This window comes from Methanococcoides sp. DA23, assembly GCF_057593895.1.
This window is the reverse complement of the sequence record NZ_CM172520.1, coordinates 1,782,470-2,243,842: the sequence shown is the minus strand read 5'-3', so window position 1 is coordinate 2,243,842 and position 461,373 is coordinate 1,782,470. Positions and strand designations below refer to the sequence as shown.

General features: G+C 43.9%; 451 protein-coding genes, 13 tRNA genes, 4 rRNA genes, 1 other RNA gene and 5 pseudogenes (2 of these 474 only partly in view). 270 read left to right on the top strand and 204 right to left on the bottom strand.

Translation table 11 applies throughout. The features are described from left to right. Positions 1–375, top strand: partial view of a signal peptide peptidase SppA gene (gene sppA, locus AC20MK_RS11110; RefSeq protein WP_487355868.1) — the end only. Its footprint begins 852 nt before the window's first position; 375 of the gene's 1,227 nt are visible here — the last part of the coding sequence; its start codon lies beyond the left edge, outside the window; it ends in the stop codon at positions 373–375. Between the two features lie 83 nt (positions 376–458). On the opposite strand, the gene AC20MK_RS11105 is transcribed toward sppA, so the two are convergent. Continuing rightward, positions 459–1,385, bottom strand: coding sequence for a ribose 1,5-bisphosphate isomerase (locus AC20MK_RS11105; protein WP_487355867.1), 927 nt, complete (start codon positions 1,383–1,385; stop codon positions 459–461). Positions 1,386–1,425: 40 nt separating this feature from the next. After that, a complete protein-coding gene (locus AC20MK_RS11100) occupies positions 1,426–1,755 on the bottom strand; it encodes a hypothetical protein (RefSeq protein ID WP_487355866.1) in 330 nt (109 codons plus the stop codon). Position 1,756: 1 nt separating this feature from the next. On the opposite strand from AC20MK_RS11100, the gene AC20MK_RS11095 reads away from it, so the two are divergent. The 11 genes from AC20MK_RS11095 to rpl12p all read left to right on the top strand — a co-directional run bounded on the left by AC20MK_RS11095 (position 1,757) and on the right by rpl12p (position 10,555). Then, the gene (locus AC20MK_RS11095) at positions 1,757–1,879 is read left to right on the top strand and encodes a hypothetical protein (protein WP_487355865.1); all 123 of its coding nucleotides are present in this window, start codon (positions 1,757–1,759) and stop codon (positions 1,877–1,879) included. Positions 1,880–1,931: 52 nt separating this feature from the next. Continuing rightward, the gene (locus tag AC20MK_RS11090; protein ID WP_487355864.1) at positions 1,932–3,296 is read left to right on the top strand and encodes an NAD-dependent succinate-semialdehyde dehydrogenase; all 1,365 of its coding nucleotides are present in this window, start codon (positions 1,932–1,934) and stop codon (positions 3,294–3,296) included. A 25-nt stretch (positions 3,297–3,321) separates the two neighbouring features. Next, a complete protein-coding gene (locus tag AC20MK_RS11085; RefSeq protein ID WP_487355863.1) occupies positions 3,322–4,116 on the top strand; it encodes a class I SAM-dependent methyltransferase in 795 nt (264 codons plus the stop codon). A gap of 121 nt (positions 4,117–4,237) precedes the next feature. Beyond that, complete coding sequence (locus AC20MK_RS11080) at positions 4,238–5,677, top strand: D-aminoacyl-tRNA deacylase (protein WP_487355862.1); 1,440 nt, start codon at positions 4,238–4,240, stop codon at positions 5,675–5,677. A gap of 92 nt (positions 5,678–5,769) precedes the next feature. Continuing rightward, on the top strand, positions 5,770–6,876 hold the full coding sequence (gene ftsZ / locus AC20MK_RS11075) for a cell division protein FtsZ (RefSeq protein ID WP_487355861.1): 1,107 nt from the start codon (positions 5,770–5,772) through the stop codon (positions 6,874–6,876). A gap of 195 nt (positions 6,877–7,071) precedes the next feature. Continuing rightward, complete coding sequence (locus tag AC20MK_RS11070) at positions 7,072–7,269, top strand: protein translocase SEC61 complex subunit gamma (protein WP_487357108.1); 198 nt, start codon at positions 7,072–7,074, stop codon at positions 7,267–7,269. A gap of 4 nt (positions 7,270–7,273) precedes the next feature. Further along, complete coding sequence (locus AC20MK_RS11065; protein WP_487355860.1) at positions 7,274–7,738, top strand: transcription elongation factor Spt5; 465 nt, start codon at positions 7,274–7,276, stop codon at positions 7,736–7,738. 77 nt (positions 7,739–7,815) lie between these two features. Next, entirely contained in the window at positions 7,816–8,301 is a 486-nt protein-coding gene (locus AC20MK_RS11060; protein ID WP_487355859.1) for a 50S ribosomal protein L11, read from the top strand. A 249-nt stretch (positions 8,302–8,550) separates the two neighbouring features. Next, on the top strand, positions 8,551–9,192 hold the full coding sequence (locus AC20MK_RS11055) for a 50S ribosomal protein L1 (RefSeq protein WP_487355858.1): 642 nt from the start codon (positions 8,551–8,553) through the stop codon (positions 9,190–9,192). Then, positions 9,192–10,211, top strand: coding sequence for a 50S ribosomal protein L10 (locus AC20MK_RS11050; protein ID WP_487355857.1), 1,020 nt, complete (start codon positions 9,192–9,194; stop codon positions 10,209–10,211). Before AC20MK_RS11055 ends, AC20MK_RS11050 begins: the two co-directional genes overlap by 1 nt. 44 nt (positions 10,212–10,255) lie before the next feature. Next, positions 10,256–10,555: a 50S ribosomal protein P1 gene (gene rpl12p, locus AC20MK_RS11045; protein WP_172368473.1), complete on the top strand. Its 300-nt coding sequence runs from the start codon at positions 10,256–10,258 to the stop codon at positions 10,553–10,555. 139 nt (positions 10,556–10,694) lie between these two features. On the opposite strand, the gene AC20MK_RS11040 is transcribed toward rpl12p, so the two are convergent. Together AC20MK_RS11040 and AC20MK_RS11035 are read right to left on the bottom strand one after the other, a co-directional pair. Then, a complete protein-coding gene (locus AC20MK_RS11040) occupies positions 10,695–11,723 on the bottom strand; it encodes a DUF7544 domain-containing protein (RefSeq protein WP_487355856.1) in 1,029 nt (342 codons plus the stop codon). A 43-nt stretch (positions 11,724–11,766) separates the two neighbouring features. Further along, positions 11,767–13,500, bottom strand: coding sequence for a DEAD/DEAH box helicase (locus AC20MK_RS11035; RefSeq protein WP_487355855.1), 1,734 nt, complete (start codon positions 13,498–13,500; stop codon positions 11,767–11,769). A gap of 579 nt (positions 13,501–14,079) precedes the next feature. Here AC20MK_RS11035 and AC20MK_RS11030 point away from each other — a divergent pair. The 3 genes from AC20MK_RS11030 (at position 14,080) to AC20MK_RS11020 (ending at position 18,206) form a co-directional block, all read left to right on the top strand. Continuing rightward, positions 14,080–15,069, top strand: a complete 990-nt coding sequence (locus AC20MK_RS11030) for a radical SAM protein (protein WP_487355854.1) — start codon at positions 14,080–14,082, stop codon at positions 15,067–15,069. Positions 15,070–15,252: 183 nt separating this feature from the next. Next, a complete protein-coding gene (locus tag AC20MK_RS11025; protein WP_487355853.1) occupies positions 15,253–17,169 on the top strand; it encodes a sodium:solute symporter family protein in 1,917 nt (638 codons plus the stop codon). A 104-nt stretch (positions 17,170–17,273) separates the two neighbouring features. Beyond that, entirely contained in the window at positions 17,274–18,206 is a 933-nt protein-coding gene (locus tag AC20MK_RS11020; protein WP_487355852.1) for a DUF5803 family protein, read from the top strand. 10 nt (positions 18,207–18,216) lie between these two features. On the opposite strand, the gene AC20MK_RS11015 is transcribed toward AC20MK_RS11020, so the two are convergent. The 3 genes from AC20MK_RS11015 to AC20MK_RS11005 form a co-directional block, all read right to left on the bottom strand. After that, positions 18,217–18,963 carry an MBL fold metallo-hydrolase gene (locus AC20MK_RS11015; protein WP_487355851.1) on the bottom strand — a complete coding sequence of 249 codons (747 nt, stop codon included), beginning with the start codon at positions 18,961–18,963 and terminating at the stop codon, positions 18,217–18,219. A 6-nt stretch (positions 18,964–18,969) separates the two neighbouring features. Further along, on the bottom strand, positions 18,970–20,262 hold the full coding sequence (locus tag AC20MK_RS11010; RefSeq protein ID WP_487355850.1) for an ATP-binding protein: 1,293 nt from the start codon (positions 20,260–20,262) through the stop codon (positions 18,970–18,972). A gap of 132 nt (positions 20,263–20,394) precedes the next feature. Beyond that, on the bottom strand, positions 20,395–20,958 hold the full coding sequence (locus AC20MK_RS11005) for a DUF5817 domain-containing protein (RefSeq protein WP_487357107.1): 564 nt from the start codon (positions 20,956–20,958) through the stop codon (positions 20,395–20,397). A 90-nt stretch (positions 20,959–21,048) separates the two neighbouring features. Here AC20MK_RS11005 and rimI point away from each other — a divergent pair, with 90 nt between their 5' ends. Beyond that, on the top strand, positions 21,049–21,468 hold the full coding sequence (gene rimI / locus AC20MK_RS11000) for a ribosomal protein S18-alanine N-acetyltransferase (RefSeq protein WP_487355849.1): 420 nt from the start codon (positions 21,049–21,051) through the stop codon (positions 21,466–21,468). Here rimI and AC20MK_RS10995 read toward each other — a convergent pair whose 3' ends face one another. Together AC20MK_RS10995 and AC20MK_RS10990 are read right to left on the bottom strand one after the other, a co-directional pair. Next, positions 21,469–22,128, bottom strand: coding sequence for an undecaprenyl diphosphate synthase family protein (locus AC20MK_RS10995; protein ID WP_487355848.1), 660 nt, complete (start codon positions 22,126–22,128; stop codon positions 21,469–21,471). It lies immediately after the preceding gene. A 41-nt stretch (positions 22,129–22,169) separates the two neighbouring features. After that, entirely contained in the window at positions 22,170–23,357 is a 1,188-nt protein-coding gene (locus AC20MK_RS10990; protein ID WP_487355847.1) for a redox-regulated ATPase YchF, read from the bottom strand. A 126-nt stretch (positions 23,358–23,483) separates the two neighbouring features. Between AC20MK_RS10990 and AC20MK_RS10985 the strand changes: the two genes are divergently transcribed. The 9 genes from AC20MK_RS10985 (at position 23,484) to AC20MK_RS10945 (ending at position 32,447) form a co-directional block, all read left to right on the top strand. After that, positions 23,484–23,555 (top strand) — tRNA-Arg (locus tag AC20MK_RS10985). Positions 23,556–23,984: 429 nt separating this feature from the next. After that, positions 23,985–25,601, top strand: a complete 1,617-nt coding sequence (gene thsA / locus AC20MK_RS10980; protein ID WP_487357106.1) for a thermosome subunit alpha — start codon at positions 23,985–23,987, stop codon at positions 25,599–25,601. A 141-nt stretch (positions 25,602–25,742) separates the two neighbouring features. Further along, entirely contained in the window at positions 25,743–26,300 is a 558-nt protein-coding gene (locus AC20MK_RS10975) for a biotin transporter BioY (RefSeq protein WP_487355846.1), read from the top strand. 18 nt (positions 26,301–26,318) lie between these two features. Next, positions 26,319–27,128: an ATP-binding cassette domain-containing protein gene (locus tag AC20MK_RS10970; protein WP_487355845.1), complete on the top strand. Its 810-nt coding sequence runs from the start codon at positions 26,319–26,321 to the stop codon at positions 27,126–27,128. Continuing rightward, entirely contained in the window at positions 27,113–27,931 is an 819-nt protein-coding gene (locus AC20MK_RS10965) for an ATP-binding cassette domain-containing protein (RefSeq protein ID WP_487355844.1), read from the top strand. Before AC20MK_RS10970 ends, AC20MK_RS10965 begins: the two co-directional genes overlap by 16 nt. A 4-nt stretch (positions 27,932–27,935) precedes the next feature. Further along, on the top strand, positions 27,936–28,703 hold the full coding sequence (locus AC20MK_RS10960; protein ID WP_487355843.1) for an energy-coupling factor transporter transmembrane component T family protein: 768 nt from the start codon (positions 27,936–27,938) through the stop codon (positions 28,701–28,703). A gap of 18 nt (positions 28,704–28,721) precedes the next feature. Further along, entirely contained in the window at positions 28,722–29,078 is a 357-nt protein-coding gene (locus tag AC20MK_RS10955; RefSeq protein ID WP_487355842.1) for an ArsR/SmtB family transcription factor, read from the top strand. Continuing rightward, entirely contained in the window at positions 29,075–30,211 is a 1,137-nt protein-coding gene (locus tag AC20MK_RS10950) for an SO_0444 family Cu/Zn efflux transporter (RefSeq protein ID WP_487355841.1), read from the top strand. Before AC20MK_RS10955 ends, AC20MK_RS10950 begins: the two co-directional genes overlap by 4 nt. 304 nt (positions 30,212–30,515) lie before the next feature. Further along, positions 30,516–32,447: a hydantoinase/oxoprolinase N-terminal domain-containing protein gene (locus AC20MK_RS10945; protein WP_487355840.1), complete on the top strand. Its 1,932-nt coding sequence runs from the start codon at positions 30,516–30,518 to the stop codon at positions 32,445–32,447. A 400-nt stretch (positions 32,448–32,847) separates the two neighbouring features. Here AC20MK_RS10945 and AC20MK_RS10940 read toward each other — a convergent pair whose 3' ends face one another. Beyond that, entirely contained in the window at positions 32,848–33,036 is a 189-nt protein-coding gene (locus tag AC20MK_RS10940; RefSeq protein ID WP_487355839.1) for a hypothetical protein, read from the bottom strand. 177 nt (positions 33,037–33,213) lie between these two features. Between AC20MK_RS10940 and AC20MK_RS10935 the strand changes: the two genes are divergently transcribed. Continuing rightward, positions 33,214–34,353 (top strand): class II fructose-bisphosphate aldolase, encoded by a 1,140-nt coding sequence (locus AC20MK_RS10935; RefSeq protein WP_487355838.1) that lies wholly within the window; start codon positions 33,214–33,216, stop codon positions 34,351–34,353. A gap of 35 nt (positions 34,354–34,388) precedes the next feature. Here the strand turns inward: AC20MK_RS10935 and AC20MK_RS10930 are convergent, their stop codons facing one another. Continuing rightward, complete coding sequence (locus AC20MK_RS10930) at positions 34,389–34,940, bottom strand: YdeI/OmpD-associated family protein (protein WP_487355837.1); 552 nt, start codon at positions 34,938–34,940, stop codon at positions 34,389–34,391. A gap of 148 nt (positions 34,941–35,088) precedes the next feature. On the opposite strand from AC20MK_RS10930, the gene AC20MK_RS10925 reads away from it, so the two are divergent. Beyond that, positions 35,089–35,880, top strand: a complete 792-nt coding sequence (locus AC20MK_RS10925; protein ID WP_487355836.1) for a hypothetical protein — start codon at positions 35,089–35,091, stop codon at positions 35,878–35,880. 3 nt (positions 35,881–35,883) lie between these two features. Then, positions 35,884–36,186, top strand: coding sequence for an LptM family lipoprotein (locus AC20MK_RS10920; protein WP_487355835.1), 303 nt, complete (start codon positions 35,884–35,886; stop codon positions 36,184–36,186). Between the two features lie 63 nt (positions 36,187–36,249). On the opposite strand, the gene AC20MK_RS10915 is transcribed toward AC20MK_RS10920, so the two are convergent. The 5 genes from AC20MK_RS10915 to AC20MK_RS10895 all read right to left on the bottom strand — a co-directional run bounded on the left by AC20MK_RS10915 (position 36,250) and on the right by AC20MK_RS10895 (position 40,330). After that, entirely contained in the window at positions 36,250–37,413 is a 1,164-nt protein-coding gene (locus tag AC20MK_RS10915; protein ID WP_487355834.1) for an ABC transporter permease, read from the bottom strand. Beyond that, a complete protein-coding gene (locus AC20MK_RS10910; protein WP_487355833.1) occupies positions 37,400–38,086 on the bottom strand; it encodes an ABC transporter ATP-binding protein in 687 nt (228 codons plus the stop codon). The genes AC20MK_RS10915 and AC20MK_RS10910 overlap by 14 nt, the downstream gene beginning before the upstream one ends. A 12-nt stretch (positions 38,087–38,098) precedes the next feature. Next, positions 38,099–39,325 carry a COG1361 S-layer family protein gene (locus AC20MK_RS10905; RefSeq protein ID WP_487355832.1) on the bottom strand — a complete coding sequence of 409 codons (1,227 nt, stop codon included), beginning with the start codon at positions 39,323–39,325 and terminating at the stop codon, positions 38,099–38,101. Continuing rightward, positions 39,318–39,941, bottom strand: coding sequence for a YIP1 family protein (locus tag AC20MK_RS10900; RefSeq protein ID WP_487355831.1), 624 nt, complete (start codon positions 39,939–39,941; stop codon positions 39,318–39,320). The genes AC20MK_RS10905 and AC20MK_RS10900 overlap by 8 nt, the downstream gene beginning before the upstream one ends. 65 nt (positions 39,942–40,006) lie before the next feature. Continuing rightward, positions 40,007–40,330, bottom strand: coding sequence for a DUF167 domain-containing protein (locus tag AC20MK_RS10895; RefSeq protein ID WP_487355830.1), 324 nt, complete (start codon positions 40,328–40,330; stop codon positions 40,007–40,009). Positions 40,331–40,643: 313 nt separating this feature from the next. Here AC20MK_RS10895 and AC20MK_RS10890 point away from each other — a divergent pair, with 313 nt between their 5' ends. From AC20MK_RS10890 to AC20MK_RS10870, 5 genes are all read left to right on the top strand, one after another. Further along, positions 40,644–40,925 (top strand): hypothetical protein, encoded by a 282-nt coding sequence (locus AC20MK_RS10890; RefSeq protein WP_487355829.1) that lies wholly within the window; start codon positions 40,644–40,646, stop codon positions 40,923–40,925. Positions 40,926–41,252: 327 nt separating this feature from the next. Continuing rightward, on the top strand, positions 41,253–42,503 hold the full coding sequence (locus tag AC20MK_RS10885) for a Glu/Leu/Phe/Val family dehydrogenase (protein ID WP_487355828.1): 1,251 nt from the start codon (positions 41,253–41,255) through the stop codon (positions 42,501–42,503). Between the two features lie 184 nt (positions 42,504–42,687). Then, a complete protein-coding gene (locus AC20MK_RS10880; RefSeq protein WP_487355827.1) occupies positions 42,688–43,416 on the top strand; it encodes an NAD(P)-binding domain-containing protein in 729 nt (242 codons plus the stop codon). Between the two features lie 304 nt (positions 43,417–43,720). After that, positions 43,721–45,049 carry a type I glutamate--ammonia ligase gene (glnA, locus tag AC20MK_RS10875; protein WP_487355826.1) on the top strand — a complete coding sequence of 443 codons (1,329 nt, stop codon included), beginning with the start codon at positions 43,721–43,723 and terminating at the stop codon, positions 45,047–45,049. A 195-nt stretch (positions 45,050–45,244) separates the two neighbouring features. Continuing rightward, on the top strand, positions 45,245–45,808 hold the full coding sequence (locus AC20MK_RS10870; protein WP_487355825.1) for a hypothetical protein: 564 nt from the start codon (positions 45,245–45,247) through the stop codon (positions 45,806–45,808). On the opposite strand, the gene AC20MK_RS10865 is transcribed toward AC20MK_RS10870, so the two are convergent. The 4 genes from AC20MK_RS10865 to AC20MK_RS10850 all read right to left on the bottom strand — a co-directional run bounded on the left by AC20MK_RS10865 (position 45,809) and on the right by AC20MK_RS10850 (position 49,848). Then, entirely contained in the window at positions 45,809–46,087 is a 279-nt protein-coding gene (locus tag AC20MK_RS10865; RefSeq protein ID WP_487355824.1) for a DUF1894 domain-containing protein, read from the bottom strand. A 3-nt stretch (positions 46,088–46,090) separates the two neighbouring features. After that, complete coding sequence (purM, locus tag AC20MK_RS10860; protein WP_487355823.1) at positions 46,091–47,092, bottom strand: phosphoribosylformylglycinamidine cyclo-ligase; 1,002 nt, start codon at positions 47,090–47,092, stop codon at positions 46,091–46,093. 13 nt (positions 47,093–47,105) lie between these two features. Then, positions 47,106–48,515, bottom strand: coding sequence for an aspartate kinase (locus AC20MK_RS10855; protein WP_487355822.1), 1,410 nt, complete (start codon positions 48,513–48,515; stop codon positions 47,106–47,108). Between the two features lie 115 nt (positions 48,516–48,630). Further along, entirely contained in the window at positions 48,631–49,848 is a 1,218-nt protein-coding gene (locus tag AC20MK_RS10850; protein WP_487355821.1) for a hypothetical protein, read from the bottom strand. A gap of 119 nt (positions 49,849–49,967) precedes the next feature. On the opposite strand from AC20MK_RS10850, the gene AC20MK_RS10845 reads away from it, so the two are divergent. The 3 genes from AC20MK_RS10845 (at position 49,968) to AC20MK_RS10835 (ending at position 52,680) form a co-directional block, all read left to right on the top strand. Then, positions 49,968–51,173, top strand: coding sequence for a cofactor-independent phosphoglycerate mutase (locus AC20MK_RS10845; protein WP_487355820.1), 1,206 nt, complete (start codon positions 49,968–49,970; stop codon positions 51,171–51,173). Between the two features lie 107 nt (positions 51,174–51,280). Next, positions 51,281–51,742 carry an Hsp20/alpha crystallin family protein gene (locus AC20MK_RS10840; protein ID WP_487355819.1) on the top strand — a complete coding sequence of 154 codons (462 nt, stop codon included), beginning with the start codon at positions 51,281–51,283 and terminating at the stop codon, positions 51,740–51,742. A 176-nt stretch (positions 51,743–51,918) separates the two neighbouring features. Next, on the top strand, positions 51,919–52,680 hold the full coding sequence (locus AC20MK_RS10835; RefSeq protein ID WP_487355818.1) for a coenzyme F420-0:L-glutamate ligase: 762 nt from the start codon (positions 51,919–51,921) through the stop codon (positions 52,678–52,680). On the opposite strand, the gene AC20MK_RS10830 is transcribed toward AC20MK_RS10835, so the two are convergent. Then, entirely contained in the window at positions 52,671–53,126 is a 456-nt protein-coding gene (locus AC20MK_RS10830; RefSeq protein ID WP_487355817.1) for a deoxycytidylate deaminase, read from the bottom strand. The two genes, AC20MK_RS10835 and AC20MK_RS10830, sit on opposite strands and share 10 nt — an antisense overlap. A 106-nt stretch (positions 53,127–53,232) precedes the next feature. Between AC20MK_RS10830 and AC20MK_RS10825 the strand changes: the two genes are divergently transcribed. The 6 genes from AC20MK_RS10825 to AC20MK_RS10800 all read left to right on the top strand — a co-directional run bounded on the left by AC20MK_RS10825 (position 53,233) and on the right by AC20MK_RS10800 (position 59,945). After that, positions 53,233–54,135, top strand: a complete 903-nt coding sequence (locus AC20MK_RS10825) for a protein translocase subunit SecF (protein ID WP_487355816.1) — start codon at positions 53,233–53,235, stop codon at positions 54,133–54,135. Further along, a complete protein-coding gene (locus AC20MK_RS10820; protein ID WP_487355815.1) occupies positions 54,132–55,826 on the top strand; it encodes a preprotein translocase subunit SecD in 1,695 nt (564 codons plus the stop codon). The genes AC20MK_RS10825 and AC20MK_RS10820 overlap by 4 nt, the downstream gene beginning before the upstream one ends. A 21-nt stretch (positions 55,827–55,847) precedes the next feature. Next, entirely contained in the window at positions 55,848–56,873 is a 1,026-nt protein-coding gene (locus AC20MK_RS10815) for an AAA family ATPase (RefSeq protein WP_487355814.1), read from the top strand. Between the two features lie 15 nt (positions 56,874–56,888). Continuing rightward, positions 56,889–58,535, top strand: a complete 1,647-nt coding sequence (locus AC20MK_RS10810; protein WP_487355813.1) for a tRNA uridine(34) 5-carboxymethylaminomethyl modification radical SAM/GNAT enzyme Elp3 — start codon at positions 56,889–56,891, stop codon at positions 58,533–58,535. Positions 58,536–58,688: 153 nt separating this feature from the next. After that, positions 58,689–59,036: a helix-turn-helix domain-containing protein gene (locus AC20MK_RS10805; protein ID WP_487355812.1), complete on the top strand. Its 348-nt coding sequence runs from the start codon at positions 58,689–58,691 to the stop codon at positions 59,034–59,036. A 159-nt stretch (positions 59,037–59,195) separates the two neighbouring features. Continuing rightward, on the top strand, positions 59,196–59,945 hold the full coding sequence (locus AC20MK_RS10800; protein ID WP_487355811.1) for a ParA family protein: 750 nt from the start codon (positions 59,196–59,198) through the stop codon (positions 59,943–59,945). 45 nt (positions 59,946–59,990) lie between these two features. On the opposite strand, the gene AC20MK_RS10795 is transcribed toward AC20MK_RS10800, so the two are convergent. Further along, positions 59,991–60,791, bottom strand: coding sequence for a hypothetical protein (locus AC20MK_RS10795; RefSeq protein ID WP_487355810.1), 801 nt, complete (start codon positions 60,789–60,791; stop codon positions 59,991–59,993). Between the two features lie 127 nt (positions 60,792–60,918). Here AC20MK_RS10795 and AC20MK_RS10790 point away from each other — a divergent pair, with 127 nt between their 5' ends. Next, positions 60,919–62,109 (top strand): bifunctional 5,6,7,8-tetrahydromethanopterin hydro-lyase/3-hexulose-6-phosphate synthase, encoded by a 1,191-nt coding sequence (locus tag AC20MK_RS10790; RefSeq protein WP_487355809.1) that lies wholly within the window; start codon positions 60,919–60,921, stop codon positions 62,107–62,109. Positions 62,110–62,152: 43 nt separating this feature from the next. Next, on the top strand, positions 62,153–62,818 hold the full coding sequence (tpiA, locus tag AC20MK_RS10785) for a triose-phosphate isomerase (protein WP_487355808.1): 666 nt from the start codon (positions 62,153–62,155) through the stop codon (positions 62,816–62,818). A gap of 51 nt (positions 62,819–62,869) precedes the next feature. Here the strand turns inward: tpiA and AC20MK_RS10780 are convergent, their stop codons facing one another. The 6 genes from AC20MK_RS10780 to AC20MK_RS10755 all read right to left on the bottom strand — a co-directional run bounded on the left by AC20MK_RS10780 (position 62,870) and on the right by AC20MK_RS10755 (position 68,045). Then, positions 62,870–63,190 carry a hypothetical protein gene (locus tag AC20MK_RS10780; RefSeq protein WP_487355807.1) on the bottom strand — a complete coding sequence of 107 codons (321 nt, stop codon included), beginning with the start codon at positions 63,188–63,190 and terminating at the stop codon, positions 62,870–62,872. Between the two features lie 70 nt (positions 63,191–63,260). Then, positions 63,261–64,574 carry a prephenate dehydrogenase gene (locus AC20MK_RS10775; RefSeq protein ID WP_487355806.1) on the bottom strand — a complete coding sequence of 438 codons (1,314 nt, stop codon included), beginning with the start codon at positions 64,572–64,574 and terminating at the stop codon, positions 63,261–63,263. Further along, entirely contained in the window at positions 64,571–65,383 is an 813-nt protein-coding gene (aroE, locus tag AC20MK_RS10770; protein ID WP_487355805.1) for a shikimate dehydrogenase, read from the bottom strand. Before aroE ends, AC20MK_RS10775 begins: the two co-directional genes overlap by 4 nt. Continuing rightward, the gene (gene aroD / locus AC20MK_RS10765) at positions 65,380–66,081 is read right to left on the bottom strand and encodes a type I 3-dehydroquinate dehydratase (protein WP_487355804.1); all 702 of its coding nucleotides are present in this window, start codon (positions 66,079–66,081) and stop codon (positions 65,380–65,382) included. The genes aroE and aroD overlap by 4 nt, the downstream gene beginning before the upstream one ends. Before the next feature lie 2 nt (positions 66,082–66,083). After that, positions 66,084–67,226 (bottom strand): 3-dehydroquinate synthase II, encoded by a 1,143-nt coding sequence (locus AC20MK_RS10760; protein ID WP_487355803.1) that lies wholly within the window; start codon positions 67,224–67,226, stop codon positions 66,084–66,086. Positions 67,227–67,247: 21 nt separating this feature from the next. Continuing rightward, on the bottom strand, positions 67,248–68,045 hold the full coding sequence (locus AC20MK_RS10755) for a 2-amino-3,7-dideoxy-D-threo-hept-6-ulosonate synthase (protein WP_487355802.1): 798 nt from the start codon (positions 68,043–68,045) through the stop codon (positions 67,248–67,250). Between the two features lie 180 nt (positions 68,046–68,225). Here AC20MK_RS10755 and AC20MK_RS10750 point away from each other — a divergent pair, with 180 nt between their 5' ends. Continuing rightward, positions 68,226–68,795 carry a GMP synthase subunit A gene (locus AC20MK_RS10750; protein ID WP_487355801.1) on the top strand — a complete coding sequence of 190 codons (570 nt, stop codon included), beginning with the start codon at positions 68,226–68,228 and terminating at the stop codon, positions 68,793–68,795. 239 nt (positions 68,796–69,034) lie between these two features. Here AC20MK_RS10750 and AC20MK_RS10745 read toward each other — a convergent pair whose 3' ends face one another. Continuing rightward, positions 69,035–70,354: a PGF-pre-PGF domain-containing protein gene (locus AC20MK_RS10745; RefSeq protein WP_487355800.1), complete on the bottom strand. Its 1,320-nt coding sequence runs from the start codon at positions 70,352–70,354 to the stop codon at positions 69,035–69,037. Between the two features lie 281 nt (positions 70,355–70,635). On the opposite strand from AC20MK_RS10745, the gene AC20MK_RS10740 reads away from it, so the two are divergent. Together AC20MK_RS10740 and AC20MK_RS10735 are read left to right on the top strand one after the other, a co-directional pair. Next, positions 70,636–71,520 carry a DUF1616 domain-containing protein gene (locus AC20MK_RS10740; protein WP_487355799.1) on the top strand — a complete coding sequence of 295 codons (885 nt, stop codon included), beginning with the start codon at positions 70,636–70,638 and terminating at the stop codon, positions 71,518–71,520. A 1-nt stretch (position 71,521) separates the two neighbouring features. After that, a complete protein-coding gene (locus tag AC20MK_RS10735) occupies positions 71,522–72,349 on the top strand; it encodes a CPBP family intramembrane glutamic endopeptidase (protein ID WP_487355798.1) in 828 nt (275 codons plus the stop codon). Positions 72,350–72,639: 290 nt separating this feature from the next. On the opposite strand, the gene AC20MK_RS10730 is transcribed toward AC20MK_RS10735, so the two are convergent. From AC20MK_RS10730 to AC20MK_RS10715, 4 genes are all read right to left on the bottom strand, one after another. After that, the gene (locus tag AC20MK_RS10730; RefSeq protein ID WP_487355797.1) at positions 72,640–72,891 is read right to left on the bottom strand and encodes a hypothetical protein; all 252 of its coding nucleotides are present in this window, start codon (positions 72,889–72,891) and stop codon (positions 72,640–72,642) included. 124 nt (positions 72,892–73,015) lie between these two features. Then, positions 73,016–74,890 (bottom strand): TIGR04279 domain-containing protein, encoded by a 1,875-nt coding sequence (locus AC20MK_RS10725; RefSeq protein ID WP_487355796.1) that lies wholly within the window; start codon positions 74,888–74,890, stop codon positions 73,016–73,018. Positions 74,891–75,054: 164 nt separating this feature from the next. Next, the gene (locus tag AC20MK_RS10720) at positions 75,055–75,882 is read right to left on the bottom strand and encodes a TIM barrel protein (RefSeq protein WP_487355795.1); all 828 of its coding nucleotides are present in this window, start codon (positions 75,880–75,882) and stop codon (positions 75,055–75,057) included. Then, positions 75,879–76,211 (bottom strand): hypothetical protein, encoded by a 333-nt coding sequence (locus tag AC20MK_RS10715; protein ID WP_487355794.1) that lies wholly within the window; start codon positions 76,209–76,211, stop codon positions 75,879–75,881. Before AC20MK_RS10715 ends, AC20MK_RS10720 begins: the two co-directional genes overlap by 4 nt. Positions 76,212–76,625: 414 nt before the next feature. Here AC20MK_RS10715 and AC20MK_RS10710 point away from each other — a divergent pair, with 414 nt between their 5' ends. After that, on the top strand, positions 76,626–78,173 hold the full coding sequence (locus AC20MK_RS10710; protein ID WP_487355793.1) for a glycosyltransferase family 2 protein: 1,548 nt from the start codon (positions 76,626–76,628) through the stop codon (positions 78,171–78,173). A gap of 216 nt (positions 78,174–78,389) precedes the next feature. Here AC20MK_RS10710 and AC20MK_RS10705 read toward each other — a convergent pair whose 3' ends face one another. Both AC20MK_RS10705 and AC20MK_RS10700 read right to left on the bottom strand, forming a co-directional pair. Further along, a complete protein-coding gene (locus AC20MK_RS10705) occupies positions 78,390–78,911 on the bottom strand; it encodes a metal-dependent hydrolase (RefSeq protein WP_487355792.1) in 522 nt (173 codons plus the stop codon). A 35-nt stretch (positions 78,912–78,946) separates the two neighbouring features. Next, on the bottom strand, positions 78,947–79,264 hold the full coding sequence (locus AC20MK_RS10700; RefSeq protein WP_487355791.1) for a hypothetical protein: 318 nt from the start codon (positions 79,262–79,264) through the stop codon (positions 78,947–78,949). Between AC20MK_RS10700 and AC20MK_RS10695 the strand changes: the two genes are divergently transcribed. The 12 genes from AC20MK_RS10695 to AC20MK_RS10640 all read left to right on the top strand — a co-directional run bounded on the left by AC20MK_RS10695 (position 79,256) and on the right by AC20MK_RS10640 (position 93,352). Continuing rightward, positions 79,256–80,683: a polysaccharide deacetylase family protein gene (locus AC20MK_RS10695; RefSeq protein WP_487355790.1), complete on the top strand. Its 1,428-nt coding sequence runs from the start codon at positions 79,256–79,258 to the stop codon at positions 80,681–80,683. The two genes, AC20MK_RS10700 and AC20MK_RS10695, sit on opposite strands and share 9 nt — an antisense overlap. Beyond that, a complete protein-coding gene (locus AC20MK_RS10690) occupies positions 80,673–81,704 on the top strand; it encodes a FemAB family XrtA/PEP-CTERM system-associated protein (RefSeq protein WP_487355789.1) in 1,032 nt (343 codons plus the stop codon). The genes AC20MK_RS10695 and AC20MK_RS10690 overlap by 11 nt, the downstream gene beginning before the upstream one ends. Before the next feature lie 130 nt (positions 81,705–81,834). Next, positions 81,835–83,037 (top strand): DegT/DnrJ/EryC1/StrS family aminotransferase, encoded by a 1,203-nt coding sequence (locus AC20MK_RS10685; protein ID WP_487355788.1) that lies wholly within the window; start codon positions 81,835–81,837, stop codon positions 83,035–83,037. After that, on the top strand, positions 83,031–83,819 hold the full coding sequence (locus AC20MK_RS10680; protein WP_487355787.1) for a hypothetical protein: 789 nt from the start codon (positions 83,031–83,033) through the stop codon (positions 83,817–83,819). The genes AC20MK_RS10685 and AC20MK_RS10680 overlap by 7 nt, the downstream gene beginning before the upstream one ends. Beyond that, entirely contained in the window at positions 83,806–84,951 is a 1,146-nt protein-coding gene (locus AC20MK_RS10675; RefSeq protein ID WP_487355786.1) for a carboxylate--amine ligase, read from the top strand. The genes AC20MK_RS10680 and AC20MK_RS10675 overlap by 14 nt, the downstream gene beginning before the upstream one ends. Before the next feature lie 47 nt (positions 84,952–84,998). After that, a complete protein-coding gene (locus AC20MK_RS10670) occupies positions 84,999–85,544 on the top strand; it encodes an acyltransferase (protein WP_487355785.1) in 546 nt (181 codons plus the stop codon). Between the two features lie 49 nt (positions 85,545–85,593). After that, on the top strand, positions 85,594–86,682 hold the full coding sequence (locus AC20MK_RS10665) for a DUF354 domain-containing protein (RefSeq protein WP_487355784.1): 1,089 nt from the start codon (positions 85,594–85,596) through the stop codon (positions 86,680–86,682). 9 nt (positions 86,683–86,691) lie between these two features. Next, positions 86,692–87,759 carry a non-hydrolyzing UDP-N-acetylglucosamine 2-epimerase gene (wecB, locus tag AC20MK_RS10660; protein WP_487355783.1) on the top strand — a complete coding sequence of 356 codons (1,068 nt, stop codon included), beginning with the start codon at positions 86,692–86,694 and terminating at the stop codon, positions 87,757–87,759. Next, positions 87,756–88,961: a hypothetical protein gene (locus tag AC20MK_RS10655; protein ID WP_487355782.1), complete on the top strand. Its 1,206-nt coding sequence runs from the start codon at positions 87,756–87,758 to the stop codon at positions 88,959–88,961. Before wecB ends, AC20MK_RS10655 begins: the two co-directional genes overlap by 4 nt. Further along, positions 88,954–90,030 carry a glycosyltransferase family 4 protein gene (locus tag AC20MK_RS10650; RefSeq protein WP_487355781.1) on the top strand — a complete coding sequence of 359 codons (1,077 nt, stop codon included), beginning with the start codon at positions 88,954–88,956 and terminating at the stop codon, positions 90,028–90,030. The genes AC20MK_RS10655 and AC20MK_RS10650 overlap by 8 nt, the downstream gene beginning before the upstream one ends. Positions 90,031–90,137: 107 nt before the next feature. After that, the gene (locus AC20MK_RS10645; RefSeq protein ID WP_487355780.1) at positions 90,138–91,211 is read left to right on the top strand and encodes a glycosyltransferase family 4 protein; all 1,074 of its coding nucleotides are present in this window, start codon (positions 90,138–90,140) and stop codon (positions 91,209–91,211) included. Beyond that, on the top strand, positions 91,208–93,352 hold the full coding sequence (locus AC20MK_RS10640) for a DUF2206 domain-containing protein (RefSeq protein ID WP_487355779.1): 2,145 nt from the start codon (positions 91,208–91,210) through the stop codon (positions 93,350–93,352). Before AC20MK_RS10645 ends, AC20MK_RS10640 begins: the two co-directional genes overlap by 4 nt. 731 nt (positions 93,353–94,083) lie before the next feature. Here AC20MK_RS10640 and AC20MK_RS10635 read toward each other — a convergent pair. After that, a complete protein-coding gene (locus AC20MK_RS10635; protein WP_487355778.1) occupies positions 94,084–95,613 on the bottom strand; it encodes a flippase in 1,530 nt (509 codons plus the stop codon). 368 nt (positions 95,614–95,981) lie between these two features. Here AC20MK_RS10635 and AC20MK_RS10630 point away from each other — a divergent pair, with 368 nt between their 5' ends. The 3 genes from AC20MK_RS10630 (at position 95,982) to AC20MK_RS10620 (ending at position 100,511) form a co-directional block, all read left to right on the top strand. Next, positions 95,982–97,739, top strand: coding sequence for a right-handed parallel beta-helix repeat-containing protein (locus AC20MK_RS10630; protein WP_487355777.1), 1,758 nt, complete (start codon positions 95,982–95,984; stop codon positions 97,737–97,739). Between the two features lie 12 nt (positions 97,740–97,751). Then, positions 97,752–100,118, top strand: coding sequence for a disaggregatase related repeat-containing protein (locus tag AC20MK_RS10625; protein ID WP_487355776.1), 2,367 nt, complete (start codon positions 97,752–97,754; stop codon positions 100,116–100,118). Positions 100,119–100,295: 177 nt separating this feature from the next. Further along, positions 100,296–100,511, top strand: coding sequence for a hypothetical protein (locus AC20MK_RS10620; RefSeq protein ID WP_487355775.1), 216 nt, complete (start codon positions 100,296–100,298; stop codon positions 100,509–100,511). Between the two features lie 525 nt (positions 100,512–101,036). Here AC20MK_RS10620 and AC20MK_RS10615 read toward each other — a convergent pair. The 7 genes and pseudogenes from AC20MK_RS10615 to AC20MK_RS10585 form a co-directional block, all read right to left on the bottom strand. Then, a complete protein-coding gene (locus AC20MK_RS10615; RefSeq protein ID WP_487355774.1) occupies positions 101,037–101,558 on the bottom strand; it encodes an acyltransferase in 522 nt (173 codons plus the stop codon). A 230-nt stretch (positions 101,559–101,788) separates the two neighbouring features. After that, a complete protein-coding gene (locus AC20MK_RS10610) occupies positions 101,789–102,481 on the bottom strand; it encodes a 4'-phosphopantetheinyl transferase family protein (protein WP_487355773.1) in 693 nt (230 codons plus the stop codon). A 91-nt stretch (positions 102,482–102,572) separates the two neighbouring features. Then, positions 102,573–103,991, bottom strand: coding sequence for a nucleotide sugar dehydrogenase (locus AC20MK_RS10605; protein WP_487355772.1), 1,419 nt, complete (start codon positions 103,989–103,991; stop codon positions 102,573–102,575). Positions 103,992–104,044: 53 nt separating this feature from the next. Continuing rightward, entirely contained in the window at positions 104,045–104,977 is a 933-nt protein-coding gene (locus AC20MK_RS10600; RefSeq protein WP_487355771.1) for a UDP-N-acetylglucosamine 3-dehydrogenase, read from the bottom strand. A 421-nt stretch (positions 104,978–105,398) separates the two neighbouring features. Beyond that, positions 105,399–105,881: a phosphopantetheine adenylyltransferase gene (locus tag AC20MK_RS10595; protein ID WP_487355770.1), complete on the bottom strand. Its 483-nt coding sequence runs from the start codon at positions 105,879–105,881 to the stop codon at positions 105,399–105,401. Between the two features lie 573 nt (positions 105,882–106,454). Then, on the bottom strand, positions 106,455–107,615 hold the full coding sequence (locus AC20MK_RS10590; protein WP_487355769.1) for an acyltransferase family protein: 1,161 nt from the start codon (positions 107,613–107,615) through the stop codon (positions 106,455–106,457). 450 nt (positions 107,616–108,065) lie between these two features. Continuing rightward, positions 108,066–108,593 (bottom strand): annotated as a pseudogene (locus tag AC20MK_RS10585) (transposase). A gap of 454 nt (positions 108,594–109,047) precedes the next feature. On the opposite strand from AC20MK_RS10585, the gene radA reads away from it, so the two are divergent. Next, positions 109,048–110,025, top strand: a complete 978-nt coding sequence (gene radA / locus AC20MK_RS10580; RefSeq protein WP_172362476.1) for a DNA repair and recombination protein RadA — start codon at positions 109,048–109,050, stop codon at positions 110,023–110,025. Positions 110,026–110,062: 37 nt separating this feature from the next. Beyond that, positions 110,063–110,743 (top strand): phosphoglycolate phosphatase, encoded by a 681-nt coding sequence (locus AC20MK_RS10575; RefSeq protein ID WP_487355768.1) that lies wholly within the window; start codon positions 110,063–110,065, stop codon positions 110,741–110,743. Between the two features lie 13 nt (positions 110,744–110,756). On the opposite strand, the gene AC20MK_RS10570 is transcribed toward AC20MK_RS10575, so the two are convergent. The 4 genes from AC20MK_RS10570 to nikR form a co-directional block, all read right to left on the bottom strand. After that, a complete protein-coding gene (locus AC20MK_RS10570; protein WP_487355767.1) occupies positions 110,757–111,026 on the bottom strand; it encodes a PRC-barrel domain-containing protein in 270 nt (89 codons plus the stop codon). Between the two features lie 33 nt (positions 111,027–111,059). After that, positions 111,060–113,273: a CDC48 family AAA ATPase gene (locus tag AC20MK_RS10565; protein WP_487355766.1), complete on the bottom strand. Its 2,214-nt coding sequence runs from the start codon at positions 113,271–113,273 to the stop codon at positions 111,060–111,062. A gap of 447 nt (positions 113,274–113,720) precedes the next feature. Beyond that, positions 113,721–114,620, bottom strand: a complete 900-nt coding sequence (locus AC20MK_RS10560; RefSeq protein ID WP_487355765.1) for a GDP-mannose 4,6-dehydratase — start codon at positions 114,618–114,620, stop codon at positions 113,721–113,723. Positions 114,621–115,696: 1,076 nt separating this feature from the next. Next, positions 115,697–116,119 (bottom strand): nickel-responsive transcriptional regulator NikR, encoded by a 423-nt coding sequence (gene nikR, locus AC20MK_RS10555; protein ID WP_487355764.1) that lies wholly within the window; start codon positions 116,117–116,119, stop codon positions 115,697–115,699. A gap of 175 nt (positions 116,120–116,294) precedes the next feature. Here nikR and purC point away from each other — a divergent pair, with 175 nt between their 5' ends. Continuing rightward, positions 116,295–117,011 (top strand): phosphoribosylaminoimidazolesuccinocarboxamide synthase, encoded by a 717-nt coding sequence (gene purC / locus AC20MK_RS10550; RefSeq protein ID WP_487355763.1) that lies wholly within the window; start codon positions 116,295–116,297, stop codon positions 117,009–117,011. Beyond that, positions 117,012–118,442: a phytoene desaturase family protein gene (locus tag AC20MK_RS10545; protein WP_487355762.1), complete on the top strand. Its 1,431-nt coding sequence runs from the start codon at positions 117,012–117,014 to the stop codon at positions 118,440–118,442. Here AC20MK_RS10545 and AC20MK_RS10540 read toward each other — a convergent pair whose 3' ends face one another. The 5 genes from AC20MK_RS10540 to AC20MK_RS10520 are packed head-to-tail and all read right to left on the bottom strand — an operon-like array spanning position 118,443 to position 122,794. Beyond that, positions 118,443–119,129, bottom strand: a complete 687-nt coding sequence (locus AC20MK_RS10540) for a TIGR00153 family protein (RefSeq protein WP_487355761.1) — start codon at positions 119,127–119,129, stop codon at positions 118,443–118,445. It lies immediately after the preceding gene. Beyond that, positions 119,129–120,169 (bottom strand): inorganic phosphate transporter, encoded by a 1,041-nt coding sequence (locus tag AC20MK_RS10535; protein WP_487355760.1) that lies wholly within the window; start codon positions 120,167–120,169, stop codon positions 119,129–119,131. The genes AC20MK_RS10540 and AC20MK_RS10535 overlap by 1 nt, the downstream gene beginning before the upstream one ends. A 57-nt stretch (positions 120,170–120,226) precedes the next feature. Beyond that, complete coding sequence (locus AC20MK_RS10530; protein ID WP_487355759.1) at positions 120,227–121,174, bottom strand: tetratricopeptide repeat protein; 948 nt, start codon at positions 121,172–121,174, stop codon at positions 120,227–120,229. Between the two features lie 43 nt (positions 121,175–121,217). Further along, entirely contained in the window at positions 121,218–122,438 is a 1,221-nt protein-coding gene (locus tag AC20MK_RS10525; RefSeq protein WP_487355758.1) for an Nre family DNA repair protein, read from the bottom strand. Further along, positions 122,435–122,794: a transcriptional regulator gene (locus AC20MK_RS10520; protein ID WP_487355757.1), complete on the bottom strand. Its 360-nt coding sequence runs from the start codon at positions 122,792–122,794 to the stop codon at positions 122,435–122,437. The genes AC20MK_RS10525 and AC20MK_RS10520 overlap by 4 nt, the downstream gene beginning before the upstream one ends. 35 nt (positions 122,795–122,829) lie before the next feature. Between AC20MK_RS10520 and AC20MK_RS10515 the strand changes: the two genes are divergently transcribed. Continuing rightward, positions 122,830–122,970, top strand: coding sequence for a hypothetical protein (locus tag AC20MK_RS10515; RefSeq protein ID WP_487355756.1), 141 nt, complete (start codon positions 122,830–122,832; stop codon positions 122,968–122,970). Between the two features lie 24 nt (positions 122,971–122,994). Here the strand turns inward: AC20MK_RS10515 and yciH are convergent, their stop codons facing one another. Continuing rightward, on the bottom strand, positions 122,995–123,303 hold the full coding sequence (yciH, locus tag AC20MK_RS10510; RefSeq protein ID WP_011500065.1) for a stress response translation initiation inhibitor YciH: 309 nt from the start codon (positions 123,301–123,303) through the stop codon (positions 122,995–122,997). A 101-nt stretch (positions 123,304–123,404) separates the two neighbouring features. Between yciH and AC20MK_RS10505 the strand changes: the two genes are divergently transcribed. From AC20MK_RS10505 to AC20MK_RS10495, 3 genes are all read left to right on the top strand, one after another. Beyond that, positions 123,405–123,758 (top strand): DUF192 domain-containing protein, encoded by a 354-nt coding sequence (locus AC20MK_RS10505; RefSeq protein WP_487355755.1) that lies wholly within the window; start codon positions 123,405–123,407, stop codon positions 123,756–123,758. A gap of 82 nt (positions 123,759–123,840) precedes the next feature. Next, positions 123,841–125,988 carry a phosphoribosylformylglycinamidine synthase subunit PurL gene (purL, locus tag AC20MK_RS10500; RefSeq protein WP_487355754.1) on the top strand — a complete coding sequence of 716 codons (2,148 nt, stop codon included), beginning with the start codon at positions 123,841–123,843 and terminating at the stop codon, positions 125,986–125,988. Positions 125,989–126,156: 168 nt separating this feature from the next. After that, entirely contained in the window at positions 126,157–128,265 is a 2,109-nt protein-coding gene (locus AC20MK_RS10495) for a CHASE4 domain-containing protein (RefSeq protein ID WP_487355753.1), read from the top strand. Positions 128,266–128,270: 5 nt separating this feature from the next. On the opposite strand, the gene AC20MK_RS10490 is transcribed toward AC20MK_RS10495, so the two are convergent. After that, complete coding sequence (locus AC20MK_RS10490; protein ID WP_487355752.1) at positions 128,271–129,449, bottom strand: cysteine desulfurase; 1,179 nt, start codon at positions 129,447–129,449, stop codon at positions 128,271–128,273. Between the two features lie 42 nt (positions 129,450–129,491). Continuing rightward, a complete protein-coding gene (locus tag AC20MK_RS10485) occupies positions 129,492–129,641 on the bottom strand; it encodes a hypothetical protein (RefSeq protein WP_487355751.1) in 150 nt (49 codons plus the stop codon). A 168-nt stretch (positions 129,642–129,809) separates the two neighbouring features. On the opposite strand from AC20MK_RS10485, the gene AC20MK_RS10480 reads away from it, so the two are divergent. Further along, a complete protein-coding gene (locus tag AC20MK_RS10480) occupies positions 129,810–131,090 on the top strand; it encodes a YcaO-related McrA-glycine thioamidation protein (protein ID WP_487355750.1) in 1,281 nt (426 codons plus the stop codon). A gap of 4 nt (positions 131,091–131,094) precedes the next feature. Then, positions 131,095–131,739 carry a TfuA-related McrA-glycine thioamidation protein gene (locus AC20MK_RS10475; protein ID WP_487355749.1) on the top strand — a complete coding sequence of 215 codons (645 nt, stop codon included), beginning with the start codon at positions 131,095–131,097 and terminating at the stop codon, positions 131,737–131,739. Between the two features lie 2 nt (positions 131,740–131,741). Here AC20MK_RS10475 and AC20MK_RS10470 read toward each other — a convergent pair whose 3' ends face one another. From AC20MK_RS10470 to AC20MK_RS10460, 3 genes are all read right to left on the bottom strand, one after another. Beyond that, the gene (locus AC20MK_RS10470; RefSeq protein ID WP_487355748.1) at positions 131,742–132,179 is read right to left on the bottom strand and encodes a metal-dependent transcriptional regulator; all 438 of its coding nucleotides are present in this window, start codon (positions 132,177–132,179) and stop codon (positions 131,742–131,744) included. 58 nt (positions 132,180–132,237) lie between these two features. Next, the gene (nudC, locus tag AC20MK_RS10465; RefSeq protein WP_487355747.1) at positions 132,238–133,083 is read right to left on the bottom strand and encodes an NAD(+) diphosphatase; all 846 of its coding nucleotides are present in this window, start codon (positions 133,081–133,083) and stop codon (positions 132,238–132,240) included. Between the two features lie 65 nt (positions 133,084–133,148). Next, positions 133,149–134,456 carry an MgtC/SapB family protein gene (locus tag AC20MK_RS10460; RefSeq protein WP_487355746.1) on the bottom strand — a complete coding sequence of 436 codons (1,308 nt, stop codon included), beginning with the start codon at positions 134,454–134,456 and terminating at the stop codon, positions 133,149–133,151. Positions 134,457–134,627: 171 nt separating this feature from the next. Between AC20MK_RS10460 and AC20MK_RS10455 the strand changes: the two genes are divergently transcribed. Continuing rightward, a complete protein-coding gene (locus AC20MK_RS10455; RefSeq protein WP_487355745.1) occupies positions 134,628–136,055 on the top strand; it encodes a rhodanese-like domain-containing protein in 1,428 nt (475 codons plus the stop codon). Between the two features lie 80 nt (positions 136,056–136,135). On the opposite strand, the gene AC20MK_RS10450 is transcribed toward AC20MK_RS10455, so the two are convergent. From AC20MK_RS10450 to AC20MK_RS10420, 7 genes are all read right to left on the bottom strand, one after another. After that, positions 136,136–136,516 (bottom strand): NifB/NifX family molybdenum-iron cluster-binding protein, encoded by a 381-nt coding sequence (locus AC20MK_RS10450; RefSeq protein WP_487355744.1) that lies wholly within the window; start codon positions 136,514–136,516, stop codon positions 136,136–136,138. An 82-nt stretch (positions 136,517–136,598) separates the two neighbouring features. After that, entirely contained in the window at positions 136,599–137,258 is a 660-nt protein-coding gene (locus AC20MK_RS10445; RefSeq protein ID WP_487355743.1) for an MBL fold metallo-hydrolase, read from the bottom strand. Continuing rightward, a complete protein-coding gene (locus AC20MK_RS10440; protein ID WP_487355742.1) occupies positions 137,255–137,830 on the bottom strand; it encodes a DUF1847 domain-containing protein in 576 nt (191 codons plus the stop codon). Before AC20MK_RS10440 ends, AC20MK_RS10445 begins: the two co-directional genes overlap by 4 nt. Before the next feature lie 4 nt (positions 137,831–137,834). Beyond that, positions 137,835–138,725, bottom strand: coding sequence for an ATP-binding protein (locus AC20MK_RS10435; protein WP_487355741.1), 891 nt, complete (start codon positions 138,723–138,725; stop codon positions 137,835–137,837). Continuing rightward, positions 138,722–139,567 carry an ATP-binding protein gene (locus tag AC20MK_RS10430; protein WP_487355740.1) on the bottom strand — a complete coding sequence of 282 codons (846 nt, stop codon included), beginning with the start codon at positions 139,565–139,567 and terminating at the stop codon, positions 138,722–138,724. Before AC20MK_RS10430 ends, AC20MK_RS10435 begins: the two co-directional genes overlap by 4 nt. Positions 139,568–139,576: 9 nt before the next feature. Then, the gene (locus AC20MK_RS10425) at positions 139,577–139,957 is read right to left on the bottom strand and encodes a NifB/NifX family molybdenum-iron cluster-binding protein (protein WP_487355739.1); all 381 of its coding nucleotides are present in this window, start codon (positions 139,955–139,957) and stop codon (positions 139,577–139,579) included. A 16-nt stretch (positions 139,958–139,973) separates the two neighbouring features. Then, on the bottom strand, positions 139,974–140,372 hold the full coding sequence (locus AC20MK_RS10420) for a NifB/NifX family molybdenum-iron cluster-binding protein (protein WP_487355738.1): 399 nt from the start codon (positions 140,370–140,372) through the stop codon (positions 139,974–139,976). A gap of 160 nt (positions 140,373–140,532) precedes the next feature. On the opposite strand from AC20MK_RS10420, the gene AC20MK_RS10415 reads away from it, so the two are divergent. Beyond that, complete coding sequence (locus AC20MK_RS10415; RefSeq protein WP_487355737.1) at positions 140,533–141,330, top strand: undecaprenyl-diphosphate phosphatase; 798 nt, start codon at positions 140,533–140,535, stop codon at positions 141,328–141,330. A gap of 121 nt (positions 141,331–141,451) precedes the next feature. Here the strand turns inward: AC20MK_RS10415 and mtbA are convergent, their stop codons facing one another. From mtbA to pylS, 5 genes are all read right to left on the bottom strand, one after another. After that, a complete protein-coding gene (mtbA, locus tag AC20MK_RS10410; RefSeq protein WP_487355736.1) occupies positions 141,452–142,483 on the bottom strand; it encodes a methylcobamide:CoM methyltransferase MtbA in 1,032 nt (343 codons plus the stop codon). A 206-nt stretch (positions 142,484–142,689) separates the two neighbouring features. Further along, complete coding sequence (pylD, locus tag AC20MK_RS10405) at positions 142,690–143,469, bottom strand: 3-methylornithyl-N6-L-lysine dehydrogenase PylD (protein ID WP_487355735.1); 780 nt, start codon at positions 143,467–143,469, stop codon at positions 142,690–142,692. Next, positions 143,469–144,563 carry a 3-methylornithine--L-lysine ligase PylC gene (gene pylC / locus AC20MK_RS10400; protein WP_487355734.1) on the bottom strand — a complete coding sequence of 365 codons (1,095 nt, stop codon included), beginning with the start codon at positions 144,561–144,563 and terminating at the stop codon, positions 143,469–143,471. Before pylC ends, pylD begins: the two co-directional genes overlap by 1 nt. Before the next feature lies 1 nt (position 144,564). Then, complete coding sequence (gene pylB / locus AC20MK_RS10395; protein WP_487355733.1) at positions 144,565–145,617, bottom strand: methylornithine synthase PylB; 1,053 nt, start codon at positions 145,615–145,617, stop codon at positions 144,565–144,567. Positions 145,618–145,627: 10 nt separating this feature from the next. After that, complete coding sequence (gene pylS / locus AC20MK_RS10390) at positions 145,628–146,878, bottom strand: pyrrolysine--tRNA(Pyl) ligase (protein WP_487355732.1); 1,251 nt, start codon at positions 146,876–146,878, stop codon at positions 145,628–145,630. Positions 146,879–147,392: 514 nt separating this feature from the next. On the opposite strand from pylS, the gene cobD (AC20MK_RS10385) reads away from it, so the two are divergent. The 9 genes from cobD (AC20MK_RS10385) to AC20MK_RS10345 all read left to right on the top strand — a co-directional run bounded on the left by cobD (AC20MK_RS10385) (position 147,393) and on the right by AC20MK_RS10345 (position 155,558). After that, positions 147,393–148,889 (top strand): threonine-phosphate decarboxylase CobD, encoded by a 1,497-nt coding sequence (gene cobD / locus AC20MK_RS10385; protein WP_487355731.1) that lies wholly within the window; start codon positions 147,393–147,395, stop codon positions 148,887–148,889. A 71-nt stretch (positions 148,890–148,960) separates the two neighbouring features. After that, the gene (locus AC20MK_RS10380) at positions 148,961–149,575 is read left to right on the top strand and encodes an NTP transferase domain-containing protein (protein WP_487355730.1); all 615 of its coding nucleotides are present in this window, start codon (positions 148,961–148,963) and stop codon (positions 149,573–149,575) included. Positions 149,576–149,739: 164 nt separating this feature from the next. Continuing rightward, positions 149,740–151,236, top strand: coding sequence for a threonine-phosphate decarboxylase CobD (gene cobD, locus AC20MK_RS10375; protein WP_487355729.1), 1,497 nt, complete (start codon positions 149,740–149,742; stop codon positions 151,234–151,236). Then, positions 151,233–152,228 (top strand): cobalamin biosynthesis protein, encoded by a 996-nt coding sequence (locus tag AC20MK_RS10370; protein WP_487355728.1) that lies wholly within the window; start codon positions 151,233–151,235, stop codon positions 152,226–152,228. Before cobD (AC20MK_RS10375) ends, AC20MK_RS10370 begins: the two co-directional genes overlap by 4 nt. Before the next feature lie 22 nt (positions 152,229–152,250). Beyond that, positions 152,251–152,838: an alpha-ribazole phosphatase CobZ gene (gene cobZ / locus AC20MK_RS10365; protein WP_487355727.1), complete on the top strand. Its 588-nt coding sequence runs from the start codon at positions 152,251–152,253 to the stop codon at positions 152,836–152,838. Then, positions 152,835–153,650, top strand: coding sequence for an adenosylcobinamide-GDP ribazoletransferase (gene cobS / locus AC20MK_RS10360; RefSeq protein WP_487355726.1), 816 nt, complete (start codon positions 152,835–152,837; stop codon positions 153,648–153,650). The genes cobZ and cobS overlap by 4 nt, the downstream gene beginning before the upstream one ends. After that, entirely contained in the window at positions 153,635–154,255 is a 621-nt protein-coding gene (locus AC20MK_RS10355) for an NTP transferase domain-containing protein (RefSeq protein WP_487355725.1), read from the top strand. The genes cobS and AC20MK_RS10355 overlap by 16 nt, the downstream gene beginning before the upstream one ends. Positions 154,256–154,310: 55 nt before the next feature. Further along, positions 154,311–154,646 (top strand): hypothetical protein, encoded by a 336-nt coding sequence (locus AC20MK_RS10350; RefSeq protein WP_487355724.1) that lies wholly within the window; start codon positions 154,311–154,313, stop codon positions 154,644–154,646. 180 nt (positions 154,647–154,826) lie between these two features. After that, positions 154,827–155,558 (top strand): RAD55 family ATPase, encoded by a 732-nt coding sequence (locus tag AC20MK_RS10345; RefSeq protein ID WP_487355723.1) that lies wholly within the window; start codon positions 154,827–154,829, stop codon positions 155,556–155,558. A 70-nt stretch (positions 155,559–155,628) separates the two neighbouring features. Here AC20MK_RS10345 and AC20MK_RS10340 read toward each other — a convergent pair whose 3' ends face one another. After that, entirely contained in the window at positions 155,629–156,315 is a 687-nt protein-coding gene (locus tag AC20MK_RS10340) for a DUF5591 domain-containing protein (RefSeq protein WP_487355722.1), read from the bottom strand. A 108-nt stretch (positions 156,316–156,423) separates the two neighbouring features. On the opposite strand from AC20MK_RS10340, the gene AC20MK_RS10335 reads away from it, so the two are divergent. Next, on the top strand, positions 156,424–156,798 hold the full coding sequence (locus AC20MK_RS10335) for a helix-turn-helix domain-containing protein (protein ID WP_172367688.1): 375 nt from the start codon (positions 156,424–156,426) through the stop codon (positions 156,796–156,798). Between the two features lie 72 nt (positions 156,799–156,870). Here the strand turns inward: AC20MK_RS10335 and AC20MK_RS10330 are convergent, their stop codons facing one another. Genes AC20MK_RS10330 through AC20MK_RS10320 form a run of 3 tightly spaced genes read right to left on the bottom strand, consistent with a single transcriptional unit; the run spans position 156,871 to position 159,008 of the window. Beyond that, the gene (locus AC20MK_RS10330) at positions 156,871–158,046 is read right to left on the bottom strand and encodes an aminotransferase class I/II-fold pyridoxal phosphate-dependent enzyme (RefSeq protein WP_487355721.1); all 1,176 of its coding nucleotides are present in this window, start codon (positions 158,044–158,046) and stop codon (positions 156,871–156,873) included. 48 nt (positions 158,047–158,094) lie between these two features. Next, positions 158,095–158,586: an Lrp/AsnC family transcriptional regulator gene (locus AC20MK_RS10325; protein ID WP_487355720.1), complete on the bottom strand. Its 492-nt coding sequence runs from the start codon at positions 158,584–158,586 to the stop codon at positions 158,095–158,097. Positions 158,587–158,630: 44 nt separating this feature from the next. Beyond that, positions 158,631–159,008, bottom strand: coding sequence for a 30S ribosomal protein S8e (locus AC20MK_RS10320; protein WP_487355719.1), 378 nt, complete (start codon positions 159,006–159,008; stop codon positions 158,631–158,633). A 182-nt stretch (positions 159,009–159,190) separates the two neighbouring features. On the opposite strand from AC20MK_RS10320, the gene rnz reads away from it, so the two are divergent. Together rnz and AC20MK_RS10310 are read left to right on the top strand one after the other, a co-directional pair. Next, positions 159,191–160,108: a ribonuclease Z gene (gene rnz, locus AC20MK_RS10315; RefSeq protein WP_487355718.1), complete on the top strand. Its 918-nt coding sequence runs from the start codon at positions 159,191–159,193 to the stop codon at positions 160,106–160,108. A 74-nt stretch (positions 160,109–160,182) separates the two neighbouring features. Continuing rightward, positions 160,183–160,962 carry a hypothetical protein gene (locus tag AC20MK_RS10310; protein ID WP_487355717.1) on the top strand — a complete coding sequence of 260 codons (780 nt, stop codon included), beginning with the start codon at positions 160,183–160,185 and terminating at the stop codon, positions 160,960–160,962. Between the two features lie 17 nt (positions 160,963–160,979). Here the strand turns inward: AC20MK_RS10310 and AC20MK_RS10305 are convergent, their stop codons facing one another. Further along, positions 160,980–161,249, bottom strand: coding sequence for a hypothetical protein (locus AC20MK_RS10305; RefSeq protein ID WP_250866810.1), 270 nt, complete (start codon positions 161,247–161,249; stop codon positions 160,980–160,982). Positions 161,250–161,289: 40 nt separating this feature from the next. Continuing rightward, positions 161,290–162,405 carry an AAA family ATPase gene (locus AC20MK_RS10300; RefSeq protein WP_487355716.1) on the bottom strand — a complete coding sequence of 372 codons (1,116 nt, stop codon included), beginning with the start codon at positions 162,403–162,405 and terminating at the stop codon, positions 161,290–161,292. A gap of 358 nt (positions 162,406–162,763) precedes the next feature. Between AC20MK_RS10300 and AC20MK_RS10295 the strand changes: the two genes are divergently transcribed. The 4 genes from AC20MK_RS10295 to AC20MK_RS10280 all read left to right on the top strand — a co-directional run bounded on the left by AC20MK_RS10295 (position 162,764) and on the right by AC20MK_RS10280 (position 165,722). Continuing rightward, complete coding sequence (locus AC20MK_RS10295; protein WP_487355715.1) at positions 162,764–163,135, top strand: response regulator; 372 nt, start codon at positions 162,764–162,766, stop codon at positions 163,133–163,135. A gap of 21 nt (positions 163,136–163,156) precedes the next feature. After that, positions 163,157–164,635, top strand: coding sequence for a response regulator (locus AC20MK_RS10290; RefSeq protein WP_487355714.1), 1,479 nt, complete (start codon positions 163,157–163,159; stop codon positions 164,633–164,635). A gap of 148 nt (positions 164,636–164,783) precedes the next feature. After that, on the top strand, positions 164,784–165,560 hold the full coding sequence (locus AC20MK_RS10285) for a sulfide-dependent adenosine diphosphate thiazole synthase (RefSeq protein WP_487355713.1): 777 nt from the start codon (positions 164,784–164,786) through the stop codon (positions 165,558–165,560). An 87-nt stretch (positions 165,561–165,647) separates the two neighbouring features. Next, positions 165,648–165,722 (top strand) — tRNA-His (locus AC20MK_RS10280). Positions 165,723–166,009: 287 nt separating this feature from the next. Here the strand turns inward: AC20MK_RS10280 and AC20MK_RS10275 are convergent. From AC20MK_RS10275 to AC20MK_RS10265, 3 genes are all read right to left on the bottom strand, one after another. Further along, positions 166,010–166,357 (bottom strand): DUF356 domain-containing protein, encoded by a 348-nt coding sequence (locus tag AC20MK_RS10275; protein ID WP_487355712.1) that lies wholly within the window; start codon positions 166,355–166,357, stop codon positions 166,010–166,012. Between the two features lie 118 nt (positions 166,358–166,475). Then, positions 166,476–167,285 carry a pyrroline-5-carboxylate reductase gene (gene proC / locus AC20MK_RS10270; RefSeq protein ID WP_487355711.1) on the bottom strand — a complete coding sequence of 270 codons (810 nt, stop codon included), beginning with the start codon at positions 167,283–167,285 and terminating at the stop codon, positions 166,476–166,478. Between the two features lie 78 nt (positions 167,286–167,363). Further along, a complete protein-coding gene (locus AC20MK_RS10265; protein WP_487355710.1) occupies positions 167,364–167,858 on the bottom strand; it encodes a multiprotein bridging factor aMBF1 in 495 nt (164 codons plus the stop codon). Positions 167,859–167,941: 83 nt separating this feature from the next. Here AC20MK_RS10265 and AC20MK_RS10260 point away from each other — a divergent pair, with 83 nt between their 5' ends. Further along, positions 167,942–169,219 (top strand): proteasome-activating nucleotidase, encoded by a 1,278-nt coding sequence (locus tag AC20MK_RS10260; RefSeq protein WP_487355709.1) that lies wholly within the window; start codon positions 167,942–167,944, stop codon positions 169,217–169,219. A 12-nt stretch (positions 169,220–169,231) separates the two neighbouring features. Next, positions 169,232–169,822, top strand: coding sequence for an endonuclease dU (locus AC20MK_RS10255; protein ID WP_487355708.1), 591 nt, complete (start codon positions 169,232–169,234; stop codon positions 169,820–169,822). A gap of 2 nt (positions 169,823–169,824) precedes the next feature. Here the strand turns inward: AC20MK_RS10255 and glmM (AC20MK_RS10250) are convergent, their stop codons facing one another. Continuing rightward, the gene (gene glmM / locus AC20MK_RS10250; RefSeq protein ID WP_487355707.1) at positions 169,825–171,171 is read right to left on the bottom strand and encodes a phosphoglucosamine mutase; all 1,347 of its coding nucleotides are present in this window, start codon (positions 171,169–171,171) and stop codon (positions 169,825–169,827) included. A gap of 116 nt (positions 171,172–171,287) precedes the next feature. Between glmM (AC20MK_RS10250) and AC20MK_RS10245 the strand changes: the two genes are divergently transcribed. Then, on the top strand, positions 171,288–171,575 hold the full coding sequence (locus AC20MK_RS10245) for a signal recognition particle protein Srp19 (protein ID WP_487357105.1): 288 nt from the start codon (positions 171,288–171,290) through the stop codon (positions 171,573–171,575). A 151-nt stretch (positions 171,576–171,726) separates the two neighbouring features. Here the strand turns inward: AC20MK_RS10245 and AC20MK_RS10240 are convergent, their stop codons facing one another. Both AC20MK_RS10240 and AC20MK_RS10235 read right to left on the bottom strand, forming a co-directional pair. Next, a complete protein-coding gene (locus AC20MK_RS10240) occupies positions 171,727–171,903 on the bottom strand; it encodes a preprotein translocase subunit Sec61beta (RefSeq protein ID WP_487355706.1) in 177 nt (58 codons plus the stop codon). 42 nt (positions 171,904–171,945) lie between these two features. After that, a complete protein-coding gene (locus AC20MK_RS10235; protein ID WP_487355705.1) occupies positions 171,946–172,965 on the bottom strand; it encodes an S-methyl-5-thioribose-1-phosphate isomerase in 1,020 nt (339 codons plus the stop codon). Positions 172,966–173,108: 143 nt separating this feature from the next. Here AC20MK_RS10235 and AC20MK_RS10230 point away from each other — a divergent pair, with 143 nt between their 5' ends. Together AC20MK_RS10230 and AC20MK_RS10225 are read left to right on the top strand one after the other, a co-directional pair. Continuing rightward, positions 173,109–174,959, top strand: coding sequence for an HD domain-containing protein (locus tag AC20MK_RS10230; RefSeq protein ID WP_487355704.1), 1,851 nt, complete (start codon positions 173,109–173,111; stop codon positions 174,957–174,959). Continuing rightward, positions 174,956–175,708 carry a tRNA (adenine-N1)-methyltransferase gene (locus AC20MK_RS10225; protein WP_487355703.1) on the top strand — a complete coding sequence of 251 codons (753 nt, stop codon included), beginning with the start codon at positions 174,956–174,958 and terminating at the stop codon, positions 175,706–175,708. The genes AC20MK_RS10230 and AC20MK_RS10225 overlap by 4 nt, the downstream gene beginning before the upstream one ends. Before the next feature lie 5 nt (positions 175,709–175,713). Here AC20MK_RS10225 and radB read toward each other — a convergent pair whose 3' ends face one another. Beyond that, positions 175,714–176,391: a DNA repair and recombination protein RadB gene (gene radB / locus AC20MK_RS10220; protein ID WP_487355702.1), complete on the bottom strand. Its 678-nt coding sequence runs from the start codon at positions 176,389–176,391 to the stop codon at positions 175,714–175,716. A 418-nt stretch (positions 176,392–176,809) separates the two neighbouring features. Between radB and AC20MK_RS10215 the strand changes: the two genes are divergently transcribed. The 6 genes from AC20MK_RS10215 to AC20MK_RS10190 all read left to right on the top strand — a co-directional run bounded on the left by AC20MK_RS10215 (position 176,810) and on the right by AC20MK_RS10190 (position 186,190). Continuing rightward, positions 176,810–177,061 (top strand): glutaredoxin family protein, encoded by a 252-nt coding sequence (locus tag AC20MK_RS10215; RefSeq protein WP_487355701.1) that lies wholly within the window; start codon positions 176,810–176,812, stop codon positions 177,059–177,061. 109 nt (positions 177,062–177,170) lie between these two features. Beyond that, entirely contained in the window at positions 177,171–179,462 is a 2,292-nt protein-coding gene (nrdD, locus tag AC20MK_RS10210) for an anaerobic ribonucleoside-triphosphate reductase (protein ID WP_487357104.1), read from the top strand. A gap of 21 nt (positions 179,463–179,483) precedes the next feature. Continuing rightward, positions 179,484–180,269, top strand: coding sequence for an anaerobic ribonucleoside-triphosphate reductase activating protein (locus tag AC20MK_RS10205; protein WP_487355700.1), 786 nt, complete (start codon positions 179,484–179,486; stop codon positions 180,267–180,269). A 66-nt stretch (positions 180,270–180,335) separates the two neighbouring features. Beyond that, positions 180,336–181,193: a DUF4349 domain-containing protein gene (locus AC20MK_RS10200; RefSeq protein ID WP_487355699.1), complete on the top strand. Its 858-nt coding sequence runs from the start codon at positions 180,336–180,338 to the stop codon at positions 181,191–181,193. A gap of 51 nt (positions 181,194–181,244) precedes the next feature. Then, on the top strand, positions 181,245–182,240 hold the full coding sequence (gene thiL / locus AC20MK_RS10195) for a thiamine-phosphate kinase (RefSeq protein WP_487355698.1): 996 nt from the start codon (positions 181,245–181,247) through the stop codon (positions 182,238–182,240). 47 nt (positions 182,241–182,287) lie between these two features. Then, positions 182,288–186,190 carry an S-layer protein domain-containing protein gene (locus tag AC20MK_RS10190; protein WP_487355697.1) on the top strand — a complete coding sequence of 1,301 codons (3,903 nt, stop codon included), beginning with the start codon at positions 182,288–182,290 and terminating at the stop codon, positions 186,188–186,190. 141 nt (positions 186,191–186,331) lie between these two features. Here AC20MK_RS10190 and AC20MK_RS10185 read toward each other — a convergent pair whose 3' ends face one another. Continuing rightward, on the bottom strand, positions 186,332–186,853 hold the full coding sequence (locus AC20MK_RS10185) for a helix-turn-helix domain-containing protein (protein ID WP_270095743.1): 522 nt from the start codon (positions 186,851–186,853) through the stop codon (positions 186,332–186,334). A 193-nt stretch (positions 186,854–187,046) separates the two neighbouring features. Here AC20MK_RS10185 and AC20MK_RS10180 point away from each other — a divergent pair, with 193 nt between their 5' ends. From AC20MK_RS10180 to AC20MK_RS10170, 3 genes are all read left to right on the top strand, one after another. Further along, complete coding sequence (locus AC20MK_RS10180; protein ID WP_487355696.1) at positions 187,047–188,006, top strand: ABC transporter substrate-binding protein; 960 nt, start codon at positions 187,047–187,049, stop codon at positions 188,004–188,006. Between the two features lie 79 nt (positions 188,007–188,085). Beyond that, the gene (locus AC20MK_RS10175) at positions 188,086–188,874 is read left to right on the top strand and encodes an ABC transporter permease (RefSeq protein ID WP_487355695.1); all 789 of its coding nucleotides are present in this window, start codon (positions 188,086–188,088) and stop codon (positions 188,872–188,874) included. Continuing rightward, positions 188,874–189,632, top strand: a complete 759-nt coding sequence (locus AC20MK_RS10170) for an ABC transporter ATP-binding protein (RefSeq protein ID WP_487355694.1) — start codon at positions 188,874–188,876, stop codon at positions 189,630–189,632. Before AC20MK_RS10175 ends, AC20MK_RS10170 begins: the two co-directional genes overlap by 1 nt. A 14-nt stretch (positions 189,633–189,646) precedes the next feature. On the opposite strand, the gene AC20MK_RS10165 is transcribed toward AC20MK_RS10170, so the two are convergent. Continuing rightward, positions 189,647–190,081 (bottom strand): polymer-forming cytoskeletal protein, encoded by a 435-nt coding sequence (locus AC20MK_RS10165; RefSeq protein WP_487355693.1) that lies wholly within the window; start codon positions 190,079–190,081, stop codon positions 189,647–189,649. Positions 190,082–190,202: 121 nt separating this feature from the next. Beyond that, positions 190,203–190,778: a nitroreductase family protein gene (locus tag AC20MK_RS10160; RefSeq protein WP_487355692.1), complete on the bottom strand. Its 576-nt coding sequence runs from the start codon at positions 190,776–190,778 to the stop codon at positions 190,203–190,205. 265 nt (positions 190,779–191,043) lie between these two features. Here AC20MK_RS10160 and AC20MK_RS10155 point away from each other — a divergent pair, with 265 nt between their 5' ends. Beyond that, positions 191,044–193,575 (top strand): PAS domain-containing sensor histidine kinase, encoded by a 2,532-nt coding sequence (locus AC20MK_RS10155; RefSeq protein WP_487355691.1) that lies wholly within the window; start codon positions 191,044–191,046, stop codon positions 193,573–193,575. Here the strand turns inward: AC20MK_RS10155 and AC20MK_RS10150 are convergent. The 4 genes from AC20MK_RS10150 to AC20MK_RS10135 form a co-directional block, all read right to left on the bottom strand. Then, the gene (locus AC20MK_RS10150; RefSeq protein ID WP_487355690.1) at positions 193,547–194,251 is read right to left on the bottom strand and encodes a prenyltransferase/squalene oxidase repeat-containing protein; all 705 of its coding nucleotides are present in this window, start codon (positions 194,249–194,251) and stop codon (positions 193,547–193,549) included. The genes AC20MK_RS10155 and AC20MK_RS10150 overlap by 29 nt on opposite strands. 22 nt (positions 194,252–194,273) lie before the next feature. Beyond that, on the bottom strand, positions 194,274–196,088 hold the full coding sequence (gene nrdD / locus AC20MK_RS10145; protein WP_487355689.1) for an anaerobic ribonucleoside-triphosphate reductase: 1,815 nt from the start codon (positions 196,086–196,088) through the stop codon (positions 194,274–194,276). Positions 196,089–196,258: 170 nt separating this feature from the next. Further along, a complete protein-coding gene (locus AC20MK_RS10140) occupies positions 196,259–197,095 on the bottom strand; it encodes an Mrp/NBP35 family ATP-binding protein (RefSeq protein WP_487355688.1) in 837 nt (278 codons plus the stop codon). 38 nt (positions 197,096–197,133) lie between these two features. After that, the gene (locus AC20MK_RS10135) at positions 197,134–197,457 is read right to left on the bottom strand and encodes a DUF134 domain-containing protein (protein WP_487357103.1); all 324 of its coding nucleotides are present in this window, start codon (positions 197,455–197,457) and stop codon (positions 197,134–197,136) included. Positions 197,458–197,655: 198 nt separating this feature from the next. On the opposite strand from AC20MK_RS10135, the gene AC20MK_RS10130 reads away from it, so the two are divergent. Genes AC20MK_RS10130 through AC20MK_RS10120 form a run of 3 tightly spaced genes read left to right on the top strand, consistent with a single transcriptional unit; the run spans position 197,656 to position 200,148 of the window. Further along, positions 197,656–198,768, top strand: a complete 1,113-nt coding sequence (locus AC20MK_RS10130) for an ORC1-type DNA replication protein (protein ID WP_487355687.1) — start codon at positions 197,656–197,658, stop codon at positions 198,766–198,768. A 21-nt stretch (positions 198,769–198,789) separates the two neighbouring features. Next, positions 198,790–199,362, top strand: a complete 573-nt coding sequence (locus AC20MK_RS10125) for a TOBE domain-containing protein (protein WP_487355686.1) — start codon at positions 198,790–198,792, stop codon at positions 199,360–199,362. After that, positions 199,363–200,148 carry an exodeoxyribonuclease III gene (locus AC20MK_RS10120; protein ID WP_487355685.1) on the top strand — a complete coding sequence of 262 codons (786 nt, stop codon included), beginning with the start codon at positions 199,363–199,365 and terminating at the stop codon, positions 200,146–200,148. Between the two features lie 143 nt (positions 200,149–200,291). Here AC20MK_RS10120 and thsA (AC20MK_RS10115) read toward each other — a convergent pair whose 3' ends face one another. Both thsA (AC20MK_RS10115) and AC20MK_RS10110 read right to left on the bottom strand, forming a co-directional pair. Further along, positions 200,292–201,920: a thermosome subunit alpha gene (thsA, locus tag AC20MK_RS10115; protein WP_487355684.1), complete on the bottom strand. Its 1,629-nt coding sequence runs from the start codon at positions 201,918–201,920 to the stop codon at positions 200,292–200,294. Between the two features lie 307 nt (positions 201,921–202,227). Further along, positions 202,228–202,401, bottom strand: a complete 174-nt coding sequence (locus AC20MK_RS10110; protein WP_487355683.1) for a DUF5350 family protein — start codon at positions 202,399–202,401, stop codon at positions 202,228–202,230. 266 nt (positions 202,402–202,667) lie between these two features. On the opposite strand from AC20MK_RS10110, the gene AC20MK_RS10105 reads away from it, so the two are divergent. From AC20MK_RS10105 to AC20MK_RS10090, 4 genes are all read left to right on the top strand, one after another. Then, positions 202,668–203,930 carry a DNA double-strand break repair nuclease NurA gene (locus AC20MK_RS10105; RefSeq protein ID WP_487355682.1) on the top strand — a complete coding sequence of 421 codons (1,263 nt, stop codon included), beginning with the start codon at positions 202,668–202,670 and terminating at the stop codon, positions 203,928–203,930. Next, positions 203,923–205,740, top strand: a complete 1,818-nt coding sequence (locus AC20MK_RS10100) for an ATP-binding protein (RefSeq protein ID WP_487355681.1) — start codon at positions 203,923–203,925, stop codon at positions 205,738–205,740. Before AC20MK_RS10105 ends, AC20MK_RS10100 begins: the two co-directional genes overlap by 8 nt. Before the next feature lie 72 nt (positions 205,741–205,812). Continuing rightward, a tRNA-Lys gene (locus tag AC20MK_RS10095) sits at positions 205,813–205,886 on the top strand. Positions 205,887–206,064: 178 nt separating this feature from the next. Further along, complete coding sequence (locus tag AC20MK_RS10090; protein WP_011500158.1) at positions 206,065–206,235, top strand: ribbon-helix-helix domain-containing protein; 171 nt, start codon at positions 206,065–206,067, stop codon at positions 206,233–206,235. Between the two features lie 51 nt (positions 206,236–206,286). Here AC20MK_RS10090 and AC20MK_RS10085 read toward each other — a convergent pair whose 3' ends face one another. From AC20MK_RS10085 to AC20MK_RS10075, 3 genes are read right to left on the bottom strand one after another with little or no spacing between them, the layout of a single operon-like run. Next, a complete protein-coding gene (locus tag AC20MK_RS10085; RefSeq protein WP_487355680.1) occupies positions 206,287–207,060 on the bottom strand; it encodes a sugar phosphate isomerase/epimerase family protein in 774 nt (257 codons plus the stop codon). Between the two features lie 9 nt (positions 207,061–207,069). Next, positions 207,070–207,510, bottom strand: a complete 441-nt coding sequence (locus AC20MK_RS10080) for an RNA-binding domain-containing protein (protein ID WP_487355679.1) — start codon at positions 207,508–207,510, stop codon at positions 207,070–207,072. After that, positions 207,507–208,046, bottom strand: a complete 540-nt coding sequence (locus tag AC20MK_RS10075; RefSeq protein WP_487357102.1) for a dephospho-CoA kinase — start codon at positions 208,044–208,046, stop codon at positions 207,507–207,509. Before AC20MK_RS10075 ends, AC20MK_RS10080 begins: the two co-directional genes overlap by 4 nt. A gap of 133 nt (positions 208,047–208,179) precedes the next feature. On the opposite strand from AC20MK_RS10075, the gene AC20MK_RS10070 reads away from it, so the two are divergent. The 5 genes from AC20MK_RS10070 to porB all read left to right on the top strand — a co-directional run bounded on the left by AC20MK_RS10070 (position 208,180) and on the right by porB (position 212,368). Further along, positions 208,180–209,136, top strand: coding sequence for a tRNA dihydrouridine synthase (locus AC20MK_RS10070; RefSeq protein WP_487355678.1), 957 nt, complete (start codon positions 208,180–208,182; stop codon positions 209,134–209,136). 338 nt (positions 209,137–209,474) lie between these two features. Then, positions 209,475–210,017: a pyruvate ferredoxin oxidoreductase subunit gamma gene (locus AC20MK_RS10065; protein WP_487355677.1), complete on the top strand. Its 543-nt coding sequence runs from the start codon at positions 209,475–209,477 to the stop codon at positions 210,015–210,017. Positions 210,018–210,020: 3 nt separating this feature from the next. Further along, positions 210,021–210,281, top strand: a complete 261-nt coding sequence (gene porD / locus AC20MK_RS10060) for a pyruvate synthase subunit PorD (protein ID WP_172366800.1) — start codon at positions 210,021–210,023, stop codon at positions 210,279–210,281. Next, positions 210,282–211,496 (top strand): pyruvate synthase subunit PorA, encoded by a 1,215-nt coding sequence (gene porA / locus AC20MK_RS10055; RefSeq protein WP_487355676.1) that lies wholly within the window; start codon positions 210,282–210,284, stop codon positions 211,494–211,496. Next, a complete protein-coding gene (gene porB, locus AC20MK_RS10050) occupies positions 211,493–212,368 on the top strand; it encodes a pyruvate synthase subunit PorB (protein ID WP_487355675.1) in 876 nt (291 codons plus the stop codon). The genes porA and porB overlap by 4 nt, the downstream gene beginning before the upstream one ends. A gap of 82 nt (positions 212,369–212,450) precedes the next feature. On the opposite strand, the gene AC20MK_RS10045 is transcribed toward porB, so the two are convergent. Then, complete coding sequence (locus AC20MK_RS10045; RefSeq protein ID WP_487355674.1) at positions 212,451–213,827, bottom strand: alanine/glycine:cation symporter family protein; 1,377 nt, start codon at positions 213,825–213,827, stop codon at positions 212,451–212,453. A 91-nt stretch (positions 213,828–213,918) separates the two neighbouring features. Here AC20MK_RS10045 and nth point away from each other — a divergent pair, with 91 nt between their 5' ends. The 4 genes from nth (at position 213,919) to AC20MK_RS10025 (ending at position 217,424) form a co-directional block, all read left to right on the top strand. Continuing rightward, positions 213,919–214,599: an endonuclease III gene (gene nth, locus AC20MK_RS10040; RefSeq protein WP_487355673.1), complete on the top strand. Its 681-nt coding sequence runs from the start codon at positions 213,919–213,921 to the stop codon at positions 214,597–214,599. A gap of 57 nt (positions 214,600–214,656) precedes the next feature. Further along, positions 214,657–215,400, top strand: coding sequence for a hypothetical protein (locus AC20MK_RS10035; RefSeq protein WP_487355672.1), 744 nt, complete (start codon positions 214,657–214,659; stop codon positions 215,398–215,400). A gap of 139 nt (positions 215,401–215,539) precedes the next feature. Continuing rightward, on the top strand, positions 215,540–216,634 hold the full coding sequence (gene dinB / locus AC20MK_RS10030; protein ID WP_487355671.1) for a DNA polymerase IV: 1,095 nt from the start codon (positions 215,540–215,542) through the stop codon (positions 216,632–216,634). 61 nt (positions 216,635–216,695) lie between these two features. Then, positions 216,696–217,424 (top strand): AAA family ATPase, encoded by a 729-nt coding sequence (locus AC20MK_RS10025; RefSeq protein ID WP_487355670.1) that lies wholly within the window; start codon positions 216,696–216,698, stop codon positions 217,422–217,424. A 334-nt stretch (positions 217,425–217,758) separates the two neighbouring features. On the opposite strand, the gene AC20MK_RS10020 is transcribed toward AC20MK_RS10025, so the two are convergent. The 3 genes from AC20MK_RS10020 to AC20MK_RS10010 form a co-directional block, all read right to left on the bottom strand. Continuing rightward, positions 217,759–218,274 carry a hypothetical protein gene (locus AC20MK_RS10020; RefSeq protein WP_487355669.1) on the bottom strand — a complete coding sequence of 172 codons (516 nt, stop codon included), beginning with the start codon at positions 218,272–218,274 and terminating at the stop codon, positions 217,759–217,761. Between the two features lie 20 nt (positions 218,275–218,294). Continuing rightward, entirely contained in the window at positions 218,295–218,978 is a 684-nt protein-coding gene (locus AC20MK_RS10015; RefSeq protein ID WP_487355668.1) for a hypothetical protein, read from the bottom strand. Positions 218,979–219,290: 312 nt separating this feature from the next. Further along, positions 219,291–222,902: a hydantoinase B/oxoprolinase family protein gene (locus AC20MK_RS10010; protein WP_487355667.1), complete on the bottom strand. Its 3,612-nt coding sequence runs from the start codon at positions 222,900–222,902 to the stop codon at positions 219,291–219,293. Between the two features lie 55 nt (positions 222,903–222,957). Between AC20MK_RS10010 and AC20MK_RS10005 the strand changes: the two genes are divergently transcribed. After that, entirely contained in the window at positions 222,958–223,458 is a 501-nt protein-coding gene (locus AC20MK_RS10005) for a phosphatase PAP2 family protein (protein WP_487355666.1), read from the top strand. A 40-nt stretch (positions 223,459–223,498) separates the two neighbouring features. Here the strand turns inward: AC20MK_RS10005 and purF are convergent, their stop codons facing one another. The 3 genes from purF to AC20MK_RS09990 all read right to left on the bottom strand — a co-directional run bounded on the left by purF (position 223,499) and on the right by AC20MK_RS09990 (position 225,418). Further along, on the bottom strand, positions 223,499–224,887 hold the full coding sequence (purF, locus tag AC20MK_RS10000; protein ID WP_487355665.1) for an amidophosphoribosyltransferase: 1,389 nt from the start codon (positions 224,885–224,887) through the stop codon (positions 223,499–223,501). A 25-nt stretch (positions 224,888–224,912) separates the two neighbouring features. Then, positions 224,913–225,083: a 50S ribosomal protein L37e gene (locus AC20MK_RS09995; RefSeq protein ID WP_172363997.1), complete on the bottom strand. Its 171-nt coding sequence runs from the start codon at positions 225,081–225,083 to the stop codon at positions 224,913–224,915. A 116-nt stretch (positions 225,084–225,199) separates the two neighbouring features. After that, positions 225,200–225,418: an LSm family protein gene (locus tag AC20MK_RS09990; protein WP_250867132.1), complete on the bottom strand. Its 219-nt coding sequence runs from the start codon at positions 225,416–225,418 to the stop codon at positions 225,200–225,202. Between the two features lie 271 nt (positions 225,419–225,689). Between AC20MK_RS09990 and thiD the strand changes: the two genes are divergently transcribed. After that, complete coding sequence (gene thiD, locus AC20MK_RS09985) at positions 225,690–227,039, top strand: bifunctional hydroxymethylpyrimidine kinase/phosphomethylpyrimidine kinase (protein ID WP_487355664.1); 1,350 nt, start codon at positions 225,690–225,692, stop codon at positions 227,037–227,039. Between the two features lie 40 nt (positions 227,040–227,079). Here thiD and AC20MK_RS09980 read toward each other — a convergent pair whose 3' ends face one another. The 4 genes from AC20MK_RS09980 to alaS all read right to left on the bottom strand — a co-directional run bounded on the left by AC20MK_RS09980 (position 227,080) and on the right by alaS (position 234,539). Then, positions 227,080–227,583 (bottom strand): universal stress protein, encoded by a 504-nt coding sequence (locus AC20MK_RS09980; RefSeq protein ID WP_487355663.1) that lies wholly within the window; start codon positions 227,581–227,583, stop codon positions 227,080–227,082. A gap of 87 nt (positions 227,584–227,670) precedes the next feature. Continuing rightward, on the bottom strand, positions 227,671–230,268 hold the full coding sequence (locus AC20MK_RS09975; protein ID WP_487355662.1) for a valine--tRNA ligase: 2,598 nt from the start codon (positions 230,266–230,268) through the stop codon (positions 227,671–227,673). A 136-nt stretch (positions 230,269–230,404) separates the two neighbouring features. Continuing rightward, the gene (locus AC20MK_RS09970; protein ID WP_487355661.1) at positions 230,405–231,475 is read right to left on the bottom strand and encodes a response regulator transcription factor; all 1,071 of its coding nucleotides are present in this window, start codon (positions 231,473–231,475) and stop codon (positions 230,405–230,407) included. Positions 231,476–231,767: 292 nt separating this feature from the next. Beyond that, entirely contained in the window at positions 231,768–234,539 is a 2,772-nt protein-coding gene (gene alaS / locus AC20MK_RS09965) for an alanine--tRNA ligase (RefSeq protein ID WP_487355660.1), read from the bottom strand. 297 nt (positions 234,540–234,836) lie between these two features. On the opposite strand from alaS, the gene AC20MK_RS09960 reads away from it, so the two are divergent. Further along, positions 234,837–235,106 carry a hypothetical protein gene (locus AC20MK_RS09960; protein WP_487355659.1) on the top strand — a complete coding sequence of 90 codons (270 nt, stop codon included), beginning with the start codon at positions 234,837–234,839 and terminating at the stop codon, positions 235,104–235,106. 115 nt (positions 235,107–235,221) lie between these two features. Beyond that, positions 235,222–236,010 carry a 5'/3'-nucleotidase SurE gene (surE, locus tag AC20MK_RS09955; RefSeq protein WP_487355658.1) on the top strand — a complete coding sequence of 263 codons (789 nt, stop codon included), beginning with the start codon at positions 235,222–235,224 and terminating at the stop codon, positions 236,008–236,010. Positions 236,011–236,112: 102 nt separating this feature from the next. Here the strand turns inward: surE and AC20MK_RS09950 are convergent, their stop codons facing one another. From AC20MK_RS09950 to moaA, 3 genes are all read right to left on the bottom strand, one after another. Then, positions 236,113–237,768 (bottom strand): SulP family inorganic anion transporter, encoded by a 1,656-nt coding sequence (locus tag AC20MK_RS09950; RefSeq protein ID WP_487355657.1) that lies wholly within the window; start codon positions 237,766–237,768, stop codon positions 236,113–236,115. A gap of 394 nt (positions 237,769–238,162) precedes the next feature. Continuing rightward, positions 238,163–238,312, bottom strand: coding sequence for a hypothetical protein (locus AC20MK_RS09945; RefSeq protein ID WP_487355656.1), 150 nt, complete (start codon positions 238,310–238,312; stop codon positions 238,163–238,165). Next, positions 238,290–239,252 carry a GTP 3',8-cyclase MoaA gene (gene moaA, locus AC20MK_RS09940; RefSeq protein WP_487355655.1) on the bottom strand — a complete coding sequence of 321 codons (963 nt, stop codon included), beginning with the start codon at positions 239,250–239,252 and terminating at the stop codon, positions 238,290–238,292. The genes AC20MK_RS09945 and moaA overlap by 23 nt, the downstream gene beginning before the upstream one ends. Before the next feature lie 77 nt (positions 239,253–239,329). Between moaA and AC20MK_RS09935 the strand changes: the two genes are divergently transcribed. Continuing rightward, positions 239,330–240,649 (top strand): cobyrinic acid a,c-diamide synthase CobB, encoded by a 1,320-nt coding sequence (locus AC20MK_RS09935; RefSeq protein WP_487355654.1) that lies wholly within the window; start codon positions 239,330–239,332, stop codon positions 240,647–240,649. A gap of 4 nt (positions 240,650–240,653) precedes the next feature. Here AC20MK_RS09935 and priL read toward each other — a convergent pair whose 3' ends face one another. From priL to AC20MK_RS09915, 4 genes are all read right to left on the bottom strand, one after another. Further along, the gene (gene priL / locus AC20MK_RS09930; protein WP_487355653.1) at positions 240,654–241,748 is read right to left on the bottom strand and encodes a DNA primase regulatory subunit PriL; all 1,095 of its coding nucleotides are present in this window, start codon (positions 241,746–241,748) and stop codon (positions 240,654–240,656) included. A gap of 1 nt (position 241,749) precedes the next feature. Then, positions 241,750–242,487, bottom strand: coding sequence for a DNA polymerase sliding clamp (locus tag AC20MK_RS09925; protein WP_487355652.1), 738 nt, complete (start codon positions 242,485–242,487; stop codon positions 241,750–241,752). Positions 242,488–242,577: 90 nt separating this feature from the next. Beyond that, positions 242,578–242,889, bottom strand: a complete 312-nt coding sequence (locus tag AC20MK_RS09920) for a transcription factor S (protein ID WP_487355651.1) — start codon at positions 242,887–242,889, stop codon at positions 242,578–242,580. After that, entirely contained in the window at positions 242,867–243,286 is a 420-nt protein-coding gene (locus AC20MK_RS09915) for an NUDIX domain-containing protein (protein ID WP_487355650.1), read from the bottom strand. Before AC20MK_RS09915 ends, AC20MK_RS09920 begins: the two co-directional genes overlap by 23 nt. A 66-nt stretch (positions 243,287–243,352) precedes the next feature. On the opposite strand from AC20MK_RS09915, the gene artA reads away from it, so the two are divergent. The 3 genes from artA to AC20MK_RS09900 are packed head-to-tail and all read left to right on the top strand — an operon-like array spanning position 243,353 to position 245,483. Beyond that, positions 243,353–244,165, top strand: coding sequence for an archaeosortase A (gene artA / locus AC20MK_RS09910; RefSeq protein WP_487355649.1), 813 nt, complete (start codon positions 243,353–243,355; stop codon positions 244,163–244,165). Between the two features lie 11 nt (positions 244,166–244,176). Further along, entirely contained in the window at positions 244,177–244,803 is a 627-nt protein-coding gene (locus AC20MK_RS09905) for a phosphatidylserine decarboxylase (protein ID WP_487355648.1), read from the top strand. Then, positions 244,800–245,483 carry an archaetidylserine synthase gene (locus AC20MK_RS09900; protein ID WP_487355647.1) on the top strand — a complete coding sequence of 228 codons (684 nt, stop codon included), beginning with the start codon at positions 244,800–244,802 and terminating at the stop codon, positions 245,481–245,483. The genes AC20MK_RS09905 and AC20MK_RS09900 overlap by 4 nt, the downstream gene beginning before the upstream one ends. 47 nt (positions 245,484–245,530) lie before the next feature. On the opposite strand, the gene clpB is transcribed toward AC20MK_RS09900, so the two are convergent. Then, on the bottom strand, positions 245,531–248,140 hold the full coding sequence (gene clpB, locus AC20MK_RS09895; protein WP_487355646.1) for an ATP-dependent chaperone ClpB: 2,610 nt from the start codon (positions 248,138–248,140) through the stop codon (positions 245,531–245,533). A gap of 435 nt (positions 248,141–248,575) precedes the next feature. Between clpB and AC20MK_RS09890 the strand changes: the two genes are divergently transcribed. After that, positions 248,576–249,796 (top strand): sensor histidine kinase, encoded by a 1,221-nt coding sequence (locus AC20MK_RS09890; RefSeq protein ID WP_487355645.1) that lies wholly within the window; start codon positions 248,576–248,578, stop codon positions 249,794–249,796. A gap of 61 nt (positions 249,797–249,857) precedes the next feature. Further along, on the top strand, positions 249,858–250,226 hold the full coding sequence (locus tag AC20MK_RS09885; protein WP_487355644.1) for a dihydroneopterin aldolase family protein: 369 nt from the start codon (positions 249,858–249,860) through the stop codon (positions 250,224–250,226). Between the two features lie 16 nt (positions 250,227–250,242). Here AC20MK_RS09885 and hisC read toward each other — a convergent pair whose 3' ends face one another. The 8 genes from hisC to AC20MK_RS09845 all read right to left on the bottom strand — a co-directional run bounded on the left by hisC (position 250,243) and on the right by AC20MK_RS09845 (position 257,599). Further along, positions 250,243–251,325 (bottom strand): histidinol-phosphate transaminase, encoded by a 1,083-nt coding sequence (hisC, locus tag AC20MK_RS09880; RefSeq protein WP_487355643.1) that lies wholly within the window; start codon positions 251,323–251,325, stop codon positions 250,243–250,245. Beyond that, positions 251,312–252,484 carry an acetylornithine transaminase gene (locus AC20MK_RS09875; protein ID WP_487355642.1) on the bottom strand — a complete coding sequence of 391 codons (1,173 nt, stop codon included), beginning with the start codon at positions 252,482–252,484 and terminating at the stop codon, positions 251,312–251,314. The genes hisC and AC20MK_RS09875 overlap by 14 nt, the downstream gene beginning before the upstream one ends. A 27-nt stretch (positions 252,485–252,511) precedes the next feature. After that, positions 252,512–253,342, bottom strand: a complete 831-nt coding sequence (locus AC20MK_RS09870; protein ID WP_487355641.1) for an acyltransferase — start codon at positions 253,340–253,342, stop codon at positions 252,512–252,514. Between the two features lie 162 nt (positions 253,343–253,504). Beyond that, positions 253,505–253,975, bottom strand: a complete 471-nt coding sequence (locus tag AC20MK_RS09865; protein WP_487355640.1) for a PUA domain-containing protein — start codon at positions 253,973–253,975, stop codon at positions 253,505–253,507. Between the two features lie 367 nt (positions 253,976–254,342). Continuing rightward, complete coding sequence (locus tag AC20MK_RS09860) at positions 254,343–255,803, bottom strand: RtcB family protein (RefSeq protein ID WP_487355639.1); 1,461 nt, start codon at positions 255,801–255,803, stop codon at positions 254,343–254,345. A gap of 52 nt (positions 255,804–255,855) precedes the next feature. Further along, complete coding sequence (locus AC20MK_RS09855) at positions 255,856–256,296, bottom strand: archease (RefSeq protein ID WP_487355638.1); 441 nt, start codon at positions 256,294–256,296, stop codon at positions 255,856–255,858. A 71-nt stretch (positions 256,297–256,367) separates the two neighbouring features. Next, positions 256,368–256,976: a CDP-alcohol phosphatidyltransferase family protein gene (locus tag AC20MK_RS09850; protein WP_487355637.1), complete on the bottom strand. Its 609-nt coding sequence runs from the start codon at positions 256,974–256,976 to the stop codon at positions 256,368–256,370. 83 nt (positions 256,977–257,059) lie between these two features. Next, entirely contained in the window at positions 257,060–257,599 is a 540-nt protein-coding gene (locus AC20MK_RS09845) for an aldolase (protein WP_487355636.1), read from the bottom strand. Positions 257,600–257,684: 85 nt separating this feature from the next. Here AC20MK_RS09845 and AC20MK_RS09840 point away from each other — a divergent pair. From AC20MK_RS09840 to AC20MK_RS09825, 4 genes are all read left to right on the top strand, one after another. Continuing rightward, positions 257,685–257,758 (top strand) — tRNA-Thr (locus tag AC20MK_RS09840). 535 nt (positions 257,759–258,293) lie between these two features. Continuing rightward, on the top strand, positions 258,294–259,448 hold the full coding sequence (locus AC20MK_RS09835; protein ID WP_487355635.1) for an MFS transporter: 1,155 nt from the start codon (positions 258,294–258,296) through the stop codon (positions 259,446–259,448). A 103-nt stretch (positions 259,449–259,551) separates the two neighbouring features. After that, complete coding sequence (locus tag AC20MK_RS09830; protein ID WP_487355634.1) at positions 259,552–259,992, top strand: methylated-DNA--[protein]-cysteine S-methyltransferase; 441 nt, start codon at positions 259,552–259,554, stop codon at positions 259,990–259,992. Between the two features lie 297 nt (positions 259,993–260,289). After that, positions 260,290–260,916, top strand: coding sequence for a hypothetical protein (locus AC20MK_RS09825; protein ID WP_487355633.1), 627 nt, complete (start codon positions 260,290–260,292; stop codon positions 260,914–260,916). Positions 260,917–260,927: 11 nt separating this feature from the next. Here the strand turns inward: AC20MK_RS09825 and AC20MK_RS09820 are convergent, their stop codons facing one another. The 7 genes from AC20MK_RS09820 to AC20MK_RS09790 form a co-directional block, all read right to left on the bottom strand. Further along, positions 260,928–261,194, bottom strand: a complete 267-nt coding sequence (locus AC20MK_RS09820) for a DUF3303 domain-containing protein (RefSeq protein ID WP_487355632.1) — start codon at positions 261,192–261,194, stop codon at positions 260,928–260,930. A gap of 161 nt (positions 261,195–261,355) precedes the next feature. Beyond that, complete coding sequence (locus tag AC20MK_RS09815; RefSeq protein WP_270095297.1) at positions 261,356–261,622, bottom strand: DUF3303 domain-containing protein; 267 nt, start codon at positions 261,620–261,622, stop codon at positions 261,356–261,358. Positions 261,623–261,731: 109 nt separating this feature from the next. Next, positions 261,732–262,250 (bottom strand): fasciclin domain-containing protein, encoded by a 519-nt coding sequence (locus AC20MK_RS09810; RefSeq protein ID WP_487355631.1) that lies wholly within the window; start codon positions 262,248–262,250, stop codon positions 261,732–261,734. 234 nt (positions 262,251–262,484) lie between these two features. After that, positions 262,485–264,623, bottom strand: a complete 2,139-nt coding sequence (locus tag AC20MK_RS09805; RefSeq protein WP_487355630.1) for a PEP/pyruvate-binding domain-containing protein — start codon at positions 264,621–264,623, stop codon at positions 262,485–262,487. Further along, the gene (locus AC20MK_RS09800) at positions 264,620–265,060 is read right to left on the bottom strand and encodes a pyridoxamine 5'-phosphate oxidase family protein (protein WP_487355629.1); all 441 of its coding nucleotides are present in this window, start codon (positions 265,058–265,060) and stop codon (positions 264,620–264,622) included. The genes AC20MK_RS09805 and AC20MK_RS09800 overlap by 4 nt, the downstream gene beginning before the upstream one ends. A gap of 61 nt (positions 265,061–265,121) precedes the next feature. Then, the gene (locus AC20MK_RS09795) at positions 265,122–266,156 is read right to left on the bottom strand and encodes a YbgA family protein (RefSeq protein WP_487355628.1); all 1,035 of its coding nucleotides are present in this window, start codon (positions 266,154–266,156) and stop codon (positions 265,122–265,124) included. Between the two features lie 424 nt (positions 266,157–266,580). Further along, a complete protein-coding gene (locus tag AC20MK_RS09790; RefSeq protein ID WP_487355627.1) occupies positions 266,581–268,074 on the bottom strand; it encodes a replication factor C large subunit in 1,494 nt (497 codons plus the stop codon). A gap of 119 nt (positions 268,075–268,193) precedes the next feature. On the opposite strand from AC20MK_RS09790, the gene mtxX reads away from it, so the two are divergent. The 4 genes and pseudogenes from mtxX (at position 268,194) to AC20MK_RS09770 (ending at position 271,998) form a co-directional block, all read left to right on the top strand. Next, a complete protein-coding gene (gene mtxX, locus AC20MK_RS09785; protein WP_487355626.1) occupies positions 268,194–269,021 on the top strand; it encodes a methanogenesis marker protein Mmp4/MtxX in 828 nt (275 codons plus the stop codon). Next, positions 269,012–269,461, top strand: a pseudogene (locus tag AC20MK_RS09780) (tetrahydromethanopterin S-methyltransferase subunit A); the annotation flags it as partial. The gene mtxX and the pseudogene AC20MK_RS09780, both read left to right, overlap by 10 nt. Positions 269,462–269,557: 96 nt before the next feature. Then, positions 269,558–270,490 carry a tetrahydromethanopterin S-methyltransferase subunit H gene (gene mtrH, locus AC20MK_RS09775; protein ID WP_487357101.1) on the top strand — a complete coding sequence of 311 codons (933 nt, stop codon included), beginning with the start codon at positions 269,558–269,560 and terminating at the stop codon, positions 270,488–270,490. A gap of 71 nt (positions 270,491–270,561) precedes the next feature. Further along, a complete protein-coding gene (locus AC20MK_RS09770) occupies positions 270,562–271,998 on the top strand; it encodes a hypothetical protein (protein WP_487355625.1) in 1,437 nt (478 codons plus the stop codon). A 57-nt stretch (positions 271,999–272,055) separates the two neighbouring features. Here AC20MK_RS09770 and ilvD read toward each other — a convergent pair whose 3' ends face one another. Next, complete coding sequence (ilvD, locus tag AC20MK_RS09765; protein ID WP_487355624.1) at positions 272,056–273,717, bottom strand: dihydroxy-acid dehydratase; 1,662 nt, start codon at positions 273,715–273,717, stop codon at positions 272,056–272,058. Positions 273,718–273,831: 114 nt separating this feature from the next. Between ilvD and AC20MK_RS09760 the strand changes: the two genes are divergently transcribed. After that, positions 273,832–275,532, top strand: a complete 1,701-nt coding sequence (locus AC20MK_RS09760; protein WP_487355623.1) for a radical SAM protein — start codon at positions 273,832–273,834, stop codon at positions 275,530–275,532. Between the two features lie 48 nt (positions 275,533–275,580). Here the strand turns inward: AC20MK_RS09760 and AC20MK_RS09755 are convergent, their stop codons facing one another. The 4 genes from AC20MK_RS09755 to AC20MK_RS09740 all read right to left on the bottom strand — a co-directional run bounded on the left by AC20MK_RS09755 (position 275,581) and on the right by AC20MK_RS09740 (position 278,791). Next, positions 275,581–276,615: a lysylphosphatidylglycerol synthase transmembrane domain-containing protein gene (locus tag AC20MK_RS09755; RefSeq protein WP_487355622.1), complete on the bottom strand. Its 1,035-nt coding sequence runs from the start codon at positions 276,613–276,615 to the stop codon at positions 275,581–275,583. A 20-nt stretch (positions 276,616–276,635) separates the two neighbouring features. After that, a complete protein-coding gene (locus tag AC20MK_RS09750) occupies positions 276,636–277,796 on the bottom strand; it encodes a nucleotidyltransferase family protein (RefSeq protein ID WP_487355621.1) in 1,161 nt (386 codons plus the stop codon). 62 nt (positions 277,797–277,858) lie between these two features. Next, positions 277,859–278,239, bottom strand: coding sequence for an OB-fold nucleic acid binding domain-containing protein (locus tag AC20MK_RS09745; RefSeq protein ID WP_487355620.1), 381 nt, complete (start codon positions 278,237–278,239; stop codon positions 277,859–277,861). A 9-nt stretch (positions 278,240–278,248) separates the two neighbouring features. Beyond that, positions 278,249–278,791, bottom strand: a complete 543-nt coding sequence (locus AC20MK_RS09740; protein WP_487355619.1) for an FKBP-type peptidyl-prolyl cis-trans isomerase — start codon at positions 278,789–278,791, stop codon at positions 278,249–278,251. A gap of 188 nt (positions 278,792–278,979) precedes the next feature. Here AC20MK_RS09740 and AC20MK_RS09735 point away from each other — a divergent pair, with 188 nt between their 5' ends. The 9 genes from AC20MK_RS09735 to AC20MK_RS09695 all read left to right on the top strand — a co-directional run bounded on the left by AC20MK_RS09735 (position 278,980) and on the right by AC20MK_RS09695 (position 288,571). Next, on the top strand, positions 278,980–279,483 hold the full coding sequence (locus AC20MK_RS09735) for a hypothetical protein (protein WP_487355618.1): 504 nt from the start codon (positions 278,980–278,982) through the stop codon (positions 279,481–279,483). 139 nt (positions 279,484–279,622) lie between these two features. Further along, a complete protein-coding gene (locus tag AC20MK_RS09730) occupies positions 279,623–279,880 on the top strand; it encodes a hypothetical protein (RefSeq protein ID WP_487355617.1) in 258 nt (85 codons plus the stop codon). 37 nt (positions 279,881–279,917) lie between these two features. Further along, a complete protein-coding gene (locus AC20MK_RS09725; RefSeq protein WP_487355616.1) occupies positions 279,918–280,139 on the top strand; it encodes a hypothetical protein in 222 nt (73 codons plus the stop codon). A gap of 19 nt (positions 280,140–280,158) precedes the next feature. Beyond that, complete coding sequence (locus AC20MK_RS09720) at positions 280,159–280,452, top strand: winged helix-turn-helix domain-containing protein (protein ID WP_172368486.1); 294 nt, start codon at positions 280,159–280,161, stop codon at positions 280,450–280,452. 347 nt (positions 280,453–280,799) lie between these two features. After that, positions 280,800–281,474 (top strand): DUF2162 domain-containing protein, encoded by a 675-nt coding sequence (locus AC20MK_RS09715; RefSeq protein WP_487355615.1) that lies wholly within the window; start codon positions 280,800–280,802, stop codon positions 281,472–281,474. A 2-nt stretch (positions 281,475–281,476) separates the two neighbouring features. After that, the gene (locus AC20MK_RS09710; RefSeq protein WP_487355614.1) at positions 281,477–282,100 is read left to right on the top strand and encodes a MotA/TolQ/ExbB proton channel family protein; all 624 of its coding nucleotides are present in this window, start codon (positions 281,477–281,479) and stop codon (positions 282,098–282,100) included. Then, a complete protein-coding gene (locus tag AC20MK_RS09705; RefSeq protein ID WP_487355613.1) occupies positions 282,097–282,456 on the top strand; it encodes a DUF2149 domain-containing protein in 360 nt (119 codons plus the stop codon). The genes AC20MK_RS09710 and AC20MK_RS09705 overlap by 4 nt, the downstream gene beginning before the upstream one ends. 173 nt (positions 282,457–282,629) lie before the next feature. Then, complete coding sequence (locus AC20MK_RS09700) at positions 282,630–287,228, top strand: cobaltochelatase subunit CobN (RefSeq protein ID WP_487355612.1); 4,599 nt, start codon at positions 282,630–282,632, stop codon at positions 287,226–287,228. A gap of 182 nt (positions 287,229–287,410) precedes the next feature. Continuing rightward, the gene (locus AC20MK_RS09695) at positions 287,411–288,571 is read left to right on the top strand and encodes a Coenzyme F420 hydrogenase/dehydrogenase, beta subunit C-terminal domain (protein WP_487357100.1); all 1,161 of its coding nucleotides are present in this window, start codon (positions 287,411–287,413) and stop codon (positions 288,569–288,571) included. 67 nt (positions 288,572–288,638) lie between these two features. Here the strand turns inward: AC20MK_RS09695 and AC20MK_RS09690 are convergent, their stop codons facing one another. The 5 genes from AC20MK_RS09690 to AC20MK_RS09670 all read right to left on the bottom strand — a co-directional run bounded on the left by AC20MK_RS09690 (position 288,639) and on the right by AC20MK_RS09670 (position 293,133). Then, complete coding sequence (locus AC20MK_RS09690; RefSeq protein WP_172366872.1) at positions 288,639–288,899, bottom strand: 4Fe-4S binding protein; 261 nt, start codon at positions 288,897–288,899, stop codon at positions 288,639–288,641. Continuing rightward, positions 288,896–289,918 carry a hypothetical protein gene (locus tag AC20MK_RS09685; RefSeq protein WP_487355611.1) on the bottom strand — a complete coding sequence of 341 codons (1,023 nt, stop codon included), beginning with the start codon at positions 289,916–289,918 and terminating at the stop codon, positions 288,896–288,898. The genes AC20MK_RS09690 and AC20MK_RS09685 overlap by 4 nt, the downstream gene beginning before the upstream one ends. Before the next feature lie 329 nt (positions 289,919–290,247). Then, positions 290,248–292,653: a CO dehydrogenase/acetyl-CoA synthase complex subunit alpha gene (gene cdhA, locus AC20MK_RS09680; RefSeq protein ID WP_487355610.1), complete on the bottom strand. Its 2,406-nt coding sequence runs from the start codon at positions 292,651–292,653 to the stop codon at positions 290,248–290,250. Positions 292,654–292,771: 118 nt separating this feature from the next. Next, positions 292,772–292,921 (bottom strand): hypothetical protein, encoded by a 150-nt coding sequence (locus AC20MK_RS09675; protein WP_487355609.1) that lies wholly within the window; start codon positions 292,919–292,921, stop codon positions 292,772–292,774. A gap of 140 nt (positions 292,922–293,061) precedes the next feature. Continuing rightward, positions 293,062–293,133: transfer RNA gene (locus AC20MK_RS09670), tRNA-Ala, on the bottom strand. Between the two features lie 184 nt (positions 293,134–293,317). On the opposite strand from AC20MK_RS09670, the gene AC20MK_RS09665 reads away from it, so the two are divergent. The 4 genes from AC20MK_RS09665 to AC20MK_RS09650 all read left to right on the top strand — a co-directional run bounded on the left by AC20MK_RS09665 (position 293,318) and on the right by AC20MK_RS09650 (position 295,767). Next, positions 293,318–293,391 (top strand) — tRNA-Ile (locus AC20MK_RS09665). Between the two features lie 368 nt (positions 293,392–293,759). Then, positions 293,760–294,140, top strand: a complete 381-nt coding sequence (gene mreA / locus AC20MK_RS09660; RefSeq protein ID WP_487355608.1) for an MreA family transcriptional regulator — start codon at positions 293,760–293,762, stop codon at positions 294,138–294,140. Positions 294,141–294,299: 159 nt separating this feature from the next. After that, positions 294,300–295,532 carry a 3-isopropylmalate dehydratase large subunit gene (locus AC20MK_RS09655; protein WP_487357099.1) on the top strand — a complete coding sequence of 411 codons (1,233 nt, stop codon included), beginning with the start codon at positions 294,300–294,302 and terminating at the stop codon, positions 295,530–295,532. A 22-nt stretch (positions 295,533–295,554) separates the two neighbouring features. Further along, positions 295,555–295,767: a DUF8180 domain-containing protein gene (locus tag AC20MK_RS09650; RefSeq protein WP_487355607.1), complete on the top strand. Its 213-nt coding sequence runs from the start codon at positions 295,555–295,557 to the stop codon at positions 295,765–295,767. A gap of 113 nt (positions 295,768–295,880) precedes the next feature. Here AC20MK_RS09650 and AC20MK_RS09645 read toward each other — a convergent pair whose 3' ends face one another. The 3 genes from AC20MK_RS09645 to larB all read right to left on the bottom strand — a co-directional run bounded on the left by AC20MK_RS09645 (position 295,881) and on the right by larB (position 298,604). Continuing rightward, positions 295,881–296,018, bottom strand: a complete 138-nt coding sequence (locus AC20MK_RS09645) for a hypothetical protein (protein WP_172367262.1) — start codon at positions 296,016–296,018, stop codon at positions 295,881–295,883. 603 nt (positions 296,019–296,621) lie between these two features. After that, positions 296,622–297,812, bottom strand: coding sequence for a nickel pincer cofactor biosynthesis protein LarC (larC, locus tag AC20MK_RS09640; protein ID WP_487355606.1), 1,191 nt, complete (start codon positions 297,810–297,812; stop codon positions 296,622–296,624). Between the two features lie 6 nt (positions 297,813–297,818). Then, a complete protein-coding gene (gene larB / locus AC20MK_RS09635; RefSeq protein WP_487355605.1) occupies positions 297,819–298,604 on the bottom strand; it encodes a nickel pincer cofactor biosynthesis protein LarB in 786 nt (261 codons plus the stop codon). Positions 298,605–298,736: 132 nt separating this feature from the next. On the opposite strand from larB, the gene AC20MK_RS09630 reads away from it, so the two are divergent. The 4 genes from AC20MK_RS09630 to AC20MK_RS09615 all read left to right on the top strand — a co-directional run bounded on the left by AC20MK_RS09630 (position 298,737) and on the right by AC20MK_RS09615 (position 306,829). Further along, positions 298,737–303,296, top strand: coding sequence for a tetratricopeptide repeat protein (locus AC20MK_RS09630; protein ID WP_487355604.1), 4,560 nt, complete (start codon positions 298,737–298,739; stop codon positions 303,294–303,296). 77 nt (positions 303,297–303,373) lie between these two features. Then, entirely contained in the window at positions 303,374–305,854 is a 2,481-nt protein-coding gene (locus AC20MK_RS09625; RefSeq protein WP_487355603.1) for a U32 family peptidase, read from the top strand. Position 305,855: 1 nt separating this feature from the next. Further along, on the top strand, positions 305,856–306,443 hold the full coding sequence (locus tag AC20MK_RS09620) for a Maf family nucleotide pyrophosphatase (protein ID WP_487355602.1): 588 nt from the start codon (positions 305,856–305,858) through the stop codon (positions 306,441–306,443). 101 nt (positions 306,444–306,544) lie between these two features. Beyond that, the gene (locus AC20MK_RS09615) at positions 306,545–306,829 is read left to right on the top strand and encodes a DUF427 domain-containing protein (protein ID WP_487355601.1); all 285 of its coding nucleotides are present in this window, start codon (positions 306,545–306,547) and stop codon (positions 306,827–306,829) included. A gap of 1 nt (position 306,830) precedes the next feature. On the opposite strand, the gene AC20MK_RS09610 is transcribed toward AC20MK_RS09615, so the two are convergent. The 3 genes from AC20MK_RS09610 to AC20MK_RS09600 form a co-directional block, all read right to left on the bottom strand. Continuing rightward, positions 306,831–306,989, bottom strand: a complete 159-nt coding sequence (locus tag AC20MK_RS09610) for a hypothetical protein (RefSeq protein ID WP_487355600.1) — start codon at positions 306,987–306,989, stop codon at positions 306,831–306,833. Positions 306,990–307,133: 144 nt separating this feature from the next. Further along, a complete protein-coding gene (locus tag AC20MK_RS09605; protein WP_487355599.1) occupies positions 307,134–307,769 on the bottom strand; it encodes a CDGSH iron-sulfur domain-containing protein in 636 nt (211 codons plus the stop codon). A 28-nt stretch (positions 307,770–307,797) separates the two neighbouring features. Then, positions 307,798–308,574, bottom strand: coding sequence for a mechanosensitive ion channel family protein (locus AC20MK_RS09600; protein WP_487355598.1), 777 nt, complete (start codon positions 308,572–308,574; stop codon positions 307,798–307,800). Between the two features lie 530 nt (positions 308,575–309,104). Between AC20MK_RS09600 and AC20MK_RS09595 the strand changes: the two genes are divergently transcribed. From AC20MK_RS09595 to AC20MK_RS09545, 11 genes are all read left to right on the top strand, one after another. Next, positions 309,105–309,608, top strand: coding sequence for a MarR family winged helix-turn-helix transcriptional regulator (locus tag AC20MK_RS09595; RefSeq protein ID WP_487355597.1), 504 nt, complete (start codon positions 309,105–309,107; stop codon positions 309,606–309,608). Then, on the top strand, positions 309,568–312,006 hold the full coding sequence (locus tag AC20MK_RS09590) for a hydrophobe/amphiphile efflux-3 (HAE3) family transporter (protein WP_487355596.1): 2,439 nt from the start codon (positions 309,568–309,570) through the stop codon (positions 312,004–312,006). The genes AC20MK_RS09595 and AC20MK_RS09590 overlap by 41 nt, the downstream gene beginning before the upstream one ends. After that, the gene (locus AC20MK_RS09585) at positions 312,006–313,109 is read left to right on the top strand and encodes a COG1361 S-layer family protein (protein WP_487355595.1); all 1,104 of its coding nucleotides are present in this window, start codon (positions 312,006–312,008) and stop codon (positions 313,107–313,109) included. The genes AC20MK_RS09590 and AC20MK_RS09585 overlap by 1 nt, the downstream gene beginning before the upstream one ends. Before the next feature lie 48 nt (positions 313,110–313,157). Further along, positions 313,158–314,294, top strand: coding sequence for a COG1361 S-layer family protein (locus AC20MK_RS09580; protein ID WP_487355594.1), 1,137 nt, complete (start codon positions 313,158–313,160; stop codon positions 314,292–314,294). Between the two features lie 223 nt (positions 314,295–314,517). Next, positions 314,518–315,744, top strand: a complete 1,227-nt coding sequence (locus AC20MK_RS09575; RefSeq protein ID WP_487355593.1) for a translation initiation factor IF-2 subunit gamma — start codon at positions 314,518–314,520, stop codon at positions 315,742–315,744. Next, complete coding sequence (locus tag AC20MK_RS09570) at positions 315,741–316,106, top strand: PIN domain-containing protein (protein WP_487355592.1); 366 nt, start codon at positions 315,741–315,743, stop codon at positions 316,104–316,106. The genes AC20MK_RS09575 and AC20MK_RS09570 overlap by 4 nt, the downstream gene beginning before the upstream one ends. Positions 316,107–316,167: 61 nt before the next feature. After that, positions 316,168–316,746 carry a DNA-directed RNA polymerase gene (locus tag AC20MK_RS09565; RefSeq protein ID WP_487355591.1) on the top strand — a complete coding sequence of 193 codons (579 nt, stop codon included), beginning with the start codon at positions 316,168–316,170 and terminating at the stop codon, positions 316,744–316,746. 16 nt (positions 316,747–316,762) lie between these two features. Then, positions 316,763–316,948, top strand: coding sequence for a transcription elongation factor subunit Spt4 (gene spt4, locus AC20MK_RS09560; RefSeq protein WP_487355590.1), 186 nt, complete (start codon positions 316,763–316,765; stop codon positions 316,946–316,948). 1 nt (position 316,949) lies between these two features. Further along, entirely contained in the window at positions 316,950–317,531 is a 582-nt protein-coding gene (locus AC20MK_RS09555) for a GTP-dependent dephospho-CoA kinase family protein (RefSeq protein WP_487355589.1), read from the top strand. Next, positions 317,521–317,829, top strand: a complete 309-nt coding sequence (locus tag AC20MK_RS09550; protein WP_487355588.1) for a 30S ribosomal protein S24e — start codon at positions 317,521–317,523, stop codon at positions 317,827–317,829. The genes AC20MK_RS09555 and AC20MK_RS09550 overlap by 11 nt, the downstream gene beginning before the upstream one ends. Positions 317,830–317,831: 2 nt before the next feature. Beyond that, positions 317,832–317,981: a 30S ribosomal protein S27ae gene (locus tag AC20MK_RS09545; protein ID WP_487355587.1), complete on the top strand. Its 150-nt coding sequence runs from the start codon at positions 317,832–317,834 to the stop codon at positions 317,979–317,981. A gap of 92 nt (positions 317,982–318,073) precedes the next feature. Here the strand turns inward: AC20MK_RS09545 and AC20MK_RS09540 are convergent, their stop codons facing one another. From AC20MK_RS09540 to AC20MK_RS09530, 3 genes are read right to left on the bottom strand one after another with little or no spacing between them, the layout of a single operon-like run. Next, positions 318,074–318,472 carry a response regulator gene (locus AC20MK_RS09540; RefSeq protein ID WP_487357098.1) on the bottom strand — a complete coding sequence of 133 codons (399 nt, stop codon included), beginning with the start codon at positions 318,470–318,472 and terminating at the stop codon, positions 318,074–318,076. 13 nt (positions 318,473–318,485) lie between these two features. Further along, positions 318,486–320,993 (bottom strand): histidine kinase dimerization/phosphoacceptor domain -containing protein, encoded by a 2,508-nt coding sequence (locus AC20MK_RS09535; protein ID WP_487355586.1) that lies wholly within the window; start codon positions 320,991–320,993, stop codon positions 318,486–318,488. Between the two features lie 17 nt (positions 320,994–321,010). Then, positions 321,011–321,799, bottom strand: coding sequence for a helix-turn-helix transcriptional regulator (locus tag AC20MK_RS09530; RefSeq protein WP_487355585.1), 789 nt, complete (start codon positions 321,797–321,799; stop codon positions 321,011–321,013). Between the two features lie 339 nt (positions 321,800–322,138). On the opposite strand from AC20MK_RS09530, the pseudogene mtbC reads away from it, so the two are divergent. From mtbC to AC20MK_RS09495, 7 genes and pseudogenes are all read left to right on the top strand, one after another. After that, positions 322,139–322,780 (top strand): annotated as a pseudogene (gene mtbC / locus AC20MK_RS09525) (dimethylamine corrinoid protein MtbC); the annotation flags it as partial. Between the two features lie 18 nt (positions 322,781–322,798). Further along, a pseudogene (gene mtbB, locus AC20MK_RS09520) lies at positions 322,799–324,202 on the top strand ([dimethylamine--corrinoid protein] Co-methyltransferase). A gap of 99 nt (positions 324,203–324,301) precedes the next feature. After that, positions 324,302–325,810 (top strand): APC family permease, encoded by a 1,509-nt coding sequence (locus AC20MK_RS09515; protein ID WP_487355584.1) that lies wholly within the window; start codon positions 324,302–324,304, stop codon positions 325,808–325,810. Positions 325,811–325,930: 120 nt separating this feature from the next. Next, complete coding sequence (locus AC20MK_RS09510) at positions 325,931–326,836, top strand: GAF domain-containing protein (RefSeq protein WP_487355583.1); 906 nt, start codon at positions 325,931–325,933, stop codon at positions 326,834–326,836. Between the two features lie 63 nt (positions 326,837–326,899). Next, complete coding sequence (locus tag AC20MK_RS09505) at positions 326,900–327,289, top strand: response regulator (protein WP_487355582.1); 390 nt, start codon at positions 326,900–326,902, stop codon at positions 327,287–327,289. A gap of 321 nt (positions 327,290–327,610) precedes the next feature. Beyond that, entirely contained in the window at positions 327,611–327,787 is a 177-nt protein-coding gene (locus tag AC20MK_RS09500; protein ID WP_487355581.1) for a hypothetical protein, read from the top strand. A 137-nt stretch (positions 327,788–327,924) separates the two neighbouring features. Next, the gene (locus AC20MK_RS09495) at positions 327,925–328,080 is read left to right on the top strand and encodes a hypothetical protein (RefSeq protein ID WP_487355580.1); all 156 of its coding nucleotides are present in this window, start codon (positions 327,925–327,927) and stop codon (positions 328,078–328,080) included. Between the two features lie 604 nt (positions 328,081–328,684). On the opposite strand, the gene AC20MK_RS09490 is transcribed toward AC20MK_RS09495, so the two are convergent. Then, positions 328,685–328,762, bottom strand: a tRNA-Glu gene (locus tag AC20MK_RS09490). Positions 328,763–328,847: 85 nt separating this feature from the next. Beyond that, positions 328,848–330,095, bottom strand: coding sequence for a proteasome-activating nucleotidase (locus AC20MK_RS09485; protein ID WP_487355579.1), 1,248 nt, complete (start codon positions 330,093–330,095; stop codon positions 328,848–328,850). A gap of 510 nt (positions 330,096–330,605) precedes the next feature. Between AC20MK_RS09485 and AC20MK_RS09480 the strand changes: the two genes are divergently transcribed. From AC20MK_RS09480 to AC20MK_RS09435, 10 genes are all read left to right on the top strand, one after another. Continuing rightward, positions 330,606–331,502, top strand: coding sequence for a hypothetical protein (locus tag AC20MK_RS09480; protein ID WP_487355578.1), 897 nt, complete (start codon positions 330,606–330,608; stop codon positions 331,500–331,502). Positions 331,503–331,691: 189 nt separating this feature from the next. Then, positions 331,692–333,674, top strand: coding sequence for an excinuclease ABC subunit UvrB (uvrB, locus tag AC20MK_RS09475; protein WP_487355577.1), 1,983 nt, complete (start codon positions 331,692–331,694; stop codon positions 333,672–333,674). A gap of 130 nt (positions 333,675–333,804) precedes the next feature. Further along, a tRNA-Gly gene (locus tag AC20MK_RS09470) sits at positions 333,805–333,876 on the top strand. A 133-nt stretch (positions 333,877–334,009) separates the two neighbouring features. After that, positions 334,010–334,570 carry an SOUL family heme-binding protein gene (locus AC20MK_RS09465; RefSeq protein WP_487355576.1) on the top strand — a complete coding sequence of 187 codons (561 nt, stop codon included), beginning with the start codon at positions 334,010–334,012 and terminating at the stop codon, positions 334,568–334,570. After that, positions 334,567–335,970 (top strand): cryptochrome/photolyase family protein, encoded by a 1,404-nt coding sequence (locus tag AC20MK_RS09460; RefSeq protein ID WP_487355575.1) that lies wholly within the window; start codon positions 334,567–334,569, stop codon positions 335,968–335,970. The genes AC20MK_RS09465 and AC20MK_RS09460 overlap by 4 nt, the downstream gene beginning before the upstream one ends. Positions 335,971–336,022: 52 nt before the next feature. Then, complete coding sequence (locus AC20MK_RS09455) at positions 336,023–336,454, top strand: MarR family winged helix-turn-helix transcriptional regulator (RefSeq protein ID WP_487355574.1); 432 nt, start codon at positions 336,023–336,025, stop codon at positions 336,452–336,454. Continuing rightward, entirely contained in the window at positions 336,451–337,806 is a 1,356-nt protein-coding gene (locus AC20MK_RS09450; RefSeq protein ID WP_487355573.1) for an MATE family efflux transporter, read from the top strand. The genes AC20MK_RS09455 and AC20MK_RS09450 overlap by 4 nt, the downstream gene beginning before the upstream one ends. Before the next feature lie 98 nt (positions 337,807–337,904). Then, positions 337,905–337,989: transfer RNA gene (locus AC20MK_RS09445), tRNA-Leu, on the top strand. A gap of 336 nt (positions 337,990–338,325) precedes the next feature. Further along, positions 338,326–338,559: a hypothetical protein gene (locus AC20MK_RS09440; RefSeq protein ID WP_487355572.1), complete on the top strand. Its 234-nt coding sequence runs from the start codon at positions 338,326–338,328 to the stop codon at positions 338,557–338,559. Beyond that, positions 338,556–339,278, top strand: a complete 723-nt coding sequence (locus AC20MK_RS09435) for an ATPase (RefSeq protein WP_487355571.1) — start codon at positions 338,556–338,558, stop codon at positions 339,276–339,278. The genes AC20MK_RS09440 and AC20MK_RS09435 overlap by 4 nt, the downstream gene beginning before the upstream one ends. Positions 339,279–339,473: 195 nt before the next feature. On the opposite strand, the gene AC20MK_RS09430 is transcribed toward AC20MK_RS09435, so the two are convergent. The 3 genes from AC20MK_RS09430 to AC20MK_RS09420 form a co-directional block, all read right to left on the bottom strand. After that, positions 339,474–340,898, bottom strand: a complete 1,425-nt coding sequence (locus AC20MK_RS09430) for a ribulose-bisphosphate carboxylase (RefSeq protein WP_487355570.1) — start codon at positions 340,896–340,898, stop codon at positions 339,474–339,476. A gap of 196 nt (positions 340,899–341,094) precedes the next feature. Then, positions 341,095–341,325, bottom strand: coding sequence for a ferredoxin (locus AC20MK_RS09425; RefSeq protein ID WP_487355569.1), 231 nt, complete (start codon positions 341,323–341,325; stop codon positions 341,095–341,097). Positions 341,326–341,424: 99 nt separating this feature from the next. Further along, entirely contained in the window at positions 341,425–341,724 is a 300-nt protein-coding gene (locus AC20MK_RS09420; RefSeq protein WP_487355568.1) for a carboxymuconolactone decarboxylase family protein, read from the bottom strand. A 174-nt stretch (positions 341,725–341,898) separates the two neighbouring features. Between AC20MK_RS09420 and AC20MK_RS09415 the strand changes: the two genes are divergently transcribed. The 3 genes from AC20MK_RS09415 to AC20MK_RS09405 all read left to right on the top strand — a co-directional run bounded on the left by AC20MK_RS09415 (position 341,899) and on the right by AC20MK_RS09405 (position 343,156). Continuing rightward, positions 341,899–342,222, top strand: coding sequence for a DMT family transporter (locus AC20MK_RS09415; RefSeq protein WP_487355567.1), 324 nt, complete (start codon positions 341,899–341,901; stop codon positions 342,220–342,222). A gap of 140 nt (positions 342,223–342,362) precedes the next feature. Further along, positions 342,363–342,746, top strand: a complete 384-nt coding sequence (locus AC20MK_RS09410; protein ID WP_487355566.1) for a hypothetical protein — start codon at positions 342,363–342,365, stop codon at positions 342,744–342,746. Between the two features lie 242 nt (positions 342,747–342,988). Further along, positions 342,989–343,156, top strand: coding sequence for a hypothetical protein (locus AC20MK_RS09405; protein WP_172368414.1), 168 nt, complete (start codon positions 342,989–342,991; stop codon positions 343,154–343,156). Positions 343,157–343,229: 73 nt separating this feature from the next. Here the strand turns inward: AC20MK_RS09405 and msrA are convergent, their stop codons facing one another. Together msrA and msrB are read right to left on the bottom strand one after the other, a co-directional pair. Continuing rightward, the gene (gene msrA / locus AC20MK_RS09400) at positions 343,230–343,691 is read right to left on the bottom strand and encodes a peptide-methionine (S)-S-oxide reductase MsrA (protein WP_487355565.1); all 462 of its coding nucleotides are present in this window, start codon (positions 343,689–343,691) and stop codon (positions 343,230–343,232) included. A 12-nt stretch (positions 343,692–343,703) separates the two neighbouring features. Next, entirely contained in the window at positions 343,704–344,126 is a 423-nt protein-coding gene (msrB, locus tag AC20MK_RS09395; RefSeq protein ID WP_487355564.1) for a peptide-methionine (R)-S-oxide reductase MsrB, read from the bottom strand. Positions 344,127–344,303: 177 nt separating this feature from the next. On the opposite strand from msrB, the gene AC20MK_RS09390 reads away from it, so the two are divergent. The 3 genes from AC20MK_RS09390 to AC20MK_RS09380 all read left to right on the top strand — a co-directional run bounded on the left by AC20MK_RS09390 (position 344,304) and on the right by AC20MK_RS09380 (position 346,158). Beyond that, on the top strand, positions 344,304–344,639 hold the full coding sequence (locus AC20MK_RS09390) for a Rieske (2Fe-2S) protein (RefSeq protein ID WP_487355563.1): 336 nt from the start codon (positions 344,304–344,306) through the stop codon (positions 344,637–344,639). Between the two features lie 105 nt (positions 344,640–344,744). Continuing rightward, a complete protein-coding gene (locus AC20MK_RS09385) occupies positions 344,745–345,161 on the top strand; it encodes a hypothetical protein (RefSeq protein WP_487355562.1) in 417 nt (138 codons plus the stop codon). Positions 345,162–345,216: 55 nt separating this feature from the next. Beyond that, a complete protein-coding gene (locus AC20MK_RS09380) occupies positions 345,217–346,158 on the top strand; it encodes a mechanosensitive ion channel family protein (protein WP_487357097.1) in 942 nt (313 codons plus the stop codon). Positions 346,159–346,163: 5 nt separating this feature from the next. Here AC20MK_RS09380 and AC20MK_RS09375 read toward each other — a convergent pair whose 3' ends face one another. After that, positions 346,164–346,790 (bottom strand): class I SAM-dependent methyltransferase, encoded by a 627-nt coding sequence (locus AC20MK_RS09375; protein ID WP_487355561.1) that lies wholly within the window; start codon positions 346,788–346,790, stop codon positions 346,164–346,166. 153 nt (positions 346,791–346,943) lie between these two features. On the opposite strand from AC20MK_RS09375, the gene AC20MK_RS09370 reads away from it, so the two are divergent. The 4 genes from AC20MK_RS09370 (at position 346,944) to AC20MK_RS09355 (ending at position 350,153) form a co-directional block, all read left to right on the top strand. Continuing rightward, positions 346,944–347,681, top strand: a complete 738-nt coding sequence (locus tag AC20MK_RS09370; RefSeq protein ID WP_487355560.1) for a fumarylacetoacetate hydrolase family protein — start codon at positions 346,944–346,946, stop codon at positions 347,679–347,681. Further along, positions 347,681–347,980: a hypothetical protein gene (locus AC20MK_RS09365; protein ID WP_487355559.1), complete on the top strand. Its 300-nt coding sequence runs from the start codon at positions 347,681–347,683 to the stop codon at positions 347,978–347,980. The genes AC20MK_RS09370 and AC20MK_RS09365 overlap by 1 nt, the downstream gene beginning before the upstream one ends. Before the next feature lie 67 nt (positions 347,981–348,047). Then, positions 348,048–349,757, top strand: a complete 1,710-nt coding sequence (locus AC20MK_RS09360) for a glutamate--tRNA ligase (protein WP_487355558.1) — start codon at positions 348,048–348,050, stop codon at positions 349,755–349,757. Positions 349,758–349,820: 63 nt separating this feature from the next. Further along, positions 349,821–350,153, top strand: a complete 333-nt coding sequence (locus tag AC20MK_RS09355; protein ID WP_487355557.1) for a hypothetical protein — start codon at positions 349,821–349,823, stop codon at positions 350,151–350,153. 198 nt (positions 350,154–350,351) lie between these two features. On the opposite strand, the pseudogene AC20MK_RS09350 reads toward AC20MK_RS09355, so the two are convergent. The 15 genes and pseudogenes from AC20MK_RS09350 to hisS form a co-directional block, all read right to left on the bottom strand. Next, positions 350,352–350,951: pseudogene (locus tag AC20MK_RS09350) on the bottom strand (30S ribosomal protein S3ae); the annotation flags it as partial. 169 nt (positions 350,952–351,120) lie between these two features. Continuing rightward, entirely contained in the window at positions 351,121–352,629 is a 1,509-nt protein-coding gene (locus tag AC20MK_RS09345; RefSeq protein ID WP_487355556.1) for a serine--tRNA ligase, read from the bottom strand. Positions 352,630–352,805: 176 nt separating this feature from the next. After that, positions 352,806–353,360 (bottom strand): uracil-DNA glycosylase, encoded by a 555-nt coding sequence (locus tag AC20MK_RS09340; RefSeq protein WP_487355555.1) that lies wholly within the window; start codon positions 353,358–353,360, stop codon positions 352,806–352,808. Continuing rightward, positions 353,357–353,596, bottom strand: a complete 240-nt coding sequence (locus tag AC20MK_RS09335) for a KEOPS complex subunit Pcc1 (RefSeq protein WP_487355554.1) — start codon at positions 353,594–353,596, stop codon at positions 353,357–353,359. The genes AC20MK_RS09340 and AC20MK_RS09335 overlap by 4 nt, the downstream gene beginning before the upstream one ends. A 9-nt stretch (positions 353,597–353,605) precedes the next feature. After that, complete coding sequence (gene recJ, locus AC20MK_RS09330; RefSeq protein ID WP_487355553.1) at positions 353,606–354,919, bottom strand: RecJ family nuclease; 1,314 nt, start codon at positions 354,917–354,919, stop codon at positions 353,606–353,608. A 55-nt stretch (positions 354,920–354,974) separates the two neighbouring features. Continuing rightward, a complete protein-coding gene (gene glmU / locus AC20MK_RS09325; protein ID WP_487355552.1) occupies positions 354,975–356,165 on the bottom strand; it encodes a bifunctional sugar-1-phosphate nucleotidylyltransferase/acetyltransferase in 1,191 nt (396 codons plus the stop codon). Beyond that, complete coding sequence (gene glmM / locus AC20MK_RS09320) at positions 356,162–357,463, bottom strand: phosphoglucosamine mutase (RefSeq protein ID WP_487355551.1); 1,302 nt, start codon at positions 357,461–357,463, stop codon at positions 356,162–356,164. Before glmM (AC20MK_RS09320) ends, glmU (AC20MK_RS09325) begins: the two co-directional genes overlap by 4 nt. A 19-nt stretch (positions 357,464–357,482) precedes the next feature. Then, complete coding sequence (gene glmS, locus AC20MK_RS09315) at positions 357,483–359,327, bottom strand: glutamine--fructose-6-phosphate transaminase (isomerizing) (protein ID WP_487355550.1); 1,845 nt, start codon at positions 359,325–359,327, stop codon at positions 357,483–357,485. 11 nt (positions 359,328–359,338) lie between these two features. After that, positions 359,339–360,556 carry a bifunctional sugar-1-phosphate nucleotidylyltransferase/acetyltransferase gene (glmU, locus tag AC20MK_RS09310; RefSeq protein ID WP_487355549.1) on the bottom strand — a complete coding sequence of 406 codons (1,218 nt, stop codon included), beginning with the start codon at positions 360,554–360,556 and terminating at the stop codon, positions 359,339–359,341. Between the two features lie 262 nt (positions 360,557–360,818). Continuing rightward, positions 360,819–361,277: a 30S ribosomal protein S15 gene (locus AC20MK_RS09305; RefSeq protein WP_487355548.1), complete on the bottom strand. Its 459-nt coding sequence runs from the start codon at positions 361,275–361,277 to the stop codon at positions 360,819–360,821. Between the two features lie 156 nt (positions 361,278–361,433). Then, on the bottom strand, positions 361,434–362,435 hold the full coding sequence (locus AC20MK_RS09300) for a DUF7284 family protein (protein WP_487355547.1): 1,002 nt from the start codon (positions 362,433–362,435) through the stop codon (positions 361,434–361,436). 4 nt (positions 362,436–362,439) lie between these two features. Then, on the bottom strand, positions 362,440–362,925 hold the full coding sequence (locus AC20MK_RS09295) for a hypothetical protein (RefSeq protein ID WP_487355546.1): 486 nt from the start codon (positions 362,923–362,925) through the stop codon (positions 362,440–362,442). Continuing rightward, positions 362,912–363,508, bottom strand: coding sequence for a hypothetical protein (locus AC20MK_RS09290; protein WP_487355545.1), 597 nt, complete (start codon positions 363,506–363,508; stop codon positions 362,912–362,914). The genes AC20MK_RS09295 and AC20MK_RS09290 overlap by 14 nt, the downstream gene beginning before the upstream one ends. Continuing rightward, positions 363,505–363,987 carry a hypothetical protein gene (locus tag AC20MK_RS09285; protein WP_487355544.1) on the bottom strand — a complete coding sequence of 161 codons (483 nt, stop codon included), beginning with the start codon at positions 363,985–363,987 and terminating at the stop codon, positions 363,505–363,507. Before AC20MK_RS09285 ends, AC20MK_RS09290 begins: the two co-directional genes overlap by 4 nt. A gap of 7 nt (positions 363,988–363,994) precedes the next feature. Continuing rightward, positions 363,995–365,230, bottom strand: a complete 1,236-nt coding sequence (hisS, locus tag AC20MK_RS09280; RefSeq protein ID WP_487355543.1) for a histidine--tRNA ligase — start codon at positions 365,228–365,230, stop codon at positions 363,995–363,997. Positions 365,231–365,893: 663 nt separating this feature from the next. On the opposite strand from hisS, the gene AC20MK_RS09275 reads away from it, so the two are divergent. The 12 genes from AC20MK_RS09275 to AC20MK_RS09220 all read left to right on the top strand — a co-directional run bounded on the left by AC20MK_RS09275 (position 365,894) and on the right by AC20MK_RS09220 (position 376,057). Next, a 16S ribosomal RNA gene (locus AC20MK_RS09275) occupies positions 365,894–367,369 on the top strand. 95 nt (positions 367,370–367,464) lie between these two features. After that, positions 367,465–367,537 (top strand) — tRNA-Ala (locus AC20MK_RS09270). A gap of 144 nt (positions 367,538–367,681) precedes the next feature. Beyond that, positions 367,682–370,607, top strand: a 23S ribosomal RNA gene (locus tag AC20MK_RS09265). Between the two features lie 69 nt (positions 370,608–370,676). Next, positions 370,677–370,797: ribosomal RNA gene (rrf, locus tag AC20MK_RS09260) — 5S ribosomal RNA — on the top strand. Between the two features lie 195 nt (positions 370,798–370,992). Next, positions 370,993–371,064 (top strand) — tRNA-Cys (locus AC20MK_RS09255). Between the two features lie 117 nt (positions 371,065–371,181). Next, positions 371,182–371,302, top strand: a 5S ribosomal RNA gene (gene rrf, locus AC20MK_RS09250). The 16S, 23S and 5S rRNA genes sit together here with 2 tRNA genes alongside, the layout of an rRNA operon. Before the next feature lie 203 nt (positions 371,303–371,505). Beyond that, complete coding sequence (locus AC20MK_RS09245) at positions 371,506–372,615, top strand: amidohydrolase family protein (protein ID WP_487355542.1); 1,110 nt, start codon at positions 371,506–371,508, stop codon at positions 372,613–372,615. A 16-nt stretch (positions 372,616–372,631) separates the two neighbouring features. Continuing rightward, complete coding sequence (locus AC20MK_RS09240) at positions 372,632–373,084, top strand: universal stress protein (protein WP_487355541.1); 453 nt, start codon at positions 372,632–372,634, stop codon at positions 373,082–373,084. 21 nt (positions 373,085–373,105) lie between these two features. Further along, entirely contained in the window at positions 373,106–373,957 is an 852-nt protein-coding gene (locus AC20MK_RS09235; protein WP_487355540.1) for a CBS domain-containing protein, read from the top strand. Positions 373,958–374,026: 69 nt separating this feature from the next. Beyond that, positions 374,027–374,707: a 2,5-diamino-6-(ribosylamino)-4(3H)-pyrimidinone 5'-phosphate reductase gene (locus tag AC20MK_RS09230; protein WP_487355539.1), complete on the top strand. Its 681-nt coding sequence runs from the start codon at positions 374,027–374,029 to the stop codon at positions 374,705–374,707. A gap of 157 nt (positions 374,708–374,864) precedes the next feature. Next, positions 374,865–375,362 carry a thioredoxin family protein gene (locus AC20MK_RS09225; RefSeq protein WP_487355538.1) on the top strand — a complete coding sequence of 166 codons (498 nt, stop codon included), beginning with the start codon at positions 374,865–374,867 and terminating at the stop codon, positions 375,360–375,362. A gap of 50 nt (positions 375,363–375,412) precedes the next feature. After that, positions 375,413–376,057: a cytochrome c biogenesis CcdA family protein gene (locus tag AC20MK_RS09220; RefSeq protein ID WP_487355537.1), complete on the top strand. Its 645-nt coding sequence runs from the start codon at positions 375,413–375,415 to the stop codon at positions 376,055–376,057. A 117-nt stretch (positions 376,058–376,174) separates the two neighbouring features. On the opposite strand, the gene AC20MK_RS09215 is transcribed toward AC20MK_RS09220, so the two are convergent. From AC20MK_RS09215 to cbiT, 7 genes are read right to left on the bottom strand one after another with little or no spacing between them, the layout of a single operon-like run. Then, entirely contained in the window at positions 376,175–376,924 is a 750-nt protein-coding gene (locus AC20MK_RS09215) for a precorrin-8X methylmutase (protein WP_487355536.1), read from the bottom strand. Further along, positions 376,914–377,717 carry a precorrin-3B C(17)-methyltransferase gene (gene cobJ / locus AC20MK_RS09210; RefSeq protein ID WP_487355535.1) on the bottom strand — a complete coding sequence of 268 codons (804 nt, stop codon included), beginning with the start codon at positions 377,715–377,717 and terminating at the stop codon, positions 376,914–376,916. The genes AC20MK_RS09215 and cobJ overlap by 11 nt, the downstream gene beginning before the upstream one ends. After that, positions 377,686–378,039 (bottom strand): cobalamin biosynthesis protein, encoded by a 354-nt coding sequence (locus tag AC20MK_RS09205; RefSeq protein ID WP_487355534.1) that lies wholly within the window; start codon positions 378,037–378,039, stop codon positions 377,686–377,688. The genes cobJ and AC20MK_RS09205 overlap by 32 nt, the downstream gene beginning before the upstream one ends. Next, positions 378,039–378,524: a cobalamin biosynthesis protein CbiG gene (locus AC20MK_RS09200; RefSeq protein WP_487355533.1), complete on the bottom strand. Its 486-nt coding sequence runs from the start codon at positions 378,522–378,524 to the stop codon at positions 378,039–378,041. The genes AC20MK_RS09205 and AC20MK_RS09200 overlap by 1 nt, the downstream gene beginning before the upstream one ends. A 23-nt stretch (positions 378,525–378,547) precedes the next feature. Then, positions 378,548–379,279, bottom strand: a complete 732-nt coding sequence (cobM, locus tag AC20MK_RS09195) for a precorrin-4 C(11)-methyltransferase (RefSeq protein ID WP_309740098.1) — start codon at positions 379,277–379,279, stop codon at positions 378,548–378,550. A 14-nt stretch (positions 379,280–379,293) separates the two neighbouring features. Next, on the bottom strand, positions 379,294–379,905 hold the full coding sequence (locus tag AC20MK_RS09190; protein ID WP_487355532.1) for a cobalt-factor II C(20)-methyltransferase: 612 nt from the start codon (positions 379,903–379,905) through the stop codon (positions 379,294–379,296). Positions 379,906–379,952: 47 nt separating this feature from the next. Further along, positions 379,953–380,510, bottom strand: coding sequence for a precorrin-6Y C5,15-methyltransferase (decarboxylating) subunit CbiT (gene cbiT, locus AC20MK_RS09185; protein ID WP_250868969.1), 558 nt, complete (start codon positions 380,508–380,510; stop codon positions 379,953–379,955). A 76-nt stretch (positions 380,511–380,586) separates the two neighbouring features. Between cbiT and AC20MK_RS09180 the strand changes: the two genes are divergently transcribed. Next, on the top strand, positions 380,587–382,074 hold the full coding sequence (locus AC20MK_RS09180) for a cobyric acid synthase (protein ID WP_487355531.1): 1,488 nt from the start codon (positions 380,587–380,589) through the stop codon (positions 382,072–382,074). 38 nt (positions 382,075–382,112) lie between these two features. On the opposite strand, the gene AC20MK_RS09175 is transcribed toward AC20MK_RS09180, so the two are convergent. Then, positions 382,113–384,509 carry a PAS domain S-box protein gene (locus AC20MK_RS09175; RefSeq protein ID WP_487355530.1) on the bottom strand — a complete coding sequence of 799 codons (2,397 nt, stop codon included), beginning with the start codon at positions 384,507–384,509 and terminating at the stop codon, positions 382,113–382,115. A gap of 166 nt (positions 384,510–384,675) precedes the next feature. On the opposite strand from AC20MK_RS09175, the gene trpD reads away from it, so the two are divergent. From trpD to AC20MK_RS09145, 6 genes are all read left to right on the top strand, one after another. Continuing rightward, positions 384,676–385,737: an anthranilate phosphoribosyltransferase gene (gene trpD / locus AC20MK_RS09170; RefSeq protein ID WP_487355529.1), complete on the top strand. Its 1,062-nt coding sequence runs from the start codon at positions 384,676–384,678 to the stop codon at positions 385,735–385,737. Continuing rightward, positions 385,691–386,359, top strand: a complete 669-nt coding sequence (locus AC20MK_RS09165) for a phosphoribosylanthranilate isomerase (RefSeq protein ID WP_487355528.1) — start codon at positions 385,691–385,693, stop codon at positions 386,357–386,359. Before trpD ends, AC20MK_RS09165 begins: the two co-directional genes overlap by 47 nt. Then, on the top strand, positions 386,356–387,927 hold the full coding sequence (trpE, locus tag AC20MK_RS09160) for an anthranilate synthase component I (protein WP_487355527.1): 1,572 nt from the start codon (positions 386,356–386,358) through the stop codon (positions 387,925–387,927). Before AC20MK_RS09165 ends, trpE begins: the two co-directional genes overlap by 4 nt. Continuing rightward, positions 387,924–388,514, top strand: coding sequence for an anthranilate synthase component II (locus AC20MK_RS09155; protein ID WP_487355526.1), 591 nt, complete (start codon positions 387,924–387,926; stop codon positions 388,512–388,514). The genes trpE and AC20MK_RS09155 overlap by 4 nt, the downstream gene beginning before the upstream one ends. Before the next feature lie 26 nt (positions 388,515–388,540). Beyond that, positions 388,541–389,086 carry an adenylate kinase family protein gene (locus AC20MK_RS09150; RefSeq protein ID WP_487355525.1) on the top strand — a complete coding sequence of 182 codons (546 nt, stop codon included), beginning with the start codon at positions 388,541–388,543 and terminating at the stop codon, positions 389,084–389,086. A 217-nt stretch (positions 389,087–389,303) separates the two neighbouring features. Beyond that, a complete protein-coding gene (locus AC20MK_RS09145; RefSeq protein WP_487355524.1) occupies positions 389,304–389,759 on the top strand; it encodes an OB-fold protein in 456 nt (151 codons plus the stop codon). Positions 389,760–389,851: 92 nt separating this feature from the next. On the opposite strand, the gene AC20MK_RS09140 is transcribed toward AC20MK_RS09145, so the two are convergent. Genes AC20MK_RS09140 through mer form a run of 3 tightly spaced genes read right to left on the bottom strand, consistent with a single transcriptional unit; the run spans position 389,852 to position 392,393 of the window. Next, a complete protein-coding gene (locus AC20MK_RS09140) occupies positions 389,852–390,364 on the bottom strand; it encodes a nicotinamide-nucleotide adenylyltransferase (protein WP_487355523.1) in 513 nt (170 codons plus the stop codon). A gap of 11 nt (positions 390,365–390,375) precedes the next feature. After that, positions 390,376–391,407 (bottom strand): F420H2 dehydrogenase subunit FpoF, encoded by a 1,032-nt coding sequence (gene fpoF / locus AC20MK_RS09135; RefSeq protein WP_487355522.1) that lies wholly within the window; start codon positions 391,405–391,407, stop codon positions 390,376–390,378. Continuing rightward, positions 391,407–392,393, bottom strand: a complete 987-nt coding sequence (gene mer, locus AC20MK_RS09130; RefSeq protein WP_487355521.1) for a 5,10-methylenetetrahydromethanopterin reductase — start codon at positions 392,391–392,393, stop codon at positions 391,407–391,409. Before mer ends, fpoF begins: the two co-directional genes overlap by 1 nt. 498 nt (positions 392,394–392,891) lie before the next feature. Between mer and AC20MK_RS09125 the strand changes: the two genes are divergently transcribed. From AC20MK_RS09125 to afpA, 8 genes are all read left to right on the top strand, one after another. Continuing rightward, on the top strand, positions 392,892–393,128 hold the full coding sequence (locus tag AC20MK_RS09125) for a DUF2180 family protein (RefSeq protein ID WP_487355520.1): 237 nt from the start codon (positions 392,892–392,894) through the stop codon (positions 393,126–393,128). 10 nt (positions 393,129–393,138) lie between these two features. Next, positions 393,139–393,357 (top strand): DUF2180 family protein, encoded by a 219-nt coding sequence (locus AC20MK_RS09120; RefSeq protein WP_487355519.1) that lies wholly within the window; start codon positions 393,139–393,141, stop codon positions 393,355–393,357. 51 nt (positions 393,358–393,408) lie between these two features. Next, positions 393,409–393,759 (top strand): carboxymuconolactone decarboxylase family protein, encoded by a 351-nt coding sequence (locus tag AC20MK_RS09115; protein ID WP_487355518.1) that lies wholly within the window; start codon positions 393,409–393,411, stop codon positions 393,757–393,759. Positions 393,760–393,904: 145 nt separating this feature from the next. After that, positions 393,905–395,278: a multiheme c-type cytochrome gene (locus tag AC20MK_RS09110; RefSeq protein ID WP_487355517.1), complete on the top strand. Its 1,374-nt coding sequence runs from the start codon at positions 393,905–393,907 to the stop codon at positions 395,276–395,278. Between the two features lie 15 nt (positions 395,279–395,293). Then, positions 395,294–395,923: a flavodoxin family protein gene (locus AC20MK_RS09105; protein WP_487355516.1), complete on the top strand. Its 630-nt coding sequence runs from the start codon at positions 395,294–395,296 to the stop codon at positions 395,921–395,923. Next, positions 395,924–396,622 (top strand): ferredoxin--NADP reductase, encoded by a 699-nt coding sequence (locus AC20MK_RS09100; protein ID WP_487355515.1) that lies wholly within the window; start codon positions 395,924–395,926, stop codon positions 396,620–396,622. It abuts the gene before it with no gap. A 51-nt stretch (positions 396,623–396,673) separates the two neighbouring features. Beyond that, positions 396,674–397,249, top strand: a complete 576-nt coding sequence (rbr, locus tag AC20MK_RS09095) for a rubrerythrin (RefSeq protein WP_487355514.1) — start codon at positions 396,674–396,676, stop codon at positions 397,247–397,249. Between the two features lie 14 nt (positions 397,250–397,263). After that, complete coding sequence (gene afpA, locus AC20MK_RS09090; protein WP_487355513.1) at positions 397,264–397,809, top strand: archaeoflavoprotein AfpA; 546 nt, start codon at positions 397,264–397,266, stop codon at positions 397,807–397,809. A gap of 88 nt (positions 397,810–397,897) precedes the next feature. Here the strand turns inward: afpA and AC20MK_RS09085 are convergent, their stop codons facing one another. Next, positions 397,898–399,001, bottom strand: a complete 1,104-nt coding sequence (locus AC20MK_RS09085) for an inositol-3-phosphate synthase (RefSeq protein WP_487355512.1) — start codon at positions 398,999–399,001, stop codon at positions 397,898–397,900. A 284-nt stretch (positions 399,002–399,285) separates the two neighbouring features. Between AC20MK_RS09085 and AC20MK_RS09080 the strand changes: the two genes are divergently transcribed. From AC20MK_RS09080 to AC20MK_RS08980, 21 genes are all read left to right on the top strand, one after another. Next, complete coding sequence (locus AC20MK_RS09080) at positions 399,286–399,762, top strand: ferritin family protein (protein ID WP_487355511.1); 477 nt, start codon at positions 399,286–399,288, stop codon at positions 399,760–399,762. An 18-nt stretch (positions 399,763–399,780) separates the two neighbouring features. Next, entirely contained in the window at positions 399,781–400,995 is a 1,215-nt protein-coding gene (locus AC20MK_RS09075; protein ID WP_487355510.1) for an FprA family A-type flavoprotein, read from the top strand. Positions 400,996–401,032: 37 nt separating this feature from the next. Beyond that, on the top strand, positions 401,033–401,308 hold the full coding sequence (locus tag AC20MK_RS09070; protein WP_487355509.1) for a ferredoxin-thioredoxin reductase catalytic domain-containing protein: 276 nt from the start codon (positions 401,033–401,035) through the stop codon (positions 401,306–401,308). Between the two features lie 272 nt (positions 401,309–401,580). After that, positions 401,581–403,152, top strand: a complete 1,572-nt coding sequence (gene serA, locus AC20MK_RS09065) for a phosphoglycerate dehydrogenase (protein WP_487355508.1) — start codon at positions 401,581–401,583, stop codon at positions 403,150–403,152. Between the two features lie 71 nt (positions 403,153–403,223). After that, complete coding sequence (locus AC20MK_RS09060) at positions 403,224–403,706, top strand: hypothetical protein (RefSeq protein ID WP_487355507.1); 483 nt, start codon at positions 403,224–403,226, stop codon at positions 403,704–403,706. Beyond that, the gene (locus AC20MK_RS09055; protein WP_487355506.1) at positions 403,706–404,173 is read left to right on the top strand and encodes a DUF2240 family protein; all 468 of its coding nucleotides are present in this window, start codon (positions 403,706–403,708) and stop codon (positions 404,171–404,173) included. Before AC20MK_RS09060 ends, AC20MK_RS09055 begins: the two co-directional genes overlap by 1 nt. 130 nt (positions 404,174–404,303) lie before the next feature. Further along, complete coding sequence (locus AC20MK_RS09050) at positions 404,304–404,684, top strand: 50S ribosomal protein L18e (protein ID WP_487355505.1); 381 nt, start codon at positions 404,304–404,306, stop codon at positions 404,682–404,684. Between the two features lie 10 nt (positions 404,685–404,694). Next, positions 404,695–405,114, top strand: coding sequence for a 50S ribosomal protein L13 (locus AC20MK_RS09045; protein WP_487355504.1), 420 nt, complete (start codon positions 404,695–404,697; stop codon positions 405,112–405,114). A gap of 13 nt (positions 405,115–405,127) precedes the next feature. Further along, on the top strand, positions 405,128–405,532 hold the full coding sequence (locus AC20MK_RS09040) for a 30S ribosomal protein S9 (protein WP_250868680.1): 405 nt from the start codon (positions 405,128–405,130) through the stop codon (positions 405,530–405,532). 14 nt (positions 405,533–405,546) lie between these two features. Next, positions 405,547–405,735 (top strand): DNA-directed RNA polymerase subunit N, encoded by a 189-nt coding sequence (locus tag AC20MK_RS09035; RefSeq protein WP_172368685.1) that lies wholly within the window; start codon positions 405,547–405,549, stop codon positions 405,733–405,735. Between the two features lie 319 nt (positions 405,736–406,054). Then, positions 406,055–406,234, top strand: a complete 180-nt coding sequence (locus tag AC20MK_RS09030) for a DNA-directed RNA polymerase subunit K (protein WP_487355503.1) — start codon at positions 406,055–406,057, stop codon at positions 406,232–406,234. 13 nt (positions 406,235–406,247) lie between these two features. Beyond that, positions 406,248–406,892, top strand: a complete 645-nt coding sequence (gene rpsB, locus AC20MK_RS09025) for a 30S ribosomal protein S2 (RefSeq protein WP_487355502.1) — start codon at positions 406,248–406,250, stop codon at positions 406,890–406,892. 72 nt (positions 406,893–406,964) lie between these two features. After that, positions 406,965–407,759 carry an MEMO1 family protein gene (locus AC20MK_RS09020; protein ID WP_487355501.1) on the top strand — a complete coding sequence of 265 codons (795 nt, stop codon included), beginning with the start codon at positions 406,965–406,967 and terminating at the stop codon, positions 407,757–407,759. 21 nt (positions 407,760–407,780) lie between these two features. After that, positions 407,781–408,692: a mevalonate kinase gene (locus AC20MK_RS09015; protein WP_487355500.1), complete on the top strand. Its 912-nt coding sequence runs from the start codon at positions 407,781–407,783 to the stop codon at positions 408,690–408,692. Next, positions 408,689–409,462, top strand: a complete 774-nt coding sequence (locus AC20MK_RS09010; RefSeq protein WP_487355499.1) for an isopentenyl phosphate kinase — start codon at positions 408,689–408,691, stop codon at positions 409,460–409,462. The genes AC20MK_RS09015 and AC20MK_RS09010 overlap by 4 nt, the downstream gene beginning before the upstream one ends. 28 nt (positions 409,463–409,490) lie before the next feature. Next, a complete protein-coding gene (fni, locus tag AC20MK_RS09005; RefSeq protein ID WP_487357096.1) occupies positions 409,491–410,579 on the top strand; it encodes a type 2 isopentenyl-diphosphate Delta-isomerase in 1,089 nt (362 codons plus the stop codon). 95 nt (positions 410,580–410,674) lie between these two features. Then, the gene (locus AC20MK_RS09000; RefSeq protein ID WP_487355498.1) at positions 410,675–412,018 is read left to right on the top strand and encodes an RNase J family beta-CASP ribonuclease; all 1,344 of its coding nucleotides are present in this window, start codon (positions 410,675–410,677) and stop codon (positions 412,016–412,018) included. A gap of 28 nt (positions 412,019–412,046) precedes the next feature. Beyond that, positions 412,047–413,015 (top strand): polyprenyl synthetase family protein, encoded by a 969-nt coding sequence (locus tag AC20MK_RS08995; protein WP_487355497.1) that lies wholly within the window; start codon positions 412,047–412,049, stop codon positions 413,013–413,015. A gap of 216 nt (positions 413,016–413,231) precedes the next feature. Beyond that, entirely contained in the window at positions 413,232–414,257 is a 1,026-nt protein-coding gene (gene amrS / locus AC20MK_RS08990) for an AmmeMemoRadiSam system radical SAM enzyme (RefSeq protein ID WP_487355496.1), read from the top strand. Between the two features lie 135 nt (positions 414,258–414,392). Next, positions 414,393–414,465 (top strand) — tRNA-Asn (locus AC20MK_RS08985). Between the two features lie 23 nt (positions 414,466–414,488). Then, positions 414,489–414,563, top strand: a tRNA-Ile gene (locus AC20MK_RS08980). Positions 414,564–414,751: 188 nt separating this feature from the next. Here AC20MK_RS08980 and AC20MK_RS08975 read toward each other — a convergent pair. The 4 genes from AC20MK_RS08975 to AC20MK_RS08960 all read right to left on the bottom strand — a co-directional run bounded on the left by AC20MK_RS08975 (position 414,752) and on the right by AC20MK_RS08960 (position 417,964). After that, positions 414,752–415,084, bottom strand: a complete 333-nt coding sequence (locus AC20MK_RS08975; RefSeq protein ID WP_487355495.1) for an ArsR/SmtB family transcription factor — start codon at positions 415,082–415,084, stop codon at positions 414,752–414,754. Positions 415,085–415,304: 220 nt separating this feature from the next. Continuing rightward, a complete protein-coding gene (locus AC20MK_RS08970) occupies positions 415,305–415,808 on the bottom strand; it encodes a diacylglycerol/polyprenol kinase family protein (protein ID WP_487355494.1) in 504 nt (167 codons plus the stop codon). A 162-nt stretch (positions 415,809–415,970) separates the two neighbouring features. Next, entirely contained in the window at positions 415,971–417,122 is a 1,152-nt protein-coding gene (locus tag AC20MK_RS08965; RefSeq protein WP_487355493.1) for a UDP-N-acetylglucosamine--N-acetylmuramyl-(pentapeptide) pyrophosphoryl-undecaprenol N-acetylglucosamine transferase, read from the bottom strand. Beyond that, positions 417,119–417,964 carry a phosphatase PAP2 family protein gene (locus tag AC20MK_RS08960; protein ID WP_487355492.1) on the bottom strand — a complete coding sequence of 282 codons (846 nt, stop codon included), beginning with the start codon at positions 417,962–417,964 and terminating at the stop codon, positions 417,119–417,121. Before AC20MK_RS08960 ends, AC20MK_RS08965 begins: the two co-directional genes overlap by 4 nt. Before the next feature lie 217 nt (positions 417,965–418,181). On the opposite strand from AC20MK_RS08960, the gene AC20MK_RS08955 reads away from it, so the two are divergent. The 4 genes from AC20MK_RS08955 (at position 418,182) to AC20MK_RS08940 (ending at position 421,906) form a co-directional block, all read left to right on the top strand. After that, positions 418,182–419,201, top strand: a complete 1,020-nt coding sequence (locus AC20MK_RS08955) for a lysylphosphatidylglycerol synthase transmembrane domain-containing protein (protein WP_487357095.1) — start codon at positions 418,182–418,184, stop codon at positions 419,199–419,201. A 156-nt stretch (positions 419,202–419,357) separates the two neighbouring features. Next, a complete protein-coding gene (locus AC20MK_RS08950) occupies positions 419,358–419,750 on the top strand; it encodes a DUF2209 family protein (RefSeq protein ID WP_487355491.1) in 393 nt (130 codons plus the stop codon). Positions 419,751–419,787: 37 nt separating this feature from the next. Continuing rightward, a complete protein-coding gene (gene hflX / locus AC20MK_RS08945) occupies positions 419,788–421,029 on the top strand; it encodes a GTPase HflX (protein ID WP_487355490.1) in 1,242 nt (413 codons plus the stop codon). Positions 421,030–421,234: 205 nt separating this feature from the next. Beyond that, positions 421,235–421,906, top strand: coding sequence for a CehA/McbA family metallohydrolase (locus AC20MK_RS08940; protein ID WP_487355489.1), 672 nt, complete (start codon positions 421,235–421,237; stop codon positions 421,904–421,906). Between the two features lie 17 nt (positions 421,907–421,923). Here the strand turns inward: AC20MK_RS08940 and AC20MK_RS08935 are convergent, their stop codons facing one another. From AC20MK_RS08935 to mcrB, 9 genes are all read right to left on the bottom strand, one after another. Next, a complete protein-coding gene (locus AC20MK_RS08935; protein ID WP_487355488.1) occupies positions 421,924–422,961 on the bottom strand; it encodes an AI-2E family transporter in 1,038 nt (345 codons plus the stop codon). A gap of 66 nt (positions 422,962–423,027) precedes the next feature. Beyond that, positions 423,028–424,563, bottom strand: a complete 1,536-nt coding sequence (locus AC20MK_RS08930) for a sensor histidine kinase (RefSeq protein WP_487355487.1) — start codon at positions 424,561–424,563, stop codon at positions 423,028–423,030. A gap of 128 nt (positions 424,564–424,691) precedes the next feature. Next, positions 424,692–425,819 carry a glutamate 5-kinase gene (gene proB / locus AC20MK_RS08925; RefSeq protein ID WP_487355486.1) on the bottom strand — a complete coding sequence of 376 codons (1,128 nt, stop codon included), beginning with the start codon at positions 425,817–425,819 and terminating at the stop codon, positions 424,692–424,694. A gap of 26 nt (positions 425,820–425,845) precedes the next feature. Next, entirely contained in the window at positions 425,846–427,195 is a 1,350-nt protein-coding gene (locus AC20MK_RS08920; RefSeq protein ID WP_487355485.1) for a glutamate-5-semialdehyde dehydrogenase, read from the bottom strand. Between the two features lie 250 nt (positions 427,196–427,445). After that, positions 427,446–429,164 carry a coenzyme-B sulfoethylthiotransferase subunit alpha gene (mcrA, locus tag AC20MK_RS08915; RefSeq protein ID WP_487355484.1) on the bottom strand — a complete coding sequence of 573 codons (1,719 nt, stop codon included), beginning with the start codon at positions 429,162–429,164 and terminating at the stop codon, positions 427,446–427,448. Between the two features lie 15 nt (positions 429,165–429,179). Next, on the bottom strand, positions 429,180–429,926 hold the full coding sequence (gene mcrG / locus AC20MK_RS08910; RefSeq protein WP_487355483.1) for a coenzyme-B sulfoethylthiotransferase subunit gamma: 747 nt from the start codon (positions 429,924–429,926) through the stop codon (positions 429,180–429,182). A gap of 13 nt (positions 429,927–429,939) precedes the next feature. Next, a complete protein-coding gene (gene mcrC, locus AC20MK_RS08905) occupies positions 429,940–430,542 on the bottom strand; it encodes a methyl-coenzyme M reductase I operon protein C (protein ID WP_487357094.1) in 603 nt (200 codons plus the stop codon). A gap of 5 nt (positions 430,543–430,547) precedes the next feature. Next, entirely contained in the window at positions 430,548–431,036 is a 489-nt protein-coding gene (mcrD, locus tag AC20MK_RS08900) for a methyl-coenzyme M reductase operon protein D (RefSeq protein WP_487355482.1), read from the bottom strand. A 36-nt stretch (positions 431,037–431,072) separates the two neighbouring features. Then, entirely contained in the window at positions 431,073–432,377 is a 1,305-nt protein-coding gene (gene mcrB, locus AC20MK_RS08895) for a coenzyme-B sulfoethylthiotransferase subunit beta (RefSeq protein ID WP_487355481.1), read from the bottom strand. A 420-nt stretch (positions 432,378–432,797) separates the two neighbouring features. Here mcrB and mmp10 point away from each other — a divergent pair, with 420 nt between their 5' ends. Then, entirely contained in the window at positions 432,798–434,027 is a 1,230-nt protein-coding gene (gene mmp10 / locus AC20MK_RS08890) for a methyl coenzyme M reductase-arginine methyltransferase Mmp10 (RefSeq protein WP_487355480.1), read from the top strand. A 151-nt stretch (positions 434,028–434,178) separates the two neighbouring features. Here mmp10 and AC20MK_RS08885 read toward each other — a convergent pair whose 3' ends face one another. Continuing rightward, a complete protein-coding gene (locus tag AC20MK_RS08885) occupies positions 434,179–437,616 on the bottom strand; it encodes a DNA polymerase II large subunit (RefSeq protein WP_487355479.1) in 3,438 nt (1,145 codons plus the stop codon). A gap of 143 nt (positions 437,617–437,759) precedes the next feature. On the opposite strand from AC20MK_RS08885, the gene AC20MK_RS08880 reads away from it, so the two are divergent. The 5 genes from AC20MK_RS08880 (at position 437,760) to AC20MK_RS08860 (ending at position 443,283) form a co-directional block, all read left to right on the top strand. After that, positions 437,760–438,227, top strand: coding sequence for a hypothetical protein (locus AC20MK_RS08880; protein WP_487355478.1), 468 nt, complete (start codon positions 437,760–437,762; stop codon positions 438,225–438,227). A gap of 253 nt (positions 438,228–438,480) precedes the next feature. Next, positions 438,481–440,196 carry a sodium-extruding oxaloacetate decarboxylase subunit alpha gene (gene oadA, locus AC20MK_RS08875; RefSeq protein ID WP_487355477.1) on the top strand — a complete coding sequence of 572 codons (1,716 nt, stop codon included), beginning with the start codon at positions 438,481–438,483 and terminating at the stop codon, positions 440,194–440,196. Positions 440,197–440,210: 14 nt separating this feature from the next. Then, the gene (locus AC20MK_RS08870) at positions 440,211–441,707 is read left to right on the top strand and encodes an acetyl-CoA carboxylase biotin carboxylase subunit (RefSeq protein WP_487355476.1); all 1,497 of its coding nucleotides are present in this window, start codon (positions 440,211–440,213) and stop codon (positions 441,705–441,707) included. A 49-nt stretch (positions 441,708–441,756) separates the two neighbouring features. Next, complete coding sequence (locus AC20MK_RS08865) at positions 441,757–442,722, top strand: biotin--[acetyl-CoA-carboxylase] ligase (protein WP_487355475.1); 966 nt, start codon at positions 441,757–441,759, stop codon at positions 442,720–442,722. 12 nt (positions 442,723–442,734) lie between these two features. Further along, positions 442,735–443,283, top strand: a complete 549-nt coding sequence (locus AC20MK_RS08860) for an S-layer protein domain-containing protein (RefSeq protein WP_487355474.1) — start codon at positions 442,735–442,737, stop codon at positions 443,281–443,283. A 216-nt stretch (positions 443,284–443,499) separates the two neighbouring features. Here AC20MK_RS08860 and AC20MK_RS08855 read toward each other — a convergent pair whose 3' ends face one another. The 5 genes from AC20MK_RS08855 to AC20MK_RS08835 all read right to left on the bottom strand — a co-directional run bounded on the left by AC20MK_RS08855 (position 443,500) and on the right by AC20MK_RS08835 (position 448,329). Next, entirely contained in the window at positions 443,500–444,423 is a 924-nt protein-coding gene (locus tag AC20MK_RS08855; protein ID WP_487355473.1) for a coiled-coil protein, read from the bottom strand. Further along, the gene (locus tag AC20MK_RS08850; RefSeq protein ID WP_487355472.1) at positions 444,420–445,079 is read right to left on the bottom strand and encodes a hypothetical protein; all 660 of its coding nucleotides are present in this window, start codon (positions 445,077–445,079) and stop codon (positions 444,420–444,422) included. Before AC20MK_RS08850 ends, AC20MK_RS08855 begins: the two co-directional genes overlap by 4 nt. A 43-nt stretch (positions 445,080–445,122) precedes the next feature. Further along, positions 445,123–445,413, bottom strand: a complete 291-nt coding sequence (locus AC20MK_RS08845; RefSeq protein WP_487355471.1) for a DUF424 domain-containing protein — start codon at positions 445,411–445,413, stop codon at positions 445,123–445,125. 12 nt (positions 445,414–445,425) lie between these two features. Further along, positions 445,426–447,516, bottom strand: coding sequence for a minichromosome maintenance protein MCM (locus AC20MK_RS08840; RefSeq protein ID WP_487355470.1), 2,091 nt, complete (start codon positions 447,514–447,516; stop codon positions 445,426–445,428). A 117-nt stretch (positions 447,517–447,633) separates the two neighbouring features. Beyond that, positions 447,634–448,329, bottom strand: a complete 696-nt coding sequence (locus tag AC20MK_RS08835) for an RNA methyltransferase (protein WP_487357093.1) — start codon at positions 448,327–448,329, stop codon at positions 447,634–447,636. A gap of 220 nt (positions 448,330–448,549) precedes the next feature. Between AC20MK_RS08835 and AC20MK_RS08830 the strand changes: the two genes are divergently transcribed. The 6 genes from AC20MK_RS08830 to AC20MK_RS08805 all read left to right on the top strand — a co-directional run bounded on the left by AC20MK_RS08830 (position 448,550) and on the right by AC20MK_RS08805 (position 453,381). Beyond that, entirely contained in the window at positions 448,550–448,924 is a 375-nt protein-coding gene (locus AC20MK_RS08830; RefSeq protein ID WP_487355469.1) for a ferritin-like domain-containing protein, read from the top strand. A 44-nt stretch (positions 448,925–448,968) separates the two neighbouring features. Then, positions 448,969–449,628 carry an NAD(P)/FAD-dependent oxidoreductase gene (locus tag AC20MK_RS08825; protein ID WP_487357092.1) on the top strand — a complete coding sequence of 220 codons (660 nt, stop codon included), beginning with the start codon at positions 448,969–448,971 and terminating at the stop codon, positions 449,626–449,628. 358 nt (positions 449,629–449,986) lie between these two features. Next, on the top strand, positions 449,987–450,790 hold the full coding sequence (locus AC20MK_RS08820; RefSeq protein WP_487355468.1) for a disulfide reductase: 804 nt from the start codon (positions 449,987–449,989) through the stop codon (positions 450,788–450,790). Beyond that, positions 450,790–452,040 carry a (Fe-S)-binding protein gene (locus AC20MK_RS08815; RefSeq protein ID WP_487357091.1) on the top strand — a complete coding sequence of 417 codons (1,251 nt, stop codon included), beginning with the start codon at positions 450,790–450,792 and terminating at the stop codon, positions 452,038–452,040. The genes AC20MK_RS08820 and AC20MK_RS08815 overlap by 1 nt, the downstream gene beginning before the upstream one ends. 86 nt (positions 452,041–452,126) lie before the next feature. Then, entirely contained in the window at positions 452,127–452,762 is a 636-nt protein-coding gene (locus AC20MK_RS08810) for a DUF116 domain-containing protein (RefSeq protein ID WP_487355467.1), read from the top strand. Then, positions 452,755–453,381 carry a DUF116 domain-containing protein gene (locus AC20MK_RS08805; protein ID WP_487355466.1) on the top strand — a complete coding sequence of 209 codons (627 nt, stop codon included), beginning with the start codon at positions 452,755–452,757 and terminating at the stop codon, positions 453,379–453,381. Before AC20MK_RS08810 ends, AC20MK_RS08805 begins: the two co-directional genes overlap by 8 nt. Before the next feature lie 37 nt (positions 453,382–453,418). Here the strand turns inward: AC20MK_RS08805 and rnpB are convergent. Then, an RNA gene (rnpB, locus tag AC20MK_RS08800) (RNase P RNA component) lies at positions 453,419–453,772 on the bottom strand. A gap of 165 nt (positions 453,773–453,937) precedes the next feature. Between rnpB and AC20MK_RS08795 the strand changes: the two genes are divergently transcribed. The 4 genes from AC20MK_RS08795 to AC20MK_RS08780 all read left to right on the top strand — a co-directional run bounded on the left by AC20MK_RS08795 (position 453,938) and on the right by AC20MK_RS08780 (position 456,086). Further along, entirely contained in the window at positions 453,938–454,528 is a 591-nt protein-coding gene (locus AC20MK_RS08795) for a PEF-CTERM sorting domain-containing protein (protein WP_487355465.1), read from the top strand. A 209-nt stretch (positions 454,529–454,737) separates the two neighbouring features. Beyond that, positions 454,738–454,989: a hypothetical protein gene (locus tag AC20MK_RS08790; protein WP_487355464.1), complete on the top strand. Its 252-nt coding sequence runs from the start codon at positions 454,738–454,740 to the stop codon at positions 454,987–454,989. 91 nt (positions 454,990–455,080) lie between these two features. Then, positions 455,081–455,608 carry an Hsp20/alpha crystallin family protein gene (locus AC20MK_RS08785; protein WP_487355463.1) on the top strand — a complete coding sequence of 176 codons (528 nt, stop codon included), beginning with the start codon at positions 455,081–455,083 and terminating at the stop codon, positions 455,606–455,608. A gap of 109 nt (positions 455,609–455,717) precedes the next feature. Next, entirely contained in the window at positions 455,718–456,086 is a 369-nt protein-coding gene (locus AC20MK_RS08780) for a response regulator transcription factor (RefSeq protein WP_487355462.1), read from the top strand. A gap of 23 nt (positions 456,087–456,109) precedes the next feature. Here AC20MK_RS08780 and AC20MK_RS08775 read toward each other — a convergent pair whose 3' ends face one another. After that, complete coding sequence (locus AC20MK_RS08775) at positions 456,110–457,123, bottom strand: methyltransferase domain-containing protein (protein WP_487355461.1); 1,014 nt, start codon at positions 457,121–457,123, stop codon at positions 456,110–456,112. Positions 457,124–457,799: 676 nt separating this feature from the next. Between AC20MK_RS08775 and rpl3p the strand changes: the two genes are divergently transcribed. The 6 genes in view from rpl3p to AC20MK_RS08745 are tightly spaced (at most 16 nt apart) and all read left to right on the top strand, a layout consistent with a single transcriptional unit that may run on beyond the window. Next, a complete protein-coding gene (gene rpl3p, locus AC20MK_RS08770) occupies positions 457,800–458,813 on the top strand; it encodes a 50S ribosomal protein L3 (protein WP_487355460.1) in 1,014 nt (337 codons plus the stop codon). A 5-nt stretch (positions 458,814–458,818) separates the two neighbouring features. After that, positions 458,819–459,580: a 50S ribosomal protein L4 gene (gene rpl4p, locus AC20MK_RS08765; protein WP_487355459.1), complete on the top strand. Its 762-nt coding sequence runs from the start codon at positions 458,819–458,821 to the stop codon at positions 459,578–459,580. Then, the gene (locus AC20MK_RS08760; RefSeq protein WP_487355458.1) at positions 459,577–459,825 is read left to right on the top strand and encodes a 50S ribosomal protein L23; all 249 of its coding nucleotides are present in this window, start codon (positions 459,577–459,579) and stop codon (positions 459,823–459,825) included. The genes rpl4p and AC20MK_RS08760 overlap by 4 nt, the downstream gene beginning before the upstream one ends. Before the next feature lie 11 nt (positions 459,826–459,836). Then, positions 459,837–460,550, top strand: coding sequence for a 50S ribosomal protein L2 (locus AC20MK_RS08755; RefSeq protein ID WP_487355457.1), 714 nt, complete (start codon positions 459,837–459,839; stop codon positions 460,548–460,550). Positions 460,551–460,566: 16 nt separating this feature from the next. Then, a complete protein-coding gene (locus AC20MK_RS08750) occupies positions 460,567–460,980 on the top strand; it encodes a 30S ribosomal protein S19 (protein ID WP_487355456.1) in 414 nt (137 codons plus the stop codon). A 10-nt stretch (positions 460,981–460,990) separates the two neighbouring features. Then, positions 460,991–461,373 carry the 5' portion of a 50S ribosomal protein L22 gene (locus AC20MK_RS08745; protein ID WP_487355455.1) on the top strand. Its footprint extends 73 nt past the window's final position, so 383 of the gene's 456 nt are visible here — the first part of the coding sequence; the start codon lies at positions 460,991–460,993; the stop codon falls past the right edge of the window.

Sequence of the window (461,373 nt, the reverse complement as noted above, 5' to 3'; positions counted from 1 at the left end):
TGGAGGGGACTTACTTCAGAAGAGAAAGAATATGTGGACAATGTTGTGCTCGATGTCTATGACCTGTTCATCACAAGTGTTGCGGAAAACCGTAATATGACAAAGGGTGAAGTAAAAGATATTGCAGATGGTCGTATCTACATTGGTAAGGAAGCACAGAGGATCGGGCTTGTGGACGAACTTGGTAATTTCTATGATGCCATTGATGCAGCGGCTGAACTTGGTGGTATCGAAGGCGAACCTTCGGTGTACTATATTAACAAACCATCTCTTTCAAGCATACTGTTCGGTTCGGAAGAAACATTGTCTGCACAGACAGTGGAGCAGCTGGCAAGTTATTATACTGAAAGTCCGGTGGGATATTTGATCGAATGATGTAATTTCGTTGATGAACTGTCTGGAACAAAATGTGTTATTGATAATGATGTAAAAGGTCTCCTTTGAGACCTTTGACCCTTTCAGCCCATTTTTGTAAATTCCCATCCGAGATGTTCTTTGATGATGGTGTAGGCCATCTGTGGTGGGAACGCACCTACCTCTGTTATTATCATGTCAATGTATTCTGCAGGGGTTATGTCGAATGCGGGATTCTTGACCTTCACATTTGGCATTCCTGCAAGGACATCGGTGTCGATAACCTCCTCAGGTGACCTTTCCTCAATATCGATGAGATCTCCATGAATGGTCTTCGGGCTGAACTTGAACGTCTCTGCCACACACAAGAGGTTCTTCCTTGCCTCATTTGCAGCAAGCGCAAGTTGGGATGTGCCCACTTTGTTCACTAGTGCACCGTTGATGGTTATTGCATCCGCGCCTACTATTACGGTGTCAACATCCTTCATGCAATATCTTACTGCAGAATCCACGATCAGCGTGGTTGGGATTCCCTTGTCATTAAGTTCCTTTATGGTAATGAGGCCCTGTCTTCTTGGTCTTGATTCGGTGGCGATGACGGATATATCCTTACCCTGTTCAAAAGCGGTGGTTATGACCGAAAGGGCAGCATGGGAATTGCAGTGTGTCATTATGACATCGCCATCGCGTATCCTCTTTGCACCTATCTCTCCCATCTTCTCAAGGGCCTGGCCTGCCTGTTCCAGAAACTTGTCCGCATTACGGATGATCTCTTCCCTTGCTTCTGAGACCTCTGTTGCAGTGTGGCGTTTTGTAAGTTGGACTGCATTCGGTAGGGATACTGCTGTGGGTCTGGTCTGGATAAGTATATTGGCAGCCTCATCGACCTTTTTATTAAAGTCCTTGATGTTCGTCACCTTTATGCCGAGCACATAATCACGAAGTGCTGCAGATGCTGCTTCAGCTATCCTTCCAGCTCCCCTTATTTCCATCGTGCGGATCTTTTCCGCTGTATCAAGTAATTGCTGCATATCAATATATTTGAAGTGAAGGCATTTATATGTATTCGCCTTATGCCACTTCCGATGCCTGAATGCGTTTTCCTATGTAGTAGGGAATTCCCAGTAACAATGCGTAGTGTATCCATATCAGGATGTATGGGTGGTAGCTCTTGTCGTATATCGTCAGGTACATTGCAACGTCAAGTGCCAGATTCACACTAAGAAATGTGATGCCAAGCAATTTTGCTTCTTCGACTTTGTCCTTCGTATCCTTAAGATATGTCTTTGTGAGATATATTGTAAGAACGGGCAGAACAACTAATAACGGTAAAGCTATCGCAGGCATTTTTGAGATGTATTCTATTGATGGGATCGCTGAAAGTGCAGGGGTAATGTGCACTATGCTCTCCCAGATAAAACCGACCATCCAGATCGCTAATGCCTATCTTGCTGCGGAAAGTGGCCTGTATGGGATATTGATCAACTACGTACCTCCGCCCTCTAAACAGTTATCATATATTTAAATGTTAGCTTCAATCCCACTTATTTAAATCACATCAGAATTAACTATCTTCCATGAAAAAAATAACATCGATAAATCCTGTAAATGGGACTGTCAATGGTGAATTCGAGTTTCATTCTCCTGATAAGGTAGACCTTATTCTTAAAAGATCGAGCGAAGCATTCCAGTACTGGAGATCCCTCAAAGGTGCTGAAAGGGCTGTGTATCTTGAAAATGTTGCAAAGGTACTTCGAAGCGATAAACAGGAATTGGCAGAGACCATCACAATGGAGATGGGGAAGCCTATCAGACAGGCACTTGCAGAAGTTGAGAAATGTGCCAGCATGTTCGACCACTTTGCTACTAATATATGCTCCTTCCTTGAACCTGATATTGTGAGGGAGAACCCTTCCGCCTGTATCTCATACGATCCGATGGGTGTCGTGCTTGCTATCAAACCCTGGAATTTCCCACTCTGGCAGGTATTGAGTGCTGCCTCACATATTCTTGCAGGCGGGAACACCATGGTGTTAAAACACTCAGGTTATGTTCCCATGTGTGCTCTTAATGTCGAATCTGTTTTCGAGAAGGCCGGATTCCCGGAAGGTGTTTTCCAGACCCTTCTTGTGGATGGTCCTACTGCTTCTTCGTTGATATCGAGGCCGGAGGTCGCAGCTGTATCCTTTACAGGAGGATTGCCTGCCGGTCAGAAGGTCGCTGAGACCGCTGGCCGCAACATGAAGAAATGCGTGCTGGAACTTGGAGGTAGCGACCCCTTCATTGTGCTTGGGGACGCAGACATTGATAAAGCTGCGAAGGCAGGGGTTGCCGGAAGGTTCCTAAATGCAGGACAGACCTGCATCTCTTCCAAACGTTTCATCATTGAAAGTTCAGTGGTCGATGAGTTCACTTCTGCATTTGTGGAATACACACGTAAGCTCAAAATAGGCGACCCTCTGGACAGAGGCACTGATATCGGTCCTCTTGTACGTAAGGGACAGGTCTCAGTACTCGAAGGCCAGATCGCTAATGCCGTCTCAATGGGGGCAAAAGTGGAACTTGAAGGCGGTAGGGGCGAAGGGGATGGATATTATTTCTCTCCTGTGGTGCTGTCGAACGTATCCCTTGATATGCAGGTCATGAGGGAGGAGACGTTCGGTCCGGTGGCACCGATAATTTCAGTGGAGGATGAGCTAGAGGCTCTGAAGGTCGCTAACGCTACGGAGTTTGGCCTGGGTGCAAGTATCTGGGGCAGTGATAAGGAGAATGCATCGTTCCTTGCGGGTCAGGTGGAGTCCGGGGTGGTTGGAGTGAATGGTTTTTTCAAACCGGAAGCCGACCTGCCGTTCGGTGGGGTCAAGAAAAGCGGGATTGGGAGGGAACTCTCTCGATTTGGGTTCTATGAATTTATGAACATCAGGTCTACGGTGTTATTTTAATAAACTGCAGGTGGATATTCCTTCAATGAGCATGATCCAAAAAATAGCTGACATTCCTGAAGAACTTCTTGATAAGGTCCCCCGGCGATTCGATATTATAGGTGATATTGCGGTTGTTTCTGTTCCTGCTGAGCTGGAGCTTTACAAATTACAGGTGGCAGAACATATTGCTTCAATGAGGGGGAATATTCGTGGAGTGCTCAATAAGGTCACCAGACTGGAAGGTGAGCATAGGGTTGCTGTGTTCGATGTCTTGCTGGGGGACGACCCGATAACCACTCATGATGAGTTTGGTTTCAGGTATATGATGGACCTGCGTGAAGTTTTCTTTAATGGAAGGCTTGCTTTCGAAAGGCAGAGGGTGTCCTCGAAAGTGAGGGCAGGTGAAGACGTAATTGTTCCGTTCTGTGGCATTGGTCCTTTTGCTATACCTGCTGCAGCAAAGGGTGCAAAAGTGGTTGCAATTGAAAAGAACCCTTATGCATGCAAGTGGCTTTTTGAGAATGTGCGTTTGAATCACGTTGGTGGGAACATTCATCCCATTCTGGGGGATGCCTCGGATATTGGCAGTTTTCTTAAGGCTCGTTTTGACCGTGCGATTATCCCAACTCCGTATGGCATGGATGGTTTTCTTGAGAAGTTGTTGCCTTTTGTTAGAAAAGGTGGCAATGTTCATTTTTATACTTTTAAGAAACGATCTCAAATAGATGGCTTGATGGAAGAGTATTCTGATATGGGTCTTGATGTTGTTGAACATCGAAGGTGTGGGAATATTGCACCAAATATTAGCCGTTGGGCGTTCGACATGGTCAAGGAGTGATGATCTTTCAGGAATGTTGTGTGAATCATTAGTTATCATTTCTTAATGGGATGATTGTTCGTTCGTGAAGTCCTATATGTGAAAAACAGTTGGTAAAATATTGTTCATTGGAGTTATTTTTATGAAGGAAGATAATGAGGTTCAGGTCACTGATATGAGTATTGTTATAGTTTGTTCTACTGTGGACCCGGCAAGTCAGAATATAAAAGAGCATTTGCTAAAGCTCAGGGATTGGGTTGAAGTGGATGTTCCCTCTGGTATCTTTGATAATCTCTCTGCGGTGTATCGGAGCGGGACTTTTCATATTGTCGAGGTTACTGAACATCATGTCTATCAGGATGGGATCGACAGGAAGATCAAAGAGGCAGGTCTGCCATGTGAGCTCCTCATTTTCGCTTCCAAACATAAAAGTGCTGATGGCAGGCGGCTTCTGACCGCGCACTTTACGGGGAATCCGGGTTCTGCTGATTTCGGAGGGTATCCAGGTGAGCTTTCCAAGGCTGCTCCGTTCGCGCTCCGTTCTCTGCTCAGGAATATGGCCGAGCTGTCGGAGGGTATCGGGTTCGATGTTTCGATGGAGTCTACTCACCACGGTCCTTCGGACCTTGATATTCCTTCGGTCTATGCAGAGATCGGTAGTTCTGAGGTGGAGTGGGCCAATCTGGATGCGGGTGATGTTGTCGCACGGTCTATTCTTTCCGTGAGGCCGGGAAGTTGTCCTGTGGCCGTTGGATTCGGAGGTGGGCACTATGCTGCAAGGCAATCCGGGATCGTTCTGGGCTCGGATGTTTCATTCGGTCATAATTTCCCGAACTATCAGCTTCAATTTGTTGATGGGGATATGTTCAGGAAGGCAGTTGAGAGGTCGGGTGCAGACCTTGTTTACTATGACAGGAAGGCGTTGTCCTCTGAGGAGAAGGAACGGATAAATGAGCTTGCAGATGAATGCGGGCTTGAGGTATTGAGAGAAAGTGACATCAAAGAGATGGAAGGGGTCTGTTGGGATGTGTTCAGAGTATTTTGGCATAAGATTCAGGATGAGGGTCTTTCAGGGCGGATCAAGGTCCCTGTTGGGATGAAAGCTAAGTTGAGTGAGAATGCTTGTGATATTCTTGAGTTCGATGTGTCTGATGTTGTTACTGTTGTAGTTGAAAATGAACTTCTCAAACTGGTAAGTTCTGTTGATGCGAGGGCTGTGAAAAGGTTGCTTAATATGTCGAATGTTGTCTATTCGGAACGCGATGATGCAACAGTATCAAATCATTTCTATACTTTCTGGAAACGTGATGCAGAGAACTTCCTTTCCTTTATTGTAGATGAATGCATTAAAATACTAAAAGGACGTTATGATACTGAATACGTTTTCGAAGAAAATGTGTTGCACATTACGATTGAGAGATTCAGTCCTGAGCTCGCGCGAAAGTGTGGAGTTCCTTCCGGCCCTATGTTTGGGAAACTGGCAAAAGGTCAGTCAGTTATGGTCGAGGGAAACACTATCCGACCAGAAATGGTCCATGTGAGGACACAGAAGAGTCTCGTGTTAAGGAATGAGATCTTTTGAACGATGTAGATAAATATAATACTAATCTCTATATATTACGAATATTAATAATTCCATACATTTGATCATGTTGCTATAGTGGAGGATATGTTATGAAATCCATAGTAGAAGAGGCATTAGCTCGATCTGTAGAAGAGACGCAAATCCGTTCCGGCGGCGTTTCACAATCTGATAATATTAATGCGGAACTTGAGGCAATGCTGAAGGATCTGCAGACTAACATCAAGGTTGTAGGATGTGGCGGAGGGGGTTCGAACAGCGCTCAACGTATGCAACAGGAAGGCATCAAGGGTGCTGAAGTAGTTGCTGTGAACACGGATGCTCAGCATCTTTTGAATGTTACTACCGAAAGGAAGATCCTTATTGGTAAGAAGAAGACAAGGGGTCTTGGTGCAGGCAGTTTGCCTCAGATCGGTGAGGATGCTGCACTTGAGAGCATCGATGAGGTACGTTCAATAGTCGATGGCTCCGATATGGTGTTCATTACTGCAGGGCTTGGCGGCGGTACCGGAACAGGTTCCGCTCCAGTTGTCGCAGAGGCTGCAAGGGATGCCGGTGCTTTGACGATCGCTGTGGTCACTCTTCCATTCTCCGTAGAGGGGCATGTAAGGCGTGAGAACGCAGAAGCAGGGCTTGAAAGGCTCAGGGATGTCGCTGATACCGTCATTGTCGTTCCGAACGATAAACTTCTTGAGGTTGTTCCAAGGTTGCCATTGCAGGCAGCTTTCAAGGTTTCCGATGAGGTTCTGATGAGGGCCGTGAAAGGCATTACAGAGCTTATTACAAAACCGGGTCTTGTGAACCTTGATTTTGCTGATGTAAGGACCGTTATGCAAAACGGTGGCGTTGCAATGATAGGTCTTGGTGAGGCTGATGGTGAGAACAAGGCTGTAGAGTCTGTTCAGAAAGCATTGAGGAGTCCTCTTCTTGATGTGGACATCTCCGGTGCGACATCTGCTCTTGTGAACGTTGTCGGTGGTCCGGATATGACCATTGCAGAGGCAGAGAGCGTTGTTCAGGAAGTCTATAGCAGGATCGATCCGAATGCAAGGTTGATCTGGGGTGCCCAGGTGGACCCTGATCTTGAGCATTCTGTGCGTACTATGCTTGTCGTTACTGGTGTGAGGTCCCCGCAGATCTATGGAAGTGGGAACTCCAAGAACGTTACTCGGAAATACGGGATCGATTTCGTAAAATGATCAGGGGATCTATCTCCTTATCTTTTTAATTTGTTCTGTATGATACGATGCTGTTCAATCGAAAGGTATTTTATTTAGTACGTTATTTAAACGCCACTAAATTTTATAGTCGGATCGATCGTTGATGAATTGTATCGTATCAACTCGTACATATCAATAATACTAAAACTGGTTGTGAAAAGTTTGGCAGAGAATATGTTAAAATCGGCTAAGATAAACGGCAATGTCGGTCAGGTCCTCAAATCATATCTGAGGGTACTGAAATTATCCAAGAAGCCTTCCAGAGAGGAATTCCTCATGATCGCTAAGGTCGCTGGTGCCGGAATTCTTGTGATAGGCTTTGTTGGTTTCCTTATTTATGTGCTGTTGACCGTAGTTCCACAGTGGGTGTAATTTTATGGGTGAAGATGCCGCTATATTTGTTGTAAAGACAACTGCAAATCAGGAACGTTCGGTTGCTGCTATGCTGGCTCAGGTTGCAAAGAAGGATAATCTTGATATCAGGTCTATAATTGCTCCTGATGAGCTCAAAGGTTATGTACTTCTGGAATCTTCCGATTCCGGAGCCGTAGAACAGGCGATCCAGACAGTTCCTCATGCGAGGACTGTTGTAAAAGGTCAGTCTAGTATAGCGGAGATCGCACATTTCCTTACGCCAAAGCCAACCGTTACAGGTATTGTAGAAGGTGCTATCATCGAAGTGACCTCTGGTCCTTTCAAGGGTGAAAAGGCACGTGTGAAGCGTGTTGATGAAGGCCATGAAGAGATCACTGTGGAACTGTTCGATGCAGTCGTACCAATACCTATAACTATTCGTGGTGATACTGTACGGATACTTAGGAAAGAGGAAACAAATTCCTGAGTGAATAGATTCTATTCATAGATCCAATCTATAAACTTATTTAATTAATTTATAAAATTTAAAAAGGTGTTGCTCGAATGGCAAGTGTAGTAGAAGCATTGGTTCCTGGCGGTAAAGCAAATCCCGGTCCTCCACTGGGCCCTGCGTTAGGACCTCTTGGTGTTAATATTAAAGACGTGATCGACAAGATCAATGAAAAGACAAAAGATTACAATGGGATGCAGGTTCCTGTTAAGGTTATCGTTGCTGACGATAAGAGTGTTGAGATCGAAGTGGGTACTCCACCAACATCCGCATTGATCCTTAAGGAACTCAACATCGCAAAGGGTTCCGGCGAGTCCGGTACCGTTGTTGTCGGCAATCTTGAGATCGCACAGGTCGCAAAGATCGCACGTATGAAGAAAGACGATATCCTTTCCTATTCGCTTAAGGCTGCGATCAAAGAAGTCATGGGAACCTGTGTTCCTATGGGTGTAACGATTGAAGACCTTGATCCAAGGGAATGCCAGAAAGCTGTTGATGAGGGCAAGTTCGACGAGTCTCTCGCAGCAGAAGCATGGTAATTAAAGAGATATTATTATCTCTTTGATATCTATATCAAATTCAAACAAGTTGGTCAGTCTTTCTGGCTGACCGACAAGTTTTAAACAGATGCTTCAATATTGAAGCTTCGTAATTGAGATGAAAATCTCCTTACTTTACCGTAGTAGGCCGGAGCGGCCGCATAGGCGGGTATGCAATTATTGTATGCCTACCGGATGCAGATAATATCTGTGTCAGAACACATGTTCAAAAACTACGGGAGGAATAGAATGGTAGAAGAAACTACTTTAGATTTAGTAAAACAGTTAATTGAAGTTTCCCCGGAGCGTAAGTTCTCCGAGAGCTTGGATCTTGCAATTAACTTAAAGAATCTCGACATGAGTCAGCCCAAGAATCGTGTGGATGAGGAGATAATCCTTCCTAACGGCCTTGGTAAGTCCATGAAGATCGCTGTTTTTGCAAAGGGTGAGGTTGGACTCAACGCAAAGGATGCTGGTTGCGACTACGTCCTTACTGAAGAGGACATCAAGGAGCTCGGCGAAGATAAATCAAAGGCAAGAAGTCTCGCAAACGAGTGTGATTTCTTTATCGCAGAAGTCCAGTATATGGCTCAGATCGGTAAGGCCCTTGGTGCAATTCTTGGTCCTCGCGGAAAGATGCCAGTACCATTGACCCCTGACAGGAACGTTGCAGATCTTATCAACAGCACAAAGAACTCGGTACGTATACGGTCGAAGGATAAATTGACCTTCCACGTGTCAGTTGGTCGCAGGGACATGGATGTCGAGAAACTTGCAGAGAACATCGAATCAGTTCTTGGTAGGTTAGAACATTCTCTTGAGAAAGGTAAACACAACCTTAAATCAGTTTATGTTACGACTACTATGGGTAATTCTGTGAGGTTGGTATAATGGCAGAACTTCACCACAGTGAACACATTCCTCAATGGAAGAAAGACGAGATCGAGGAAATTAAGGGCCTCATTGAATCATATCCATTGTTTGGTGTTATTGGTATTGAAGGAATTCCTGCAAAGCAGCTTCAGTCGATGAGAAGGGACCTCAAGGACTTTGCAGTCCTTAAAGTTTGCAGAAACACTCTGACAAGAAGGGCACTTGACGCATCATCTGATGATGTCAAGAAGATGGATGATTATGTTGATGTGCAGACCGCACTCATATTCACAAAACAGAACCCTTTCAAACTCTACAAGTTGCTTGAGAAAAGTAAGACTCCTTCCCCTATTAAAGCGGGAATGGTAGCTACTAGCGACATTATTGTAGAGAAAGGCCCAACAAGCTTCCCACCAGGACCTATACTTGGTGACATGCAGGCTGCAGGTATACCCGCAGCTATTGATGGCGGAAAGGTTGTCATCAAGGAAACAAAGGCTGTTGCAAAGGCCGGTGAGGTTGTATCTCAGAAACTTGCAGCTATGCTGACAAGGCTGGAGATCTATCCACTTGAAGTCGGTCTTGATCTTAGGGCAGTTCTGGAAGAAGGTTCTATCTTCACTCCTGATGTACTTGCTATCGATGAGGAACAGGTATTCTCCAACTTCGTACAAGCAGCTCAGCAGGCATTCAATATGTCTGTCAATGCAGCATATCCAACTGCTATGAACATCAACACATTGCTTGCTAAGGCAGCATCCGATTCAAGGAACGTTGCAGTCAATGCTACAGTTTACGAGCCAGGAATCATGGACATTCTGCTTGGTAAGGCATACAGCAAGATGATGGCGATCGCTTCAGCAGCAGCATCCAATGATGATGCTCTTGACGATGAGCTAAAGGAAGCACTCGGTGCAGCAAGTTCTGCTGCAGCTGCTGGAGCAGCAGTCGAGGAAGTTGTTGAAGAGCAGGAAGAAGTCAAAGAAGAAGAAGAGGAAGGCGACATGGCGTCCGGTCTTGGAGCACTCTTTGGATAAACTAACTATCAACTATAATATTAATAACTAAAAGGTGAATTACAATGGAATACATATACGCAGCACTATTATTGCACAACGCAGGTAAAGACATCACAGAAGAATCCGTCTCCGCAGTACTCTCTGCAGCAGGCACAGAAGTTAACGAATCCCGTGCAAAGGCACTCGTTGCAGCACTCGAAGATGTAGACATCGAGGAAGCAATGGCAACCGCAGCATTCGCACCAGCAGCAGCAGCAGCAGCTCCAGTAGCTGAAGCAGCAGCTGAGGAAGCACCTGCAGAAGAAGAGAAAGCTGAAGAAGAAGAGAGCGGCATGGCTGGTCTCGGCGCACTCTTTGGCTAAGCTATTTTCAAACCGATACTCGCATTATGCGAGTATCAATTCTTTTTTTTAATAAAATTTCATTTTGCGTATGTTCATTCTATTCTAAAAAAGTGTCTGAGATCTATCTCTGACAATTTGAAAGCTCAAAGTATATCAGTTAAGCTCGTTCTTTGTTATTTTCCATAACATCAAATAATGGGATATTCATTCCTGGGTCCCATTTCTCAATGAATGTAAGCACATGGTATTTCATAAAGACCCGTAAAGGCACTGCTCCCATCATCGAGATAAGTATTAACAGTATGATCTCTATAAAAACAATAGGTGCAATAATTATCCATGCTGTTTCCCCTATCATCGTCGAAAAAGTGAAATAGACTACTGTATCGATGATCAGAAATAGCAAGATCGGGATCAATATCAATAAAAAAACAAGAATTACGACAGCTACACTGCCTAATGCCCACAGGAACATCCTTCCGAGCCAGTATGCAAACATTTGTTTCCAATCGCGCCTGAAATTTGCGCTAACTCTTTCCAGAGATTCAATAAATCCTGTGGAACTGTACATTGCAACAGGGATGCAAAGAACGATGAACGAATTAATTATACTGCTTATTACTGATAGTATGACTATTATTGCAATGAGGCTAGGGCTGGAAGCTATTAAAAGTGGCAGAAGGTTTGTTGATGGGTAATGCACGATCTGCATTATGATAGGCAAAGCCGCCATCATAAATATTCCCAGGTATACAATTCTCAGTACAAGTCTTAATATGAATAGGTCCAATCCCCTACGTAGGAACTTAGCTGAATATTCCCAGAATCGAACGTCATTCTTTGTGACGGATTCCACAAGAACAAGGTCCATAACTGAAGCAAAATATCCAAAGAGCAATATCAATACTAAAATTATTATGAATGCTGCGATCACCCATGACATATCTGGCATCGATATCTGATCTATAAATGAGTTCAATGTAGGAATTTCAGAAAAAGGTGATGAGGGTATATCTTGGAGATCTGGATTTGAAGAAGGTCCGTTGTAACCTTGCCCTCCTCCTCCACTTGCCAGGGCTATTATAATGGCAAGTTTTATCCATTTCCAGATATCAAATGGTTCAAGTAGTGCGACCCGTGTTCTTTTAAAAGCCACGTCGACCGCATCTACTACAAACCAGCTCATGCAAATAAATACTCTACGGTGTTATAAAAAATAACCGGTTAGGTTATTCTCTCTTCTTTTGAACGCCTGTCCTTTTCTTAAAACCGGTGCGTGCTTTGTCGCTGCCACTGCCGCGGTCGCCACCTTTGCCACCGCTGCTGCCGCCACTGCTACGTCCGCCATAGCCGCCACTGCCGCGTTCACTACTTTTGCCACCGCTGCTGCCGCCACTGCTACGTCCGCCATAGCCGCCACTGCCGCGTTCACTACTTTTGCCACCGCTGCTGCCGCCACTGCTACGTCCGCCATAGCCGCCACTGCCGCGTTCGCTACTTTTGCCACCGCTGCTGCCGCCACTGCTACGTCCGCCATAGCCGCCACTACCACGTTCGCCACTACCACGTTCGCCACTGCCGCGTTCGCCACTGCCGCGTTCGCCACTGCCACGTTCGCCACCGCTGCTACGCCCACCATAGCCGCCACCGCCCTCTCCGCTACGGCTACCACTTCGACCACCGCTGCTGCCGCCACTGCTACGTCGGTCACCGCCGCCACTGCCGGTGCTACGACCGCCACTACCGCCATAGCCGCCACTGCTACGACCCCCGCCTCTTCCGCGGTCTTCTCTTCTGCCTCGGGTCTCGCGATGGTTCCTTGGCCCCTTGTCATCATCTTTTATGAGTACCCTTTCGAATTCCGGTAGTTCTTCATGCTCGAAATTGAACTTGCGGTGCAGTTTAGTGAGTCTGATAAAGCTACCCTTATCCACGTCAGCGACCACATTGATGACCTTTCCTTCTCTTCCAGCCCTTGCTGTTCTTCCTATCCTGTGAACATATTCACTGGGGTCATCAGGAATGTCGAAATTGTAAACATGGGACACATGGGGAATATCCAGTCCTCTGGCTGCGACATCGGTGCATACAAGTGCATGTGCATTGCTGGAATGGAACTTGCTCAGTGTGCCCTTTCTCTTTGCCTGTGTATGTCCGCCATGGATGGCTATTGCATCAATGTCATTCTTTCTCAGGTTCTTCTGTACGAAATCAACATTACTTCTCGTATTACAGAAAACCATAACAAGTCCTGATTTTTCAGTCTTCAGGAGGTGTACAAGGAGTGAGAACTTCATCCTCTTTGGAACATCGATATATACCTGTTTCAGTTTATCTGAATCCACGTATGCCTTCGCAAATACATTTGAAGGGTTATTCATGTATCTGTTTGAGAGGTACTTGATGTCTTTGGAAACAGTTGCTGAGAACAGCATTGTCTGCCTGTCAGAAGGACATTCATCGATGATCATTTCAACATCATCAATGAATCCCATGTCAAGCATTCTGTCTGCTTCATCAAGGACAAGCATCTCTACATCCCCGAGGTCAATAGTTCCTCTTTCGATATGGTCTAATAATCTTCCTGGGGTTGCAACAACAACATCCGCTCTTTCGAGTTGGCGGATCTGTGGATTGATAGCTACACCACCATATATTGGTGCTACTCTCAATTGTTTATGTCTGGAAAATTCCTTCAATGAGTTCTGAACCTGCTCAGCCAACTCTCTTGTTGGTGTAAGGACCAGTGCTCTGATTCCATTTCCTTTTTCTATCTTCTGGATGATTCCACAACCAAAAGCGAGCGTCTTACCTGATCCGGTAGCAGCTCCACCTATTATGTCTTTTCCTTCAAGGATCAGAGGGATAGCCATTTCCTGAATTTCAGTAGGGGCTTCAAATTTTTTGTCCTCTATCGATCTTAAGATCGCATCCTCGATACCTAATTTTTTGAATGATTCCATGATGATTACCTGTTAATTAACGCTTAAAAAAAGACTGAATGCCTTTATTTTACTATTTCCCATCACAAACCAGTTCAAAAAATTATTGGGATGTTGATAATGATGGGCTATATTCTGACGTTTTTAAGTAGACTTCTCATACATCTTTCTACTTATAAACATTGTCCTAATATTCGAATATTTTAATCATTGATACGAAGATTTTCCCGAAATGCTATGGATGAATGTATTCTCCTTCTCATTTTCAAACTCCATTAAGGTCATTTCGCTATGTATCTCAAAAATAACCTTATCAAGCTCAGTGTTTATGCTGATGATATACTGCTTGCATATAGGCTCTGTTCTTCATTGAGTTTAGTAAAAACATTATCCTGAATCATATAAGAAAGGTCGATGGTCGTATTGTGGGATGCTCTATGTTCCTGGCCCATGTTTGCAAGAAAAATACTTTTTGTTCTGCTGGTCGATCCAGCATGTTATTATCTCCTTACACTTTCTCTTTCTGATTTTCTTTACAATATTGTTGATCTATATGTGCTAAGTTTTATCAACTCCTTTGCAAGATATAGGGCATCAAAATTGAGCACTGATATCATGTCCAAGTTTTCACCAACCATAGCTGCACGTGCTGTCTGGCAGATGAGAGTTCGCAAACGACCCTTTGTTCTTTCGCATGCGATCAATTCCAGATGCAACATGAGTTGTAAATTTTGTGAGTACTGGAAGAACCCCGGGCAAGAGATGAGCCTTGCTTCGATATTCAAAATGCTTGAAGATGCCCGCTCGTTTGGTATAGGTGTCTATAATGCATGGACCGTAGAACCTCTTCTTCGTGATGACCTTCCCCAGATACTCAGGTTTGCCAAAGAGCTTGGAATGATCACTTCTCTTATTACTAACGGCAAACTTCTCGAGGAAAGGATAGATGATCTTAAAGACCTTGATTATCTCTCGGTATCCGTGGATGGCACTAAAAGTTACAAAGAGATCCGAGGGGTCGATCTTGACGTTCTTCTTAACACTATAATGAATGTAAAGGACAAACTTAAGAATCCACTTCTTATGAACTGCGTCATAAGTGGAAAAAATCTCGATGATATTGAAGAGCTTGTACAACTTGCACAGGACATTGGGGTAAAGATCTCCTTTGAGCCAATGTATGAATTCAAAGGGATCGATGATGATGTCTGGACCTCAATGGGTATTCGTGACATGGATAAATATCGGGGAACGATCGATCGTGTAATCGAGATGAAAAGACAGGGCTATCCGATAATCAATTCCATAAGTTATCTTTCAATGATCAAGGACCTGAAAAAAAGATTCAATTGTCATGTCAATAATTTCATTCTTGATGTGACAGTTGATGGTTCCATTGAGAATTGTCGGGTTCACAGGGAACCTCTGGGAAATATCAATGAAGGAATTGCAAATGTTTGGAAACGTTCACGTCCACAGCAGCACGAAGTGACCAAAAATTGTGAGGGTTGTTTCTTCTTCGGTTATGTTGAGAACAGTATGATGTATGACATGAACCTCGAGGTAATGCGTCATTATGAATGGATGTAAATGTCCTTTCAGTGACCTTATATGTCAAACTTAAACAACAGATCATCTCTTCTTCTTTTCGAAAGGACTTATATATTAAATAAGGTATGTTCCTTGTACCCTGTATGGGGTAATAAAAATATATTAATGGTTCAAGGTACTGCATTCATGCGGTCTTAAATTTAATTATCAGAGGTTTCAATTATGGATGGATATCAATTGTTTATGGCAATGCTTGCAGTTTACATATGTGGACTCATAGGCATTGGTTGGTACTTTACAAAAAGGCAGAAAACAGTTACTGATTTCTGGCTGGCAGGACGTAAGATCGGCACAATAGGAATAGGATTTTCCTCTGCCGCATCATGGCTGACCGCTGGTGGAATATTAGCAGTTATTGGTTTCTTCATGCTACTTGGAATGGGCTCCATTTGGGGTTTTGTAGCTCCTAACATTCTGGCATTGCTTATAATCGCTATTTTTGTCAAGAAGTTCAAGAATCTGCCTTCTATCACACAGGCAGAACTTCTCGAACAGAGGTACAGTTCTGCAATACGTGCTCCTGTGGGTATTATTATCACTATCGTAATGATCCTTTTCGCAGTTGCTGATATCAAAGGATTCGCTCTTGTGTTGCAGATATTCTATGGTCTGGACCCGATCTATGCGGCACTCATCGTTGCTCTTGCAGTTTCTGCGTATGTGACCCTCGGTGGTCTCAGTGCGGTAGTATGGACCGATGTTGTGCAGTTCGTTTTCCTTTCCATCTTCGCTCTTGCAATGGCATTCCTGGCGATCGGGACAGCAACTTCCGGTTCAGCGGATATCTCTTCCGCATCAGACCTGATCTCAACTGTGCCCACAGACTGGTGGAATCCTTTCATCATAGGCATCCCGATGGTGCTTATCTTCGTTTTCGCTATCATCCCTGGATGGATCACAGAACAGGACCCATGGCAGAAAGTATGGGCAGCTAAAGACTCGACCTCTGCAAGGAATGGTCTTGTACTTGGTTCTTTCCTTGTCACAGTAGTCTTCACTGCATGTGCGTTCATTGCCATTGGGCTGAACTCACTGTATCCTGAGATATCTGCGATGGGTTTCCCTATGGGAATGGCACAGGCCGAACCTGCACTTCTGACATTCATTGTCGAGACATTCTCTCCTGCTGTGATCGGGCTAAGCGCAATTGGTCTTGCAGCAGCATCAATGTCCTGTGCGGATACTTTTGCAACCTCGGGTGCATCATGTGTTTCACGTGATATCTACCAGAGATTTATCAAACCTGATGCTACAATGAAGCAGATGCTCACTATTAACAGACTGAGCGTTCTTTTCATAGTTGCAGCAGCAACAGTTTCCTCGTTCTTCATCAACAGTATCATCGATGCAATTCACATTGCAACGTTCATCGCAAGTGCATCCTACTTCTTCCCTCTCATGGGTGGACTTTACTGGAAGCGTGCGACAAAAGAAGGTGCATTGGCAGGGCTTGTTATCGGTGCTGTGGCACAGATCTCCTTTACGGTGTATGATCTTTCAATGACCGCACCTATGGCACCTCCATACCTTGAGACAGTACATCCAATTCTCATGAGCCATGGTGTGATCGTGGGAATGGGATTGAGTGGAATTGCTTTCTTTGGCGTTTCCCTTCTGACAAAACCCTCAAATGTCATCAATCTCGCTCCGTTCTTCAAGGATGCAGCAGAAGAATTGGCAAGCCACGATGCACAGAAGGTCGATGATCAATCCTCTGAATATAAGAATTTCCTCATGACCCTCGATGAACAGATCAGCGGGGAGCGTGCACACCTTCATTTGAGGCTTGAAGCTTCAGCCACAGTGAACTGGAGCAAGTTCGTAGAACAGCTAAAAAAGGCTTATCCTGTATGGGTAACTCCTACCGGACTTGATTCTGTCTACAGGCTCATCCAGGCCGACATGCTTGCCTGTGTTTCTATCACACGTGGTGAGAATGAAAAAGAGATCTGGTTCGCATCAGAACCACCAGTCGATTCTGTTGAAATGCAGAAGAGAGAGGTCTTTATTGCATACAAAGAAGTATCAAAAGCTCTCGAAGATGTTGGTATTCTCCTGAGCATACCAAGCGAAGACTAAGCATATTTAGGTCACACTCCCTTTCTGGGAGTGCCTCTTTTTTTCAACAACCTTTTTTAGTGATGGTGTCCATTATTTTTTGAACAACTTTTGCGATGTGTATCATGAAAAGATTAGCAATAACATTGGTATTGGTCTTTATTCTTGCAATAATGTCATCAGGTTGCATCAATGAGCTTGCTCCTGTGACCGATGATAGTAATGCAACGTTAGAAGCTTCTGATTATGAACTGGAGGTCTTTCATAGTCCTTCCGATAAAAGCGATGATCTGAATACGACAACCTTTTACCTTTCAAGGAATGGAAGTACGAACGTTGTTTATATGGTGGCAGAAACCTCGGTGATAGAAATCGTTCCGATGGAGGATGTTTTCAATTCTGGAGGGGATATTCTTTCCAACGTTGTGATCCTTGCGGACAGGTCCGAAAACGTTTCCGCTTCAGCCGAGACCTTTGAGATGTTTGCATCATCTTCTCCGGAGGACCTTCCAGTTTTCAACTATACTCTTGAGGATGACGTGATCCGTGGTCAGAAACACTTTGTCATGAAATTCGATGAGAACATTACCGGTATCGTTGCTTTTGCTCTCAATAATCCAAAAGGGCAGGATTTCATGTATGTTCCTACTCATGATTCAACGGTAAGATTTGTGCTGCCCGAAGGTTACACTACCGGCAATCCCTTCGTTGGAAAGGTAATTCCTGAAACCGATGATCGATACATCGATGAACAAGGGCGTGAAGTTCTGGTCTGGTATGACCTTCATGCAGAGTCCGGTGCTTTTGCCAATATGGCAAGGGAATATCTTAAGGTCGAGATATCTGAAGAGGACCTGCCCTACAGGACCGTGATGATTAAGTTCTATTCGGAATCTGCGCCAAGGTTGCTTTTGATAGGTACGAGCATCCTATTCGGTGGGGTGTTGCTGGTACTTGGAAATTATCTCTCCACAAGAAGGAAACTCCGTAACGAAAGGAAATCCATTGAAGATGCTTTCATTGAGAAGAAGGCAGGGAATGGCAAAGGACGGAAATAAAAAGGAATGATCAAGGGATAAGTTCCATTCCGTCATATCCCAATGGGTATGTTTTAACGGCTTCATCGTGAGGTTTGAAGTAATGACTTAAATGGGTCATTACAACCTCTTTTGCATTGATCCTTTCAGCCATATCCAGGGCTTCCTTTGCATCCATGTGTTTCTTTACATGGAATCCTACATCATGAGGTATGATGGCATCCACTATGAAAATATCAGGGTTCTGTATAAGCTCCATGCTTTTTTCAGGGATGTTCTCATCAGTATCCCCGCTGATGACCACTTTTTTGTCACCTTCGCATATCATCACACCCACCGCTTTCTTTGCAGGAGGGTGGTTGACCTCGAAAAGTGTGAAATCCAGTCCTATCAGTCCAAAGGATGTATTCAGCGGTATGTCATGCCGTTTTGGTCTGAGAAATGAGACATAATCAAGAATATAGTCCAATGTTTCTGTCACTCCATATACATCCACATTGTACTGGACACGATGGAATTCTCCGAATCCGGTATAGTGGTCATAGTGACCATGTGTCCAGATGACACCATCGACATGTTTGAGCCCTTTTCGCAACATCTGCTCCCGCATGTCCGGACTGGTGTCTATCAGCACCTTACCTTCATCTGATTCCACGAGTATGGAAAACCGCAGACGGTTGCTCTTGGTTCCTTTTATCGCATCGATACATGCGGGACAATTACAACCGATGACCGGTGTTCCGGGGGCATCTCCTGTGCCCAGAAGTGTTATCTTCATGAAATATCAGAAGCCTCCCTCATTTACAACATATTCATCGGACTTGATGTTGGCACGTTTGTTGAACTTTTGAACTGCATTGAACAGATCTTCCTGTGAGATGACAGTTCTCTCTTCCACAAGGGCATTGAGCACACTTTCCCGAATGACCATTCTCAGGTCAGAACCGGAGTATCCTTCTGTGAGCGGTGCTATTTCCGCATTGTCGAAGTCCCCTTCTATGTCCCTGGTCACGATATCGAGGATGGCTTTTCTCATATTCTCGTCTGGTAACGGGAAGTTCATTATCTCATCGAATCTTCTCCATGCCGCAGAATCCAGCATTCTGGGGTGGTTGGTCGCTGCCATCAGGAGAACTCCGTCATTGGTCAGACTGATGCTATCTATGGCCTTAAGAAGGGTGTTGACAGCTCTCTTCAATGCCGCATGTTCATCGGATGCCCTTGTCTTTGCAACGAAATCGAACTCATCGATGAAAAGTATGCATGGGCTCAATCGTTTCGCAAGTGCAAACACTCTGTCGATGTTCTTTGCGGTCTCTCCAAGGTATTGATCGGTTATCATGGACAACCTTACCTCTACAAAAGGTATTGAAAGGCGTTCTGACATTGCTTTTGCCACGGATGTCTTTCCAGTACCTGGTGGCCCCACCATCAGGATCTTTCCTATGTCATGCAACCCTATCTTTTTAAGATGCTCACGGTACTGTATGGCCTTGACTATCTTTTCGATCTCTTCCTTCTGATCTTCTGTAAGGACCATATATCTCATCGGCTGGGCAATATCCTCCGGGGCGATTATGTGCACCAGCTTAAGCATATCTTCGCCGCCTTCTTCTTCAGATATCTCGCTTATAAGGGATTCTATCCATTCCCTGTCAACTTCTTTTGGTCCTGTTGCTGCGAGTGCTTTTTTATAATTGGCAGTCTCGGAGCTCTTCTTCTCTTCGTAGTAATATGCCAGGGCCGGGTTTGCATCTATTCTTTCGTCTGCAGACTCCTGTTTATGGAACCAGTCTGCTCCCACATCAAAGGAAGTGAACTTTATTTTTGATGTAAGCTCATCGATGTCGATAAAAGGCAATGACAGCACCTGTCCTTTAAGCTCTTTAATAGCAAAAAGACCCTCGATGTCCTTGCGGGTTACCGCTATAGGCTTTGGCACTCCCTTATGCGTGCGGCTCCAGTAGTTCTTCCTTATACTCTTTGGAAGATCATTCACATCCATTTCCGGATATCTGTTGTAGATCTCTGCTGTGAGTAGCAGTTCTATGATGTCAAGTGTGGTCGTATCGGGCATATTCTAACCTTGTAATTGTGAAAGGACTTTTGCACTCACCCTGGGGGCAGTCCATTGAACTATAATATTATGTGGTTCTTTTAGATATATCTTATGTGTTCTGAATGAAAAAGAGATATAATATTCAACGTATCATTGGATAATTTTAACATGGCCTTTTTTTGGGAAGTATATCTGTGCTGAACTTCTCATCCTTTCAAGGGTATCTTTGAATTTTGCTTCATCAACGTCCATTTCTAAAGCAATGGTGGATAACTCGGATACTTTCATTCCTTCGGGTCTGCTTTCAAGGATGGACATCATGTCCTTTTCCGCATTATTCTTTTTTCTGCGAACATTATCGGTCGTCAGGGTCGTGATCTTGGATGGGGTTTTCGGTTTGAATGCCTTATCTATTGTTTTGGATATCGATGCATCATCTCTGGGTGGCGATACTGAACTAAGTTCCTCTCCAAATGTGGAACATTTGAGGTCGTTCATCGTTGTGCTTTGCTTTCCCCCGAGAAGCTGTGCCTGCATCTTTGTGCGCACAGCTCTTGCTTCTTCAATATCTTCGCCTTTATGGAACACCCGTAGTTTCCTTATGTGTAAAGTAGTTCCGCAAAGTTGACATCTTGTGGTCTTTGCACCTTTATCTTCTATGAGCTGTGCAGACCTGCGACATTTCGGGCAGGCTATCACAGAATAAACTGGCATCACTGACTGGTTGTCCTGTCTTCTATAAGTATGGAACCCTTTAGGATATTTCCAGATATTTATAATCCATGATGTCCATACTGGCATTATATGATAAGAATCGCCACAAGGTCGGATCTACCGGAGATCGTAGATATCGAGAACCTTTCCTTTGCTGAGCCCTGGGACATGCGTACATTCAGGTCCTATGTGCACCATCCCGGTTTCATCGTTTTCGAGGAAGACGGTTCCATCTGCGGGTATGCGATCCTTGTCGTGATCGCTGATGATGCCCATCTGGCAAGTATTGCGATACATCCAAAGCACAGGCGGAGAAATATCGGCTCTTGTCTTTTAGATAGCTGCATGTTGCTTGCAAAGGCCAACTCATTTCCTCTTGTACGGCTGGAAGTGAGGGAGAATAACAGAACTGCACAGGATTTCTATCTTGCCAACGGGTTCGAGGCGGTAGCGATCATTCCTGACTATTATCCTGACGATAATGCGATCGTTATGGAAAGGAGAACTTGATCATTTGCCAAAGCGGCGCTGTCTTTTTTGGTAATCCCTTATTATCCTCAGTATGTCCATTCTTCTGAGGCCGTGCCAGTTCACATCGGTAAAATAGAGTTCGGAATAAGCGGATTGCCAGAGGAGGAAATTCGAAAGGTGCTTTCCACCTGCACGAATTATGATGTCAGGCTCTTCGCGTACTGTCAAATGGGATTCGATGGTATTTTCATCGATGTCTGCAGGTCTCAATATCTCATCTTTCACATCATGAAGGATGGAAGTGATCGCCTTTGTTATCTCGTTCTTTCCGCCAAACCCGACTGAGAAATGTACCCGGTGGGTGTCACCCATTTTATTTTCGATAAGTTCTCCCTTTTCATTGTATATGTCGAATCCAACATTTTCGGGTAAAGGGGCCATTATCTCTTTCAATTCATCCAAAAGCAGCGATACTATCTTTGTTTTTGCTTCTTCTTTGACATCAAGGACATCCACGTAAATACTTATTATTTTGATATCAAGGGCAAAACACCATTTCAGGAATGTACTCAGTTTCTCTTTTCCGCTATCATCAAGCAGATCTGATTCTGAAAGTATCATTGTGATGTGTTCTGGTATTTGTCCTTGCATTCCGTTGATCTGGTTCAACAAGTATCGTTCGTAGATTGCCCTTATCATGTAATGCCAGCTTTGTCCTTATTCTTGGATGGAACTTGTACTTATTTTGCAGTTGAGACTATCTTTACAACATCGCCGTTTTGCAGCTCATGTTTTTCTCCGAGTCTCATCTTTGTTTTTCCGTCAACAGCATAGAGGAACCGGTCTCCGATATCCGTGTGAACGCGGTATGCCAGGTCGTGCGGGGTAGAGCCTTTCTTCATGAGGAACGCGTCAGGGAGCATTCTATCGTTCTTGTCTGCCCATTTTCCTTCATCTTCCACAGGATATACCACTATCAGGTCAAGGAGGTCAAAAACAGCTCTGTTGATGCACTCCTGTATGCCGGCTCCACCTGTACCAAGTGTGGTTATCATCTCTTTCAGGCTTTGAAGTCCTTTTTTCTGTGCTTCGTTGACCTTGTCGGAGATTATCTCGAAATCCATGTCTCCCGGGTGATAACTTATTATGCCGTTCTTTGCAGCAGACCTCAATGCGAGTTCGGCGGCAGCACTGGTGGGCACTGTTATTATGTCAAGTTCTTCGAGAGCTTTTATGTTCTCTTCAGGTGCGACATCTATCTTGTTGGCTGCTATCATCGTAGGTTTGGTGATGGCACGTATGGTCTCACAAAGTTTTGCCATCTCTTCATCTGTCCATTTTGTGCATTCTTCCGGCATTTTGCAAGCAAGCAGGGCCTGTCGTGCTTGAGATTCATTGACACCTGCACCCATGAGCTGGTCTGAAACGGCCTGTTCCATCTTCATGCCTTCGGCCCTTATCTTTCGTGAAAGCTTGTCCCAGTTCCTTTTTAGGATACCTGTCATCCACATTGCTATCTCGCGGTTCAGGAAATCAACATCCTCCATCGGATCGTGTTCTCCGATATCCACAGGGTTTCCTTCGATATCTGTGCCTCCGGATGCGTCTATAACATGTATTATGGCCTGTGCCTGTCTAAGCTCGTCAAGGAAGGTATTGCCAAGACCGCGACCCATGTGTGCATCGGGTACAAGACCTGCGACGTCTATGATCTCTATGGGTACGTACCTGATACCGTCCTGACAGTTACCGCAGCGTTTGTCCCGTTCTGTGCAAGGGCAGACCGATCTTACGTATGTGACTCCTTTGTTAGCATTGATCGTGGTGAACGGATAATTCGCTATCTCGACATCTGCAAGGGTAGCAGCTTTGAAAAAAGTTGATTTACCTGCGTTTGGTTTTCCTGCAAGGCCTATGGTCATTGACATGCTTTACCAATCATCCTTGAAGCATTTAACTTTTGTTCATGGGGTTGGAGTTGGAAATGTTTTATGAAGTTGTTTCTATGAGCAATGTTTATATTGCAGGAAGTTATTAGGAGGTCTGTCTAACTTGTCTCGGTAGGGTAGAGGATATCCTTGGGGCTTGCGGAGCCTTAGACCCGAGTTCGATTCTCGGTCGGGACGTAACAAATCTATTTGGAAGTCGAAAAGCTTTCACTCTGCTTGAAGTATCTTAATTGACTTCAAGCGGGGGTCTTGTTTTATGTCAATTTACTATAATGGAGCTTGTAAGCTGCAAGTTCATGGACGGCTCTGATCTTCATAACTGCCGTTTTTATGCTGGATCAGTTTTTTTGTCACTGTTATTATTGAATTTCAGGGAAAGCAAATGTAATGGTTTGTTGCGATCATCTATATCACAGTGTAATATAGTTTTGGTTTGCTTCACTTTCTTTTCAGTTCTTTGCATACTTTAATACGTTCCAATACTGGTTATGCTTATATAGAAGTTCATTCATTTAGAACGAACAGATTGAGCACATAATGTGTAATATCTCAAATAATATTCAAATAATTGATTTTCTTTATCAATGCTATTAAGGAGGTCTAAATATCACACCAAATCTGAGAATTCAGGGCAGGGATGCACAAAGTAACAATATCCTTGCAGGAAAGGCAGTTGCAAGTGCAGTCCGCACAACACTTGGTCCTAAGGGAATGGACAAGATGCTTGTGGACTCCATGGGTGACATTGTTATCACAAACGATGGTGCTACCATCTTGAAGGAAATGGATATCCAGCACCCTGCAGCTAAGATGATCGTGGAAGTATCCAAGACACAGGATGCTGAGGTCGGGGACGGAACAACTACTGCAGCAGTTCTTTCTGGAGAATTGCTTTCAAAGGCAGAAGAACTTATCATGAAGGGAGTCCACCCAACCATCATATCCACAGGTTACAGGCATGCTGCAGAGAAATGCCGCGAGATCCTGGAAACTATCACTATTGCTATTTCCCCAGACGACGAAGCGGCTCTGATAAAGATCGCTGGAACAGCTATCACTGGAAAGGGCGCTGAGTCATACAAAGAGAAGCTCTCAGCTCTCACTGTCAAAGCAGTTCGCTCAATAGTCGAAGAGGAAGAGGATGGCTTTAAGGTCAATGTCCTTGAGAACATCAAGATCGAGAAGCGCGCAGGCGGAAGTATTGATGATTCCGAGCTTGTGGATGGTCTTGTAATCGACAAGGAACGCTCACACCCAAATATGCCTGAGAAGGTAGAGGACGCAAAGATCCTTCTGTTAAGCTGCCCTGTCGAGTTCAGAAAGACCGAGATGGATTCTGAGATCAAGATCACCTCTCCGGGCCAGATGCAGTTGTTCCTGGACCAGGAAGAGAGAATGATGAAGGAGATGGCTGACAAGGTCATCGCAAGTGGCGCAAATGTGGTATTCTGCCAGAAAGGTATCGATGATATGGCACAGTACTACATCGAGAAAGCAGGTATCTATGCTGTCAGAAGGGTAAAGAAGAGCGATCTTAAGAGACTCGGAAAGGTAACCGGCGCAACAATTATCCAGGACCTTGACCAGATCACCACTGCAGATGTAGGCACAGCAGGTCTGGTAGAGGAGAAAGAAGTAAAGGGTGGCAAGATGACCTATGTTACAGGTTGCCAGAACTCCAAGGCTGTTACAGTACTTCTCCACGGCGGTACCGAGCACGTTGTCGATGCACTTGACCGCGCATTGAACGATGCTCTGCATGTCGTCGGTGTTGTCATCGAAGATGGCAAGGTCGTAGTCGGCGGCGGTTCATCCGAGATCGAGCTTTCACTCAGACTCGGTGAATATGCATCCACTCTCAAGGGAAGGGAGCAGCTTGCTGTCAGCAAGTTCGCAGAAGCTCTTGAAGTGATCCCTGAGACACTCGCAGAGAATGCAGGTCTTGACCCAATTGACATGATGGTGGAACTACGTTCCCAGCATGAGAAGGGTAACAAGAACGCAGGTCTTAATGTTTACACCGGCGAGGTAGTCGACATGTGGGAGAACGATGTGATCGAGCCTCTCCGAATAAAGACCCAGGCTATAAACGCTGCAATGGAAGCAACTGTCATGATCCTCAGGATCGATGATGTCGTAGCTTCAACAGGCAGCGCAAACCAGAGTATGGGCCCTGGCGGCCTTCCTGACATGCCTGACCTTGACATGGACGCTGCATACTGAGTCCATTCCAAAACCTTACTATACGTGCCGGTCTTTCCGGCACATCCTCTCTTTTTTTCATATTTTCTACTGAATATCTGTCTTACTGAAAGTTTGGTATAATCGTAAGCTATTTATGCAATGTCAACCACTCACAAATTTATGGTTAACAGCAATAAACATCCGGGTCCTGGTATGGTAGGTCCAAATACGGATGTCAGAAAAATGGTCTATGCCTCGTTATTTGCAGCACTGACCTCTATCGGTGCTTACATAACTGTTCCTCTTGGTCCTATTCCGTTCACTCTTCAGATGGTCTTCGTTCTCATGGCAGGTGCAATGCTTGGTAGTAAATGGGGTGGGATAAGTATGGTAGTTTATGTCCTTCTCGGTATTGCAGGCTTGCCCGTATTCTCCAACGGCGGTTCCGGTCTCGGTGTCATCCTTGGTCCTACTGGGGGTTACCTCATAGGTTTCATCGCAGCGGCATTCCTCATTGGTTATCTCTTTGAGATGAACGAGAGCAATAATCTGCTGAAGAATGGTCTTTTTGTAACTATAGGTTCCGTTGTCATCTTCTGTTTCGGTCTGGCTCATCTGATGGTAGTTGCAGATATGTCATTCATGCAGGCGGTAACTGTGGGCTTCCTTCCATTCATTTTACCCGGCATTGTCAAGATCTCAATTGCAACGGGTATTGCGACAAAATACAAAATATGATCTGAAAAAGGTACTCTGATGATAGAGCTAAAGGGTGTAAGTTACAGCTATCCGAACGGTCAAAAGGTGCTCGACAGCATCGATATTCGGATCGAAAAAGGCTCATTCTCAGCCATTCTCGGTGATAATGGCAGTGGAAAATCCACTCTGATCCGTCACATGAACGGGCTCTTGAAGCCTTCTCAGGGAGCCGTTTCTGTATGCGGGATGGATACTGCATCTCTAACAGATATCTGGAAAATACGGCAGACTGTCGGGATGGTCTTTCAGGACCCTCATTCTCAGGCAGTGGGTGCAACAGTTGAAGAGGATGTTGCATTCGGGCCTGAGAACCTTGCACTGGAAAGCCATGAGGTCAGATCACGTGTTACAAGTGCCATTGCAAACGTGGGTCTGGATGGTTTAGATGGATCCCTCCTCATGTCCTTAAGCGGAGGGCAATTGCAGAAAACCGCGATTGCCGGGGTGCTGGCAATGGCCCCTGAGGTACTGATATTCGATGAAGTGACTTCCATGCTGGATTCGGATTCGCGTTCTCAGATAATTGATATTGTGCGGCAGCTCAACAAGAAAGGAAAGACCGTGGTCTATGTGACGCATCATATGGAAGAGGCCTTGTTTGCTGATAGGCTCATCGTACTTGAAAATGGTTCTATTGCAAGTGACGGCACACCTCGGGATGTATCTCGTGAGATATATGCATCAGGTCAGAGAGTTCCTCCACACCTGGAACTTGCCTTTAGATTACAGGACGCAGGCATTATCTCCTCTGACGTGTTCCCTCTTGATGCTTTTTCGTTGAAGGAGGCAATATGCCGATCGAAGTGAGTGGACTGCATTTCTCATATGGGAAAGGAAAAAAAAGACTACCAATATTGAAGGATGTGACCTTTTCAGTAGGTAAAGGTGAGTTTGTCGGCATCATTGGCAACGTTGGTTGTGGCAAGACCACTCTCATCAAGCATCTCAATGGGCTGCTGATCCCTGTATCTGGAAATGTGACTGTGGATGGGCTTGCATCTTCAAAAAAAGAGGTATGCAGAAAGGTCGGTATCCTGTTCCAACAGCCTTCTAAACAATTGTTCTGCAAGACCGTTTTTGAGGATATTGCTTACGGTCCCTCGAATTTTGGTATGAAAGGGAATGAATTGGAACATTGTGTTCATGATGCAATTGAAAAAGTAGGTCTCAGTTCTGATATTCTTGAAAGTTCCCCTTTTAGTCTGAGCGGGGGTGAAATGAGACTTGTGGCCCTTGCAGGTGTCCTTTCCTCATCTCCTGACTATTTGGTCCTAGATGAACCTACATCAGGGCTGAGCACATTCTACAAGGAACGCCTGTTCAGAACACTTGAGCTGCTCCGGCAAAATGGTGTGGGTATCGTGCTGGTCTCCCATCATCTTGAAGACGTTCTTGGTGTGGCTGACAGGATAGTATATTTGAATGAAGGTAAGGCGGTCTTTGAGGGTACTCCTGAAGAATATCTAAGCTCAATATCCCTCCCGGCTCCGGAAATAACTGTGCTCATGAGGGAATTGAGCTCTTCAGGCCTGGCTGTAAAGGAAACGGTCTTTTCCGTGGAAGATGCCTTCAATGAGATCGTTGTTGCCTTGTCACAAAAAAGGGGCTGATCAGTTGGAAGGTTTCCTATTCTCCTATGTTGCAGGCAAGTCTGTCCTTCACGGACTTGATCCGCGTGTCAAGATATTTTCAGTAATGTGTCTAAGTATCCTCATATTCAGATCATATGCCCTTGTTGATCTCCTTGTGTTTGCATTGCTTTTTGTAGGGCTTACGATCCTCGCAGGTTCCGGGTTATCGGGTATAAGGTCGGTCAGGCCATTGTTACCTATCTTTGTCTTTATTTTCCTTATCCATTCCTTCTTCACCGAAGGTGCGGCTCTGTTCAGTTCTCAATTCTCACCGACTTACGAGGGCCTCTCGAAGGGTTTGTTGGTCACCGTAAGGTTCGTCCTCTTAATTCTCTATGGCTCTTTGTTGACCTCTACCACAAGACCCGCGGTGATAACTGCCGGTATAGAAAGGATACTTCGTCCGCTTCCTTTGAAGCGGGTAGGCGTGACCTCATTCGAGATCGCAACTATGATGTCTTTAGCTCTTTATTTTGTACCTCATTTGTTGTGGTATGCGGGTCAGATAAAGGATTCTCAGTTGTCGCGTGGTTCAAAGTACAGGCGGGATCCCATCTCTGGTACACTTTCACTTGCGATCCCGTTATTGAAAGGTTCCATGAGGATGGCCGATGATGTGGCCATGGCAATGGAAAGCAGGTGTTATCAAGGCAATTTTCGTACCTCTTTGTTCGAGCTGAAAATGACCGCACGTGATGTTTTGGCCTTTTCTCTCGTTCTTTTTGTGACAGCATTAGTGTTATATGCATGAACATATGTTCATATGTTCATGCAAGGCGATGCTCCATGTGAGCGTATTGATATGGATGCCATTGATGCGATAGTCTCCTATCTTCCAAATGAGGATGCGATACTGAGGATATCCAACATATTCCATGCTTTACGATCGGAACCCCGATTAACAACAATGTACCTTCTCCTTGAGAAGGACATGTGTGTATGTGAACTGGAACACGCTCTGGGGATGACCCAATCTGCCATCTCTCACAATCTTCGCACCCTTCGCCAGCTTGATCTTGTCAGGGTAAGAAAGGACGGGCGTTTTGCAATTTATTCAGTTGCCGATGAGCACGTAAGGGCACTGCTCGAACTATCCCGCAGTCACGTTGTGGGGTGTGTTCAATGACCTATATGGAAACCATTCTGGAGATATTCATTGGTATTGGCTTGAGTTCCTGGAACGTCCTTGCAGAAGCAGCACCTTATCTTCTACTGGGATTCGGAATTGCAGGGATCTTGCATGTCTTTGTACCGGATGAAAAGATAATGCAATATCTGGGACATTCCGCCGGGAAGTTCCGTTCCGTACTGAATGCTTCGCTGATCGGTGTACCTCTGCCCTTATGTTCCTGTGGCGTGGTCCCTGCAGCACTGTCCTTGAAAAAAAGAGGTGCAACAAATGGGGCAACCTTGTCCTTCTTGATCTCCACTCCCCAGACAGGCGTGGATTCAATAGCCATCACATACGCTCTTCTTGACCCCATAATGACAGTATTTCGGCCAATAGCGACTTTCATCACGGCATTGGTGGCAGGGATCGCCGAGGATCTTCTAAGGTCCCCTAAGAAAGTTTCAGAAAAGGATGTTGAAAAAGGACCTACAATGAGCATATTGGAAATGGCTGAGTTACCGACACCTTCCTCTTCTCTTTCCTCCTCATGCAGTTGCAACTCATGTGGACCTAAGGGATCCGAAGATGCTGATACCTTTTCCGGACGTATCATCTCCGGTATCAGATATGCATACGTGGAACTGCTTGGAGATATAAGCTACTGGCTTATCATTGGTATTGTTCTTGCAGGTATCATCACATATCTGGTACCTGAGAGCCTCGTTGGTTCCCATCTGGGAGGGGGTCTGGTCTCTATGCTCCTTGCACTTGTCGTGGGCATCCCCCTTTACATCTGTGCGACCGCTTCGACCCCTCTCGCAGCAGTCCTTATTGCAAAGGGCATGAGTCCCGGGGCAGCATTTGTTTTCCTGCTTGCAGGGCCTGCAACGAATGCAGCTACTATTACAATGGTCCTTAAATATCTGGGCAGGAGATCGACAGGTGTTTATCTGGCCTCAATTGCAGTCTGTGCAGTTGCGGGAGGCCTGCTTCTTGATCTGGTCTATTCATATCTGGGCATTGATGCTCTATCGATAGTCGGAAGTGCGAGCGATGTAATGCCCGAAGAGGTGAAGAACGGGTTTGCACTGTTGTTACTTCCGTTGATGGCATATGGGATATATGATCAGAAAAAGTGTGGTGAGTGATGTTCATCACTCTTTTTTAGAACGGTTGTCGTATAACATCAATGTATTTATGAAAATATGTCAAGACCATCTTGGATCTTAATTTTTAAAGGCCTGGCCATAAGAGTTTAAAAATAGGGTAAGGTCTATATATCGAAATGTACTATTTCATTTTTAACGTCTCTTGATTCTGTTTTTCAAAGTTAACAGTGATATACAAATACGATACACTTAAGTAGTGTTCTTTTTTCTTTATCAATAGTTTTGGTTGTATTAGCCTAAGTGAACAAAAACTTTCATTTATAACATAAAGGAGTCATTTTGAATGAAATACAGTCTCGGTATCGATGCAGGTGGTACTTATACAGATGCGGTCCTTCTTAGAGATTCGGATGAGGTCATCATCTCTTCGAACAAAGCGCTTACAACATATCCTGACCCTCTTGGGGGTATAAGGAACGCAATTGATGGGATCGATGAACAATACTTGAACGATATAAAAGTGGTGTCAGTTTCCACCACTTTATCAACGAACAGCATTCTGGAAGGTACGGGCTTCCCGGTTGGTTTGATACTTGTGGGTAATTATGAACTGAACCAGGACCTTCCAACTGAACATTATGCGCAGGTAGAGGGCGGTCATAATTACAATGGCATTCCCACTGCCCCTCTTGATGAAGATGCTGTACGGGAATTTGCCGAAAGCGTCAAGGACAGGGTAGCTGCATTTGCAGTATCCTCGTATTTCAGTATACGGAACCATGAACATGAATTGAGGGTCAAGGAGATAATAAAAGAATCCACAGGTCTTCCTATTGTATGTGCTCATGAGCTTTCACAGGAACTTGGTGCCTTCGAGAGGGCAGTGACCGCATTCCTGAACGCTCAGCTGATCCCTGTCACTGAGAAGTTCATGACCACTGTTGAAGAGTATATCTCTTCAAAGGGAATTGATGCAAATGTCTTCATGCTCAAATGTGATGGCTCGGTAATTGGTATCAGGAGTGCGCTTGAAAAACCTATCGAGTCCATCTTTTCAGGCCCTGCGGGCAGTCTTGTGGGTGCTTCCTTTTTGACAGGGAATGACACCTGTGCAGTTATCGATGTTGGCGGGACCAGCACTGATATTTCGGTCATAACCAACGGGGTGCCTGAAATGAGTGAGTCGGGAGCTGTTGTTGGTGGCTGGAGGACAAGGGTGAAGGCCATCAAGATGGAGACTTCCGCAATGGGTGGGGACAGTGATGTCTGGGTAAAGGACAATCACGTCAATATCGGTCCACGCAGAGTAATCCCTCTCTGCCGTGCAGCCGATCTCTATCCCGGTTTTCTTGAGCAGCTCAGGACAAATCCCATGCCCTCCAGGGGGTTGCTTGGGATCAACTTCCAGCCCACAAAATTTTACATAAGGACTGGCTATGACCCCATAGACATAAGCCCGCAGGAAATGGAGGTGTTCAGGTCCATCTCAGATGAGCCGACTTCTACAAGGGAGCTGCGTAGCAGGATGAACAAATATCCGTCACCAAAGCATCTGGATTCGCTTTTGCAGAAACGTCTGATACAGACAATAGGTTTCACACCCACTGATGCACTTCATGTCCTTGGAGACTATACTGAACATACCGTTGAAGCATCTGAGATTGGTGCAAAGTATCTTGGTTCATTGTGCAAACGTGATGCAGTAGAGTTTGCATCATTTGTAAAGCAGGAATTTGCAAAGAACATGGCATCTGATCTTATGTCTTTCTTCCTTGAAGGGATCTCGAAGGCGGAGATACGTAAGATATTCGACATCGAATCCCCTACGAAATTCAAAGTGGATATTCCGGTAGTGCTCATAGGCGGTCCTGTGATCGCATACCTTGAGGACCTGCAGTCAATATTGGATGCAGATATCATCGTGCCTGAATATTCCAATGTGGGAAATGCGACCGGTGCACTGGCAGCAAAGGGTATTCGCAGGGTGGATTTCCTTGTGAGACCGGCATCAATGGCAGCACCTGACTGGGAGTTCTATGTATTTTCCGAGAAAGGACGGGAGAGCTTCTATGAATACGAAGAAGCACTTGAGTATGCTTCGGAGGCTGGGAGGGAGGCCATTATACAGTATATGGTGGATGCAGGTATGGACCCCGAGCATGTGAGCGTGGATATAGAGAAACAGGAGATCATCCCTGATGGATGGACACACCCTCTTGAGACGCGTATTCGTGTGATGGGGGTTAGTACAAGTCTGGTTGAAGAGGGATGTTAAAAGGCATTCATAATGTTCGGTATTCTCGAACGCTCTTCTCTTCTCTTCCTTTTCTTTTCTTTTCTTTTTTTCTGTTCTGTTCTGTCATGTTCTGCTTTTGCTCATTCTCCTTACTAAAAGTAGAAATGTTTACTGGCACAAACGTTGATGTAGTTCCAACTCCTTCTTTAAAATGATAATATCTTTAGCATAATACGGGGGTGTGATGCTAAATGAAATTCTGTTGTTCGCAAGAATTTATGGAAAGGATAACCTGTACGTCGGTTGGACTGGTGGCCCTGACAGTTATCAGTTTACTCTTCATCTTGATATACGAGCTTGTAATATCAAAATTGCTTCTGACAATGTTCGGCTTCTGAACGTACGATATAATGGAAAAAAGTTAAAAGGAATATAAGGTTTACTCTGCAGTCTCTTCTTCGTTCATCTTGTTCCTTTCATGGTTCAGTATTCTCCGAACTACCAGTTTTTTCTTCCCCAGCCCCATGTTCGGAACTTCCGGATATTTTTCGCTCGTATAGGTATACAATTCATTTGCACCCATAGCTGTAAGCTTATCTTCCAGCTTCAATAGTTCGTCCATTTCCATTTTCCTTCCTCCGTATTTCTTCCTTTCATGGATTAGGAGTTAAATATTTAGAGTTTGTGGTTTTGTGCATTTATGAACATTGATGTGCATTGTTTCATTTTGTCTATAGAAATGATTATAATTGAAAGGTACATCTAGTAGCAAAAATAAGTTAAATGAACTTTTGAGGGTAATCCTATGACCAATAACACTTTTGAACCGATACCAAGCTCATTTATGTTTAAGAGCCTGCTTGATAAGAACACTATCATTATGACTGCAAATCCTCGTATCGCCCTTGTGACAAAAGGCATCATGAGAGCAGCAAAAGAAATGGATGCGCCGCTTATTCTTGAGCTGGCTAGATCGGAGTGTAATCTGGAAGGCGGATATGCAGGCCTGACTCCTGCTGCGATCTCCAAGATCACAAGAGATGCCGCAAAAGAGCTTGAGTTCGATATGTGGGCATTGCATGCTGACCATATCGGTATCAAGAAGGGTACCGATGAAGATATCGAGGCTACTAAAAAGCTTGTGGATGCACAGATCGCGGCCGGTTACACTTCCTTTGCCATTGACGCATCCCATCTGTTCAATTTCCAGGGCGGCAACCTGCGTGAAGAACTTGCGAACAATATCGATGCAACAACAAAGATCGGGCTCCACATCAAAGAGGGTATGGGCGATAAGGAGTATGGTCTTGAGGTCGAGGTCGGTGAGATCGGACGAGAGGACGAGCATGGCAGGGTCCTGACCCGGCCGGAGGAGGCTGCTACTTTCATCAAGGCATTGAACGAGAATGGTGTTTATCCTCACTTCCTGGCAATTGCTAACGGTAGTGCTCATGGGAACACCTATGATGCTAACGGCAACCTCATCGAGCAGGTCTCTGTGGATATCGAGCAGACAGTTGCAGTAGCACAGGCACTGAAGGACAACGATCTCGATGTAAGGATAGCACAGCATGGGATCACCGGTACCCCACGTGACCTGATTCACAATCACTTCCCGCATGGCGATATTGTAAAAGGCAATGTGGCAACCTTCTACCAGAACATCGTCTGGGATATTTTCAAGGTATATGAACCGGAACTCTACAAGGATATCTGGGACTGGACAATTGCAAACTATAAGGAAAAGGCTCCGGAAAAGAACGACAATGAGCTATTTGGCAAGTTCAGCAAATTCTCCATCAAGGAGTTCTTCGACAGGATCTATTCAGTGGGCGAGGATACGCTGGAAGCAATTGATGCAATGTGTTATGCTGAAACCCTTATTTTCATCAAGGCCTTCAATGGTCAGGGTACTGCACAGGCAGTCAGGGATTCCCTTAACTAATTTTTTTGAACCCGGATGTGGTCGGTGAGGCCCGATCACATTATTCCGGGTTTCTTATTCTCTTTTGCTCTTTCTACAACAGCATTTATTCTTCTGGTTCGGGTATCCTCACGTTTTGCATCAACCACCCATTCGATGTATGATCTCCTGTAACCCGGAGCAAAGGCCAGGAAATTATTCCATGCCTGTTCATCAGCTTTTAGGGCAGCTCTCATGTCTTTTGGCAGGGTCAAATTATTTGGTTTCGGTGATATCTCATTGAGTGAATTGCCGAGTTTCTCCATTCCTGCCTCGGTCATTTTCCCCATTTCTATCATATTTCTTGCTCTTTGTTTGTTCGTCTCTGACCATGTGCTCCTTTCATTGCGTGGGGTATATTTTTGAGCATAAGTATCATCGTCTATCCTGCGAACAAGACTATCTATCCAACCAAAACAGATCGCTTCTTCGACTGCATCACCGTATGGAAGTATGGGCTTACCTGTATGCTTTTTATAATGGACCAACCAGACCTCCTTTTCAGTGGAATGGTATTTTTCCAGCCATTCTCTCCATTTTTCCCGTATCTCCACATGCAGTGTGTTCATGTCCATTATTTTTGACAGATGTCTTTTATATCCTTTTTCGTGCGATCTCATGTTGATGGATATATGTCTATTCTGTAATGGGGTGATATGGCAGACCACAAAACAGTTATATTGGTAACACCGGATTTTCCTGTATGGGAGGCACAATATGGATCTGAAAAAGAAGTCTTTTATTACCTTGATCGTGCTTACGATGATGCTTATGCAACCAATGACCGTATATGCATTATCTGCAAGTGATGCAAAACAGGAATGGTATGATGCAAAACAGGAAAGTCTCGAAGCACAGGCTGAATACAGGGATGCAAAGATCGGGTGGGCAGCAGACAAGACCGATGAAAATAACCAGAAGGTAATTGACACTGGAAAAGATGCTCTGCATGCTTCACTGAATGAGGTGGAAGCATGGCTTATATGGAAGGATCTGGAAGTGGAAGAGAACCCTGAGATCCCTGATGATCTGAAAGAGAGTATTCAGGAAGATGTTGATGTCAATCTTGGGAAGATAGGCGCACTAAGGGCAGAAGTCGATGGTGTGGAAAATAGATTTGAGCTTGGTGTCGTTTTCTTGAAAATAGTAGGAAACTATTTCGAACTTGTGTCCGATGTTGCAAGGAACAGTGGGTTTGTGTGGGTTCATATTGCCAACGAAAAAGCAGACACACTTGATGAATATGAAACAACTTTGCGCACAGTGGCGGAAGGCATGGAAAATAACGAAGTCATTCTTGAAAAACTTGACCTGGCAAGATCTGATATAGAGGACGCAAAAGAAAATATCAATAATGCGAATAGGGAATATGAGCAGGTCCGTATTCAGGAAAAACCATTGATCAAGTTCTCCAATGGGAACAATTATCTAAGGATAGCAAGGGGTAATATGATCTCAGCACATGGATATTTGAATGAAGCTTATGGTCTGATCCTCAGGGAGGGCTGATAAATGAAGAAGATGATGATCTCTATCTTGATCATAGCTATGATACTTTTCGTCAGTGGGTGTGCTCAAAATGGCGATGTTCCTGGGGAAGGGTCAAATACTGGTGTTTTGGAAGACTCCTCAGTAGGATCGGGAGACCTGGATGAGGATATGGGAATCGAAGTTACTGATGATATCCCCGAAAGTGAAGAAACTCCGAATGGGTCTGATAATATCAGTTCTATCTCACAGGAGGACCTCGACAGGTTAAAGGAAGAACTTGAAGGACTTGAGTTTGAAGATGTGGGTGGACTTTCCGGGGAATGATCCCTCATCTTTTTTAACCTTATCTTTTTAATTTTAGGATCGCATCCCTCTTTAAAGGATTGCTTACTCATATCGCAATGCATCCAGCGGTCTCATATTTGATGCTTTCCATGCCGGATACATGCCACCTATCAGACTGGTAGCGATCCCAAAGATGATGCCTTCCAATATGTATAGAAGTGTTGCAAATGATAGCAGGTAGGATGTGTTATCAACGATCAGTGAGAGTATCAAGTAACCAGCTCCAATGGTGAACAGTCCTCCTATCAGACTGGCAATAATGCCAAGAAGCAGAGCTTCCAGAAGGAACATGGTGAGTATGTCCCTGCGCGATGCTCCTACGGCTTTCATCACACCTATCTCTTTTGTGCGCTCCATTGTTGACATGAGCATAACGTTCAGTATGCTTACTCCTGCTACTAAAAGTGAAATAGATCCGATTCCCATGAGGAACAGGGAGATCGATTTGAATGCTTCATTTATGCTTTCGAGAATTACGTTCGTGGCAAAGACGCTGACTACCTCATCCTTTTTGTTCAGGAGTTTCTCTATATCATTTTTGATGTCGTTAACCTGGTCAAGCTCTTCAGCTTTGATGATCACAAAATCATATTCTTCTTCCTCGTTTGGATAGAGTTTCCGGTACATCTGTTCAGAAGTGAAGATCCCGGTATCTGTGTCGATGTCAAATCCCATCCCACGTTCTTTAAGGATCCCCACGACCCTGAGGCGTGAATCCCCTATCTCTATTTTCCCCCCTACTTTCAGTTCAAGGGTATCTGCAATGGATGCTCCTACGACGCAGTCTGTTGAACCGGACTTGAAGTATTGGCCCTCATTTATCTCTACTAACTTCTCAAGGTCACCCTTATCTATGTCATAGACGGACCCGAAGGTGTATTGGTTCTTGTATTCTACTCTGTCCCCGCTTGAATATACCGGTATTATAGCATCTATCCCACTGATCTTCTTCATCTGTTTGACCTGCTTTTCACTCACACCGTCTTCGCCTGGTGCAGGGTAGATAAGCAATTTATCGCCAATATCTCCGAATGAATCGGTTACGGACAATTTCAGGCTGTTACCAAGGATGCCCATTGAGGATATCGCTATAACTCCTATTATGATGCCAATCGCAGCAAGAACGGTCCGGAACGTCTGTCGCGTGAGATTCCTTCGGGCAAGCTGAAGGTACATATTGTTCCTTATATCTTCAATTGATATCATCAGATACCTCCCCGTCCAGCAGCATTATGGTCTTGTTTGAATATTCTGCAAGCTTTGGGTCATGGGTAACGACTATCATGGTAGTACCGGCTTTGTTAAGCTGGCTTAAAAGGTCCATGATGATCTTACCTGTCTTGGAATCCAGATTCCCGGTCGGTTCATCTGCAAGCAAGATCGGCGGGTCGTTCGCAAGAGCGCGTGCAATGGCCACTCTTTGTTGCTGTCCTCCGGATAGTTCGTTCGGGCGATGGTCAGCGTATTCAATTTCGAGCTTTGCCTGTTCCAATGCATGTAATGCTCTCTCCTTTCTCTCATTTGGAGGCATACGGCTGAAGATCATTGGTATTTCGACATTCTCCAGGGCTGTAAGTGTGGGTATCAGGTTGAACTGCTGAAAAATAAATCCAATATTGTCCCTGCGAATTGTGGTAAGCTTGTCATCATTAAGTTCTGTGATATCTATGTCGTTGATCTTCACGGTGCCAGACGTTGGTGTGTCAAGGCATCCTATCATGTTAAGAAGGGTGGATTTGCCTGATCCGGAAGCTCCCATTATTGTCACAAAATCACCTTTTTCAATGGAGATATCAACACCGTTCAGTGCATGTATCTCATTTGCGCCAATGGTGTATATCTTTTTGACATCTTCCAGTTGGACGATCATATCGGACATGGGTTCCCCCATTTAATCATCATTTTCCAGTGTTTGTTCTCTCTTCTTCCACGAATATGCTATCGCTACGGCGACTGCGGTCAACAATACTGCGGCTATCAGCCATACCCATATTGCTGGCTTATTTTCATCCTCATATGTGGCAATGTTTTCCAGATCTATATATCCGGTAACTGATGAATATACATTATCGGTGTCACGGAACTCTATAAGGATGGGCACTTTGGTGACGTTGGACGATAATATCTGTGCTGAAAGTTCAAAACTACTGAAATCATCTGCTTCCAGCGTGCCTATGAAATAGTTCGCATAAGGCTGCATAGGTTTAATATCATCCGACCGGGTCACGGATACAAGTACGTTCTTCGCATCGGTAGTGCCGAAGTTATTGATATCGCCTGTAAATGTGTACTGTTTTCCGATGTTATTCACTTCTATGCTTGTAAAAATAAGGGATGGCTGCTCCACAACATCGATCGTGATCTCTTCTTTTTCGGAAACATGGTAATTGTCACCATTAAAGAACGATGCAGTAAATGATACTTCTTTTTCACCGTTTGTGGATGCCATCGTATTGAGTGTAACAGTCACTGTGGACTTGTTCCCTGAAGGAATTGCTCCGACAAACACTTCTGACGGGTTGAATCGTACTCCCTTTCCTTCAGGTGTGATGATGACATTGTTGACCTCGTTTGGTCGGGTGTTGATTATGTCCAGTTCTACTGTTGAGATCTCATTCATTACGGTGGATGGCATCGTGGCCATAATGAGCTTAAGGTCCCGGTTATCGATCTTTATTGGAATGTTGTAGTTAAGATCGTACATATCACTGCCACCGACCACTTCCATGTTAAGGAAATGAATTCCGTTGGTGGCATTGTCCTTTGCGCGAACATTGAACGTCAGTTTAATGGTATCTTTCGGACCCAGAAGCCCAATATCCGTATAGCCTTTGCTGATGATATCAATATTAGAATTGCCTGCCAGTGTTATGCTGGCGATATAGGCATTCATGTCGAAGGTTTCGTCATCCTCTGTGACATAGACCGTGCCAGTGGCCATGTTCTCTATGTCCATTGTGATCGTGCCGGTATCTCCCGGCATGAGCACGTCTGGGTACATCGTATAATCGACAACTACGGTTGGCCTTATCTCGGTTTCTGCTGTTGCTGTACCGGTGAGTCCAAGCAATAGCAGTACAAAAATGCTTGCGATGATCTTGTTTTTCACTTCACGCACCTATGAACTTACTCGCACTGTATAATATATAAATTCCCACTGGGGCCAATACGGATATTGCTGCATTCTTCACGGTCATGTTCCTTGCATGCACCAGTCCGAAGATCCAGATGTTCGCACTCCAGAGGGTGACTATTATTCCGACCAGTGTCACCAGCTTCATAGTTGGGTCTGCAAGGATGGCTTCCTCAATAAGGGCAGGGTCTTCGAGATTGATATTTTCCAGCGAGAATGATGTTGCTATTACAAAGATGCTTATCACACTGTTTATGATCGATGGTATCAATCCGTATGCAACGACTTCAAGTACTCTTTTGAAATCTCCTTGTCCGCCAAGTATGGAGGAAATTCCGTAGAATATTCCTGCATAGATAACCCACATAAAAAGTACTCCGATAAAAGCTCCTATCACTGCAAAGATCACTCCAATGCTTCCGAAAGCTGCTGCTTCGGGTGGAAGGAGTACCATTATCTTTTGCGTCATTATGGCAGCGCTTATAGCTCCCAGTACTCCGATGAACAGCACAATAAGAAGTGGAGTCTTAAGTTCCACTTCGCTTCTCATCTTCTCTTCAAAAAATCCATTTGGATCCGTAAGAACTTGAGTTAGTGTCATTAACATTTATGTACGAACTATTGTATATATCACTGCCGGTTTCGTTAAATCGACACGCCATGTTATTATTTCATCAATACATCTGCAAGTGCTAAAACCACTTTTCTGTGATCAGGTCCACTTATGACTATTGTCTTCTTTGAGTTCTTTGCACCGGATACGATCGTAATGTCCCTTGAACTTATGTTAAAAAAGTCTGCCACGATCTCCACAAGCTGTCCGTTGGCCTTCCCTTTCTGTGCTGCGGAAGTAAGTTTGATCTCTATACGTTCCCGCCACTGGTTATATCCTGCAGGAAAACAGGCTTTCTTTGATCCCGGGGTAACTTCCAGATCGATGGCGATACCATCCTTTGTTTCTTTGATAGCTTTTTCAAAAGATGTGGCCATAGTAAGAACTCTTCGATAGGTGTGTTTTAGAAAATGTCGATAATGCTGTAACCTGGCCCACTAACTCCGAAAGTTCATCCTATTGGGATTCCCGCTGTCCCTTCCGGTTTCCCTCGTGTCAGGCTTATATTGCATTATCGTATGTGCCGCATTGAGGTTGTCTATACAATCACAGAAAGGCTCTGCCATATTCTCATGCAAGGACCTTACAATGCGCCACCACATAGTACATGGTAGCATGATATAAAGATGACGTTTTGTCTGAGTTTAATTTTCATGTTTGTTATATTATGTACTAGCTCTCATTTCCTTTATGGAACTGCTTCTTGTCTCTGATATGCATGCTGATCTTGAAGCTCTGGATATGGTTTTTTCCATTCCTCATGACCGGGCTATCTGTATTGGGGATGTTGTATACCATGGTCCTGATCTGGATGGGTGTATCGACCGACTGCGGGCATTTCCATGTTCAGCTGGGTCGGAGGTTGGTGGTGTCAGGATAGTGGCCCCCGGTTCTGTGGGGTCCGCTAAGGGATGGTGGTGGGGCAAGTTGTGCAGTTCTGAATACTCTGTTTTCCTCTGTGGAATTCTTTGATGCTGGCTACGATGTACGGCAGGTAATTGGAAATGTGAATGAAGGATGCCCTGCTCAGAGAAATTGGTGGCAATTCTAAGGCGTTGTTATTAAAATAAGGGGCTATAGGGTGTTTTTGGCTATTTTTTTTATTTATTGATATGTCCGCGAAAGCAAAATCTATATATAATAGATAGCGGTAATAAGTATCCTTGTCAAGCCACGGGATGTAATGGTTACAGTCTTGGTGGCAAAAATGCCTATATATTAATAAAAAAGACTATGTTAGCATAAGTTTTTTTATATGTGCATATTTACAATTTAAAAAACTAAACGTGAGGTAAAATAATGGCAGAACAAAACCCATTTGAGAATGCAAGAAAGCAGTTAAAGAAGTGCGCAGATATCCTTGAGCTCGATGAGGGCATCCATGATATCCTGAAAAACCCAATGAGGGAAATGCATGTGTCCCTTCCTGTCCGCATGGACGATGGAAGCATCAAGGTCTTCCAGGGATTCAGGGTACAGTACAATGATGCAAAGGGTCCAACAAAAGGTGGTATCCGCTTCCACCCAGAAGAGACCGTTGACACTGTCAAGGCACTTGCAGCATGGATGACATGGAAATGTGCAGTTATGGACATCCCCCTCGGTGGAGGAAAGGGTGGAGTTATCTGCAACCCTAAGGAAATGTCCCAGGGTGAACTTGAGCGCCTTTCAAGGAAGTTCATTTCAAGCATCTCAATGATCGTAGGTCCTGACAAGGATGTACCTGCTCCTGATGTATACACCAACCCACAGATGATGGCATGGATGATGGACGAGTTCTCCAAGTTCTCCGGTAAGAACCAGGCTGGTGTCATCACCGGTAAGCCACTCAGTATTGGTGGTTCCCTCGGTCGTGGCGACGCTACAGCACGTGGTGGTCTTTACGCAGTCCGTGAAGCAGCAGCAGAGATCGGCCTTGACCTTAAGGACGCAACTGTCGCAATTCAGGGATACGGTAATGCAGGTTATTTCGCAGGAACTCTCTGTGAAGAGCTTTTCGGATGCAAGGTCGTCGCTGTAAGTGACAGCCGCGGCGGAGCCGTCAACATGAACGGTATCAGCGCAGAAGCAGCACAGGAGCACAAGAAGGCAACCGGTTCAGTTGTTGGTCTCGCAGGCACAGAGCCTATCTCCAACGAAGATCTCCTTGAGCTTGATGTCGATATACTTATACCAGCAGCTCTTGAGCACGTTATCACACACGATAATGCAGACAAGATCAAAGCAAAGATCGTTGCAGAACTTGCAAATGGTCCAACCACTCCAGAAGCAGATGAGATGCTCTTCCAGAAAGGCGTACACCTCATTCCTGACTTCCTCTGTAATGGTGGCGGCGTGACAGTATCTTACTTCGAGATGGTACAGAACTTCTACATGTACCGCTGGAGTATAGAGAGGGTCCACAACAGACTTGACGCAAAGATGACCAACGCATACCACGCTGTTCTCGAAGCTTCCAAGCACTACAATGTCAACATGAGAACCGCAGCATATGTCGTAGCTGTCAACCGTGTAGTTGAAGCAATGGCAGACCGCGGATGGTTATACTGAACATTGTAAGACATTTTCGAAAAATAACTCTTGGTTTGAAGGGAGGGTTTTGATCTCCTCCCTTTTTAAACCTGTGATGTCTAAAACATTTGTATTATGCTCAATAATTCTAAATGTTCGTCATTGGATATCGTATTCTACTTATCAAAAAAGATATAACTAACTTGGGAGATTAGAGGTCATTATGAAGATCGCAATCCTTGGTGGAACTGGCAATATTGGTAAAGGCTTTGCCCTGCGCTGGGGTCAGATGCATGATATAGTGATAGGTTCCAGAAACTCTGAGAAAGCTATTAAAGTCGCAGAAGAATATACTCGTATCCTGAAAGAAAGGGGCTTTGATTCCAAGATCGAAGGTATGGACAACAAGTCCGCCGCAGAAGTTGCAGATGTGATAATCATTGCAGTCCGTTATGAACAGGTTCCTTCTATTATCGAGCTCATAACACCCGTCCTCAAGGAACAGATCGTAGTTTCAGTTGTAGTTCCTATGGAAAAGGACCGCTGTTACATACAGCCTGATCCAGCCGTTAATGGACACATTACTATCGATGCTTCCGAGTCCGAGTATAATGCTGATTACTTCTGTTACACAACTCCCGAAGCGGGCAGTGCTGCGGAAGAGATCGAAAAACTTTTACCAACTGATATTGAGCTTGTATCCGCATTCCATAATGTTCCTGCAAAGAAACTTGCAGACCTTGACATTGAACTTGATTATGATATTGCAGTATGTGGCAACTGCATGCATTCAAAGAAAATAGTGTTCGGACTTGTAAATGATATCTCTAAAATGCGACCTTTGGATATCGGTCCACTTGAGACTTCCGGAATGGTCGAATCTCTGACACCATTGGTGATCAATATCGCCATACGCAACAAGATGCATGATGTTGGCATTAGATTTGTTTAAATAAAAAAGAGATTGTTTTGGCATGAATATTGATCACCAATGATTATATATCTCATCCCTTACAATACCGAATGTACTCTGATAAAGGGCAACTGAAGGGTTCCAACCGTCAAAAATTGATCTTGGATTCATAAAAACGAAAATTTTCCATCCCCTCAAAGAGAATCCTCAGTTCCCCTTTTTCTTATCTTTTCTACTCTTCTAACAAAAGAATATATATATATAAAGGCAAGTTTTAGAGCATAATATCTTATTATACTCTATATCAAAACAGCACAAAACGATCCATGATGTGGGTGATGCAATGAATATCAATACTAAAGAAGATGTTCTCAAAGCAATTGAGAGTAACAATGTTAAGTTCATAAGGTTACAGTTCACGGACATCCAGGGTGTCGTGAAAGACGTGGAAATTCCTGTAACACAGATCGAAAAGGCTCTTAGTGTAGGAATATCCTTCGATGGTTCTTCTATTGAAGGTTTTGTTCGTATCAATGAGTCAGATATGGTCCTAAAACCGGATACTTCCTCCTTTGCCATACTTCCATGGAATCAGAAGAAGGGTGTCGTTGCAAGGATGATATGCGATATCTATCTTCCTGACGGAACTCCTTTTGAAGGGGATCCTCGTTACGCCCTCAAAAAGGTCATGAAAGAGGCGGAAGAGATGGGTTTCACACTTAATGTGGGTCCTGAACTCGAGTTCTTCCTTTTCGAGAAGCATGATGGAAAAGCAACGACCATTCCTCACGACTTTGGTAGGTATTTCGAGTTTGCACCGGCAGACCTTGCAGAGGATATCCGTCGTGATATAGTGTTGACGCTCATGGACCTCGGGTTTGATATCGAAGCTTCACACCACGAAGTTGCATTTGGTCAGCATGAGATCGATTTCAAGTATGGCGATGCCCTTACGACCGCTGACAACGTGACTACATTCAAGTATGTTACACGTACCATTGCGAAGCTCAACGGATTGCACGCAACTTTCATGCCAAAACCTATCTTCGGCGAGAACGGGTCCGGTATGCATGTAAATCTCTCCCTTTCAAAGAATGGCCAGAATATATTCTATGATGCTGATGGTGATATGCAGATAAGTGATGAAGCACGCTACTTTATAGGTGGTCTTCTCAAACACGTAAAGGCTATAACAGCAATTTCCAATCCACTTGTAAACTCCTACAAGCGCCTTGTTCCGGGCTATGAGGCTCCGGTCTATATCGCATGGTCTGGTGCCAACAGAAGCTCTCTTATCCGTATCCCTGCAGCAAGGGGCAAGGGTACTCGTGTAGAGCTTAGAAGCCCTGATCCATCATGCAACCCTTACATCACTTTCGCTGCTGTTCTTGCAGCAGGTCTTGATGGTATAAGGAACAAGATCGATCCCGGGGACAACAGGGAAGAGAACATCTTTGAGCTAAGTGCTAAAGGTCTCAAGGACTTTGGTATCGAAACCCTTCCATCAACCCTTAACGATTCTGCAAAGTATCTGGCAGAAGATGAGCTCTTAAAGGAAGCCCTTGGTGCTCATGTGATCAACAGTGTCTTGAGTCTCGCAAAGGCTGAATGGGACTCCTATCGTATTCAGGTACATCCCTGGGAAATCGAAAGATATCTCAATACAGTGTGAGAGTTCATACTCTCATCTATCCTTTTTTTCTTCACTTATTTATTTTTGAATAATTCCTATCATGCTCGTCCTCTGTCTGGTTTGGGCATCTTCTCAAAAAGCTACATGACAATAAAATACTGGCATAAGGGTACAGGCATTTGTTCCAGTACAAAGTTCCATAACTGTTAAATCGATTCATGATAAGTTCTTCTCATGACAGATGTGATGCTACTTTGGGACAACCCTTTACTTTTCGAGAAACTCTTTACGGAGAACGGTCTTAAATGTCAGCGTGTCCTTTCCACTTCGGTCGGAACCCCTTTTCTTCCCCCTTGCAAATGTGTGGTGATCCCTACCGGATTTGCAAATCCTGCCTACACCAAGATATGTCCGGGGATAGAGAATAATGGCAGGTCCTTTGAGAGATTTATTCGCTCCGGGGGCATCCTTGTGGTCTTCGGTGCACTCATGCCTGAGTATGAGCACGATTGGCTGCCCATGAAACTTACCTATATAGAAAAGCATGGGGAGGTAGGGCTGGTGCAGGTATCGTCCCACGAGATGTCCTGTATTGCAGATGTTCAGGAAAGCGTGGAATGCGATGGTTATTATTCAGAGACCGATGGGAATGTCATAATAGAGAACAGTGAAGGGAATGCGGTGCTGGTGGTAAAGGAAATGGGGGATGGGATGGTCATAGCCACGACCATCCATGAGTTCCCTTCCTCAGATTTCCTCAAATGTATCAGTGAAAAAGCAAAACGATCGAAGATATGATCATTTTTGGCTATTGCGTAGCTGTTCGATATCTTCCTTTGCGTCAGGATATCTGAGGATGTATAGGCCACTGCATGGTTTTATGAACTGGAATATCAGGTCGTCTCCCTTTATTCCGATTGGTATGGAGTCTCCTCCACGGAGCATAATTCCATGTAATTTGTAACCGCCTTTGACGTGATAGACCTCATCGCATTCTTTCTTGATGAAGTCTTCACATTCCTGAGGTGTGGCTCCTTTGAGGAGGATCTCATAGGGAATGTCGTTTATGCAGGCCATATTTCACACTATCTCAAGGTCGCGTACACGAATACCGCTTTCGACTATCTTTCCGACTATCTTCCCGCCTGTCATCTCTGCAGCCTTTTCAGCATCTGCTTCAGGTAAGATTATGAGGAATCCCATTCCCATGTTGAATGTGCGGTACATCTCAAGTTCATCCACATTGCCTTCTTCCTGTAGGAACTTGAATATGTTCCCTGGCTCTATGGGGTCTGTGAAGTCAAAACCAAGGTCAGTTACCCTTTTAAGTTTCAGGAGTCCGCTTCCGGTGATGTGTGCGAGTCCGTGAACGTCACATTCCTTTATCACATCAAGGACTTCCATGTAAATGCGGGTCGGTATGAGAAGTTCGTCCCCTAGTGTGGTCTCTGTGTCGTAAGAGAAGTCCTCATGATAGGAATGTCCTGATTCCTTGATTATATTTCTCACAAGGGTGTAACCGTTGCTGTGGACTCCGTCGCTGGGAATTCCCACAAGTACATCTCCAAGCTGGACCTTCTCTCCGGTGATCACTTCATTTTTCTTGACCATTCCAAGACATGTGCCTGCAAGGTCGAAACCGTTCACGATCTCCGGCAGGGTCGCAGTTTCACCGCCTACGATGCTCATTCTTGAGATCTCAGCACCTTTGACAAGTCCTTCGCCTATCTGGCTTGCAAAGTCATCTGAGTGTTTCTCAAGGGCGAGATAATCGACAAAACTGATAGGTTCTGCACCGATGGCAAGAAGGTCATTGACGTTCATTGCGATACAATCGATGCCTACTGTGTTCCAGCGCTTCATCTCATTTGCGATGAGCACCTTTGAACCGACACCATCGGTTGCCATTGCAAGGGCATATTCACCGAAATCGATAAGTCCTGCGTAGTGACCGATGCTCGTAAGAGGGGCACCGAGACCTTCGCGTTTGTAGGTCATTCCATTTGTAAGTGCCTTGATGGTAGATTCCTCTTTCTCGATGTCGACACCAGAATCTGCATATGTAAGATGTTTCTCGTTCATTTAATTCCCTCTTTTAGTTGCATCCGTTCCCTTTTCCAAGACCGAACTCACGATGCAGAACTTTCACTGCTTCTTCTGCATCTTCTTCCTTTACTACAAATGAAATGTTATGCTGGGACGAACCCTGGCTTATCATGATCACGTTGATCTTTCCTGTTCCCAGAGCACCAAAGATCTTCCCTGCAACTCCTGGACTACCATCCATTCCTGCACCTACCACAGCGACCACACAGACATCTTCATCATATGCGACCTCTCCGACAACACCTTCATTGAATGCATGCTCCAGGGCTTTGATGGCCCTTTTAAGATGGGATTGTTCAACGATGAGTGACATGTTCGCTTCAGATGAGCTCTGGCTGATCATGATGATGTTAACTCCGGCGTTCGCAAGGGTGGAAAAGATCTTTGCAGCAGTACCAATGGCACCTACCATACCTGCACCGCATATGTTGATGGCTGCTACCTTTCTTATCAGTGTCACTGCTTTTGCTACATCTTCACTGCAATTCTGGTCTGCAACGATGAGGGTTCCGGGGAATTGTGTGTCAAACGTGTTCTTCACCCTTACCGGTATGCCATGAGCTATAGCTGGCTCTATGGCCCTTGGATGAAGCACCTTGGCACCGAAATATGATAGTTCCATTGCTTCGATGTATGATATCTGTGATATCGTGGATGCTTCCGGTACTATTTTCGGATCAGTGGTCATGATGCCGTGAACCTCTTTCCATAACCATATCTCATCCGCCTGGATCGCAGCACCGACCAGGGATGCCGTAAAATCGGAACCACCGCGTCCGAGAGTGGTTATAATGCCATTCTCATCCTCTGCAATGAAACCTGTGACCACCGGAATTGAATTTTCCACAAGAGGTCCTATAGTTCTCCTTATCTGTCCATAGCTTTTTTGCAGAGGTCTGGCGTTCCCGTAGTCATCTGTGGTGTTGATCCCTGCCTCTCCGCCGGTAAATGGTTTTGAATCTGTGCCCAGGGAACGTATCGATCCGCTGATTATAGGGACTGCCAGACGCTCTCCGTAGGATGAGATATAATCTATGGAGCGCGGGGTCAGTTCTCCAAGGTAACAGATGCCTATAAGGGCCTTTTCAAGTTCATCGATGCGGATGTCGATGGTCTCAATGACCTCATCCGCGATCCTTTCATTATCGATGGCATCACTGATCGCATCATAGTGCTTCTTTGCAAGGTCTGTCATGAACTCCTTTACCTGGGAGACCTTGCCTTTTTGTGATGCTTCCGCTGCGTTTGTAAGAAGCCCATCAGTAACACCGCCGAGTGCTGAAGTGATAGCTACAACCTGATCGCCTGCCTCTTTATAGCTTATCAAAAGTTGCGCAACATGGCGTATCTTCTTTCCATCTGCAATGGATGTTCCGCCGAATTTCATTACATATCTCATAGATGATCACATTTGTAAATTGAGCTTTATTTGAATGTGGCTATAAGGACAGCAGTGTAATATAAAGATTATGAACGACAGTATCATGGCATTGTTGCCTGGATAAAAAAGGGAATCAGTTGAATTCCCTTTTTAAGAAGAATGCGGTAAGCGCGATAAGTATTGCAACAACGATGTAGCTGAAACTGCTTGATCCTTTTACATCATCGGTAGAATCTGAAATGACCTCTGATACAGCATCAGTGACATTGTCACTATCCGATATCACTTCATCGATCTTACTAATGTTCTCTACGGTAATACTCGTCTCTTTTATTGTCTCTGTTATGGAGTTGCTCTTCTCCACAGTGAATGAGCTATCCTCTGAAGATACGGATCCATCTTCAGAAACAATGGTTATGGTAACATCATGTGTCCCTGCATCCATTTCTTCTGTGATAGATGCGTATTTTCCTTCATCCACTTCTTTGCGAGTATCTATCCGGTCATCATCCACATATACCTTTATTTCGGATGCATCATTGTCAAGTTCATAGTAGATTATGGCACGTTCGTTTTCCCTTATCACATCTCCTGCAAGGCCTTCTACCGTTATCTCCACATTACTTTCTATTATGACATCCTCTCTTTGTGAGACCTCTTTCAGGAAAACTATGGTTTCGCTGCTATCAAAAAACTCATAGATGTTCGCAATTACGATTGTTGTTATCTCTCCGTCAACTGTCTTGTAATGGCTGAAAATGTCCCCTTTTTCCATGTCGTTCATCTCTTTGACGAGGTGGCCGTCCTTTTCCAGTGTTATGGTTATGGTCTCTTCCTCGTCGTCATAGTCGGATGCTTTTAGTGAGAATCCTTCTTCCAGGTCGAGTTCTTCCCCGACTTCGAACGACCTTGAATCGTCATATATCAAAAGGTCCTTGAGATCCTCTTCAGGGTTGCGGAACTGTTCTATCCTTATCTTTGCAGATGCAGGGTCTTTGGAAACGACATCCTTTGGTGTGACACGGAACACAAGGTATTCCTTGTCCTCTTCATCAGCATCTTCTGCTTCAACGGTCAATATGTATTCGAAGGGGTCATCTTCCTGTCCGGTCCCATCTCCATCCTTGACAACTTTTCCATCACGCAATACCTCTACCCAGATATCTCCATCGTTCTCGTTGATGTCAGAGATATGCAGGGTATATCCCTGGTCAAATGTAAGTTTGGTGCCAATATCTATCACACTTTCAGAGTAGTGTATTATTGGTTCGGTCGGCTCAAGTGCTGTTGCAGGGGTTATTGCAAGCAGCATGGCAAAAAATCCTATGATTACAAAATGTATATATTTCATTAACCTCACCATTCACGAAGATACTTTAACATTGCTAAAAAAGGGAACATTGTGTTTATATCTTTATCGACACATTCATTTGGTCTTTTTGGCTTTTATTATGAAAAAGAGGTGTATAATTGAAATATATCATTCTCATTGGTGATGGGATGGCCGATCATCCGCTGGAAGAGTTGGGTGGCAGAACGGTCTTGCAGAAAGCAAACACTCCTAATATGGACCAGATGACAAAGAGCGGTCTTGCGGGGCTTGCGATAAATGTTCCTGAGGGCTATCCTCCGGGAAGCGATGTTGCCAACATGTCCGTTATGGGCTATGACCCGGCTTTGTATTATTCGGGACGTGCTCCCCTTGAAGCTGCAAGCATGGGTATCCCCTTAGAAGCGAGCGATGTGGCATTCAGGTGTAATCTTATCACTATCAAGGATGGATTTATTGCTGACCACAGCGCCGGTCATATCACAAGTGAGGAAGCAAAGGAACTTATCGAAGCCGTGGATGCTGAGCTTGGAAGTGAGGGCTTGAAATTCTATCCGGGTATCAGCTACCGTCATCTCCTTGTTGCATCTAATGGCCTTGGCGCAAATGCGGATTGTACTCCTCCTCATGATGTTATCGATGGGAAGAAGGATGACCATATGCCCAAAGGGGAAGGCAGTGATGTACTTGGAAAGCTTATCGATAAATCCATCCCTATACTGGAATCTCATCAAATAAATGAGAAGAGGATCTCAGAGGGTAAGAATCCTGGGAATTCCGTGTGGTTCTGGGGGCAGGGGTATGCACCGAGCTTCCGTACTTTCGAGGAGCTTTACGGACTTGCAGGGTCGGTCATCTCGGCGGTGGACCTTATAAAGGGACTTGGGATATATGCGGGTCTGGACGTTATTGAAGTTCCCGGAGCGACCGGATATCTTGATACCAATTATGTGGGTAAGGCGGAATTTGCCATGGCATCTCTGAAAGATAAGGACTTTGTAGTGGTCCATGTGGAAGCTCCGGATGAGGCCGGGCATATGGGCGATCTTGATGCTAAGTTGCAGGCGATCGAAGATTTCGATGAGAAGGTCGTGGGAACGGTCCTTCGTGCTGCAAGAGAAAGTGATGAGGATTACACCATAGTTGTTCTTCCTGACCATCCGACTCCCATAGCTCTCAGGACCCATACTTCGGAACCGGTTCCTTTCGTGATGTATTCCACACTTGAGGATGAGGTCGATGCTGTGGAGACTTTCGATGAGGATGCTATGAAAAAAGGTTCTCTTGGAATTGTGCGGGGTTGTGACCTCGTTCAGCTCATGATGGAGCGGGCAAAGCAGGCGTAACTCGTCTCTTGCTTCGTCTTTTCTCAAAATCATTTTTTTAGACCGTCAGTCTTTTATTCTTCCCACCCTACTTTTTATTACCTAAATACTATGGGAGTGGTATATATATGAAATTTGGATTAGCACGTAGGGGTCCCTCTGATGTTTCACGCTGGGATCCGTTTGATGAGATCAGACAGACTCAGGAACACCTCAATCAGTTATTCAGGGAAGTCTCTCCTTTCGGGGGATGGCTCGAAGGTAAGACAAGGGCACCTTTGATGGACATCAAGGAAGAAGATAATAACGTTATTGTTACTACCGATCTTCCCGGTATCGATAAAAAGGATGTTGAGATCAGTGTGAGGGACGATGTTCTTGAGATCCATGCAGAGTGCAAGAAGGAAAGTGAGTCTGAAAAGGAAGGCTACGTCCAAAAGGAGCGCACATATAGTAGCTTCTCAAGATCTGCAGTTCTTCCATCCGTGGTCTCGGATGAAGGGGCAAAGGCAAAGTTGGAAAATGGTGTATTGACCATAACTCTTCCAAAGACAAAAGCTGAAGAAAAAACGAAGATCATGATCGAGTGATCGATCTTCCTCTCTTTTTTTACCCACCGATGATAGTTTGCGGCATCAGTCAGAGTTTATCGTCATATTTTGCTCGGTCGGGGTAACTCTCATCATCGCCGCAATACAGTTTATGTGGATAGTATTATTTACCATGTTATTATTATTTTCGATACAATCTTGATCGAGGTATCATTTTGAAGATGGAACTTTTTACTGTGGATGATCTACCGCTAATCAAAGAAGGCGACAATATTGCGGGCATGATATGTGAGCGAACACAACTTGAGTCACATGATGTGGTCGTCATTGCATCTACCATCGTTGCGAAAGCAGAGGCAGCAATGGTCCTTAAGGACGCGATAACTCCATCCGAACGTGCTGTTGCAATGGCAAAAAAGTGTGGGACCGATCCTGCACTCGTGCAAGTAGTGCTTGACAACAGTGTTGAACAGCTCGTTGAATTCCCGGTGTTGCTTGTCGAGAACCTTAATGGTCATGTCAGTATAAATGCGGGTATCGATGATTCCAATGTGGACGATAATTATTTCCTTCAGATGCCGCATGATCCGGATGGGTCTGCAAAGGCCATTGGAATGCATGTTGCTGAGCTATGCGGCAAGGATGTCAGCGTAATTATCACTGATACGAATGGCCGGTCCTTTAAGATCGGGCAGACCGGTGTTGCGGTGGGTGTCTATGGTGTTCACCCTATCAGGAACTGGCGGGGCGAGAAGGACCTTTTCGGGAAAGTGCTTGAGATAACCGAGGAAGCGGTGGCTGATGAGGTCGCTTCGGCTGCGAACCTGTTGATGGGTGAGGCTGCAGGTGGGACCCCCGTGGTCATTGTTAGGGGGCTTGACCTTTACAGTAGTGATGATGTGTCCGTAAAAGAAATGTATCGCCGGGAAGGCGAGGATATCATTAGAAAAGGCTTGAAGTGTCTGCGTCATTCCTGAGATGGGATGTACACCATTTCAACACCTGCTGCGTTGAAGAATTCCTGTGTGTCGGTGTCAGGGTATGAAGTGCTGTATACTACCTTGGTTATATTGGAATTGATTATCATCTTTGCGCAAAGGATGCATGGCTGGTGGGTGCAGTAAACTGTTGCGCCACCTATGCCGACTCCGTGAAGAGCTGCCTGTATGATGGCGTTCTGTTCCGCATGTACTGCCCTGCATTTCTCATGGCGGGTCCCTGATTCGATATTGTTCTGCTGCCTTATGCAGCCTATGTCAAGACAATGTTCCATATTGCTTGGTGCGCCGTTATAACCTGTCGCAAGTATCCTCTTGTTCCTTACGATGACGGCACCGACCTTGTTCCTGAGACAGGTGGAACGTTTTGAGACAACTGATGCTATCTCCAGGAAATATTCATCTATGGAAGGTCTTTCAGTCATGTGTTAAATGAAAATAGCAAGTAGTATATATAAGTTGTAGTGTATGATTCTGAGAATAGTAACGATTATTATATTGTGACATATTTTTGATAATGGAGCATTAAGAATGGCAGCCATTTTAACAGAGTATCTTGACTCTTTTGTACGGAGTTGCGATGATAAGAAATTGATCGCGATCCCACTTGCAGTGTTGGTGCTTTCCCTTTTAGTTTCGGGGTTCGTATTTGCAACTACCGGAGCACCGGTGAAGCTTGGGATGGAATTTGAAGGCGGAACGATGATCGCTTTTGAGACGCAGGAATCTGCAGAAGCCCTTGAGCTAGCATATTCGGCTCATTCCCTTGTCGATGCCCGTAAGACCGGGGACCGTGCTATTCTACAGTTCGGACCGATGGACAGTGGATCTCAGTCAGAGCTTGAAAAGGCAATAACTTCCAAGTATAGCAGTGTGGAGATTAAACAGATAGGTGCATTGTACGGTAAGGAATTGCAGACACAGGCTTTGATAGCCCTTTGTATTTCGTTCATAGGCATGGCCCTTGTTGTGTTCCTTATTTTCAGAACGGCTGTGCCGTCACTTGCTGTGGTGCTCTCCGCATTCTCAGATATTGCTATCGCGATTGGTTTTATGAACCTTGTGGGGATAGAGCTGTCCCTTGGGACCGTTGCAGCATTGTTGATGATCATTGGTTATTCGGTAGACAGTGATATATTGCTGACCACTCGCGTTCTTAAGAGAAGGGGCAGTCCTGATGAGAACATCGGGCGTGCCATGCATACCGGTATCACCATGACCACTACCACGCTTGCTGCGTTGGTAGTGATGTATGTTGTTTCCACTTTCTCTTATCTGGTGACCTCTTCTGTTTCACAGATAAATCTGCTCTCCGATATTGCTATAGTCCTTATATTTGGACTGGCTGCCGATCTGATGAACACATGGCTACTTAACACTGGTATTCTGAGGTGGCATGTTCGCCGCAGTGCTCCAAGGAGGCGAAGAGCATGAGGGAAGAGGAAGTTCCGAAAGGATTGAAGAACGATATGCGTGTCTGGTTACTGATCGCGGCTGTAGTTCTCTCTGTTGTGATGATAGGTCCTGGCTACTCTGCTGAAGAGGGGTTGAACACCGATCTTAATTATGGTCTTGATCTTGAAGGCGGTTCCTGGATACAGGTCAAGTTACAGGGTGCTGTTACTCAACTGGATGCCGACATCTCTATGCTGGTGACGGAAATCGTGGAGTCTGCAATTGATGCTCCTATAGATATCATAAGTGTTACAGGGGATTCCGGCGAAGGGTATTCCAATGATGGCAATACTGTCACGTTCACTACCAGTACATATGTCTCTGGTCTCCAGATGGACCTTTTGGGTCTTGGGGAGTCCGACATCTCATATTCTGATGATACAAGTAGTATCGTGCTTTCTACCAACAAGCAGACCCTTATCATGCAATATCTTTCCAAGGCTCTTAATACTGAGGTAGTTCCTCTTTTTGTTGGGGATGGGGTTGAGTACGAGATCCGTACAGCTGTCTCTCTGGAAGAATTGCAGACATTGATGACTCCGGTTGGAGGCAATGTCCTTACAGGAAGTGATGGAGTTGCGATATTCAGGGAAGGTGTCAGGACAGAGACCCGTGACATGACCCGTGATATCCTCAGTGAAAAGCTGAATTCCCTTGGTCTTAAGGATATACCTGTGCGTACGGTTGGCGAGGAGTATATTCTGATCGATTTCGCAGGCACTGATCTTGCTACTGCAAAGGAGATCGTAGAGAAACCGGGCAAGTTCGAGATACGCATGCAGACCACTGGAAATGAAAGTGTGCATGTGCTTTATGGTGATTCCATCGAAAAGGTGGGTATCGTTACCCAGGTGGATGGAAGCTGGAACACACCTTTCACTCTTGATGAGGATGGTGCTTTTGCTTTGCAGAAGATCGCCATTGAGACCGGTGCTATCACTGATCCTAATTCTCATCTGCTATACATGTATCTGGACGACAATGAGGTATATGGTGCACCGTTGAGCTATTCTGCTGCTTCAGCACTTAACGAACACCCTATCTATTCCTGGCAGGCTTCCACGGGTATCGACGAGGATGGTAAGGCCCAGGCAGAACAGCTTCAGATCCATTTACGTGCAGGTGCGTTGCCTGTGAATGTCGTGCTCATGGGTTCTGGTCAGGTGGATGCTGCATTGGGTGCACAGTTCAAGAGGCAGGTAGTTCTAGTAGGGCTTTTCGCATTGTTGGCAGTGGCTGCAGTGGTGTTCAGGAGATACCATCAAAAGGAGATCCTGTTGCCCATGGTGGGTACTTCGCTCTGTGAGGTCATAATGATCCTCGGATTTGCCGGTGCTATTAACTGGCAGCTCGACCTTCCGGCGATAGCTGGTATTATTGCAGTTATCGGTACAGGTATCGACCATCTTGTGATAATCACGGATGAAGTTCTGTATGAGGGCAAGCTTCCATCCACTAAGGTCTATATGGAAAGGATCGCAAAGGCATTTGCTATAATATTTGCAGCCGCAGCCACAACGACAATTGCCATGTCACCTCTGGTGGTCATGGGATTCGGTGCTCTCAGGGGATTTGCCATCACCACAATAGTCGGTGTGCTCATCGGTGTGCTCATTGCAAGGCCGGTATATGGCAAAGTGATCAAAGTGGTCCTTGACAAAGCAGAATGATGTTTGTTTGGAGGTTGTTCAATGAAGGATCTATGGACTGTAAAATACCGGCCTCAGAAGCTTGAGGATATTGTGGGGAATGGGGAGTCTGTAAACTCCCTCGTCCGTCTCGTGGATTCGGGCAACCTCCCTCATCTTGTTTTTCACGGACCGGTGAATTCCGGCAAGTCTTCCACAGCGTTCGCTTTGGCATATGAGCTCTATGGGGAACACTATGAGAACAATTTCACTTATTTCAATGGTTCTGATTTCTTTGATCAGGGGAAACGCTATCTTGTGAGGGATAAGCGTTTTGTTCACATTATAGGTACCGATGACCCCAAAAAGATATATTCCAGTGTTATCTCCATATTCAAGCAAGTCGTTAATGAATTTGCAGGCATGGGGTCATTAGATGCAGATTATAAGATAATCTTCATCGACAACGTCGAATCTCTGGAATCCAGTGCTCAACATGCTTTAAGGCGCATGATGGAAAAATATACCCGGACCTGCAGGTTCATATTATCCACCACCCAACCTTCAAAACTGATAGCTCCTTTGCGTTCAAGGGGGCTGGAACTGTTCTTTACCTATGTGCCAGACGATGCACTCAGGTCATTTGTGATATCGGTGGCAGAGAAGGAGGGCATCTCTATATCGGATGATGGGTACGATGCTCTGCTTTATTATGCAGGTGGTAATGTTTCCAAAGCTCTTCTGACCCTTCAGTTCGCGGTCATGAACCATCCTGGAAAAACGATCACAGGTGATGTTCTTTATGAGGAAGCGCTAGTTGATGTGTCTATAAATGTGACCGGACTTCATAATGCTGCCATTGAGCATGATGTACTGAAGGCACGAAAACTGATAGATACGCTTCTTATCGAAGAAGGTTTTACAGGGGATGAGGTGTTGCAGCAGTTACATTCTGTGGTCGTGGACTCCGGCAGGGGCGAGGATGAGATCGCAAGGGCCATCTGCAGGATCGCTGACACGGATGCCATGGTCATCGACAGCGCGAATCCACGGATCCATCTGGAGAAGTTGGTCACGGAACTTTATTGATATCTGGTTTTGACTATGACATCGGAAGTTAATGATAATTTCAGGGTCGCATGCCGAAAGTTGCTGGATATGGTGCTTGACGGTGAGATCTCTGACGAGAAGCAATTGACCAAAGCGAAGAAGGTTGTCAGCAAAGAGTACAGGCTGTCCACTCTTCCGAAACATCCTGATATTATCAGGGTAGGAACGGATGAAGAGCAGAAGATAGTTCGTGATCTTCTCCGCCGAAAGCCTGTTCGTACGATCTCGGGGGTGGCGGTAATAGCGGCAATGACATCTCCCTGTGAATGTCCTCATGGGATCTGTATACCTTGCCCGGGAGGGCCGAAGTCCTCTTTCAATTCTCCTCAAAGCTATATGGGCAGGGAACCTGCCACGATGAGGGCGATGCAATATGAGTACGATCCCTATCGCATTGTCTCTGGCCGGCTTTCCCAGTTAAAGCATATAGGTCATGATGTGGACAAGGCAGAGCTTATCGTCATGGGTGGTACGTTCTCTTCACGTGCCATCGATTATCAGGAATGGTACACTAAGAGATGCCTGGAGGCCATGAACGATTTTTCCGGTACTCAATGGCGTGATGAGGCAAATGTTATCGGGGATTCCGTACCTTATGTGACTGTCGAAGATGTCCAGAAGGCCAACGAGACCGCCATGGTACGTAATACCGGTATAACCTTTGAGACAAGGCCGGATTGGACAAATGCCGATCAGGTGGACCGTATGCTCAAGCTGGGTGCCACCAAGGTCGAGATCGGTGTGCAAAGTGTATATGATTTCGTCCTTGAAAGGATGCGGAGGGGGCATAGTGTTCAGGATTCGGTGGATTCGAACCGGGTGTTACGGGACAGTGCACTGAAGGTGGGTTTCCATATGATGCCCCATCTTCCGGGAATGGACTCTGCAAGGGACCTTCGGGGATTCAAAAAGCTGTTCTCGGATAGTAATTTCATGCCTGATTATCTTAAGATCTACCCTACACTGGTGACTGAAGGTACTGAACTCTATGATATGTGGTCGAGAGGGGAATATGAGGCCCTTGACGATGAGGATGCCATCGAACTTCTGGCGGACATCAAGGCAATTCTGCCTAAGTGGGTCCGTATGCAGCGTATACAGAGGGATATCCCGTCCCCTCAGATATTCGCAGGTGTGAAGAAAAGCAATATACGACAGCTTGCAGAGGAACGTCTCGAGTCAAGGGGTGTTAAGTGTATGTGCATACGTTGCAGGGAGGTGGGTCATAATGTCCTCAAAGGGAATGAACCTGATGTTGATAGTATAGAGCTTACCATCGATACCTATGATTCCTGTGGCGGAAAGGAACATTTCCTTTCGTTCGAGGATGTAAGTACTGATATTCTGATAGGGTTCTTACGTCTTCGGTTCCCGAATACGCCTCACAGGGACGAATTGCAGGATGCTGCATTGGTGAGGGAACTTCATGTGTATGGTTCTATGGTCCCGGTGGGCAAAGGCGCTGAGGGTATGGACTGGCAGCATAAGGGCTATGGTGCCGAACTGTTGGAAAATGCAGAAATTCTGGCAAAGGATGCAGGTTACTCAAAGATCTCTATCATCAGTGGCATTGGTGTAAGGCAGTATTATCGCAAGTTTGGCTATTATCGCGATGGTGTATATATGTCAAAAATGCTGTGAAAGGTTGCTAATATCTTTCATTCATTTTGTTTTTTTTTAAATCCGTTGTATTACTGTAAGCCTTCAATACATTTATATTAAAGGATGTCTTAATTGGTATAATTGTTCATTTGTTTTATATACATCATGCAATAATAATATTGGCGGGATCATATGACCGATAATTCATCAACTGAAGAAATGATCAGGCTCCTTCGTGAGATCAGTGGCAAACTGGACCGTATCCTTATCCAGGGGTCAGCTGATCACGAATCGGATGATGGTATCTTAGATGTTCTGGATGTTATGACATTGCTCACTTTGCCAGACCATTTACGTACGACTGCAACAGCCCTTTTTGAGCTGGGTTCGGCTACGGCGGACGAGCTTGCGGAGAAAACCAATAAGGAGAGAGCGGTTGAAAGCAATTATCTGAACCAATTGGTACGAATGGGGCATGTTGCAAAGAGCAGGAATGGTAGGAAAGTATATTTTAGTATTGGGGAAGGGCTTGGTAAGTAATCAAGTTCAGCGCTCTGATTATTGGGTTGTAATGTGATTTCTATAAAATCATTTTAAGTAAAGTAAACTTTATTATTAATCAATTGTAACTTTGAATTATTTTATATACAAGTTTAATCATTTATCTAATTGGATCTACAATATCGAAGGGATATGGATATGGCATTGACAATTGCGATACATTCTTATAAAGGCGGTTCCGGTAAAACCTCGTTTGCAATTAATCTTGCATCTGCATATGCATCTGTTGGAAAGAGCGTATGCCTTCTGGATGTTGATCTAAAGGCACCCAGCTCATTCAATTATCTGCTTCCTGAAGGTAAACACTGGGTCAATGATATCTTTGAAGGGCGATACGGTGTCATGGATGTGGTCAAGGACGTCAGCAAGGAACTGGGTACCAAAGGTGCGTTCTATGTTGGGTATGCTAATCCTGATATTGTTGCTGTGCGTGGGATCTCAAGCAAGGACCGAAAATGGCAGTCGAAAGCATTGAAACTCTTGATGGCTGCTAAGAAGGACCTTTCGAATGCCGGTATCGATGTTGTTATTCTGGATACTGGTGCTGGTGTGGATTTTACTTCCGTCAATGCAATTGCGGTTGCAGATTATGTCATCTCGGTGGGTAGGCCGGGGGCTTCCAGGCAGAGGTTGATGGAGCAGGTCATTGGAGGTGTCTATATGCCTCTGGATAAGGATTGTTATATTATTGAGAATATGTGTCATAGTGACAATCCTACTGACCTTTCAGGTAAATATCTCGATCTTCCGGTTCTGGCATCTATTCCCTGTATGTGTGATGTTGCTGTCCGCTGTGATAATGAGGTCCTGGTACTTACGGAACCGGGTCATGCATTCTCAAAGAATATTTTCAATGTCATGGAATCTCTTGACAAGATAACTTCCTGATCATCAACAAAGATCACAAATATGGTTTCTCTATCTTAAAAAAGATCATTTACTGTTCTCTTTATCGATGATATCTTTTACATCATCAACATAACTGAACAGCTCATCCATTTTTCTTTCTTCGACCTTTTCCTGAAATGTCTCTGATTCCATTAGTGTGGTCTGGAGAGCAATAATTAAAAGATATACTATCGCAGCAGCCGCAAATGCAAGTGTCATCCTCTCGATTGGATATATGGTCACCACGGATGCGAACATCTGTGGGGGAAGGTCAAAGAGAACTGCCGCTGTTATGCTGCCAGCAAGGTGGTCTGCAAGGATGGCGATCAGGGTCGCAAATAGTAGAAATATGAATGTGTATACATTTCCTGTCCTGTTACGATATTTATGGTGAAATAGTATAAAGCCGCCAAGAACTAAAATGTGGAACCACGGCCAGTATAATAATTCCCGTCCTATTGGGGTTATGTACCATGCAAGGATGAGTATGCTGAACAATACCATTGCAGCTTTCTCCCTTTTTGAAATGCACAGTCCTGTCACAACGGAAGCCATTGCTACGAAGAACGGTGTGAGGAGATGGAACAGATCGGGGCTTTGATTCCTTACTATCACATGTCCCATTATGCCGGCAAAAGATGCGATGGCACCCCAGAAAGGACCCAGGAGAAACCCGTTCAGTGCACCAAATGATACCACTGAACTTATTCTGGCACCTTCTATTCCTATAAGGTTCTCAAAATCAGGTAGCCAGCTTGCAAAATATGTGGCTACTATTGCGGATAACAGATACAGTAATGTAAGATTCCTTTTCTTGATAAGGTTGTTATATATATCTATTCTCACATTGTTCTACTTGTTCTACAAATATATATAATGAATTATGGATACTTTTTTTATATTTTATGCTCTGTTACAAATTTTCCATCAGAACTAATATATATAGTCATACCAATTTAGCGGATTGATAACTATGATGTTGATCGGAGAAGCACTTATTGGCGAGGCACCAGAGCTCGCACACGTTGATCTTATGATCGGGGATAAGGAGGGGCCGGTAGGACAGGCATTCGCAACAGGAATGACCCAGCTTTCAGCAGGCCACACTCCCGTTCTTTCTGTCATCCGCCCGAACTTACCTACAAAGCCATCCACTCTTATCGTTCCAAAAGTGACCGTTAAGGGAATGGACCAGGCTTCACAGATATTCGGTCCTGCACAGGCTGCTGTTTCAAAGGCAGTTGCTGATGCAGTGGAAGAAGGACTGATCCCTAAGGAAAAAGCAGAAGACCTTGTCATTATTGCAAGCGTTTTCATTCACCCGCAGGCAGTGGATTACAACCGTATCTACAGGTACAACTACGGAGCTACAAAATTGGCACTTAAACGCGCACTTGACGGTTTCCCTGACATTGACACAGTTCTTCATGAGAAGGACAGGGCTGCACACGCTATTATGGGATTCAAGGTCTCAAGACTTTGGGATTCTCCATACTTACAGGTCGCACTTGACAATCCAAACCTTCCTGTTATCCTAAATGTCATCAAGCAGCTCCCAAAGAGCGACCACTTGATACTGGAAGCAGGTACACCTCTTATCAAACGCTATGGTGTGGATGTCATTACCAAAATACGTGAGGTCAGACCTGACGCGTTCATCGTTGCAGATCTTAAGACCCTCGACACAGGTAACCTTGAGGCACGTATGGTGGCTGATGCAACCGCTGATGCTATTGTAGTATCCGCTCTTGCACCTATCGCAACACTCAACAAGGTAATTGAAGAGGCACACAAGACAGGTATCTATGCTGTCATGGACACATTGAACACTCCTGATCCAGTAGCTGTCCTTGAACAACTGGACGTACTTCCTGATGTTGTGGAGCTTCACCGTGCTATCGACATCGAGGGAACCGCTCACGCATGGGGCAGTATCGAAGGTATCAAGGCAATCGCTGCAAAGCGTTCTTCCAAGATCCTTGTGGCAGTCGCTGGCGGTGTACGTGTTGAAACTATCCCTGATGCACTTGGAGCAGGTGCTGATATCCTTGTCGTTGGCAGGGCTATCACCAATGCAAAGGATGTCAGGCAGGCAGCTGACCAGTTCATTGAAGGCTTGAACAAGCCTGAGATCGACCAGTTCAGAATAATGACCGATTTCTAAGCGTGCGATCTTTCGCACGTCCTTTTTTTTTAGGGGTGGTAGTTTGAAACCTTTGATAGTATTGAACCTAAAGACATATCTCGAAGGTACCGGAGAAGGTGCCGTAAGGATAGCTCGTGCCTGTAAAGAGGTCGGTGAAGCCAACGGGATCGAGATCGCTATCGCACCTCAGTTCTGTGATATCTACAGGGTTGCATCCCAGGTCGATGTTCCTGTATATTCCCAGCATCTCGATGGTGTCGGAGCAGGCAGTTTTACCGGACATGCTTTTGCAAAGTGCATAAAGGATGCCGGAGCTGTGGGTACGCTTATCAATCACTCGGAGTGCAGACTGAAACTTGCTGACATCGATGCGTCTGTGACAGCGGCAAAAGGCGAAGGGCTTCGCACGATAATCTGTACTAACAATATTGCAACAACAGCAGCTGCAGCGGCATTAGGCCCTGACTATGTTGCAGTTGAGCCTCCGGAACTCATAGGCTCTGGGATCCCTGTATCAAAGGCAGACCCAGAGGTTGTAACAGGTTCTGTGGCAGCAGTTGAGAGGATCGATCCGGCAGTGAAGGTGCTTTGTGGTGCAGGTATCTCCAAAGGGGAGGACCTTAAGGCCGCAATAGAACTTGGTTCAGTTGGTGTGCTTCTCGCATCAGGCATTGTAAAAGCAAAAGATCCAAAAGCTGCGCTTGAAGATCTTGTCAGTCTTATTTAAAAAAGAAGTTGTGATGCCGGAAGGCATCTATATACTATTTTTTTTATTTTTTTATGGGTAGAAATATACTGCGATTGCCAACAATAGAGTGGAGAATCCCACTTTTATTCCCATTGTAAGTTCCATATGGAGATTACGGGCAACCATATTGGATATCCCTATGGGCGGTGGTGATATCAGCAGAGCTGCACCGAACAGGCAAAATCCAGAAATGTATTGTCCTTCTACAATGATAAGATTAAGTCCCACTATTCCCAAGAATATTCCAAATAAGGAAATGAAGAACAATCCCATCTTGTAGAATCGGAGATACTTTTCGATGCCTCCGGGAAGCACATTGGCAGCTTTAAGCCCTTTGTTATTAGTTTTCAAAAAATCACCGTAGGTACTGTTCTATTTATGTGGCTATTTGTTCTGTCCTCATAGCATATATAGGAGAGGTTCATCCGCGTATCTCGCAACCAAGTCCACAGAGGAGTTTTTCAACATCTACCTGCATCTTTGCTGCGTTGCTCTCTTCAAGTATGGTGATGCGGAAAGTAACACTTAATCTGTTATCGGAAATGCCTGAATATGTATCGATTATCTCGGTCGTGACTATCCTTTCATCATTATCGATGACCTTCTCAAATACTGATGTATCAGCTCCTGCAGGTATCAGTACCGAAATATCCCTTTTTGGATGGGAGAGGTTTTTCACTTTCCAATCCTTAAGTTCCTTATCGGTGTAAAGTCTGACATTCTCTATCTTTAGATCTACGTCCTTTCCACCCTTGGAGATTATTACTGCTCTTGGTGTCACTTTCTTGATAGTTCCCACATGTGTGACGCCGGAATAGTTATGGAAAAGGCCTCTTTCTTCTCCCACGGATGCGATCATCTCCTCGAATTCTGATATTTTCGCATTGATGAGCTTGTCCGATCTGTGAAGCGCTGAGGGTGTGTCCTTGAAATGAGCGGCAGCCTCTGTCATCTTGTTGCAGAATGCTTCAATGTCCTGTCCCCTGACTATCTCAGAGAGGATGTTACACTCACTTATGAATGTCTCATGGACCTTTAGCACCTGTTCGTTCTGCATCTGTATGTGGGCGTACAGGTATGGATTTTGCCCGAGTATCCTGCCAACGAAATCGACCATTATCTCATAGACAGGGCTCATAAAACGCCGGGACATGCTAACATCAAAATCCAGGCTTTTGAACGTGTTCCCTATTGTTATGTATGCAAAATGTGTCAGACCCTGAACGACAGAGACAAACTTATCGTGTTCCTCAGGCTTGATGATCTCTATGTGTGCACCATTTTCCTCGAAGAGGTCTCGCATTATGGGGAACCACTTTTCACAGCGTCCTTTGGTGGGGCTCATTATCACTATCTGTCCCTGTAATGTGGGAATGGATGGCCCGAACATGGGGTGTGTACCGAGGATCTCAACGCCTTGCGGTGCTGTTTCTCTCATTGCCCTGACAGGTTCGGCCTTTATGGAGGTCAGGTCCATCAGCAAGCTTCCCGCCTTCATCTTCGGAGCGGTCTCCCTGATCACATCTGCAGTAATGTCTATTGGTACGGTGATGATCACCACATCTGATGTCCTTATTGCATTGTCAAGGTCAGATGCAAACTCGACTCCCATTTGTTTTGCTATCTCGGTCTTTCCGCTGCTACCCCAGACCACAACTTCGTAACCGTGATCAGTAAAGAACTTCGTGAACCACTTCCCCATCTCTCCTGTGCCGCCGATGATCAGCATTTTCATATATCCAATGCCTCCATGACAGTTCTCTTCATGATCTCTATGGGTGGTTCTCTTCCAGTCCATATGTGGAAAGCTTCAGCGCCCTGATATACGAGCATCATAATGCCTGTGATCGGTCTTGCACCTGCGGTCTCTGCTTCCTGCAACAGTTTTGTCATAAGCGGATTGTATACGATATCAAAGACTGCAAGTTCCGAGTGCATCTGCTCCGCAGTCACAAGGGTTCCATCGGAGTGGGAGCCCAAACCTACTGTGGTGGTATTGATGAGGATATCTATCTCATCAAGGCCCTTGTCAATTATGTCGAGCCCGTATCCCTTTGCATCCCCTATCTCTGCAGCGAGCTGGATCGCACGTTCAGGTGTTCGGTTGGCAATGTTCACCCTTGCGCCAGCTTCTGCAAATGTGAATGCGATGGCCCTTGCAGCACCGCCTGCTCCGAGGATCAGGACGTTCTTGTCCCTAATATCGATACCTTCATCCTCGATAGTTCGTTTTGCACCAATTCCGTCAGTGTTGTACCCTTTGATACCGTCCTTGAAGTCAATGGTGTTTATGGCACCTATCTTTGCAGCAAGGGGATCTGCATCAACGAAACTTAAAGCGGTCTCTTTGAGGGGTACTGTGAGGTTCAATCCTCCGAATCCCATGGCCTTTGCACCCTGCAGTGCATCTTCAAGATCGTTCTTCTCAACTCGGAATGCATGGTAGGTACAGTCCATGCCCAGGGCTTCGAATGCTGAATTGTGCATGATGGGTGATAGGGAATGTTCGATAGGGTCTCCGAGGACTGCAAATACCTTCTTCATTCCACCATCTCCATTGCTTTTTTCAGGTCTTCCACCTTCAATTGCCCAGGTGCCACGGCATCGGATACGCTTGCATAGGTAAGCTTTGAGCCATAGAGGGGGGCAATGACGCGGGTGTGTTTTCCCAGCTGTCCCATGGATATGGTGCAGACATCTTTAACTTCCAGTGTCACTTCCAGCAGGTCCAGTACATCCTGCATGTTCTCTGGCATCACTGCAAGCTTTGCAATATGGGCACCTGCGTTGTGGGAGTTATCAAGGATGTCCTTAAGGGTGGCTTTGTCAGGCGTTCTCTCAAAATCGTGCGAGGAGATTATGACGGTCTTGTTTTCCTCTTTTGCCTTTTTGACTATCCTGTCCCTGAGCTGTTCATCTGTTTCAAGCTCGATATCCACGGCATCTGTGAGATGCATGATATCTTCCAACAGGGCAATTCTGCTCTCTTCCGTACCTTCCCATTTTCCACCCTGGGATTGTAACCTATTGGTTGCAATACATGGAAGACTGGTCATATCTTTGACCGTTCTCAACAGGTCTGCAGCCTCTTTGGAGGTAGTTATCCCGAGCAGGTCGAACCTTATCTCAAGGAGGTCTGCACCATTTTCGGCTGCGGTTTCGGATTGTTGTAAAGGTTCGTTGCTGATGGCAGCAACGATCGCTGCCCTTTCTTCCAGATCGAACTTCCCTATTTTCAGCATTCTTATTTCTCGATTATCGTTTCTTCTACCTTCATTCCGAAATGCCTTGCTCCGCCTTCATAGTAGACCATTACCTCATCTCCGGGTTTCAGGTCGGCCACAGAGATGGGTTCTCCGTTTATGTCCACCAGTTTGATGGTCTCGGCGTTCTGGAGGATGTTCTTTATGATCTCTCCATTAACTTCGGCCTCTACGAGCATGAGTGGACGTCTTTCGATCTTGACCCTGCCCACAATGCCGGTTCGCTGTTTTCCCTCGGCATTGACAATGGTGACCTCGTCACCGGAACTGAGTTCTGAAAGATATCTGGTCCTGTCTCCCACTTTCACATAGGCATGAACTGCTCCGGCATTGACGCGGAACGGGCGGGATGCAACGTACGGGCTTTCTTCGGACTCTGAATGCACCAGGAACATTCCGCTTGCCTGTGAACCCACAAGCATTCCCTCGCCTTTGGTCATCATGTTGCAGGTATCCACACAGACGCGGTCTCCCATTCCCACAGCTTCGACCTTTGTGACCTTTCCGGGAACAAGCTTAAGGTCCTCTATGCCTGAACTTTCTGCTACCGCAACGGTGGCCTTTATGGCACTGGGGTCATCGGAGTCCAGCAGGACACCTTCTGAGCCGTGTTCCATGGTCTCAAGGGCAAGCTTTGCTTCATCCTGGTCACGAACGCCGGCAATGATCTTCACATTGCTATCCTGAAGTCCGGCAATGAGGTTCTCAAGGGGAATGACCTTCCAGTCAGTACCGACTATGATAAGGAAATCGCATTCTTTGCCTATCTCTGCGGCAAATTCTTCGTATTTCTTGTTCTGTATCACTACGTAGGCTCCGACGGTCAATCCTTTCTCTTTCAATCGGATCGCAGTGACCATGTCCAGGGAACCGATGGGGTCCGGTGACAATGGTTTTGTTCCGTCTCCTTCTCCGCCCTTTCCAACGACTACTATGTCAGCACCGGACTTGTCGTCATAGGCAAATGCAGCGACCTGTATGTCGCCAAGTTCCCTCACTTTTTCCACTTCGTCGGAGTTAACAAGCACACAATTGGCACCAGACTCAAGTCCTGTTGTTATTCTGTCCTTGTGATCTTCCCAGTGGCCCTTGTCGGCCTTTATCCAAATTGTCTTGTCCATCATATTATACGCCATTGTAGTTTATCATTTAAGTGTTTGTAGTGCCTCTTCGACACTCGTCTTTTGGTGGACTATCTGGGTGATTGCCCTTGTCATCTTTATGGGGTCAGGGTGCTGGAATACGTTCCTGCCGATGGCAACTCCTCTTGCACCTGCTTCCATGGCTCCGCTGATCATTTCAAGGAATTCCTGGTCTGTCTCTGTTTTTGGTCCGCCTGCGATCACCACTGGTACGGGACATCCATTGACAACTTCCCTGAAACTGTCCACGTCCCCTGTGTAGACGGTCTTGATAACATCGGACCCGAGCTCTGCACCTACTCTTGCTGCATGGGCTACCATCTCTGGGTCATGAGGATCTGTTATGTTCTTTCCCCTGGGGTACATCATTGAGAGTAGGGGTATGCCCCATTCGTCACATTGTTCTGCAACGGAACCGAGCTTCTTGAGCTGCTCTGATTCTGTTTCCGATCCTATGTTCACATGGATGGAAACCGCATCAGCGCCCATTTTCATTGCTTCCTCTACTTTGCAGACGAGGACCTTGTCATTGGGGTCAGGCCCAAGGGATGTGGATGCACTCATGTGGACTATGAGACCTACATCGTGGCCGTAGCCTCTGTGGCCATGTTGGACCATTCCTTTTTGCATGAGGATTGCATTAGCTCCGCCTTCAGCTACTTTATTGATGGAATCTGCGATGTCTATCACTCCTCTGATAGGTCCATCGGACATACCGTGGTCCATTGGTATGATGACCATGTTCCTGCTGTCTCTGTGCATAATTCTTTCAATTCGTATCCTTTTTCCTATCTCTGCCATGTATATCACTCTCTGTTATTTGGTTAATATCGGTATGTATATTCACCGTGTTACTATGTGACATAGTAGCACGGATTAATATTTAAACTTTGTTATTTGTTCCCTTTTGAAATATGGAATAGTCTTAAATATAGATTCATCAATATTGCGAGTATTGACCTTAACGGTGTGATTTTCATCATGAGAGAATTAAAGATCCTTGTTATCAACAACTATGGCCAGTTCTGTCACCTTATTCATCGTACGGTGCGTGATCTTGATATGGATACGAAGATCGTGGCCAACACCACTTCCGTGGAGGATATCCTTGATGAAGAGCCGGATGGCATCATTCTTAGCGGTGGTCCTTCAATGGAACGCGTTGGCCTCTGTCAGGAATATGTGGAGAGCATTGACATTCCTATTCTTGGTATATGTCTGGGACATCAGCTCATAGCCAGGACCTTTGGCGGACAGACCGGTGCAGGCGAGCTTGGTGGATACGCAGCCATCGAAATTGAGGTGATCGAAGAGGATGATATACTGAAAGGACTTGGTCCGAGAACATCTGTGTGGGCTTCCCATGCGGATGAGGTCACAGTGCTTCCTGATGAGTTCATTCATCTCGCTCGTTCAGATGTCTGTGAGATCGAGGCAATGCGCCATGAAGAGAGGCCTATCTATGGGGTACAGTGGCATCCTGAGGTTGCTCACACCCATAAAGGGGAAGAGTTGTTCATGAACTTCTTTGAGGTCTGTGAAGATTACTGAGCTTTAATAGGCTCATACCATTTTTCCATTTCTGCCTGTATGATCTTATGCCTTTCTTTTCATTTAAGTTCTGTTCATGGGCACTAGTAGAGTTCTTCCTGAGTTCCAATTGCATTGCCAATCATGGCAAAACTTGTTAATGTTCCTGTTATGGGAAGAGGGGATCTACTCGATATCGTTTACAGGATGCTATGATCGTCGCTCGATGTTAAAATGAGAAAAAAGAAAAAGAGTGGGACTCACTCTTTTTTATGGCTCTTTCTGTATAATATCAATGTTCCTGTCAGAATTATCACTCCTGCGATGAGGGTGATCAAATTGGAGCTTGCCATTGTTTGTTTGATCGAGCTTGAATTCTCCTGATACGATCGTTCTGTATCTGTGTCGAGGTCATTAATGCTCTTCTGGGTTTCCCTGTTCTCCACCCCTACAATGGCAAAGGGTGAGAATGAGTCCGGTTCTGCCTGATAGTAGGCAATACCTTCAAGTGTCTCAATATATGTCGTCGGGACGGTTTCCCATTTATCAGTTTCAGAGTTGTAATGTTTCATAAAGACCTTTTGAGGATCGATGTTGTTATCTTCAAGCCATTCAGTATTTACATTGAACTCCAGTATTGCGTCCTTTATGTTCTCTGGGACCGCGAATCCTGCATAGCCTACCCATATGTTCAGGTTCTTGTAAATGTTTCCTTCAGGGGTTTCTTTTACAAGCTCTGATGTTTGTTTAAGGACCTCTATGGTGACAGGTACACTATTGGCTGTCACGCCGGATGTGAACTTTATGTATGTAACAGGATTTGCAGTTCGTTCAAAATGATGTTCTACAGGTGTGCCACTAGTTACCTTCAGGTTCGCAAAATCGGTTGTCAGGACGTTCTTTGCGTCTTTGTCAGGACTTGTTCCGGCACTGCTTCCAGCGGAACTGTCACCTGAACTGGAACTACTGGATGAACTGGAACTGTCGCTTGAGGGTTCTGCCTCGGTGGATGGGGGTTTCAATTGTATGGTCTTTGTCTCGCCATCGATGGTCAGTGTGAAATCCCCTTCTGGCATGGAACTGGTCGAGTACTTGAATTCGTAACTTCCTTCCTTTACCGGGATCTCGCTTGTTGCGGTGATCTTCATATCAACGGTCGTTTCGCCAGGCTGGGCTATGCCTGTCAGTTTTATCGAGTATGACCCTTCGGGAACGTTGGACATTGAATAGGATGCCTTTCCGTCGGTCGCAGTGGGGTGGCCTGCTGTAAACCAGAACATGAGCTTTGTTTTGACCTCCAGGTCCTCAACATTGCTCGCTTCTACAATGAATTTGTTCGGGCCGTCGGGGATGGCAACCTTGCCAACATAATAAAGATATTCCCCATCTTCGACAGGGACGGTCTTAGTAAAAACTATCTTTGCAGGTACCGAGCTTGTTGTTGAGTCTCCTGTCACTATGATCTCTTCGCCAACTGTCGGGTGCATGGGCGTTATCTCGAAAGCACCTGCGGAAGGGATCAATAAGAAAAGGCTTAGTGTGATGCACACAAGTAAGCATATTTTTGTTTTATTGGTCATATGTACCACCAGTTGATAATTTTATGAGTTATTGGATATTGCAGGTAATGTTCAAGTATTTTGCTTTTAAACTATTTTAAGTATATTTCCTTTTATTTGAGTTCATTACAATATACTTAAGGATTTCTAACATCTGTAAAAAAATCATGTAAGATATACATTAGGATATATTTTTATATATATGTTATATCTTAGATACTGTGGTATGTCCTTTAAACATGTTTATAAATTATGAATAGGATGTAGTGAATCTATATTATTAACATTAAAGAGAAATTGAGATGGGTAATAGGAATAATATTCCAACTGATATAATTATCGTTGTTGCACTGGTATTACTGACATGTGTTTTCATACTGCTGCCACAATTGAGCGATACTGCCATACGTACTATACTGGGTTTGCCCATGGTTCTTTTCCTGCCGGGATATGCACTCATTGCAGCTCTTTTCCCAAAGAAGGATGACCTTGACGGTATCGAGAGGGTGGCACTTAGTTTTGGTCTGAGCATTGCTGTGGTGCCTCTTATCGGGCTTGGCCTTAATTATACTCCCTGGGGTATCAGATTGTTACCCATCCTAGTGTCTCTGTCATTTTTTACTATTGCAATGTGCATAGTGGCAGTGCTTAGAAGGCGTGTCTTGCCAGAGGGTGAGGAGTTCAGCGTTCCGTTTAGTGCTGCCTATCTTTCCTTGAGGGAGGAGCTGTCAAAAAAGCCGGACAACAGGCTTGACAGGATACTTTCTATCATCCTTGTGCTGTCCATAATCGCTTCGATAGTGACCCTTGCTTACGTGGTGGTGACACCAAAGGAGGGTGAGAAGTTCACCGAGTTCTATATCCTTGGTATGGATGGTATGGCTGATGGCTACCCTACTAATTTCACTTTGGGGCAAAGTGGTACTGTGATCGTTGGTGTTGTGAACCATGAGTATGAGGTCACCAATTATTCCATGGAGCTATTGCTTGAGGACGTTTCATCCTCTGTGGAGCATGAAATGCTTTACCTGAGCCTTGGGCATAATGAGACCTGGGAAAAGGAGGTTTCATTTACGCCGGAGATCCTCGGTGAGGATATGAAATTGCAGTTCCTGCTCTATAAAGATGGTAATATGACGGTTCCATATAGGGACCTTCATCTCTGGATCGATGTTATGGAGGACTAACATGGGGTCAGATGACGAGTTTGTATCTATTGGTGAGGGCGATGTCCTTCAGAAGATCAGTGGCAAAAATGCTCTCAATATGGACCTTTTAACGATCATTATCCCTTCCCTGGTAATAATCCTGGCCGAGCTTTCGTTGTTCCTGGGGTATACAAAGTTCTCTACATTGGTGCATATCATTTTGCTGGTGGTCCTGACCTTATCGACCATTTTGATCGATGATGTGGATAAGCAGTATTTATTACGCGCTTTCATTCTGCTTTCCCTGTTGCGTATATTGAACCTTTCGATGCCGGTGTTCTTTGAGCTGACATTATACTCTTATGTGTTCATCTATGCCCCTCTTTTGATACCTATCTATGTTCTGGTGAAGGACCAGGGGCTTGATTGGGGGTATCTGGGGCTGAGGAAAGCTATAAATTATTATGAAATTCCTGTTGCTCTATTAGTAGGTCTGGGCATTGCATTGGGTGAGTTCACGATCATCAAACCTGCATATCTTATTCCTGACCTTTCATTTTTCAACTTGCTCAAGCTCTCACTGGTGATGGTCCTTTTTGTAGGTTTTTTTGAAGAGATCATTTTCAGGTCAATATTGCAAACGAAACTACAGGAAATGATCGGTAATTATCGTGGGCTTTTCCTTGCAAGTATCCTTTTCGGAATTATGCACTCCGGATATGGCACTCCCTATGAGATCATTTTCACTGCTTTTGCAGGTCTGTTGCTTGGATCAATGTATCAGAAAAGCAGAAGTCTTTTCCTTGTGAGTGTCACTCACGGTTTTATCAATGTGTTCCTTTTCGGGGTTCTGCCTCATCTGGCATGAATCCGTAAACGTGAGTATTTGGGGCAAAGGCAGAAATGGTATGGAGGGTTCTGTGCCTCGGGTGATCTATTTTAACATGCTGCAAACTGATATTCACAATTGTTCATCTTGGCATGATAGTTTTGGGTGTGATTAAATTCGGTTGTCGGCTCAATTTTGATGGGGGGGCCAAATCCATTGATACAGAACAGTGCAAATCGAGGTGCAGGGCCAATACAACATCAGTTCAAAAGGTGTAGGTCAAATTAAAAAAGAAAATACGATCGAAGGTTTTTTCACTTCGATCAGATTCAGATGATCTCTGCAACTTTGAAGATGACAATTCCTGCAAAAACAACCAATAATGGGAATATGGTCATGTCAAGAGATGCACAAACTGACTTCTTCCAGTAATTGGATGCTGATAGTATCTCTTTTGCAGAGAGTAAAAATATAAGTGTTACCACCGCAAGTACTCCGTACTCGGGTAAACCTATTCCTGTTGTCATTGATAACGCAGTAGATGATGCTGCGCTTGTAGTTGAAATTATACTTGTAAGCATTTTATACCGTCTCCCTTCACCATTTTCATATCTGGTTGTATGTTATATATACTTGTTGACATCTGATCTTTATCTTTAAAGTTCGTATTGGGAATGGGGCTAGAAGAGATAATCTCTTCTGGCCTCAGTCATCTCTCCTTCTTCTAATAACCATGAACATTCCGAGTATTATTGCAGTTACAATTGTGGCTACAATTGTACCGGGGTTCTTTGTTACGTATATATTGTCCTTGGGGCTTGTTACGTACATATTGTCCTTGGGGTTCTTTGATGGAATGACTTCAGGGATGTCGAATGCTGGTTCCTTGGTGAGCATTTCATCGTTCGTTTCTTCGATGATATCCTCATCTGTTTCTTCAGGGTTGAACAGATCCCCTATTGCACTCATAAAACCACCGCCTCCACTTCTTCCAGAGTCCTTGGTCTTTGCAGGAGCCTCAGTTTCTATCACATCTCCGCCAAGGGCGTATGTGGAGAAGTGGGTCACTTTGGCCCAGATGTAATTCTCTGTGGTGTTCTGGCCGGTCTCAAGGCAGAATGAGGGGTTTCCAGGTCCTTCCAGATATACCCAGGCGTTGCTGTTCTCGTTATACCAGTAGATCCTCAGGTCAGTTTCAGCCAGTCCGTTCAGCTCACTGTCCTCGTAGTCCAGGTAGATGTAGGCGTACTCCATTGTCTGGCTGAGATTGTCGTTCTCTGTGAATTTGACGAAGCCTAAGGGGGTGTTGAACGGTGGCGTAGTGACGTCATCTGGCAATGTTGTCTTTTTCTCTATCAGGACCAGGCCGTCTATTAAGGTCTGGTTCATACCAATGCGCAAGCGTATGCCGTTCCTCGTATCATTGACAGGTATCTCCTCGTCCGGACCTCCGGAGAGTCCCATCCCTACGCTGGTGATGTACATCTCATCCTGTTCAAAGGCCACCATGTCGTAGCCGGAGGTAACTCCTGCGAACACCAGATAATCTCCTTCGGAAAGGCCCGTGGTGTCTGCATATAATGTTGCATTGTTGCCATCTACCTCTTCACAGACTATGGATATGTTGTCAGCACCGAAGATGTCGATGAGGCATTCCTCTAATTCTTCACCGTCAATATCTTCCTTGGAAATGCCGACAAGGTCGAATCCCTCTATTATGCGATCAGCGTTAATGAGCATGTCGAATCCTTTCTGGGTACCATCGAACTCCACACGGACATCGGTGGTGTATGCGCTTTCCTTTATGAGGATCGCACCGTAGTAGTAGGTCTCATCGGGTGCATCTTCCATGCTGATGTCGAGCTGAACGTTATTGCTGTTGCGTGTGGTCTTCAGGTCGGCCTCGTAGTCGAGGACCTCGAAGGCGGTGACGGAGAGCATTATGTTCTCCTCGGTGATGTCATCGGTGAGGATGATCATTATCGAGTAGCAGCCGGCTTCCATGTCTGTGTATGTCATTGACATGTCCCCGTTGGCATCAAGGACAGCTTCGTCTTCCCGGGAGTTGTCATAGAGGGCCTGGGCACTTGTTGTATCTCCTTCCATGAGGTCCTCACAGATGTGTTTCAGGTCGACTATGGATGAGTTGTAAAGATATACGTCCACTTCTCTGTCAGCGAAGTGGTCAGAGCCGTGGAATGTGAAGGATACATCGTTCATTCCGTCCTTTGCCACGTACATCTGGTGGGTGCCGTAGGGGTAGGTCATTACGTGGTCCTTATTATCTTCCACGTTGAGCTCGACCGTGACGTTCCTTCCTTTTATCATGGCGTTCTTACTGCTTACGCCGTTGTAGGTGCATGTGAATGGCTCGGGTATCTTGAAGCTATTTCCGCCGCTTAAGGCGATCCAGTTGCCTTCTGCCGTGCCATCATGATCGGCAAAACTGACGTGGTTCTCATCAATGCTTATTTCCATTATGTATTCGTCATTCATGGTATCTGCAGATGCCACTGTCATGAATGAGAATGTGATCAATAGGGCTAAAACTAACGTTATTCCAGTGCATAATCTGCTCATAAGTACCACCTTTTTGAAATGTTCTGCTTTGTGCCACAGAACTTACTTTCATAAAATCTTCTTATGTTCAAGTTCCGTTCTGTTAGTAAATAATGGTTTCGACTGGAAAATTCTTAAATTCTCATAAAGGTCCATCTATCTTTTGGCCACCATTTCTATGGATCTCAGTTTATGAAGGTGCTTTTCAAAAGAAGGGCATCCTCTTCAAGGTTCGGGCTTTCACATATCACAAGCCCTTTTATGTGGAATTCCTGGAACACTGCCATGAGGTCCATATAGTTAAGGTCCGACTCACTAAGCACCAGGTGGTTCTTCTCCCCCTTCTCTGAATAGGCTATACCTGAGACATGGCAATGCATGTTATCCAGGCCACCCCTTCCCAGGGTATTTTCCACGCTCTCAAAGACGCTTCTGAACTCTTCCATGGTATTATACTCTCCGCAGCTGCGTGCGTGCAGATGGGAGAAGTCTATGCAGGGCATTACCCCCTCGATGGCTGATGCCATCATCAGGGTCTCCTCCAGATCGCCGAACTGTGTGGCTTTGCCGGTGGTCTCCGGGCGAAGCACTACATCGATGCCCTCATCAGTTAGCCTTGAAGTAAGAGCTTCGAGCAGCCCGGTGACCTTCTCCATGACCTTTTCGCTGCTCTGGCCCTGATAGTAGGCAGGGTGGAAAACGATGGATGATGCTCCGCAGAGGGCACCTATGCGTGCAGACTGATAGATCCGCTCTATACTGGCCTCGATCTTCTCTGCTTCGGCAGAGTTGAGGTTGATGTAATAAGGGGCGTGCACACTGAGGGCCACGTTCTCTTCCCCTGCTGTCTGCCGGACATCTGCAGCGGTCTCCTCTTTCATGCGGACCCCCCGCACGAACTCCAGTTCCATACAGTCAAGCCCAAGCTCGGCTACACGCCTGATCCCATCAATGGAGCCTTTCTTCTTTGAGCTTAAGGGGGACCCTGCGGTCCCGAAGAGCAGTTGCTTCATGCCATCCCCAAATGGAGGCGCAGCTCCTTTGCCCTCTCCTTTGAGACCTTCTCTTCCACAAGCTCGAAGAACGTGTCCACGTCCTCATCCTCAAGGGACCTTATGTCCTCTTCCCCTTCCAGGGCAAGCCCTACAAGGTAGTCAAGCTCTTCCCCGTTAAGTCTTTCAAGTCTTTCCCTGAAATCGTCTGCGTCCTCCACGAACTTGTGGGATATCGGCCTCAATATGAACGGATAGGGGTGTCCCATGGGGGACATGTGCGTACCGCCGTTCTCAGGTGCAAGCTTGTTGAAGATCTCTTTATCCCTGTCTGAAAATTCTCGTCCCATGAATTATTGTATGGCAGACTGATATAAAATCGTGTCTTTTTTTTGGGGATGTGTATCGTTGTGTATGTGGGATTGTGGGGGATATGGGGGTTTGTGTATATCAGGTCTTTTTTATATTTAACATCGAATTGGCTCTGTTGTTGCATAATATTTTTGCATAGATGGCTGACTTATGATAATTATTATATATCGTTTGTGTTTATGTGTAATCCATTTATTAAAATTGTGTATTTCATAATCGGCATTGTGCGGCAGTACCTTTCAATTCATTGGATCTAGCTTGCACTATCAATAGTCACATTTATATATTGTGCATCTCATTGTTCTCTACTGGTGAGGTGGTTTGGTGATGTGCAAATTTGTATTTACTAATATAATTATAATTCATACTTATCCAAAAAATGAGCATGAGGTATGGCAATGACCGTAGTGGCAGCCATTCCTGCGTATAATGCTGAGGTTCATATCAAGAACATCATTAAAAGGACGAAGCATTATGTAGACCATGTAATTCTTGTTGATGATGGTAGTAGCGATGCTACGGCCCATATTGCTACTAATATGGGTGCACGGGTGATCAGGCATGGCGGCAATTTGGGTAAATCTGCTGCACTGGCAACTGCTTTTGAAGCCGCGAAGAAACTGAACCCTACTGTGCTTGTGACCATCTATGCGAACGGTTTTCACAATCCTGATGATATCCCTGCAATATTGAACCCTGTGCTCTCAAAAGATGCAGATGTTGTGAATGGTGCTTATGTTACTTCATCAGGCATTGGTATTGATACTAATTTCGAGAATGTGGAGGCTGCAAGCGAAGCCCGGCTTATCAAGGACAGCGGGTTCCGTGCATATTCTTCAAAGACGCTCGATGTTTTCAAGTTCACAAAGGCCGGTGATGGTATTGAGATGGAGCTGATCGATGATGCCATCAAGTCCGGTTTTATTGTGCGTGAAGTGCCTATCAAGATAATCGATCCGGTCAAGAGGGAGTTGTTGGCAAGCAAACGCATAGGTGTGGTAGTGCCTGCGTACAATGAAGAGAAGCTTATCAAGGCCACAATTGCAGGTATTCCCCAGTATGTTGACCGTATCTATGTGATAAATGATGCGAGTACCGATAATACTGCACAGGTCATCGAGACACTGGACGACCCTAGGGTGTTCGTGATAACACACGAGACCAATAAAGGCGTGGGTGCTGCCCTTATCAATGGCTACAAGAAGGCATTGAGGGAGAATATGGATGTTGTGGCCGTGATGGCCGGCGACGACCAGATGAACCCTGATCAGTTGTACAAGCTTATTATCCCTATCATCGAGGGCAGGGCCGATTATACCAAGGGCAATCGTCTGATGGATATAGAATACCACATAGGGATGAGCAAGTGGCGTAAGGTCGGTAATGCAGTGCTGACCATTCTGACAAAGATCGGCAGTGGCTACTGGCACATCATGGACCCTCAGAACGGTTATACTGCCATCTCAAAGGATGCCCTTATCGGTATCGGGCTAGATGATGTTTACACTTATTACGGTTATTGCAATCATATGCTCGTGAGGCTGAATGCCTTTGGTTTTAAGACCAAGGACATTACCATGCCTTCGCGATATGGCGAGGAGAAGTCCACCATCAGGTACAGTCCGTACATGGTGAAGGTGTCTGCGATGCTGTTCAAGAGCTTCCTCTGGAGACTTAAGACAAAATACATGGTGATGAGTTTCCATCCCCTGGTATTGTTCTATATACTGTCGATGCTCCTGATACCTTTTGGAGTGGTCTTTGGTCTGTCCCTGGTCATTGCAGCCCTGGGGGGCTTCGCAGTCCAGATGAACTATGTTCTGCTGGATGCAGTGATGTTCCTTTCAGGTGTGCAATTCCTCCTGTTTGCGATGTTCTTCGATATGCAGGAATCGGACAAGGGCATGCGATACTCCGAGAAAACATGTTATGAATCCTGATCGGTCGTGCGGGGTACAATGATCCGGAAGAGCTACCAGTCTATCACTACGATGAACACTGCAAGTTCAAACATGTACTTGTTCGAGAGCTCAGGTGAAAACTGTTCGTGGTAACTACCGACAGATAATGCGAAAACCCCCTAACTGATCCATGCGGAAACTCCCATCCCCAGAACCGGCCACATATCACAGACAGATCAACATACAGAATAACGATTAGTGGGCCCGCAGGGTTCGCCAGTAGCGCACGAAAATAACCCCAAGGACCAGCCATCCGAAAAGCTCGGCAACGAACCCATACGAAAATTCAGGCACATAAGAGAGCGTGGTAATATGCAACAGATAATCCCGAAAACTCCCATAATTGCTCCCTTCAGGGAACTCCCAGCCCAGCATCGGCCAGAGAAGCGTGACAGGACTCGTCCACATACGGTCCTCCACAAGATGCAGGCCGCAGGCCCCTGCTATCTGGACCACACGACTCTCTCCCCGCTGTCGGTAGAGCGCATAACCCACAAAGAACGTAACGATAACAAATACAAGCGTATGTGCAACCAGCCGCCCGCTGGCCAACGACTCCGCAAACAGTATCCTGCCTATGGGCTTATCGATCAGGTCCGGCAGCAGGGCTCCCAGTGCAATGAACCGGTAATCAAGATGACGTCTGATAGACGGAATCGCAAGGCTCACAAGGAAGAATACGGCGAGCGTGACTCCTATATGGCCAAGGATGAACATTGTGACTCTAGTAGGGGTCATACACTTAAAAAACTTCACATTCGTGAGAGATTGCAGTGTGGTGATATCTGATGCTGAGTATTGATGGCCATGATTTCACGATCCATAAGTTTCGCCGTCTCTGTGAGGCAATAGCTGATAACTATCCAACGATTACAATGGCAGAATACATGGATAAGGAGCATCCTGCCAGGTTCGTGCTGATGCGCCATGATGTTGACAGGATGCCAGGAAACGCACTGGAAACCGCGCGGATCGAGCATGAATTGGGCATCAAGGCAACATACTATTTCAGATCGATCAAAAGCGTGTTCAAGCCCGAGATCATACAAGGGATCGAGGAAATGGGTCATGAGGTCGGTTACCACTACGAGACATTAAGCGAGGCAAATGGCGACCCGAAAAAGGGGGTCGAACTATTCCAATCTCATTTGGATGAGTTCAGGAAGATCGCCAACGTTAGAACCATCTGCATGCACGGTAGACCCCTTTCAAAATATGATAATCGAGATCTCTGGAAATCCTACAATTTCAAGGATCTTGGTATAACCGGGGAAGCTTATTTATCTGTGGATAAGGATCTCAACTATTTCTCTGATACCGGAAGGTCCTGGACTCTTGTGAATAGTATGAGAGATTATATTCCCAATAAAACAGAACATATCTTAGCTGATACGACTGATGATCTTATTGAATTGATCGAGAATAATGAATTTAATAACTTTTATATCCTAACACATCCGGAAAGATGGTCTTTAAGTATTGTTGAGTGGAGCTTATATTATTCACTAGATATTGCAGTTAATCTTGTAAAAAAGGGCTTGATGCAATCCCGTGATGTGTTCCATCCTAATCAGAAGGTAGGAAATAGTAGTTTATCAGTTACAGTTGACCTTGAAGATTGGTATCATATCCCATCGGTTTGTGGGTCCCGTTTTTCGGTTTACAAAGATGTAAACGAATTTTTTGAGAACTGGAATGATAGATATGATTACCTGAGTGAGCCTACAGGAAGAATACTGGATCTTCTTGATGAATTTAACGTAACTGCCACGTTCTTTGTTGTTGCGGATATTGGAGAGCATTATCCTGGTCTGATCGAATCCATATGTGCAAGGGGGCATGAAATTGGATGCCATGGTGCGAATCATTCATGCAAGTTCGATCCAAGAACAAAAGAATCCCTGATGACCATTGAAGAATTTGAGACAAGTACCTTGGAGGCAAAGGAAATACTTGAAAAAATATCCGGAAAAGAAGTAATTGGTTACCGGGCACCGAATGCAATAGTGACTGGACAGATGCTCAAATCACTTGAAAAAATTGGTTTTAAGTATGATTCATCAGTGTGTGTCAATTCTCTGTATAATAAAACTGATTCTTCTTTGAATGGTGTTTCCTCTGTTCCTTATCATCCAGCTGCAGACAGCCTAGAGCCTGCCAGGAACGGGAATTTTGTTGAGTTCCCGTGGGCTTATTATGATATGGGTATAAAGATCCCCACATCTGGCGGACCAATGCTGAGGTTTTTGGGTGCCCGTATGATCTTGAAAGGGCTGAAGCAGAGTTTGAAAAGGGGACATACGGTGTTTTATTTTCATCCTATTGATATCTCAGATGAAAAATTTCCATGTATTGGGAAAGGAAGACCTTTATACTGGATGCTAAAAGGGGATATTATTGAAAAAAGGATCCGCTATTTATTAAAAAAGATGAGCGATGTCAATAAAGTCCCTTTAGGGGATGCTTTAGGTGATTATTATGGAAATTGAGATAAAACAATTGAAGCCTAAAGATGAAATGAGGTGGGACGAATTTGTCATGGAAAATGACAGCACTACATTTTATCATCAAACTGGATGGAAAAATGTAATCCAAGAAACTTATTCCCATAAACCTTATTATTTGTTTGCTGAAAACGAGACCGGAGAAATTGCTGGTATTTTCCCATTATTTTATACTAACAATCTCTTTTTTGGAAAACACTTTGTATCTGTTGCATTTTCTCCTTATGGCGGAGCTTGCACTGCTGATGAACTTGTTGAAAAGGCATTAATTGATGAAGCAATTGATCTTGGAAACAAATTGGGTGTGGATTATTGCGAGTTTCGATGTTTGAAAGAAAATAATACTCATCAAAATATTAGTTCTACAATAAATTGTTCTACATTTCTTCTAGATATTTCAAAAGGACATGAACATATCTGGAATAATATGAACAGAAATGTTAGAAACAGAATAAGAAAAGGGGAAAAAAGCAATTTAGAATATGAAATTGATTCAAATTTAGATTCAATATCCACATTCTATGAAATATATGCTAAGAGTATGAAGCGTCTGGGCACGCCGGCTCATAGTCACACTTTTTTTGAAAATATTCTTAAACAATTTCCAGATAATACCTTCATTTCAAGAGCAAATTTAGGTAATCTTCCAGTATCTGCTTTCTATCTACTAACATTCAAAGATACATTAATTACTGGATGGGGTGCATCGCTGTCTGAATATTTTAAATTTGCACCTAATGATTTCATGTACTGGAATTGTGTAAAACAAGCATCTGAAAACGATATATTGTGGGTTGATTTTGGTAGAAGTTTGAACAATTCCGGTAATCAGGCATTCAAAACTCGGTGGGGTTGTAATGAGATTCCATTGAATTGTTATTGTTATCCGCCATCAAAGATAATTTCACCACATGATAAATATGGCAAATTCGCAAAAATATGGACTAAATTACCCTTATCTTTGGCAAACAAAGTTGGTCCAATCATTAGGAGGGAGGTACCATGATGCATGATAAAACTGAAGTCCTTTGCTTGCAACTAATTGTGAGTCATGAAATTTTTAAAATGCAATATTTGGACCTGTTGAAAAATTGTCATGTCATTGATATTGAACAAGAAATAATCGGGGTTATGCAATGATCCCAATTTCCCAGGCACCCATTTATCCGCAGGAAATTTTGAAGACAGCATCTGCCTATTTAACAAATAATTCAATTGGTTGCACAACATTTAAAGCTGACCTCTCTAATTATTTGAATTGCAAATACGTAGATCTTACAAGTTCTGGTTTTTCTGGCTTATATACCATACTAAAAGCATGTGATCTAAAAAAAGGTGATGAGGTCATTGTTCCTGCATACACCTGTGAAGATGTTCCAAGACTTGTGATTGAGATGGGTTTTAAGGTCAAATTTGTTGATCTCGAGCCATACACATATAATATGAATCCAGTCGATCTTCGTGAAAAAATATCAAGTAAAACTAAAGTTGTAATCGCAGCCCATATGTTCGGTTATCCCTGTTCCATAGATGATATTACAGAAATTTCTCATGATCATGGTGCTATGGTAATTGAAGATTCCTGCCAATCAATGGGTGCTGAATATAATGGTAAGAAAGTCGGTACTTTTGGAGATGCCGGATTATTTAGTATGAATATGGGTAAGCCTATCTCTACGATTCATGGTGGCATTGTTTGTACCAATAACAGGGAACTTTCAGATAAGATATCTGCAATCAATAATAGTTTCAAAAATTATGGTGTTGTGCATCAGATCAAGACATTTGCGTATCTCATTGGATATTCACTTTGCAATGCTAGTATTTTTTACTCATTAATGTACAAATTAATGGGAAACAAAAACCTGGGAGAAACAAATTCAACTTCATATTATGAGATACAGGAGTTAATGTACAAGTACACCGAGTTCCAGGCTCTTCTGGGTATACAGCAACTACCAAAGCTAGACACTTTTAACAATACAAGAATTAAAAATGCCAACTACCTGATGGATAATTTAGATCGTGAGGGCCTGTTATTTCCAAAAATATCCGGGCAGATAAAGCCGAGCTTTTCGCGCTTGCCGATCTACTTTGAAGAAATAAACAGAGATAATCGAAATAAACTCATGAATGCATTTATAAAATCGGGAATAGAAGTAACTCCATATCTGGTGGATTCACTTCCACCCCTGTTCAACAAAAAATCGATAGAATATCCAATAGCTGATAAAATGGCAAATAAAACTTTAACGATACCAACTCATCCGAACATGAACAAAAAAGATCTGGATTCGATCACAGGTCTACTAAAGCATTGGGGTGATCTGGGATGTTAAATATTCATAATCTTGATTTTACACTTGACAAGTTCCACCAACTCTGTGCTGCAATAGCGGATAACTACACCACCATCACCATGGACCGATACCTGTCAGCAGGCAATAAGCTTCCTGAGCGTTTTGTCCTGATGCGTCATGACGTAGACGGATGGGCCAAGACCGCACTGAAAACCGCGCGTATAGAAGAGGAACTGGGAATACAGGCAACTTACTATTTCAGAACCCGCAATAACGTTTTTGTTCCTGAAATCATACAAGAGATCGAGAAGATGGGACATGAGGTCGGATACCACTATGAGACTTTAAGCACTGCAAAGGGTGACCGTGAAAATGCCATCGAATTATTCAAGGATGATGTGAATAAATTCAGAGAGATCAGCAACCTTAAAACAATCTGCATGCATGGGGCCGTGTTATCAAAATATGACAACCGAGATCTATGGGATACCTATGATTTCAAGGATTTTGGAATTCTTGGAGAGGCATATTTATCTGTCGGAGAAGATCTCAATTATTTCACTGATACTGGACGGGGGTGGAACTCAAAGAACAACCTGAGAGATTTTATTCCTGGAAAAACAGAAAAGGTCTTTGCTGATACAACTGATGATCTTATTGAACTAATAGAGGGTGGGGGAGTCAATAACTTTTATATTTCACTGCATCCGGACCGATGGACCTCAAATGCTTTTAACTGGGTTTTATTCTGGTTACAGGATCTTGCATTTAATTCGGGGAAGAAGATTTTGATGGGGGTAAGGAAAAATGATTCAGAGTAAAAAGGGTGTTATTGTAATAGGTGGCCATGTCCAAGGATTGGGAATTATACGGATATTTGGAAGAAACGGTATCCCCTGTTTTGTTTTAGATACAAATAACATAAATATATCTAAGCATTCAAAATATTGCACAAAATTCATAAAAATTGATGAAAACCAGGATTTTATACAATTTTTGATTGAATTAAATAAAAAATACGACTTAAATGATTGGTTATTGATAGCAACAGATGACAATCATGTTAGAATATTGAGCCAGAATAAAAGCATACTAGAAAATTATTACAAGATTAGCGTTGATGATTGGGATATTGTTGAAATTTTTTACAATAAGAGAATCGCATACCAGCTTGCACATGACTTGGATCTCGATATGCCAAAAACATATTTTCCAGATAGTATTGAAGACTTAGAAAATATAGATCTGGATTATCCCTGTATTATAAAACCTGCAGTAATGCACAAACTCCACAGTCAGATTGGGGAGAAGATTTTGGTCTGCAACAACCGAAATGAGTTGGTTGTCAATTACAAAGAAGTACTCTCATATATTCCTAAAGATGAGGTAATTGTACAGGAAATAATCCCTGGAAACAGTAATAACCAATATTCAGCATGTTTCTTTTTTGATAGAACGAAGCCTCTGGTAAGTTTAGTTGCAAGAAGAAAAAGACAATATCCTATAGATTTTGGTAGCTGTTCAACATTTACTGAAACGATAAAAGATACCAATCTTCTCGAAAATGCAAAAAAAATACTAAGTGGGGCCGGTTACAGAGGGCTATGTGAAGTTGAATTTAAAAAGGATGAACGGGATGGGAAATATAAATTTTTAGAAGTCAATCCAAGAACATGGAAATGGCATACAATTTCTAATAAATCAGAATCTCCTTTTTTAATGAGTCTCTATAATTATCTTTACTTTAATGAACCAATTGTAAAAAATGAATGGAATGAAGCATGTTGGAAGGATATTATTACTGATTCGTTTGTGTTATTTAAATCAATTTTCAAAAAGAAATCAGAGAAAAAATCTTGTACAAAACTTGAATTTGCAGTGTATGACAGTCATGATTTAAAGCCTTTCATCTTCGAAATAATTTATGCTCCATATTTGTTTGTTACTAGATGAAATTATGAACCCTATGGTCAAAAAGAATTGAGGGGTATACAAAAAATATGGCACATGAAATGAGATTATATTCAAATAGTATTTCAATTGGGAGATGTGTTATGCAAAAATTTTATTATGATAAAAAAGAGCTGAAAATAACAAAAGTTAAATCGTTATATTCTGCTGTGCTTATAAGGTTGGCAAAATCTGCCATATTTCCTATTACTAGAAAGTTTTATTACCGTTTGCTCGGAGTTAAAATTGGAGATGATGCCCACATTTGTCCGAATATGGAAATAGTAGATTATTCCCTTGGAAAATTTTTATCATTAGGCAACAGGGTTGCAATAGGTCCACAAGTTACATTTCTTATATCTTCAAGCCCTAATAATTCTAAGCTAATAAAATTATATCCAAAAAAATATGGTCCAATTACTGTTGAAGAAGATGTTTGGATTGGTGCTGGGGTGATAATTTTACCAGGAATAACAATTGGTAAATGTTCTATCGTTGGCGGTGGGTCAATTGTCACAAAGGACATACCTCCATATAGTGTAGCTGTTGGAAACCCTGCGAGGGTTATAAAAAAAATAAATAAATCAGATATATAATACACATCATATATTGTTTATATAAATCTAAAATTGGTGGGAGTATGTTATGAAAATAATAGTTGAAATTGGACATCCTGCGCATGTCCATCATTTTAAAAATATGATTTTGTCTCTTGAAGAAAAAGGGCATGATGTCAAAATTTGTACAACAGATAAAGATGTTACTCTTTCTTTATTAGATAATTATGGGTTTAATTATGAACTTCTTGGAAAAAATAGAGGAAACTCTCGATTGCTCGGTAAGATTCCTTTGTTAATTAAACTTGAATATAATATGCTAAGAATAGCCAAAAAATTCAAACCCGATCTATTTATAAGCAGAGGATCTCCAGTTTCAGCCCACATAAGTAAGATTTTGCGAAGGCCTTACATAATTTCAAGTGATTCAGAACCCGTTGCGCTTGGTCGGATCCTTTCTTTTCCTTTCGCTGATGCTATATATATACCATCGAGTTTCAATAAAGAGCTAAAAAATGATAAAATCATCAAAATCGATGGTTATAAAGAAATGGCTTATCTCCATCCAAATTACTTCAAGCCAAATCCTTCTGTTTATGATGAACTTGGATTAGGTTGTAATGATGAATATATTGTGTTAAGATTTGTTGCTATGAGCGCATATCATGATGTTGGGAAAACGGGTATTCAAAACAAAATAGAATTCGTACAGGAATTATCTAAATATACAAATGTCTTCATTTCTTCGGAAAAACCATTACCTGCAGAATTATTAAAATACAAATTACCAACAAAATCTACGAGGATGCATGATGTATTATATTATGCTAAAATGTTGGTTTGTGATTCTCAAACAACGACAACTGAAGCTGCTATATTGGGAACACCTGCAATACGTTGTAATTCCTTTGTTGGTGAGAATGATATGGGCAATTTCATCGAACTTGAAAAAAAATATGGTCTTATTTTTAATTATAATAACTCGAATGATGCAATAAATAAAGCTATTGAACTTGTGCAGAGAAGAAATCTGAAGGAAGAATGGAAACCCAAAAGAGATCGTTTGTTGAAAGACAAAATCGATGTGAATAAATTTATGGTATGGTTTGTAGAAAATTATCCCAATAGTTTTAAAATAATAAAAAAAGATCCAGATGTCCAGTATAAGTTTCGATGAGGTAGCATCATGAAAATAGCGAGCATAGTAGGTGTGAGACCACAATTCGTAAAAGCATCCGTGGTTTCAAAAGAATTAAGAAAAAAACATGATGAAATATTGATTCATACGGGTCAGCACTATGACTATGAGATGAATAATGTTTTTTTCAGTGAGTTACACATCCCTGAACCTAATCATTTTCTGGGAATTGGTTCTGGTTCTCACGGATATCAAACAGGAGAGATGCTAAAGGAGATAGAAAAAGTCCTTATCAAAGAAGAACCTGATCTTGTTTTGACTTATGGTGATACAAATTCGACACTTGCAGGTGCTTTGGCCGCTTCTAAATTACATATAAAGAATGTACATGTTGAATCTGGTTTACGAAGCTTTGACAAAACGATGCCTGAAGAAATAAACCGGATATTAACGGACCATTGTTCAGATGTCCTATTTTGTCCAACAGAAAATGCTGTAAACAATTTGAAAAATGAAGGAATTTCTGATAATGTCTTTTTAACAGGGGATGTTATGGCTGATTCTGTGATATACAACAAAGATATTGCAGAAAAGCAATCTAGAATTCTGAATGATCTGAATTTGGAAAGCAAGAACTACTTGCTTGCAACTGTCCATCGTGCCAGTAATACTGATAATCTCACAAATATCAAAAACATTGTAGATGCTTTTTCTAAACTGGAAGATATAGTCGTATTCCCTGTTCATCCCAGGACGAAAAAGCTTTTAAAAGAGTATAATTTGTACGACAAATTAGCATCATCAGTAAAGTTAATTGAGCCTGTTGGATTCCTTGATTTCATCAAATTAATGAATAATGCTAAAATAATCCTTACTGATTCAGGCGGTATTCAAAAAGAAGCTTACATTTTGAAGATTCCATGTATCACATTACGTGAAAATACGGAATGGATTGAAACTGTTGAAGATGGTTGGAATGTGTTGGTTGGTGCAGATAAGGGAAAGATTGTCAAGATGGTTAATGGCTTTAATCCTTCTTTAAGCATGTATAAAGAAAGATTTGGCAATGGTGATGCGAGTGAAAAGATTGCAGAAATCATAGGGGCAGATCAATGACTTTTAATGATGCTAACTCTAAGATTACTGAATCTGTTGATTCTTTATATAAGTGGGTTTCAAATAACCAATACGTTGGTTGGGATATTTATGATGGTCTAAATAGTAATTTGACACAAAAAATAACAAATCCTTATCTTAAAGTACTTTTGTTACAGGTCAATAAATACAGTCCTATCAATATGAGAAATATACTTAAAATTGAGAAAGGGATTGACTTAAAGGGCATGACTTTATTTACTCAATCTTACGCTTCTTTGTATAATACTACAAAAGATGATAAGTATCTTATTGAAATGAATAAATCAATTGATTTCATTAAGAATAAATCTCTGAGAAAAAAGTATGGGTATGATTGTTGGGCAAGCCATTACTACCCATATATTACTCTTGAGAAAAGCACTTTATCTGTCGATGTTCCAGATATTATTGGTACGGGTCAGGCAATCATAGCTTTAATAAACTCCTATCATATTACTAAAAATGTTGAAGAAAAGAATATTGCAATAAGTGCAGCAGATTTTTTGGTTGATGAACTATTTCAGGATGAAGATCATTATCCATTTTTCGCATATAAATCTGGTAGTAAGCCAAAGCATATTACATTAAATGCCTCAGCTCAGGCTATGGAGGCATTATCGGCTGTTTTAAACATAGAAGATAATGCCAAATATCGTTCAATTTGCGAGAAAGCTTCTCAAACATTAATACAAACTCAAAAAGAGAACGGTTCATGGGACTACAGCATCCACAAGAATGGTTCAAAGAAACGAGTACAATTAGATTTTCATCAAGGATATATTATTGATGGATTATTAGCTTATCTTCCTCACTCAGAAAGTAAAAAAGATATTGTTGAATGCATCGACAAAGCTACTAGCTATTACCAAAACATAATGTTCCGTAAAAATGGTAGTAGTTATTTCCGTTATCCATTTCCATATCCAACAGATATACATAATCAAACACAAGGCATTATTTCATTTTCGAAGTTGAGCAAATTAGATGATAAATATACAGAATTTGCAAAGCAAATACTTTCTTGGACTATCAATAATATGCAAGATGGGTCTGGTTATTTTTATTATCAGAAATGGCCTTTTTTTATAAACAAAATTCCTCATATGCGATGGGGACAGGCTTGGATGATGTTAGCTATGGCAACGTATTTAGAGAACTCGGTGAGGGATAGTTATGAGTAAAGTTTTAATGTGTGGACCGCTAAATATAGCTGGTGGCGTTTCAACACATACTAAATATCTGAGCAAATGTTTATCTGATATGGGCGTGAATCTTATATCATACAATTTGTCTGGAAAAAATGTTCAAAGTTCCGAAGGGACTTTCATAAGAAAACTCTATCAAAGAACATTAGGGTTAACTATCAATTCTATAATGAGACGGAGAGAATATGATATAATGCATATTCAAGTATCAGGCGGTTTTTTTAGTTTTGTGTCTGCAATTAGTGGATCATTAACATCATCATTTTGCAATAAAAAAATATTTATTACATTTCATTACAGACCATCTAAGCAAATTTTTATAAAATATAAAAAAATATTTTATTTTATTCTGAAGCAATCAACTGCTTTTTTTGTAGTCTCAAACAAACAAAAAGAAATTATGGATGGAATGTTTCCAGATTTTGCTACAAAGATTATAGTAATTTCAAATGGTTTTGATGATAATTCATTCAAATTAATGGATAAACATGAATGTCGCAAAAAATTAGAACTGCCACAAGATGGAAAAATTTTAGTCAGTGTCGGTAATTTATTTGAAGTGAAGGGGCATAAATACTTAATTGAATCAATTGCTGAAATAATAAAATTAAACAAAGATGTCAGTTGTTTAATAATTGGTTCCGGGCCATTACAAACAAAGATTGAACAACAAATAAGGAATCTACAATTAGAAAATTACGTGCGTCTAATTGGCAAGAAACCTCACAATGAAATTCCTATCTGGTTAAATGCGTCTGACCTCTTTGTACTGCCTAGTTTGGAAGAGGGAAATCCTACGGTAATGTTCGAATGCTTGGGATGTGGCAAGCCATTTGTGGGAACAAGAGTAGGAGGAATTCCAGAGATAATAAATTCTGAAGATTATGGGCTATTATGTGATAGTGCAGACCCTAAGGATTTGGAAGAAGTAATTTCTTTCGCACTTAACAAAAAATGGGATCGTGAAAAAATAAGGCAATATGCAGAGCGTTTTACATGGCACAATATTTCATTGGAAATTTTAAAATCATATGAATTATTTTAAAATAATTGGATAAATTGGAATGTGATATCTATGCAAAATAGTAAATGCTTGTATGTTCAAATATCTCGTGTACTCAATTATTATTGGATTAGTGTGGGGTTCAGTTAATGAAAATAGTTATAATTTCTTTATGTAATAAAGGAGGTATGCTTCATTATGCTTCCCAGCTTGCAAATGCATTGTCTAATTATGAAGAAGTTAGTGTAATTGTTGGCGATAATGTTGATACAAACCTTTTTGAAAATAATGTTTCTTTAAATTTGGTTAAATTACCATCTTTTGGATTTAATAAAGGAATCTTTAATTTCATATCTGTATTAAAGATTCTTAAGACTATTAAACCAGACGTTATACACATTACTGCGAATCATATTTGGATTTTAGGTTTATACTCTTACTTAAAAAAAGAAAATGTTGTTTTAACATTGCATGATATTGATACCCACATTGGCTCAAAACACTTATTTGTTAACTATTTGATAAATAAATTGAATTTTAAGGCATCTAACCATATTTTTGTTCATGGTGATAAATTAAAAAATCTTTTAGTTATGAAAGGGTATCCTGAAATGAATATTTCTGTCATAAAGCACGGCGATTACTCTTTTTTTACAAAATATAAAAAAGAGATTCTCGAAGATGGATCTGTATTATTTTTTGGAAGAATATTAGATTATAAAGGTCTTCAATATTTAATAAAGTCCGTGCCTAAAATTAAAACTCATATCCCAAATGTTAATATAATTATTGCTGGAAGGGGGGATTTCACTAAGTACGAACCTTTGATAGATAACCCTGAAAATTTTGAGATAATAAATGAATTTATACCCGATAATGATGTTGCAGAATTATTCCAAAGATCAAGTGTTGTTGTTTTACCTTATACAGAAGGATCTCAAACAGGAATAATTCCAATTGCTTACTCGTTCAAAATACCGGTGGTTGTCACAGATGTTGGCAGTATTCCAGAAGTTGTGGACGATGGGGTAACGGGATACGTTGTGCCTCCAAAGGATCATGAAAAGTTGGCAGATGCAATAATTAAAATTCTAAAACATCCCCCCCTCCGAAAACAATTAGGTGAAAATGGATATACAAAAATGAAAAAAGAATTGTCTTGGGATTCAATTGCAGAGGAGACAATAAATGTTTATAACCACATGGGTGATTTGAAAATATGAAAATTGTTAATCCATTTATATTGAATGATTTAGATATCAAAACTTTTTTTGCAATTATATTGAGTTTGCACTTAATGGTTTGGGGTGCTTTAGGGTTAGATATTATAGGTTTTAAACTTCCCATCTTTAGACAAATAATAGGATTTATTTATCTTACATTTGTACCTGGAATCGTCTTTGTTAGAGTTCTTAAATTACACAAGTTGAGAAATGTTGAACTGCTATTACATACAATCGGGTTAAGTATATTGATAGTGATGTTTACTAGTATATCCATAAACGGATTATATCTATATTTTGGGATAAAAAACCCAATCTCTACGTTACCAATTTTAATTGCTTTAAATGTTATTGTATTAATACTATGTATTTTATGTTATGTAGTTGACAAAGATTTCTCTAGTGTGAAACTGATTGATGTTAAAGAGTTATTATCTTCTAAAGTATTGTTTTTATGCACATTACCTTTTTTCTCAATATTCGGAACATATTTAGTTAATTTTTATGATAATAATATTCTCTTGATGTGTTTAATAATTATGATAGTCTTAATAGTTGTTCTTATTACATTAGATGTTATCCCGAAAATATTATATCCTTACTGCCTCTTTATTATTTCAATTTCACTATTATACCATAGTTCATTAATTTCCATGTATTTAACTGGATGGGATATTCATTATGAATATTATTATTCCAGCCTTGTTAAAACCGCAGGTTATTTGGATTTAGAAACTCCAGCGAAGCTTCCCGCGATGTTAAGCATTTCAATACTTCCTACTATCTACTCAAATATATGTAACTTAAGTATAGATTGGGTTTTCAAAATAATATATCCATTTTTATTTTCCTTTATATCTCTTGGAATATACCATATATACCAAAAACAGATAAATAATGACAAAATAGCTTTTTTTTCGGTTTTTTATTTTGTTTCAGTATATGTATTCTATACAGAAATGGTTTCTTTGGCACGACAACAGATAGCAGAACTATTTTTTGTGCTTATAATTTTAGTTATGTTAAGCGAATATCGTTTATTTAATAAAAGAATATTAGTAATTTTATATTCATTTGGATTGATTACATCTCATTATGGCCTCTCCTACTTATTTATTTTGTTTTGTATTGTAGGATATGTGTTCATGAAATATTATCTACATTATCATAGCGAGACCTATACCATTAGTTTTATTTCTTTGTTTTTTGTTATTCTTATTTTTTGGTATATGCTTTTTACGAGTGGGTATATATTTGAAAGCGTAACACTACTATTTAGAGATATTTATAATTCAATATTAACCGATATTTTTAATCCCGAAACAGGTGCAACTCCTTTAATTGCTGGGAAATCATATTCACTTAGTGGTGACATATTAAAACGATTATACCTTATATCACAATTTTTTATCGTTGTAGGCTTTTTGAAAAGTCTAGTATATCCAAAAATCTTTAATTTTTCAAAAGAATATATGGCTTTTTCAATTGTGCTTCTATCTGTTTTGGTAGTATCTTTTTTTACTTCCTCTACGGGAATGAATATTCATCGATTATATCACATCAGTTCGATTGCATTATCCTTATTTTGTGTAATTGGCGCCATAACTATATTTGATAGCATATATAAATTTGTGCTGAGATCTCATTCAACTCACTATTTAAAACATTCATTAAAACTATTATCGATTTTCCTAATATTATTTATGTTATTTAATGTTGGTTTTGTTCAGGAAATTCTTAAAGATGAACCAAGATCAATCTCTCTGAGCCAAGAAAGAATGAAAAATAGTGGAATAGTTCGTGATACACAATTTTTATATGGAACATATTTTACTGTCGAAGATATCTATGGTACCAAATGGTTATCAAAAAATCGGAAAGCAAACAATACAATATATTCGGATTTGAAATCGAGTCTTGTGCTTTATAGCTATGGTTCGATTGATCAGGGGGAAATGTTGAATAATAATACTAATGAAATTGAGCCGGAATCATATATTTACTTGAGATATCCAAATGTTAAATATGGATGGATGAATGGCCCTCTGAAGCAATATTATTGGAACACTTCTGACATTTCGGAAACTATATACTCAAAATCATTTATATATTCAAATGGTGGAAATAAGATATATTTGTAATAACAATCAATTAATCTATTTCCACATATTTTTCAAACTATTAAATACATATTTATCGAGATCCTTTAAGAACTTAAGGTTTCATGAGATTGATGATGATCTATGGGAGATAATCGAAAGTTGTCCCCTTCTACAGAAACCACATAAAGGGACACCTCATGCCTATTTAGAAATCGGATGAATGGTATATTATACGTTCTTACAATGGTTGTATCAGATATTCCACGAAACGGAACATAGGCAATAGTACACAGATTCAATCCCTATTTATGTAAACAAGGAATCTATCAAGAACTATCCAATGATACTTTAAACAAGGTTATAATCTAAAAAAGATTGATTTTTCACATTCTTTATCGATACAAAAGACATTACTGCTAAAAAAGGAAATACATTGGATATTATGGGATACAGAAAATAAAAAACTTAAAGCTAAGTTTCCTTGTTAGCTTAAATGAATTACCACTAGCATTGCTTGTAGTTCCTGCAAATCGATACGATTCGACATTTTACAGGCCTAGTCTTGAAATATTTAAGATTAAGATAAATATTGGAAGATTTGTAATCAGGTCTTTAAAAATCTCTGCTGATGCTGCCTAATACAAAAGAGATTTGAAAACTAGTTAGATTATACCAATTTTTGGGATAAGCTCATTATGTAAAAATTATATTAAGCTTATAGAGAAGATAATTAAGAAACTGAGGTATATTCTATAATACCTGAACAGTTATTATTTTTTAAATATGGATAAGTTTATCCCAAGTTTTCTTTCGATTGCGAGTAACATATTAATATCTTCTTTATCTAAGCATTTTGAGTATGATAGCGATACTACGTATGCTAGCAGGAAAAACAAATAAATTATTAGTATCATATAAATAGTCTGTTCGAAAATATTTCTGATTAAATAAATAACTCCAATTAATAAAATAGACAGTAATGTAATTCTTAAATAATTTTGTGTAAAAGGGTGTATTTTTAAAAAATTATATAATTTTACAGTCATGTAGATTTCAACCAAGATATAGGATGAGGTTGAAGCAATAGCTGCTCCAACCATACCATAAGGTGGTATTAAAAGTATGTTTAATAATATATTCAAAAAAGCACTAATTAAAGTACAATTCATTAAAAATTTTGATTTCCCTGTGGACAACAGTGTGTAATAATTGACACCAAAATAAGAATTCATAATAAACCCAATTGCCAAAATCTGAAGGACAGTGCTCGCTTCAACATACCGAGAACCATAGAATAAATTTAGCAAAAATTCAGGAAATACAAATATTAAACCAAAAATTGGTAATGTCAATATAAAGCACCATTTAGTTGAGGATGCATTAATTACTCCAAGTTCTTTAATTTGATTTTTGCTGTATAATTGTGATATTATCGGAACATATAGAAATCCTAATGAATTTATTACAACAGAAAGGAGGCTTGCTATGGGGTATGTTGCATTATATGAAGCAACCACTTCTGTCGTTTTGAAATAACCTAGCATTAAAGTATCGGTCCACGACATCACAGTCAGCAGGATACTAACCACAAGTAGTGGTGTAGAATAGATCAATAAATCTTTTGTATTATGGTTGACTTTTATCTGATTCCATTTTATTGTGGTTGGCGGTTTCTTCAAAAAATATAAAGTTAAGGCCAAAAAAGTAATTAAAATAGATAAAACATAAGTATAAACCAACTGAATAAATGATAAATGCAATAATACTGCTATGCCTAAAAAAATGATGTATGAAGTCGGTCTTAAAATATTGTTAAAATAAACTTTTATCGTGGCATTATCAAATCCTCTAAATATTGATACAAGTACATTAACCAAAACGGTGAAGGGAATTGTAATTGCCAAAATATTTAATATTAGTGAAAGATCCACTGAATTAAAAATATCTGTAGCTATGTAATAGGATGTTATAATAATTAAAAAAGTAATCAAAACAGTAGCAACTAACGAGACTAATAATGAAGAAAAAATTATATCATGGACACTATTGCCATCATTTTTTCCTTTAAAATATGCAATCTGTCTTGCAGATCCTTCTTTTAAGCCTAAAGAGGATATGGTGATACAAATGGTCACTATAGTGAGTGCCAAGGTATAAATCCCAAATTCATTCTGAGTGGTGGCTCTTATAAGAATAACTCTGCTTAAAAATCCAACAACTAGACTAATAATCGTTCCGATAAATACAATCGTAGAGCCTTTGACAATTTTTTGGAGCGATTTATTTGTGACTTCTGACATATTTTTCCGAGATAGACATGCGCTCTCCATGGATATAAATATACGCATTACTAAAGGCAACTAATACTCAGAATATTTTATAAAAATAATCGAATTATTTTAGTTGTACTTATAATTAGCCACCTATTCTTATTCTAGAATATCCCTCTCAAATTCAAAGAAATCACTGTGCCTGTACATGTTATGAACATAATATTATATGATGTAGCCATAACGTTCATATAGGGCTCATATTTCATAACTCTATTTATATCGAAAATACAATATTGTGGACGTAATATTCATGTAATATTACCTGCTGTGCGCATAATGTTCATATAGACCCACATTTAATAAATCCGTTTATATCAAAATGGTGGGACACAAAAATGAAAATTGATTTAAAAATAACATTAGTGATTATATGTATAATGTTTATAGGCACTGCAACAGCAAACACCATCTTTTCTGATGATGGTATAATTATATTTGGTGAACAATTAACAAAAGATGCAACTATAACTGTTGGGAAATCGGGTGCAGTTGATTATCTGACATCTGATTATGCAACAGATGATGCATGCATTCAGGCAGTTCTAAATAATGCAAACAGTGGTGACACTATAATAATCCGTGAAGGAGAATATAATATTGTAAACCAAATATCACAGCAGAACAAAGATTTGAATATAATTGGGTCAGGTGATGTTCTGTTTAACATTAATACCGGTGTTGAAAATGAACCTGCGTTTTATTTTTACGGTACAGAAGTTGATAGTAAAAATTTAGCAAGTAGTGCAAGTAAAGGTGACACCACTATTGTTTTGATTGACGCTTCAAAGGTACAACAATTTGATTTAATTAAAATTTGGAAAGATGTGCAATGGTGTCCAGATGATTATCCCCAACAGAAAACAGGGGAAATGTATGTTGTGGACAGTGTGAGTGGAAACACAGTTACATTAAATCAGCCATTAATACGGGATTATTACATAAGTGACATATCAAGAACAAACATATATCGTCCAGTAAGTATAACAATTGACAACCTTAAATTCCAAAATGCAGATTCAACAGGTGATCTCGAGGGTTTAGCGTTAAAATATTGCAAGGATTCAATAATATCAAACAGTTGGTTTAATGATAATGGCCAGGCATCGATTCGATTGTTTACATGCTATAATGTAGATATTAACAATAATTATATTCGAGATTCAAGTAGAAATGGACGCGGATATGGGATATCAATAGCAGATGCATCTGCATCCATAAAAATCCATGATAATCAAATAGAGAATTGCCGCCATGCTATCATGAGCGGAACGGGGCAATACAATGCACTCAACCGTGGTATCATAATCTCAAACAACATTTTGGTTGGATCATCTGTTACGGATGCAAACGTGATTGATGCACACCCCATGGCCATAGATTACACAGTCACAGGCAACACCATTTATCCTCATTCCAATTTAAATGCATTCTATGACGGCACATTGGATTCGGTATTCTCTGACAACTATGTATATGGAGGCGGTGGTGTGAAACGCCGTGGTAATATCGACAATGGCCAGCATATTATTGCAAACAACCATGTTGAGGGCGGTAATTTATACCATGGTGGAGGAACTGGTGTAGGGAAAAGTCTTACAATCACCGGAAATTACAATTTTGACAGTGATTACGGAATGTACCTCAACAGCGAGGACTATCAGACCATAGTGATTAACGGGAACACATTCAATAAGCAGTCTGAGAACGGGATAAATCTCGTGATGCAATCGAGTACTACTGAAACGATGAACGTTGTAATTTCAAACAACATTATTAAAGATGCCCAGAAGAACGGGATGTACCTGAAACAAAATAGTGCCAGTAACACGATGTATTTGAATGTTGACGGAAACATAATCAACAATGTAAATATTGCAAACGATTTCTACAATGGAATCACTCTGTTGGATGTCAGCAATGCCAACCTACATGGAAACCAAATATTCGATGACAACGGAAACATGTATTATGGGATTCGTGAATACTCTTTAAGCAACTGGAATTATATCCATGACAATATGATAAAAGGTGGAACCGGCCATATCCAAGTAGTTGGCGTAAACACAATAGCAAGAGATAACATCGAACAATGAGAGAGATAATAAATGATAAAAATATTTATAATTTTTTTATTGTTACTTTCAATCCCCTTAGCTTCTGGTATACAAGTAGACAATGGTGTTATTTTCAGAACTACAAGTACGAGTGCAAATTACTATATGAATCAAACATTTCACTTTACAAACGTAATTATTTATCCTGCCTCCTTATGCCTAAATTCAGGCAACATCACGGTTAATCCGAACTACAATTGGATAAACTTCTATCTCGAAGATATTGGGAATTTGAAATTTACAATAAATGAAGCCGCAAATGGCATAACCATACAAAATGGATTTGCTAATTATGTGATAGCAGATGATGAAGATTATTTATTAAAAAAACAGTCAAATGATGAAATATATCAGAGCGTTATCGCATCTTCAGGTGAAATACAATTTACAAATATACCAGCTGGTTCATATTATATAACAAATAATGGTTTAGATAGTAAACCCATCGCTTCAGCAGGCCTCAATCAAACTGTCACCTCTGGTGATACTGTATCCTTGGACGGATCGGGATCCACAGATGATGTTGGCATTGTATCTCATGTATGGGACTTTGATGCCTCTGATGGGATTCAGCAGGATGCAAACGGTGCAGCTGCCCAGCACATCTATGACACTGCAGGAACCTATACTGTAACCCTGACAGTAGCAGACACCAGTGGCAACACAGACTTTGACACTGCCATCATAACTGTAAATGATGGAAACTCCGTCTCAACACAGAATCTAGTATATGATAACAGATTGCGTGAAGCATCTCCCGACGCTACCCTTGCAGAGAGCAATTATATCGACATAGGGCATACTGATGGTGTCGGTCATTACAGGGATGTCATGTGGTTTAACCTAAGTACGTACAATACCACTGATACAGTCTCTAATGCAACCCTTTCGTTATATTGGTACTATCCTGAAAACAGTCCGCGCAACCAGGACACTGTTGTAGAGGTCTACAGGGCGGCAGACTGGAATTCTGATAATGTAAGCTGGAACAACAAGGCAGCTGGCACTCCATGGGACAATGTGGGTGGAGATTGGTTCGATAAGAACAATGTAGCCCAGGGCCGTGAGCCTTATGCGTCAATAATGTTCGATGCAAACGATGTGCCTGATAACAGGTACTATGAGTTCGATATCACAGAACTGGTGCAGGATTATGTCAGTGGCGAATACGACAATACCGGTTTCTTCCTCAAGGCACAAAATGAGTATGACAATTACATAGCATTCTACAGTTCTGACTGGAGCAATGAGGACCAACGTCCTAAACTAACCATCACTCATATCCCAGATACTGAACCTGTGAATAACAATGCACCTGTCCTGAATTCTATCGGTAACAGGACCGTAGAGGTAGGAAATTCGCTGAGTTTCATGGTCAGTGCCTCAGATGCTGATGGTGATGGCCTTGCCTACTCTGCATCAGGTCTACCAGGCGGTACAACCTTTGATGGCGCATCGGGAAGTTTTTTCTGGACACCAGTTGTAGATCAGGTAGGCACCTACCAGGTCACTTTTGAAGTGACAGATGGGGACTATGTCGATTCTGAAGAAGTTACCATTATTGTTAATGGAAACCCTGCTACAGCACCAAGTCTGATGCATGACAACCGACTGCAAGAATCAATTCCTGATACTACCCTTGCAGAGAACAATTATATCGACATTGGTAACCTTGATGGTACAGGTAATTGTAGGGATGTCATGTGGTTTGACCTAAGTATGTACAACACCACTGATACAGTCTCTAATGCTACTCTTTCGCTACATTGGTACTTCCCTGCAAATAGTCCACGTAACCAGGACACGGTTGTAGAGATATACAGGTCAGCTGACTGGGACCCATGCCAAGTAAGCTGGAACAACAAGGCAGCTGGCACTCCATGGAACAACGCGGGTGGGGATTGGTTCGATGTGAACAATGTAGCTCAGGGCAGTGAGCCTTATGCATCAATAACGTTTAATTCAAACGATCTGCCTGATAACAGGTACTATGAGTTCGATATCACAGAACTGGTACAGGATTATGTCAGTGGCGAATACGACAACACTGGGTTCTTCCTCAAGGCACAAAATGAGCATGACAACTATATTGCTTTCTACAGCTCTGACTGGAGCAATCCAGACCAAAGGCCAAAGCTCACCATCGATCATTCAACAGAAAGCGATTCTGCAATTGAACCTGTGAATCCATCAGATGTGAATAAAGATGGAATCGTTAATATTCTGGATATAACGCTGGTTGGCCAGAATGTCGGCACCTCTGCGGAGAGTAGCCCACGCTGTGATGTTAACCAGGATGGTCTAATAAACATTCTGGATCTCACAGTTGTTGGACAGCATTTTGGTGCTGTAAATTGAGGCGCAAATCTTGCGCCATCTTTTTTTATTTGTGGTTAATGAATCGGAATTGTTTTTTTTGCTCGAGACATGTTATTGTCGGCTTAGAATGGAGGGATTTATTAGCTAATCTGAATTCTTCCTTTTCAAAAAAATATCCCGGATAGATTTATATCTTCAAATGTTTTATCTATTAACATGCCCTATCCAATCGCACATGCTATGTTCTTCGTAATCTGCATCTGTGCAGAAGGAGTCTATGTAACCTTTGCATCACTCCTTCGCAAAGAACTTTCATTCCGAAATGGCATACATGTTCTGTTGCTTCTGTTTGTGGGAGGTTCAGGTGCACTATTCCCGGACCTCATGGCCGTTTATAGTATCCTTGTAAATGGTACTATGGAACACTGTTGAATCGGTCCCATCGCAACGCATTCACTGCTGTTCAGTTCTTCTGCAATCATATTTGGACTATTTGTCGGATATGTAGTATATCGGGATTTTGGCAAGGCGGCATACATGGGTATTTTTGTCGAGTCTGCGTTCCTTTCACATCTGTTGCTGGACGATTTTTCCGGATACGATATGCACTATTTTTATCCAATATAAAAGGAAACGATTAGCATATTTTCGCATTTGGATGTGGAATTTGCAAGTGTTGATTTCGTTCATTACCTACTGGCATGTTATGTATCGATTATCTTTATCTGCTCTGATGATGATGGCATTGTTTGCATTGAATCATCTTGGTTTTGAGTTCAGGTACAGACTGAAAAGTGATCTCATCTGTATATGAAATTATTATGTGAACCTGAAAAGAACCAAAATGAAATGCGATTTTATTGATAATATGTCGTGACAGATCAAAAGAGAAGAATGCAAACTAGATCTAATATCCAACAAAAAAATGACAAGGGAAGCAGAAAATACCCTGCTCAATCATTTTGGTTCTTCTTCAACATTCAACTTTTTGATAACTCGAACCGGAAAACCCAAAGCAACACAATTTGGAGAAATATCACGACTAACTACAGATCCAGTTCCTATTATAGAATTATCTCCGATCGTAACCCCTTGAGTAATTATACATCCCGGATTAATACAAACACCGCGTCCGATCTTTATGGGTGCCGTGGTCCTTGGATACGCATCTCTTGTAGTCAAACTACCTCTTGAGTGAGCAGATAGTATACACTGGTCACCAATTTCAGCATAATCACCTATTGTAATTAATTCAGGATGAAGTCTATCAAAAACTACATTATAACCGATGTATGCATTATTTCCAATATTTACACCTCGCATTTTATGCATTTTCGCTCTCCAGGAGGGGACAGGACAACTTGATGCAAGTTGCTCTAAAAACCAGTTTTTAGCATATTTAATTCCGAACAAAACTTTATTACTATGATAATATTCAGCTACTTCATCATAAGTTACTTTATCTCTATTAGATATCATTGTCATTACCGGTTTAAAATATGTTGTTCAATTTATTTAACGCTGGAGGCCCTTTGCGAGAGCTGGGAGAATGCATAAGATCGTGATTATTTGTTGGTGTAACAATGTTTTTGTGAATCGTAGTAAGCGTCACTTTTCCTGCATTGAACATCTCTTTACCCACTGCTTAGATCCTTTAACATGATTTTCTTTTTGTACTAATATCCACACTTCATTTTGCTCTGCAATAATTATGCTGAGTTTCCGTTACAGGCAATTTCCTGAAGCCGGCTAATGTTAATTTTATACTGATTCGAATCAGTAACAACAGCAAGTATGTATTTGTTGTTTATAATATAATTAGAATGGCAGATATTGTAAAAATCTAATTCTTTATTCAAATTAGAAAAAATGCTCTTATTCGAAAACTTACAATATGCTTCTTTCAGGGTCCATATCTTTAAAAGCTCGTGAACATTCGCATGGTTGTCGGCATGTAATATTGTTGTGTGCAGATATTTTGAAATGTTTGTAAGGGCACGCAATTTTCTAATTTCGACATCAATACCGACCTCGATCTTTGAGATCGCCAGGGTGACAATATTTTCAGTATAGGAGATGCAGATATGTACTTCTTTATGGTCACTTACATGGACTCTTCCATATTTGTCTGTATACATGGATATGTCAGATACGGCTCGCTCTTTGAGGAGGCGACACAGGACATATTTCAAAACCATTCTGGATGTAATGTATCTTTTTTTGAAATACTCGGTTTGCAATCTTTCCAAATGTTCCTTTTCAATGTCATCCAGATGGTCTGTATTCAATTTATCATAGTCATTCAGATCAACTATAAGGATAAGAATGTCATTCTGTTCCCAAAAGTGGGGTATATGCTCCAGAGAAACAGTGAATGGTATTTTTAAATTGTTAGTGTCCATACCAGTTCTCCTATATATGCACACAAAATACCGCATTTCCATGTCCTCTGGATCATGGATTACCTCCTTCTATAATTATTGTCTCGGATGTTCAGTTAACATCCCCTCTTCCAATACCTCGATAAACGAACCCACCATCAATAAATTCTTCAGGCTTTATCACGTTCCTGCCATCCACAATAACAGGCTGATCTTTACCCATCATTGCCTTTACATCAGCAGGATTCAGCTTGAAGTATTCGGAGTGACCGGTCAGAATCACGACTGCATCAGCGTCTTTCACTACTGATCCCATATCCTTCTCGATCTCAACATTTGGATAGTTTAACACATGCGGATCGTGTACCATCACTTCAGCACCGGCTTCCATAAGCAGGTCCCTGTATGGCTCTGATGGTGGATTCCTTGCATCATCAGAGTCGTTGATGAAGGCCCAGCCGAGCATGGCGATCTTTGAGCCTTTTATTTCCTTTCCAGCATTTGCAAGGGCTTCTTCGGTGAGTTTGAACATGTGGGCGGGCATGAAATCGTTTACCTTGCGGGCCAGGACGTAGATGGAGTCGGCGTTCTCTGGGTAGTCCAGAGGGGATTCTCCTGCTATCTCTATGCCGCGTTCAAGGTGGTAGGTGTCTTTGGTTAAGCAGTGGCCGCCTACTCCTGCTCCGGGCCAGAGGATGGCCCTTGTGATACCTTCGCCTTTCAGGCTGTCTATTCCGGCACGTACATCGTAGAAGTTGATGGCCATGGACTCGCAGTAGAGAGCGAGCTGGTTGGCTGCTGCGATCTGGAGGTCACGGAAGGTGTTCTCAGCGGTTTTGGTGACCTCGGCGGCGGTGGCGGACATTGGGATGATCTTTCCCTTTGTGAGGACCGGGGAGTATAGTTCGATAGCTCGCTTTGTACTGGCCTCGTCTATTCCACCGACTATTCTGTCGTGCTCCTGGATGTTCTTGAGGAGTCTGCCTACCATTACGCGTTCAGGGGCGTGTGCCAGGGCGAAATCCTCTCCTGCTATCAGGCCGGACTCTTCCTCGAGGATGTCTTTGGCCATTCCTTTGGTGGTTCCGGGGGTGATGGTGGACTCGAGGACCACCAGCATGCCGGGCTTGAGGTACTTTCCTACATTGCGTATGCCTTCGATGAGTGCTCCGAAATCAGGGATGAGGTCTGCAGGGTTCTCGAATGGTGTCTGGATGGCAAGGGTCACTGCATCCAGTTCTGCGATCCTTGAGAAGTCAGGGGTGCACTCGAACTTCTTGGTATCGGTGACTTTTCTTAAGAGGTCTTCAAGGCCGGGTTCTTCGCCTTTTAGGGGGCTTTCACCGTTGTTGATCATGTCGATCTTGTAACCGGATGAAGCGGAGTTCCTCTGGAATCCCAACACCTTATCAAAGCCATCGACATCTGCAAAAAGAGCAGCAGCAGGAATGCCTACATATCCCATGCCAAGTACGCCTATCTTTTTGATGGGTCTTCTTGCGTCCATTATCTTCTGTAACTTATCACTCATAGTATCAACCTGTGTTATACGTGTTATAAATGTGAAAATTCAGTTTGTAGCGATCACAATTGGATCGTCTTTTCCTGTTTGTATGAATCAATGGCAGCCATGCAGGCTTCAAGGGCATGCTTGCCGTTCTCTCCGTTGCAGTGTACCTTTTCACCTGTGCTCACACATTTGATGAAATACTCCAGCTCGTTCCTGAGAGGTTCGGCCTTGTCAACTTTTGCTTCCCTTATCCAGTTCCCATCATGCAGCTCTAATGTCTGGTTGATGTAGTCCAGATATGCCACGCCTTTAATTCCTACGGCTGTAAGGTTGCGTACCTTGTGTGGGGTCAGCCAGTTGGTATCCACAAGTCCTGTCAGGTCATGGTCGAATCTCAGGTGGATGGACGCATGATCCTCGAACGGATGTATGTCCGCACCTGCGATAGCATGAACGTTGTTAACTTCAAGGCCGTATAGGTATGAAATGATATCGATGTCGTGTACTCCGATATCCAGGATAACGCCCACATCCCTTATCCTTGGATTGTATGGGCCTACCCTTCGGGTCGAAATGGAGACTATCTTTCCAAGCAACCCCTCATCCATGATCTCCTTAAGCTTGATGACCGCTGGATTGAACCTCTCGATGTGTCCGATCATCAATGCTTTTCCTGCATTCTTTGCAGCCTGTATCATTATATCTGCATTTTCCGGTGTATCTGCGATGGGCTTTTCCACAAGCACATTAGCCTCTGCTTCAAGAGCATCGAGGCATACCTGCTTATGGAGCTTTGTCGGGACAACGATGCTTACAGCATCAAGGTCTTTCCCGAGCAACCTCTTGTAGTCTGTAAAGGGTTCTGTGTCATATTTTTTGGATAGCTCTTTCACCCTTTCCTCATCGATATCTGAGATGCCGACAAGCTCCACGCCTTCCATCTCATGATATATTCGTATGTGGTTAACCCCCATAGCTCCGGTTCCGATTACTCCTACTCGTAACATACTTACAACTCATTAAAAATATATTACTATGTATATATAATTATTATGCCAGATGGCAAAATGTCTCTGCACATTTTTTAATATCGCTATGTATCAAAACGGCACAATATTGCTGCTGCCACTGCTACTAGGCATATCCTTGCTCTTACTCTTCAAACAGCAACCAAGCGTGCAAAACAGATCTCTCTTAGCTACGCGCTTATCCACCACGAACTTACTGCCACATATAGGGCATGTCTTCTCTATACTGATCATACTTACCACCACTGGGCGATCCTTTTGGGATTACCACCCTTACACCCGCTATACTAATTGGTCTAAAAATATTTAAGTGCTTTGGACGTATTATTTTGAATGTATTAAAAAAGAAATATAAATACTGATGACAATTAGTCCTTTTGTAATGTGGGTGTGTAGTAGTTCACGCCTGAAAGCTATCTCCCTTGAGCTTCAAATGCCCGTGCACATCTATCTCTCCCTGGCCTATTCGGGTGGATGATATGGGGACATCGTCATCCGCCATCACGTAGTTTATGCTCACTATCTTTATTTCAGCTCTTCCGGCAGCCTTTCTTATCTCGTTGATCTTCAGGGCAACGTTATGGGTCTCAGGGGACACCACTATGAACTCGTAATCTTCTTCAAGGGTTGATCCGTAAGGGTCTTTCAACGTCTGTATATTGTACCTTTTCTTAGATATGTCAAGTTGTTCGATAAAAGAGGTCAGATTCTTCTTACGGGTTGCGATATCGGGTATGTTCCTGTTCTTCTGTCTGACCATCTCATCGGATGCCAGGCCAATATCCACAATGTCGCCTTCCGCCATCTCGAAGGCTTTTCTTATCAGTGCCTCATGGCCATCGTGAAGGAATTCAAAGGTTCCTCCTACCGCTGTTCGTCCCATCGCTTGCAAAAGGGTTTCGTATCACATAAGTGTTATGTTGTTTTGGCGGGTGTGAGCTCTCTTTTGTAGCGTTAAATTTTGATATTTGGCATGTGTTTCTAAGACATAGGATTCAAGTTATGATTTACTTCTGTTATATTTTTGTTTTGGACTCCAAGTATCTCTAACTTTTTTCACGATGTTTGATTGGGCTGGATAATTTCAATTTATTATAATTTCCCTACAATATACTCGCTATTGGGAAATAAACTAATAATTTTTACTGAAAATAAGCTCAAATTTAAGGTTAAAAATAGCATCGTTGGACAAAATAATAAGTTATTCCAATCAAAATTAACTTTTGAGATAAATAAAACAATCGTGTATAATAATATTTACTGTATAATAGATAATTGAAATTGCGTTCAATGGTAGTATTACTGTGGAAATGAAGAAATAGGTGATGTGGAAGAACATTTTATTGAAAACAGCGACTAAAAATACCTGAGATTAAACCTTATATTGATCAAATCCAGGATGAATTTTTATTACATAGTTATATTTTGATTTTTTTGTTCATAAGCTTGTGCCACATTACTTCATGCCGAACATAAAACGCATGACACTTACTCTTTTTACAAAATACTCATACACAATCATTATCGTTACAAACGAAAATGAACTGAGAATTAGATATTTAGTCGGCATGCCAATTTCCCATTGTGCTATCCAAAAACCGATAACTACAATCACAACTTGATGAAGTATGTAGAATGGCAGGATTGCTTCATTCGCATATTTAAGTACAGGATGATTGAAACTTAGGTATCTGCTCCCAAAACCGAATATTGCCAAAAGCCAGCACCATGAAACAATTGCTTTCAATACTTCTTGATACTTAATCACAGATTCAAGATCATATAAATAATTCACAATCCATAACAAAGTGATTCCAACTGCTATAATCAGAGCCTGTATCCTGTGTCTTTCTAAAACATCACTGAGCCTCGGAATAAGTAAGAGGAAATATCCTATTATAAAATAGACGAGGTAGACCAACAGGCTGGAACCGGCAAAGGTAGGAGTGCCTATTATAAAAATATCCCTGTATTGCACTACAAATAGCCTGATCAGGATAATAAATGCTGCCAACAGAAAAATGGCTCCTGGTCTTGTTAAAAATGATGTAACGTTAGAAACAATACTCGAAAATCGTTGTTTTCTGAAAGTCATGAATAAAGGTAAAGTCAGCACCGAAAAGATGAATAAGGTTCCCAGGTACCACAAATGCAACCCAAAAAATGCAAAATTTCCTCCGAATGCATATAATCCGTTAAAGTAATGTGGATAGAATTCAACGAAAGAACTGCTGAACTGGCCTTGTGTGACACGTTTGATGTATACTTGGGCCGGCACGATAATAACAAAAATGCCAAATATAAAGGGTATTAGTAACCTTTTGAACCTCTCAATGAGATACCGCTTCGTTGATCTCTTGGTGAGTGAATAATATGAGGACATAGCGGAAACTACAAAGAATAGAGGCATTATCCATAAATCCAAAAACCTCAGTACTATCGTGATAAAGGGGGAAAGTGCGTTATTCTTTACATACCACTCAGAAGGACTGAAGAAGTCGCAACAATGATAGGTAAAGATGATCAACATCCCGAATATACGTATCCAATCGATATAATAAAGTCTTTTTGGTTTTTGTTCGGTGGCAGAAGCCTCATCAAGATGAAATGATTGCATCGTGTATCCCTATCCTCACTGCAATCTCTGCTAGAAACCCGTAGCACTATCATCCATCATGGTTTTAATCCTCAAAGCTCATCGCATTTTACAATAGACTAAAAATAATTAGTTAAATGTTAACCCCGTTAACTTAAAATGTTAATACTTGTATAAAAAGTTTCTGAAATACGTTTCATCGAACATAGTACTTGAATAGTGCTTATGGCTTCAATGGTTAGATTAAAATTATAATGTCTGAGTAGCAATTCAGCCTTGAAACAAGGCTTGATGCAGTAGAAAAGAAGCTCTAAGATCTCTTTGAATCGCAAAAAAATCAGATGGTTCTGGTGAATTCGAACACCTGTCCTTTGCCTTGTGAATGGGATAATTGTCGAAAATATAATTTTTCCTTTCTCAAAATACCGAGCCTGGTGGGAATTAATGCTGAAGTGGTACAGGATATATGTCTTAATGATTTTTGGACTCTGTAGAAATCCTCATTTGAATAATAAAAATAATCCTGACATACTGATCAAGGTTATGCACTAATACTTTGAATTTAATCTCTTTTAATTGATTCCAGCACTTTTTTGCCTTAATTTCCCCTCCATATTTTCTTTTAAGGACAGGGAACCTCGTTTCTACCAGATTTCTGTTATGATACAATGTTTCATCAAACTCTAACATCATTTTTCTGCGGAACTTTCCTTTGATCATTTTTCTTTTCTTCTGTCTCAAAGGAATCATGGCGATTGACCCTAGTTTATCCCTTGCAAGAGAATGTATATCTTCAGAATAGTAAGCCTTATCCATTACTTCGACAAGTTCAACAATATCTCTATAATCTTCATTAAGATACTCTTTCAATAAAACCAATGTCAATAGCTAGTGTTGTGTATATTTTCTTTTGGAATACTTGCAACTATAGATCTGAAGGTGCGAGTTACCTGATACAATTAGTGCTGTATCAATAAACTTTAAGTATTTGTTAAACAAAACATAATCATCCCCTTTGTGTTTTTTGTGCTAAATAATACTCAGGGGATAATCCTTTTTAAAATTTTATGTGAAAATTAAATGGAAATAGGTTTTCTACAGAGCCCGTTTTTCTTATTTGTAATCGCCTTTAAAAATGACTTATTTATTAAAATTTTTTCGTTGCAGACTTCTAGCCTCGAATGAGCATTCAGAGTAAACGGTTTACATTATTTGTTCTAACTTTTGAAAAAGTTAAAACAATAAACTGCAAAGTACTGTTCTTTCTTACGACCGAAATACCTTAACAACGGGCAACTTACTGCTAACCGAGCATCTGGAATTTCTGATAGTTTTTCATTTCGAATACTTTCACCTTGCTTAGCTCACGTATATATAGTCCTGGGGAATAAATGAAGAACAAATGTGCACACATGAACAAAAGAAACTAGTGCACCTCAAGGAGTAATTAAAAATGACAGAAGTATTATTGGAAGATCTTGATCACGTAGGACCGGCAACAGCACAGAAACTCAAGGATGCCGGATTCACTACCATTGAAGCCATCGCTGTAGCCTCTCCGGCAGAACTTGCCAACAGTGCGGAGATCGGGGAATCCACGGCTGCAAAGATAATCAACGCTGCCAGGCAGTCGGCGGATGTCGGTGGATTCGAGACCGGCGACCTTGTTCTTGAAAGGCGGAAACTTGTGGGCAAACTGTCCACCGGGTGTACGGAATTCGATGAGATGATGGGTGGTGGGATAGAGACCCAGTCCATCACGGAAATGTATGGGGAGTTCGGGTCTGGAAAGACGCAGATCGCCCATCAGCTTGCTGTGAACGTACAATTGCCTCCCGAGCAGGGCGGTCTTGGTGGCTCTGTGATCATGATCGATACCGAGAACACCTTCAGGCCCGAAAGGATCGCACAGATGGTAAAAGGTATCTCTGATAAGCACGGCATCGAGTACGACCCTGAGGAATTCCTCAAGAACATCCATGTGGCACGTGCCTTCAATTCCAATCATCAGATACTTCTTGTGGACTCTGCCAATGAGCTTGCCAACGAGCTCAAAAATACCGAGATGCCAGTCAAACTTCTTATCGTTGACTCCCTCACTGCCCATTTCAGGGCCGAGTATATCGGCAGGGGTACACTTGCCGACAGGCAGCAGAAGCTCAATAAACATCTTCATGACATCCTGCGTTTCGGTGATCTTTCCAACGCATGTGTGGTGGTCACCAATCAGGTAATGTCAAAACCTGATGCTTTCTTCGGCGATCCCACAAAACCAATAGGCGGTCACATTCTCGGCCACACTGCCACCTTCAGGCTCTACATAAGGAAATCCAAAGGCGAGAAAAGGATAGTCAAGCTCGTGGACTCTCCGAACCTGCCGGACGGCGAAGCCCTCATCACCGTCACAACAGATGGTCTTGGGGATGCCTGAGTAAACAATTATATGGTTCTTCGTCATATCTGATGGCATGGTCCTCAAAGCTATTGTCATTGATATTGACGGAACTATAACCAATCCGAACAGGTCACTGGACCTCGATGTCGCAAAAAAATTCCGCGAATTGAACGTGCCGGTGATCCTGTCAACAGGTAATCCTCTGTGCTATGTCCACGCCGCTGCAAAGCTAATAGGCATCAGCGGTATCGTAATAGCAGAGAATGGAGGTGTGGTCTCCACCGGTTTTGACAGTCCCTCCATCATAGCCGAGGGTAAAGAAGAATGCGAAAAGGCCTATGAGCTGCTTTCTCAATATCATGATCTGGTGAAGCTCGATGCTGCATATCGCAAGACCGAGGTCGTACTCAACAGGGATGTGGCAGTCGAAGACCTCCGCAGTACCCTCACAGAGAACGGTGTCGATATTGAGATCATCGACACAGGTTATGCCATCCATATCAAAAGCACTGCCATGAACAAAGGTACAGGGCTCTTGAAAGTGGCAGAGCTTATGGGCCTTGACCCCACGGATTATCTTGCCATCGGTGACTCATGTAACGATGCCGAAATGATGCAGGTCGCAGGGTTCGGTATTGCAGTTGGCAATGCAGACGATGAAGCCAAACAGGCTGCAAAATACATGACCCAAGCTTCCTTTGGAAAAGGAACTCTTGAGGCCATTGAGTATGCTATCGCCAATGGCCTACTCTAAATAAAAAAGGGAATTACAGGTTGTTGCGTGGCAGGGCTTTCGCCATGAGCTTATCAACAACTATGTAATCCTTGATAGCACTGACCGCATCAAAAGATACGATGATGTACTGTCCGTCCTTTTGATATTTGGAAGTGTCCAAACCGATATCCGGCTTTATGATAAGGTTTTCCAACTCACCGGTCTTATTTTCCATCACTATATTGTTCAGTACGCCTAGCTCGGTTCCATCCGTGGCCATTACCTGTTTATTGGTCAGGTTCTTTGCAAACACTTTTGCCATCCTTTATCTCCCTTTGAATATTTAGTAGAATCTTTACATGTAACCCATATAAGAACTTGTTTCTTGTTTATGAGTTCCACCCTTAAGTTTATCCTGGACCTTGTTATAGAATTCGGCCATATCCTCTGTTATCGTGGGCTTGACCTTCTCGATTGCAGCAAAGAAATGCCTTGCTTTGACCTTCTCTGCCTCAAAATCCTCGCGCAGTGCAAGCATTGCAGCCTCTCTGCATACGGACTCAATATCTGCCCCCACATATCCTTCGGTCATGGTGGCAAGTTCCTGAATACTTACATCGCTATCTAAAGGCACTTTGCGTGTATGGATATTGAATATGCTCTCTCTTCCCTGGATCGTGGAGCTGCCTACAAGTACCAGTCTGTCAAACCTTCCTGAACGCATCAGGGCAGGATCGAGCATATCCGGTCTGTTGGTAGCGGCAATAACCACTACTTCCTTTAGAGGTTCCAGTCCGTCAAGCTCTGTCAGCAATTGATTGACGACCTGTTGTGAGCTTCTTCCGGTCTCACTATCTGCCATCCTCGTTGTAGCAATGGAATCTATCTCATCGAAGAAAATGATGCAAGGGGATACCTGTCTTGCCTTCTTGAATGTATCACGTACAGCCTTCTCGGACTCTCCCACGAACTTTGAAAGCATCTGAGGTCCCTTTATGCTAATGAAATTAGCATTCGCCTCATTTGCCACGGCCTGTGCAATAAGGGTCTTTCCGGTGCCAGGGGGTCCATATAGTAAGATGCCCTTGGGTGCCTTGATCCCCATCTCAATTATCCTGTCCGGACGTTTCAGTGGCCACTCAACTGCTTCGACTATCTCCTGCTTCGCATCATCAAGGCCGCCCACATCCTCCCATGTGATGGAAGGCACTTCCACAAGCACCTCTCTCATGGCAGATGGTTCAACATCCTTAAGTGCCTCTTCAAAATCATCCGCCTGGACAATGAGCATTTCCAGAACTTCCTGTGGGATCTCATCCTCATCAAGATTTATCTCTGGGATGATCCTGCGCAGTGACCGCATTGAAGCTTCCTGGACAAGTGAAAGCAGGTCCGCACCCACAAAACCCTGGGTATAGGTGGAGAGATGTTCAAGATCTACATCTTCTGCAAGTGGCATTCCCCGAGTATGTATCTGGAGCACTTCCAGCCTGTCTTCGCTATCTGGCACACCTATCTCTATCTCACGGTCGAATCTTCCCGGTCTGCGAAGGGCCGGGTCGATGGAGTCCACGCGGTTGGTGGCTCCGATGACGACTATCTGTCCTCTCTCATCCATGCCATCCATAAGTGTCAAAAGCTGGGCCACTACCCTGCGTTCGACCTCGCCTGTCACGTTCTCACGTTTTGGTGCAATGGAATCTATCTCATCTATGAATATGATGGAAGGTGCATTCTCTGCCGCTTCCTCGAATATCTTTCTCAGGCGTTCCTCGCTCTCTCCATAGAACCGTCCCATTATCTCAGGACCGGCAACATAAAGGAAATTCGCCCTTGATTCATTGGCAACTGCCTTTGCAATAAGTGTCTTTCCTGTGCCTGGTGGCCCATGGAGGATGATCCCTTTAGGAGGTTCGACATTGAGCCTCTGGAAGATCTCATGATGCTTCAGAGGCAGCTCTATCATCTCGCGGACCCTCTGGATCTCGTCCCCTAGACCGCCAATATCCTCATAAGTGATGCCGCTGGCAGTGTCCTCATAACCTTCCACCGGTTTCTGGCGCAGTTCTATCTCTGTATTCTCATTGACCATCAAAATGCCTTCTTCAGGCTCGCTTTTAATGGCAACAAGAGGTATCGCCTGATTTCCTACTGATTGGGTCATCGAACTTGTTATCGGGATTACATCGCCTACAACGAACGGACGTTTCAGTATGTTATGCTTGATGATGGCGGTTATGTTGGATCCGAATTCCATCATCACACCTTCAGGAGGTGCCAGTATGACCTTCTCCGCCACAAGTACCTCGGTCTTCTGTATGTGAACCCTTTCCCCAATGCCTACCCCTGCATTTTGACGGGTGAACCCATCGATACGACCTATCCCCTGTCCCCAGTCCTGACGGTCTGCACGCCAGACCTTAGCTGCGGTCCTCTTTTTCCCAACGATCTCCACTATGTCCCCTGGGGATAGCTGTAAACTGAGCAAGGTGCTCGGATCAAGACGTATGATACCCCGTCCAAAATCGATTGGATGTGCTTTTTCTACTTTGATCTGTAGTTCTTCCATTGGTCTCATCCTTAATTGTTTTATTATTTTATCTGTTCCAAGACATAAATAATATGTGGTTCTATGTCATGTTTTTATAATTTTATAGAAGTTAATATACTTATAATGGCATATTTAAGTCTGCAGTTTAGATCGAATTTGTTTTGGCTCTTAATATTGGATCTCTTTTGATCTCTCTTCTGTACCTTTGTCACCATCAGCAGTTGCTGATATGCAGATCTAATGGATGTATGATCCATGTTTAACAATTCAGAAAATCAGCTCTGGTGGATGCCGGGTATGTGTCGTAGCGATCGTAGCTATTACTAAAAAGGAAGTGGCATTGCAAATAACTCCGCAAATTTATATGTATAGAGCTAAACGATGAAGAAGCTGTATATCCTGTGCAGGCCACATCTCCTATGGGAATTCAATTTAAAATGAGGCAACTCTCAGCCTCATCATATCTCATTTTTCCAAAAACTGTTCAAGTCCTTTTCTCAGATCCACTTTCGGAGCGAATCCCAGTTTCTCAGCCTTTGAGATATCGGCTACACTGTGTTTTATATCTCCTGCAAGTGGTTCCTTATGGTCAGCCTTGACATCCTTTCCGAATAGTTCTATAATGATCTCTGCAAGCTCATTGATGGTGGTAGCCTTGCCTGTGGCTGCATTGAACGACTCTCCAATGGCCGCTTTCTTCGAGATCATAAGTTCCACCAGGTCCACAATATCCTGGACATGGATGAAATCCCTGGTCTGCTCTCCATCTCCAAATATCATCGGTTCAGATCCTCCTGAGACTTTATCCATGAACTTTGATATAACTCCTGAATACGGGTTCGAGGGGTCCTGTCTGGGGCTGTATATATTGAAAGGCCTTATGCAGGTCGTTGGTAATCCGTATGCCTTGTTATACATAAGGCAATATTTTTCTCCTGCAAGCTTACTGGCACCATATGGTGATAGTGGCTCCTGCGTATGTGTTTCAGTTATCGGCACTTCCACGGGGTTTCCGTAAGTAGCAGCTGAACTGAAATATACAAATCTTTCAATATTCGCATGGCGTGCTTCCTCAAGCAGGTTCAACGTACCCATAATATTGTTCTGTGCATCGAAAATAGGTTCGTTCATCGACCTTACGACGCTTATCTGGGCGGCAGTATGTATGATCACATCTGTATTTTGTACATGTTCCGAAACATCTTCCCTTATATCTGCCTTGATCACGGATACGTCTTCAGGAACCATCTCTCTTGTAATGGAGGAATAGTTATCGAGTACCTTCACTTCGTTATCTTCATGGAGGTGATCGACAAGATAGCTTCCGACCTGGCCCAAACCGCCGGTAATAAGAATTCGTTGCATATCTCTGAAAATGGTTTTCTTTTATATGGACTTTGTGAATCTGGGTTTAATATATTAATCTCCCATTATTATGAGTATCATAACTTCTTTAAGTCCTTCATAATGTTAATATAGTATTATGTCACTTGTATATATTGAGGACCATTACAGTTCTCTCCTCTCTACATTATATGTGGTGTGGTACAAAATAGAAACAAAGGTTACGGTGGTACGGCCTTTGTTGGTGTCGATATTATCGAAACCAAAGTGGGCTTTGTGGTGAGGCCCGCTTACATCCCCTCTTTATAATTCTTTGTTATGGCTCATTATCGGTCATCAATTGTGGTCGCCTTGTTCATTTGAATTCTCTGGCGATCGACAAGATAATTCCCTAACTGATCTAAATAATACTCCATTGGCTATCTCTAAATATAGTTCTCTTATCTATGGTCTTTGTGGGTCTAAGATTAATCTATATTTATCCCATTATGATGATTACCATCACTTCTTCAAATCATTCCTAAAGTTAATATAGTATTATACCACTTGTATATATTGGGGACTATTGCAGTTCTCTTCCTTCTACACTATGAGTGGTGTGGTACAAAATCAAAACAAAGGTTGCGGTGGTACGGCCTTTGTCGGTGTCGATATTATCGAAACCAAAGCGGGCTTTGTGGTGAGGCCCGCTTACATCCCCTCTATTTCCCATTCTTTGTTGCGGGCAATTTTCGGTCAAATTTGTTCGAGTGGATCTCTTCTATTCTCTTGGGTGGGTGTTTTTCCGACTTCGATTTTTACTTCGGCACCAGACACATCATAATGATAATAATTATAACTTCTAAAAATCATTCCATAAGTTAATATACCATTACTGTATATTTTATTTTATTGTACGCTTAAAGCTACTGAATTGACCCGGTGGTGATGTCGTACAAGAAAAACGATTCGGTTTGTGTCATTACTATGCACCGGACCAGGGGGCACACTTTGCCCCCATCATCCCCTCTACTTTTCTCAATGTTCTTAACTTTCAATAAGTTTCAGAAACATCGTTCTGATCGAAAATATATCTAAAAAGGAATGTGGCAGTATCTTCAGATCTTTTCTGCCGGTGGTGCGGTGTTCAATTTCACGTACTTAACACCTTTAAGTGCCATTAACCTCTCATCCATCTCTTTGACGAGTTCTCCTTCACCGTCAAAGATAACGACTTCCAGGCAGTTATCATGGTCAAGGTGGATATGTACTGAGGACTTGATCAGGTCCGAGTAATCATGCTGGATATCCGCAACAGCATTTGAAAGCCCTCTTTTTGTATGGTCGTAGATAACGGTAATAGTTCCTACTCGTCTTCCCCTTATGTCGCTCATCCATTCATACTGATTGATGTAGTTGCGTATCGAATCCCGTATTCCTTCTGAACGTGAGGAATATCCTCTACCCTCTATAATTGAATCAAATTTATTCAAAAGATTGTCTGGGAGTGAGACGCCTATTCTCATTAGTTCCTGTTCCATAATTTCACCTGTACTGAAATGGACATAAAAGGTAATAACATTTTGTACCACTCTTATTATTTTAGTTGTTATTTCATCTCGAAAAACGCACGAGAATATATATTTATATTTAAGTGTGCTATATGGTATCCATAATTAACAAAATATAGACCATACATATTTGGAGATCAAATTCATGAAAACAGAAGAACTTTACTCAGGCAAAGCAAAGACCATCTATAAGACCGAAAATCCGAATGAGCTTATCTCAGAGTTCAGGGACAGCCTCACAGCTTTTGACGGCAAGAAGAAAAGTGAAGCACCTAACAAAGGCTACTACAATGCTCAGATCTCAAAGAAGATCTTCGAGATGCTCGAAGAAGAAGGTATCAAAACACACTACCTTGGTATGGTTTCCGGCAATGAGATGCTCGTGAAGAAAGTTGAGATCATTCTCATCGAAGTGATTCCAAGGAACATCGCAGCCGGTTCTATCACTCGCAAGTATCCTGTTGAAGAAGGTACCGTATTCAAAGAGCCTGTCATTGTATTCGATTATAAGAGCGATGAATTCGGTGATCCTATGATCAACGATGATATCGCAGTTGCAATGGGTATCGCAACGCGTGAAGAGATCGACTTCATCCGCAGCATGGCATTGAAGATCAACGCTATCCTCAAGGGCTATCTTGAGAGCAATGGTTTCCTGCTTCCTGACTTCAAACTTGAGTTCGGTAGGGTGGACGGCGAGATTGTCCTTGCTGACGAGATATCCTGTGACACCTGCAGGTTCTGGGACGTTGAGACCGGTGAATCCATGGACAAGGACCTGTTCAGGTTCGATAAGGGAGACCTTTCAAAAGCATATGAAAAGGTTGCACGCAGGCTTGTTCCTGAAATATTCGAGGAGTAAATGGATAAATATGATGTTATTGTGGTCGGAGCCGGCGTGACCGGTCTTCTGGCCGCACTTACATTATCAAAGCACGGCAAAAAAGTGCTGGTGCTTGAAAAACAGGACTCCGTGGGGGGAAACTGCAACAGTTACACAGTGGATGGTTATCAGGTAGACACCGGTCCGCATGCGATCACTCATCTTGCAGAAGGTCCGCTCAGGCGGCTCATGGACAATTATTTTGATTACCAGCCTGTATTCGAGGACTACGGTCAGTATTATGTAAGGACCGAGAATCGTTTTCTAAAAGTTCCCTCGACGATCAAAGAATTTGTCACATTTGACGTTTTTCCCAAACTTGACCGTCTTGCGATCACTCAGTCGATCACGAAGTCTCTCACGATGGCCTCATTTGGTTTCGACCTCTCGGACCAATCGGTCTATGATTCCCTTCCTGCAAACCTCTCAAAGGACACCTACGACTTCGCAGATGCTATATCCTACTTCCTTTCCGGACGTTGTATGAAAGAAACATCTGCACAGAGGGTGCTGGCAGGAAGCAGTTTTGTAAGGGACAGTGTGACCCAGGAACAGTTCGAAGAGATCATCAAACAGGAATCCACTCCTCAAACCGAATCCATACTTCAATCTGTACTCTCTTCAAATCTCCACCTGTCCCTCCATTCAAGGATAAACTTATCCTGCCTCGGAAGACTTGCTTCCAACAAGGTCAGTCTTTCTCAGGGGTATCCGCGAAAAGGCCTGAAGTCCCTGCTCAATGCAATCCTTTATTCTCTTCCATCATCCGTGGAAATTAAGACCGGGTGTGAGGTGCATAAGATATTCACTGATAAAGGAAAAGCCTGGGGTGTGGAGGCGGACAATGCCTATTGTGCTGATCTTGTGATCTACACAGGATTTGCAACATCCCTTCCTACTCTGGTCGAAGATCTTCCGGCATCTTACAAAGAGCTGCTTGACGGTATCGTTCATTCTAAGAGTCTCACATTATGGCTTGGCCTTGACAGAATGATGGATGAGTTCAAATATGTCGGTTCTGAGATCTGGTTCAAGGACACCCCTTACTGGGCGATGCCCACAAGCAATTATGATCCTTCTCTTGCACCTAAGGGAAAACAGCTGGTAGGCTTTGCTTTCTTCATGGATGAGGGCAACGATGAGTCCAGGGATATAAAGAACGCCTATGAGACGATCTATCGCGCTATCCCAAACATCGAGGACCGTATAGAAATGAAACATCAGCAGGTGATCGTTCCTGAAAAAGCTGCAGTGACGCTAAATGGAAAATTTGCCGATATCCGTACTCCGGTAAAGAATCTTTATGTTGCAGGGACGGATACCGATAAACGCAGCATGGGAGTGACTCGGGCTGCATATTCTATACTTGAAATGTTAAAAGTATTGAACGAGGACGGTAATCTTCACTGATCACCGTCTGATTATCATCGTTCTGAGCCTGTCGGCAGCATGTTCGGTCTTATCTGCAATGTCTGCAATGGTTCTGACAAGTTCGATAAGATGGAACACTCCGACAGCACCAAGTTCCTTTTCATGGGCATATATGTCTTTGACAAGGTCCTTCTCGATAAGGTCTGTTATATGCTCCATCTCTTCTATCTGCGGAACGAGTGACAGGGCCTCCTCTACCTCGCGTTTGCTAAAGGATGTTTCAAGGAGCTCGCTCAATGAGTCTACCAGCGTTTCGTATATCTCCACTGTTTTCAATGTCTCTGCACTGAGTTTACAGAGCTGGTCCTTTATCCCATCAGGCATGTCGCATTGTCTCAGGGTAAGTATATATGCAGCTTCCTGTGCCACATCTGCGATGGAGTCCTGTGGCTTTAGGAAGTTCAGCAGGTCCTCTGCGTTCACAGGTAGCATTATCGAAGACGAAAGCTGTCCTCTTATCGTCTGTTTGATAATGTCCGCTTCATGCTCGATGTTGTCGATCTCATGGCTCAGTTCTTCAACAAGTGGCATATTAGTGCAATATGCATTGACTGCCTGATCGAGCTTTCTTACTGTCTCCACACCTTTTGATGCGTGCAGGTAAAGCGGCTTAAAAGGTGATCTTGCAAATACGTTAAGTACCGAACGAATGTATTCCCTTTTCATTATAATCCAACCCCTCTTAATGCTAGGAATATAAGTGCTGATGTTACTGCTGCTATAGGCACGGTGATTATCCATGACATGGCTATCTTTCCGATAACACTAAGATCGACTGCGGCAAGACCGCCTGCAAGTCCTACTCCTATCACAGAACCAACAAGGGTATGTGTTGTGGATATGGGCAGTGAACTGTAGCTGTGAAGGACAACAACAGATGCTGTAGCTAATTCTGCGGAGAATCCTCTTGTAGGCGTCAGTTCAGTTATCTTTGTGCCTATGGTCTCTATGACACGGTATCCCCATGTGGCAAGTCCGATGACCATTCCGACACCACCGACCATTAAGACCCATACGGGTATGGTCAGGTCAGCTAATCCCAGGGCGTTAAGTCCCGCATATAGCGGTCCGACAGCGTTTGCCACATCATTGGATCCATGTGCGAATGCAATGAAACATGCAGTACCTATCTGAAGTATCACAAATTTCTTTTCTATATTATATGGATTGTCCGTCTTCTGTAATAACGTCAACCGTATGATCGTGAATATTATATATGCCAGAACAGCACCCAATATGGGTGAGACCAGCCAGCTGCCTACTATCTTTGTAAGCACTACCCAGTTTATATCACCATATGCGATAATTCCCTGGTATGCGGAAACAATTCCGAAACCAAGTACAGATCCCACGATCGAGTGCGTGGTAGAGACTGGCAGATTATAAAATGTAGCGAAAGTGATCCAGAAACCGGCTGCAAGGATAGCTGCCAGCATTCCCACAGCTACAAGGTTCGGATCTATCAGCTTAATACTGTCAATAGGTACGATGCCTTTTGCAATGGTCGATGTGACCCTCTTACCAAAAAAGACAGCACCAACGAATTCAAAGACAGCTGCCACAAGTATTACCTGTTTCAGTGAGAGTGCTCCACTCCCCACTGATGTTCCCATTGCATTAGCAAGATCGTTCGCTCCGATATTCCAGGCCATATAGAGGCCTGCGAGTACCAAAAGGACCACAATTGGATTTAATAGATCTATCATATTTCCTTCCTTTGATCAAGTATTAAGGCTGATATCGTCACATATGTGATAAATGTATCAATCATTATTTTTTGCCATGGAAATTATCTCTTCACGCGCCTTTTTTGCATCCTCGTCCTCGGAGTCCAGCTCGATCAGCACATCGTATGTCTTAATGGCATCATTGTAATTATCTTCCTGTACACAGAGTTCTGCAGCATTTGATAATATTGCTTTTGCTTCCTGTTTGTGCCCAAGCTTGTAAAGCAGCTTGCCCCTTGTTCTCCACATGTCGATATTGGCAACATCGAGCTCAAGGGCATTCTCTATAGCTCCGAGTGCTTTCTCATATGTCTCTATGTTCCTGCTGACAAGGGCCTTCAACTCCCACATCTCAGCTGCTGCATGGAAACATTCTATCGCTTCCTTTGCCTGTCCAAGCTTCCTGTGAGCAATGCCTGTGAAGAAAATGGGTTCGACGAAGTCCTCTGTCAGTTCCATTGTCCTCTCAAAAGTTGAAATGGCAGCACCATATCTTTCAGATTCAAGAAGTACCATTCCCTTACTGTACCATACATGTGCGATGCTCGGGTCTATCTCTATGGAGTGCTCAAATTCCTCTATGGCCTCTTCCCCCCTTCCCATTTCCGCAAGGATGCCACCTTTCAGGAAATAGCTTTCAGCGTCCTTTGGTTCCATCTCCGTGATATTCGTGAATATCTCCAGTGCACCTTCAAGGTCATCTTTGATGGCAAGGATATTACCTTTCAATTTGAGTGCATCGATATCTTCTCCAAGTTCCAATGCTTCATTGGTGGTCTCAAGGGCGTCATCATATAGGTGAAGTCCCGTGAGTATCCTTGCTTTGATAAGCAGTGCGTGGTTTGGGTCAGGCGCATGGTTGATCGCCTGTTCCACAACTTCCAGTGCCTGATCGAGCTGGCTCTCCCTGCACAATGACATTACTTTGTTTATCAGAAAATCTGCCAATTCTTGAGGTGACATATCACTTTTAGGTTCGGACATAATCACCAATTGTGCAATACCATTTTAATGTCTTGCGGCGGATTTAGAAAAAAGAGTCCAGCGTTCTCTGGAATCGCATGTCTGATAGCATCTTTGCCTTTGCCTTCCATTGCTGCGAAGGCGTTCTCACTCGCGTTGCCATGTCATCCAGTGCTTCTTCGATGGTCTCGAAAGTGCGTGGGATAGAGTTCAATGCATTTCTGGCAGCCTCGCGGACCACCCATACTCCAAGCGGTGCCCAGTATTCAGGTGTGATCTCCCGTATCATGAACACCGATGCCTGCCTTTGTATCTTCTCAAGATGTTCCAGAGCGGCGATCCGGGCGGCATAGTATCCCCCGGCAAGGTTCGAATATCCCTTTTTGCCGTTGATGTCCTCCATGTCCTGCCCTATCCATGAGGAATCTCCGGACCAGACCGAACTCTTCATCCATATCTCGAGCAGCTCATAAGAATATCTGCGCGGGGTCATGAGTATCTCAAAATAGTTTCCGAAGCATCCTCCGCTGAACACCGATATCTCACTGATGAGGGGCAGGTCTATTACACGGTCGGTGATATCCTTGCCTACCATATCATCTGTGGCTGTAATTGCCCAGCGGGTAGGCACAAGTTTGCGTTCCTGTCCCAACAGACCTATGGAAAGCAATCTAGTGATATGTTCGGTGGGTATATCCCCTTTAAAAAGTTCACACACAGCATCCTTTGCAAGGGCATCAGTGTCGTATGCCAGATGGTCCACTTTTTTGGGTACCTTCGGATTCTCTGCAATATCAAAGTCCTTCATGGTCCCGGAAGGGCCCATGGGGGTAAGCACACTGTCGAACTTCAGGTCCTGTTGCAAGGGTTTGGTGAACCACGCTTCTGTGTCGATGGGTGACTTTGACAGTGCGAGCTCCTGCGACTTTTCCAGAAGTTTATCCGGTCTGTTCGCATTTTTCACATTTATGGTGGTATTTGCCCGGACAAGTTGGCATCTGGCAGATATGATGTCCTGTATGTCCATGGAAAGCCATTGCTTGGGGTCTTCAAGTGCCATTGCATCCTTAGAATCCACTTGTGGTGGGATCATGGGTCCGGCCTTGACCTGGGGGTAGCCATATCTTCCCACAAAGACCGCTGGTGGGGAAGCACCAAAAATAGAACCGTCTGAGGATATCGAAGTTGCGGTGCTCTCAGCAGCCCTGAACTTCTCAAGGATAGGACATCTAGGTCTTCCGCAAAGTCCTTTTCCTTTACATTGGATGCATAGACTTTTGCTCAATCTTCATCATCTTTACATAATATGCAATATTCTGCTTCCGGTGCATTTTTGAACAACCAGCCTGAACGCTGCACGAACTTGCATACATTGCACATTCCCTCGTTCATGGCCTTTGCAGACATCTCATTGACAAGCTCGGTGGCAAATTTCCTTATCTCTTCATTGGTCTCTTCTGAAAATCCTACTTCTGCTCCCCTTTTCTCACTCACGTACTGGGAAACGGCAGCTCTGGACAATCCGAGAATGTCTGCCACCTGTTGCTGTGTGCATCCGTGGTCGATCATCATGGTACGTGCAAGTCCGGCGCGTATTGCTGGCAAAACTCTCTGAACCATTATCTCGCAGGTAGGTTTCATAATATTATATCCTTCACTCGTCCTATTTGATTTTTTTGGCAGTATCGATGATAAGCAGATCTGCACTCGAACGGACGCTCATAATTCAAAAAAAGGACATGGCATTCAATACCAGCATTGGTATGGCCATGTTCCGTTCATTATTAATTTTTAATACGAACATCAGGTCTGTCTGACAGTCCTGTTATTCAAAGTCAATTTCAGTCCTTGATCTGCTCTGGGGAGAACCCTTTCTTTACAAGAACGGCTTTCATGCGACTCAGATGGTTGCCCTGCAATTCTACGGCACTACCTTTTACAGTTCCGCCACATGCAAATTTTGATTTAAGGTATGTGGACAGTTCGTGGAGGTCGATTTCATTAGCATCGAATCCTTCTACAACTGTAACTTCTTTGCCGTATCTTCGTCTGTTCACTTTCACTGTAATTCTTTGTTGCTCTTTTGCCACTTCTTCACAGATACATAGCTCTGATGGCAAACCGCAAACCGGGCACATTTCTGAACTCATCTTCTAGTTTTTCCTCCGCAAATTTATTGCGTTATAACCATAAATTATTATAATGTATGCTATTTATAGGTAATAAATAGATGTCTTTTATGTATCCCACTATGCTATTAAAATCTAATGGTGATGTAATTTCATCTGATGTCGAATATGCAAAAAGCATGTTCAGGCAGGCTAAAGGCCTTATGTTCAGACGTTCGGTCCACGATAGCTATGCTATGGTCTTCATCTTTTCCTCTCTCAAGAGAATATCCCTCCACATGCTGTTTGTTCCATTTCCGCTGGATGTCCTTTTTCTTAATGAAGATAAAAGGATAGTCAAGACCACCACTCTCAGGCCCTGGATCGGCATTGCTGATTCCGGTGAAAAGATCAGGTACGTCATAGAAATACCTTCAGGTACCATCGCTTCCAACGACCTCAAGGTCGGGGATGATCTGATGTTCGATGAACCTTGAACTTCTCTCTCGCTGGAAATCTTTATCTAATCTATGGTTTATTTAAGCCTAAATCATACTCCTTATATAATGAGGCGCACAAATGTTACCTGAAAATGACCTGAAGATCATAACAGAAGAGATGGGCAGAGAACCAAACCTTGTTGAACAGGGATGCTTTTTGAATCTTTGGAGCGAACACTGCTCCTACCGTTCCAGTGCTCCCCTGCTGAAAACCTTTACCACCGTGGGAGATCGTGTTATCATAGGTCCTGGCGACGATGCAGCAATAATCCGCTTCGGCGAAGGCTGGGTACTTGCCATTGGAATGGAAAGCCACAACCATCCTTCCTATGTCGATCCCTATAACGGATCAGCAACAGGTGTCGGCGGAATTGTGCGTGATATCATATCCATGGGTGCCCGCCCAATAGCACTTATGGACCCGTTGTATTTCGGTCCTCTGGACACTCCCAAGAACCTTTACCTTTTCGAGCACATCATTGAAGGTATCGCAGGCTACGGAAACTGCATTGGTGTTCCTGTTGTCAGGGGCGAGACATACTTCGATGAGTCATACAGTGGAAACCCTCTGGTGAACGTTGTTTGTGTGGGTCTGGCACGCGAAGAGAACATCGTGACCGCATGTGCACAGAAAGCAGGCAACAAGCTTGTCCTAATAGGTTCCACCACAGGCCGTGACGGTCTTGGGGGTGCATCCTTCGCTTCCCGCGACCTTTCCGAAGAAGCTGAAGCAGAAGACCGCCCCAGCATACAGATCGGTGACCCGTTCACAGAAAAGCTTGCAATTGAAGCAACACTGGAAGCTATCGGTGCAGGCTATGTTCTCTCATGCAGGGACCTTGGTGCAGCAGGGCTTGCAGGCGCAAGCTCTGAAATGGCATCAAAAGGTAAACTCGGCATGCGTCTTGAAGCTGACAAGGTTATCCTCAGGGAAGACGGCATGACCCCTTACGAGATCATGATCGCTGAATCCCAGGAACGCATACTGATGGAAGTCGAACCTGAAAATGTCGAGGCTGTCCTTGCGATCGGAAAGAAGTACGATCTCCATGCAAGCATGATAGGCGAACTAACAGAACGTCTCTATTATACTGTTGAGTTCGAAGGTGAAACGGTAGCTGACATTCCGGTAATGCTCCTCACTGAAGGGGCACCAACTTTCGAACGTCCATCCACTGCCCCTCCAGAGCGCGAGATAGGTGAAAAACCAGACCTTCCTGCAGACCTGAAGAAGGTAGTTCTCGATATCCTATCATCCCACAACATCGCTTCAAAAGAATGGATCTATCGCCAGTATGACCACGAAGTGCAGGTGCGTACAGTGGATAAACCCGGCTCAGATGCAGCAGTTCTTCGCATAGGTGATGGAAAGGGACTTGCCATGTCCTGCGGATGCAACCCGCGTCACACACTTCTTGATCCATACGAAGGTGGAAAGGGCACACTCATCGAGAACAGTATGAACCTTGCAGTAAAAGGTGCAGAAGGTATCGCACTTGTGGATTGCCTGAACTTCGGAAACCCTGAAAGGCTGGACATCTACTGGCAGTTCAAACAGGCCATCCTCGGTCTCGGTGACGCTGCAAGAAGCCTGTCCATTCCGGTGGTTGGAGGAAATGTCTCCCTTTACAACGAAAGCGGAGAATATGGCACTGCCATCGCACCAACACCATCCATTGGTCTTATCGGTATCACAGGAGAGCTCGAAACAGTTCCTCAAAGCCACTTTACAGGAGATGGCAACACCATCATCCTCGTGGGCAACACCCTTGATGAGATGGGCGGCTCGGAATATTACAACATGGTCGGGCTAAGGCTCAACGGCAATGTGCCAAAGGTCACTGATGATTCAGTAAAGGTCGTTGAAACGCTCATCAATGTGGTGAGGGGCGGAAATATAGTGTCTGCTCACGACGTATCTGCAGGTGGACTGGCTGTGGCCCTCTCCGAGATGTGTGGCTCCATGGGTGCAGATATCGATCTGAGCGCTGTAGGCGACAACCTGCGTGCTGATGATATCCTTTTCTCCGAATCCCATGCAAGAGCAATTCTTGTAACGTCCTCTCCGGAAAAAGTAAAAGAAATGCTTGCCGATGTCCCTCATACTGTCATTGGAACAGTAGGCGGTAACAAACTGAGCATCAAAGGTGATGGATTCGATGTCTCTCTCTCCCTTGAGGAGATATCAGATGCAAGGGCATCTCTTACAAAACTGATGATGGAATAATTTCCATTATCTTCTTTTATCTTTATTCTTTCATTTTTTCAACTTAGTGTCATCCTATTGCATGGATGCATGTCATATATTGTTGATTTATGACATATTATCAAAATTTTATATGTATATATTTTTATAATCAAATTACTATATGTATCATTGTATAAGGGGTACATTATGTTTATTCGGCAAAAAACATTGATTGGTGTAGGGGTCATGCTTATTTTCATGATCTTTGCCATTACTGGAGTTTCTCAACTTCTCGTAACAGATAGTTATAGTGAATTGGATGAAGAGCAGGCATCTAAAGATGCTATCTGGATGCGAGATCTCATTGAGTCTGATATGGATTCATTGGAGTTTCTGAACATTAAATATAGTCAATGGGATGATACTTATGAATATATTGTATCTCATGATGATGAATATGTCAAATCCAATATAATGCCAGAAACGTTTGAGCACAGTCAGCTTGATTTTATCGCTTATGTTGATCCTTCCGGAGAGATCGTTTATGGTTCATCATATGATAAAATAAATGAAGAGCAAGTACCATTATATGACAGCTTGGTGGAGTTTATTCCGTCTTCTAATTTAAGCGGACCCGTTTTCATCAATTTGCCGGAAGGTCTGTTTATCATCTCCTCGTCTCCAATATTAACCAGTGCCATGGATGGTCCGTCTCGCGGAATTGTGGTCATGGGGCGCTTATTCGATCATGATCTAATTGACTCTCTTTCAGAAGGTTCAGGTATTGCAATAGAGCTGGTACCTGCATATGATCCACAGCTACCTCTGGGTATTTGGAATGAAGGTTCTTCTGACATTTTCGTAGAAACTATTGATAAAGATATGGTTGCAGGCTATTATCCAATTCGTGATGTTTTCGGTATTCCTGCAATAGTTGCCAAAACCACAACCCCTCGTTCGATAACAGCACAAGGGGAGGAAACATTGTATTATTTTGCTCTCTCACTCTTCCTTGTGGGCTTTGTTTTTGGATTTATCATGCTCTTGTTCCTGGATAAGATCGTGCTTAGGCGTGTATTAAATCTTTGTGTAGATGTAAAATCTATTGGAGACGATAAGGATTTCTCTTCCCGTCTGCATATTGGGGGGAATGATGAACTTTACCTTTTATCTCATTCCATAAACTTGATGTTGAGGAAGCTTGAAGATATGCACAAAGCTAAGGACAGTGCAGTCATGAAAGCTATGCCGGTTATGATCGCTCACATGAAGCTTGATGGTACCGTCATACACCGTAATGATCCCCAGAATGGTGATCTGTTTTTCCTATCCTCCATGGATTTTAAAAATATTTATGATATTCTTCCTGAAGATACTGCAAAGCTTATGAGGGGGAAGGTGCAGGATATTGCTAGGTCTAATGAAGTTGGAGTTGTGGAATACAACTTGCCTGTGGATGGTCGGATAGTCAATCTTGAAGCAAGGGTCCTGGTGTTCGGTGAAGACGATGTGCTTGCGATAATTATGGATAATTCCCATCGCAAAGCTGCGGAATCTGCTCTTATCCAGTCAAAACTGGAAGCTGAAGCATCAAGCCGTACAAAGTCCGAGTTCATAGCTAACATGAGTCATGAGCTGAGGACACCTTTGAATTCGATCATTGGTTTTTCGGATGTGATCCACAGTGAAAGTCACGGTCCTTTGAATGAACCTCAGAAGAAATACATATCCAATGTTCTTAAAAATGGAAAGCATCTTTCAAATATCATCAACGACATACTATCTGTGTCAAAGATCGAATCTGGTAATGTGGAACTTCATGTTGATGAATTCTTTGTATCCGATCTTATTGATGAAGTAGAATCAATGATGGCACCTATTGCATTAGAGAAAGATATTGACCTTAACTGTAACATTGATATTGAAATGCCTGCCATAAAAGCAGATATGATAAAATTCAAGCAGATCGTTTACAACCTCGTGAGCAATGCCATTAAGTTCTCCGATAAAGGGGGAACAGTGGCAATCGGAGGACGGATCTCTGAGGACTTCGTGCATATTTCTGTAAAGGACTGTGGCATCGGTATTTCACCAGATACTCAGGATAATTTATTCAATCCTTTTTTCCAGGCAGATGCATCTATTTCCAGAAAGTATGGAGGTGTCGGCCTTGGCCTACCTCTTGTCAAGAACTTTACAGAAATGCATGGTGGTTATGTACATGTAGAAAGTAAGGAAGGGGAAGGTAGTACCTTTACGGTCTCCTTCCCACTCGATAGGGATTTTGATTCCTCCCAAATTAATGAGCAGAACTAAAAAGATCATGCCAGCATTGTGATCTGCTCAACCCCTTTTATCAAAGAATCTACCTCTTCTTTGGTATTGTATAGGGCAAATGAAGCCCTTACGGTACCTTCGACACCTATCAGGTCCACTGATGGCATGGCGCAATGGTAACCGCTTCTAACACATATCTTTCGGGTCTCGTCAAGGATCATGGCGACGTCATGCGGGTTCATGCCCTGAACATTGAAAGGCACAACTCCGGTCCTGTCCTTTGGTCCGTATACCTCCACTCCTTCTATCTCCTCAAGGCGTGTTGCAGTATCCTGTGCCAGTTCTTTCTCATGTTTCTCTATGGCTTCCACGCCAATGTCCTTCACATATTCCACGGCTCGTCCAAGGCCTATGATCCCTGGGATGTTGGGTGTTCCGGCTTCGAACTTTGAGGGGGATGGCTCAAGCTCATAGCTTTCAGTGGTCACTGCATGAACGGTTCCGCCACCTACATAAACAGGCTCAAGGATGTCCGGGTCCTTTATGCAGAGCACGCCAGTTCCCTGTGGTCCGAGCAATCCTTTATGACCCGGGGTTATGAAAAAGTCACAATCGATATCTTTGATATCCACTGGCATATGTCCGGCGGACTGTGAGCCGTCAACAAGTGTCAATACATCGGATCGGTGTGCGTTCTGAGTTATCTTCTTAACATCCCTGACAGAACCGAAAACATTTGAAACATGGTTCACACTCACCAGTCTTGTTCTGTCCGTAATGGCCTCATCGATGTCCTTTGGGTCTACATACCCTTCCCTGTCCGATCCGACGACAGTGACCTCAACACCCTGTTCTCTTAGCCTCATCCAGGGCAGGAGATTCGAATGGTGTTCCACAACAGTTGTCACCACATGGTCGCCAGTTTCCCATTTCAGTCCAAGGGATACCATATTGATGCCTTCTGTGGCATTTTTAGTGAATACGGTTCCATCTGACCCTATGTTCAGAAATCCAGCAACTGTATCCCTTGCATCCTCATAATGGTCAGTGGTCTGGCGGGCAAGCCTGTGAGCTCCTCTGCCATGATTTGCAGCATATTTGAAAAAATAATCGTTCATAGAGTTGACGGCTTGCACAGGTGTCTGTGTCGTAGCACCGCTATCAAGGTAGATAACTTCCTCAAGAACGGGGAAATCTTTGCGTACAGAAAGAATATCATACATATTCGTTTCATACGCAAGATTGCTAAAAATAGGTTTTGCAGCTTATTTAGATAGAAATCCACCGAGCATGAAATTGCAAAGTTCCTGCTCATCAGCATCCAGTCTTTCAGTGGTCTGACCACTTACAACTGCAAGGTACCTGTCTTCTCCATTTCTGGCAGAGATATCATCTATTTTCATGATATTTCTCATAATTTAATTCCTCCTGTCTCTTCAATTGTAGTTATAGAATTTGACCTGCGTAGCAGAGCCAAACTCTTAATAAAGAGTTAATCATATTTATATATTTCCATTGATATGGGAGTTTTTGTGTTGTTATTGTCGTAAGGAATATAATGTTGCAAAAGAGTTCCACTTACCATGTCTCACATCCTGATCGATCGATCATTGCAATATATAGAAGGTACACAGCGTGTTCTTGATGAGGGGGCTACCCTTGAGAATACGCAACCTCATCTTAAAAGAATAGGTGTAACCAGGATCGCAAGCATAACCGAGCTTGATCGTATAGGGATACCTGTTTTTTCAGCCATAAGACCTTCCGCAGCCGATGGTGCGATATCCATCTATTCCGGTAAAGGCGCTTCAGAGGCACAGGCAAGGATCTCTGCCATGATGGAAAGCTTCGAAAGATGTCTTGCTGAACGTGTGAGCGTAAATGCGGATATCGATGAAGAGATCGCAGCAGATGAATTTATCGAGACCTCAGATAAAGCAAGTGAAGGGCATGAGCTACTGGATGTCGATTCTTTACTTCTCTTTGAACCTATTGCCTCTGATAAACTGGTCGAATGGACCAAAGGCTGGGATATGTTGCAAGAGAAGGAAATATATGTTCCGTCAAATGCAGTTCATCACCCATACGATTCACCGGGAATGTCAGCAAAACTTTTCCGAAGCAATACCAACGGACTTGCTTCGGGTAACGTCATAGAGGAGGCCATTCTCCACGGCCTGCTCGAGGTGATCGAACGTGATGCTCTGAGCATCTCTGAGTTCAACAGGAACCCAGGCAAGGAACTCGTTCTTACTGAAAATGACGGTATCAACTATGAGCTCGTAAAGAAGTTCGAAGATGCTGGTGTGCAGATAAAATTATGGTGTCTGGAACATGATACTGCTATCACCACCATAGTAGCGGCTACCGATGACCTTGAACTGAAAGATGCCGCATTGCTTGTCATGGGTGCAGGCTCCCATCTCAAACCTGATATAGCTGTACGGAGGGCGATCACAGAAGCTGCACAATCAAGGGTCGTACAGATACACGGTGCACGTGAGGATACTGACAGGGAATCATTTGTGAGGCAGATCGGATATGAGCGCATGAAAAGGATGAACCGGTTCTGGTATGACGAAGGTGATCCCATAACACTTGACCAGATAAGTGACATCTCCGCATCAACTCCTGCTGAGAACATTGACGTGGTCCTCAATGAGCTGCGTAAAGTGGCCGAAAGTGCGATAGTGGTGGACCTCTCCCGTGAAAGTATAGGCGTTCCTGTGGTGAGGGTCATCATCCCCGGATTCGAACAATATACCCTTGACCGCGAACGTGTGGGTAAACGTTTAAGACAGGGTCGCAAGTCCTTGGCTTCATCTGAAAAACCCTGGAAGAGAAAGTTCGGGCGTAACAAGTGATCCCATGAGAGCAGTGGTATTTGCAGGTACAAGTATCTGCCATGAAGATGCAAAAGCCATTCTTGATGCTGTGTATATGCCTCCTGTGGCAAGGGGTGATGTGGATAAGGTCGTGTCCCAGGGCTATGATATCATAGGTATCATCGATGGCATGTTCTTCGATAGGGCTGCCGTTGCACACAAAGAGATCCTCCATGCAATGAAGAAAGGCATCATCGTAGTAGGTGGTTGCAGCATGGGGGCACTGCGTGCATCCGAACTTGATGTGCATGGTATGATCGGTGTCGGCAAGGTCTATGAATGGTATCGTGACGGTGTCCTCGAATCGGACGATGAGGTGGCTGTCACCACAAATCCCGAGACCTTTGAACCTGTATCTGTTCCTCTTGTCAACATCAGGGAGACCTTACAGGCAGCATGCCATGAAGGTATCATCGATGAGGGTGCCCGTCTCTCCCTGCTTAATATTGCAATAGAGCTCCACTATCCTCTCAGAAGTTATCTTGGTATTGTAAAAACAGCGGTAGATAAAGGAGTACTTCCTGAAAAAGAGCCGTTATTAAATTATTGTCTGAACAACGAGAACGATGTCAAAAGGGCTGATGCGATACTCGTTCTTGAAACGATAAAAGAGCTTATGAAAAAGTAAGCTCAGGCGTGGTCTTCGTGTTCAAGTCGGCAGCCATCATGTTCTATCCTGCCGCAAACTCCGAAAGTTGGATGTCCCATTGAATTGCAGATCGCGTCAATGGCATCCTTTGACACAAACCCTTCAAAACGTGCAACCTCTCTACATGATTCTTCCGGTGTAAGTCCATAATGGTTCAGCATAAGGCTCAAAATACGGTGTCTTCTCAGAATGAAGTGTGTGTATTCCTTCCCTTTCTCGGTAAGGCTGACACCTCTGTAAGGTATATGCTTCACATATCCTGTGGAATCCAGTTCACTGATAGCCTTCGTTGTCGTTGAAGGATCTACTTTCATGTGCCTGGAAATATCCGTGGTGCGCACATTATCGCCTTTCTCAAGCAGGAATTTCAGGTACTCTATCTTTTTCGGAGATAGCTCCAGACCTGTGATGTTCTCCATAGACCTGATTGATCCCTTGTTTATTTAATATTTGCGTACATACCAAAAATAGCCTTTCTCATTTTGGACCATGCTTCTCGATGAACAGCTCGATGAGCGATCCCGTAATGCTTCTCTTGGAAGGGGGTGTGGGTATCTTATCTATGGAGAACCATTTTGCATCCTCTATCTCATTGGCATCTATCTCTATATCTCCGCTTTCATAGGTCGCAGTGAACCCTATCATCAAAGAAGAAGGAAATGGCCAGGGCTGGCTTCCGAAATAGGAAAGTTCCTTTATGGATACACCCACCTCTTCTTTGACCTCTCTGTGTACTGCGTGTTCTATGGTCTCTCCTGCTTCCACAAATCCTGCAACAAGGCCATACATACCTTTCCCGAAATGATGTGACCTTGCCATGAGCAATTGCTCTTCCTTTTCTATAAGGACCACAACAGCAGGACTTATCTTTGGATATGCGATATGTGCACAATTGCCGCATTGCATCCCTGTTTCTTCGGGGACATAATGTGTGGGACTTGCACAGAGGCCGCAATAATGGTGTGTGCGGTAGAAATCTGCCATCTGTACCGCTCTTGAAGTGATGCCAAGCATCTCTTCATCGATGATCCCATACAGATCATTGAGTCCAAGGAACTCCATCTCCTTAAACTCTGCTCCTTCCGGTATTTCGAAACAATGGCATGGTATTTCCCCAAGCGTGCCAATGTAGATGACCTCAGTATTCTCAAGAACATTTCTTTCAGGGATGTACTTAAAATACTCCTCAGAATCGATACCTTTCTCGACCAGTACCTTCCGGCTTCGTACCGGGAAATATAGGGCTTCACCTTCTGGATTATCTTCCTTTCCGTGAAATTCGAGTTCTTCGGTAGCAAAAGAAGGATCATAATATGGTTTCATAGTTTCACACCTGTATTTCTCATAGAAGTTCGGTCTCTGGACTATAGCCTTTCGGTAAAAGCTCCTTAAAGACCTGTAAGATCGAAATAGCTCCAGAGGTAGAGTACGACCGTTCCAACTATTGCTATAAGGACAAAGGTGTTCCTTGAATGGTAATAAAGTTCCTTTGACCCTGACACTCGGATAAGCATTATCTTATTGAGGGTGCTGATGATCCCTGCCATCACAGCGGTCTGGGCAGCTACGGTATAGGGAACATTGCCGGTAAAAGCCAATGCTGCAACGGATGCCACAACAGCGGAACTGCTTACAAGTCCTCCAAGTGCTGTCATGTAGATGCCGGTACTTCCTGCAAACTCTCCTGCAAGGCTTGTGATAACCAGGAGTATGGAAAAAAGGGCACCGAACTTGAAGGCAGGTTTCAATGCGAAGGGTGAACCAATTTCCAGGGGTGCTGTCATTACATCATAGCTCTTCCTTCGTATTGCTATGATGATCAGGACAATAACAAGCATGGCGATCTGTGGGGGTATCATTGCCAACATTGTTCTTCCGGTGGGGTCGACTATCAATGCAATAAGGGTGTTACTGATTATCATTGAGATGTTCGACATGAGGATGCCGATGTAAAGGGCATGGATAAGGCTTGACTGTTTCTTCGACATTGCAGCCAGTGCAGCAGTTGTGGCTTCGCTACTGACAAACCCTCCAAAAAGACCGGAATAGGACATCCCGCCTTTAGTGCCGAACCTCTTGAGCGATACATAGCTGATGAATCCTATGAACATCACAAGGACCACAATGAGTATGGCGGATTTAAGGTTCAGTACGCCTAATATGGGTTCTTCCGGCATGAGTGGGTATAGTATAAAAGCAACTGCGAGGAACTGAACACCATTGAGTATCTCATCATCTGTAAGATGTTCTGCAAAAGAATGTAATGGCTTCTTCTCAATAAGCAGGAATGTCACTATGACCCCTATGATTATGGCAAATAGATAATGTCCCATTGCCACGATCACTCCCAGAAGGTAGGTCAGAAAAAGGGCGATGGAACTTGTCATTCCCAGCTTACCACTGATCATATATACTCTGTATATCAGGAAAAAACAGGATGCTGCAATGAGTACTGTAGTTATCAGGAGGATCATTATATCTATCAGTTGGGCTACAAATGTGGCAAGCATACCGCAGATACATACTATTGCAAAAGTACGTACTCCTGCAAACACTTCCTGGTCCTGACGGTGGTGTTCACGTTCAATTCCTATAAGGATGCCTATCATTAAGGCCAGCACGACCTTTGTGAGGAAATCATACAGTATCGGGTCTATGCCCAGATCAAATACCAACACCGTTACGACCTCCTTCATAAATGTTCATATTATCAGTTTTCCAAAAGAACAGGCATCTATATTCTATGGTATGCTTTTTTGTATGGTACTAATATATATCTCATGAACCTTTATATTATTTTTTAACATTTGTTAGTTGTTCCCAATATTCATTCTTATAATTTTAAAAGGGAAAGGTGGGGTTGTAATTTGATAGTTCAGCAGGTATTCGTAAAAGGAATAGCTCACAGTTCTTATTTGCTTGGTGGCGATAAATTCTGTGCAGTGATCGATCCGTCCAGGGATGTCGATGTATATCTCGATATGGCCTCTGATATGGGATGGAAGATAACTCACATACTGGAAACACATCTTCATGCGGATTTCATTTCCGGGCATATGGAATTGATGCAAAGGACAGGTGCGAACATTTTTGTTCCCGGTTCTGCGAATTGTGAATTCGATGCAGTAGTTGTTTCAGAGGGCGATATGTTAGAGATCGAGGATATGTCCATCGGAGTAATGGAAACTCCAGGTCACACTCCTGAGCATGTTTCCTATGTGGTGACCGATCATGCAAGGGGCGTTGAGCCGGCATGTGTTTTTTGCGGTGACACTCTTTTTGTCGGGGATGTGGGCAGACCCGATCTGTTCCCTGGAAAAGCTGAAGAACTGGCATCAGAACTCTATGATAGTCTTCATGACAAACTTCTCTCTCTCCCTGATTTTTGTGAGGTCTACCCTGCACATGGGGCAGGGTCTCTTTGTGGCAGGGCGATGGCTGCTAAAAGAAGTTCTACAATCGGTTATGAACGTCTTTATAATCATGCTCTCAATATCAACAAAAAAGCTGAATTCATTTCATCCTTGACCAATGAAATGCCTCCTGCACCAGACCACTTCAAACGCTGTAGTAAAGTGAATGCAAAAGGTCCTGTTCTTCTTTCACAGATCGCATCTGCTGAAGCGTTACCTCCTCTTGAGTTCAAAAGGATGAGTGATGATACTGAGAACATAGTTCTTGATACCAGGTGCTATGAAGCGTTTGGTGGAAGGCATATTCCGGGTGCATACAGTATTGATATTAACAGTAATTTTGTGACATATTCAGGTTGGCTTTTACCTGAGAACAAGACCATTATGCTGGTGGTGGATTCTCCGGAGCAAGTGAATAAAACATCCCTGTGGCTTCACAGGGTAGGACTTGACAGGATTGGATATTTCCTCGAAGGTGGAATGGCATCCTGGTCCCTGGCTGGTCTCTCAACACAACATGTTTGCCAGCTTTCAGCTGAAGAGCTTCATGATCTTCTATCCAGTGGTGAAGGGCTGGTACTGATAGATGTAAGGTCGGAAGCCGAACACCGGGAAGGCCATATACAGAACTCTATCAATATCCCTGTTCATGAACTGCGCAGTTCCTACAAGGACCTCGATCCCTACACAAAGACAGTTGTCATCTGTGGAAGTGGTCAGCGCTCGAGTATGGGTGCCAGCATCTTACGGCAGAATGGATTTAGCGATGTCTACAATGTAGCCGGTGGGATGATCGGTTATAATGCTGCAGGCTATGGGCCTGAATGCATCATGTGTTCCCTCCCTTGGACAGGTTCAAGTGACACAAATAAAATAAAATGAAATAAAATAAAAAGAACTAAAATATAATAAAAAGAAATAAAGTAGAATGAAGTGAAGTAAAGTAAAAAGAAATAAAAAGTTCACAGTTGATGCTTTGTCATTCCAAGGCCATGTTCCTTCTCAAGGTTTATGGTCTTTGGTTTGTAGAGCTTTCCTGCTTTCCATGAAGTGATGGCATCCTTCACGGTCTCATCAGCACCTACGAATATCTCTATCCCGTTCTTGTCAAGAAGGTCAACGATCTTCTGTCCGACACCTGAGCAGAGGACGATATCCACTCCTGCATCTTTTAGCAGTTCAGGTGGTATGCCTTTTCCACCCATATGCACACTCGTATTCTTAATTATCTCGACTGTCTTGGTCTCGGTATCATATATGGTATATGTAGGGGCTTTTCCGAAATGAAGTTCAACGTAGTCCTCTAATCCCCCGGTCTCTGAAGATGGTATGGCAACTTTCATATTTTCAACTCTTCATATCAATATGGAAAACCTGAATGATATACCTCACCACTGCTCCGTTTCTTCAATATATCAGCATTGTTCAGATGCTTATACGATAGCCTGCTTCAATATGGACAAAACTTTTCTTATACTTCTCTTTAATGGCATCAATGCTCGATGTACAGTGTCCTGCACCTATGAGTTCGAGATCCTGCATCGCTTCAATGTCCTGGCAGTCGTGCAATCCTCCGATGATGCCGCGAACATTCCCAAGTGAAGCTGCAACCTCCATTATCGCTGACAATCCTGGATGTGCACAGCCGGTTATGATATAGACGCCTTTGTCAGTATCCAGCAATAATGCTTGTTCCTTGATGCTGTCTCCCAGTTCACCGGTGGAATATATTCCTTCTGCGATCTTGCACATTCCGTTTATCTCATTGAGCTTTGCACGCTTTTGTATCTCGTTCTTGAGCTTTTTAGAGAACGATGCCAATACGTAGGCCTCTATTTCGGGATTCGCATTCAGAACAGCCGGCAATCCTCCTATATGGTCCCAATGCTGGTGGGACAATAGCAAAATATCATACTCCCTTATATCGAGCCCAAGAACTTCCATGTTCTTTAACAAAAGCCCGCCATCCCAGCCGGTATCGAACAAGATCTTCTGCTCATCGGTCTCGATGGAACAGGAAAATCCCCATCCTTTCCCCAATCCTTTTCCGGCATTGTTGTCATAGACAACAGTGATATCCATCATTGCTTCACCATATCAAATACGTTCTTCATATAATATTTTGAATAAAGGGCTCCTGCGGGGTTGTGTGCCAGCACCCTGTCCTTGACGATGAATGTTGTAACAGGTGCTTCACTGTACTTGTTGAAAAGTATGTCGTGACCAAGACACAGGCCAATTATGATGTTCAGTTGAGTCCCTGCACGGTTCAGTAATTTTGCCTGGGCGATAGGATTGCAGGCGATCTCTATACTTTCTTCCCGTATCCTGTCCAGTCCATAGGTATCTTTCTCGACACCGCAGACCTTACAACAAACAGATTCCACTTTAATGTGTTTCTCCAGTATCTCACAGAATGACTTCGCTTCCTTTTCCAGGCCTATGCAAAAAGCAACTCCGATCCTTTCATATCCAAGTTCTTTTGTAAAAAGGATGATCTCTTCAAGCCTTGTCTTCTGCATGTAGTGTTTTGCTTCTATTCCGGAAGCAACTTTCATGATCTCCAGATCTTCGCCTTCATAATCTGCAAGAATATCCTTGGGGGCACAATTCTTCCCCTGGTAACAATCCTTACTGTCACAATCAGCACATCTCATATTATCATCTCGTTGGAAGCAGTGTGTCCTCTTTCTTATCAAGCTCTGCAACAACACGTTCCCATAATTCTTTGATCCCGTCTGAAAGAACATTCTCCCTGTATTCTACAACGGTCGTCTCTTCCCTCATTGCCATATTGGGTGATGGGTGGTAAGGTAGTTTACCTGCAACTGCTATCTCTCTCTCTTCACAGAAAGCTTCTATTTTCCCTGCGTTCTTCTCATTGATGTCGTATTTGTTGATACAGACAATGGCAGGGATATTGAAGTGTTCCGTAACCTGCAAGACCCTTTCCAGATCATGCATCCCTGATAAACTGGGTTCGGTCACTATCAATGCAAGGTCTGCTCCTGTTATCGTTGCAAGCACCGGACATCCTGTTCCCGGAGGGCCGTCAGTTATTATAAGTTCGTTCTCATTTTCCAGTGCTATCGAACGCGCCCTTTCTTTGACAGCACTCACAAGTTTCCCGCTTGCCTCTTCTCCTATCCTTAATTCTGCGTGCACCATTGTTCCGTGGTTCGTTGCTGATCCAAAAACATTGCCGGATATTTTTTTCACCATGTTTATGGCATCGGCCTGGCAAACATATTCGCAGACCCCACAACCTTCGCATTTGTGCGTGTTTATAATGAGGTTGTCATCTATGGCATCGAAGTTGCAGGCACTTTGGCAATTATAGCATTCGTTACACTTTTCAAGATCTATCTCTGCTTTATCCATGCCGTAAAATGAGTGATCTTCAATTATCCTTGGTCTTAGAAGCAGATGAAGGTTCGGTGCATCGACATCACAGTCAGCTATCACTGCATTTTTTGCCATTGCTGCAAACGAAGCTGTGATCGTGGTCTTGCCGGTTCCGCCTTTTCCACTGATGACTACGAGTTCCTTCATGCCAGCTCCTTTTCATTGATGATCTTTTCGAATAGATCTGAGAATCTCTCTTTCCATTCAGGCATTTCCTCGACAAAGGGTATGCCTTGCGAATACAGTTCAGCGATCCTTTTATTGAGGGGTATTCTCATCAGCACCTCGATATTTTCATTTTCACAATATTCCTCGATGATGGAATTTCCCTGCTCGCTCCGGTTTATGATAACTCCGAGGGGCATGTTCATCATCTTTACCATTTCCACTGCGAGGCGCAGGTCATGCAATCCGAATGGAGTGGGCTCTGTTACTAGTATGCAGTGGTCCGTGTTCTCCAATGTGGTCATCACGGGACACCCTGTTCCCGGTGGGGAGTCGATTATAGTGACAGCATTCGGGTCTATCCATTTCTTGAGCTCCCTTATTACCGGGGATGCCATACTTTCTCCGATATCGAGCACCCCTTCATAGAGCCTGGGGTGGTCTTCAATGTCAGTAGACCTGCTGATAATGCCTGTACATTTTTCCTCTCCTGAAATTGCATGTTCAGGGCAGGCCAGTATGCACCCCCCACAACTGTGACAAAGTGTCGGGAATAGGATCACTTTTTCCGGAAGGGTTGCTATTGCATTGAAATGGCACATTTGGGAACATTTTCCGCAGTATGTGCAAAGATCCTCATCGATATTCGGGACCGTGATCTTTGAGCTAGCTATGGGCTCAAGTCCTTTATTCAGAAAAAGATTGCAATTTGGTTCTTCCACATCGCAGTCTATCAGCTGCGAATTAGGTATTGAAAGGGCAAGGTTTACGGCAACGGTGGTTTTCCCGGTGCCGCCTTTTCCACTTGCGATAGCTATTTTCATATCTTGATTTCAGTGCTGGTGATGGTCTTCGTCATGTCCATGGCCCTGACAGACATTTTCGCTGGTCGGGCTGACAAGATTTCCTTCTTTCCAGTCATTGATGGCCGTCTCCACAGTTCCCTGTGCACCGATGAAAACATCGATCCCATATTCACAGAACATGTTCACTGCCTTTTGTCCAAGACCGCCGCAAAGCATTATGTTCACTCCGACCTTTGAGAGAAGTTCAGGTGGTAATCCGACCCCACCATTATGCTGGCTTGTGTTCTCTACTATCTCCACAGAGTTATTCTCGATATCCAGCACAGTATATGTTGGAACCATTCCGAAGTGCTGACCTACGATATCCTCTAATCCGCCATTATTTGCTGAAGGTACACATACTTTCATTTTATTGCCTCTTATTTTATTTTGGTCCGGAAAGTTCCGGTCTTGATCCTGGATCGATACTGTGTTGAGCAGAAGTGGTGGCATCTTCGATAAGGTCCAGCTGTCCTTGCCTATATTGTGAAACCGTTTCCTCAACTGCACCCTGGATGCCTGTAAATACTCTGATACCAGCCGCATTTAGCACTGAGAACGCGTTTGGTCCCATCTTTCCTGTTAGGAGGGCATCAATGCCAAGGTCGGTCAATGCCTGTGCAGCCTTTATGCCTGCACCTCCCTCTGCTAAAGGTCCCGGATTCTCAAGGGCTTCAACGGTCATGGTATCATCATCTACAATGACAAAGTAAGGGCATCTGCCAAAACGGGGGTCACACTGGCTGAAAAGGTCAGTTCCTCTGGATGTTATGCATATTTTCATTATTTTTCACCACTTTGATCCTAATGTATTATGCACATAAGTGAGAAACTATTTAGTACTTTTGGGATACACTTATATATTTACTCTCAATAGGGCGCAAACCATTCTTATTTATAAAATAGCGGATACTATTTATACGGATGAATACTGATTACTTCTCATGTTATCCCTCTCTGAAGCTATCATTCTTGGCATTGTACAGGGTCTGGCAGAATGGCTTCCAATAAGCAGTGAAGGCATGACCTCTCTTGTGATGGTCACTTTCTTTGGACGTTCCCTTTCTGAAGCCATTCCTATCTCTATCTGGCTTCACCTGGGTACATTGCTTGCGGCTACTTTTTATTTCAGGGAGGAAGTGAAAACGCTCCTTTATGGTGTTCCTGATTATGTACGCAGCTTCTCTAAAAAAGAGCCTCATGATCCAGTGATAAGTTTTCTCCTTATCTCTACGGCACTGACGGGGGTTGTGGGACTTCCTCTGTTATTGTTCGTCACTGACAAGGCTGAGATATCCGGTGGCTCTGCAACAGCTGTGGTCGGTATGATGCTTATATTTACGGGTCTTCTACAGAGGACGATATCAAAGGACGTATCTCTTGCCAGAGTTCCTGGAATGTCTGACTCTCTGGTGGCAGGGGTTTCACAGGGTTTTGCAGCAATACCTGGGATCAGCAGATCTGGCATAACAATGTCCGCACTATTGCTGCGTAAATTCGATGCTGCGGATGCCATAAGGTTGAGCTTTCTCATGAGCATACCTGCGGTCCTTGTGGCAGAGATAGGGCTTGGACTGATGGATATGGTCGAGTTAAATGTATACTCCTTTGTAGCCCTGTTCTTCTCTTTTGCTTTCGGTCTGGTCACCATCGACCTTTTCCTGAAAGTTGCGAAGAAAGTGGATTTCTCTTATTTTTGCATAGGGCTTGGTATCATGAGTGTTCTGGCAATTTTTCTTTAATGTCAGCCTTCAAAACGCAAAGCTCAGTGTATAACAATTTTAGAGGATCGAAAAAAAGAAAGTAAAGAAAAAAGAATTGGACTTAGTAAGCCCATTTCTCTTCTTTTTAATATTGATCAGATTAGTATTTGTAGGTCTTTGCGACTTCAACCATTGCACGAAGGTGTGCGGTTGGGGTCTGGCTTACAATACCGCATCCAGGTGCGAGAAGTCCCTTGCCGTCGAGTTCCTTGAGTACTCTCTGTGACTCTGCTGTGACTGTCTCAACAGATGTGTTCCAGAGGCAGTTTACTGGGTCGAGGTTACCGATGATGAGTGCTTTCTCTACCTTTGATACAGCGGTTGCTGCGTTTACGTTCTGGTCAACACTGATCGCGTCTACACCTGCGGTCTCCATGATCGCAAGACCTTCTGTTGTGTCACCACAGACGTGGAGAACTACAGGAACATTGCGTGCGTGCATTGCTTCAACGAGCTTTGCGTGGAATGGTACAACGAATTTCTTGTAGAAGTCGCCGCCAATGAGCTGGTAGCTTGCTGTTGGGTCGATGATGGACAATGTGTCTGCACCGTTGTCGACCTGTGCATTTGCGTATGCGATTGCGAATTCGGTTGTGAACTCCATGATCGCAAGACCGTACTCTTCCTTTGTCATGATGTCCATGAACCAGGAGTCGCCGGTGATGTGCTGTGCAAGGGAGAAAGGACCGATCATACTGCCGATGATTGGAAGCTCTGCTCCATACTCATCTGCTACGATCTTGACGGACTCGAGGATCGTTGAGATTCTCTTTGATGGGTCATTGATGTCATAGCCTTCGAACTGCTTGAGGTCGTCAAGGCTGTTTACAACGTGGCTGATGACGGATGGCTGCTGTACGTTTGTACCGTCCTTGATGCCACAGCCGAAGAACTCAGCTTCTGCGGTGATGTCGAAAGGAACACGGATTGCTTCGAATCCAACTTCTGTGTGTGCTGCTGCTGCAAGACCTGCAAGCATCTTTGCATCGTAGTTTGCTTCTGGCCAGAAGATGCCACATGCTTCCATCTGCTCAACGGTACCGGTCTGTGTAACACAGATAGCTGGCATCCTGTCAGCTTTTCCGCCATTCAATACAGTTGCTAATCTTGTCTTTGGTGTGTATTCAGTCATTTTAATATTCTCCTATAGATCAATCCTTTATAATCACTAAAAAGGTACTTAGGCTATGTACTTAGCATATATATACCTTTTTATTTGGCAAAAACGCCTGCAATAGTCGCATTAGACAAGTTTTATGGTTTTGTCAGTGCAACGTTTTCTCTGAGTTTTTTGCAAGCCTTCTTGCTGTTCGTGAACGTGAAATATTCCGCTCCTTTTCAGAATACTGAATAGAGCATTGCTGCGGCACCTATGACCAGTGGTTCCATGACCAGGTCAATATCACCGTTCTCAGCGAGTTCGGCTGGAAGCGCGCAGGGTATCCCCGGAGTCGATACCAGACATCTTTCTGCGATCATTCCTTCAGATATCGTATTGGCGTTAGGGGTGGCCTCAAAGACCATGGAGAACTTCTTAGGGTTCGCACTATCATAAGCGTTCACTCCAAGCTCTTCTATTGCCTTTTCCATGAATTCGGTGTTCGGGTCATAAGCATATACATTGAACCCTTTCTTCACCAGGTGTTCAGCACCTGCGTAACCTACGCGACCGAGGCCTATTACCAGCACATCCTTTGATTCCGTGTGTATGAACCTTGAGGCGATCTCGGAATAGATCACACCTGTGCATACATGGTTGGTAGCTATCTTTCCACTTTTCAGGTTGTGGGCGATGAACAGGTGGTCATCCGCCATTAGAAGTATGTCCGCATCATCGACTATTGCCTGATGATATCCGGTTATGTCGGGATGGTCTGTAATATAACCCTCAAGTCCGAAATATTCGGTTATTGCGAGCAGCGATGAAGAAAAATTGCCGATTATCCCATTGCCTGCTGTTATGGGTACGATCGCAACCTTTTGCGAGGCTGGGCGTGTGCCATAGACCTCTTCACATATTTCCGTGATCCCCTTTCCGGTAGATGCCCTGATAGTTTCATTGCTCTGTCTAAGTTTGTTCAAAAGATCTTCCAGATCCTCAGGTGTTAATAATGCCATTATACTCCCCTCTCCCCATTGAAATGATCTTCGATCCGCATTATAGCTCTGCTGCGAACCTGTTCTGTACTTTCCATGTCCTTGCCCCTTGAGATAAGGGTGAACACGTCGTTCTCTCCACTTGAATGGAATATCTCAAGGTTGTCTTCCTCATGGAATAATTCGTATCGCTCTCCCATGGAAAGTATATGCTCTCCCACAGGTATCAATCCGGGACTATTCCATTTCAGATGTTCGAATATACAATATCCTTTCTCAGGCGCCTTTTCGATCTCTCTAACGCCTTCGGTGAAAGCCTGCATTAGCAATGCGACAAGGTTCACTCCACTTGAATGGTAGACCGCCGTAGGTGTCTGGCTTGGGAATCGTGCATCTATCTCAAGGACCTTCAATCCTTTTTCAGAAGCAATGGCTTCCACATCCATGATGCCTTTAAGGTTGAGGCCTTGGGCAATCTTGTATGATATTTCCCTGAACTTCGGGTCATGCTCTACCGGAGTTATCCTGTGGCAGTCATAAGTGTCATCGATATGCACTTTCGTTTCCTTCACAACTGCAAACTGATTGCCGTCCCCGATTATCTCAAGGGAGATCACATCGCCTTCGAGGTACTCCTCAACAAGCATATCCGGTCCGATATCGGCAAGTTCGCTATCTTCGTAGATTATGCGTGTGCCAATACTGCTGCTCTCACAGGGTGGCTTTACAAAATAAGGTGGGTGCGAAGGTCTATCTCCGGGGGTCGGTATGTCGATAGATACAAAATATTCCTTTGAGCGCTTCTTATCCATACTGATATGGTACGCATCAAAATCAAAAAGAACAGGGCAATCAAGCTGGTTGTTGATGTCCCTTATGAAGTTAAGTGTATCGAGGTTCTCATTTACCGGAATAATGGCATCGACGTTCTTTGATATCTCGATGAACCTCTCGGGTTCCTGGGTTATGTCAAAGCAGAACAGCTCATCAACAACATTGCAAATAAGGGGCTTCTTGTTCCTGTCTATCAGAACAACTCTCATCCCCGCTTTCTTCGCAAGATATGTCACTTCGAATCCCTGAAGCTTCCCTCCTATAAGGCATATTGTCGTCATCCTATTGCCCCAACAACTTCTCGAAATCGCTTTGCCTGGCAGGTTCCATACCCATAGTCTTCAGTCGGTTGATAACACTCTTAACATCCCTGTCCCTCTCGGCATGTTCTCTGTCATAGTTCACAACACCTTCAAGGGCCGAATTGGATGAGATTATGGAAGTGACCACATTTGCACCGGAGTTCAGTCTGTGCACCATTCCGTCAATACCTTCAAGGTCTAAGGATGCCGGTATGAGCAGGTTCGGATACATCAATCGAAGGATCGAGATCATCCTGAGTTCTGCTTCACTTCCCTCGACAGCCTTTCCTTCCAGGGGTGTGCCTTTTTGAGGCAGGAATGTCATGACCCTTACCATATCGGGATTGGATGTTCCAAGTCCTCTCAGTGAGATAAGTGTGGATTCGATATCTGGTTCAACCTGGGTTAGAATTCCATCTTCAACAAGATAGCCTATTCTTTTTGCATGGTTCCTGGAGTTTATCCTTTCTTCAAAGGATTGTTCCACTCTCAGCTTTCCATAAAGGTCCTTGTCATAGGTCTCCTGGTATAGTGCAAGGAAGTTTGCCCCATTCTCCTTCAACAGCCCAAGGGTCTTATTATCAACAACTCCGGGGGACACCATAATTGGTTTTCCTACTTCTTCCTTCACTGTTCTGACAAGTTCTACCAGATGTTCAGGATTGTTGTGGAAATAGGGGTCCTCTCCCATGGTGAGGTCTACCATGTGTATCTCTTCTGTCTTGAGTACCTTGCAGATCTTCTTTATGTCCTCTAGTGTCAGGCGATACCTGTCGATCTCATTCTCACGGTTGTAATAACAGAAAGCGCAATTGTTCTTGCAGTGTGTGGAAAAGTACACGAAACTGTACATGAACACTTTGTTCCCGAAGAAATTATCCCGTATATGGCGTGCCACATAATGCAGTTTTTCCATCTCAGCAGGATCGCTTATCTGCAACATTTCCCTGATGTTCTCATCGGAAACCTCTGATCCGGCTATTATCTGCTCGGCATAGTCTTCCAGATCACTTTGGTCCATTTTCTCAAACAAGATGTTCACCTCATAGATTCGTATTGATTCCGTTGTAGTATAGTTCAGAACGGCTTGCACGGCGTATGTTCGTGTAGTTGTGCCTGACCTTTAACAGTCTTTCAAGACCGAATCCGGCACCTATCCACGGTTTATTGACGCCCCACTCTCTGTCAAGGGGTACTGGTCCTACTACTGCGGATGACAGTTCAAGGTCACCATGCATTATGTCAATGGTATCTCCATATACCATGCAGTTGTCACCCTCTATCTCATATTCTATTCCAAGCTCCTCAAGGAACTCCTCTATGAGACCTTCAAGGTTCTCTCTTGTACATCCTGATCCCATCTGGCAGAAGTTCACCATGGTAAACTCTTCCAGATGACTCTTACCATCTGATTCCTTGCGGTAGCATGGTCCTATCTCGAATATCCTTATGGGGTCCGGAAGTACATTGTCAAGCTTGCGCAGGTAATTGTAAAGGCATGGTGCCAGCATAGGTCGCAGGCACATGTTCTCATCAACGCGGAATATCTGCTTGTAGAGAGGATCATCCTTGTCTATTCCCATCCTCTCGACATATTCGAAAGGTATCATTATTGGTGATTTTATCTCCAAAAATCCCCTGTCCACGAAGAATTGGGTTATCGTCCTCTCAAGCTTACCAAGACGGTCTTCCCTGTCTTCCTGGTACATCTTCTTAAGGTCGTCACGTCGCCTCTGTATCAGTTCTTTCTCAAGCACCTTGAACTCCGGCAACCTGTCCGGCATGGGTATCTTGTCATCAGGGGACATCAGGGTCTTCAGTCTCTCTATCTGTGAAGGGGTGTACTTTATTTCTGGTACTTTCACTTCATCTTTTACGACACTTGTAGAAGGAGTTGGTATTGAGTTTGACACACTTGCCTCCTTGGGGCTGGGTGTAGAAATGGAAACGGATTTAACTACAGCCGCTTTCGGCTTTTTGGGGACCTGTTTCTTCGGACTGGAGAATACGCTGACAGTCTGCTTTTTCTCTTTAAAGGTCTTCTTAACAAAACGCTCTATCTGCTCATCTGCCGGACGGCAGCGTTTGCAGGGTTTACGATATTTGCTGTGCCTTAATGATCTTGCAGAACGGCTTGACCTGGAATTTCTCACAGTGAATCTTGCACCACAGTCGGTCTCAATGTGAATATGTTTCCGGGTTATCTCAAAGTTCCTGATCCCATGAAGTAATCCGCTTCGCGATAGCCATACTCCGTTGAGCTCTACTAGAACGTCCAGTAATTGCTTTTCCATAGTTCTAGGCTCCTATTGCGAAACACTTCATTCTATCATCTTCCTTTAGAAATTGATGGTATACACCATCGTAAATAAAATATAATGTCCTAATGGAAAGCCATGTCCATTTGGCGGAAACTCCGGGAATCTAACCCGGCTGAAAGGATTTAGAGTCCGTTCGATCTACATGATCAAGTCTCCATATAGTATGGGAACATCGGCTTTCCTGACATATGGCAAACACTCTGTATAAGATTATACATGTGCCACCACGTTTGCAGTACCTTTGATAGATGCGATCCATATTTAACAATTACGGGTTAATTGATGCAAGATCACTTGTAATAGTGCCTATGGCCCATTTATGGCAATGATCCTCTATTGAAGGGGCATGGTTGATATATATGCCAATTGCTATCGTTTTTGACCTTGTATGTCGCTGTCCCGTAATTTGTTTGTCATCTCTCCTAAAGCAAACTTTACATAACTTAATATATGTTTTCTTCCTATCTCTGCACGATAAAGTGTGGCGATGAATGTGGAAGAAAAAATGATTTTACCCCTCAAAAAGCACATAATTGGTCTTGTGCCTGCATCCCATGGCGGTCTTGTTCGCAAGGCTTCGCAGGAATATGGGATAGCTGAGTCTGATCTTATTGATATGAGCGCAAGCCTCAATCCTTATGGCACCCCTTTCGATCATCCTGAATATGGTCTTGACCTCAAGGCACTTTTTGCCAGTGCAAGAGGTGGGATGTACAATTATCCTGACAATCGTTATCTCGACTACAGGGAAGCTGCAGCAGTTTTTCTGGGTGAGGGGATAAGTGCTGATAACATCATACCCGGTAATGGCTCCTGTGAGACCATCCGTCTTGTTGCAGAATGCATGATCAATAGCGGTGATGTTGTAGGTATCCCTCAGCCAACGTTCGATGAATATGAGCAGCAGTGCAGGATAATGGGTGCCACTATCCGTTATCTTGAGCATGAGGGCTTGATGGATATCACTGATGAGGCACTGAGGGATGTGAAGATCCTTTTCGTATGCAATCCAAATAATCCTACTGGCAAATTGCTTTCAAGGGATTCCATCCTTGAACTTGCCAAAAGATGTGAAAAGAACGATACTCTATTGTTCGTCGATGAGGCGTTCAGTGAACTTGCCGACCCGTCCCAGAGCGTTGCGGACGTTGCAGCCACTAATAACCATTTATTCGTCCTCCGCTCCCTTACCAAGAACTTTGCTATTCCTGGCATACGTCTGGGTTTTGGTGTTGCTTCCCTGGAAATGACAAAAGCACTCAATACTGCCAGACTATCATGGAACCTGGGTTCAGTGCCTGATGTTGTCGGTACTGCTCTGTTGAACATGGAGGGTGGCTGCTACAGCAAATATCTAGTGGAATCCCGCAAAATGATCACTGAGGAGCGGGAATATCTCACAGAACGCCTGGCAGGTATCTATGGGTTCGAACCGCTTCCAAGTACTGTCAATTATGTTCTTGTGGACATAAGGGAACTTCTTATGGATTCCGAGGAACTGACTTCCCGTCTTGCTTCTCATGGTATCCTTGTAAGGGATTGCAGTTCCTTCTACTTGCTTGACAATGACTACATCAGGATCGCTGTACGCACAAGGGGGGAGACCGATCGTCTGATACGGGCTATAGGGGATGTCCTTACCGAATCCGGCAAGGATTATGCCGAGGAACGCCTGAAAGAGACCATAGAGAGTGCTGAGTCTGGCATGCCTGCCTGCAGGAATACCTGTGAATATTATCCCTGCCATTTCAGTGGTCAGGATTGTACTTTCTGCTTCTGTCCTTTCTACCCCTGCGAAGATCCTCATACAGGGGGTCGCTGGATAGAAAGTACTACTGGTAGTGAGGTCTGGAGCTGTGAGAAATGCAAGATACTGCACAAACCTGAGGTCGTTCAGGAAGTTCTAAAAATTCTCATGAGTGACAGTGAAACTGAGGATAACCTCAAATTATCTTGGGAAAAGGTAGTAGTGCCACATCTCTGATGTGTTTGTAGTGTTCTAAGGGCCGATATCTTTAGACATCGGTCTCATATTCTTGATGTTGGAGAACTAAAATGGATGCTATTGTTATGGCTGGTGGTCTTGCCCAGAGACTTGGCGTGGAGGAAAAAGCATGTGTGATGCTTATCGACAGGCCACTTATCAGCTATCTTCTTGACTCGCTTCTTGATGCAGAACACATCGAACGTGTTTTCGTCCAGACCTCACCATATTCACCGGAAACAGAATCGTGTGTAAGGGAACGTTATGGCAATGATGTTCTAATTCTCCGGACCCCTGGTGATAATTATGTTGGGGATATGGTAAGTGCCGTCAAAGGTGCTGGTAGCATCGGTCCTGTCATGATATTGATGCCGGACCTTCCTCTGGTCGGATCCGAACACATCGATGCCATAGTTGAAAGCTATGAGGAACGTTCCATCCCGGCAATGTCCGTTTATGCTCCTATTGGGCTTTACCGTGAGCTGGGGCTGCGGCCGGGTACTGTGTTCAACAAGAACGGCGAAATGCTGGTCCCGGTGGGGATCAATGTCCTTGATTCCGGTCAGATCGAGGAAGAGCAGGTGGATTTCGATCATCTGATCCATATTCCCGAAGTTGCGATCAATGTGGACTCGGTAGTTGAACTGGCAAAGTGTAAGGAAATGCTATTGGCCAGAATGTCATAAAGAGGTCGAATCAAATCAACCTGATTACTTTTTTTAATTATTTTCTTTGTAATGTTCTTTTTTTATGTTCGCAGCGTTTGTTTTTAGTCAATTGTAGATCCACTTAAAGAAACCTAAATTGAATAACTTAATATATTTTCGGTTCTTTACATTATTCGATCAGCGTGTCACAAGAAAAAGAACTCCCTCTAAAAGAAAACATTATAGAATTGGCCTGTCCCTCACATGGCGGACTTATTCGTGAAATGGCTGACAAGTATGGCATCCCGGAATCGGAGATGCTGGACCTGAGCGCCAGCCTTAATCCTATCGGTAGTCCGTTCGACCATCCTTTAGGTGGGCTTGACCTTGATAGCTTGCTAGATAATGCCATGGAACGATTTGGGCAATATCCTGATAATCGCTATCTTGAATTTAGAAAAGCTGCTGTTCGTTTTCTGGACAACGGGCTGTCTGTGGAGAACATAGTTCCGGGCAATGGTTCCTGTGAGATCATCAGGCTTGTGGCAGAGGCAATAGTGGATCAGGGCGATGTTGTACTGATACCCCACCCTACGTTCGCGGAATATGAACAACAATGCAAGGTAGCCGGCGCCGATGTTCGTTACATAGGTCAGGATGATATCTTTGATCTCTCCGACGATGTGCTCGGAGGCGCAAAGATCCTTTTCGTATGTAATCCGAACAATCCTACTGGTAAGCTCCATAAAAGGGAGGATATTCTGTCCCTGGCAAAAAGATGTGTCCGCAATAACACTCTCCTGTTCGTGGATGAAGCCTTCATCGAACTTGCTGACGATCCTTCACAAACTATAACTGATACTGTGATTGATAACGATCATCTTTTCATTCTTCGCTCTCTTACTAAGGATTTTGCCATCCCGGGCGTTCGCCTAGGGTTCGGCGTGGCCTCAAAGACAATTGCAAATGCATTGAACACCGCAAGACTTTCGTGGAATCTCGGTTCCATTCCAGAGGAGATCGGAATCACAATGCTCAACATGGAAGGTGGTTGCAATAGTCCCTATCTTGTGGCATCACGTAAGGCCATTGAAAATGACCGTAATTATCTTACTGAGCGCATCTCAAGGATACGCAAGTTCAAACCGCTTCCAAGCACTGTGAACTATATCCTTGTTGATATCAGCGCTTCTTCCCTTGATTCTGTTGAACTAACGCAGCGTCTGGCTGCACATGGAGTGCTTATAAGGGATTGCAGCTCTTTCCCGTCCATGGGTACGGACTTTGTCCGTATCGCTGTCCGTCCCAAGGAGGAGACTGACATACTTTCACAGGCAATAGGAAAGGTAGTTGTTGAAAAAGCAAGGGAGGATGCAAAGGCTGACCTTGTTTCAATGATAGAAAGTGGGGATGCAGCTCCTTGTGGTGGGAACCTTGATTGTCCCTATTATCCATGTCACAGCTGTGAGGACCAGGACTGCACCTTATGCTTCTGTCCGTTCTATAGGTGTGAGGATGAGCGTACAGGGGGTAAATGGGTCGACCGCTCCAGTGGTGGTCAGGTATGGAGCTGTGAGGATTGTGTTCTCGTTCATGACAAAGATATTGTAAAAGAGCTTCTCTATGTGCTTTCAGAGGATGGGGACCTGGGCAGTAAATTGAAGAAAGCATGGGATAAGGTGCTGGAGCCTCGTTTATGATAGAACCTTTCCTGCCTGATACGGGGCATCTGATATTCGTACTCCTTCTGGCAACAGGTTTTGATCTGTTGATAGGTGAGCCACCCACAGCATTGCATCCGGTGGTCTGGATAGGCAATCTTATAGGATTCTTCAAGAACCATGTACCAGCCACGCATAAAAAAGCATATGGTGTGGTATTTGCTCTCGCTGTCATTCTATTTGCAGTTTCTATAGCTTATGTTGTGCTCCTTATCGCAAATCTATCGTTCATTCCGGAATTTTTAGTGCTTCTCATTGAGGCCTATTTCCTGAAATCCACGTTCGCCATCCGCAGATTACTGGAAGCTGCAATAGAGGTCTATGGTGAACTGGAAAAGGGTGACCTTGTATCTGCACGTGAAAAACTTTCCATGTATGTGAGCAGGGATACTTCACAGTTGACCGAAGGGCAGGTATCCTCTTCTGTCATTGAGACCTGTTCCGAGAACTTCGTTGACGGTATATTGAGTCCCTTGTTCTACTATGTGGTATTCGGCCCTTACGGCCTTGTGGGTGCTTACATCTTCAAAGCAGTAAGTACGCTTGATTCAATGGTGGGATACATGAATGAGAAATACAGGGACATTGGTTATTTCTCAGCAAAGACTGATGATGTGCTTAACTGGATACCTGCACGTATCTGCGTGGTGTTCATTATGGCAGGTTCTTTCCTTTCAAGTGTTCTTTTAAAGACCAAAGGACTGGATCATATTGGTGCTTTCAGGTGTGCCTCCACGGACTGCATGACAACGCCTTCTCCTAATTCCGGTTATCCGATGGCGGCAATTGCGGGGACTCTTGGTGTCCGGCTTGAAAAACCCAATACCTATGTTATAGGTAAGGGCCTTTCGTTGCCAAAGGCAGGGGATATTAAGAAGGCAGCAGAGGTCATCGGTATGTCCTCAATACTTGCTGTGATAATATCTGTGGCGTTAATCTATATAATATCGAATATAATCAACTACATCTAATCGAACCTTGTAAGTGATAATTATGAAATTGTCAGATATAGACTCTCAGGATCTCAAAAAAGACCAACCAAAGGAATTGGAAGGCGATATTGATCATAATATCATCGAAATACTGGAAGGAGAAGGTATCACTGTGGATATGCTTGTTGATACTGCTCTTGAGCTTTATGCTCCTCATCCCGGGCTTGAGACCCGTGAGATCGCAGAGGAACGCTTCAGGAGGGAACTGGAGATCGCTATCTCCGATGCTAACTTATGTCTTCTGATATATTCCGGCATACTGCTTGAAAGGGAAGGTGAAAAAGGCAGTCTTCCGAACATCAGCAGAAGTTCTTATGAGAAGGATCTGACTTTCATCATTGCCGATGAGGTCATGGGAATGAGCATTGCTAAATATATCAGTGGTGATAAGGGTATTTTCGAGTTCGTGAGGTTCGACAAACAAAAACCAGGTATTCTTTCAAAACTGGGACCTTTCATGGATGATATCATTGGAGGTCTTATTGGTGGTGTTTCTGCCAACATGTACACAAGAGGCATGGCAGAAGCGGCTGAAAATGAAAGGAAGCCAAAGAAGAATCTCGATACTAGCGGTGTGATAGCAGGATGAGTGGATTTTTACTTGCCCTTAGAACAAGCTTTGGTTTCCTTTCCACAATACCTGTGGGGATGTCCATGGAAGGGCTCGATGAACTTGTAAAGCGCAGCTATCTCCAGACCTTTACAGGCATTGTCCTTGGGGCTATGATAGGCATTTTTGCATATTTGACCGAATCCTATCTGCCTTCGACCATAAGTGCGGTCCTGATAATGGTGTTCATCTATTATATTACAGGGTTGAACCACCTTGATGGTCTGGGTGATTTTGGCGATGGTGCGACAGCACATGGTTCTTTGGAGAAGAAGGTCAATGCTCTTAAGGACCTGTCCCTTGGCATCGGAGGAGTCAGCTATACTGTTTTGGCATTGATCGCCTTGTATGCATCGATATCTTCCCTCCAGGCAGAGGTTCTGTTCTTCTCGGACAATGCTGCACTCATTGTTGCTCTCTCTCTCCTTATAGCAGAGATAGGTGCAAAACAGGCTATGCTGACTGTGGCTGCGTTCGGCAAGCCTATCCATGAAGGCTTTGGTTCCATGATCATCAATAACACTACATTTCCAAGGTATGCCGTATCCCTCGTGCTTGGTGCATTGGCATGTGTGCTGGCATTTGGAACTCTTGGTATCATAGGTTATATCTCTGCGATCGTTACAGCTTTTGTAATACTGAACATATCCAACCGCCATTTCAAAGGCGTAAACGGGGATTGTATCGGTACTTCGAATGAGATTGCAAGGATCATCGTATTGATGGTGCTTACAGTTGCTATCACTGCGATCAATAATGGTTACGGGGGTCTCTTTTGGACGCCGTTATAATGGCCGGTGGGCAGGGACTTCGGCTAGGCATGGGTGAAAAACCATGTGTCGAGCTTCTCGGTAAGCCACTGATCAGCTATGTGATAGATTCGCTGGAGAGGTCCTCTTACATTGACCGTATATTTGTAGCGGTCTCTCCCTCAACCCCTAATACTGAAAAATTTGTGAATGAAAAATATGGAGACCACATCCAGGCGATCAATACCAATGGCGACAATTACGTGGGTGACATGGTATATGCGGTGGAGAGCTCCAATATCAGGGAGCCTGTCATGATAATCATGTCCGATCTGCCAATGGTGACTCCGAAATTAATTGATTCCATTATTGAGGCCTATGAGGATTGTGATAGTTCTTCGATGTCTGTTTTCGTTCCTATTTCCCTTTGCAAGAAGGTTGGCATCAGGCCCGATACCGTATTTAATTGGGAGGGAAACCTTATTGTGCCTGCAGGCATCAATATTCTTGATGGGAAATTCATTAACGAAGAGCAGGAATATCACAATTATATGTTGGATGATCCTGAGATCGCTTTGAACATCAATACAGTGGATGATATGAAGCGGTGCGAAGATCTCCTTATGAATAATTTATTCTCTAAATGAATCAGGGCGGGGTCATATGGTCGAGTATATAACGATTGATAATAATAAATATTCTTTGAAAAGTCTCCGTTTGATAACGGGTGATCTGTCCTTAGCTGCGGATGTTACTGAGATATCTGAGGAACAATTGCTTCTTTGTGAAGCTATAGATGATCCATATATACTTCCTTATTTATTGGATCGTTTTTATTCCCTTGAACTAAAGGATGCTGAAGGATTCAGATTATGTCTGATACGTATTCAGGTGGATTCTGATCTTCGTCTTAATGAGGATATACAGAAACACCAGCATCGCGGATATGTTGCGAGGACGGTCGAGAAATTGTTGTTCAGGGATATTTTCCTTGAGGTTCTACGAGAAGGGGAGGAAGAAGAAGTTGTGGTGGGATAAGTTCCCATCATTTTTTACATAGCATAAATCATTTTTTATATCATAACAAGACATATTGATGTTTCAATACAGTTGTTTCTAAGATGTTCGATATAGGGGTGCATCTTTTCATTGCTGTATGGTTCTCAAAGTTCTTTTAAAAATATTCAACATAATCTAATATAACTATCAGGTGTAAATATGGCTGATGAAGTAATTCAAGAAAGGGTCAGTACGGGAATTCGTGGACTGGATGAGATGTTGAAAGGTGGTTTTTTCAAAGGGACTGCTAACGTAGTTTCTGGAAAGTCCGGTACCGGTAAAACCATTTTCGGTACTCAGTTCCTGATGGAAGGTATCAACAAGGGCGAAACTACGATGTGTATCATCACCTCTGAAGAGTCAAAGTCTCTTGTACGTGAAATGCAATCTTCTTTCGGATGGGACCTTGATGGTCTGGTAAATGATGGAAAACTTGTATTTGTAGATATTACAGATCCAAGTCTTCGTCTTCAGAAAAGTGTGGAGATCGCTCCCACGGAACTTATCAAGAGCTTCAAGAAGCTTATTGAGAGCAAGCTTGAGGAGGTAAAACCTGACAGGGTCTTTATCGATTCCGTTGAGGCAATGTTCCTTGCTATCGAGTCCAATTACAAGCTCCGCACATTGATCGATGATGTCTTTGGCGTCTTCAGGAAAAGGGAGGTCACTTCCCTTATCACAGTAGGTGCAATGTTCGGTCTTGATGAGATGGTCGAGTATGGTGCTGATTCTGTTGTCAAGCTCGGGCGTGAGGTCATTGGAAGCAATTTGCAGCGCACTATCTATGTCATGAAGCTCAGGGGTTCAGGCACTATCAATGAAGTAAGGGTGCTCAACATTTCCGACAGCGGAATGGCAGTACTTCCACAGTCTCCATACCTCGAGAAATAATATTTTACAGAAACAAGCAGGTACCTTCTAAGGTACCTGCTCTTAAACTTTTTTTGATAATTTATCTGCTTTATAAAAGGTACCAGTCCATATCATTGGTGGACAGGTCTTCGTGAACTCCAACCGTGCGTGCGTCGATATTCATTTTTTCTGTGATGGAATCTGAAAAGTCCTGAAGGTACTGTTGCTGGCTCAGACTGCCATAGGCGAAACGCTTGTCCGGGTTGGCAAGTTCTTCCATTGTTTCTTTTTTAGGAATGATGGAGACTTCTATATTTGTCATCTCAACAGCCTTTTCCATTGCTGTTCTGAAATCTCCTATGCAGTAGGCGATCCTGTGCTTGTAGTTATCACGTGTTTTTTCGAGATATCTTGCAAGCCTCTCGCTTTCCATCTTTATAAAATCCCGTTTGATCTTTGCCACATTGCATTTTCCCATCATGAACTTGTAGTCTGTGAATGGATATTCTGTATCGATCTCTCTGGGGGTTATCCCGCATGTCCCGAAAACGACCACATGTGCATCTTCCTGTTCGAGAATGCCAAAGATTATACGGTCATACATTTTGTGTGACGGGCTGGTATGGTACGGTTTTCTCATTGCACATGGGACAAATATACAAAAATCCCTTGTTGGCGGCTGATATTCTGATAATACCCATTCATTGGCACGTATCATATCCGGGTGATATATCAGGCGTTCGGTATCAAGGGGCTCATTGGAGCGTTCATCTTCAGGGATTATAGTTTTCAACATGTGATGGATTCTGATAAACTATATATATAATTAACGACGTGAATGTTATGGTTTTGTATAAACTATACAAAAGTAATTTCTAAGTTCTAATATATTAAGTGGTAAAAAATGACGACGTCGATTCGGGAAATGTTAAGGGCCAATTGTCAATGTGATGATGTGGCAAAGTGTATATTGGGGCTTAAAACACTTGATATGGAGGCATATAAATCCCTTCTTGCAAATGGCCCAATGACCGCTGAGAACCTCGGTGAGTTCCTTAATCGGGAGCGCAGTACGGCTTATCGTTCACTGCAGAACCTCATCTCATGTGGTCTTGTTTATCGTGAGACCAAGACCATCGATATAGGTGGCTATTTCTATGAATATGTAGCTGTTGATCCTACAAGGGTCAAAGAAATGATCCAGGAAAATATCGATAAGTGGTATGAAAAAGTGACAGGGCTGGTCGCAAATATCGATAAGGAACTCCTGGGCGAGTGATCTCTATGGTTTGTAACAAATTACTGTAACAAATTATTAAAAAACCGTTGTTGAAAAAAAAGATGGATCAATTCATAATCCATCGACAAAATTACCTATTCTTTCAAGTGCTTCCTTTATATCTTCTCTTGATGCTGCGTATGCACATCTGAGGAATCCCTCTCCTGTGTCTCCAAAGATATTTCCTGGGATCGTCACTACCTTATATTCGGTAAGCAGCCTTTCTGCAAATTCATCGCCTGAAAGTCCTGTGCTGCTTATTGATGGGAATGCGTAGAATGCACCTCTTGGGTTGAAACAATCGAGTCCGATCTTGTTCAGACCACCTACGATAAGTTTTCTGCGGCGGTTGTACTCTCTGGACATCTTTTCCACTTCTCCTTCACCATTACGAAGGGCCTCAATAGCTCCTACCTGGGCAGTTATCGGGGCGCAAAGCATGGTGTACTGGTGGATAAGCATCATTGCATCAATGATCTCTTTTGGCGCAAGGGCGTATGCCATCCTGAATCCTGTCATTGCATATGCCTTTGAAAATCCGTTGAGTAGGATAGTGCGGTCACGCATACCTTCAAGTGAAGAGAAGCAGGTATGTTTACCTTCATAGGTAAGCCTTTCATACACTTCGTCTGATATCATCAGTATGTCGTGTTCCACTATGACGTCTGCGATGGCCTCGAGGTCACTTCTGTCCATTGTAGCGCCGGTGGGGTTGTTGGGATAATTGATGATGACCGCTTTTGTCTTGTTCGTTATTGCGGCTTTTATCTCCTCTGCTGTGATCTTGAAGTCGTTCTCTGGCCTTGCTCCAAGGGTCACAGGTATTCCGCCTGCAAAGATGATAGATGGCACGTAGGCGACATATGAAGGCTGTACGACTATTACCTCGTCCCCTGGGTCGACTATCGCTCTTATGGCAAGGTCAAGTCCTTCACTGACTCCAGTGGTGACAAGGATCTCAGTCTCAGGTTCGTAATAGACATCATGTCTTCGGGTATAATGTTTTGAGAGCTCTTCGCGAAGTTCCAGAAGTCCATAGTTGGAAGTGTAGGAGGTCTCTCCATGCTCGATGGAATGTATGCACGCTTCCCTTATGTGCCATGGTGTTACATAATCCGGTTCTCCCACTCCTAGGGTGATCACATCGTCACTATCAGATACCATGTCAAAGAACTTTCTGATACCTGATGGTGGTACCTTTTGCATACTGCTTGCTATGAATTGAGAGGGTTTACATTGGTTTCTCAAAATAGATTCCTCCAATCAAATTGGAAAAAGCGAATCAACGAGAAGATCTTATGGTGAGATCACAAGCTTTTTCACTTGCTCTGGTTCATCAAGGATCAATCCGTCTTCCTTGTAGGTCTTCAAAACAAAGTGTGTGGAAGTGCTCTGGACCTGTTCCTGTGTCGCTATCTTCTCTGCTACAAAGAAGGCGACCTGTTTCATGGAATTGCCTCGCACTGTTATTGCTATGTCATGTTCGCCCGAAAGTAATCTTACTGAACGTACTTCGGGGAACTTATAAAGTCTTTCGGCAATTGCCTGATATCCCAGTTTGCGTTCAAGGTTTATCTTAAGCTGGATTATGGCGTACACATAGTGATCTCCTGCCAGGTCCCAATCGATGATGGTCTTGTATTTGCGAATGATCTTTGCTTTCTCAAGGTAATCGATCTTCCTACTGACCTCATCGGCTGTCATGCCAGTGAGTGTTGCTATTTCCTCTGGGCTTGTTCTTGCGTCATCTGCAAGGATCTCCAGTATGTCACGTGTTTGCTCGTCCATGCCTTGAACACCTTCGGGTGTGAAAAAAAGAATGATCGAGTAATTTACTCGATCAATATTGCGTTGATCACTCCGTCCTGACCTGGACGGCTTGTGACGCGTGCATTGCCTGCAGCGGTCTTGATGACTGCTCCCTTTGTGATGATGTTACGCCTGATATAGTGGCCGTTTGCTGTATTGTCTACAACGGTTTCGATAGCAGATACGACTGTTTTCCCATCAGCTGGGTTTGTCACATTTGCGATGTTTTCCTGAAGGAGCCTTACTTTTCTGTTTCCGCCACGTGTTGGAACGTTCTTCCTCTTTGTGTTGTTCACGTGGGTAGCTGCAGGCTCACGGCCGAGCTCGAACTTCCTCTTTCCGCGTGCGGATTTAAGCTTTGCTCCTGTGTACTTCCTTCTTGATCTTCCCTGGAATTGCATGATTAGTCCTCTTATTTACTAAAGTAAGATAAATTTTTATTATTATAATATAGGTTAATAGGATTTCCTTTACTAATAGGATTCTATATGAACTTTTCGAGCCAGCGGCTTTGTCCATTCAATTGAGCATTCCATATAGATGTGATAACAGCTAAATAATTCTATCGCATATTTATCTTTACATGCTCAAAGTTACATTCTTAGGTACCGGTGGCTCTTTGCCGACAACGAACCGTAATCCTTCAGCTATCATGGTCAACAGGGATGGGGAACTAATTATGTTCGATTGCGGGGAGGGTGCCCAGCAGCAGATGATGCGGGCAAAGACCGGAATGATGAATTTATCTTCTATATTCATAACTCATTTCCATGCAGACCACATACTCGGGATACCTGGTCTGGTCCAGACAATGTCCTTTCAGGGACGGACAGAACCTCTTACCATCTATGGTCCCGAATGGGTGGAAGAATTCGTAAAATTACTCTCCGCAATGGGTTATTACAAATTGAAGTTCGAGATAAATGCGATAAGGCTCAAAAGTGGGGAATCCGTAAAACGTGATGGTTATTCTGTTCTTGCTTTAAAGACCGTCCATAATGTTCCAAGTATCGGCTATGCTCTTGTGGAGGATGAGCGTCCCGGAAGGTTCGATCGTGATAAGGCAATTGAGCTTGGTGTTCCTGTAGGTCCGCTCTTTTCAAAATTGCATCACGGTGGATCGGTGGAGGTTGATGGCAGGGTCGTATCGGCTGAGGATGTAGTGGGTGAACCACGTCCCGGCAGGACTATCGTTTATACTGGGGACACACGCCCTTGTCTTGACGTCCTTACTGCAAGTGATGGCGCTGACCTGTTGATACATGACAGCACTCTTGCCGATAATATGCTTGATTGGGCAAAAGAGGCCATGCATTCGACTGCAGGTGAAGCCGCTGCCCTGGCAAAGAAGGCAGGTGTCAAAAAGCTTGTCCTGACCCACCTGAGTTCAAGATATTCAGACGATGCAACTCCGCTCCTTAACGATGCAAAAGAGATATTTGAAGACGTTATACTTGCCGAAGACCTTCTGGTGATCGAAGTTCCCCTTAGTGATGATTGATACTCCAGGGCGTGGATAAAACTTTTTTAGTAGACTGCCCAATAAAGTATCAGAGATCGGTTGGGGGGCAGCCTATGCTAAATGATGATCGTACGTATGAGTCTGAAAATATTCAAACTGGAGTTGAGGGGGGTAATGGGGAAAGGGTTCGAAAACAGAAGATCGATCCTTTCCATATGGATGAGTTCAACGATATCATCTCAAAGATGGCCTCTATGGGGGACAGGGATGTCCAGATCTCAAAAGGCATCAATAAACTTACTGTCAAAGTCTGTAACACTGCGGTGAAACTTGCAAAAGAAGCTGGTGATATTCCTTTGAACCTTATGGATCAGGCTATCACTCTGAATTTTGCCAATTCGAAGGAAATAGGACATGATATTAACAGGATGATGTCCGAAAAGATGAATTTGGGGCAGATGTTCCATTATCCTGAAAAGTTCCGTTATGATATGGATCGTAAAAAAGACCTCGTTCCACGTAAAGTATCGGAGAACAAGAAACTTGGTATAAACATCAATTATGCCATTGAAGCTTTTTTTGCACAGCAAGCTTCTCAGGATAAATGGAACCTTATCATAAATCACGAATGGTTTGAGCTTAGCACAAGACCAAGATTTGAACTGGCACCGGAAATGCTTCCTGCAGGATTGGAATATGGATCAAATACAGGAGTTGTGAACATCAATGAGTTCTTTGATATGGATTCACTTATTCAGGAATGGGGTGGTGGTCTCAACCTCTTCGATCCGGTCTGCTTCGATCTGCTAATGAAGCATGCTGTCCAAAAAATAAGTAGTGTGGATGAAAAAGGTATCATACACACTTATGAGATCGAATGGATCGATGAATAAGATCTGTTCTCATACGTTCAAAGTATGGTCCAGTCAATTTCGGTATCATTCTCATCGTAAAGGTGGACCTCAATGGACATCTCTTCGATATCGTATGGTAGTTCCTTCACGCTAAGAAAGAGTGAATCTCCTATCTCCTTGGTGAACCCCTCTGCTTTGACCCTGGCAAAATAGACACGTCCGCCGGAGTCAATATCTTCGACAACGACACCTTTCCATTGTTTCAGGTTATCAATTATGTTCACGATCTTGCATTCGAACCTGTCAGTTTCCTCTATGGTGCTCATGATATCACATTTGAGTTATAATGGTTGAAAGTTCCATCTTTCATATATAAAGTCTATCCAAGGCAGCAGTGTCTCCCTTTTTAGTCAGTTTGGAAATGACACCCTCGAAATGATCCTGCCTTACAACTTCTTCATCATTCATTATTGCCTGGTGCAATGCGGTTTTCAGAACCTTCTCAACAATATCTCTTCCTGAAAGCCCCGCTGTGAGCTTTGCTATCCTTTTCATATCAATATCCTCTACGGGTAGCGGGAATGTACTGATGTTCTTCTCTATTATCGCATAACGGTTCTGTTCATCAGGAAGTGCAAACTCTATCTCTTCCTCGAACCTGCTCCTGACTGCCGGATCAAGGCTGTTGGGGCGGTTGGTCGCGCCAATTGTGCAAACTCCCCGGCGTTCCACGATCCCGTCCATTTCTGTGAGCAATGCATTGACTATCTCTGCGACATCGCCTCTGAGTTCCTGATTTCGTCTGTCCAGTGCTATTGCATCCAGCTCATCGATAAAAATGATGCATGGCTGCATCTCTTCAGCCCTTTCGTAAAGCTGATGGATCTGTCGGGCACCTTCTCCTACGAACTCTCCTATCAGTTGGGTTGCTTTGATGGGTAGCAATGGAACGTCCGTTTTATTTGCAAGTGCCTTTGCAAGCATTGTCTTCCCTGTGCCGGATGGTCCGAAGAAAAGTACGTTCCTGGGGGCCCATTTGCCAAACTTCTCCGGCTCTTCCAGGAACCTCTCTATAAGTTTACATTTCTGTCTTGCTGAGCTCTGCCCCACCACCTCATCAAAAGTGACATCTGACTTGAGTCCGGGGATGATCGATGCCTTTTCTTCATCATTGATGACTATGGTGGTTTTTGTTCCTATGGCAGAACCCGGTGGTACTACTTCGATTATCTTATATGCAAAATCCGGGTACATCCGGCGGTCGAACAAATATTCTCCCTCATTTGCCACAAAACCGTTCCACTGTTTCCTTGCATAGTGTTCAAAGACCTCTGCGTTGTCTATCTCGGGATATTCATCAAGCATGCTGCTAAGTGGGTATCCCTGCGGTTTCAATATGACTAGCTCTGCAGTGTGTTCAGTAGGGTCTGCATTCTCTTCCCTGTCTCTTTTTTGTGTGGTCTTCTGGGTTGATCTGACCATGTTATCAGCTCTTTTTTGTTAGTAAATGTAAGAGATCTATTGGATCGAATCTGTTTCCTGATTGTCTGCGAATTCTATCGAAGGTCCGTTTCAAATTATTATTTCTAAGGATGCGAACTATAACATCTCGATATATGACCTTAACGGGATGATTAATATATATTGAGTTGGTAAATATATTATGTTGTAATATCCTTTATAAAATATAAATTACTGGGAATTGGTTGATCATTGTCATGATCTCTTTATCCACATTCCTGTTAATTTATTGTTTATCTTTCTAAATGCGACACTTAAGGCTGTGTGCAATAGAAAATTCAACGGAATTTAAATCAAGATCATTAATAAGGTGGCAATAATGGCTCAAATATTGGTTGTAGAAGATAATCCCATGAACATGGAATTAACAGTTGATCTGTTAGAATCCTGGGGATATGAAGTAGGTCAGGCAGAAGATGGTCCGGAAGCTCTTGATAAAGTAAAAGAGGTTAAGTATGATCTTATTCTTCTGGACATGCAACTTCCAAGAATGGATGGACTTGAGGTGCTTTCTCACTTAAAGGAGGACCCGGATACTGCAGATATTTCGGTTGTAGCTCTTACTGCTCACTCAATGGCAGGGGATGAGGCTAAATTCCTTGATGCCGGATGTACTGGCTATATTTCAAAACCTATCGATATCCACGAGTTCAAGAAGCAAATTCCGGAATACCTCGGTAAAACTGCTTGATCTGAGGAGTTTGGTGTAATAATGCGCGGTGATGCCGCTCCGAGGATACTGGTCGTTGATGACGAACCCTTGAATGTGGAACTGATGGAGATATATCTCTCCCCTGATTATGAAATAATTTCTGCATATGGTGGTCTGGAAGGTCTTGAGAAGGTTGCAACTGAAGATGTGGACCTTATTCTTCTTGATATAATGATGCCGGATGTAAGTGGTTTTGAAGTCTGTGAGCAGTTGAAGGCCGATCCGCGTTATCAATTGATACCTATTATAATGGTTACTGCACTTTCCGGTAAGGATGATAAGATCCGGAGCATTGATGCAGGAGCTGATGATTTTCTTTCTAAACCTGTCGACAGACTGGAACTTGCTACACGAGTGCGTTCTCTTTTAAGGATAAGACAGTTGAATGACAGGCTGGTGCAACAAAGGGATCAGGCACAGAACTATCTTGATGTTGCAGGTGTAATTCTTGTGGTAGTTGATAAATCCCAAAATATCACTCTTATCAACAAAAAAGGCTGTGAGATCCTTGGGGGCAGTGAAGATGAGATCATTGGTAAGAACTGGTTTGATACTTTTATTCCCGAAGAACAGGTTGAAAGTTCAAAGGCTATCTTTTCCAGTTTACTAGAAGGCGATCCAAATACCTATGAGTATACCGAAATGCCGATTCGCACCCTTGATGGCGAAGAGCGTCTCCTTAGCTGGCATCATGCCCTTATATGGGATGAAATGGGGAAAAATACCTCTGTTCTGAGTTCTGGTGAAGATGTCACGGAACGTAGGAGGGCAGAAGCTTCTTTAAAGGGATATGCGGAAGAACTTGAACATTCCAATGAGCTAAAGGATCTCTTTATTGACATCATAAGGCATGACCTGATGAATCCGGCAGGTTCTGTCAAAGGTTTTACAGATATCCTTCTAAAAAGGGGTAATTTTGAAGGTGAGAACCTCAAGATGCTCCAGGCCATCAAGCGTACAAATTCCAAACTTATAGATATGATCGAGAGTGCAGCTGCATTTGCAAAGGTGGAGTCGGTTTCACAGGTGAAGCTAAGGCCAATGGACCTGGCTGAAATATTAAGAAATGTTGTACACTCCCTTGAGCCACAGTTGAAAGAGACTGGTATTGAGATCTCTCTGCCACACGATGGTGTTTATTCTGCATCAGTTGATGCTACGATAGAAGAGGTGTTCTTTAATCTGCTTTCCAATGCAGTGAAATATAGTCCTGGTGACACTCGTATTACTGTGGAAATAGATGATCTTGGCAAGGAGTGGAAGGTAAAGGTTCTGGACCAGGGATTTGGTATCTCCGATGAAGATAAACTGTTGGTCTTCGAACGGTTCAAGAGATTGGACAAAGGTGGTATCAAAGGTACGGGGCTGGGTCTTGCGATAGTCAAGAGACTAGTTGACCTGCATGGTGGCAAAGTTGGGGTGGGTGACAATCCTTACGAAAAAGGAAGTTTGTTCTGGGTGACCCTTAATAAAGCATGATCCTTCCCGGGTCATTTATTTATTGTATTTTTTAGTTCGTGTCATTCTTTTCATTATCCGGTTTGTATACTAAAATTGCCGATTCCAATAACTTTAAGATACATGCATGCAATGAGCTTTTGCTTTCAATTTATCATGAGGTACTAATATGAAACTGGATGAGGTCACGATTTCAAGAGCGATTATAGACGAGTTCTCAAAGGTCTTCCTTGATTACACCGAGGTTGATGTAGCACTTGTGGGCGGCGGCCCTGCTAACCTTGTAGCAGCAAAATATCTCGCAGAAGCAGGTCTGAAGACGGTCATCTACGAGAAGAAACTGTCTGTTGGCGGTGGCATGTGGGCTGGCGGTATGATGTTCCCGCGTATTGTCGTACAGGAAGATGCACGTCACATCCTTGATGAGTTCGGTATCTCATACCGTGAGTATGAAAAGGGCTATTATATCGCAAATTCTGTGGAATCTGTCGGTAAGCTCATCAGTGGTGCAACATCTGCAGGTGCTGAGATATTCAACCTCGTAAATGTCGAGGATGTTATGATCCGGGAAAATGATGAGATATGTGGTCTTGTTATCAATTGGACCGCTGTTGAGATCGGAAAGTTACATGTTGATCCTCTGGCAATACGCTCCAAGGTAGTTGTCGATGGTACTGGTCATCCTGCAGCTGTTTGTTCCACTGTACAGCGCAAGGTTCCTGGGGCAAAGCTCGGCGAACTTGGTGTGGTGGGTGAGAAGCCAATGTGGGCCGATGTGGGAGAAAAGATGCTCCTTGATACTACCAAGGAGGTATATCCAAACCTTTATGCTGTAGGAATGGCTGCCAATGCTGTTGCAGGTGCACCCCGTATGGGTCCTGTCTTTGGTGGAATGCTTCTTTCAGGCAAACAGGTCGCAGAGCTTATCATCGAAAGGCTTGGATAATCTTTCTATGGCCGATTTGAGCCAAAAAGTTTATCTAATAAAAATACTAGTATAAGGTGCTTCATAGTGAAGCACCACCTATTCCGTGCCGGGGTAGGGTAGCGGTTATCCTGTAGCCCTGTGGAGGCTACGATTCGAGTTCGACTCTCGGTCCCGGCCCCATTCTAATTCTTCTGTTTGATCTGATCAGCACTGGTACTTTTAATGGATCGTAATACGTCCTAGAGCTCATATTATATCTAAATAAGTTACCACCTTGTCCTTGTTCTCCTATCGCTTGTTCAGCCTTGGATGTACAATTGTTTCGTGGTCTTATGGATCTTACAAGTACATCTATATGGAATTGTCACAATCTCCTCGTAGTTCATGTCCGAGGTAAAATTCTATGCGCTTGATAAAAATATACGCAGATAACTGAAAAAAAGAAAATAAAGTTATTCCATATCCTTTTAGATATCGAATGTTCTATCAAATTCCGGATAAAGTTCAGAGCTTTCCAGAAGCTCTTCAAATGCATTGTGTCTTGGACTTACGATCACAACATGTGCAGGAGGGTGTATCTTTCTCAACTTGCTTATTGCAGCACCGGCATTCGTATCAAGTTCTACCAAAGCTGCAGAATTACATTTAGTTTTAAGTGGCACTCCTGATACACTTACAAGAAGTTGATCTGCATAATTTGGCTCGATCCTTTTTGGGTTCGATCCAAATTTCATGCTTCCATAATGTTCTAGATCATGCAAAGCGATTTTGACCTTGTTCGGGTCCTCCGCTCGAATTACAGCAAAAGATTTCATTTTTTGTCCCCACACCAAACTTAATTAAAATTTAATGGAACTATTTAAGGTTTCCAATTATATTAACGTTTGGATATTGTATGGTATTTGTTACGTTTTTCAAAAAAGGTCCTTGGTTTCAGTTCCCAAGTTCCTTTGAACGCTTTGAAGATTCAATGACCGCATTCATAAAAGCAGCTCTTATCCCGCTCTCTTCAAGAGTTCGCACTGCTCGGATGGTCGTTCCTGCAGGGGATGTTACCATATCTTTAAGCTCTCCAGGGTGCATTCCTGTCTCCAGTACCATCTTTGCGGCACCAAGAACTGTCTGTGCTGCCAGTGTGATCGCATTCGCACGGTCAAGTCCTTCATGTACTGCACCGTCAGCTAATGCTTCTATGACTGGGAATATGTATGCAGGTCCGCTTCCGGATAGTCCGGTGACCGCATCCATGAGCTTCTCAGGGACTGTTATTGCACTTCCAATGGACTGGAACATCTCAAGTGCGATCTCCATATCCTCATCAGTGGAATTCGTACCTGCGCAAACAGCAGATGCAGCTTCTGCAACTGTTGCTGCGATGTTTGGCATAACACGTACGACCCTTGTACCCTCATTCAGTTCATCTTCAATTGTTGCTACTGGAACTCCTGCTGCGATGGAGATCACTAGCTTGTCAGCGGTAATGCTGTCCTTGATGGCTGCAAGCACGCCTTTTAGTATCTGTGGCTTGACCGCAAGCACGACAACATCAGAGTCTCCTATGGTCTCAGTGTTGTCAGTTGAGACATTAATACCCAATTCATTGTTGAGTCTTTCAAGAGCAGGCTTGTAAACATCACTTGCATTCAGAGTTATTTCGCTATGTGATGCGAGAATTCCTCGTATAAGTGATTCTCCCATCTTGCCTGTGCCTATGAATCCGATCCTTTTTTCTGTAAGATGCATTTTAGTTCCCTTTTCTGTCTCTTGATATGGGCAGTGTGCAATAGTTCATTTCAGCCATGGCTGGCTGAAATTAAATTATTATTTCCTTTTTATTGTAACGATGTCTCCAAGAGTTGTACCGCTGTTCAAACGGTCAGCATTCCATTCATCTTTGCCCTGCCGCTCCATAAGGTTCACATTGAGTGCTTTCTCTATCTTTTTCCTGACCGAATCTTCCGGGGTTATCTCTCCCCTTTCTATCTTTTTTATCAGGGAAGCTTTCTCTTTGATCTTGGTGGCAAGCACTTCTTGTGTCCATCCGCGCTTTTCGCGAGCTTCACGTATGACCGTCTCGTACTCGTCCACGAGCTCATCATCCAGTTCAGCAAAAGGATCACGTCTGGATGTTGTCCTTTTTTGAACATTCCGAATTGGTTTTGGAGATACAGGTGATATCTTTCTGGATACAGGCGAGCGTGCTCTTGACGCATTTCCGTATTGTGAACACTTACTGCATACCTTAAGCTGGCTTCCGTCAATAGTGACATCTATCGGCTTTTCTCTGATCTCTGCACCACATATTTCACATTGCATCGGTATCATCTCTTAAAGGCTATTTTAATTGCCCTTTACGAAAGTGCTATATATCGTCTCTACTTAAATAATTATTCGGAGCTATGACAGAAACGATCGACGATGAGCCAAGAAGCAATGATTATGGCTTCAGTGGCATTGGTAATAGGGATTTTGTTTCCGAAAGCGATGAGGATTTTTCAAAATATCTGCTGGATCGGATGAAGCAGCTTGAATCGCGAAACAATCTCCTGAAAGAGCAATGTGAGCAGATAGAATCCGATAAGCGTTATATCGAATCACAAAAGCTCAAGTATGAACGTGAGACGCACCGCCTTCAGTCAGAAATTGATAGGTTAAAGTCTCCTCCGCTTGTAGTTGCAAGTGTAGTGGACATGTTCGATGGCGATAAAGCTCTGATCAGGAGCAGTACGGGTCCTCAGTTCCTTGTGAAAGTTTCACAGGACCTCGATGATGATCTGCTCGTTCCGGGGGTCCGGGTGGGGCTGAACCAGCAGACCCTGGCAGTGGTCGATATTATTCCCGAATCAGATGAACCGCTCATCACGGCCATGGAGGTCATCGATTCACAGGAAGTTGACTATTCACAGATAGGTGGTCTGGACCAACAGATAATGGAGATCAGTGAATCTGTCGAACTGCCGATCACAAGACCGGAAGTTTTTGAACGCATTGGTATAACCCCTCCAAAAGGAGTCCTGCTCTTCGGACCTCCTGGTACGGGAAAGACATTGCTTGCCAAAGCGGTGGCACACAGGACGAATGCCACTTTCATAAGGGTGGTCGGTTCTGAACTTGTGCAGAAATATATTGGCGATGGCGCAAAGCTTGTTCGGGATATCTTCGAGATGGCAAGGAAGAAAGCACCTGCGATCATCTTTATCGATGAGCTGGATGCAATAGCAGCAACACGTCTGGAAGATACGAACGGTGCGGATAGGGAAGTTCAAAGGACCCTCATGCAACTGCTTGCTGAGATGGATGGCTTTGACAACAGGGGTGACGTACGCATAATTGCTGCTACCAACAGACCTGACGTTCTCGATCCGGCAATTGTACGCCCGGGAAGGCTTGACCGTATCATCGAGATACCATTGCCTGACCAGAACGGTCGTGAAACGATCTTCCGTATCCATACAGAGATGCTTAACCTTGGCAGCGATGTAGATGTCAAAAAGCTAGCAGATCTTACTGAAGGGGCAAGTGGTGCTGATATAGGGGCAATGGTCATGGAAGCCGGAATGCTTGCTGTACGCAACGACAGTGATCATATAGGCATGTCTGACCTGCTTGATGCAGTTACAAAGGTCATGGTCCCCAAAGAGATCAATATCGATCATTCGGAGAACATGTTCTGGTGAGTAAAAGGTCGTGTGGCATTGGCATTTCATATCAAGTCTGAGATAAGGATACTTGGTATCGATGATTCGGCATTGATAAGTGATGATATTCTGATAGTGGGAGCTTTCTTTCGTGGCGGGCAATGGCTTGATGGCGTGATGCGTTCCAGCATTCGTCGTGATGGTATGGATGCTACGGAAAAGATAGCCGAGATGGTTACCTCAAGCAAACACTATGGTCAGATAAAAGTGATAATGCTTGACGGTGTGACCTATGGTGGCTTCAATCCGGTTGACATCGTCAGACTGTATGAAAGAACTGAAATACCGGTTATCGTCATAATGCGTGAGGTCCCTGATCATGAAAAGATCAAGAATGCACTGTCAAATCTGCCTGACAATGAAGAGCGATTTAAGATCATCCTTCGTGCAGGTGCGATAACAAGAACGGTCTCAAAAGACCCTTCAAATCCGATATTCATTCAGTGTGCAGGTATCGATACTGAAAAAGCAGGTGAGGTCATCCGTTTGTCATCAACAAGGAGCAATGTTCCTGAACCTCTCCGGGTGGCACACCTGATCGCCACAGGTATGGTCTGTGGCGAATCACGCGGCAAGGCCTGATCTTATTTCTGCATGCAATTGTCTGCCAGCTTTACACCTTCTTCCATAAGGGTCTTAGCTCTATCCATTGTCTTTGATTCTGCAAATATCCTTATGATAGGTTCGGTTCCTGATGGGCGTATAAGCACCCAGCCGTCATTGTGCCATATCTTTACACCATCGGTTGTGTCTACCTCCAGTTCTCCGCCGACCACGCTTTCTTTTATCTTCTCCATGGTGGTGTCGAGGTCACTGCAATGGACCTTTGTCTTTGAGTTGAAGTATGTCGGTACGTTCTCTGCAAGGTGTGAGAGCTTCCTGCCGGATGCCATTATCTCAAGAAGTTTTGCACATGCCATGGCTCCATCGCGGCAATATTGGTGTTCCGGGAAAATAAGTCCGCCATTACCCTCTCCTCCGAACACTGCACCAGTTTCCATCATCTTTCTTGCGACATTGATGGAACCGACCGCCGTCCAGTGAAGTTTAACTCCCGCTTCCTCTGCCACATCCAGCATGCGCTGTGATGAGCTGACAGGCGTGACGAGGTCTCCTTTCTTGTCTTCGAGGATGTACTTGGCCACCATCGCCAAAAGGACCTCTTCATCGATGAAATTCCCATTCTCATCAAAGAACACTGCTCTGTCCGCATCTCCATCCTGGGCAACACCCATGTCCGCACCCCTACTTTTTACAATATCGGAAAGCTCGGTCAGGACATCTTCGGTGGGTTCCGGATTACGCCATGGGAACGTGCCGTCTATCTGGGCGTTGAGTGCCATGACCTCGCATCCAAGTTTCTGGAGCAGGAAAGGCAACGTCAAAGAGCCGGCACCGCAACCGGTATCCACCACTACCTTGAAGCGCTTTTCACGTATGCTTTCCGCATCCACGGAATTGATGATGGCATTGATATATTGTTCATTTGCGTTCGTATCTTTGAAGAGGTCGCCCGTCCTTTCCCAGCTGGCTGCTGCGAAATCCTTTGACATGTAGATCTTTTCGACCTCTTTCTCTCCTTCTCTTGAGAACTCGCTTCCGTCTCCGGCAACCAGTTTAATTCCGTTGTACTCCCTTGGATTGTGTGACGCGGTTACACCAATGCCTGCATCGGCATGTTCCCTTACATAGTACTGGATGGCCGGTATCGGTGCTATTCCTATATCAATTACAGTAACACCTGTGGACAATGCACCGGCGATAGCAGCCGATTTCAGCATATCTCCTGATTTGCGGGTATCTCTCCCGATTACGACAGTACCCTTTGAACCCATATATGTCCCAAGGCTCTTTGCGACATCTATCGCAAGCTGTGGTGTAATATATTCGTTAGCGATCCCTCTTACTCCGTTCGTTCCGAAAAAACCCATTTTGTATCTCCTCTTCAATTATTTTACCAGTATGGTAGCTGAATCTATTTTATATTTTTGTGACATTCACTTGACCAAGTTTAAATTGTATGAGTTCTAATCTATGCAGCATGATGATGCGTGAAAAAGGCAAACTGGTCATTTGGCCTGCAAATCTGGACAAGTCCCGATCACGGAAAGGTGGCAGGATTATCTCCAGAAAGAGCTCTCTTGAAGCTCCGCTGCTCAGGGAATTGACAGCAGCAGCTGAGAAATTGAACCTGAATCCTGAAGTGGAAGCTGATAAAAAGTACCCCCGTACCTGGTGGGAATCAAGCGGTCGTATCCTTGTGGATAACAATGAAGCTAAGACCATGGTCGCAAGAAAGATCGCAAAGGCCATCAAGGAAGCACGCGGTGGCTGATCCTCGGATCAGATACACTGCTCTTTTTTAATCTTTAACTATCGTTTTGGATCATTAAGTTCTTTAAAGAACTATAGTCTCAACTCTCTATCTTGAGATGGCTAATCAGGGATTACAGAAAAAGAACGAATTAAAAAAAGATCTTATCAGGTTAGGGCCAGAGGCCAAAACCTGCGCTAAGTGCAAGAATTACGATGCCGCTAATTGCGCCAAAGATGAAGACGGTCCTTGGTTGTACATGTATAGCTCTTTTATCCGCATCATAGTACGTCATAAGACCTGCAGATGACATCAATCCACTTCCACTTGATTTCTTCTTTTGTGCCATAGTTCCTCAATTAGTCCTTTAAATTTTTAAGCTTTGTGCCTGTTACATCAATATCTCATCAATGAGAACAGGTGGTTCAAATATGCCCTTTTCAGTAATAAGTGCTGTGATGTTCTCCATTGGAGTTGCATCAAAGGCCGGATTATATACATCCACATTCTTAGGTGCTATCTGTACATCACCAATATATCGTAACTCGTCCGCATCTCTCTGTTCGATTGTCACGGTCTCCTCCCAGCCATTGGGATCGAAGGTCGAGACCGGCGCTGCAACATAGAATGGTATCTCATGTTCCCTTGCTACGATAGAATGGGTGTAGGTCCCTATCTTATTGAAAACAACGTCCTGTGTTATCCTGTCGGCACCCACTATCATCTTATCGACCATTCCATGTCTCATTACATGCCCTGACATGGAATCGGTTATCAGCTTTACCGGAATGTTGTCCTGCATAAGTTCCCATGTGGTGATACGGCCACCCTGATTAAGGGGTCGTGTCTCACAGGCTATGACATTTATCTCCTTCCCCTTCTCAACTGCCGAGCGGATCACTCCCAGGGCAGTCCCCCAGTCAACACAGGCCATTCTTCCTGCATTGCAGTGTGTCATCACAGTGTCACCGTCATCAAGCAACTTCTGTCCATACTTCCCTATGGCCTTGTTTATCTCCACATCTTCGTCCGCTATCCTGATCGCCTCGTCTATAACTATGTCCTTGATGCTTTCAAGGTCGTAGGAATCTTCTGTGGCCTTTAACACCCTGTTCACAGCCCATGCAAGGTTCACTGCTGTCGGGCGTGTGGCTATAAGGGTGGAAGCAGCGACTTTCAGGTCATTGAGCAGCTTTTCCATGGTGTCCGCACTGCTAAGTGTGACCGCAAGTGCCATTCCGAACCCTCCTGCGGCGGCAAGTGCCGGGGCACCTCTTACCCGAAGGGACCTTATGGCTTCACAAAGGGATGCAAGGTTCTTACATTCAATAACATTAAGCTCTACTGGCAGGAGTGTCTGATCGATCATCACGACACTTTTGGATTCATCGTTCCAGTCTATTGTTCTCATGTGGATCACTCAAGACCTTAACGAAGTTTCTGAATAAAAAAGTATTCAAGCTTGAACGTTCGTTCTGAATGGTCAGTGCTTATTCACCCTTTCTGTTCCTTGCCACACTTCATTTATATATCTCAGCTGACCTATTATCTCTGATGACAAAACCTCTGGTAGTTCACGATCCAGTTCATAAGACCATCATCCTCTCTGAATTGGAGCAGCTTCTTATCGGTACACCTCAACTTCAAAGACTTCGTGGCATTCAGCAGCTTGGTCTTGCTGATGTGGTATTTCCGGGTGCGAACCACTCCCGCTTTGAACATAGTATCGGAACGATGCATACGGCATATCTTCTGGGCAGATCGATAGGGCTCGGTAATGAGGATATTATGAAACTAAGGCTTGCAGGCCTTCTCCACGATGTGGGTCATTCCGCTTTTTCACATGCTGTGGAAAGTGTATTGAAAAGGGATCCTGCGATACAGCCAAAGATGGACAGTAATTGTTTTGTTGACCATGAAGCTTTTACAAAATATATCATATCAGAGGTAATCCCTGAGGACAATATAATTGCGAGGTATGTTCGTGAGGAATTGGGGCATGACCCCTTTGAGTTCTTCAATGAGGTAGCGAAGATCGCTACGGGTGATATATCCATTGAAAAGCCCTATCTTTCTCAGCTGATGTCAGGGGATATAGATGCTGATCGTATCGATTTTTTACTTCGCGATTCTTATCATACGGGGGTATCCCTCGGGCTTATCGATGTCGATCAGATAATGCAAAGTTTGTGCATTGTGAATGATAATGTTGTGTTCGGTTCTCCGGGGTCGGGTAGTTTTGATGAGGAACTAACTCTGGCAGCTGCGGAATCCATGCTGATCGCACGTTCTCACCATTACACTGCGATCATTCATCATCCCCGTACTCAAGCTGTCCGGGTCATGCTTCTTTATGCGCTGGAGATGACCCTAAAGCAGCAGAAGGAGCTACTTGGGGATGATGCTGTTGGGAATATGGTTGCGGATTTCTTTACTACCTATAATGATGCGGATCTGCTGAACTTCATCAATACGAATGGGTGTGAGTTGGCAAAGGGTCTGTTGCAGGATATTCGTAATGGGCAGATCTACGTTCCCGTTGCCCGTTCCAATCAGAAGACGCTATCTCCTGGTACAAGGATGGCACTTTCGACCATTGCACGCAGTGGCAAGGCCACAAGGATGTTCGAGAAGGAGCTGGAAAAGAGGTTGGGGGATGTGCTTGTCGATCTGAGCATCGCAACGGGGGTCCCTAAAAGTGCCAGGGTGATGGTTGGCGGGAGCGAGAATTTCTTCTACGATGAGTCTGCTCTGGCAAACGGTCTGGTCCGTGCGATATCCCGGCAGATGTCATTGACCGTTTTCACTCATCCTGATGCTGCCCTTACCTCTGAGCTATCTTCTGCTCAGGTGGTAATGCATGATATTGTGGATGATCTTTCTCCGAAACTGCTTCATTTCATCAGGGAGGAGCAGTACCTTCCCATAGAGGGCTTGATCCTTCTTCTTTATGCTATTCATGAAATGTTCGAGGAAGTGCATGATGGCTTTGTCTCTATCCCACGTATAAGGAACATCACCTGGTTGTACAAGAAGGTTGCATTTTTCAAAGAGGACATCAGGTTAAAATACCTGTTCGACTATGAGTTCCACACAAGATATGGTTTCCTTTACAGCAACAAGGTCTATGAGGACATTCAGTTGCTGGTAGCTATGGGGATCGTGGATGAGGACCTGCGCTATTTTGAGAAGGATGGCAGGTTCAGGCAGCGCTATGAATATGTGCTGACAGATGCAGGTGTGCAATATGCGGCAGATCTTGTTGATCCCTATCAACGTGATTATAATATAATTACTTCCGATCTTACAATTAACAAACATTCCATTCCCCGTGATATCGTTACAATGCCCTTGGCAAGATTTCAGGGGGATCGGAAAAAGAGAACATCAGGTGCGAAAAAATGAAATTAGGCGAGATAGTGCTGTTAAAGACCAGCCATAAGGGTAAGATCAGAGAATTTATCACATCGGTATCTGATGAGAAGTTCCACTCGGATTTCGGCATGATAGAGATGTCAGAGTTGCTGGAAAAGAATGAAGGGGATACGGTAGTTTCCCATATGGGGCAGACCTTTGTCATCCAGCTTCCCAGGATGCCGGACTTCTTCAGGCATGCAAAACGTACTGGAACTCCTATCATGCCCAAGGATATTGGTATGATATTGGGCTATACCGGTCTAAACAAGAACGATTCTGTACTCGATGCCGGCACAGGCTCCGGTATTCTTGCCATGTATCTGGGCTCCATTGCAAAAAGGGTTCTCAGTTTTGAGGTGAGGGATGATTTTGCAGAGGTTGCCCGTGAGAATATTCGCCGTGCAGGTCTCGATAATGTGGAAGTGCGCTGTGGTAACATCGTTGATGAGGTCAAGGAACTCGATGAGAAATTCGATATTGTGACGCTTGATACCATCGATTCAGCTACAATCGTGCCTTATATCCCTTCCATACTGAATCCAGGTGGTTTCCTTGTCACTTATTCCCCATTCCTGGAACAGACGGCACTGATAAGAAAAGCAATAGCTGAGACTGATTTCTTTGAGGTGAGGACGATCGAATGTATCGAACGTGCAATGTCCTTTTCAGATCGTGGCACACGTCCTTCAACATCCAGGGTAGGACATACTGGCTATATCACCATTGCCAGATTGTGAGAATATTATCTAACTCCATCTGCGGTTATTGTGAATTCGCAGGTGGTTCCTTCCGGGCGGGAGCGATGTTTCCATATCTTTGCTCTGCGGCTTCCCGTTCCCGTCTTCTCAAGCTGAATTATTGTTTTCGATATGTGCTCAAGACTACTGCCGCCTATTGGTTTCAATGAATTTGATTTGATATCTGAATAGACCTGATTGGTTATGACCACTACTATGTCGCGTTTTCGTGCGAGATTGTGGAGGAATCCTATCTGATTTGAAAGCTCTCTTCTGGTCCTTATGCTCGAGTCCTCGTCGTCAAGTTCGAATCTATAATATGCTGTTGCAGAGTCGACAATGATGACACCAACGTTCTCTGTGCTTATCTTTTCCGTTTCCCTGACCGCAGAATACTGCTCTTCGAAGCTATGGGGTTCAAAAATGATTATGTCCTGGGCGATAGTCCTTGCATTCTCGCCGGCTATCTGTTTGAACCGATCTGCAGAGAGGCCTTCGGTATCGATGAATATTGCCTTTTTCCCTTTCTTAACACATCCGATGGCAAGTTGCAGGCAAATATTGGTCTTTCCGCTACCCGCTTCTCCGAATATCTGAGTAACGACCCCTGATTCGAAACCGCCTCCCAGGAGCTCATCTAGAGGCTTGCAGCTTGATGGTAACTGTTCTTTTATTGTCTTCACCTCGATATGGATTAACTGCTATTGTGGAATTTATGATATACATCTTTTGGCAAAGGGATGTTCTCTTATGTTAGTTCTGTTATGTAGGTTGTGTACTTCTCTTTAACAAATATGGTTATCTATTCGATATTACATGTGGTAACAAACATGGTAATCAATTCTTCATCAATCTCATTATAATAATGAGTCTCCGATGCTTTTATTATCAGCTTTGTTACCAGGTATGATGTATTAGTATCCAATCATGGGGGCAAAAAGCATTATTAAGTGAGAGGCCCATAATGCTAATTTGCTCAAGTAGAGACCTTTCCCGCATTATATGCGGGCTATTGAAGGCGTTTATCATTTAATGTCTTCATGGGGGATGGGTGCGAAAGGTCTCTCGCTTACGTATCAAAATCTAATGGAAGGAAGATCAATGTCTGATATTATAATTTATACAACGGAAACATGCCCTAAATGCGTTCAATTGAAAAATGTATTGAAGTCCAACAACGTAGCTTTTACTGAAGCGGACATGTCAACCCCTGAGTCACTTACAGAGCTACGGGTAAACGGTGTTTTCACTGTAACGGCTCCGGTATTACAGATAGATGATGATTTTCTTACGTATGAAGAGCTATTCAACAGTGATGGGGTCGATCTTGGATCACTGAAGAGTATATTATAAGGGATGTGGTCATGTGCAATCGGATACAAAAACTATAGTTGATCCCGATAAGGGATTTGAGAACGGTGCAGTGGGATCTGCACAAGATAAAGGGTCATTAGAGGCTACAATGATGCCACTTACCGAGCCACAGTCTTTGCAGCAGACACTTGACGGTCATTTCATTTCGACCATGCCAAAGGTTCGTACTACTGATGGTCATATGGTGAACTGGGACCGCAACATCGTGGTCAATCAACTATTAAAAGAGACCGCTCTTAGTGAGTGGTATCATAACATCTCTTCAATCTCAAAAGATGAGGCGCATGATATCGCAAAGGAAACGGAAAAGCGTATCCGTGGCATGAACATCAAGTTCCTCTCCGGTCCTCTTATCAGGGAACTTGTGAATATGATCTTGCTTGAACGTGGTCATCTTGAATGGCGTAATGTCTCTACAAGGGTAGGTTCACCTGTTTTCGATGCATGTGAGATCGATCAGGGTTCAGGCTTTGAGGCCAATGAGAACGCCAACCTTCAGGAAAATGCAGAAACGTCCCACAAGAAGAAGGCTGACAAGATCTCCAAGGAGCAGTATCTCCTATTGCTTCCTCCAAAGATAGCCGATCTTCACCTCAATGGTGATCTTCACATTCACGATCTTGAGTACTTTGGTACCCGTGCTTTCTGTCAGGACTGGGACCTGAGGTATTTCTTCTACTATGGTCTGATGCCTGATGGGTCAGGCGCAAAGGCAAGTGTTGCAGGTCCGGCAATGAAGGCCGAGGTCGCAATGTTGCATGCGGTCAAGGCTCTGGGAAGTGCTCAGACCAATTTTGCAGGCGGACAGGGATTCTACAATTTCCTTACCTTCTGTGCCCCGTTCTTCGAGGGCAAACCCTACAAGGAGATCGAACAGCTGATGCAGATGTTCGTCTATGAGATGACACAGATGATGGTTGCCCGTGGCGGACAACTTGTGTTCTCATCGGTACAGCTATCTCCAGGTGTTCCTAAGATGTGGAGGGACAAGCCTGTGGTCTACAGAGGTCGTGTCTGGGATGGTACCAATGGTACTGAAAAGCGTGTCTATGGTGACTATGAACGTGAGGTAAGACTGGGTTTCAAGGCAATGATGAATGTCATGCTGGAGGGCGATTACTGGGGCAAGCCATTCAATTTCCCGAAACCTGAGATATCCATTGAACCGGATTTCATGGTAGAGGATGAGATGTTCAACCGTGCAAATCCAGAGCTTCCAACCTATGATGAGCTTTACACCATGACATTCGAACTGACTGCAAAGTTTGGTACCCCTTACTTTGATAATCAGCTTCCTGAATACCGTGGTGCTGGAGAAGGTATCTCCTGTTATCAGTGCTGTGCTTATCAGTTCTCAGCAAACGCGGACGCAGACTCAGAGTTCGATGAGAAACTGTACTTCAATGAAGGGAAACACTTCTCAATGGGATCCTGGCAGGTAGTTTCACTTAACTGTCCAAGGGCCGCATATCTGGCAGAGAACGATGACGAGAAACTGTTCTCTCATTTGAAACACCTCATGGATGAGGCCATGGAGATCTTCCAGACAAAGGTCAAATGGTTAAAGCCTATCATTGACAATGGCAGGATGCCATTCGCAACACAGCAGCCAAAGGACCCTGTTACTGGTAAGAAGGGTGCTATCGCGGTCGATATAGATTCACTGGTTTTCACCATTGGTGTTATCGGTATCAATGAGATGGTCCAGTATCACACTGGTTCACAGATGCATGAATCCAGAGATGCTTTCAAGCTGGCCATCAGGGCAATGACCGAGATGGATATATACGGCAAGGAACTTTCCCAGAAATTTGGTATGGAGATAGCTCTTGCAAGGACACCTGCCGAGACCACTGGTCAGAGGTTCTCTGTTTCCGATCTGCTTCATGAGGAGTTCAGGGACAAGGTCCTCTCAGTTGTCAAGGGTGATGTAAAAGCAGCAGTTGAAGGCATAAAGAAGACCCACAATCTGCCTATCTATTACACCAATGGTACTCATGTGCCTCCAGGAGCCGATATCTCACTTGTCGACAGGATCAAGGTAGAACATGTTTTCTTCCCGATAGTGGATGGTGGGGACATCATGCACATCTGGATGGGCGAAGGCTCACCGGACGCTAAGGGTCTGAAGGATTTCGCCATGAACCTTGCGAGGAACACTCAGGTTGGATACTTCGCTTTCACCAAGGACATGAGCGTCTGTATGGATGATTTCCATATGATGGCTGGTCTGAAAGATGCCTGTGAGAACTGTGGTTCTGATAACATCGAACAGCTTTCAAGGGTCACCGGTTATATTCAGGCAGTGGGTGGCTGGAATGCTGCAAAGAGGCAGGAACTGGAAGACAGGAAGCGCTACAACTCCGCCGATATGGTCTGAAGCCAAGGTGCTTGATATTTAATGGATGTGAATTTTGGGGAGATAATCCCCATATCAACTATTGACTGGCACGGAAAAGCGTCAGTCGTTCTTTTTTTACGTGGCTGCCCATTCAGGTGCCCTTACTGTCATAACTATGAGATATTGACAGTTCCCGACATGGTCGATGTGAAAGAGCTTGAGAAAAGGATCGATGATTCTCTTATTTTTGTAAGCAGTGTTGTCTTTTCCGGTGGGGAACCACTGGCTCAAAAGCAGGCGATCATGCATCTTGCTTCCTATGCAAAGAAAAAGAAGCTGTTCGTGGGTATCCATACGAATGGCTATTATCCTGATGTCGTGGAAGAACTGATGAATTCAGGTCTTGTGGATAAGTTCTTCATTGATGTGAAAGCCCCCCTTGACGATCCGGATATGTATGGAAAGGCTATCGGTTATGGTGAATATTCTGTTGTTCCCGATCCTGTCGATGTTGTGGAAAAGGTCAGGAGGACCCTCTCCATAATTACTGAAAAAGGTATGGAATATGAACTTCGCACCACAGCGATACGCGGTTTCATAGGTGAGCCCGAGGATATTGCAAAGATCGCAAGTTCGATAGCCCCATATCTTTCCATATCGAATGCTCCCTATGTGATACAGCAGGGAATACCTGCAAACGCAATGGATGAGAAAATGAGGGATATTGTGCCTTTCTCCCGCGATGAGATGCTGGAACTTGCAGGACGTGCCAATGAATTTGTCGACAATGTGTGGATACGTACAAAAGAGAAGGGTAATGAGAAGGTTAACTTCGAATCAAACTGAAGTTTAAGTAAAAACTTTATATGTTCGGCATCTCTCTTTGTTTATGAAGTCAAGGGGAAGATATCCATGAAACGAACACATCTATTCCTTTTTATTCTACTATCTCTCTCGGTCATAGCAGCAGGCTGCACGGGCTATGAGAGTTCTAACCAACAAGCTTTCTCTCCTGAAAGTGATATGATATATTATGATCTTGAAGAAACACCTGCTTTCGATGGCGGCTCATCTTATAAGGTGGCTGACAATGGTGAAGTATCTCAAAGCAGTATCACACGTAAGGTAATTACTACCTCTTCTGTTTCCATTGAGGTAAAGAACACTCCTGAAGCGCTTGATGAGATAAGCGATATCGCGGATGAGTTCGAGGGGTATGTGTCTTCATCTTCTAGTTATACCAGATACGGGGATGATGGGGGCATGTATGGTTATATTACTATACGCATCCCTTCATCTGAACTTGACAAGGTTCTGGATAGTATAGGTGAGCTTGGTAAAGTGACCTCTGAAAGCACAACTGCTTCCGATGTAACTGAGGAATATATCGATGTGAGTGCACGCCTTTCCAATCTGGAGAAGCAGGAGACCCGTCTTGGGGAGATCCTTGAGATGTCCACGACCGTTGAAGAGGTCCTTGCGGTCGAGAAGGAACTCGGACGTGTGCGGGGTGAGATAGAAAGTCTTACTGGAAGGCTCAATTATCTCAATGACAGGATCGATCTTGCTACCATCAATGTCGATGTGAGCGAGCCTCGCAATATTACGCATTCATGGGGACTGCGTGACGCATTGTCCGATTCAGTACGTGGATTCATAGGCAGTGTCAATGGTATCATCGTGTTCATCGGAGTTGCTATTCCGATAGTGATATTTGCAAGTATTGTGGGAGTAATGCTTCTTTTTGTCAAGAGAAGGGTCTGGAGATGATCCTCTCTTTTTAGACATTACTACTAAATATTAAGAATATAGGATACGCTTATGGAAAGGTCAGACCTGATATCAGGGATAAACGAACGTGAGCTCATAGGTCATCTGTGTTCTGTTTTTTCTACAAAGAAAAGTCCCTCCCTCATGGAGGGTGCAGGTTCGGATGATTGCGCTGTTATAGATATCTCTGATGAGGACTGTCTGGTGATAACGACCGATATGTTGCATCGCAAGACCGATTTTCCCGAGGTCATGAGCGCATGGCAGATAGGCTGGATGGCTGCTGCTGTGAACTTAAGCGACATAGCTTCCATGGGTGCAACCCCTGTGGGATTTCTTTCCGCCCTTGGTATCACTGATGATATGGAACTTGGATTCGCTGAGGACATCGCACGCGGCATGGATGCCTGTGCAAGCTTTTGCGATACTTCTGTGATAGGCGGCGATATCGACCTCCATGATGAACTTACCATCACAGGTACTGCTCTTGGCAGGGTGAAAAAGGAACATCTTTTGAGAAGAAGTGGTGCAAGACCCGGAGATATTGTCTGTGTTACCGGAAATGTAGGCTCAGCCGGTGCTGCACTGCTGGCCTTACAGCAAGGGCTTGATGTGACCGATAATTTACTGAACACTCTACTGGAACCTGTACCTCGTATAAAAGAAGGACAGGCCCTTGCCAGCACCGGTGGTGTCACCTCCATGATGGATACCAGTGATGGTCTGGCCATGTCATTATATGATCTGGCAGAGGCTAATGGTGTCGGTTTCAAAATATTCGGGGAAGCTCTACCTATCGATGATGAGGTGATAGCCCTTGTGGGTCATGACGATGCCCTTGAACTCGGGCTCTACACAGGCGGGGATTTTGAGCTGTTGTTCACTGTTTCTCCCTCAATGCTGGACAAGGTCAAATCCGTTTGTTATTTAAATGTTGTAGGCGAAGTTACTGACGACACTTTAATATCTATAATGAAGAGCGATGGACCCGAGGTTTCGATAAATCGAAAAGGTTATGTACATATGGGGAGATTTGATAACTTATAATCATATAATATCTGGAGAAATTATCTATGAATAAACATTTTAAATTTATGCTAATAAGCTTGCTCATTCTGGGAATGGGTTGTGGGGTGGCGATGGCTGCTGCTCCTACATTATCATCCGGGACCGTGGCTCCGGGAAGTGGTGATGTTAATACGAATTTCGTTTTTACCGTAACTTTTACAGATGCGGATAACGACACTGCGACTGCCGTTGATGTGAACATCGATGGCAATCTCTATAATATGACTGAAACAACTCCTGCAGATCTGAATTCCACTGACGGGAAAGATTATAGTTACACTGCATCTGGTTTCAGTGTTGCAACACACAATTATGATTTTTCGGCTTCTGACGGAACAACTCCAGTAGGTCCTGTAGATGCAGGAACTTTTTCAGTTTCAAATACTGCTCCGTCTTTAACAGGTTCTGTAAGTCCTGGTAGTGGTGATGGCAGTACAAATTTTGTTTTCACCGCAACATTTACGGATGATGACAATGATGGTGCAAGTTATGTCAATGTCTCGATTGATGGCGTGAACAACACTATGACTGAAACAGATGGTGGTGACACAACAACAACCGATGGTAAGACTTACTCTTACACTAATTCAGGCTTCAGTACAGCCACACATAATTATCAATTCTTTGCGTCCGATGGAACTGCTGCTGTTGGTCCGTCAAGTGCAGGAACATTTGATGTCAACAATAATCCTACATTGACTTCAGATTCAGTTTCACCAACAAGCGGAACTCTTGCAACCATTTTTACTTTTAATGTCACATATACAGATGGAGACAATGAATCGTCTTCAGATGTTAGTGTTGTTATTAATGGCACATCTTATTTAATGGACCAAGTTGATGCCGGTGATACAAATGTTGTAGATGGTAAGCTTTATTCTTATACTAAAGGAAGCTTCCCGGTAGGAACTCATAATTACAAGTTCACAGCTTCTGATGGGAACGTTTCTGCAAGTGACACGACCGAGAAGACCTTTTCAGTGGTTTCCGATATACCAACATTAACTTCCGAATCAGTGACTTCTGAACCTGATTCAACGGTTGGTTCTACCTTCATGTTCAATGTAACCTATACCGATAATGTTGCAGCTGATCCAAGTTACATGAATGTAACTATTGAAGGAACTGATTATGGGATGAGTAAACTTGATCCTTCTGACAACGATGCTACAGATGGTATCAAGTACACATATACAACAACATCATTAGCTGTCGGGGTTCATGATTATAATTTCAAGGCATCAGATGGTTCTAATCCAATAAACACTACTATCTCAACTGTAACTGTCAATAGTGCGACATATTTCTCAGGCGACCGTATCTGGGATGCAAATGCGGGACAGTCCCTCGATTACACATGGAATGCACTGAGCTATTCCGGTTTCTTCTATGACCTTGAATCCGGTCTTGGTTCAGAAACGATGACCATCCATCTTGACAGTGATTCTGACAGGAACATCGGAGATGGTGATCTTGAATATGAGACCACACCTGTCTCAACTGACTTCGAGTATGGTGCATGGGGATCTTACGAGGTCATTGGTTTCATGGCAGAGAAATACTTTGCAGGATATACTTCCAGTACTGATTCAGATGTTTCAGATGAATCAATAAGCCTGATGTCCAAAGGTCATCTGACAAAGGTGCTCATAGATAGCGATGACAAGGAGTCTGTCTATGGCGGTGCAGGTCTTGTACTTGAAGAAGGCTACGTGCTTAACATTGTAGAGCTTGATGTGAACGGTGACAGGGTTTTCGTTTCTCTCTCCAAGGATGGGGATGAAGTGGATGAAATGGTAGTTTCCTCTGATAAGGCCTATGTCTACGAAATAGATCTGGGTGACGTTGATGATGTGCCTATCATAGCAGTACACTTCGATGAGATATTCAGTGGAACTGAGACGAGCGCTGTTTTCATTGACGGTATCTTCCAGATATCTGATGAATATGAGGAAATAAACCAAGGTGATGAATACGGTGCAATGGAAGTCAAAACCATAAGTTCAACAACGATCAGGATGGAGAATGAAGATTCGATCGGTCTTGACAAGGGGGATATTGCTGATATCATGGGTAAGCTCAAGTTCATTGTTGCAGATGCCAGTGAACTAAGATTTGCACCATTTGTTGACATGTCCGAGCCGGGAACATATGAACTCAGAGGTACAATTGCTGAAAATGAAGGTCTAACATGGACTCCTCTCAATTTCGAAGGGTTCTATTACAACATCGATGAGGGTATAGGTACTGAAAAACTTAATCTGACCTACACCGGCAGAACAATTGATAATGATGATCTTGTCTATACTACCACTCCATCAAGTGTCAGCTTCGAATATTCTGGCTGGGATGACTATGAGGTTATCGGTTTCATGGCAGAGAAGTACTTTGCAGGTTACCCTGATAATGCATTTGGTAGTGGTAGCAATGATGATGCAAACCTTATGTCTCAAGGTCAGCTTTCAAAGGTACTGATTGATGATGATGACAAAAAATCTGTTTTCGGTGGCTCCTCACTAATCCTTGAAGAAGGATATTCACTGGATATCGTTGAAGTGAATCTGGATGGGGATGCAGTATTAGTCCAACTATATAAAGATGGAGATGAAGTTGGGGATATGGATGTCATATCTTCCGGTAATCCATACATCTACGAGGCCGATCTTGGGGATGTTGAAGATGTGCCTATCATTGCAGTAAATTTCAAAGAAATATTCAGTGGTACTGAATCAACTGCTGTTTTCGTAGAAGGTATCTTCCAGATATCCGATGAATATGAAATGATCGAGCAGGGCGACACGTACGGGGAAATGGAAGTAACAACTATCAGTTCCACAAAGATCGAAATGAGGAACGAGGATTCCATCTCTCTCTCAAAGGGAGATGAGATCGATATCATGGGTGAGATCAAGTTCAAGGTCGCAGATTCAGACGTCGTTCGCTATTATCCATTCGTTGAGATAAGCACAGAACCTGCCGATTCACTTGAGGTGGAGGTCGACCCTAAAGTTGTCAGTGAAGGCGATAAGATCACTGTGACCGTTACATCACGCGGTTCCCTTGTCAACGGTGTAACCGTGAAGTCGGGAAACATTGTGCTTGGCACCACTGACGATGAAGGTGAGGTTGAATATACTTTCCATGCAGATGGGGACTATACCATCACTGCTGAAAAGGATGGTTACACTAACGGTGAAGCATCCCTTGAAGTGATCTCTCCGGATGATGAGTCGAGGAAGATGAGCATTGAATTTTCACCTGAAGTGATCTATGAGGGCAATCTGGTAACTTTCACAGTTGTCAAATCCATTGGCGGAGATCCTCTTGAAGATGTGGATGTTACCATTGACGGAAAATCCATTGGTGAGACTGACAGTGACGGTGTTGTGACCGATGTTCTGAGGGAGATCGGTATGCACAAGATAACTGCTGAGAAGGAAGGTTTCCTTAAAGCAGAGGAAAATATCGAGGTCAAGGAGCTTGAAGCAAAGTTCGAGTTCAGCAACCTTGTGGTCACTCCCCTTGAGGTCAAGACCGGAAAGGATGTGAAGGTCAAGTTGGATGCTGTCAACAATGGTAAAGCAGCAGGCTCTTACACAGTAGAGCTCCTTGTCAATGACAACACTACTGCTACACAGGAGATCTCTCTTGGTATAGGCGAATCTGCTCCTGTGGAGTTTGAGTACACTGCTGGTGAACCGGGGACCTATCTTGTGAAAGTAGGTGGCATGACCGCAACAGTTGAAGTGGTCAAGGGCACAAGTACAGTTACCTATCTGGTTGGTGGTGCAGCAATTGCAGTTCTTGGTGGTGCAGTCTATCTGTTTACCGCAGGCGGCTGGACCGTATCTACGGCAGGTGCAAAAGCAGGCGAAGCAGCAGCAGTACTTTCTGAGAAGCTATCCAGCTTGCTTTCAAGGGGCAAGTAAGGATACATATAGGACGTTGCCGGCAAAGGTGTCGGCATCATCTCTTTTTTTATTTATGATCCTATCTGTTTTCATTTAACGATGGGCAAAGCTGATCGCATAGTTCCAATATATTAAAAAAAGTAGAACTTTTGAGGTTCTTTATTCAATTTTGCGTGCGACTGCTTCGATGGCCTCGATAACACTGTTCTTCGGCATTATTGTCGCAACAGGGATACGTATGATCTTTTCTATTGTGGGGCTGACTATGGGAGCACATACAAGGGCTTTCGCTCCTTCTCTTTCAGCACGGACCGCGGCGATGATGGCCTCTTCCATTGTGGTGGCCGAATATTCTCTGATGGTACAGAGTGTCCCTCCGATCTTCCTCTTTGTCTCACTGATATTATCCAGTACAGGACGTGCAGCGATGACCGCAATGAAATCTCCCTTATCGGAACCCTCGATGGTCCTGATGGTCTTAACTATCTGGCGGAGTGTTCTCATGTTCGGTTCCCTGTTTCCTGACATGAGCTTATACAGTGTACTTGGTGGAATGTTAGCATACTCTGAGAACTCAATGGCTGTAAGTTCAAGGTCTTCCTTGATGACTTTCAACAATGTGTGCTGGAATGCCTCATCCGACTCAAAAGCCGCATCTATCACTTTATTTGCAACGCTTATACTCACTCCTCCAATAAAATATATTAACTCTTTTAGGATATATTAAACTTTGTATTACTACTTTTAGGAAACAATCCCGGTTGATACGACAATCTATAAATAGGGTATTCTGATGAAATAGCATGATAGTAACATATTTATTAATGGAGGGATCGATCTGAAGAAAATCACAGCAATTACATTCATATCTATCATGCTGGTTGCAGCAGTATTCCTGTCAGGATGCACTTCCGCACCAGATGATGGAAATTTGACCGAAATAAACATTGGCTATCAGCCAAGCACTCATCAGATATCATACATGACAGCCTTTGAGAACGGCTGGTGGGCTGAGGATCTCGCACCATTTGGTATCATGACCATAAATGAGTTCGAGTTCCCTACCGGCACTCCTGAGATGCATTCAATGATCGCAGGAAACATTGATGTTGCATACGTTGGCGCAGCACCTGTTATTTCCGCACTCAGTACCGGACTCGATGCAAAGATCGTCGCAGCAGTGAACACACAGGGCTCCGATCTTGTGCTCAGAAATGAGTTCAAGTATGATGGTCCTGCAGACCTTAAAGGTTTAAAGATCGCAACTTTCCCACCGGGAACGATACAGGATACCATCTTCAAGGACTGGTTGATCGAGAATGGTCTTGAACCTGGCACAGATGTCGAAGTTGTCGCAATGGGTCCTGGGGACGCAACCGCTGCTCTTGCAGCAGGTCAGGTAGACGGTGTATTCCTGCCACACCCTGCACCAACGTTCATTGAAGCGGAAGGCTCCGGTCGTTCAGTTGTCGCATCCGGGGAAATACTTGCAGACCATGCATGTTGTGTGCTTGTGGTCAGTGGTGATCTTATCAGGAACAACCCTGAACTGGTCGAACAGATCGTAAAGACCCACATCAAGGCTGTAGAGTATGATAATATCAACATCGAAGATGCAGCGAACACATTTGCTAACAAGCAGGGTGTTGATAATACAACTGTACTTCAGTCCCTTGAGGACTGGGATGGTGTCTGGTCAGCTGACCCACGTCCGCTTGTAGAGTCCACAGTGGAATACGCAAACTTCCAGTATGAACTTGGTTATATCGACAGACAGCTTACAGAAGAGGATATCTTTGACGTGAGCTTCTACGAGAAGGTCTCTGAGGAGTAAACAGCAACATACATTAATGAACAGAACATATAACCGCCGGAATTGAGGGCTATGTCCCTCGATCCTCGAAGGAGATATCATGAACAAAGCCGGCACAAAAGGACTACGTGAAAGAGGGATTGAAATATTATCCGTATCGGTGGCCATTATTATATGGCAATTGATAGCAGAGTTCGTGGTAAACAATAAGTTTATCCTGCCAAGCTTTACTGATGTTCTGTTCGCTTTTATCAGGATCATTGAAGGGGGTATCCTCTTCACTGATCTTGCAATAAGTATGCTTCATTTTGGAATTGGAATTCTTTCTGCACTTTTAATAGGTATTCCCATAGGGGTGGCCATGGGCTGGTTCAAGACCGTGAACCGTGCATTGGACCCTCTGATCGAGATAATTCGTCCCATTCCGCCGCTTGCATGGATCCCCTTTGCCATAGTCTGGTTCGGCCTGACCCATACTTCTGCAGGGTTCGTGGTCTTTATAGGAGCGGTCTTCCCTGTTATCATCAACACATTTGATGGCTTCAAAAGCGTTCCGAAGGTATATGTGGAAGCTGCCAAAGTGCTGGGTTGTATGAGCAGTGGATCGCTTATACGCCACGTTGCATTACCGTCTGCACTGCCTTCCATTGCTTCAGGTATCCGTATTTCCATGGGTGTCGGTTGGATGTGTCTGGTTGCAGCGGAGATGTTCGGCGTAAGTACGAACGGACTTGGTTACAAGATCTGGTGGCACTACTATCTGCACCAGATGGATTTCGTTCTTGTTTATATGCTGATACTTGGCTTCCTCGGTCTTTTCATTGACAGGGTGTTCAGGTGGTATGTTAATGGATATCTTCTTAAATGGCGTGCAGGAGTTGTGGTATAATGGGTGAGGTAAAAGTCTCCGGTATCTCGGTGGCGTTTGAGAAAGAGGACAGTGAGTCCACCCTTGCACTTGATAATGTTGACCTTGAAATAAAGGACAAGGAATTTGTCTGTTTCATAGGTCCTTCGGGCTGTGGAAAAACAACCCTTCTCAGGACCATCGCCGGGCTCGAAAGACCGGATAAGGGGCAGATAACACTTGACGGTGAGGACATAACCATTCCGGATTCGAAAAGAGGGATGGTATTTCAGGAGTATTCCCTTTTCCCCTGGAGGACTGTCATCCAGAACATTACTTTTGGGCCTCAAATGAAGGGTATCCCCAAGAACGAGATACTCGAAGTAGCTGAAAAATACTTAAAGCTCGTAGGACTTGAACAGTTCCGGAACAGTTATCCGTATGAACTTTCCGGTGGAATGCGACAGAGGGTAGCCATTGCCCGAGCTCTTGCGAACGAGCCCAAGGTCCTTCTAATGGACGAGCCTTTCGGGGCTCTGGATGCACAGACAAGGAACACCTTGCAAAAAGAGCTGCTTCAGGTTTGGGCAAAGTACCAGATAACAATCGCTTTCGTGACCCATAGTGTGGATGAGGCGGTTTTCCTTGCGGACAAGATCGTTGTGATGAGCGCAAGACCTGGCAGGATCAAGAAGGTCATAAATGTTGATCTTCCAAGGCCTCGTGAAAGGACAAGTTCCGAGGCAAATGAGTTACGTAACCAGCTTTTGAAAATGCTGGCAGAGGAGCGACGCAACTAACTTTAAAAAGGGTATCACATCTCGGAACGAACGATAAGCTTTGTTCCGGATTCTATTTCTTTAATATCGACCTTTCCTATAAGCTCTAAAGCAGTAGCTGCTTTAACGAACTTTACCTGGCAACCTGGCCTTATGGACATTGCATTTCCGCATATTGCCGATCCTCCGACCTTTACGTTGTCAAGCATTGTAAGATCATTTGCAACCTCAATGTTCCCGCTTATCTCACAACGTGTGCTTATGAGGGCATCATTTGCTTTGACATCGCCTTTGACTAAAGATTCTTTTCCAAGCTGTAGCGATCCACTTACTTCCAGATCTTTCCAGAAGTTCGCACCAGACCCTACGATCATGTTACCATCTATCTTGATGCTATTTTCAAAGAAGGCTTTCCTACGGATAATGTAAGTATTTGTATCTGCATGGTATCTGATAAATTTTTCATCCATCTATATCCACATCCGTGATCTTGAAAGGGTGATAGGTCTATCTCATAAGATATATACTATCGGTTGCTTTACTTACTGTCTTTTTATTTATATATTCTATTGTTTTCTCTCGGCATTTATTTCAGTATGCTTTAAACAGAACTTCCTCCAGCTCTCTCTTTGGAACATGATGACGTCCGTTCTCATCATGCCAGTATCTAATATCATGTTCCTCTCCGGTTTTCTCGAGAACGATCTCTTCTGCCGGGATACCCATTGCCAAGACAAGCATGATCTCGAGTTCGGGGGGCACTTCAAGTTCTTCTCTCAGCACTTCCCTGTTAACAGAACCAATGACACAGCTTCCAATACCTTTCTCCATGGCCGCAAGGCGAATGTTCTGCAAAGCAATTCCTGCATCATATCTTGCATCGGGCCTTATCCTCGTATCATCGAGTATAATGATGTAAGCGGCTGGTCTTTCTCCTTCAGCAGGTCCTTTCCATTCGTGAAGATAACCTGCCCATCCAAGCTGTTCGAATATGATCCCGTTAGTTCTCAGATCAGATGAAATGATATATTTCAGTGGTTGGCTGTTGGTGGCTGAAGCTGAAATTCTTGCAATATTGACAAGTTCTGTTAACGTTTCCTTTGAAATAGCATCAGTCTGTTTAAATCTTCTATAACATCTGGTCCTGAGAACAAGTTCACTTAGCATTTGTTCACCTCATATTGTCATTTGGTTGAGTGATCCGAATAGTTTATTAGTTAAAAAAATAGATATATTTGCCACAGACTTTATAATCTATTTTTAAGTATCTTGAGATATTTTGAATTGTTATCCTATGTCCTAATATATTATGTGAATAATATTGCCTATGGTACATCTAAAATTTGATCTACTATTAATGTAGGTTTAAATTTTCATATATAAGTGGTTAACTATGTTCTCTAACAGATAATTGACATTGGATGGATCATTGGTGACAAGAAATCTTATAGTGTTTCATATAAGTGCAGATGGGATCATATTAAGCTACAACTCTTCTGAAGGCTTACAATTACTCGTAGAGCCTGATCATTTCATGGGCAAGAGCATAATTGATATTTTACCTTCAGACGTTTCCGAGAACGCAAAAAGCTGTATCAAAGAAGCTATGATCACAGGTGATATGCGCGATATGCAATATCAACTTCAGTTGGGGGGAGAATTGCATGATCTTGAAGCTACATTCGTTCTTGAAGGCAAAGACCGTCTTATAGTGATCATAAAAGATGTAACAGAACAACTGGCAACTCATAATAAACTTGTTGAAAGTGAAAAAAAGTATCGTCTCCTTGCTGACAATACTATCGATGTCATATGGCAACTGGACATGTCCTTGTGTTTTACTTATGTCAATCGTTCAGTGCTCGATGTTACAGGATATTCAGTAGATGAAGTGATCGGTTCTAACCTTTCGATGCTCTTTACACCTGAAGAATTTGATGTGGTTATTAGCCTTATTAATAGTGAAAAGTGTGCAAAAGGTGAAAGTGTCTCCTTTGAAACGAATCTCATACGCAAAGATGGCACTTTACTTCCAATTGATATTACCGGCAAGATAGTTCTCAATGAAAACCAGCTTCCTATATGCATTCAGGGCAGGACAAGGGACATAAGTGCATATGTTGAAGCAAGGAATGCTTTGCTTGAGAGGGAAGATCGGTTCAGGTCCTTGTTCGAGAACTCGAACGATGCGATCTTCATTCACACTTTTGATGGTACTATTCTCGATGTGAACAACAAAGCATGTGAACTCATTGGTTATTCAAAGGATGTTTTTAAAACCAAAGATCTTCGGATCCTACTTCCTGATGGTCTTGAATACGAGGCAAAAGAACATCTGGATGATGTTATTGAAAATGGTTCGTCCAGATTTGAATCTCGGTTCAAGAAAGCCGATGATGGCATTATTGATGTTGAGGTAAGCGTTTCAGTTATCGATGAAGATAAAAGGATCATTCAGGGAATTGTCCGCGATATCACTGAAAGAAAAAATGCAGAAAAAGAGATCCAGGAAAAAGAAAAGCGTTTTGAGACATTGGTTGCGAACATTCCGGGTGCAACATATCGTTGCAAGCATGATCCGGATTATACCATGGAGTATATCAGCAAAGAAATAACTGCGATGACTGGTTATCCTGCATCGGACCTAATTTGGAGTTCAGTCCGCACTTATGCAAGTCTCATCCATCCGGATGACGTTAAAATGGTAGCCAATGCCATAGATAGATCCCTTACAGAAGACCGTCCTTATTTTACGATCGAGTATCGTGTTCTTGATTCTCAGGGTAATGTTCACCATGTGTTCGAAAGAGGCAGGGGAATCTATGAGAATGGGAAGTTGATGTTCTTTGATGGTATCATCTTTGATATAAGTGATAAAAAAGAGATGGACCAGAAAGTTCGGCTTTTCAAGACCATCGTTGATGGCGCTGCATATGGTACTTCCATTAAAGATGCCAGCGGTAAGATCCTCTATGTGAATGAAAGTTTTGCACAGATGCATGGTTTTGATGTTGATGAGCTTGTGGGGTCCCATATTTCTTTACTTAGGGGTGATGATGCGGTCTATGGGGCTGAGTTCCAAAAAGTTTCAAAAGGTCACGTTATGGATGAAGTTCTCAGGGTCCGAAAAGATGGCAGTGAATTCCCGGCACTTATGAATTGCTTTGTGATCACGGATGATAACAACGAACCTGTATATTTCTCGAACACTGTTATTGACATCACTGAACGTAAAAGATCAGAGATCATGATGCATCAGGCAATGGAAGTAGCCGAACATGCAAACCGGACAAAAAGTGAATTCCTTGCTAACATGAGCCATGAACTAAGAACACCTCTTAATTCTGTCATCGGTTTTTCGGATGTGCTTTTGACTGAGACCTTTGGTCACTTGAACGATAAACAGGCCAAGTATTTGAAGAACATTTCTTCCAGTGGAACTCATTTGCTCAACCTTATCCAGGACATTCTCGATATCTCCAAAATAGAGGCTGGAAAGCTTGGGCTTACCTATGAGAAGTTCTCTGTCCCACCCACTATCGATGAAGTTGTTCTGTCGATGTCGGATTTTGCTAAGAGTAAACAGGTTTCCATCACGGTTCACAATAATGGGGTTGACCTGATCACTGCCGACAGGACAAAGTTCAAACAGATACTCTACAATCTCCTGAATAACTCATTGAAGTTTTCCACCAAAAATGGTTATGTGAAGATCCACACACAGATAATCGATGATATGCTGGAACTATGTGTTCAGGATAATGGGGTTGGTATTCCGCAGGACAAGATGGGTCATCTGTTCGATCAATTCTATCAGGTGGATGCTTCTTCTTCACGTCAGTATGGTGGAGCTGGTCTTGGTCTATCACTTGTCAGGCAGTTCGCTGATATGCATGGTGGGGATGTGCATGTGGAAAGTAAGGAATCTGTTGGGACTACTGTCTATGTGCATATCCCAAAGTGATAAGTGAAAGTGCGGTCGCAGTAATATCTCCTTCATTCTTTCCCCATGAACCATTGCTGTTCTGTCTGGACATAAGCCATTTGAGGGATGTATCAAGTTCTTCTTTCAAACCGGCAATGATCAATGCCTGTATTACCAGATTGCTGGTCGAGATGAATTTCCAACCACCGTCTTCAGCTCTCTCCGACAGGATCCAATTGACACGGTCTTCTATAAAGTCAGTGACATGCTTCTCTTTTGTCAGCTCTTCCTGCTTTACAAGAGTGGTGACGATAAGGGATGTGGTGCCCACATGTTCCCATTTTTCACCATAGTTCTCAATAAGCCACTTGCACCCTTTCATTTCAGGGATGTCCATCTCGGCAAGGGCTATTAATGCATAGGTCGTGTCGTAAACATCGTTCTCCCAAGAACCGTTGGTTTCCTGTTTGGAAAGCAACCATTCCCCGCACTTCTCAAGGTCGAAGCTGGAAGATACAAGGCTGGAACAAGCCCTTGCAGTCTCTCTTATTGAATTGTCCCAGTAGTTCTCACTTTTAAGCTGGATGAGCTTGGCAGGAAAATCATTTTCCACACCCCATAGTTCGCATGCAGTGATGAGGCGTGATAATTCCTTTGCAGTGGTGATCTCCTGTTCTCTTATCCACCTAAATGCATTTTGTATCATCTCTTCCATTTGCTAAAGGATGTCTGCATCGTTATTTAGTGTTTTTATTCTGAAGGATATACCTGTGCCTTTCTTCGTATTCTTTCTGTTTTCCCGGATTCCATTGTTTTACATGACCAAAATAACCGGTAACTCGTGATACATGATCTACTGCCGGTTCATTGCAAATGGGACACTCGAGATTCATCCCGCGGGAGACATGCCTGTTTTCACATACTGAAAAATCAGGTGAGAAACAAAAGTAAGCGAGGTCTGTTCCTGAGAGCTTTTCTATTAGTTCGCTCATCCCTTCCGGATCCGGGAAACTTTCCCCCATCCAGATATGGCTGATAGTACCTCCTGTAAAATATGGGTGGAAATTGGCTTCTATCTTTATCTTTTCGGCAAGGGATATCTTTGAACTGTAGGGGACATGGGTGGAGTTCGTGTAATAGTCAGCATCTTGGCTGCCCTGGACATGTGCTTTTTCACCATATGCAGCCCTGTCAAGGATAGCAAGCCGATGTGCAGTGCTTTCAGCAGGTGTTTGTTCGAAAGTATATTCAATCCCGTCCTCTCTTGAATATGTTTCTATTTTTGCTAGCATATGGCGGATAATTTCCATTCCCAGTTCATGTTGTTCTATCATGTCCTGTCCTGTAAGGTTCAAAAGGCACTCATTGAGGCCGACCATCCCGAAGGTCAGGTGCCGTGAACCATGGTCGAAATATGGCAGGTCATTTTCCGTTCTCTGCAATAGCCAGGGCAAGATCTTCCATTCATAAAGCGATCTCCTGACTATCTCCTGCCCCTCGAGCAGTGCTTTCCTTGTGATCTCCAGTATCTCATCTAATCTTTTAAAGAAGCCATCCATATTTCCCGCTTCCAGTGCAACTCGCGGCAGGTTGACAGTCACTATCTTGTTGGAACCGCTTCCCATCCCTCCTGCTGTCCACACTCCTCCCGAGTGTCTGGCAAGCAGACGGCAGCACATTGCCTGTGTGGTATTCTCTTCAAGATAATCGGTTGTCAGGTTCAGGAAATAAGGGGCACCGGTGGATGAGGTTGCATACATTGTTCTTTTCCACAGCGGGTCTTCGGGGTCAATGTCCTTTGTTATGGCAGTTGTGATGAGTGGGAATGTGAATGGCAGTCCATCAGCATCGCCCTTTGCTGCAATATCCATGAATGCGCCGTAGATCGCACGTGCCTCTTCCTTAAAACAGGAATACGTCCTTTCAATGAACTCTCCTCCGTAAACGGCCTTTTCGTTCGCAAGGGAGGATGGGCAATTGATACGAAGTCCGATATTCGTGAAAGCACTCTGTGCACCGATACGGTTCGATTGGTTCATCTGGAAAATGAACCCCTGTATTATCTGGAGCAGTTCTTCTTCATCAATATCGGAGTAGTGAAGATGTGGTGCGAGTAGCCAGTTGAACATATCTATGGCCTGCGCTCCTGCAAAAAAATGCTGGGAATGGAGCATGAATGACATTGCGTGATATATTGCCGCATCGAAGCGCTTTGCAGGAGCGCTTCTGGAATCCGGGAATTTCAGTCCGTCGAGCAGGAAGATCCTTGCATCAATTCCATTGCAATAAGGTTTGAAAGGATTGCTCAGGTCATGTATGTGGATATTTCCTCTTGTATGGGCTTCTGCAATTTCCTTTGAGTAGAGGTTATCAAGGGCATATCTTTTCTTGATCTGTGATGCAACATGCATATCAATAACAGAAGGGCTGAAGCGTGTGTTCGCGTTTTCCTTCAGCAGCCAGTTCCTATTGTACAATACATCGTCTATCAGTTCATTTGTGTCTTTAAAATCAAGACGATCTATGCTTCCCAGTTCTTTACTCCCACTCATGGATAATTGTCTGGAGGTCAAGACTTATATAATGATTCAGATAGGTGGGAATGGGGATGATGGGTGGATAATTAACAAATGAATGAGGGGGTAGAAAGAAAGAAAGAAAGAAAGAAAGAAAAGGATCGATGACATGCACTTATTTTACAAAGTGGCATGTCCTATTAATATCATTTAACAAATTCTTCTACAGCGTCTACGACCTTGTTAAAGCGGATGTACCATTCTGAATCGCTCTTGATATCAATGTGTACGTGTCCGCTGTCCCCGGCAGCTGCAACTTCTGTCTCGATGGGTAATGTGCCAAGCACTTTCACGCCAAAGTCCTCGGCTGCTTTTGCAACTCCGCCTGAGCCGAACACATGGATCTTCTCATCGCAGTGTGGGCAGACGATACCGCTCATGTTCTCTACCATTCCAATTACCGGTACTTCGATCATTTTGGCGAAATTGAGTGATTTTCTGACACTTGTAAGGGCTACATCCTGTGGGGTTGTGACAACGATAGCACCGGTCATGTTACCGATCAGTTGTGAGATGCTCAATGGTTCGTCCCCTGTTCCAGGCGGGAGGTCGATGATAAGGTAGTCCAGCACTCCCCAGTCCACTTCTTCAAGGAACTGCTTGATGGCACTCATCTTTGCAGGTCCTCTCCAGACGATCGGAGAGTCGTTGCTGTCCAGGAGGAGTCCAACTGACATTATCTTCAGATTGCCGTTGACTTTTACGGGAGCAAGGCCTTTTTCACTGACAGTAGGTCTTTCATTCTCCACGCCGAACATCTTTGGTATGGTCGGTCCGTGAATGTCACTGTCAAGAAGTCCAACTGAGTATCCGCGGTCTGCAAGGGCTGCAGCAAGGTTGGCGGAGACAGTGCTTTTACCAACGCCTCCTTTGCCGCTCATGACCATTATCTTATTCTTGATCCCTCTGAGGTTGGTAACGAGCTTTGGTTCTTCAGGCTTGGTACTTAATAGACTTTCTGATGATTGGATATTGGATGACATTTTCATTCTCCTTGTGATAATGTTGTTCCTGTTATAGGTTATTCTGACCGTTTCTGGTCGTTGATATTGACATAGTTTCCGCCCTTTATCTCAATGGCTTTACCTGTGGTCAATGCCAGTGCGAGCTTTTTCCTTGCATTTTTCAGGTCTTCCCAGAATGCACGCCTTGAGATCCCCATTTTTGTTGCTGCTTCCTGTTGTTGCAAGCCTTCAAGATCTACCAGCCTCAGGGCTTCCAGCTCTTCCAGTGCAAGAGAAACTACTTCCAGCTCAGTAAGTTTTACTCCTCTTGGCTTGAAATAGAGTATATCGGGGTTACATTCCACTCTTCTGGGGTTCTTTGGCCTTCCTCTGCATGTCATAACATCTTGTATTCCCATCTTCTAACTTCTATATAATAAATTCCCACAAGCTTTTTATATTTATTCACATGCGTTTAAAATCATTGATATTTGGCCAATTTTCAGAGTTGTAATGGATGTTTTTATCTCCAGAGGAAAAGGCTATTATGTATTTTCACAGTTAATATATTAGAACTTTAATTTTAGGAGATACTGTACATGGGTAAGGATATGCTGATGTGGGATGAGACTTTGTTCAAGGATGGGAATGTGCTTGAACTTGATTATCTTCCCGACCATTTTTCACACCGTGAGTCGCAAATGCAGTCCCTGATGTACAGTCTGCGTCCGGCCCTTCGTGGCATGCGTCCGATAAACAGTTTGATAAGTGGTCCTCCTGGTACTGGAAAGACCACGACTGTGCTGAAGGTCTTCAAGGAGATGAAAAAGCATTCGGAAGATATTGTATTCATCAAAGTGAACTGTCAGATGGATTCCACTAAATTTGCTGTGATCACCAGGGTATACCAAGGGCTGTTTAACGTTTCCCCTCCGTCTTCAGGCGTTGCTTTCATAAAACTGTTCGAAAAGGTGATGAACTACCTTATCGAGAAGGAAAAGACGCTCGTGCTTTGCCTTGATGATATAAATTATCTCTATCATGAAGGACATGCGGATGAGGTCATGTATTCCCTTCTCAGGGCACATGAACAATATCCGGGAGCAAAAGTGGGTGTCATTGCAATTGTGAGTGATACGGGAAAGCTCTATCAGTTCGACCCTAAGGTCAATTCCGTTTTTCTTCCCGAAGAGATAGCTTTCCCTCGGTACAATTTCAGTGAACTTCAGGACATCATCGGAAGCAGGATAGATCTTGCATTCTATCCTAATGTGATGCTGGATGATGTGAGGGATGCGATAGTTGAATATGTCGATCTTACAGGGGATCTGCGTGTGGGCATCGATCTTTTGAAGCGTGCCGGCCTGAATGCCGAGAGGCGTGCAAGCAAGACCATCCTGCTCGAAGATGTGGAAATGGCCTATGATACCTCCAGATTGTTGCATCTTCGCAGAAGTGTCCAGTCCCTCACACAGGATGAGAGGACATTGCTCTGCCTGATAGCAGAGAACAGGGATGTGCAGACCGGTGACCTTTACAAGCTTTTCCACGAAAAGACCGATCTTGGGTACACACGTTTTTATGATATGGTCAACAAGCTTAGTGAAGCAAGGTATGTGGATGCTGATTTTTCCGGTAAGGGTATGCGTGGCAGGACTCGTATAATAAAACCAAGATATCAATCGGAAGACATCCTTAAATGCCTTGAGTAAAAGGGGATGTTGTTTCTGGAAATGAGAACTAAGGTCTGGCTGACCGAGGATGGAAAACCTATCATTGGTGCCGGAAAGGTAAAACTCCTAAAGGCCATCGATGAAGAGCGTTCCTTAAGGAAGGCATGCTCAAAACTTGGCATCTCCTACAAACATGCCTGGCTTATTCTGAAAAAAATGAACGAGCGTGTCGGACATGAGGTGGTGACCACTATAAGGGGTGGAAAAGGACAGGGAACCTTTCTGACCGATTACGGGAAGCAGCTCATTGGTGAATATGAGGAAAGCAGGTCCTTTCTTGATGCGACCTTTGGGGATGAAACCTCTTTGGAAAACATCTCTTTCAAACTGTCTGCAAACAACAAGTTGTCAGGAAGGGTCGTTGAGGTCGAGAAAGGGGATGTCGTTTCTAAAGTGAAGATCGAGATCGATCCTGAAGTTCTGACATCTATCATAACTTCCGAGGCTCTGGAAAGACTCGATGTTCAGGAAGGCGATGAGGTATTTGCAATTATAAGATCCACGGAAATAGTTCTGGCAAAAACGGATGGCAAGGCTGGAATGGAAGATGGAAATGTGGATGGGGGCGAGTAAATGGCTTCTATAGATATCCTTTCATGGAATGTGAATGGCCTGAGGTCAATGTTAAAGAAAGGTTTTGTCGAATGGATGGAATCCACGCAGCCGGATATTCTCTGTCTTCAGGAGACGAAGGCCACAGAAACACAGTTGCCAAAAGAGTTGAGGCATATTCATGGGTATGTGCCTTATTTTTTCTCTGCTGAAAGAAAAGGTTACAGCGGTGTTGGGATCTATACCAAGGTCCCGCCGCTGGACGTAAAGTACGGGCTTGGGGTTCCACGCTTCGATAAGGAAGGAAGGACCCTTATTGCAGAGTTCGAGGATTTTGTTTTGTTCAATATCTATTTTCCAAATGGAAAGGCTTCTAATGAACGTTTGGAATATAAGATGGATTTCTATGATGCGTTCATGGAAATTGCCGATTCAATGAAGGATGCCGGTAAGAACGTGATCGTTTGTGGTGATGTGAACACTGCTCACAAGGAGATCGATCTCGCACGCCCAAAGCAGAACGAGGGTTCCTCGGGTTTTCTTCCGCAGGAGAGGAAGTGGATCGATACGTTCCTGGGTCATGGTTATCTTGATACTTTGCGTATGTTCGAGCAGGGACCTGGAAATTATACCTGGTGGGATATGAAGACCCGGGCAAGGGATCGGAACGTTGGTTGGAGGATCGATTATTTCTTTGCCAGTGTAAGTCTGAAGGACAGGATAAGGTCTGCTTATATTCTGTCTGATGTGATGGGTTCGGACCATTGTCCCATTGGGATGGAGCTGGAGATTGGGAATAGTTCCTGAACTGTTTCCAATCCACATTTTTCAATGTTGTTCTTTGCTTTATTGGAAATATAAAGCTACAGCTGCTCGGTCAGCTTCGTATCAATAAAAAAAAGTAGGTAAGGGCGTAAGATACGCCCTGATATGTTATTGTTCTATTGAACTTACATCATTGGAGGCATTCCGCCCATGCCGCCTTCTGGCATTGGTGGTGCTCTGGATGATGCAATGATATCGTCGATCCTGAGGATCATTACTGCTGCTTCTGTGCCGGAGTTGATAGCCTGGGTCTTTACCCTGAGTGGCTCAACAACGCCTGCTTCCCACATGTCAATGACAGTGCCGGTGTAGACGTTAAGACCAGCGGTCTTTATGCCTTTCTCGTGGTGTGCACGAAGTTCTACGAGCATGTCTATGGGGTCGAGACCTGCATTCTCTGCAAGGGTTCTTGGAATGACCTCAAGTGCTTCTGCGAATGCTTTGACTGCAAGCTGCTCTCTTCCGCTGAGGGTTGATGCATACTCGTTGAGTCTGAGCGCAACCTCTACTTCAGGTGCTCCGCCGCCAGCAACAAGCTCTTCATCTTCGATAGCTACAGCGACTACACGAAGTGCATCGGTGAGTGCTCTCTCGATGTTGTCGATAACGTGCTCTGTACCGCCACGGAGGAGGATGGACACTGACTTTGGATTGACACAGCCTGTGATGAAGGTCATGCTGTCGCCGCCTACCTTCTTCTCTTCTACAAGTTCTGCTGCACCAAGGTCTTCTGCTGTCATCTCTTCGATGTTGGTTACGAGCTTAGCACTTGTGGAGCGTACAAGTTTTTCCATGTCGCTCTTCTTGACACGCCTTACTGCAAAGATACCTTCCTTTGCAAGGTAGTGCTGTGCCATATCATCGATACCTTTCTGGCAGAATACAACGTTTGCACCGGTCTTTGTGATGCTGGTAACAAGGCTCTTGAGCATTGCTTCTTCCTGGTCGAGGAATGACTGAAGCTGTTCTGGGGATGTGATGGAGATCTCAGCGTCAACCTCTGTTTCCTTGAGCTCGATAGCACTGTTGAGGAGTGCGATCTTTGCGCCTTCTACCTTCTTTGGCATGTTGGTGTGTACCCTTTCTTTGTCAAGGATCATACCTTCGATAAGCTCGGAGTCATCGATACGTCCGCCTACCTTCTTCTCTACCTTGACATTCTCGATATCGACAGTGTTTCCATTGTCCCTGTCAACGATGCTTACAATTGCGTCAACAGCGATCTTTGAGAGTACGTCCTTTGTTGCCTCTGCGCCCTTTCCGGTCATTGCTGTGTCGGAAATGCTGGTGAGGATATCCTTGTTGTCAATGGTTACCTTCGTTGCAAGGCCCTTGAGGATCTCTCCTGCCTTTATTGAAGCCATTCTGTAACCAGCTGCGATGATTGTTGGATGTACATCCTGCTCGATCATCTCTTCTGCTTTCTTGAGGAGCTCACCGGTAATGACAGCGGCGGAAGTTGTTCCGTCTCCGACTTCATCGTCCTGTGTTTTAGCGACCTCTACGATCATCTTTGCTGCTGGGTGCTCGATATCCATTTCCTTAAGGATAGTTGCGCCATCGTTTGTGATAACTACATCTCCGAGGGAGTCGACAAGCATCTTGTCCATACCTTTTGGACCAAGTGTTGTTCTTACTGCCTCTGCGACTGCCTTTGCAGCCATGATGTTGTTGCTCTGAGCATCTCTGCCTCTTGTTCTCTGGTTACCTTCTCTTAAAATGAAGATAGGCTGTCCTGACATCTGTCCTGCCATGTGTTTTAACCTCCTATATTAAACATAGATCAATATAATTCCCTGGAATTCAGGTCGTTTTTACATGTTTGTAGTTCTATATAAAGATTACTGAATATGTGAGTTATAACAACTTTGAGAAGCTTCCTTCAGGTATGTTGCCAGAGTGCTTCCGAATTGTGTTCTCAATGTCCTGCTATTGTTAATAGTGCAAAGCAGCTGCTAATGGAAATGCAATGATCAGGACCTTTTGGTCAAAAAAAAGTTTAGCCCCATTTAGGGAACTATAGTGTAAAGGACTGCAATGCAGCCCTTTAACATAGTAAGATCAGCTTACAATAGATTTTGGTGATCTCTTGAGGAACCTTCTCTTAGCACCGCTGGTGGTGAACCTCTGTGCTGGCCCTGGGTGTGCCTTTGCGCCGAAAGCTCTCTGCTTTTTGATTATTTTTCCTTTCCTTCCTTTTACCTTAACCCAATTTATGCTGCCTGTTTTACCCATTATCAATCCTCATTATAATTTTATTATTAATATATGTTTGAGGTACTTAGTGCCTCTTGACGTCCTTTATTGTATTAATGGTCACAAATGTACAAATGTGACCGGTAAACTCAATGCTATAGGTTCCCTTTAGATGTAATGTTTATAGTTAAACTTTACGGGACTTTTGTATTGTGTTCTGACATTAATTAGTGTCATATTGCCATATATTTGTATTCTATTACAGAATAAACAAATATATCTATGTTCCTGTTCATCTACGTTCCATGACCCTTGAACCGGTTCACATAAAGATCATGTCGGAAATGGCAGATCGCATAGGGATGTCCGCAGAAGATGATAGCACTGATGAGCTTCCCGACCTTTTAAATATGCTCAATGAACTGGAACATGATGGGAAGCTGATCCTTAAATCAATTGGGAAGACTTTCCGTTCAAAAGTGAACATCGATAACATGTCCCTTACAAATGACCCGTTCGATATTACATATTCCTGTGACAGCGGCAGTACGAATCCCATGGCATTTAGAAGCGGACTCTATGTGGACATCTGCCATGGTGGAATTGCATCGACACCTTCGGACCTGGAATTACATTCCAAGCGGACCATCGTAGCGGCAACATATTCGCCAAGTCCTCTCGTGACCATCGACACGACCTCCGGATGGGATACTTTTGATGACGGACAGGGACGTTCAAAGATAGTCCGAATAGGGGCAGACCTGCTCAAAACAAGGGTGGATCGTATGGTGCATAACGTTGCCCTATATCTCTGTGAATCGGAGCACATTCTCTGGATGATGGATAGTTTCGACAGCAAGGGCTTCTTCATAATGGATGGTCCGATATATCCTAAACAGTTAATGTACTGGATGGTAGTGGGATCGAATGAAGTGAGGATAAAAGAGGACCCTGTCGCAAAGAAGATCCTCCAGAACTACATCGACATCATGGACCATCACATGAAAAAGGGCATGCCTCTTATAGGGTTTGTAAAGAACCCCGAGGACATGCAGATAATGATAACCCTAAGGGACAAAAAAGGAATGAAACACCTTCCCTGGCTCAGGGATTCTCAGTTCTTTAAGAATGTTCTGTCCCTCGGAAAAGATGATAATGGACGAAATGGTCGCTGGATAACCTACACCAACTGGTTCCTGCAACCGAACCAATTCTATGAGGACATGATAAACAGCACATCTCCGATGCTGGACATCGACCTTCACCACGATCACGACCCGGAGGATTACGCTATAACCTTCTTTGTGATATATGTTCCAATGCTTGATGTCCTTTTCAAAGTAGAGGCACCATACGGTTTCACGAAGGATGAGTCTGTGCGGGACCTTATGACCCGAAAAGTTCTCTTTGATATCTCGGTAAATGGCATTCCGACAACTCTCTCAAAGGTCGATTCCCTTGCGAAGATCGGGCGGTCGGAAAAGGAGCTGGTAAAGGGTATGTTCAAAGGGCAACGGTTCGACAATACTTATAATATAGAGAGATGGGGTGACATAACAGATGAATGATAATTCAGACCTGCTGGCCTATGCGAAAGATATTAGCATCGAGGTAGATGCAAAGGATGCACCTGAACAGGCCGGCAATTTCGACTTCGAGGAATATAGTGTTGAAGTAACGCATGATACAAGTGACGCAGAGGCTGCCTTCGGTATCGTGACCACAGGTTTCGAACCTCTGGAAGTCACCGAGTCGGGCTCAAAGATCGCCGGCTACATCACAACGTCCCACAGAAATGTGGTGCGTCTGGGTACATATGTGGTCGTTCCCTATGGAGATGAGAACCTTTTCGCAAGGATATGGAAGCTTCAGTATCAGCAGCAGTTCGAAGTGGATGATGCTACTGAGATCCATTCACGCCGTATGCTCAAAAGCAATACTACGGCAGAACTGGACTACAAGTTCCTTGCATACCTTGAACCTATCTGCATACTATACGAACAATCTCCAGGAAATGAAGATTCATTGACACGCCGTATGGCAGACCGTATCCCGCGTCCGAACACACCGATTCTGCCTGTGACGGAAAAACTGAAGATACAGACCGGTCTGAACATTCCAAGGGAGGGTATATTCCTCGGACACTTAAGTGTCGGTGGTGAGGTAGTACGAACCCTCGCTTCTCCTCCAACGGTGCCCTACTATCTCAGGAACGACTACTCAATGGGCGATCCCCTTATATTCAGGCACATGCTCGTTTGTGGAAGTACCGGAACCGGAAAGACATTCCTCACAAAGAACATCCTGCGTCAGTTCATGAGCGAGGATAATCGATATAATGTCCGTGATACTGGGGATGGCAGTAAGAAGAATTTGCGTCCATGTGTGGTTATAATGGACCCGCAGGATGAATATTCACAGTTCCTCGAGGACAATCCTGAAATAACATCTTCTGATGAGCACAACATGCACTCCGAGGAAGTGGAGTTTGGTGGCGTTCCCTCCACAAAGACCTTCGTGGCCAAGGTGGATGGGCATTCATACAATGGCAGGTCCCGTGCACAGCAAGTGGAATTCACCATTCCTTTCGAGATGGTGAGGGACAATTCCTGGCTCATAGCCGCTGCCGGACTCACAGAGCTACAGAGCATCGGACTGGAACTTTTGCTTGAGGATTTCTTCAAAAGGCCGGGTGCGCATACCTATGGCGGTTTCATCGACCATGTCAGTGACGAGGGAGTCAGGGGCAGTTATGTTGATAATGGCAAGGTTCACGAGGCCTCCTATGATGGTCTTGTCAGGAAGATAAATAACAAATCGTTCAAAAGGGTCTTCGACCAGCCGGCAACCCCAATTACCGAAATGCTTGCTGATATCTTCAAAGAGGGGCAGGTATGTGTCTTCCCCACGGAATACATCTCAAGTACGAGAATACGTGATCTCATCACATTGACCCTTATGACCGTAGCTGTGGATAACAAATTGAACACATCAGGTGATACTGTCGTAAAGGAAACTCCTCTGGTGCTGGTACTGGATGAAGCTCACCGTTATCTTGCAAGGGGTTCGGGAGAGCATTCGAAACGCATCATCTCCAAGTTCGCGGATGCTGCCCGCCAGGGACGTAAAGAGGGACTCGGGCTGTTCCTTATCACGCAGGACCCTCAGGATATCGATGATACCGTGTTCAAGCAGATCAATTCCAGGGTGATACTGAACCTTTCCAACGATGCCGCGATAAGTGCCATGAAAGTGAAGAAGGAGTATGAGGCGCGTATCCCTTACCTCAAAAAAGGCCAGATGATCATACAGAGTCCGGATAACAGTGATATTGTGGAGATAATTGGCCTCTCCACCTGTGTTGTGAAGCACGTTTGAGGGGGATTTTCCCTCTGCTCCGATATGTATATATACAGGTACTACGTAGGGGGAGCTACTCACACATACTGTGGGCCGGTAGCTTAGTCAGGCAGAGCGATGGACTCTTAATCCATCGGCCGAGGGTTCAAATCCCTTCCGGCCCGCTTAATTCATGTGGGTTTCTTTTATCTTTGTTACATACAATTATAGTTTCCATCATTTTCATATAACAATTACCAATACGTATAGTTGTTACATTCTGTTATGGCATATTGTTATAATATATCGTTGTTTATGATAGAACGAAATTCCTTCGAATTCTTTTAAACTAAGGTGAGAACAATGCCAAAAGTAAGTGTTGACATCCCCCAGGAGCTGCTTGCCGATCTTAACAAGCACGTTGGCGATGATAAAAAGTTCGTGAACCAGTCCGATGCCATCCGTACTGCCATCAGGAAGATGCTGGACATGATGGATGATATTGACAGGCGTCACGGCAGAATGGATGATTGAGATATCGATAAGGTTAGTTCTTGGGTTTCAAGGTATTTGATCAAAGCATTTTCAGAGCTGTTTAAGAAACTCAATGCTCTTTCTTCCTTCCTCAAGGTTGCTCAGTTCGGTAACCATTCTTCCCTGATATTTTTCCAATCCCTTTTTCACATATTCCCAGTTGACGGTACCACTGCCTATGGGTAGATGTTCGTCCTTTTTTCCCATGTTATCATGGATATGCACATGAATGATCTTATTGATGCATTTATCCAGGAATCCTTCCACCATCGCAGAGGTGTTGGCATGACCTACATCCAGTGTCATTCCTACATTATCCCTGTCGATATCTGAAAGCATCCTGAGCATTTCATCGGGTTCCCTGCCAAATATCATGGGGAAGTTCGGCATGTTCTCAACGGCCATCGAGATGCCATGTTCATCGGCAGTATCGCAGAGTTCCTGTATGGACCTTATGTTCATATCCCATGCCTTCTCAGGCACTTTTCCGCCATAAGGGGACAGGTACCCGGGATGTACCACTGCAAGATCGACAAGGTCTGAGGCAAGGGTGAGGTAATGCTTCATCTGCCTGAGCACCTCTGCGTGTATGCCGGGATTAAGTCCTGCGAGGTTCATGTCAGAGAACGGCATATGCATCGTGAGGTGGAGGTTGGTGGTCTCGAGGACTTCCTCTATCTTATGCCGGTTCTCACTGGTGATGCACTGGGTCCCTTCCTGGACCATCTCCCATCCGGTGTATCCTATGTCCTCAAGCTCATAGACCCACTCGAAAGGATCGCTGAGGACGGAATTAGAGGAAAAGCTCAGACGCTCGATGTTCATGTTAGCACCTTATAGCTCCGGCATGTCCGGCTCAAAGAGGGGAACTCCATCTTCGGTGGGCGGTGTGAGCCATTCCATGAGAATGTCCATTGCTTCTTCATTATCGGCATTTATCTCAATCTGCATGGACCCGAGGGGTTCTTCCTTTGCCGGAAAGTTCAGTCTTCCGATCGTGGCAACTTGTTTGTTGATCATAAAAAAGGTCTTTTCAGGCTCTCCCCATCTGTTCTTCTGTAGCTGGGTCCTAGCGGTGTCAATTATCCTCTCTGTTCTGAAAAGATCATGAATATTCTTCAGTGAATTGATATCTCCTTCTCCTTCAAGGAAATTTCCATATTTCCTCTCATGCATCTCGAGCTCTATTTCCGGGAACATGTTCCTGGCAGCTCCTGCTACTTTTTCCTCATCTTCTGTGGGATTGACAATTACACTTACCCTGACGTTTATCATGCTTGCTCCAGTATCGTATTTATCTTCTCTTTGAACTCTTCGATGGTGCCTATGTTATCCACGTTGATATCGGATACTTTGATGGCTTCTGCAAGTCCCCATCCAAGTTCGCGTTCATCCCTTTGCTTCAGGGCTTCGATATCTGTCATGTCATCGCTTCTTCCACGACTGGTAACCCTTTCAAAACGCAATTCCAGGGGGGCATCGATGAAAACAAGGGTAAAGTCCTCTCCGAAGTGTTCCTTGAAGAAAGCCACTTCTGCAATGCCTCTTACTCCATCGACCACTACAAGTTCTTTGTCCAGGGCCTCTATCATTGGAACGCAGCGTTTGGCAACTGCATCCATTCCTTCCTTTGCTCTTAGATCGTTAGCAACACCGCCTGTATTACTATCGGTAGGCTCAAGTCCTCTTTTTTTCACTTCTTCGCGTATGACATTGCCCATGTTAACAACATCTATATTTGAATCTAATACTACTTCGGATGCTACGGATTTTCCTGATGCTGGCATTCCTACAAAAGCTATGATCTTTATTTTAGCACTTCCTGCAATGGTTATACCTGTAGTTCTCTTATTATACTACATTTATATGATATTATATTAGGGTAAATGGGACTGTCAAGTATTTGATTTTATATATCAGTATGTCTTTGTGTGAACTGACAATATGAGACTTGGCAGAGTTGACCTTCCCGGAAACCTTTTGCTTGCACCATTGGCTGAGGTGACCAATCTTGCATTTCGTCTCATGTGTAAGAAATATGGTGCATCCCTCTGTTTTACGGAAATGATAAGTTCGGATGCTGTTGTGCATGGAAATGACAGTTCTGTCCTGCGTGGTATGACCTGTGATGAGGAACGTCCTTTCGGTGTGCAGTTGTTCGGCAATTCTTCGGAAGTTGTCACTGAAGCCGCACTTGTTCTAGAAGACCTGTTCCGCCCGGCTATAATAGATATCAATCTTGGATGTCCGGCCCCGGTGATAACCAATGCAGGATGTGGTTCTGCACTGCTTGATTCTCCTGAACGCGTCAGCGATATGCTCTCAACTCTTTGTGAAGGGGTGGATACTCCTGTGACTGCAAAGATACGTGTGCTGGAGAGCCGTGAAGCCACCCTTGATATCGCACACAGGCTTGAGGATGCGGGGGTTTGTGGTATCACTGTCCATGGGAGGACCCGCGAACAGGGTTATAGTGGGACTGCTGATCATAGTTATGCAAAGCTCATCAAAGAAGAACTTTCCATTCCGGTGATCGCCAATGGGGATATCAGGGATGGTGTATCTGCTGAAAAGGTGCTGGAATATACCGGATGTGATGGATTGATGGTCGGCAGGGCTGCAATGGGCGATCCTCACGTGTTCCATCGTATATCCCAATATCTGGAATATGGTGAGGTTCTTGAGTGTGGATGTGGGCAGAAAAGGGATGACCTTCTGGAATATCTCGATCTTCTGGAAAAGTTCGACCTGTCCTCGCATATTAATCTGAAAGCACATGTCCAGTGGTTCACAAGAGGGTTGAAAGGAAGTCGAAGGATGCGTTCCGAGATAGGATATGCGGATTCACGGGATTCCATTGTAGAATTTGTTAAGAACATGTGTGAAAAAGATTTGATGTGATATTTTTCCGTATTTGTATATAATTCTCGTGTATATGCGTGTTATTGTCTAACATGGTCGTTGCATTGTGTTTTTGAGCAAAAAGTAGTGATCTTTCTGAGAAATTTGTTTGATCAATTCACCAAAAGACTAAATAAGATTAGGATTGTACACAATTAAACATTGCATTTAGACTGCTATATATATTTTTGGCAGTCAATGTATGTGGAGGAACAGTCACCTCCACGATGGCGATCTCATTGCCGATCCCTCTTGGCTATTGACCCGTTGCCATCTGAAAAACACTTTGACTGGTATTATCGTACAATTATACACGCACTGTCATAGGAGAATAATACATGAAAGAAATACGAATACACGGTAGGGGTGGACAGGGCTCCGTTACTGCTGCTGAATTGCTTGCGGTTGCAGCTTTCGCTGATGGAAAGTTCAGCCAGGCTTTTCCAGCATTCGGTGTCGAGCGCCGTGGTGCACCTGTTCAGGCATTCACCAGGATCAATGAAGACCCAATCAGGCTCAGGGCACAGATATACGAGCCGGACTATGTTATCGTTCAGGACCCGACCCTTCTTGAAGTGGTCGATGTGGAGAGCGGTGCAAAGGATGATGGTATTATTCTTATTAACAGTGACTTTGAGCCGGAACATTTCGATCTTAACACAAATGCAAAGATCATGACCGTCAACGCTACAAAGATCGCTCTTGATATCATCGGCAGACCTATTGTTAACACTGTTCTTCTAGGTGCTTTCGCTGGTGCTACTGGTCTTATCGATCCACAATCCATCAAGGATGCAGTTATGGAGCGTTTCCCGGGTAAAGTCGGTGAAAAGAACGCAGAGGCTATCCAGAAAGCTTACGATATGATGACGGAGGCTTAAATTATGACAATTACACTAGGCGGCGTTTGTGAACCAGGCTCCACTCTTGTCAATAAGACCGGTGGCTGGAGAACATTCAGACCAGTTTTTGATTACGACAAATGTATCAAATGCAAGCTATGTGAGCTCCTTTGCCCGGACATGTCCGTCGATCCAAGAGATGACGGTTTCTTTGAGTTCAACTATGATTTCTGCAAAGGATGCGGCATTTGTGCGAACGAATGTCCAAAGGACGCTATTGAGATGGTTCTGGAGGAGAAATAAATGAAACGAAATTTTGAGAATGACAAGAAGGACATGGTCGTTGTTGAAGGATCGTATGCTGTTGCAGATGCTGTAAAAGCATGCAGGCCAAATGTCATTTCCGCATATCCTATTACACCACAGACCCATATTGTAGAGGATCTCTCCCAGTTCATTGCTGACGGTGAGATACCAAACTGTGAGTACATCAATGTGGAATCCGAGTTCTCCGCAATTTCCGCACTTGTCGGTTCTTCCGCAGCAGGTGCAAGAAGTTATTCCGCGACCACTTCCCAGGGTCTTGAACTTATGCACGAGGTTCTGTTCAACATCGCAGGTATGAGATTACCTGTTGTAATGACCGTTGCGAACAGGGCTGTAAGTGCTCCTATCAACATCTGGAACGACCAACAGGATTCCATTTCCCAGAGGGATACCGGATGGCTACAGCTTCACGCAGAGGATACTCAGGAAGCCGCTGACATGACCGCACAGGCATTCAAGATCGCTGAAGATCCAGATGTCATGCTTCCGGTACTGGCATGTATGGATGGTTTTATCCTGTCACATGTTTACGAACCTGTGATCCTTCTTGATGAAGACCTCGTAGCAGAATATCTGCCACCATTTGAGCCAGAGTTCAAGCTCGACCCGAAGAACCCTAAGACCTTCGGTGCTTTTGCAGATCCTAACTCCTACACTGAGTTCAGATACTTGCAGCAGCAGGCAATGAACAAGGCATTGAAAGTAGTAGAGGATGCTGCAGATGAGTTCTACGATCTCTTTGGCAGACACTATGGTGGTCTTATCGACACATATCAGACAGAAGATGCTGATATCATTCTCATGGCAATGGGCTCTATCGTTGGTACCATCAGGGATGTCGTTGACAAGCTCAGGGCACAGGGTGTCAAGGTAGGTCTCTTAAAGGTAAGGTCCTTCCGTCCATTCCCTGCAGAAGCTATAAAGAATGTTATCAAGGACGCTAAAGTAGTTGTTGCACTTGACAAGAACATCTCTCTTGGTCTTAATGAGGGTGCACTGTTCACCGAGACAAAGGGAAGTCTGTACAATACAAACGTCAATGTTCCTATAATCGGCTTCATGATAGGTCAGGGAGGACGTGATATCCCAGTGAGCACCATGGAGTTCATCGTTGAAGAAGCAAAGAAAGTAATCGATTCAGGTATCACTGTCGAAAGCCAGTTCACTGACCTGAAGGAGGAATTGTTATGAAACCACTTTTACAAGCAGGACATAGGGGATGTGCAGGTTGCTGTGACGCAATAGCTGCAAAGTTCACCCTCATGGCAGCAGGCGAGGACTGTATCGTTGTAACTCCTACCGGATGTCTTGAGGTCATGACCACTCCATACCCTGAATCCTCATGGAATGTCCCATTTATACACTCCCTTTTTGAGAACAACGCAGCAGTCGCTTCAGGCGTTGAGGCAGCTCTCAAAGCAAAGGGCGAGTTAGGCAAGACCAAGATCATCGCAATGGGCGGTGACGGTGCAACCCTCGATATCGGTATGCGTTCCATATCCGGTGCATTCGAGCGTGGACACGACTTCACATACGTCTGTATCGACAATGAAGCATACATGAACACCGGTGTACAGAGAAGTGGTGCAACACCATTTGCAGCTTCTACCACAACCAGTCCGGCAGGTAAGGTATCATTTGGTAACATTCGTCCAAAGAAGAACATGCCAGCTATCATGGTAGCACACGGTTCTCCATACGTTGCAACAACATCCATCGGATATCCAAAGGACATGATAAGGAAGGTCCAGAAAGCTACCGAGGTCGAAGGTCCTACCTACGTGCACGCACATTCTCCATGCACTACCGGCTGGGGATTCGATACCTCCAAGACCATAGAGATCGCAAAGCTGGCAGTCGAGACATGTCTCTGGCCACTCTATGAGATGGAAGATGGTGAGCTCACCAAGTCCAGGAAGATCAAGAACCCAAAGCCGGTCGAGGACTATCTTAAGATGCAGCGTCGTTTCAAGCACCTTTTCACAATGGAAGGTGGGGACGAGATGATCAAAAAGATACAGGCACTCGCTGACGCTAACATCGAGAAGTTCGGGTTACAGTAAACCCGTTCCTCTTCTCTTTTTATTTTCTTATTTTTCCTGTCGCACCTTCAGTTCGATCAATCAAAAATGATATTCAGTAGCTTCAGCTCTTTTTCTCTATATCTTCAAAATATTTCCTGGTCTCACTGACGATCACCTTCCGCAAAGCAAGGAGGGCTATGAGGTTTGGTAGTACCATCAAGGCGTTCACTATGTCTGCCAGTATCCATATGGTCTCAAGGGTAAGGTAGACTCCTCCTCCAACCAGCAATATATAAACTATCTTGTAAGGCATTATACCTCTGACACCAACAAGGAACTCCACGCATCTTTCCCCGTAATAGTTCCATCCAAGTATGGTGGTAAAGGCAAAGAAGATCAGCCCAATGCCCACGATATAAACCCCAACGCTCTCAAGACCTGTGGTAAATGCGTATGAGGTCATGTAGGCACCTTCATATTCACTTGTCCAGGAGCCTGTCAGCACGAGCACTATTCCAGTCATCGTACAGACGATGATGGTGTCAAAGAATGTACCTGTCATGGAAATAAGCCCCTGTCTCGCAGGTTCCTTCACCTTTGCTGCTGCGGCTGCTATGGGTGCACTTCCAAGCCCTGACTCATTGGAGAACACCCCCCTTGCAATTCCCAGCTGCACCGCAAGTAGCATCGTAGCTCCCAAAAAGCCTCCTGTGGCTGCCGTTGGGGTGAATGCAGATACTATTATCAGTCTTACGGTTCCGGGAAGCATGTCCAGATTAGTAAAGATGATGAGCAGACAGCCAAGAACATAAGCGATGGCCATGAAAGGAACGACCACCTGCGCAACTCTTGCAATGCTCTTTATTCCTCCGATGGTGACCAGTGCCACAAGGACAGTGATTACCACAGCTGTGTGGATCGGTGGAACATTGAATGTGATGGCAGCTGAATCCGCGATGGCATTGACCTGCGGGAAGATCCCTATCCCGAAGAATGCGACACCTATTCCGCTGAACGCAAAGAAAACTGCAAGAGGGCGTGCATAGAACTTACCGGCAAGTCCCTTTGTGATGTAGTACATCGGGCCGCCTGACATCTGTCCGTTCTCATCGATCTTCCTGTACTTGACAGCCAGCATGGACTCGGCATATTTGGTGGCCATGCCGAAAAAGGCTGCCAGCCACATCCAGAACAATGCTCCCGGACCTCCTACCTTGATGGCCGTGGCAACTCCCACGATGTTCCCTGTGCCGATAGTAGCGGCAAGGGCTGTGGTAAGGGCTGCAAAGCTGCTAATATCTCCTGCGTAGCTCTTGTCCGATCTTTCCGGCTTGATGACATAACGCAGTGCCAATGGTAATTTGAATATCTGTATGAATCCAAGGCGCAATGTAAGGTAAACTCCGGTCCCGACAAGGAGTGTGAGCAGGGGGAGTCCCCATACCATCTCGTCAATGCTTTTCAGGAGGGTCAGTCTATCTGGGGCTGTATCTATCAAGTTAAAAAAATATTCGATCACTGCTCCAACATCCTCCTTGTCCTCTATTACTTATTTTTGTTGTATACTATAAATATGCTTTAGGCGTTTCATGCAAAACGTTTTGTATGGTGTCAACAAAGGTTCTCTGGCGATAGTGATGGACAATACTGCAAACTTTGACCTTATATGGTCTATCCTGAAAAAAGAATACCCTGACCCTCAACCTGAGCTGGATTACAGCAATGAGTTCGAGCTGCTGATAGCTACAATCCTTTCGGCACAGTGTACCGATGCGCAGGTAAATAAAGTGACAAACGAGCTGTTCAGGAAATACACGAATGTGGAAGCTCTTGCAGAAGCTGATCTGGATGTACTTGAAAAAGAGATATATTCCACTGGTTTTTACCATGCCAAATCGAAGAACATCAAGAGGACCTCACAACTGATCATCTCTGATTTCAATGGCAAGGTGCCGGACACCATGGAAGAGCTTACAAGCCTTCCGGGAGTTGCCCGAAAGACGGCTAATATCGTTCTTGCAAGGGGATTCGGCAAAGTGGAAGGCATTGCAGTGGATACGCATGTGAAAAGGGTTTCCGGTAAGTTGGGGCTTACTGAGAACACTGATCCCAAGAAGATAGAAAAGGACCTTATGGAGCTTGTAGACCAAAAGGACTGGGATGATCTGTCAATGACACTTATCCTTCATGGGCGCAGGGTATGTGATGCAAAAAAACCTCAATGCACAATTTGTCTGCTTTCAAAGCTATGCCCTTCAAGTTTGGTCTGAATAAAGATGGATGATCTGTAAATTATCTGTAAGTTGAAAATAACATGGGGTAATAAAATGAATATGCGTTCAAAATATGTGATGTTTGGTTCTGCTCTTGTGCTGGTCTCAGCTTTAATCCACCTTATTCATTATCTTGTCTTCCATGATATGCATCACATTTCCATATATCTTGTAGGAAGGATAGCCTTTGTTCCAATAGAGGTACTGCTAGCTTCTTTGATCATTCATCATTTTCTTGAACGTATCGAGAACAAGCATAAGATGGAAAAACTGAACATGATAATTGGAAGTTTTTTTAGCGAGATCGGTAATGATCTTCTGGCAGTCATCTCTGATGCTGATCCCCACCTTGACCATGTAAGGAATAAATTCATAATAAAAGATGTATGGTCAGAAAAGGAGTTTGATGATCTTGAGATCTTCCTAAAAGGATATATCTATAAAGTTGACATGAACAAGATCGACCTGGTCCCCTTTGCTTCATCTCTTGTCAGCGAAAGAAATTTCCTGGTATCCATGCTCCAGAATCCGGTGATGTTCGAGCATGAATCCTTTACTGAACTTCTCCGGGCCGTTTTCCATCTGACAGAAGAGCTGGAATATCGTGGAGACCTTTCAGACCTTCCCAATTCGGACAGGGTCCATCTTTCAGGGGATGTCAAAAGGGTATACGGTTTGCTTTCCCGCGAATGGCTGACCTATATGGAGTATCAGAAAGTCAATTATCCATACCTGTTCTCCCTTGCAATGAGGACCAACCCGTTCGATAAGGATGCAAGTGTAGTAATAACAGAGTGATCCTCAGGAACCTCAACAAGCATTTCTCTGTTAATGCTTGTTCCTTTCCTACTTTTTAAGAGCGGAGTTCGTTGTTCCTTTCACTTTCACTCCGCATACCAAACCCTTTAAACCGCTTTTATGCATACTAGTTCTTACAATGTCTCGCATCATCCTTCATGTTGATATGGATTATTTCTACGCTGCCATCGAAGAGCGTGAGGACCCTTCCCTGAAAGGAAAAGCAGTTGTGGTCTGCATGTATTCCAATCGCGGCGAGGAAGGGGGTGCTGTCAGTACCTGCAACTATGCTGCAAGGGATGCAGGCATTCATTCCGCTATGCCCTGTAGGCTCGCAAAGGCTGTCAAACCGGATGCTGTCTTCTTGCCGGTGAGAAAACTGTTCTATTCCGAGGTTTCGGACAGGATAATGGAAATTCTCAGGTCCTATGCTGACAATGATGGAGAACTCTTTGAGAAGTTAGGTATAGATGAGGCCTTCCTCGAAGTGACGGCCACCTCAGGGGGCGATCTTGAGAAGGCACAGCAGATCGCACAGAGCCTCAAGGACGATGTGAAGGAGCTGGAAGGGCTTACCTGCTCGGTGGGCATTGGTCCTAACAAGATAATCGCCAAGATGGCCTCATCCCGTCAGAAGCCGGACGGTATCACTGTCATAAGCGAGGATGAGGTGGATGAGTTCCTCAGGAAGATGCCTGTGGCAAAATTGTGGGGTATAGGAAAGGTCACAGAGGAAAAACTTGCTGGTATGGGCATCGATACTGTGGAAGACCTTGCCGGGCGTGATGTTCAGGAACTGATCTCAGCTTTCGGGAAGACCCGGGGGACATGGCTCAAGATGGCCGCATCAGGTATCGATGACGATCCTGTCAAAGAGAAGACAAGTTCTGACCAGATCGGCAGGATGGCCTCTCTTACCCATGATACTCGCAAAAGCGATCTGGTACTCTCCCTGCTTGATGAGCTTCTGGATGATGTGTTCAGTAAGGTCACTGCAAGGAGTGTTTCTTTCAGATCGATCACCATAACCGTCATATATTCCAATTTCAAGACCGTTACCAAAAGCCATACTCTCAATCATCCCATGGCTGAAAAGGCAGTGCTCAGGGAAGTTTCCTATCAGATAATGGGCGAATTGCTGGACAGCAGCACTGTCAATATCCGCCGTATTGGTGTGCGTGTGGGGAACCTGCATGAGAACAAAGGTCAGAAAACACTGGCTGAGTTCTTCTAAGGATCATTTTGGTCATGGCGGAAGAATTATATTTGCTTATTATGAAAAGGAATGATGGCTAATGTTCTTAAGGACAATTTCACTAAGGGATTCTAAAGAAATCGATGACAATACCTACCCTTTCACAATTCCTGTTATAAGGAATTTCTCTGAGGTCGAACTAAGGAGCAACGTCACCTTCTTTGTGGGTGAGAACGGCTCCGGCAAATCAACACTTCTGGAAGCCATAGCTGACCAAGCTGGTTTCAATACTGCCGGTGGGAGTCGTAATAACTTATACGAGGTTGAAAAGTCCTCATCCGTTTTCGGTGAATACCTGCAATTCTCATGGATGCCAAAGGTCAACGAAGGCTTTTTCCTGAGGTCGGAAACGTTCTACAATTTCGCTTCCCATATCGATGAGCTCCAGAAAATTGACGGGAGGGCGTATGATGCATACGGCGGCAAATCCCTTCATGAAAGTTCTCATGGCGAGTCTTTCCTGGCTCTTTTTAATAATCGTTTCAGCAAGGGATTATATCTTCTGGATGAACCGGAGGCTGCTCTTTCACCGTTGCGTCAGTTGTCGCTGCTGAAGATCATACATGACATGGAATCAAGCGGCAAGGCACAGTTCATCATTGCCACACATTCTCCAATATTGATGGCCTATCCCAATTCACAAATACTTGATTTTGATGGGGATGAGATTGCAGAGGTGGCATATGAGGACACTGACCACTACAATATAACAAAGGATTTCCTTAATGCACCAGAAAGGTATTTTAGGGAATTGTTTCGTGATCTTTAAGGGGTGGCGTTATTTTTTGGGTGAAAAGTGGAGGCTGTTTAGCATTTAGATGTTCGTCATATTTGTGTGTGGATTTTGAATTATATAGTTCGAATTTATGCCCTCGTATAAACTAACGGGGATGTGGTAAGTGTAAAAAACCGAACTCTCTAAAAAACATAGAGGATTTAAAATTATATAATTAATTCAGACAAAAATGGAATATATTTAATTCATTGGTTTTTTAAAATCTTTTTTCAAAGCAAAAATAAATTACATATTATTTTTGAAGAGTTACTAAAATTTAGTTAAAAATAAAAAAAAATGTGGCATATAGATAAATCTAAAGACAAATTTACTCATCTACTTTTCTATATATCTCTTCTAAGGTGTTTTCTATTGAATTTAGCTGATAATAAGATTTAATTACTTGCAATAGTCCCCCAATTCCAATCAATCCAATCACATACATTATAGCATCTACAAGTTTATCATGATCCCCAAAATAAGAAAAAATAGCAAATGTTGACAATACTATGGCAATTGGAGATATTAAGATAACAAATAGTGATGTGGAATTTAGAGTATTAGCAAGTCTAAAATACTTTTCTTCTGGAACACACCTCATCTTCAGGTTATCTATTTCTTTTTTACTAGAATCTTTTAGCTCCAATATTTCAGTTTTAAGTAATTCAATTTTAGTATCGAGGGCTGCTATTTGATAATCCTTGAACATTTGCTTAGGATCACTATTTGCAATTGAACTAATATCGTGTGTAGGGTTGGTATCTGAATTAAAAGTATACCCACCAGTCGAATCAGTGTTTCCGATGTCTTCTGAAAAAGTTGATTCTGTTGAGGTTGACTCCATGTTGACAACTCCTACTGAGTTTAAAACAATTTAACAATTTCAGATTTTGCAAATGCCTCTGAGCAGAATTCAACAAATTCTTTTAAGAAGAAACTGTCAATTGATTTCTTACCTTGAATGTTATTATTAACATCCCTTTTTACGATGATACCTCTGAAAACTTCACCGTCTGTTTCTTGGTTGCCAGTTTCAACTCTTGTTATGTTATTGCAAGAAAAGTCTTTAATTTCGGCTGCTTGGTTATATCTAATACTTAACTCCTTCAGATTACTAACGTCTTTTGAAATAAAAGACGACTTCAAAGCAATTTCGGGGTCATTATTGCTTATAAAATAAGTAATAACATAACCAACTCTGTTTACTACTGTTTGTTCTTTGATAGAGTTATATGTTGCTTCAAAAAAACCATTTAGCTTAGAATTTAGTTCATCGGCTATTTCTAAAAAGTCAGAAATTTTACGATTCGGATTAAAAAAAAGATCAATCCTAGATTTCGAGATTTGGCATCTATATTCTTCACTTACAGATGGTAGTTGTATAATTGGTATTTCTACTGGTGCATTTTCAAATTCTGGTAATGTTACGGGCATGCGATCAAAAAAATTGTCGAGTTCATTATTGAGAAATGGAATTATTTTGTCAGGTCTACTAACAGGATCTTCGAAAAAAAGAGCAAACTGAATTTCTACAATATTCATATCCATATATATCTCCAATTCATAGTGAATAGGTTAATACAATATTAATATTTTCAAACGACATCATCTCTATTTACCAGTTTTTTACTTATACATCCTTGTTTTGTGATAATAAGCAGTATCAATTTTTTTAATCGCTATATCTGAGAATTGATTGTCACATAATTGTCTAACCTTTCTCTCACATGAACATTCAATGTAAATGGTTTCTCACTCTTTGCGTTTTGCTTCATATAATGTAAAGTGCCTTTTGAGAACCCCATCTTCTTCCATTCAGTATAAGACATGTCAATTATTTTCTTCCTCAATATATCTGAATTATTCCCTTTTCCCAAATCCCCCGCCACCGGGAGTTTCTATCACGAACACATCCCCCTCTTCCATATCCACTTCATCGGTTGGTTCCAGCTCCTGTGTCCTTCCGTCCTTCCTGACCACCAGGTTCTTGCCGCATTCACCTTCGTAGCCGCCGCTTGAACCAAAAGGGGGATACTTCCTGTGCGAGGATATTATTGCTGCTTTCATTTCCTCAAGGAATCGCATTTTACGGACAACACCGTTTCCTCCGCAGTATTCTCCTTTTCCTCCGCTTCCCTTCTTTATGGAATATTCTTCAAGGAGTACCGGGAAACGCAATTCAAGGACTTCGGGATCGGTCATTCTGGAATTTGTCATATGGGTCTGTACCGCATCGGTGCCATTGAATCCGTTTCCTGCACCTGAACCGCCACAGATGGTCTCATAATACTGGAATTCCTGATTTCCAAAGGTGAAATTGTTCATGGTTCCCTGTGATGCTGCTACAATTCCCAGTGCTCCATAGAGTGTGTCCACGATATACTGTGAGGTTTCCACATTTCCTGCTGCGACTGCTGCGGGGTGGGACGGGTTCAATAGACAGCCTTCTGGTATTATTATATTGAGAGGTTTCAGACATCCTGCATTCAATGGTATATTGTCCTTTACAAGCGTGCGGAAAACATAGAGTACAGCAGCTTTACATACGGATGCAGGAGCATTGAAATTATTGTCCTGTTGCGGTGACGTTCCTGTAAGGTCGATGGTCGCTGAGCGGTCATTCCTATCTATGCTGATACTTGCATGGATCTGGCTGTCATCATCGAGCTTGTAGGTGAATTCTCCGTCATGTAATACCTCGATGACCTTCCTCACGGCTTCCTCGGCATTGTCCTGCACATGCTGCATATATGCCATCACCGTTGGCAGCGAATATTTCTCCACCATCTGCTCGAGTTGCTGTATGCCTTTCTCATTCGCAGCGACCTGTGCCCTGAGGTCAGCGATGTTCTGGTGATGATTGCGTACTGGATGCTCACCACTGGTCAGGAGTTCGGTAACTTCACTCTCCCTGAAATGTCCCCTGTCCATAAGTTTGAGATCATCTATCAATATCCCTTCCTCGAAGATGGACCTGCTCTTGGGTGGCATCGATCCCGGACTGATCCCTCCAATATCGGCATGATGACCTCTTGATGCAACATAGAATTGCACTTCATCCGAGCCACAGAACACCGGGGACACAACAGTGATGTCAGGAAGGTGTGTGCCGCCTGCATAAGGGGAGTTCAGCATATATGCGTCCTTTTCATTCATTTTCCCCCTTCTGTTCTCTATCACTGCTTTGATGGACTCTTCCATTGATCCCAGGTGTACGGGTATGTGAGGGGCATTGGCGATGAGATGTCCTTCATGGTCGAAGATCGCACAGGAAAAATCAAGCCTCTCTTTGATATTGACCGAATATGCGGTGTTCTGAAGACTGTATCCCATCTGCTGTGCGATCGACATGAAACGGTTGTTGAACACTTCGAGCATGATGGGATCTACCTCTGTTCCCAGGGCAACATGTTCCCTTGGAGGTACTGTACGAGTGAGGACTATATTGCCGTGGACGTCTATGTCCGCTTTCCACATTGGTTCAACGATTATCGTAGTATTATCTTCAATGATAAGAGCTGGGCCTGTTACGGAATTTTCGGTATGTAAACAGCAGCGTGCGTAGACATTTGCAGTATGGTATCTTCCCCTTGTGTACATCTGTATTGTTCCGCATGGTCCTGAGTCATTCTCCGAAGTTTCCATCTCCTTCTTTTTCATATGGACCTCATTTGCTCCGATCATCTCCACGGATGCTGCGGAGACCACGAGTCCCTTTTCCATTACAAAACCAAAACGCTTCCTGTGGGACTCTAAGAATCTTGTGGTTATGTCCTTCCTACTGCCGAACTCGATCTCCATTGGAGTGTCAGTGCCGCTGTATCTCACATGCACTTTCTTTTTGGCGATGAGCCTGTCCGGTGATACTCCCTGCTCCTGCATCGATAGGTATCCTTCCTTTTCCATCTCGACGAAGAGTTCTCGCATTTGCCCGATGGTGTCGTCGTTCAGGTCCTTTTCCACGGACCTTTCGAGTATCATCCTCTGGTCTGCCAGCCCCATGCCGTATGCTGAAAGCACCCCTGCATACGGGTGGATGAAGATCGTGCTCATTCCCAGTGAATCAGCGACAAGGCAGGCATGTTGTGCCCCGGCTCCTCCGAAACAACAGAGGGCATAACTTTTGAGATCGTAGCCTCTCTGTGTTGATATCTTCTTGATGGCATTTCCCATGTTCTCGACTGCGACTGTCAAGAATCCCTCTGCTACGTCTTCAGGAGATATGCTCTTGCCTGAGCCTTTAGGGATGATCAATGCCATCTCCTCAAACTTTGTGTGAACCGTTCCTTTATCGAGGGGCAATGTGCCCGAATCCCCGAAGACCTGTGGGAAATATTCGGGAATTACTTTTGCCAGCATCACATTACAGTCAGTTACCGTCAGAGGTCCGCCTTTCCTGTAGCATGCAGGCCCGGGTTCGGAGCCTGCGGAATCTGGTCCTACCTGGAACCTTCCATTTTCATAGTGCAGTATGGATCCGCCACCTGCGGCGACTGTATGGATATGCATCATGGGGGAATAGAGGTGTATCCCGTCTATCTCGTTCTCAAACGAGCGTTCATATTCCCCGTTATAATGTGCTACATCCGTGGAAGTCCCGCCCATGTCGAAACTTATGATCTCCTTGAAGCCGGCACTCGCTGACACGGTTGCCGCCCCAACGATACCTCCGGCAGGGCCTGACAGGATACTGTCCTTGCCTCTGAAAGAGGCCGCCTGTGTCAGCCCTCCGTTGGATTGCATGAAAAGGAGGTTTGTGTCATCCCCATTGGAGCGCAATACTGAATGTATCCTGTCAACATAGCGCTGTAATACGGGAGACAGATAGCCATCCACCATGGTCGTCTCTCCGCGTCCGATTATTTTTATAAGGGGGCTGATCTTATGGGAAAGGGAAATATGTGTGAATCCTATCTCCTTTGCTATCCTCTCAATAACAAGTTCATGTTCCGGGTAGCGATAAGAGTGCATAAGGGCTACTGCAAGGGAATATGTTCCGGAGACATGAAGTTCTTTGAGGTCTCTCCTTAATTTGTCCTCATCAAGGGGTATCAGCTCTTCACCATTGGAGCTGTAGCGCTCTTCAGCTTCGATCACTTTCTCATATAGGACTTCAGGGAGCTTGATGTCAAGTGCGAATATGTCCGGACGGTTCTGGTATCCTATTCTCAGGGCATCCCTGAAACCTTTGGTCACCACAAGGGCAAAGTTCTCCCCTTTTCTTTCAAGAAGCGCGTTCGTACCTACTGTGGTTCCCATCTTTATGCATTCAATGTCCTTTGTTGGCAATTGGTCATCTGGGCCGAGGTCAAGCATCTGGCGTATCCCTTCAATTGCTGCATCCTCATAATGTTCCGGGTTTTCCGAGAGTAGTTTGTGGGTGAGGGTATCTCCATCGGGGGATCTGCCAATAACGTCTGTAAATGTTCCTCCCCTATCTATCCAGAATTGCCATCTGTTCTTTTCGGACATGTTCAACCTCGGTATCTTGCAAAAATGTTTATCTATACAGCTCCTACAATTATTTATGTTGTTCTCATCCCTGGATGCTCAGGTAATACATATCCTGAACTCGTATGCTATTTTTGACCCTATCGTGGTCCTTTTGTCAGTGGCAGGGGATGGTATATTGTGGCTATTTGTAGCTGTGTTCCTGTTCATGGCGATCTCAAAGGAGAAAGCTCTTTATTATTGCTTGATGATGCTGTTCATGGCAGGGGTGGTCACATTGGTAAAATCACAGTTAATGGTGCCTCGTCCGGAAGATTTTCGGTTTGTTATAGAGGTCTCGGGCTATTCAATGCCAAGTGCACATTCGACCGCTGCCTTTGCAACAGCGATGTTCTTGCATCCTGTGGCAAAGAAATATGGTCTTCTTATCTGGTCAGTTGCGATCGCAATGGCCTTAAGCCGCCTGTTTGCAGGCGTTCATTACCTTTCTGACGTGATGGCTGGAGCTATGCTTGGTATAATGATAGGCTATTTGTGGTTACGGATCGAGGCCTATTTCCAAAAAAAGAGTATGTGAATTAATTGATGCGGCTCTCTTATATTCCAGATATGATATGTTAGCGAGAGCACTTTTCGCCAAGTATCTTTATAGGATATCTTTCTGTAAGGCATCCGAGGCAAAGTTCGTCCCTGTGAATACCTATTGACTTGATAAGTCCGTCTATGCTGAGGTATCCCAGTGAATCTGCTGTGATGGCATTCTTCACATCGACAAGAGGCTTTTGTGCTGCAATGAGCTCTTCCCTTGAAGCCATATCGATGCCCATGTAGCACGGTGCGATAATGGCAGGGCTTCCTATCCTTGCATGTACCTCTTTTGCACCTGCGCTGCGTACCATCTCGATTATGCGTCTTGATGTTGTACCGCGAACTATACTGTCATCGAGGATGACGACCTTTTTATCCCTGAGATTCTCAGCTATTGTGTTCATCTTAAGACGAACTGCTGTTTCTCTCATTTCCTGTCCCGGGAGGATGAAAGTACGTCCTATGTAACGGTTCTTCATCAATCCTTCCTGATAATTGATGCCTGATTCTTCAGAATAGCCTATTGCAGAGGTGATCCCGGAGTCTGGTACGGGGGATACAATATCCGCTTCGACCGGGTGTTCCTTTGAAAGTTCTCTGCCTATCTGCTCGCGAACCTTGTAAACAAGCTGACCATCGATGATTGAATCCGGTCTCGCAAAGTAGATGTACTCGAAAACACAGTGAGCACAGTTCTTTTCAGTTAACATCTGATGGCCTTCAAAACCATTTTCCGTTATCTCAACGACCTCTCCGGCTTTGACATCCCTTGTCAGTTTACCGTTGAGTGTGTCGATGGCAACGCTTTCCGATGCAACTACATATCCGCCATCGATCTCTCCTACGCATAGTGGTTTGAATCCCAGGGGGTCCCTCACAGCGAAAAGTCGATCATCGATCATAATGGCGAGTGAATATGAACCTTTGAGCATTGACATAACTTCCTTGATGGATTCAAGGGGGTCGTGTATCAGCAATGCTTTGACAAGAAGGTGAGCTATGACCTCTGTGTCAGAACTAGTTATAAAAATGCGTCCTTCGGATTCCAGTTCATCCCGAAGTTCTTCTGCGTTCACAAGATTTCCGTTATGCGCAATTGCAAGATTTCCATTCTTGTAATTTACCATTAAAGGCTGACAGTTGACTATGTTGGAATCTCCGGTGGTCGAATACCGGACATGTCCGACACCGAGACTACCGTCGAGTTTCAACAGTTCATCCTTGGAATATACTTCCGGAACAAGACCCATGCCCTTGATGGAATTGAGTTTATCTCCGTTCTTTACAGTAATTCCTGTGGATTCCTGTCCCCTATGCTGCAAAGCATAGAGTGCATAATATATTTGGAGTGAAGCGGGTTTTGCCTTCGCATCAGCCGTGTGCATCAATACGCCGACAACACCACATTCTTCTTTCATTTGTGCTCCAAATGAGTAAATTCAATTAGAATTTGCACTTTCTTTGCCACTGGTAGCTTCGCATGCGTGATGTTTTTCCGAATCCGCATGACGTGCACTGTTTTGTATGGATGTTGAGTGAAACGCTTCCACAGCGTCTGCATTTTGCGTGTGTGCGTTTCTGCCTCTTACCCATTGATGGAGTACCTTTTGACATCTTTTAATCACCCTTTTGTATTGTATAATATGTATTTTGCAGCATATCTCTACTGCTGGTAAATTGTAATAATTATAACGTTGGATTTCTCCTGACGCATCTATTGTTCATATAGGTTACGGAGACACGTAGACTACGTTATCTCCTCTGATAACAACTCCACCTATCTTGCGAACGATCTCTCCGTCCTTTAATTCTTCTGCTTCGTCCAGAACAAGGTTCATGTGGACATCATATCCCTGAAGTACGCCTCTAAATTCTCTTGCGCCCTTCAATCTTACAATCACTGATGTGTTCAATGAATCATTCAATATATCCAGAGGTCTGTTTCCCATATCTATTGCCCCAATTGTGGTAATGAAATTATAATTTATAGTTCCTTATGTTGTATTTGAACTTGATAAGCGTTTAGTTCTTAACTTGAAGCTCCAATGTTGTAAATACAATATATAAACCTATCGAAATGCGCAATATCATTTCAAACCTATTATAGTTTAGGTCATATATCATTCCTCCTCATTGAAGTGCTAATTGCCTTCTAAATAACCACTTGTTTTTTATCCAAAAAGTTCAATCCTAGACCTTATGATAAGAGAAGGCTTAAAAATGAATGGGATGGATGCCATTCCCGTTGTATTGACCATCGCCGGTTCAGACTCCGGTGGCGGTGCAGGTATTGAAGCTGATATCAAGACCCTTTCTTCCCTGTATGTGCACGGAGCATGTGCTATTACCTCAGTGACCTCACAGAACACCACAGGCGTTCAGAGTGCTTATGAGCTACCTCCAGCCGTGGTATCCGCTCAGGTGGATGCCGTATGTACTGATATGGACGTCAGGTGGGCAAAGACCGGTATGCTTTCATCTGCCGATATTGTCAGGGTAGTTGCAGATAGTGTGAAAAAGTATGACCTTAAAGTTGTCGTAGATCCTGTAATGGCCGCAGAGGCAGGCGGAGATCTTCTCGAGCAGGATGCTATATCCATCCTTAAAGATGAACTCTTGCCCGTAAGCTATGCTGTAACTCCCAACATAGGTGAGGCAGAGGTCCTTTCAGGCATGTCCATCACTACCCGTGAAGAGGCCATGGATGCTGCAAAAGCTATAGCCTCCCTTGGCTTGAAGGCAGTCATCATCACTGGCGGTCATTCCGATGGAGTGGACCTTGTCTACGATTCAGTGACCGATGATTTCACTGAGGTTCCTGGCAAGTTGATCGAAGGCGGGACCCATGGTTCAGGCTGCACTTATTCCTCAGCGCTGACCGCCTATCTTGCAAGGGGCTATTCTCTGCAGGATGCCGCAATTGGTGCCAAGGAGTTCGTTGAATATGGTATCCTTTTGAGCAAGAACATAGGCAAAGGCGTGGCTCCTGTGAACCAGATGGGATATCTCCATACAATGGCAGCAAAAGAGAACGTGTTGAGGAACACCATGGAGGCTGTCAGTATGCTGGAAAATGATGCTAATTTTGCCAGTCTTGTTGCAGAGGTCGGTTGTAATATCGCCATGGCAATACCTCATGCCAGGGAAGTGAAGGATGTGGCTGCAGTGAACGGAAGGATCGTGAAGCTTCAGGGCAAACCCAAGGTGGTAGGATGTGTCAGCATGGGTGCAAGCAGTCATGTGGCACGTATCGTACTGGCGACGATGGAGTTCGATCCCACTATGCGTGCAGCAGTGAATATCTACTATTCTAAGAACATGCTTGCCATCTGTGAGGACATGGGGCTTACCATATCATCTTTCAGCCGTCAGGAGGAACCTGTGGACACGCACACAATGGATTGGGGTGTGACCTATGCCATCGACTCGTATGGTCGTGTACCTGCCATCATCTATGATGAAGGGGGTATGGGTAAAGAACCAATGGTACGCGTACTGGGAAGGGATGCAGTGGAAGTGGCAGGTATTGCTCTGGAGATCGCAGAACGTCTTACAAAAGAGCAGGCATAATTTAAGATCAAGCCTGCTATCATAATTTTTTCTTCTCTTTTTATCTGACCGCCAGTACTTCCACCGGTGAGTTCCTGATGACTTTATCAGCGACACTACCAAGTTTGAACGTGCCGTCTGCGGTCATTCCAAGCGTGCCGATAACTACCATGTCCACATTCTCCTTCTTGGCCGTGCTCAATATCGTAGCTGCCGGATGCCCTTCCTCTATCATTGTCTTCACATCTATGTTGAGGGACTTCCCCATGTCCTTTACATAGGCGGTGATCCTCTCTCCCTTCTCCATAAGATGTTTGTGCCTTTCAGTTCTCCATTTCTCATCTGCGATACGGGCAAATTCCCTCCACTGCTCACTTGTCATGTGTTCGGTGGCAGCGACTTCCATTGAAGCGAGATAGTCACTGTGTGCTGCTTCAGGAGTTATCCCCACAGAATCCATCTCCATGACGTACAGCGCAAGAACACTGGCTCCGCATGATGATGCGATCTTCAATCCCGACATCACGGCCTTCTCTGCATTTACAGACCCGTCGGTAGCTATCAAAATAGTTCTATATTCTTTACAATTCGTAAAAATACCCCCGCGAATAGTTATAGAAAACTATCGCGGGGCAGAAAATAACTGTTTTGGTCAGCGAACTATCACTACGACAGTTCCATTGACATCAAGGACATCAACAGCCCTTCCTTCAGAGATGACCTCTTTCTCAATGGCCACACTTTCCGGTTCAAGCTCGATATCCTCACCATCCACATTGATGTTGATGTTCCCTTTTGAGATGATATCTGCAACTTCCACAGGGTCCATGGACGTCAGGGTCTTGATTATGGCTCCTGCCTGTTTCCTGAACTTCGGGCCTATGATAGCCATGTTCGGCTTAACGTTCACAGGCACATGCTCAAAGTCCGGTTCACCGCTAATTACCTCAACGGTCGAGTTCGTGACACCTGTCAGGTCTGAAGCATCTCCAAGGGATGCATATACCTCGATCTTTTCAAGGGGTGCGTTGAGTGCCATGCCGGATTCGGATTTGTATCTTCTGATACTGCCTGCAAGGTCCTTGATAAGCTCTCCGTCCTTCTCGATAGCCTCATCGATGAGCATCTCATCAACAGCTGGCCATTCCTGAACGTGTATGCTTCCCTCTCCTATCCTTGAGTACATCTCCTCTGCAAAGAACGGAGCAAATGGTGCAAGCATGCGGGAGAGTCCATCAATGGCAACATACAGTGTGTACTGTGCTGCCCTGCGTGCTTCCTTGTCCTCACCATACAGCCTGGTCTTCACAAGCTCTATATAGTTATCTGCAAGGGTCTCCCATGCGAATCCCCTTATGGATTTGTATGCCTCGTCGAACTGGTATGCATCAAGACTTGCGGTGACCGAACTGATGAGCCTGTTAAGATTGCTCAAAAGCCATCTGTCTATGACATTGAGTTTCTCCGGTTTGACTGATGTGATCTCTGCAAGCTCGTCTTCGATATGTGACATGGAGAACCTGTAGATACTCCACATCTTAGTAAAGAACCGGGATGCTGATACCACATCTTTCCATCTGAACATCACGTCGGAGCCTGTGGAGCCACCTACTGCTGCCCACTGCCTGAATGCATCTGCACTATGGTCCTTGATGACCTCTTCAGGTGAGATGACATTACCGAGGGATTTGCTCATCTTGTGGCCGTCCTCTCCGAGAACCATTCCGTTGACGAGTATTGACTCCCAGGGCTTCTCGCCAGTAAGTGCCATTGAACGGAGGATGCTGTAGAAAGACCAAGTACGAATGATGTCGTGTCCCTGTGGACGCAACTGTGTTGGGTTCCTCATCTCCTTGTCGCTGAGCCATCCTGCAACGTGCAATGCAGTTATGGACGAATCCATCCATGTATCAAGGACATCCTCTTCCGGTTCGAAATCCTCACTGCCACAATTACATGCCACAGGTGGCTGCTGCTGTGTAGGGTCGATAGGGAGCCATTCCTCTTCAGCGACCATGACCTCGCCACACTTCTTACAATACCAGACAGGTATTGGAGTTGCGAAGATCCTCTGACGTGAGATACACCAGTCCCATTCCATGGTGTTGGTCCAGTTCTGAAGTCTTACCTTCATGTATTCAGGCAGCCATTCGATCTCGTCTGCCGTCCTAAGTATCTCATCATTGTCGATCTTCACGAACCACTGCCTCTCGGACAGGATCTCAATAGGTGTTTTGCATCTCCAGCACATTCCGACATTCTGCTCGAGCGTATTCTGCTCGTAGAGATATCCTTCGCTCTTGAGGTCTTCGATAATAGCTGCTTTACATTCAGGTATTGTCATTCCTGCATACTTTCCGGCTATGTCGGTGATGATGCCGCTCTTGTCAATGCCCTTCCTTAGCGGAAGGTTGTGCTCTAACCACCATCTGACATCCTGTTTATCACCAAAGGTACAGATCATGACCGCACCTGTTCCGAATGTTGGGTCAACGTCCTTGTCAGCAATGACCTCTACATCATGACCGAACAGTGGCACTTTCATTGTCTGTCCGATGTATTGCTTATAACGCTCATCTTCCGGATTGATGGCAATGGCAACACATGCCGCAAGCAGTTCCGGTCTTGTTGTGGCTATCTCCAGCTTGTCGAAGTGCAGGAAGTTAAGTTTCGTATCCCTTGAATCGTATTCGACCTCTGCAAAAGCAATAGCTGTTTCACATCTTGGACACCAGTTCACAGGGTGCTCTGACTGGTACACACGGTCCATGTCCTTCATCTTGACAAAGGATGTCTGTGTCTTGACATAGTACTCAGGTTCCATTGTGACGAACTCATTGCTCCAGTCGGTTGAGAAACCAAGGCGGTGCATTGTCTTTCTCATCTTGTCGATGTTGCCTACGGTAAGTTCTTCACACATTTGTCTGAATTCTGTGCGAGGCACCTGATTCTTTGTAATGCCGTGGGTTTCCTCTACCTTTACTTCTGTAGGGAGGCCGTGGCAGTCCCAGCCCTGCGGGAACATAACATTAAAGCCCTGCATCCTCTTGTATCGGGCAACAAAATCAATATAGCACCAGTTAAGGGAGTTCCCTATGTGGAAATTTCCAGTAGGGTATGGGGGTGGGGTATCAATGATATACTGGGGACGACTTTCGTCTTTCCAGTCGAAATGATACATTGACATATTCCAGTCGTTTTGCCATTTTTCTTCTATTTCGTGAGAATCGTATTCTTTAGGAATTGTCATTAAAACACTCCAATTATTATTGAAAAGTATCTATGTATTTTGATAGATTGAGAGGTTTTAGAATATTTAAAATATCTGGTTGGAACTCAAATATTGCACATTATCATTGCTTGTTCCAAAAAAGTTGAAAAGATAATTATTTTTGTTCAGCCAGTTCCGGTTCCCAGCCAAATCTTTTCATGACCATCTTGATGCGGGCGTTGATCTCCCTCTTGTCAAATGGTTTGGAGATATAATCATCGATCCCAAGTTCCATTCCCTTGAGTTTGTCCTCTATCTCGGTCTTTGCAGATACCATTATGACTGCAATATCCCTTGCATACGGGTCTTCTTTCAACCTTTCCACAACCTCATATCCGTCCATGTCCGGCATCATGATGTCCAATAGTATAAGGTCTGGAAGCTCCTCAATGGATTTCTTGACAGCATCCTCTCCATTGTATGCCACAATGAAATCGTAAGGTTCAGTTGCAAGTGAAAGCCTGATAAGTTCCGGGATGTCCGGCTCATCATCCACTACAAGTATCTTGAGCCTTTCTTTATCTATCTTCTTCTGGGTATATTCGAGATCGATCTTCCCGTCAACGATGGTGTAATGAACATCAAGGCTCTTCATTCCAATATCGGTGTGGAAGTTCCCTTTCTCCGTAATGTCTATTATAATATCGAAGAACGAACGCATGAGTCCTTCTGTCTCTGGCGGAAGTATGCCTTTGCCAAGCATTGAAATAATGCTTCCCTGGCTATCACGGACTTTTCTCTCGAGGAACTTGATAAAGTTCTCAACTACCTGTAGGTTATCCTTTGACAGTACTGTAAGGTCATCAAGGACCATTATAGAGCCTGGTTTATTATCAAATATCCTTGATGCGTGTGACCCGATCTTTATGTAATCGGTTGCAGAACCGCAATAGAAGGTATTCGGGTCGTTCTTGCCTGGTCCTTCGATGTCAATGAACCACATTCTCTCGAGTTGATCACTGATATTGAACCCGTACTCTTCGAACTTTTCGAGCACATGTTTCCTTGAGGTCTTCAGGCATAACCACACAATGTTCTTTTCAGGATTGCATTTCAGCGCAGAATATGTGTAGAAATAGATCATTCTCTCGCTAAACACATTCAAAGGTGCCAGCATCAGTGTGTTCTTCGATGCCAGTTCTTCACAAAGTGTTTCTATGATCTTAGTTGTTTCTTCTGCAGACATCTTACCCTCATCCAATTACTTAGGTCATTATTGTTTTTTTGTAATATTAATCTTTTCAAAAAAACCTATCTTTTCAGATGTGAATATACACTTTCAGATGACAACACATATTCTATTGTGTCAATATGGCATTTGTGAATGATATATTTGCGGCACATGGTTCAAAGAGTAAAGAATGCATTTGCATTAAAACTGTATTAAAGTAAAAAAGATGCCTTCAGGTCAGGAACACTGACCTGTGGGCGTTTGGGTTCAAGTGCCAAAAAGGCACCTCTGTATCTTATCATTATCCTTAACTGAGCTGTTCTTTCAAAAGCTCGACACTGCGTGACAATGCATTGTCCATGCCTGAAGGATCAGTTCCTCCGCCGCGTGCCATGTTAGGACGGCCTCCGCCGCCACCGCCGACCATCGTTGACATCTCCTTGACGATAGCACCAACATTTGCACCCTTTTTCACAGCATCCTCTCCGGCAGCTGCAACGATCTTCACGCCATCCATCTCACTAATAAGGATCGCAACAACATCATTTTCCTGCGTAAGCTCTCCTGCTGTCTTCGTAAGGCCTTCGCTGTCAGCATGAGGAATTACCTTTGTTATGATGCGAATTCCGTTCACATCTTCAGCATCATTGACAAGCTGGCTGACCCTTGAGTGTGCAAGTTCTTCCTTGAGCTTGTTGTTCTCTTTCTTAAGTTCCTTCCATTCCTCGAAGAATCTCTCGATCGTCGAAGGAAGCTGTTCTGCTGATACTCGCAACGTTTCAGATGAATTGCGTACAAGGGATTCAAGGTCCTGCATGGCAACAATTGCTGCTTCTCCAGCTGCGTATTCCAGACGTTCGACACCATCCTGTATGCGCTCTGTCTTCAGTATCTTTATCGGTCCTACCAGGCCGGTGTTGGTGCAGTGCGTACCTGCACATGCCTCTATATCGTTTCCGACCTGAAGCACGCGTATCATCTTTCCTGGGGGCACTCCTCCCTGATACAGGCGGAACCCGTATTTCTGCTCGGCCTCTGTCCTGTCCATCCAGTCGCTTATGACCCGCTTGTTCTTCATGACCGTGCGGTTTGCAATAAGTTCTATCTGGTTGGCCTCTTCCTGGGTGATCCGTTTGTAGTGTGAAATGTCAAGACGTGCACGGTCTGCGAACTTCTGTGCACCTGTCTGCCAGATATGGCTGCCGAGAACTTCTCTTGCAGCATCATTGATTATATGGGTCGCAGTGTGATGTCTTGCATGTGCCATACGGCGCTTTTCATTGACTCTGCCGACAACCATATCGCCTTTTCGTATGTGCAGCTCGTCCTCTATCTCCTTTATGGTGTGTACGACTACGCCATCATACATCTGGGTGTCAATAACTTTCAGTACAACATCTTCGACCGTAAGGCTTCCGTGGTCTGCTGGCTGTCCTCCGCCTTCAGGATACATGAGTGTGTTGTCAAGGACGATGTGGTTGTCGAACACATCAAGGACCACTGCATCGAAATCCATCCTGTTGGGTTCATCATAGAACAGTCTCTTTGTCTTGGGCAACCTTGAGAGCCTGTCTGCGAAAGGAACTACTTTCTCTTCCTTTTCCTCGGACTGGCTGTGTTTGTCTGCAACAAGGGAATAGAAATTGTCTGGCAGGTCTACCTCGACACCTGCATCAGATGCCACTGCTTTTGAGATCTCTGGTGGTATGCCGTGACTATCATACATGTCGATGATGGTTTCCAGTGGCATTTTCTCGCCGCTCTCTTTGTAATGTCTGGCGGATTTCTCCATCATTCTTCTTCCACGTTCGAGAGTTTCCGCAAACTTACGTTCCTCATGTTCCAGGATATCCTTGATCACATCGAACCTCTCCTGGAATTCCGGATATTCTGGCAGGTTGTTGATGTGCATCTGTATTATCTCGGAAATAGGGATCTTTATACCGAGGTCCTTCATCATCCTGAGGGTTCTGCGTATGACAAGTCTTGCCAGATATCCGGCTTTCACATTAGATGGTATGATACCGTCACCGATCATGAAAGTCAGACATCTTGTATGGTCAGTTATGGCATAGACACTCTCCACAGGCTCCATGATGGAGCTGAGCTTGTCCGCAGTGATGCCAATGCTTGCAGCGACCTGTTTTCTCAATTCCAACAGGTTTGCCTTCTCACTTACGTCCATAAGTCCTGCAAGGCGTGCATTCTGTGAGAGGATGAGTGAATATTCATTGTCCTCCAGTTTGTGTTCGATACCTGCAAGTCCCATCAGTTCGTTCACAATACTGGGGAAAATGGCATCATAAATGGTAGGTGAACCCTTTGATGCCCAGACCAACCTTTCCAGTCCGTATCCGGTGTCCACGATGTAATTGTCCATCTTGGAATACATGTCACCTTTGATGTCGATGTCTCCGTTCTTATCCTTCTTGAGGTTCATGAAAACAAGGGTTGCAACCTCAAGTCCTCCAATGAGAACTTCAACACATGCTCCTGCATTTCCTCCGCCTGCCCATGGCTCCTCCTTATATGTGACTGCCATTGGGTCTGCACCAAGGGCATTAAGAAGTCCGTCACAAAGCTCAAGGGTATGCTCTTTCCAGTATATTTCCTCGTTCTTCGTATTGAAGGCATGGTGTGCCATCATCTCGAAAGTGGTGAGGTGTCTTCCACTTCTTCCCACCGCATCAAGGTCTGAAAGCCTTATGCATGGCTGGGAGATCGTTAGTGGGTTTGCTGGCGGTGGGACTTGGCCTGATGTGACGAATGGCTGGAAATCAGCAATTGACGCAATTGTCAGGTAGATATCATCTCTCCATCTGGCAATGACCGGGTATCTTTCTATTCGTGTGTGGTCCTGCTCTTCAAAAAAGTTCAGGTAAAATTCCCTCATATCTGGGAGTTCGTACTCCTTTTTAAATACGGGATTCCCAATAAATGAATAAGGATCGCATGGTGCATCTCCGCATGTAGGCCTTTCCATGTCTCGTGTCCAAAAGAAGCTACCACACTTTTGGCACTGTTTTCTAACAAAACCGTTATTAGAGAAAAAATCGATTTGATATTCATCTTCAAGCATAATGATTCCATCTGTAGTTGTTATTCTATGATCATAATGTATAAATTAAATAACTGGTAAAACGTGTTCTATCCGTATCCTTCAATGGTTTAAATACATTTCTCATTTTAGCGGTTCGTCTTCAAAACTTTATATTTGTACATTTCTTATCAATGGCGCATGATCGCGATGTTCATTATTTCTTCCCGTTTCCATGTCCACATGTGTTCACGAAACTCTGCAATATGCCTCACTCGGTAGACATACCTATTATATGCATGTTCGTAAGCTTTGTTAATTTAGTATGAGGATGTGTTCATGATGCAAGCAGTAAAATACATGTCATTGGTTTTCAGAGGCGTAGTAGAAGAATACAACAATACTGGTGTTCGTCCATCTGTCTTTATGGATGCTGCCGGTGATCTTCAGGTCTATATCTGTGACCCTATCATTGATGATCCTGAGGTACCTGGAGGTATCAATGAAAATGAGCTGGAGATAAATGGCGGGCAGTTCGTTGGCTCCCTTGACAATCCTTTCAATACAAATTACAATAGGATCAGACCAGAAATGAATCTGCCACGCTAAGCATCTAATATGTATTTGCTTGCAGCAATTCTTTTCCTGTTCCTTTTAAATTCATACTCCTTCTCTTTTCTATTCTTGTTCCATTAACTATAATACTCCAAAGAACAAAGAATGTATGATGTCAAAACGAATCCTTCTTACCAATGATGATGGTGTGTATGCTGCCGGTATCAGAGCAGCTTATCGTAGTGTTTCCGACCTCGGTGATGTTACCGTTTCAGCACCAGCTCAGCAGCAAAGTGGTGTGGGTCGTTCCATATCAATATTCGAACCCCTGCGCATAACCCGTACGAACATTGACGGTATTGAAGTACATGCGATAGGTGGTACTCCTACTGATTCTGTTATTCTGGGCATCTTTACGATCATGAAAGGATTGCCCGACCTGATCCTTTCTGGCTTCAATATAGGTGAGAACATCAGCACAGATACCATTACTACCTCGGGGACAATCGGAGCTGCACTGGAAGGTGCAAGTTATGGTGTCCCTGCCATTGCCGCATCCTTGCAGGTGACCGAAGAGGGATTGAAGTTCGATGACCTCCGGGACTTCCAGCATGACTTCGATGTTGGTGTCAAATTCGTGAACAATGTTGCAAAAAAGGTCCTTAAAAATGGTCTGCCTGAGAATGTAGATCTTTTGAACATCAACATACCTCATTTTGTAGAAGAGGACTCTGAGGTTGAAATAACAAGGCTTGCTCGCAAGTTCTTCAAGACTGATGTGGAGGAACGCCATGATCCTAGGGGAAGGCCATATTACTGGATAGCAGGCGATCTCATCCACACGGCCGAAGAGGGCACTGATGTGCATGCCATAGAAAAAGGTCACATCTCAGTGACCCCTATATCACTGGATGCAACATCTCCCATCAACTTTTCAGAAATTGAACCTCTGGTATGATCTCATGTTCAGATGTTCGATATATACGTCTGAATACTCAATTCAACAGAGATGCCCTCTCTGATCCATTGCTATCTATCTTGATGCAGGGATGGGGTGGGTTCATCTATTTCCATCCCTTTTCTGTAAATATCCAAGGGCTTCCTGCGTGCTTTTGAAGATTATGACATCCTTTTCCTGTATCAACTTGTTCAGGACAACGTCAGAGTTGATCGATCTCATTACTTCCGGCTGCACGGTTGTCAAATATACCTTGCTACCTGTTCCTTTTCTGGTACTGATGAAGCTTTTCAACCTTTCTATGCCTGTGGTATCGATAAAAGGAACATAACGCATCCTTAGGATCATGTGGGGCTTGCTCATGTGTATGTGTTCATCGACCTTGTTCTCGAATACTGCCATTGCACCAAAGAAGAATGGGCCATTTATCGTATAAACCGATACATTGTCCTTTAGATAAGGGTCTGCAAGTATGGTGGCATTTATTCCTTCGGAAGGGTCGTAGTTCTCCATTGACTGGACATCGATTATGTTGGTCAGGCGTATGAACAGCAGTATTATCGAAAGGAACATGCCTGCCTGGATGGCAAATACAAGGTCAGTAAGGACGGTCAATGCAAGTGTCGTCAACAGGACGAATGTATCCATCTTGCTGATGTTCATCGTGGTCCTGATCTCATCTACATTGACCATTTTGATCGAGACAAGTACTAGGATGCCTGCAAGATATGCTTTTGGGATATACTGTGCGATGGGTCCGAAGAATATCAATATCCCAAGCAGCACAAGGGCATGAATGACCCCTGACATGCGGGTCTTGGCACCTTCTCTTATATTGACTGCACTTCTTGCGATCGCCGCTGTTGCGGGAATGCCTGCAAAGAACGGAAGGATGACGTTTGCAATTCCCTGCCCTATCAGTTCTTTGTTGCTGTTGTGCTTGGTGTTCGTCATCGCATCACAGACCACAGCACAAAGAAGGGACTCTATGGTCCCTAGAAGAGCTATGGTAAATGCTGCCGGAAGGACTGCATACATAAGTCCGATGTTGATGTCCAGCATGTGGACCTGGGGTATCGTACTTGGGATCTCTCCTACGATAGGTATGTCAAGATCGAAGCGATATGTGAGGATAACTGAAAGTACCAAGGTTATGATGGAGGCAGGAATGTTCTTCAGATATTTTATGTTGGACAATGCCTTTGGCAGCAGTAACATGAGTGCTATGGTGCCTGCGAACATGCTCAATGCCAAAATATTCATCATGTCAATGCCTATAAAAACATCATAAACAGTTTCCCATACACGTTCACGTGCAGGTAATGCCAGTCCGAACACATTGGACAGCTGTCCTATCAATATTATTATGCCGATACCGCTTGTAAATCCGGATATTACTGGCAATGGGATGTATTTTACAACTTTGCCCAATCTGAATATGCCGAAGAGTATCTGGAAAAGACCTGCCAAGAACCCTGCTAACAATAATCCTTCAACACCATGGACATTGACCGTTGAAAGGACAATAACTGTCATGGCCCCTGTTGGTCCGGATATTGAATAACGCGAACCGCCAAAAGTGGATATAAGCATTCCTGCAATAATGGCAGTGTAAAGCCCCATTACTGGCTCAACTCCGGAAGCTATCGCAAAAGCGATGGCAAGTGGAAGTGCCACAACTGCAGTTATAATGCCTGCTTTCAGGTCGCTCAAAAACGATTCTTCAAAATATTTCTTAACTTTCTGTTCTGTTATCATTAGATCAAGTCTGTGTTATTTTAGTCTGGATTATTTATCTATAAATATATAATTTTTAAATAATGTGTATGGGTGATACCGTAAACAGGGTACTCCAGTATATAGTTTTTGGATTTATCCTAACGCTTGACGATATTTTGGGAAAATAATTTATGTCCGAACTGAAGCACAGATAACTTCTGTTATGACTGGATCAAATTGGTTAAATATCAGAATAAAATAGTTGTTCCACTCGAGGCCATGTTAAAAGTGTCAAAAACAGTGGAGTAATTTGAGTTAATGGGAGAACAATCTGGATGTGTTAAGTAAATGAATGAACATATGTTGGACAAATATATTGAATTGCAGTGATGCTGTCCGTTCTATTTTGCTCTGCGTAGCCGTCTTGTCTCTCTTATCTCTTAACTCGGATCGTCATTTCTTTCCAGTCCTCTTCAACACCATGCAATGTCTCCACAGAAGAGCCGGTCATTGCTGCGAGTATCTCTGTAACGAAATGGTTGATCTCTATGTTCTTTCCATCAACTGTAAGTTCTACTTCCATTTTTCTTTTCTCCTATTATCGTTTTATCCTTCATGTCCCTGTAGAACGGAACTCTGCGATCGATGGACCTGCGTAATAGTTCCGGCAGTTCCTCAGGTTCTGCTTCTGAGACGTCGATGAGGTTGTTGTTGACCAGCAGGCAAGGTTTGAGCTTACCGTCTGCGGTTATTCTGAGCCTGTTGCAGTTGGCGCAGAACTCCGTATTCTCGACAGGTCTTACGAACTCGACCTCAGCACCATCGATGACGTATTTCTTACGGTGGTGCATGTTACGCATTGTAATATTGTCTGCATGCTGTTCAAGTTTTTTTTCTATGCTGTCCGCATCAAGATCGTACTGTGCCCCGTCCCTGAAATCCATCACCTGTATTATCTGTAATATCAGGTCGCCTTTTTTACTTCGGACAAGTTCCAGCATGTCCTCGATCTCATCTTCATTGATGCCTTTGAGGAGTACCATGTTCAGTTTGACCGGTGTAAGTCCGGCACTTATGGCAGCATCTATCCCTTCAAGGACCTTCTGCAGGGTTTCCGGGCTTCCATGAGTGATGTATGCATACTTTTCAGGATCAAGGGTATCAAGACTGACATTGACACGGTCCAGTCCAGCCTCTTTCAGAGCGAATGCGCGTTCTTTTAGAAAAACGCCGTTCGTTGTAACTGAAACATCCTTAAGTTTTGGGAGTTGTCGAAGTATGTCCTCGAAATCCTCCCTGACGAGCGGTTCTCCTCCGGAGAACTTGACCTTGTTAACGCCGAACTTTGCCGCAGTGCTGACAATGGCAGAAATTGTCTTTGCGGACATTTCTTTCCTGCTTCCCTCATCGCCTTCGCTGTGACAATATATGCAATCAAGGTTGCAGCGGTTCGTAATTGAGATCCGAAGACTTGTAACAGTACGTCCGAACCTGTCTGTCAAATTATCACTGGGTGGATTCATGGTCGTGTACACAAAATGATTCTTAAGTTGTGAAACAGATGGTAATCGATATATATAAAACCAACTCAATTAGTGCCATGAAACGATCGGTCCTAATTGCAGGAACGCATAGCGGTGTCGGTAAAACGACTGTTGCTATGGGAATTATGGCGGCTCTTACCAAAAGGAACATGAAAGTACAGCCTTACAAGGTTGGTCCGGATTATATAGACCCCACACATCACGCAGCTATCTGCGGGGTGTCCTCAAGGAACCTTGATACTTTCATGATGGGGGTGGATGGTGTCCGCAGAACTGTGGATAACAGTTATAAGGATGCTGATATCTCTGTCATCGAAGGCGTTATGGGGCTTTATGACGGTATGGATTCAACGGAGATCGCCAGCTCGGCACATGTTGCAAAGTCACTGGGGATACCTGTCATACTTGTCGTGAACGTACATGGTATGTCCAGAAGCGCCGCTGCCATTGTGAAAGGCTTTACCGAATTCGACAAGGATGTTGAGATTGCAGGTGTTATCCTTAACAGGGTGGGAAGTCCACGCCATGCAAAGCTTATCAGGGATGCCCTTCAGGATATTCCGATAGTCGGAACTGTTCCCAGGAACAATGACGTGAAGGTCCCTTCAAGGCATCTTGGTCTGCATATGGCATCTGAGCAGGACTATGACGTGGACCTGCTTGCCAGCTTCATTGAGGAAAATGTCGATATTGATACTATCCTATCACTTGCCCGTGAACCCACTAAGCCTGAGGTTGAAGATGACCGGTGTGTCGGGAACATGTCCGAGGTCAGCATAGGCGTTGCCAGGGACAGCGCATTCTGTTTCTACTATGAGGAAATGTTCGATATGTTCAGGAAATGTGGTGCGAACATCGAGTTCTTCAGTCCTCTGGATGGTGAACTTCCTGAGGTGGATGGTCTGTATTTCGGTGGAGGTTATCCGGAACTCCATATCGCAGAACTTGAGCGGTCAAGCACGACAAAGAAGCTCAAAGACCTTTCTGCAGATGGTATGCCTATCTATGGTGAGTGTGGAGGGTTGCAGTATCTGTGCAGTTCCTATGAGATAGAGGATGTTGTTTACAAGATGGCAGACCTCTTCCCTGCAGAGACGGTGCAGACAAAAAGGCTTCAGGCACTTGGATACACTGAGGGTATCGCAAAAGGCAAGTTCATAAAAGGACCTGTCAGAGGTCATGAATTCCATTATTCTCTGACGGAATGCGATAGTGATTCAAAGCTTGTTTACGAAATGTCCCGTGGAAAAGGTATCATGAACGGAAAGGATGGTATCACGGAGCATAATTCCCTTGCGAGTTATATGCATGCACACCCTGGCTCGTTCCCTGTGGACAGTTTTGTGGAACAATGTCGCCAGTACAAAAAGAGATAAATAATTAATGAGGGGGAGTTTCTCCTTCCTTTTTCTCTTCGTTCCCTTTTTCGTTATCTTTTTGCATCCTGTTCTTGAACCACGTCCTCCTGCTGTAATATCCCAAAGGATGTTTTACTCCCTTGCATATCTCGTCCGGGGCATAACAGTTACCGTAGGTTCTCATGGTGTTGCAGGATGGTGGTTTGTATGTTGTACCTGATGAAGTTCCGGCGATGTGTTCTATCTGGTAGCGTGTCTTTTCCTCATCAAAGTCTGGAGAGATGTTGAACATTGCCACTACTTCGTCAACGGACATGCCGATGTTTATCAGGAACGAGGTCATTGCAAATCTCATGGAATGAGCAAGGTTCACTCCGGCACGTACATTTGCGATGGCTTGCGTGATGCATGGTGGGAACAGGTCACTTTCTACCTTCTGGAACTCTCCTACTCCGAATTCGGTCTTCTTCTTTTCCAGTTCTTCACTTATCACATCAGTATGCGGGATGCAGGCTTCACATATCTCTTTCGGAACGGTTACTGGAAGTGAGTTCTGTATCCGCAGGCGTATGGCTTCCTGGAGCAGGCGGGCAAGCTCTTCCTTGGTTATCTTTACGTAGCCGCTCTTCATCTTCCGGTTCACAAGTTTCCAGTTAAGGTCCTTCAAAGGACTTGCAAGTTTGATATAATCCGTAAAATGCAGGTCGAATAATATATCATGGGTTTCCTGATTCTCGTAGATCTCCGCATTGATCTTGAAATCAGTGGAAAGGTCCTGCAGGAACTCAGGTTGCTGTGTTTTCAACAAATGGTATGCGGCCTTGGCTTCGGCAAGTGCATATTTTCGGGTCAAAAAAGGGTCATCTATGCAGGAGACGAGTATCCTTGAAAAAGGGTAAGACAACAGTTCAGTAAGTATCTTTCCTTCTTCTGAACTGGAGGGGGATGGTTTCTCGATCTCACCTTCAAGTGCTTGTATCACACGTTCCTTTCCTCTTATTCGTGCTGATTCCAGTGCACGTGAGGATAGTAGCCTGTCCGGTGAAAATCCGAGGCTGCCGACATATTCGGATGCCTCGGAAACAAAAGGATATAAGGCGAGATGTCTGTTATCCATTTTAGTCTGATTCGATCCTTGGTGCCAGCAGATATCCCACGCTGCCGTTTCCGTTGGCAATGCCGAAATTGATCTTTATAGGGAAATCCTTGCCTAAATGAAGGGAGATCTCGTTGGATTTTGAAGCTGGCTTGATGATGTCTGACAGGTAGTCAAGTGAGAACAGTGAACGCACTTCAGACGGCTTGATGTCAATAAGCTGGTCACGTGTCATGGTGAGCTTCACACGGTCGGTGTCACCCTCTGCTTCCATGAAGAAGGACTCTCCTTCAACACCAAGTAACATATGATCACTGATCTTCTCAGCGGCTTTAACAGCTTTTTGCAGGTCCTTTCCGTTAAGGACTATCTCTGCTGGCAGTTCAAGCTGTGGGATTCTTGGTTCTGCACGTATGGTGGATGGGTCAAGCAGTGAAACTGTGTATGAAAAACCGCCTATCTGGATCTTCAGTTTCTTTGATTCCTCATCGAGTTCCATCTGGACCTTATCGTCCCTGTCTGCAACTCCCAGTATGTCATTGATCCTCGAAAGGTCCAATCCCAACTCACAGTCGTCTGCTTCAAAGTCATCGAATGCCTCTGGGGTAAGGTCAAAACTTACCATCGCAACGTTTGCAGGGTCGACCGCCCTTACAATAACTCCTTCTGGTGAAATCCTGAACCTTGCTTCGTCCACGAGTACAGAAAGCGTTTCGATCGAATCCTTTAGAAGATATGCATCAATTGTCGCCTTGAACATGTTGTTTCTCCACCGAATAATCTCAATTTCAACTTGCTTATATCATTTCCTATATATATGTGTCACTGCTTTTTTCAGCATACCTATATATTAGTCGTACTCACGCCATGTGAAGCCACATTTGATACATTTGAAAAATCGTGTTTCCGACTCATCGGCGGACCTTAATTGTCTTAGCCACCAGTATGCAGTATTGTTTCCACATTCTTCACATCTTGCGGTTGTTGTGGGCAGTCCTATGTCGGTATCGCCTTCAAGGACAGTGACCTCTCTTTCCTCTCTTGATGATGTGCTCATAAGTTCTGGAGCGGCATCCTTCGTTTTCTCATATCCACATTTTCGACATTTAAGCGTCCCTTCGATCGGGTGCATCATACTTTTACATTTTGGACAGAATTCCATTAATATCATCTCCTGCATCGTCTATCATTTTTCGGTGGTCGAAAGCCAGTTCTGGCAGTTTTTCGGGATCGAACAAAGCTACATCTGTTGCATCAGTGTTCGCTTCCGGCTTTCCATGACCTGTCGCGAGATAGCATACGGACACAGTGTGTCCACGAGGATCGCGTGAAGGGTCCGAATATACTCCGATCAATTTAACAATATCGATGGATAATCCGGTTTCTTCAAAAGATTCCCTGATTGCCGCAGCTTCAGTTGTCTCGCCTACCTCTACAAAGCCACCAGGTAGTGCAAATTCGTTTTTGAACGGATAATTGTTCCGTTTTACGAGTACAATCTTACCATTTAAGATGATTACGGCATCAACGGTCAATAGGGGTGTTGTTGGGACTGGCATTTTTTACAGAACCTTATGCATTTAGCAAGATACTATATATGATACCTGTTATAAAGATGCTTTATTATGATAGAAAACGTACTTTGGATCGCCGTCGCATTAATGGTGGCATCTGCTATCCTACCTTCAACTAAAAGGATAAAGTTCCTGATCGGAGGTTTAGGGTGGGTGTTCTTTTCACTACATTGGGCTTACCAGCCATTACATTATATCGCGATAAATGATTATTTCAATGTAATACTTACTATAGCCATTGCTCTTTTCTGCCTTTTCATGGCACAGAATATGGTCCGTGGTTACAGTAGTTCCTCAGTTTCTGAAGAAAAAGGTCATCTCAATATTGTGCTAATGGCTACAAGTGCAACTGCTCTTGGTTCCCTTTTCTATTTCCCTTTTGCGAACATACCTTCGCTCAATCAGTGGATAATCTCCACAGTTACTGGTAATACGGTATGGATGCTCCAGGCGCTGGGGCATGATGTGATCGCAAGTGGTAATGGCGTGATCTATAACGGATATGCTGTTAATATCATACTTGCCTGTACTGCCATTGAGAGCATTGCTTTGTTCACGGGTCTTATTATCTCCATAAACGCTCCGAAAAAGAAGCTCTTCCAGGCTTTCATGGTGTCGGTTCCAGTGATCTACACATTGAACCTCGTCAGAAATACCTTTGTGATAGTCGCATATGGTGAACAGTGGTTCGGTCCTGAAAGTTTTGAAGTTGCTCATCATATTATTGCCAAGTTCGGATCAGGGATCGCACTTTTTCTCATAGCCTATGTGGTGATGAAAATATTGCCTGAACTGCTTGACCTGATAGATGGTCTGTGGAAAATGACCACGGAACAGTTAAGGTCTTTCGTACGTAAGATGTAAGGGAATCGGAAATGTTAGCTAAAGATTCTCTTTCATGGGTAGTTACTGTAGTTATCCTAATGGTCATTTCCCTGACCGCAGCGATAGTGACGGGAATTGATCTTGTATGGTATCTGTTCTATCTCTTTCTCTTCCTCACTGTCTTTGTCACCTGGTTCTTCCGGGACCCTGACAGGACTACCAAGATCTGTGACCATTGCATGTTCTCGGCAGCCGATGGCAGGGTTATTGATGTCAGTGGGCAACGGATCTGCGTATTCATGAATGTCCATAATGTGCATGTGAACCGTGCACCTATATCTGGTGTCGTGAAGAGCATAACTCACAAAAAAGGTGGTTACTTGCCTGCTTTTCACAAGGATTCCGAGCGGAACGAACGCACTGTCACAGTGATAAAGAGCAGCCACGGTGATGTGAATGTGACGCAGATAGCCGGTGTAATGGTTCGCAGGATAGTTTCCTATGTCAATGTAGGGGATGAGCTTGTCAATGGTGAAAAGATAGGGATGATCCGTTTTGGTTCCCGTGTCGATGTGACCATTCCGGATGATTTTGATATTACTTGTAATGTCGGTGACCGTGTATATGCAGGCGAAACGATAATCGCAAAAGAAAAGAACTTTAAGGTACGGAAATGACTTTTATAAAACTCCTTAAGATTCCTGATGTTGTGACACTTGGCAATGCCATGTTCGGTATGCTTTCAATTTTCAGTGCATTTTCCGGAAAAGCTGACCTGGCTTTTATCTTTATTCTCTTAGCAGCCATTGCCGATGGTGCGGATGGCTTTCTGGCCCGCAGAATGGGGTCAAGTGCCATAGGTGAAAATCTTGATTCACTTGCAGATGCGATCTCTTTTGGTACGGCGCCGGCAATTGTCATCTTTTTGATATATGGGCATCTCCAGCCTTATCTTGTGGGAGCTGTTGCCTGTGTCTATGTTATCTGTGGTGTTCTCAGACTTGCGAGATTCAACACAAAGAACAAGGCTATCCCTGATTTCGAAGGGCTTCCAATAACTGCTGCAGCTGCTGTTCTTGCCTCTTACCTGTTAATGGGGGACAAATACATAATACTGTATGGGATCGTTACGATAATGCTTCTGCTGTCGTATCTTATGATAAGTGAACATCCTTATCCCAAACTTCGGCATCCCAAAGCAATGGCCATTATGGCAATCATCTTCATGCTTCCAATATTGTCTTATTTCATCCTGCCGGAATATCTTTTCATCTTTGCAACTCTGATGTTCCTTTTGCTACTTCTCTACCTTGAATCTCCGATAATGAAGATCCCTCGGCAGTATTATGATGAATGATAGTGTGGAATAAATAAAAAAAGTGAAGGGATGGGTCCCTTCATTGATCATTGTTCTGCTGTCTGTGTTCTTACTCCTACAACGATGCCCCGCTCATCAGCATCCACTTCTATGGTAGAACCTTCAAGGACCTTTCCTTCAACGATCAACTTTGCGACTGCGGTTTCGACCTGGTTCTGAATGACACGCTTGAGGGGTCGCGCTCCAAAGGCTTCACTGTAGCCAGCTTCACCAAGGTAATGTTTCGCCTTCTCTGATATTTCAAGCTCCATTCTCTTTTCTTTAAGCCTCTGTATGAGGTCAGCGACCTTAATGTCAACAATGCTCACAAGCTGTTCCCTTGTCAGTGGCCGGAAGATGGCAAGTTCATCTATGCGATTGATGAATTCCGGTCGGAAATATTTGGCAAGTTCGTTCTGCGCCATCTCCTGCATTTCTGCGTAATCTTCACCTTCTTCCAGTTTCGAGATGGTGCGGTCAACGCAGATATTAGATGTCATGATGATCAGCGTATTCTTGAAATCCACTGTTCTTCCATGCGAATCGGTCAGTCTTCCATCATCGAGGATCTGGAGCAGGACATTGAACACATCAGGGTGGGCCTTTTCTATCTCATCGAAGAGAACGACTGCATAAGGTCGTCTGCGAACCGCTTCTGTAAGCTGTCCTCCTTCCTCATGTCCGATGTATCCTGGAGGCGCTCCGATAAGGCGTGCGACGGTATGCTTTTCCATGTATTCCGACATGTCGATGCGTATCATATTGTTCTCATCATTGAACATTTCTGCAGCGAGCGCCTTTGCAAGTTCGGTCTTGCCAACCCCGGTAGGTCCAAGGAAAATGAAACTTCCAATGGGTCTTTTCGGGTCCTTGATGCCTGCATAAGCGCGTATGATCGCATCGGAAACCGCTTTCACTGTCTCGTTCTGGCCGACGATCCTCTCATGAAGTTTATCTTCCAGATGTGTGAGCTTCTCACGTTCCCCTTCCATCAACCTTGTTATGGGAATGTTGGTCCATTGGCTTACTACCTGTGCAATATCCTCTTCCCAAACCTCTTCCTTGAGGAGCATGTCATCCTGTTGCTCCTGCAACTTTGTCTCCTCTTCCTTATACTGATGTTCAAGAGGGGTTAAACTACCGTATTTGAGCTTTGAGGCCAGCTCGAAATCTCCGCTGTTCTCAGCAAGCTCGAGCTGTGTCTTAATGTCCTCGATCTGCTGTTTCAGTGATCCCAGGTTCGCAATGGTGTCCTTTTCTCCCTGCCACTTCGCACGCATGGCATCGGATTCAGCACGAATGTCCGCAAGTTCCTTTTCAAGGTCAGCTACTCTTTCCTTTGAAACCGCATCCTTCTCTTTTTTCAGGGCCTCTCTTTCTATCTCGAGCTGCAATATCTTACGGTCTGCCTCATCAAGCTCGGATGGTTTACTGTCAATGGCAGTTCTGACCTTTGCGGCGGCTTCATCAACAAGGTCGATGGCCTTGTCTGGCAGGAACCTGTCCGAAATATAGCGGTTACTGAGGACCGCAGCAGCCACGAGTGCAGCATCCTTGATCCTTACTCCGTGGTGAACCTCGTATCTTTCTTTCAGCCCTCTAAGGATCGATATGGTATTCTCTACATCAGGCTGTTCAACAAGGACAGGCAGGAATCTTCTTTCAAGGGCTGCATCCTTCTCTATATACTTGCGGTATTCGTCAAGCGTGGTGGCACCTATGCAATGCAGCTCGCCTCTTGCGAGCATCGGCTTTAATAAGTTCCCTGCATCCATTGCACCTTCGGTGGCTCCTGCTCCTACGATGGTGTGCAGCTCGTCAATGAACAAAATGATCTGTCCCTGGGAATCAGCAACTTCCTTTAAGACCGCTTTAAGGCGTTCCTCGAACTCTCCTCTGAACTTCGCCCCTGCGATAAGTGCACCCATGTCGAGTGCTACGATCTTCTTGTCCTTCATATCATCAGGAATATCATGTTTTGCAATACGCAGGGCAAGGCCTTCTACAATAGCTGTCTTACCAACCCCAGCCTCTCCTATGAGCACGGGATTGTTCTTCCTGCGGCGTGAAAGGATCTCTATGGTGTGTCGGATCTCCTGTTCCCTTCCTATTACCGGGTCAAGTCTTCCTTGAGCTGCAAGTTTGGTGATGTCAATTCCGTATTTCTTGAGCGGTTCCATTGTGTCTTCCGGATTTTCGCTGGTAATGCGTCGATTCCCCCTTAGTTCTTTAATTGCTTCTAATGTGGCATCCATTGTGATGCCTGCTTTATCGAGTATCCGGTAACTTGTGCTCTCCTTTTCTTTCAGGAGTGCGATGAGCATGTGTTCCACGCTGATGTATTCATCATTCATTGAACCTGCTTCTTTTTCAGCTGTATCGAGTACTCTGCTGTATGCCTGGCTCACGTAAGTCTGTCCGCTTCCCGATCCGGATACCTGTGGCAGTTCTGACAAATGCTCTTCAAGTTTCCTTACGATTGACTGGTTGTCAGCTCCCATCCTTTCAAGAAGCGTAGGTACGAGTCCGCCATCCTGTTCCACCAATGCAAGTAACAGATGTTCGCATTCTGTCTGCTGATTATAATACCTTGCAGCAATGGAGAATGATCTCTGTATGGCTTCCTGTGCTTTTTGTGTAAAACGGTTAAGGTCCATTTTTACCTCCGTATATGGTGATACAATGGTATTTAAATTTCTGTCTTTTCTGATATCTGCAACGGAAACATCTTCCCCAGTGTTTCACGTTTCATCTTAGATATCGTCAAATTTTCTGTTATTGTTTGACCCTTTCCTTATATCAAACAATTTAATTTAGTGTATATGACATTTAAACATTTTCCAAAGAAATAGTACTTAGCATGCTTGCAAATCTTTCCGATGATGGGGAAGAACTTCGGGAATTCTTGTGCCTGCGTGGCGGAAGTTATTGACAATAAGGTTGGGCTTAAGTGGCGGTCTCATTAAGTTTTTTATTCACAGATGTAAATATTTATTTGTATAATTAAGTTTATATAACTGTTTGAACCTAATTAACTACTGAACATTGTTTGTGGGACAACTTGTTCAGTTAAATGGTGGGGGCAGCGGGTATTGTCAGCAGAAATAGTTGAGCAGGAACTGGAATTTTATCATTTGGACTTGGATGGCAAAGTGAAAGAAAGGGCCGAAGGGATGTCTCGTGTCAATGAGCAGCTTGAAGCAGAACTATTAGAGAATGATCGAGTTGAAGGTATGATAGAGGATCATGAACTTTTACTTGAAAATGTTCTTGAATCGTCTGGTGACGGCATTGTTTATTTTGATATTGAGAATAAGGCCAAGTTGATGAATTCACAATTCCGGTTTATGTGGAACATTCCTGTAAATATAGGGGTCGATATGGACTATTTGGATATATTTGCGGAATTTGTTTTTCCACAGCTTGAGAATGCTGATAATGTGGCCTCTAAGATACGTGACTTCTCAAGCCGAAAAGAAAAAGATAGTGGCTTGTTATGTCTCAAAGATGGTCGTGTCATCGAATATAATCTATTCCCGGTTTTCAAAGATGGGTCCATTCAAGGCCATGTCTGTAATTGTCGTGATATAACTATAAACAAAAAAGCGGAATCTGAACTTAAGAAGTATGCTGAGGAGCTGGAACATTCTAATGAGCTAAAGGACCTGTTCGCAGATATCTTGCGGCATGATCTGTTGAATCCAGCCGGGATAGTCAAAGGGTTTCTGAATGTTCTTATACAAAAAGAGGATGATCCCTATATTCTGGATATGCTCAAAAAAGTGGAAATGAGCAATCAGAAGCTTATCGATATGATCGGGATGGCTGCAAAACTTTCAAGACTTGATTCAGATGAGGATGTCGAGTTCAATGTTATTGATCTTGGCTTTATGGTCAACATCGCAAAGACGAACTTTGGACCCATGTTCGAGAATAAGGGTATGAAGGTCGTGTCCCTTTTCAGTGGATTTTATCCTGCAAAGGCTAATCTAATGATCGAGGAAGTGTTCGCAAATCTTCTTTCAAATGCTATAAAATACAGTCCTGAAGGCAGTACTGTCTATGTTGATATTTTTGATGTAGGCGATGAGTGGAAAGTGCAGTTCACTGATTTTGGTGAAGGTATTCCCGATGGGGATAAAGAATTCGTTTTTGATAGGTTCAAGCGTGCCAACAAGACCTCTACAAAGGGAAATGGTCTTGGTCTTGCTATCGTAAAGAAGATAATCGATCTTCATGGTGGTAGTTTCGGAGTTGAGGACAATCCCTGTGGGGCTGGATGTGTTTTCTGGGTAACTCTGAAAAAAGGATGATCTTCGGTCCTTCTACCAAATTGGCTATATATATGAAGGTCAATGTCGTTGCATCAGGAACATGGTAGATATAATGGTCGAAGATACAATTACTGACAGGGATAACGTGCTTTTTGAAGCGGGTATCAAGCTTGGAGCTTTATATCATCAGTTCACAGGTTCTCCGGTGAACCTTCGTACTGTGGAAAGCCTTGAGACAGCTATTGCGCAGAGCATTTCAGTACAGCCTTGTGTGGAGAACATCACTGTGAGCATAGACCGGGATATTCTAGGCTCAAAGCTCAACGATGAGTTCGGTTACTGCGAGCTTGAAGGGCGCATGCTCAATGTCCAGATAGATGCAATATATGGCTCAGCAAAGGCGCATGTTTCAATGGAGTTCAATAAGGAACTTGACTACCCATTGATGAAAATAGATAAAATAGAATGACCGCTTAGGGCAGCGGTCAGATCTCAGAGAAGGCTTTTACGACCTTCTCATTCTGTTCTTGTGTTCCTATGGTCACACGTATGAGTGATAGGCCGGCATGTGCAAAGGATGTGCAATCACGCACGATGATGCCTTTTTTAAGTAATTCGGTAGTGAAATCGCGTGCTTTGTGTGGTGCTACATCGACAAGTACGAAGTTGGCCTGCGTATCGTAGACCTGGAAAGGTAATTCTTCCTGAAGGAACTTCTTTCCTTTAACCGCCAGTTCGATGCTTTTGTTCAGGTGCTCGGTATCCGAGAGTGCAGCTATCCCTGCGGCCATTGCAGTCGTACTGACATTGAATGGGGTTGCTATCTTCATATACTCTTCTCTGAGCCACTCCGGCATGATGCCGTATCCCATTCTCAGACCTGCAAGACCGAATGCCTTTGAAAACGTCCTGCCCACAATGATGTTGTCATGTTGAAGTACAAGATCTGCAACATTCTTCTCGGCAAATTCCACATATGCCTCATCCACGAAAACAAGTGCATCCGTAGCTGTTGCGATCTTCATTATGTCTTCTTCAGGAATTACATTTCCTGTGGGGTTGTTCGGGGAGCACAGGAAGATCATCTTCGTGTTCGTGGTGAGGGCTGCCAGTAATTTATCCACATTGATCGAAAAGTCCTTTTCACGCTGGACATATACCGTAGTTGCACCGTTGGCACGTGCAGCTATCTCATAGTAGGAGAATGTGGGGGTGGTGATCACCACTTCGTCACCATTAGTTATGACAAGCCTTGCCAGTCCGTCCAGCAGTCCGTCCATCCCGGGACCTGATGCAACGATATTGTCTGCAGGTATATCTGTATAGTCAGATATCGCATCCACAAGTTCGCGTGCATCTGCTGAAGGGTAGATACTGATGCCCTGTGCATTCTCAATGAGTGCTTCGACAGCTTTTGGTGAAGGTCCCAGGGGATTCTCGTTCGATCCGAGCTTGATGATAGAGGATGGTTCAAGTCCGTAGGTCTTCACTATGTCCTCGATGGACTTACCGGGAACATATTTGGCAATGGATGCTATCTCATCCTTTATCAGTTCATATCTGGGCAATGAGCTCAACCACCTTGTCTATCTGTTCCTTTGTTATGATCAGTGGAGGTGCTATACGTATGACCTTCTCGGAGGTGCAGTTCAAGAGAATGCCATTGTCCCTTGCAAGGTCTACGATATCTGCACAGGCGCGGTTGATCTCGACACCTATCATAAGACCGCGTCCACGAACTTCGACAATGCTGTCGTTATCAAGGGAATTTAGCTCGTTCATGAAGTATTGTCCCATCTCTGCCGAGCGTTCCACCAGCTTCTCATCCCTTATCGCATCAATGGATGCCAGGGCTGCAGCACAGGCAAGGGGTCCTCCTCCGAAAGTTGCAGCATGCTGGCTCTTTTCAAATGTAATTCCATCCCGGGCCACGATAGCGCCCATTGGGAATCCGCCGCCTATGGCCTTTGCCATGGTCATGATGTCCGGTTCGACCTTTGAATGGTCCTTGCAGAACCATTTACCTGTCCTTCCAAATCCTGTCTGCACTTCATCGAATATCAGGAGCATCTCGTTCTCATCACAGATCTCGCGCACTTCTCTCAGGTATTCGTCGGAAGGCACATTTATGCCACCTTCTCCCTGTATGGGTTCCACGATGACGGCAGCTGTATCCTCTGTGATCGTGTCCCTTATGGACTGTGCATCGTTGTAGGGTACGAATCTCTCTCCCTGTATGAGTGGCTCGAAAGGTGTCCTGTAAACGGATTTGTATGTGACTGACAGTGAACCCATTGATCTTCCGTGGAAGGAGTTCTCAGCAGCGATGAATTCCTTCTTGCCGGTGGCGACCCTTGCCAGTTTCATTGCAGCTTCCACTGCTTCGGTTCCGGAATTGCAGAAGAATGCACGCCCCATGCCTGAAATGTTCACAAGTTCTTCGGCAAAGTTCGCCTGGACGTCCGTGTAATAGAGGTTTGATGTGTGTATGAGCTTGCCTGCCTGCTTGCTGAGGGCCTCGACAACTTTCGGGTGGCAGTGTCCAACATTGTTCACAGCGATCCCGGCAACACAGTCGATATATTCCCTTCCCTCGATGTCACGGACCACTGAACCCTGTCCGCTTTCAAGTGCTAATGGCTGACGAGTGTATGTCTGCATCACATACTTTGAATCTTTCTCAACGATTGAATCGTAATCTTTTGATAGAGTGGTCTCTTTGGTCATAAAAAGCCTCTAAATAGTTAGTAATGGTCAAATGTCAAGCGTCATAAGTTCCTTTTCATTGAGGGTCGCATCTTCTTCCCTTACGAAGATGATTCCTCCGGATGCTCTCATGACACCATCAACACGTGCACTTTCGTGTATCTTTATGGAATTGGCATTTATCTCACCAAGAACATGTGTTCTTTTGTTGATGTATACATCACCTCTGGATACAATGTTCCCGTGTATGATATTATCTTCCCCGAGGTCCACTGTATTAAGGGTGCGGATACTTCCATAAAGCGTAGTATCATTTCCCATCTCGAGTGTGGAAGCTCGGATATTGCCGACAAGGCGACAATTGTTGCCTATGGATGCTGTGGCTGGTACTCTGATGGAATCGATGGATATCTTAGAACCGTTCGGGACGATCATGGCGAGATTTCCTATGGTCTCCACTTCTTCATCGAAAAGCTCATCAAGCGCCTTTTCGACCTCTTCATCCTTGCCCATGCGTAAAAGTTCTGTCAGATAAAGGAAGAGGTATGCTATGACAGGGATCGGGTTCCTTACAACGATCCATCCCTTTGCTTCGAAACCGCTGCTGATCTTCACATCATTGCCAATGTCAAGGTCGCCTTTTACTACGAGCCTTCCGTCAATGGTGACGAACTCGCCGATGTAAGCGTTCTCTTTTGTCTTGACGTTCCCACCGATGTGTGACCATATATCTATCCTTACATCTGAGCTGGCAACTATGTCACCTGAAACCTCTACCCTTTCACCGAGTATGGCAGCTTTGGCGATAATTCCATAGCGTATGTCGGAATGGTTGCCCACTACGATATCACCATCAAGAACGATGTTACGTTCTTCCATTTTTGTATTGTCAGGAATGACAAATGTCTTCAGGAGTCCCTCTTCTGCGATATTTTCACTCTCCGGTGGGGATGATTTTGAGATTATGTATGCTCTATCAGCTTATTTAACCTGTTGCTATGCGTAGATCTTGAAATGCGCCTGCTGTTTTGCAAAGAAAGCTCATTGTTCGCATCCGCACCTGACATCGACCGCGGCACCGGTATCAAGGGCTTCGATCTCATCGGGGGACAACATCAACTGTCCAGTTGCGATCACTGTATCGTTCTCATCGACAACAAGGACCTCATCCCCGCTCCGAAGTTCAGGGTCTATGGCAGTTACATGTTTTGCAAATGTGGTCTTGCCCTTGGAGACGAAAGGCACAGCATCATCACAGACAGTGACCCTTGAACCTGGTGCAGGTATGTGATTGTGTATAGCCGTTGCAGCATCCATGCTCAATGTAAAAGTTCCATCCCTTGCTCTTACGGTCGCAATACGCTTGCTTTGGCTCATTATCTGTCGGATACGTTTTGTCCTTGATAGCTGGAATGTTGAGTCATCGGGGAACATAATTTCTCCGCATCCTTTTCCAAACTGGTAGTCAGCCATGACACGAACTTTTTTCAGCATTTTCGCATTTTTATCCATAGGCGCAAGATTATGTATTGCACTTAAAAATAGTATCGGTCGAAAATATGTTTCGGAATCGAATTGTTGGCATAACATATTTTATATTTAAATGATACCAATCAGCTTTAAATAATATTATATCAATCTCTATAATGAGGAAACGGGAAGATTGCTTGCAAACTTTTGTGTTGTAAATGACTGTAATCAAGCAAACCATTCATCCCCTCAAAAACCGTTTCCTCCTCTCTTATTATCTTCTTTTGTGGTATCTACTCGAAAGCTTTGCTTTTTTGATAAATTGATCTGATGCTATATGATATAAGGGCGGATATGTCCATATCGCCCTTACGCCTCGACCCTATATCCTTAAGATAACTTTTTTATCTCAGCCTTTAATAACGCCCATGGGCATCATTTTTGCTACCTTTCTTGCGATATCCAGCTCGTGGACCACATTGACGACTTCGCTGCTGGATTTGTAAACCCCTGGAGCCTCTTCTGCAATGACAGCTGGATGTGCTGATCTGACCGTAATGCCCCTTCTCTCAAGTTGCATCTTGATATCTTCTCCCTGGAACTCCTTTTTAGCATGTGAACGGCTCATCACCCTGCCGGCACCATGACATGCACTTCCGAACGAGGTATCCATTGATCGATCTCCTCCGTGAAGTACATAGGATGCCGTGCCCATGCTTCCGGGGATCAGCACAGGCTGCCCGACATCGCGATACTTTAAAGGAACTTCCTTATGTCCCCTTGGGAATGCCCTTGTAGCACCTTTACGGTGGACGTAGACGTTCTTCTTTTTGCCGTCAACATCATGCTCTTCGAGCTTTGCCACATTGTGTGCCACATCATATACAAGTTCCAGGCCCAGCTCATCAATATCCGAACTGAACGTGTCTGAGATAACATCCCTTGTCCAGTGCGTGATCATCTGGCGGTTGTTCCACGCATAGTTGGCGGCACATATCATTGATCCGAAGTAGTTCTGTGCTTCCTCAGACTGCGCCGGAGCACATGCAAGCTGCTTATCTGGAAGCTGTATGCCGTATTTCTTCGAAGCCTGTGACATCGTCTTGATATGGTCCGTACAGATCTGATGGCCTGTACCGCGTGAACCGCAATGTATCATAAAACTGACCTGACCTTCTTCCAGTCCAAAAGTATCAGCAGCCTCCTGGTCATATATCTTATCAACATATTGTACTTCCAGGAAATGATTTCCGCTTCCAAGGGTTCCTGCCTGTGGTCTTCCCCTCTTTCGTGCCTTGATGCTTATGTTGCTTACATCCCCGCCTTCGATACACCCGCCACCTTCACAGTGCTCAAGGTCGGTCTTTTCCCCATAACCGTTCTCCACTGCCCACTTCGATCCATGCAGGAATATATCATCAAGTTCGCTGTCCGATACTCTCAGACGGCTTTTTGATCCGACACCCGATGGCACTGCCTCGAACATCCTCTCTGTGAGCTCTTTCATCTTCGGACGGACATCATCGACCGTAAGGTTGGATCGTAAAAGCCTTACACCGCAGTTAATATCAAAACCCACACCTCCCGGGCTGATAACTCCTTCCTCTTCATCAAAGGCTGCAACGCCTCCTATGGGGAACCCGTAGCCCAGATGAGCATCAGGCATTGCCATGGAGAACTTCTGTATCCCTGGCAATTTAGCTACATTTGCTACCTGGTCAAGTGTTTCCGGTTCGAGTTCCCGGATGAGCTTATCTGAAAGGTATATCCTTCCCGGAACGTTCATTCCAGGTGAGTAGTTCTCAGGTATCTCCCAGATATTATCATCTATCCTTGTGAGCGAATCGGTTATTTTATTTCCATCTTCCATATATCCCACCCCTTAATGATATTGGTCTTATCATTGATAATATTCGTCAATTTCACGTATCGACAGTGACCTGGACCATAGATCCATTCTCGTTCTCTTCCACTTTCAGATCATTGTATGTCACTGCCTTGACCTCTGTATCGATCTCATGTCTTTCAAGGTCTATCTCTTCACCACATGCATGACCCGATAATTCGAATTTTCCATCCTTTTCTGTTATGTTTTCAACCTTGAACTCCCCGAATGAGAGGAAATCCACCTCGAAAAGGAATAGAAGTTCTGAGAGCCACTCAACAAGCAACTCATCGATCTCCGGTGCACTGACAACGATATCTTCCCTGTGTTTGCAGTCCACTTTTGATGTATTTATCATCACATTGAACATAGCTTCCGCAGCATTTGCAAAAGCATCTTCCTTTGTTTTGCCGTAGGCTCTGAACTTTGCATCCGCAGTATGTTCAAGATATTCATATTTTACTTCAGTGGACGGCATGATTTTTAGATGGTCTTTGCTCTTACTTTAAACTATTCCAGAAAGGCCCGAGGGGGTCAATAGACCCTGTCTCAGAGGCGCTTCCATATGCTGCCCATTCTCTGTATGGCTGTAATATGGCTGCCAATGGCTATCACTACGAGAGACCATCCGATGATCGTGTATCCGAAGATCGCTTCACTGTAGATGTAGTAGGCAAGGGATGCTATCAGTATCAGTACGAGCCTGTCAGCCCTGCCCATGATGCCGCCGTAGAACCTGCCGATACCCAGTGCCTGTGCCTGGGTTCCAAGGTAGCTGGTCAGAAGGACGCAGACAATGGCTATGGTGCCTATCTGCCAATGGGCATGCCCGCCGAAGAACATTCCGCATATTATGAAAACATCGGAATACCTGTCGATCACATGGTCAAGGAAATCACCTTTCTTACCGTCTGTGCGAAGGTACCTTGCGACTGCACCATCGAGGGCATCAAGGAACGAATTAAGGGCAACAAAGAATATCGCAACGAGTGCGCTTAAGGGGTTGTCCACAGAAAAATAGAATGAGATACCTGCAAGGGCAGCGCATACCAGTGAAGCCACTGAAAGAGCGTTTGGTGATATGCCTTTGCTCGCTACGCTTCTTGCGATCGGGTCGAGTATCCTTGTAGCTGCCGGTCTGAATGAATCGATGGTCATGGCTCTTCCTTGTATGTTCAATAAGATTAGAGGTCTATTACCGTATATTCACTATTAGTTATTTTGGTTCTTTTCGTGTGGATTTATTTTTTAGCAAGGTCCACAAGATACTTTATTCTACATGAATGTTCGATCTGTGTCATTATTATGTATGCTTCCGATAGGCTCTCGCCGATAGTGAACGGCCCATGGCTGTAGACCACCATTCCCAGATGCTCTTCAAAAGCCTTAACAGCTCCTTCTCCCACTTCCTTGGAACCGATCCCGCCTTTAACGATGGGTATTTCCTTAAGGAAAAGCTTTCCTTCGCTGTCAATGGGGATTATCTTATCAGAATCCGTTATGAGTGTCTGTGTGACGGAATAGGGGCAATGTGCATGAACTATCGCTTTTGCATCAGTTCCCTGATAGATGGCACGATGGACCGATGCCTCTGAAGATGCCAGTACGTCAAGGTCTGACGTATTTTCGATGGGCACTTCTACCACACTTTTCTCCTCTATCTCATCCAGTGCCGCACCTGTCCGTGTTATTATCATACTTCTTCCAACACGCACACTGATATTCCCGAAATTAGACTCTACAAGCCCGTGGTCCACAAGCTTTTTCCCAAATTTTGCCATTTCTTGCCACATAGTATATCTACACTCTACATTCAACCATAACATTTATTTGTTATTATGCATTGTATGGGTACGTTTCAATAGCGCCTCGGTGGCTCAGCCCGGCAGAGCGAGTGATTTGTAATCACTAGGTCGCGTGTTCAAATCACGCCCGAGGCTTTTTCTCTCTGCTTATCTATTATTTTCTGCTTCTAATACCTCTATTGTAGTATTGTAGTATTGTAGTTTCTCTTATGATTGCGTATTCTGAATATTTGTATATCGGCTACAATACTTTTCATCTTTGTAACAAAAAGAAAGAATTATATAAAATATAGTGGTATGTTATATAAGGTGACAATGATGGGAGTATCTAATAATATTACTGTCAGTTATTATGGTTCTCCAGCTACATTTATGGATTATTCACTTTTTGTAATCCTATGCTTTGCGTTTTATTCTGCAGCATATGTGATTCTAAAAAAGTTCTATGCTGGAAATTTCAAAGTGACCTTTGTTATTGGTTATTTACTTCTTTGTATTTTCTCAACATTTCTGTCTGCATTGATCGCTTTCTATATTTGAAAAAGTTTATTATGTCCTGACAAATATCTTCTACCTCATTTCATTCTCTTTTCTCTCTTTACTGGTCGTACAGTGCAATTAATTACACATCAGTTCTTCTCTAAGACCAAAATCACTTAGGATCTACAAAATGCAATTCAAACCCTATCACCTTGCATTCCTGGCAGCAACCGCCTTCTTTGCAATGGCAGGTGGTGCCATACTTGCTCCTGTCCTTCCGCAGATGGTGGGACCGCTTGGCAGGATGCCCCATGAAGTCGCACAGTTGATGACAGTCTATACCATTTCCACAGCCATCTTTTCACTGGTGATCGGTCATTTCGTGGACAGGGTGAACAGGAAGGCCATCCTTGTTCCCTGTCTTGTTCTCAACGGTCTGATGGGGCTTTTCAGCTTCTTTGCCACCGACCTTGAAACGTTGCTTGTGTTGAGGTTCGTTCAGGGTATCGGAATTGCTGGGATGATGTCACTTATAATGCTGGTCATAGGCGATGTCTATGAAGGGCTTGACCGTGTTCAATCCATGGGCAGGATAAGTATGGCCATAGCCATCGGGTCGGTAACAGCTCCTCTTATAGGTGGAGGTCTGGCCACAGTGGGGTGGAACTATCCGTTCCTTTTCTACGTCCTCTCCCTGCCATTTGCTCTTATGGTGTGGGCGTTCCTTCCGGAAACAAAGGATAATGATCACCATGAAAATGCCAAAGGGCTTGGCGAAGCGCTTCGGGCATTGAAGGACAAGAGAATTGCCTATACGGTCTTCTTAAGTTTCGCTATCTTCTTTCTGCTATTTTCAATTGTGGTCTACATCCCTTTCATGCTTAAGGAAGTGTTCGGTTTCGCTGCAAAGGAAGCAGGACTTGTGCTCTCAATTCAGGGTTTTGCCATCGTTCTGGTGGCTTCCAGCATAAAGAAGCTTGCAGCAAGATCATCGCTTCCAGTGCTCATTGGGTCCGGTTTTATCCTTATGGGTGTACCTATATTTCTCATCTCGTTGAATGTTCAGCTTCCTGTCCTGTTCTTGCTGCTTCTTTTCTTCGGTGCCGGTTTTGGGCTGGCACAGACAAGCATTGATACGCAGATCATCCAGATCTCACCTGTGAGGGCAAGGGGTGGTGTTCTGTCCATTCATAATACCATGAAATATGTTGGACAAAGTGCGGCACCGGTTCTATTGGGCATAGTACTGCTCTATTTCGGCCTGCAAACAGTTTTCTTTTTGGCAGGCATTTTCGGTCTGATGGTGGCTATAACCACATTTGCAGTCAGGGTATGGTTCGATTGATATCTGTCTATATACAACAAATAACAAAGAAAGGAACATGTACTACGATCTCATGCAAACAGACCTTGTGGGCTAGCTCCTTCTAGCAGGCGATAATGAGGGCTTGAAATGGGTATGTCTGCTCAAAGGCAAGACTGACCTTATCCTTCCTCCGGACTGGGTCCGGGATGAGGTTCTCTTCTCATATGTTAAGGAACAATTAGGGCAATATTTCAAAGGTAATTTGAAAGAGTTTGACCTAAAATTGTCTCCTGATGGCACTTCTTTTCAGAAGCTGGTGTGGGATGCCCTCACAAAAATACCGCTTGGAACGACTGTGACCTATGCTGATGTTGCAAAAATGATCGGTAGGCCGAAAGCTGTGCGGGCTGTAGGGGGTGCTATCGGTGCAAATCCTATACTGATCATCATTCCGTGTCATCGGGTGATCGGTTCTTCAGGGAAGCTCACCGGATTCTCAAGCGGTCTGGAGAACAAGGTCCTGCTTCTGGACCATGAGGGGATGAAAATAAAAGGGAGTGGAAGGTCAGCTCTTGTGATGTGATCTGATTCCTGAAAGAGATTTCAAAAGTCGAAAAAAGAAGAGAATTATTGCATTTATTTCTTCAAACGAGGCAAACACAAGGCCAAGATAACAACTTCTCAATACATCTAAATAGTATCCATTTTAATGTAATTATATGGACAAATAGGGGAATTTGGTGGAACCAGAAGTAATTATAACCTTGTCTTAACTTTTCAGATCTCCTTCAGCTACATCACCTGAAAATTGCAGTGAGATCAGTAGATAAAGCCACAAATTCATTTAGATAAATGCAGTAAATTATTATTTTGCCTACTTATGGAGATAAGTAAAGCATATGGGGGGATCATCACGACCAAAGAAGATTATAATCTATTCCTTACGCTCATCAAGAAAATAAATTCATTATTCTATAGACCAGTTCCCGAAATATCTCATGGAGATATGATTGAATGGGATGTATCTGCTATTCAATTAAAGCAAGGTGAGGAGTTAATTATCTCAGGTAAAACAAAACCTGAAAAAAGTATAAAATTAGACGTCAATTTCGAGATGTCAATTCCTGTTAAAGATAATAAGTATGAGCACAGGTTCGATGACGTAGCAATAAATTCAATACCAAACGAATTCCATGTCGAGGCATATGAAGTCAAGAACATGACCTTCACGGTCCGAATGCTTATACCTTTTAAGCAGTACAGAGAAGCCGAAAATGGACGGGCAGTATACATTGACAAAGATGTTCCTTCAGGAAACTATGATATAATCATAAATGGAGAGACTGAAAGTGTCGAAGATGTTCTATTGAAAATTAAAGCCTCGCAAACAATCGTTTCAGACAGTGAAGGCAATTTTGTTTATGGATATCCAACAAAAGCATTCCCTGTTGGCCCCATTAACTTATTCTTAGGAAAAGAAGAAAAAGAAATAAAAATAATCCCCTGAAAAAAGGGGATTCAGTTCCTTTTGCTCATTAATGAAATGAACTCGGTTGATCCCATTACAGGAACAGTTTCAATGTAGCACACATCCGACCATGGGAGGTTGAATGTTGCAAAAGCCTCTGCATCGTCGCACTCATATAGGATAAAAAATCTGCCTCCCGTGAGATCGACCCATTGATTGTGGATCTTTATCCCTGCAGGCATTTTTATTTCTTTAAAATGTTCAAGTATGAGATCGCGACTCTCTGGTTCCCAAGTACTGATTTCCATATATAGCATATTAATTACCCCACTTTTAATTTAACAATTATACCATAAAAAATTAGATCCAAGAGGATCTCATGGTATCACTAATGTTCTAATGATGTTTATTATCCATTACTAACTTCAATATCGTCCAGGATCACAATTGCATTATTTACTTTTGACCATCTCTGATCTCAGCTTTTTCTGCTCATTAGTGATATGAACTCGGTTGATTTCATTACAGGGACAGTCTCAATGTAGCATACATCCGACCATGGAAGGTTGAATTTTGCAAAAGCCTCTGCATCGTCGCACTCATATAGGATAAAATATCTAGATCCCGTGAGATCGATCCATTGATCGTGGACCTTTACTCCTGCAGGCATCTTCAGCTCTTTAAAGTGTTCAAGTATCAGATCACGTTTCTCTGGTTCCCAAGTACTGATTTCCATGTATAGCATATTCATTTCCTCCAATTTTTATTTAATAATTACACCATATCATAAAATGAAATTCTTTTGAATCTCATGGTGAATTTCATACATTATTATGATCCATTATGTCCTTTTCTTACATCATTGAAGGTGGCAGTATGACCTTGTCTATGACGTGGATTACACCATTGCTGGCTTTAATGTCAGCCTGAACAACATTGGCATCATTTACTTTTACACCATCTGTGGTATCAAAGGTAATTTCCTCGCCCTGAACAGTTGCTGCAGAATCCAGACCTGCAACGTCTGCTGCCATGACTTCACCGGCAACTACATGGTATGTTAATACAGCTGCAAGAGCTTCTTCATCTGCAAGCAATGCATCAAGAGTGCCTTCAGGAAGTGCTGCAAATGCCTCATCTGTTGGTGCAAATACTGTGAAAGGACCTTCTCCTCTCAATGTGTCCTCAAGACCCGCTGCCTGGACTGCCTGGACCAGAGTTGTAAATGAACCGGCACCAATTGCCGTGTCTACAATATCCATCTCTTCCATCATTTCTTCTTCAGGTGCACTCTCAGTATCTGTAGAAGTACAACCAGAAGCTAATACCATTGTTGCTATAAGCAAAGCTATTAATATTTTTGAGATCTTCATTCGTCGCCCCCCTTGGCCACTAAATAAGTTATGTATGTTAAGTTCATCTTCTATATCATATATAGATTACTATCTATTTTGATAAAATTATATTTACTTTAAATTTAATATGGAAAGAATCCTTTAAGCTACGATTATAATTCTAATGTAACTACTTATTTTTTAAAAGAACAAATAATTAAAGTGAATCTGTTTCTCATTTATTTTCTGAATAAGCCTGAAGAAAAAGCTCTTTTACTTTCTTTGTATCATTACGATACCAAGATAACCATCAACTGTCACTTCATCCCCTGTATTTATGATATCTATGGCATCAGTAATGCCTGTTACACAAGGAATACCATACTCACGTGCTATTATGGCCCCATGAATGAGCATGCCTCCTCTGCGCTCAACAATACCAGATACTAGGGGTGCAACAAATGTCATGTTTGGATCAATTGCATCACAGATCAGTATTTCACCGGATCTTACATTAAAAAGATCATCCTTTTCTTCGATGACCCTTGCAATTCCTGAGACTATGCCTTTACTTGCGGGCTGTCCCTGGATCTGCCTGACCATGAATCTTTCTGGCAGAGCATTCTCCTGAGTTAGCACTTCCTTTTTTGGAACATAATTTTGATCCCTTAACGCCTTTATGACATCATCATCGCTTATGTTTTGTTCAATATTCCTTTTTAAGAGCCTTTGTTTTCCTTCTTTGACTGAATCAAGATAATGTCCTTCTATGTTTCCCAGGTAGATATTATCATCATCGCGGAGTTTGTAACTTGCACGGCCAATATCAAGCAATTCAGAAGCATATGATCTTTCTTTTGGATCGAATTTAGAAAGGAAATCTTTTGTTAATGCCTGTGAATCCTTTGAATTTGCAACCTCAGTCTCTGGATGTGAGGATAATTCCAGAATCAGCTTTAACATCTGTGTTTTGTCCTCTATGTAAGATGATCTTCCAAAAAGTTCCATAAAATCTTCAAATATGTTTGCAAATTCTCCTTCAATTGAACCCGAATCAATTCTTTTTCTGAGCGAATTGTCCTTTCGGACCATTTCAGCAAGTAAATTGAGCTGCTTGTTTCTCTGTAAACTTAAAAGATCAGAATTTGTCAGAAGGTCCATAAACTCGTATGGATCAGAAGTTTTCATTTTTTCATTATATACATCTCCAAAAAATCTCATCCCATGCGCAAATGGAATGAATTCTTTTGTGTAGGTCGCATCCCACTTCTGGAAGATAGATCTTCGAGAAATAATCACATCAGCAATTTCAATATCGTTCAGGTCTTGAAGGTCAAGCTGTGACATTGATCCTGAATCTGAGATCATTTCCGGGATAAGTATGTTCTCTATTTTCATACGCAGAGCTTTCAGGTTATCGAAGGTCCTCTTTAAGGAGATATACCAGCTCTTTTCCTTATCATCAAGGGTCGTAATCGGTCTTGACTGAAGAAGAAATATTTCATTATCCCTAATTGTCCATTCCATGTCCTGAGGAGAATCGAACACCTTTTCCGAGAACATGGCCATTTCATAGATCCTTCTGATCTCATCATGATTTAGCGGTTCCTTATCTGAAAAAGCAGCTGGCAACTTTTCGAGAGAAGTCCCGCTTTCGTTTAACCTGACGCTTTTTTCCCTGTCAGAGGCAACAATATGTTGAACAATTTCACCGTTTTTCCTATCCAGTATCCACCTGTCAGGCTCAATATCACCACTAACAAGGCCCTCATTGAGACCATATACTGCCTCTATGGTCAGATGGCTTTCATTGTTTGGGTCTTTGCTAAATACTATTCCCGACTTTTCACCCTCAACTAGTTCCTGAACTAAGACTGCCATTGAACTTTGTCTTATATCAAGGCCTAACTCCTCCCGGTAAAGAATTGCCGAATCTGACCACAGGGATGCCCATACAAGTTTTACGTGTTCAAGTATTGGATCGATACCCCTGACATTCACATAAGACTCATGGATGCCTGCGAAAGAAGTATTTACTGAGTCTTCACCGGGGGCTGAAGACCGTATGACGACCGGGACTTGGTCATATTCCATTGCAATTTCGGATCGGATCTCATTTTCTATATCATCGGAAATGGAAGCACCTATAAAGAGATTCTTAAGACGCAGGGATGTATCCCACATCTCTTCCCATCTCATTTTTCCGAAATCCTTTCTTGAAATTTCAAGTAAGATCTGACCTTCAAGTCCACTGTCTTTTAAGAACTTTCTATATGCATCGGCTGTAACTGAAAAATATTTTGGAACATTGAAGCCTTTTTCCCTGAGCTTTGATAATGAGTAAGCTTTACCACCAACATTTTCTTTATCCTCTTCAGTGATATTTTCCATTGGGATGATAAGTTTGGTCATCTCAAATTCATCTCCACAACATTCTGGAAGCTCGTTGCGATAATATATTTTTCAACTTCCATCATCATCAGTGCAGATGAGGGGGCTTTTAGGAACTTTTCTAAGTGCGGTTGTTTTGAAAGGTATAGATCGACAAATGAGGGTTCTTTATCTACTTCTCTTATGGGGCCCATTGCATTGACCGCAGTAGCATCCTTGAAATCCGAGATGGTATTCGATCTGTTATCTATTAAGATCGATGCATTATGTGAAAGTTGTATATTCGAATATTTTCTTGTAAATCTCGGGGTCACAAAGAACAGTTTTTTGAAGTCTTCAGTTGCAGCAAAAGCTATCAGATTTGTATATGGATCACCGTCCTTTTCACTAGCAAGAACTCCTAGCCTCTGTTCCATTAGGACCTGCCGTAAGTTATCTTCAGGTACTTTTTCTTCCATTTGGACCCCCCCTCTCCTTTACATGATAATATAAATTCGACTTCCAGCGACAAGCTTGTCTTTAGTGCAAATGTACTTTGGATTGCTCGGATGCGATCGGGAAATTTGCCCAGAAATCCCGATCTCTTTCAGTTTGTGATTCACTTCTCAATTCTTCCGGATATGGGAAGAACAATCTGGAATATTCTTTTTTCGAGTCACTAAAACTCATAACATAAAACTTAAGGATCTCGAGTAATGCATCGCATGTCAAGCGATTATCAGTATATTTTTTTATGACCTGAGCCAGGTATTTCTCTTCAACATTGTTCAAGGAAGAGATTATATTTAACAATGTTTCATTTGCTACATCTATAATTTCATTCGACTTCGGTTCTCTGGAAAAAATATGTGGCATTATTCTTTCGTATTCTTTCAGGATCGCATCGAATTTTAAAGAACTCTTATTTTCAACCAGCTCATCCAATTTTAAAGAGATATCATGATTGTAGAGACGGAAAAGATAGTGATTATACTGATGAAATTGTTCCAAATTTTCAATTGAACCCGATTCTTTTACTTTCCTAAGGTCTGCAAAAGCAAAAAGTTTTGTAAGGAAATGGTGCCTTATAATATTGTTCCTCAGCCGATCATCTTCTTCCATCGGATATTCGATGTAGTCACGAAGTATTTTCTCTGCAAAGAAACCATTGCCACGATCGACCACTAATCCTTTCACTTTATCGGAGTAGATCTTGATCTCCCTCAACCCAATGGTGGGAGATCCGGATTTAAATATGAAACCATCAACAGGGGGGAGTTCTTTCAGGAATGTTTCTGTGAAGTTGTCCATCTTTTCTGTTAGATCACTCTGTGTTATTGGTTGAATAAGTCTTTTTTCCCCATCTACAAGTACTATCCTAATGGGATCACGTGGAACTCCAAGTCCAATTTCCACTTCCGGACATACTTTAATAAAATCTGCAAATTGAATCATGTCATGAACTGTCTGGCAATGTATGCACCCTCCATCATAGCGCACATTTTCAAACTCCAGACATTTACTTACCACAATGCGAGGCTTTGTGTAAGGATACTCAGGAATCTCATAATCCATAATCTCTCCCTCCAATTAACTTATGCATAAAATGAAAACACCAATTCGTGTTTGTAAAATAAAAATAAAAGGCAATGGGTCAATACCTCAATGCTTTTCATTTGCAAAATATATCATGCCATCCCCTGATATTCTGACTGTAAAGTAAATCATTCTTTCAATTATTCTATGACCTAAGAGCTAATTTATAATTTACAGAAGTATGTCTGTAACACATGATATTTATATCTGATGTGAACTACTTCTTATATATTAATTTTTTTTATATTTATAATCTATTAATGTTTAAGTGACTTTATTAATACTCTATCTGCGCAAGATCCGACCTAAAAAAGAAAAGAAGAGAAGGGAAGAAAAAGGTTGGAAATAGTTGACAAAAGGCTTTGTCGATTTCCTCACCCGATGATACATGATCTTGACACTTTCAGAAATCGAACAATGTCTTTTGCGGTTTAGCTTTTGAAGCACTCTTTTTTACGGGAGGTACATTCTCGATCTCTTTCTTTTCGATCTTGTCCTCTTGAGGTGCAGTGTTGATTATCTGTGTAAGGTCCATCTGTTTCTTGTCAGGGGTCTGTTTTCTGGGCTTCTTCTCAAAGAATGGTTTGCCGTCATCACGTCCAAGGCTCTGTCGTCTTGCCTGTGCGAGGTCATGGATCCTCTGTATGTCCTTTGTGACCTTTTTCTTGCCCGTGAGATAGACCATCTCATCAATGCTCAGTTCAAGATCGAAAGTAACATCTGCTGCATATTCGTCTTCTTCCAGCATCCTGCCGTAAAGGTGTGCAAGGTCTGTGCGTGAATATCGCATGGATTTATTGGCATGGTCCGCTATCTTTGAAGCAATATTATCTCTCATATCACGTTTAGCCCTTAACTGTCCCATCTTTCGCCAGAACGATGGTGGCTGGTACTTTGTGAACCCTCGGCCAACGTGGGTCTTTGAAACAACGGTCCCGCATGTCATAAGGGCACCTGCATATCTCCAGAGGCGGTAGCTCTGTCGTTTTCTTACACGCCCGAGGTATCTGTCCGCTTTGGCCAAATGTTCATATCCGGTGATGAGGTCTTCCTCTGTGCCTTCTTCAGTTCCATATTGTAAAGGCAGGTTCTCGTCTATCCAATGTATAAGGTTCTCAGGGGTCTCATCAAGACCATAGGTAGCTTCCAGTGCTTTCTTTGGGTCTGTGTTCTTGAATATATTTCCAAGCACTTTGAAGATCGACTCTTTTGTATCCCTTTCGGAAGTAGCGATATCCTCTATGTGTATCTCATCCCTTCCGACTGCCACTGCCTGAAGGTCTTTAACGGCACTTCGCAGGTCTCCTCCGGCGTTCTCTGCCAGCTTTTCAAGAACTCCGACACCGCACATGATCTTCTCTTCGACACATATCCTCTTCAGTGCCGGTATCATGGAACGTCCCTGTACCGAATTGAACTTGAGCTCAATGCAGAGTGAACGTACGGAAGGTGTAAGTCCATAGAGATCGTTGGCAATAAGCACGATGGGGTGGTCTGTGTTCTTTATAATACCGCCGATGGCCCTGGCTCCTCCCCTGTCGGCATTCCCATGGATATTATCGGCCTCATCAAGTATGATAAGTCTCTTTGCAGTGGTTCCGGTAAGGGAGCTCATCTTTGATGCAGAACCAGCGACCCTTTCAATGACGCCTGCCGTTCTCTGGTCACTTGCGTTAAGTTCGATGGTCTCCCAGTCAAGGTCCCTGGCAAGTGCGTGTGCTGCTGAGGTCTTTCCAACTCCTGCAGGGCCATGCAGTATGACCGCTCTCTTTTCAGGCGTTCCTGATAGCCATGACTGTGCCCATTCACGCATATCCACAACAGATCTTTTGTTGCCTACAATGTCCTTAAGGGACTGTGGTCGGTATTTTTCAACCCATTCGATAGATTCTACCATCTGTGATCATACCTTACATAAAAGGGAAAAGTAATTAATGTTTGCATTTCTTTTTGATTCTAATTAATATCATTTCTGGCAGGTGTATCGTGGCTCGGCAAAGCAGCACAGAAGGTCTTATGGATGTTGTTAGGAGAAGGGCTATTTCAAATGTGGCAAAGGTTGCCATAGGAGTTCGAAATCCTTCTGCAAAGATGATCTCCAGTATCGAGAATGCTCACAATTCGGGTTATGCTCACGTTATTCTTGTAGGGGATAAAAAGGAGATCGATTCTGTGGGAACTTCTCTTGAGATCATCAATACCCATGAACCCGAGTTAGTTCTTGGGGATCTGCTTGCTTCCGGTTCAGTGGATGCTGCGGTAAGAGGTACTGCTAATGCTTCCGGCACTCTTTCTCATCTTAAGGATGTCCTTGGCATCGAAAAGTTGTATCGCATGGCCTTTCTGATAAGTGCGGATGGTGTCCCGTTCTTCCTTGCTCCTGTTGGCATCGATGAAGGAAATGACCTCTCGGACAAGATAACCCTTGTGTGTCTTGGTGTCGAACATATACGCAGGTTCGAGATCGAGCCTGTGGTGGGCATACTTTCAGGGGGCAGAATGGGAGATCTTGGCAGGCACGAGAAGATCGACCGTACCCTTGCAGATGGGGATTTCCTTGCATCCAGGCTTCGGGAAAACGGTATATGTGCAAAGCATTATACAATACTCATCGAAGATGCTATCAAGGAAGCGAACTTTATCTTTGCTCCAGACGGTATAACCGGCAACCTGATATTCAGGACACTTGTTTTCCTCGGCGGAGGGGACGGTATTGGTGCGCCGGTATTGATGGATGATCATGTCTTCGTGGATACTTCACGAGTTGGCGGCCACTATACGAAAGCCATAATGCTTGCCAGTGCTCTTGTGGACATGAAGAACGAAAGGAATGGATCGAATTAAGGGGTGTTGACATAGAAACTGTTGCCTTTGACTGGCCTGTTGTAAAAGGGGATTGTGTCTCCGGTAAAGAGGATTCCTGTATTGCTGTTATCACGCTTGCGAGTTCATTGGAACCGTATGAGAAAGCTGCTATGTGGGGTAGTTGCAAGACCGAGAACCTTGGTGCGGAAAAGATCATCATAAACACGATCTCGAATTCCAATATAAGATATGTACTGCTATGTGGTAATGAATCAAAAGGTCACCTTGCTGGGCAAACGCTTCTTGCACTTCATAAGAACGGCATCGATGATGATGGTCGCATAATTGGTTCGGATGGTGCTATCCCTTTTGTGGAGAACATCGGAAAGGATGCCATCGAACGTTTCCAGAAACAGGTTACGATAATCGACCGCATAGGTCTTACTGATATTGATGAAATATACAATATCGTTGATGAATACTGCTCAAAGGAAGGTTCATATTGCGAAGATCCTTTTGTTGTGGAAGTTGTGACGAAGAGGAAGACAGTCCCAGCGGATATGGTGGGTGGTGGCATGTTCTGTTTCCAGAAGGAACAGAAGATCGTGAATATTGCTGGTGTGAAGATGGGCGGCCAACCCGGTGAACTTCCGACGGTCCTTGCAGGTACTATTTTCTACGAAGGGCATAAAATCGTAGAGAATGCGGATATTGGGATCTTTGATCGTTTCGCTGCAGAGGACCTTGTGAACGTGCAGGACCTGATGTCGGATGAGACTGGTAATCCTTCGATAGTTCATATCTTTGCCAACACTGTCAAAAGTATGCAGGAATATGTTGACTTCGTTTCATCTGTAACTGATTCTCCATTCATAATCGATTCTCCGCAACCGGAGGTCAGAATGGCTTCTGCTGAGTATGTCACGGATGTCGGTCTTGCTGACAAGACCATCTATAATTCCATCAATATGAGCATCACAGAAGCTGAATGCGAAGCCCTCCAGCTTTCTGATATTGACAGTTCCATTGTTCTTGGTTTCAATGCAATGGATTCTTCCCTTGAGGGCAGGATGTCCCTGCTTGAAGATGGCGGCAAATTACTTGATAAGGGTTTGATCGAAGTTGCAGAGGACTGTGGCATAAGTAATATCCTTATTGATCCGAGCATTACTCCCATGGGTAATGGTGCAGGCATTGCACTTCGTATGACAATGGCAGCCAAGGAGAAATGGGGATTCCCTGTAGGTTCAGGTATTCATAATGCTCCTTCCTCCTGGAGATGGCTCAAGGAAAAGAAGAAGCTCGATCCTCTTGTATATCGTATGTGTGATATCGGAACGGTAACGATGCAGCAACTAGTTGGTGGCGATTTTGTACTTTATGGTCCCATCGAGAATGCCACATACACCTTCCCAATGGCTGCAATGGCTGATATTATGATAGCAGAAGCTTCATCTGATATGGTTTCCCAGACCGCTTCCAGACACCCTCTTAATAGGCTGGTATGAATTATTCGGTCTTGGAAATGCTTATGTATTGCTTCTATACATATTCCTCTTAACTTCCAGGTTGGTCAGGCATGAAAGAACTTAAGCTTAGTATATCTGATGAGTTATATGATGGATTGTCCGATGTCAAGGATAGGGATTCCTTTGTAGCATCACTTCTTGAGAAAGAGTTGGGAGGGGTAGAATGCAAACCTCCGGTGTCGAACAACAGCTCAAATGATGTAGATGTTGAAGGTGTAAGGGTTGATGATGCTTTGGACATCATACCGGTTCAGGAAGATTTGGCTGAACAGACCATATTACATCTTAATGTTCCGAATGAACCTAGTGACAATGCAAAGTATATGTCTATTGAAAAAATGGCATATTTTCAGCGGGATATTGCAGATATGGCAAACCGCATAGATGAACTTGAAGATAAGATCAGTGATATGAACATTGTCATTTTTAATCTTATGAAAAGATCAAGTCTCAATGAAACTGTTTCTGCTGAAGGTGCTTCTGTTTCCGATGCTTATGTTGCTGATGTTTCTGTTGACGATGTTTCCGTTGCTGATGTTTCTGTTGACGATGTTTCCGTTGCTGATGTTTCTGTTGACGATGTTTCTGTTGACGATGTTTCCGTTGCTGATGTTTCTGTTGACGATGTTTCTGTTGACGATGTTTCTGTTGACGATGTTTCCGTTGCTGATGTTACTGTTGACGATATTTCTGTTGACAATGTTTCTGTTGACAACGTTTCTATTGAGGCTGGTGCCCATGTTAATTCAGTTTCAGATCCAATCGTGGAAACTTCTGGTCCAAATTCAACAGTTCCAGGAGATCTCGATATAAAACTTCCTTATGCAACCTTATCATTTCCGGAGTTGAAAATACCGCCGGAATTACTCTCTGGGGAAGACGACCTTTCCACGAAAGAAGGAACGCTCGTACAGGGTATCTTGCCTTCTGATCCCTTCATAAGTGAACCTATGTCTTCTGTTTCTCCAGACCCCACTCCTTTTGAGACTCTCGTTTCTCTCAAGCAGGATGCATTCACTAATGAAGTCCGTGAAATAGAAAGTTCATCGAATGATCTGGAGCCACCATTGGAAAATTTGCTGGAAAGATCTGTCCCACCAACGGGTAATTTTGCATCTTTGATCGAAGAAGGTGTGATCTCTTCAAAACCACTTCCATCTTCAACATCAAATGTTCCGGTAACATCAATGTTCGCACCTTCCGGGAATCAGGTAAATAACAATTCAAGTTTGCCTTCTGCAGAAGTGGTGGCCAGGACTCCATCTGCTTCTGAAGGTCCGCGACCTGCGGCCGACAGGTTGGAAAGTTCTATTCTTGCATATCTGCCATTCGGTTCTGAAGTAAAGAAGGATATCATCAAGAACCTTCTTCCAAGAAGATATACGGATGATGAGCTTGAAACCAAGATAAACCAGCTTCTGGCTTCAGGAAAGGTGTCTAATATCGTGAAAGACGGAATTGTGCATCTCACAAGGACTTCTAAATAAGAAACAAAATAATAATACTAAGTTGTAAAAAAGAAAGTTTAGCTGCATAATGCAGCTTTATTCTCTGATAGCACCTTTGCTTGCTGAAGATACCATCTTTCGATAGCGTGCAAGGTATCCCGTAGCTTCCTTTTCCACCGGTTTGAACACGGCCCTTCTCTTTTCAAGTTCCTCTTCTGATACTTTGAGCTCAATTCTTCTTTCAGGCATATCTATCTCTATGATATCACCTTCCTGTATCAATCCAATAGGACCGCCCTCATAAGCTTCGGGGGATATATGTCCTATACATGGACCTCTTGTACCGCCTGAGAACCTTCCGTCCGTAATTAGTGCAACGGAATCGATAAGTCCCATTCCTGCTATGGCGGATGTGGGGGAGAGCATTTCTCGCATTCCTGGTCCTCCTTTTGGCCCTTCGTACCTGATGACCACAACGTCACCTGGTTTGATATCTCCTTTAAGGATGGTCTCCATTGCTTCTTCTTCACTGTCAAAGACCCTTGCAGGTCCGGTGTGCCTTAGCATCTTTTCATCAACGGCAGCCTGTTTGACCACAGCTCCATCAGGGGCAAGGTTTCCTTTGAGTACCGCAATTCCGCCTTCCTCATGGAGGGGTTCCTCGAGCGTCGTGATGACGCGTTCGTTCGTCTTTGGATTGACTATAACGAATTCCTCGATGTTCTTGCCAACGGTCTTTCCGGTGACCGTCATCTCATCAAGGTTGAGCTTTGATACGAGTCTCTTCAGGATTGCATGAACTCCGCCAGCCCTTTCAAAGTCGATCATGAAGTTTTCTCCACCAGGTCTGAGTCCTATCAGGTGGGGAGTTGTTCTGCTAAGTTCATTGAATTTCTCAAGAGGAAGTTCAAGCCCGAACTCGTGTGCTATGGCAGGCAGGTGAAGGGTCGTGTTGGTACTTCCGCCTACTGCAAGGTCCACTCTTATTGCATTCTCAAATGACTTCTCAGTGACGATCTTGCGTGCGGTAAGTCCTTCGCTTATCATTGCAACTATCCTTTCTCCTGACTCCTTTGCAATGCGCATCTTTTTTGCATCGATGGCATGTGCGGTCGCACAGCCTGGAAGACTGAGTCCGAGAGCCTCTGTCATACATGCCATTGTGTTTGCAGTGAACATTCCTGCACATGAGCCTGCACCACAGCAACAGAGATCTTCAAGCTGTTTAAGTTTCTCAGATGAGACTGCACCGCTCCTGCAGGCTCCAACTCCTTCGAAAACGGAAACCAGGTCTGTGTATTTATCATCAACGAATCCGGGGAGCATTGGACCGCCTGTCACAACAATTGCCGGAATGTCAACTCTTCCGGCTGCCATGAGGTGTCCCGGTGTGATCTTGTCACATGAGGTGACCATGACCATGCCGTCCATCTGCTGTCCCTGCAACATTATCTCAATGGTATCTTCTATTGCTTCCCTGCTTGGAAGTGAGTATTTCATACCTTCATGTCCCATTGCGATACCATCACAGACACCTATTGTATGGAATTCGAAAGGAACACCGCCTGCATTGCGAATACCGGCCTTTACAGCTTCTGCTACTTTGTCAAGGTGAATATGTCCCGGAATGAACTCTGTCCAGGAATTCACAACAGCTATGAACGGTTTTTTCATCTCAGAATCCGTCACTCCCATAGCTTTCAAAAGCGATCTGTTAGGCGCTCGTGCGTCTCCTTTCTTTGTATTGTCACTTCTCATATGATAACCTCGTAAATGCAATGACCAACTATTCTACACGATTAAACTATATGAATAATATGGCATGTTATGTCAAAAGGTTCATTTATAAGCCATCCTTCCTTTTAGTATCTCATGAGAGCTGTGATAATAGATGGTTATGTGGATGAACCGGCATGTTTCGGAGTCCCGCCCTATATTTCTCCTTATATTCGTTACATAGCCGGGGCCCTGCGTGAAAAAGGCTTTTTAGAGCATGACATTGATTATTTTACCATCGACAGTCTCAGAACAGCAACTTCTGATGATGTCCAGCTCTTGAAAAAGGCTGATATTGTGGTAATATTGTCCGGTATGACAGTTCCCGGCAAATACCTTCGTTCCTCGCCGATAACTCCAGGCGAGATCGAGAACCTCTGCACCCTTGCCTCAGGTATCAAGGTCATAGGTGGTCCCATTCGTCTTGGTTTCAGTAAAGAAGGTGGCAAAGGTGCAAAAGAACTTGGAATTGACGCCGAGGACACCATTCTCGCAAAAAGCGATATCGAAGCTTTTGTCTATGATCTTTTCGAGAATGGCAAAATCTGTGATCCTGAAGATGTCGCTCACAGGATGAGGACTGTGGATGAGATCGGCAGATGGGCTAAGCTCGGTGCTTTTATAATAGCTCAACATCCCGATTATCCTCACGTTATGTGTGAACTGGAAACCTATCGTGGATGTGGTCGTAAGGTGCACTGTTCTTTCTGCACTGAAAGGTTCTACGGTCATTCCGATCACCGTCCTGTGGCAGATGTGATCGCTGAAGTAGCTTCACTTTATGATCTTGGTGCAAGGAACTTCCGTATTGGGAGGCAGCCGGACCTATTGAGTTATCATGCTAAGGATATAGGTGCTGATGTTCTTCAGCCGAGCCCGGACATCCTGGAAACCCTTTACAGTGGTATCCGAAAGGTTGCTCCTGAACTGAAAGTTCTGCACATGGATAACACGAACCCTGCAACCATGGTCGCCTATCCAGAACAGAGCCTTGAGATATTGAAGACCATCGTGAAATATCATACCTCTGGCGATATCGCAGCATTGGGCATAGAAAGTGCGGACCCTGCCGTTGTTAGTGCGAATGACCTCAAAGTACACCCGGATGATGTTTTCGATGTAATTAAGATGATAAACGATGTTGGCTCGGCAAGGGGTAGTAGTGGTTTACCGGAGTTGCTTCCGGGATTGAACTTTGTTCATGGTCTGCCCGGGGAGACCAAGAAGACATTCGAGCTGAACTACGAGCTTCTTAAGGATGTGCTGGATTCCGGGCTTCTTGTGCGGAGGATAAATATTAGGCAGGTCATGGCATTTCCGGGAACTAAAGTGCACGGGAACGATGATCTTGTTTACAAGCACAAAAAACTGTTTCTCAAATACAAAGAAAAGGTCCGAAAGGAGATCGACCTGCCGATGTTGAGGAAGATCGTGCCGATCGGAACTGTGCTCAAGGATGTAATGTGCGAGGTCCATGATGAAAGGTCAAAGCACGACCTCACATTTGGCAGACAGTTCGGTTCATACCCCCTCCTTGTGGGATTCCCTCTTGATCTTCCTCTGGGTGCATTCGTCGATGCTGCTATTGTGGGGCATGGACAGCGTTCTGTAAAAGCGATACCTTTTCCACTGGATGTAAATTCCACTCCTTTGCAGGTGATAAAGGAAATTCCCGGTCTAAGTGCCATGGATGTGTCTAAGATCATAAGTGGTGTGCCTTATGCGAATATGGATGAACTTGTTCAAAAAGTGGCTCTAGCAGAAAATATACTTGAATACTTTTCTGTGAATCCCTGAATCTTCATTCTGGGATGTTCATTTATCAGTGTTAATTCCCGTATATGTTCACTTTTTGATGGATTCGTTGATGATATCTGCATCTTTGAGTACCTTGATGCTGATAAACCCTCCAATAATGATATTCATATAATATGTGAGGGCTCTCCATGTGAGCACTGTTATCCCTATCAATGAAGGGGTCGCGACAACAACGGAAAAGAGCGAGCTGGCACCGAATTCAGCAACACCGCTTGCTCCGGGGGTTGCAGGTATTATCATAAGGCATGTAAGAAGTATCTGTACCATGAACGAAAGTAAGATCTCCGGGGGCTGTCCGAGTCCTGCAAGTATCACCGGCAGTATGGAGTAAAGTGTTCCTCTATAAACGATGGTACAGATAGTTCCATAATAGAGTCCTTTCCTTCCCTTTTTGGTGAAATACCTTATACTATATTGGAAATGGTCCATCTCTATGTCTATCTTTCTCAGAACGTTTGCAAGAGCTTCATCTGTCTTCCTGCCATGGAAGCGTTTTGTCCTGTTTACAAAAAAGTGAATTGTGGACCTTGTCTTGTTCGGTTTCCATATTGCATATGTCAGCATTCCCAGTATCATGAAAATGAACAGTTCACCTGCTATCAGCATCATATCGAAGTTCTCTTCAGGGAATAACCCTCTTAAAATGTAAAGGGCAAATGGTGCGATAAGAAGGATAAGAAATGCATCGGTCAGCCTTTCTCCCACTATGACAGCCGTGGCCTTTCCTATAGGGATCTTATTTTTGGAAAGCAGGTGTATCCTCAATGCTTCTCCACCTGCAGAAGAGGGTGTAACAGCTGCGACAAGAAGGCTGGATATTGCTATTTCGATCGTTTTCAAGGCCTTTATGTCATGTCCCAGCGACTGGCACATGAATTTCGTCCGTAATCCCCATACTACGTATGAGAACAACTGAAGGGCTATTGCAGCAACAATAGCCTCTTTCTTAATGTTCAGGATCGCATCAATGGTCGTAGTATCTACTGTGAATATCAGCAGAAGTACTATCGATATAAAGCTGATAACAAGCGAAACAGATAGCCACTTGATGATCCGATTCATGGTTTTGGTAACTTCGAAGTTTAGTCGAATTCTGGATTGATCATGGTCTCCTTGATCCTTGAACCGGCTTTTATGGTCACTTCAGGCCATATCTTCACATCAGAGTGGATCGTAGCATCATCTCTTATGATCACACGTGGCCCGATAACAGTTCCGTTCTCAAGGTTACAATTTTGTCCGACAACGGTATAATTGTCGATTATGGATCCGGATGCATTTGTGTTGCATCCAATGGTCACATCGTTGAATATATATGAAGATAATATCCTGCAATTGTCCTTAATGACACAATTGGAGCCTATGGCAGTGTAAGGTCCGATAAGCACGTTGTCTCCGATGGTGGTGTTCTCACCTATGACGATAGGTCCCACAAGTGCGGAATTCGTACCGACGATAACATTGTTCCCTATCTTCAGGGGGCCTTGTATTCGTGCGTCCTTTGTATTGAAATTACCTTCAATGGATGTTCCTGGGAGGGATTCGAGCATCCATCTCTGTGCCTGCCTGTATGCCGTGGAACTTCCTACATCGGTCCAGTGGCCACACACCAGCATTCCATTGATCTTCTCTCCCTTACTCATCAATGCCGGGAACAGGTCCTTTGCAAAATCATATTTTTCATCTTCGGGTATCCAGTCGAATATTTCCGGGGAACACATGTAGATACCTGTGCTCGCAAGATTACTGAATATCTCTCCTGGGCCGGGTTTCTCTAAAAAGCGGTGGATCCTGTTGTTGACATCCATGTCCGCGATACCGAATTCACGAGGGTCATCGATGGACATAAGTCCGATGGTTATCATGGCATCGTTCATTTCATGCTGGCGGTATATACTGCGCAGACTAAGGTCCATTACGTGGTCTCCGCCCACTATCATGAACGGTTCACCTTTAAGGAACTCTTCCGCATTCTTAACTCCACCAGCGGTACCGAGCCTCTTTTCCTCATATACATATTCGATATGAACTCCGAACATCCTGCCGTCCCCGAGGCTTTCCTCTATCTTTTCTGCCATGTAGCCAATGGTAATGACTATCTCTGTGAACCCTTCCATGGCAAGGTGTTCTATCAGATGCACTACAGACGGTTTGTTCAGAATAGGTATGCTTGGCTTAGGTCTCTCAAAGGTAAGTGGGCGAAGTCGTGTGCCTTCCCCCCCACACATGATACACGCTTTCATGCCCTCTAAGATGCTGTTTTTCTTTATTACTGTTGCTATTTTGAACAAGGGGTCTAAAAGTTTCAGAGCTTTTCAATATCCTTCTTGTCCTTTACAATGATCTCAAGTTCACCTTCATACTCGTCAAGGATCCCTTCAATATGTGCCATATCGTTGACTGCCAGTTCCTTGTCTATTCCTTTGGCACCTTTGTTGTTCGGAACGAACACAGTGATCATCTCACCTTCGTGATCGATCTCCAGAATAAGATGGTCTCCGGAATAGGTCATCCTCTTATTGAGGACAGGTCCTTCAACAAAGACCTTTTCTCCGATAGTGGTCGAATCTGACAATGGTCCAACATTGCCGCTCAACTCTCCAGGGATGTATATAAAATAAGCGACTGCCAGCGATAGTATTGCCATCGCCAGCAGGATCGAAATTATTTTCTCTTCTTTTTCCATATGTAATGTTCAGTCCTGGCCAATGGAAACCAAGGTGATCTTGAAGACCAATGTCTCTCCTGCAAGGTGGTGGTTGTAGTCAACATAGGCGTTGGTCTCATCCATTCTGACAATGGTGACCTGACCGTACTGGGTGAAGAGGGGCATACCGACCTCTGCCTCGATACCCATTTCTTTAAGCTGGGTTATTGGGACAGGCTGGACAAGTTCCTCATCATATTCTCCGTAGGCTTCTGCTGCTGGGATGGTGACCGTCTTTTCTTCACCGACCGTCATACCGACAACACCTGCATCGAACCCTGCGATCATCTGGCCTGCACCGACCTTGAACTCAAGGGGCTCGTATCCTCTTGCAGGATTGTACTGCCCTGCTTCCTTTGCTACATCTTCAAGGGATGTATCAAAGATAGTTCCGTCTTCAAGCTGACCGATGTAGTTGACCGATATTAAATCTCCTTCTTGTACCATGGTATTTTCCTGATCCCCGTTGCTTGCACACCCGCTCACAAGGAGCATGCCTGTAAGTATTAGGAGTAATAGTGCTTTTCTCATTGGAATCAACAGTTCTAATCTTATTATGTGTGATAAGCGTTTTGATTACTGCAAATATTTTAAAAACGATATCTAGGGGCTACTTCTCAGTTGTGACTCAACATCCTTATATATGGATGCGTACATGTGTAACATATAGGCTACATATATGACATATGCCTTACTCGACTATTATGAAGGTGAACAATATGAGTAAAACAACAACAATGCTTTTGATAGGCGCTCTATTTGTTGCAGGTGCTGGAATGCTTGCCACAGCAGGTGAAGTTCAGGCTGCTTATGGATATGGCGGATGCCCTGGTTACGGAGGCGGATATGGTGCAGCTTACGATGGTGATGGTCAGAACCTCGGTTACCCTGAGGTAGTGGTAACTGGTGTGGATGATGCACTGAATATTGCAAAGGCCGACATAGATCCTGATGTGAAAGAAGAGAATATCTACACAATGGGCAGATGGTGGGTCGTACAGTATGTGGATGATGAAGGCACTATTGCGCAGAGCTACATCGATGCGTTCACTGGGGATGTTGTCGATCTTACCGACCAGTCTTACACTTATGCTCCAAGGGGATATGGCAGGATGCATGGTTATGGGCAGGGTATGATGAATGGCTACGGACCTGGCTACGGCATGATGAATGGCTATGGGCAAGGGTATGGAATGGGTAACGGTGGAATGTACCGTTACTAATGATTTTTCTATATGATCGAATTATGTGGGTTTCCTGTCCTTTATTGATCAGTACCACCACAACCACCTTTGGCAGGAAACCTGCTGATATCATTTTGTCTTTATCGATATCTGTATTTTAAAAAAGGAGCTGAGAAATATGATGGGATATGGTCTGTATGGGGGATATGGTGGAATAGGAGGTTTTGGTATGATATTCATGTTAATTCTGTTTGCAGTTATCATTTGGTTCGTGATGTCTCTCTTCAGGAACGGGTCCACATCATTCTGCCACAATGGAAATGGTGTGCATAACAATGGTGTAAATAACAACGATGATCTCCGTCTCTCGAGGATCGAACAGCAGGTTGAGAGCAATCGTGAAACTCTGGGCAAGATATTGAAGAAGCTGGAGTAAACGCTAATATAAAAACAGTGACATACTATCGATTACTATGATGCACTATTACGATACTTTCAATGCTTTCAATGCTTTCGGTTTCCTTCTGGAGATCATCCTCATACTTGTGGTTGTAGGTGCAGCTATCGTTTTCCTTAGCCGCTCAGGGTTAGTGGGCTCACAGAACAGCAATGAACGGCTTGTGAGTATGGAAAAGGATGTTGCTGACATCAAGAAGACCGTAGAGGAGATCAAAGAGAAACTGGAAGAGATCTAAAACAGCACCCGGTCGAACCATGGAACGTACAATGCAGCAAGTGGTGTCAATAGGGGAGGCTATTTCCCATCCATTACGCCTTAAGCTATTGTGTATGCTTTCTGAGCGCGAATGGTATGTCTATGAGCTTGCCAAAGAACTGGGCGTTTCGCGTCAGGTCCTCTATCTTCACTTGAAACGTCTTGAAAAAGCTGGTTTTGTTGAAAGTGATCTTCGGCTTGAGGATGATGATATGAGGGCAAAGAAGTTCTTCAAATTGAAAGAGTTCAATGTTTCATTGGGCATAAATGACCTGAAGCCATTCTTCGAATGAGCTTGCTAGGAGCGCTGTAACTGGATATTTTTCTCAGATAGCTTTCTTTAATTCTTTCTCTTTTCGTTTTTAAAACTTCTAATACGATCACCAATCGTTATCCATTTAGATTATATTTGTATTGGCTATGTGGTATGTATATACACTTTTTCAATTACGTGTATAATCTAAATGCGCGTCTTTATATGTCATAACAAGTTTACTTGTTACAATTCAGATTATTTGTATTAAATTATGCATATAATTTCAAAATTTAGATATTAAATATAAGCAAAAAGGGTGGTATATGTGGTCATAAATGAATACATTTCAGCATTTAGCTCGCCATGCCCAATGGGTGTTCCCAAATGAACATGGTAATTCTCACAGTCGTAGGTATCCTAATGGCGATCTTGCTCTTTGGTGTAAAAACCGGGATTGGTTGTGGTTTCTCTAACCGTAGTCTGAAAAGCATTCTTCTATTGGCTTCCAGTTATCTTGTCCTGTCCATCATTCTGGGTAGTCTGATAGGGTATGTGGACCAGTCGAACCTTGATGTGATTGCGAGCATGGGTATGTCTCTCCACGTCCTGGTTGCGTTGTTACTGATCGGGGCTGGCATCTATACCCAGAAACAATGGAACTGCGGCTGTGATGTTTCCCATCGTACATTCCTTGTGATCTCGCTTCCCTGTCCTGTCTGCCTGACAGCATTGTTCATATCCTGTATGCTGCTGGCATCATACATCGATATGAGTGGCACTCTGATAGGATTGCTTGTGGGAGTGGTTTTTTTCATTTCTGTCGTTTCAACATCACTGCTTTGCAAAAAACTTGGCAAGACCCCCGAAACGCTCGGTAACATCATGATGATCCTTGGTATCTACTATCTAATGGGTGCCATTATTGTTCCTGCTTACATCAAAACGAAACAGATGAACATCCCTCAATATAGTGCACCACCTATGGATATTCTTCCCTTTGTGGTATTCGCGGTCTTCATTGCCGGGGGATATGTTCTGAATAAAATACGGAGTAATTGAAAATGGCTATTGATTCATTTTTGTTCCAGCTGATGTACACTGCATCAGCTGCGTTGTTATATCCAGTGGTCATTCTGCTGCTGTTAGCAGTTGCAGCATCCCTTGGATTGATCGGTGAGTTCATTTCTGAATATGCAAAACGTCACCGCAATGTGCGGGAACTTGAAAAAGTTGGTCGAAGTGTGCAGGAAAGCGTGAAAGCTTCTTCGATTGATAATGCGGCAGAAAAACTGCACGGTCTTGACCAGAACCAACTGGTAACCTCATTTGCAAAAGATGCTGGTGAGTATCTGAAACAGAACTCTATATCATCTATCGACTGGCTTTCAGAAGAGTACGAGGTAAGGATGACAAAGCGTCTGGAGCAGACCAAGATACTATCCACGGTTGCTCCAATGCTCGGTCTGATGGGTACCTTAATTCCATTGGGCCCTGCACTCATTGGTCTTGCACAGGGTGATATCCTCCAGCTTGCTAACAACCTGATGATCGCTTTTGCAACAACAGTTCTCGGACTGTTCGCAGGTATCGTAGGGTATGTCCTGACACTTGTCAGAAAACGGTGGTACTGGCAGGACATGGCGGATATCGATTATCTTGTGGATTCCATGGGGTCTGAGCAATGAGGAGAAAACGCTATCATAGGACCGGTATTCTCTTTGAGGAAGAAGACCAGAACCCTCTGACGGGTGTTGCGAATCTATTCGATGTCGCCATGGTGTTCTCAGTAGCACTTCTGATAGCTCTTGTCATGTCTTTCCAGCTTCCTGAGCTTCTAAGTCCTACGGAAGATATCACCATCGTCAAAAATCCGGGTCAGGACAATATGAAGATAATCGTCAAGGAAGGTCAGAATATCGAAGTACTGAACATGACCAGCCAGATCGGCGGTGGTACTGGTGAGGCACTTGGTACTGCTTATCAGCTGGCTGATGGAAGGGTCGTCTATGTTCCGGATTCAGGTAATGAGACCGGATCATGATCTTTTTTTGGTCTTTATCGGTTCTTTATGATCGGAAATGGAATTTGAACAGTATTAGATAAAATTAGAATTAAAAACTGAATTGAATGTGGAAAAATTAGTAGTTTGAAACATCCCGATAAGCCGCCAAGCAAATTTCCGGGATGTTCCAGGCACATTATCGGGTGGATAATATGCAAAAAATAAAACATCAGTTATTACTATTAAGTGTTTTGATTTTACTGGCGCTTTCGCCAGTGGTATCGGCAGAAGGAAACCAAACGAATGTAATGTTTGTGCTGGGCACGGATGTGAATGAAGCATCGTTAACAACTATGTCTTCGCACCCTAACATCACATCCAACCTGACTGTAACGATCTTCAACAGTACTGAAACCGTTCCGTCAGGATTCAATTTCTCTAATTATTCCGTCATATTCCTCGAATCACAGTCGGAGAGTGTTGTCAACGACTGGCAGGCGAATTTGACTTCTAACCTGACCACCGCCAAAGACAATAACTGTAGCGTGATCGGATACAATCTTTCATCCAATATCACCTTGCCAAATGTTGACCTGTACTCAAATGATTATACATACATCGAACGGTACTGGATACAGGGTGGCGACAACAACACGGAGTCCATGCTCAAGTTCATGGGGCAAAAGTTCTGCGGTGCATGGGCGAATGAGACCATTCCAGAACCTGTTATTCTGCAGTCCAAACAAAAGATCACCTATATTATAAACTCTGATACCAGCAGGCACTATCTTTACCAGGTCCTGTCAAAGAGAAGTGTGATCACAGACAACTTCAATGTTACTGTGATGAGTGGTAGTGAAGCTGCTAACCTCAGCGATGTTTCTGACCAGGACGTTATCATGCTCTACATGATAGGTGCCAACGAACTTCCCGATTTCAAGGACGAACTTCTCGCTGCAAAAGCCAGTGGCACACAGATCGGGCTGTTTGGTATGAGCGATGTGTATGGAATAGGAACCATCGATATGGAGAATGCGCCACATAGCTCAATGAAGGATTATCTCTATAATAGTGGATACACGAATATGGAGAACTGGGTCCGCTGTATCGGAGCAACCCTCGAGGATGTGTACGTTGAATACTCGGCTCCAGCCGCACCTTCAATCCCTGATCATGGCATTTATCATCCTGATGCATTCCCTAGGGTATTCGAGAACAGTACTGAATACCTTGAGTGGTATGAGAGCAATGGATACAATGCATCTGCACCAACTATTGGAGTGATCGCAAGTTACAATATCGAGAAAACAACTCTTCTTCATACCACCGATGATGCAATAATCAACAATCTGGAATCAAAAGGATATAATGTTATTTTCTCAACATACAAAGTATGCACCAATGATGTTGACTATTTCACACAGAATGGAACTGTACTGGTAGATTCCATCATTTCATTAAAGGGCTTCAGTCTCAATTACGGAGACCAGGAAAAAGGCGTTGAGTATCTCGAGGGGTATGGTGTTCCTGTAATAAAGGGTGTGCTTGATTATTACCAAAGTCCAGATCAGTTCAATGAAAGTTTACATGGTATGGACCCAAGTTCAATTCCTTCCCATGTCACTCAGCCTGAGATCGATGGGTTGATTGATTTCATATGGATTGCTGGTAGGGTTACAGATCCAATCTCCCAGCAGAAATACTATGAACCCCACATGCAACAGTTGGACTGGATGTGTGACCGTGCAATCTCCTGGGCAAAACTTGGTCATGTTAGCAATGCTAACAAGAAAGTGACTATTATTTACTATAATCATGAGGGTGGCAAGAACAACATAGGTGCCAGCTACCTTGATATCGGTTCAAGTTTTACATTATTGCTTGAGCAGATGCGAATAGCAGGTTATGATGTAGGAAATGGCACTATTCCAAATGGCAGTGAGTTCATCGATAGGTTCATCGAGAGCAGGAACGTTGGTTCATGGGCACCAGGTGAACTTGAGAAGGTAGTCAACTCAGGTAATGTCATGCTGGTTCCAGTGGACGAATATCTCGCATGGTACAACACTCTGCCACAGTCCGTACAGGATGAGGTAGAAGCACGATGGGGCGAAGCACCAGGTGACATTATGGTGTACGAGAATAAGTTTGTGATCCCTACCGTACAGCTTGGTAATATCAACTTCATACCACAGCCGACCAGAGGTGCCTTGTCAGACGAATCGGCAATGTACCACGATAAATCATTACCTCCTACTCATCAGTATCTCGCGACATACTTTTGGATCAACAATGTCTATGATGCTGATGCTATGATCCACTTCGGTACGCATGGTACTCAAGAATGGTTGCCTGGGAAAGAGGTTGGACTGTGGAAGTATGATTATCCATCCATCATGGTGGCTGATACACCTGTAGTATATCCATACATCATGGATAATGTAGGGGAAGGTACTCAGGCCAAACGTCGAGGCAATGCAGTGATCATAGATCACATGATTCCTCCAATAACAGATGCAGAATTATATAGTGAACTGGCTACTATGCATGATACGATGCATAGTTATGAGGATTCGGCAAGTTCCAATGATACTGCAATGATGGCACTTTATCGAAACAGTACTATCCAACTTTACGAAAATCTCTCGATGGAAAATGATCTGACTGTGACGGCTGATGAACTAAGGGCAATGCCAGAGGTCGATTTTGCGAACTTCTCTTCGGGCACTCTCCATGATTATCTTCATCAATTACAAGGTACACTCATGCCCCTTGGACTTCACACATTTGGTGTTGCACCACAGGACGAAAAACTTGTCACCATGGTCAAATCAATGCTTCGCAGCGCTTTAATTGATCATATCGTTGATGTAATTCCCCCTGTAGGAGATGAGGTGGATTGGACTGATACTGCTGATTCTTATGCAACCGAGCTTTTGAATGCTACATTGCTCAATGGCACGAACGTTTCAGCTGCTCAGTTAAGTGTGTTGAATCTAACCGATTCAAGCATCACAGCAGATCTGAATCTGGCACTGAATTATTCCAGTGCTCTGGTGGATACCTCCCGTGAGATCACTCAGACGTTGTATGCTCTCAATGGAGGATATATTGAACCTGGGTCTGGAAATGATCCGATACGAAATCCGGATGCTTTACCAACAGGCAGGAACTTCTACAGTTTCGACCAGAGGAAGTTCCCTGATGTTGAAACAACAGCTATGGGTGCGATCCTTGCAAACCAGCTGCTGCAGCAGTACCATGATACACATAACAACACCTATCCAAACAAGGTAGCTTATGTTCTCTGGTCTACGGAAACGATGCGTCACCGTGGACTCATGGAAGCCCAGATATATTCGCTTCTTGGAGTAAATCCAACAAGGAGTTATGGTCGGATAACAGGCTTTGAAGTCCTTCCAAGGAATGACACCAACCCAAGGATAGATGTGGTCATCACACCTTCAGGACTCTACAGGGACACGTTCCCGTATCAGCTTGAGCTGATCGATGAGGCAGTCCGAACGGTGGCAGCACTCAATGAGACCAATGAAACGAACTATGTCAGATGGAATTCCCTGAAGATGGAAGAAGCACTTCTGGCCAGTGGATTCAATAACAGCACAGCAGAGGCGCTCTCACAGTCTAGGATATTCAGTGAATCACCGGGTTCATACGGTACAGGGCTTCCGGGAGCGGTGACCGCGAGTGAGACATGGGACAGTGATGATGAACTTGCAGATCTTTACATGTCACGCATGTCCAACATCTATGGGCAGGATATGTGGGGTGAAAACTATGAAGACGTTTTCAGGATGAACCTAATGGATGTTGACGCTGCCATACACAGTGATACCACGAACTTGTATGGGCTCATCGATAACGATGATTTCTACCAGTACCTTGGTGGACTTGGGCTTGCGGTGAGGTCATTGACAGGAGATAATCCGGAGATGTATATTGCAGATCTGAAAAGTGTGGACAATCCCCAGATCATTACCCTGAACGAGGCATTCAGGACGGAGTTGCGTGCAAGATATTTCAATCCTAAATGGATAGAGGGTATGATGGAATACGATTACGCTGGCGCCAGGGAGTTCATGAAGTTCACCGAGCATATGTGGGGCTGGGATTCGACGACCCCTGGATTGGTAAAGGATTCTGACTGGAATGAGATATACGACATCTACGTCAACGACAAGTACGATCTTGGCATGGAGGAATTCTTCAATGATAACCCATATCAATATCAGTCCATGACTGCTCGCATGCTTGAAACCGCAAGGAAAGACTACTGGGATGCCTCGGATGAGACACTTCAGAACCTGGTGAAGGAGTACGCAGAATCTGTGGTCGAGAACGGTGTAACATGCTGTCACCATACCTGTGGTAATCCGTTGCTCGATAGTTATATACAGGGCGTGATGTCCATACCAGGTGTTGTTTCACAGGAGACCATAGACGAGTACAACAAACTGATGCAGGAAGCCACACAGAGGGAAACTTCATCATCAGCTTCCAGTACCCGCAGCAGCAGTAGCGGGACGACTGCATCTGCTTCGATCGTCAATACCACTAGCACAAGCAGTGTTGATGGTGGGTATGGAACTACAACCGACCAGGCAACAGAGTCTTCTCAGCAAAACACACAAGACAACTACGTTGAAGGGTATGAAATGACAAAAGAATCCACAACAAGTGATTCAGCCTCGTCGTCTACATCCTTCTCCGGTGCTGATATTTTAGGCAGCGTGTTGGTCATATTGGCCGTTTCTGTCATATTTATCGGTTTCAGGAGGCGAGGGGTCTAATATCAATTTAGTAGCACTTCGATAATGTTGTCGAAGTGTCCTTTTCTTTTTTTCTCATTTTTTATTTTTTAGTTCTTTTATTTTCCATCATTATAAACAATTAAAATTAACATTCATGAAAGTTAGCTTTAATACGAATGATTTATTAGTGCTATCATTCACATTCGTTTGGAATGATAACAATGCTCATAGATCCCATCTGTAAGGCCCAGGTATCTAAAGATAGTGACTATGTCACTGAATATGGCGGGAAAAGCTATCGCTTTTGCTCTGACCGGTGCAAGAGCAAGTTCGACAGGCTTGAAAAAAGTGTTATACGCCTCAAGCGCAATATCGGTGATCAGGAGAAGATCTCCTTTGGCAGGTTGAACAAGGAGATCATCAAGAGTGGGATATGCACTTTGTGCGGTGCATGCGTTGCTTCCTGTGAACATGTCACTTTTGTGGACAACAGGCCAAAACTTGTGGGTAAGTGCAATGCCTGTGGGGTTTGCTATAATCAATGTCCTCGGACCATTACCAAGGAAGAGGACCTCATTGGAAAGATAAGGTATGGCTATGCTGCAAGGTCCGCTATTCCCGGATTGAAAGGGCAGGATGGCGGTGTTGTAACTTCAATGCTGGCATACGCACTTGATGAAGGGTTGCTTGATTGTGCCATCGTTACTAAAAGGTCCGAGGATGAGCCCTGGAAGGCTGAACCTGTGATAGTCAGGACCTCTGCTGAAGTGCTTGAGTCTGCCGGGAGCATCTATACCCATAGCATGACATTGGAGCCTTTGATGAGCGCCATAAAGCAGGAGATGGGGAGCATCGGTTTTGTTGGCCCAAGCTGTAACATAGACGCGGTACACAAGATGCAGACCAGTTCGTATGGTTTTCTTCATCTTTTCTTAAGGGCAAGGGTGCTTAAGTTTGGTCTGTTCTGTATGGACAGTTTTGAGCACGATGGCATTAAGGAATTCGTTGAGTCTAAAGGGCTGGACCTTACTGATATCCATTCAATGAAGATCAGAAAAGGCTTCTTTGAGTTTGGTACTTCTGAAGGTATGAAAAGCTACGATCTTTCAGAATTGGATCAATACCGTTGCAGTTCGTGTAAGTTCTGTACGGATATGGCTGCTGAGAACACTGATATCTCATTTGGTGGCGTGGGTACTCCGGTCGGCTGGACCACAGTGCTCGCAAGGACGTCGATCGGGTATGAGATATTCAATGAAGCGGTTGATAGTGGCTATCTGGAAGCTCGTCCTCTGGAAAAAGCTGAAATGGACCGGATGGTCAACCTTGCAAAGATGAAAAAGGTGCAGATGTACACGTTGAACCGCAGGCAAAAGAGCTGATGGTCCAACTCTTCCTTTTTTAATTGCAGTTAAGTGTCAATAAATACTGTTAAGGGTCTGGCTTGGTTTAGCAGCAGCCTGATCCACAGCCTTCACCTTTTGGCACTATCTTAAGTATATCTTCTTTTATGATCGCTGAGAGGCAGCCGGTTCCTTTTGTCAGGTCTATTGCATCGAATGAGCAATTGTTCGCACATGCCCCGCATTCCATGCACTTATAGTAATTTGTCAGTACCGCTTTTTTTTCTTTCATGGCGATTACCCCCTGGGGGCATGTTTTTACACAGACTCCACAGCCTGTGCATTTCTGTTTGTCGAAGTTTATCATGGTGTAACTCCAATGATCATTACCGCTATGTATGCACCAAGTATCAGGAGTGCGCTTACTGGTAGTAGTGCGATTATGTCCTTTTTCACAAGAGAATAATTGCTTGCACCGGAGTTGCCGGTGTAGTAAAGGGCGAAAAGAATGCTCAATCCAAGGATGGCTAGAGTGTAGCCGAGCTGTTCAATGAACTGGGGTGTGTGATCGCTGAAGTAGTATTGCAGTGATGCCAGCGCAATACCCAGGACGATCCCTTTTGTTCCGAACCTTCTTCCAGGGATGAGGGGGAAGAGTGTTATGAACAGGAATCCGATGAATATTCCCAAAGCTATGGGTTGCCAGTGTATGCCTGTGGGGAAGAACGCGTGCCATATGAACAGCGGAATCGCCCCTTTGAACATATGCTTGCCGAACTGGATAAGGGATGCCGGCAGTGTGAACAGTCTGTCTCGAATGTTGAACTTATACCGGTCGTCTGCGCAGTCTTTGTATGGCTTGTTCTCCAGGAACTTTGGTATATCTTGTCTGTATATCGGCCCGATAACTGGTTTTAATCCCGCAAGACTTGCCTCCTTTAGTGAGATGCCGGAAAGGCTGAGTTTTGGCAGGATGATCTGGAGCTCATCTGTATCTGTCAGATCATTGTGGCTGTAACGTTCCAATTGAAGCATGATCTGCTGAACATTGAACTGCCCTTTTCCACTGGAACACCAGACGTTTATTCCTTTGGTGTCGATTACCAATATCCTTACATTGCACCCTTTTAATGTTCTCCACAGGAGGAAAACTGTAAGGTGATAGTTTGCAGTGACTATCATCGGGGTGGATATGTCATAGCTATTTCCTGTATAATACAGCCCCGGATCTACGCTGCGGTGTGTATGGAACATATTTATCCATGAGAGAAAGGCGTACCAGTAGTCTCTACCGATAAAAATGAGCTTTTTCGGTTTTGGTTTGAAGCCGATGTTGACACTTATTCTATCACTGTTATTTGAACAGCAATCATTGTTTGCCATCATTATTTCACCTGTCCCACTTAAATTTTCATGACTTAAAAAGTCCTTGACTATATTCATATACTCTTTGGCTCATTTCCGCATTTGGATTGGGGGCTGGTAAACTTCTGCTAATTTCTGTATCGATGTGGGATCTTTGGAGATATATGAGTAAACTCAAAAAAGAATATAACTTTGATCATTAAATGATCTGATGGACCGTTCAGGTCCATCATCCGGTGTAGTGGAATTCTGGATTATCAGTTTTGCAACTACCTTTGCTGGTTTGGCTCTAATCCTTTTACACCACATTCTGTGAATAACTGAATATTCTCTGTGAGGTAGCCCGGAGATCACGCTTCCTTACAAAGCCTTTTTAGATTGGTCGGCTGGGCTGATACATCCAGTTTCATGGACGGTCCTGAGATGATCTTCTTCCTGTCCCAGTCGATCTCCCATCCATGCTCCTCTTCAAGCATCTTTAGAAGCTCTCCACGCTTTGCAAGGGGCAGGTCTGTCTCGGTCCTGACAAAAGTGTGCCAGTCATCGGGCATTATTCCGAGATATTTCTGGCTGAGCTCAATGTAATTGGTGAGTTTGATCATCCTTCCCATATTATTGTCACTTGGACGTATGCAACTCTTGGCAAGCATTGGCATTAGCTCTTCAATGGTCTCTGTAGTGGTCAGCAGGTATTCAGGTGCAGGTGGAATTGGCATCACTTCACCATTACGTGCATCGTATACTTTCCACTTGTCCGTATCATATGGTTTTCCGATAATCGCCCTGCGGAACTTCGAGCCGTGGGGTCCGAGCACTACAGGTATTCCCAGTCTGTTGCAGCCTGTTCCAATGGAAAGGGCCTTCTGCGAATAGGCACCCCATGCAACCCCGACCGCACCCACACGATTCAGTATATAGTCAGCGATCTCTTCGTAGTTGCCTGTGATGTCCCTCTGTGCAAATATTGCTGCAACTTTGATCGCAACTGCCGTAATATGGGAGTTGGATACGCAGGAACCCATATTGATCAGATTGCCTTTGAGGAACTTTGCCGGATACTTCTCATAGAGTGTCTGACCTTCCTCATCCTTGTACATCCCAACATCCATTCCAGAACATCCTGAGACCAGGACAATGTAATTCCTCTTTAGCATCTCATCTGCTATATCGTACACATCTTTGGTTCCGCCCGGATAGTTCGAGCATCCCACTATTGCAACGATACCAGGTGTTGTTCCAAGTACAAGGTTGACTCCCTCTTCCCGGATCTCGGGGTCACTGATCTGGCCTCTTCCAACCCTTACTTTTCCTATCTCTTCTCGTATGACCTTTTGTGCCGCCTTCTCGATCACATTCAGTACAGGAATATCCTTCGGGCATGAATGGTCGCATCTGCCACATCCTATACATTTGTCGCGGAGTACCTCAAATGGTTCCAGGTCTCCATTTTCTGCAGCGGTCATTGCATCGCTGATGGGCAGATTGGTCGGACAGGCAAGCTCACATGCCAGACAGTGGACACATCTCGACGTAAGTTCTTTGAACTCGTCGTTGGATGGTAGTCCCCTTATGCCCTTTTCATCGCGTATGGTCGCCATCTTTTGCACAAGAAGTGGTGCCAGTTCTCCAAGCTTGTCAAGGTCAAGCATGAGCGCACCTGGCTCCTTTCCACTGGTCAGGTCATCAAGGATGTCATCTATACTGTCATTTGACCTGTTTGGGAGGCCATACATTATTTTCTCGTTGGTGGTGATCACAGGAATCATGAGCTTCTTTGCCTCTCTGAGGACATCGGCACGCACACACTGCTCATCAACAACAATGACATCCGGAACGCCTGAACGTATCATCTTCAGTTGTTTGGCAAGGGTACTGACTATCTTTGCTTTTGGAGCATTTCCACCCTCTGTCTTATAGCGGGTCATGTCAAGAGCGGTACAGCACAGCCCTCCAAGTTCGATCTTATCAAGAAGGTCATGTTCTTCCATGTAATCGATTATATTGGAAACACCCGCCATATTGTGCCCTATAACTATCAATACAGGTTTTGTGGAATCGATAGACCCCATACCTATCTCTGCGAGAGGTGTTTCGGCCTCTCCCTTGGGGAATCCCAAACATGAGATCTGTGCGATATCAGACACTTCCATGCCCACATGGTCGAGCATCCCGGCGTGCAGGGCCTTTGACTCGAAATCGATAGCTTCGCCTTCCTGGCCCATGTGGATTGTTGCCATAAGCTGGGTTAGCTGTTCTTCTACATACACCAGTACCGCTTCAAGATCACCGATAGTTTCTGGTTTGTATCCTGTGACAGTCTGGGTGTTAGGTGCTTTGATATTAGATGACCCCACCTCAATGGGATGATTCCTGCCGAACTTTTCGATCAAATAATGAAGGAGGTGACGTCCGTGTGCAGAGTGGGCCGCGGCCCCTATTATCGTACTAAGCAGGAACTCCCGCGCGGTCTGACCTGCCAGATTGATGCCACAAGCTCCTTCTTTGTTACCACTCAGATTACATGGACCGAACGTACAGTAACCGCATTGGTCGGACGTCGGTGTATACACAGGCTCGTACCGATCGAGCAGTTTAAAGTCCCAGTCCCTTAGTGCTGCTATTCCGGGTCTTGGAGTTGGTCCCTTCTCACCTTTTTCTTCTATTTCCTTTTCGATAGCTCCCACAATGTTGCTAATGTTGATCTGGACGTTTTCCAGGTCTTCAATGGAGATCTTACCTGAAGTTAGCTTACTCATTTGTTTTTACCCCCTTAATATGCCCCAGTGTCATTGGTTAGACCAAAAACCAGTTATGAAATTGTAAAATGTGAATTAATTGTTGGTGATGCCTATCATAATGCAGCCTCCTGCCCGATTACAATTCAACAACATTCTTCAAGAGGTCGTGGTTGTTGCAGCATGAAAGGGCAAAAAATGCCTTGAAATGGACTAAAAATCCCGCTGCTATTACACCTTCAAGCTCAAGAAGCCCATCTAATGATAGATCAAATTCCTTTCCTGTCATATTCTAACCCCCGTTAAATTGAAAGGATCCCTCTATTTTAGAGTGGCATCTTGCTGTATATAAGGATTTAGTTCTAACCTTTACTAACGAACAAAAGACAAAAATGCAATATCAAAATAAGCATATCTAAAAAAATTAAGTGGACCGGTCGGGAATTGAACCCGAGGCCTCTACCATGCCAAGGTAGCGATCTTCCCCTGATCTACCGGCCCACAATTGGATAATTAGTGACATAGTTACGATGATGTATGATAAACTTATCGCTTTCAATGGTAGCTATTTTCTGCGTCTCCTTATATTTTTTCGAGGAGACGCGGGTCGATAGCGCAATCTTAATGTAGTAGAATGAGTATTGTGTAGCTCGTACGATGAACAACATCGTGCAAGAGACGCATTGGGCCCGTAGCTTAGCTAGGTGGAGCGCACGGCTGATAACCGTGAGGCCATGAGTTCGAATCTCATCGGGCCCACTCACTTCTATTCTTTTGAATTTTGCGATTAAGAGCTTTGTTCTTGTGATTTCTGAATTAAATTGTTTTTTTCTTAATAGTTTTCGATCAAAAGCTTTTGCTTTCTATCTTTGTTATCTCTTCTGATACGCTACTAATACAATATTCTGGGGATAATGTTGTGTTCTCAAGCCGCGAATATCACAACTTGTATCCTGGTCGTATGAATTTTTTATGGGTGCATGCTTGTGTTTTTACAATAATATATAATTTTATTTATGTCCTGAATAAAGTCTATTCGGATGTTTATATTGCAACTATTATAATAATACAACCATAAATTTTATAAACTACAATGATAATATGTTCTTTATAAAATTGGTGATATAATGGTAGGCATGGATGATGGAGATCCGTATATGGATGACAAAGAACACGAAATGGTAATGCTTCTTCAGAAACTAAATGTCTCAAAACCGGTTGCAAAAGCGCTTGCCTGTTTACTCAGTACTGATAAGATCACTTCTCGTGAGGTTGAGAGGATGTCCCGTCTGAGGCAGCCGGAAGTCAGCATTGCTATGAACTACCTCAAAGAGAACAATTGGGTCGAGGTCGAGGAACTAAAGAAGAAACAGGGCAAAGGCCGGCCAATAAAGGTTTATTCGCTCATTGTTCCAATGGATGAGATCATCGAGACAATTGAGAAAAAAGTATTGTCTGAAAACAAAATACTATTGGAGAACATCGAAAAGCTCAAAAGCATTTCTTGATCTCCTCTTCTTTCTTTCAGGCCGTTTGGCTTACCTTTTCTATTGCTGTGATCGTCTTGGCTATAATTCTATTTTGATCAGGGGACGGATACAAATATTTACCTGTTCATTGTATTATACACTAAGCAAGCGACACAAGGAGTTAATCTTTTGAGTACCATCAGTGAAAAAATCTTCAGCAAAGCAAGTGGAAAGGATGTAAAAGCCAATGAGTTCGTCATGGCAAAAGTTGACTATGCAATGGCTCACGATGGCACAAGTGTGCTTGCGGTACGTTCGTTCAAGAACATGGGCCTTGAAAATGTTTGGGACCCAAAGCGCATTGTTATTCCTTTTGACCATCTAACACCTGCAAACACGGAAACGACTGCGGCTTTACACCATGATATGCGGGAATGGATCGTGGAGCAGGGCATACCTAACTTCTTCGATGTGGGTGAGGGTATCTGCCATCAGGTCCTCCCTGAGAACGGTTTTGCAATGCCTGGTAAGCTCGTTGTCGGGGCTGATTCCCATTCATGCACCTATGGTGCTTTCGGTGCTTTTGGTACGGGTGTCGGTGCAACTGATATGTCCGAGATATTCGCATCCGGTGAACTCTGGTTCAGGGTGCCCGAGACCATTAAAGTGACTGCCTCCGGAAAACTGAAGAAGAACGTTCTTGCCAAGGACGTAACACTCAAAGTGATCGGCACGGTTGGCGCATCAGGTGCTACTTACAAGGCTGCTGAATTCTATGGGGATACAATAACCGACCTGTCCATATCCGGCAGGATGACCTTATCAAACATGGCCATTGAGATGGGTGCTAAAGCAGGCATCGTGCCGCCTGACCAAAAGACCTTCGATTTCCTTGAAGGCAGGGCTGTGGAAGGGTATGAGCCCGTCTATGCAGACGAGGATGCTGAATACTGTGCCGAATATGAAATTGATTGTGCAAACCTCGAACCGCAGGTTGCACTTCCGCATCAGGTGGACAATGTGTGTGATGTGTCGGAGATCGAGGGCAAAAAAGTGGACCAGGTGTTCATCGGAACCTGCACCAATGGACGACTGGAAGACCTCGAAGTGGCTGCTGAGATCCTCAAAGGTGAACAGGTTGCTGTAAGGACCCTCGTCATTCCAGCTTCCCGCTCAGTAATGCTTGAGGCTGTCCGCAATGGTACTGCAGAAGTGCTTCTCGATGCTGGTGTCACACTGGGCTCTCCTGGGTGTGGTCCATGTCTTGGTGGTCACATGGGTGTTATAGGTGAAGGCGAGGTATGTATCTCGACAGCAAACCGTAATTTCAAGGGCAGGATGGGTAAAGGTGGTTTCATCTATCTTGCATCTCCTGCAACAGCAGCGGCATCAGCGATCACAGGTGAGATAACCGACCCGAGAACTGTGTGAATTTGAAAGTGGAGGTAGTATAATGGCAGAAGAACTTGATGAAGGTAAACTGGAACATCTTCTTGGACACTGGATCGAACATAATGAAAGTCATAGCAAGAGCTTTAACGATTGGATCTCCAAGCTGGAAGCTGCAGGGTTTAATGAAGTTGCAGGTCATATCCGTACAGCAGCCATGAAAATGGATGAGTGTACCGGACATTTAAAACAAGCAAAAGATGTCGTGAGGAAATAAGTCCTCACGAACAACTTTTTAATTTTAGTTCTGGCCTAATGGCCAATTATTAAAGGAAAGATAGTTGGCACGATATCTGTAATGAATATCGAGGCCTGACAAAAGAACAACTATCATTCTGCAATGGATGCATGAATATCTGGGATAGCATGCACTTTGTTTTCAGGTTTTACATCGCTCAATTTGAATCCATGCAATACATGTGCCATTGGTGAAGTATTGACTACTCGCACTTCTATTTTTTCAGACATAGCTGTTTCTCCTTTTTAGTTAAATCGTTTTTAGACTCCTTTTTGCCGATTGCCTGTTATTCAATCGGCAATCAAAGACTAATCTACTACTATTTATAGTTTATGTATTTATTTATATACGATTCCGGTAAATATGCTAAATTTGATGTTGATTTGTAATTTTTTTATAAACAAATTTGCTTGTGTACTACTTTCAATATATATAGTTTTCTACAATTTACAATATATGCTTTAATAACTTTATTATTCTAAAAAATCAACATCTGTTGGATGTTTTGCTCTTTCATGTCCACAGAGATTTCAATAAAACGTATTTTCTAATAATTGAGGATCTTTCATTATATCTCTCAAAAACAATCTCTACTGACGTTATGATCACAAATCAGCTAAAAAAAGTAGAAAATGATAAATTTTGATGTCAGTATCTTTTTCCGAGTAATAATATTGAAAAAGATGAGGTGTATTTCACGCCACTAACTACCTTTTCTCTAATAACAAGCAGGTTTGTTTTGAAATGCCCTTTCTTAATAAATGCAACTGTGTGGCTTCATTTTTGACAAGCGGTTAATTTATACAGCCGTTATCAAATATGATCCCGAAAATTTATTTCTTTAGAATCTCGTTCCAGGCCTTCTCCTCAGCGCGCCTTATGATTTCCTTCAATGGAAGCCCGCATTCCTGACTTATTCTCCTGCAATCCTCGAATTCGGCTGAAATATGAAGGACTTCATCCGACCTGTCATGTGCTATCTTGACAGCTACCTGGAAGGTCTGCTTCCCTATAGTTATATTCACGTTCTGCATCTTACGTTCTGCAATAAAACGATGCTTTGTTGGAAGGATACGAACCCCAAGGGTCCCAGTCTGTCTTATAATCTCTCTTGCTATCCTTTCGCTGTCCTCGGGACGTGCGATGACGTGTATGATGTGGCCAGTGCGCCCTTTCTTCATTGTGGCAGGTGTTATGGCGACATCCTTGGCACCGGTTTCCATGAGTGCCTCAAAAAGATTCCCAAGCACTTCTCCGGTAACATCGTCCACATTCGTCTCAAGGACCTCCATATGGTCCCGTGAAAGAACTCCTGTTGTCTCCATGAGCATTGTACGAAGGACGTTGGGCATGGCAGTCTCCGCATCCCCTGCACCATATCCGGTGGTCATTATCTTTCCCGGGGGGAGTTGGTCGCTGGGGTCTGCAAAATAAGTGAGTAAAGCGGCTCCTGTTGGAGTGAGCAGTTCCCTATCACCGTCGCTATGTACTTCCAGACCACTTCCACTGAGTATCTCGGTTGTCGCAGGAGCTGGCACAGGCAATGTACCATGTGCACTTCTAACTCTCCCTCCTCCGACATTTACAGGAGTGCACAATATACTTTCCACATTCATCTCGTGAATTGCATAGCAAGAGCCTATGACATCCGCAAGTGCATCATCCTGCCCCACTTCGTGGAAATGCAGTTGCTCAAGAGGCATTCCGTGAACCTTTGCTTCTGCCTCTCCAATGATCCTGAATACTGCAATGGCGCTTTTTTCCACCTCTTCGGGAAGGTTCGCATCCTTTATTATGCCTATAAGTTCCTCGAATGACCTTATCCTTGCACTGTCCTTCGTATGGATATGAACATCTGTTGCACGTATCCCGCACTTAATGACATCTTCAACAGCTACTGAAACATCCACAGAGGCTTCGATAACTTCTTTTAGCTTTTCCCTGTCTGCCCCAACGTCGATCAGTCCTGCAAGTATCATATCTCCGGAAGCACCTGAAAAGGGTTCAAATACAAGTGTTCTCATGGTATCTCACCTTAAGAACTCTTTCTTTCTCGCTTCTGCAACACTATTTGCTATCCTTGCGGCAAAAGCACCTGCAACGAAGCCTGCATCGATGTTGACCACTGATAATATGGAACATGACTGCAGCATCGAAAGAAGTGCAGCTTCTCCTTTGGCACCGGCACCGTATCCGATCGATACGGGCAGGCCTATCACAGGTACATCTATAAGGCTGGACACTACCGTTGGCAGCGTCCCCTCTCTTCCGGCTGCCACGACTATCGCGTCAGGTCTGTTCTCTTCAAAGACACTCATCTCAGAGATCAGCCTTTGGAACCCTGCCACACCCACATCGTATATCTGAATTGTACTGCACCCCATCTCTGAGGCGGTCATGCGTGCTTCCTCTGCAACATCGATATCGGCAGTACCGGCTGTAATGATGGCCACAGTGCCTCCTGTCCTTGGTGCAGGGGTGCCGTCATGTACGACCGCTGTTCTTGAATGCATGTCCCATTCAATATTCTCCGGTTCGAATGCATTTTTTATGGCGGATGCCTGCTCTTCATTAATGCGTGTAACAAGTGTTCTTCCGGCATTTTCGTTGTGTGCTTTCACTATCTCTACTATGTCTTCTGGTTCCTTTCCTTCTGCAAGGATAGCTTCCATGTACCCTGTACGGTATTTGCGGAACGTGTCCAGTTTTGCGATATCGGATACCGGTACGTATCCCATGGAACGTATCTGACTTTCTGCGTTCACAAGGTCTGTACTGCCTTCTTTCACCTGTCGCAATATATTCTTCAATTCCATGCTCGATCCCTTTAACAATGGGCTGGACTATATAAATAAAAGTCCCTTTTAGGCAAAGACTAATAATGATAGCTTGCTTTAAATGAAGTCTGATAACGTGGAAATCAGATACTAATCACAGGTTTAGAGATCATGTCACAAAGATCAAAAGATATGGCACTTCGTAATTTCAAAAAAGGGATGTCCCTTTTAGATGCCGGACAGCAGAAAGATGCTCTTGAGTTACTGCTTGTTGCTGAAAAACAAGCAAGGGATGCAGATTCTATCGATCTGTTAATAAACACCCTTCAATCTGTTGCGGAAATAATGGAATCCAACGGGGAAATTGATGCAGCTCTTGATAGGTATATGGAGGCATCTGAGCTAGTGGATGCTCTTGCAAAATCGGATCCTTCCTTTGTGGAACACAAAGCCCTGGCTATGAACAAGGTAGCTACTCTTCTTGTCAATAAAGGTGATACCGAGCATGCCGGACCTTTCTTTGAAGAGACAGTGAAAGCATATGATAAACTGCTTTCAAAAGAGCCGAACAATGTTGTTCATTGTTCCTCTGCTTCTTCTGCGCTCAATGATGCTGCAACCCTCCTTGCTGAAAATGGTCATCAAAAGGATGCAAAAGAAAGGTTCGAAAGAGCACTTAAATTATCAACTAAGCTCATTGTTCTCGATCCTCTTAACAGCTCCAATGGTGTTAAAGCTCTGACCATTCAGACCAATCTTGCCAATCTTCTCTACGATATGGGACTTCTGGAAGATGCAAGAACGAATTTTGAAAGTGCTTATGGCGGATATTCCGGACTGCTAAAGAACGATACAACTGACAATTTGTTCCGTGACCACATCGTAGATATACTGGAAAAACAGGTCAATTTACTTCTTGATATGCAGGAATACGATGCTTCCAGCAAGAAGCTTCATGAACTCTTGGATATGCTTCAAGATCTCGCAAAGGATGAACCACGTTTACTTGAAAGGATCACTGATCCCATTCTCGGGCTGGTAAATATTGCCCGCGAAAATGCGGATAAGGGAATGCTTGCAGATGCCCTTTCAAGGCATGAGTTCACACTTGCTGTTCTTATGGATCTGATCAATGATGGCACTGATAACGCAATTTATCTCCCAATGGTCCGTACCATACTTACTGACATGGAAGGTCTTCTTGAATCTGGTCATGATGTCAGCGAAAAGGAGGCTGATCTCAATACCCTCATCTCTATGTATGAGAAACTTTCCGATCTTGATCCCTCCGATGTCTCCTATGCTGCAAAGATCTCAGAACTCAATGAGCGCATGTTCCATCTTTTGATAAGCGCTGGCCGTCTCGATGATGCTCGCTCAAAGTCTGATATCACTCTTGACGACCTCATGGATCTGATACAGGAGGACCCTGGGAATGTCAATTTACTTTCCATGATCCGTGAGATGCTGGATGATATGGAATCTCTTCTTGAAACCGATCGTGATTTCAGTGAACATAAATCGGATCTCAATACCCTCATCTATATGTATGAGAATCTTTCCGATATTTATCCTTCTGACATGTCCTATGTTACAAAGATCTCCGAGCTCGATGACCGCATGATACGTCTTATGATCACCACCGGTCATCTTGATGAAGCTCGTTCAAGGTCTGATTCTACCCTTGACGTCCTTATGGACCTTATACAGGAGGATCCTGCTAACGTTACTTTCCTTCCAATGGTCCTTGAGATGCTGGATGATATGGAATCCCTTCTTGAAACGGACCGTGATCCCAGTGAACAGGAAGCTGATCTCAATGTCCTTATCTCTATGTACGAGAAGCTTTCCAACCTTGATCCCTCTGATCTCTCGTACCATGTAAAGATCGCCGAACTCAATGAGCGCATGGGCAATGTTCTAATGAATACTGGTCGTCTCTATGCTGCTCGCTCAAGGTATATTTCCACACTTACTGTTCTGACGAAATTGATGAAGGAAGAGCCTGATAATGCCAATTTCCTTTCGATCTTCCGCAGTATAGTGAACGATATGGAAGTTCTTTTTGAAATGAACGCTGATGAAAGTGAAAAAGTATCTGACCTCAATGTTCTTATCTCGATATACGAGAAGCTTTCTCTTCTCGATCCGTCCGACCTCTCTCATCATGTGAAGATCGCCGAACTCAATGAGCAGGTAGGCAGCCTTTTGATGAACGCTGGACGCCTCGATGCTGCTCGTTCAAAATATGATTCCGCACTTACTGTTCTTATGGACCTTATTCAGGAGGATCCTGAGAATCTCACTTTCCATTCTATGTTCCGTACTTTACTTGCAGATATGGAACATCTTCTTGAGATCGATTGTGCTGACAGCGAAAAGGAATTTGATATCAATGTCCTTATCTCTATGTACGAGAAACTTTCCCAGCTGGAACCTTCCGATCTTTCTCATTATGTGAAGATCGTCGAACTCGATCATCGCATGGGCAATGTTCTGATGGACGCCGGTCGTCTCTCTGCTGCTCGTTCAAAATATGAGTCCACACTTAACGATCTGATAGAACTTATTCAGAAGGATCCTGGGAATCTTACTTTCCTTCCGATGTTCCGTGCTATACTTAATGACATGGAAGCTCTTATCAAAATGAACGATAATGACATTGAAATAGAATCTGTTCTCAATGTCCTCATCTCGATGTATGAGAACCTTTCCACCCTTGATCCCTCCGATCTTTCCTATACTGCAAAGCTTGCCGAACTCAATGACCGCATGATAATTCTTTTGATAAATGCTGGCCGTCTCGATGCTGCTCGTTCAAGGTCTGATTCCACACTTGACATTCTTATGGACCTGGTGCAAAAGGAGCCTGATAATGTCACTTTCCTTTCCATGGTCCATACGACATTGACTGACTTGGAATCTCTTCTTGATACGGAATTTGATGCAAGTAAAAAGGAAGCTGACCTCAATTTCCTCATCTCTATGTACGAGAAGCTTTCCACCCTTGATCCCTCCGATCTTTCCTATACTGCAAAGATCGGCGAACTCAATGACCGCATGATAATTCTTTTGATAAATGCCGGTCATCTCGATGCTGCTCGTTCAAGGTCTGATTCCACACTTGATGTTCTCATGGACCTGGTGCAAAAGGAGCCCGATAATGTCACTTTCATTTCCATGGTCCATACGATATTGTCTGATCTGGAATCTCTTCTCGAAACGGAATTTGATGCAAGTAAAAAGGAAGCTGACCTCAATTTCCTCATCTCTATGTACGAGAAGCTTTCCACCCTTGATCCTTCCGATCTCTCCTATGCTGCAAAGATCGCCGGTCTCAATGAGCGCATGGTCTTTACTTTGATAAATGCTGGTCGTCTTGATGATGCCCGTTCAAGGTCTGATTCCACACTTGATGTTCTTATGGACCTGGTGCAAAAGGAGCCCGATAATGTCGATTTCCTTTCCATGGTCCATACGATATTGGCTGATCTGGAATCTCTTCTCGAAACGGAATTTGATGTCAGTAAAAAGGAAGCTGATCTCAATGTTCTTATCTCTATGTACGAGAAGCTTTCCACTCTTGATCCTTCCGATCTCTCTTATCATGCAAAGATCGCCGGACTCAATGAGCGCATGGTCCTTACTTTGATAAATGCCGGTCGTCTTGATGCTGCCCGTTCAAGGTCCGATTCTACGCTTGATGTTCTTATGGATCTGGTGCAAAAGGAGCCTGATAATGTCACTTTCCTTTCCATGGTCCATACGACATTGACTGATCTGGAATCTCTTCTTGATACGGAATTTGATGCCAGTAAAAAAGAAGCTGATCTCAATTTCCTCATCTCTATGTACGAGAAGCTCTCTCTTATTGATCCCTCTGATCTTTCTTATCATATTAAGATCGTAGAACTCAATGAGTTAATGATCGGTCTTTTGATGAATGCTGGTCGTCTCGATGATGTCCGTTCAATGTATGGTTCCACTCTTAATATCCTGATGAAATTGATGCAGGAGGAGCCTGAAAACATCACTTTCATTTCTATGTTCCGTAATGTATTGAGTGGTATGGAACGTCTTCTTGAAATTGACTGTGATACCAGTGAAAAAGAAGCTGACCTCAATGTCCTTATCTCTATGTACGAGAAGCTTTCTCTTATTGATCCATCTGATCTTTCGCATCATGCGAAGGTGGCTGATCTCTATGACCGCATGGGCAGTTTTTTAATGAACGCCGGTAGGAATGTTGATGCACGTTCGAGTTATGAAATGGCATTAAGTATCAGGAAAATGCTTATCGAAAAAGGTGAATCACCAATAGTTCATGAGTTCGAGATAGCTTCTATCAGGAACAATCTTGGTACGATGTTTGCACAGGATAGTGAGTTTACAGAAGCTAAAGCAATGTTCGAGGCTTCCCTTAAAGCATATGTCGATCTTTTTGACAGGGATAAAGAGGATTCAGCATATCAATACGGTGCTGCTCTTACATTGAACAATCTTGCAAAACTGTTTGCGGATATGGGTCGCCATGAAGATGCAAAGAGCATCTATGAATCAGCACTTGAGGCATATGTTGAATTGCTGAATGCTGATCCGGAGAATGTTCGTTACAAGAAACACGCTTCCATAACCCTTGATAATCTTGGTTCATTGCTTGGAGATATGGGTAGGGGCGAGGATTCTATCCGTATGCATGAAGCAGCACGGGAATTAAGAAGTGAGATATGAACAGGAAGTTCTTTTATAGGGATAGGTATTTCTTACGGAAAGTAAGATACCTCCCTTAAAATTTATGAGTTGATATTTTGAAAAATGATAATACGGTCTGTACTACTCCTCCGGAAATACTGGCTCCTGCGGGCGATGTCGATGCATTGATAGGCGCAATTAAAGGTGGTGCAGATGCTGTCTATTTTGGTGTTACGGACCTTAATGCAAGAAAAGGCGCGAAGAACTTTTCCGTAGATGATCTTGAGGAGACCATCGACCTGCTTCACTCTCATGGTATCAAGGCCTTCCTTGCATTGAACATACCTGTGAAACAGAATGAGCTCCAGCATGCCCTTGATGTTGTGGATAGGGCATATTCGCTTGGTATCGATGCGATCATCCTTCAGGACCTCGGGCTTTTGAGCATCCTGCACAGGACCTATCCTGACCTTGCGTTGCATGCAAGCACACAGATGACCGTTCACACCATCGAAGGTGTGGACTTCATAGCAAATGCCGGTGCTGTCCGTGTCATTGTTTCAAGGGAACTCTCGGTCAGCGAGATCGAGGATATTGTTAAGAATTCCGATGTTGAGATCGAGATATTCGTACACGGTGCTTTGTGCTATTCTTATTCCGGTAAATGTCTTTTCAGCAGTTTTATTAATGACCGCAGTGCCAATCGCGGTGCTTGTGCACAGCCTTGCAGGCGACCTTATGTCTTTGTTGTGAATGGTAGGAGCGTGAATGAGAAGATCACAGGTAGATTCCCTATAAGTTGTGCTGAGCTCTGCACTCTTTCCGAGATAGGTGATATTGTCAAGACCGGTGTTAAAAGCCTGAAGATAGAAGGCAGGATGAAAAGACCCGAATATGTGACCGAAAGTTCTCATGCTTATAAGCAGGTAGTGGAAGCTGTCTGTAGTTCTGAGGAACTTGGTGAGGATGAGATAAAGGGACTCGAAAAGGACCTTGCACAGTTGTTCTACAGAGGATTTACCAAGGGTTTCGTTCTTGGGGACAGGGATGTCTCACATCCGAAATACAGTTCCAGTTACGGTGTATTTTTGGGCAAGATCAGCAAAGTAAAGGATTTCAAGTACAATACAAGCATTAATCTGACCTTGAACGAGGATATTCGTTTGAAGGACGGTGTGGGCATACACACAAAGGCCGGTGTTCTGGGGTCGGCTGTGAACAAGCTCTTTGATGCAGATGGCGAGGAGATCAAGGAGGCAAATAAAGGGGACAATGTTACCCTTGAGATCAGCTCAAAGACCGGAAAGGCCGTCTCTGTGGGCAATGAGGTCTATCTGACGACTGATCAAAGACTTCTGGAACGTTTGCAGCGAACACGAAAACAGGGGTTGCCGGTTTCCATTGAAGTGGATGCAGGTGTGGATGATTTGCTGAAGGTGAGGATATCTTCTGCTTCCTTTAGTGCTGAATTCGTTGATGAGTTCGTAGTGCAAAAGGCCCAGAAGGCACCGATGTCAAAGGAAAAGATCGTCGAGGTCATGGAAAAGCTCGGCGATACCTCATTTGAGGCAAAGGACGTCGATGTGAATATGAATGGCGAGATCTTCATTCCCATGGGTGTGCTCACGAATGCCAGAAGGCAGGCTGCGGATATGCTGCTGGAAAAGATACTGGCATCTTACCGAAGGGAAGAAAAAAATCCGAAGTTGTCCGATATGCCACATTTCTGTGATGATGCGGCTGCCGATGGGTCCGAAAATGCTGTCCCTCTCTTAAGTGTGGAGGTAAAGAACAGCGATGCTCTTCTTGCTGCTGTGGAGTGCGGTGCTGATATTGTTTATCTACCGATAAGTAAATTATCGGAAGTGCTTTCAGATGAGTATGCTGAGATGTTCAGGGATGTCAAGGAAGCAGTGGAGATCGTTCTGCTGGCTCCTCGTATATCTCATGAGGCTGAGCTGAAAGCACTTATTCCAATGTTCGAGGCCGTAAAAGAGGAAGGTCTGCGTATAGCTTGTTATACGCTGGGACAGGTCGAGCTGGCAAAAAAGATGGACATTCCTTTTGTTGTACAGAAGGAGTTCAACACATTCAATTCCTATACTACGGATGAGTTCTACAGGGCAGGGGCATTCCGTGTGACCCTTTCCAGTGAACTCAATATGGATGAGATGAAAGATGTGGCAGATGACATCTCCTGTCGCGGGAAGTCTCACCAGCTCGAAGCGGTTGCACATGGACGGGAACTTATGCTCATAACCGAACATGATCTGCTAAAGCCTCTGATGGATAATGGGATCAGCATTGAAGGCAGTGAGGTCCTTCTTGTCGATTCGAAGAGTGATGAATATCCTGTCAAGCGTGTCGGGGAAAGGACACTTATCTATGATTCAATGGTCACTGAGATGCTGGACCATGTGGAAAAGTTCGAAGAATGCGGGATCGATGTGATACGTCTGGACCTTTCCCTTTATGGCAAAAGGGATGTTCAGGACATCACGTCTGCATACCGCCGGGTCATGGATGGTAAGGATGCGGTCATCTATTCAAAAAGGGGTTCTGATTTCACTTCCGGCCACTATTTCAAAGGTGTGTGATGTGAGAAAGGTCGTACTTGCTTCCGCTTCTCCTCGCAGGAAAGAACTGCTTTCCCAGTTGATCGGGGATGATTTTGAGGTATGCGTTAGCTCGTACGAGGAAACTCATCGCCAGGACATGACCGTTGAGGAGTTGGTGGTCTTTCACTCTTTGGAGAAAGCAAGGGATGTTGCCTTAAGGTTCGATTCGGGCATCATCATCTCCGCAGATACTGTTGTTTTTTGTGAGGGAGTCGTTCTGGGAAAACCGCATACTCCGGAAAAGGCAAAGGAGATGCTTGAAAGCATAAGCGGTAAGTCAATTCAGGCCATCACTGGAATGACCGTTCTCGATGTGGATTCCGGCAAATGTGTCAGTGAATACGTGAGCACGGTTGTGAATATGAAACTGATGTCCTCTGATGAGATCGTATCCTATGTGAGGTCAGGGGAACCGCTTGACAAAGCGGGGGCTTTTGCAATACAGGGAAAAGGGGCTGTTCTTGTTGAAAGTATCAATGGCGATTTCTTCAATGTCGTTGGTCTTCCTCTTTTCAGGCTTGGTAATATTCTTCAGGAAATGGGTGTCTCTATCTTTGATGATGGTTGATGTTCGATGATACTGCCAGTTCCTTTTAAAATCTATTAATCTGCTGTTCACCGAAAACCACATAAACGATGTTCTTCAACTATTTTTAAGGAGTGGTTATTATGGCAATAGCAAAATGGAATGGAGTTATACTTGCGGAAAGTGATTCGGTAAAAGAGATCGAAGGGAATCTTTATTTTCCACCTGAGTCGGTGAACAAAGAATATCTAAGGGAGTCGGACACCAGGTCAACATGTCCCTGGAAGGGTCTGGCACATTATTTTGACATCGTTGTCAACGGGGAGGTAAATAATGACGCTGCCTGGTCCTATCCTGAACCGAAAGAGGCAGCAAAAGAGATAACGGGTCATTTTGCTTTTTGGAAAGGGGTTGAGGTAGTTCCTTAATCTACCCTTTTTGTGCTTGCAGCCATCTTATAGCCTGTATCAAATAACCGGAATTTATTGGAATGGAAAGGTCATTTGACTCAGCTTCAAGTTCTTCGTGGTAGGCCTGCTTCATTTCGTCGATATGTTCAAGGAATTCAGTTTTCTCTCTTCCTTTCAATGAGTGGTAGAAGTTTTTGGAGAACTAGGTCCGCATCACCCACGATCCCTGCATCAACATCCTGCCCTTCCGCTTCTTCATCATAGGCTCAGTTACAGACGGAACACCTATATTTTCCATGTTCAGTCCTCACATAAAGTAATTTTAGTTCTTCTCGTCTTTGAATCCAACGTGCCAGTGTTCTCCGCTACAGAATGGCTTGTTCTTTGAAGCACCACATCTGCAAAGGGTGAAATGTTCTTTTGATTCGGGAGTGTTTCCCTCAGGATCATCAAGCTCGATCCCGCCGACAGCATCGTAGGGTCCGTCCTTTGTGGCAGTGAGGCCTGGTTCTCTGTCTATCTCTTTGTGCAAGACTCCGTCCTTTGTGTAACTAAGGGCACCGGATGGGCACATCTCTACGACCCTGATTATGTCTTCAACATTTGCGCCATTGGGTTCGATCCATGGCTCAACCTTCATTCTGAAAACGGTTGGCAGATTGTCTGTACAGTATCCACGATGGGAGCATACACCCCTGTTGTCATGGATGGTGATCTCTTTTCCAACATAGTCATCGACTTTATCGGGCTGCCTGCCTTCGTCCTTTTCGCCTTTGAATCCCACTTTTAAATGTGTTCCATCGCAGAACGGTTTGTTCGATGAATGGCCACAGCGACAAAGGGCTACCATGGGTTGCGGTTCGAAAGTATCACCCTTTGAGTTCTTCAGGTCGTTCAGTTCCTTTGCAATATATGGTCCGTTCGTTGATGGCTGAATGGATGTTTTGTTCTCTGTCATTTATTAAACCCCCCTAAAATAAAAATGATCATTCCTTTTCCATATGTACGTCCAGTTGTGGGAATGGGATCTCGATTCCTGTTTCTTTGTATGCTTTCAGAATGCCGTTCATCAATGCAACTTTTACTCCCAAGTAATCTCCAGTATTCGTCCATGCACGAAGTTGGAGGTTCACTGATGAATCTGCGAGTGCAGTGGTAATAACAGCAGGTGCAGGTTCTGCAAGGATCATTGAATTGTCTTTCATAAGTTCCATGGCAACCTTTAGTGCATCTTCGAGTTTGGTATCGTAGCTGACTCCCACATCAACCTCAACTCTTCTGGTGGGCATTCTTGTTGCATTGACAATAGGGCTTCCCCATATCAGTTTATTTGGTATTGTGATGAGCTTGTTGTCAGGGCTGAGCAGTTCGGTTGCCATGATCCCTACTTCATGTACGCTTCCTGAATATCCGGATACCTCCAAGTACTCGCCCTTATCGAAAGGTCGAAGGGTGGCGATCCAGATGCCTGCTGCAATATTTGTTAATGTGTCCTGCATTCCAAAGCCAAGGATCAGTCCGATAACTGCTGAAAGCCCGACAATGACCGAACTAATGTCTGCTCCAAGCATTGATACTGTTGCAAGGATGACTGCGACATAGAGAAGTGCGAGGATGAATTTTGACAGAAATTCCACGATAAGTTCCGGTAGATTCGTTTTCTTCAATCCGTTCTTGAATATCCCTATGAGGACCTTTGCAACAATGATGCCTAATACGAGTACTATCAATGCTGATAGAAGGTTAAAATAGGTCAATTCCATGTATGGTATGTTTTGAGATAACGTTGTACCAACTCCTCAGTTTTATTCAGTATCTAACATTCTGTGGTCATAGTAGATATATAGTACCTGTTCATTCCAAAATTCCTTATTCTTCTTCTAATGAATGAATATTTGAAGATTTTTTGATACATCTTTAATAATCATTGACAAAATCTTTTTATACAATAAATTCTGTTTAGGGGCTGACTCCAAACGAGGAGGTGTGTCCAATTCCACTCCTCCTCCAACTCATTCATAGCATTTATTTTTCCGATTCTCTATCTCATTAATGTACTGCAAGATCATGTTTTCTATCTTGTTTTCGATTACTTTTTTTCATGGATATTCTCTTTTATAAACAGGGCGATTTATAGTCATGTACGCATATTTGAATTCATACTCGATATTTAACACGAAAGGTTTATATCTATTTGGTAATATTAGAAAATCTAACCATTCGATTATCGAATTATGCTCTTATCGAATCTTGGGTGGTCAAGTTATGCTCATAAAAATTAAGGAGGTGCACTGTGGATAAAACAAAACAAATGGTAGAGTTGCATCTTGAAATTGACTATCTGAAAAGAAAAATGGAGAGCAACCTTGTAGGTCAGTTCGTTGAAAAAGATGATATTTGTTTGAACAAAACCGCAAATAAAGCTATTCATTTTATAAAACGTGAAGGAGAGGTCATGCCTTCCAATCTTGCAAAATATCTGGAGATCAAGAAGAGTAGTGCTACAAGCCTGATAGATTCTCTTGAAACTGAGGGGCTTGTTTATCGAAAGGATGATCCTTCTGATCGTAGAAAAACATTATTGGGTCTTACTGAAAAGGGGCTAGAACGATCTGAATATATGATCGATAAAATGTGCAGTGTCGCATCAGAATGCATGTCCGATCTGAGCGATGAGGATATTGATGAAGCACTAAATGCACAGAAGATCCTTGTCAAATTCCATAAACATATGCACTCTAATGCTCTTTTGCTCCTTGAGAAGATGGCTCAGGATAAACGTTCGGATAATAATTGAGGAGGTAGTCATCATAAAGAACTTATTCGAAAAACTGGGAATCTTTATTGAGAACAATACTATCCCTATACTATTAGTAGCCTTATTACTCGTCCTTGTCTCTGTCCAGGGTGCACAGAACATTACTATGGAATCCGGAACTGATACATTTGTTGAGAAAACTTCCCAGCTTTATCAGGATTTTGATCACCTCTATATGAACATCTTCGGTACGGAAGCCATTGTTATAATTATAGAGGACGGACAGGTAAATGATCCCGCTTTGTTGCAGGCGATGGACCGGCTTGATCATATGTCTTCGTCGCTGCCTGGTGTAGTGGATGTTCAAAGTCTCGCAACAGTTGTTAAAGATGCTCATTTTGGTCTTACCGGTGATGCATCACTGCCTGAAGACAAAGCAGTACTACAGTCTCTGATCGATGATCATGTTCCTGAACACCTGATGCCTGACAGTACTCACACACTTGTTTATGTCGAGATCGCAGGTTCGTTGACTGATGAACAGAAACAGGAGATACTGAGAGAGGTCGAAACATCTGTAACCTTTGCAGAATTCCCTCCTGACTATAATATAGTGGTTACCGGGGAACCAGCTTTCATGGTCTCCATGAACAACGCAATGATGTCGAGTATGGGTGTATTGCTTGGGCTTTCAGTTGTCCTGATGATCGTTGTACTGTATCTTGTGTTCGGTCATGTCAGGTGGAGGTTAATGCCTCTTGCTATTGTTCTGCTGGGTATCATATACACATTTGGTGCCATGGGCTATCTGGAGATCCCAATGACCATGGTCTCAATGGCTGCATTCCCTGTACTGATCGGTCTGGGTATAGATTATGCCATCCAGTTCCATAATCGTATAGAGGAGGAGCTTGAACGTGGTGAGACGCCGGCAGAGGCAGTGGTGGATACCATCAAGCACACCGGTCCTGCTGTCCTGATCGCACTTATAATCACAGCACTAGGATTCTTTTCCCTTTTAACATCAAGCGTACCTATGATACAGGACTTTGCGAAGCTGCTTCTCATAGGTATTTCGATGTGCTTCCTTGCTTCCCTGTTCGTAGGTGTGACTGTGATATATGGTCTTGACAACATGCAATCCATACGCAAGGAGAAGTTCGGACACTTGTCCCTGAGGGGTAAAAACAAATCAAAGGCATCATCTCCCGGTACTGGAGAACCCAAACCGGACATTCTGGACAGGATGCTGGGTCGTACTACTCATTTCACCATAAAACATCCTTTCATGATCCTGTCCATTGCTGTTCTGCTTTGTGCTGGTGGCCTGGTGGCTGATACTCAGGTGGGGATCCAGACAGATACGGAAACTTTTGTCCCACAGGACCTGCCGGCATTGATCCAACTGGGGCATCTTTCTGATATTACAGGTGGTGAGGACCAGTTGAACATTATCATCAAGACTGACAATGTTGCTGATCCTGATACCTTGAAATGGATGGATGAGTTCAGTTCTCATGAAGTAGATAGCCGTAACAATATCATTGGGGCGGAAAGCATGGCCAGTGTCATTAAGTCGATGAATGGCGGTATGATCCCTGAAAGTGAGTCTGAGATCAGATATCTATATGAACAGATACCTGCTCAGCAAAAAGACCGTTTCATGTACGGTGAGAATATGCTTCTGCTTAACCTGAACGTTGGTGACGTAATGGGAAGCATTGGTATGGAGGGGTTTGAAGTCCTCACGGATATTGTCAGGGATGATATACTGTGGATGTCCCCGCCTCCCGGAATGACAGCTACGATAACCGGAAGCAACGTTGTGTTCATAGAAGTTATCGATGCGCTGACCTCAGGACGCATCTTTATGACATACCTGGGATTGGGAATGGTATTCGGTGGACTGCTTCTTATCTACCGCGACCTTCTCAAGGCTCTTGTGCCGGTAGTGACAATGTTCATGGTCATTGGCTGGTCTGGAGGACTGATGTACCTGCTGGGTATGGAATACAATCCAATGACAGCTACACTGGGGGCACTCATCCTTGGTGTGGGTTCCGAGTATGCTGTACTTATGATGGAGAGATATTTTGAGGAAAAGGGGAAAGGTGCCAGTCCTGAAGAAGCAATGACCGAAGCAGGGGTAAAGATCGGAAAAGCGATAGTCACTTCCGGACTTACGACACTGTTCGGTTTCTGTGCACTGGTAGCTTCCGATTTCAATATGATCAGCGGCTTCGGTATGATCACTGTAATAGATGTAGGGCTTGCTCTATTCGCAACATTTGTGATCTTCCCGCCTGTGATGGTATTGCTCGACAATTTCCGCGAAAAGAGGATGGCAAAAAAAATAATGCCTGGTGCATTCGAAGATAATATAGAAACGATCGACATTGCAAAATATAGCACTGACCCGGAGGCTGATGCCTTTTGATGAACTGTAAAAACAAACAAAAGAACAGATGTGTGAATTCAGTTGTCATAGTGGCTGTCCTGCTGACTGCGATATTGTTCGCAGTAACCGCATCTCCTGTAGCAGGAGCAAAAGAGTTCGTACAGCCGACCTATGAGTTCTCGACCAATTATTATGATGCCTACGGTGAACCTGATCTCTATGTTTCCGTTATTGGGGACACTGAGTTCGAGAGGGGTGAGACTGCACAGGTACGCGTTGTCCTTTCGAACAGGGGTGTGCTGTATGGTTTCAAGGCCAAGACCTACGTGGATACGGAAAATGGTGATCATGCAAAGTCCCTGAAAGAGCTCGAATATGAGTCATTGAGGACCACTGCATTTGGCTTAAAGACTGAGATGGTCTCGACCACTGATTATATAGAGGTCGATCCGATCACAAGTATCCAGACACTCGAGAGTCTGTACCCGGGAGTATTGCCGGATGACTCGATGTCCTTTACCATTACCATCTCCGATAACGCACCGGCTGGCACTTATATGCTCCTACTTCCTGTCAGTTATGAGTTCCAGAATGAGGTTGAGATGACTGACGGAAGTATTGTCAGACTTGGTCTGCCTGACCTTGATCATACAACATTCTACAAGACAAGGATCACTACCCTTCAGATCCCGGTTATCGTTGAACCAGCTGCAAAGTTCGTTGTGTCCGATGTGGAGGGAGAGCTTACATCCGGTCAGTCCGGTATCATCAATGTGACCTACACAAATGTGGGCGAGGTCGAAGCAGCTGATGCTTTTGCCAGGATAGTTGTTATGAAACCGCTTAGCTCGGACAGATCGGTTGTAAACCTGGGTACTATTGCACCCGGGGAGAGCAAGAGCGCTTCATTCGATCTTGCTGCAGATATCTCTGCGGTGGAGAAGGATTACGGAATTGACAGTGAGATCAAATATCGTGATGAGGACGGTGAAATTGAGTTCTCGGACAACATTATTGTTGAGGTGCCGCTCAAGTCAAGGGATGCAGGTATAAGCATCACTATGCTGGCAATTGCGGGAATTCTCCTGTTGGTAGCTTACATGGGATATAATACGATACGCAGGAAGAATAACAAAAAATAATATTTAAACTGAAAAATTATCGAATTAATATTATGAAGAGGACTAATTATGTTTAAAATGACCGATTCCAGATACGCTTTGCCAATCATGGCTTCACTTGCTGTCCTGCTGCTTTTTATAGCACCGGTACATGCCGCGTCTACACTGCCATCGAATGGTGAGTTCACGGCAGCTAATGCGGAACTACCTGATTTCTTCAATTTTGATGAGAACTACTATACAGTATATGGTGGTCCGGATGTGACCGCGACTCTCCTCGGCGACAATGAGTTTGAACGCGGTGATACTGTCACACTGAAACTCGATCTTATGAACAAAGGTCTGATCACAGGTTTCAGGTCCGAGGAAGATGACTTCTACCTTACTAAGCTGGAACAGAAGTTGCAGAACACTGAAATGTCCTATGAGTCCCAGCGAACGACAGCTATCGGTATTGTTGCTGTCCTGACCCCTCTTGATCCTGCTGTAAAAGTAAAGTCCGGTCCTCAGGAAGCAGGTACTCTCGTATCAGGGCAGAAGACCGAGTCGCCTGTCAGCTTTAACATCGAGATCTCAGATAATACAGAGGCAGGCGGCTACCCTATGCGCCTTGATCTCTATTATGGATACCAGAAGAATGTCCAGATAAATGGTGACAATGAAACTGACCTTGGTATTACAAATATGGAGGTTGGACTCTGGTACGACATGGGTACACAGAACACGACCTTCGACATATATGTGAAGGATGAGGCAAGATTTGAAGTGACCAACGTAACTGGTGAACTCTATCCTGGTTCGGAAAGCATGATATATGTTACTTATGAGAACACAGGCGACCTTCCAGCAAAGGATGCTACTGTGAGGATAAGTGCGGCTGATCCGTTCAGTACTACTGATGATCAGGCATTTTTGGGCACACTTGGATCAGGTGAGAGCACAGTTGCGGTTTTCAAGCTTAAGGTCGATGAGCTTGCAGTTCCAAAGGCTTATGCCTTGAACAGTGAGGTCAAGTATGAGGATATCGATGGGCATGACCAGATATCTGATACAGTGAAGATCAAGACCGATGTACTTCCGGCATCTGCAAATTCTGATGGTCCCAATATGTTGGTGATCATTGGTGCAGGTGTGGTCATAGTGCTTGCAGTTGCGGGATATTTTGTTTATCGAAGCATGTCTTCAAAGAAAATTAGCGGTAAGTGATCTTATCGCCTTTATTTTTTTAAGTGCTTTTTTATTGTTATGCTTTGATCGCTCTGTCTGATATAACATAACTAATAAGTATAGTATGATATTATTCTGGTTGAAATCACTTATATATTAGGAATGACATGGTATCACAAACTTTAAAGCAGTTACATTTAATTTAGATAATCTATATTACATTACACTTTTATTTTAGCCCGATAGGGAGGGAAATCAAAAATTGAGTCAGCCTTGTGTTAATATTGGCATGGTGGGTCATGTCGATCATGGAAAAACGACGCTTGTAAGCGCGCTGTCCGGTGTATGGACAGATACGCACAGTGAAGAAATGAAGCGTGGTATATCTATTAGATTAGGGTATGCAGATACTACTTTCAGGAAGTGTCCTGACTGCCCTGAGCCTCAGGGACTTAGCGTTGCTAAGACCTGTGAGCACTGTGGTACTAAAACGGAAGAGGTCCGTACAGTGTCATTTGTAGATTCTCCTGGTCACGAGACCTTGATGGCAACAATGCTCTCCGGGGCTGCTATCATGGATGGAGCTATTCTTGTCATTGCTGCGAACGAGGAATGTCCTCAGCCACAGACAAAGGAACACCTTATGGCTCTGAACATCATCGGTATCAAGAATATCGTGATCGTGCAGAACAAGATAGACCTTGTTCCAAAGGAAAAGGTCATTGAACATTATCATCAGATCAAGGAATTCGTTAAAGGAACGGTTGCAGAGGATGCACCAGTTGTTCCGATCTCCGCACAGCAGAACATCAATATCGATGTTCTCATTAGCGCGATGAACGAAATGATCCCAACTCCAGTGCAGAAACTTGACAAGCCTGCCCACTTGCTTATTGCAAGGTCTTTCGATATCAACAAACCTGGAACTCCTATTGATAAGATCTCAGGTGGCGTTATTGGCGGAACCCTTACAGCAGGTACCTTAAAAGCAGGTGACGATATTGAGATCCGTCCTGGTCGTAAGGTCGAGAGCGAGAACGCTGTTAGGTGGGAACCTATCTTCACCAACATCAATCTTATAATCGCAGGAAAGGATAAGGTCGATGAGGCAACTCCTGGTGGATTGCTTGCATTGGGTACCGGTCTGGACCCAAGCATCACAAAGAGTGATTCCCTTACGGGACAGGTTGCAGGTATGCCTGGCACATTGCCGCCAACACGTGATTCTTTCACTCTTGAACTGAAGTTGCTTGAACGTGTGGTGGGTGTATCCGATGAGGAATCCATTGGTAAGATCAAGACAAGTGAACCTCTGATGCTCAATGTCGGTACTGCAACTACTGTAGGTATCGTTACGAGTGCACGTGAGGATGTCGCAGAGGCAAAGTTGAAGCGTCCTGTATGTGCTGAGGCCGGTTCCATGGTAGCTATCAGCAGGCGTATTGGTTCACGCTGGCGACTTATTGGTGTTGGAGTAATCAAAGATTGAAGGTTATAATCGATACGAACGGTTTCATGATACCGGTTCAGTTCAAAGTAGACATCTTTGGTGAATTGGGGCGCCTCGGGTACGATGAGTTCGTTGCGCCCCTGGCGGTCATCAATGAGCTCAAGGCACTGGTCAAGAAGTACAGGGGCGAGAACAAAACCGCTGCAAAGGTTGGACTTTCGTTATCAGATAGATGTACTCTCGTGGAAAGGGCAGGAATTGCGGACGATATCATCCTCCAGCTTGCTCTTGATATGGATGCAGCAGTGCTAACCAATGATGTTGGTCTGGTAAAGCGTCTTAATGATGCGAATGTTACTGTTGTGCGTTTGCGTCAGAAGAACCGTTTGGATATAATGTGACCATCATATTATAATTTTAGTAGCAGTTTAAATTAATGCAGGGCATATTGGAGATCGAGATATGTATAAAAGGATGAAACTTAAGGACACGATCCGTGTAGCTCCCCGTCTGTTGGGCGAAGATGTAGGGGTTAGCGTAAAGGATGCGTTAAAGGAGAAGCTTGAGGGCAGGGTCGATAAGGCACTGGGCTCCATTGTCGCTGTCACTGATATCGAAGAGATAGGTGAAGGGCATATCCTTGTAGGAGACGGTGCTGTCTATTACGATGTGATCTTTGAAGCTATTGTATTCGTCCCAATACTTCAGGAGGTCATGGAAGGTCTGGTAGTAGAGACTGTAGAATTCGGTGCTTTCGTCAGCATTGGTGCTATGGATGGTCTTTTACACGTTAGCCAGATAACTGATGATTTCATGTCCTACGATGGTAAGAATGGTAGGCTTATTAGCAAGGTAGGAAACCGTACTCTTTCAGAAGGTGACAAAGTGCGTGCCCGTATCGTTGCTGTGAGCACCAATGAGAGAGAACCAAGGGACAGTAAGATCGGCCTGACGATGCGTCAGCATGCTCTGGGCAGGTTCGAATGGCTTGAAGATGCACGCAAGCCTAAGTCCGAAGAATCTAAAAATAAAGATGAATAATCCGGGGTGTTTCTAAATGGTAGATCAGGTATGCCGTGAATGTCACAGGATCGTTTCAGGTCAGACATGTCCTGTCTGCGCCTCAAGTAATTTGAGTGCTGACTGGAGCGGACTTGTCATTATCGTTGATCCTCAACGTTCCATAATAGCAGAAATGATCGGCGTTGAAGTTGCCGATAAATACGCTTTGAAGGTGCGGTAAGTTGGGTTTATATATTTCCTTACCAGAAAGCCTTCGGCCTCTTTTAAGGAAACCTTTCGGGGTCTTGTACACAGGTACTGGCGGTGATGCTGTCAGAAGTCTTGTAGATGACCTCGATAATCCCACAAAACTTATATCCGTGGGAGATGTTACTACTTTTCACTTGCTAGATTCAAATATCATTCCAGATATTCTTATCGTGGATGATAGGACAAAAAGGGCACCAGCTTCATCACAGGTCGTGTATGGAACAAAACATAAGGGTTTCACTGAGATAACAGTGGATAATCCTCCCGGGGTAATAACCGAGGATCTGATCGGTGTGATAAGCGATGCGATCTTGTCTGATAAACATGTTCGAATTTTCGTACAAGGCGAAGAAGATCTTGCAGCCTTGCCTGCGATACTAATGGCACCTCTTAATTCGGTGGTCCTTTATGGTCAACCGGATAAAGGTGTAATGTTTGTAAGGGTTACGGAATTCATAAAAGCAGAACTTAAGGATCTATTTGATAAGATTCTTGAAGATCAGGATCATAAAGAACAGTTACATAACGTGCGGAGGAAATTAAATGGATATTAATATTACTGAAGATAAAAACAATGCGCTTCTCAACAGGCGTGAATTGAAGTTCGATGCAACATTCGAGGGTTCCACACCTTCAAGGATCGATGTCAGGGGCAAACTGGCTGCAATGCTTAACGCACCCCTTGAACTTGTCATCCTTCAGAAGTTCGAGAACAGCTATGGTATGTCTGCAGCAAATGGCTATGCAAAGATCTACGAAGATGCAGCACGCATGAAGGTCGTAGAGAAAGAATATGTCCTCAAAAGGAACGAACTTCCTGAGGCAGAAGTTGTAGAAGAAGCAGGTGAGTAAACATGGCTGTCAAAGACTACTATAAAGTAAACGGCGAATCCATTGAAAGGCTAAGGCAGTTCTGCCCACGCTGTGGCGATGGTGTATATCTTGCAAACCACAAGGACAGACTTACCTGTGGCAAATGCGGATACACTGAATTCAAGAAATAATATTGACAAATAGCATCACCTTTGATGTGATGCTTTTTTTTTTAGTTTTTACTTTTAATAACCCAGGCTGAACAGCTTTTGCCATGGATGGTTTAAGCTCTTTCAAGCTCTTTCTCTTCTCTGTAATTGCGAAGTGCAAGCTCAATTGTCGTATGAAGACTGTTCTCTTCAAAAGGCTTGATAATATATCCGTAAGGCTTTGTCCTTTTAGCTCTTTCCAATATCTTCTCATCCGAATAGGCAGTTAGGAATACCACTGGGACCTCAAAGCGCTTTCTAATCTGATCTGCAGCTTCGACTCCGTCCATATCACCTTTTAGCATAATGTCCATCAATATAAGGTCCGGGAATGTTATTTCTGCCTTACTGATCGCCTCTTCTCCTGATGATGCGATACTGGGGACAAGGTATCCAAGGTTCTTAAGCATCTTCTTAATACCTAATGCGACGATCTTCTCGTCTTCCACTATCAGTATCTTGACCTGGCTCATCATTTACCCTCTTTCAATTGTATTTTTCTTCCGTAAATTTTATTATGAACTTTGTTCCATTGTCCTTTTCAAGCTCAATGTTCCCATCTATCTGCTCAACAAGGTTCGTCACAAGCTGTAATCCAAGGGATTCTGTATCCCTGAAATCTATATCATCTGGTATGCCACTGCCATTATCGCTGACCGTTAGCATAAAATCATCTCCAATATGTTCAATATCTACGGATATGATACCTTTCTCGTTCTCATCCTTATCCTCGAATGCATACTTAAGGGAGTTAGAAACAAGCTCATTGATGATAATTCCAAGTGGAACTGCAGTATCCATGTTAAGGAAAACATCTGCGACATCAAGATCGATGGCGATATTCCTGTTACCTACTACGTAGGATTGGGAGAGGTATGTAATAAGATTCTTTGTATAATCTGCAAAATCGATACTTTCCATATCCTCGGACTGATATAACTTCTCATGGACAAGTGCCATTGTCCTGACCCTGTCCTGACTGTTCTTGAAAGCATCCCTTACCTTTTTATCCTTGAACTTATCAGACTCCAGATACAACAGTGTTGATATCACCTGCAGGTTATTCTTGATACGATGATGTATCTCTTTCTTGCGAATTTCCTCAACCTTCAATAATGCCTCCTCTGCACGTTTTCTTTCATCGATATTTACAATGATCCCTTGTAGATGATCCACATTTCCTTCTGCATCACGGCGGATGAATGTCCTCTCATCAGCCCATACAATTTTACCATATTTGGTAAGTATCCGGTATTCAATGGTAAACTCATTTGCCCCTTCATCGCATTTTTTTTGTAGCTGTTCCTGCACTTTTTGAAGGTCCTGGGGGTAAACAATATCTGCATAAGTTACTTTGCCGGATGAGAAATCCTCAAGTGAATATCCAAACTGCGAAATGTTCTTTGATACGAACTCAATAGGCCATCCCTTTTCCGCTCTCCACTTGAAAACGATTACAGGACTGTTCTCAACGACCCTCTCCATCTCTTCTTTCATCCGGTTGGAGTGTTCGAGCTCCTCTGAATATCTGATAAGCTCTTCTTGTGCTTTCTTACGTTCAGTGGTCGCACTGTAAAGGGATTCTCTTGTTTTCTCGATACCGTCTGTTAGTATCCTGAAATCTCCTTCTCCTTTTAGTTTGATCTTACGGGTGAAATCCTCATTCTGGAATGCTGTCAGAACAGCGTTCGATTCATCGATAATAGCATTGAGCTTTGTTGCGAAACTATCGAGGGTATCTCCGATATTCTTGAACTCTCCTTTAAGATCGGTTTCTACACGTGTCTGGAGCTCCCCCTTTGCCAGTTCGTTGGTAACTCTCATGGTCTCTGTCATGGGCTGTGTAAAGGCATCAAGGATCTCATTCAAACCTAGCGGTATGTTCTTGAAATCGATATCCACATCTGTATCCGCTCTGGCATGGAGTTCTCCGACCACAGCAGCATCTGACAGGTCCTTAAAATCAGCAACAATCTCATTGATAGGGCTGGTGACAAATCCAGCGATTATAGCCGCAAGTCCTGTCATGAAAATAATCGATATTGTGGATATCACAATCAGGTTGTTGCGCAATTCAGTAACGCCAGCAAGCATTTCATCTTTTGGTACCACGAGGACAAAAGAGAAATTGCCTGTTTCGATGGGCTCATAGAACATCACCACGTTCTTTCCTGTTGTAGGGTCGATAGTATCAATAAATCCAGAGTTGCCGACTTTGATCTCATCTGCCATGGCAGTGATCTCGGGGACATCGAAATCATAAAGTGTTCTGTAGCCTATCCAGTCCTTCTGTTCGGGCTGCGAGATAAGGATTCCCGTATTTCCGGTCATGAACGCATATCCTGTATCGAATATCTTCACTTCGCTGACAACTTCATCAAGGTATGTGAGGGATACATCGACCCCGCCTATGCCGACAAATTCATCATCTTTGAAAATAGGCGTAACATAACTTACTATGAACACACCTTCGTAAAAATAGGGGTCAATGATATGATCGACCTTTGTTGTTTTTGGTAACTGGTAATAATCTGATTCCTCATAGTTCAACAATGGGTCAATTGTCAGATCTCCATTGATCCTATTCCAGTATGGTATGAAGCGACCGGTCTCATCATGGCCTTCTGAGTTTATGAAAAGCTGGTCCTTGCCATCAAAGGCATTTGGTTCATAACATACATATGTCCCCAGAAGATTCGGGTTGCGTACTGCCACCTCTTTGAGGATGTCATTCACTTCATCTCTGCTCGCTGATTCATAAGCGTTCATGGAATTGGCAATGGTCTGGCCTATGGCATGATTCTTGCTCATATCGCTGTCGAAATTGTTGGCGAATCCCCTTGCTTTTTCAATCGATTGTTCATAAGCAAGTGTTTCTTCCTGTGAAGTGACCGTTGAAATAATTACGGATGTTGATGTTACCAATACTAATAGAACGCCGACTACGATGAAGAGGATAAGTTTGGATTTAAGGGGTGTGTTCTTCCAGTCCATTTTTTCACTCCCTTATGTTAGAGTTCCGTGATCCTTCTTGAAAGGTTCTGATAGTGAATGAAAAGCTCTTCTCCCCATTCACTGGCACTTTCATCAAAGCTCATGATCTTTCTGTGATCATACATTCCTTCTTTGTTGAAGAAACAGAGATATGTGAATCTTTCAGTTACTGTTATTGTGGTAAGTTTAATGGAATCGTCACAAACGTATAGGTCAGCACTTCCTGATCCTGTTAGAAGCTCCATTTCTTTTGAACAGTCTGTTCTCATACGATTGAATACTGACTCTGTAAATATAAGTGTAAAATCGATCTCTTTTGAAAGGAGGTCTATGAACAATTTGGGATAAAGGGGATGGAAGTACGAGATGAACATTTTCACATTCTTTGAACGTATTATGTTCTCGGTAAATTCTATTGGCAGGTCGAACATGTGATTAAGATCAGGTTCTATCAACATACATTGCCCGAGTTCCCCTATGCGGTATGAAAGGGATTCAGGGATGGATGTAAGGTCCCGGGTTGCCCAGTATTCCATGTTCTCTTCAATGACACCAAGTGTCTTCAACAGGGGTGACATGTTCTTTACAATAATGCGACCGACATCGGATAGCTCATAATCATCAAGTTCGTTCTGGACTATCATGTCCTGTTCTTTGAGTATCTTGATCTGTGGCATCATGGCCTTTGAAGTGACATTAAGTGATGTCTTGATCTGGTCGATGTTCCTTGGACCTTCAACCAATAATAATAAAAGGTTCTTTCTTTTTTCAGAAAGCCATATAGTATCACTAAGCGATGATCTCATCTGTTATCTTCTATAAAATCCTGTATCAATAGTAATGACTCTTTCGGTTGTCTATAATAGATAGGTGTCTAAGGAATTGTATTTTTCAAGGTCGTATAACTATTAAATGCATTCTTTCAGCTTATATGCCAAAGCCTTTAGAAATTCTCATGCCTCTGGAATATCCAATACCACTGGTCATTTCTCATGCCATCTGCAATTACCGATGTCAGTAGGACTTACAACTCAAATTATGCTATATATCATACTGTTTTTTCATTCTATGGTAGTGCGGAGTAATATCCTGCTGCCCTGTCAATGTGGTCTTGTCCATATTGATGTAAAGGAGGTTGTAACACGGCAAACGAAGAATTATTTAAAACACTATCCGATGCGGTAGTAAGTTGCAAGAAAGATGATGTGATCGCTGCAGTAGAGAAGGCAAAGGGAAAGGCCCCAGCAGTAGAACTTATTGACAACGGTCTTGCAGCAGGTATGAACGAAGTTGGTGTACTCTTCGAGAGAGGAAAACTCTTCCTTCCACACGTTATGATGGCAGCAGACGCAATGTCCGCAGGTGTTGAATTACTTCAGGATGAGCTTGGAGCAGGCGAAGGCGCATCCACTAAGCTCGGTGTTATTGTAAACGGTACCGTCGAGGGTGACGTTCACGACATCGGTAAGGCGATCGTATCAACAATGCTTCAGGCAGCAGGCTTTGAAGTCCACGATATTGGCAGGGATGTTCCTGTGCAGAACTTCATTGATAAGATCAAGGAAACCAACGCAGATATGGTCGGTCTTTCCGCACTTATGACAACAACCCTTCAGGGCCAGAAAGAAGTTATCGAGCTTCTCAAAGAAAACGGCATGAGGGACAGTGTAAAGGTCATGGTCGGTGGCGCACCAGCAACCGATGCATGGGCAAAGAAATGTGGTGCAGACTGCTATGCAGAAAATGCAAGTGAAGCTGTAGCAAAAGCAAAAGAATTACTTCTCTGATCGTTCGAGGTGTATAATATGGCAACAGAATATTTCTTAAGAATGGGTGACGGTCAGAAGATCTTCATGACAAAGGAAGACATCCTTGCTGACATCGAAGCAGGTTGTGCTGACGCAGCAGACCTCGGTGACATCCCAGCACTTTCCGAAGATGAAATGGACCATATGCTTGACATCATCACTGCACCTGGCAGGATAGTCGGTGTAGATCCAGGACTTGAAGTTCCGGTAACACACGACATCGGTGCTATCAGGATCGATGGTGACCAGGGTAACAGTGGTGTAGGTATTCCTGCAAGCAGACTCGTTGGTTCAATGATCCACGAGCGTGCATTTGGCGCAGACACAATGGAACTCGGTCACATCGACTACAGCTTCAAGCCAGTCAAGCCAGTTATCTCCCAGGAGCAGCAGACAATGGAAGTTTGCCAGCAGAACATGGTCATTCCTATGCTCTACGGTGCAATGCCAAACATGGGTCTGTACTACACTCCTGATGGTCCTTTCGAGAACCCAGGCGACCTTATGAAAGCTTTCAAGATCTCTGAAGCTCAGGAATCTATCCAGAAAGCGGGTGACCACGGAATCCGTGACATGGTCTGGATCATGCAGAAACTCCAGGCAGTCGGCTCTGACGGTGTCAACTTCGATACCATCGGTGCAGCTGGCGACGGTGACATGTACGCATCACTTAATGCTATCGAGGCACTCAGAAAAGAGTTCCCTAACATGTACATCAACGCAGGTATGGCAGGAGAACTTGTTCTCGGTATGCACGGTGAACTTGAGTACGATGGTACAAGACTTGCAGGCCTCTGGCCACACCAGCAGGTAGCACTTGCTGAGAAGGCAGGAGCAAACACCTTCGGTCCTGTATGTAACACCAACACCAGCAAGACCTCCGCATGGAACATGGGTCGTTCAGTAACATTCACAAAGGCAGCTGTCGAAGCAGCAAACATTCCATGTCACGCAGATATGGGTATGGGTGTTGGCGGTATCCCAATGCTTGAGACCCCTCCAATAGATGCAGTAACAAGGGCAAGCAAGGCAATTGTTGAGATCGCAGGCGTAGATGGAATATAGATCGGTGTTGGCGACCCACTCGGTATGCCAATCGCACACATCATGGCTTCCGGTATGACCGGTATGAGAGCAGCTGGTGACCTTGTTGCAAGGATGCAGTTCGCAAAGAACATGAGGATCGGAGAAGCAAAGGACTTTGTCGCAAAGAAACTCGGTGTCGAAAATGCAGACCTTTCCGACGAGTTCGTTATGAGAGAGATCAGAGAAGACCTCGATATCGGTGTAATCACCTCTGTGCCAGGTTGCGCAAAGGGTATTGCAGCTAAGATGAACATCGAGAAACTCCTCGACATCGAAATCAACTGCTGTGACACCTTCAGGAAAACAATCGCATAATTTCAATAAAAAGTAGATGGGGCTCTACCCTGTCTTCTTTTTATCTTTTCAGTTTTTTGATTTGGCAGGAAGTATTTATTAGAAAAGGAGTGATGTAATATGTCTGAGGATAAGAAATCGGGTATAGACTGGCAGCACGCAGAACAGTGTGCAAAGGTCGTCTGTGAAGCCGGTGAGCTTGAACGATCGATCGATTGGAAGCAGGGATTGGCTATTGCTATTGGTGTACCTTTATTGATCTTGCCTTCGATTGGCTATTTTGCCAGCTATTTATGGTCATTTGCTATTATTGTATGGGGTCTCTCTGTATTCCAGGGATTTATGCAGAACCTCGCTTATGGTGAACTCGCAACTACATTCCCTAATGCATCCGGTCTGCCTGGATTTGCACAGAATGTTTTCAAATCACCTAATCATGAAGGAAAGTACGACAAGGGTAAACTTATCGGTGGATTCAGTGCATGGAGTTACTGGTTCGCATGGAACCCTGTACTTGCTATCTTCGCAATTCTTATTGGTTTTTATCTTCACAGTTTGTTCCCTTCACTTGCAGCAACTTTCAGCCAGTACCAGCTTTCAATGATCGCAGGTGTTGTGATATTCGGCGGTTTGATCCTTATAAATTATCGTGGACTTTCAAGTGGTGCTACTGTCGGTTATATCCTCGCAGCATTCTCACTTATCCCAATGGCAATTATCACACTGGCTCCTTATGCAACCGGCGACTTCGCAATGTCCAATATCACCAGTACCTGGTTGCCAACTGACTGGGCATGGGATTTCCATCATATCTTGATCTTGCTCGGTATCTTTGCAATGGCTCAGTGGAGTGCTTGCGCATGGGAAACTGCTGCTATCTATGGTCCGGAATATAAGAAACCTGGATCCGATGTACCAAAGGCATTGTTCTCATGTGGTGCTATCTGTCTGGTAGCTTTCATCCTTGTACAGATGACCATTACTGGTGTACTGGGCATCGATGGTATTGCAGCTGCACCAATTGATCCAATGCTTCCACTTGCACAGATAGCACTCGGTAGCTTCGGTTCAACGATCGCTATTGTAATGCTCATTGCAGCAATGGTCTTGATCATCCAGACTGCATACCTTGGTGCTTCAAGAGCAATGCATTCAATGGCAGCAGAAGGTAACCTTCCTAAGGTCTTCAAGCAGACAAACGCACATGGTACTCCTGTACTCGCAATGGTCGTTATCGGTATCTTCAACCTTGTACTGATCTCAATGGGTACTCCCTCAGCTATACTTGCTGCATCAGCGATCGGATATGTTTGTGCTAACGGTATCAGCCTTTTCGCATACGTAAAGGCAAAATCAAGGCCGGACCTTGCTGGTCTTGACAGGCCATTCAAGGCACCAACCGGATGGAAGAACGTTGCATTGATGTTCGGTCTCTTCAACCTTCCACTCTGTCTGATCGGTGTTATCTATCTTAATAGTGTTGAAGGCAGCTGGTTCTCAACAATTGTCGGTATCTGTGTACTTGCTCTGTATGTCCCAATGTGGTTCTATTCACAGCACGAGGCACATACTGACAAGATGGCTGCTATAAATGTAAGTCTGATCCCAGAACTTTCAAGGAAAAAGTAATGGTATAAACAGCTCCTTTATTTGTATAAAGTTCCCGGATCCTTCCGGGAACTTTTCTTTTTTATTCAGCTGACAAGTTTTGATTATCTGATAAGTGTTGTATAAATTATGGGTGGTTCTATGGTTATGATCGAAGGGGTATCTGATGTTTCATACGAGGACCTTGAAGTGGTCTTTGTTTGGAAGTCTGAGTATGGGTGGCCTATTGAATTTGTTTCTGATAATGTTAGCATGTTTGGATATGATGCAGACGATTTCATGTCCAAAAGGTTGAATTATGAAGATATTATTCACCCTGCAGATCTGGAAATGGTTAGGAACGCATTGGCTGTTTATTCTGATGGTCCTGCTGATCCTGATGGGGTATTTGTGCAGGAGTATCGTATTTTCACATCTGATGGTGATGTCAGATGGGTTCGCGAAAAGATACTGATCGTTTATGATGAGTTCGGGTTAATGGAACGTCTGGAAGGTAGTCTCGTTGACATTAGTGATGAAAAGAAGATAACTGATTTTATGTTCATTCAAAGGGAAATGGGAAATGATCTGAATTGGTCTGGCAATCTTGAGGAGTCAATGGATGCTCTTCTTAAACTGACGACCCAGTTAGATGCTATTAATGCCGGTGCTCTTTATATGATGGATGCTGTTACTGGCGGACTTGTCCTCGTAAGGCATAAAGGACTCTCTGATGAGTTTTTGAGTTGTATCTCCTATTTCGATCATAATTCTATTCAGTTCAATTTTGCGGAGAATGGTTTTCCTATATACAAGCATTATTCGGAGATCTACCCTTTTATTTCAGGTTCGTGCTTCAATGATGAAGGCCTTCAGGGTACTGCGATAATTCCTATCCATCATGAGGGTCGTTTTATGGGAATGCTTTTTGCAGCATCATCTTCGGAGTGCATTATTCCTGAGAATGACCGTGATTCTCTTGATGTGATCAAGTCACTTACAGGTCTTTTGATAAATAATGTGAATATGTCTGTGAAGGTTGATGGAATTCAGTTTGACCTTACCTGATATTTTTATTGGGTGTCGCATGATCGTCATCCTGAGCTTTAATGTTTATCTTAGGGCAGTATTATGAAAGATGCGCAGATCGTAGTAGTTGAGGATGAACTTATCGTCGGTATGATGATAAAGTTGAAGCTGGCAAAAATGGGGTACTGTGTGTCCGGTCTGGCTTCAAGAGGGGTTGATGCTATCGCAATGGTCGAGGAGATGCGACCTGACCTAGTACTCATGGACATCCGGTTAAAGGGCGGAATAAATGGTGTGGAGGCCGCGATGAAGATACGGGAAATGTCGAATACTCCGATCGTGTTCATTACTGCCGATTCTTCCCGTGAAACGAGGGAGATGGCAGAACTTGCTGATCCTCAGGGCTTTTTGCTCAAACCATTTATGGACGAAGAGCTTGGAAATATTGTTGATTCTGTGTTATCTAATTCTGTGGGGCAGCAAGGGCGGTAATCATGAATGTCTGATCTGCTATCAGTTCACTTGGCAGAAGTCTTCTTATATTTTCAGTTAATGTTTTGCTTCATCTCTTTTTTTGTAGTTACAACGCCGGAGGGTTGTATTTCTCATGCAAGGTTAATTATCTCTTGTCGAGAACGATATCTATCCTTTAAAGACATTTCTTAATTTTTAACCCATAAAGTTTATATGCGACATCCCCATTTAGGAAAATCACATTATCACTTAAAAACGGTTTGAAGTTAGTGTATATACAATAATTGTTACTTTAGTGGCTTAAATTGAATACTCTACTTCAAAATGAGCGTGAAAAAAATGGTAGAAATGGAAGATGTTATCATTGGTGCTTTCGCCTTTGCAGGAATCGCAACATTAATCCTTTATATACTCACAAACCCTGGTGGATCTATTCCTTTCAATCTTCAGGAAGTTGCCGTGGGTTCTGTCGCTGTGTTCGTATTCAGTAAGGTCGGTTTCTTGTCAAGCTTCTAAGGTTCACTTTTTTCCCTTTTATTACATTTTTAGGGGATCTATCTGGAAATGCTTGACTCATTTTTTTAGTTCTCTAAATTTCGTCACATGCTATTTTAACGCTGATGGGTAGTATTTTAATCTTAAGGGGGAAACGCATGGGTCAGAATTGTTGTGATGTTTGTAAGGTCTCGGGGGAATGTTCTAAACTTGGATTGAAGCAGACGGTTGATGATCTTGGCGAGATGAAGAGATTGGCTGCTTGTTTGTATGCCTGTGAGCTTGAGTATCGGAAGGTAGTTGGTGATGAGTGACCCAAGGTTGGATGTGAGTTGCCTGCATGCATATATTGAAATGTCTTCTTCCCTTTCCAAAAGCAGATGGCTTGTATGATCGGTGGTCTGCAAAGTGGAAATCTTAATATATTGATCTATAAATCTATAATATTTTTCAGAGCAAGAAATAGGAGTGACTAATTCATGAACGGAAATGAGAATACTTCAAAGAATGATGAAATGCAAGGTGCTGATGTCCATGAGGCTGATACAGTATGCCGGAGTGGAAGTTGCTGCAGCTCTGGTGGTTGCTGTAGCTTTAAAATGTGGGTGTTGATGGGTATTGCACTGGGACTTCTATGGTATTTCACAAATTGAAGCAAAGGGTGGATAACTCTTTGCTTTTTTAATTTAATTTGTCATTCTTCAAAAGATCTAATGGATCGACATATTATCTCTATCTCTTTTGTTGTGATCCTTCCTGATGTCCTGTAATATTTATTTTCAATAATGATTAGATGCCTAGTATTAGCATCAACAACTTTTTTAGCATATTTGTATGCTATAAGCTCGCAGGCAATTTGAACATCAAAAAATCCATATTAATTGCTACAAACTTATTGAAATGATTAAAAAGAGTTAATGGTGCTCCGATGGGGATTCGAACCCCAGTCGCAGGAGTGAGAGTCCTGTATGATTGGCCGTGCTACACTATCGGAGCACACGGTTTTGCTGCTTCTAACATCCCCTAAAAGCAATCTATTCTATTTATAACTTTCGTCGAAAAAGATATTTGGAAGTTCGCATTATGCGAACATTCCAGCTGGGGTGTTAACCTCTTCTTCTGAAACGACTTTCGCGAAAGCATCAAGGAAGTCTTTCATGGTGATCATGTCGCCTCTTCTTCTGAGCACGAACATGCCTGCTTCTTTAACTATTACATTAAGGTCTGCACCACTAAGGCCCTCGGTCATATTTGCGATCTTAGCAAGGTCGAGGTCTTTTTCAAGATTCATCTTCCTTGTATGGATCTTCAAAATATCCTCTCTTGCCTTTTCATCGGGTATGGGTATCTCGATTATACGGTCAAACCTTCCTGGGCGCAAAAGAGCTGGGTCAAGCAGGTCTATTCTGTTGGTCGCAGCTATGATCTTCACATTACCACTGGGGTCGAAACCATCCATCTCTGCCAAAAGTTGAAGCATCGTACGGTTCACTTCTGCAGAACCGGTCGTTCCATCGTGGGTTCTCATTCCACCTACTGCATCGATCTCATCAATGAACAATATGGATGGGGACTTTTCTCTGGCAAGCTGGAAAACATCCTTCACGAGCCTTGCGCCCTCTCCAATGAACTTCTGTACAAGATCCGAGCCTGACATACGAATGAATGTCGCATGTGCTCTTGAGGCAACTGCTTTTGCAATAAGTGTCTTTCCTGTTCCAGGGCTGCCGTACATAAGAACACCACTTGGTGGTTCAATACCAAGGTTCTCGAACAGCTCTGGCTCTGTAAGTGGCAGTTCAACTGACTCAATGACTTCCTTGAGCACCTCATCAAGACCGCCTATCATATCATAATCTATTCCAGGTGAATCGATAAGTTCCATCATCTGTGCACGAACATCGGCTGCCCTGCTGATGATGTCGATGATGGCGAATGCGGCATTGATGCTTACGCGCATGCCCGGTTCGAGGTTTCCTTCCATTTCAGGTGGTACCATTGTCATAACTTCCTGATTATTGCCATGCTGGCGCAGGAGTACCATGCCATTTTCTACTTCCATGACGCTGGCAATGAACAGTGGCGGTGTCGTCAAGTGGTCAAGCTGGTCTTTAAGCTGATCCACCTCTGACCTGCATTTGTTCACCATCATATTGCTTTCAAGAAGCTTTGCTTTCATTGTTTCGTTCTGGACCTTTAGAACCTCGTTCTCACTGATCACTTCTTTGATGTCCATTTCCTGCATCTCATCAGTATTGTGGTCACCACCATTAGAATCCATCTCAGTGGACTTATTTCCTGCTGTTGATCCTTCACTTACTTCGGTCATGTTGCCTTCTTATAACATCATGTAATATAAAACAACTGCGTGTTAGAAATTATCTTATCCTTATGGATTCTTTTATCCTTATTGGGCACGCTTTTTTTGTTTCATTTGTATTTCTTGGGGATCTTTCTCGCTTTAAATACTAATTGATCCGTATTGTTTTCATTATTTTGTTATTTTTGTTATTGTGCTGGCTTATATCTAGTTCATGCACATTATATACGTTTTAATATCATTTTGCTTCGGGCGAGCAATTGTCTTTTTTCTCCATTGTGCTCAATGGAATAATTCTCTTCGATTTTAAGCTGTAATTATCTGTTTTTTTCTGAAAATAAAGCTTTAAAACCCTTTAATTTACCGTAAAACATATAATGACACAGATTCAAGGAAATATTTATATATTATCACACACTATTATTATATTGCAGCATGTATCAATTGCATAAAATCACCACAATGCGATTGAATTTGACTGCATTCACACAAAAACTAAACCATAATCTGAGGGGATGAATGGTTTGTGAATCCACCGATCTGAGGGGATGGATGGATACGCTAGCAGGAGCGCATAAGATGAAGATTCGGATCGAAGTACTCGATGACGAAGGAAAAGAATCCACCAGCATTGAATTTGCTGGTGAGAATGTGAAACAACGAGTAATCAAATTTATTGATACTTTAGATGAAACACAAACTCACTCGACTGGATCTTCATCAGCCAATCTGCATTCCGGGCAGAATGCCCAACAACTTTTTTCACAACAAAATCCACAACCTGTAGTGTTACAACCACAACAGTGTGGGCAAAATCAATTTTACCCAGTGTCTGTTATGCCGGTAACATCACCTGTACCACCGATGTATCCTGGTATGCAGATGCCACCAACACAGGTTCACTACCCGCAGTACTACGTTCCTGTGAACCAGCAAAATGTGAATACATCTGTTGATCCTGTTTTGAATCAGTCCGTTAACTATATTCCACCACAACAACAGCAACAACCGACTATATCACATCCCAATATAGGTGTGCCAAATGTTGCTCAGCCCACTGTCACAGAAAAACAAGTTCCACAAGTTAACAACAAGATCGTGCCGAACTTATCACTCCGTGACAGAATAATGGACACTTCTCTGACGATCAGTGAAAGACTCGAAATGTTCCTGAAATACGAGCATTCACGCGAATGGTCAACTTCACAAAAGATACAGGAGCACTACGAAAGTATCTACGGTGAGATAAAATTGAGTACAGTATCCACATATCTTTCCCGTATGTATCGAAAGAACCTCCTTGAACGCCGTGGAAATCGAACTCAGCGTGAATATCTTTACATTGGTGACCGTGTGGAGGCTGCAGGTCAGCCTTATGCACAAGGTTATCCTGTCTGGCAGGTACAGAGGACCTGATCCTGGTAAATATAATTTGTTACTGCTTAGTTTACCGTTTTTTTAGTTCATATTCTTATATTCTACTGTCTAATATCAAACAGTTGTTGTTTTCTCGTGATGGCGTATTCACTTCCTGTTATTCTGTGAAAACTGTCACAGTGACACACGCATACGTTTATAGCTATTCACATACATATTCACAGAGTGATGAGTGGTTTTGATCTTGTATCTGACTATGAACCTAAAGGTGACCAACCGGAGGCTATCAGAAAGTTAACCGAAGGGCTGAACAAAGGTCTGAAACATCAGGTCCTGTTGGGCGTTACGGGTTCCGGAAAGACCTTCACTGTCGCGAATGTGATACAGAACGTGCAGAAACCGACCCTTGTGATAGCACATAATAAAACGCTTGCTGCACAGCTCTTCTCTGAGTTCCGTGAATTTTTTCCTAATAATGCAGTGGAATATTTTGTAAGTTATTATGATTACTATCAGCCGGAAGCTTATCTTCCTACCACGGATACATACATCGAAAAAGATTCTTCTGTGAACGAAGAGATCGATCGTCTGCGTCTGTCAGCCACAAAATCGCTCATTGAGCGTAAGGATGTTATTGTGGTCTCCAGTGTTTCAAGCATCTACAACATCGGTTCTCCTGATGAGTGGAGGCGAATGTCTGTTATTCTCCGCCCGGGTGATGAGATGGGCAGAAGTGATCTTTTTACCGCACTGATCAATATCCACTATGAGCGTAACGATATTGAACCTGCCAAAGGGTCCTTCCGGTCCAAAGGTGATACCATTGAGGTTTTTCCTGCACAGGATATCCATGGGGTTCGTATAGAACTATTTGGGGACGAGATCGATAGGATCTCTTCTTTTGATCCCGTGACTGGAAAGACAATTGACGAGGTTCAAGAGGGCAACAGCATTGTCATATATCCTGCTAAACATTTCGTAATGCCACAGGAGGAAATGGTCAAAGCGCTTGGTTCAATTGAAAAGGAACTTGAGGAGCAGGTTGCGAAACTGGAGTCTGAGAACCGTATTCTTGAAGCTCAGAGGCTTATGCAGCGTGCAAAGTTCGATCTGGAGATGATCCGCGAGCTTGGATATTGCAGTGGCATTGAAAATTATTCCCGTCACTTTGACGGACGCAAGCCTGGAGATCCTCCTTCCTCTCTGCTCGAATTCTTCCCGGATGATTTCTTGCTTGTTATCGATGAGTCTCATGTGACCATTCCTCAGATCAGGGGCATGCATAACGGGGATCGTGCCCGAAAGGAGGCCCTCATCAATTATGGTTTCCGTCTTCCATCTGCTTACGACAATAGGCCTTTGACCTACAACGAGTTCCATCATAAGATAAACCAGGCCATCTATGTGTCAGCTACACCTGCGGATTATGAACTCGGTATCAGCAGTGCTGTGGTGGAGCAGATAATCAGGCCGACAGGTCTTGTTGACCCTGTGGTGTTCATTCGTCCGGTGGAGAATCAGATCGACGATCTTATCGGTGAGGTCAATAAGGTCACTGAGAAAGGCTATCGCACCCTTGTCACAACTCTTACCAAAAGAATGGCCGAGGACCTGACCGAGTACTTGCTGGAAATGGGTATTAGGGTGCGTTATATGCATTCTGATATCGACACTCTTGAGCGGGCAGAGATAATCCGTGATCTGCGAAAGGGTGTGTTCGATGTTCTGGTGGGTATCAATCTGCTAAGGGAGGGGCTGGATATTCCTGAAGTGGCCTTTGTAGCTATCCTTGATGCTGATAAGGAGGGGTTCCTGCGTTCGGAAAGATCTCTTATACAGACAATGGGGCGAGCTTCAAGGAATGCGGATGGATATGTGATCCTTTATGCTGACAAAGTTACCGGCTCCATGGATGCTGCTCTGAAGGAATCGAACAGAAGGCGACAGATCCAGCTTGAGTACAATGAAAAACATGGTATAGTTCCGCAGACCATCCATAAAGCTCTCCAGAGGGAGCTTGTTGAATCGGAATATGGTGAGGTCGTATCTGAGGTCCTCGAAGTCGCAGAAGATCTTTCTGATATCGAGATCGCTGATATGATCATCGAACTTGAAGCGGAGATGCACCTGGCTGCCACGAATCTGGAATTTGAAAGGGCAGCAGCATTGCGTGACAACATAAAGGAGCTCCGTAGCACGTATTCTCTTTGATATCTGCTCTGTCACAGCGGCATAATGCTGATGTTTTATTATGTATTGCATTCAGTACAATACTTTCTATCTGATGGTGGCTTTAGCCGAAATGTTTATATTCTAAAAATGCCAGTTAAGGGTTGCAAGTGCGCTGATGGTCTAGTGGCTATGACTGGGGCCTTCCAAGCCCTAAACCCGGGTTCAAATCCCGGTTGGCGCATTCTATTCTTTTTCATATCTAACTTTTCTAATAGTGTTCACTTTGTTTTTTATCAAAGATGTGTTTTTCATACTAAATATTTATTAAGTTCCCCTTCGCATATATCATTATAAAGAAAATGGGGGCTTTATTTGTGATATCGGTACTGATCTTAGTTCTTGTTGCAATATGGTTCCTGGTGGGGGTCAAGGTTTCAATGAGTACTGAACAACTTAATTATACGGTTATAGAAGAGCTTGGCGATGGTGTTGAGATAAGGCAGTACGATCGAAGTACATTCATATCTGCGGATGCAAAGGATTCGAACTCCGGGTTCAGGACACTGTCGGGCTATATCTTCGGCAAGAACAAAAATGATGTAAAGATAGCGATGACCGCTCCTGTGATATCCCGACAGGAGGAAAATGTCCTGCATATGTCTTTCGTACTGCCAGGGGGGTATGATGTGGACAATGCTCCCCATCCTCTGGATGAGGCCATATCAATTCACGATGTGTCGGCCAGAAAGCTTGCCGTAATAAGATTTTCCGGATATGTGACCGATCCTAAAATTGAATCTCGGAAGCTCATACTCGAGAATAAGCTTTCAGAGCACGGCCTGAATGCAAAAGGGGAATTCTTCCTTATGCGGTACAATCCTCCCTGGGTCCCTCCTATGATCATGCGGAATGAAATTGCAGTGGAGGTAGAATGAGATCCCGGTTCAAGATATCCCTCTTTGTTTTCAGGAGGGACCTGCGTGTGGATGACAATACTGCTCTTCTGGCAGCTCTTGACATGTCCGATGAGGTCGTTCCCTGTTTCATATTCGATCCGCGTTTATGTGATCCTGGAAGGAATGCTTTCAACAGCAATGCATTGCAGTTCCTGCTGGAGTCTCTTGATGACCTCAAAAGGCAGTTCAAAAAAGTTAATGGCAGGCTGTATCTCTTTTCAGGTCTTCCTGAGGTGATAATTGGTAAGCTTCTGGATAATCTGGATATTGATGCTGTTCTTATGAACCATGATTATACTCCTTTCAGCATCAAAAGGGACATGCAAATAGCTAGTATGTGTAATGATAAAGGTGTGGATATGCTTCAATTCCATGACTGTCTGCTTCATGAACCTGGGACCATACGCACGAAAAAAGGAACTCCGTATAAGGTCTTCACCCAGTTCTTCAGGGAGGCCTCGAAAAGGGATATTGCTATTCCTTCAATGTTCAGTGAGGGCAATTTCTTCACTGGGGATTGCGGAGTTGATGAGGTCGATGAGGTCAGTTTTCTGGAAAAATTAATACCTGAAATGAATGAACGTATATTCGTGCATGGGGGAAGGGCCAATGGACTGTCTGTATTGCAGTCCCTATCCCAGTTCGTGAACTATGATAAAGAGCGGGATCTGCCTTCCCTCAAGGGAACTACGGGTCTGTCTGCACACAACAAGCTGGGTACTATATCCATAAGGGAATTCTACTATTCGGTCCTTGATGAACTTGGAAGGGGTCATACACTTATCAATGAATTGTACTGGCGTGATTTCTTCACCCAAATATCCTTCGAATTTCCTGATGTGTTCAGACATGCGTTCAAAAAGAAGTTCGATGATCTCAGCTGGAGCAATGATGATGTCCTTTTCGATGCCTGGTGTTTAGGAAAAACGGGTTTTCCCATTGTGGATGCAGGCATGAGGGAACTGAACACAACGGGATATATGCACAACCGTGTGAGGATGATCGTAGCTTCCTTCCTTGTCAAGGACCTGCATATCGACTGGAAGTGGGGCGAGCGTTATTTCGCAAGCAAGCTCGTGGACTATGATCCCTGTGTGAATAATGGTAACTGGCAGTGGGCTGCTTCCACAGGAGCTGATTCACAACCCTATTTCAGGATCTTCAATCCCTGGTTACAGCAAAAGAAGTTCGACAAAGATTGTGTATACATTAAAAAATGGGTCCCAGAATTGGAATCCACCGAACCAAATCGCATTCACAAACTGGAAAGGGGTGATATGGACATACCGGGATATCCTGGCCCCATCGTTGACCACAGCAAAGAAAGGGAGGTTGCATTGTTCATGTTCAAGGCAGCAGGTCAGAGCATGGATGTCTGAAGCTAGTTGACTTTTCGTGGGGCTTATATATTAGTTAGCCTGACTAATCATTATGCCCGCACAACTTTCATTTGAAAAGGTCGATAAGTACTATCAGAAGATCCTGACAAAAAATGAAAAGGTTGAGAAGTATGCTGATGTGAGTTTTAGTTCCTTCTCTTATCTTATGGTGGTCAGATCACTCGTCAATCCTACAATCTCGGAGCTTGCATCTGCAATGGATGTGAAGAAACCTTCTGCAAGTGCCATGGTGAAGAAACTTGTTGATATGGGTCTGCTGGAGGTCGAACGTTCGATCAGTGATAAACGTGTCTGTAATTTAACTCTCTCTGCAGAAGGGAATGATGTTGTCGAACTGGGCAGGTCTGCTGACTATCTGTTCTTTGGGAGGCTCGAGGAGGTCCTTGACGACAATGAGTTCGAGGTCTTTTCAGTCCTGTGGGAAAAGATAACTTCCAATCTTGAAGAGGATGATGAGAAATGAGTGAAGACGAATTAGCAGTTGAAAGTATGGGTAAATTATTCAGGAAATTCGCACTTCCTGCGGTCGTGGGTTTCATCATCGGTGGTGTGCAGATCACCATTGATGGCTATTTCATCGGCAATGGTGTCGGTACTCTTGGTCTCGCATCGGTGACACTTGTATATCCTTTGCTCATTGGTATGATCGCAATTGCCATGCTTATAGGCACAGGTGGGGCTTCCCTTGTGGCCATTGAGCTTGGGAAGGGGAATCGCAAGCGTGCCCATAGGATCGCTTCTGATATGCTGCCTTTGATGTTCGTAGTAGGTACGTTCTTTGCTATACTGGGGCTGTTCTTCACTGAGCCATTGCTCAGGATGGTGGGTGCTACAGGCACTGTTTTCGTTATGGCGAACGACTACCTCCAAATAATGTTCATAGGTTCGATCTGTCTCATTGCAGGCATAGGGCTTGATCCCCTTGTGCGTAATGACGGTCGCCCCAACTTTGCCATGAAGATGATGTTTGTGGGCGCTGCGACGAACATCGTGCTTGATTATCTTTTCGTCATGCGCTGGGGTATGGGTATGCAGGGTGCGGCCATTGCTACTATTATTGCGTTTGCAGTTTCGATGATCGCATTCGTTTCCTATTTCTTCAGCAGGCATGCGCAGTTGAGACTTTACCTTTCCGACATAAGCCCTGACCTCAAAATAATTGCAGGCATATTGAAGACCGGTTTTCCGGCATTCGTCATGCAGGCATCCCTTGGAGTGCTTGTGCTGAGCTATAATTATATGCTCCTGAAATACGGCTCAGAGGTCGCAGTATCTTCCTATGGTGTCATCGAGTATTCCTTCGCCATCTTCTATATGATATTCGAAGGCATCTCTGGAGGTGTACAGCCTATAATCGGATTCAACCACGGCGCAAAACTTTACGACAGGGTGTACAGTGCTACCAAAATGGCCATACTATCATGTTTTTTTGTAGGGCTTTCAGGATTCACTCTGCTATACCTGTTCCCGGAAACGATCATACAGCTTTTCAATCGCAATGATCCTGAATTGCTGGTAACAGCCGTTGAAGGCATGAGAATATTCATATTCGGTATACTCGTTGAGGGTGTCATCATATCCGTGGCTGTCTATTACCAGTCAGTGAACAAGATAAGACCTTCATTATTCATTCATTTCGGCAAGATCTTCATCTTCATCCTTCCCTTACTGTTCATACTGCCGAGATACTACGGTCTTACTGGTGTATGGATGGCAGCCCCTGTGGGCATATATCTGATGCTCGTAGTTGTGGCGGCCATGTTCCTGAAAGAAATAAAAATTCTTAAACACCCGCCGACCGAAGCCAATGAATGAAGTTTGTATGGTTATGAGGCAGTTATGCAGAACTATATCTGCTTGCATCATTGCATAATATTAAATATGAAAAATGAGTTTAAGGATTGTTCCTTTTTGCGGGGGTTGCCCAGCCTGGCCAAAGGCGCAGGGCTTAGGACCCTGTCTCGTAGGAGTTCGTGCGTTCGAATCGCACCTCCCGCACTATCTTTTTTGGATGTTTGTAGCAAAATCATATTTGAATATGCATATTATATTCAATATGACTTATATAATTAAAGCTATTACAATGAGCTCAAATCTTCCTAATGGCTCGGACATGGGCGACACTGGAAGGAATTGCAGTGGATTCAATACTGACTTTTGTAATGTATTGGCATTTGTCAAAGAATGATAAAATCGTCCATAAGTATAAGTTAGCTGTTTCAATAGATGTGAATTGATCTATAGTGTAAATATGGATCAACACACAAATGTATTTATGTAACGATTGTGTATGATGATTATACATGACCAATTAGCTAGACGGAGGAATCTATAATGCGACTATCTATCAATAAAAGGAACCGCAGGACACGGGAAGTTGATAATATCGTGAGAGTCGCGAGGGCAGCATCCTCTAGTGCGAAACAAAATGCATTTAGTCATGGGATATCAGTAGCAAGACAACAGGGTGAAAACATTGTCATGTTGCATCCAGATGGAAGTACTGATGTCATTAAGAGAATTGAAAATAGTCCTGTAACACTAAACAAAAAACGATACTACATATGAAACAACGTATGAGGGTATTTGCAGGACCAAATGGATCTGGTAAAACTGCAATTGTTAGTGAATTTATTGAAAAAAGGGATGAACTGATCGATCCTAATCGTCATGTTAATCCTGATGAACTTAATTTATTGGATATTCTCAATTTCGATAACTTCGGAGTAAAAGTGGATGAGGGCGATTTTCGAGATTTTGTACTAAAATATCATTTTTATGAAAAACTTGGCATTACCATTCAAGACCTCAAAATTAAAGACAACTGTTTTTACATAACTAAAAAAAGTTCATATATGGGTGCAATGCTATCGGATTATCTTAGACAATGTCTCATAAAAACAAATGAACGTTTGTTTTCGTTTGAAACAGTTTTATCCCATCCATCAAAAATAGATTTTCTCAAAGATGCAAAAAAACTCGGCTGGGATGTCTATTTGTATTTTGTAAGCACAAACGACCCTGAAATTAATTGTGTTCGTGTGGCACAACGGGTGCAAATGGGTGGTCACGATGTTCCTCGTGAAAAGATCTATGATCGGTACACAAAGGCCAACAATAATTTATTTGAGGCTTTAAAGCACTGTCGTAGGGCATACATTTTTGACAATTCTGAAGAAATGGAATTAATAGCTAAAAAAAATCCAGATGGTTCATTAGATCTATTGGTGGATTATCTTACTTCAGGTTGGTTTAATGAGTGTGTTCTCTCCAAATTAATTGAGTGATGTTCCATGTCGATATTTGAATTCAATTAAAACAAAACTGTGGATTTCTACAAGGCCGATTTATCAGTCTTTCAAATCTATGGTTTTGTTTCTTATTACTATTATTAATGGGGATAATATATTCTAAAATATCGGAATTAAAAAGGTTAGATCTCTACACATTCAGATATGCGTGTAGAGATCCTTTTCGTACAATTACCTATGCGAGTAGAACTCGATAGCTTCTGCCAGTTCCTTATGGTCCTTGGCATATTCTTCAATATCTATTCCCTGAAGATATGCATCACATGCCTGGACCAGTGCCTTTGCACCTGACTGTGTGCCTCCGGGGTGGGAGTGTACGCCTGAACCCATGGTCGTGATGAAATCAACATTCTCCATTACATCTATGAAGGGTTTCAGTTTCACAGGGTTAAGACCGCCGGAAACTATGGGGCAGCACTTCTTCATGGCTCTCCAGCTATCATCTTCGAGGACTACATGATGGGCAAGGTCCTCATTGACAAGATTGATGGCATCCTTGTCGGTATCCATGATCTTTGACCAGGTCTGCTCGAAGAAGTGTCCGGGTGACTTCAAGTACTGGATGCCGTGTGCGGCAACAACATCTTCTGCGGGTGTGCCTTTCATCTTACCTACGCCGGCTGTTCCGGTGTGTATGCCTGAAGTACCGGCAAGGCGTGCGAACTTTGAAAGTACCAGAACTGAAAAACCTATGGGGTTCTCAGGTCTTGTAAAGGCGCCATGGGCAGCCCTGTGGAAGTGCAGGAACACATCGGGATATCGTCTTCTGAGGGTCTGTACTGCCATCCATCCGGCCGTGATGCCGTCTATCAGGAAAGCATAGCTTCCGGGCTCGAATCCTGCATTGGTGATCATCTCACACCTTTCGATCATGGTGTCGAAATCAGCGGCTGATACATTGAATGAGTGAACTTTCTTCTGACCGGTTTCTTTCACAGCCTTGTCCATGGCCTCTTTCACATGAGCGACCATCTTCTCATACGGGCAGAAATCCTGATTTGCCTGAGGCTCATCGTTCTTGACAAAATCTCCTCCGCCTACCCAGAAATCATAGCACACTTCCGCATATTCCGCTGAGGTGAGTCCCATCTTTGGTTTGACTATGGTGCCGAGGATCGGTCTGTCATAAACATCAAGGTACTTTCGCATATCATCCACAGTATAGCTTGGACCGTCATACTGCTCCAGCATGGATGGCGGGAACCATACATCCATCAGCTTCAATGCTTGGATCTCTTTCATTCCAAGGATGTTGCCGACAATGTAGGTCAGTATATTCTGGACATTTCCTCCCCTGTCAAAGAGTCTCCACGGATAAGCGATCCACACCAGCTCTCTCTCCAGATCAAGCTGATACACCAGAGCGTTCATGGTTCTGGAAAACGCGGTTTCCGTATTTACCTTGATATTTGTCCCGGTTGATGATTCTGCAGCGATCTCTGCGGCTGCTTGCAGTACGTTCAGTTCTCCTCCCGGTATCAAGTGAAATACTCCGAGAAGGTATTCCCCATTGGTCGGATCAGGCAGTTCCAGATCCACATATGCCTGCTGTTTGGAATCGAGCGATTTTACCAGGTCCCCATAGTTCGAACTCATATAAGAATAACAGTTTGCAATCTATTTGAGTTTTTTGAATACGTCATGTGGGGCAAAACGGAAGTGCTGTTCGGTATAAACTTTTTTGTAAGTGGTTATATTCTATAAATCTGCATCTTCAATGGTTCAAAAAAAGAATGAAGAATAAAGAAAAAGGAAAATGGGAAAAAAGATGCTTTAGAGATAAGTAATGCACTTATCCGTCATTTCCGATCGCTTCTGCAGGACATGAGTCCATGGCCTCTTCGCAATTCTTCTTTTCAGCATCGTTCTCTGGCTGTTTGTATACAAAAGAATTCGAACCGTTCTCATTCATCTTGAAATTATTGGGAGCTTCATCAATACATCTCTGGCAAGAGATACACTGATCATCCACGTAATAAGCCCCTTCTACATTTTCAGCCACTTTATTTTTTACATCTGCCATACATAAGTCCCCCGGAATTAATATCTACAATACTCTTTAACTTTGGAAAGCTCTGTACTTATAAATTTCTGGAACTTATGCGCAGATATTTTTTACAATTTACAGAACATCCTGAAGGGCATTAGCAGCCACGTAAACACTGCCTATCCCGCATATGTACTGTGTGATCCTGATGGTCTGCATGATCTCTTCCTTTGTGGCACCAGCATCCAATGCCTGCAATGCAAGGGAGCGGACTCCGTTTACAGCACCTTTTGATGCATCGAGGGACAATGCCATCAGGAGCTTGTACTTGTAAGGTATTCCATTTTCCGGGAATGCGTTATGAAGGCTATCATCCAAAAGTTTGACGAATTCCGGGTCATTATCTGCTATTATCTGAAGGGGGTCTTCTGGCATTTTTATTATCTCCTTATGTGTTTTATTTATTGAGAGCTAACTATTTATGGTGGTTCCATACCATTCATTTATCGTTGCTCAGGTCAAGAATAATATATCTTTTCATGGTCATTATGTTTATCTGTAAATAGCTTCCATAGATATCAGATATATCTTGTGATCCGGGGAATATATATGAGCTATTCACTTCTGGCAATATCCATCTTTTTTGAGATCTGCGGTACTGTCTGCATGAAAATATCCGATGGCTATTCCAACATTCCGGCATCTCTGATGATATTCGTGTTCTATGGCATAAGTTTCAGCATTTTTCCATTTGCTTTGAAGAATATCGATGTGAGCCTTGCCTATGCCATCTGGTCTGGTGTGGGGACAGCATCCATGACCTTGATAGGTATATATTATTTCAAAGAGCCTGCAACAGCCATAAAGATGGTTTCCATATTCATCATCATGGTCGGTGTTATGGGATTAAATCTCAGTGACAAGCTGGCGTAATGTATTGGCTCTCTATTTATGACCATTTTCATATCTGATCATGCCAGATGGATCTAATTCTGGAAAGCAGCTACCTGTAGCAACAGATAAATAATTTCTACTCCCATCTTACTATGTAATAAATAATTGGGGGTAATCTATTGGTATCTGTAATCTCTGTACTTGCCGATCTGTCACTTGCTCTTCAAGTGATAGCTTTTGTAATGCTTTTGTATGCGATAAATCTTAAAAAAGTGGGTCTCGCAGAGCATGGGAGGGCAGCTTCCCTTGCGGTCTATGTGATGTTCCCTACGGTATTGTATATGTTCTATTCTATCAGTCTGGGCTTTAGACTGCCAGAATATGGGATCATACTTGGTCTGCACCGGCTTCTGGGCGCAATAGTTCTGATCTTCATCATTCTTTTTGTGACCAACAGATGGAGGTTCAAAAAGAAGGTCCACATGGATATTGTAATAGTATGCTGGACTTTGACATTGCTGATGGGAATCGGTGTCTATTTGATATCTCATGATATCTTATGATATCGCTTTTCTTTTTTGTTATCTGCTTCTTCCTCTATCGCACTTCAACTGTTCCTGATCTCCGATCCTTTCTTATCGGCTCTTAAAGGCTTGTGTAAATTTGTGTACATATCAATTCTTTTGTGTTCCTATGTGTCTTTTGAAAGTATTCGACGAAACACTTATAAATGATTAATCATTATAGATATGTGCAATCATTAATCGTGACAAATTGTACTATACCAATAAGGAGGAATACAGATATGGACACATATTACACAGGTTCTATGATGGAAGAAGAAGAGAAGCTCTTTGAATGGAGAACCAGCGGCTTAAACATTGATGGCAACGGATTGTTCTTTGCCACACTGGCCGGGTCCATTGCACTTATGGTCCTCATGAGGGTTTCATCTTATAGCAGCCTCTTTTGAATGGGGGAATTCCGGAATTTCCGGTAAACTCCCTTATTTGTCTTGCTTTTCATTATTTTCCTTCTCTTTTTAATCATCGTTTGAACTGAAGTTTCTGGAAATACTTCTGATGATAGTCTTCTGCAGGGTAGAATTCAGATGCTTCTACTATCTCTGTCTTAATGCTACTATCATACTTTCCTGAACGCTCCTGCTGTTCTTTGGATCTGAGTGCAGCTTCCTTTTGAGCATCGCTATGGTAAAATATGGCGGATCTGTACTGTGATCCATGATCAGGTCCCTGCCTGTCTTTTGTCGTAGGGTCATGCGTGTTCCAGAATATCTCTAGCAGTTCCTCGTATGTGATGACCGTTTCGTCAAAAAAGATCTCTATGGATTCAGCATGTCCGGTCAGTCCCGTGGAAACATCCTTATAGCTCGGCTCTTTCAATGTGCCACCGGTGTATCCCACTTTTGTTGAGATCACACCTTCGACCTTGCTGAACGCAGCTTCAACACCCCAAAAACATCCTGCTGCAAATGTTGCTCTTTCCATTTTCGGTCCCCCTCATTTATCGTCCTTGTCTTCCTTCTCTGAGCCTTCTGTAAAGCCCAATGATGCCGAATTTATACAATATCTTTTTCCGGTAGGTTGAGGGCCGTCATCGAAAACATGTCCGAGATGACTTCCACAGCGTGAACATTGGATCTCGATCCTTTTCATAAAATAGCTATCATCGAGAACTAGCTCCACACGATCACTGGAGAGCACTTCATAGAAACTCGGCCAACCTGAGCTGGAATCAAATTTGTTCTTTGAACTGAAGATCTCCTGGCCACAAGCTGCACAGCTATATACGCCTGGCTTATCGTTGCGTAACAGCTCGCCTGTAAATGGTATTTCGGTCTTCTTCTCCCTGAGGATAGCATACTGCTCAGGCGTCAGTATTTTTTTCCATTCTTCTTCAGAACGTTTAATCTTTTGTTTCAATCCCACAACCTCCTTACAAAAGCTCCCATATAAAAGTTATCAATACACACTTAAATAATTTAGGTTGTAATTCTTGGGTTTTATATTAATTCCATTTGAATATCCTTTTTCGATCGGAACCTATGTAGCACTAATATTTTTATGCAAGCGTAGCCAACACTGTATGGGGTATCTTAAATGACCGAATATACGGAGATATGCAGTTCAGATGATGTGCAGGACGGGGAAATGCGCAGTTTCGATTCAGGTGACAATAAGATCCTGGTAGTAAATCTTGTTGGTAAGTTCTATGCCATCGATGCTATCTGTAATCACATGGGTGGTAAACTTGTGGATGGGAAACTTAAGGATAATATCGTGATATGTCCTCGTCACAAATGTGAATATGATGTGACCTCCGGTAAGATCAAAAAAAAAGCGGGTTTTTTTGTGCAGGCATTTTCCGGCAGATGTAATGACCAGGTCTCTTATGCTACAAAGGTCGAAGACGGTAAGGTCTACGTGGAGATCTGATCCTGTGGTCTTTTATTGATCAGTGCAACTTCTGATGATGTTGCTTACATTGTTGAACCCGGTTTACTGCAAATATTTAAATAAAGTTCTCGTAATCCTTTACATATGAGCCTTGTTCTATCCGCAGTATTCCTTGCGTTTGTTCTATGTGTACTTAGTATCTTCTTACTTAATGTTGTAAAGAAAAGAGTGGCTGACACAGCAAATGGTGGTATGTATCCGAAAGGCTACTGGTTTGGCATGGGTATAGCGTTTGGTCTTTTGCTGGGTATGCCTTTAGGTATTGCCATCGGAATAGCTTTAGGGAATGTCGCTATAGGCATTGCTATTGGCCCCGCACTTGGAATAGGCTTTGGTACTGTGATAGGTTACGTGCTTGAGAAAAAACATGTGAAGAACATTCGTCCACTGACAGAAGAAGAAGCAAGGTTACAGAGGGTGTTCATTGTATTCACCATCAGTGTTCTTATTCTGGGTGTAACTGTGCTTTTCAGTCTCGTTTATCTTTATGGTCTGATATAATTGTATATTATTGAATGACTAAATATCTATATTAGTTCTGCATTAATAATTGGCTATGGAAGTTCTGGACATTGTCCCTTCGTGGATCTCGTGGGATATTGCTACTATAATATTCGTTTTTCTGATAGTCATATTAACTTTCGTTTCAGCAAAAATGGTAGATAGGCTCTTAAAAGCATATTTTCAGTTTGCCAGTAAAAAGATGAAGATCGATGAAACGACCTATGGGCTTGTCCGGCGTATTGTGGTGGGTCTTGTATATTTCTTTGGTATTATTGTGATCGTCTTCTCCATCCCCGGACTTAGGGATATTTCAATTGCTCTTTTTGCAGGTGCCGGATTTGCAGGTATTGTAGTTGGTATGGCCGCTCAGAACACTCTCTCGAACATCATTGCAGGTATCGCGCTTGCGACCTTCAGACCTTTCCGTGTGGGTGACCTGTTGACAATTCATGACGAATATGGCAGGGTCACTGACATAACCCTTGGTTATACCAAAATAAGGACATGGGATAACAGGCGTTTGAACATCCCCAATCACGTGATCAGTGACGAGGCCATAATCAACTGGTCCATCGATGATCCAACGGTCAACTGGACCGTTGATATCGGTATAAGCTATGATTCCAATATTGATCTTGCAAGAAGTATCATGATCGATGAGGCAAGCAAACACAAGAATGTGATGCCATATTCTGATCTCAGAACATATAATTCTCATGCAAAAAAGGCTGATGAGATCGTTAAGGGCGATGAGATCGTTGTTCGTTTGACCGAGCTGGGGGATTTTGCAGTAAATCTCAGGCTTTATGTGTGGGTAAAGGACCGTTCGGTGGGTTTTAGTACGGGTTGCGATCTGAGGGAAGCCATCAAAAAGAGGTTTGATGCTGAAGGTATTGAAATTCCGTTCCCTTACAGGACTATCGTATATAAGAAAGATATTGAACAGTCACATGAGGGTGATATTGAAATGTCGCGGGAAGGACCTGCGGCTTAATTATTTCATTCTTTTTTGAATAGCTGGCAACGTATGTAGGATTTCAGATAGGCTTCCTTGTCCAGCACAAGGCCGTTATTTTTACAGATATCAACATATGTATTGTTCCAGTTATCATCATTCGTTTTGAGCATGAAGAAGGGTAGCATCATTACGCTGGTAGGTGTCATCCTCGGTCTGGCACAGTCGATAAGGACAAAATATCCTCCAGTTCTTAGCACCCTTGAGGTTTCTTTGATAGCTCCTCTTCTTACTTCCGTATCGGTCTCGCAGAAGGCTACGCTCGTCACCACTATGTCGAAAGCATCATTCTTGAAAGGAAGTTCATCCATTGTTCCTTTGTAGAACGAGATCTCCTCTTCCATTCCCTTTGTTTTTGAATGGGCATATTTGAGTTGTGTGTCGGAAAGGTCAATTCCATACACTTTACATGTGTGCTCTGTCCTTTTCTCTATCTCTATTTCAAGGGATGCTGTACCACACCCAAGGTCGAGTACCTTCATTCCTTTTTTAAGAGGTAGTTCACCTGCTGCTTTTTCATAGTATGAATGTCCGAATCCCAGCAATGTGGCAAAAATGTCATAGTTCTTTCCGCCATAGAGTAACCCGAATTCGTTCCCCTTTTCACTCATCTGATCGAATATATGTATATATTAATTATAAATTTGTTATGATAATCGATGAGATCTCCGCAGCTCATAATATTTTTTGTAAGACATTGGCTGATAAATATTTTATACTACAATTCTGTTCTTTAGTACAATTAGAACAGAGAATGTGCAATTATGATGGGTCGATTCAAACACGATGGGTATATTTTCTACGGAGAGCTGAGCAACGATGGGAATCTTGTAACTTCCCTGTCCCCTGATGGCGGAACTTTTGAGATGTCCGAGCTTGCTTTGCTTCCACCTGCTAAACCTTCTAAGATAATCTGCATTGGTCTGAACTATATTGATCATGCTATCGAACTTGGTATGGAAGTTCCTACAGAGCCTGTCATATTCATGAAGCCACCTTCTTCGGTCATAGGTTCTGGTGGTAAGATCGTTTATCCTGCCATGAGCCAGCGTGTGGACTATGAAGCGGAGCTTGCAGTCGTAATTGGGAAAAGATGCAGGAACATCGGTCCTGAGGATGCGGGTGATGTTATTGCGGGCTATACTTGCTTCAATGATGTGACTGCCCGTGACCTGCAGCAGAAAGACGGACAGTGGACACGTGCAAAGAGCTTTGATACGTTCGCTCCGCTGGGGCCGTTCATTGTTCCCGGGGGGGACTTCGATTCCAGCAATGCTTCTATCAAATGCAGGGTGAATGGTGAAGTACGGCAGGATTCCAGTACCTCGAACCTTATATTTGACATACCGCATCTGATAGAGTTTATATCAGATATAATGACATTAGAGGTAGGTGACGTCATTTCCACAGGTACTCCTCCTGGTGTGGGGGAATTACTGCGCGGGGACGTTGTTGAGGTTGAGATCGAAGGTATAGGCACTTTGGCGAACGAGGTAATATAATGCTATTTGACCAGATCAACAGGGAACTTGAGCTTACTGAACGACATTTGCTCGTTCTTAAAAAGGTCATTGGGAATGGGCCTATAGGTATATTGAAACTTGCTGAGGAAACAGGGATGCCTACGCATAAGGTCAGGTATTCTTTACGTGTCCTTGAGCAGGAGCATCTCATAAAACCATCATCTCATGGTGCTACTGCCGGTGATCTTGCAGAAGAGTTCATTGGCAAGTTCGAGGGCAATATAGGTGATATACTGGAGAAGATCACACAGATAAGGCAGATCGGGGCTAATTTCTGATCTCTCTTTGTTTTTAATTATAATTTATTATGTTCTACAATTCATTTGATCCTATGAGGGTATTTAGATGACCTTAAGTGATGAAGATAAGATTACTATTGAGAAATTTGCGCTTCAAAACGCTGTTAAATATGGAAAAGCACCTCAACTTGGAGCTGTTATGGGAAAGGTCATGGGTTCATGTCCTCATCTTCGTCCTCTTTCAAAAGAGGTCGGTCCTGTTATCCAGCATGTCCTTGATGAGGTCATGAAAGAGGGGCCTGAAGAATGGCAGGCAAGACTTGAAGTGATAGCACCTGAACTTATAGAGGAGCTTAACACGAAAAAGGAGCCTGATAAAGGGCTTAAGCCTCTGGATGTCAAGGAGGGCGAGAGTGTTGTCATGCGTTTTGCACCGAATCCGAATGGTCCGCCGACTCTTGGTAGTACCCGTGGTATCGTTGTGAACTCGGAATATGTGAAGAGGTATGGCGGCAAGTTCATCATTAGGTTCGATGACACTGACCCACAGACAAAGCGTCCGATGCTTGAAGCATATGACTGGTACCTCGAGGATTGTGAGTGGCTTGATGCAAAACCGGATGAGGTGGTCATTGCCTCTGACAACATGGAGGTCTATTATGACTATGCCAGAAAGCTCCTGGAGATGGGACACGCTTACGTGTGTTTCTGTGAAGGAGGTGACTTCAAGAAGTTCAAGGATGCTAAGGAGCCATGTCCTCATAGGGATCATGCACCTGAAGTAAATCTTGAGCACTGGGACAAGATGCTTGCGGGTGAATATGAGGAGAAGGCTGCGGTTGTGAGGATAAAGACCGACATTGAACATAAGGATCCTGCAATGCGTGATTTTGGTGCTTTCAGGATAGTTAAGGCAGCTCATCCCCGACCTGAAGTCGATGATAAGTATGTTGTCTGGCCATTGCTTGACTTCGAGGGTGCAATTGAGGACCATGTGCTTGGTATGACCCATATCATCCGTGGTAAGGACCTGATGGACAGTGAAAAACGTCAGGGCTATATCTATAATTATCTGGGCTGGGAATATCCAAAGACAACTCACTGGGGTCGTGTGAAAATGCATGAGTTCGGTAAGTTCAGCACAAGTGGTTTGCGCCAGTCCATAGAGGATGGCGAATACTCCGGTTGGGATGATCCAAGGTTGCCTACGCTTCGTGCTCTTAGAAGGAGGGGTATCAAGCCTGAAGCTATCCGTAAGTTCATGATCGATATGGGTGTGGGTGAAACGGATGTCAGTCTCAGTATGGATACCCTCTATGCAGAGAATAGGAAGATCATCGACACTATTGCTAACAGGTACTTCTTTGTGTGGGACCCTGTGGAGCTTGAGGTCGAGGATGCTGTATGTTGTACTGTGAACCCGTCCCTTCATCCTTCTGAGGATAGGGGAGTACGTTGCATCGATATAGGTTCAAAGCTGCTTGTCTGCAAGAGCGATGTCGAGTCTGCCAAAGTGGGCGATATGTTGCGTATGAAAGACCTGTATAATATAGAGATCACTTCTGTGTCACCTTTGAAATGTAAATGTATAGGTGATTCAATGGAAGATGCAAAGAGCAACAAGATGCGTATAATCCACTGGGTGCCGGAAGACGGTATTCCTGTAAAAGTACTTGCACCGCAAGGTGAATTTGTCGGTATAGGTGAAAAGCAGATAGTGGATGAACTTGACAATGTGGTCCAGTTCGAGAGATTTGGTTTCTGTCGTATCGATTCTGTGGATGATGGCGTTGTCGCTTATTTCACCCACAAGTAAGTTCCATGTCCATGAATGAGGCCGGCTTTTCCGGTCTCTTGCTTTTTAATTTTGAGTGATAGTATGGATTGGAACAAGTGGAAAAGGTATTATGGTGTAAAGCTTAGGGTTGCTGCATTCATTTTTGGTATTGTCGGCTGGTTCCTTCTCTTTGTTTCCATTTTCGGTTCCCATTTTGAGCAGCAGCTCTTAGGTTTGGAAAAAGTTACGGTATCACCGACTTTTGGAATTGGTATAAAGATTGTAATATTCTCAGCTATAATTTCAATTGTGAAATTCCAGAATATCATTATGGAAAAGCTAGAAGAGCGTCAAAAGTTATTCTCTTTCCTGAAAAAAGCTTACGCTACAGCAGTTTTCGGATGTATTTTCTGGATCATAATTCTATTGATCTGATGTGTCCGAATTGAAATAACTTATAAGAAGTCAAAAAAGGTTAAAAAGGTGACCGGAAGGTCACCATATATATTTTGAAGATCACTCTTCAGTAGGTTTTTCAGGTGCAACTGCTTCGACTGCTTCAACAGGTGCTTCAGCCACAACTTCTTCAACAGGTGCTTCAGTTACAACTTCTTCAACAGGTGTAATTGATGCTGCTGCCATGCGGTGTGGAGGAACTACCTGAACTTCGGTCTTCCTGATCTCTACTCTTCTGAGTGGGTAGATGGACTTTGCTTTCCTGTAGATGTTTGCGGAAAGTTTACCGACAATAGCCTCTTCGACAAACTGCTCGAAGTCGAGTTCAGATGCGCGCTTTGCTGTTGTTTCGGTCATGATGTCCCTGAGTGCCTTGATCTGGCTTGTCCTTGCTCTCTTTACAGTGAAGCATATAGGTTTGACCCTGATCTTGTAGCCATCCTTTGTCTTGACATTAAGGTTAGTGTCGATCCTGGAGGTCTGGCGTTTTACAATGGAACGGAGGTAGTCGGTTGTGATCTCGTGACCGATGAACCTTGTATTTGCAACATCGCCTGTGACGTTGTCGATCTCTAACTTAAGTTTGATGTTGTGTTTTGAGAAATCGTTGGTAAGTTCGCCAACGGTGGTTTCTACAATACGACCAATAAGACTTTCTGGATCGTCAGTTGGAGTTAAACCGATGTGGTTGCTACCAATGAACTTTGGTGCTACGATGTTATACCACTGTTTTAATTTCCACTTATCCAATTTCCTTTGTACTCTCTTTTTAGCCAAGTAATTCCTCCTCTGTGATTATTATTGATGTGTTCGACCAATTCCTTGATCGAACGAAGATGTGATGTTCGTGATTCTGACCGGTAAAATTCCCTTTTGATAGGTTAATTAATAGCGTGCCTATACTGTAGGCGTCCATATATAAATAAATCGGTACTTGAAAGGGATATCACAGGAAGCGAATTCCTTTTGGTACCTCTCCTACTCTTTTCCTGAACTCCTCTGGCCAGTTTTCGGGGTCTAGTCCCTTCTGTGCAAAGAACGCAGATGCCCAGCGTTCGAGTCCTACACCTGAACAACCAGACCACAGTTCTTCACCGGTCTGGGATTTCACATTGAAACCTGACGGATATTTATTGCCATTGATACTGACATTCTGGAACTCCAGCCATTCTCCATCATCTCCTCTGTATGGCAGTGGTGCTTCATAGTCGGTGGTACCTGCCTCACCCTGCTCAGAAAGACCTGTAAGCCCTTCCTGTGCCATGAACCATGGGGTGACCCAGGCCTTTCTCCACTCGAGGTCAAGTATCTCATTGAATATGTGCATGTATCTCTCATGCAGCTCCTTAGCCTTCTCGATGACCTGTTCCTTGGTGCCGAGCCATACTATCTCTACACGGTGGAACTCGTCCACACGTTCCATGCCGTGAATTCCACCACTCTCATAGCGGTGTGATGTTCCGGACTTGTCAAAGACCTTTATTGGGAACTCATCGGTAGGTATGGTCTCTCCCTGCAGATACATCCAGAAAGGTGGGCACTGTGCATAACACAGACCGCCGATAGGGTCTCCGATCTTTGATTTGATTAGCTCTGTCGGTACTTCATGCGTGACCTTGTAATGGTCGGTCACCTCTTCCCAGTACGCAGGGTCCCTTGTCTTTGGGGGGCACACATAGTATATCTCAGGGTAGACACCCTTTGCATGTCCGGATTTCTGCCAGACCTCCCATGGAACAAGTTTCGGGAAGATCATTTCCCTATATCCGAGAGGTTCAAGAAGCTCGTCATAGACTATCTTCTCAAATGTCCTGAACATCTTTGTGGACTGCGGACCGTGTATCCATTGACCACGGCTTGCACCCCGCTTGATCCATCCATGTTTCATCATTTCCTGGGTAGGGTCTCCTGCGAACGTGTGTTCCTTCTTGTCACTTTCCCAGAGGATCTGCCAGTGTTCCGCTTTGCCGCCATAGTCCTTTGCCCTGACCTTCTCTTCCATAAGGGTCAGTATCCTGTCCGGAATACGTCTCTCAAGCTCGGATTCTCCAACCTCCAGTTCAAGAATAAGGCCCCCCTCCACTTCTGAGATATTGCTTACGTGAGGGATGTTCATATTGCCAACTTCCCCTTCTGCTGGCATTTCTATTGTAAACTTCTTGACATCGACACCGCGAATGCCGATACGGAAATCCTTTCCAAGTTTGGCAGCGAGTGGCTTTCTCAGGCGTATGATGGCATCGTGTGCCCTGACATACCTTCCGGATTCAATGGTGAGCTCGATACTTCCGTCCACAATGTCCCATTGTGTTATCTTTGCTCCCTGTCCTTCAGGTGCTCCTTTTGTAAGGATGGTCTTGTTTGCCTCATCAAAATACTGGGCAATAACTTCCTTTGCACCGGTAGGATCGGCACTGGTTTTGAATGCTCCTTTAAGATTGAATTTAAGTTCCATGCATTTTTCCTCTTGAAACTGACCGTGATAAGATGGACCACTATCATAGTATTTTTGATATTTGTCGAATAGTGGTCTAATTAATTGGATCTGATCGCTAAGCGAACAGTTATGAAATAGGCTTTAGATTTAATAATTTTTCCAACAAAAGCAGGTGGGTACTGGAAGGAATGCGATCATTCACTTTCCCAGAGATGGCGATTCTCATCAAGGAATCTATGCTGATCTTGCGTTCTTGACCTCGTATAGATCAATGCTGCCGGATGGAATATCTTCAACACGTTCTTGCCTTCAAGCATCTCAACAGCTCCCCATTCCATCTTATGTCCACTGCAAAATGCTTTCTCTGCAGTGTTCCCAAGCAGGACTATGAGGTTCGGGTCAAGCAGTTCTATCTGTCGGGTCAGGAAAGGTTTACAACGATCAAGCTCATTTTTATTGGGATTGCGGTTATTTGGTGGCCTGCACTTGATGGTATTGATGACAGCCCAGTCAGAGTTCTCAAGTCCCATATATTCAATAAGCTCGTCCAGTATCTTCCCTGCACGACCACAGAAAGGCACGCCTGTCTCATCTTCGTTCTTCCCCGGTGCTTCACCTATGAAAAGCACTTTCGGCTCATCCGAACCTTTGCGCACGACCTTGTTTATGACCGTTTCAGAAAGAGGACATGCCCTACAATCAAGGATGTCCTTCTCCACATCCTTTAATGTTGTCCATTCGTTTTTCATTCTTTGTCCTCTATCTCACATATCACATCTTCAGCTATCTTCGCGTTCATCAACAGATCATCAACAGTTGCTATCATGGATGATATCTTCTCGGTACTGATCGTAATAATGGCTTTTCCATCTCCGATCTCAGTTTCCATGTTCGAGAGATTGTCCGGTTTCAATGAAAGAGCGACCTTCTCTGCGATGTTGGGTGCATCAGTACTGATAAACTCAAGGGTGGTGGATATTTTCATGTTCTCACATCAGGAAAGCTGTTCGCCAACGATGTCATCTACAAGAGCAATGAACTCCTCTATCTTTTCCGGCTCCACAGAAGCTCCGGATGCGATATTGTGTCCGCCACCCTGTCCGCCAACCGCATCAGCTGCTGTTCGCATGGCATATGCAAGGTCCAGCCCTTTGCTGACAAGTTCTCTTGTTCCGCGTGATGATATCTTCACTTTGCCTTCCACCTTGTTAACGGCAACAAAAGGCATATCCGGATGGATGTATCGTATGACAGTGCTTGCTATCATCCCTGTGGACTCAAGGTCATCACCTATCAGATAATAGATGCTCTTGCCCTTTTGCAACAGTCCTTCAGCTTTATTTATATCGTTGACAATCGCTTTCTGGCTCTGTATGGTCATTTCCTTTGCTTCGTCAAGGGTGGAATCATCTCTCATGCAAAGAGCAAGTGCCAGTCCTGGAACCTTCTGTTTTCCACAAGTGTTCATTATGGCAACAAGATCATAGACGTTCTTCACAACTTCCTTGTTCAGAACATAAACGTCACCCACAGCAGCATCGATTGCCTCGGGACTTGCTCTTTTTGTAAGCTTCAATACAATGGTCGATATCAGCTTTTGCAGTTTATCATTGTCCATTGAATCAATATCGCCATGTATCTCGAGCATGTCAAGGAAACTGTCTATCCTTTCACGATCTCCTGTGATGTCTAGATATGGCTCGGGTGTATTCTCAAGTATTTCAGCAATGTCACCACTGCCTACTTTCAATCCCTTCTTGATGGAAACAACACCAGCTTCCACAGCCTCGTCCAGAATTATCTTGTTCGCATTATCAAAAAGCTGCTTATCTCCAACTGCACCAGCAATGGCAATACCTGCAAGGTCCACATTTTCATGGTCAAGCCCCTTTGCTACTAAATATGTAGTGGTAGCTCCGCATAGGTGGACAGCGCCATCGATGCCGAACATATGCGGATTTATCATGGCCTTGGCAGGGGAATCTCCGACCGGTTTATGGTGGTCGATGACAATTGTATCGTTTATTACCTTTCCAATGATGTCCGGCTGACTGCTGCCCATGTCGCAGAAGATCACGATATCTCCTTCGTTAGTTGTCTCATTGATCATCTCGGCAACACTGTCATCGAGCCGGCTTACGATCGTGAGGTGGTATGGGATGTTCTTCCTGAGGAGCGCCTGGCAGATGATGGCAGCAGAGGATATTCCGTCAGCATCATTATGGGAAATGACACGCGCATGGCTGTATTCTTCTATTATATCTGCTATCTGTTCTGCAAGTTCGCTTATTTTTTGCATTTCAATCAATCAGATCACCCGTATGTACAACCTTGAATCTACAATGAACTACATAATTCCAGAGTTATCGAACGACCTCTCCGGGTCTGGTATAACTTCCACTTTCCATAACGGTTCCAACGTTGATACTGGAATTAATTCCTGTGTGAACGTCATCACCCATTATAACCCCAAGTTTTCTTCTTCCCGAATCTGTTAGTTTGCCTTTAATTGTCACTTTGATGTTCTTACCATCGTGGCGCAGATTGGCAACTTTAGTTCCGGCACCGAAATTACACTTTCGACCTATAATACTGTCCCCCAGATAGGTTAGGTGTCCTATGTTCGTACCATCCATTATGATGCTGTTCTTCACTTCAACGGCATTTCCGATATGCACATCATTTCCAATGGCTGTTGAAGGTCGTATGAAACAATTAGGTCCTATGTCACAGTCATCTCCGATGATCACAGGTCCGATAATGTATGCGCCATTGCGTATCAGAGTTCCTCTGCCAACACTTACATCTCCAATAAGGGTGGCATTGGGTTCAATGACTCCTTTTACGGAAGGCTCCGTTCGGCTCAACAGGACTGCGTTCGCATCCAGCATATCCCAGGGTCTTCCGATATCTATCCACTCCTCTTCCAGTATCTCATATCCGACATTAGCATCACTTTTAATGAGCATGTGGAGGGAATCGGTTATCTCGTATTCCTCTCTTGGTGACAATGTCGTCTGTTCGATAAGGTCGAAGATGTTTTCGCTGAAAAGGTAGATGCCGGCATTTGCAAGGTCTGTTGGTGGGAATTCTGGCTTTTCTATGATATTGATTACTTTGTTCCCATCAGTTTCAATAACTCCGAACTCCGATGGATTGTCCACACGTTTCACAGTTATTACTGCATCCTCATTCCTTTCGATCATGTGTCTGATGTGGTCGGAACTGACCAGCACATCGCCATTGAGTACTATGAACTTGCCTTTGACATGACCTTTTGCATATCCGATAGCATTTGCAGTGCCAAGCTGCTCTTCCTGATGGACATGGTCAATGGTAACGTTCCATCTATCGCCATTTCCAAAATGTTGTTCGATGGCCTCTTCGTGATATCCTGTGATAAAGACGAATCCGTCAATTCCTGCTTCGATGGCAGAATCCACAATATGCTCGAGCATGGGTTTGTTGGCGACAGGAAGCATGACCTTTGGTGTGGATGATGTCAAAGGTCGCATTCGGGTGCCTTCTCCGGCCGCAAGGATGACAGCTTTCAATTAAGGGCCTCCTTGATAATGTTCTCTGCCATACTGAACAATCTATCAGCACCTTCTCTTGCTTCGGCTGTGATCCTTATCTTCGGTTCTGTCCCCGAAGGTCTCACAAGAACCCATCCGTTATCCATTTCCACGCGTATGCCATCGATATCAGATATCTTCCCGCATTTATCGAGTTTGGAATGGACGACTTCCATAACATGTGCTTTCTTTTCGTTGTCACATTTCACTGTGCCGCGATATGTTGGATAATGGGGTAATTCTTCTTTAAGCTCTGACAATGTTCTGCTCTCTATAAGCTCCATTATCTTTGCAGAAGCGAATATCCCATCCGGGCAATAGGATATCTTCGGGAAGATCCAGCTTCCGGAAGGTTCTCCTCCAATATCCGCATTGCATCTTTTGATCTCTTCTGCAACGTAGACATCCCCTACCCTTGTACGAATGACAGTTGATCCGGGCATGGAATCGTCCACCATCATCGAGGTATCTACGGGTACAATGATCTTAGCATCACCATCGCATTCATGTCTGGCAAACAGTGCAAGCATCTCATCGCCGGTTATGAACTCTCCCTTCTCGTCGATCGCCATCATCCTGTCTGCATCGCCGTCCTGGGCAATACCAATGTCTGCACCGAATTCTTTTACGGCTGTTTTGAGCAGTGTAAGGTTCGCATCGTTGGGTTCGGGATTGCGTGCCGGGAAGTAACCGTCAGGTTGGGAATTAAGGGTGATGACCTCACAGCCCATTTTACGGAGCACATATGGAGTTATCGTGCTACCTGCACCGCATCCGCAGTCAATGATAACACGTTTTGATGACCTTTTGACATTCTGCAATATCATGTTGGTGTGTTGGCGGATGGCATTCGCATCTTCTGATACATTGCCTATTTTGTCCCAACTGACAGGTTCGAAATCGTCTTTCTCTATACAGTCCTCTATCTCTTCCTGCTGGCTGGAATCAAAGGCCATGCCATCAGGATTCCATAACTTTATTCCTACATATTCTGCGGGATTATGGGATGCAGTTATCATTACTCCGCAATCGTAGTCCTTTGTTGCATATGCAAGAGTTGGTGTACTGACCATTCCGACCCGTACAACATCACAGCCTGCTGAAAGAAGCCCGGAAATTATGGCATGTTCTATCATCTCTCCTGCAATGCGGGGGTCACGGCCTACAACTGCACTCCTTTTTGTTTTACCGAGTGCAAGACCTACCTTCAGGGCAAGGTCTGTTGTAACTTCCTTATTGGTAATTCCTCTTATTCCGGATGATCCGAATAATTTCATATGATAGCTCCACTTTTTCTTATTCAACAGTTACGCTTTTTGCAAGGTTCTTCGGTTTATCTATAGAGCATCCTCTTGCAAGGGCGGTATAATATGCAAGCAATTGCAGTACAACGGATGACAGTATTGGTGAAAGCATTTCATGTGTCGGTGGAATGCGCAGCACATGGTCAACATATTTCTCTATCTCAGTATCACCTTTTTCGGCTACGGCAATGACCCTGGCTTCTCTTGCCTTTACTTCCTTTATGTTGCTCAATATCTTGTCATAGACATGCCCCTTTGTAGCAATTGCGACAACAGGGGTTCCCTCATCAAGAAGGGCTAGCGGTCCGTGCTTTAATTCTCCGCCGGCAAAGCCTTCGGCATGTATGTATGATATCTCTTTGAGCTTTAGTGCGCCTTCCAGTGCAACTGGGTAATTTACATTTCTTCCAACAAAGAAATAATCTCTCTCTTCTGCGAAGATCTCGGCACATTCACGGATCTCTTCTTTGCGGTTCAATATTTTCTGTATTTTTCCCGGTATCCTTTTAAGTTCTATCAGCAGGTCCTTCGCTTCATTTGTGTTGATAGTTCCTCTGGCTCTTGCAAAGCGTATGGATAGTAAGTAAAGCACTATAAGCTGGGATGTGAACGTCTTTGTGGCAGCAACTCCTATCTCTGGTCCTGCTCTTGTATATAGGACGCTGTCGACAACTCTTGTTATGCTGCTACCAACAACATTGGTAATGGCAATGGACTTACAACCGTAGGCTTTACAGCTTTTGACGGCTGCAAGGGTATCTGCTGTTTCCCCGGATTGCGTTATGGCAATTGAGAGGACATTGTGTCTCATTATCGGATTGCCATATCGGAACTCTGAGGCGATGTCCACATCAGTGTGTATTCCGGCAAGGTTCTCGATAAGGTATTTTCCTACAAGTCCTGCATTCCATGATGTTCCACAGGCAATTATCTCTATCCTGTCAATATTCCTTATCTCTTCGTCGGATATGTTCAATTCTTCCAGATCTACCGAACCGTCAAGTTCGGACAGCTTTCCTGCGAACGTGTCATGTACAGAGGTTGCTTGCTCGTGTATCTCTTTTAGCATGAAGTGTTCATAGCCTGCTTTTTCTGCTGCTTCGATATCCCACTCGATGGTAGTTGTTTCTTTTTCTATCACATTTCCATCGATGTCGTAAAATTCAACTCCACTTGGCTTTATTTTAACGAGGTCCAGATCATCCACAAAAATGACCTTTTTTGTGTGGTTTAGAAACGCTGTAACATCAGATGCTGCATAGTATTCCCCATCTCCTATGCCTATTATCAGGGGGCTATCTTTTCTGGCTGCCAGCATGGTATCAGGTTCACTGGCGCAAACGGTTGTGATGGCATAGGATCCTTCTAATTCTTTTAATGTCTGTTGAAGTGCAGTGAATAGGTCGCATATCTTTTCGGTATTGTTTGCACTGCCATATAATTTTGAATGCATCAGGTGTGCAATGACCTCTGTGTCAGTTTCAGAGAGGAACTTATATCCTTCTTTTTGTAGTTGTTCTTTTATGTTCAGGTAATTCTCAATGATCCCATTATGGACTACGGATATATCGCCTGAGTTGTGTGGGTGGGAGTTGATGGTACTTGGTACTCCGTGTGTGGCCCAGCGAGTGTGTCCGATGCCGATGTTCCCTTTTATGTCGTCCTTAAGTATTTTCTCAAGATCTTTTATTCTGCCTATGGTCTTGTATGTAGTTATATTTTCATTTAGTAGTGTTATGCCTGCGGAGTCATAACCTCTGTATTCAAGTTTTTTCAATGACTCTACCAATATGGGTGCAGCATCCCGTGTTCCTACATATCCTATAATTCCACACATTTTACTACCTCTTAGACCACAATGGAATTTTCAGGTAAATTTCGGGATATGGTCTTTCCTGAATCTATGTTGCAGTTCGATGATATCATTGCTCCGGCTTTGACAAGCACTCTGTGGCCTATTATGTTATCATCGCCTGTGATGGTCCCAAGTTTATTGACAGTTTGTATCTCTTCTTCCATCTCTATCTTGAGGTTCTCTTTGTCCTCTGTGATGAAGTAAGGCCCAATGGAATTGTTCATTCCTATCACGGAGTTGGCTATGTGTGAATGATTTCCTATCCGTGTATTGTTCATAATGATGCTGTTCTGTATGTGGGAGAATGAGCTTATGGTTACGTTGTTCCCTATTGTTGTAGATGGGAGGATGACAACTGTTGGTGCTATTTCACAATTGTCTCCGATAAGGACAGGTCCCACGATGTAACATCCTGATCTTATTATCGTGTTGTTTCCAATACTGACGTTTCCGCGAATTATGGCACCTTCTTCAACAGTACCTTTTATTTCATGGTCTTTGTACCTGTCAAGGACCATTGAATTGTCTTTTAATATGTCCCATGAAAAGACGGCATCACGCCATAGTGAATCTGTTATCACATGATCTACCTGAGTGCCATCATCTATCATCTGTTGCAATGTATCTGTTATTGCATATTCTCCCATTTGGGATATGGGGGTTTGTTCGATCCTTTCAAAAATATCCTGGCCGAACATGTATATGCCTGTGTTTACTACATGGCTGATCTCAAAAGTGGGTTTTTCAATTATTTGCTTCACTTTTTTGCCATCGCAAACGATGACGCCATATCCGCGAGTATGTTCTTTTCTTGCTGTCAATATGGTCGCATTGCCGTTGTAATTTTCTAGGAGGTCTTTGATGGTGCTTGTTTCTATTACGTTGTCACCATTGAGTACAAGGAATGTCTCGTCCTCTTTTTCCATAAGTTTTGCAACCTGCTTTATGGCATGTGCTGTTCCAAGCTGTGCTTTCTGGTGGACGTATGTTATGTTTATTCCAAAATCAATGCCATCTTCAAAATAGTCCATTATACGTTCTCTTTCGTACCCTACCACAATGATGAGGTCCTTTATCCCGTTTTCTGCGAGCGAGTCTATTACATGCTCGATTATTGGTTTATTTGCAACGGGCAGCATGACCTTTGAACGTGTCAGTGTGAGTGGCCTGCAACGTAGTCCTTCCCCAGCAGCCAGAATTACAGCTTTCATGACTTGTAGAGGTCATTCTAAGAATTTATATCTTGCCTTTTAGGTACCTTTAGGGATTCAACTTGCAACGTATGACTGGGTGGGGTGGCAAGGTTAGTAAAGTGATAATGGTGATAAAAATAATATGGTTACAAGTGTAATGGTATGGCTAGGGCTGTATGCTGGCATTTGTGGTTTAAAGAATGTAATGAAATGTAAAAAAAGTAGATGGATGATCGGCATGAGCCGAACATCAATAAATTCACAAGAGTGGCCAGGCCACTTATCTTGTGATCAACATTTCTGCAGTTTCTGGTTTGTACTTCCAGTCAATAGGGAGTACCTTTGAGGACTGGTAGTATTTGACGAGCCTTCTGATCTTTGATTCAGTTGACTGCAATGATCTCTTGTTGTGTACATCCTTGTTGTTAATTACAAGGTGTTTACGCAATCCGATAGCCTTTACAATAAGGTTGTAGAGGTCTTCAGGTACGTTTGGTTCCTCGCTGTTGTCTTTCAGGATGTCTGTTACCTTCTTTCCTGTTGCGAGTTTGACATCAGGTACACCATAGTTGTCCCTGAGTACCATTCCAATAACACTTGTAGATTTGCCCTGTTTCCAGAGGTCAAGTACTACCTTTGTGATCTCTTCTGTTGTTGTTGTGGACCATGCTGGTGATTCTGATCTGATCGGTTTTGTTGAACCGGATTTTCCTTTTGTACGGGTATGCATTTTAGCCATAGCATTCCTCCTGATGATTATAATGTGATATTCAATATATTATTGATTTGAGTTTGTGCTCAAGTTAAAGGAACGTTGGGAACATTAACTTGAATCGGTACTTTGGCGAAGTGACCTTAATACGCTTGACATTTAATATAAAGGTTATTGTCTTGTTCACCATATGGACAGGGTGATATCAACATATCCTTTATTGACCTTATTATAGATGGAATCTATCTGATCATCTCTGAGTTTTCTGGTCTTATTGATGTCGTTGGTATTTGCCATTTGGGATACTGTGTTGTTTATCTCCTCTGCCATGTTGTTTTTTAGGTATTTCGCAATATTTTTTTGATTGGCTCGGATTATCTCTTGTTCTGTAATTGTTATCGTGTCGTTGAATTCAAATGAGTATGCTATATGGGGTATCATTTGTGCTGATGAAAGTGCGGCAGCATCGATAGTTTTGTTGAATCCATCGTAATATGTGTTGAATTTAGTTGTGTTTGAGGAATTGAGATGTGCTCTGAGCGCCGTATCGTTAATTGTGTCCAGTAAGTAACTTTTTGATGGTCTGTTATTTGTTGGCAGCGTCACCCTTGAGCTTTGTTTTACTGCATCTATTGGTGGTTTGGTGCCGACAGAGATCGAACTTCTGAGCGGATATCCCTCAACTGGCTCCCATGTGGTATGAAGTTGGTATTCATATCGTCCGCCTATTCTTGTGTCAAGGTAGTTGGTGATTGCAATAGTTGTTTGTTCTTTGTGAGGGTCGGCTATTGGTTCGATCGCTTGTATGTTGCCATTGTTCGTGAATGATAAGGTGAGTACTAGATCTTCTGCTATTATTTCTGCAAATGTGCGGTGATTGTGTTGTTTATTATATGGTTTGGCAGGTGATACATTTATCAGTTTATCTATTGGGCTGCTCGTTCCGGTGATCTCGGAATGTTCTATCTCATAATCAAATGTATCTGCCTTGGAATTTAGAAGTGAATTTAATATATGTGCTGTAAAATCCTGTTTTGTGGTATATTCTGCTGAATCGTACTGTCTTTCTGCCATGATGGATGGAATTATTATTACGGTTGCAATGGATATCAGTGTAAGGAAGAAGATTGCATCCATTGTGGTCGAGAACGCACGCTGGTCCTGTATTATATTATTGCTTGGCATGCTCTCACCGGTGATATTCCCACGTTCGAACAGTCAGTGTTCCTGTTATATGTTGGGCAGGAGTTGTTTCTATGATGATCGGTATTGATGCCGCAATGATATTTCCTGTTTCTGGATCTTCATCATTTTTTATTTCCCAGTGGTATTTTCCGTCATCTGTTCTAATATCTGCGGAAAAATGATTATTCGATGTGAACTTGCCAAAAAAACGTTTATGCATCTCTGCATCTGTGATCGGTTCTGCAATAAGGTCTAATTCTTTGGCAGATATTATGTCAGGTCGGCTTCCTCTGATCTCATCCCATGAGGCAACACTTTCAGCTATTCGGGATGCTTCTTCATATTTTTCGATTGAGCTGCTTTGCTCATCATATGTGATATAGGCTTTTGACATGACTGCGGCAAAGACCACAAATCCAATGACTACTAATGCAGTTGCAATTATGTCGTTATGAGGTTCGAGTATTGCATGTTCGTCATTGATAAACAAGCACAATTTCAAGTTTGGTAACCTCTGTATTGTTTTTTAGATAAATTGGAGTTTTTTCAATATGTACTGCATTTCTTGTATTTAATATTAATTCTTCTCTTCCTTTGATTGAGAGTATTTCCAGGACCTCTGCAGCGTTTGTATCAATGATGTGGTCTTCGGTTCCGTCATTGCCATTGAAGTTTGTTGCAATTATGTTTCTCAGCTCTTCCTCACTCAATGGCATTGTTTTGAATGTCAGGGGTTTGACCGAGTGGAATATGATCTCGTTGTGACTTTTTTCCAGTCGCACATACTCGCCTGTAACTATGGCTCTTCCTACGTTCTTGTCATTGAATGTGTATGTAGTGTTCTTCCTTATGCTGTCCAATGAAATGCTTCCAATGCCGTCGATTGCACTTTTAAGTCCGAATGCTTCGGCATCCAGTTGGTCCTGGGTTTGCATTTCATTGAAACCTGTTGAAAGCTGGTAGAATGCACTAAGTATCACTATGCTTGCGATCATGAGGGCTGCTTTTGATAGGGTTAGATCTATCCATGCATTCTGGTCTTTGTGGATGTGGGGAAGCTTGCTGTTGGTCATATTTCTGATATTCTTACTAAAATTTTGCCGGTCCTGTTATCGTTTTGGTTTTCAAGTTTTAGTGTGTGGGGGCCTGAATGAATTATGTATGGTCCATCCATTGCAAAATTTGAGAAAAGGGCTTTGGAGCTGTATGTTCTATAACGGCTTCCGGTATGGATGTAGTAATTGTTGGCGTTGGATGGCCAGGGGGCATTGTCGGGCAATGCTCCCATATGTATGGTCACGTCATCCGGGATCTCTATGTCTATGTATATTGTGGATCCTGTGCCGCGGAAATACATCTGTTCTGAGTTAGATACGAGTTTACGGGCCTCTATGATTGCGTTCTCTTCATTCGCTTTTTCTCTCAGATCGGCTATTGCGGTGATGGCAAGGGCCATTATCAGCAGGACCAGTATGGCTGTTATCGTAAAACGAAGGGGCAGGGAATCATCTGCCCTCTCGTCTTTTGCGAATGTTCTTTTTTTGGGCTGCATTATGTCTTTAACTGTTCTTTATTAATTCTATGGCCTCATCCAGTGTTAGCTGTGATTGGTCTCCTGTTTCCATGTTCTTCACAGTAAGTTTCCCTGAATCTACCTCTTTCTTTCCGACTATGACTGCGTAATCCGCTTCGATGTTGTTGGCATGGGATAGTTGTGTTTTGAAGTTGCGCTGCATGATGTCCAGGTATACGATCAGCTCTTTTCGCATGCTTGTTGCTACCTTGATGGCATCGGTGCGTGTTTCATCGGTGGCTACTATTACTACGTTGTTCTGCTTTTCAGGCATTATCTCGCACACTTCCATTATGCGGTCGAATCCAAGTCCGAATCCGGTGGAAGGTACATCTCCGCCTCCAAATAGTGGGATAAGCTGGTATGAGCCTCCTCCGCAGACCTGATTTTGTGCGCCAAGTCCTTCTGCATATATCTCGAAGACCATTCCGGTGTAGTAGTCAAGGCCCCTTGCTATTCCAAGGTTGATGGAATAATCGATCTCGTATGCGTTGAGGAATGTCAGTAGCTGTTCGAATTTGTCTATTTCTTCGATGTCCCCTGCTATTTCCCTTGCTTTTGCTATTGCATCTGTGCCTGTGATGCAGATAAGCTCCAGTAGGCTTGTTCTAAGCTCTATCGGGGCGTTTATCTCTTCAAAGTAGTCCTCAAGTCCTGTGTCATCCTTTTTGTCCACAAGGCGCATTATCTTGCTTTGTTGTTCGGGTTCGAGCTCTCTGAGTATGTGGCGGATTATTCCCAGGTGGCCTACGTGAAGGTCTCCTTTGATGCCTGCTGCGCTGAGCATGGTGGTTGCAAGTGCAATTATCTCGGCATCTGCGTCAGGACGGTTGCTGCCGATAACTTCTACGCCGAATTGCCAGAATTCTCGGAACCTTCCTTTTTGTGGTCTTTCGTAACGGAAACAATTCTCAAAATAGAATAGTTTTTGTGGTCTTGGGGTTGCCTGCATCTCGTTGACGTACATTCTCATGACCGGTGCGGTAAGTTCAGGCCGTAGTGCCATGTTCCTGTCGCCTTTGTCGCTGAAATTATAGAGTTCTCCGATAACGCCTTCACCGGATTTGAGGGTGAAGAGTTCCAGATTCTCAAAGGTGGGGGTGATAACTTCTTTGTAGTCCCATTTGTTGACCACCTGTCTCATTATGTTCTCGACATTTCTCCTGCGAGCGGTCTCTTCTGGTAGGAAGTCCCTTGTTCCCCTTGGTTTGCTAACTTTCATTTTGATCGAATCCTAATGATATGGTAATTGTGTAATATGTGTGGTACTACTTTTTTGTTAGTGTATATTGTGTAGGGCCAATGATGTTTGAGTCTATAGTAACTGAATGATGTATTTTATATTTTCGATTATCATCTCTATATTTGGTTTCGATCGTTTAGGAGCTCATCTATAAATATATATGTTGTGTCATGTGTAAATGGACGTCTATATATAAATCCATGACAGTAGGTGTCACACTACCTATAAATACGAGAAAGTAGTGGTAGGGGTGCTCTCATTGAGCTGATCTGTGCCATTTTCGGTATGATCAGGATGAGGGTTCAAAAACGTTTATGCTCTTTCATGGCTGGATTCACATTCTCAAAAAATGTGGTTATGCTTTCCGATTCGGAACGTATATATAGCATGGAGGAGTTTAAGGAACTCCGCACAATGTGTGGAATTTCAATCACCTTCAATTCAAGATCATTGGTGGAGACCTGAGCTTTTCAGGTCTGACGTTGAATTTGGCAGTTCGATTAATTCTGACTGATAGTGTAAATCTATCTATCGAGAACTAATCGAAATTGTGCATGAATAAGTAACTCTCTAATTCACTTTAGAGTGTTCTTTTCCGACAATTTTTAAGTTTAACTTCCAATTAGTGTGCTTTAACAACAAACTCTGGTTGATCCTGCCAGAGGTTACTGCTATCGGTGTTCGACTAAGCCATGCGAGTCAAATGTTCTTCGTGAACATGGCGGACTGCTCAGTAACACGTGGATAACCTGCCCTTAGGTTCGGCATAACTCCGGGAAACTGGAGATAATTCCGAATAGGTCAAATATGCTGGAATGCTTTTTGGCCAAAAGACCTCGGTTGCCTAAGGATGGATCTGCGGTCTATCAGGTAGTAGTGGGTGTAACGTACCTACTAGCCTACGACGGATATGGGTTGTGAGAGCAAGAGCCCAGAGATGGATTCTGAGACATGAATCCAGGCCCTACGGGGCGCAGCAGGCGCGAAAACTTTACAATGCGGGGAACCGCGATAAGGGGACACCGAGTGCCAGCATTTATGTTGGCTGTCCACATGTGTAAACGGCATGTGTTAGCAAGGGCCGGGCAAGACCGGTGCCAGCCGCCGCGGTAACACCGGCGGCCCGAGTGGTAATCACTTTTATTGGGTCTAAAGGGTCCGTAGCCGGTTTGATCAGTTCTTCGGGAAATCTGACAGCTCAACTGTTAGGCTTCCGGGGAATACTGTCAGACTTGGGACCGGGAGAGGTAAGAGGTACTACAGGGGTAGGAGTGAAATCTTGTAATCCCTGTGGGACCACCAGTGGCGAAGGCGTCTTACCAGAACGGGTCCGACGGTGAGGGACGAAAGCTGGGGGCACGAACCGGATTAGATACCCGGGTAGTCCCAGCCGTAAACGATGTTCGCTAGGTGTCAGGGGCGGTGCGACCGCTTCTGGTGCCGTAGGGAAGCCGTGAAGCGAACCACCTGGGAAGTACGGCCGCAAGGCTGAAACTTAAAGGAATTGGCGGGGGAGCACTACAACGGGTGGAGCCTGCGGTTTAATTGGACTCAACGCCGGAAAACTCACCGGGGGCGACAGCAAAATGTAGGTCAAGCTAAAGACTTTACCTGAATCGCTGAGAGGAGGTGCATGGCCGTCGTCAGTTCGTACTGTGAAGCATCCTGTTAAGTCAGGCAACGAGCGAGACCCGTGCCCACTGTTGCCAGCATGTCCTTCGGGATGATGGGTACTCTGTGGGGACCGCTGGTGCTAAACCAGAGGAAGGTGCGGGCTACGGTAGGTCAGTATGCCCCGAATCTCCCGGGCTACACGCGGGCTACAATGGTTGGGACAATGGGTCCCTACACCGAAAGGTGATGGTAATCTCTTAAACCCAACCTTAGTTCGAATCGAGGACTGTAACTCGTCCTCGTGAAGCTGGAATCCGTAGTAATCGCGTTTCAACATAGCGCGGTGAATACGTCCCTGCTCCTTGCACACACCGCCCGTCAAACCACCCGAGTGAGGTATGGGTGAGGGCACGGACTTAGTGCCGTGTTCGAACCTAAATTTCGCAAGGGGGGTTAAGTCGTAACAAGGTAGCCGTAGGGGAATCTGCGGCTGGATCACCTCCTAAGCAAGATCCGCACAAAGCGGATCACCGCTATCAGTCAGAAATCGATAAACTGCCAAATTCAACAAACCACTTTCAATGAGATATATTCCGTGAGGGCTTGTAGATCAGTTGGAAGATCGCCGCCTTTGCAAGGCGGAGGCCTAGGGTTCGAATCCCTACAAGTCCATTGGATCATTAGATTCACAATCATCAAGTGCACCAGGCAAGTAACGTTGCCCGGGAAGGATGGATGTGCCTGATACCCCATATCAGGTACTATGAGATCATGTATAAATATTACATATCAGACGCTCACTGGACAAAGTGAGATGGACTCTGGTAATTATGCCGTCAGGTGGATGGCTCGGCTCAAGCGCTGATGAAGGACGTGCCAAGCTGCGATAAGCCCAGGGTAGGTGCATGGAACCTATGAACCTGGGATTTCCTAATGAGACCTCTTAGCACATTTGTGCTGATCAGTAATGATCGGGAACGCCCCGAATTGAAACATCTTAGTAGGGGCAGGAAGAGAAATCGAAGAGATGCCGTTAGTAATGGCGAATGAACACGGCACAGTTCAAACTGAATCCCTCCAGTAATGTGAGGGAGATGTGGTGTTGTAGGAACTTTCTAAGATTCCGACCTTTTCTTAGCTGAACTTTTCTGGAACGTTAGACCATAGAGTGTGATAGTCACGTAAGCAATGAAAAGAGGAATTGGAAATGTTCCTGAGTATCGTGTGTTGGAAATCACGCGAGAATTTGGGAGGCACCAACTTCCAAAACTAAATACGTCTTGAGACCGATAGCGAAATAGTAGGGTGACCGAAAACTGAAAAGTACCCCCAAAAGGGAGGTTAAAAGTGCCTGAAACCTGATGGTGATGGAGCGATATGGCATGAAAGGATCTTTGGTTCGAAGGAATCAACCGCGAGGTTGTAGTACGAGTTCCAATGCCGATGTCATATCATACGTTTTGAAGAACGGGCCAGGGAGTGTAACTAAGTGGCGATGGCTAACCTTTTATCTGGGAAGCCGAAGCGAAAGCAACATGCGTGCAACCTTCGGGTGAGACGCGGCGTATACAAGTGCGTGGAGTCACTAAGTTACGACCCGAAGCCGGGTGATCTAGGCGTGGGCAGGTTGAAGCGTGGCGAAAGCTACGTGGAGGACCGCAAGCGGTATTGATCTGCAAATCATTCGTGTGACCTGCGTCTCGGAGTGAAAGGCTAATCTAACCCGGCATCAGCTGGTTCCTTCCGAAACATGTCGTAGCATGACCTAACTGGAGATAGTCGGTGGAGTAGAGCACTGATTGATGGTCCTGGGGAAGAAATTCCTCACCCGTCTGTCAAACTCCGAACCCACCGTCGTCGTAGAAGGTTGGAGTCCGGACTACTGGGGTAAGCCTGTAGTCCGTAAGGGAGACAACCCAGCCCGTGGTTAAGGTCCCTAAGTGTCGACTAAGTGTTAATACTAAAGGGCGTCCCAAGCCCTAGACAGCTGGAAGGTTAGCTTAGAAGCAGCTATCCTTTAAAGAGTGCGTAACAGCCCACCAGTCGAGGTTTGGGGCCCCGAAAATGGACGGGGCTCAAGTCGACCACCGATACCACGGAGTACCGAAAGGTAATCTTGTAGGAAGGCGTTGCGTTTGGGTAGAAGCAGGGCTGTGAAGTCCTGTGGACCGAGCGGAAACGAAAATCCTGGTAATAGTAGCAGCATAGTTAGGTGAGAATCCTAACCGCCGAAGGGGCTAGGTTTCCTCGGCAATGATCGTCAGCCGAGGGTTAGTCGGTCCTAAGTTGTACCGTAATTCGAGTACATCAAAAGGGAAACAGGTTAATATTCCTGTACTATTCAACAATAAAACTGACGTTTTGGGGCAGGCTGAGCGGCGCTGTCGCGCCGTTTAAGCATCTAAATCTGTGGAGAGCCGTAATGGCGAGAAGCGGACGAATATGTTATGACGAAAGTCGGCTGCACCCCGGAACCCGTGAAAAGGGAGTTGAATATCCGTACCGAGATCTGACACAGGTGCCCCTAGCTGAAAAGGCTAAGGCGTGTCGGAATAATTTGGCTAAGGGAATTCGGCAAATTGGCTCCGTAACTTCGGGAGAAGGAGTGCCTGCCGTGAAGACGGCAGGTCGCAGTGACCAGGGAACTCTAACTGTCTAATATCAACATAGGAGATCGCAAACCCGTAAGGGCTAGTACGATCTCTGAATCCTGCTCAGTGCAGGTACCTGAAACTTCGGTTCAACGGAAAGAAGGGCCTGTAAACAGCGGGGGTAACTATGACCCTCTTAAGGTAGCGTAGTACCTTGTCGCTTAATTGGCGACTTGCATGAATGGATCAATGAGAGTTCTACTGTCCCTAGCCAGAGTCCGGTGAAGCTTACATTCTAGTGCAGAGTCTAGAGACCTCTAGGGGGAAGTGAAGACCCCGTGGAGCTTTACTGCAGCCTGTCGCTGGGTTGTGATTTTGGATGTACAGTGTAGGTAGGAGACGTCGAAGCCGGTGCGCCAGCATCGGTGGAGTCGCAATTGGGACACTACCCTTCCAAAGTTACGACCCTCACTCCGTGAGGAGGACCCCGATAGGTGGGCAGTTTGCCTGGGGCGGGACGCCCTTGAAAAGATATCAAGGGCGCGCAATGGTTAACTCAAGTGGGTCGGAAACCTACTGAAGAGTGCAAGAGCATAAGTTAGCCTGACGTGATTCAGCACAGTAGTGGATCACGAGACGAAAGTCGGTTCTAGCGAACCTTTATGTCCCGCTTGGTGCGGGCTAAAGATGACAGAAAAGTTACCCCGGGGATAATTGAGTCGTTGCCGGCAAGAGCACATATCGACCCGGCAGCTTGCTACCTCGATGTCGGTTCTTTCCATCCTGGCTGTGCAGCAGCAGCCAAGGGTGAGGTTGTTCGCCTATTAAAGGAGATCGTGAGCTGGGTTTAGACCGTCGTGAGACAGGTCGGTTACTATCTACTAGAGGTGTATGTGGTCTGAGGGTAAGTTGCTTTTAGTACGAGAGGAACAGAGCAACGGCGCCACTGGTCGATCGGTTGTCTGACAAGGCACTGCCGAGCAGCTACGCGCTAAGGAATAAGAGCTGAATGCATCTAAGCTCGAAATCTAACCTAAAAAGAGACCACTTTAAGGGTTCCGGTAAAAGACCGGATCGATAGGAATGGGATGTAAGCACCAAGGCAACGAGGTGTTCAGTCCGCATTTACTAATGTCCGTGCCTCATCTGTCTCGCTTTGTCCAGGCGAAATCTGATATGTAATACAATATACGTGATCACAATCCGTTAATTTGAATGAGTATGGCGGCCATAGCGGTAGGGCCACTCCTGTTCCCATCCGAACACAGAAGATAAGTCTACCCACGTTGTCTACTGTACTGAAGTACGAGAGTCTTCGGGAAATCTACATCGCTGCTATGCTCACTCTATCCAATTCTTTTCTTGACTGATCTTTAACTCAATAGTCGTGGCTTTGTTTTTCAGCATTTTCAACGATCATTAATCTCATTTCTAATTGTTTATCATCTCTATCGAATCGCATTTCATACTACCAATATTGACGCAAGGTAAAAGTTTATATGCATGTTTCACCTACTAGAGACTACATTCCTAATTGCCAAGGTGGCGGAGCGGCTACGCAATCGCCTGCAGAGCGATACCATTCCGGTTCGAATCCGGACCTTGGCTTTATTAATAATAATAAGGTCCTACTTAAAATCCTGACCTCTTGAGCAAGGCTCAAAGGTCGCGCGCTCCAGAAGCGCTGATCTGGATTTGGACCTTGGCTTCATTCATTGATATGAGTATGGCGGCCACAGCGGCAGGGCCACTCCTGTTCCCATCCGAACACAGAAGATAAGTCTGCCCACGTTGCTTACTGTACTGAAGTACGAGAGTCTTCGGGAAATCTGCATCGCTGCTATGCTCACTCTTATTAATTTGCTTTTCTTTAACTGGTTCTAGATCACTAGTTTTAGCCCTATTTTTGCGTCTTAAAACAGTATAATTTAGTCTAACTGTTCTATTTTTGTCTTGAAAATGGCTCAAAGGTCGCACTTTCCGGAAGCTCTGATATGGAACTTCAATCGTAGCTTATATCTACTTTAATGTATATATTTACTCTTTGCAATGTCTTGTGAACAGGTCATTTATGGCACCATAATATGTGGGGATGAGTTTGAAGCGATAGATGGGTATGTTTGCATAGATGATGGTATAATAACCGAAATCGGCGAAGAACCCACTAAAAGCAATAACATCATAGCTCCAAGTTTTGTCAATTCCCATACTCATATAGGTGACTCCATATGCAAGGACCCTGTTCTTGGAATATGTGAGAACTTCAAAGTATCTAAGGACCTCGATGCTCTTGTACGACCGCCGGACGGTCTAAAACATAGGATACTTGAAAATACCCCTTACTCCGATCTGGTCAGTTCTATGAGAACTACCATAAAGGATATGCTGGTGACGGGTACTTCCGCATTTGCAGATTTCAGGGAAGGCGGTGTTCTCGGAGCCCTTGCACTAAAAGAAGCTGTTTCCGATCAGGATATAGACCATATAATTCTCGGAAGGCCAAAATGCACCGACCGACCACTTGAAGAAATTATCTCTGAGCTCGGCAGGGTACTGCAACAAGCTGATGGTCTTGGTATGAGTGGTACTAATGATCTTGAAATGGACCTTCTTCGCAGCTCCAAACAAAAAGCAAAAGATTGCAATAAGTTGTTTGCGATCCATGCAGGGGAAAAAGACAACACTGATATCGACAAAGCGATCTCACTGGATCCGGATTTCCTGATACACATGACAAAAGCAATGCGTTCAGATCTGCAGACAATATCTGACGCAAATATTCCTGTAGTTGTCTGCCCACGTTCCAACTTCATAACCGATGTTGGTATGGCCCCGATCTGCGATATGCTTGACGCAGGAGTGACTGTAGGCGTTGGAACTGATAATGTAATGCTCAATTCTGTCAATATGTTCTCTGAAATGGAGTTCCTATCCAAGGTTTTCGGTCTTGATGATAGACAAGTATTTAAGATGTGTACGCTAAATGGAGCATCAATTCTGGGACTTGAAAATACAGGTTCCATTAAGAAAGGTAACAAAGCCGATCTTATGATATTGAATGGCAATTCCAACAATCTGGTTGGTATAAGCGATCCGATAAGCGGAATGGTCAGAAGGGGTAGACCAGACGATATTTTATCCATAATCTATACAAACTAATGATGGTGAGGGTAACATGACTAGCGAACTGTATAAGAAAATAATGGTAGCAACCGATGGTTCTGAACAGAACAAAAAAGCAATATCCTATGGTATTGAATTTGCAAAATTGAGTGGGGCAAAGTTGTATGTGGTATATGTTGTGGACACAGCTGCGTTTGCTTCCATTCCAATGGATGCCGGATGGGAAATGATGTATGAACTTCTGGAAACTGAAGGCAAAGATGCATCTGATCAGGTTGTAGAGTTGGCTGCAGCTCAGGGACTGGAAATAGAGTCCGCTGTTCTGGAAGGTCATCCAAGCAATGAGATCATCGAATTTGCAGAAGGAAATGACATCGATATGATAGTGATCGGTACACTCGGTAAAAGTGGACTTGACAGGTTCCTTCTCGGAAGTGTTGCTGAAAAGGTCACTCGTAATTCTAAAGTGCCCGTACTCGTTGTACGCGGTGAAATAAGCGAATGAATTGATTGAGGTTAATTGAACATGCCTAAGGAAACACTGGTCAGAGACATTATGGTGAAGGACGTTGCATGCGTCTCCCTTCCCGGATCAAGAGATGAGGTTCTTTCCATTCTGAAAGACAAGAAAGTCTCAGGACTTCCAGTTATCAAAGATAACAAATTGGTCGGAATTGTAAGTCGTTCCAATCTTTTAAAGAAACCTACAGAGGAGCAATTAGCCCTGTTAATGGTACGTGATCCTATCTCAATAGGACCTGAAGAGGATATCACTGTAGCAGCACGTCTTCTTTTGAATAACGGCATCAGAAGATTGCCTGTCGTAGAAGGTGATAAGCTTGTGGGTCTTATAACCGTTGCTGATGTAGTGGGTAGTCTTGTAGACTTGAATATCACCACTCCTATAAGCGATTACCTCAATTCCGGGGTAGGTCCTGTCTGGTATGAGACTCCACTTCCCGTTGTAGCAAGGAATATGGAGCTGGCACATGTAAAAGCAGTTCCTGTGATCGATACCAATCTCGATATCGTAGGCCTTATCACTGACCGTGATATCATAAGTGCCAGTGTCATTGAAGACTCTGTGGAAGTGTCCAATATGTCTGCAGGTGCAGATGATGATGAATGGACATGGGAGAGTATGAGGGACACAATGAGCATCTATTACAGTGTCTCAAGGATAAAGGTTCCTTCAGTACCTGTTAAAGAAGTCATGGTCAAAGACCTCATTGCGGCATCAAGCAGTATGGGTGTCAGCGAATGTGCACTTAAGATGAAAAGGAATAGGATCGACCAGGTTCCAGTGGTCAATGCAAACCAGAAATTCATAGGTCTTTTGAGGGATCGCTATCTTTTAAAAGCCATAATTAATGCCTGATCTAGGTATTGTGAAAGGAGGTTTTCTCCTTTCGATACTTTTTTAATTTATTAGCTGGATTTAATTCACATGAACAGACCATTTACATTCATAAATTCTGCAATGTCTGCTGATGGTAAAATATCGACCAAAGAGAGAAAACAGATACGCATCTCCGGAGATATCGACTTTGATCGAATGGATGAGCTTCGTTCATCATCAGATGCGATAATGGTGGGTGTAGGTACGGTCCTTGCAGACGATCCCAGCCTGACTGTAAAATCTCAGTTCCGGCGTGATGCTCGCAAAAGTGCAGGACTTGATGAAGACCCTATACGTATAATCGTGGACAGTAATGCCCGGACACCCCTGGATGCGGACATTTTTAAAAAGGGAACTGGTATGCGCATTGTTGCCGTCTCAAGCTCTGCTCCGAAAGAAAAGGTGGATGCCCTTTCAGAAAAAGCAACAATTATCACTGCAGGTGATGAAACTGTCGATCTTGTCCTGCTCATGGCTCAGCTAAGCTCAATGGGCATCCGGAGATTGATGGTCGAGGGCGGTGCAACTCTTAATTGGGGTTTGATTTCCAATGGTCTTGTGGATGAGGTCTTTTCCTTTGTAGGTAATATCTTCATAGGTGGTAATAGCTCTCCAACACTCGTTGATGGGGATGGCTTCCTTGAAGGTGAGCTCTTGCCTCTGGAATTGATAAGTTCGGAGATCATGGAAGAGGGCGTATTGCTCAAATGGAAAGTACTTAATGAATGATCTTTAAGGGCAGATTTGCTCTTTTTTTATACCCTCGGTTTTGGACGCACGTGTGTTAACTCTGCATAACCTTTAAATCAAAAAAGTGTTCATAACTACTATATTCATTGAAAAGTACTTAAAATAATTAAAATAATTGATCCTGGTGGTGATATCTATGAAATTAAAGATTCTCGTCATTGCTTTATTCGCCTTGTCAATTCTTCTTGCAGGATGTGTTTCAGATGTTACTCCTATTGATGCGGAATATGATTCCAATGAACGCGATGCTATTCTTGTGACAGAACGGCAACAAATAGATGATGCACTGGTAAACGGACCTGTGCTTTTAAAGATAGGTGCTGAATGGTGTCCTCCATGCACTCAACTTGACCCTGTTCTTGATGAGCTTGCAAGGGACTATGAAGGCAGAGCGACTGTAATGTACATTGATTCAGAGATCACGCCTGGTCTTGCTGGACAGTTCAGTGTTTATTCCATACCTGATACAACTGTGATAGCAGGCATCGAAGATGGAAATTATATATTTATGAGGCGTGATGGTGTGACCGATACTTCCCGTAACAAAGCAAGGGTAATAGGTTATGTCGATATATCTGTTCTTGAACCGATACTAGATCATGCGATCGAGTACCATGGAAATATGACCGAATAAGCGAAAGTATTTCACATGTATTTATCTTTTACTTATCAGGAATGATCTTTATGGATATTGGGGGAGCTACACCATTGGCAGCATTCATCGCAGGAGTTATCAGCATATTATCTCCCTGCGTTCTCCCTCTACTTCCTGTCATCTTTGCTTATTCTACTTCAAAAGGCAAATTAAGACCTCTTGCGATAGTATTTGGTCTATCCTTATCATTCGTATTCATGGGGATAATAACATCTGCCTTTGGTTTGCTTTTTCAGCAATATCTCATCTACCTTACTGGATTTGCAGGCATCATTGTCATATTGATGGGCATGATCTTGCTCTTCGATCTTGGGACCTTCAATTTCATTGGTAATTTATCGGGGAAACAGTTCAAAGAGAACGGCTTAATGGGTGGTCTGCTCCTTGGTATCTCCTTAGGTATAATATGGATCCCTTGTGTAGGTCCAATACTGGCTTCGATCTTATCCCTGGTAGCCATCGAAGGCGATCTCCTCTACGGTGCCTTCCTGCTGTTCGTGTATTCACTGGGTCTTGGTATCCCAATGCTTATAATTGCTTACTCTGCGAACATTTCCTCGTCAAAGCTCAGCACGATCGCAAAGTATGATATGTATCTTAAAAAAGCGGTTGGAGTCATCCTGATACTGGTCGGTATGTGGATGCTTTACAATAATGTGCTCATCAGGCTATGAATCTTTATGGGTCTGATCCACTCATGTACTGCTAAAAATAGAAAATTAAAAATTGAAAGGCCAATGTGTTAATTGACCAATAATAAATTTTAAAATTAATAAGGGATGTGAGTAGGTTTACTCACACTCACAACAGCACTTGCACTCATCTCTTTCCTTTGCAATGGCCACAAGTTCATTAACACAAGCTACAGCCATGGGTGTTCCGCCGCGTGTACCAACACATGTGATGGATGGGACATCCATTTTACGGATCTCTTCCTTGGATTCTGCGGCGTTGACGAAACCAACAGGGGTTCCGACTATAAGTGCCGGTTTGATGCCGTGTTCGATCATCCTGCACACTGCAAGTGCTGCAGATGGTGCATTTCCGATAGCCACAATAGAACCTTCGATCCTGTCCCTTGCTAAAAGGAATCCAGCAGCGGTTCTTGTAATGCCATACTTTTTAGCGACTTCTGCGTTCTGGTCCTCATCAAGTACGCAGATCACTTCGCAATCATGCCCTTTCTTCGTAACTCCGGCTTTGACCATATTGATATCTACAAAGATCGGAGCCCCGTTCTTGATGGCTTTAACACCAGCTTCTATTGCATCATCGGTATATTGCATGATATCAGCAACACTCGGGTCGCCAGTGGAGATCACACAACGCTGGGTGACACGTTCTTCAGGTGTTTCTTTTTCACCTTTCACGATCAGGTCATGGGCAATGCGGCGACTGGTCATGTAGATGGTCTTTGCTTCATCGGTGCGAGCGCCTGAATCTGAACATCCTTCAATGAGCTCCGGGTCGATCTTGACCGTCATCTCTACAAGATCTTCAAGTTCAGGTATGTCCTTCTTACTGCTAGTTTCAGTAGTCATATTTCCTCTGATACCCCCTGGGTGTGATTATCTTTTCGCCGTTCTTGCTCTTCCAGATGCGTGAATCAGCATTACAGACGATTATCATTGTGCTCATGTCGACCCAGTCGTTGTGGTCAAGCACTTCTTCAAGAGTTGTAACGATGTAGTCCTGACTTTCTCCGCGAAGTGCGTTCTTGACAAGTCCTACAGGTACAGTTCCGTCCTTGTGCTGCTTGATGATGTCAATAGCCCTTGAGAAATTGGAATGCCTTTGCCTGCTCTTTGGGTTGTAGAGCGAGATCACGAAATCAGCTGCTGCTGCTGCATTCAAGCGTTTCTCGATAACTTCCCATGGTGTCAGCAGATCACTAAGACTGATGACGGCAAAGTCATTTACAATAGGTGCGCCAAGCACACTTGCTCCGGCTGTGATCGCTGTGACTCCCGGAAGGACCTCTACATCAACTTCCAGATCAGCATGCTCAGCAACTTCCATTACGAGACCTGCCATGCCATAGACATTAGCATCGCCGCCACTTATCATGGAAACTACCTTGTTCTCTTTTGCAAGCTCTACTGCTTTCTTAGCACGGTCTACTTCCTTTCCCATTGCACTGCGGATTATCTCCTGTTTGTCCAGAAGTTCTGCCATCTGGTCAAGATAGGTGCCGTTACCGACAATATAATCGGAGTTCAGTATAACATCTCTGGCACGGACGGTAAGTTGTTCTACAGAGCCTGGTCCGATACCGATGATGAATAATTTCCCATTTTCATTTTTATTCTGCGATTGCAATTGTGATCCTTCCATATACTTTCTTTTTCATTATCAATCTCTTATTATCAGATAATGCTAACGCTGCCGGTTCGGCAACACCTTTGAGCCCAAAGCGGCTCGCCTGTGAATCCGAAGGTACATCAAAACCGTTCAGAACATCATCAGGCAGGAACTTGATCTCAAATCCCATTTCTTTGATGGCTTCTATCAGTCCGGTCTCGTTTTCCTTAAGTGTGGATGAAGCGAACATCTCTATGTCGCTCTTGTCCCTTTCCACTTCTTTCAATGCGCAATTTACTGCATTGATGACCTCTTCGGACGACACTCCTCTGCGGGCGCCTATGCCTAAGTACATTAATGCTCCGCCTTTTCTTTTTTCAGAACAGAAACATCATTATCCACAATAATGATCTTTGGTCCCCTTATCTCCAGGACTTCCACATCCTGATCGAGCAGGGCACAATTCACATCCCTTGTGGATTCCTTGTTGACTATGTCATATCCGAGCTTTGCCGCAATACCTTCTACCGAATTGCGGTTGTGTACTTCAGTGGCTGTGGTGATGACAGGTATCACTCCTATCTCGGATATCTTTCTCACAAGCTCATTGGCACCGTGGTGTCCTCCGAGCAGTGGGATTGCAAAGTTCAGGTTAGAATCGACTACCACTATGGCAGGATCTTCCCACTTATCCACTATGAGTGGTGCTATCTCCCGCACAACGATACCTGTTGCGAATACAGCTACTATTGCCTTATAATCTTCAAATATCTCTTTGAAGATGTCCTTCTTGTAAATTATCACATCTGCCTCGATGTGGTCTGCAAGTTTGTTTGCCACACCGAGGTTACGTTCAAATGTGATTACAGCGGTTCTTGCGCCACTCCGTATAGGTGTGACCTCCTGTAGTCGATTGGGTCTACCACACCGCCGATGAGGATCATGGCAGAGCGTATGATACCTTCGTCCTTGACCTTCTGTGCGATATCGGAAACAGTTCCGTAAATGATCTTCTGGTCAGGCCATGATGCGTGGAAAACAACGGCCACCGGGGTATCATCTGAATACTCTACCTTTTCCATGATCTCCTCTATCTTCTGGGTGCCAAGGAAGACCGCCATTGTTGCGTTGTGCCTTGAGAGTTCCTTGAGTTTATCTTCTTCAAGGGTCTTTCCTGCAGGGCGTGTAATGATAAGTGTGTCAGAAACACCATTGAGGGTAAGCTGTGTATTGAGCGCTGCAGCAGTTGCGAACACGGAAGAAACTCCCGGAACACGTTCCACTGTAACACCATATTTCTTCAGCTCTTCCATCTGTTCAACGACATTACCGTAAAGGGATGGGTCTCCGCTATGGAGGCGAACAACTTTCTTTCCTTCCTCCAGGGCATCTGCTATCCTCTTGGATATGTCTTCAAGGGTAAGACCATAGCTGTCAACCTTTTCTCCCTTGCAGTAGTCCACTACAACAGGGTTCACAAGTGAACCTGCATATACCACAAGGTCTGCCTCTTCCAGCTTTTCCTTGCCGAGTAATGTGATAAGTTTTGGGTTGCCAGGTCCGGCACCCACAAAAGTAACAACTTTATCTGTCATTGAAAACACCTGTTTTAATCCTTCTTAGCATAAACAATGCTGAAATAGTTTCCTTTTTCAGGGATATCTTCGCGGTTCTTGATGATGACCTCTTTGTCGGAGAAGAGCCTCTCTGCAAAGATGAAATCTGTGTATCCTTCCTTGCTGAACTCCTCGATCAATTGCCTTGGACGGTTTGCTTTAAGCCTGATCTTGTGCTTTGTTTCAGAACCATCGCTGACCTCGAACGAAGTATCAACTTCAGCATCTGCCCTTGCGGCAAAGGATGTGATCGAGCTGATCCCTGGGACTGTAGAGGTCTCTACGTCAGGATAATGTTTGTTCATGACACGCTTTAAATGTGTGAACGTAGAAAAGAAATTTGGGTCTCCAATAAGGCCGAACACCACAGTACCGTTCCTTGCTTCGTCTGCAATAAGGTCTGCATTCTTCTTCCACACTTCGTTCAGCACATCATAATCCCTTAACATTGGGAAATCCAATATCTCCGGGGTCGCATATGGCTCTACAAGTTTAGCAGCCATGTTCCCTGGCACATACACCTTATCGCTGTTCTTGAGAATATTAACCGCTTTAAGTGTAAGAAGCTCCGGGTCACCTGGTCCAAGTCCTACTCCTATCAACATATTTCTATCTCCATAAATTTAATCGAACGTATCTAATGTAAACCTTATTAAGCGTTAGAAAGTTTTCCTACTACTATATATACAGGATTTTCGGGCTTGAACATGGTCTCTCCAGTAAGTTCGTATCCTCTGGTAATGGTCACATGAACAACCTCGGAAAAAATGCCAAGCTCTTTCATCTTGTTCATTGTAGTGACAACAGTTTCGATCCTTACAGCATTGACAACAATATTTCTTGCCTTTTTCTCATAGAGCACATCCAATACTTTGGATATGTTCTTGGTGCCGCCAACAAATGCACAGTCAATAGACCCAATATCAGCGTTCTTGTCTATGGCTTCAGAAGATTCGCCATGTATCAGTGTGACGTCTTCAATGCCGAAATTCCTGAAATTCGTCCTTGCAACCTCAATAGCTTCTTCTCTTGCATCGATCGCAACTACTTTGAAATTGCGTGCAGTCTTTGAAGCCTCGATGGATACAGCACCTGTTCCACAACCAACATCATAGAACGTGATTCCATCTTTCAGGTCAAGTTTTGATAATGAGATCGCAATGACCTCTGGCTTTGTAGGCCCTCCGCTTATGTGCAATAGTTCTGACATTTTTCACCTAACTAAAGTAAATTGGAGTTAATTAGATATAGCATAATAAACGTTGTCACATAAAAGGTTGTTGTGAATGATTGCAAATAACGTTAATAAAAAACATCTGTTAGTATTGGGTACAGCCTCACATGTTGGCAAAAGTGCAATAGTGACAGCCCTATGTCGCATATTCTCTGCTGACCACAAGGTGGCACCCTTTAAAGCACAGAACATGAGCCTCAACTCATGGATAACGGTAGATGGTAAAGAGATCGGTATCGCACAGGCGATCCAGGCAAAGGCTGCTGGAGTTGAACCCACAGCGGACATGAATCCTGTTCTTCTCAAACCGAAAGGGGATCGTGTCTCACAGGTCATACTTCTGGGTGAACCCTATGCTGATAAGAGTGCGGGTGCTTATTATGATTCCATAGAAGAGACCCACGACGTATTAAAGGGTGCTCTTAAAAGACTTGAGGATGAATATGATCTCATAGTGATGGAAGGGGCAGGCGGTGCTGCCGAGATCAACCTTTATGAGCGTGACATCGTCAATATAGGGACTGCAAGGATAACCGATGCTCCTATCATCCTTGTGGGTGATATTGAACGCGGTGGTGTTTTTGCAAGTCTCTATGGAACGATACAGCTATTGCCGGAGGATGTTCGCAAGAATGTACGTGGTCTGATAATAAACAAGTTCAGGGGCGATCCAGCTATACTTGAGTCCGGATTGACTGAACTCGAAGAGCTCACAGGGATCCCGGTCCTTGGCGTAATGCCTTACTTCAAACTTCGCATACCTTCTGAAGATTCCGTCTCCATAGGTGATAAGTCTGCAGATGATGGTGAAAACTATGATGTTGACATCGCAGTAATAAGGTTGACAAGGATATCGAATTTCACGGACTTTGAACCCCTTGAGCACATGGCAAAGGTGAGGTATGTAGACCTTTCCGATGACCTTGGCAATCCCGATGCTATCATCATCCCGGGCACTAAGAACACGACCAGTGATCTGAATGACCTCGTGGAAAGTGGAATGGCTGACAGGATAAAGTCCTTTTACGGTAAGATACCCATACTTGGTATCTGTGGTGGCTACCAGATGTTGGGCAAATCCATCGTTGATTCAGGTATCGAAGGTGGTGAATCTGCTCGTTTAGATGGGCTTGGACTTTTGGACATTGAGACCGTTTTCGATGCATATGAAAAGCGCACTGTTCAGGTAACCAAGACCGTTAAGGAAAGTGGTCCTATCTTTGACAGTATCAAAGGTGAGGATGTAAGAGGATATGAGATACACATGGGTCTTTCCTCATCGAAAACACCGGTGTTTGGCGATGATGGTTGTGCAGACGACAGTGGCCTTGTTATAGGCACATATCTGCATGGACTCTTTGATAATGTCAATATAAGGCGTGCTCTTATCAGTTATCTTCTCGAAAAGAAGGGTCTTGAGTTCAAGGAAGAGGATATTCCTGATAAGGATCCCTATGATGAACTTGCAGACGTTGCTCGTGAAAATCTTGACATGAATAAGATATATGAAATGATCGGATTAGAGCCTGAAAAGGTCTGATACGGTCATTCTTTCCTTTAATTCTTTATTTTCTTTCTTTATTTTTCATGGGAAATTTCAGGTTTTATTGGTAATGTGAATGTGAACTTTGATCCTTGTCCCAGTTCACTTTCCACCAGGATCGTCCCGTCCAGCATATCAAGGTATTTCTTCACAAGAATAAGGCCGATGCCTGTTCCTCCAAACTTCCTTGTGCTTGATGAATCAAGTTGTCCAAAAGGCTTGAAAAGGTTTTTAATGTCCTCTTCAGCAATGCCTATTCCTGTATCGGTCAATGAAATCTGTAATTTATCATCGACAACACTTTCTTCAATAATGATCCTGCCATTTTCGGGAGTGAACTTGATGGCATTGTTCAGAAGGTTATATAATATAGTATTGAATTTTCTAAGATCGGACTCTATATGTGTACCTGAACTTGTTTTGATGATAACATCAATGTATTTCTTTTTGGATAGTCCTCTTGTCATTAATTCAATTTCTTCGAGAATCTTTTTTGTTGCAAAGGTCGTATAATGAATGTCCATTTCCCCAGTTTCGATCTTTGACAAGGTGAGGATATTATTGATAATGGCTAACAGATTTTTTCCATTTTTGTGTATATGATTTGCATATTTCCTTTGCACAGGGTTCATACTGCCGGACGTTTGTCTCATCAGCACTTCTGAAAAACCGATAACTGAATTTAGTGGAGTCCTTAGTTCATGGCTCATATTAGCCAAAAATTCGCTCTTTGTACGATTTGCTGCTTCTGCTGCAAGCTTGGCTGTGAGCATAGCTTCTCTTGCACGCTCACTCTTTGAAATATCATGTGACAGTTCAAGAATTATCTGTTTTCCTGCAAATGAGATCGGTGTTATCCTTACTTCAACAGGATATGAAGTTCCATCCTTTTTTCTATGTTTGGTCTCAAAAACAGCATCCTTGTATTCTATGATCTTTCCAATGTTCCCATGTTGTTTTAAAACACAAATATCAGCTATGTTCATGGCAAGAAGCTCTTCCTTCGTGTAACCGGTATTCTTTGATGCAAGAGCGTTCACAAGAATGATCTTTCCTTCAATGTCATATGCAAATATTTCTTCTGTTGCCTGTTCCACAATAGTCCTGAAACGTTCATTACTCTCTTTAAGAGCATTCTCCATCCTCTTTCGGCCAGTAATATCAAGTGCAGTAAATGTAATTCCTTTTGTATGATCATTTGGGTCAATGGGTGAAGAACTCAAAAGGATGTCTAAGACACTTCCATCCTTCCTTCTCCATTTTGTTTCGACTGTTCCACTTCCATATTTCCGCATCTGGTCATATTTCTCAGTGCCTACATATTTGTAGTCTTCATCACTGATGTATAACATCTCTGCTTTGGAACCTATCAGTTCTTCCTTTGTGTAACCGGTAATTTTGCAAATTTTTTCATTCACCTCTTTAATTACCCTGTCTATGGTCATTCCTATTCCTGTCGGAGCTGCTCGAAATATGCTCTGGAGTCGATCATCCCTTTCTTTAAGATCCTGTTTTATTTTCTTCTTTTCAGTAATATCTTCTACAAGTGCATGACAATGTGTCACGATCCCATTTTCATCTATTATGGGAACAACTCTGATGTGCATGTACAGTTCTTTTCCCCATGCGGATCTATAAGGGTTTTCGGAAACAATGATCTCTCCGGATTCCATGCATTTACGCATAAGGTCTGAGATGCCATTTTCTATAAGTGGCGGGTGTTCGAGGATATTGAATTTCCGGGTTGCTTCTTCTGAAGGTGATCCCAGAATATTTAATAGAAATGGATTTGCTGAGGAAATTTCTCCATTTTTCTTAACGGTGATCATGCCAAGTGGGAGGCTTGATATCACTTGCTTTGAAAATATCTCTCTTTTTTGGAGATCTTCTATCTCCTGTACTCGCGCTATCAGCTCGCCAAGATTTGATACGATTGTCTCTATTACATCTTTTGTATCGTCGCTTATTTTTTCAGGGCCATACTTTGATAAGTGCAATACGGCAATTACATTTCCATTTTGTTTAACGGGAACGACTGCAATCTCCCCTCCTTTTTCGAGGTTTGTATATGTCGGTAATTGCTTTTTAAGATCGCTGTCCTTGATGTATATTCTGTCTCCTCTTTGAATACTTTCAAAAATAGCATCTTTACTGTTAATGAACTCTTTTTCGATAACGTCCTTTCCTTTCCCGGAGTCTGATGTCAAGTAAAACTCATTTGCATCTTTATCGAACAGATATGCTTTGGCAGAATCTATTCCTTCGATTGTACTAATATGGTTGACAAGATGCCACATCGCTTCTTCAGTATCCTTTGCCAAAGCAAAAGCTATTGCAATGTCCTTCTGAACCTCTGACACATTCATACCTTTAGTATTCTCATTGGGTTTCAGTCGATGATCTCCTGTGGAATTCACATTTTTTACTATCAAACGGATTGGTATATTTGTATATATATCTTCATATTATTCAATTCCTAATATATTATATACTGTGTTTGTTTTCTGACTTTTTTGTTAATTCCAGAAACCTTTATATAGAAGCCACACAATTATACATTAATGTACATACTTGTACACAAATGCAAAAGGTGATTACATGAAATATTATCTACAACAATTAATTGATGGTCATGATCTTTCAATGGTGGAATCTGAAGCTGCCATGGGACAGATACTCGAAAGTGCTACGGATGCACAGGTCGGTGCATTTGTGATGGGTATGAAAATGAAAGGTGAAACTCCTGATGAGGTGGCAGGGTTTGCAAAAGGGATGCTTAAAGTTGCAAACATGATCCGTCCTCAGGTCGATGGTATACTCGTTGATACCTGTGGCACGGGAGGGGACAGGCACAATACTATTAATATCTCCACCGCTGCTGCAATTGTTGCTGCGGCTGCAGGTGTGACCGTTGCAAAGCACGGTAATCATTCGTTCACATCATTGTCTGGTAGTGCAGATGTTCTCAAAGAACTGGGTGTTAAGATCGATCTGGATCCTGATAATGTGAAAAGGTCAATTGAGGATATTGGTATCGGCTTCATGCTGGCTCCCAAATTCCATCCTGCAATGAAGAGGGTGGTAGGTCCAAGAAAAGAGCTTGCTGTAAGGACAATGTTCAATATTCTCGGTCCTCTGACAAATCCAACCGGTGCAAAGGCACAGGTTATCGGGGTCTTTGACAAAGGTCTTTGCAATCTTATGGCCGAGGTCCTCAAAAAACTCGGGAAGGAACATGTATTGGTCTTCCACGGGGATGGCATGGATGAGATCTCAACCCTTTCTGAAACATTTGTTGCTGAACTTAAAGATGGTATCATCTCGAACTATACGATCACTCCTGAAGAACTGGGGGTGGCAAGGGCAAAAGCCACTGATATTGTGGGTGGCACTCCTGAAGAAAATGCCAGGGACCTCCTGTATATCCTCAACGGGGAAAAGGGTGCAAAACGCGATATAGTCGTTGTCAATGCCGCTGCAGCAATATACGTTGCAGGACTGGCAAATTCGATAAAAGAGGCTGTTCCTTTGGCAGAAGCTGCTATTGATAGCAAGAAGGCATTGAAGAAACTTAAAGAATTAGTAGAATTCACATCTGGTAATAAGGTGGATAATGAGGCATTCAACACGGGTCAAAGTCTGCGGAATGAAGTCTGCTGATGACGTAGATCTCGCAGTACGTTCCGGGGTGGATGCGGTTGGTTTTATAACCGATGTACCCGTGGACACCCCTCGCAAGATAGATCTCCAAAAGGCAAGGGAGCTTATAGCTCGTGTACCTTTTTTTGTGGATTCGGTGCTGGTGATAATGCCAGGTTCAGCGCAGGAAGCTATCGATATGATCAGGACTGCTAAACCGGATGTCGTTCAGGTTCACAGTCAACTCGATACTGATGAAATGAGGACTTTAAGGGATAATACTGATATCAGTATAATTCGCACTTTCCATGTTCAAGAGGATGTGTCTGCTGACGATCTGAGAAATAATATAAATATGTTCACTTCAGAAAACCTTATTGATGGGGTCCTGCTGGATTCATATGTGTCAGGCAAAGTGGGAGGCACCGGTCAGTTGCATGACCTTTCCGTAAGTAAGCGTGTAGTTGATCTTGTGGATGTTCCTGTCATATTGGCAGGCGGTCTGAATCCTGATAATGTCAAAGCCTGTGTGGAAGAGGTCATGCCGTTTGCAGTGGATACTGCTTCGGGGGTAGAAACGGATGGACTCAAAGATGCTGATAAGGTCGTTGCTTTTGTGAATGCTGTGAGGTGTGTTAGATGATTTCGTTCGATCTTACAAAAGAGGATTTTACTGATATTGTATATGATGCAGGAAAACCTGCTATTGTTCAGCTTATGGCTAAAGTGAGGTCAGACTGCTCTCCACTTCAGCTTTATACTACCTTACAAAAGGACAGATACTCCTACCTGCTGGAGTCTGTGGAAAAGGAAAAACGTCATGCTCGCTTTTCATTTGTAGGTGCTTATCCTGATGGTGTTGTGAAGATAAGCGGTCGCACTCTCGTATTGGAATGCTCAAAAGATTCACCCTTAATTAGTAATGTACGACAGAATATAGCTTCTGAATGTGACATTGTTGAAGATACTGGTGATGTATTAAAAGCGGTCATACGGGACGGTCATGATGTGCTTGATGCATTAAGGACCGTGTTCCCTACTGCGAATGGGACTGTCTTGCTTAACGGTGAAAGGTTTGACAGACAGACTTTCCTTGGTGGGGCTATTGGTTACAATGGTTATGACATTGTATACGACTGCTGGTTAGACGCTAAAAGGAGTCATAATTCCGGTATTCCTGATATGCAGTTCATTCTTACAACGAAGACATTCGTGTTCGATCATGTCACTGAGGAGACGTACATTGTAATGACTCCGTTCGTGGATGCCGGTTGTGATGCTGGTGCAATATATGATGGTGCTTTGCATGATGCCGAGAGGATGCATAAATGTCTTTGTCGTGCAGGGGACATCGATCAGGACGTCTTACCAGCCTTAAGCGATGCAGGCGAACCAGTATGTAATATGGACAAGGATGTGTTCGAGAAAGCTGTGATGGCTGCAAAGCAGCATATCATTGATGGTGATATTTTCCAGGTGGTCCTGTCCAGAAGATATTCTGTCAGGCTGCAACAGTCTCCTCTTGAACTTTATCGTACTCTGAGGGAAATAAATCCAAGTCCGTATATGTACCTTTTCAGTTTCGATGATCTTAGTATCGTGGGTGCAAGTCCTGAGACACTTATGACCGTACATAAGAAGAATGTCATTACCAATCCTATTGCAGGGACATGCCCTCGCGGGAATGATGAGGCTGAGGATGCGAAATATGCTGCTCGTATGATGGCGGATGAGAAAGAGCGTGCAGAACATGTCATGCTTGTGGACCTTGGCAGGAACGATGTTCGTATGGTCTCTCAGTCCGGGTCGGTAAAAGTAAAGGACCTGATGAGTGTCGTGAAGTATTCCCATGTGCAGCATATCGAAAGTACTGTTTGCGGCGAGTTAAGGCCAGAGTGTGACCAGTTCGATGCGACACGTGCTATCTTTCCGGCAGGTACGCTTTCAGGTGCACCTAAGATAAGGGCAATGGAAATTATCGATGAGTTCGAAATGTCTGCACGTGGTGTCTATGGTGGCGGAGTCGGTTATTATTCGTGGAATGGTGATGTAGATACGGCTATCGTGATAAGGACCGTTGTCATTAATGGTGACACTGCTTATGTGCAGGCGGGTGCGGGAATTGTGGCGGATTCCGATCCGACATACGAGTATGAGGAAACTGAGCGTAAGATGGCTGCTATGCTGACTGCCATGGGGGTCAAAAGATGAAAGTGCTTTTCATTAACAATAGGGATTCTTTCGTATGGAATCTTGTGGACTATGTGTCCATGTATGAATCCGATACAGTTGTAGTGCCCAACACCATCTCTGTTGAGGAGGTTCGAGACATCGATCCTGATGCAATAGTGATCTCCCCGGGTCCGGGTAATCCTGGCAATGCGCGTGATATTGGAAGTTGTCTTGATGTCATCCGTGAGTTTGGTGTTAAGATACCCATACTTGGTGTGTGTCTTGGCCACCAGTCTATAAATACTGTTTATGGGGGTACTATCGGTCATTCTCCTGATGGACCGGTTCACGGTAAGGCCTCGATGATCTCGCACGATGGGTCTGAGCTGTTCGAAGGTCTTCCTGGAACATTCGCAGCAGGGAGGTATCATTCCCTTTCAATCCATGAGCTGGCGAAAGATGTCAAAGTGATAGCAGAGAATGACGATGGTCTCATAATGGGCATCAAGCACAAGTCCTATCCTGTCTATGGGGTACAGTTCCATCCGGAATCCATACTAACTCCTGAAGGGTTGAAACTGGTAGGTAATTTCCTGAAGATAGCAGGTATGCGAACGAAGGGTTAATGTCCCTTGGTGTTATCTTTTCGAATATGATAATTGGACTGACCGGAACGCCGGGTACCGGCAAAACTTCTGTTAGCAGGCTTCTTCAGGAGCATGGCTATAATGTGCTTTACCTGACCGACCTGATCAAAGAGGAATGTCTTTATTCTGAGGTGGATGAGGCTAGGGATACACTGGTTGCGGATATGGATCGTGTATTTTCCCGTGTCTGTGAGCTGGCCGGTGATGATGAAGGTGTGAACGTTATCGATAGTCATATGGCCCATCACATTGCTGATGTGGTCATAGTTCTGCGTACTGCTCCTTCTGATCTTAGGGAGCGGCTCAAACTGCGCGATTATTCTGATGCCAAGATAGAAGAGAATGTGGAGGCTGAATGTCTGGACGTTATACTGGTTGAGGCTGTGGAATGGTGTCAGAAAGTATATGAGCTCGATACCACTGGAAGGGTGGCAGAAGATGTGGTGTCTGATGTGGAGGAAATTATATCAGCTGTTCTGTCAGGTGATGATTCCGAGGTTTACCAAAAGTATATGCCGGGTTCCTTTGACTGGAGTGGGGAGATATTCTGAAATCTCACTCTATTTTCTTATCGGGTGTAGCGCCGTAATATTCTGTTCTGTTCTGTTAATCTTCATCTTCTTTTCGTTCAAGACAACATCATAAATTATTAGTTATCACCATTTCATTTTCATATGATCTTCATAAATTCCACATCTACTATTGGTTAAATGTAAATATACTTACTACATATCTATTTTAATTATATCTTCATGAAGGGTGTATATTATGAAATTCATAAAAATAGGAATTGTTCTGTTATTGATGGCAGTGCTGGTGGTATCCGGATGTTCTGATTCAAGTGATCCTGAAAAGGTATCTGAAGTTGCAGAAGACCTTGGTGTAGATGTGATAAGTACATCATTCGATGATCTGGGTAGTATCTATTGTGATCCTGAAGTTACTCATGATGAGATCGCAACTCTGATCGATGAAGAGTACAAAGGTAATTTTGTTCAGTGGACGGGCACAGTATTTGCTATAACTAATAATGGTAATTCATATACAGTTCAGGTTCAGCACTGCCCTGATTCCCTTTCTGATGCAGGTGTAACTTTCAGGCAGGATCAGAATGAGGCTGTTTCACAGATCATAAAAGGCCAGGAGATCACTTACATTGGAAGGATAACACGTTACCAGGATAATGTTGGTCTTTGGATCGAAGAAGCTTCCCTCGTTGTTTAAGGGTGTAGGATAAAATCTTTCAAAACAGATTCAGGAATGCAATTATTTGATGGTGTTTTTCACCATCATTTTTCATTTTAGAATATTAAGGCTCAGTCCGTGCCTGCAACGCGCTTTAAACGCCTTACGCCGTTGATCTCTTCGATGACATCAGCAACAGCATTCGGTACAAGGTGTTTCCATTCTTCCCCTGCAAGCATACGTCTTCGTATCTCTGTACCTGAATACTCTTCCCTGTGGTACATAGGAGGCTGCTTTACTGTAACTCCTGTCTCTTCAAAAAGCTCGATAACAAGGGGATTATTGGTGTATACCGTATCAAAAGGTGGCGTTCTGGACGTCACATAAGAGACCCATATCGGATTTTGTAGTGTGTCGTCTATGGGCAATGCATAAAAATGAACGTCAATGTCTTCAAGGGCATGCCTGATCATCATAACTCGTTCACCGGCAGTGAAGGGGTTATTCACTTCATGGCTTGTTTGGGCACTTCCTATTCCAATTATAAGTTCATCGACCTCTTCGGCGATGCTGGTTATCACGGAGTGATGGCCCAGGTGGAATGGCTGGAAGCGCCCGATGTAAAATGCCCTTTTCATATTCATGCTCAACAACGTTAACGGAAACCGCCATCATCGAATGAGAATTTCTCACACACTTCTAGGTAGTGCGCAGAGTTGTTGTCATGTTTCATTGTCGTCAGTTTCTCAATAAGGAACATTCCTGGCTTTGGATCTTCCATGAACTCAAGTTCACTTTCGACCATCTTAAAGTACTTTTCACCTGCATCGGTGCGTATAAGTACAGAGTTCCAGCCATCTGGGGTGCCTACTGAACCTACTGCTATGTCTGCAAAGACTGATGTGTAGTCATTACAGTGGTGGCATGGGTTCCTTGCATGAGGTGCAACCTTTGCGATAGGTACGCTGTGCTCTTCACCATCTTTGGTGTATGCCCAGAACTTACCTTTGCCGAAGTCCATCTTGACAACATCCTCGGCCTTGACGCCCATTATCTCAGGTATGATCTTATCTGTCATGACTTCCTGGTAGAAGCTTTCCATGCAGAGCAGACCTATGATAAGGACTATCTTGTCGTTGACGTTCTCTGAAATGAGCCTTGCACCGTGTGCCTGGCATGGTACTCCGATAACAGCAACCTTCTCATACTCGTTGAATGGATCTCTTAGTATTGAAAGGACTGAATCGTATGTGTATTTGGTACCCTTTGCTTTTTCTACATCTTCTGCATTTGTGAAGAGTTCAAGCTCGGTTTCCCATTTTTCATTCCTGGTGATACCGACAACACAGTCGATCTCACCCTGTTTAAGGAGTGATCGTGCAATAGCGGAAGTAACACCACCGTCCTGACCGGCAATGTTGCTCTTTGCGGCAAGGAAGCTTCTGACGTTAGCGAACTCGTCCTCGAAGTAACCGTCAACGACCGGGCAGATCCTGCTGCATGTAAGACATCCCTCACATACATTAGGGGCAGCACCATGTGTGTACAGTTCGAGGCTGTCGGGGTCGCGGACCTCAGCTCTCTTGTCACCCATTGTTATTGCACCGGCAGGACATGCTGAAACGCATGCCCCACAAGCGGTACAGACGTCAAAGTTTATGACGTCCATTATTTTAGGATTAACCATCAGTTCCCACCGATGATCTCCTTTCCGATGAGTTTGATCGCTTTTTCTTTGTTAGGTCCGATAGGTGAACCTGCAACGATCTGAGTAACACCGATGTCAAGCAATTCATTGATCCTTGCTTTACAGTCGTCTGGTGTACCGGATATGGAGAATGCTTCCATCATGTTGTCTGTGACCATGTCACCCATGAGTGCTCCGAAGTCGCCCTTTGCGATAGCTCCGCCGATGTCTGCCTTTGCAGCGACATCAATGTCGTGGCGCTCAAGGACCATGTCAGGTGAACCTGCAACGATGAATGCAACAACGATCTTTGCTGCGCTTCTTGCCTTTGCAGCATCCTTGTCAATTGAGAAGCATGCGTATGCTGCAACATCAACTTCCTTTGGATCTCTGCCTGCCTTCTTTGCACCGGATGCGATCTGCTTTACTGCTACTTCAAAGTCCTTTGGGTGTGATGCGTTGATAAGTACACCGTCTGCGACCTCTCCTGCGAGCTCGAGCATCTTTGGACCCTGTGCACCCATGTATATAGGTACGTCACCGGTCTTGAATGCTAACTTTGCACCGCCGAACTGGACCATATCTCCGTCCATTGTTACTTTCTCGCCTGCGAAGAATGAGCGAAGCGCAGAGATATTTTCCTTTGTGGTGGTGAGTGGTTTTTCCCATTCAATTCCCATTGCATCGAAGGTTGCCTTGTCACCAGGGCCAAGACCTAAGATAGCACGTCCGCCGGATATCTCGTTAATTGCACCAATACTTGAAGCTGTGATAGCTGCGTTCCTTGTGTAGGGGTTTGTAACGCCGGTACCGAGCTTGATGCTGTTTGTGTTCATGGCAAGAACTGCCAGTGTTGAGTAAACGTCACGATTGTTGTAGTGGTCAGTGATCCACACATTGTCAAATCCCTGCTGTTCTGCGAGCTTTGCGTAATGTGCGATCTTAAGCACTGGATCATTTGGCACGAATTCTATTCCGAATGTCATTTAAATCCTCCAATTTAATAATGTTATTCAGGATTACGTGCATATATTAAAACCTTATTGGTTTATCCCGAATGGAAAACATTGTCGATGCTCTGCTTATATTTCTGGTTCGTTTAGTCTGTTAATATATGTGTAATGTTCTCTTTTTCCCTGTATGTTTCACTACTCTTTAATCCTACTGTTCTTCCGTCACTTTTGAAATACCGATATGCATAAATATTCATCTAACCTATTTTTAAGAGTGGTAATGGATTCATCTATGGAATTCAAGGGGACTTCCCGGGGATATCATTCAATAAAAGTGGGAATTCAGGGTTATCTGATGCATTTTTCAGGTGGCTTTTAAAATATTCCTCACTGCACATTCCCAATAGCAATAGTGATCGAAGATGATGCTTGAAGCATGTGCAATTTGATGATCTTGGGATCTTGTCCCATATATCCGTTGAAACGATCTACAGACAAACACCTTTTCGAAAGAATACATTGGGTGATCGAATGAAATGTTATGAATGTGCAAAGAACGGAAAAGAATCGGATGTCTTAGGCATCTGTATCGTATGTGGCAGAGGGGTTTGTAAGGACCATCTAATGCGTGAAAAGATCCCTAAGTGGGATGGGGAATATGACATCAAGCTAAGCTGTATGGGAGATTCCTGCAAGCTGAAGGATATGGATCCAATGCTCAAGATAGTGTGCACACCATGCCATGATGCTCTAATAGGGAACCAGTGAGGTGGATACCATGATGAAATGTTATGATTGTATGGAAGAGGACAAAGACACTGAAGCTGCAGCTGTCTGTATATTATGTGGAAAAGGACTTTGTGTGGACCACTCAAAAGAACTGCTTCTCTCGGTCTCGGCAGGGGAACCCCCACATACCAAACGTATGCACAACGGTCTCACAAAGATCCTGTGCAAATACTGTCTGAGCAATACTATTGTTGATGCTTTTGACTGAGCGTTTTGATGCTGATAGATTTATAAATTATTAATTAAGGAGTGACATAATATGAGTGAAGAAAGCAGAAAAGTAATAGATGACATTGGGGATAAGATGGGCTTCACCCCTCAGATACTTGAGACCTTGCATGAACTGGACCCTCATTTTGTAAAGAAGTACACCCGTTGCGATCATAAGATCCTGACAGATGGTGCCCTTCCGGCAAAAGTGAAGATATTGATGGCACTTGCCGTTGTAGCTTCCAAGCAGTGTGAATCCTGTACAGTGGCACAGATGAAAAGTGCATTGAAGAACGGTGCGACAAAAGAGGAGATCATGGAAACCATGGAAGTCATCTCCGTAACATCCGGTGCACCTGCAGTGGCAGCATGCCGTGATGCGCTAAAACTGTTGAAATAACTCAATCGTTCGGTCGAAAATAAGGGCGCAATGCCATCTGGGTCGTATGTGTTCTCATCGACCCTCTTTTTTAGGGCTTGTTCCCTTGTTCATTCATTTAAAATGATCTCAGGGGGTTTCTCATATTAAGTCCATTCATTTAGCTTTGACCTTTTTATTGTTCGTAGCTGCGATCCTGCTTATCACCTGTAATGCCTCTGCCGTTGAACCTACCGTATTTGGTGAGTTGAACTCTGAGGATTTCATTACCAATTCAAAATGTGCGAATTGCCATGCTATATTGCGTAGTCAGCATGAAGGTAGCATGCATGCTTATGCTTATTCCGATCCTCTGTATCAGAAAGAGGTTCTGCTTGCAAGTGAAGATACCAACGGTCAGACCGATGAATTCTGTTCACGCTGTCACACCCCTATCGGTGTTGTCAGTGGTGAAGTTCCTCCCATCGATGGCTCTATGATAAGTAATGTGGCCTCGGAAGGTGTTCAATGTGATTTCTGTCATACAGTATCCGAAAGTGCAGGTATTGGTGACGGTTCATTCGTTTCAAGTCCTGGTGATGTTAAATGGGGTCCGCGCGATGACGCACCTTCGGCATTCCATGAGTCCGAGTTCAATGGGCTTTATATGGAAGCTGAATATTGCGGAATGTGCCATAATGTTAACAGTCCTTTCAATGGTCTGCCTCTTGATGATACTTACACTTCCTGGTCCGAGAGCTCTTATGCAGAAGAAGGTGTGGTATGTCAGGATTGCCACATGAGTCCGGGGATAACCCAGTTCGAAGCAGCTCCGGGAAGATCTGCTTCCAGTTCTACTAAGAGGGACCATATTCCTGTACATGAGATAGTTGGAGGGAACTACTTCATGCTCGACCTCCTCTCTGATGGAAAAGCCGGTGATGCTGCTGTGGAAAGGCTTCAAAAGGCTGCAACCCTTGAAGTGGATGCACCAGATGCTGCAATTTCCGGTGAAGACGTTTCGATCAAGGTCTCTGTTACCAATTCCGGTGCCGGTCATAAATTGCCGACAGGTATCTCTGAGATAAGGCAGATGTGGGTCTCGGTTTCAGTAACGGATGCCGATGGGCTACTATTATACAGTTCCGGAACGCTTGATGGCGAAGGGGATATAGAAGATGGCATTATCTATCACACTGTCCTTTCCGATGCTGATGGGGATGTGACGGCTAAATTATGGCAAGCTGAGGCTATCGTTTCCGATAATCGAATACTTCCGGGTGATACGGCTGTCGAATCCCATTCGTTCGTTATGCCGGAGGATGCTGCGGACCCCATTCTCGTTGAAGCAAAACTATTATACCGCTCCGCACCTCAGAGTATTGTTGATGAACTGTTCGGGAAGGGTATCTATGAAGTTCCTGTGATCGACATGGCAGAAGCCTATGGTTCTATCAACGGGGAGGCTGAAGTGCCTTCAGAGTCAACACCGGGATTTGGTGCAATATTGCTTATATTTTCACTGATCGCAGCGGGTTGTGTTGGCAGGATCCTAAAATGATATTGGAGAAATGATATGTCTGATAATGCAATAAAGCTGCTTGGGATCTCGGGCAGCCCTCGAAAAAAAGCCACTGATCGAATGGTAAGAGAGGCTTTGAAGTATGCTGAGGAGAAATATGGTGTGGAGGTCGAATATTTCTCTGCCAAGGGCAAGGATCTGAAATTCTGTATCCACTGTGACCATTGCGTAAGGACAAAACAGGGATGCATCCACAAAGATGATATTGTGGGACTTTATGATAAAATGCAGTGGGCAGATGCCTGGATCATCGGTAGCCCTGTATATCAGGGTACGGTCAGCGGACAGACCAAGACCATAATGGATAGGTGTCGTGCAGTCGTTGCCCGCGACCCTAAGGTCTTTATGAACAAGGTGGGTGCTGGAATGGCCGATGGTGGCGACCGCGTGGGCGGGCAGGAACCGGCTTTACAGGTCATACATAATTTCTATATCATCAGCGAAATGATCCCTGTGTCCGGTGGGTCCTTCGGTTCCAATCTCGGAGGTACGTTCTGGTCACAGGATAAAGGTGCAGAGGGTATTGAGGTGGATGATGAGGGATTAAGAAGTATGCGAAAGACGGTTCGAAGGCTTATTCAGACGGCTCAAATGTTGAAAAAAATACCCTCGGAGGATATTTAAGTGGAATTCGAAGCCCCTATTACTGAAATCATAGAACAGACGCACGATGTGAAAAGTTTCCGTTTCAAAAGGCCTGAAGGGTTTGAGTACAAAGCCGGACAATATTTGTTTGTTAGCATTCCTGTAAATGGCGAAATGCAGCGTAAACCCTTCACAATATCCAGCAGTCCCACTGAGAAGGATCATCTGGAATTCACTAAAAAACTCACCGGGCATGAATACTCCGATGCACTTGATGCAATGGTTCCGGGTGATGTTCTTATCATCAACGGTCCCAATGGCAGGTTCACTTTTGAAGGAGAACATGATAAGATCGCCCTCATAAGCGGTGGTATCGGCATCACTCCTATGATAAGTATATGCAGGTATTGCAGCGATAGTAAGACTGGTACGGATATCGTGTTCCTTGATAGTAATAAGGTGGAGGATGATATTGCGTTCAGGGATGAGCTGGATGAAATGGCTCGTGAGCATCCTAACCTGAAGGTCGTACATACGCTAACACGTGCTGATGCTGATTGGCTAGGTTGTACCGGGCGTATATGTGAACCAATGATATTGGACTATATCTCTGATATCATGGAACGTACGGTCTATGTTTGTGGACCTCCTCCAATGATGAAGTCTGTTGAAGAACTCCTTCTGGATATGGGAATTCCTAAAAAACAGATCAAGAAAGAGGCACTTGTGGGATTCTAAGCAGTATCTATTAATGATGTTTTTCAAAATGTAATAAAACGAGGTATATTAATGAGTTGTATCAAAGGGACTGAAACTGAAAAGAATCTATTGAAGGCCTTTGCAGGCGAATCGCAGGCAAGGAACCGGTACACGTACTTTGCTTCAGTTGCCAGGAAAGCAGGTTATCATCAGATCTCTGCTACCTTCGCTGAGACTGCAGATAATGAGAAGGAACATGCAAAGAGGCTTTTCAAGTTCCTTGAGGGCGGAGATGTTGAGGTCACAGCTTCTTTTCCTGCAGGCGTGATCTCAAGTACTAGGGATAATCTTGAAGCTGCGGCTGCTGGTGAGAATTACGAGCATACTACCATGTATCCGGAATTCGCTGATATCGCTGAAAATGAAGGATTCCTGGAGGTAGCTTCTGTGTTCAGGCATATCGCTGTTGCAGAGAAAGGGCATGAAGAACGTTATCTTAAACTTGCTGCCAATCTGGATCACGAGATGGTATTCCGAAAGGATTGTACTGTTGCATGGAGATGTCGCAACTGTGGCTATATTCATGAAGGTCCTGCAGCTCCTGATAAATGTCCTGCATGTGATCATCCGATGGATTATTTCGAGGTTAAGGCAGATAATTATTGATGTGAGGTTATGATATGAAACGTATAGCATGGGGTATTACAGGTTCTGGTGACCAGATAGTTGAGACTTATCAGGTCATGAAGGACATTCAGGAACGTACTGATCTTGAGTTCATGGTCTTCCTTTCAAAGGAGGGGGAGACCGTTATGAAATGGTATCGTATTTGGGATGATATTCAGAGGGATTTCCCGAATTTCAAGACCGGTGTGGGTCCAAACTCGCCTTTCATTGCAGGTCCGCTTCAGGTAGGGCACTACGATGCTTTGATAATCTCGCCTGCGACGGCTAACAGTGTGGCCAAGATCGTTCATGGTATCGCCGATACGCTTGTTACGAATGTCGTTGCACAGACCGCGAAAGGTGATACGCCTATCTATATTCTTGCAGTTGATCAGAAACGTGGAACTGTGGATACTTATGCACCCAGTGGGAAGAAGATGACGTTGAAGATGCGTGAAATAGATGTTTCCAATTCTGAGAAACTTGCGCAGATGGAAAATATAACGCTCCTCGAAAAGCCGGAAGATATTTACAAGATCCTCGGTGTGGAAGAAAAGTGATGGTTTCCGGTTATTTCCGGATCCCCATCATTTAATTATTTTTTTTTAAATATTCTGATCTTATATGGGATATCTATCTTTAAATCGCTTAGTTATCCCTTTTGCCTTCTATGAACTCATTTGTCATGAGGTGTGCCACATCGTCAGTGAACTGCTGAGGCGGGTGTTTCATGAAGTATGAGGATGGTGAATAGAGTATTCCGCCTATTCCTCTGACCAGTGCAAGTTTACAGCAGCGTATGGCATCAATGACAACTCCTGCGGAGTTTGGTGAATCTTCGACAGAAAGGCGAAGTTCGATGTTCATTGGTACGTCTCCGAAGAGCTTTCCTTCCATTCTGAGGAAACATAGCTTGTTGTCCTGCTGCCATGGGACGTAATCGCTTGGTCCGACATGGATGTTGTGATCATCGAGCCTTTCTGAAAGCACTGACTGGACCGCTTCTGTCTTTGAGGTCTTTTTTGAAGAAAGCCTGTCACGGTTGAGCATGTTGAGGAAATCAGTGTTACCACCGGTGTTGAGCTGGTATGTCCTCTCCAGTTTTACTCCCCTTTTATTGAAAAGGTCTGCAAGTGTGCGGTGTGTTATGGTTGCACCAAGTTGTGCTTTGATATCATCACCGATTATTGGAATTCCCTTGTCTGCGAACTTTTGTCCCCATTCCGGGTTGCTTGCAATGAATACTGGCATGTTGTTAACAAATCCGACATTTGCATCGAGTGCGCATTGTGCGTAGAACTTTGTTCCTTCTTCAGATCCTACTGGGAGGAAGTTCAAAAGTATCTCAGCACCGGAGTTCTTTAGAATAGATACGACATCTTCTTTTGTAGATTCGGCTTCTGTTGATGGGATGAACCTGTACTGGTCCTCGTAGTTCACCATGTGTTCGGACACACCGTCTTTGATATTTCCCATTGTGACCTTTACTCCTGTCTCTGGTATATCTGGACAGAATACGGTCGTACAGTTCGGATGTGCAAAAATGGCTTCTGATATGTCCTTTCCGACCTTCCTCTCATCAATGTCAAATGCTGCGACTACTTCAATGTCAAAAGGTCTGTACCCACCTATCTCCCAATGCATAAGTCCTATCGCATCTTTTTCCTCTTTGTCTTTATAGTACTCAAGGCCCTGGATCAGTGAACTGGCACAGTTGCCAAGTCCTGCGATTGCGATTTTTATCTTGTCCATAACACTTCCTCTTAACTAAAGTGAACGATTGACTATTATATTCTATAATCGTTATGCAATGTCCTAATGTTTACCGTTAAATAAAAAGGTTTCTAATATAATAGTTATTGGGGTAGGTTGTGCTCTTGTGTGGTTTTGTTCTAGAAAGGTTTTTAAGTTGTGAAAGCTGTTTATTTTTTAGGGTATCTTGATTCTATATTGATGGCGAAATCAATTAAGATGTAGCTATTGCGTTTGTTTGTGACTAAGACGAAATACACGGAGATGATATTATTTCAGACAAATTGAATGAATCCTATAATCTGGGGAGTATAGATTCTATTGAAGATGCAGTAAAACTTGGCATCTCTTTTGAAGATCAGGGTAGGGAGTTTTACCTTGAGTTTGCAGAGAAGACCTCTGATCCGGCTTCAAAGGATATATTCCTTTATCTTGCAGAAGAGGAAAAGAAGCATGCTAAATATCTGATCGATTATCTTGAGGGAAAGTCGCTTGAATTAAAGGAAGACTCTGAGGTTCCCGATTTTAAGGGTGCTTTTTCTTCAGAGTTCACGAGCGATGATCTTGGTGAGGTCGGTATCCTGCTTGCAGCTATGAGGCTTGAAAGAAAGACCGAAGATCTTTACAAAATGCTTTCTAAGAGATCCGATAATGCTGAACAGGAAAAGTTTTTCGAGGAACTTGCTGCGGTCGAAAGAGGTCATTACGATCTTATTGATGGACTTCTCGAAGTGTCCACAGGGTTCCGGATGCAGACCTGAATTGACGGGGTAGCTGATATGAGCATTACGAATGATACTTTCGAAGTTGCAAAAGGGATCTACTGGGTAGGTGTCATTGACTGGAACCTCCGTGATTTCCATGGTTATGCAACTCCGAAAGGCGGTACTTACAATGCTTATCTGATAATCGATGAAAAGATAACCCTTATAGATACTGTGAAGGCCGAGTTTGCACCGGAGATGATCGAAAAGATCCGTAGGTTGGTCAATCCTTCAAAGATCGATCATGTCATTTGTAATCATGTGGAGATGGATCATTCAAGTGGTCTGCCTGCTATAATGGACCTGGCAAAGGATGCTAAACTGTTCTGTACTAAGCGGGGTAAGGCCGGTCTTGATGAGCATTATGAATCCGGGGGGTGTGGGAACTGGGATTTCGAGATCGTGGATACTGGTTATGAACTTGATATTGGTTCACGCACGCTTATGTTCATCGAGACTCCAATGTTGCATTGGCCGGATAGCATGCAGACGTATCTGAAAGAAGATCGGATACTATTCTCCAATGATGCTTTTGGGCAACATCTTGCCACTTCGGTGAGGTTCGAGGATGAGGTGGACTGCGGGGCTATGGAAGATGCTGCGATATATTATGCGAACATCCTCCTTCCTTTTGGTTCCAAGGTGCTCAAGTATGCTGATAAGGTCGCGGAACTCGGGCTTGAACTTGATATGATCGCGCCTTCCCATGGGGTCATATGGCGAAAGGACCCTATGAGGGTGGTGGAAGCTTATGTTAAATGGGCAAAAGGAGAAGTTGTTCCAAAGGTATTGGTTATATATGATACTATGTGGAACAGTACTGAGATAATGGCAAAAGAGATCGTTGAAGGGGTCTCTGAATGCGGTGTTGAGGGCAAGATGTTCCACCTTCGGAAAAATGACTGGAGCCAGCTGTTGAGGGAGATCATGTCTTCTCCTGTCATTGCTGTTGGCTCTCCGACCATGCATAGTACCATGTTCTATACTATCTCCGGTTTCCTCACATACCTTAAAGGGCTTCGTCCTAATGGCAAAAGCGCTGTTGCTTTCGGTTCATTTGGCTGGGGCGGAGGTGCGGTCAAGCATGTTGAGGAAATGATGGTGTCTGCCGGGCTTGAGATAATTGAGCCGGGTCTTCAGGTAAAGTACAGACCATACGCGGATGACATCAAGGCGTGTCGTGAACTCGGTTGCAGGCTTGCAGAGCTTGCATTGGAGAAGTCGAACTGATATTTATTTTTATTAAATACAAGGGAAGTGATGATGAATGAAATTCGAAGGCGAACTTGAGGAAGAGTTCTATAATAGATCAAAGAAGAATGCAGAGGCTACTGGTTACAGGCTGAACCCTGATTATGATGTCATAACGACCGCTGTCAAGGGTATCTGCAATAATAAACGTGAATATGGTGAATGGTACTGCTTCTGCCAGAAGAGGACCGGCGATGTGGAAAAGGACAAGAAGGTCATCTGTCCATGTCCTGCTCGGACCCGTGATGTGGAGATGCGTGGTTCCTGTAAGTGTGGACTTTACATTAAGTAAAGGCTGCATATTCAGTGAAATATCTTAATTATAATATCTGAAGGGCATATGTCCTTTCATTTTTTCTTTTTACGTCACTTGTACGTGATGCTGTCCTGATCTTTCTGTTATGTATCTGTTCTGATCCTCTGTAAGTATAGTTAGCTATATTTAGAAGGATGTGTTTTATGATAGATAAATGGCAAAACATGTCATTAATGGACATATTTAAACAGTGTTTTGTGTCCTATTCATAAGATCACATTTTATTATCATATCCGGAGATTCTAAATATGAAAGTATTGGTAAGCGATTCATTATCAGAAGAAGGAGTTTCAAAGTTAAGTGAGCATTTTGACGTTGATGTTTCAACGGGTCTTTCTGAGGACGAGCTTGTAGAGAAGATCGGTAGTTTCGATGCTCTTGTCATTCGCAGTGGTACGCAGGTCACAAAAAGGGTCATCGATGCTGCTGACAATCTTAAGATCGTAGGTAGGGCTGGTGTAGGTGTCGATAATATCGATGTGGATGCAGCTACCGAGAAAGGTATTATTGTTGTTAATGCTCCTGAGGGTAACATGCTCTCCGCAGCAGAACACACCATCGCTATGATGATGTCGATGGCAAGGAACATCCCTCAGGCGAATGCTTCTTTAAAGGCCAAGAAATGGGAGCGTAAGAACTTCATGGGTGTCGAGGTCAATGGCAAGACCCTTGGTGTCATCGGTCTGGGGCGTATTGGTGCTGAGGTGGCAAAACGTGCACAGGGACTTGAAATGTCAATTCTGGCCTATGATCCTTTCGTCACTGAAGGCCGTGCCAAGGATATGGGCGTTGAACTCACTACCGTTGACGATATTGCTAAAAGGGCAGATTTCATTACAGTTCATACTCCACTTATAAAAGAAACTCGTAATATCCTCGATAAAGCACAGTTCGATATGATGAAGAGCTCCGCAAGGGTCATCAATTGTGCACGTGGGGGAATCATCAATGAGGAAGCTCTTGCCGATGCAGCAAGGGAAGGGAAGATCGCAGGTGCTGCCATTGATGTGTTCACCAGTGAGCCTCCATTTGACTGTCCTTTCATTGGTCTTGATAATGTAATCGTAACGCCTCATTTGGGTGCATCAACAGAAGAGGCACAGGTCAATGTTGCAGTATCTGTTGCTGAAGAGGTAATTTCCGTCCTGAATGGTGGCTCTGCACGTAATACCATCAATATTCCTGCTGTGAAGCCGGAAGTAATGGCGACACTTGCTCCTTATATTGGGCTTGCTGAGACGTTGGGTAGTGTAGCATCACAGCTTCTTGATGCTAATTATGATAAGATCGAGATCTCCTACAATGGTGAGATCGCTGATAAGGATACAAGGGCTGTAACTGTTGCAGCTTTAAAGGGTATTCTTGAGGATGCAGTTGGATCTGCTGTGAACTATGTGAACGCTCCTTCATTGGCCAAGTCCAGAAATGTCGAGGTAGTTGAGAGTAAATCCGAAACTTCCGGTGATCATGCTTCAACCATTAGGATCACTCTTTTCCAGGGTACGAACACAAAGTCCGTTTCCGGTGCAGTGGTCGGTCGTGAGCCAAAGATCGTTATGATCGATGGTCAGTATGTGGATCTTGTTCCTCATGGTTTTATGATCGTTTCGAACCACATCAATCGTCCGAACGTCATTGGGCCATGCTGTATAGTGCTTGGGGAGAACGAAATAAATATTTCCGGTATGCAGGTAGGCCGTGTGGAAGTCGGTGGTAAGACCATCATGGCTCTGAATGTTGATAATGAGGTCTCAGAGACTATTCTTGATGAGATCCGCGCTATCGATGGCATACTTGATGCAAAATTAGTTACACTTTAAAATTGTTTTTATGTGTGGGCAGTGATCGCCCACGCATACATTCCGTGTTTGGATCGGAGGCATGTATCTATATGATGAGAAAGCGGGTATACCATCGTTTCCCACACCGGGAAGTCCAGTTTGAACAGAGGCATCGCTATTATTCAGACCTGATCTATTTTGTGAAGGTAATGGCGGGTATGGATGGTAAGTTCGGTATGTTCGTGACCGAATCTACCACTAAGAAAGGACATCGAATTCAGGCAAAGCGAGGGATACATGTTGAGATCGCTATGAATGGTATGGAATTCACATCACTTAACTATAACAATGTAGATTCCGTTCTCGATACCATTGAGCCGGAGGGTATCATCGATTTCAGGGTGAATCTTTCCTATAGTTATCTTGATGGGAACTACAATCGTGTGCCTATCAGGGGTGATGCATACCTGGTGCGTGCGATTCTTGAGTCTGAGGTACTTACCCTGAGGATCAATCATCTAGATGGTCCGGAAAGGACTGAATGCGGCAGGGTCGCAGATACCATTATAGATGAGCTTAGACGTGGTGCATAATGGACGAACTTTCTCTTGTGGTAGCATCTCCTTTTAAGAAGAATGCTACTTCTTCTCTTTCGATAAAGGACTTTGAGTTCGCGCTGTCCTTCGACCTTAAATGGATGTCTCCGGCCCAAGCTTCAAAGGTGAGGGACCAGGGGATCATGTCCGGTATTCTGAAGTTCGATGAAGGCGAACTTGTATTGAACCTTGATGCATCTTCTCTTGATATTCCTGCGGGCTTCAAGCCTTCTCCTGATCTTTTCCTTGAGAAAGGGACCGTTGAAATGATAATGGACATTATTGTTTCGAATAGTGGAATGGACAAGAAGGAGGTCGTTTCACGTATCAATCAAAAGCAAGAGTCTTTGGATGGTCTTCTGGATGCAGAGGTTGCATCGTTGCTGGTGGCGCATGAACTGGGTTGTGATGTGGGACCGTTGTTCGATGATGTCTATGGCAGGGTTTCAGGGATGTCTGTCTGAGGGTTAGAGTCCGCACAATCTTTATGTACTATTAATATAATTATGGCAACTCCAGTTAATTATCGACTGGAAAGTGTTCAAATGTTCGAACGCATTACTGCGTGAGTAAGAAAACTTGCGGAGGGACATTATGAGTAAAAAAACACAAATGAAAATTACAAGGAAAACCAATCCAAGGATTCCTGCATTGATCTCTGTGCTTAAGGATACTGCACGTGAGAATGATGCACCGATCTGGAGGGATATGGCGAAGAGGCTCGAGAAACCTAGCAGGATCTATGCTGAGGTAAATCTGAGCAAGATCAACAGGCATGCAGCTGAGAATGACCTCGTACTTGTACCTGGAAAGGTATTGGGTGCAGGCGCACTCGGTCACGCTGTCACTGTCGCAGCACTAACATTCAGTACAACTGCTGTGGACAAGATCACAAGTGCAGGTGGAAAGTGCATGACCATTGAACAGATTCTGGAAGAGAATCCAGCAGGTTCTGGCATAAGGATCATGCAATGAGGTGTTTCAAATGACAGTAATCGATGCAAATGGTTTGATTATGGGCAGGCTCGCAAGTAACGTTGCAAAGATGTTGCTTTCAGGAGAAGAAGTCTCCATTGTGAATGCAGAGCAGGCAGTGATCTCCGGTTCAAAGGTAACTACCTTTGAGGAATATGACGTTATTCGAAATATGGGTACACGTGAATTCGGTCCTTACTTCCCAAGGAGACCAGACAGGATCCTCAAGAGGACCGTCAGGGGTATGCTTCCTTACAAAAGAGCAAGGGGCAAGGACGCAATGGGTCGCCTCAAGGTGTATGTAGGCATTCCTTATGAATTACAGGATGCAGAATTTGTTAGTGTCGATGGTGCAGAAATGACCCGTCTTAGCTCTAACAAGTATGTGACCATTGGCGATGTAAGCCGCAAGTTAGGTTCTAAATTCTAAGGGAGATTTATTCATGGCTACTAAAGTTGTTAATACGTCCGGTAAAAACAAAACTGCAATTGCACGAGCAACAGTTTCTGCAGGAACAGGTAAAGCTAGGATCAACAAGAAACCTGTTGAGATCTACGAGCCTATGTTCGCAAAACTTAAGATCATCGAACCTCTAATGCTGGCAAGCGAAGCTGTTTCTGGCCTTGACATTGATGTAAAGGTCAGTGGTGGCGGAATCATGGGCCAGGCAAATGCGATCAGAACTGCTATCGCAAGAGGCATTGTAGAGTGGACCAACGACACCGACCTCAGGGATGCTTTCATGGCATACGACAGGAATCTTCTTGTTAACGATGCTAGGAAGAAAGAGACCAAGAAGTTCGGTGGACCAGGTGCACGTGCTAAATATCAGAAATCTTACAGGTAAGGCGGGTAGTTACAATGATTCCAGTTCGCTGTTTCACATGTGGAAAAGTTATTGCGGAAAGCTGGGAAGAGTACAAACGTCGTACAGGTGAAGGAGAAGACCCTGCTACAGTACTCGATGACCTTAAGTTCGTTAGGTATTGTTGCAGGAGAATGTTCCTTGCTCATGTCGAGCTTGTGGACACAATGGCTCCATATCAGTAAATGGGTTGCAAGGTATTCCGAACACTATTTGGTGTTCGGGCCACAGCCCTTTATTGGAATCTGTGCGAAATACCAGTACCTGAGATCAGATCTCATCAGTCACATTGGCCCATTTTGGGCTAACTGATAATATCAGCCTTCACCATGATCGATAACCACATTCGGAGGGATTCCGAATAAAACTTTCATATATTTAATAAGTCAGAACGAAACCAAATGAATACTGTTTCTGGATTTTGATTATTTGTTAATATATAATATCGTCTGACTATGTTTGTTCAAAATATTTCATTAAGAATTTTTTAATAAGGGTGATTAATTGAGCAATGAGAAATACACTAGGTATGAACGTGCAAGGATCATAGGGGCAAGATCACTTCAGATTGCAATGGAAGCACCCATATTGGTCGAAGACGATAGCACGGATGCATTATATCTAGCTACACTTGAATTTGAGAAAGGCGTTATACCTATTACAGTCAAGAGAAATTTACGATAACTGAGGTGAATTTATGGAAAATACGGATCAAAATATTGAGATTACAGCTGAAACAAGCGCAGCAGCAGAGAGCACAGAGTCAACATCACTTGTCCCTATAGATGAGTATCTGGCAGCAGGTGTACACATTGGTACCCAGCAGAAGACACAGAACATGATGAAGTTCGTGTACCGTGTAAGGACAGATGGACTTTACGTACTCGACATACAGTCAACCGATGAGAGGATAAGATCAATTGCACATTTCCTTTCAAAGTATGACCCATCCAGAATACTTGTCGTATCAGCACGTCAGTATGGTCAGTATCCAGCAACTATGTTCTCAAAGTCAGTTGGAGCAGTTTCAAAGGTAGGCAGGTTCATTCCAGGCAGTCTTACAAACCCTGTACAGGAAGGTTTCTTTGAGCCGGATGTAGTAATTGTGACCGACCCTGCAGGAGATGCACAGGTCATCAGAGAGGCTGTAAATGTAGGTATTCCTGTTGTTGCACTTTGTGACACCAACAACATGACATCCAATGTAGATCTTGTCATTCCAACCAACAACAAGGGTAGAAAAGCACTTTCCCTCGTATATTGGCTTCTGGCAAGAGAGATCGCAAACGAAAGGGATATTCCTTTCAACTATGAAGCAAGTGAATTTGAAACAGGTCTTTAATTGACCTGTTCTCATTTTTCTTAACCTCACTCATACATAATATATCCCGTTTGTAACAGGGGGAACAGTAGTATGAGACAACCAACAGTTGCAGGTCAGTTCTATCCGCTAAGCACAAAAGCACTACGTAAAGAACTAGTGAAATGTTTTCGTGGGCTTGAGATAAGGTCTGAAGACGTGATGGGTGCAGTGGTTCCGCATGCCGGTTATGTCTATTCCGGTCCGGTTGCAGCACATGCTTTTGCAAGGCTTCCGAAAGCAGACACATATGTGATATTTGGACCAAACCATACAGGATATGGTTCTCCGGTCGCAATGTCCCAGGATGTCTGGAATACACCTCTCGGAGATGTCGAGACCGATAGGGAATTGGGCAAACTGCTTGCAGGGTCCATTATCGATATGGATGAAGTCGCTCACCGATATGAGCATTCTGTGGAAGTGCAGATACCTTTCCTACAATACCGATTCGGAAGCGATTTTAAGGTCCTGCCTATTTGTATGGGGATGCAGGATGAAGATACCGCTGTCGAGGTAGGTCTGGAAGTAGCTCGTGCTGTTAAGGAATCAGGTAAAAAGGTCGTATTCATTGCATCAAGTGATCTTTCACATTATGTGCCTCAGGAAAAGGCCGAAAAGACTGACAATTATCTTATTGATGCAGTCCTCGATATGGACATACCTGAAATTTATCGGAGAAAGTACGAGAAAGACATCACAGCTTGCGGATACGGTCCGATAACGGCAATGTTGACAGCTGCAAAGGAATGTGGTGCTAAGGAAACCGAGCTGGTCAAATATGGCACCAGTGGGGATATCACTGGGGATCCGATGGTTGTAGGGTATGCTGCCATCATTGTAAAATGATCCTCTGAAGGAGACATTATCATGATCACCTGTTCTGCACCTGGTAAAGTATATCTGTTCGGTGAACACGCAGTGGTCTATGGGGAGCCTGCCATTTGCTGTGCGGTGGATATTCGTACCAGGGTCACCGTATCTCCTGCGGACACGATCACCATAAGTTCATCTCTTGGAACTACGGGTGTCGATTTTGAAGTCCATCCTTATGTTTCAGCGGTCCTCGAACGCTTTCAAGAGCTCTCCTCCTTTGATGGAGTGGACCTGCGCATAAGTTCCGATATTCCGGTAGGTTCCGGACTAGGTTCTTCTGCAGCAGTTACCGTAGCCACGATCAAGGCATTGGATACTTTGCTGGGCATCGGACTCGAACTGGAAGATATCGCAAAGATGGGGCATGAGGTCGAGCAGAAGATCCAGGGTGCAGCAAGTCCTACTGACACGTATGTGTGTACTATGGGTGGCGTGGTTCTGATACCTCAGCGGAAAAAACTCGAACCTATTGATTGTGGGATCATTATAGGTAACACAAATATATTCTCATCCACAAAAGAACTCGTGGCGAATGTGGCTGATCTCAATGAAAGGTTCCCTGATGTTGTGGGGCCTGCATTATCATCCATTGGAAAGCTGTCTGTTATTGGTGAAGGTCTTGTGAACAACGGGGACTATGTTTCTGTTGGCGAACTTATGAATATCGATCAGGGTCTGCTTGATGCTATTGGTGTAAGTTGTGCTGAACTGTGTTCCCTTATATACGCTGCCCGTGATAGTGGTGCGTACGGTTCAAAGATAACCGGCGCAGGTGGCGGTGGTTGTATGGTCGCTATCTCTCCGCGTGAGAATGTGGATTCAGTGGCAGAGGCGATTGGTATGGCTGGCGGAGAGGTTGTTGTGACCAATGCGACAGATGTAGGTGTCAAGGTGGAATGCCAGTGAACTCAAATAACGGAATAACTATATTGAAGATAGGCGGCAGCGTCATTACCGATAAGAGATCGGAAGACGGGCTTGCCTGGGAAGAAGAGATAGTCCGGATAGCTCGTGAAATATCCGGTTTTGAAGGTAAACTTATCATTGTACATGGTGCAGGTTCATACGGTCACCCTCAGGCAAAAAGATATGCTCTTACGGAAGGCTTCCATGCGGAAGGGGCTGTTGTAACTCACAATGCGGTAAAGGCATTGAATCATATCGTAGTAGGCATTCTCAATGATGAAGGGGTGAATGCGGTAGCAGTACACCCAATGTGTTGTACGGTCGCAAAGAACGGTCGTATCTTAGAAATGTATCTTGGAAGTATCAGGTTGATGCTTGAGAAAGGGCTTGTGCCGGTATTGCACGGTGATGTTGTAATGGATGATGTAAAAGGCGTATCCATCATCTCCGGTGATCAGGTGATCCCCTATCTTGCAACACAATTGCAGGCTTCCAGAATTGGAGTTGGGAGTGCAGCAGATGGTGTGTTCGACGATAAAGGTGAGACCATCCCTGTGATCACTTCTGATAACTTCGATGAGGTCAAAGCATATATCGGCGGTTCAGCAGGAACTGATGTGACCGGTGGAATGCTCGGAAAAGTGCTTGAAATGCTGGAACTTGGCAAAACATCAAGTATAACCTCCTATATATTCAATGCAACCGTAGTGGGAAGCGTGTCGAGTTTTCTAAATGGTGAGAACATCGGTACCGCAATAAAAGATTCATAATAATAATACATTAACAGGTTTGATAGATTTGAGTACATCCAAGAGAAAGATCGAGCACCTTGAACTTTGTGCAAAACGTCCAGTGGAATCCAGGAACGTAACATCCGGATTCGATGATGTTATGCTTATACACAAGGCATTGCCACAGATACATATGGACGATATCGATCTGTCCACCGAATTTTTAGGGAGATCATTGAAGGCTCCATTCCTTATAGCATCTATTACAGGTGGTCATCCAGACACCACACCGGTAAATGCCGCTCTTGCGGAAGCCGCTGAGGAATTGGGTGTGGGGATCGGAGTGGGAAGTCAAAGGGCTGCTATCGAGGACCCTGAGCAGGAAAGCTCTTTCAGTGTGGTCCGTGATAAAGCACCAAATGCATTCGTTTATGGAAATGTGGGTGCAGCCCAGATAAAGGAATATGGTATCGAAGCAATAGAGAAACTCGTTGATATGCTGGATGCGGATGCTCTGGCAGTACATTTGAATTTCCTTCAGGAAGCAATACAGCCTGAGGGTGATCGGGATGCTACAGGTGTGCTCGAAATGATCGAAGAGGTTTGTTCTCTCAATGTCCCTATAATTGCAAAGGAAACCGGTGCCGGTATCTCAAAGGAAGATGCTGCATTGTTGAAGGAAGCAGGTGTAAGTGCAATTGATGTGGGCGGTGTCGGAGGTACAAGCTGGTCAGGTGTGGAAGTATATAGGGCACATGATAGCGGTGATGTGATCTCCGAGGATCTGGGCAATCTCTACTGGGACTTTGGCATACCTACTGTTTCCAGCGTCCTTGAATGCAGAAGCTTTGTTCCTGTGGTGGCGACGGGTGGTGTGCGAACAGGTCTCGATATTGCGAAATCTATTTCCCTTGGTGCGTATGCTGCAAGTGCAGCCCTTCCTTTTGTGGGACCTGCTCTTATTGGAAAAGATGAGGTTGCCTCAAGCATGTCCAAGATGCTAAATGAACTAAGGGTCGCAATGTTCCTTTGCGGATGTGGCAATATCAATGAGCTTCGTACAAGTTCAAAGGTCACTGTGACCGGATGGACAAAGGAATACATCACACAACGTGGTTTTGATCCTAAGGACCTTGACATAAGGTCTGACCTTTGATAGGGCTACTAAAGCCGAAATTCACAGTCATTTTTTGGTCAGATGACCGAAAGTTATCATTGAATTAGAAAATACAGATAAATTGGAGGAATTAGATGACAGATATTGGAATCATAGCAGTAGGCGGCTATAACGAAATGGGTCGTAATATGACTGCTATAAGAGTTGACGAAGACATCATTATAGTAGATATGGGTCTGAGATTAGATAGGGTCCAGATACATGAGGATGTGGAAATTGATAAGATGCATTCCCTTGAGCTTATAGAAATGGGTGCAATACCTGATGATACTATCATGAAACAGGTCAACGGCAACGTTGTTGCTATTGTTTGTACGCATGGTCACCTTGACCACATCGGTGCAATACCAAAACTTGCTCACAGGTACACTGCTCCTATCATCGGTACACCTTATACGGTAGCCCTTGTAAAGCAGCAGATCGATTCCGAACGTAAGTTCGGTGTCAAGAACAAGATCATTCCGGTAGAGGCTGGTGACACCTATAGGATAAACGATAATGTTTCCATTGAACTTATCCGTGTACAGCACAGTATAATCGATGCGGTGTTCGTTGCAGTACATACACCTGTAGGTGCTGTCCTTTACGCATGTGATTTCAAGCTTGACCGCACACCAACACTTGGTGAGGCGCCTGACTTTGAAAGGCTCAGGGAGCTTGGTGAGGAAGGTGTCATTTGCATGATGGTAGAGAGTACCAATGCAAACCGTAAAGGTAAGACTCCCTCAGAAAAGATCGCTCATGATATGGTGCGCGATGTACTTCTGGGTACCGAGGAATCCGATGCCGGTATGATAGTCACTACATTCGCATCTCACATTGCACGTATCAACTCTATCATTCAGGTTGCAGGAGAGATGGGCCGTATACCTGTGCTCATGGGACGTTCCATGGACAAATATGTGGTAACTGCAAAGAACATGGGATATATCGATTTCCCGAAGAATGTTGAGATATACGGTAAACGTAAGGATATCGACCGGGCGTTCAAGAAGATCATGGCAGAAGGCAAAGAAAAATACTTGCCTATCGTTACAGGTCATCAGGGCGAACCAGGTGCTATCCTTTCACGTGTTGCAAGTGGTGACACACCATTTGAAATTGAATCCGGTGACCGTATAATATTCTCTGCAAATATCATCCCAAGCCCTATGACGCAAGCAAACCGCTATGCACTCGAGACCAAGCTTAAGATGAAGGGCGGCCGTATCTATGATGATGTGCACGTTTCAGGTCACGCTTACCGTGAAGACCACTGGGAACTTCTGAGAATGATCAATCCTGAACATGTGATCCCTGCACACGGAAACATCGAGATGCACAGTGCTTACATCGAAATGGCGGAAGATGCAGGCTATATCCTTGGCGATACGGTCCACATGCTTAGAAATGGTGAAGAACTATATATTGAAGAATGATTATTTAAATTAAATCGGGTGTGAACACATGGATCTTATGGATGAGATAAAAAAACGAAGTGTATATGTTGATAAGGGTATAGGAGAATTTCTTCCGATCTCACATCCGGAAGAGCTCTATAAAGCTTCGAGATATTTACCTGATGCTGGTGGAAAGCGTCTTCGCCCAGCGGTTCTCATGCTTTCCACTGAAGCTGTCGGCGGTGACCCTATGTCAGTTATCCCGGCAGCCGTTGCACTGGAACTGGTCCACAATTTCACCCTTGTTCATGATGATATCATGGACAATGACGATGTAAGGCGCGGAATGCCTGCTGTCCATGTAAAGTGGGGAAGCGAAGGCGCTATCCTTGCAGGAGATACTCTTTATTCAAAAGCTTTTGAGATCCTTTCTGTTATGGAAAAGGATCCTGAAAGTATTCTGAAATGTGTTGCACTTCTTTCCAGGACCTGTACCGAGATATGTGAAGGTCAGTGGATGGATATAGATTTTGAGAAACGCGATACAGTTTCAGAAGAAGAGTATCTTGAAATGGTCGAAAAGAAGACCTCGGTGCTTTACGGTGCAGCAGCTAAAGTAGGTGCACTTCTGGGTGGAGCTTCCGATGAGGTTGCTGATGCTATGTATGAATTCGGTCGTCTTGTTGGCATAAGTTTCCAGATACAGGATGATATCATCGATATGGTAACTCCTGAAGATGTCCTTGGTAAGGTCAGAGGCAGTGATCTCATTGAAGGAAAGAGGACTCTGATAGCTATTCATGCACTCAACCATGGTGTCGAACTGGATATATTCGGCAAGGGTGGTTCAGTTTCTCCAGAACAGATAGATGAAGCGGTTTCTATTCTCGAAGACTCGGGTTCAATAAAATATGCACAGGACCTTTCCACAGAAACACTTGAGAGGGGTAAGAAAATGCTCGATATCCTTGGTGATTCCGAAGCAAAGAACATTCTTCTTGCTGTTGCAGACTATATGGTGACCCGAAATTACTGATCTGATAGGGTTAGTATCCCCTTAATTTCAAGGGGATCATCTTATTTTTATTATCTTTTTTCATAGGGTCAAATTAATTTTATTGTTTCTATTCCGGATCTCTGAACTATTGTTTCATTAGCTCTACTTTGTTCAGTATGGATCTGCCGTTGAGGATGAGGTGAATTATTCAATAATCTTTTTAACCATCAACTCATTGTAGTTTTGGGGAATGGGATGATAAAAGAAGCAATGTTCTATGAAAAGCTGGAAGACGGGAAAGTAAGGTGTAGCCTGTGCAATCATCGTTGCAGGATCTCTCAGGGCAAGACCGGTATTTGTGGGGTACGTGAGAATCGTGAGGGTACTCTTTATTCTTTGATCTATGCTACGGTTTCCAGTGAAGCCGTCGACCCGATCGAGAAAAAACCACTTTTCCATTTTAATCCAGGTTCATCCGTTTATTCTTTGGGGACCATCGGGTGCAATTTCAGGTGCAAACACTGTCAGAACTGGACAATTTCACAGGTCAGCCTCGATGAGGCACATTCGATAGAAATAACTCCCGAACAGGCCATAGAGCGGGCTATCGCTACGGGATGTAAGTCGATAGCATGGACGTATAATGAGCCTACCATATGGTATGAATATACCTATGATTCTGCAAAGCTTGCAAAAGAGGCTGGACTGAACACGGTCTATGTGACCAACGGCTACATCACACCTGAGGCACTGGAACACATATCCCCCTATCTTGATGCTTTCAGGGTGGATATCAAGGCTTTTACAGAAAAATTCTATAAGGAAGTCGTGGGTGCCCGGCTTGCACCTGTTCTGGAGTCTGCAAAGCTTGCGAGGAAGCTTGGGATGCATGTTGAGGTAGTAAACCTTGTAATTCCTACGTTAAATGATTCTGAGGATGAGTTGCGTGAGCTTTCCGAATGGGTGTTTGATAACCTAGGCGAGGATACTCCTGTTCATTTCACAAGGTTCCAGCCCCACTACAAAATGAAAGATCTTCCTCCTACTCCCGTTGAGACCCTGGAAACGGCACACAGGATCGCATTAGAAGCGGGATTGAAGTATGTCTATCTCGGTAATGTGTTCGGGCATAAATATGAGAACACTTTTTGTCCATCCTGTGGTGAGCCTGTTATTGCACGAGGTGTCTTCGATGTGCAGGATAATAATCTCACTCCGGAGCACAAATGCGGCAACTGTGGGGCACCTATTGTCATCTATGGCGAATATTGTGGGGCTTGAATCTACCTTTTCCATTTATTTGTCGCATAATTGGGCAAAATTCAAGCCTGTTGTGACCCATTTGATGCTTCCAAACAAAAGGTTTAAATCCGATAGCTGCATTATGAGGAATCGTGCGTTGAAGCGCCATCAAGTGCCGCCATAACTCAGTTGGTAGAGTGTCTGGCTGTTAACCAGAATGTCACAGGTTCGAGCCCTGTTGGCGGCGCTCATTTTCTTCTTTTTGTGCGCGGGCCTATAGCTTAGTCAGGTTAGAGCGCCCGGCTCATAACCGGGCGATCACCGGTTCAAATCCGGTTAGGCCCATTCAACTTATTCATCATCTAATTCTCTTAGATCTTGTTATGGTTCCACCTATTCTAATTGCTGGTCTGATATCTATAATATAAATTCTACTTATTGATCTAAAAATGCCGGATATCTATGTAAAAAAGGAAATCGAGTCTATGGCTTAGCCTCATCGTTCCATTTTATATTTAAACTTCATATTTTCCTTATACTTCCACTCTATACTTTTCCGCCTTTTCGGTAGGGTGGTAGATTATCCAGTTCCCTTTCTTTTCCCTTCTAATAAGTCCGCTGTCAACAAGGATCGAAAGGTGGTATGATAATTTGGAATCTGACATCTTCATTATCTCTTTGATGAGGCAGACACAAAGAGGTTGCACAAGAATGAGGCTAAGTATTTTCAATCGTATGGTGGAAGATAGTGCATGATGTATAGCGCTTTGTTCTGCAAGTTTATCCTCGTTCGCTATTCGAAGGGCTATACCCTCTGTGCCTCCAAGTAACTTTACTTCATTCTCGATCGGTTCTGGGATTATCATTCAATACACCACTGGAAGTATGGTCTGTAAAAGCTTGGTCTAATATGTTGTAATACTTATAATCTCTTTTGTGAGTTCTGGTCCTTATGCTTTATACACGATCTCAATAGTCATGCCAAGATCATATGTTTGGCTCATTTGAGGATATCTACAAAACTAATTGAGACTGATCAAATAAATGACTTTATTATATTGTACTTTATGCCATACCTTGATCTCATTATAATGAAGAATATGCTATCAAAACAAGCTGGCCAGTAATACCTGAAAATAGTGGTATAATTAAATTGTCATCTAACTTGTATATCAAAGTTTCAATTATTGTAGCTGCTAAAGCCATTGCTAAAGCTACGATCCAATTTGAAAGGAATAAATAACCAATGACCAAGTTCACAAAGAATTCCGAAAATACACCTTCCCATGCCCTGTCTGGAAGGCTTTTTATCCACCTTTTACCATAACTGATCCCTACCAAAGCTGCTGCAGTATCTCCAAAAGTAGTCATTAGTATTGCTGCAGAAGCAACTTCTTTTGAGAATACACTGATGGCGATTATACTTCCGATCAAAAAATATGAAGTTCCACTAAGTTTGTCCTTTTCCTTTGATCTATAAAGTTTCCAAACAATTGGGATCTTTAATTTCCTTTCGACTCTGAAAAAATCTATTAGTAAGACAAAGCAAAGCACCAGTGTCAAAAAATCAAGTGTGAACTCTTTTCCCATATAATAATAGATAAAAACGATTGATAGGGATACAACATGTACACTTTTTCTGAAAAATTCGTTTAAAATAACAGATCTTTGTTTATTTGATCGCATTTGTTGTCCCTCAAAGTCATATTTTATTTGATACTAGTTTTTCCAATCAAAACTATCAAAATGAGTTTATGATCTCTTTTGTGAACCCTGGTTCATATGTTTTGATCCAAGCATTTCCGTAATGGCTTCAGGTCCATTAAGTGCATGTGAAAGACTGCGCAAGTACTGTGCCTTTTCTTTGTAAGCCTCATCCTCTATTAACTGATGGATATGCTCAAGAAGCTTTTCGGGAGATGTGGAATAATCAAGGTGTTTTCCGCATCCTTCCTCTTCAAGGGATATTGCATTGTTCTCCTGTTCACTGTGTCCCATATCCGGAAATGATAGAATGGGTACACCAAAGGATAATGCTTCCATCATCATACTATGCCCTCCAGGTGCGATAACAAGATCGGAAGCTTTCAGATATGGGAACTGGTCCTCGATGAATTTCATTATGGTGACGTTTTCCGGCAGATCTGTGAACTTATCGGGATCGACACTTGGTCCGGATAAGAGTGTGTAATTGATATTTCTGTCAAGTCTGGCGGTTTCGATGACCTTGTGGAACAATGGCTCCCTGTATCCGAATCCTCCTATTGTTGACAGTACATGTGGTCTCGTAAGCTCCGCTTCACGTACTTCCTTGTACTTCTTCCCAACAAGTGGTCCACTATAGAATACAGAATCGAGAACTCTTTCTTCAAAATCAAGATTATACTTGCAAATGGTATTTGGCATTGGAAAGTCCGGTACAATAATTCCATCTACTTTCCTGAATACCATGCTGTAAAATATTTTTGTTATTTTTCCAATATATTTCATGAAAAAGCTTTTTCCCATGAAGAACTCTTCCATATTGGATTGGTTTACCATCAGATATACCGGTTTTTTCCTCATCCATGCTGAAAAGATGCCTGTGTAGTAACTGTCAGAAACCACAATATCCGGGTCGAAATCCTTTATCTTTCGATATACTTTTCCTATTCCCAGAAATTGTCTGCTTTTGAAGGTCGCGATCACCGAGCTTTTAATATCGAGACTTCCCGAGTCTCCGACCAGCTGTATCTCAGGCACCATCTCTGCTGTTCGTAATCCTTTTTTCTCAATAAGGTCCTTTGAATATCCATATGCTCCGATAAGCACCTCATGACCGGAAGCTTTCATTTGTTGTGCAAGGGATATGCATCGGCTGGTGTGTCCCAGCCCTTCTCCGCAGACAAATAGCATTATCTTCATGATCGTTTACCAGCCTTATTTTCGTATCTTCCAGTGATAAATTTGCTGGACTTCGTGACGATCAGTTCCCGATACCTTGTTGCAACATAATAACTTGTGAATGCCAGCATTATACCTCCTATCAGATCTGTTATCCAGTGGATGCCAAGATAAAGTATGGTGAATTGGACGCTTATGGTCGTAAAGACAGCTAATGCTTTTAATCCTAAATTCTCTGTCCTTGTCAAAATAATAAGCATCGCCATAAGGGAGAGTGCAGCATGAAGACTGGGGAAACAGTTGTCAAGGGTTGGATCGCACATGTGCACTATCTTAACTATTGAAGGGTCTAGTCCGTAAAGCAAAGGGGCCATGTTCGGAAGGGTGTTGCTCGTGACAGATACCGGGAACAATATGTAGAATGGATATGCTACGAGGTAGATAAGTGTGAACGCTATGGAGAATTCCTGAAGGCTTTTTGAATCTTTTTTGTATACGAATATGAGGAATGTTCCCACCAATAGAACTGAAAACCCTATCAGGTAGATAAAAGCTGAAAAATACGTGAGCCAGGGGGTTGCAAAAGCCTGTATGTATGTGACGGCATTGCCCTCTATCATCACCATAATATCTGCATAGTTCAGGGATGGACTAAGTCCTATATATTGTTCTATGTCGATCTGTAATGCCATAAGTCCGAATACTATGGTCGCAGCAAGTGCGTATGGTTGATAGTTCGATATCAATGGGTGGTCATAAGCCCGATGATACAACATTTCCTGCCACTTCCGTTTAACAGTTCCGCCCTCTATGTCGGTAGCAGTTCTATCGGGTATGTTGTTCTCTTCATTTTTGGAATCCATTGACATTCCTCAGAAATTAAGACAAAACAGATATTTTATTATTAAAACATCTCTTTTAGTTGGCCAGTATTCGCACGTATTGTATTTATACATTTTGAATATCGCAACACTCGACGATATATCGCAACAAATTCCTTATATGGGACTACTAATATATGGAATAGTAGTTTTGTGTTAAGCTGATCCACAATTGTAGGGATGATCGAACTTGAATAATATGAAAAAATGGTTGATAATTTCTCTTTTTATTAGCATCATATCTATTATTGCTGTCGTTTTCTACACTTTGGATCCCCAAACACTGGAAAGTATTCGTAATATAAGACCTGAATTCCTTATAGTTGCATTATGCCTGCACCTGTTATCCTATCTTCTTTGGGGCTTGCGTACAAGGTCAATGTGCAGATATCTCGGCTTCGATGTTGCTATCCCAAGGGCCGTTGAGATTGTGACCTCAAGTACTTTCCTTGCATCGGTTACGCCTTCATCTATTGGCGGTGAGCCATTGAGAGTACATCTGCTCGGTCAGGAAAATGTGCCTGTGGGGTCTGCAACAGCTGTGGTCCTTGGGGAAAGATTACTTGATGGAGTACTGATACTGGTCTCTGCTCCGATAGCACTGCATCTGTTTCGTGGTGTGATATCGATCTCCGGGCTGAACACTCTGGTAGTGATGGGTGAATTGCTACTGTCCCTTACTTTCCTGATAGTGATATATGCGGTATGGCATCCCCATCATACAAAGAGGGCATTTAATTATATGATCCATCGTGTTGCTGTATTTACTGGAAAGGCCGAACGTCCACGTCTTGAAAGGCTCACAGATAAATTGGATATGGTCATTGACGATTTTCATAACAGTATGGCCTTCTTTGTCACAAAAGGACGTAAAGGGCTGTTCTTTGGAAGTGTCTATACTATCCTTTTCTGGATAGTTGAATTTGCAATGGTTCCCGTCATTCTCATGGGATTGAACCAGCCACCTGCGATTGTTATTTCTTTTGCTGCACAGGTACTTCTCATGATCTTGCTTGTGCTACCCATAACTCCCGGTTCAAGCGGGATAGCCGAACTCGGTGCAACATCGCTATTCTCTTTATTCGTACCTGTTTACTTGATAGGTATTGTTGTGGTGGCTTGGCGTGCCTTCACTCTTTACCTGAACCTGATAGTGGGCGGTTTTGTTAGCTTTAAGATACTCAAGGATACGGAATACCTGAAGGATCTAATGAAATAATGTCCTGGCAACAACATATTTGCTTTCAAAGGGGTAATATATCCTTAAAACAATAGTTAGGGATAGGATGTTATCGATCAAATTGAAATTAGGTCGAATTGAATGGAATTGATCGGATTAATACGTATTAATATTAAATAAATTGTGAGTGTCAGAATGTTCCCTATTATAGCGGTCGATATCTCCGGAAGACATCGGATAGAAGATGGATATTATATGGTCTGTGCTGCGGTTGCTCTGGAGGTTTCTGCCAGTCATATCGAATCGATCTCACAGATAGTTATTAAACCATTTTTAAGTCCTGCTCCTCCTTCTGTACTCGATATATTAGATATCATCGAGGTAACTGTTTCAGAGATCACTTTCCCTGGGATCATCATTGTTGAGAAGGGTGACCTATACAATCAGCCTGAATGGTTATCCAAGAAAATGTTCTCTCGGGAGATCAAATATCAGGAATCCTTGAGTGAAAGGCTGGCGATAGAGTTTGCACATCATGTTTCCTTAAGTTCCAGAAAACTTCTTATGAAAGAGCTCGATATTGAGTGAGCCTGAATGTCAGTCTGAAAATAGTAAAAGGTCTATCATGAAAAAAGTAATCCTTGTACAGAGAAATGAGCCTGGCGCTGATCATGGTGCAAATGAGAGAAAGCTTGCTGAGCTTAAGGAGCTGGCAAGAGCTGCCAATTACAAGGTAGTGGGTGTGCTTACACAGACACGTTATCCTGATCGCAAGTATCAGGTGGGCAGGGGAAAGGTCGATGAACTGGCGGAGCTTGTGGATGGATTAGGTGCTGAAAAGGTCATTTTCAATCACCAATTGTCAACTACGCAGATCTATAATATCTCTGAGGCCTGCAAATGTGAGGTTATCGACAGGTTCAATCTGATCCTCGAGATCTTTGCCTCAAGGGCCACCACAAGGCGTGCAAAATTACAGGTGGAACTTGCAAGGTTGCAGTATGAGTTGCCAAAAGCAAGGTCTATAGTTTCTTTGCTTAAAAAGGACGAACGGCCTGGTTTTATGGGTCTGGGCGGTTATGAGGATTCCTATGAGCAGGATGTTAAGAAAAGGATAGTCCGTATAAGGAACGAGATCCATAGCTCTTGTAAGGGCAGTGAGTCTCTTCGCTCTTTCAGACATGAAAGGGGTTTTTCCCTCGTTGCTCTGGCAGGTTATACGAACGCAGGTAAAAGCACCCTTTTCCAGTCGCTTGTGAAAGAAGGGACCGAAGTTGAAGACATGCTGTTCACTACATTGTCACCTACCACTCGTTCCCTTTCAATAAAACAGAGGCGTGTGCTTCTCACCGATACAGTTGGTTTCATCGAGGACCTTCCTCATTGGATGGTCGATGCATTTCGGTCCACCCTTGATGAGATCTTTCTTGCGGACGTCATCCTCCTTGTGGTGGACATGAGCGATCCTCTGGAAGTGGTAAGACAAAAGCTTGTGGTAAGTCATGATATTTTCTGGAAGCGTACCGAAGGGGCGGAGATCGTCACTGTTCTGAATAAGGTGGATCTGGTCGATCCTCATGATGTAAAAAGGAAACTTGATGCGATAAGCTATCTTGCCCCTCATCCCGTGCTCATCTCTGCAAGTTCGGATGATGGCTTTGAAGCGCTTTTGGATGAGATATATGAGAATCTGCCTCATTGGAACCGTTCCCGGATCGCTTTGGATATGTCCGAAGAGAGTCTTTCGATAGTATCATGGCTATATGATGAAGGTATAGTCCATAGCATCGATTACGGGGAACAGATCGTTCTGGATATAGAGGCCCGGGAAGAGGTATTACAAAAAGTTAGTAAATTTAATATCTGATGATCTTGGGTTTATGGGACAATATACAGATAGTTCGTGCTCATACGAAATGTTTATATTGGAGGAGATCGTTCTGTAAAATGCGAACGGGTTTTCCTCCAAACCCCCAAAGTACCACCACAAACTACGATTTAATTGAATCCTTCGTCCCGTTCGCTTTCTTTTCTTCAAAAAGTTTATAAGTTTAGAGAACAGCCTTCTATACATGCGTTTTGATCTTCACGTGCATTCCTGTTTTTCAAAGGACAGTAATTCCGATCCTGCTTCGATCCTTGAACATGCGAAAACGAACGGTCTTGATGGTGTGGCGATCTGCGACCATGATACCCGTGAGGGTGGCCTTGTTTGTTCTCGTCTGGCAAAGGAGACCAATTCGGATATAATTGTTATTCCTGGGGTAGAGGTGACATCTTCGAAGGGCCATATCCTTGTGCTTGACCCGAAAGGGGATATTGAATCGGGCATGACTCCTGAGGAAACCATTGAACGTGCAAGGGAACTTGGTGCTGTTGTGATTATCCCGCATCCTTTTAAGATAACATCACATGGCATCGGTTATGTGGATGGGTTGGATGCTGATGCAGTGGAAGTACTGAATTCCAGATGTGTGACCGGATTTGCCAACAACAAGGCCAGGAAGGTCACAATGGAGCTAGGGTTTCCACAGGTGGGGGGAAGTGATTCACATGAGGCGAAGATGGTCGGTTGCTCATATACTGAGATCGATGCTAAGGATAGGACGCTTGAGTCGGTGCTTGAGGCCATACGTAACGGTAAGGTCAGACCGGGTGGGAAAAGAACACCGGTATCACATGTTTTGAAACAGGTAGTTGTTGGAAGGATCAAAAAAGCTAAAAAGGCTTTAGGTAAAGCCTAACATTTAATTTTTCTGTTTCAATCCTGAACATATTCTTCATTGAACATTTTAAGTATCAATAGGAATGCTGATATCAAGAGTGGTCCCACCACGATACCTACTAGTCCGAAGAGGTAGATACCGACAAAGATGCCAAGCAATGATACAAATGGATGCATTGCACCTACTTTTTTCTGTATGTAAGGTCTTAACACATTGTCAATGTTGCTGAGGATAATTCCTGCTATAAGGATCACTAAGGCTGCAACATAATCCTGTGTCACGAGCTTGAACAGGACTGCTGGCACCCAGACAAGAGGGGCTCCTACAACTGGTAAGAATGACAGTACTGTGGTGACAGCTGCCCAGAGGGCTACTCCGCTTATGCCAACAGCATAGAATGTGATCCCTATGATCGTTCCTTGAAGAACGGCTATCAAAAGTGTGGCAATTAGTGTGGACTGGATGATATTTTTCATCTCTGTCAGAAGCTTATTTGTATTTCTTTTGCTAAAGGGTATGAGGTCCTGCATCTGTTTGCTAACATCAGTATTGGTGGATGTGAACAGATAATATAGCAAAAAGAGCATGATAGTGCCTGATATCAGAAGCCCGCTGATGTTCTGTACTGCTCCTATGAGATATTTGCTAAGGTATGAACCTATGGTGGATGCGAGACTGACTATCTTGCCCTGAATATCAATGTCTGGTGCAATTTCATTTATGTAGCCAATATTCCTCATGATATCAAGATTGTTCGTGATATCCACATAGCTGATATTTGTGGCAATGCTGTTTATTACTACTTCTATTTCCCCTATTATCAGGGTGAAAACGTAGTATAGGGGTAATACCACCAGTATCATTGAAAGTATCATTACCAGGATGGCGGATACATTCCTTTTCAGTTTAAGACGTTCCGTCAGTAAACAGTAGACTGGTTTGAATATGACATACAGGATGAATGCCGCCAGAAATGCATTGATGTAAGGTAATAATGCATAACTCAATACAGCTGCAAGAATAATAATGCTGAGAAGGGCCAGGGCCAATTTAACTGTTCTTTCCTTTTTCATCAGAATCAGTCCGATCTGTTATATTCATAATGTTTGCAGGCAATGCATTACTATTCTATTATCAATTCAACAGGAGAACTGTTTCTTAATTGGCAGTCTCACTCTTAATATAGTGCCTTCCTTGATCTTGCTTGATACGCATATTGAACCATTGTGGGCTTCAATTATCTTTTTACATATGTGCAGACCCACTCCGGTTCCTCCATACTTTCTTCTTGTGGAGCCGTCTACCTGATAAAATCGGCTGAATATGTTCGATAGAAGTTCTTTAGGAATGCCAATTCCGTTATCTTCAATAGTTATAATTACTGATTCACTGTCACTAAGCGCAGAAACGATTATCTTTCCACCTGCCGGGGTGAATTTGATCGCATTGTCCAGAAGGTGGTCTATCATCCTTTTGAGACGGTCTATATCTCCCTGTATTATGGGCAAGTCCTTTTGGATACCTGTTTCGATAGTAAGTCCGTTTTTCTTTATTGCAACGCTAAGGTCTTCAATTATCTCTTCGATGATCTTCGTGGGGCAAAGCGGGACCATATTGTATCTTATGTTCTTTGTGTGTTCTCCGCTTACATAGAGTAATGATTCCACCAGGTTCCTTAATCTGTCTGAATTTCTTAGGACTGCATCAATGGCATTTTTCTGAGCATCATTTATAGGTCCCATATCTTCTTTCAACATAAGTTCGGTAAATCCTTTTATTGAAATGAGGGGCGTTCTAAGTTCATGGTTCAGGTTCGTGAGGAACTGGTCCTTTATGGTGTCAAGAAGCTCTAATTCCCGATTTGCTTCTTCCATTGCCTTTTCTGCGATCTTCCTTTCGGTTATATCATCACCAGAACTAATGGTGCCGATTATGTTGTTGTCCTCATCCCTTAGGACGACATCATGCCAGAATATCAATCTTTCCTCATTTGTTTTGGTGAGAATGGGCTTTTCTGAATATTCCGGCGGTACCAGTTCGCCTTCAAGGACCCCCATATATCCTTCCTTTATTCTTTCTCTGATATATGCGGGGAGGAATGCATCGAACCAGTTCTTTCCGATGATCTCGTCTTTAGGATATCCGAGAACATCACATGCCTTCTGGTTTACAAGTGTGACCTTAAGGTCCTTGCCTATAACTCCGATGATCGAGCCGGCAACATCTACGTATTTTTGTGCCTGATCTCTTTCTTTGATGAGTTGTCCATGAAGTCCCTTCATGCGGAGCAGGGACCGCACTCTTGTTGTGAGCTCAAGAATATCCAATGGCCTTACGAGAAGATCATCAGCCTTCGATTCGATGGCTTTTGTTTTTTCTTCATCGTCCATTACCGAAGTTATCATTATGACCGGTAAAATATGGTTGCTTTCTTCTCCTTTGAGAACTCTGCATACTTCATGGCCATCCATTTCGGGTAAGTTGCTGTTCAAAAGTATAAGGTCGGGAAGTTGCTCTTTTGTGACCATGACCGCTTCACTTCCATTTACGGCCCTTATAATGTCATAATTTGGGGAGAGGTGTGATATCAATGCTTCTGCTTCTCTTTCGTCGGCTTCCGCTATCAATATTTTTTGTTTCTTCTCACTGCTATTATCGTTTTCCCCTATTTCCATTATAGCACCTTTGTTTTTCGTCTCTATGAGTGGATACAATAAAATAAAAATTATAATAAGGTTATGGTCATCCAATTGTACGACATTATCGTTTTGTGAAATAATGTCTGTTTATTTAAAATGAACGTTCATTTGAACAGACCAATATTGTCTTTTTGAACCACATGATCATAGTTCTTGTATCCGAGTATATCTGCTATCTCGTTGGTCTGTTTTCCTTTGATGGCTTTCAGTTCTTCGGATGTGTAATCCGTTATCCCTTTTCCAAAGACAAAACCGTCACATTCAAGTTTTACAATGTCACCTCGGTCAAAAGTGCCTTCAATGTCGAGAACCCCTGATGGCAAAAGGCTCATTCTCTTTGTCAATGCTTCCTTTGCGCCGGTATCTACTACGATGGTTCCCGATGATCTGGCAAGGATTATCCAGCGTATACGATTCTTGTGTACGAACTGATTGGTTAGGAACAGGGTTCCTACCTCTTCGCCATCCAGTATTCTTCGGATGCCTTCATCGACATTACTGTTTGCGATGACCATGTAGCAGCCTGACATATTGCATATCTTGGCGGCATCTATCTTTGTCCTCATGCCACCGACACCTTTCATGCTGGTAGGGTTTCCGCCATAGCTTTCGATGGTGGGAGTGATCTCTTCAACGGTCCTTAGCAGAACTGCATCATCGTGTCTTTTTGGATTTTTGTCATAAAGGCCATCGATATCTGTAAAGAGTATTAACAGGTCAGCTTCCATCTTGCTGGCTACCATCGCTGAAAGTTTATCGTTGTCCCCAAGGGTTGCTTCTATCTCATGGACGCAGATGGGGTCGTTCTCGTTGATTATGGGGATGACCCCATAGCTCAAAAGAGTGGATATGCTGTTCCTGAGGTTGAGGTAGGTCAGGCGGTTGGTGAATGAATCGTATGTTAGCAGGATCTGTGCTACGTTCAAACCATATTTGTGGAATGCTTCTGTCCAGTGCTGCATGAGGACTCCCTGCCCCACCGCAGCGGCAGCCTGGCGTACGGGTATCTCTTTCGGGCGACATCCAAGGTCGAGTATTTCTATACCTATTCCTATGGAACCGGAACTTACCAGTATTATCTGTTTTCCGGCTCTATGCAGTTCAGATACCTGTGATGCTATCGTATCCATGAACTCGTTATTAAGACTACCATCTTCCTTGCTTATGGAAGTTGTCCCTATCTTTATAACGATCTTTTCGGCATCAGCGAATATCTCTTTTCTATTGGTCAAAGTGCTACCTCACATGCTTTTTATCATCATTCGTTGATAATGTCGGAGAGCTTGCGATCAAGTTCTTTGTGTGTGAATGGTCTTGGAGTGTCTCCTGCATAGGTTGCGACCTTGTCGCCATTTCCGAGGAGCACATATTTGTAAATGACAAGTCCTTCCATTCCCACAGGACCGCGGGCGTGTATCTTGTTGGTGCTTATCCCTACCTCTGCTCCTTTTCCATAACGGAATCCGTCTGCGAATCTTGTGGAGGCGTTCACCATTACACTGGATGAGTCGACAAGGGCTATGAACTGCTTTCTCTTTGCTTTGTTCTCGGTGATGATCGCATCTGTATGGTGGGAACCGTACTTGTTGATGTGGTCAATGGCCTCTTCAATTGAATCCACGAGCTTGATGGAGAGGATGAAGTCGTTGTATTCGGTCTTCCAGTCCTCTTCGGTTGCTTTTGCAATGTTCGTGCTGCCAAGTTCTTCTGCTATGGCGTATGATCCTTCATCGAAACGAAGCTCAACTCCTGCCGCATCATACCTTTTTATCATCTCGGGCAGGAAATCTTCGGCTATTTCCCTGTTTATGAGCAGGGTCTCCATTGCGTTGCATACTGCAGGATACTGTACCTTAGAGTCAAAACAGACATCATAGGCTTTATTCAGGTCAGCATCAGTGTCGACATATACATGGCAGATACCATCTGCATGTCCTAGTACTGATATCTTGGTATTATCCTGTATGAACTTCACGAAGTCGTTTGAGCCACGTGGGATAAGAAGGTCGATGTATTCGTCAAGGGCAAGAATGTCCATTACTTCTTCCCTTGTTTCCATGAGCTGGAATGCACCTTTTGGTATTCCCTGGATACTTTCCATAGCTTCCACAAGTATGTTGAATATGACACGGTTCGAGTTAAGTGCTTCACTTCCGCCTTTGAACACTGTTGCATTGCCACTTTTAAGGCAAAGGGACATGACCTGTGGCACCACATCGGGTCGGGATTCAAAAATAACGCCAATGAGGCCGATCGGGGAGCTGACCTGATAGAGATCAAGTCCCTTATCGAGCTCAAGGGTCTTTATTGTCCTGCCGGATGGGTCTTCCAGCTTTATGACATCCCGTATGCCACTGATCATCCCATCGATCTTGGGGTCGGTCACTTTCAAACGATCGACAAGTGCCTGCGAAAGCTTGCCTTCGCTTTTCATCCTTTCAGCTTCTTCAAGGTCGGCTTTGTTCGCTTCCAGTATCTTGTTACGGTTGGCATCAAGTGCTTTTGCCATAGCTTCCAGAGCGTTATCCTTTGTCTGAGTGTCTACACTTGCAAGTACGATGGATGCCATTTTAGCTTCCATTACCTTTTGTTCTATGTCTGTGGCCATGAAGTGATCACCCTTGTGTGAATTATGATGTTCGATATTAAAGAATTGCATTTATCCAATGCTGTTTGAATGCTTTGGATGATGATTACTTTACTGATATAATTAACGATTTATTTAGGGATTTTTACAGTTTGACAGTATTCAGGTGAAAAGCTTCCGCTATTCAAAATAGTAAGTTACAGGTAAAGTTTCCCTAAAAATAAAAAAAGAAGAAAAAGCAGGCAAATGCCTGCCTTTTAGGTTGTTGAAATTATTTTGCCGGGATGATGAGGGATCTCTCACCAGCAGGCTCGAACTCTTTCAATGCGCCTCTACCGAACTCTTTCCTTGGAGCGGTGAAGTCGAATGGAAGCATGTCGTCTGCGAAGCAGACCTTGATGAGTGGGTTAACTGCCCATGCATCTCCACGTCCAGCATGTGCTGCTGAAGCGATTCCAGTGTAACCACCCTGGTGACCTACATTCATTGCGTAGTTAGGGTAGTTTGGTCCACGAAGCTCTACTGGGAGACCTTCATCGGACTGGAAGGAGAATACATTGGTTGCGCCACACTGATCCTGCAGATCGTATCCGAAGAAACCGAGACGGCCGTGTGCTTCCTTGTGCAGGTACATTGAAAGGTACCATGCGGAGAGACCAGCGTTTCCGTTTCCGGTTGCGAGGGATGTTGCACATCCTGCTGCTGCGGAGAGTACTGTTGCTCTCTGGGAACCACCAAAGTGGTCTTCGAGTGCTGTTGGGTACTTCTCGTAGTTCTCGAGACCATAGATTGTGGACTCTGTTCCGATGTCCTTGACAACATCCATTGTTGCCTTGACCTTGTTGTCGGTACCCTTGTTTGCTGCACCATCGTACTTGTCGTTGATGTAGTCAACGTTGTAGTACATGTTGTCATCAAGGATGTTGTTGGTGTATGCAGCGGTTGCGTACTGTGTGAAACCTACTCCACCAGACATGTATGAACCGAGCCAGATCTGATCGTAGAGCATACATGCTCCACCGACTACCTCGAGAGCTACATGAGCTGGGTCTTCTGCGTCAACACGGCTTGTCTGAATGATATCAGCCATGTGACCGAAGGAAACTCCACCAGGCTCGTTTGGTCCACGAGCACGTCTTGCTGGAAGCATATCTCCCATTGAGATTACACCAGCGTGCTTTGCTGCGTATGAAAGGTCAGCTACTGCTGCTTCACCAGCACACATGTTGTATGCTGCGATGAAGGACATACCGACCTGCATTGCCATCCACCTTGAGGTCTGTGCACCATCTGTTGTTCTGCTAACAACGGTTGGGATGTGTGCTGCCTGCCAGGTTGTCTTTCCGATAGCTGCTTTGAGTGCTTCTGCCTGCTCTTCAGGGAACTGCTTGTTGATGTCGACAAGGAATTGTGGGTCGATCTCGTCTGCAAGTTCGTCGTCACCGGTGAAGATCTTACAGTAACAGTCATCTACCATACCTGGGTGTGTTTCGACCATGTGCTCCTGAACAACTGCTCCGCCAGGGAGTGCGTGGTTGAGTACTTCAAGGTAGTGGTTGATCGTTTCTGGTGTGACTTCTATACCGAGACGCTTCTCGAGTGTCTCGTGAGCCATGTCCATACCGACAATGGTGGTTCTTCTGATGTCATCCCACATCTGCTGCATTGCAGCGTTGTTGACGTAGTGGAGATCATCGGTCTCGACCATGATGTCAGTACCGGAAATGAAGGAAGGTGTAATTGCTCTCTGACCGAGTGGGATACCACCACAGTGCATCATAGGATTGTAACCAACAAGACCTCTCTTGTCAGCCATTTCCTGGCCTGCCTTCCTCATTTCGACCTTTCTTGGGTTCTGGTCAACACCAAGACGGTAGTAGGTCACTTTCTTGTCAGTGATCTCTCCACCTTCCATCTTGTTGTCGCCGTGTTCTTTTGTGAATTTGATTTCCAATTCTTTCTGGAACAGTCTTTTTCTGTCGTCAGCCATTTATGTCACCTCTATTTACTCTGGCTTGAATCCGTATGCGGTTCTCTTCTCAAACACTGTGTGGACCCATTCGATGACTTCTGCGTCATCCCTGAATGCAACATTGTCCGCACGGTAGATTGTGGTTCTCTTTGCAGCTTCTTCCTCGGACATTGGTTTTCCGAAGTCGACCTTTTTGTCGATAGCTCTTCCGACCTGGTCCTTGTGCATAATTACTACGCCGTTCTCAAGGCGGCATCTGTCGAGCATATCGAACATGATACCGTCTTCTGGGAGACGGAGTGAGTGACCGTGCACTGTTGCGCCACGAAGGCTTGCAAGTGCTGGGCAGCTCATTTCTGTCTCGAGCTGGAACTTTGCGATCTCTTCCATGTCTCTCTCACGAGCTTCTACGACCTGACGACCGGAAAGTGTACCTGGGTCGACACCTCTGTAGTTGATAGCTGCTGCGTAGGATCTGAAGTATGGGGTTGATGGTGCGTTGTACATTGAGTCAACGAACTGAACGTACCTTACCCTGTCACCGGCTTTTGCGCCTGGTGTTGCTTCGACCATTTCTCTGATTGAACATTCTGGTTCACCCATCTCAGCGAGTGGAGGGTGTGTGCTTGGGTAGTCGCTACCTGGTGCACGGTGTCCGAGTACGAGGGTCAGATCATCATCAGAGACTTCCCTGAGTTTCTCGACCTTACCGGACATGTGTTTCCTTCTGTTCTCTGCAACGGATGTTGCACCTGGATAATACTGTGCTTCATATGCCATGTTATAACACTCCTTAATTATCGATCGATCTCATTGTAGTTTTAACGGCCTTCACAAGTTCGTTTAGCTTATCCCTTGAACAGGATTCGCCTCTTGTGATGCCTGTTACGATATCCATGACTTTACCTTTCGTCTGGATTTCGCTACTTTTTGGCTTTACAATCTTGGTCTTTATACCTACCCTTGCAAGATCCTCAAAATCAATATTTGCTTGACAGACGATTATTGCCGGGGTATCTGCTTCTTTTAGAATTTCCCTTACTTTCTTAACCACGTGATCCCGTATGTTTCCGGTATGGATAACAGCCAGTTTATGTCTGGATATCTGGGCGATCTCTTCAGGTGTGATCCCGAATGAACCTGATCTCATGGGAGTATCAGGAACGCCGGATCCAGAATTCAATACCAGTACGCTGACCTGTATATCCTCCCTGCGCATGCCGTATGTGAGTTCACATATCGGCTTTGTGATATGTCTTCTTCCCGGGCTCATTGCAACTGCGATGACATCGGGGCGTCCTGTCTCGGAGAGCGTACCGCGCTGTGCGAGTCCTCCTCCTCGACCAAGGCCCATTCCGTGCCTACAATCTACAACTTGTGTTTCCCGGTCGAACAGATCGATCACTCCGCTGGATTTAACATACAGACACGATTACCGACCTTTCCTTTCGGATCTGCTAGCCCTAAAGTAGTCGGGTCAGCATTAGGTCCGCGTTTAGCATAGTCTGAAACGGTTTGCCTCTTTTGTATGAAAAGTCCTTGTCGGAACTCATAGCCCATCGGTAGTGTTCGCTCGCACACTTCTCTGATGTTCTCTCTGACTTCTTCGTTAAGGATCTCCAGCCTTATGCGGCCAACAATTACAGCAAGGTCCAATTCCGTTTCACCGATCTGGATATTTTTACTGAACTTGTGATCAACATCGTGTCCGGTTGCCGGTCCGTATGGTACGGTCTTTGGCAACCTTGGGCCATGTACGAATGCCCTTGTGATACCTTCGATATTGCTCAGTTCATTGAGTAGTTCCTGTGCAGTCTCTGGACTCAGAAACCGTGCTGGACATATCTCGATCTGAATGAGATCTTCTAAATTTGTGACAGATTCGACCATTATGTATTACCTTTGAGATCTGTTAGAACACTTGTATTAGAGCGCCCCTGCAACTGCTTTGATTGGCTCTCTGAATTCTTCGATTGAACCAAACACATTTCCGACAAGTGCAGATGTCTTTTCGATAGTTATCATCTGAGTACCTGCGTCAATTGAACATGCAGCGGATACACAAGGAATTGCGAATCCTCTGGAGTGTCTTGTTACAACGTGGTTACCGTTGAAGATACCTGGACCTCCACCGCCGTAGATTGAGTGGCTGAAGAAAGAGAATCCGACTCCAGTACCCTGTGCTCTACCCATGTCACAGCCAGGAAGACCTGTTTCCTTCTCGAGTATATCGTTGAAGTACAGGATGGTTGATGACACGTTCTGTGCTGCTCTGCCTGCTCCACAGTTTACGAGTGTAGCTGCGAGCTGACCAGCTGCTGCGCATGCGTTCCACATGGAAACGTCATTTGCTTTGTAGAAGTTGTATCCGGATGGTGCTACGTGGTCAACTTCGATGACGCCGAGGTCGAGTGCTTTCTCAACAACTGTATCGATAACTGTGCCGACTGTACCATTCTTAGCGTTCTCTTTAACGATATCATAGACTACGTTGTTAGCGTTAAGTCCCTGATATGCGAATCCGAGTAACTGGTGTCTCTTGAATGAGCCTACTGCGTTACCCATCTCGAACATACCTGCCTGTTCGTAGATTGAGGAGAGTGCAGCAGCATTCATTGCCTTTCTGTTTGTGATAGCAGCAACGTGGTTGGTCATGATGTTCCTCAAGGAGAAACCGAGACCTTCATTCTGCTGTGGTATGCTGAGAATTGATGCAACGTTACCGCCGCTCATGTCCATGGTCTGTGGGTAGCTACCCCAGACAGCGCCCTTTACGAGTGGTGCATCGAACATGTCGGTGTTGAACGTATTGATGATGGTCTCTACAACAGCTGCGCCACTTACTGTGCTTCCTGAAACGAAGTCAGCACCAGCGTCTGTTCTTGCGCTTGGAACCTGCACAAGAAGCTGTTTTCCGCCACCGATCACTTTTACGTTTGTGTCATCATCGTCGCTTACCTTTACAAGGTTTGCAACAGACTCTGCGATAGCATCTGCGTTCCCTACGATATCATATTCAAGACCGCGTCCGAGAATCTGACGTGCTTTGCCACCATACTTGCCGGTTGCGAGACCTTTCTCGATACCTGCAAGATTGACAGCGACAGTCCTCTTTGTGTCTTTGATGATCTTTCCGATTGCTGCATTAGTTGTTGGAGCGAGGTCGTTTATATCTACATCGCTTTCCAACAGTGTACCTCTGTCGTCATATATGTCTATTTTGTCAGACACGTATATTTCCTCCTAATTTTATTACGGGAACTCTTCCTGGAAATCACATAATTGAACTAATGGTCGGAAGTTCTTTCCGATCTCCATTAATGTGTTTTTTATATTTCCAATTGTAGTCCCTTCTAGTCAATTCAAATTTGGAATGCTGTTTTTACGTTTAAAGCTTTTGGATTTGGATAATGTGGGTGCAAATCAATCATGATAAATCATGAACATTTGGGTTGGGGACTGTGATTGGTCTGAATTATTGGTTATCAATACGCATACAAAATACATACGTTTTGATATATTTGTAATAACGAGTATGTATTTCGAAACTTCATATTTTAATTTAGTATGTAATAATATTCACAATATGACTTACCCGATTTTACACCACAAACGTTTTGTATCACATAACTTAAGGTATCACCGATCGATATGGAAATTGTAGCGGATGTTGGAGGTAATCCCGGTGTGGATTGCCGTGGGTTTTGCAGTTATTGCTATTTCAAAAAAGTGAAAGATGTACCTGCGTTTGGTTGTAAACATTGTTTCCCCTTCTCGAAAGGATGTGATTATTGCACACGCGGTGTAAAAGAGCTCTACTCCGGTTTCAAACCCGCCCAATATGTCATGGGGGATGTCTCACAAGCTATTCATTTTGGTAGTGGTGACCTTGAGAAGTTCACAATAAGTGGCGGTGGCGATGTCAGCTGTTATCCTGAGCTCAAAGAACTGGTGACCTTCCTCTCACAGTTCCGCAAACCCATCCATCTTGGATACACAAGTGGAAAGGGATTCACCTCTGAAGATGATGCCGCATTCTTTATCGAGAACGGAGTAACCGAAGTATCATTTACAGTATTTGCCACCGATCCTGAGATCCGTGGAAAGTACATGAACGACCCTGAACCAGAGATCTCATTGACAGTGCTTCGTGAGTTCTGTGCAAATTGTGAGGTTTATGGTGCTATCGTGGTAATACCGGGCATTAATGATGGTGCCGTACTTGAAAAAACATTGAGCGACCTTAAAAATATGGGTGCCGCAGGTGCCATTCTGATGCGTTTTGCAAATTCAAGGGAAGAAGGCCTTATTCTTGAGAACGCACCAATAATGGACAACATCAAGACCCACACGGTAGATGAGTTCACCCAAATAGTTCGCGAAGCCGCATCCAAACACGATCTCAGGATCACGGGCACTCCTCTGGAAGATCCTTTAATAGGTTCTCCGTTCGCCATACGTTTACATGATGACCTGTTGGCACAACTTCCTGAGGTTAGAAAACAGGCCACTATCCTCACAAGCAAGGTCGCTGCAGGCAGGCTGTCCGAAATATTTGACAAACTCGGAGGCACTGTTAATGTGATCGGACTTAACAAGGATATTGGATGTCTGATAACCATTGATGATCTCAATGATCTCGATCTTTCCGAAGTCACCGAAACAGTGCTGATCCCTGGCCGTGCCTTTGTTCACGATCCCGAAGCAAAGGCTGTACTTTCTGCCGATGGTGTTGATAGGATGGTAAGACGTGGTCCTGAATCACTGACCGTTGATGGTGAGATGTCTATCGGCATGACTGAAAAAAAGGTACTTGAAATTGAATTTGAGAATTTCAAAGAACTTATCGAACACATCAATGCGATCGGTATGCCTGTATAAATGATAATTCTGCAGTAATATATAGGACACTTAACGATATGGGCGTCTTGCAACACATCAAAGTCGCAATGTAGTACAATTCACAATATATTGTAACATGTTGGATGGCATGTATCGCTCCATATCCTTTAGTATCCCTGACCTTCCTGCCTCACATGAAGTCGGAAAGTCCCATCTGTTTTGACTTATCATTTTCGAAAAGGGATTTCATATCATAACCTATCAGTTCGATACGTTGTTTTGTATAGCTGGAAACATTATACTCTTCCGCTACTTTTATGGAAACCTGCAGGTATTTCTTAACAGCTCCTTCGTGTACTGTAAGTATCACACGACCACCGCATTTCGGACAACTTCCGGTAAGGGGTGGCCTGCGGAACTTGGCAGCACATTTGACACATCTGGTCCCCTGTCTTGAAAATGCCCTAAGGTTGCCGAACATATCCGGCAGAAAATGTGATGTCAATACCCTTTCCGCAACATCAGGTGCATCCACTGCACGTATCTTCTTAGCAAGCTCAAGTTGCGCGTCCATCTTCTCTACCATGGTCCCAAGGGTCTTGTATGCACTTTTAAGTGGTCCGGCAGCAATATTGGATGTGTCGTGGGTGAACATGAACTCCTCATATTGCAGTGTCGTACCCAATCTGCCACTGACAAGGTCCATTTTATCTTCAAAGTCCTTTGGATTTGCGATTGTTTGGGTAGCTTCATAGAATTCCAGCGGGTAAGATGCACACATATCTATATTGTGTGCTTCCTTATCGACCTCACTTGGATCGAGGCGAGTGGTCAGAACAAGGGGTGCATCCATCTGTCCTCCCCTCTTGTCGGGTAGATAATCACGGGAAAAATTAAGAAGGCCATCCATAAGAAGCATAACGCAGTCTTCATCCCCGTCACAGTTCCTCCTTTTTGCTGCATGGAAGTACGGATGTGCATAACCCACTGAAGCGGTGGTGAATCCGAGAAGTCTTCCAAGGACACCTGCGGATGTGTGGGGTGCAAGTCCCATAAGAAGCACGCCAACAATATCGTCTATGTGTTTTGCATTGTAGTATGGGGCGACCTTATAATATTTCACGAGCAGATCATCAATATACTGTGTGATCCTCAAAATATAGTCGGCAGCATCATATGAGATCACAAGGTCCTGTACCTTGAGGCAAAGTACCTGCTCACTATCGGTTAGAGGTTTGCCATAGATGTCTCTCAAATAACCAAGCTCGACCATCCTTTCACAACTGACACCTATCTCCGATGGTCGTATGTGGGTAAGGGGGATGTCCGACATATCATATCGTACAGTACCATCTTTGAATGTGAACAGATCATGCTTGGCTCGGAGAATACCTTTCTCAAGGGGTTCAGGTGTCATGTGTTTTGACATCATCTTCTTGACGCCCTTGAAGGAATCGAGGTTATCCCTTTCTCCTATACTTTCAAAAGCTTTCTGATAAATTTGTTTGAAATCGATCTTACGCATGCTGGTACAGGTGGTCTTGGAATCACATTTCGGACATTTCTCCTTGTTGACCGAAATACCACATCTTGGGCAGAACAATTTTGGTAATGTGTACTCTCCACAGTCACATCTGAACTCAAAGCCTTCCACTCCACATGCAGGGCAGATCCTATTTCCTATCTCTACCGGTATCATGCCTGCCTTTGAATTCGTGTTGAGCTTGAAACTTGCTGCATTCACGAGCTTTCTGGTGTTCCCGCCTGCCTCTGCAATGGGGAAAAGAGCATGTGGTGCCGGTGTCATTTTCCTTTTATCAGATTTTTCCGGTCGACCCATTCTGGCGCCAATGCGAGTTGGGGCACGTGGTCTGACTGCAAACCCGGCTATCTCATTGATATTATCGAGCACCTCTTCATGTCCGAGTGAATCCCATCCTTTCGAGAGCTTTTCATTGAGTCCCAGGGAATAGATAAGCGGAAGTGGCTCTTCTATAATTATTGTTGTATCCTCTACCTTGTGTTGTACAAGGAGGTCTTCGAGTACCTTTTTCATCCCTGTATCAATTGTCCTTTGCAGTGGTAACTTCAGAATTGATCCGTCCGCTTCAAGCAGACCATTTTCCGAAATACTTTCCGCAAGTGATGTGTACTGGGAATTATCAATGTCATGCCACAGGTATGTGTATTTAGGGTGTAATGGTATGTTCAGTTCCTTGCAAAGGTCCAATGCAATTTCTTGTGTCGGGTCTTTCAGTCTCTCTTCATTGTTTTCTGCATCTGGGGCGGCTTTCCTGTATTCTTGTATCCACCACTCAAAACAATATGGGGAAGGCGCAAGGGGGTGGTTATTCTCAAGGAAATCTCCGTAGTTGATCAGTATCTCACCGATATCAATTATTTCTTCTACTTCGGAACGAAGGGCGTATGCCTCATCGATGGTGTCTATTCTGATAACATCGCCGTTGTTAAGGCGCACAGTGGGTCCTTCAATGGAATCTACAGGGGCCATGCCTGCGGCCTTTCCAGGACGTTCCACCTTTAGCTGTGTTCCGGGTGCAATGAAATCATCCATCACTATCATTCCAGCAGGACTTATGCCTGCAGCTGCGAATGAGGTGTTGCGTGATCGTCCATATCGAAGTCTGAACCCGCCGGGCCTTGATGGATGGGAAAAAACAGGTCTTCCTGCAATGAGATCACGCATATACTTGTCCTTTGGTTTTATCTTCGGCTTCCCATCCGTCTCTTCGTCTTCTCCACTGTCGGATGAACTTTTTACGCCGGATATTAGTTGCTCGAGCCATTCCCAGCCATCGATCTTGAGCTTTTTAACATGCTTTTGTATCTTCGGGGCTTTCAGTGCCAGACCTTCGGCAAGTACCAATGCCATTCCGCCACGTACCCTGTTCGTTTCAATTCTCTCAAGGTTACGGTGTCCTTCGACCTCTTCCGCTTCGGTGGGTTCTCCATCAATGCAGATTGGACAGTTCTCTACAATAAGGCGTATCTCTTCCTCAGAAGGGGTATACTGGAGACTTGCAACCCGTTTGTAGAGCATGATCTCTTCTATGTAACGTTCGACTTCTTCCTTACGAGGTTTGTATCTGTCGATGCCAACGCCTCTGCGTACATAATCTCCAACAAGGACAGATAGTGCCTGTGCTGTACCTCCGGCACTGCGTATTGGGCCTGCATAGAATATGCTTACATACTCGGAACCGTCATCGTTCTTTCCTATGTCGGCACGGTCGATCCCTTCTATGGGGGCTGCTACGACACCTTCTGTGAGCATTGCAACAGATACCCGAATGGCAGCTTCGATAGCTTCTGGTTTTGAATCGAACTCTCCTACCTTTCCCTGAGCTACCTCTCTTCCAAGTGCCAGTGCAGCTTCTTCCCTCGACATCGTTTCTTCAAGCTTGCGTATAAGTTGCGCAACCCCTTTGACACCGATGAGGTTTTCCACACGGTCTGCAAGGTCCTTTGCAAGAGGTATCTCTACATGTGGTTTTGGATCTTTGCCTCTGGATCGGGCATCGTTCACAATATCTATCTCTTCCTTTAGTGTGCCTTCAAGGGTGTTGAAGTACTCCTGCATTTCATCGCTTGCAACTATTTCTGCCATATTGGGTTGTTCTCCCTTCTTGTCAGTGCTTATGGGGTGGGAAATTAAAAAGATGTTGATGTCCATTGAAATTAAACCACATGTTTTTATATTTGTTAAATATATGATTAATTAGTAACATTTAGTTTAATGAGGTGTATACAATGAAATGGGGTATCTTAACAATTCTGTTGATTATTTCAATGCTTTCAGTTCCTGCATCTGCAGATCTTTTTGATGATCTGAACTTTGCTGTGAACGATTTTAATCAGAACGCTGATCAGGTTCCTTCAAGTGTCAAATATGTTATAGGAAATGAAGAAATACTTTTGCTCATCGATATGAACGATGCAAGCATACTTGCTATAAAAGCAGTAACTAATGTGGATCTGGAGGTTATTACTTTTGAAGAAGTGGATGCTGATGATCCTGGTTTTGAACCAGCCCTTATCATAACTACCAATGAAGATGTGGCGAGGGACCTTCTGGACTCCGAAGATGCTGTTGCGGATTTCAATGATGCATATGATAATGAAGAGATCAAGATCGAGGCAGCAAGCACTATGGATAAGATAATTATCTCTGTGGGTGGAGCTTTCTTGAAACTTTTAGGTGCGGTTGGAGTTGTATAATATTGCATTAAAATGCATATTTTAATCCTTCTCTATTTTTCCATTTTTTCATTTTGTTTAGAATTGTGAGACATTGGCGATTCGAGTCTACTGTTGTATTATATTATTATGCAAATAATAGTTATTACGTTTTGTTTATAAACGCTTACCAGAAACTACATAAAAGTATATGTTCAATTAAGTTCAATTTCGGCTTATGAATAACTTATTGATCCAAAGCTGGGTCTGAATTGAGAATTATGAGGTACAAACAATGACAGTAAAAATAACGGAAACTATTCTGAGGGATGCTCACCAATCCCTTCTCGCAACACGTATGCGAACCCGTAACATGCTGCCGATCATCGACAAACTTGATGAGGTTGGCTACTATTCCCTTGAAATGTGGGGTGGTGCAACATTCGATACCTGTATCCGTTATCTGAACGAAGATCCATGGGAACGGCTCAGGGAGCTTAAGAGTCGTATGGATAACACTCCTGCGCAGATGCTTCTTAGAGGGCAGAACCTTGTAGGCTATCGTCACTATTCTGATGACGTTGTGGAAAAATTCGTTACCAAAGCCCATGAGAACGGCATTGATATCTTCAGGATATTCGATGCTGTCAATGATATACGCAACATGGAGAAGGCTATCTCCGTTGCAAAGAATGTCGGTGCTCATGTACAGGGGACTATAAGCTATACAATAAGTCCGGTACATACCGTGGAAAAATATGTCGAGTTTGCAAATGAGCTTGCTGAACTTGATTGTGATTCTATATGCATCAAGGATATGGCGGGTCTTCTCGCACCACACGAGGCATATGAGCTTATAACTTCACTCAAGAAAGAGGTGGGACTTCCTGTGGCACTACACTGCCATTGTACATCAGGAATGGCATCCATGAGCTACCTGGCTGCTTGTAAGGCAGGTGTCGATATTCTCGATACAGCGCTTTCTCCCCTGGCAGGGGGAACTTCCCAACCACCTACTGAATCCATTGTTGCTGCACTCCAGAGGACAAAATATGACACAGGTCTTGATCTTGGGAAATTCACAGCAGCTTCAAAATATTTCAAGGACCTTAAGGAAGAGTTCCGGGGTATCCTTGATCCTATCTCTGAGCAGGTAGATGCTAACGTATTGTTGTATCAGATACCTGGTGGCATGCTTTCCAATCTTGTTTCACAGCTTAAGGAGCAGAATGCCCTTGATAAATATGAGGCGGTTCTGGAGGAAATGCCAAAAGTACGTGAGGAGCTTGGTTATCCTCCCCTTGTCACCCCCACCAGCCAGATCGTAGGCACACAGGCTGTATTGAATGTTCTTATGGGTGAACGTTACAAGGTAATTCCAAACGAGGTCAAGGATTATGTGCGTGGTTTCTATGGCAGATCACCTGCGCCCATCAGTTCCGAAATGATCGCGAAGATCATTGGCGATGAGGTACCTATCACAGTTCGTCCTGCCGACCTTCTCAAACCAGAGTACGAGTCCCTTAAAAAAGAGGCTGAGGAAATGGGTCTTGTGAAGAAGGAGGAGGATGTCCTTACATATATCCTGTATCCTGCAATTGCACCTAAGTTCCTGCTTGGAGAGGGTGAGGAGGAAGAGCTCGTTCCGGTACAGGCACCGGTAGGTGTTGCACCTGTGAGCATGGCCATCCCTACAGATTACAGGGTCGAGATCGAAGGCGAGGTCTTCGAGGTCAAAGTAGAACCTGCTGGAGGTTCGGCTACTGTTGTTGAAAGCTCTTCAAAGCCTGTGGAATGCGAGGGTGCGGTCACAAGTCACATGCAGGGAATGGTCCTTTCCATGAACGTCAGTGTCGGGGATACTGTTGAAGAAGGTGACAAGGTCTGTGTGATCGAAGCCATGAAGATGGAGAATGCTATACATGCTCCTCATGGCGGTGTGGTTAAAGAGATCTTCGTTTCCGAAGGGGATCTGGTCGCTACAGGCGAAGTACTGATGGCCATTAACTAACAGGAGCTCTTATCATGTTCAAGAAAGTCCTTATAGCAAACAGGGGTGAGATCGCTATCCGTATAATGCGCGCATGCAGGGAACTTGATGTTTCCACAGTTGCTGTATATTCGGATGCTGACAAGAATGCCCTTTTTCCAAAATATGCCGATGAAGCATATCATATCGGTCCTTCACCTTCAAGCCAGAGTTATCTGAACATGGACAAGATAATCGAAGTGGCAAAAGAGTCGGGTGCTGAAGGTATCCATCCTGGATATGGTTTCCTTTCAGAGAACCCGATCTTCGCAAAGAAGTGTAAGGCTGCTGGGATCGTGTTCATCGGTCCTTCCAGTGAGGTCATTGAGAAGATGGGTAGCAAGATCGCTGCAAGAAAACTTATGATCGAAGCTGGTGTTCCGGTGGTCCCGGGATATGACAAGGCCATTGAAGATGTGGATGAAGCCCTCGAAATGGCTGATTCCATTGGTTATCCTGTGATGATAAAAGCATCTGCAGGTGGCGGTGGTATCGGTATGAAGGTCGTCTATTCAAAGGACGATTTCAAGTCTTCTCTGGTGTCTATCCAATCGGTAGCACAATCTGCTTTTGGTGATCCCACTGTGTTCATTGAGAAATATGTGGAGGAACCTCGTCACATCGAGTTCCAGATACTTGCAGATAGCTATGGCAATACCGTTTATGTGTCGGACAGGGAATGTTCCATACAGCGCAGGCATCAGAAGCTCATGGAAGAGGCGCCATCTCCGGTGCTGACTCCCGAGCTGCGTAAGGAAATGGGTGAGGCTGCTGTCAAAGCGGCAAAGTCCATAGGTTATGAGAATGCAGGTACTGTGGAGTTCCTTTATTCCAAGGGTGATTTCTATTTCCTCGAGGTCAATACACGTCTTCAGGTGGAGCATTGTATCACTGAACTTGTTACTGGTATCGACCTTGCGAAGCAGCAGTTGCTCATTGCATGTGGAAAGGAACTTCCTTTCAAGCAGGAAGATATCAAGATAACAGGTCATGCATTCGAGTGCCGTATCAATGCCGAAGACCCTCTCAATGATTTTGCACCTTCTCCGGGTAAGATCACCAGGTACCGCTCACCAGGCGGTCCGGGTGTACGTATAGACAGTGGTGTTTATATGGGCTATGTCATACCTCCTTTCTATGATTCGATGGTTGCAAAGCTTTGTACCTGGGGCGAAACTCGCGAAGAAGCTATCAGCAGGATGAAGAGGGCACTTTATGAGTTTGTCATTGTTGGTGTAACTACCAATATTCCATTCCATAAGGCTGTCCTTTCCAATGAGGCGTTCGTACGTGGGGACCTGACCACTCATTTCATCGACGACCATAATATCCTTGAGGCAGTAAAGGAAGTCGTGGAGATGGAAAAGGAAAAAGGTTTCACTCTTGCATCGGTACTTGGTAATAATTCACGTAAGACAGCAGCTGCTACTGCGGCAGTCAGTGCTTATGTAAATGCTGCAAAACAGCAGTCAAACTGTCAACAGACTAAATAAGGTCTGTTGATATATTGTTCTATTATCATTTGAATTTGGGGGTTATTACTTGACTGACAAGAAAATGGATATAATCAGAGCTTTGAAGAATGCAGGAACTGATCCAATTTCCGGTGAAGAACTTGGGCAAAGACTTGGTATTTCAAGGACGATGGTCTGGAAATATATTAAAGCACTAGGTGAGGAAGGCTATGTCATAAAATCCTCGCCTGGTTCCGGTCATGTTCTTGTCTCATCGCCCGACAAACTTTATCCGTCGGAGATACTGGATGGTCTTGACACGAGTATCATTGGGGTTGATATTCGGTATTTTGATGAGGTGGATTCGACCAATGATGTCGCAAAGAAGATGGGACCACTGTCAGATGAAGGGTCTGTTGTAATTGCTGAAATGCAGGACAGCGGCCGTGGTCGCAAAGGCGGGCACTGGATATCTCCAAGAGGCGGTGTCTGGATGTCCGTTATCCTTAAACCGAATGTGGTTCCTGCATATGCACCTCGCTTTACTCTCATGGCCGGAGTTGCCGTTGCACGGGCAATTCGTGAATTTGGTATTGAGGCATCTCTTAAATGGCCAAATGATGTTTTGGTCGGGGATAAGAAGGTCTGCGGTATTCTGACAGAAATGGATGCGGAAGCCGATCAGATCAATTTTATTGTCATTGGTATGGGTATCAATGTCAATGTGTCCATAGAAGACCTTTCTGAAGATATTCGGTCGAGTTCAACAAGTCTTAGTGAGGTAAAAGGCGAAGATCTGGATAGGATCGCTTTTGTTCAGGCATTGTTGAAGGCAATTGAAGATGAATATGTCCGATCTAAGACATTAGGTTTCGATTCAATTCTTGAGGAGTGGAGATCTCTGTCCTCAACTATAGGTCGGAATGTGGATGTGGTGACACCTCAAAGGATGATAAGCGGAAAAGCAGTAGGTATCACTGAAAATGGTACTCTTCTTGTGGAAACTGCGGAAGGTCTGGAAGAGATCGTTGCCGGAAGTTGTATTCATAAATAATAGGTGTGGCACGTGGAACAAAGAAAGTTAAGACATTTACTTTCTATCCTATTGCTATTTTTAATATTTTTTATTTGTGTCTTCCCTGTATCGGCTGCAAATGATGATGTCCGCATCCGAATTATAGATGGCAAGGGTATTTTCATTGAAACCCATGGAGAATGGCAGTTCAGTCAGGGTTATCTCTTTGTGGTCAAGGATGTGGATGATGATGGCAATGTTTGGGTGGAACTGTCACTCGATGGCGTTGCTCTCAAAGATGAGATCTTGGGCGAAGGTTCTGTTTTCACCTACTCGCATAATAATTCAAAAGAGATATTTAATATTACTGTGGATGCCATTTACTATGGTCCTGATGGCGAATTGATCACATTCACTCCGGTGTATCAATATCTTGACCCCTCACTACCTGCACCTGTGTTGGAGGGGCCGGACAGTTCTCCAACCATTCCGATTATTCCTGTCGAAAATAATAGTACGGCAGAGAACGTTCCAGGATTCAGTTTTGTTATGGCTGTTTTAAGTATGGCTTGTTTTGTAATTTTCAAACGTTTTTCCTGAAATAAATAATTGGAATTTAACAGCTATCATTCAAAAAAGTTGTTTGAGATGTCGACAAATGGTCATAATGAATCGACTATGTCTATAGTTCTATCTATCGAGCTGAATATGGTCCGACTGAATATACGCTGAAAATAGGTTCTTTTAATTATGAATGAACCTAAAAATGATCAGTGATCAAATAAAATGCAAAATAAAAAAAATGAGATAATAAGCTTAAAGCTTAAGATCTCCTTTTTCCATCAATAATCTAAGGTCTTGAAGACTCATCCTTCCTGTCTTCTCAAACTTCTCTTTTGCAACAATGTGTTTTTCATCCAGTTTCTTCTCATCCTTTTCAACCTGGATCTCATTGAGCTTGTCAAGATATATGCTGAGTTCATCTCTGAGTTCTGATATCTTTACTTTCAGTGGATCGATCTTTTCCCTAATTGGTGAGACGACATCATAGGTCTCTTTGATCTGAGCATGATGGAGGTCTGCTTCCTTTCGAAGTTCATCGATCTTCTTGTAGGATGCAAGCATTGCAAGATGATGTTTCTGTGACTCTTCTGCAAGTCCCTTTACATCCTTTCCAACAGTCCCATCGGCTTTGTAGATCGACTCTGATGATCTGTATGTTTCCACGATCTTGCTATGTAGCTCATCAGCCTGACTTGCAGCACCGATCCTCTCTCCAAGGTCGGAAAGTTTTTCGAAAATATCGATCTCATGTTTGAGGGGAATATCTGCATTTAAGAACTTATCAAGTTCAGCAGCATATGCCTTTGACAGAGATTCCACACTTCCGCGGGATTGCTTGTTGTATTCATCACGCTTTGTTTTAAGCTCGGTGATACTGCCGGTGACCTTGTCCTTTTCGCTGCGGATCTGGTCTCTTGTGCCTTTTATCTCTGAGATCTTCTCATTAGCGATATCACGAAGTTTCTTCTCTTCGCGTGCTTTTGTTGCAAGTTCCTTTACTTGCGCGTTAAGCTTGTCCCTTTTCTCTTTAAGCTCATCGATATTTGTGCGATGCAGCTTCAGATCTCTAAAAACACCTTTCAGGGTGCGTTCGTTCTGTGTGATCTTTGTCCTGTAATCGTTAACGGTGTTCTTCAGGTCCTTTTCACTCATGGTTGATACATCTGTTGTGGTCATGCGTCAGCCTCCGGTGTGTTCTCTTCAGTGACAGGATTCTTTTCCCAGTGTTCAAGGGCTTCATTATGGCTCTTTATTCTGTTCTCAAGCCATCCGTGGCGTGGTGAGATCGTCTTAAGTTCCTCAGTTGCTTTATGGAATTTTTCATCAAGGGCTTTAATACCAATGGTCCCTGCAAGCTCATTGCTGGCTTCGATAGCACCATTGACCTTTGCTTTTATCTGCTGGACGGAGCTCTGGACGGTTTCATGTGTGCTCATACCATCAAGCTTGGTCAATAGTTCCTCAACTACTTGCTTTTCTTCATTGATATCGATGAGGCGCCTTACCTTGGTAAATCCGTCATTTGCAGCATGCATAAGCTTGTTATCAAGCAGTTTGTCATCGATATCAGTGAACATGTTCCCAAGAACGTTCTCTGCCTGATGGTAGAGCTGTTGACGTTTTTCCTTTAGGACCTCAATACGGGTCAGGGTGTCTTCTTTTTCCTGCTTTGAGGACTCTATCTGTTCTTTCAGTGCCTTTGATCTTCCATCGAGCTCGCTGAACTCTTTGTTGTATTCTTCCAGAAGGCGCTTGTGTTTTGCTACTACGCTTTTGATAAGCTCATCTTTGTCAAGAATGGAAGTTTCATTACTCATATTACTTTCACTCATATTTACACCAATATTTTGATAAATGTAAAATTAAATGTAAAATTCATAATCTGTATATTTGGGCATGCGGTATGCCATCGATGTATATTACACATTCTGGATCAACGGCACCAGAATCAATGGCGCATTGAACTGAACGTTTTCCAAATATGTTTGCACTCGGAGCATTCCTGAGTGCTTGTATGATGGTTTCTTCGGGCGCTATCTCCCCTTTGTAGAAACCTTCCGATATATCTATTACAATGTCACCTTTGGTAAGCTTTTTTCCGATCAGTTCCTTGTCGCAAACAGCAACTATCGTCTGATTCGGGGATCTGTGTATTTTCAGGTACATATGTTCACCTTATTATACTAATTTTATGTGCTTGTTATCAGGGGATAACAGGTCACCCTGCTTTTTCATCTTAGATATAAGCTCTTCCGCTCTTTCCCTACTTATCTCTTGGGTCTCGGCTTCTGCATATACCTCTTCAAGCGGTGCCTTTGCGCCGGCATGCCTTTCGCTGACAAGTTTGATTATATCTTTGATATGATGTATCTTGTCACGCTGGCTCTTGCTGGTTCCGGATGCAATTACATCCACGTCGAAAGCTCCTGTATCCGGGTCTACTCCGACCTGGCGCATACATGCCATGGATATTCGTGTTGTCCTTTTCGCATCATCAATGGTCACTACATTGCTTAAACGTATGCGTGCGCTTGCTTCAGCGAGTCTTACAAGGGCTTCGAGCTGTCTTGCAGTAACAGGTACCGGTGAATCTTTGCCTTCTCCCTGTTTTCTAAGGTCAAGATAGTAATTAATAATATGGTCTCGGGCATCATCTTCCATTACCGGGAAGATCTTTCTTCTTGCATAGGCAACGTATTTTCTCATGAAGTCATTATCAATGGTGGGCATAACGACAGTCATATGGGACTCCACCTCTTCCTTTGTAATTGTGGAATTTGGGAGTTTTTTCCTTTGTTCGTTCAGCTCCCCTGCATACTGGGATTTCAATATGTGATGTGCGATATTACTATCCTTGGTCCGGTCGGGCACATCCAGAAGTATGAATATGAGGTCGAACCTTGAGATGAGTGCCGGAGGCATATTGATCTGTTCTGCAAGCCCTTCGTATTTATCGAACCTTCCATACTTCGGATTGGCTGCACCGAGTAATGCACATCTTGATTTCAATGTTGCAAGTATGCCTGCCTTTGCTACGCTGATGGTCTGCTGTTCCATGGCTTCGTGCAGGGCACTTTTATCTTCCTTGCTCATCTTGTCCATCTCATCAACGGAGGCAAGACCCATGTCAGCCATTACAAGCGCACCGGCTTCCAGTGTCCAGCGTCCGTCCCCAAGGTCATCCTTGACAGCTGCAGCGGTAAGACCACTGGAAGATGCACTTTTGCCTGAAGCAAAAACACCACGTGGTGATATCTTTACCATGTATCGGAGCAGCTGACTTTTTGCTATACCGGGGTCACCAACAAGCAATATGTGTATGTCTCCTCTGACCCTTGAACCATCTGGTAGCATCTTGGGCACCGCTGAGAACAGCTGTAAGCTGAGTGCTTCCTTTATGTCTTCATATCCGTAGATGGAAGGTGCGATGGAGCCTCTGATCATCTTATAGATCTCAGGGTTTTTTCCCAGCTCAATGATGCTTTCTTCCTCTTCCGGCGATATGTCGAGCTCATCGAATTCCTGGTCCATATATTCGATGGAATTGGCATGGAGGACAAGGTCGTAAAATGTCGATTTACCTTCTCTCAAAGTTCTCTGGTGGGACCGGAGTACTCCATTGATGACAAGACGGTCACCTGGTTTAACAAGTCCTGCCAGATCGTCCTCTGCATCGACATCAAGACTTTGTGGCTGATGACCACCTTTCAGGCTTTCCGGTGACTCCTGTACCTGAAGTTTTTGGGCATCCAGGAATGTGGACTGGTCTATCAGAAGCTTGAATGGCCCCTTCTTTCCACAGGATTCATTTTCACAATCAGTAGGTTCCACGAACTTAGGACCGCCCTGTGGCTCAAAACTGGTGTTCTCACACCTCATGCACATAAATGCTGCATTTGTTATCTTTGGCCTGACTTCGGTAGCTTTGCGTATCATACCTTCGATGGATATGAACTTTAGAAGATGCTTGCTTCGAAGTTCTCTGATAGCTACCTTATTGGGGACGTTTATGAACTGGACATGAGCATCATCGAGTTCCTTCTCGATAGGTATGTCTATCTCCCTTAATGCCTGTTCAGCATAGGGTATTACGTCATCCGGGTGCTCAAGTAGTTCGTATGCCAGGTCTGCATCGAATTGCTCGAGGTCGGGAAAATCAACAACAATACTTCTGAGCTCAGGGTACTCATTCGCCAGCAGGAGTATTTCATCCCAGTAATAGCGCTTAAGAAAATCCCTGAACTTTTCATCCCATTTTATTTCACTCATGTAATCCACATTATTATGTTAAAATGATACCTCAGGTATCGGAGATACCAGAATACCCTATGTACATATCAATATTTCGAGTCAATACTTTTAGAATGCTATAATGCATGGTCCTGTTCATTTGATATGGCTCTGGACCTTTCCAAGAAAACCCCTTAATGTCTGCACTTCCCTTGGCATGAGCTGTGCCCTTCCGAATATTCTTTTAAACATCAGGTGCGTCTTTTCTTTTTTGTGTGCAGGGTACTCGATGTCATCAAGGACCTCCTCGATATGCTCATATAATAATCTCAGGTCGAACCCGTCTGCAAGACTGTTCTCACCTGCTGTTATCTGGCTCATTTCATAGAGTATGATGGTGACCGCATGTGAAAGGTTCATTATCGGATATATCTCGGATGTAGGTATGCTTACTATCACATCACTGAGTTTAAGCTCCTCGTTGGTGAACCCGTTATCTTCCCTTCCAAAAAGGACTGCAACAGTTCCATTCGTTCCGCTGAACTTTTCCTTTAGTTCCCTCGGGGTGTATGGTGGCATACGTATATGTTCATCGACTTTCAGTCCTGTGATGCCGGTGGTCGCAATGACTATATCACTGCCTTCAAGGGCCTCTTCGATGGTATCAACTATCTTTGCTCCCTCAAGGACATCGTATGCATGGGATGCAAGTGCCCTTGCTTCCATTTTCAGTTCACAGGGGTTCACGAGCGTCAGGTCATAGAACCCGAAGTTCTTCATGGCTCTTGCAACCGATCCTACATTTCCCTGGTATAAAGGCTCGACAAGGATAATTTTCAGCTCAAATGTCATCCATTCTCTGAATATCTCCAATACATGTATATTTTGCGCAACCTGGTATCAGGGTTATGCAATATCAGTAAAGGCTATCTTTAATAAGAATGGTATTTCACTGGCTGCTATTTCTATAACGATACGGTCATTTAATTACAGTCCTGTTCCGTATTCCATAAACATTATTACTGATTCTGATAATCTTACATTTGCAAATTTGATTTAGGAGGCACATAAAATGAGTTTACAAGATATTCTGAAAGCTACTTTTAAAGGTGAGACTACTGAAGTTGGATGGTACTTTGCAATGTCCAGGCAGGCAGAGCGCGAAGGTCATTTTGAAGCTGCTCTTTACTTCCGCCAGATCGCAATGGATGAAGCATGGCATGCAGCAGAGGTCGCTGAACTCCTGGGTCTTGTAAAGGACACCACTGTCGAGAATATCGAAATGATGCTCGAGGGTGAGACAATGGCAGAGGGTGAGAAGGCAGAGGCTGCAAAGATCGCTCGTGATGAAGGTAACGAAGCTGCAGCATTGTTCTTTGCAAAGGCATCACTTGATGAGGCAAGACATAAATCAGGTCTTGCAGGGCTTCTCAAGAAAATTAAATGATCTCCAGACCTTTGAAGTGATGTGAATATATCGGAAGTGGGATGATGGCATCGGACATACTTGATAAAAAAGCTATTCTGCAGCGGGATAGGGAAACCTATGCCATTGTCCCACGGACTCCGGCAGGTATTATTAGTGTTGATGGATTGCAGCGTGTTGTGGATGTTGCAAAAAAATACAATGCCACTCTTAAATTCACTTCTGCACAGCGTGTAGCTATTATTGGATTGATGGAAAGTGATCTTGATGATGCGTGGTCTGAACTTGGGATGGAGCCTGCAGCATCTATCGGAAAGTGCGTGAGAAGTATAAAGGTATGCCCTGGTATCGATAACTGCAAAAGGGCACAACAGGATGCTCTTTCTTTAGGCCTGGTCCTTGATGAACGCTATCATGGTATGCAATTACCTTCCAAGTTCAAGATGGCGGTGAGCGGTTGTATGAATTCCTGTTCAGAACCTGCGGTGAGGGATATAGGTGTAATGGGTACTCCGAGGGGATTTACTTTGCTGGCAGGTGGTAATGCGGGAATAAGGCCACGAATTGGTGATGTGATCGCTGAAGGGTTGGATGAAGCTGAAGTCCTTGAAATGATCGGAAGGATCATTGAACTCTATATGAGCTCTGCTAAGAAATATCGTCTGGGTAGACTTATCGATGACGTTGGGCTGGATGCTTTTAAGAGTAAGGTCAAGCTTTTGTGATCTGTTTTTTCCTTGCATATTAATGGATAATCCTTTGCAATGCAGGCAGGGACAATGCCTTAGATGAATACAATTCCAGGCTTTCATCTTCTTTGGTCTGCTCAGTATCCTTTGCGACTATGCTGGGCAGGGTCTGAATATTGCATTAATTTACATACAATTTTAAATTGCACCTTGTTCTAACAGGTTTAACAAAGTGTTTGCTTTGATGCGTTTTCTTACTTTTGCTGTAAGTTATGTTTATGAAAATGTTTAAATATAATTGGTTCTACCAATACACAAATCATATTTAATATTCACGATAATTTTTAGAAATATATAATAGTGTCACATCTTGGCAATATCAGGAGGATAATTTATGAGTATGGAATATTATAGTGGACTTTCTGTGGAGGTCTCAAACAGTTTCGGAATGCTTACCGAATCTATGAGGATCACATTCGCAGCGGTCATGATCATGGCCACGATCGCCATAGCGATCTTCATGATCGGTATGTACATAAATCTTAAAAAATGGAGCTTAGGTTCTGAAGGGTATGGTCTTGCCCCTTCCAATGGAAGCATCTTTACCTTCCCTAAAACCCTGGCTTATCAGATGAGTGCAAAAGGGCATGGACATGGCCAGAGTATCATTGCAACATTGATCGATGCTGCTTTCCAGAGGCGTGCTCTAAGGCGCAGTCCTGGCAGATGGTTAATGCACCTTGCTATCTTTGGAGGCTGGATCGCATTATGTATTATGTCAATTGCAATGTTCGTTGTAGAACTCATCTACCTTGCAGGCGTTCACGTTCTCGACCCTGCAGTTTTCAGGGAAATGCTCAGCTTGCCTAATGACATATTCAGTTACATTCTGTTGGTAGGTATCATTATTGCTATCTACAGGAGACTCTTTGTTGCAAGGGCTCGTAACAGTACCATTGCTTTCGATTCAGGTCTTCTTATCGGTCTTACTATCATTGTAGTTACAGGGTTTATTGCTGATGGTATCAGGAACGGTACCTTCTGGGGTCTGGGGATGCATTCCGAACTTGCACCACCTGCATCACTGTTCCACGTTGTGATCTCATTGCTATTCTGTATCGCATATATTCCATTCAGTAAGTACATGCACATGATCGTAGGTCCACTTACTCTTATGGCTAACAAGGGAGGCGAATAATCATGAAAGGCGAACCTTCAATTAACGTTAACAACTTTACCGCTGTCCAGCTCATGGAGCTTGACGCATGTGTACGCTGTGGCGAGTGTGTCGAATGGTGTCCAACATATGACGCTGCCGGCAAGCCTGCAGGACTTGCACCAAGGGACAAGATCCTTAGGTGGAGTCAATACATGAACAAGTCATACGGTCTTCGTGCAAGACTTTTCGGTCCAAAAGCAATTCCTGAGGAAGAGATCGAAGCATTCAAGGACGATGTATATGGCTGTACTACCTGTGCAATGTGTGCAACCGTTTGTGAAATGGCCATCAACACTGTTGAGCTATGGGAATCCATGCGTTCCAATCTTGTCAAGCGTGGAAACGGTCCATATGGTAAGCAGGGTATGTTCGTCAAGCTGATTGGCGAGTACAAGAACCCCTACATGGAAGATAACAAGAACAGGCTTAACTGGATCCCTGAAGATGTCAAGATCGCTGATAAAGCTGATATCGTTTACTTCGGTGGCTGTACTGCAGAACTGAAACAGACAAAACTTGCATTCGCAACAGCACGTGTGCTCAACAAGCTTGGTATAGAGTTCGCTATGCTCGGTGAGGATGAGGTATGTTGCTGTTCCGCACTTGTGAGGACCGGTCAGTACGAGATCGAGGACATTGCAAGGAAGGCTGCAAGGAAGAACGTTGATGGGATGGTTGCAAAGGGTGCAAAGACAGTTGTCTATGCATGTGCAGGATGTTTCAGAGCGTCACTTGTTGACTGGCCAAGATTACTCGGTGAAGAACTTCCGTTCAAGGTAATGCACATCACAGAGTTCCTTGAAGGACTCATCAAGGAAGGCAAGGTCCAGTGGGAAAAACCATTCGACAATCTTACTGTCACATACCACGACCCATGCCACCTTGGACGTCACGTAGGTGTGTTCGAGCCACCAAGGAGTGTCATTAATGCCATTCCAGGTCTCAACCTTAAGGAAATGGACAGGATAAAAGCACATCAGCGCTGCTGTGGAGCTGGCGGTGGTGTAAAAGCAGGTATTCCTGACCTTGCTCTTAAGATCGCTGAGACTCGTGTGCAGGATGCTCTTGCAAAGAGTCCGGATATCCTTTCAAGCGCTTGTCCGTTCTGTAAGAGGAACCTTTCCGATGGTAGGGATTCCGTTGGTGCTAAAGAGCTTGTTGTCGAGGATGTAGTGGTTCTTACAGCAGAAGCACTTGGTATCAAACTTGATGATTGTGTAGAGGGCTGATCTCTACCTTTTCATCTTTTTTTATTCTTTATTTTTGAATTGCTTTTACAGTTAGTTTTAAATAATGTTCTCTCTCTTTCTGGCACATGGAAATTCCCTATGAGTTCTTAGGAAGAATATTCGTATATGTGTTGCTAATTACTTTTTTAGGTATTCTTGCAGCACTTTCTATAGGGTTCTATAGTTTCAAGAAACGAAAGTTCATATTTCCGAGCTTTGTCCTATTCATGTTATATCTGTTCTATTCACCGTCAAAATGGGTCTGCAGTGTGTTCTCTATAAGGGAATCCCTTGTTGATGAGATCCTTGTGGAAGTGCGTAATGCGGTAATGCTCGATGATTTTCTAAAAAAGGAAGGTCCTCGTGCAATATTCCTGCCTCAGTGTATGCGTAATGCAAGTTGCAGGGCAAGATGTGATCCGATACTGGGCTATGAATGTAAGATCTGCGGACTTTGTGATATCGGTATTATCTGCGAAGCTGCCGGCAAATATGGCTTCAGGGTATTTGTGATCCCTGGGGGAAGTTTTGTCAAGAAGATCTTCAAGACCTGCAAACCAGCTTCATGTATCGGCGTGGCATGCTACAATGAGCTTGCAGAAGCCATGGAGGAAATGTCTTTCATTCCTGTGCAGGGTGTTTGCCTTTCAAAGGATGGTTGCTTCAATACGTCCGTGGATGTGGCTGAAGTGATCAGTAAGATGGAGATGTGCGATGTATAATCTTATTGGGAAGGTCCTTCTGGCCTTTGTGATCTTCTCTGTTCTTATATCTGCACTTGCTCTTTTTGTGAGCCGTGTGAGCCTTAAGCGTCATGTTTGGCTTTCCGGTTTCTTTGCAAATGTTCTTGATTTCTTTTATTTGCCCCTTAAGTATCTATTTTGTAAATTTTCAGACCCGCGTATATTGGACAAATGGATGGTATCCTTGAAAAATGCAGCAAATCGGTCTGATTTTGCCGGGACTGAAAAGCGCTTGTTGTTTGTTCCGCACTGCATGCGTTCATTGGATTGTCCTGCATATGCTACAAAACACGGGATACAGTGTAAGTCCTGTGGGAAATGTGTGTTCAGCCAACTCAAAGGGGACGCGGAAAAGTATGGTTATGAATTCTATATTGTGACCGGTTCATCCTTTGTTAAGAACATCCTTAAGGACAGGCGTGCAGACGGTGTGCTTGTCATTGCCTGTGATTATGAAATAAACAAGGGCATGCGTTCATTGGCTGGCACGGGAATCGTTACATACGGCATCCCTATGCTCAATGATGGTTGCTACAATACAAAAGTGGATGAAATGCTCGTAGCAGACACGTTGCAAAAGTTCGCTCAAGGTCAATGAAAATAAGTATCTTGTTCGTTTAAAATAAGTTGGTTGTGAGTGAGGAGAGTAAGCTCCCTTCTGTTGATGCAAAGCTTCCCGCCAGCAGGGCTGACTCGGGAATGGTCCTTGCGGACACTTGCATTGACGATATTCGGCTACGCGTTAATAAATTCGGGGCAGTCCAGAAACCTGCTTGATCCCTACTCCAACTTGCATCCACGAGGTTTCGCCGTTCCACCCACGTTCCATACGACCTCAACCTTTCGGTATCATAGCATTGGTATGGTGTGGTATCGTTTCTGTGCCAGAGCCCGGGTTCTCACCCGACACCCTTCACAGGTGTTCGTGTATCTGGATGATGGGGAGACTTTCCTCAGGTCAAAGACCCGGCGATCGTCCTTCCTCTCTCGGTTTTATCACTGGATGGGTTGTATATATAGTTAGCGACATCTTCAATAACTCCTCATTATAAATATTATTATAACTGTATTATTATTTACGATATGTTTATCTACTATTATTAAGAAAATACTTATTATATATTAATGTTGCATAAATGATGTGGGTGGTGGAAATGATCAAAAAATATCTATTACTTAGTGGGCTTTTTGTCATCCTGATCTCGATGGTCAGTGTGGCAAGTGCAAGTGAAATCTATAATGTGACAAATCCAAAAGACACGCTTTCATGTGGCGATGTGGATCTCGGGGTGGTCGTTGACGGTAATAATGTAACTGTGGAAGTTATATATCTATCACCGACATACCTTTCAGACGATACTACCATCAAGACATTTGGTCTGAGCACTGTAGGGCTCACTGAAGCTAATGTAACGGGCATTACTGGTGCAACTCAACAACTGACTGGTGTTGACAGCTTTTCTTCTGAATTTGGTGATTTTAATACGACTGTTGGTTTTGTTACCAGTGAAAAGGTCCTTGGTCCTATTACAATAACATTCGATGCTCCTGTGGTGGTTGTGCCGAACACTCCTCAAAACCTTAATACAGCTGTGCATCTTATTGGTCTTAATGAAGGTCTGAGTGTCAAAGTTGCAGATGGTGTGTGTGGAAATGCTGCAGAAATTCCCGAATTCCCCACAATCGCAATTCCAATCGCAGCAATTCTTGGACTAGCATTTATTTTCATGCGACGTAAAGAATAAGTTTGGGGGTGAACTAGCATCTTTAACAGGTGTTAATTTATATCTCTGTTTATATTTAATTTATATCAATTGTCTTTTTTGTCAAGCGGCAAAAGTATAAATGCTATCAATAACATACTTTTCGTTGTAAAGGTTTGTTTGAATATTGTAATTATTGTTTCTTTCTGTGTGGTGCAGGTTGATCCATATAATATTCAGTTGGTGGTAATATGGCTGATAAGATCATTCTTGATCACTATAAGGAAATGATGGAAAAAACGAAGCAACTACATTTGGAATTGCTGGAACTATCCTCAAAAATGGGTTGTATTGTTGATCGATTCGATACTGAGTTACCGGATAATTCAGTTGATGATCCTCTAGTTTTAGTAGGGTCCGGGGATATGCCTGATGGCCAGTCTTCCAAACCGGATTCATCTATACCTCATCTAAAGAACGTATTGGATACTGATCACTCATAATTGCTTTAGTTTGCAATTTGTGATCGGAATGCATGTATATTATTTGATTGGGACCTGTGGTATCATTTATAATAATATGGAGATGGCCAATATGGATGAAAAGAAAAGACGTCGTTTTTTCGATGAATTCTTTGAAAATGAGTCATTTGAAGATGTTACTGACATGATCGAAAATATCCTGGATGCTATCGAGGCCGATCTGGGAGATCTTTCGGGAAATCCAAAGGTATATGGTTTTTCTATAACGCATCGCTCTGGTGAAGATCCAGTTGTGCGGGAGTTAGGGTCTGTCCCAAATGATGGTCTGGATGATCTTCCTGAGGGCTCATGTCTGGGTATCTCTGAATCGGAACCTCTGGTGGACATTATTGAAACCGATGATGGCGTCCATTTTATGGCAGAGCTTACTTGTGTGGAAAAAGAGGATATCAAGCTGAGTGCAAAAGAAATGACCTTGCACATTTCTGCATCTCGTGGCGATTGGTCATACGTCAGGATGTTTGACTTGTCGGTACCTGTGTATCCGGAGTCTGCAAAAGCGACTTTCAATAATGGTGTGCTTGAGGTTATCTTTAAACGCCGTCTTCTTGATGGTGCATATAATATTGATATTGACTGATATCTCAATTGACAACTGTCAAAAAATGCATCATCTTTATGTATTTTCTTATCTCAGTTGTAACTATAAATTATCTTAAATAAGATTAGGTGGGAGGAGTTCTGGCACTTTGAATAAGAAAATATTAGTCGTCGACGATGAGACAGATACTATCTTTCTTGTAAGATCTATCCTTGAACCGGAAGGTTTTGAGGTCTTCGGGGCAGGTGGGGGTGAAGAGTGTTTGAAAATGCTCGGATCTGTGAACCCGGATGCGATACTGCTGGATATTATGATGCCCGATATGGATGGTTGGGAAACGTTCCACAAGATCCGATCGGATGACCTTGACGTTCCCATCTGTATTATCTCTGCTAGATCGCAGAATTTTGACCGGATGCTTGGTCTGAATGTTCTGAATGCGACTGACTATGTCAATAAACCCTTTGATACCGAAGACCTTATCAGGCGTGTCAAAGCAATTTTCGGAATGAGTTGATCATTTTTCTTTTTTACTTCGTTTTATTGGCTGCGATCGTTGCTTGATATTCTTGGTTTGCAGATGATCGCTTTCCCATCTTTGGCAAAAAGGTGTACTGTTCTGTTTCCGGTCAGTCCATTTTCAACTTCTCTTCGAATGTCCCAATATTTCTCAGGCTCTATCCCAGCTCTTAGAATTACGGTCCCTACACTATCTTTTTTCAAGATGTCGTTGATAATTTTTGCATCCATCTCGGTTACATACTTGATTTCATAACTATTCTTGGCAAGTGGGTGATCTAAGGGCTCTTCGGATGTAAGGAGGCTTCTCTTCTGATCGATCTCGAACAGCTGGACCCGCGTTGTGTTATTTTCGTTTAGATCATTTGCCAATTCGGGAAGTAGTTCTGCTTTAATGACGGATGGTTCCGGCTCACATGCATATGCTTGTATCTTGTTCGTTATTGAAAGTTCGGACCTTTTGTGATCAGAATCTATCCTTGCTTCTGCCGGGAGTGCAATTGCAGATCTGTCGCATGTCTTTATGTCGCCAAAGTACAGGTTCAGGCGGTTCAGCTGTCCGTCCAATGATAGGTATTCTTTTTCACAATCGAACTGAATTCTTTCAGGTGTCAGCTGGGGTGGTGCCTCGAATGCGAAATTGTTTGTAACTTTGGAATATGCTTCCAATACTTTGGGTATTCCGGGTTGAAGGCTCGAGAGTCTTCTTTCATCTTCTGATGGTGGCCTTGCAGGATCGGAAAAAAGCACGTCCAGTTTTGGTATCTGGTCGATAACGTCTTCTGATAGCGCATCCCCGCAAATGAATTCTACATTATCGAGGCCATAACGTTCGCAATTTCTCTCTGCATATTCTATCTTTTTAGGATCGATCTCTATTGCATAGACCTTTTCACATTCCTTTGCAAAGAATATCGTCTGTCCTCCGATACCACAACTGATGTCTGCGATGGTGTTGCATTTGAGTCGTTTTGCCCTGTACTTTGCAACTATTTCCGGTGTGGCAAAACGGATGCCATCATTATCAGCTTTCATCCTTTTATCAAATATTTTTTTTCGTGACACAATTATCAGTCTGGAAAATAGCTCAATCAATTTAAAGTAATCTCATGTTATCCTGGAAATAATCCGATATCTTTATTTAGCTGTCTTTGTTCTATGGTGTATATTAGCGCTATTATTAGTGTACTATACTGCAAATTGCACTTGTTTGTAAAATTCCCTGCTGAGTTGTGTTCAATATACTGTTTTTTTGGGGGAATGTGTGCAACACATTTATATACTGAATATTACATTTAGACATCCTAAGTTAGGATTGATTGTGTAATTTGGCATTGCTATTATTACATCATTGAAGATCATAACGTAGGAATAAGCAAGTGTGAAAAGTCGGGTTTGACAGTAAGTGTTCATGGGCCTCTTCTCGGAATGCCCTTCTTTGTGCGCAAATGCGCATTAAGGAATGCTAACTGGCTAAATCTTCTAGAGATGATTGAGGACGGACGGACCGGTTATTTATCAGGTCAGTCCAGTGTGTTAGTTATCTTGCTTCCTGCGTGACTGTATGTGTTCGATCTGTCAATAGCTCTATTTGAGCTGGGCAGGGATATCAGTACATCACGTGAGATTATACTTTTCTAATTGTCTTGTCCTACATCATGAATAAATGAAACATTGTTTCAAAAACAATTGAAATAGGAGGAGAATATAAATGGCAAAAGGACACAGACCAAGGCGCGGTTCACTTGCATACAGTCCACGCAAGCGATCACAGAGTCACATACCAAGGTTTAGATCATGGCCAGAGTCAGACGCTGAACCAAAGCTTCAGGGCTTTGCAGGTTATAAGGTAGGCATGACCCATGTCATCATGATCGACGATGTTAAACACAGTCTTACAGAGGGTACTGAAATATCCGTTCCTGTTACTGTCATCGAGACTCCAGCTATCCGTGTTGCAGCAATTCGTGCATATGGCAAAGACACCAACGGTGAGATCGCTATTGCAGAAGCATGGACAGACGTTCTTGACAAGGATCTTGGCCGCAGGCTCAAGACCGCAAAGAACCCTGACGTGAATGCATCACTTGAGAAGCTCGAGGGACTTGTTGAAAGCGGACGTGCAAAGGATATCAGGCTCATCACATACACTTTACCATCCACTCTTACAGGTGTACCTAAAAAGGTACCTGATGTGATGGAAACCGGTGTAAGTGGTTCTGATGTAAAAGCAAAGTTCGAGTATGCTAAAACAGTTCTGGGTACAATGGTAGAGATCTCTGATGTATTTGACAACGGCAAGATCGTCGATGTTGCAGCGATCACTACAGGTCATGGTACACAGGGTCCTGTTAAGAGATGGGGCATCAACCTCATGAAGAACAAACACTCCCGTCAGGGAAGTTTGAGACAGGTAGGTACACTCGGTCCATGGACTCCTGCACACGTGAGCTGGAGAGTTCCACAGGCAGGTCAGATGGGCTATCACCAGAGAACCGATTACAACAAGAGGATCTTGAAAATGTCCTCCGATGTTGATGAGGTCAATCCCGCTGGTGGGTTTGTTAACTACGGTCTTGTTCGTGGAAACTACATCCTTATCAAAGGAAGCGTTCCAGGTCCATCCAAAAGGTTGATCAGACTCAGGGAGCCAACAAGGTCAAAGGTATCCAGCATTGGCGAGCCTCAGATCATGCACGTTAGCACTCAAACACTGCAGGGGTGATGTGAATGACAACAGCAAATATTATCGATTTATCCGGAAATTCTAAAGGCGAGATCGCATTGCCAGAAGTTTTCAGTGAGATCTTCAGACCTGACCTTATCAAGAAGGCGGTCCTCTCTGCTCAGGCAAACAGACTTCAGCCATACGGTACCTCGCTCTATGCAGGTATGAAGACGTCAGCACACTCCTGGGGATCAGGAAGAGGCGTTGCACAGGTTCCAAGGATCTCAAATGGTAGTCGTGTCGCAAGGATTCCACAGGCAGTGGGAGGTAGGCGTGCACACCCACCAAAGACAGAGACCGACCGTACAGAGAAGATCAACAAGAAGGAAAAGCGTCTTGCAGTCAGATCTGCAATTGCAGCAACCATCGATGCTGACCTTGTAAAGGCCCGTGGCCACAAGTTCACTGCAGAGGTTCCTTTCGTTGCAGATGATGCTATCGAAGGTCTTGTAAAGATCAAAGAGGTCATCAGCTTCCTTCAGGCAGCAGGTCTTTATGATGATATTATCCGCGCTAAAGAGGGTAAACACATCAGAGCAGGTAAAGGTAAGCGCAGGGGACGTAAGTACAAGAACCGAAAGAGTGTCTTGATCGTCACAGGCGAAGAAAGCTCACTCAGCAAGGCAGCAAACAACCTTCCAGGTGTTGATGTTGCAACAGTATCTGCACTTAACGCAGAGCTTCTTGCACCAGGTACCCATGCAGGCAGACTAACCGTCTGGACCCAATCTGCAATAACCAACATGGAGGGTATGTTCTTATGAATGCTATTAGGTATCCATTCATTACTGAAAAAGCAATGATGCTCATGGACCAAAATAAGCTTCAGTTCGTTGTTGACACACGTGCTAACAAGACTCAGGTGGAAAACGATGTTGTTAAGATGTATGGCTTCACTGTGAAGTCCGTCTGCACCATGACCACAATGAAAGGCTTGAAAAAGGCACTGGTAACATTCAATGAGCCGGATGCTGCACATGAGATCGCAACTAGGATCGGATTGGTGTGAGGTGAAAGTCCATGACTAAACGAATTATATCCCAGAACAGAGGTCGTGGAAGTCCAACATACAGGGCTCCATCCCATAAGTATAAAGCTGAACTCAAACACCCACGCGTGGATGAGAAAAGCACTCTCAATGGTACAGTTATCGGTATCGAACATGATCCTGCAAGGTCAGCTCCGATCGCAAAGGTCGCTTTTGAGAACGGAGAGAAGCAGTTTATAGTTGTTCCTGAGGGAATAGCTGTTGGCGAGAATATCTCATGTGGTGTTTCCGCAGAGGTCAAGCCAGGTAACACGCTTCCTCTTGCAGAGATCCCTGAAGGTATCCCTATCTGTAACATTGAATCCAAACCAAATGATGGTGGGCAATATGCACGCTCTTCAGGTGTTTATGCAACACTTGTATCCCGTGAGGTAAGCAAAGTAGTTGTCAGGATGCCATCCGGTGTGTTGAAGTGGTTCCATCCAAACTGCAGAGCAACTATCGGTATTGTTGCTGGTGGCGGTAGGGTTGACAGGCCATTCCTTAAGGCAGGAAAGAAATACCACAAGATGAAAGCAAGGGCAGCTAAGTACCCTCGTGTGTCAGGTATTGCTATGAACGTTATCGATCACCCGTTCGGTGGAGGTAACAGAAAGCATCCAGGTAAGCCAACCACAGTCAGCAGGAATGCACCACCAGGTAGAAAGGTTGGTCATATTGCAGCACGCAGGACCGGAAAACGTTAAGTAAAGAGGTATTAACATGGCAAAAAAATCAACTTCAAGGTTACCAAAGCGAAAAGGAGAATATACCTTCCGTGGTAAAACGGTAGCACAGCTCCAGGAAATGAGCTTTGAGGATTTTGCAGAACTCTTGCCTGCACAGGAACGCCGGTCTATACGCCGGGGTCTTTCTGATTCACAGATGGGAATTCTACAACAGTTCAGAGACGGAAAGGAAAGTGTACGTACTCATTACAGGAACATGATCATCTTCCCTGAGATGATCGGTAAGGCTCTAGAGGTCTACAACGGTAAAGAGTTCGTGAAGATCGAGATCATGCCTGAAATGATCGGGCACAGATTCGGTGAATATTCACCTACTCGTAACAGGGTTTCCCATGGAAGCGCTGGTGTCGGTGCAACACGTTCCAGTAAGTTCGTACCATTGAAATAAGGTGATATGAATGGCAAGGATCAAATATACTACAGAGCTTGATGCTGAGACCAGTGCGAAAGCAATGGGTTCAGAGCTTCACATTTCACCTAAGAAATCCCGTGAACTCTGCAAGGCTATCAAGGGTATGCGCACAAAAGCAGCAAGACAATATCTTGAAGATGTTGTTATCTTAAAGCAGGCAGTACCTTTCGGAAGGCACAATGACAGCTTAGGTCACAGAAAAGGACCAATGGCAGCAGGTCGCTATCCTGTAAAGGTAGCAACTGAGATGCTTAAGTTGCTCAAGAATGCAGAAAGTAACGCAGAATATAAGGGCTTAAACCCGGACCATATGTTCATTGCACATACCGCAATGAATCGTGGACGTGTGATCCATGGTATGAGACCAAG

What these genes read in the sequence shown, in the direction of transcription:
- AC20MK_RS11105 (WP_487355867.1), bottom strand. Translation starts at nt 1,385, where the DNA reads ATGCAGCAATTACTTGATACAGCGGAAAAGATCCGCACGATGGAAATA.
- AC20MK_RS11095 (WP_487355865.1), top strand. Translation starts at nt 1,757, where the DNA reads ATGCTCTCCCAGATAAAACCGACCATCCAGATCGCTAATGCCTATCTT.
- AC20MK_RS11090 (WP_487355864.1), top strand. Translation starts at nt 1,932, where the DNA reads ATGAAAAAAATAACATCGATAAATCCTGTAAATGGGACTGTCAATGGT.
- AC20MK_RS11085 (WP_487355863.1), top strand. Translation starts at nt 3,322, where the DNA reads ATGAGCATGATCCAAAAAATAGCTGACATTCCTGAAGAACTTCTTGAT.
- AC20MK_RS11080 (WP_487355862.1), top strand. Translation starts at nt 4,238, where the DNA reads ATGAAGGAAGATAATGAGGTTCAGGTCACTGATATGAGTATTGTTATA.
- ftsZ (WP_487355861.1), top strand. Translation starts at nt 5,770, where the DNA reads ATGAAATCCATAGTAGAAGAGGCATTAGCTCGATCTGTAGAAGAGACG.
- AC20MK_RS11070 (WP_487357108.1), top strand. Translation starts at nt 7,072, where the DNA reads ATGTTAAAATCGGCTAAGATAAACGGCAATGTCGGTCAGGTCCTCAAA.
- AC20MK_RS11065 (WP_487355860.1), top strand. Translation starts at nt 7,274, where the DNA reads ATGGGTGAAGATGCCGCTATATTTGTTGTAAAGACAACTGCAAATCAG.
- AC20MK_RS11060 (WP_487355859.1), top strand. Translation starts at nt 7,816, where the DNA reads ATGGCAAGTGTAGTAGAAGCATTGGTTCCTGGCGGTAAAGCAAATCCC.
- AC20MK_RS11055 (WP_487355858.1), top strand. Translation starts at nt 8,551, where the DNA reads ATGGTAGAAGAAACTACTTTAGATTTAGTAAAACAGTTAATTGAAGTT.
- AC20MK_RS11050 (WP_487355857.1), top strand. Translation starts at nt 9,192, where the DNA reads ATGGCAGAACTTCACCACAGTGAACACATTCCTCAATGGAAGAAAGAC.
- rpl12p (WP_172368473.1), top strand. Translation starts at nt 10,256, where the DNA reads ATGGAATACATATACGCAGCACTATTATTGCACAACGCAGGTAAAGAC.
- AC20MK_RS11040 (WP_487355856.1), bottom strand. Translation starts at nt 11,723, where the DNA reads ATGAGCTGGTTTGTAGTAGATGCGGTCGACGTGGCTTTTAAAAGAACA.
- AC20MK_RS11035 (WP_487355855.1), bottom strand. Translation starts at nt 13,500, where the DNA reads ATGGAATCATTCAAAAAATTAGGTATCGAGGATGCGATCTTAAGATCG.
- AC20MK_RS11025 (WP_487355853.1), top strand. Translation starts at nt 15,253, where the DNA reads ATGGATGGATATCAATTGTTTATGGCAATGCTTGCAGTTTACATATGT.
- AC20MK_RS11020 (WP_487355852.1), top strand. Translation starts at nt 17,274, where the DNA reads ATGAAAAGATTAGCAATAACATTGGTATTGGTCTTTATTCTTGCAATA.
- AC20MK_RS11015 (WP_487355851.1), bottom strand. Translation starts at nt 18,963, where the DNA reads ATGAAGATAACACTTCTGGGCACAGGAGATGCCCCCGGAACACCGGTC.
- AC20MK_RS11010 (WP_487355850.1), bottom strand. Translation starts at nt 20,262, where the DNA reads ATGCCCGATACGACCACACTTGACATCATAGAACTGCTACTCACAGCA.
- AC20MK_RS11005 (WP_487357107.1), bottom strand. Translation starts at nt 20,958, where the DNA reads ATGCCAGTTTATTCTGTGATAGCCTGCCCGAAATGTCGCAGGTCTGCA.
- rimI (WP_487355849.1), top strand. Translation starts at nt 21,049, where the DNA reads ATGATAAGAATCGCCACAAGGTCGGATCTACCGGAGATCGTAGATATC.
- AC20MK_RS10995 (WP_487355848.1), bottom strand. Translation starts at nt 22,128, where the DNA reads ATGATAAGGGCAATCTACGAACGATACTTGTTGAACCAGATCAACGGA.
- AC20MK_RS10990 (WP_487355847.1), bottom strand. Translation starts at nt 23,357, where the DNA reads ATGTCAATGACCATAGGCCTTGCAGGAAAACCAAACGCAGGTAAATCA.
- AC20MK_RS10975 (WP_487355846.1), top strand. Translation starts at nt 25,743, where the DNA reads ATGGTTAACAGCAATAAACATCCGGGTCCTGGTATGGTAGGTCCAAAT.
- AC20MK_RS10970 (WP_487355845.1), top strand. Translation starts at nt 26,319, where the DNA reads ATGATAGAGCTAAAGGGTGTAAGTTACAGCTATCCGAACGGTCAAAAG.
- AC20MK_RS10965 (WP_487355844.1), top strand. Translation starts at nt 27,113, where the DNA reads ATGCCGATCGAAGTGAGTGGACTGCATTTCTCATATGGGAAAGGAAAA.
- AC20MK_RS10955 (WP_487355842.1), top strand. Translation starts at nt 28,722, where the DNA reads ATGCAAGGCGATGCTCCATGTGAGCGTATTGATATGGATGCCATTGAT.
- AC20MK_RS10950 (WP_487355841.1), top strand. Translation starts at nt 29,075, where the DNA reads ATGACCTATATGGAAACCATTCTGGAGATATTCATTGGTATTGGCTTG.
- AC20MK_RS10945 (WP_487355840.1), top strand. Translation starts at nt 30,516, where the DNA reads ATGAAATACAGTCTCGGTATCGATGCAGGTGGTACTTATACAGATGCG.
- AC20MK_RS10940 (WP_487355839.1), bottom strand. Translation starts at nt 33,036, where the DNA reads ATGGAAATGGACGAACTATTGAAGCTGGAAGATAAGCTTACAGCTATG.
- AC20MK_RS10935 (WP_487355838.1), top strand. Translation starts at nt 33,214, where the DNA reads ATGACCAATAACACTTTTGAACCGATACCAAGCTCATTTATGTTTAAG.
- AC20MK_RS10930 (WP_487355837.1), bottom strand. Translation starts at nt 34,940, where the DNA reads ATGAACACACTGCATGTGGAGATACGGGAAAAATGGAGAGAATGGCTG.
- AC20MK_RS10925 (WP_487355836.1), top strand. Translation starts at nt 35,089, where the DNA reads ATGGATCTGAAAAAGAAGTCTTTTATTACCTTGATCGTGCTTACGATG.
- AC20MK_RS10920 (WP_487355835.1), top strand. Translation starts at nt 35,884, where the DNA reads ATGAAGAAGATGATGATCTCTATCTTGATCATAGCTATGATACTTTTC.
- AC20MK_RS10915 (WP_487355834.1), bottom strand. Translation starts at nt 37,413, where the DNA reads ATGATATCAATTGAAGATATAAGGAACAATATGTACCTTCAGCTTGCC.
- AC20MK_RS10910 (WP_487355833.1), bottom strand. Translation starts at nt 38,086, where the DNA reads ATGTCCGATATGATCGTCCAACTGGAAGATGTCAAAAAGATATACACC.
- AC20MK_RS10900 (WP_487355831.1), bottom strand. Translation starts at nt 39,941, where the DNA reads ATGACACTAACTCAAGTTCTTACGGATCCAAATGGATTTTTTGAAGAG.
- AC20MK_RS10895 (WP_487355830.1), bottom strand. Translation starts at nt 40,330, where the DNA reads ATGGCCACATCTTTTGAAAAAGCTATCAAAGAAACAAAGGATGGTATC.
- AC20MK_RS10890 (WP_487355829.1), top strand. Translation starts at nt 40,644, where the DNA reads ATGGAACTGCTTCTTGTCTCTGATATGCATGCTGATCTTGAAGCTCTG.
- AC20MK_RS10885 (WP_487355828.1), top strand. Translation starts at nt 41,253, where the DNA reads ATGGCAGAACAAAACCCATTTGAGAATGCAAGAAAGCAGTTAAAGAAG.
- AC20MK_RS10880 (WP_487355827.1), top strand. Translation starts at nt 42,688, where the DNA reads ATGAAGATCGCAATCCTTGGTGGAACTGGCAATATTGGTAAAGGCTTT.
- glnA (WP_487355826.1), top strand. Translation starts at nt 43,721, where the DNA reads ATGAATATCAATACTAAAGAAGATGTTCTCAAAGCAATTGAGAGTAAC.
- AC20MK_RS10870 (WP_487355825.1), top strand. Translation starts at nt 45,245, where the DNA reads ATGACAGATGTGATGCTACTTTGGGACAACCCTTTACTTTTCGAGAAA.
- AC20MK_RS10865 (WP_487355824.1), bottom strand. Translation starts at nt 46,087, where the DNA reads ATGGCCTGCATAAACGACATTCCCTATGAGATCCTCCTCAAAGGAGCC.
- purM (WP_487355823.1), bottom strand. Translation starts at nt 47,092, where the DNA reads ATGAACGAGAAACATCTTACATATGCAGATTCTGGTGTCGACATCGAG.
- AC20MK_RS10855 (WP_487355822.1), bottom strand. Translation starts at nt 48,515, where the DNA reads ATGAGATATGTAATGAAATTCGGCGGAACATCCATTGCAGATGGAAAG.
- AC20MK_RS10850 (WP_487355821.1), bottom strand. Translation starts at nt 49,848, where the DNA reads ATGAAATATATACATTTTGTAATCATAGGATTTTTTGCCATGCTGCTT.
- AC20MK_RS10840 (WP_487355819.1), top strand. Translation starts at nt 51,281, where the DNA reads ATGAAATTTGGATTAGCACGTAGGGGTCCCTCTGATGTTTCACGCTGG.
- AC20MK_RS10830 (WP_487355817.1), bottom strand. Translation starts at nt 53,126, where the DNA reads ATGACTGAAAGACCTTCCATAGATGAATATTTCCTGGAGATAGCATCA.
- AC20MK_RS10825 (WP_487355816.1), top strand. Translation starts at nt 53,233, where the DNA reads ATGGCAGCCATTTTAACAGAGTATCTTGACTCTTTTGTACGGAGTTGC.
- AC20MK_RS10820 (WP_487355815.1), top strand. Translation starts at nt 54,132, where the DNA reads ATGAGGGAAGAGGAAGTTCCGAAAGGATTGAAGAACGATATGCGTGTC.
- AC20MK_RS10815 (WP_487355814.1), top strand. Translation starts at nt 55,848, where the DNA reads ATGAAGGATCTATGGACTGTAAAATACCGGCCTCAGAAGCTTGAGGAT.
- AC20MK_RS10810 (WP_487355813.1), top strand. Translation starts at nt 56,889, where the DNA reads ATGACATCGGAAGTTAATGATAATTTCAGGGTCGCATGCCGAAAGTTG.
- AC20MK_RS10805 (WP_487355812.1), top strand. Translation starts at nt 58,689, where the DNA reads ATGACCGATAATTCATCAACTGAAGAAATGATCAGGCTCCTTCGTGAG.
- AC20MK_RS10800 (WP_487355811.1), top strand. Translation starts at nt 59,196, where the DNA reads ATGGCATTGACAATTGCGATACATTCTTATAAAGGCGGTTCCGGTAAA.
- AC20MK_RS10790 (WP_487355809.1), top strand. Translation starts at nt 60,919, where the DNA reads ATGATGTTGATCGGAGAAGCACTTATTGGCGAGGCACCAGAGCTCGCA.
- AC20MK_RS10775 (WP_487355806.1), bottom strand. Translation starts at nt 64,574, where the DNA reads ATGAAAATGCTGATCATCGGCGGCACAGGAGAGATGGGGAAGTGGTTC.
- aroE (WP_487355805.1), bottom strand. Translation starts at nt 65,383, where the DNA reads ATGAAGAAGGTATTTGCAGTCCTCGGAGACCCTATCGAACATTCCCTA.
- aroD (WP_487355804.1), bottom strand. Translation starts at nt 66,081, where the DNA reads ATGCTGAAAATAGGGAAGTTCGATCTGGAAGAAAGGGCAGCGATCGTT.
- AC20MK_RS10760 (WP_487355803.1), bottom strand. Translation starts at nt 67,226, where the DNA reads ATGATGGACAAGACAATTTGGATAAAGGCCGACAAGGGCCACTGGGAA.
- AC20MK_RS10755 (WP_487355802.1), bottom strand. Translation starts at nt 68,045, where the DNA reads ATGGCAGAGATAGGAAAAAGGATACGAATTGAAAGAATTATGCACAGA.
- AC20MK_RS10750 (WP_487355801.1), top strand. Translation starts at nt 68,226, where the DNA reads ATGAGAGAATTAAAGATCCTTGTTATCAACAACTATGGCCAGTTCTGT.
- AC20MK_RS10745 (WP_487355800.1), bottom strand. Translation starts at nt 70,354, where the DNA reads ATGACCAATAAAACAAAAATATGCTTACTTGTGTGCATCACACTAAGC.
- AC20MK_RS10740 (WP_487355799.1), top strand. Translation starts at nt 70,636, where the DNA reads ATGGGTAATAGGAATAATATTCCAACTGATATAATTATCGTTGTTGCA.
- AC20MK_RS10735 (WP_487355798.1), top strand. Translation starts at nt 71,522, where the DNA reads ATGGGGTCAGATGACGAGTTTGTATCTATTGGTGAGGGCGATGTCCTT.
- AC20MK_RS10730 (WP_487355797.1), bottom strand. Translation starts at nt 72,891, where the DNA reads ATGCTTACAAGTATAATTTCAACTACAAGCGCAGCATCATCTACTGCG.
- AC20MK_RS10725 (WP_487355796.1), bottom strand. Translation starts at nt 74,890, where the DNA reads ATGAGCAGATTATGCACTGGAATAACGTTAGTTTTAGCCCTATTGATC.
- AC20MK_RS10720 (WP_487355795.1), bottom strand. Translation starts at nt 75,882, where the DNA reads ATGAAGCAACTGCTCTTCGGGACCGCAGGGTCCCCCTTAAGCTCAAAG.
- AC20MK_RS10715 (WP_487355794.1), bottom strand. Translation starts at nt 76,211, where the DNA reads ATGGGACGAGAATTTTCAGACAGGGATAAAGAGATCTTCAACAAGCTT.
- AC20MK_RS10710 (WP_487355793.1), top strand. Translation starts at nt 76,626, where the DNA reads ATGGCAATGACCGTAGTGGCAGCCATTCCTGCGTATAATGCTGAGGTT.
- AC20MK_RS10705 (WP_487355792.1), bottom strand. Translation starts at nt 78,911, where the DNA reads ATGTTCATCCTTGGCCATATAGGAGTCACGCTCGCCGTATTCTTCCTT.
- AC20MK_RS10695 (WP_487355790.1), top strand. Translation starts at nt 79,256, where the DNA reads ATGGGTCATGAGGTCGGTTACCACTACGAGACATTAAGCGAGGCAAAT.
- AC20MK_RS10700 (WP_487355791.1), bottom strand. Translation starts at nt 79,264, where the DNA reads ATGACCCATTTCCTCGATCCCTTGTATGATCTCGGGCTTGAACACGCT.
- AC20MK_RS10690 (WP_487355789.1), top strand. Translation starts at nt 80,673, where the DNA reads ATGGAAATTGAGATAAAACAATTGAAGCCTAAAGATGAAATGAGGTGG.
- AC20MK_RS10685 (WP_487355788.1), top strand. Translation starts at nt 81,835, where the DNA reads ATGATCCCAATTTCCCAGGCACCCATTTATCCGCAGGAAATTTTGAAG.
- AC20MK_RS10680 (WP_487355787.1), top strand. Translation starts at nt 83,031, where the DNA reads ATGTTAAATATTCATAATCTTGATTTTACACTTGACAAGTTCCACCAA.
- AC20MK_RS10675 (WP_487355786.1), top strand. Translation starts at nt 83,806, where the DNA reads ATGATTCAGAGTAAAAAGGGTGTTATTGTAATAGGTGGCCATGTCCAA.
- AC20MK_RS10670 (WP_487355785.1), top strand. Translation starts at nt 84,999, where the DNA reads ATGGCACATGAAATGAGATTATATTCAAATAGTATTTCAATTGGGAGA.
- AC20MK_RS10665 (WP_487355784.1), top strand. Translation starts at nt 85,594, where the DNA reads ATGAAAATAATAGTTGAAATTGGACATCCTGCGCATGTCCATCATTTT.
- wecB (WP_487355783.1), top strand. Translation starts at nt 86,692, where the DNA reads ATGAAAATAGCGAGCATAGTAGGTGTGAGACCACAATTCGTAAAAGCA.
- AC20MK_RS10655 (WP_487355782.1), top strand. Translation starts at nt 87,756, where the DNA reads ATGACTTTTAATGATGCTAACTCTAAGATTACTGAATCTGTTGATTCT.
- AC20MK_RS10650 (WP_487355781.1), top strand. Translation starts at nt 88,954, where the DNA reads ATGAGTAAAGTTTTAATGTGTGGACCGCTAAATATAGCTGGTGGCGTT.
- AC20MK_RS10645 (WP_487355780.1), top strand. Translation starts at nt 90,138, where the DNA reads ATGAAAATAGTTATAATTTCTTTATGTAATAAAGGAGGTATGCTTCAT.
- AC20MK_RS10640 (WP_487355779.1), top strand. Translation starts at nt 91,208, where the DNA reads ATGAAAATTGTTAATCCATTTATATTGAATGATTTAGATATCAAAACT.
- AC20MK_RS10635 (WP_487355778.1), bottom strand. Translation starts at nt 95,613, where the DNA reads ATGTCAGAAGTCACAAATAAATCGCTCCAAAAAATTGTCAAAGGCTCT.
- AC20MK_RS10630 (WP_487355777.1), top strand. Translation starts at nt 95,982, where the DNA reads ATGAAAATTGATTTAAAAATAACATTAGTGATTATATGTATAATGTTT.
- AC20MK_RS10625 (WP_487355776.1), top strand. Translation starts at nt 97,752, where the DNA reads ATGATAAAAATATTTATAATTTTTTTATTGTTACTTTCAATCCCCTTA.
- AC20MK_RS10620 (WP_487355775.1), top strand. Translation starts at nt 100,296, where the DNA reads ATGCCCTATCCAATCGCACATGCTATGTTCTTCGTAATCTGCATCTGT.
- AC20MK_RS10615 (WP_487355774.1), bottom strand. Translation starts at nt 101,558, where the DNA reads ATGATATCTAATAGAGATAAAGTAACTTATGATGAAGTAGCTGAATAT.
- AC20MK_RS10610 (WP_487355773.1), bottom strand. Translation starts at nt 102,481, where the DNA reads ATGGACACTAACAATTTAAAAATACCATTCACTGTTTCTCTGGAGCAT.
- AC20MK_RS10605 (WP_487355772.1), bottom strand. Translation starts at nt 103,991, where the DNA reads ATGAGTGATAAGTTACAGAAGATAATGGACGCAAGAAGACCCATCAAA.
- AC20MK_RS10600 (WP_487355771.1), bottom strand. Translation starts at nt 104,977, where the DNA reads ATGTTACGAGTAGGAGTAATCGGAACCGGAGCTATGGGGGTTAACCAC.
- AC20MK_RS10595 (WP_487355770.1), bottom strand. Translation starts at nt 105,881, where the DNA reads ATGGGACGAACAGCGGTAGGAGGAACCTTTGAATTCCTTCACGATGGC.
- AC20MK_RS10590 (WP_487355769.1), bottom strand. Translation starts at nt 107,615, where the DNA reads ATGCAATCATTTCATCTTGATGAGGCTTCTGCCACCGAACAAAAACCA.
- radA (WP_172362476.1), top strand. Translation starts at nt 109,048, where the DNA reads ATGACAGAAGTATTATTGGAAGATCTTGATCACGTAGGACCGGCAACA.
- AC20MK_RS10575 (WP_487355768.1), top strand. Translation starts at nt 110,063, where the DNA reads ATGGTCCTCAAAGCTATTGTCATTGATATTGACGGAACTATAACCAAT.
- AC20MK_RS10570 (WP_487355767.1), bottom strand. Translation starts at nt 111,026, where the DNA reads ATGGCAAAAGTGTTTGCAAAGAACCTGACCAATAAACAGGTAATGGCC.
- AC20MK_RS10565 (WP_487355766.1), bottom strand. Translation starts at nt 113,273, where the DNA reads ATGGAAGAACTACAGATCAAAGTAGAAAAAGCACATCCAATCGATTTT.
- AC20MK_RS10560 (WP_487355765.1), bottom strand. Translation starts at nt 114,620, where the DNA reads ATGCAACGAATTCTTATTACCGGCGGTTTGGGCCAGGTCGGAAGCTAT.
- nikR (WP_487355764.1), bottom strand. Translation starts at nt 116,119, where the DNA reads ATGGAACAGGAACTAATGAGAATAGGCGTCTCACTCCCAGACAATCTT.
- purC (WP_487355763.1), top strand. Translation starts at nt 116,295, where the DNA reads ATGAAAACAGAAGAACTTTACTCAGGCAAAGCAAAGACCATCTATAAG.
- AC20MK_RS10545 (WP_487355762.1), top strand. Translation starts at nt 117,012, where the DNA reads ATGGATAAATATGATGTTATTGTGGTCGGAGCCGGCGTGACCGGTCTT.
- AC20MK_RS10540 (WP_487355761.1), bottom strand. Translation starts at nt 119,129, where the DNA reads ATGAAAAGGGAATACATTCGTTCGGTACTTAACGTATTTGCAAGATCA.
- AC20MK_RS10535 (WP_487355760.1), bottom strand. Translation starts at nt 120,169, where the DNA reads ATGATAGATCTATTAAATCCAATTGTGGTCCTTTTGGTACTCGCAGGC.
- AC20MK_RS10530 (WP_487355759.1), bottom strand. Translation starts at nt 121,174, where the DNA reads ATGTCCGAACCTAAAAGTGATATGTCACCTCAAGAATTGGCAGATTTT.
- AC20MK_RS10520 (WP_487355757.1), bottom strand. Translation starts at nt 122,794, where the DNA reads ATGAAACCTACCTGCGAGATAATGGTTCAGAGAGTTTTGCCAGCAATA.
- yciH (WP_011500065.1), bottom strand. Translation starts at nt 123,303, where the DNA reads ATGAGTTCAGAAATGTGCCCGGTTTGCGGTTTGCCATCAGAGCTATGT.
- AC20MK_RS10505 (WP_487355755.1), top strand. Translation starts at nt 123,405, where the DNA reads ATGCTATTAAAATCTAATGGTGATGTAATTTCATCTGATGTCGAATAT.
- purL (WP_487355754.1), top strand. Translation starts at nt 123,841, where the DNA reads ATGTTACCTGAAAATGACCTGAAGATCATAACAGAAGAGATGGGCAGA.
- AC20MK_RS10495 (WP_487355753.1), top strand. Translation starts at nt 126,157, where the DNA reads ATGTTTATTCGGCAAAAAACATTGATTGGTGTAGGGGTCATGCTTATT.
- AC20MK_RS10490 (WP_487355752.1), bottom strand. Translation starts at nt 129,449, where the DNA reads ATGTATGATATTCTTTCTGTACGCAAAGATTTCCCCGTTCTTGAGGAA.
- AC20MK_RS10485 (WP_487355751.1), bottom strand. Translation starts at nt 129,641, where the DNA reads ATGAGAAATATCATGAAAATAGATGATATCTCTGCCAGAAATGGAGAA.
- AC20MK_RS10480 (WP_487355750.1), top strand. Translation starts at nt 129,810, where the DNA reads ATGTCTCACATCCTGATCGATCGATCATTGCAATATATAGAAGGTACA.
- AC20MK_RS10475 (WP_487355749.1), top strand. Translation starts at nt 131,095, where the DNA reads ATGAGAGCAGTGGTATTTGCAGGTACAAGTATCTGCCATGAAGATGCA.
- AC20MK_RS10470 (WP_487355748.1), bottom strand. Translation starts at nt 132,179, where the DNA reads ATGGAGAACATCACAGGTCTGGAGCTATCTCCGAAAAAGATAGAGTAC.
- nudC (WP_487355747.1), bottom strand. Translation starts at nt 133,083, where the DNA reads ATGAAACCATATTATGATCCTTCTTTTGCTACCGAAGAACTCGAATTT.
- AC20MK_RS10460 (WP_487355746.1), bottom strand. Translation starts at nt 134,456, where the DNA reads ATGAAGGAGGTCGTAACGGTGTTGGTATTTGATCTGGGCATAGACCCG.
- AC20MK_RS10450 (WP_487355744.1), bottom strand. Translation starts at nt 136,516, where the DNA reads ATGAAAGTTGCCATACCATCTTCAGAGACCGGGGGATTAGAGGACTAC.
- AC20MK_RS10445 (WP_487355743.1), bottom strand. Translation starts at nt 137,258, where the DNA reads ATGATGGATATCACTGTTGTCTATGACAACAATGCCGGAAAAGGATTG.
- AC20MK_RS10440 (WP_487355742.1), bottom strand. Translation starts at nt 137,830, where the DNA reads ATGAGATGTGCTGATTGTGACAGTAAGGATTGTTACCAGGGGAAGAAT.
- AC20MK_RS10435 (WP_487355741.1), bottom strand. Translation starts at nt 138,725, where the DNA reads ATGAAGGAACTCGTAGTCATCAGTGGAAAAGGCGGAACCGGCAAGACC.
- AC20MK_RS10430 (WP_487355740.1), bottom strand. Translation starts at nt 139,567, where the DNA reads ATGAAAATAGCTATCGCAAGTGGAAAAGGCGGCACCGGGAAAACCACC.
- AC20MK_RS10425 (WP_487355739.1), bottom strand. Translation starts at nt 139,957, where the DNA reads ATGAAAGTATGTGTACCTTCAGCAAATAATGGCGGATTAGAGGATATC.
- AC20MK_RS10420 (WP_487355738.1), bottom strand. Translation starts at nt 140,372, where the DNA reads ATGAAAATATGCATAACATCCAGAGGAACTGACCTTTTCAGCCAGTGT.
- AC20MK_RS10415 (WP_487355737.1), top strand. Translation starts at nt 140,533, where the DNA reads ATGTTATCCCTCTCTGAAGCTATCATTCTTGGCATTGTACAGGGTCTG.
- mtbA (WP_487355736.1), bottom strand. Translation starts at nt 142,483, where the DNA reads ATGACTGAATACACACCAAAGACAAGATTAGCAACTGTATTGAATGGC.
- pylD (WP_487355735.1), bottom strand. Translation starts at nt 143,469, where the DNA reads ATGGCATTATTAACACCTGAGGATCTGGAAGATCTTTTGAACAAACTT.
- pylC (WP_487355734.1), bottom strand. Translation starts at nt 144,563, where the DNA reads ATGACGACAATATGCCTTATAGGAGGGAAGCTTCAGGGATTCGAAGTG.
- pylS (WP_487355732.1), bottom strand. Translation starts at nt 146,878, where the DNA reads ATGGAAAAGCAATTACTGGACGTTCTAGTAGAGCTCAACGGAGTATGG.
- cobD (WP_487355731.1), top strand. Translation starts at nt 147,393, where the DNA reads ATGAATGTGGAAGAAAAAATGATTTTACCCCTCAAAAAGCACATAATT.
- AC20MK_RS10380 (WP_487355730.1), top strand. Translation starts at nt 148,961, where the DNA reads ATGGATGCTATTGTTATGGCTGGTGGTCTTGCCCAGAGACTTGGCGTG.
- AC20MK_RS10370 (WP_487355728.1), top strand. Translation starts at nt 151,233, where the DNA reads ATGATAGAACCTTTCCTGCCTGATACGGGGCATCTGATATTCGTACTC.
- cobZ (WP_487355727.1), top strand. Translation starts at nt 152,251, where the DNA reads ATGAAATTGTCAGATATAGACTCTCAGGATCTCAAAAAAGACCAACCA.
- cobS (WP_487355726.1), top strand. Translation starts at nt 152,835, where the DNA reads ATGAGTGGATTTTTACTTGCCCTTAGAACAAGCTTTGGTTTCCTTTCC.
- AC20MK_RS10345 (WP_487355723.1), top strand. Translation starts at nt 154,827, where the DNA reads ATGGCTGATGAAGTAATTCAAGAAAGGGTCAGTACGGGAATTCGTGGA.
- AC20MK_RS10340 (WP_487355722.1), bottom strand. Translation starts at nt 156,315, where the DNA reads ATGTTGAAAACTATAATCCCTGAAGATGAACGCTCCAATGAGCCCCTT.
- AC20MK_RS10335 (WP_172367688.1), top strand. Translation starts at nt 156,424, where the DNA reads ATGACGACGTCGATTCGGGAAATGTTAAGGGCCAATTGTCAATGTGAT.
- AC20MK_RS10325 (WP_487355720.1), bottom strand. Translation starts at nt 158,586, where the DNA reads ATGGACGAGCAAACACGTGACATACTGGAGATCCTTGCAGATGACGCA.
- AC20MK_RS10320 (WP_487355719.1), bottom strand. Translation starts at nt 159,008, where the DNA reads ATGCAATTCCAGGGAAGATCAAGAAGGAAGTACACAGGAGCAAAGCTT.
- rnz (WP_487355718.1), top strand. Translation starts at nt 159,191, where the DNA reads ATGCTCAAAGTTACATTCTTAGGTACCGGTGGCTCTTTGCCGACAACG.
- AC20MK_RS10310 (WP_487355717.1), top strand. Translation starts at nt 160,183, where the DNA reads ATGCTAAATGATGATCGTACGTATGAGTCTGAAAATATTCAAACTGGA.
- AC20MK_RS10305 (WP_250866810.1), bottom strand. Translation starts at nt 161,249, where the DNA reads ATGAGCACCATAGAGGAAACTGACAGGTTCGAATGCAAGATCGTGAAC.
- AC20MK_RS10300 (WP_487355716.1), bottom strand. Translation starts at nt 162,405, where the DNA reads ATGGTCAGATCAACCCAGAAGACCACACAAAAAAGAGACAGGGAAGAG.
- AC20MK_RS10295 (WP_487355715.1), top strand. Translation starts at nt 162,764, where the DNA reads ATGGCTCAAATATTGGTTGTAGAAGATAATCCCATGAACATGGAATTA.
- AC20MK_RS10290 (WP_487355714.1), top strand. Translation starts at nt 163,157, where the DNA reads ATGCGCGGTGATGCCGCTCCGAGGATACTGGTCGTTGATGACGAACCC.
- AC20MK_RS10285 (WP_487355713.1), top strand. Translation starts at nt 164,784, where the DNA reads ATGAAACTGGATGAGGTCACGATTTCAAGAGCGATTATAGACGAGTTC.
- AC20MK_RS10275 (WP_487355712.1), bottom strand. Translation starts at nt 166,357, where the DNA reads ATGAAATCTTTTGCTGTAATTCGAGCGGAGGACCCGAACAAGGTCAAA.
- proC (WP_487355711.1), bottom strand. Translation starts at nt 167,285, where the DNA reads ATGCATCTTACAGAAAAAAGGATCGGATTCATAGGCACAGGCAAGATG.
- AC20MK_RS10265 (WP_487355710.1), bottom strand. Translation starts at nt 167,858, where the DNA reads ATGCAATGTGAAATATGTGGTGCAGAGATCAGAGAAAAGCCGATAGAT.
- AC20MK_RS10260 (WP_487355709.1), top strand. Translation starts at nt 167,942, where the DNA reads ATGACAGAAACGATCGACGATGAGCCAAGAAGCAATGATTATGGCTTC.
- glmM (WP_487355707.1), bottom strand. Translation starts at nt 171,171, where the DNA reads ATGGGTTTTTTCGGAACGAACGGAGTAAGAGGGATCGCTAACGAATAT.
- AC20MK_RS10245 (WP_487357105.1), top strand. Translation starts at nt 171,288, where the DNA reads ATGCGTGAAAAAGGCAAACTGGTCATTTGGCCTGCAAATCTGGACAAG.
- AC20MK_RS10240 (WP_487355706.1), bottom strand. Translation starts at nt 171,903, where the DNA reads ATGGCACAAAAGAAGAAATCAAGTGGAAGTGGATTGATGTCATCTGCA.
- AC20MK_RS10235 (WP_487355705.1), bottom strand. Translation starts at nt 172,965, where the DNA reads ATGAGAACAATAGACTGGAACGATGAATCCAAAAGTGTCGTGATGATC.
- AC20MK_RS10230 (WP_487355704.1), top strand. Translation starts at nt 173,109, where the DNA reads ATGACAAAACCTCTGGTAGTTCACGATCCAGTTCATAAGACCATCATC.
- AC20MK_RS10225 (WP_487355703.1), top strand. Translation starts at nt 174,956, where the DNA reads ATGAAATTAGGCGAGATAGTGCTGTTAAAGACCAGCCATAAGGGTAAG.
- AC20MK_RS10215 (WP_487355701.1), top strand. Translation starts at nt 176,810, where the DNA reads ATGTCTGATATTATAATTTATACAACGGAAACATGCCCTAAATGCGTT.
- nrdD (WP_487357104.1), top strand. Translation starts at nt 177,171, where the DNA reads ATGATGCCACTTACCGAGCCACAGTCTTTGCAGCAGACACTTGACGGT.
- AC20MK_RS10205 (WP_487355700.1), top strand. Translation starts at nt 179,484, where the DNA reads ATGGATGTGAATTTTGGGGAGATAATCCCCATATCAACTATTGACTGG.
- AC20MK_RS10200 (WP_487355699.1), top strand. Translation starts at nt 180,336, where the DNA reads ATGAAACGAACACATCTATTCCTTTTTATTCTACTATCTCTCTCGGTC.
- thiL (WP_487355698.1), top strand. Translation starts at nt 181,245, where the DNA reads ATGGAAAGGTCAGACCTGATATCAGGGATAAACGAACGTGAGCTCATA.
- AC20MK_RS10190 (WP_487355697.1), top strand. Translation starts at nt 182,288, where the DNA reads ATGCTAATAAGCTTGCTCATTCTGGGAATGGGTTGTGGGGTGGCGATG.
- AC20MK_RS10180 (WP_487355696.1), top strand. Translation starts at nt 187,047, where the DNA reads ATGCTGGTTGCAGCAGTATTCCTGTCAGGATGCACTTCCGCACCAGAT.
- AC20MK_RS10175 (WP_487355695.1), top strand. Translation starts at nt 188,086, where the DNA reads ATGAACAAAGCCGGCACAAAAGGACTACGTGAAAGAGGGATTGAAATA.
- AC20MK_RS10170 (WP_487355694.1), top strand. Translation starts at nt 188,874, where the DNA reads ATGGGTGAGGTAAAAGTCTCCGGTATCTCGGTGGCGTTTGAGAAAGAG.
- AC20MK_RS10165 (WP_487355693.1), bottom strand. Translation starts at nt 190,081, where the DNA reads ATGGATGAAAAATTTATCAGATACCATGCAGATACAAATACTTACATT.
- AC20MK_RS10160 (WP_487355692.1), bottom strand. Translation starts at nt 190,778, where the DNA reads ATGCTAAGTGAACTTGTTCTCAGGACCAGATGTTATAGAAGATTTAAA.
- AC20MK_RS10150 (WP_487355690.1), bottom strand. Translation starts at nt 194,251, where the DNA reads ATGGAAGAGATGATACAAAATGCATTTAGGTGGATAAGAGAACAGGAG.
- nrdD (WP_487355689.1), bottom strand. Translation starts at nt 196,088, where the DNA reads ATGAGTGGGAGTAAAGAACTGGGAAGCATAGATCGTCTTGATTTTAAA.
- AC20MK_RS10140 (WP_487355688.1), bottom strand. Translation starts at nt 197,095, where the DNA reads ATGTCATCCAATATCCAATCATCAGAAAGTCTATTAAGTACCAAGCCT.
- AC20MK_RS10135 (WP_487357103.1), bottom strand. Translation starts at nt 197,457, where the DNA reads ATGACATGCAGAGGAAGGCCAAAGAACCCCAGAAGAGTGGAATGTAAC.
- AC20MK_RS10130 (WP_487355687.1), top strand. Translation starts at nt 197,656, where the DNA reads ATGGGTAAGGATATGCTGATGTGGGATGAGACTTTGTTCAAGGATGGG.
- AC20MK_RS10125 (WP_487355686.1), top strand. Translation starts at nt 198,790, where the DNA reads ATGAGAACTAAGGTCTGGCTGACCGAGGATGGAAAACCTATCATTGGT.
- AC20MK_RS10120 (WP_487355685.1), top strand. Translation starts at nt 199,363, where the DNA reads ATGGCTTCTATAGATATCCTTTCATGGAATGTGAATGGCCTGAGGTCA.
- thsA (WP_487355684.1), bottom strand. Translation starts at nt 201,920, where the DNA reads ATGGCAGGACAGATGTCAGGACAGCCTATCTTCATTTTAAGAGAAGGT.
- AC20MK_RS10110 (WP_487355683.1), bottom strand. Translation starts at nt 202,401, where the DNA reads ATGGGTAAAACAGGCAGCATAAATTGGGTTAAGGTAAAAGGAAGGAAA.
- AC20MK_RS10105 (WP_487355682.1), top strand. Translation starts at nt 202,668, where the DNA reads ATGACCCTTGAACCGGTTCACATAAAGATCATGTCGGAAATGGCAGAT.
- AC20MK_RS10100 (WP_487355681.1), top strand. Translation starts at nt 203,923, where the DNA reads ATGAATGATAATTCAGACCTGCTGGCCTATGCGAAAGATATTAGCATC.
- AC20MK_RS10090 (WP_011500158.1), top strand. Translation starts at nt 206,065, where the DNA reads ATGCCAAAAGTAAGTGTTGACATCCCCCAGGAGCTGCTTGCCGATCTT.
- AC20MK_RS10085 (WP_487355680.1), bottom strand. Translation starts at nt 207,060, where the DNA reads ATGAACATCGAGCGTCTGAGCTTTTCCTCTAATTCCGTCCTCAGCGAT.
- AC20MK_RS10080 (WP_487355679.1), bottom strand. Translation starts at nt 207,510, where the DNA reads ATGATAAACGTCAGGGTAAGTGTAATTGTCAATCCCACAGAAGATGAG.
- AC20MK_RS10070 (WP_487355678.1), top strand. Translation starts at nt 208,180, where the DNA reads ATGAGACTTGGCAGAGTTGACCTTCCCGGAAACCTTTTGCTTGCACCA.
- AC20MK_RS10065 (WP_487355677.1), top strand. Translation starts at nt 209,475, where the DNA reads ATGAAAGAAATACGAATACACGGTAGGGGTGGACAGGGCTCCGTTACT.
- porD (WP_172366800.1), top strand. Translation starts at nt 210,021, where the DNA reads ATGACAATTACACTAGGCGGCGTTTGTGAACCAGGCTCCACTCTTGTC.
- porA (WP_487355676.1), top strand. Translation starts at nt 210,282, where the DNA reads ATGAAACGAAATTTTGAGAATGACAAGAAGGACATGGTCGTTGTTGAA.
- porB (WP_487355675.1), top strand. Translation starts at nt 211,493, where the DNA reads ATGAAACCACTTTTACAAGCAGGACATAGGGGATGTGCAGGTTGCTGT.
- nth (WP_487355673.1), top strand. Translation starts at nt 213,919, where the DNA reads ATGCAAAACGTTTTGTATGGTGTCAACAAAGGTTCTCTGGCGATAGTG.
- AC20MK_RS10035 (WP_487355672.1), top strand. Translation starts at nt 214,657, where the DNA reads ATGAATATGCGTTCAAAATATGTGATGTTTGGTTCTGCTCTTGTGCTG.
- dinB (WP_487355671.1), top strand. Translation starts at nt 215,540, where the DNA reads ATGTCTCGCATCATCCTTCATGTTGATATGGATTATTTCTACGCTGCC.
- AC20MK_RS10025 (WP_487355670.1), top strand. Translation starts at nt 216,696, where the DNA reads ATGTTCTTAAGGACAATTTCACTAAGGGATTCTAAAGAAATCGATGAC.
- AC20MK_RS10020 (WP_487355669.1), bottom strand. Translation starts at nt 218,274, where the DNA reads ATGGAGTCAACCTCAACAGAATCAACTTTTTCAGAAGACATCGGAAAC.
- AC20MK_RS10015 (WP_487355668.1), bottom strand. Translation starts at nt 218,978, where the DNA reads ATGGATATGAATATTGTAGAAATTCAGTTTGCTCTTTTTTTCGAAGAT.
- AC20MK_RS10010 (WP_487355667.1), bottom strand. Translation starts at nt 222,902, where the DNA reads ATGTCCGAAAAGAACAGATGGCAATTCTGGATAGATAGGGGAGGAACA.
- AC20MK_RS10005 (WP_487355666.1), top strand. Translation starts at nt 222,958, where the DNA reads ATGTTGTTCTCATCCCTGGATGCTCAGGTAATACATATCCTGAACTCG.
- purF (WP_487355665.1), bottom strand. Translation starts at nt 224,887, where the DNA reads ATGAAAGAAGAATGTGGTGTTGTCGGCGTATTGATGCACACGGCTGAT.
- AC20MK_RS09995 (WP_172363997.1), bottom strand. Translation starts at nt 225,083, where the DNA reads ATGTCAAAAGGTACTCCATCAATGGGTAAGAGGCAGAAACGCACACAC.
- AC20MK_RS09990 (WP_250867132.1), bottom strand. Translation starts at nt 225,418, where the DNA reads ATGGGAAACAGACCTCTGGATATATTGAATGATTCATTGAACACATCA.
- thiD (WP_487355664.1), top strand. Translation starts at nt 225,690, where the DNA reads ATGAATGGGATGGATGCCATTCCCGTTGTATTGACCATCGCCGGTTCA.
- AC20MK_RS09975 (WP_487355662.1), bottom strand. Translation starts at nt 230,268, where the DNA reads ATGACAATTCCTAAAGAATACGATTCTCACGAAATAGAAGAAAAATGG.
- AC20MK_RS09970 (WP_487355661.1), bottom strand. Translation starts at nt 231,475, where the DNA reads ATGTCTGCAGAAGAAACAACTAAGATCATAGAAACACTTTGTGAAGAA.
- alaS (WP_487355660.1), bottom strand. Translation starts at nt 234,539, where the DNA reads ATGCTTGAAGATGAATATCAAATCGATTTTTTCTCTAATAACGGTTTT.
- AC20MK_RS09960 (WP_487355659.1), top strand. Translation starts at nt 234,837, where the DNA reads ATGATGCAAGCAGTAAAATACATGTCATTGGTTTTCAGAGGCGTAGTA.
- surE (WP_487355658.1), top strand. Translation starts at nt 235,222, where the DNA reads ATGATGTCAAAACGAATCCTTCTTACCAATGATGATGGTGTGTATGCT.
- AC20MK_RS09950 (WP_487355657.1), bottom strand. Translation starts at nt 237,768, where the DNA reads ATGATAACAGAACAGAAAGTTAAGAAATATTTTGAAGAATCGTTTTTG.
- AC20MK_RS09945 (WP_487355656.1), bottom strand. Translation starts at nt 238,312, where the DNA reads ATGGAAGTAGAACTTACAGTTGATGGAAAGAACATAGAGATCAACCAT.
- moaA (WP_487355655.1), bottom strand. Translation starts at nt 239,252, where the DNA reads ATGAATCCACCCAGTGATAATTTGACAGACAGGTTCGGACGTACTGTT.
- AC20MK_RS09935 (WP_487355654.1), top strand. Translation starts at nt 239,330, where the DNA reads ATGAAACGATCGGTCCTAATTGCAGGAACGCATAGCGGTGTCGGTAAA.
- priL (WP_487355653.1), bottom strand. Translation starts at nt 241,748, where the DNA reads ATGGATAACAGACATCTCGCCTTATATCCTTTTGTTTCCGAGGCATCC.
- AC20MK_RS09925 (WP_487355652.1), bottom strand. Translation starts at nt 242,487, where the DNA reads ATGTTCAAGGCGACAATTGATGCATATCTTCTAAAGGATTCGATCGAA.
- AC20MK_RS09920 (WP_487355651.1), bottom strand. Translation starts at nt 242,889, where the DNA reads ATGGAATTCTGTCCAAAATGTAAAAGTATGATGCACCCGATCGAAGGG.
- AC20MK_RS09915 (WP_487355650.1), bottom strand. Translation starts at nt 243,286, where the DNA reads ATGCCAGTCCCAACAACACCCCTATTGACCGTTGATGCCGTAATCATC.
- artA (WP_487355649.1), top strand. Translation starts at nt 243,353, where the DNA reads ATGATAGAAAACGTACTTTGGATCGCCGTCGCATTAATGGTGGCATCT.
- AC20MK_RS09905 (WP_487355648.1), top strand. Translation starts at nt 244,177, where the DNA reads ATGTTAGCTAAAGATTCTCTTTCATGGGTAGTTACTGTAGTTATCCTA.
- AC20MK_RS09900 (WP_487355647.1), top strand. Translation starts at nt 244,800, where the DNA reads ATGACTTTTATAAAACTCCTTAAGATTCCTGATGTTGTGACACTTGGC.
- clpB (WP_487355646.1), bottom strand. Translation starts at nt 248,140, where the DNA reads ATGGACCTTAACCGTTTTACACAAAAAGCACAGGAAGCCATACAGAGA.
- AC20MK_RS09885 (WP_487355644.1), top strand. Translation starts at nt 249,858, where the DNA reads ATGGTAGATATAATGGTCGAAGATACAATTACTGACAGGGATAACGTG.
- AC20MK_RS09875 (WP_487355642.1), bottom strand. Translation starts at nt 252,484, where the DNA reads ATGACCAAAGAGACCACTCTATCAAAAGATTACGATTCAATCGTTGAG.
- AC20MK_RS09870 (WP_487355641.1), bottom strand. Translation starts at nt 253,342, where the DNA reads ATGGAAGAACGTAACATCGTTCTTGATGGTGATATCGTAGTGGGCAAC.
- AC20MK_RS09865 (WP_487355640.1), bottom strand. Translation starts at nt 253,975, where the DNA reads ATGGATAAAAATGCGAAAATGCTGAAAAAAGTTCGTGTCATGGCTGAC.
- AC20MK_RS09860 (WP_487355639.1), bottom strand. Translation starts at nt 255,803, where the DNA reads ATGGAAGATGGAAATAAAATAACCGATTCGCTCACAAGGATAGATGAT.
- AC20MK_RS09855 (WP_487355638.1), bottom strand. Translation starts at nt 256,296, where the DNA reads ATGCCGTCCACTGAAGTAAAATATGAATATCTTGAACATACTGCGGAT.
- AC20MK_RS09850 (WP_487355637.1), bottom strand. Translation starts at nt 256,976, where the DNA reads ATGACCATCGATTCATTCAGACCGGCAGCTACAAGGATACTCGACCCG.
- AC20MK_RS09845 (WP_487355636.1), bottom strand. Translation starts at nt 257,599, where the DNA reads ATGGCAAAATTTGGGAAAAAGCTTGTGGACCACGGGCTTGTAGAGTCT.
- AC20MK_RS09835 (WP_487355635.1), top strand. Translation starts at nt 258,294, where the DNA reads ATGCAATTCAAACCCTATCACCTTGCATTCCTGGCAGCAACCGCCTTC.
- AC20MK_RS09825 (WP_487355633.1), top strand. Translation starts at nt 260,290, where the DNA reads ATGGAGATAAGTAAAGCATATGGGGGGATCATCACGACCAAAGAAGAT.
- AC20MK_RS09820 (WP_487355632.1), bottom strand. Translation starts at nt 261,194, where the DNA reads ATGCTATATATGGAAATCAGTACTTGGGAACCAGAGAGTCGCGATCTC.
- AC20MK_RS09815 (WP_270095297.1), bottom strand. Translation starts at nt 261,622, where the DNA reads ATGCTATACATGGAAATCAGTACTTGGGAACCAGAGAAACGTGATCTG.
- AC20MK_RS09810 (WP_487355631.1), bottom strand. Translation starts at nt 262,250, where the DNA reads ATGAAGATCTCAAAAATATTAATAGCTTTGCTTATAGCAACAATGGTA.
- AC20MK_RS09805 (WP_487355630.1), bottom strand. Translation starts at nt 264,623, where the DNA reads ATGACCAAACTTATCATCCCAATGGAAAATATCACTGAAGAGGATAAA.
- AC20MK_RS09800 (WP_487355629.1), bottom strand. Translation starts at nt 265,060, where the DNA reads ATGGAAGAAAAAGTACCTGAAGATAACTTACGGCAGGTCCTAATGGAA.
- AC20MK_RS09795 (WP_487355628.1), bottom strand. Translation starts at nt 266,156, where the DNA reads ATGGATTATGAGATTCCTGAGTATCCTTACACAAAGCCTCGCATTGTG.
- AC20MK_RS09790 (WP_487355627.1), bottom strand. Translation starts at nt 268,074, where the DNA reads ATGGTAGAATCTATCGAATGGGTTGAAAAATACCGACCACAGTCCCTT.
- mtxX (WP_487355626.1), top strand. Translation starts at nt 268,194, where the DNA reads ATGGATGTTGTTAGGAGAAGGGCTATTTCAAATGTGGCAAAGGTTGCC.
- mtrH (WP_487357101.1), top strand. Translation starts at nt 269,558, where the DNA reads ATGTTCTGTTTCCAGAAGGAACAGAAGATCGTGAATATTGCTGGTGTG.
- AC20MK_RS09770 (WP_487355625.1), top strand. Translation starts at nt 270,562, where the DNA reads ATGAAAGAACTTAAGCTTAGTATATCTGATGAGTTATATGATGGATTG.
- ilvD (WP_487355624.1), bottom strand. Translation starts at nt 273,717, where the DNA reads ATGAGAAGTGACAATACAAAGAAAGGAGACGCACGAGCGCCTAACAGA.
- AC20MK_RS09760 (WP_487355623.1), top strand. Translation starts at nt 273,832, where the DNA reads ATGAGAGCTGTGATAATAGATGGTTATGTGGATGAACCGGCATGTTTC.
- AC20MK_RS09755 (WP_487355622.1), bottom strand. Translation starts at nt 276,615, where the DNA reads ATGAATCGGATCATCAAGTGGCTATCTGTTTCGCTTGTTATCAGCTTT.
- AC20MK_RS09750 (WP_487355621.1), bottom strand. Translation starts at nt 277,796, where the DNA reads ATGAAAGCGTGTATCATGTGTGGGGGGGAAGGCACACGACTTCGCCCA.
- AC20MK_RS09745 (WP_487355620.1), bottom strand. Translation starts at nt 278,239, where the DNA reads ATGGAAAAAGAAGAGAAAATAATTTCGATCCTGCTGGCGATGGCAATA.
- AC20MK_RS09740 (WP_487355619.1), bottom strand. Translation starts at nt 278,791, where the DNA reads ATGAGAAAAGCACTATTACTCCTAATACTTACAGGCATGCTCCTTGTG.
- AC20MK_RS09735 (WP_487355618.1), top strand. Translation starts at nt 278,980, where the DNA reads ATGAGTAAAACAACAACAATGCTTTTGATAGGCGCTCTATTTGTTGCA.
- AC20MK_RS09730 (WP_487355617.1), top strand. Translation starts at nt 279,623, where the DNA reads ATGATGGGATATGGTCTGTATGGGGGATATGGTGGAATAGGAGGTTTT.
- AC20MK_RS09725 (WP_487355616.1), top strand. Translation starts at nt 279,918, where the DNA reads ATGATGCACTATTACGATACTTTCAATGCTTTCAATGCTTTCGGTTTC.
- AC20MK_RS09720 (WP_172368486.1), top strand. Translation starts at nt 280,159, where the DNA reads ATGGAACGTACAATGCAGCAAGTGGTGTCAATAGGGGAGGCTATTTCC.
- AC20MK_RS09715 (WP_487355615.1), top strand. Translation starts at nt 280,800, where the DNA reads ATGAACATGGTAATTCTCACAGTCGTAGGTATCCTAATGGCGATCTTG.
- AC20MK_RS09710 (WP_487355614.1), top strand. Translation starts at nt 281,477, where the DNA reads ATGGCTATTGATTCATTTTTGTTCCAGCTGATGTACACTGCATCAGCT.
- AC20MK_RS09705 (WP_487355613.1), top strand. Translation starts at nt 282,097, where the DNA reads ATGAGGAGAAAACGCTATCATAGGACCGGTATTCTCTTTGAGGAAGAA.
- AC20MK_RS09700 (WP_487355612.1), top strand. Translation starts at nt 282,630, where the DNA reads ATGCAAAAAATAAAACATCAGTTATTACTATTAAGTGTTTTGATTTTA.
- AC20MK_RS09695 (WP_487357100.1), top strand. Translation starts at nt 287,411, where the DNA reads ATGCTCATAGATCCCATCTGTAAGGCCCAGGTATCTAAAGATAGTGAC.
- AC20MK_RS09690 (WP_172366872.1), bottom strand. Translation starts at nt 288,899, where the DNA reads ATGATAAACTTCGACAAACAGAAATGCACAGGCTGTGGAGTCTGTGTA.
- AC20MK_RS09685 (WP_487355611.1), bottom strand. Translation starts at nt 289,918, where the DNA reads ATGATGGCAAACAATGATTGCTGTTCAAATAACAGTGATAGAATAAGT.
- cdhA (WP_487355610.1), bottom strand. Translation starts at nt 292,653, where the DNA reads ATGAGTAAGCTAACTTCAGGTAAGATCTCCATTGAAGACCTGGAAAAC.
- AC20MK_RS09675 (WP_487355609.1), bottom strand. Translation starts at nt 292,921, where the DNA reads ATGACAGGAAAGGAATTTGATCTATCATTAGATGGGCTTCTTGAGCTT.
- mreA (WP_487355608.1), top strand. Translation starts at nt 293,760, where the DNA reads ATGGTAGGCATGGATGATGGAGATCCGTATATGGATGACAAAGAACAC.
- AC20MK_RS09650 (WP_487355607.1), top strand. Translation starts at nt 295,555, where the DNA reads ATGGCAGAAGAACTTGATGAAGGTAAACTGGAACATCTTCTTGGACAC.
- AC20MK_RS09645 (WP_172367262.1), bottom strand. Translation starts at nt 296,018, where the DNA reads ATGTCTGAAAAAATAGAAGTGCGAGTAGTCAATACTTCACCAATGGCA.
- larC (WP_487355606.1), bottom strand. Translation starts at nt 297,812, where the DNA reads ATGAGAACACTTGTATTTGAACCCTTTTCAGGTGCTTCCGGAGATATG.
- larB (WP_487355605.1), bottom strand. Translation starts at nt 298,604, where the DNA reads ATGGAATTGAAGAATATATTGCGACAGGTGAAAGAAGGCAGTACAGAC.
- AC20MK_RS09630 (WP_487355604.1), top strand. Translation starts at nt 298,737, where the DNA reads ATGTCACAAAGATCAAAAGATATGGCACTTCGTAATTTCAAAAAAGGG.
- AC20MK_RS09615 (WP_487355601.1), top strand. Translation starts at nt 306,545, where the DNA reads ATGGCAATAGCAAAATGGAATGGAGTTATACTTGCGGAAAGTGATTCG.
- AC20MK_RS09605 (WP_487355599.1), bottom strand. Translation starts at nt 307,769, where the DNA reads ATGACAGAGAACAAAACATCCATTCAGCCATCAACGAACGGACCATAT.
- AC20MK_RS09600 (WP_487355598.1), bottom strand. Translation starts at nt 308,574, where the DNA reads ATGGAATTGACCTATTTTAACCTTCTATCAGCATTGATAGTACTCGTA.
- AC20MK_RS09585 (WP_487355595.1), top strand. Translation starts at nt 312,006, where the DNA reads ATGAACTGTAAAAACAAACAAAAGAACAGATGTGTGAATTCAGTTGTC.
- AC20MK_RS09580 (WP_487355594.1), top strand. Translation starts at nt 313,158, where the DNA reads ATGTTTAAAATGACCGATTCCAGATACGCTTTGCCAATCATGGCTTCA.
- AC20MK_RS09565 (WP_487355591.1), top strand. Translation starts at nt 316,168, where the DNA reads ATGTATAAAAGGATGAAACTTAAGGACACGATCCGTGTAGCTCCCCGT.
- spt4 (WP_487355590.1), top strand. Translation starts at nt 316,763, where the DNA reads ATGGTAGATCAGGTATGCCGTGAATGTCACAGGATCGTTTCAGGTCAG.
- AC20MK_RS09550 (WP_487355588.1), top strand. Translation starts at nt 317,521, where the DNA reads ATGGATATTAATATTACTGAAGATAAAAACAATGCGCTTCTCAACAGG.
- AC20MK_RS09545 (WP_487355587.1), top strand. Translation starts at nt 317,832, where the DNA reads ATGGCTGTCAAAGACTACTATAAAGTAAACGGCGAATCCATTGAAAGG.
- AC20MK_RS09540 (WP_487357098.1), bottom strand. Translation starts at nt 318,472, where the DNA reads ATGAGCCAGGTCAAGATACTGATAGTGGAAGACGAGAAGATCGTCGCA.
- AC20MK_RS09535 (WP_487355586.1), bottom strand. Translation starts at nt 320,993, where the DNA reads ATGGACTGGAAGAACACACCCCTTAAATCCAAACTTATCCTCTTCATC.
- AC20MK_RS09530 (WP_487355585.1), bottom strand. Translation starts at nt 321,799, where the DNA reads ATGAGATCATCGCTTAGTGATACTATATGGCTTTCTGAAAAAAGAAAG.
- AC20MK_RS09515 (WP_487355584.1), top strand. Translation starts at nt 324,302, where the DNA reads ATGTCTGAGGATAAGAAATCGGGTATAGACTGGCAGCACGCAGAACAG.
- AC20MK_RS09510 (WP_487355583.1), top strand. Translation starts at nt 325,931, where the DNA reads ATGGTTATGATCGAAGGGGTATCTGATGTTTCATACGAGGACCTTGAA.
- AC20MK_RS09505 (WP_487355582.1), top strand. Translation starts at nt 326,900, where the DNA reads ATGAAAGATGCGCAGATCGTAGTAGTTGAGGATGAACTTATCGTCGGT.
- AC20MK_RS09500 (WP_487355581.1), top strand. Translation starts at nt 327,611, where the DNA reads ATGGTAGAAATGGAAGATGTTATCATTGGTGCTTTCGCCTTTGCAGGA.
- AC20MK_RS09495 (WP_487355580.1), top strand. Translation starts at nt 327,925, where the DNA reads ATGGGTCAGAATTGTTGTGATGTTTGTAAGGTCTCGGGGGAATGTTCT.
- AC20MK_RS09485 (WP_487355579.1), bottom strand. Translation starts at nt 330,095, where the DNA reads ATGACCGAAGTAAGTGAAGGATCAACAGCAGGAAATAAGTCCACTGAG.
- AC20MK_RS09480 (WP_487355578.1), top strand. Translation starts at nt 330,606, where the DNA reads ATGGTTTGTGAATCCACCGATCTGAGGGGATGGATGGATACGCTAGCA.
- uvrB (WP_487355577.1), top strand. Translation starts at nt 331,692, where the DNA reads ATGAGTGGTTTTGATCTTGTATCTGACTATGAACCTAAAGGTGACCAA.
- AC20MK_RS09460 (WP_487355575.1), top strand. Translation starts at nt 334,567, where the DNA reads ATGAGATCCCGGTTCAAGATATCCCTCTTTGTTTTCAGGAGGGACCTG.
- AC20MK_RS09455 (WP_487355574.1), top strand. Translation starts at nt 336,023, where the DNA reads ATGCCCGCACAACTTTCATTTGAAAAGGTCGATAAGTACTATCAGAAG.
- AC20MK_RS09450 (WP_487355573.1), top strand. Translation starts at nt 336,451, where the DNA reads ATGAGTGAAGACGAATTAGCAGTTGAAAGTATGGGTAAATTATTCAGG.
- AC20MK_RS09440 (WP_487355572.1), top strand. Translation starts at nt 338,326, where the DNA reads ATGCGACTATCTATCAATAAAAGGAACCGCAGGACACGGGAAGTTGAT.
- AC20MK_RS09435 (WP_487355571.1), top strand. Translation starts at nt 338,556, where the DNA reads ATGAAACAACGTATGAGGGTATTTGCAGGACCAAATGGATCTGGTAAA.
- AC20MK_RS09430 (WP_487355570.1), bottom strand. Translation starts at nt 340,898, where the DNA reads ATGAGTTCGAACTATGGGGACCTGGTAAAATCGCTCGATTCCAAACAG.
- AC20MK_RS09425 (WP_487355569.1), bottom strand. Translation starts at nt 341,325, where the DNA reads ATGGCAGATGTAAAAAATAAAGTGGCTGAAAATGTAGAAGGGGCTTAT.
- AC20MK_RS09420 (WP_487355568.1), bottom strand. Translation starts at nt 341,724, where the DNA reads ATGCCAGAAGACCCCCTTCAGATAATAGCAGATAATGACCCGGAATTC.
- AC20MK_RS09415 (WP_487355567.1), top strand. Translation starts at nt 341,899, where the DNA reads ATGAGCTATTCACTTCTGGCAATATCCATCTTTTTTGAGATCTGCGGT.
- AC20MK_RS09405 (WP_172368414.1), top strand. Translation starts at nt 342,989, where the DNA reads ATGGACACATATTACACAGGTTCTATGATGGAAGAAGAAGAGAAGCTC.
- msrA (WP_487355565.1), bottom strand. Translation starts at nt 343,691, where the DNA reads ATGGAAAGAGCAACATTTGCAGCAGGATGTTTTTGGGGTGTTGAAGCT.
- AC20MK_RS09390 (WP_487355563.1), top strand. Translation starts at nt 344,304, where the DNA reads ATGACCGAATATACGGAGATATGCAGTTCAGATGATGTGCAGGACGGG.
- AC20MK_RS09385 (WP_487355562.1), top strand. Translation starts at nt 344,745, where the DNA reads ATGAGCCTTGTTCTATCCGCAGTATTCCTTGCGTTTGTTCTATGTGTA.
- AC20MK_RS09380 (WP_487357097.1), top strand. Translation starts at nt 345,217, where the DNA reads ATGGAAGTTCTGGACATTGTCCCTTCGTGGATCTCGTGGGATATTGCT.
- AC20MK_RS09375 (WP_487355561.1), bottom strand. Translation starts at nt 346,790, where the DNA reads ATGAGTGAAAAGGGGAACGAATTCGGGTTACTCTATGGCGGAAAGAAC.
- AC20MK_RS09370 (WP_487355560.1), top strand. Translation starts at nt 346,944, where the DNA reads ATGATGGGTCGATTCAAACACGATGGGTATATTTTCTACGGAGAGCTG.
- AC20MK_RS09365 (WP_487355559.1), top strand. Translation starts at nt 347,681, where the DNA reads ATGCTATTTGACCAGATCAACAGGGAACTTGAGCTTACTGAACGACAT.
- AC20MK_RS09360 (WP_487355558.1), top strand. Translation starts at nt 348,048, where the DNA reads ATGACCTTAAGTGATGAAGATAAGATTACTATTGAGAAATTTGCGCTT.
- AC20MK_RS09355 (WP_487355557.1), top strand. Translation starts at nt 349,821, where the DNA reads ATGGATTGGAACAAGTGGAAAAGGTATTATGGTGTAAAGCTTAGGGTT.
- AC20MK_RS09345 (WP_487355556.1), bottom strand. Translation starts at nt 352,629, where the DNA reads ATGGAACTTAAATTCAATCTTAAAGGAGCATTCAAAACCAGTGCCGAT.
- AC20MK_RS09340 (WP_487355555.1), bottom strand. Translation starts at nt 353,360, where the DNA reads ATGAAAAACGAATGGACAACATTAAAGGATGTGGAGAAGGACATCCTT.
- AC20MK_RS09335 (WP_487355554.1), bottom strand. Translation starts at nt 353,596, where the DNA reads ATGAAAATATCCACCACCCTTGAGTTTATCAGTACTGATGCACCCAAC.
- glmM (WP_487355551.1), bottom strand. Translation starts at nt 357,463, where the DNA reads ATGAAATTATTCGGATCATCCGGAATAAGAGGAATTACCAATAAGGAA.
- glmS (WP_487355550.1), bottom strand. Translation starts at nt 359,327, where the DNA reads ATGTGTGGAATTATAGGATATGTAGGAACACGGGATGCTGCACCCATA.
- glmU (WP_487355549.1), bottom strand. Translation starts at nt 360,556, where the DNA reads ATGAAAGCTGTAATTCTGGCTGCTGGGGAAGGACTACGTTGCAGGCCA.
- AC20MK_RS09305 (WP_487355548.1), bottom strand. Translation starts at nt 361,277, where the DNA reads ATGGCTAAAATGCATACCCGTACAAAAGGAAAATCCGGTTCAACAAAA.
- AC20MK_RS09300 (WP_487355547.1), bottom strand. Translation starts at nt 362,435, where the DNA reads ATGCCAAGCAATAATATAATACAGGACCAGCGTGCGTTCTCGACCACA.
- AC20MK_RS09290 (WP_487355545.1), bottom strand. Translation starts at nt 363,508, where the DNA reads ATGACCAACAGCAAGCTTCCCCACATCCACAAAGACCAGAATGCATGG.
- AC20MK_RS09285 (WP_487355544.1), bottom strand. Translation starts at nt 363,987, where the DNA reads ATGCAGCCCAAAAAAAGAACATTCGCAAAAGACGAGAGGGCAGATGAT.
- hisS (WP_487355543.1), bottom strand. Translation starts at nt 365,230, where the DNA reads ATGAAAGTTAGCAAACCAAGGGGAACAAGGGACTTCCTACCAGAAGAG.
- AC20MK_RS09245 (WP_487355542.1), top strand. Translation starts at nt 371,506, where the DNA reads ATGTCTTGTGAACAGGTCATTTATGGCACCATAATATGTGGGGATGAG.
- AC20MK_RS09240 (WP_487355541.1), top strand. Translation starts at nt 372,632, where the DNA reads ATGACTAGCGAACTGTATAAGAAAATAATGGTAGCAACCGATGGTTCT.
- AC20MK_RS09235 (WP_487355540.1), top strand. Translation starts at nt 373,106, where the DNA reads ATGCCTAAGGAAACACTGGTCAGAGACATTATGGTGAAGGACGTTGCA.
- AC20MK_RS09230 (WP_487355539.1), top strand. Translation starts at nt 374,027, where the DNA reads ATGAACAGACCATTTACATTCATAAATTCTGCAATGTCTGCTGATGGT.
- AC20MK_RS09225 (WP_487355538.1), top strand. Translation starts at nt 374,865, where the DNA reads ATGAAATTAAAGATTCTCGTCATTGCTTTATTCGCCTTGTCAATTCTT.
- AC20MK_RS09220 (WP_487355537.1), top strand. Translation starts at nt 375,413, where the DNA reads ATGGATATTGGGGGAGCTACACCATTGGCAGCATTCATCGCAGGAGTT.
- AC20MK_RS09215 (WP_487355536.1), bottom strand. Translation starts at nt 376,924, where the DNA reads ATGACTACTGAAACTAGCAGTAAGAAGGACATACCTGAACTTGAAGAT.
- cobJ (WP_487355535.1), bottom strand. Translation starts at nt 377,717, where the DNA reads ATGGAAGGATCACAATTGCAATCGCAGAATAAAAATGAAAATGGGAAA.
- AC20MK_RS09205 (WP_487355534.1), bottom strand. Translation starts at nt 378,039, where the DNA reads ATGTACTTAGGCATAGGCGCCCGCAGAGGAGTGTCGTCCGAAGAGGTC.
- cobM (WP_309740098.1), bottom strand. Translation starts at nt 379,279, where the DNA reads ATGACAGATAAAGTTGTTACTTTTGTGGGTGCCGGACCTGGCAACCCA.
- AC20MK_RS09190 (WP_487355532.1), bottom strand. Translation starts at nt 379,905, where the DNA reads ATGTTGATAGGAGTAGGACTTGGACCAGGTGACCCGGAGCTTCTTACA.
- cbiT (WP_250868969.1), bottom strand. Translation starts at nt 380,510, where the DNA reads ATGTCAGAACTATTGCACATAAGCGGAGGGCCTACAAAGCCAGAGGTC.
- AC20MK_RS09180 (WP_487355531.1), top strand. Translation starts at nt 380,587, where the DNA reads ATGATTGCAAATAACGTTAATAAAAAACATCTGTTAGTATTGGGTACA.
- trpD (WP_487355529.1), top strand. Translation starts at nt 384,676, where the DNA reads ATGAAATATTATCTACAACAATTAATTGATGGTCATGATCTTTCAATG.
- AC20MK_RS09165 (WP_487355528.1), top strand. Translation starts at nt 385,691, where the DNA reads ATGAGGCATTCAACACGGGTCAAAGTCTGCGGAATGAAGTCTGCTGAT.
- trpE (WP_487355527.1), top strand. Translation starts at nt 386,356, where the DNA reads ATGATTTCGTTCGATCTTACAAAAGAGGATTTTACTGATATTGTATAT.
- AC20MK_RS09155 (WP_487355526.1), top strand. Translation starts at nt 387,924, where the DNA reads ATGAAAGTGCTTTTCATTAACAATAGGGATTCTTTCGTATGGAATCTT.
- AC20MK_RS09150 (WP_487355525.1), top strand. Translation starts at nt 388,541, where the DNA reads ATGATAATTGGACTGACCGGAACGCCGGGTACCGGCAAAACTTCTGTT.
- AC20MK_RS09145 (WP_487355524.1), top strand. Translation starts at nt 389,304, where the DNA reads ATGAAATTCATAAAAATAGGAATTGTTCTGTTATTGATGGCAGTGCTG.
- AC20MK_RS09140 (WP_487355523.1), bottom strand. Translation starts at nt 390,364, where the DNA reads ATGAATATGAAAAGGGCATTTTACATCGGGCGCTTCCAGCCATTCCAC.
- fpoF (WP_487355522.1), bottom strand. Translation starts at nt 391,407, where the DNA reads ATGGTTAATCCTAAAATAATGGACGTCATAAACTTTGACGTCTGTACC.
- mer (WP_487355521.1), bottom strand. Translation starts at nt 392,393, where the DNA reads ATGACATTCGGAATAGAATTCGTGCCAAATGATCCAGTGCTTAAGATC.
- AC20MK_RS09125 (WP_487355520.1), top strand. Translation starts at nt 392,892, where the DNA reads ATGAAATGTTATGAATGTGCAAAGAACGGAAAAGAATCGGATGTCTTA.
- AC20MK_RS09120 (WP_487355519.1), top strand. Translation starts at nt 393,139, where the DNA reads ATGATGAAATGTTATGATTGTATGGAAGAGGACAAAGACACTGAAGCT.
- AC20MK_RS09115 (WP_487355518.1), top strand. Translation starts at nt 393,409, where the DNA reads ATGAGTGAAGAAAGCAGAAAAGTAATAGATGACATTGGGGATAAGATG.
- AC20MK_RS09105 (WP_487355516.1), top strand. Translation starts at nt 395,294, where the DNA reads ATGTCTGATAATGCAATAAAGCTGCTTGGGATCTCGGGCAGCCCTCGA.
- rbr (WP_487355514.1), top strand. Translation starts at nt 396,674, where the DNA reads ATGAGTTGTATCAAAGGGACTGAAACTGAAAAGAATCTATTGAAGGCC.
- afpA (WP_487355513.1), top strand. Translation starts at nt 397,264, where the DNA reads ATGAAACGTATAGCATGGGGTATTACAGGTTCTGGTGACCAGATAGTT.
- AC20MK_RS09085 (WP_487355512.1), bottom strand. Translation starts at nt 399,001, where the DNA reads ATGGACAAGATAAAAATCGCAATCGCAGGACTTGGCAACTGTGCCAGT.
- AC20MK_RS09075 (WP_487355510.1), top strand. Translation starts at nt 399,781, where the DNA reads ATGAGCATTACGAATGATACTTTCGAAGTTGCAAAAGGGATCTACTGG.
- AC20MK_RS09070 (WP_487355509.1), top strand. Translation starts at nt 401,033, where the DNA reads ATGAAATTCGAAGGCGAACTTGAGGAAGAGTTCTATAATAGATCAAAG.
- serA (WP_487355508.1), top strand. Translation starts at nt 401,581, where the DNA reads ATGAAAGTATTGGTAAGCGATTCATTATCAGAAGAAGGAGTTTCAAAG.
- AC20MK_RS09060 (WP_487355507.1), top strand. Translation starts at nt 403,224, where the DNA reads ATGATGAGAAAGCGGGTATACCATCGTTTCCCACACCGGGAAGTCCAG.
- AC20MK_RS09055 (WP_487355506.1), top strand. Translation starts at nt 403,706, where the DNA reads ATGGACGAACTTTCTCTTGTGGTAGCATCTCCTTTTAAGAAGAATGCT.
- AC20MK_RS09050 (WP_487355505.1), top strand. Translation starts at nt 404,304, where the DNA reads ATGAGTAAAAAAACACAAATGAAAATTACAAGGAAAACCAATCCAAGG.
- AC20MK_RS09045 (WP_487355504.1), top strand. Translation starts at nt 404,695, where the DNA reads ATGACAGTAATCGATGCAAATGGTTTGATTATGGGCAGGCTCGCAAGT.
- AC20MK_RS09040 (WP_250868680.1), top strand. Translation starts at nt 405,128, where the DNA reads ATGGCTACTAAAGTTGTTAATACGTCCGGTAAAAACAAAACTGCAATT.
- AC20MK_RS09035 (WP_172368685.1), top strand. Translation starts at nt 405,547, where the DNA reads ATGATTCCAGTTCGCTGTTTCACATGTGGAAAAGTTATTGCGGAAAGC.
- rpsB (WP_487355502.1), top strand. Translation starts at nt 406,248, where the DNA reads ATGGAAAATACGGATCAAAATATTGAGATTACAGCTGAAACAAGCGCA.
- AC20MK_RS09020 (WP_487355501.1), top strand. Translation starts at nt 406,965, where the DNA reads ATGAGACAACCAACAGTTGCAGGTCAGTTCTATCCGCTAAGCACAAAA.
- AC20MK_RS09015 (WP_487355500.1), top strand. Translation starts at nt 407,781, where the DNA reads ATGATCACCTGTTCTGCACCTGGTAAAGTATATCTGTTCGGTGAACAC.
- AC20MK_RS09000 (WP_487355498.1), top strand. Translation starts at nt 410,675, where the DNA reads ATGACAGATATTGGAATCATAGCAGTAGGCGGCTATAACGAAATGGGT.
- AC20MK_RS08995 (WP_487355497.1), top strand. Translation starts at nt 412,047, where the DNA reads ATGGATCTTATGGATGAGATAAAAAAACGAAGTGTATATGTTGATAAG.
- amrS (WP_487355496.1), top strand. Translation starts at nt 413,232, where the DNA reads ATGATAAAAGAAGCAATGTTCTATGAAAAGCTGGAAGACGGGAAAGTA.
- AC20MK_RS08975 (WP_487355495.1), bottom strand. Translation starts at nt 415,084, where the DNA reads ATGATAATCCCAGAACCGATCGAGAATGAAGTAAAGTTACTTGGAGGC.
- AC20MK_RS08970 (WP_487355494.1), bottom strand. Translation starts at nt 415,808, where the DNA reads ATGGGAAAAGAGTTCACACTTGATTTTTTGACACTGGTGCTTTGCTTT.
- AC20MK_RS08965 (WP_487355493.1), bottom strand. Translation starts at nt 417,122, where the DNA reads ATGAAGATAATGCTATTTGTCTGCGGAGAAGGGCTGGGACACACCAGC.
- AC20MK_RS08960 (WP_487355492.1), bottom strand. Translation starts at nt 417,964, where the DNA reads ATGGATTCCAAAAATGAAGAGAACAACATACCCGATAGAACTGCTACC.
- AC20MK_RS08955 (WP_487357095.1), top strand. Translation starts at nt 418,182, where the DNA reads ATGAAAAAATGGTTGATAATTTCTCTTTTTATTAGCATCATATCTATT.
- AC20MK_RS08950 (WP_487355491.1), top strand. Translation starts at nt 419,358, where the DNA reads ATGTTCCCTATTATAGCGGTCGATATCTCCGGAAGACATCGGATAGAA.
- hflX (WP_487355490.1), top strand. Translation starts at nt 419,788, where the DNA reads ATGAAAAAAGTAATCCTTGTACAGAGAAATGAGCCTGGCGCTGATCAT.
- AC20MK_RS08940 (WP_487355489.1), top strand. Translation starts at nt 421,235, where the DNA reads ATGCGTTTTGATCTTCACGTGCATTCCTGTTTTTCAAAGGACAGTAAT.
- AC20MK_RS08935 (WP_487355488.1), bottom strand. Translation starts at nt 422,961, where the DNA reads ATGAAAAAGGAAAGAACAGTTAAATTGGCCCTGGCCCTTCTCAGCATT.
- AC20MK_RS08930 (WP_487355487.1), bottom strand. Translation starts at nt 424,563, where the DNA reads ATGGAAATAGGGGAAAACGATAATAGCAGTGAGAAGAAACAAAAAATA.
- AC20MK_RS08920 (WP_487355485.1), bottom strand. Translation starts at nt 427,195, where the DNA reads ATGGCCACAGACATAGAACAAAAGGTAATGGAAGCTAAAATGGCATCC.
- mcrA (WP_487355484.1), bottom strand. Translation starts at nt 429,164, where the DNA reads ATGGCTGACGACAGAAAAAGACTGTTCCAGAAAGAATTGGAAATCAAA.
- mcrG (WP_487355483.1), bottom strand. Translation starts at nt 429,926, where the DNA reads ATGGCATATGAAGCACAGTATTATCCAGGTGCAACATCCGTTGCAGAG.
- mcrD (WP_487355482.1), bottom strand. Translation starts at nt 431,036, where the DNA reads ATGGTCGAATCTGTCACAAATTTAGAAGATCTCATTCAGATCGAGATA.
- mmp10 (WP_487355480.1), top strand. Translation starts at nt 432,798, where the DNA reads ATGGAAATTGTAGCGGATGTTGGAGGTAATCCCGGTGTGGATTGCCGT.
- AC20MK_RS08885 (WP_487355479.1), bottom strand. Translation starts at nt 437,616, where the DNA reads ATGGCAGAAATAGTTGCAAGCGATGAAATGCAGGAGTACTTCAACACC.
- AC20MK_RS08880 (WP_487355478.1), top strand. Translation starts at nt 437,760, where the DNA reads ATGAAATGGGGTATCTTAACAATTCTGTTGATTATTTCAATGCTTTCA.
- oadA (WP_487355477.1), top strand. Translation starts at nt 438,481, where the DNA reads ATGACAGTAAAAATAACGGAAACTATTCTGAGGGATGCTCACCAATCC.
- AC20MK_RS08870 (WP_487355476.1), top strand. Translation starts at nt 440,211, where the DNA reads ATGTTCAAGAAAGTCCTTATAGCAAACAGGGGTGAGATCGCTATCCGT.
- AC20MK_RS08855 (WP_487355473.1), bottom strand. Translation starts at nt 444,423, where the DNA reads ATGACCACAACAGATGTATCAACCATGAGTGAAAAGGACCTGAAGAAC.
- AC20MK_RS08850 (WP_487355472.1), bottom strand. Translation starts at nt 445,079, where the DNA reads ATGAGTGAAAGTAATATGAGTAATGAAACTTCCATTCTTGACAAAGAT.
- AC20MK_RS08845 (WP_487355471.1), bottom strand. Translation starts at nt 445,413, where the DNA reads ATGTACCTGAAAATACACAGATCCCCGAATCAGACGATAGTTGCTGTT.
- AC20MK_RS08840 (WP_487355470.1), bottom strand. Translation starts at nt 447,516, where the DNA reads ATGAGTGAAATAAAATGGGATGAAAAGTTCAGGGATTTTCTTAAGCGC.
- AC20MK_RS08835 (WP_487357093.1), bottom strand. Translation starts at nt 448,329, where the DNA reads ATGACATTTGAGCTGAAAATTATCCTTGTCGAGCCTTTATACCAGGGA.
- AC20MK_RS08830 (WP_487355469.1), top strand. Translation starts at nt 448,550, where the DNA reads ATGAGTTTACAAGATATTCTGAAAGCTACTTTTAAAGGTGAGACTACT.
- AC20MK_RS08825 (WP_487357092.1), top strand. Translation starts at nt 448,969, where the DNA reads ATGGCATCGGACATACTTGATAAAAAAGCTATTCTGCAGCGGGATAGG.
- AC20MK_RS08820 (WP_487355468.1), top strand. Translation starts at nt 449,987, where the DNA reads ATGAGTATGGAATATTATAGTGGACTTTCTGTGGAGGTCTCAAACAGT.
- AC20MK_RS08810 (WP_487355467.1), top strand. Translation starts at nt 452,127, where the DNA reads ATGGAAATTCCCTATGAGTTCTTAGGAAGAATATTCGTATATGTGTTG.
- AC20MK_RS08805 (WP_487355466.1), top strand. Translation starts at nt 452,755, where the DNA reads ATGTATAATCTTATTGGGAAGGTCCTTCTGGCCTTTGTGATCTTCTCT.
- AC20MK_RS08795 (WP_487355465.1), top strand. Translation starts at nt 453,938, where the DNA reads ATGATCAAAAAATATCTATTACTTAGTGGGCTTTTTGTCATCCTGATC.
- AC20MK_RS08790 (WP_487355464.1), top strand. Translation starts at nt 454,738, where the DNA reads ATGGCTGATAAGATCATTCTTGATCACTATAAGGAAATGATGGAAAAA.
- AC20MK_RS08785 (WP_487355463.1), top strand. Translation starts at nt 455,081, where the DNA reads ATGGATGAAAAGAAAAGACGTCGTTTTTTCGATGAATTCTTTGAAAAT.
- AC20MK_RS08775 (WP_487355461.1), bottom strand. Translation starts at nt 457,123, where the DNA reads ATGAAAGCTGATAATGATGGCATCCGTTTTGCCACACCGGAAATAGTT.
- rpl3p (WP_487355460.1), top strand. Translation starts at nt 457,800, where the DNA reads ATGGCAAAAGGACACAGACCAAGGCGCGGTTCACTTGCATACAGTCCA.
- rpl4p (WP_487355459.1), top strand. Translation starts at nt 458,819, where the DNA reads ATGACAACAGCAAATATTATCGATTTATCCGGAAATTCTAAAGGCGAG.
- AC20MK_RS08760 (WP_487355458.1), top strand. Translation starts at nt 459,577, where the DNA reads ATGAATGCTATTAGGTATCCATTCATTACTGAAAAAGCAATGATGCTC.
- AC20MK_RS08755 (WP_487355457.1), top strand. Translation starts at nt 459,837, where the DNA reads ATGACTAAACGAATTATATCCCAGAACAGAGGTCGTGGAAGTCCAACA.
- AC20MK_RS08750 (WP_487355456.1), top strand. Translation starts at nt 460,567, where the DNA reads ATGGCAAAAAAATCAACTTCAAGGTTACCAAAGCGAAAAGGAGAATAT.